At 73.9% G+C, this 442,087-nt stretch carries 450 protein-coding genes, 3 tRNA genes and 2 pseudogenes (2 of these 455 only partly in view); 217 read left to right on the top strand and 238 right to left on the bottom strand.

Annotated elements, in window-relative coordinates; all coding sequences use genetic code 11:
- Nucleotides 1–147, top strand: the end of a protein-coding gene (locus ACT7CP_RS02815; protein ID WP_445443289.1) for a LysR substrate-binding domain-containing protein. The gene continues 756 nt to the left of window position 1, outside the view; the window shows 147 of its 903 coding nt (coding positions 757–903); its start codon lies off the left edge, out of view; its stop codon occupies nt 145–147.
- A gap of 72 nt (nt 148–219) precedes the next feature.
- On the opposite strand, the gene ACT7CP_RS02810 is transcribed toward ACT7CP_RS02815, so the two are convergent.
- From ACT7CP_RS02810 to ACT7CP_RS02800, 3 genes are all read right to left on the bottom strand, one after another.
- Entirely contained in the window at nt 220–1,074 is an 855-nt protein-coding gene (locus ACT7CP_RS02810) for a copper resistance CopC family protein (RefSeq protein ID WP_445443288.1), read from the bottom strand.
- Nucleotides 1,075–1,094: 20 nt separating this feature from the next.
- Nucleotides 1,095–1,859, bottom strand: coding sequence for a YcnI family copper-binding membrane protein (locus ACT7CP_RS02805; RefSeq protein ID WP_445443287.1), 765 nt, complete (start codon nt 1,857–1,859; stop codon nt 1,095–1,097).
- A gap of 251 nt (nt 1,860–2,110) precedes the next feature.
- Complete coding sequence (locus ACT7CP_RS02800) at nt 2,111–2,752, bottom strand: hypothetical protein (protein ID WP_445443286.1); 642 nt, start codon at nt 2,750–2,752, stop codon at nt 2,111–2,113.
- Between the two features lie 114 nt (nt 2,753–2,866).
- On the opposite strand from ACT7CP_RS02800, the gene ACT7CP_RS02795 reads away from it, so the two are divergent.
- Complete coding sequence (locus tag ACT7CP_RS02795; RefSeq protein WP_445443285.1) at nt 2,867–3,616, top strand: hypothetical protein; 750 nt, start codon at nt 2,867–2,869, stop codon at nt 3,614–3,616.
- A gap of 15 nt (nt 3,617–3,631) precedes the next feature.
- Here the strand turns inward: ACT7CP_RS02795 and ACT7CP_RS02790 are convergent, their stop codons facing one another.
- The 3 genes from ACT7CP_RS02790 to ACT7CP_RS02780 form a co-directional block, all read right to left on the bottom strand.
- Nucleotides 3,632–4,129: a MarR family winged helix-turn-helix transcriptional regulator gene (locus tag ACT7CP_RS02790; protein WP_445443284.1), complete on the bottom strand. Its 498-nt coding sequence runs from the start codon at nt 4,127–4,129 to the stop codon at nt 3,632–3,634.
- Between the two features lie 125 nt (nt 4,130–4,254).
- A complete protein-coding gene (locus ACT7CP_RS02785; protein WP_445443283.1) occupies nt 4,255–4,704 on the bottom strand; it encodes a VOC family protein in 450 nt (149 codons plus the stop codon).
- 105 nt (nt 4,705–4,809) lie between these two features.
- Nucleotides 4,810–5,763 carry an aldose 1-epimerase family protein gene (locus ACT7CP_RS02780; protein WP_445443282.1) on the bottom strand — a complete coding sequence of 318 codons (954 nt, stop codon included), beginning with the start codon at nt 5,761–5,763 and terminating at the stop codon, nt 4,810–4,812.
- Nucleotides 5,764–5,838: 75 nt separating this feature from the next.
- On the opposite strand from ACT7CP_RS02780, the gene ACT7CP_RS02775 reads away from it, so the two are divergent.
- Nucleotides 5,839–6,639 carry a DsbA family protein gene (locus ACT7CP_RS02775; RefSeq protein ID WP_413962362.1) on the top strand — a complete coding sequence of 267 codons (801 nt, stop codon included), beginning with the start codon at nt 5,839–5,841 and terminating at the stop codon, nt 6,637–6,639.
- 48 nt (nt 6,640–6,687) lie between these two features.
- Here the strand turns inward: ACT7CP_RS02775 and ACT7CP_RS02770 are convergent, their stop codons facing one another.
- Together ACT7CP_RS02770 and ACT7CP_RS02765 are read right to left on the bottom strand one after the other, a co-directional pair.
- Nucleotides 6,688–7,653 carry a DNA-3-methyladenine glycosylase family protein gene (locus ACT7CP_RS02770; RefSeq protein WP_445443281.1) on the bottom strand — a complete coding sequence of 322 codons (966 nt, stop codon included), beginning with the start codon at nt 7,651–7,653 and terminating at the stop codon, nt 6,688–6,690.
- Nucleotides 7,654–7,657: 4 nt separating this feature from the next.
- Nucleotides 7,658–8,401, bottom strand: coding sequence for a nucleoside/nucleotide kinase family protein (locus tag ACT7CP_RS02765; RefSeq protein ID WP_445443280.1), 744 nt, complete (start codon nt 8,399–8,401; stop codon nt 7,658–7,660).
- Nucleotides 8,402–8,439: 38 nt separating this feature from the next.
- Between ACT7CP_RS02765 and ACT7CP_RS02760 the strand changes: the two genes are divergently transcribed.
- From ACT7CP_RS02760 to ACT7CP_RS02740, 5 genes are all read left to right on the top strand, one after another.
- Nucleotides 8,440–9,465 carry a 6-phosphofructokinase gene (locus ACT7CP_RS02760; protein WP_413962359.1) on the top strand — a complete coding sequence of 342 codons (1,026 nt, stop codon included), beginning with the start codon at nt 8,440–8,442 and terminating at the stop codon, nt 9,463–9,465.
- A gap of 70 nt (nt 9,466–9,535) precedes the next feature.
- Nucleotides 9,536–10,561, top strand: a complete 1,026-nt coding sequence (locus ACT7CP_RS02755; RefSeq protein WP_445443279.1) for an acrylyl-CoA reductase family protein — start codon at nt 9,536–9,538, stop codon at nt 10,559–10,561.
- A gap of 100 nt (nt 10,562–10,661) precedes the next feature.
- Nucleotides 10,662–11,054 carry a DUF1304 domain-containing protein gene (locus tag ACT7CP_RS02750; protein WP_413962357.1) on the top strand — a complete coding sequence of 131 codons (393 nt, stop codon included), beginning with the start codon at nt 10,662–10,664 and terminating at the stop codon, nt 11,052–11,054.
- A 79-nt stretch (nt 11,055–11,133) separates the two neighbouring features.
- Nucleotides 11,134–11,793, top strand: coding sequence for a biliverdin-producing heme oxygenase (locus tag ACT7CP_RS02745; protein WP_445443278.1), 660 nt, complete (start codon nt 11,134–11,136; stop codon nt 11,791–11,793).
- 89 nt (nt 11,794–11,882) lie between these two features.
- Complete coding sequence (locus tag ACT7CP_RS02740; protein WP_445443277.1) at nt 11,883–12,704, top strand: DNA/RNA non-specific endonuclease; 822 nt, start codon at nt 11,883–11,885, stop codon at nt 12,702–12,704.
- 81 nt (nt 12,705–12,785) lie between these two features.
- Here the strand turns inward: ACT7CP_RS02740 and hemL are convergent, their stop codons facing one another.
- The 13 genes from hemL to hemE form a co-directional block, all read right to left on the bottom strand.
- Nucleotides 12,786–14,153 carry a glutamate-1-semialdehyde 2,1-aminomutase gene (gene hemL, locus ACT7CP_RS02735; protein WP_445443276.1) on the bottom strand — a complete coding sequence of 456 codons (1,368 nt, stop codon included), beginning with the start codon at nt 14,151–14,153 and terminating at the stop codon, nt 12,786–12,788.
- 76 nt (nt 14,154–14,229) lie between these two features.
- Nucleotides 14,230–15,210: a porphobilinogen synthase gene (gene hemB / locus ACT7CP_RS02730; RefSeq protein WP_445443275.1), complete on the bottom strand. Its 981-nt coding sequence runs from the start codon at nt 15,208–15,210 to the stop codon at nt 14,230–14,232.
- Nucleotides 15,207–16,046: a uroporphyrinogen-III synthase gene (locus ACT7CP_RS02725; protein ID WP_413962352.1), complete on the bottom strand. Its 840-nt coding sequence runs from the start codon at nt 16,044–16,046 to the stop codon at nt 15,207–15,209. The genes hemB and ACT7CP_RS02725 overlap by 4 nt, the downstream gene beginning before the upstream one ends.
- Nucleotides 16,043–17,029: a hydroxymethylbilane synthase gene (hemC, locus tag ACT7CP_RS02720; RefSeq protein ID WP_445443274.1), complete on the bottom strand. Its 987-nt coding sequence runs from the start codon at nt 17,027–17,029 to the stop codon at nt 16,043–16,045. The genes ACT7CP_RS02725 and hemC overlap by 4 nt, the downstream gene beginning before the upstream one ends.
- Nucleotides 17,026–18,276, bottom strand: a complete 1,251-nt coding sequence (locus ACT7CP_RS02715) for a ferrochelatase (protein ID WP_413962350.1) — start codon at nt 18,274–18,276, stop codon at nt 17,026–17,028. The genes hemC and ACT7CP_RS02715 overlap by 4 nt, the downstream gene beginning before the upstream one ends.
- On the bottom strand, nt 18,276–19,046 hold the full coding sequence (hemQ, locus tag ACT7CP_RS02710; protein ID WP_413962349.1) for a hydrogen peroxide-dependent heme synthase: 771 nt from the start codon (nt 19,044–19,046) through the stop codon (nt 18,276–18,278). The genes ACT7CP_RS02715 and hemQ overlap by 1 nt, the downstream gene beginning before the upstream one ends.
- Before the next feature lie 69 nt (nt 19,047–19,115).
- Entirely contained in the window at nt 19,116–19,679 is a 564-nt protein-coding gene (locus ACT7CP_RS02705; RefSeq protein ID WP_413962348.1) for a TIGR03086 family metal-binding protein, read from the bottom strand.
- 97 nt (nt 19,680–19,776) lie between these two features.
- On the bottom strand, nt 19,777–21,414 hold the full coding sequence (mptB, locus tag ACT7CP_RS02700) for a polyprenol phosphomannose-dependent alpha 1,6 mannosyltransferase MptB (protein ID WP_445443273.1): 1,638 nt from the start codon (nt 21,412–21,414) through the stop codon (nt 19,777–19,779).
- 22 nt (nt 21,415–21,436) lie between these two features.
- Nucleotides 21,437–21,712 carry a DUF3618 domain-containing protein gene (locus tag ACT7CP_RS02695; protein WP_413962346.1) on the bottom strand — a complete coding sequence of 92 codons (276 nt, stop codon included), beginning with the start codon at nt 21,710–21,712 and terminating at the stop codon, nt 21,437–21,439.
- Entirely contained in the window at nt 21,702–22,118 is a 417-nt protein-coding gene (locus tag ACT7CP_RS02690) for a phage holin family protein (RefSeq protein WP_413962345.1), read from the bottom strand. The genes ACT7CP_RS02695 and ACT7CP_RS02690 overlap by 11 nt, the downstream gene beginning before the upstream one ends.
- A 32-nt stretch (nt 22,119–22,150) precedes the next feature.
- A complete protein-coding gene (locus tag ACT7CP_RS02685; protein ID WP_445443272.1) occupies nt 22,151–22,492 on the bottom strand; it encodes a YtxH domain-containing protein in 342 nt (113 codons plus the stop codon).
- 127 nt (nt 22,493–22,619) lie between these two features.
- Complete coding sequence (gene hemG / locus ACT7CP_RS02680) at nt 22,620–24,059, bottom strand: protoporphyrinogen oxidase (protein ID WP_445443271.1); 1,440 nt, start codon at nt 24,057–24,059, stop codon at nt 22,620–22,622.
- Complete coding sequence (gene hemE / locus ACT7CP_RS02675; protein ID WP_445443270.1) at nt 24,052–25,173, bottom strand: uroporphyrinogen decarboxylase; 1,122 nt, start codon at nt 25,171–25,173, stop codon at nt 24,052–24,054. The genes hemG and hemE overlap by 8 nt, the downstream gene beginning before the upstream one ends.
- Nucleotides 25,174–25,288: 115 nt before the next feature.
- Between hemE and ACT7CP_RS02670 the strand changes: the two genes are divergently transcribed.
- Genes ACT7CP_RS02670 through ACT7CP_RS02655 form a run of 4 tightly spaced genes read left to right on the top strand, consistent with a single transcriptional unit; the run spans nt 25,289 to nt 28,415 of the window.
- Complete coding sequence (locus ACT7CP_RS02670; protein WP_413962341.1) at nt 25,289–26,608, top strand: glutamyl-tRNA reductase; 1,320 nt, start codon at nt 25,289–25,291, stop codon at nt 26,606–26,608.
- A complete protein-coding gene (locus tag ACT7CP_RS02665) occupies nt 26,605–27,243 on the top strand; it encodes a GNAT family N-acetyltransferase (protein WP_445443269.1) in 639 nt (212 codons plus the stop codon). Before ACT7CP_RS02670 ends, ACT7CP_RS02665 begins: the two co-directional genes overlap by 4 nt.
- A gap of 14 nt (nt 27,244–27,257) precedes the next feature.
- Complete coding sequence (locus ACT7CP_RS02660) at nt 27,258–27,863, top strand: GNAT family N-acetyltransferase (protein ID WP_445443268.1); 606 nt, start codon at nt 27,258–27,260, stop codon at nt 27,861–27,863.
- 9 nt (nt 27,864–27,872) lie between these two features.
- Nucleotides 27,873–28,415 carry an NUDIX hydrolase gene (locus tag ACT7CP_RS02655; protein ID WP_445443267.1) on the top strand — a complete coding sequence of 181 codons (543 nt, stop codon included), beginning with the start codon at nt 27,873–27,875 and terminating at the stop codon, nt 28,413–28,415.
- Here the strand turns inward: ACT7CP_RS02655 and ACT7CP_RS02650 are convergent.
- A complete protein-coding gene (locus tag ACT7CP_RS02650; RefSeq protein WP_413962337.1) occupies nt 28,405–28,716 on the bottom strand; it encodes a hypothetical protein in 312 nt (103 codons plus the stop codon). The genes ACT7CP_RS02655 and ACT7CP_RS02650 overlap by 11 nt on opposite strands.
- A 135-nt stretch (nt 28,717–28,851) precedes the next feature.
- On the opposite strand from ACT7CP_RS02650, the gene ACT7CP_RS02645 reads away from it, so the two are divergent.
- Nucleotides 28,852–29,025 carry a CsbD family protein gene (locus ACT7CP_RS02645; RefSeq protein ID WP_307503985.1) on the top strand — a complete coding sequence of 58 codons (174 nt, stop codon included), beginning with the start codon at nt 28,852–28,854 and terminating at the stop codon, nt 29,023–29,025.
- A gap of 63 nt (nt 29,026–29,088) precedes the next feature.
- Here ACT7CP_RS02645 and ACT7CP_RS02640 read toward each other — a convergent pair whose 3' ends face one another.
- Entirely contained in the window at nt 29,089–30,318 is a 1,230-nt protein-coding gene (locus ACT7CP_RS02640; RefSeq protein WP_445443266.1) for an AMP-binding protein, read from the bottom strand.
- 19 nt (nt 30,319–30,337) lie between these two features.
- Nucleotides 30,338–31,249, bottom strand: coding sequence for a 1,4-dihydroxy-2-naphthoyl-CoA synthase (locus ACT7CP_RS02635; protein WP_445443265.1), 912 nt, complete (start codon nt 31,247–31,249; stop codon nt 30,338–30,340).
- Between the two features lie 72 nt (nt 31,250–31,321).
- Here ACT7CP_RS02635 and ACT7CP_RS02630 point away from each other — a divergent pair, with 72 nt between their 5' ends.
- Nucleotides 31,322–32,305 (top strand): o-succinylbenzoate synthase, encoded by a 984-nt coding sequence (locus tag ACT7CP_RS02630; RefSeq protein WP_445443264.1) that lies wholly within the window; start codon nt 31,322–31,324, stop codon nt 32,303–32,305.
- Nucleotides 32,306–32,327: 22 nt separating this feature from the next.
- Here the strand turns inward: ACT7CP_RS02630 and ccsB are convergent, their stop codons facing one another.
- The 5 genes from ccsB to ACT7CP_RS02605 are packed head-to-tail and all read right to left on the bottom strand — an operon-like array spanning nt 32,328 to nt 36,991.
- Nucleotides 32,328–33,356 (bottom strand): c-type cytochrome biogenesis protein CcsB, encoded by a 1,029-nt coding sequence (gene ccsB, locus ACT7CP_RS02625; protein ID WP_445443263.1) that lies wholly within the window; start codon nt 33,354–33,356, stop codon nt 32,328–32,330.
- The gene (gene resB, locus ACT7CP_RS02620; RefSeq protein WP_445443262.1) at nt 33,353–35,011 is read right to left on the bottom strand and encodes a cytochrome c biogenesis protein ResB; all 1,659 of its coding nucleotides are present in this window, start codon (nt 35,009–35,011) and stop codon (nt 33,353–33,355) included. Before resB ends, ccsB begins: the two co-directional genes overlap by 4 nt.
- Nucleotides 34,995–35,735 (bottom strand): cytochrome c biogenesis CcdA family protein, encoded by a 741-nt coding sequence (locus ACT7CP_RS02615; protein WP_445443261.1) that lies wholly within the window; start codon nt 35,733–35,735, stop codon nt 34,995–34,997. The genes resB and ACT7CP_RS02615 overlap by 17 nt, the downstream gene beginning before the upstream one ends.
- Complete coding sequence (locus ACT7CP_RS02610; RefSeq protein ID WP_445443260.1) at nt 35,736–36,347, bottom strand: TlpA family protein disulfide reductase; 612 nt, start codon at nt 36,345–36,347, stop codon at nt 35,736–35,738. It abuts the gene before it with no gap.
- Nucleotides 36,347–36,991 carry a histidine phosphatase family protein gene (locus ACT7CP_RS02605; protein WP_413962329.1) on the bottom strand — a complete coding sequence of 215 codons (645 nt, stop codon included), beginning with the start codon at nt 36,989–36,991 and terminating at the stop codon, nt 36,347–36,349. Before ACT7CP_RS02605 ends, ACT7CP_RS02610 begins: the two co-directional genes overlap by 1 nt.
- 316 nt (nt 36,992–37,307) lie before the next feature.
- Between ACT7CP_RS02605 and ACT7CP_RS02600 the strand changes: the two genes are divergently transcribed.
- From ACT7CP_RS02600 to ACT7CP_RS02585, 4 genes are all read left to right on the top strand, one after another.
- Nucleotides 37,308–38,354, top strand: coding sequence for a sigma-70 family RNA polymerase sigma factor (locus ACT7CP_RS02600; protein WP_413962328.1), 1,047 nt, complete (start codon nt 37,308–37,310; stop codon nt 38,352–38,354).
- Between the two features lie 225 nt (nt 38,355–38,579).
- The gene (locus ACT7CP_RS02595) at nt 38,580–38,792 is read left to right on the top strand and encodes a hypothetical protein (RefSeq protein ID WP_413962327.1); all 213 of its coding nucleotides are present in this window, start codon (nt 38,580–38,582) and stop codon (nt 38,790–38,792) included.
- A gap of 108 nt (nt 38,793–38,900) precedes the next feature.
- A complete protein-coding gene (locus ACT7CP_RS02590; RefSeq protein ID WP_445443259.1) occupies nt 38,901–41,390 on the top strand; it encodes an excinuclease ABC subunit UvrA in 2,490 nt (829 codons plus the stop codon).
- A 119-nt stretch (nt 41,391–41,509) separates the two neighbouring features.
- Nucleotides 41,510–42,379 carry a DUF2510 domain-containing protein gene (locus ACT7CP_RS02585; protein WP_445443258.1) on the top strand — a complete coding sequence of 290 codons (870 nt, stop codon included), beginning with the start codon at nt 41,510–41,512 and terminating at the stop codon, nt 42,377–42,379.
- Between the two features lie 46 nt (nt 42,380–42,425).
- Here ACT7CP_RS02585 and ACT7CP_RS02580 read toward each other — a convergent pair whose 3' ends face one another.
- The 3 genes from ACT7CP_RS02580 to ACT7CP_RS02570 are packed head-to-tail and all read right to left on the bottom strand — an operon-like array spanning nt 42,426 to nt 44,784.
- The gene (locus tag ACT7CP_RS02580; protein WP_445443257.1) at nt 42,426–43,343 is read right to left on the bottom strand and encodes a 5-oxoprolinase subunit C family protein; all 918 of its coding nucleotides are present in this window, start codon (nt 43,341–43,343) and stop codon (nt 42,426–42,428) included.
- On the bottom strand, nt 43,340–43,960 hold the full coding sequence (locus tag ACT7CP_RS02575; protein WP_445443256.1) for a 5-oxoprolinase subunit B family protein: 621 nt from the start codon (nt 43,958–43,960) through the stop codon (nt 43,340–43,342). The genes ACT7CP_RS02580 and ACT7CP_RS02575 overlap by 4 nt, the downstream gene beginning before the upstream one ends.
- Nucleotides 43,957–44,784: a LamB/YcsF family protein gene (locus ACT7CP_RS02570; protein WP_445443255.1), complete on the bottom strand. Its 828-nt coding sequence runs from the start codon at nt 44,782–44,784 to the stop codon at nt 43,957–43,959. The genes ACT7CP_RS02575 and ACT7CP_RS02570 overlap by 4 nt, the downstream gene beginning before the upstream one ends.
- A 112-nt stretch (nt 44,785–44,896) precedes the next feature.
- On the opposite strand from ACT7CP_RS02570, the gene aspS reads away from it, so the two are divergent.
- The 5 genes from aspS (at nt 44,897) to ACT7CP_RS02545 (ending at nt 49,319) form a co-directional block, all read left to right on the top strand.
- Nucleotides 44,897–46,207, top strand: coding sequence for an aspartate--tRNA(Asn) ligase (gene aspS, locus ACT7CP_RS02565; protein ID WP_413962321.1), 1,311 nt, complete (start codon nt 44,897–44,899; stop codon nt 46,205–46,207).
- Between the two features lie 185 nt (nt 46,208–46,392).
- Entirely contained in the window at nt 46,393–47,637 is a 1,245-nt protein-coding gene (locus ACT7CP_RS02560; RefSeq protein WP_413962320.1) for an LCP family protein, read from the top strand.
- A gap of 261 nt (nt 47,638–47,898) precedes the next feature.
- Nucleotides 47,899–48,231 carry a DUF7882 family protein gene (locus ACT7CP_RS02555; RefSeq protein WP_413962319.1) on the top strand — a complete coding sequence of 111 codons (333 nt, stop codon included), beginning with the start codon at nt 47,899–47,901 and terminating at the stop codon, nt 48,229–48,231.
- Between the two features lie 81 nt (nt 48,232–48,312).
- Nucleotides 48,313–48,528 (top strand): hypothetical protein, encoded by a 216-nt coding sequence (locus ACT7CP_RS02550; RefSeq protein WP_413962318.1) that lies wholly within the window; start codon nt 48,313–48,315, stop codon nt 48,526–48,528.
- Nucleotides 48,529–48,656: 128 nt separating this feature from the next.
- Complete coding sequence (locus ACT7CP_RS02545) at nt 48,657–49,319, top strand: DUF6518 family protein (RefSeq protein ID WP_445443254.1); 663 nt, start codon at nt 48,657–48,659, stop codon at nt 49,317–49,319.
- Here the strand turns inward: ACT7CP_RS02545 and ACT7CP_RS02540 are convergent.
- The 4 genes from ACT7CP_RS02540 to ACT7CP_RS02525 form a co-directional block, all read right to left on the bottom strand.
- Nucleotides 49,316–50,839: a hypothetical protein gene (locus ACT7CP_RS02540; RefSeq protein ID WP_445443253.1), complete on the bottom strand. Its 1,524-nt coding sequence runs from the start codon at nt 50,837–50,839 to the stop codon at nt 49,316–49,318. The genes ACT7CP_RS02545 and ACT7CP_RS02540 overlap by 4 nt on opposite strands.
- Complete coding sequence (locus ACT7CP_RS02535) at nt 50,836–51,477, bottom strand: ABC transporter ATP-binding protein (RefSeq protein WP_445443252.1); 642 nt, start codon at nt 51,475–51,477, stop codon at nt 50,836–50,838. The genes ACT7CP_RS02540 and ACT7CP_RS02535 overlap by 4 nt, the downstream gene beginning before the upstream one ends.
- A gap of 67 nt (nt 51,478–51,544) precedes the next feature.
- The gene (locus tag ACT7CP_RS02530; protein WP_445443251.1) at nt 51,545–51,847 is read right to left on the bottom strand and encodes a Dabb family protein; all 303 of its coding nucleotides are present in this window, start codon (nt 51,845–51,847) and stop codon (nt 51,545–51,547) included.
- A 39-nt stretch (nt 51,848–51,886) separates the two neighbouring features.
- Nucleotides 51,887–52,147, bottom strand: coding sequence for a glutaredoxin family protein (locus tag ACT7CP_RS02525; protein WP_413962313.1), 261 nt, complete (start codon nt 52,145–52,147; stop codon nt 51,887–51,889).
- Between the two features lie 77 nt (nt 52,148–52,224).
- Between ACT7CP_RS02525 and ACT7CP_RS02520 the strand changes: the two genes are divergently transcribed.
- Nucleotides 52,225–52,977: an HAD family hydrolase gene (locus ACT7CP_RS02520; protein ID WP_445443250.1), complete on the top strand. Its 753-nt coding sequence runs from the start codon at nt 52,225–52,227 to the stop codon at nt 52,975–52,977.
- A 125-nt stretch (nt 52,978–53,102) separates the two neighbouring features.
- Here ACT7CP_RS02520 and ACT7CP_RS02515 read toward each other — a convergent pair whose 3' ends face one another.
- The 3 genes from ACT7CP_RS02515 to ACT7CP_RS02505 all read right to left on the bottom strand — a co-directional run bounded on the left by ACT7CP_RS02515 (nt 53,103) and on the right by ACT7CP_RS02505 (nt 54,183).
- The gene (locus ACT7CP_RS02515; RefSeq protein ID WP_003792170.1) at nt 53,103–53,201 is read right to left on the bottom strand and encodes a 30S ribosomal protein bS22; all 99 of its coding nucleotides are present in this window, start codon (nt 53,199–53,201) and stop codon (nt 53,103–53,105) included.
- 72 nt (nt 53,202–53,273) lie between these two features.
- Complete coding sequence (locus ACT7CP_RS02510) at nt 53,274–53,513, bottom strand: helix-turn-helix domain-containing protein (RefSeq protein ID WP_011931768.1); 240 nt, start codon at nt 53,511–53,513, stop codon at nt 53,274–53,276.
- Nucleotides 53,514–53,634: 121 nt separating this feature from the next.
- Nucleotides 53,635–54,183 carry an ArsR/SmtB family transcription factor gene (locus ACT7CP_RS02505; protein ID WP_445443249.1) on the bottom strand — a complete coding sequence of 183 codons (549 nt, stop codon included), beginning with the start codon at nt 54,181–54,183 and terminating at the stop codon, nt 53,635–53,637.
- Nucleotides 54,184–54,260: 77 nt separating this feature from the next.
- On the opposite strand from ACT7CP_RS02505, the gene ACT7CP_RS02500 reads away from it, so the two are divergent.
- Together ACT7CP_RS02500 and ACT7CP_RS02495 are read left to right on the top strand one after the other, a co-directional pair.
- On the top strand, nt 54,261–55,685 hold the full coding sequence (locus tag ACT7CP_RS02500; protein ID WP_413962310.1) for a TrkH family potassium uptake protein: 1,425 nt from the start codon (nt 54,261–54,263) through the stop codon (nt 55,683–55,685).
- Nucleotides 55,686–55,746: 61 nt separating this feature from the next.
- Entirely contained in the window at nt 55,747–56,415 is a 669-nt protein-coding gene (locus ACT7CP_RS02495; RefSeq protein ID WP_445443248.1) for a potassium channel family protein, read from the top strand.
- A 52-nt stretch (nt 56,416–56,467) separates the two neighbouring features.
- Here the strand turns inward: ACT7CP_RS02495 and proC are convergent, their stop codons facing one another.
- Nucleotides 56,468–57,277: a pyrroline-5-carboxylate reductase gene (gene proC / locus ACT7CP_RS02490; RefSeq protein WP_445444008.1), complete on the bottom strand. Its 810-nt coding sequence runs from the start codon at nt 57,275–57,277 to the stop codon at nt 56,468–56,470.
- Between the two features lie 204 nt (nt 57,278–57,481).
- On the opposite strand from proC, the gene ACT7CP_RS02485 reads away from it, so the two are divergent.
- Nucleotides 57,482–58,399 (top strand): cation diffusion facilitator family transporter, encoded by a 918-nt coding sequence (locus ACT7CP_RS02485; RefSeq protein WP_413962309.1) that lies wholly within the window; start codon nt 57,482–57,484, stop codon nt 58,397–58,399.
- Nucleotides 58,400–58,417: 18 nt separating this feature from the next.
- Here ACT7CP_RS02485 and tadA read toward each other — a convergent pair whose 3' ends face one another.
- The gene (tadA, locus tag ACT7CP_RS02480) at nt 58,418–58,891 is read right to left on the bottom strand and encodes a tRNA adenosine(34) deaminase TadA (protein ID WP_445444007.1); all 474 of its coding nucleotides are present in this window, start codon (nt 58,889–58,891) and stop codon (nt 58,418–58,420) included.
- Between the two features lie 68 nt (nt 58,892–58,959).
- Here tadA and upp point away from each other — a divergent pair, with 68 nt between their 5' ends.
- From upp to ACT7CP_RS02465, 3 genes are all read left to right on the top strand, one after another.
- Nucleotides 58,960–59,598 (top strand): uracil phosphoribosyltransferase, encoded by a 639-nt coding sequence (gene upp, locus ACT7CP_RS02475; protein WP_413962308.1) that lies wholly within the window; start codon nt 58,960–58,962, stop codon nt 59,596–59,598.
- Nucleotides 59,599–59,992: 394 nt separating this feature from the next.
- Nucleotides 59,993–60,769 (top strand): winged helix-turn-helix domain-containing protein, encoded by a 777-nt coding sequence (locus tag ACT7CP_RS02470; protein ID WP_445443247.1) that lies wholly within the window; start codon nt 59,993–59,995, stop codon nt 60,767–60,769.
- 335 nt (nt 60,770–61,104) lie between these two features.
- The gene (locus ACT7CP_RS02465) at nt 61,105–61,548 is read left to right on the top strand and encodes a MarR family winged helix-turn-helix transcriptional regulator (protein ID WP_307504074.1); all 444 of its coding nucleotides are present in this window, start codon (nt 61,105–61,107) and stop codon (nt 61,546–61,548) included.
- Here ACT7CP_RS02465 and ACT7CP_RS02460 read toward each other — a convergent pair.
- A complete protein-coding gene (locus ACT7CP_RS02460; RefSeq protein ID WP_445443246.1) occupies nt 61,545–62,939 on the bottom strand; it encodes a glycosyltransferase family 2 protein in 1,395 nt (464 codons plus the stop codon). The genes ACT7CP_RS02465 and ACT7CP_RS02460 overlap by 4 nt on opposite strands.
- 146 nt (nt 62,940–63,085) lie before the next feature.
- Here ACT7CP_RS02460 and ACT7CP_RS02455 point away from each other — a divergent pair, with 146 nt between their 5' ends.
- Nucleotides 63,086–64,612 carry a cryptochrome/photolyase family protein gene (locus tag ACT7CP_RS02455; RefSeq protein ID WP_445443245.1) on the top strand — a complete coding sequence of 509 codons (1,527 nt, stop codon included), beginning with the start codon at nt 63,086–63,088 and terminating at the stop codon, nt 64,610–64,612.
- Between the two features lie 55 nt (nt 64,613–64,667).
- Here ACT7CP_RS02455 and ACT7CP_RS02450 read toward each other — a convergent pair whose 3' ends face one another.
- Nucleotides 64,668–65,744 carry a YihY/virulence factor BrkB family protein gene (locus tag ACT7CP_RS02450; protein WP_445443244.1) on the bottom strand — a complete coding sequence of 359 codons (1,077 nt, stop codon included), beginning with the start codon at nt 65,742–65,744 and terminating at the stop codon, nt 64,668–64,670.
- A 273-nt stretch (nt 65,745–66,017) separates the two neighbouring features.
- Between ACT7CP_RS02450 and panD the strand changes: the two genes are divergently transcribed.
- On the top strand, nt 66,018–66,434 hold the full coding sequence (gene panD, locus ACT7CP_RS02445) for an aspartate 1-decarboxylase (protein WP_413962303.1): 417 nt from the start codon (nt 66,018–66,020) through the stop codon (nt 66,432–66,434).
- Nucleotides 66,435–66,717: 283 nt separating this feature from the next.
- Here the strand turns inward: panD and ACT7CP_RS02440 are convergent, their stop codons facing one another.
- The 5 genes from ACT7CP_RS02440 to ACT7CP_RS02420 form a co-directional block, all read right to left on the bottom strand.
- Nucleotides 66,718–67,491, bottom strand: coding sequence for a lysophospholipid acyltransferase family protein (locus ACT7CP_RS02440; protein WP_445443243.1), 774 nt, complete (start codon nt 67,489–67,491; stop codon nt 66,718–66,720).
- Between the two features lie 136 nt (nt 67,492–67,627).
- Nucleotides 67,628–68,161, bottom strand: a complete 534-nt coding sequence (locus tag ACT7CP_RS02435; RefSeq protein ID WP_445443242.1) for a hydophilic protein — start codon at nt 68,159–68,161, stop codon at nt 67,628–67,630.
- Between the two features lie 123 nt (nt 68,162–68,284).
- On the bottom strand, nt 68,285–69,196 hold the full coding sequence (locus tag ACT7CP_RS02430; protein ID WP_445443241.1) for an alanyl-tRNA editing protein: 912 nt from the start codon (nt 69,194–69,196) through the stop codon (nt 68,285–68,287).
- A gap of 85 nt (nt 69,197–69,281) precedes the next feature.
- Nucleotides 69,282–70,007, bottom strand: coding sequence for a YidC/Oxa1 family membrane protein insertase (locus ACT7CP_RS02425; RefSeq protein WP_445443240.1), 726 nt, complete (start codon nt 70,005–70,007; stop codon nt 69,282–69,284).
- Nucleotides 70,008–70,147: 140 nt separating this feature from the next.
- A complete protein-coding gene (locus ACT7CP_RS02420) occupies nt 70,148–70,468 on the bottom strand; it encodes a DUF6412 domain-containing protein (RefSeq protein ID WP_445443239.1) in 321 nt (106 codons plus the stop codon).
- Nucleotides 70,469–70,631: 163 nt separating this feature from the next.
- On the opposite strand from ACT7CP_RS02420, the gene ACT7CP_RS02415 reads away from it, so the two are divergent.
- The 3 genes from ACT7CP_RS02415 to ACT7CP_RS02405 are packed head-to-tail and all read left to right on the top strand — an operon-like array spanning nt 70,632 to nt 72,378.
- On the top strand, nt 70,632–71,045 hold the full coding sequence (locus ACT7CP_RS02415) for a PadR family transcriptional regulator (protein WP_413962297.1): 414 nt from the start codon (nt 70,632–70,634) through the stop codon (nt 71,043–71,045).
- Entirely contained in the window at nt 71,042–72,109 is a 1,068-nt protein-coding gene (locus ACT7CP_RS02410; RefSeq protein ID WP_445443238.1) for a hypothetical protein, read from the top strand. The genes ACT7CP_RS02415 and ACT7CP_RS02410 overlap by 4 nt, the downstream gene beginning before the upstream one ends.
- Complete coding sequence (locus ACT7CP_RS02405) at nt 72,106–72,378, top strand: response regulator transcription factor (protein WP_445443237.1); 273 nt, start codon at nt 72,106–72,108, stop codon at nt 72,376–72,378. Before ACT7CP_RS02410 ends, ACT7CP_RS02405 begins: the two co-directional genes overlap by 4 nt.
- Before the next feature lie 112 nt (nt 72,379–72,490).
- Here the strand turns inward: ACT7CP_RS02405 and ACT7CP_RS02400 are convergent.
- A tRNA-Arg gene (locus ACT7CP_RS02400) sits at nt 72,491–72,563 on the bottom strand.
- Between the two features lie 189 nt (nt 72,564–72,752).
- Here ACT7CP_RS02400 and ACT7CP_RS02395 point away from each other — a divergent pair.
- Nucleotides 72,753–74,108 (top strand): alpha-amylase family protein, encoded by a 1,356-nt coding sequence (locus ACT7CP_RS02395; RefSeq protein WP_445443236.1) that lies wholly within the window; start codon nt 72,753–72,755, stop codon nt 74,106–74,108.
- 53 nt (nt 74,109–74,161) lie between these two features.
- Here ACT7CP_RS02395 and ACT7CP_RS02390 read toward each other — a convergent pair whose 3' ends face one another.
- From ACT7CP_RS02390 to ACT7CP_RS02380, 3 genes are all read right to left on the bottom strand, one after another.
- Nucleotides 74,162–74,515 (bottom strand): hypothetical protein, encoded by a 354-nt coding sequence (locus tag ACT7CP_RS02390; RefSeq protein WP_445443235.1) that lies wholly within the window; start codon nt 74,513–74,515, stop codon nt 74,162–74,164.
- 91 nt (nt 74,516–74,606) lie between these two features.
- On the bottom strand, nt 74,607–75,683 hold the full coding sequence (locus ACT7CP_RS02385; RefSeq protein WP_445444006.1) for a Gfo/Idh/MocA family protein: 1,077 nt from the start codon (nt 75,681–75,683) through the stop codon (nt 74,607–74,609).
- Between the two features lie 17 nt (nt 75,684–75,700).
- Nucleotides 75,701–76,399 (bottom strand): ThuA domain-containing protein, encoded by a 699-nt coding sequence (locus ACT7CP_RS02380; RefSeq protein ID WP_445443234.1) that lies wholly within the window; start codon nt 76,397–76,399, stop codon nt 75,701–75,703.
- 293 nt (nt 76,400–76,692) lie between these two features.
- Between ACT7CP_RS02380 and ACT7CP_RS02375 the strand changes: the two genes are divergently transcribed.
- A complete protein-coding gene (locus tag ACT7CP_RS02375; RefSeq protein ID WP_445443233.1) occupies nt 76,693–78,309 on the top strand; it encodes a hypothetical protein in 1,617 nt (538 codons plus the stop codon).
- A 28-nt stretch (nt 78,310–78,337) separates the two neighbouring features.
- Here ACT7CP_RS02375 and ACT7CP_RS02370 read toward each other — a convergent pair whose 3' ends face one another.
- From ACT7CP_RS02370 to serS, 12 genes are all read right to left on the bottom strand, one after another.
- Nucleotides 78,338–79,393, bottom strand: coding sequence for a LacI family DNA-binding transcriptional regulator (locus tag ACT7CP_RS02370; RefSeq protein WP_445443232.1), 1,056 nt, complete (start codon nt 79,391–79,393; stop codon nt 78,338–78,340).
- 63 nt (nt 79,394–79,456) lie between these two features.
- On the bottom strand, nt 79,457–80,917 hold the full coding sequence (locus tag ACT7CP_RS02365; protein WP_445443231.1) for an aminotransferase class I/II-fold pyridoxal phosphate-dependent enzyme: 1,461 nt from the start codon (nt 80,915–80,917) through the stop codon (nt 79,457–79,459).
- A 123-nt stretch (nt 80,918–81,040) separates the two neighbouring features.
- Nucleotides 81,041–81,132, bottom strand: a tRNA-Ser gene (locus tag ACT7CP_RS02360).
- Nucleotides 81,133–81,532: 400 nt separating this feature from the next.
- Nucleotides 81,533–82,714 (bottom strand): ABC transporter permease, encoded by a 1,182-nt coding sequence (locus tag ACT7CP_RS02355; protein ID WP_445443230.1) that lies wholly within the window; start codon nt 82,712–82,714, stop codon nt 81,533–81,535.
- Nucleotides 82,711–83,418, bottom strand: a complete 708-nt coding sequence (locus ACT7CP_RS02350) for an ABC transporter ATP-binding protein (protein WP_445443229.1) — start codon at nt 83,416–83,418, stop codon at nt 82,711–82,713. The genes ACT7CP_RS02355 and ACT7CP_RS02350 overlap by 4 nt, the downstream gene beginning before the upstream one ends.
- Nucleotides 83,415–84,248, bottom strand: a complete 834-nt coding sequence (locus ACT7CP_RS02345) for a hypothetical protein (protein ID WP_445443228.1) — start codon at nt 84,246–84,248, stop codon at nt 83,415–83,417. Before ACT7CP_RS02345 ends, ACT7CP_RS02350 begins: the two co-directional genes overlap by 4 nt.
- A 32-nt stretch (nt 84,249–84,280) precedes the next feature.
- Nucleotides 84,281–84,754, bottom strand: coding sequence for a hypothetical protein (locus ACT7CP_RS02340; protein WP_445443227.1), 474 nt, complete (start codon nt 84,752–84,754; stop codon nt 84,281–84,283).
- Between the two features lie 82 nt (nt 84,755–84,836).
- Nucleotides 84,837–85,259, bottom strand: coding sequence for a hypothetical protein (locus ACT7CP_RS02335; RefSeq protein ID WP_445443226.1), 423 nt, complete (start codon nt 85,257–85,259; stop codon nt 84,837–84,839).
- A gap of 183 nt (nt 85,260–85,442) precedes the next feature.
- Nucleotides 85,443–86,705 carry an LCP family protein gene (locus tag ACT7CP_RS02330; protein ID WP_445443225.1) on the bottom strand — a complete coding sequence of 421 codons (1,263 nt, stop codon included), beginning with the start codon at nt 86,703–86,705 and terminating at the stop codon, nt 85,443–85,445.
- A gap of 16 nt (nt 86,706–86,721) precedes the next feature.
- A tRNA-Ser gene (locus ACT7CP_RS02325) sits at nt 86,722–86,806 on the bottom strand.
- A gap of 167 nt (nt 86,807–86,973) precedes the next feature.
- Nucleotides 86,974–87,795: an HAD family hydrolase gene (locus ACT7CP_RS02320; RefSeq protein WP_445443224.1), complete on the bottom strand. Its 822-nt coding sequence runs from the start codon at nt 87,793–87,795 to the stop codon at nt 86,974–86,976.
- Nucleotides 87,792–89,072, bottom strand: a complete 1,281-nt coding sequence (serS, locus tag ACT7CP_RS02315; protein ID WP_445443223.1) for a serine--tRNA ligase — start codon at nt 89,070–89,072, stop codon at nt 87,792–87,794. Before serS ends, ACT7CP_RS02320 begins: the two co-directional genes overlap by 4 nt.
- Nucleotides 89,073–89,221: 149 nt before the next feature.
- Between serS and ACT7CP_RS02310 the strand changes: the two genes are divergently transcribed.
- Entirely contained in the window at nt 89,222–90,595 is a 1,374-nt protein-coding gene (locus ACT7CP_RS02310; RefSeq protein WP_445443222.1) for an APC family permease, read from the top strand.
- Here the strand turns inward: ACT7CP_RS02310 and pheA are convergent.
- Nucleotides 90,592–91,551, bottom strand: coding sequence for a prephenate dehydratase (gene pheA / locus ACT7CP_RS02305; protein ID WP_445443221.1), 960 nt, complete (start codon nt 91,549–91,551; stop codon nt 90,592–90,594). The two genes, ACT7CP_RS02310 and pheA, sit on opposite strands and share 4 nt — an antisense overlap.
- 49 nt (nt 91,552–91,600) lie before the next feature.
- Here pheA and pgm point away from each other — a divergent pair, with 49 nt between their 5' ends.
- Together pgm and ACT7CP_RS02295 are read left to right on the top strand one after the other, a co-directional pair.
- Nucleotides 91,601–93,241: a phosphoglucomutase (alpha-D-glucose-1,6-bisphosphate-dependent) gene (pgm, locus tag ACT7CP_RS02300; RefSeq protein ID WP_445443220.1), complete on the top strand. Its 1,641-nt coding sequence runs from the start codon at nt 91,601–91,603 to the stop codon at nt 93,239–93,241.
- Nucleotides 93,242–93,304: 63 nt separating this feature from the next.
- Complete coding sequence (locus ACT7CP_RS02295) at nt 93,305–93,802, top strand: ribosomal maturation YjgA family protein (protein WP_445443219.1); 498 nt, start codon at nt 93,305–93,307, stop codon at nt 93,800–93,802.
- A 7-nt stretch (nt 93,803–93,809) separates the two neighbouring features.
- Here the strand turns inward: ACT7CP_RS02295 and ACT7CP_RS02290 are convergent, their stop codons facing one another.
- Nucleotides 93,810–94,706 (bottom strand): amidase domain-containing protein, encoded by an 897-nt coding sequence (locus ACT7CP_RS02290; protein WP_445443218.1) that lies wholly within the window; start codon nt 94,704–94,706, stop codon nt 93,810–93,812.
- Nucleotides 94,707–94,811: 105 nt separating this feature from the next.
- On the opposite strand from ACT7CP_RS02290, the gene ACT7CP_RS02285 reads away from it, so the two are divergent.
- Nucleotides 94,812–95,096: a GNAT family N-acetyltransferase gene (locus tag ACT7CP_RS02285; RefSeq protein WP_445443217.1), complete on the top strand. Its 285-nt coding sequence runs from the start codon at nt 94,812–94,814 to the stop codon at nt 95,094–95,096.
- 20 nt (nt 95,097–95,116) lie between these two features.
- On the opposite strand, the gene ACT7CP_RS02280 is transcribed toward ACT7CP_RS02285, so the two are convergent.
- Nucleotides 95,117–96,166: a lipoate-protein ligase LplAB gene (locus tag ACT7CP_RS02280; RefSeq protein WP_445443216.1), complete on the bottom strand. Its 1,050-nt coding sequence runs from the start codon at nt 96,164–96,166 to the stop codon at nt 95,117–95,119.
- 78 nt (nt 96,167–96,244) lie between these two features.
- On the opposite strand from ACT7CP_RS02280, the gene ACT7CP_RS02275 reads away from it, so the two are divergent.
- The 3 genes from ACT7CP_RS02275 to ACT7CP_RS02265 all read left to right on the top strand — a co-directional run bounded on the left by ACT7CP_RS02275 (nt 96,245) and on the right by ACT7CP_RS02265 (nt 99,061).
- Nucleotides 96,245–96,943 (top strand): Pr6Pr family membrane protein, encoded by a 699-nt coding sequence (locus ACT7CP_RS02275; protein WP_445443215.1) that lies wholly within the window; start codon nt 96,245–96,247, stop codon nt 96,941–96,943.
- A 166-nt stretch (nt 96,944–97,109) separates the two neighbouring features.
- The gene (locus tag ACT7CP_RS02270) at nt 97,110–98,321 is read left to right on the top strand and encodes an alcohol dehydrogenase catalytic domain-containing protein (protein ID WP_445443214.1); all 1,212 of its coding nucleotides are present in this window, start codon (nt 97,110–97,112) and stop codon (nt 98,319–98,321) included.
- Nucleotides 98,322–98,428: 107 nt separating this feature from the next.
- A complete protein-coding gene (locus ACT7CP_RS02265) occupies nt 98,429–99,061 on the top strand; it encodes an alpha-ketoglutarate-dependent dioxygenase AlkB (protein ID WP_413962278.1) in 633 nt (210 codons plus the stop codon).
- Nucleotides 99,062–99,069: 8 nt separating this feature from the next.
- Here the strand turns inward: ACT7CP_RS02265 and ACT7CP_RS02260 are convergent, their stop codons facing one another.
- The 9 genes from ACT7CP_RS02260 to ACT7CP_RS02220 form a co-directional block, all read right to left on the bottom strand.
- Complete coding sequence (locus ACT7CP_RS02260; protein ID WP_445443213.1) at nt 99,070–99,804, bottom strand: TetR family transcriptional regulator; 735 nt, start codon at nt 99,802–99,804, stop codon at nt 99,070–99,072.
- A gap of 150 nt (nt 99,805–99,954) precedes the next feature.
- Complete coding sequence (locus ACT7CP_RS02255) at nt 99,955–100,449, bottom strand: GNAT family N-acetyltransferase (RefSeq protein ID WP_445443212.1); 495 nt, start codon at nt 100,447–100,449, stop codon at nt 99,955–99,957.
- Entirely contained in the window at nt 100,446–101,333 is an 888-nt protein-coding gene (locus ACT7CP_RS02250; protein WP_445443211.1) for an alpha/beta fold hydrolase, read from the bottom strand. The genes ACT7CP_RS02255 and ACT7CP_RS02250 overlap by 4 nt, the downstream gene beginning before the upstream one ends.
- A gap of 38 nt (nt 101,334–101,371) precedes the next feature.
- Nucleotides 101,372–102,217, bottom strand: coding sequence for a transglutaminase family protein (locus ACT7CP_RS02245; RefSeq protein ID WP_445443210.1), 846 nt, complete (start codon nt 102,215–102,217; stop codon nt 101,372–101,374).
- Complete coding sequence (locus ACT7CP_RS02240; RefSeq protein ID WP_119381814.1) at nt 102,214–103,143, bottom strand: alpha-E domain-containing protein; 930 nt, start codon at nt 103,141–103,143, stop codon at nt 102,214–102,216. The genes ACT7CP_RS02245 and ACT7CP_RS02240 overlap by 4 nt, the downstream gene beginning before the upstream one ends.
- Before the next feature lie 5 nt (nt 103,144–103,148).
- Complete coding sequence (locus ACT7CP_RS02235; RefSeq protein WP_445443209.1) at nt 103,149–104,855, bottom strand: circularly permuted type 2 ATP-grasp protein; 1,707 nt, start codon at nt 104,853–104,855, stop codon at nt 103,149–103,151.
- A gap of 85 nt (nt 104,856–104,940) precedes the next feature.
- Nucleotides 104,941–105,114, bottom strand: coding sequence for a hypothetical protein (locus ACT7CP_RS02230; RefSeq protein WP_012297729.1), 174 nt, complete (start codon nt 105,112–105,114; stop codon nt 104,941–104,943).
- 113 nt (nt 105,115–105,227) lie between these two features.
- Nucleotides 105,228–106,553, bottom strand: a complete 1,326-nt coding sequence (locus ACT7CP_RS02225; RefSeq protein WP_445443208.1) for a nucleotide disphospho-sugar-binding domain-containing protein — start codon at nt 106,551–106,553, stop codon at nt 105,228–105,230.
- The gene (locus ACT7CP_RS02220; protein WP_445443207.1) at nt 106,550–108,814 is read right to left on the bottom strand and encodes a glycosyltransferase; all 2,265 of its coding nucleotides are present in this window, start codon (nt 108,812–108,814) and stop codon (nt 106,550–106,552) included. Before ACT7CP_RS02220 ends, ACT7CP_RS02225 begins: the two co-directional genes overlap by 4 nt.
- 174 nt (nt 108,815–108,988) lie before the next feature.
- Between ACT7CP_RS02220 and ACT7CP_RS02215 the strand changes: the two genes are divergently transcribed.
- Nucleotides 108,989–110,083, top strand: a complete 1,095-nt coding sequence (locus ACT7CP_RS02215; protein WP_445443206.1) for a Gfo/Idh/MocA family protein — start codon at nt 108,989–108,991, stop codon at nt 110,081–110,083.
- A gap of 34 nt (nt 110,084–110,117) precedes the next feature.
- Nucleotides 110,118–110,912, top strand: coding sequence for an SDR family NAD(P)-dependent oxidoreductase (locus ACT7CP_RS02210; protein WP_445443205.1), 795 nt, complete (start codon nt 110,118–110,120; stop codon nt 110,910–110,912).
- Between the two features lie 32 nt (nt 110,913–110,944).
- Here the strand turns inward: ACT7CP_RS02210 and ACT7CP_RS02205 are convergent, their stop codons facing one another.
- The 3 genes from ACT7CP_RS02205 to ACT7CP_RS02195 form a co-directional block, all read right to left on the bottom strand.
- Entirely contained in the window at nt 110,945–112,198 is a 1,254-nt protein-coding gene (locus tag ACT7CP_RS02205) for a kynureninase (protein WP_445443204.1), read from the bottom strand.
- 75 nt (nt 112,199–112,273) lie between these two features.
- A complete protein-coding gene (locus ACT7CP_RS02200; protein WP_445443203.1) occupies nt 112,274–113,179 on the bottom strand; it encodes a DUF4190 domain-containing protein in 906 nt (301 codons plus the stop codon).
- A gap of 67 nt (nt 113,180–113,246) precedes the next feature.
- Nucleotides 113,247–113,684: a DUF1801 domain-containing protein gene (locus ACT7CP_RS02195; RefSeq protein WP_445443202.1), complete on the bottom strand. Its 438-nt coding sequence runs from the start codon at nt 113,682–113,684 to the stop codon at nt 113,247–113,249.
- Nucleotides 113,685–113,747: 63 nt separating this feature from the next.
- Here ACT7CP_RS02195 and ACT7CP_RS02190 point away from each other — a divergent pair.
- Nucleotides 113,748–114,734 (top strand): annotated as a pseudogene (locus ACT7CP_RS02190) (DNA-methyltransferase); the annotation flags it as partial.
- Between the two features lie 471 nt (nt 114,735–115,205).
- Here ACT7CP_RS02190 and ACT7CP_RS02185 read toward each other — a convergent pair.
- Both ACT7CP_RS02185 and ACT7CP_RS02180 read right to left on the bottom strand, forming a co-directional pair.
- Nucleotides 115,206–117,380 (bottom strand): RecQ family ATP-dependent DNA helicase, encoded by a 2,175-nt coding sequence (locus ACT7CP_RS02185; protein WP_445443201.1) that lies wholly within the window; start codon nt 117,378–117,380, stop codon nt 115,206–115,208.
- A 102-nt stretch (nt 117,381–117,482) separates the two neighbouring features.
- Nucleotides 117,483–117,902 (bottom strand): PLD nuclease N-terminal domain-containing protein, encoded by a 420-nt coding sequence (locus ACT7CP_RS02180; protein ID WP_445443200.1) that lies wholly within the window; start codon nt 117,900–117,902, stop codon nt 117,483–117,485.
- Between the two features lie 182 nt (nt 117,903–118,084).
- On the opposite strand from ACT7CP_RS02180, the gene ACT7CP_RS02175 reads away from it, so the two are divergent.
- A complete protein-coding gene (locus tag ACT7CP_RS02175) occupies nt 118,085–118,255 on the top strand; it encodes a CsbD family protein (protein ID WP_413962264.1) in 171 nt (56 codons plus the stop codon).
- 68 nt (nt 118,256–118,323) lie between these two features.
- Here the strand turns inward: ACT7CP_RS02175 and ACT7CP_RS02170 are convergent, their stop codons facing one another.
- Both ACT7CP_RS02170 and ACT7CP_RS02165 read right to left on the bottom strand, forming a co-directional pair.
- Complete coding sequence (locus ACT7CP_RS02170) at nt 118,324–118,581, bottom strand: hypothetical protein (protein ID WP_445443199.1); 258 nt, start codon at nt 118,579–118,581, stop codon at nt 118,324–118,326.
- A 117-nt stretch (nt 118,582–118,698) separates the two neighbouring features.
- Complete coding sequence (locus ACT7CP_RS02165) at nt 118,699–119,604, bottom strand: metallophosphoesterase (protein ID WP_445443198.1); 906 nt, start codon at nt 119,602–119,604, stop codon at nt 118,699–118,701.
- A gap of 131 nt (nt 119,605–119,735) precedes the next feature.
- On the opposite strand from ACT7CP_RS02165, the gene ACT7CP_RS02160 reads away from it, so the two are divergent.
- The gene (locus ACT7CP_RS02160) at nt 119,736–120,533 is read left to right on the top strand and encodes an HAD-IIA family hydrolase (RefSeq protein WP_191148103.1); all 798 of its coding nucleotides are present in this window, start codon (nt 119,736–119,738) and stop codon (nt 120,531–120,533) included.
- A gap of 39 nt (nt 120,534–120,572) precedes the next feature.
- Here ACT7CP_RS02160 and ACT7CP_RS02155 read toward each other — a convergent pair whose 3' ends face one another.
- The 4 genes from ACT7CP_RS02155 to ACT7CP_RS02140 form a co-directional block, all read right to left on the bottom strand.
- Nucleotides 120,573–122,753, bottom strand: coding sequence for a septum formation family protein (locus ACT7CP_RS02155; protein WP_445443197.1), 2,181 nt, complete (start codon nt 122,751–122,753; stop codon nt 120,573–120,575).
- Complete coding sequence (gene pyrE / locus ACT7CP_RS02150) at nt 122,750–123,307, bottom strand: orotate phosphoribosyltransferase (RefSeq protein WP_413962260.1); 558 nt, start codon at nt 123,305–123,307, stop codon at nt 122,750–122,752. Before pyrE ends, ACT7CP_RS02155 begins: the two co-directional genes overlap by 4 nt.
- Nucleotides 123,308–123,373: 66 nt before the next feature.
- Nucleotides 123,374–124,309 carry an NAD(P)-dependent oxidoreductase gene (locus ACT7CP_RS02145; protein ID WP_445443196.1) on the bottom strand — a complete coding sequence of 312 codons (936 nt, stop codon included), beginning with the start codon at nt 124,307–124,309 and terminating at the stop codon, nt 123,374–123,376.
- Nucleotides 124,310–124,470: 161 nt separating this feature from the next.
- Complete coding sequence (locus ACT7CP_RS02140) at nt 124,471–124,935, bottom strand: Asp23/Gls24 family envelope stress response protein (RefSeq protein ID WP_445443195.1); 465 nt, start codon at nt 124,933–124,935, stop codon at nt 124,471–124,473.
- Nucleotides 124,936–125,055: 120 nt separating this feature from the next.
- Between ACT7CP_RS02140 and ACT7CP_RS02135 the strand changes: the two genes are divergently transcribed.
- The 6 genes from ACT7CP_RS02135 to ACT7CP_RS02110 all read left to right on the top strand — a co-directional run bounded on the left by ACT7CP_RS02135 (nt 125,056) and on the right by ACT7CP_RS02110 (nt 129,281).
- The gene (locus ACT7CP_RS02135; protein WP_445443194.1) at nt 125,056–125,610 is read left to right on the top strand and encodes an RNA polymerase sigma factor; all 555 of its coding nucleotides are present in this window, start codon (nt 125,056–125,058) and stop codon (nt 125,608–125,610) included.
- On the top strand, nt 125,607–126,251 hold the full coding sequence (locus tag ACT7CP_RS02130; RefSeq protein ID WP_445443193.1) for an Asp23/Gls24 family envelope stress response protein: 645 nt from the start codon (nt 125,607–125,609) through the stop codon (nt 126,249–126,251). The genes ACT7CP_RS02135 and ACT7CP_RS02130 overlap by 4 nt, the downstream gene beginning before the upstream one ends.
- On the top strand, nt 126,235–126,684 hold the full coding sequence (locus ACT7CP_RS02125) for a hypothetical protein (protein WP_445443192.1): 450 nt from the start codon (nt 126,235–126,237) through the stop codon (nt 126,682–126,684). Before ACT7CP_RS02130 ends, ACT7CP_RS02125 begins: the two co-directional genes overlap by 17 nt.
- A 32-nt stretch (nt 126,685–126,716) precedes the next feature.
- Nucleotides 126,717–127,553, top strand: a complete 837-nt coding sequence (locus ACT7CP_RS02120) for an exodeoxyribonuclease III (protein ID WP_445443191.1) — start codon at nt 126,717–126,719, stop codon at nt 127,551–127,553.
- Between the two features lie 76 nt (nt 127,554–127,629).
- A complete protein-coding gene (locus tag ACT7CP_RS02115) occupies nt 127,630–128,244 on the top strand; it encodes a hypothetical protein (RefSeq protein WP_445443190.1) in 615 nt (204 codons plus the stop codon).
- Between the two features lie 131 nt (nt 128,245–128,375).
- A complete protein-coding gene (locus ACT7CP_RS02110) occupies nt 128,376–129,281 on the top strand; it encodes a response regulator transcription factor (protein WP_445443189.1) in 906 nt (301 codons plus the stop codon).
- A gap of 246 nt (nt 129,282–129,527) precedes the next feature.
- On the opposite strand, the gene ACT7CP_RS02105 is transcribed toward ACT7CP_RS02110, so the two are convergent.
- Both ACT7CP_RS02105 and ACT7CP_RS02100 read right to left on the bottom strand, forming a co-directional pair.
- The gene (locus tag ACT7CP_RS02105) at nt 129,528–130,208 is read right to left on the bottom strand and encodes an Hpt domain-containing protein (RefSeq protein ID WP_445443188.1); all 681 of its coding nucleotides are present in this window, start codon (nt 130,206–130,208) and stop codon (nt 129,528–129,530) included.
- 291 nt (nt 130,209–130,499) lie between these two features.
- A complete protein-coding gene (locus ACT7CP_RS02100; RefSeq protein ID WP_445443187.1) occupies nt 130,500–132,206 on the bottom strand; it encodes a sensor histidine kinase in 1,707 nt (568 codons plus the stop codon).
- A gap of 111 nt (nt 132,207–132,317) precedes the next feature.
- Here ACT7CP_RS02100 and ACT7CP_RS02095 point away from each other — a divergent pair, with 111 nt between their 5' ends.
- Nucleotides 132,318–132,884, top strand: coding sequence for an MOSC domain-containing protein (locus tag ACT7CP_RS02095; protein WP_445443186.1), 567 nt, complete (start codon nt 132,318–132,320; stop codon nt 132,882–132,884).
- A 30-nt stretch (nt 132,885–132,914) separates the two neighbouring features.
- On the opposite strand, the gene ACT7CP_RS02090 is transcribed toward ACT7CP_RS02095, so the two are convergent.
- Nucleotides 132,915–133,823: an SDR family oxidoreductase gene (locus ACT7CP_RS02090; protein ID WP_307504244.1), complete on the bottom strand. Its 909-nt coding sequence runs from the start codon at nt 133,821–133,823 to the stop codon at nt 132,915–132,917.
- Nucleotides 133,824–133,947: 124 nt separating this feature from the next.
- Between ACT7CP_RS02090 and ACT7CP_RS02085 the strand changes: the two genes are divergently transcribed.
- The 3 genes from ACT7CP_RS02085 to ACT7CP_RS02075 are packed head-to-tail and all read left to right on the top strand — an operon-like array spanning nt 133,948 to nt 136,032.
- Nucleotides 133,948–134,367: an ASCH domain-containing protein gene (locus ACT7CP_RS02085; RefSeq protein WP_445443185.1), complete on the top strand. Its 420-nt coding sequence runs from the start codon at nt 133,948–133,950 to the stop codon at nt 134,365–134,367.
- Nucleotides 134,368–134,403: 36 nt separating this feature from the next.
- The gene (locus ACT7CP_RS02080) at nt 134,404–135,261 is read left to right on the top strand and encodes an endo alpha-1,4 polygalactosaminidase (protein ID WP_445443184.1); all 858 of its coding nucleotides are present in this window, start codon (nt 134,404–134,406) and stop codon (nt 135,259–135,261) included.
- A 33-nt stretch (nt 135,262–135,294) separates the two neighbouring features.
- Nucleotides 135,295–136,032 carry a hypothetical protein gene (locus ACT7CP_RS02075; RefSeq protein WP_445443183.1) on the top strand — a complete coding sequence of 246 codons (738 nt, stop codon included), beginning with the start codon at nt 135,295–135,297 and terminating at the stop codon, nt 136,030–136,032.
- A 193-nt stretch (nt 136,033–136,225) separates the two neighbouring features.
- On the opposite strand, the gene ACT7CP_RS02070 is transcribed toward ACT7CP_RS02075, so the two are convergent.
- Nucleotides 136,226–136,753 (bottom strand): GrpB family protein, encoded by a 528-nt coding sequence (locus ACT7CP_RS02070; RefSeq protein ID WP_445443182.1) that lies wholly within the window; start codon nt 136,751–136,753, stop codon nt 136,226–136,228.
- A gap of 37 nt (nt 136,754–136,790) precedes the next feature.
- Here ACT7CP_RS02070 and ACT7CP_RS02065 point away from each other — a divergent pair, with 37 nt between their 5' ends.
- Together ACT7CP_RS02065 and ACT7CP_RS02060 are read left to right on the top strand one after the other, a co-directional pair.
- Nucleotides 136,791–137,747, top strand: a complete 957-nt coding sequence (locus tag ACT7CP_RS02065) for an NAD-dependent epimerase/dehydratase family protein (protein WP_445443181.1) — start codon at nt 136,791–136,793, stop codon at nt 137,745–137,747.
- A gap of 134 nt (nt 137,748–137,881) precedes the next feature.
- Entirely contained in the window at nt 137,882–138,040 is a 159-nt protein-coding gene (locus ACT7CP_RS02060; RefSeq protein ID WP_413962243.1) for a hypothetical protein, read from the top strand.
- 102 nt (nt 138,041–138,142) lie between these two features.
- On the opposite strand, the gene ACT7CP_RS02055 is transcribed toward ACT7CP_RS02060, so the two are convergent.
- The gene (locus ACT7CP_RS02055) at nt 138,143–139,066 is read right to left on the bottom strand and encodes an AEC family transporter (protein WP_445443180.1); all 924 of its coding nucleotides are present in this window, start codon (nt 139,064–139,066) and stop codon (nt 138,143–138,145) included.
- 170 nt (nt 139,067–139,236) lie between these two features.
- Between ACT7CP_RS02055 and ACT7CP_RS02050 the strand changes: the two genes are divergently transcribed.
- Nucleotides 139,237–139,596, top strand: coding sequence for a hypothetical protein (locus ACT7CP_RS02050; protein WP_445443179.1), 360 nt, complete (start codon nt 139,237–139,239; stop codon nt 139,594–139,596).
- Between the two features lie 14 nt (nt 139,597–139,610).
- Here ACT7CP_RS02050 and ACT7CP_RS02045 read toward each other — a convergent pair whose 3' ends face one another.
- The gene (locus ACT7CP_RS02045; protein ID WP_445443178.1) at nt 139,611–140,537 is read right to left on the bottom strand and encodes an SDR family NAD(P)-dependent oxidoreductase; all 927 of its coding nucleotides are present in this window, start codon (nt 140,535–140,537) and stop codon (nt 139,611–139,613) included.
- Between the two features lie 111 nt (nt 140,538–140,648).
- On the opposite strand from ACT7CP_RS02045, the gene ACT7CP_RS02040 reads away from it, so the two are divergent.
- Nucleotides 140,649–141,314 carry a TetR/AcrR family transcriptional regulator gene (locus tag ACT7CP_RS02040; RefSeq protein WP_445443177.1) on the top strand — a complete coding sequence of 222 codons (666 nt, stop codon included), beginning with the start codon at nt 140,649–140,651 and terminating at the stop codon, nt 141,312–141,314.
- 25 nt (nt 141,315–141,339) lie between these two features.
- Here ACT7CP_RS02040 and ACT7CP_RS02035 read toward each other — a convergent pair whose 3' ends face one another.
- From ACT7CP_RS02035 to ACT7CP_RS02000, 8 genes are all read right to left on the bottom strand, one after another.
- Entirely contained in the window at nt 141,340–141,777 is a 438-nt protein-coding gene (locus ACT7CP_RS02035) for an SRPBCC family protein (RefSeq protein WP_445443176.1), read from the bottom strand.
- A gap of 131 nt (nt 141,778–141,908) precedes the next feature.
- Complete coding sequence (locus ACT7CP_RS02030; RefSeq protein ID WP_445443175.1) at nt 141,909–143,609, bottom strand: MDR family MFS transporter; 1,701 nt, start codon at nt 143,607–143,609, stop codon at nt 141,909–141,911.
- Nucleotides 143,606–144,262, bottom strand: a complete 657-nt coding sequence (locus ACT7CP_RS02025; protein ID WP_445443174.1) for a TetR/AcrR family transcriptional regulator — start codon at nt 144,260–144,262, stop codon at nt 143,606–143,608. Before ACT7CP_RS02025 ends, ACT7CP_RS02030 begins: the two co-directional genes overlap by 4 nt.
- Before the next feature lie 67 nt (nt 144,263–144,329).
- Nucleotides 144,330–144,902, bottom strand: coding sequence for a TetR/AcrR family transcriptional regulator (locus tag ACT7CP_RS02020; protein ID WP_445443173.1), 573 nt, complete (start codon nt 144,900–144,902; stop codon nt 144,330–144,332).
- On the bottom strand, nt 144,895–145,728 hold the full coding sequence (locus ACT7CP_RS02015) for an alpha/beta fold hydrolase (protein ID WP_445443172.1): 834 nt from the start codon (nt 145,726–145,728) through the stop codon (nt 144,895–144,897). The genes ACT7CP_RS02020 and ACT7CP_RS02015 overlap by 8 nt, the downstream gene beginning before the upstream one ends.
- Before the next feature lie 89 nt (nt 145,729–145,817).
- A complete protein-coding gene (locus tag ACT7CP_RS02010) occupies nt 145,818–146,510 on the bottom strand; it encodes a DUF3349 domain-containing protein (protein ID WP_445443171.1) in 693 nt (230 codons plus the stop codon).
- Between the two features lie 2 nt (nt 146,511–146,512).
- On the bottom strand, nt 146,513–146,824 hold the full coding sequence (locus ACT7CP_RS02005; protein WP_445443170.1) for a hypothetical protein: 312 nt from the start codon (nt 146,822–146,824) through the stop codon (nt 146,513–146,515).
- Between the two features lie 10 nt (nt 146,825–146,834).
- The gene (locus ACT7CP_RS02000; protein WP_445443169.1) at nt 146,835–148,052 is read right to left on the bottom strand and encodes an inorganic phosphate transporter; all 1,218 of its coding nucleotides are present in this window, start codon (nt 148,050–148,052) and stop codon (nt 146,835–146,837) included.
- 128 nt (nt 148,053–148,180) lie between these two features.
- Here ACT7CP_RS02000 and ACT7CP_RS01995 point away from each other — a divergent pair, with 128 nt between their 5' ends.
- The 5 genes from ACT7CP_RS01995 to ACT7CP_RS01975 all read left to right on the top strand — a co-directional run bounded on the left by ACT7CP_RS01995 (nt 148,181) and on the right by ACT7CP_RS01975 (nt 152,447).
- Nucleotides 148,181–148,708 carry a GNAT family N-acetyltransferase gene (locus ACT7CP_RS01995; RefSeq protein ID WP_445443168.1) on the top strand — a complete coding sequence of 176 codons (528 nt, stop codon included), beginning with the start codon at nt 148,181–148,183 and terminating at the stop codon, nt 148,706–148,708.
- Between the two features lie 14 nt (nt 148,709–148,722).
- Nucleotides 148,723–149,259, top strand: coding sequence for a GNAT family N-acetyltransferase (locus ACT7CP_RS01990; RefSeq protein ID WP_445443167.1), 537 nt, complete (start codon nt 148,723–148,725; stop codon nt 149,257–149,259).
- A gap of 139 nt (nt 149,260–149,398) precedes the next feature.
- Nucleotides 149,399–150,823 (top strand): DUF6421 family protein, encoded by a 1,425-nt coding sequence (locus tag ACT7CP_RS01985; RefSeq protein WP_445443166.1) that lies wholly within the window; start codon nt 149,399–149,401, stop codon nt 150,821–150,823.
- Nucleotides 150,820–151,449: an SDR family oxidoreductase gene (locus ACT7CP_RS01980; RefSeq protein ID WP_445443165.1), complete on the top strand. Its 630-nt coding sequence runs from the start codon at nt 150,820–150,822 to the stop codon at nt 151,447–151,449. The genes ACT7CP_RS01985 and ACT7CP_RS01980 overlap by 4 nt, the downstream gene beginning before the upstream one ends.
- Before the next feature lie 95 nt (nt 151,450–151,544).
- Complete coding sequence (locus tag ACT7CP_RS01975) at nt 151,545–152,447, top strand: hypothetical protein (RefSeq protein WP_445443164.1); 903 nt, start codon at nt 151,545–151,547, stop codon at nt 152,445–152,447.
- A gap of 3 nt (nt 152,448–152,450) precedes the next feature.
- Here ACT7CP_RS01975 and ACT7CP_RS01970 read toward each other — a convergent pair whose 3' ends face one another.
- From ACT7CP_RS01970 to ACT7CP_RS01960, 3 genes are all read right to left on the bottom strand, one after another.
- Nucleotides 152,451–153,512 (bottom strand): DUF418 domain-containing protein, encoded by a 1,062-nt coding sequence (locus tag ACT7CP_RS01970; RefSeq protein WP_445443163.1) that lies wholly within the window; start codon nt 153,510–153,512, stop codon nt 152,451–152,453.
- Between the two features lie 63 nt (nt 153,513–153,575).
- Nucleotides 153,576–154,241, bottom strand: a complete 666-nt coding sequence (locus ACT7CP_RS01965; protein WP_445443162.1) for a response regulator — start codon at nt 154,239–154,241, stop codon at nt 153,576–153,578.
- On the bottom strand, nt 154,238–155,308 hold the full coding sequence (locus ACT7CP_RS01960; protein WP_445443161.1) for a sensor histidine kinase: 1,071 nt from the start codon (nt 155,306–155,308) through the stop codon (nt 154,238–154,240). Before ACT7CP_RS01960 ends, ACT7CP_RS01965 begins: the two co-directional genes overlap by 4 nt.
- 204 nt (nt 155,309–155,512) lie before the next feature.
- On the opposite strand from ACT7CP_RS01960, the gene ACT7CP_RS01955 reads away from it, so the two are divergent.
- Both ACT7CP_RS01955 and ACT7CP_RS01950 read left to right on the top strand, forming a co-directional pair.
- Complete coding sequence (locus ACT7CP_RS01955; protein WP_413962222.1) at nt 155,513–155,917, top strand: hypothetical protein; 405 nt, start codon at nt 155,513–155,515, stop codon at nt 155,915–155,917.
- 9 nt (nt 155,918–155,926) lie between these two features.
- Nucleotides 155,927–156,232 carry a DUF1905 domain-containing protein gene (locus tag ACT7CP_RS01950; RefSeq protein WP_413962221.1) on the top strand — a complete coding sequence of 102 codons (306 nt, stop codon included), beginning with the start codon at nt 155,927–155,929 and terminating at the stop codon, nt 156,230–156,232.
- Between the two features lie 34 nt (nt 156,233–156,266).
- Here ACT7CP_RS01950 and ACT7CP_RS01945 read toward each other — a convergent pair whose 3' ends face one another.
- Nucleotides 156,267–156,626: a VOC family protein gene (locus tag ACT7CP_RS01945; RefSeq protein WP_413962220.1), complete on the bottom strand. Its 360-nt coding sequence runs from the start codon at nt 156,624–156,626 to the stop codon at nt 156,267–156,269.
- 94 nt (nt 156,627–156,720) lie between these two features.
- Complete coding sequence (locus ACT7CP_RS01940; protein ID WP_445443160.1) at nt 156,721–157,929, bottom strand: MFS transporter; 1,209 nt, start codon at nt 157,927–157,929, stop codon at nt 156,721–156,723.
- A 135-nt stretch (nt 157,930–158,064) separates the two neighbouring features.
- Here ACT7CP_RS01940 and ACT7CP_RS01935 point away from each other — a divergent pair, with 135 nt between their 5' ends.
- A complete protein-coding gene (locus tag ACT7CP_RS01935; RefSeq protein ID WP_445443159.1) occupies nt 158,065–159,819 on the top strand; it encodes an MDR family MFS transporter in 1,755 nt (584 codons plus the stop codon).
- A complete protein-coding gene (locus tag ACT7CP_RS01930) occupies nt 159,816–160,406 on the top strand; it encodes a MarR family winged helix-turn-helix transcriptional regulator (protein ID WP_445443158.1) in 591 nt (196 codons plus the stop codon). Before ACT7CP_RS01935 ends, ACT7CP_RS01930 begins: the two co-directional genes overlap by 4 nt.
- Nucleotides 160,407–160,426: 20 nt before the next feature.
- Here the strand turns inward: ACT7CP_RS01930 and ACT7CP_RS01925 are convergent, their stop codons facing one another.
- The 3 genes from ACT7CP_RS01925 to ACT7CP_RS01915 all read right to left on the bottom strand — a co-directional run bounded on the left by ACT7CP_RS01925 (nt 160,427) and on the right by ACT7CP_RS01915 (nt 162,391).
- Nucleotides 160,427–161,176, bottom strand: a complete 750-nt coding sequence (locus tag ACT7CP_RS01925) for an SAM-dependent methyltransferase (protein ID WP_445443157.1) — start codon at nt 161,174–161,176, stop codon at nt 160,427–160,429.
- Nucleotides 161,177–161,250: 74 nt separating this feature from the next.
- Complete coding sequence (locus tag ACT7CP_RS01920) at nt 161,251–161,913, bottom strand: pentapeptide repeat-containing protein (protein WP_445443156.1); 663 nt, start codon at nt 161,911–161,913, stop codon at nt 161,251–161,253.
- A 103-nt stretch (nt 161,914–162,016) separates the two neighbouring features.
- Nucleotides 162,017–162,391 carry a VOC family protein gene (locus ACT7CP_RS01915; protein ID WP_445443155.1) on the bottom strand — a complete coding sequence of 125 codons (375 nt, stop codon included), beginning with the start codon at nt 162,389–162,391 and terminating at the stop codon, nt 162,017–162,019.
- A 203-nt stretch (nt 162,392–162,594) separates the two neighbouring features.
- On the opposite strand from ACT7CP_RS01915, the gene ACT7CP_RS01910 reads away from it, so the two are divergent.
- Complete coding sequence (locus tag ACT7CP_RS01910; protein ID WP_445443154.1) at nt 162,595–163,371, top strand: peptidase associated/transthyretin-like domain-containing protein; 777 nt, start codon at nt 162,595–162,597, stop codon at nt 163,369–163,371.
- Nucleotides 163,372–163,402: 31 nt separating this feature from the next.
- A complete protein-coding gene (locus ACT7CP_RS01905; protein ID WP_445443153.1) occupies nt 163,403–163,789 on the top strand; it encodes a VOC family protein in 387 nt (128 codons plus the stop codon).
- A 27-nt stretch (nt 163,790–163,816) separates the two neighbouring features.
- Here the strand turns inward: ACT7CP_RS01905 and ACT7CP_RS01900 are convergent, their stop codons facing one another.
- Entirely contained in the window at nt 163,817–166,255 is a 2,439-nt protein-coding gene (locus tag ACT7CP_RS01900; RefSeq protein WP_445443152.1) for a phosphoketolase family protein, read from the bottom strand.
- A 247-nt stretch (nt 166,256–166,502) separates the two neighbouring features.
- Between ACT7CP_RS01900 and ACT7CP_RS01895 the strand changes: the two genes are divergently transcribed.
- Together ACT7CP_RS01895 and ACT7CP_RS01890 are read left to right on the top strand one after the other, a co-directional pair.
- Nucleotides 166,503–166,907, top strand: a complete 405-nt coding sequence (locus ACT7CP_RS01895) for a four-helix bundle copper-binding protein (protein WP_445443151.1) — start codon at nt 166,503–166,505, stop codon at nt 166,905–166,907.
- Nucleotides 166,908–166,926: 19 nt separating this feature from the next.
- On the top strand, nt 166,927–168,174 hold the full coding sequence (locus ACT7CP_RS01890) for a cytochrome P450 (RefSeq protein ID WP_445443150.1): 1,248 nt from the start codon (nt 166,927–166,929) through the stop codon (nt 168,172–168,174).
- A gap of 59 nt (nt 168,175–168,233) precedes the next feature.
- Here ACT7CP_RS01890 and ACT7CP_RS01885 read toward each other — a convergent pair whose 3' ends face one another.
- Together ACT7CP_RS01885 and ACT7CP_RS01880 are read right to left on the bottom strand one after the other, a co-directional pair.
- Nucleotides 168,234–169,190: a manganese catalase family protein gene (locus tag ACT7CP_RS01885; RefSeq protein WP_445443149.1), complete on the bottom strand. Its 957-nt coding sequence runs from the start codon at nt 169,188–169,190 to the stop codon at nt 168,234–168,236.
- A 156-nt stretch (nt 169,191–169,346) separates the two neighbouring features.
- Nucleotides 169,347–170,150, bottom strand: coding sequence for a formate/nitrite transporter family protein (locus ACT7CP_RS01880; protein ID WP_445443148.1), 804 nt, complete (start codon nt 170,148–170,150; stop codon nt 169,347–169,349).
- A 421-nt stretch (nt 170,151–170,571) separates the two neighbouring features.
- Here ACT7CP_RS01880 and ACT7CP_RS01875 point away from each other — a divergent pair, with 421 nt between their 5' ends.
- From ACT7CP_RS01875 to ACT7CP_RS01840, 8 genes are all read left to right on the top strand, one after another.
- Nucleotides 170,572–171,594, top strand: a complete 1,023-nt coding sequence (locus ACT7CP_RS01875; protein ID WP_445443147.1) for a LacI family DNA-binding transcriptional regulator — start codon at nt 170,572–170,574, stop codon at nt 171,592–171,594.
- A gap of 248 nt (nt 171,595–171,842) precedes the next feature.
- Nucleotides 171,843–173,432 (top strand): sugar ABC transporter ATP-binding protein, encoded by a 1,590-nt coding sequence (locus tag ACT7CP_RS01870; RefSeq protein ID WP_445443146.1) that lies wholly within the window; start codon nt 171,843–171,845, stop codon nt 173,430–173,432.
- A gap of 180 nt (nt 173,433–173,612) precedes the next feature.
- Nucleotides 173,613–174,617 (top strand): ABC transporter substrate-binding protein, encoded by a 1,005-nt coding sequence (locus tag ACT7CP_RS01865; protein WP_445443145.1) that lies wholly within the window; start codon nt 173,613–173,615, stop codon nt 174,615–174,617.
- A 97-nt stretch (nt 174,618–174,714) separates the two neighbouring features.
- A complete protein-coding gene (locus ACT7CP_RS01860; RefSeq protein WP_445443144.1) occupies nt 174,715–176,328 on the top strand; it encodes a sugar ABC transporter ATP-binding protein in 1,614 nt (537 codons plus the stop codon).
- Nucleotides 176,325–177,401, top strand: a complete 1,077-nt coding sequence (locus ACT7CP_RS01855) for an ABC transporter permease (RefSeq protein ID WP_413962202.1) — start codon at nt 176,325–176,327, stop codon at nt 177,399–177,401. Before ACT7CP_RS01860 ends, ACT7CP_RS01855 begins: the two co-directional genes overlap by 4 nt.
- Nucleotides 177,398–178,456, top strand: a complete 1,059-nt coding sequence (locus ACT7CP_RS01850; protein WP_445443143.1) for an ABC transporter permease — start codon at nt 177,398–177,400, stop codon at nt 178,454–178,456. Before ACT7CP_RS01855 ends, ACT7CP_RS01850 begins: the two co-directional genes overlap by 4 nt.
- A gap of 77 nt (nt 178,457–178,533) precedes the next feature.
- Nucleotides 178,534–179,472, top strand: coding sequence for a MerR family transcriptional regulator (locus tag ACT7CP_RS01845; protein WP_445443142.1), 939 nt, complete (start codon nt 178,534–178,536; stop codon nt 179,470–179,472).
- Between the two features lie 88 nt (nt 179,473–179,560).
- Nucleotides 179,561–180,685 carry an epoxide hydrolase family protein gene (locus ACT7CP_RS01840; RefSeq protein ID WP_445443141.1) on the top strand — a complete coding sequence of 375 codons (1,125 nt, stop codon included), beginning with the start codon at nt 179,561–179,563 and terminating at the stop codon, nt 180,683–180,685.
- A gap of 13 nt (nt 180,686–180,698) precedes the next feature.
- On the opposite strand, the gene ACT7CP_RS01835 is transcribed toward ACT7CP_RS01840, so the two are convergent.
- The 4 genes from ACT7CP_RS01835 to ACT7CP_RS01820 all read right to left on the bottom strand — a co-directional run bounded on the left by ACT7CP_RS01835 (nt 180,699) and on the right by ACT7CP_RS01820 (nt 182,692).
- Complete coding sequence (locus ACT7CP_RS01835; RefSeq protein WP_445443140.1) at nt 180,699–181,130, bottom strand: VOC family protein; 432 nt, start codon at nt 181,128–181,130, stop codon at nt 180,699–180,701.
- A 127-nt stretch (nt 181,131–181,257) separates the two neighbouring features.
- Nucleotides 181,258–181,674 carry a DoxX family protein gene (locus tag ACT7CP_RS01830; RefSeq protein ID WP_445443139.1) on the bottom strand — a complete coding sequence of 139 codons (417 nt, stop codon included), beginning with the start codon at nt 181,672–181,674 and terminating at the stop codon, nt 181,258–181,260.
- Nucleotides 181,674–182,096, bottom strand: a complete 423-nt coding sequence (locus tag ACT7CP_RS01825; RefSeq protein ID WP_445443138.1) for an organic hydroperoxide resistance protein — start codon at nt 182,094–182,096, stop codon at nt 181,674–181,676. Before ACT7CP_RS01825 ends, ACT7CP_RS01830 begins: the two co-directional genes overlap by 1 nt.
- Before the next feature lie 59 nt (nt 182,097–182,155).
- Nucleotides 182,156–182,692: a MarR family winged helix-turn-helix transcriptional regulator gene (locus ACT7CP_RS01820; protein WP_413962195.1), complete on the bottom strand. Its 537-nt coding sequence runs from the start codon at nt 182,690–182,692 to the stop codon at nt 182,156–182,158.
- An 88-nt stretch (nt 182,693–182,780) separates the two neighbouring features.
- Here ACT7CP_RS01820 and ACT7CP_RS01815 point away from each other — a divergent pair, with 88 nt between their 5' ends.
- Nucleotides 182,781–183,143, top strand: coding sequence for a hypothetical protein (locus ACT7CP_RS01815; protein WP_445443137.1), 363 nt, complete (start codon nt 182,781–182,783; stop codon nt 183,141–183,143).
- Nucleotides 183,144–183,231: 88 nt separating this feature from the next.
- Here the strand turns inward: ACT7CP_RS01815 and ACT7CP_RS01810 are convergent, their stop codons facing one another.
- Nucleotides 183,232–184,002 (bottom strand): SDR family NAD(P)-dependent oxidoreductase, encoded by a 771-nt coding sequence (locus tag ACT7CP_RS01810; protein WP_445443136.1) that lies wholly within the window; start codon nt 184,000–184,002, stop codon nt 183,232–183,234.
- An 80-nt stretch (nt 184,003–184,082) separates the two neighbouring features.
- Between ACT7CP_RS01810 and ACT7CP_RS01805 the strand changes: the two genes are divergently transcribed.
- Nucleotides 184,083–184,649, top strand: a complete 567-nt coding sequence (locus ACT7CP_RS01805) for a TetR/AcrR family transcriptional regulator (protein ID WP_445443135.1) — start codon at nt 184,083–184,085, stop codon at nt 184,647–184,649.
- A 57-nt stretch (nt 184,650–184,706) separates the two neighbouring features.
- Here ACT7CP_RS01805 and ACT7CP_RS01800 read toward each other — a convergent pair whose 3' ends face one another.
- Nucleotides 184,707–185,183: a MerR family transcriptional regulator gene (locus ACT7CP_RS01800; protein ID WP_445443134.1), complete on the bottom strand. Its 477-nt coding sequence runs from the start codon at nt 185,181–185,183 to the stop codon at nt 184,707–184,709.
- Between the two features lie 70 nt (nt 185,184–185,253).
- Between ACT7CP_RS01800 and ACT7CP_RS01795 the strand changes: the two genes are divergently transcribed.
- Nucleotides 185,254–185,967 carry an SDR family oxidoreductase gene (locus tag ACT7CP_RS01795; RefSeq protein WP_445443133.1) on the top strand — a complete coding sequence of 238 codons (714 nt, stop codon included), beginning with the start codon at nt 185,254–185,256 and terminating at the stop codon, nt 185,965–185,967.
- A gap of 87 nt (nt 185,968–186,054) precedes the next feature.
- Here ACT7CP_RS01795 and ACT7CP_RS01790 read toward each other — a convergent pair whose 3' ends face one another.
- Nucleotides 186,055–186,777 carry a hypothetical protein gene (locus tag ACT7CP_RS01790; protein WP_445443132.1) on the bottom strand — a complete coding sequence of 241 codons (723 nt, stop codon included), beginning with the start codon at nt 186,775–186,777 and terminating at the stop codon, nt 186,055–186,057.
- Between the two features lie 86 nt (nt 186,778–186,863).
- On the opposite strand from ACT7CP_RS01790, the gene ACT7CP_RS01785 reads away from it, so the two are divergent.
- Nucleotides 186,864–187,715, top strand: coding sequence for an alpha/beta fold hydrolase (locus tag ACT7CP_RS01785; protein WP_445443131.1), 852 nt, complete (start codon nt 186,864–186,866; stop codon nt 187,713–187,715).
- Between the two features lie 73 nt (nt 187,716–187,788).
- On the opposite strand, the gene ACT7CP_RS01780 is transcribed toward ACT7CP_RS01785, so the two are convergent.
- Nucleotides 187,789–189,381, bottom strand: a complete 1,593-nt coding sequence (locus ACT7CP_RS01780; RefSeq protein ID WP_445443130.1) for an MFS transporter — start codon at nt 189,379–189,381, stop codon at nt 187,789–187,791.
- 326 nt (nt 189,382–189,707) lie between these two features.
- On the opposite strand from ACT7CP_RS01780, the gene ACT7CP_RS01775 reads away from it, so the two are divergent.
- Genes ACT7CP_RS01775 through ACT7CP_RS01765 form a run of 3 tightly spaced genes read left to right on the top strand, consistent with a single transcriptional unit; the run spans nt 189,708 to nt 192,267 of the window.
- The gene (locus ACT7CP_RS01775; RefSeq protein WP_445443129.1) at nt 189,708–191,192 is read left to right on the top strand and encodes a sensor histidine kinase; all 1,485 of its coding nucleotides are present in this window, start codon (nt 189,708–189,710) and stop codon (nt 191,190–191,192) included.
- Nucleotides 191,189–191,908, top strand: coding sequence for a response regulator (locus ACT7CP_RS01770; protein WP_445443128.1), 720 nt, complete (start codon nt 191,189–191,191; stop codon nt 191,906–191,908). The genes ACT7CP_RS01775 and ACT7CP_RS01770 overlap by 4 nt, the downstream gene beginning before the upstream one ends.
- Nucleotides 191,909–191,967: 59 nt before the next feature.
- On the top strand, nt 191,968–192,267 hold the full coding sequence (locus ACT7CP_RS01765; protein ID WP_413962184.1) for a hypothetical protein: 300 nt from the start codon (nt 191,968–191,970) through the stop codon (nt 192,265–192,267).
- Nucleotides 192,268–192,360: 93 nt separating this feature from the next.
- On the opposite strand, the gene ACT7CP_RS01760 is transcribed toward ACT7CP_RS01765, so the two are convergent.
- Nucleotides 192,361–193,134, bottom strand: a complete 774-nt coding sequence (locus ACT7CP_RS01760; RefSeq protein ID WP_445443127.1) for an SDR family oxidoreductase — start codon at nt 193,132–193,134, stop codon at nt 192,361–192,363.
- A 62-nt stretch (nt 193,135–193,196) separates the two neighbouring features.
- Between ACT7CP_RS01760 and ACT7CP_RS01755 the strand changes: the two genes are divergently transcribed.
- Together ACT7CP_RS01755 and ACT7CP_RS01750 are read left to right on the top strand one after the other, a co-directional pair.
- Nucleotides 193,197–194,030, top strand: coding sequence for an SDR family NAD(P)-dependent oxidoreductase (locus ACT7CP_RS01755; protein WP_445443126.1), 834 nt, complete (start codon nt 193,197–193,199; stop codon nt 194,028–194,030).
- Nucleotides 194,027–194,917 (top strand): SMP-30/gluconolactonase/LRE family protein, encoded by an 891-nt coding sequence (locus ACT7CP_RS01750; protein WP_445443125.1) that lies wholly within the window; start codon nt 194,027–194,029, stop codon nt 194,915–194,917. Before ACT7CP_RS01755 ends, ACT7CP_RS01750 begins: the two co-directional genes overlap by 4 nt.
- On the opposite strand, the gene ACT7CP_RS01745 is transcribed toward ACT7CP_RS01750, so the two are convergent.
- Entirely contained in the window at nt 194,908–195,366 is a 459-nt protein-coding gene (locus ACT7CP_RS01745; RefSeq protein ID WP_445443124.1) for a hypothetical protein, read from the bottom strand. The two genes, ACT7CP_RS01750 and ACT7CP_RS01745, sit on opposite strands and share 10 nt — an antisense overlap.
- Nucleotides 195,367–195,561: 195 nt before the next feature.
- Between ACT7CP_RS01745 and ACT7CP_RS01740 the strand changes: the two genes are divergently transcribed.
- The 5 genes from ACT7CP_RS01740 (at nt 195,562) to ACT7CP_RS01720 (ending at nt 199,921) form a co-directional block, all read left to right on the top strand.
- Nucleotides 195,562–196,443, top strand: coding sequence for an ABC transporter ATP-binding protein (locus ACT7CP_RS01740; RefSeq protein ID WP_413962176.1), 882 nt, complete (start codon nt 195,562–195,564; stop codon nt 196,441–196,443).
- A 74-nt stretch (nt 196,444–196,517) separates the two neighbouring features.
- Complete coding sequence (locus ACT7CP_RS01735; protein ID WP_413962591.1) at nt 196,518–197,585, top strand: ABC transporter permease; 1,068 nt, start codon at nt 196,518–196,520, stop codon at nt 197,583–197,585.
- Nucleotides 197,582–198,049 carry a hypothetical protein gene (locus ACT7CP_RS01730; protein WP_445443123.1) on the top strand — a complete coding sequence of 156 codons (468 nt, stop codon included), beginning with the start codon at nt 197,582–197,584 and terminating at the stop codon, nt 198,047–198,049. The genes ACT7CP_RS01735 and ACT7CP_RS01730 overlap by 4 nt, the downstream gene beginning before the upstream one ends.
- A gap of 73 nt (nt 198,050–198,122) precedes the next feature.
- A complete protein-coding gene (locus ACT7CP_RS01725) occupies nt 198,123–198,566 on the top strand; it encodes a DUF805 domain-containing protein (RefSeq protein ID WP_445443122.1) in 444 nt (147 codons plus the stop codon).
- Between the two features lie 86 nt (nt 198,567–198,652).
- The gene (locus ACT7CP_RS01720; RefSeq protein WP_445443121.1) at nt 198,653–199,921 is read left to right on the top strand and encodes an NAD(P)/FAD-dependent oxidoreductase; all 1,269 of its coding nucleotides are present in this window, start codon (nt 198,653–198,655) and stop codon (nt 199,919–199,921) included.
- On the opposite strand, the gene ACT7CP_RS01715 is transcribed toward ACT7CP_RS01720, so the two are convergent.
- Nucleotides 199,922–200,455, bottom strand: coding sequence for a MarR family winged helix-turn-helix transcriptional regulator (locus ACT7CP_RS01715; protein WP_445443120.1), 534 nt, complete (start codon nt 200,453–200,455; stop codon nt 199,922–199,924). It abuts the gene before it with no gap.
- A 93-nt stretch (nt 200,456–200,548) separates the two neighbouring features.
- On the opposite strand from ACT7CP_RS01715, the gene ACT7CP_RS01710 reads away from it, so the two are divergent.
- The 3 genes from ACT7CP_RS01710 to ACT7CP_RS01700 all read left to right on the top strand — a co-directional run bounded on the left by ACT7CP_RS01710 (nt 200,549) and on the right by ACT7CP_RS01700 (nt 203,400).
- Nucleotides 200,549–201,340, top strand: a complete 792-nt coding sequence (locus ACT7CP_RS01710) for an SDR family NAD(P)-dependent oxidoreductase (RefSeq protein WP_445443119.1) — start codon at nt 200,549–200,551, stop codon at nt 201,338–201,340.
- Nucleotides 201,341–201,530: 190 nt separating this feature from the next.
- Entirely contained in the window at nt 201,531–202,187 is a 657-nt protein-coding gene (locus tag ACT7CP_RS01705; RefSeq protein ID WP_445443118.1) for an NUDIX domain-containing protein, read from the top strand.
- A 121-nt stretch (nt 202,188–202,308) separates the two neighbouring features.
- Nucleotides 202,309–203,400 (top strand): threonine aldolase family protein, encoded by a 1,092-nt coding sequence (locus ACT7CP_RS01700; protein WP_445443117.1) that lies wholly within the window; start codon nt 202,309–202,311, stop codon nt 203,398–203,400.
- A 138-nt stretch (nt 203,401–203,538) separates the two neighbouring features.
- Here ACT7CP_RS01700 and ACT7CP_RS01695 read toward each other — a convergent pair whose 3' ends face one another.
- From ACT7CP_RS01695 to ACT7CP_RS01660, 8 genes are all read right to left on the bottom strand, one after another.
- Nucleotides 203,539–203,904 (bottom strand): ATP-binding cassette domain-containing protein, encoded by a 366-nt coding sequence (locus ACT7CP_RS01695; protein WP_445444005.1) that lies wholly within the window; start codon nt 203,902–203,904, stop codon nt 203,539–203,541.
- Between the two features lie 62 nt (nt 203,905–203,966).
- The gene (locus ACT7CP_RS01690) at nt 203,967–204,350 is read right to left on the bottom strand and encodes a DUF1700 domain-containing protein (protein WP_445443116.1); all 384 of its coding nucleotides are present in this window, start codon (nt 204,348–204,350) and stop codon (nt 203,967–203,969) included.
- Nucleotides 204,350–204,709 carry a PadR family transcriptional regulator gene (locus ACT7CP_RS01685; protein ID WP_445443115.1) on the bottom strand — a complete coding sequence of 120 codons (360 nt, stop codon included), beginning with the start codon at nt 204,707–204,709 and terminating at the stop codon, nt 204,350–204,352. Before ACT7CP_RS01685 ends, ACT7CP_RS01690 begins: the two co-directional genes overlap by 1 nt.
- 111 nt (nt 204,710–204,820) lie before the next feature.
- Complete coding sequence (locus ACT7CP_RS01680; RefSeq protein WP_445443114.1) at nt 204,821–205,018, bottom strand: recombinase family protein; 198 nt, start codon at nt 205,016–205,018, stop codon at nt 204,821–204,823.
- Nucleotides 205,019–205,388: 370 nt separating this feature from the next.
- Nucleotides 205,389–208,133 carry a phosphoenolpyruvate carboxylase gene (locus ACT7CP_RS01675; RefSeq protein WP_445443113.1) on the bottom strand — a complete coding sequence of 915 codons (2,745 nt, stop codon included), beginning with the start codon at nt 208,131–208,133 and terminating at the stop codon, nt 205,389–205,391.
- A gap of 136 nt (nt 208,134–208,269) precedes the next feature.
- Nucleotides 208,270–209,547, bottom strand: a complete 1,278-nt coding sequence (locus ACT7CP_RS01670; RefSeq protein ID WP_445443112.1) for an MFS transporter — start codon at nt 209,545–209,547, stop codon at nt 208,270–208,272.
- Nucleotides 209,548–209,551: 4 nt separating this feature from the next.
- Nucleotides 209,552–210,823 (bottom strand): MFS transporter, encoded by a 1,272-nt coding sequence (locus tag ACT7CP_RS01665; RefSeq protein ID WP_445443111.1) that lies wholly within the window; start codon nt 210,821–210,823, stop codon nt 209,552–209,554.
- A gap of 18 nt (nt 210,824–210,841) precedes the next feature.
- A complete protein-coding gene (locus ACT7CP_RS01660) occupies nt 210,842–212,224 on the bottom strand; it encodes an FAD-dependent oxidoreductase (RefSeq protein WP_445443110.1) in 1,383 nt (460 codons plus the stop codon).
- Between the two features lie 85 nt (nt 212,225–212,309).
- On the opposite strand from ACT7CP_RS01660, the gene ACT7CP_RS01655 reads away from it, so the two are divergent.
- Complete coding sequence (locus ACT7CP_RS01655; protein ID WP_413962158.1) at nt 212,310–212,684, top strand: metalloregulator ArsR/SmtB family transcription factor; 375 nt, start codon at nt 212,310–212,312, stop codon at nt 212,682–212,684.
- Here ACT7CP_RS01655 and phnF read toward each other — a convergent pair.
- Nucleotides 212,670–213,419: a phosphonate metabolism transcriptional regulator PhnF gene (phnF, locus tag ACT7CP_RS01650; RefSeq protein ID WP_413962157.1), complete on the bottom strand. Its 750-nt coding sequence runs from the start codon at nt 213,417–213,419 to the stop codon at nt 212,670–212,672. The two genes, ACT7CP_RS01655 and phnF, sit on opposite strands and share 15 nt — an antisense overlap.
- Before the next feature lie 165 nt (nt 213,420–213,584).
- Between phnF and phnG the strand changes: the two genes are divergently transcribed.
- The 11 genes from phnG (at nt 213,585) to ACT7CP_RS01595 (ending at nt 221,986) form a co-directional block, all read left to right on the top strand.
- Entirely contained in the window at nt 213,585–214,076 is a 492-nt protein-coding gene (phnG, locus tag ACT7CP_RS01645; protein ID WP_445443109.1) for a phosphonate C-P lyase system protein PhnG, read from the top strand.
- Nucleotides 214,073–214,705: a phosphonate C-P lyase system protein PhnH gene (phnH, locus tag ACT7CP_RS01640; protein ID WP_413962155.1), complete on the top strand. Its 633-nt coding sequence runs from the start codon at nt 214,073–214,075 to the stop codon at nt 214,703–214,705. The genes phnG and phnH overlap by 4 nt, the downstream gene beginning before the upstream one ends.
- Nucleotide 214,706: 1 nt before the next feature.
- Complete coding sequence (locus ACT7CP_RS01635; protein WP_445443108.1) at nt 214,707–215,867, top strand: carbon-phosphorus lyase complex subunit; 1,161 nt, start codon at nt 214,707–214,709, stop codon at nt 215,865–215,867.
- Entirely contained in the window at nt 215,864–216,742 is an 879-nt protein-coding gene (locus ACT7CP_RS01630) for an alpha-D-ribose 1-methylphosphonate 5-phosphate C-P-lyase PhnJ (RefSeq protein WP_445443107.1), read from the top strand. The genes ACT7CP_RS01635 and ACT7CP_RS01630 overlap by 4 nt, the downstream gene beginning before the upstream one ends.
- Complete coding sequence (phnK, locus tag ACT7CP_RS01625) at nt 216,739–217,518, top strand: phosphonate C-P lyase system protein PhnK (RefSeq protein WP_414758910.1); 780 nt, start codon at nt 216,739–216,741, stop codon at nt 217,516–217,518. Before ACT7CP_RS01630 ends, phnK begins: the two co-directional genes overlap by 4 nt.
- 8 nt (nt 217,519–217,526) lie before the next feature.
- On the top strand, nt 217,527–218,273 hold the full coding sequence (gene phnL / locus ACT7CP_RS01620; RefSeq protein ID WP_445443106.1) for a phosphonate C-P lyase system protein PhnL: 747 nt from the start codon (nt 217,527–217,529) through the stop codon (nt 218,271–218,273).
- Entirely contained in the window at nt 218,270–219,046 is a 777-nt protein-coding gene (locus ACT7CP_RS01615; RefSeq protein ID WP_445443105.1) for a DUF1045 domain-containing protein, read from the top strand. The genes phnL and ACT7CP_RS01615 overlap by 4 nt, the downstream gene beginning before the upstream one ends.
- The gene (locus tag ACT7CP_RS01610; protein ID WP_413962149.1) at nt 219,043–220,224 is read left to right on the top strand and encodes an alpha-D-ribose 1-methylphosphonate 5-triphosphate diphosphatase; all 1,182 of its coding nucleotides are present in this window, start codon (nt 219,043–219,045) and stop codon (nt 220,222–220,224) included. Before ACT7CP_RS01615 ends, ACT7CP_RS01610 begins: the two co-directional genes overlap by 4 nt.
- Before the next feature lie 8 nt (nt 220,225–220,232).
- Nucleotides 220,233–220,877: a phosphonate metabolism protein/1,5-bisphosphokinase (PRPP-forming) PhnN gene (phnN, locus tag ACT7CP_RS01605; protein WP_445443104.1), complete on the top strand. Its 645-nt coding sequence runs from the start codon at nt 220,233–220,235 to the stop codon at nt 220,875–220,877.
- Nucleotides 220,874–221,491, top strand: coding sequence for a DapH/DapD/GlmU-related protein (locus ACT7CP_RS01600; RefSeq protein ID WP_445443103.1), 618 nt, complete (start codon nt 220,874–220,876; stop codon nt 221,489–221,491). Before phnN ends, ACT7CP_RS01600 begins: the two co-directional genes overlap by 4 nt.
- Nucleotides 221,492–221,680: 189 nt before the next feature.
- Entirely contained in the window at nt 221,681–221,986 is a 306-nt protein-coding gene (locus ACT7CP_RS01595) for a DUF7882 family protein (protein ID WP_413962146.1), read from the top strand.
- Between the two features lie 64 nt (nt 221,987–222,050).
- On the opposite strand, the gene ACT7CP_RS01590 is transcribed toward ACT7CP_RS01595, so the two are convergent.
- Nucleotides 222,051–222,317: a hypothetical protein gene (locus ACT7CP_RS01590; protein ID WP_413962145.1), complete on the bottom strand. Its 267-nt coding sequence runs from the start codon at nt 222,315–222,317 to the stop codon at nt 222,051–222,053.
- Nucleotides 222,318–222,704: 387 nt separating this feature from the next.
- On the opposite strand from ACT7CP_RS01590, the gene ACT7CP_RS01585 reads away from it, so the two are divergent.
- Nucleotides 222,705–223,061 carry a hypothetical protein gene (locus ACT7CP_RS01585; protein WP_445443102.1) on the top strand — a complete coding sequence of 119 codons (357 nt, stop codon included), beginning with the start codon at nt 222,705–222,707 and terminating at the stop codon, nt 223,059–223,061.
- A gap of 19 nt (nt 223,062–223,080) precedes the next feature.
- Here the strand turns inward: ACT7CP_RS01585 and ACT7CP_RS01580 are convergent, their stop codons facing one another.
- The 12 genes from ACT7CP_RS01580 to ACT7CP_RS01525 form a co-directional block, all read right to left on the bottom strand.
- The gene (locus tag ACT7CP_RS01580; RefSeq protein WP_445443101.1) at nt 223,081–223,977 is read right to left on the bottom strand and encodes an oxidoreductase; all 897 of its coding nucleotides are present in this window, start codon (nt 223,975–223,977) and stop codon (nt 223,081–223,083) included.
- Nucleotides 223,974–225,722, bottom strand: coding sequence for a phosphonate ABC transporter, permease protein PhnE (phnE, locus tag ACT7CP_RS01575; protein ID WP_445443100.1), 1,749 nt, complete (start codon nt 225,720–225,722; stop codon nt 223,974–223,976). The genes ACT7CP_RS01580 and phnE overlap by 4 nt, the downstream gene beginning before the upstream one ends.
- A complete protein-coding gene (gene phnC, locus ACT7CP_RS01570) occupies nt 225,719–226,618 on the bottom strand; it encodes a phosphonate ABC transporter ATP-binding protein (RefSeq protein ID WP_445443099.1) in 900 nt (299 codons plus the stop codon). Before phnC ends, phnE begins: the two co-directional genes overlap by 4 nt.
- A gap of 21 nt (nt 226,619–226,639) precedes the next feature.
- Nucleotides 226,640–227,620, bottom strand: coding sequence for a phosphate/phosphite/phosphonate ABC transporter substrate-binding protein (phnD, locus tag ACT7CP_RS01565; protein ID WP_445443098.1), 981 nt, complete (start codon nt 227,618–227,620; stop codon nt 226,640–226,642).
- Nucleotides 227,621–227,785: 165 nt separating this feature from the next.
- Nucleotides 227,786–228,586: an NAD-dependent epimerase/dehydratase family protein gene (locus ACT7CP_RS01560; protein WP_445443097.1), complete on the bottom strand. Its 801-nt coding sequence runs from the start codon at nt 228,584–228,586 to the stop codon at nt 227,786–227,788.
- 74 nt (nt 228,587–228,660) lie between these two features.
- Nucleotides 228,661–229,431, bottom strand: coding sequence for an ABC transporter ATP-binding protein (locus ACT7CP_RS01555; RefSeq protein WP_445443096.1), 771 nt, complete (start codon nt 229,429–229,431; stop codon nt 228,661–228,663).
- Entirely contained in the window at nt 229,428–230,528 is a 1,101-nt protein-coding gene (locus ACT7CP_RS01550; RefSeq protein WP_445443095.1) for a FecCD family ABC transporter permease, read from the bottom strand. Before ACT7CP_RS01550 ends, ACT7CP_RS01555 begins: the two co-directional genes overlap by 4 nt.
- Nucleotides 230,501–231,550, bottom strand: coding sequence for an ABC transporter substrate-binding protein (locus ACT7CP_RS01545; protein WP_445443094.1), 1,050 nt, complete (start codon nt 231,548–231,550; stop codon nt 230,501–230,503). Before ACT7CP_RS01545 ends, ACT7CP_RS01550 begins: the two co-directional genes overlap by 28 nt.
- 118 nt (nt 231,551–231,668) lie before the next feature.
- Complete coding sequence (locus ACT7CP_RS01540; protein ID WP_445443093.1) at nt 231,669–232,688, bottom strand: LacI family DNA-binding transcriptional regulator; 1,020 nt, start codon at nt 232,686–232,688, stop codon at nt 231,669–231,671.
- Between the two features lie 90 nt (nt 232,689–232,778).
- Entirely contained in the window at nt 232,779–233,678 is a 900-nt protein-coding gene (locus ACT7CP_RS01535; RefSeq protein WP_445443092.1) for a carbohydrate ABC transporter permease, read from the bottom strand.
- Nucleotides 233,675–234,625 carry a carbohydrate ABC transporter permease gene (locus ACT7CP_RS01530; RefSeq protein ID WP_445443091.1) on the bottom strand — a complete coding sequence of 317 codons (951 nt, stop codon included), beginning with the start codon at nt 234,623–234,625 and terminating at the stop codon, nt 233,675–233,677. The genes ACT7CP_RS01535 and ACT7CP_RS01530 overlap by 4 nt, the downstream gene beginning before the upstream one ends.
- Nucleotides 234,622–235,908, bottom strand: a complete 1,287-nt coding sequence (locus tag ACT7CP_RS01525) for an ABC transporter substrate-binding protein (protein WP_445443090.1) — start codon at nt 235,906–235,908, stop codon at nt 234,622–234,624. The genes ACT7CP_RS01530 and ACT7CP_RS01525 overlap by 4 nt, the downstream gene beginning before the upstream one ends.
- A gap of 204 nt (nt 235,909–236,112) precedes the next feature.
- Between ACT7CP_RS01525 and ACT7CP_RS01520 the strand changes: the two genes are divergently transcribed.
- Nucleotides 236,113–238,509: a beta-L-arabinofuranosidase domain-containing protein gene (locus ACT7CP_RS01520; protein WP_445443089.1), complete on the top strand. Its 2,397-nt coding sequence runs from the start codon at nt 236,113–236,115 to the stop codon at nt 238,507–238,509.
- Between the two features lie 65 nt (nt 238,510–238,574).
- Here the strand turns inward: ACT7CP_RS01520 and ACT7CP_RS01515 are convergent, their stop codons facing one another.
- From ACT7CP_RS01515 to ACT7CP_RS01485, 7 genes are all read right to left on the bottom strand, one after another.
- Nucleotides 238,575–239,147: an NADPH-dependent FMN reductase gene (locus ACT7CP_RS01515; RefSeq protein WP_445443088.1), complete on the bottom strand. Its 573-nt coding sequence runs from the start codon at nt 239,145–239,147 to the stop codon at nt 238,575–238,577.
- A 335-nt stretch (nt 239,148–239,482) separates the two neighbouring features.
- The gene (locus ACT7CP_RS01510; RefSeq protein ID WP_445443087.1) at nt 239,483–242,473 is read right to left on the bottom strand and encodes a glycoside hydrolase family 2 TIM barrel-domain containing protein; all 2,991 of its coding nucleotides are present in this window, start codon (nt 242,471–242,473) and stop codon (nt 239,483–239,485) included.
- Between the two features lie 79 nt (nt 242,474–242,552).
- On the bottom strand, nt 242,553–243,314 hold the full coding sequence (locus ACT7CP_RS01505; RefSeq protein ID WP_413962589.1) for a glucosamine-6-phosphate deaminase: 762 nt from the start codon (nt 243,312–243,314) through the stop codon (nt 242,553–242,555).
- Complete coding sequence (locus ACT7CP_RS01500; RefSeq protein ID WP_445443086.1) at nt 243,314–244,243, bottom strand: carbohydrate ABC transporter permease; 930 nt, start codon at nt 244,241–244,243, stop codon at nt 243,314–243,316. Before ACT7CP_RS01500 ends, ACT7CP_RS01505 begins: the two co-directional genes overlap by 1 nt.
- Nucleotides 244,240–245,274, bottom strand: coding sequence for a carbohydrate ABC transporter permease (locus tag ACT7CP_RS01495; protein WP_413962120.1), 1,035 nt, complete (start codon nt 245,272–245,274; stop codon nt 244,240–244,242). Before ACT7CP_RS01495 ends, ACT7CP_RS01500 begins: the two co-directional genes overlap by 4 nt.
- Nucleotides 245,271–246,563 (bottom strand): extracellular solute-binding protein, encoded by a 1,293-nt coding sequence (locus ACT7CP_RS01490; protein WP_445443085.1) that lies wholly within the window; start codon nt 246,561–246,563, stop codon nt 245,271–245,273. The genes ACT7CP_RS01495 and ACT7CP_RS01490 overlap by 4 nt, the downstream gene beginning before the upstream one ends.
- Nucleotides 246,564–246,630: 67 nt before the next feature.
- Nucleotides 246,631–247,638, bottom strand: coding sequence for a carbohydrate kinase family protein (locus ACT7CP_RS01485; RefSeq protein WP_445443084.1), 1,008 nt, complete (start codon nt 247,636–247,638; stop codon nt 246,631–246,633).
- Nucleotides 247,639–247,846: 208 nt separating this feature from the next.
- Between ACT7CP_RS01485 and ACT7CP_RS01480 the strand changes: the two genes are divergently transcribed.
- The 3 genes from ACT7CP_RS01480 to ACT7CP_RS01470 all read left to right on the top strand — a co-directional run bounded on the left by ACT7CP_RS01480 (nt 247,847) and on the right by ACT7CP_RS01470 (nt 253,205).
- On the top strand, nt 247,847–248,593 hold the full coding sequence (locus tag ACT7CP_RS01480) for a DeoR/GlpR family DNA-binding transcription regulator (RefSeq protein ID WP_445443083.1): 747 nt from the start codon (nt 247,847–247,849) through the stop codon (nt 248,591–248,593).
- Complete coding sequence (locus ACT7CP_RS01475) at nt 248,590–249,933, top strand: 6-phospho-beta-glucosidase (RefSeq protein ID WP_445443082.1); 1,344 nt, start codon at nt 248,590–248,592, stop codon at nt 249,931–249,933. The genes ACT7CP_RS01480 and ACT7CP_RS01475 overlap by 4 nt, the downstream gene beginning before the upstream one ends.
- A gap of 71 nt (nt 249,934–250,004) precedes the next feature.
- A complete protein-coding gene (locus tag ACT7CP_RS01470) occupies nt 250,005–253,205 on the top strand; it encodes an alpha-mannosidase (RefSeq protein ID WP_445443081.1) in 3,201 nt (1,066 codons plus the stop codon).
- Nucleotides 253,206–253,288: 83 nt separating this feature from the next.
- Here ACT7CP_RS01470 and ACT7CP_RS01465 read toward each other — a convergent pair whose 3' ends face one another.
- Nucleotides 253,289–253,681 carry a hypothetical protein gene (locus ACT7CP_RS01465; protein ID WP_445443080.1) on the bottom strand — a complete coding sequence of 131 codons (393 nt, stop codon included), beginning with the start codon at nt 253,679–253,681 and terminating at the stop codon, nt 253,289–253,291.
- A 251-nt stretch (nt 253,682–253,932) separates the two neighbouring features.
- On the opposite strand from ACT7CP_RS01465, the gene ACT7CP_RS01460 reads away from it, so the two are divergent.
- Nucleotides 253,933–254,475, top strand: a complete 543-nt coding sequence (locus ACT7CP_RS01460; protein WP_445443079.1) for a hypothetical protein — start codon at nt 253,933–253,935, stop codon at nt 254,473–254,475.
- Nucleotides 254,476–254,539: 64 nt separating this feature from the next.
- On the opposite strand, the gene ACT7CP_RS01455 is transcribed toward ACT7CP_RS01460, so the two are convergent.
- Both ACT7CP_RS01455 and ACT7CP_RS01450 read right to left on the bottom strand, forming a co-directional pair.
- The gene (locus tag ACT7CP_RS01455) at nt 254,540–255,634 is read right to left on the bottom strand and encodes a spore photoproduct lyase family protein (protein WP_445443078.1); all 1,095 of its coding nucleotides are present in this window, start codon (nt 255,632–255,634) and stop codon (nt 254,540–254,542) included.
- 56 nt (nt 255,635–255,690) lie between these two features.
- Complete coding sequence (locus tag ACT7CP_RS01450) at nt 255,691–256,587, bottom strand: poly(ethylene terephthalate) hydrolase family protein (RefSeq protein ID WP_445443077.1); 897 nt, start codon at nt 256,585–256,587, stop codon at nt 255,691–255,693.
- A 149-nt stretch (nt 256,588–256,736) separates the two neighbouring features.
- On the opposite strand from ACT7CP_RS01450, the gene ACT7CP_RS01445 reads away from it, so the two are divergent.
- From ACT7CP_RS01445 to ACT7CP_RS01385, 13 genes are all read left to right on the top strand, one after another.
- Entirely contained in the window at nt 256,737–257,375 is a 639-nt protein-coding gene (locus ACT7CP_RS01445) for a TetR/AcrR family transcriptional regulator (RefSeq protein WP_445443076.1), read from the top strand.
- Nucleotides 257,376–257,502: 127 nt separating this feature from the next.
- On the top strand, nt 257,503–258,444 hold the full coding sequence (locus tag ACT7CP_RS01440) for a ferritin-like domain-containing protein (protein WP_413962111.1): 942 nt from the start codon (nt 257,503–257,505) through the stop codon (nt 258,442–258,444).
- 156 nt (nt 258,445–258,600) lie between these two features.
- Complete coding sequence (locus ACT7CP_RS01435; protein ID WP_445443075.1) at nt 258,601–259,785, top strand: AraC family transcriptional regulator; 1,185 nt, start codon at nt 258,601–258,603, stop codon at nt 259,783–259,785.
- 247 nt (nt 259,786–260,032) lie between these two features.
- The gene (locus tag ACT7CP_RS01430) at nt 260,033–260,473 is read left to right on the top strand and encodes an Asp23/Gls24 family envelope stress response protein (RefSeq protein ID WP_445443074.1); all 441 of its coding nucleotides are present in this window, start codon (nt 260,033–260,035) and stop codon (nt 260,471–260,473) included.
- On the top strand, nt 260,470–260,658 hold the full coding sequence (locus ACT7CP_RS01425; RefSeq protein ID WP_413962108.1) for a DUF2273 domain-containing protein: 189 nt from the start codon (nt 260,470–260,472) through the stop codon (nt 260,656–260,658). The genes ACT7CP_RS01430 and ACT7CP_RS01425 overlap by 4 nt, the downstream gene beginning before the upstream one ends.
- An 80-nt stretch (nt 260,659–260,738) precedes the next feature.
- Nucleotides 260,739–261,029 carry a hypothetical protein gene (locus ACT7CP_RS01420; protein WP_413962107.1) on the top strand — a complete coding sequence of 97 codons (291 nt, stop codon included), beginning with the start codon at nt 260,739–260,741 and terminating at the stop codon, nt 261,027–261,029.
- On the top strand, nt 261,026–261,601 hold the full coding sequence (locus ACT7CP_RS01415; protein WP_413962106.1) for a hypothetical protein: 576 nt from the start codon (nt 261,026–261,028) through the stop codon (nt 261,599–261,601). The genes ACT7CP_RS01420 and ACT7CP_RS01415 overlap by 4 nt, the downstream gene beginning before the upstream one ends.
- Entirely contained in the window at nt 261,601–262,206 is a 606-nt protein-coding gene (locus ACT7CP_RS01410; RefSeq protein ID WP_413962105.1) for a hypothetical protein, read from the top strand. Before ACT7CP_RS01415 ends, ACT7CP_RS01410 begins: the two co-directional genes overlap by 1 nt.
- 83 nt (nt 262,207–262,289) lie before the next feature.
- The gene (locus tag ACT7CP_RS01405) at nt 262,290–262,754 is read left to right on the top strand and encodes a phage holin family protein (RefSeq protein WP_445443073.1); all 465 of its coding nucleotides are present in this window, start codon (nt 262,290–262,292) and stop codon (nt 262,752–262,754) included.
- Nucleotides 262,755–262,973: 219 nt separating this feature from the next.
- Nucleotides 262,974–264,200 carry a glycoside hydrolase domain-containing protein gene (locus tag ACT7CP_RS01400; protein WP_445443072.1) on the top strand — a complete coding sequence of 409 codons (1,227 nt, stop codon included), beginning with the start codon at nt 262,974–262,976 and terminating at the stop codon, nt 264,198–264,200.
- A 101-nt stretch (nt 264,201–264,301) separates the two neighbouring features.
- The gene (locus ACT7CP_RS01395; RefSeq protein ID WP_445443071.1) at nt 264,302–265,735 is read left to right on the top strand and encodes a serine hydrolase; all 1,434 of its coding nucleotides are present in this window, start codon (nt 264,302–264,304) and stop codon (nt 265,733–265,735) included.
- Between the two features lie 36 nt (nt 265,736–265,771).
- Nucleotides 265,772–266,143: a hypothetical protein gene (locus ACT7CP_RS01390; protein ID WP_445443070.1), complete on the top strand. Its 372-nt coding sequence runs from the start codon at nt 265,772–265,774 to the stop codon at nt 266,141–266,143.
- Nucleotides 266,136–267,974 carry a DUF2207 family protein gene (locus ACT7CP_RS01385; RefSeq protein WP_445443069.1) on the top strand — a complete coding sequence of 613 codons (1,839 nt, stop codon included), beginning with the start codon at nt 266,136–266,138 and terminating at the stop codon, nt 267,972–267,974. Before ACT7CP_RS01390 ends, ACT7CP_RS01385 begins: the two co-directional genes overlap by 8 nt.
- Before the next feature lie 43 nt (nt 267,975–268,017).
- Here ACT7CP_RS01385 and ACT7CP_RS01380 read toward each other — a convergent pair whose 3' ends face one another.
- The 3 genes from ACT7CP_RS01380 to ACT7CP_RS01370 are packed head-to-tail and all read right to left on the bottom strand — an operon-like array spanning nt 268,018 to nt 271,092.
- Complete coding sequence (locus tag ACT7CP_RS01380; RefSeq protein ID WP_445443068.1) at nt 268,018–268,824, bottom strand: GNAT family N-acetyltransferase; 807 nt, start codon at nt 268,822–268,824, stop codon at nt 268,018–268,020.
- 38 nt (nt 268,825–268,862) lie between these two features.
- Nucleotides 268,863–270,080 carry a dipeptidase gene (locus ACT7CP_RS01375; RefSeq protein WP_445443067.1) on the bottom strand — a complete coding sequence of 406 codons (1,218 nt, stop codon included), beginning with the start codon at nt 270,078–270,080 and terminating at the stop codon, nt 268,863–268,865.
- Between the two features lie 7 nt (nt 270,081–270,087).
- Complete coding sequence (locus ACT7CP_RS01370) at nt 270,088–271,092, bottom strand: aldo/keto reductase (protein ID WP_445443066.1); 1,005 nt, start codon at nt 271,090–271,092, stop codon at nt 270,088–270,090.
- Between the two features lie 112 nt (nt 271,093–271,204).
- On the opposite strand from ACT7CP_RS01370, the gene ACT7CP_RS01365 reads away from it, so the two are divergent.
- Nucleotides 271,205–271,558, top strand: coding sequence for a hypothetical protein (locus ACT7CP_RS01365; protein WP_445443065.1), 354 nt, complete (start codon nt 271,205–271,207; stop codon nt 271,556–271,558).
- 98 nt (nt 271,559–271,656) lie between these two features.
- Nucleotides 271,657–273,840, top strand: coding sequence for an alpha-galactosidase (locus ACT7CP_RS01360; protein ID WP_445443064.1), 2,184 nt, complete (start codon nt 271,657–271,659; stop codon nt 273,838–273,840).
- Between the two features lie 83 nt (nt 273,841–273,923).
- Here the strand turns inward: ACT7CP_RS01360 and ACT7CP_RS01355 are convergent, their stop codons facing one another.
- From ACT7CP_RS01355 to aztB, 6 genes are all read right to left on the bottom strand, one after another.
- Nucleotides 273,924–276,116 (bottom strand): ATP-dependent Clp protease ATP-binding subunit, encoded by a 2,193-nt coding sequence (locus ACT7CP_RS01355; RefSeq protein ID WP_445443063.1) that lies wholly within the window; start codon nt 276,114–276,116, stop codon nt 273,924–273,926.
- Nucleotides 276,117–276,181: 65 nt separating this feature from the next.
- On the bottom strand, nt 276,182–277,204 hold the full coding sequence (locus ACT7CP_RS01350) for an NAD(P)/FAD-dependent oxidoreductase (RefSeq protein ID WP_445443062.1): 1,023 nt from the start codon (nt 277,202–277,204) through the stop codon (nt 276,182–276,184).
- 128 nt (nt 277,205–277,332) lie between these two features.
- Complete coding sequence (aztD, locus tag ACT7CP_RS01345) at nt 277,333–278,544, bottom strand: zinc metallochaperone AztD (RefSeq protein ID WP_445443061.1); 1,212 nt, start codon at nt 278,542–278,544, stop codon at nt 277,333–277,335.
- A 35-nt stretch (nt 278,545–278,579) separates the two neighbouring features.
- A complete protein-coding gene (gene aztC / locus ACT7CP_RS01340) occupies nt 278,580–279,542 on the bottom strand; it encodes a zinc ABC transporter substrate-binding protein AztC (RefSeq protein ID WP_445443060.1) in 963 nt (320 codons plus the stop codon).
- Complete coding sequence (locus tag ACT7CP_RS01335) at nt 279,539–280,771, bottom strand: ABC transporter (RefSeq protein WP_445443059.1); 1,233 nt, start codon at nt 280,769–280,771, stop codon at nt 279,539–279,541. The genes aztC and ACT7CP_RS01335 overlap by 4 nt, the downstream gene beginning before the upstream one ends.
- A gap of 56 nt (nt 280,772–280,827) precedes the next feature.
- Nucleotides 280,828–281,772, bottom strand: a complete 945-nt coding sequence (aztB, locus tag ACT7CP_RS01330; protein WP_445443058.1) for a zinc ABC transporter permease AztB — start codon at nt 281,770–281,772, stop codon at nt 280,828–280,830.
- Between the two features lie 50 nt (nt 281,773–281,822).
- Here aztB and aztA point away from each other — a divergent pair, with 50 nt between their 5' ends.
- The gene (gene aztA / locus ACT7CP_RS01325; RefSeq protein WP_445443057.1) at nt 281,823–282,476 is read left to right on the top strand and encodes a zinc ABC transporter ATP-binding protein AztA; all 654 of its coding nucleotides are present in this window, start codon (nt 281,823–281,825) and stop codon (nt 282,474–282,476) included.
- A gap of 50 nt (nt 282,477–282,526) precedes the next feature.
- Here aztA and ACT7CP_RS01320 read toward each other — a convergent pair whose 3' ends face one another.
- Nucleotides 282,527–283,600, bottom strand: coding sequence for a CobW C-terminal domain-containing protein (locus tag ACT7CP_RS01320; RefSeq protein WP_445443056.1), 1,074 nt, complete (start codon nt 283,598–283,600; stop codon nt 282,527–282,529).
- 96 nt (nt 283,601–283,696) lie between these two features.
- Between ACT7CP_RS01320 and ACT7CP_RS01315 the strand changes: the two genes are divergently transcribed.
- From ACT7CP_RS01315 to ACT7CP_RS01305, 3 genes are all read left to right on the top strand, one after another.
- Complete coding sequence (locus tag ACT7CP_RS01315; protein WP_445443055.1) at nt 283,697–284,062, top strand: Lsr2 dimerization domain-containing protein; 366 nt, start codon at nt 283,697–283,699, stop codon at nt 284,060–284,062.
- Nucleotides 284,063–284,135: 73 nt separating this feature from the next.
- On the top strand, nt 284,136–284,726 hold the full coding sequence (locus ACT7CP_RS01310) for a GNAT family N-acetyltransferase (protein WP_445443054.1): 591 nt from the start codon (nt 284,136–284,138) through the stop codon (nt 284,724–284,726).
- Nucleotides 284,727–284,807: 81 nt separating this feature from the next.
- Nucleotides 284,808–285,158, top strand: coding sequence for a hypothetical protein (locus tag ACT7CP_RS01305; protein ID WP_445443053.1), 351 nt, complete (start codon nt 284,808–284,810; stop codon nt 285,156–285,158).
- A 22-nt stretch (nt 285,159–285,180) separates the two neighbouring features.
- Here the strand turns inward: ACT7CP_RS01305 and ACT7CP_RS01300 are convergent, their stop codons facing one another.
- The 3 genes from ACT7CP_RS01300 to ACT7CP_RS01290 form a co-directional block, all read right to left on the bottom strand.
- The gene (locus ACT7CP_RS01300) at nt 285,181–285,894 is read right to left on the bottom strand and encodes a GAF and ANTAR domain-containing protein (RefSeq protein WP_445443052.1); all 714 of its coding nucleotides are present in this window, start codon (nt 285,892–285,894) and stop codon (nt 285,181–285,183) included.
- A gap of 85 nt (nt 285,895–285,979) precedes the next feature.
- Nucleotides 285,980–286,681, bottom strand: coding sequence for a GAF and ANTAR domain-containing protein (locus tag ACT7CP_RS01295; RefSeq protein ID WP_445443051.1), 702 nt, complete (start codon nt 286,679–286,681; stop codon nt 285,980–285,982).
- Complete coding sequence (locus ACT7CP_RS01290; RefSeq protein WP_445443050.1) at nt 286,674–286,970, bottom strand: DUF7882 family protein; 297 nt, start codon at nt 286,968–286,970, stop codon at nt 286,674–286,676. Before ACT7CP_RS01290 ends, ACT7CP_RS01295 begins: the two co-directional genes overlap by 8 nt.
- Before the next feature lie 343 nt (nt 286,971–287,313).
- Between ACT7CP_RS01290 and ACT7CP_RS01285 the strand changes: the two genes are divergently transcribed.
- The 4 genes from ACT7CP_RS01285 (at nt 287,314) to ACT7CP_RS01270 (ending at nt 289,080) form a co-directional block, all read left to right on the top strand.
- Nucleotides 287,314–287,619, top strand: a complete 306-nt coding sequence (locus ACT7CP_RS01285; RefSeq protein WP_445443049.1) for a DUF7882 family protein — start codon at nt 287,314–287,316, stop codon at nt 287,617–287,619.
- 112 nt (nt 287,620–287,731) lie between these two features.
- On the top strand, nt 287,732–288,004 hold the full coding sequence (locus tag ACT7CP_RS01280; RefSeq protein WP_445443048.1) for a hypothetical protein: 273 nt from the start codon (nt 287,732–287,734) through the stop codon (nt 288,002–288,004).
- Between the two features lie 220 nt (nt 288,005–288,224).
- Nucleotides 288,225–288,569, top strand: a complete 345-nt coding sequence (locus ACT7CP_RS01275; protein ID WP_445443047.1) for a hypothetical protein — start codon at nt 288,225–288,227, stop codon at nt 288,567–288,569.
- 157 nt (nt 288,570–288,726) lie between these two features.
- Nucleotides 288,727–289,080, top strand: coding sequence for a hypothetical protein (locus ACT7CP_RS01270; protein WP_445443046.1), 354 nt, complete (start codon nt 288,727–288,729; stop codon nt 289,078–289,080).
- A 147-nt stretch (nt 289,081–289,227) separates the two neighbouring features.
- On the opposite strand, the gene ACT7CP_RS01265 is transcribed toward ACT7CP_RS01270, so the two are convergent.
- The 3 genes from ACT7CP_RS01265 to ACT7CP_RS01255 all read right to left on the bottom strand — a co-directional run bounded on the left by ACT7CP_RS01265 (nt 289,228) and on the right by ACT7CP_RS01255 (nt 291,156).
- A complete protein-coding gene (locus ACT7CP_RS01265; RefSeq protein WP_445443045.1) occupies nt 289,228–290,217 on the bottom strand; it encodes a diacylglycerol/lipid kinase family protein in 990 nt (329 codons plus the stop codon).
- Between the two features lie 122 nt (nt 290,218–290,339).
- Nucleotides 290,340–290,621, bottom strand: a complete 282-nt coding sequence (locus ACT7CP_RS01260) for a hypothetical protein (RefSeq protein WP_445443044.1) — start codon at nt 290,619–290,621, stop codon at nt 290,340–290,342.
- A 145-nt stretch (nt 290,622–290,766) separates the two neighbouring features.
- Complete coding sequence (locus ACT7CP_RS01255) at nt 290,767–291,156, bottom strand: cupin domain-containing protein (protein ID WP_445443043.1); 390 nt, start codon at nt 291,154–291,156, stop codon at nt 290,767–290,769.
- A gap of 249 nt (nt 291,157–291,405) precedes the next feature.
- On the opposite strand from ACT7CP_RS01255, the gene ACT7CP_RS01250 reads away from it, so the two are divergent.
- Nucleotides 291,406–292,272, top strand: coding sequence for an AraC family transcriptional regulator (locus ACT7CP_RS01250; protein ID WP_413962079.1), 867 nt, complete (start codon nt 291,406–291,408; stop codon nt 292,270–292,272).
- A 105-nt stretch (nt 292,273–292,377) separates the two neighbouring features.
- Here ACT7CP_RS01250 and arfA read toward each other — a convergent pair whose 3' ends face one another.
- The gene (gene arfA, locus ACT7CP_RS01245) at nt 292,378–293,901 is read right to left on the bottom strand and encodes an arabinosylfuranosidase ArfA (protein ID WP_445443042.1); all 1,524 of its coding nucleotides are present in this window, start codon (nt 293,899–293,901) and stop codon (nt 292,378–292,380) included.
- A 181-nt stretch (nt 293,902–294,082) separates the two neighbouring features.
- Entirely contained in the window at nt 294,083–296,044 is a 1,962-nt protein-coding gene (locus tag ACT7CP_RS01240; protein WP_445443041.1) for a glycoside hydrolase family 127 protein, read from the bottom strand.
- Between the two features lie 115 nt (nt 296,045–296,159).
- Between ACT7CP_RS01240 and ACT7CP_RS01235 the strand changes: the two genes are divergently transcribed.
- Together ACT7CP_RS01235 and ACT7CP_RS01230 are read left to right on the top strand one after the other, a co-directional pair.
- Complete coding sequence (locus ACT7CP_RS01235; RefSeq protein ID WP_445443040.1) at nt 296,160–297,185, top strand: LacI family DNA-binding transcriptional regulator; 1,026 nt, start codon at nt 296,160–296,162, stop codon at nt 297,183–297,185.
- Entirely contained in the window at nt 297,185–297,751 is a 567-nt protein-coding gene (locus ACT7CP_RS01230; protein WP_445443039.1) for an AAA family ATPase, read from the top strand. The genes ACT7CP_RS01235 and ACT7CP_RS01230 overlap by 1 nt, the downstream gene beginning before the upstream one ends.
- Nucleotides 297,752–297,792: 41 nt before the next feature.
- Here the strand turns inward: ACT7CP_RS01230 and ACT7CP_RS01225 are convergent, their stop codons facing one another.
- A complete protein-coding gene (locus ACT7CP_RS01225) occupies nt 297,793–298,251 on the bottom strand; it encodes an Lrp/AsnC family transcriptional regulator (RefSeq protein ID WP_307504707.1) in 459 nt (152 codons plus the stop codon).
- A 94-nt stretch (nt 298,252–298,345) separates the two neighbouring features.
- Between ACT7CP_RS01225 and ACT7CP_RS01220 the strand changes: the two genes are divergently transcribed.
- Nucleotides 298,346–298,765 (top strand): rhodanese-like domain-containing protein, encoded by a 420-nt coding sequence (locus ACT7CP_RS01220; RefSeq protein ID WP_413962070.1) that lies wholly within the window; start codon nt 298,346–298,348, stop codon nt 298,763–298,765.
- On the opposite strand, the gene ACT7CP_RS01215 is transcribed toward ACT7CP_RS01220, so the two are convergent.
- On the bottom strand, nt 298,758–299,654 hold the full coding sequence (locus ACT7CP_RS01215) for a serine hydrolase domain-containing protein (RefSeq protein WP_445443038.1): 897 nt from the start codon (nt 299,652–299,654) through the stop codon (nt 298,758–298,760). The two genes, ACT7CP_RS01220 and ACT7CP_RS01215, sit on opposite strands and share 8 nt — an antisense overlap.
- 114 nt (nt 299,655–299,768) lie before the next feature.
- Between ACT7CP_RS01215 and ACT7CP_RS01210 the strand changes: the two genes are divergently transcribed.
- Nucleotides 299,769–300,035, top strand: a complete 267-nt coding sequence (locus tag ACT7CP_RS01210) for a hypothetical protein (RefSeq protein ID WP_413962068.1) — start codon at nt 299,769–299,771, stop codon at nt 300,033–300,035.
- Between the two features lie 2 nt (nt 300,036–300,037).
- Here the strand turns inward: ACT7CP_RS01210 and ACT7CP_RS01205 are convergent, their stop codons facing one another.
- The 7 genes from ACT7CP_RS01205 to ACT7CP_RS01175 all read right to left on the bottom strand — a co-directional run bounded on the left by ACT7CP_RS01205 (nt 300,038) and on the right by ACT7CP_RS01175 (nt 306,928).
- Nucleotides 300,038–300,436 carry an SRPBCC family protein gene (locus ACT7CP_RS01205; RefSeq protein ID WP_413962067.1) on the bottom strand — a complete coding sequence of 133 codons (399 nt, stop codon included), beginning with the start codon at nt 300,434–300,436 and terminating at the stop codon, nt 300,038–300,040.
- Nucleotides 300,433–300,975: a GNAT family N-acetyltransferase gene (locus ACT7CP_RS01200; RefSeq protein ID WP_445443037.1), complete on the bottom strand. Its 543-nt coding sequence runs from the start codon at nt 300,973–300,975 to the stop codon at nt 300,433–300,435. Before ACT7CP_RS01200 ends, ACT7CP_RS01205 begins: the two co-directional genes overlap by 4 nt.
- A 29-nt stretch (nt 300,976–301,004) precedes the next feature.
- The gene (locus ACT7CP_RS01195) at nt 301,005–301,166 is read right to left on the bottom strand and encodes a Rossmann-fold NAD(P)-binding domain-containing protein (RefSeq protein ID WP_445443036.1); all 162 of its coding nucleotides are present in this window, start codon (nt 301,164–301,166) and stop codon (nt 301,005–301,007) included.
- A gap of 180 nt (nt 301,167–301,346) precedes the next feature.
- Nucleotides 301,347–303,701, bottom strand: coding sequence for a beta-xylosidase/alpha-l-arabinosidase (locus ACT7CP_RS01190; RefSeq protein ID WP_445443035.1), 2,355 nt, complete (start codon nt 303,699–303,701; stop codon nt 301,347–301,349).
- Complete coding sequence (locus ACT7CP_RS01185) at nt 303,698–304,603, bottom strand: carbohydrate ABC transporter permease (protein ID WP_413962063.1); 906 nt, start codon at nt 304,601–304,603, stop codon at nt 303,698–303,700. The genes ACT7CP_RS01190 and ACT7CP_RS01185 overlap by 4 nt, the downstream gene beginning before the upstream one ends.
- Entirely contained in the window at nt 304,600–305,628 is a 1,029-nt protein-coding gene (locus ACT7CP_RS01180; RefSeq protein ID WP_445443034.1) for a carbohydrate ABC transporter permease, read from the bottom strand. The genes ACT7CP_RS01185 and ACT7CP_RS01180 overlap by 4 nt, the downstream gene beginning before the upstream one ends.
- A gap of 10 nt (nt 305,629–305,638) precedes the next feature.
- A complete protein-coding gene (locus ACT7CP_RS01175; protein ID WP_445443033.1) occupies nt 305,639–306,928 on the bottom strand; it encodes an extracellular solute-binding protein in 1,290 nt (429 codons plus the stop codon).
- A gap of 223 nt (nt 306,929–307,151) precedes the next feature.
- Here ACT7CP_RS01175 and ACT7CP_RS01170 point away from each other — a divergent pair, with 223 nt between their 5' ends.
- Together ACT7CP_RS01170 and ACT7CP_RS01165 are read left to right on the top strand one after the other, a co-directional pair.
- Nucleotides 307,152–308,162, top strand: a complete 1,011-nt coding sequence (locus ACT7CP_RS01170) for a LacI family DNA-binding transcriptional regulator (RefSeq protein WP_413962060.1) — start codon at nt 307,152–307,154, stop codon at nt 308,160–308,162.
- Nucleotides 308,163–308,208: 46 nt separating this feature from the next.
- Entirely contained in the window at nt 308,209–308,712 is a 504-nt protein-coding gene (locus ACT7CP_RS01165; protein WP_445443032.1) for a tetratricopeptide repeat protein, read from the top strand.
- Here the strand turns inward: ACT7CP_RS01165 and ACT7CP_RS01160 are convergent.
- The 4 genes from ACT7CP_RS01160 to ACT7CP_RS01145 form a co-directional block, all read right to left on the bottom strand.
- Nucleotides 308,709–310,109 carry an MFS transporter gene (locus ACT7CP_RS01160; RefSeq protein ID WP_445443031.1) on the bottom strand — a complete coding sequence of 467 codons (1,401 nt, stop codon included), beginning with the start codon at nt 310,107–310,109 and terminating at the stop codon, nt 308,709–308,711. The genes ACT7CP_RS01165 and ACT7CP_RS01160 overlap by 4 nt on opposite strands.
- A gap of 158 nt (nt 310,110–310,267) precedes the next feature.
- On the bottom strand, nt 310,268–310,669 hold the full coding sequence (locus tag ACT7CP_RS01155) for a hypothetical protein (protein WP_445443030.1): 402 nt from the start codon (nt 310,667–310,669) through the stop codon (nt 310,268–310,270).
- Between the two features lie 12 nt (nt 310,670–310,681).
- A complete protein-coding gene (locus ACT7CP_RS01150; protein ID WP_445443029.1) occupies nt 310,682–311,494 on the bottom strand; it encodes an anti-sigma factor family protein in 813 nt (270 codons plus the stop codon).
- Nucleotides 311,491–311,997 (bottom strand): sigma-70 family RNA polymerase sigma factor, encoded by a 507-nt coding sequence (locus ACT7CP_RS01145; protein ID WP_413962055.1) that lies wholly within the window; start codon nt 311,995–311,997, stop codon nt 311,491–311,493. Before ACT7CP_RS01145 ends, ACT7CP_RS01150 begins: the two co-directional genes overlap by 4 nt.
- Nucleotides 311,998–312,287: 290 nt before the next feature.
- Here ACT7CP_RS01145 and ACT7CP_RS01140 point away from each other — a divergent pair, with 290 nt between their 5' ends.
- Complete coding sequence (locus ACT7CP_RS01140) at nt 312,288–320,492, top strand: pectinesterase family protein (protein ID WP_445443028.1); 8,205 nt, start codon at nt 312,288–312,290, stop codon at nt 320,490–320,492.
- A gap of 64 nt (nt 320,493–320,556) precedes the next feature.
- On the opposite strand, the gene ACT7CP_RS01135 is transcribed toward ACT7CP_RS01140, so the two are convergent.
- A complete protein-coding gene (locus ACT7CP_RS01135; RefSeq protein ID WP_445443027.1) occupies nt 320,557–321,579 on the bottom strand; it encodes a zinc-binding dehydrogenase in 1,023 nt (340 codons plus the stop codon).
- A 101-nt stretch (nt 321,580–321,680) separates the two neighbouring features.
- Between ACT7CP_RS01135 and ACT7CP_RS01130 the strand changes: the two genes are divergently transcribed.
- Nucleotides 321,681–322,685, top strand: coding sequence for a helix-turn-helix transcriptional regulator (locus ACT7CP_RS01130; RefSeq protein ID WP_445443026.1), 1,005 nt, complete (start codon nt 321,681–321,683; stop codon nt 322,683–322,685).
- A gap of 133 nt (nt 322,686–322,818) precedes the next feature.
- Nucleotides 322,819–323,511: a YceI family protein gene (locus ACT7CP_RS01125; protein WP_413962051.1), complete on the top strand. Its 693-nt coding sequence runs from the start codon at nt 322,819–322,821 to the stop codon at nt 323,509–323,511.
- 87 nt (nt 323,512–323,598) lie between these two features.
- On the opposite strand, the gene ACT7CP_RS01120 is transcribed toward ACT7CP_RS01125, so the two are convergent.
- Nucleotides 323,599–324,267: an SDR family NAD(P)-dependent oxidoreductase gene (locus ACT7CP_RS01120; RefSeq protein WP_445443025.1), complete on the bottom strand. Its 669-nt coding sequence runs from the start codon at nt 324,265–324,267 to the stop codon at nt 323,599–323,601.
- Nucleotides 324,268–324,385: 118 nt separating this feature from the next.
- Here ACT7CP_RS01120 and ACT7CP_RS01115 point away from each other — a divergent pair, with 118 nt between their 5' ends.
- Complete coding sequence (locus ACT7CP_RS01115; protein ID WP_445443024.1) at nt 324,386–324,862, top strand: hypothetical protein; 477 nt, start codon at nt 324,386–324,388, stop codon at nt 324,860–324,862.
- Nucleotides 324,863–324,892: 30 nt separating this feature from the next.
- Here the strand turns inward: ACT7CP_RS01115 and ACT7CP_RS01110 are convergent, their stop codons facing one another.
- The gene (locus ACT7CP_RS01110; protein ID WP_445443023.1) at nt 324,893–325,507 is read right to left on the bottom strand and encodes a TetR/AcrR family transcriptional regulator; all 615 of its coding nucleotides are present in this window, start codon (nt 325,505–325,507) and stop codon (nt 324,893–324,895) included.
- 33 nt (nt 325,508–325,540) lie between these two features.
- On the opposite strand from ACT7CP_RS01110, the gene ACT7CP_RS01105 reads away from it, so the two are divergent.
- The 4 genes from ACT7CP_RS01105 to ACT7CP_RS01090 all read left to right on the top strand — a co-directional run bounded on the left by ACT7CP_RS01105 (nt 325,541) and on the right by ACT7CP_RS01090 (nt 331,068).
- Nucleotides 325,541–326,584, top strand: coding sequence for a DMT family transporter (locus tag ACT7CP_RS01105; protein WP_445443022.1), 1,044 nt, complete (start codon nt 325,541–325,543; stop codon nt 326,582–326,584).
- Nucleotides 326,585–326,619: 35 nt separating this feature from the next.
- A complete protein-coding gene (locus ACT7CP_RS01100; RefSeq protein ID WP_445443021.1) occupies nt 326,620–329,598 on the top strand; it encodes a beta strand repeat-containing protein in 2,979 nt (992 codons plus the stop codon).
- Nucleotides 329,599–329,727: 129 nt separating this feature from the next.
- Nucleotides 329,728–329,943: an AsnC family protein gene (locus ACT7CP_RS01095; protein WP_307504794.1), complete on the top strand. Its 216-nt coding sequence runs from the start codon at nt 329,728–329,730 to the stop codon at nt 329,941–329,943.
- 141 nt (nt 329,944–330,084) lie between these two features.
- On the top strand, nt 330,085–331,068 hold the full coding sequence (locus tag ACT7CP_RS01090) for a serine hydrolase domain-containing protein (RefSeq protein WP_445443020.1): 984 nt from the start codon (nt 330,085–330,087) through the stop codon (nt 331,066–331,068).
- Between the two features lie 25 nt (nt 331,069–331,093).
- Here ACT7CP_RS01090 and ACT7CP_RS01085 read toward each other — a convergent pair whose 3' ends face one another.
- Nucleotides 331,094–331,681, bottom strand: a complete 588-nt coding sequence (locus ACT7CP_RS01085; protein WP_445443019.1) for a P-loop NTPase family protein — start codon at nt 331,679–331,681, stop codon at nt 331,094–331,096.
- Nucleotides 331,682–331,802: 121 nt separating this feature from the next.
- On the opposite strand from ACT7CP_RS01085, the gene ACT7CP_RS01080 reads away from it, so the two are divergent.
- From ACT7CP_RS01080 to ACT7CP_RS01065, 4 genes are all read left to right on the top strand, one after another.
- A complete protein-coding gene (locus tag ACT7CP_RS01080; RefSeq protein WP_445444004.1) occupies nt 331,803–334,253 on the top strand; it encodes a glycosyl hydrolase family 95 catalytic domain-containing protein in 2,451 nt (816 codons plus the stop codon).
- A gap of 50 nt (nt 334,254–334,303) precedes the next feature.
- On the top strand, nt 334,304–336,526 hold the full coding sequence (locus ACT7CP_RS01075) for an alpha-galactosidase (protein WP_445443018.1): 2,223 nt from the start codon (nt 334,304–334,306) through the stop codon (nt 336,524–336,526).
- A gap of 75 nt (nt 336,527–336,601) precedes the next feature.
- The gene (locus ACT7CP_RS01070; protein WP_445443017.1) at nt 336,602–338,119 is read left to right on the top strand and encodes an alpha-N-arabinofuranosidase; all 1,518 of its coding nucleotides are present in this window, start codon (nt 336,602–336,604) and stop codon (nt 338,117–338,119) included.
- On the top strand, nt 338,116–339,393 hold the full coding sequence (locus tag ACT7CP_RS01065) for a glycoside hydrolase family 27 protein (RefSeq protein ID WP_445443016.1): 1,278 nt from the start codon (nt 338,116–338,118) through the stop codon (nt 339,391–339,393). Before ACT7CP_RS01070 ends, ACT7CP_RS01065 begins: the two co-directional genes overlap by 4 nt.
- 76 nt (nt 339,394–339,469) lie before the next feature.
- Here the strand turns inward: ACT7CP_RS01065 and ACT7CP_RS01060 are convergent, their stop codons facing one another.
- The 3 genes from ACT7CP_RS01060 to ACT7CP_RS01050 all read right to left on the bottom strand — a co-directional run bounded on the left by ACT7CP_RS01060 (nt 339,470) and on the right by ACT7CP_RS01050 (nt 342,698).
- Nucleotides 339,470–340,375, bottom strand: a complete 906-nt coding sequence (locus ACT7CP_RS01060; protein WP_413962040.1) for a carbohydrate ABC transporter permease — start codon at nt 340,373–340,375, stop codon at nt 339,470–339,472.
- A complete protein-coding gene (locus ACT7CP_RS01055) occupies nt 340,375–341,358 on the bottom strand; it encodes a carbohydrate ABC transporter permease (RefSeq protein ID WP_445443015.1) in 984 nt (327 codons plus the stop codon). Before ACT7CP_RS01055 ends, ACT7CP_RS01060 begins: the two co-directional genes overlap by 1 nt.
- A 68-nt stretch (nt 341,359–341,426) precedes the next feature.
- Nucleotides 341,427–342,698 (bottom strand): extracellular solute-binding protein, encoded by a 1,272-nt coding sequence (locus ACT7CP_RS01050; protein WP_445443014.1) that lies wholly within the window; start codon nt 342,696–342,698, stop codon nt 341,427–341,429.
- 231 nt (nt 342,699–342,929) lie between these two features.
- On the opposite strand from ACT7CP_RS01050, the gene ACT7CP_RS01045 reads away from it, so the two are divergent.
- Nucleotides 342,930–343,931, top strand: a complete 1,002-nt coding sequence (locus ACT7CP_RS01045) for a LacI family DNA-binding transcriptional regulator (RefSeq protein ID WP_445443013.1) — start codon at nt 342,930–342,932, stop codon at nt 343,929–343,931.
- A 56-nt stretch (nt 343,932–343,987) separates the two neighbouring features.
- Here ACT7CP_RS01045 and ACT7CP_RS01040 read toward each other — a convergent pair whose 3' ends face one another.
- On the bottom strand, nt 343,988–345,028 hold the full coding sequence (locus ACT7CP_RS01040) for a LacI family DNA-binding transcriptional regulator (protein ID WP_445443012.1): 1,041 nt from the start codon (nt 345,026–345,028) through the stop codon (nt 343,988–343,990).
- Nucleotides 345,029–345,231: 203 nt separating this feature from the next.
- On the opposite strand from ACT7CP_RS01040, the gene ACT7CP_RS01035 reads away from it, so the two are divergent.
- The 5 genes and pseudogenes from ACT7CP_RS01035 to ACT7CP_RS01015 all read left to right on the top strand — a co-directional run bounded on the left by ACT7CP_RS01035 (nt 345,232) and on the right by ACT7CP_RS01015 (nt 348,743).
- Nucleotides 345,232–346,881, top strand: coding sequence for a hypothetical protein (locus ACT7CP_RS01035; RefSeq protein WP_445443011.1), 1,650 nt, complete (start codon nt 345,232–345,234; stop codon nt 346,879–346,881).
- Nucleotides 346,882–346,898: 17 nt separating this feature from the next.
- Nucleotides 346,899–347,072 (top strand): annotated as a pseudogene (locus ACT7CP_RS01030) (GNAT family N-acetyltransferase); the annotation flags it as partial.
- A 94-nt stretch (nt 347,073–347,166) separates the two neighbouring features.
- Entirely contained in the window at nt 347,167–347,616 is a 450-nt protein-coding gene (locus tag ACT7CP_RS01025) for an MSMEG_6728 family protein (RefSeq protein WP_413962034.1), read from the top strand.
- A gap of 240 nt (nt 347,617–347,856) precedes the next feature.
- A complete protein-coding gene (locus ACT7CP_RS01020; RefSeq protein WP_445443010.1) occupies nt 347,857–348,348 on the top strand; it encodes an FBP domain-containing protein in 492 nt (163 codons plus the stop codon).
- A 56-nt stretch (nt 348,349–348,404) separates the two neighbouring features.
- Complete coding sequence (locus tag ACT7CP_RS01015) at nt 348,405–348,743, top strand: YnfA family protein (RefSeq protein ID WP_413962032.1); 339 nt, start codon at nt 348,405–348,407, stop codon at nt 348,741–348,743.
- A 24-nt stretch (nt 348,744–348,767) separates the two neighbouring features.
- Here the strand turns inward: ACT7CP_RS01015 and aroQ are convergent, their stop codons facing one another.
- The 6 genes from aroQ to ACT7CP_RS00985 form a co-directional block, all read right to left on the bottom strand.
- Nucleotides 348,768–349,361: a gamma subclass chorismate mutase AroQ gene (aroQ, locus tag ACT7CP_RS01010; protein ID WP_445443009.1), complete on the bottom strand. Its 594-nt coding sequence runs from the start codon at nt 349,359–349,361 to the stop codon at nt 348,768–348,770.
- 106 nt (nt 349,362–349,467) lie between these two features.
- Nucleotides 349,468–350,706, bottom strand: coding sequence for a glycoside hydrolase family 26 protein (locus ACT7CP_RS01005; RefSeq protein WP_445443008.1), 1,239 nt, complete (start codon nt 350,704–350,706; stop codon nt 349,468–349,470).
- A gap of 61 nt (nt 350,707–350,767) precedes the next feature.
- Nucleotides 350,768–351,442, bottom strand: coding sequence for a response regulator (locus ACT7CP_RS01000; protein ID WP_445443007.1), 675 nt, complete (start codon nt 351,440–351,442; stop codon nt 350,768–350,770).
- Nucleotides 351,439–352,818: a sensor histidine kinase gene (locus ACT7CP_RS00995; RefSeq protein ID WP_445443006.1), complete on the bottom strand. Its 1,380-nt coding sequence runs from the start codon at nt 352,816–352,818 to the stop codon at nt 351,439–351,441. The genes ACT7CP_RS01000 and ACT7CP_RS00995 overlap by 4 nt, the downstream gene beginning before the upstream one ends.
- A gap of 79 nt (nt 352,819–352,897) precedes the next feature.
- Entirely contained in the window at nt 352,898–353,731 is an 834-nt protein-coding gene (locus ACT7CP_RS00990) for an ABC transporter permease (protein ID WP_445443005.1), read from the bottom strand.
- Complete coding sequence (locus ACT7CP_RS00985; RefSeq protein WP_413962026.1) at nt 353,728–354,681, bottom strand: ATP-binding cassette domain-containing protein; 954 nt, start codon at nt 354,679–354,681, stop codon at nt 353,728–353,730. The genes ACT7CP_RS00990 and ACT7CP_RS00985 overlap by 4 nt, the downstream gene beginning before the upstream one ends.
- A gap of 185 nt (nt 354,682–354,866) precedes the next feature.
- Here ACT7CP_RS00985 and ACT7CP_RS00980 point away from each other — a divergent pair, with 185 nt between their 5' ends.
- On the top strand, nt 354,867–355,853 hold the full coding sequence (locus ACT7CP_RS00980) for a hypothetical protein (protein ID WP_445443004.1): 987 nt from the start codon (nt 354,867–354,869) through the stop codon (nt 355,851–355,853).
- A 61-nt stretch (nt 355,854–355,914) separates the two neighbouring features.
- Here the strand turns inward: ACT7CP_RS00980 and ACT7CP_RS00975 are convergent, their stop codons facing one another.
- The 6 genes from ACT7CP_RS00975 to ACT7CP_RS00950 form a co-directional block, all read right to left on the bottom strand.
- Nucleotides 355,915–357,231: an ROK family protein gene (locus ACT7CP_RS00975; RefSeq protein WP_445443003.1), complete on the bottom strand. Its 1,317-nt coding sequence runs from the start codon at nt 357,229–357,231 to the stop codon at nt 355,915–355,917.
- A gap of 20 nt (nt 357,232–357,251) precedes the next feature.
- Nucleotides 357,252–358,472 (bottom strand): Gfo/Idh/MocA family protein, encoded by a 1,221-nt coding sequence (locus ACT7CP_RS00970; protein WP_445443002.1) that lies wholly within the window; start codon nt 358,470–358,472, stop codon nt 357,252–357,254.
- A complete protein-coding gene (locus ACT7CP_RS00965) occupies nt 358,469–359,242 on the bottom strand; it encodes a ThuA domain-containing protein (protein ID WP_445443001.1) in 774 nt (257 codons plus the stop codon). Before ACT7CP_RS00965 ends, ACT7CP_RS00970 begins: the two co-directional genes overlap by 4 nt.
- Nucleotides 359,243–359,321: 79 nt before the next feature.
- Complete coding sequence (locus tag ACT7CP_RS00960; protein ID WP_445443000.1) at nt 359,322–360,203, bottom strand: carbohydrate ABC transporter permease; 882 nt, start codon at nt 360,201–360,203, stop codon at nt 359,322–359,324.
- Complete coding sequence (locus ACT7CP_RS00955) at nt 360,196–361,185, bottom strand: carbohydrate ABC transporter permease (RefSeq protein WP_413962020.1); 990 nt, start codon at nt 361,183–361,185, stop codon at nt 360,196–360,198. The genes ACT7CP_RS00960 and ACT7CP_RS00955 overlap by 8 nt, the downstream gene beginning before the upstream one ends.
- Entirely contained in the window at nt 361,185–362,423 is a 1,239-nt protein-coding gene (locus tag ACT7CP_RS00950; protein ID WP_445442999.1) for a sugar ABC transporter substrate-binding protein, read from the bottom strand. The genes ACT7CP_RS00955 and ACT7CP_RS00950 overlap by 1 nt, the downstream gene beginning before the upstream one ends.
- Nucleotides 362,424–362,654: 231 nt before the next feature.
- Here ACT7CP_RS00950 and ACT7CP_RS00945 point away from each other — a divergent pair, with 231 nt between their 5' ends.
- The 4 genes from ACT7CP_RS00945 (at nt 362,655) to ACT7CP_RS00930 (ending at nt 366,047) form a co-directional block, all read left to right on the top strand.
- A complete protein-coding gene (locus tag ACT7CP_RS00945) occupies nt 362,655–363,200 on the top strand; it encodes a dihydrofolate reductase family protein (protein ID WP_445442998.1) in 546 nt (181 codons plus the stop codon).
- A gap of 84 nt (nt 363,201–363,284) precedes the next feature.
- The gene (locus ACT7CP_RS00940) at nt 363,285–364,490 is read left to right on the top strand and encodes a sensor histidine kinase (protein ID WP_445442997.1); all 1,206 of its coding nucleotides are present in this window, start codon (nt 363,285–363,287) and stop codon (nt 364,488–364,490) included.
- Nucleotides 364,478–365,140, top strand: coding sequence for a response regulator (locus ACT7CP_RS00935; RefSeq protein ID WP_413962016.1), 663 nt, complete (start codon nt 364,478–364,480; stop codon nt 365,138–365,140). The genes ACT7CP_RS00940 and ACT7CP_RS00935 overlap by 13 nt, the downstream gene beginning before the upstream one ends.
- 58 nt (nt 365,141–365,198) lie before the next feature.
- On the top strand, nt 365,199–366,047 hold the full coding sequence (locus tag ACT7CP_RS00930; protein WP_445442996.1) for a DUF4097 family beta strand repeat-containing protein: 849 nt from the start codon (nt 365,199–365,201) through the stop codon (nt 366,045–366,047).
- Between the two features lie 48 nt (nt 366,048–366,095).
- On the opposite strand, the gene ACT7CP_RS00925 is transcribed toward ACT7CP_RS00930, so the two are convergent.
- From ACT7CP_RS00925 to ACT7CP_RS00900, 6 genes are all read right to left on the bottom strand, one after another.
- A complete protein-coding gene (locus tag ACT7CP_RS00925) occupies nt 366,096–366,737 on the bottom strand; it encodes an NUDIX hydrolase (RefSeq protein WP_445442995.1) in 642 nt (213 codons plus the stop codon).
- A gap of 9 nt (nt 366,738–366,746) precedes the next feature.
- Nucleotides 366,747–367,382, bottom strand: a complete 636-nt coding sequence (locus tag ACT7CP_RS00920; protein ID WP_445442994.1) for a class I SAM-dependent DNA methyltransferase — start codon at nt 367,380–367,382, stop codon at nt 366,747–366,749.
- Nucleotides 367,379–367,849: a GNAT family N-acetyltransferase gene (locus ACT7CP_RS00915; protein ID WP_445442993.1), complete on the bottom strand. Its 471-nt coding sequence runs from the start codon at nt 367,847–367,849 to the stop codon at nt 367,379–367,381. Before ACT7CP_RS00915 ends, ACT7CP_RS00920 begins: the two co-directional genes overlap by 4 nt.
- The gene (locus tag ACT7CP_RS00910) at nt 367,846–368,226 is read right to left on the bottom strand and encodes a fluoride efflux transporter FluC (RefSeq protein WP_445442992.1); all 381 of its coding nucleotides are present in this window, start codon (nt 368,224–368,226) and stop codon (nt 367,846–367,848) included. Before ACT7CP_RS00910 ends, ACT7CP_RS00915 begins: the two co-directional genes overlap by 4 nt.
- Nucleotides 368,223–368,714 carry a fluoride efflux transporter FluC gene (locus ACT7CP_RS00905; protein WP_445442991.1) on the bottom strand — a complete coding sequence of 164 codons (492 nt, stop codon included), beginning with the start codon at nt 368,712–368,714 and terminating at the stop codon, nt 368,223–368,225. The genes ACT7CP_RS00910 and ACT7CP_RS00905 overlap by 4 nt, the downstream gene beginning before the upstream one ends.
- A gap of 176 nt (nt 368,715–368,890) precedes the next feature.
- Nucleotides 368,891–369,169, bottom strand: coding sequence for a hypothetical protein (locus tag ACT7CP_RS00900; RefSeq protein ID WP_413962009.1), 279 nt, complete (start codon nt 369,167–369,169; stop codon nt 368,891–368,893).
- A gap of 203 nt (nt 369,170–369,372) precedes the next feature.
- On the opposite strand from ACT7CP_RS00900, the gene ACT7CP_RS00895 reads away from it, so the two are divergent.
- The 5 genes from ACT7CP_RS00895 to ACT7CP_RS00875 all read left to right on the top strand — a co-directional run bounded on the left by ACT7CP_RS00895 (nt 369,373) and on the right by ACT7CP_RS00875 (nt 373,508).
- Complete coding sequence (locus tag ACT7CP_RS00895; RefSeq protein WP_445442990.1) at nt 369,373–369,627, top strand: DUF4287 domain-containing protein; 255 nt, start codon at nt 369,373–369,375, stop codon at nt 369,625–369,627.
- A gap of 50 nt (nt 369,628–369,677) precedes the next feature.
- Nucleotides 369,678–370,283 carry a YdcF family protein gene (locus ACT7CP_RS00890; protein WP_445442989.1) on the top strand — a complete coding sequence of 202 codons (606 nt, stop codon included), beginning with the start codon at nt 369,678–369,680 and terminating at the stop codon, nt 370,281–370,283.
- Nucleotides 370,284–370,418: 135 nt separating this feature from the next.
- Nucleotides 370,419–371,618, top strand: a complete 1,200-nt coding sequence (locus ACT7CP_RS00885) for a glycosyltransferase family 4 protein (RefSeq protein ID WP_445442988.1) — start codon at nt 370,419–370,421, stop codon at nt 371,616–371,618.
- A 116-nt stretch (nt 371,619–371,734) separates the two neighbouring features.
- Entirely contained in the window at nt 371,735–372,442 is a 708-nt protein-coding gene (locus ACT7CP_RS00880) for a Pr6Pr family membrane protein (RefSeq protein ID WP_445442987.1), read from the top strand.
- A 52-nt stretch (nt 372,443–372,494) separates the two neighbouring features.
- On the top strand, nt 372,495–373,508 hold the full coding sequence (locus ACT7CP_RS00875) for a LacI family DNA-binding transcriptional regulator (RefSeq protein WP_445442986.1): 1,014 nt from the start codon (nt 372,495–372,497) through the stop codon (nt 373,506–373,508).
- A 68-nt stretch (nt 373,509–373,576) separates the two neighbouring features.
- Here ACT7CP_RS00875 and ACT7CP_RS00870 read toward each other — a convergent pair whose 3' ends face one another.
- The 3 genes from ACT7CP_RS00870 to ACT7CP_RS00860 all read right to left on the bottom strand — a co-directional run bounded on the left by ACT7CP_RS00870 (nt 373,577) and on the right by ACT7CP_RS00860 (nt 377,567).
- Nucleotides 373,577–374,785, bottom strand: coding sequence for a Gfo/Idh/MocA family protein (locus tag ACT7CP_RS00870; protein WP_445442985.1), 1,209 nt, complete (start codon nt 374,783–374,785; stop codon nt 373,577–373,579).
- A gap of 162 nt (nt 374,786–374,947) precedes the next feature.
- On the bottom strand, nt 374,948–376,789 hold the full coding sequence (locus ACT7CP_RS00865) for a DUF4365 domain-containing protein (protein WP_445442984.1): 1,842 nt from the start codon (nt 376,787–376,789) through the stop codon (nt 374,948–374,950).
- A gap of 283 nt (nt 376,790–377,072) precedes the next feature.
- Nucleotides 377,073–377,567, bottom strand: coding sequence for a MarR family winged helix-turn-helix transcriptional regulator (locus tag ACT7CP_RS00860; protein WP_445442983.1), 495 nt, complete (start codon nt 377,565–377,567; stop codon nt 377,073–377,075).
- Nucleotides 377,568–377,658: 91 nt separating this feature from the next.
- On the opposite strand from ACT7CP_RS00860, the gene ACT7CP_RS00855 reads away from it, so the two are divergent.
- The gene (locus ACT7CP_RS00855) at nt 377,659–378,588 is read left to right on the top strand and encodes an NADP-dependent oxidoreductase (RefSeq protein WP_445442982.1); all 930 of its coding nucleotides are present in this window, start codon (nt 377,659–377,661) and stop codon (nt 378,586–378,588) included.
- Nucleotides 378,589–378,592: 4 nt separating this feature from the next.
- Here ACT7CP_RS00855 and ACT7CP_RS00850 read toward each other — a convergent pair whose 3' ends face one another.
- The gene (locus ACT7CP_RS00850; protein WP_445442981.1) at nt 378,593–379,309 is read right to left on the bottom strand and encodes a TetR/AcrR family transcriptional regulator C-terminal domain-containing protein; all 717 of its coding nucleotides are present in this window, start codon (nt 379,307–379,309) and stop codon (nt 378,593–378,595) included.
- A 222-nt stretch (nt 379,310–379,531) separates the two neighbouring features.
- Between ACT7CP_RS00850 and ACT7CP_RS00845 the strand changes: the two genes are divergently transcribed.
- Both ACT7CP_RS00845 and ACT7CP_RS00840 read left to right on the top strand, forming a co-directional pair.
- Complete coding sequence (locus ACT7CP_RS00845) at nt 379,532–380,368, top strand: DUF2382 domain-containing protein (protein ID WP_445442980.1); 837 nt, start codon at nt 379,532–379,534, stop codon at nt 380,366–380,368.
- 156 nt (nt 380,369–380,524) lie between these two features.
- Nucleotides 380,525–381,277 (top strand): mechanosensitive ion channel family protein, encoded by a 753-nt coding sequence (locus ACT7CP_RS00840; protein ID WP_413961998.1) that lies wholly within the window; start codon nt 380,525–380,527, stop codon nt 381,275–381,277.
- A gap of 119 nt (nt 381,278–381,396) precedes the next feature.
- Here the strand turns inward: ACT7CP_RS00840 and ACT7CP_RS00835 are convergent, their stop codons facing one another.
- Both ACT7CP_RS00835 and ACT7CP_RS00830 read right to left on the bottom strand, forming a co-directional pair.
- Nucleotides 381,397–382,716 (bottom strand): sortase, encoded by a 1,320-nt coding sequence (locus ACT7CP_RS00835; RefSeq protein ID WP_445442979.1) that lies wholly within the window; start codon nt 382,714–382,716, stop codon nt 381,397–381,399.
- 271 nt (nt 382,717–382,987) lie between these two features.
- Entirely contained in the window at nt 382,988–383,725 is a 738-nt protein-coding gene (locus tag ACT7CP_RS00830; protein ID WP_445442978.1) for a response regulator transcription factor, read from the bottom strand.
- A 368-nt stretch (nt 383,726–384,093) separates the two neighbouring features.
- On the opposite strand from ACT7CP_RS00830, the gene ACT7CP_RS00825 reads away from it, so the two are divergent.
- The 5 genes from ACT7CP_RS00825 (at nt 384,094) to ACT7CP_RS00805 (ending at nt 387,714) form a co-directional block, all read left to right on the top strand.
- Nucleotides 384,094–384,630 (top strand): RNA polymerase sigma factor, encoded by a 537-nt coding sequence (locus ACT7CP_RS00825; protein ID WP_445444003.1) that lies wholly within the window; start codon nt 384,094–384,096, stop codon nt 384,628–384,630.
- The gene (locus ACT7CP_RS00820; protein ID WP_445442977.1) at nt 384,627–385,259 is read left to right on the top strand and encodes a methylated-DNA--[protein]-cysteine S-methyltransferase; all 633 of its coding nucleotides are present in this window, start codon (nt 384,627–384,629) and stop codon (nt 385,257–385,259) included. Before ACT7CP_RS00825 ends, ACT7CP_RS00820 begins: the two co-directional genes overlap by 4 nt.
- Before the next feature lie 71 nt (nt 385,260–385,330).
- Nucleotides 385,331–385,585, top strand: a complete 255-nt coding sequence (locus ACT7CP_RS00815; RefSeq protein ID WP_445442976.1) for a hypothetical protein — start codon at nt 385,331–385,333, stop codon at nt 385,583–385,585.
- A 73-nt stretch (nt 385,586–385,658) separates the two neighbouring features.
- Nucleotides 385,659–387,023, top strand: coding sequence for a TrkH family potassium uptake protein (locus ACT7CP_RS00810; protein WP_445442975.1), 1,365 nt, complete (start codon nt 385,659–385,661; stop codon nt 387,021–387,023).
- A complete protein-coding gene (locus tag ACT7CP_RS00805) occupies nt 387,016–387,714 on the top strand; it encodes a potassium channel family protein (RefSeq protein WP_307504921.1) in 699 nt (232 codons plus the stop codon). Before ACT7CP_RS00810 ends, ACT7CP_RS00805 begins: the two co-directional genes overlap by 8 nt.
- Nucleotides 387,715–387,735: 21 nt before the next feature.
- Here the strand turns inward: ACT7CP_RS00805 and ACT7CP_RS00800 are convergent, their stop codons facing one another.
- Nucleotides 387,736–388,566, bottom strand: a complete 831-nt coding sequence (locus ACT7CP_RS00800) for an oxidoreductase (RefSeq protein WP_445442974.1) — start codon at nt 388,564–388,566, stop codon at nt 387,736–387,738.
- Between the two features lie 491 nt (nt 388,567–389,057).
- On the opposite strand from ACT7CP_RS00800, the gene ACT7CP_RS00795 reads away from it, so the two are divergent.
- From ACT7CP_RS00795 to ACT7CP_RS00735, 13 genes are all read left to right on the top strand, one after another.
- Nucleotides 389,058–389,678 carry a prepilin peptidase gene (locus ACT7CP_RS00795; RefSeq protein ID WP_445442973.1) on the top strand — a complete coding sequence of 207 codons (621 nt, stop codon included), beginning with the start codon at nt 389,058–389,060 and terminating at the stop codon, nt 389,676–389,678.
- Between the two features lie 204 nt (nt 389,679–389,882).
- On the top strand, nt 389,883–390,110 hold the full coding sequence (locus ACT7CP_RS00790; RefSeq protein WP_445442972.1) for a Flp family type IVb pilin: 228 nt from the start codon (nt 389,883–389,885) through the stop codon (nt 390,108–390,110).
- Nucleotides 390,111–390,190: 80 nt separating this feature from the next.
- Nucleotides 390,191–390,574 (top strand): TadE/TadG family type IV pilus assembly protein, encoded by a 384-nt coding sequence (locus ACT7CP_RS00785; protein ID WP_445442971.1) that lies wholly within the window; start codon nt 390,191–390,193, stop codon nt 390,572–390,574.
- Entirely contained in the window at nt 390,571–391,599 is a 1,029-nt protein-coding gene (locus ACT7CP_RS00780; RefSeq protein WP_445442970.1) for a pilus assembly protein TadG-related protein, read from the top strand. The genes ACT7CP_RS00785 and ACT7CP_RS00780 overlap by 4 nt, the downstream gene beginning before the upstream one ends.
- 8 nt (nt 391,600–391,607) lie before the next feature.
- Entirely contained in the window at nt 391,608–392,360 is a 753-nt protein-coding gene (gene cpaB, locus ACT7CP_RS00775) for a Flp pilus assembly protein CpaB (protein ID WP_445442969.1), read from the top strand.
- The gene (locus tag ACT7CP_RS00770) at nt 392,357–393,583 is read left to right on the top strand and encodes a CpaE/TadZ family protein (RefSeq protein WP_445442968.1); all 1,227 of its coding nucleotides are present in this window, start codon (nt 392,357–392,359) and stop codon (nt 393,581–393,583) included. Before cpaB ends, ACT7CP_RS00770 begins: the two co-directional genes overlap by 4 nt.
- The gene (locus ACT7CP_RS00765; RefSeq protein ID WP_445442967.1) at nt 393,580–394,980 is read left to right on the top strand and encodes a TadA family conjugal transfer-associated ATPase; all 1,401 of its coding nucleotides are present in this window, start codon (nt 393,580–393,582) and stop codon (nt 394,978–394,980) included. The genes ACT7CP_RS00770 and ACT7CP_RS00765 overlap by 4 nt, the downstream gene beginning before the upstream one ends.
- A complete protein-coding gene (locus ACT7CP_RS00760; protein WP_413961984.1) occupies nt 394,977–395,909 on the top strand; it encodes a type II secretion system F family protein in 933 nt (310 codons plus the stop codon). Before ACT7CP_RS00765 ends, ACT7CP_RS00760 begins: the two co-directional genes overlap by 4 nt.
- 14 nt (nt 395,910–395,923) lie before the next feature.
- Nucleotides 395,924–396,787: a type II secretion system F family protein gene (locus tag ACT7CP_RS00755; RefSeq protein WP_445442966.1), complete on the top strand. Its 864-nt coding sequence runs from the start codon at nt 395,924–395,926 to the stop codon at nt 396,785–396,787.
- Between the two features lie 68 nt (nt 396,788–396,855).
- Nucleotides 396,856–397,320 (top strand): Fur family transcriptional regulator, encoded by a 465-nt coding sequence (locus ACT7CP_RS00750; RefSeq protein ID WP_445442965.1) that lies wholly within the window; start codon nt 396,856–396,858, stop codon nt 397,318–397,320.
- 162 nt (nt 397,321–397,482) lie between these two features.
- Complete coding sequence (locus ACT7CP_RS00745; protein ID WP_445442964.1) at nt 397,483–397,758, top strand: hypothetical protein; 276 nt, start codon at nt 397,483–397,485, stop codon at nt 397,756–397,758.
- 76 nt (nt 397,759–397,834) lie between these two features.
- Nucleotides 397,835–398,230, top strand: a complete 396-nt coding sequence (locus ACT7CP_RS00740; RefSeq protein WP_445442963.1) for a hypothetical protein — start codon at nt 397,835–397,837, stop codon at nt 398,228–398,230.
- 339 nt (nt 398,231–398,569) lie between these two features.
- On the top strand, nt 398,570–400,405 hold the full coding sequence (locus ACT7CP_RS00735; protein ID WP_445444002.1) for an APC family permease: 1,836 nt from the start codon (nt 398,570–398,572) through the stop codon (nt 400,403–400,405).
- Nucleotides 400,406–400,513: 108 nt separating this feature from the next.
- Here ACT7CP_RS00735 and ACT7CP_RS00730 read toward each other — a convergent pair whose 3' ends face one another.
- A complete protein-coding gene (locus tag ACT7CP_RS00730; RefSeq protein WP_413961978.1) occupies nt 400,514–401,521 on the bottom strand; it encodes an LLM class flavin-dependent oxidoreductase in 1,008 nt (335 codons plus the stop codon).
- A gap of 148 nt (nt 401,522–401,669) precedes the next feature.
- Here ACT7CP_RS00730 and ACT7CP_RS00725 point away from each other — a divergent pair, with 148 nt between their 5' ends.
- Nucleotides 401,670–402,629: an acetylxylan esterase gene (locus tag ACT7CP_RS00725; RefSeq protein ID WP_445442962.1), complete on the top strand. Its 960-nt coding sequence runs from the start codon at nt 401,670–401,672 to the stop codon at nt 402,627–402,629.
- Nucleotides 402,630–402,767: 138 nt separating this feature from the next.
- Entirely contained in the window at nt 402,768–403,445 is a 678-nt protein-coding gene (locus ACT7CP_RS00720; RefSeq protein WP_445442961.1) for a coiled-coil domain-containing protein, read from the top strand.
- 63 nt (nt 403,446–403,508) lie between these two features.
- Here the strand turns inward: ACT7CP_RS00720 and ACT7CP_RS00715 are convergent, their stop codons facing one another.
- The gene (locus tag ACT7CP_RS00715; protein ID WP_413961975.1) at nt 403,509–404,642 is read right to left on the bottom strand and encodes an FAD-dependent oxidoreductase; all 1,134 of its coding nucleotides are present in this window, start codon (nt 404,640–404,642) and stop codon (nt 403,509–403,511) included.
- Between the two features lie 127 nt (nt 404,643–404,769).
- On the opposite strand from ACT7CP_RS00715, the gene ACT7CP_RS00710 reads away from it, so the two are divergent.
- Together ACT7CP_RS00710 and ACT7CP_RS00705 are read left to right on the top strand one after the other, a co-directional pair.
- Nucleotides 404,770–405,435, top strand: a complete 666-nt coding sequence (locus tag ACT7CP_RS00710) for an HAD-IA family hydrolase (protein ID WP_445442960.1) — start codon at nt 404,770–404,772, stop codon at nt 405,433–405,435.
- Nucleotides 405,436–405,566: 131 nt separating this feature from the next.
- On the top strand, nt 405,567–406,259 hold the full coding sequence (locus tag ACT7CP_RS00705) for a hypothetical protein (protein ID WP_413961973.1): 693 nt from the start codon (nt 405,567–405,569) through the stop codon (nt 406,257–406,259).
- Between the two features lie 152 nt (nt 406,260–406,411).
- Here the strand turns inward: ACT7CP_RS00705 and ACT7CP_RS00700 are convergent, their stop codons facing one another.
- Together ACT7CP_RS00700 and ACT7CP_RS00695 are read right to left on the bottom strand one after the other, a co-directional pair.
- A complete protein-coding gene (locus ACT7CP_RS00700) occupies nt 406,412–407,002 on the bottom strand; it encodes a YdeI/OmpD-associated family protein (RefSeq protein WP_445442959.1) in 591 nt (196 codons plus the stop codon).
- Nucleotides 406,999–407,691, bottom strand: a complete 693-nt coding sequence (locus tag ACT7CP_RS00695; RefSeq protein WP_413961970.1) for a response regulator — start codon at nt 407,689–407,691, stop codon at nt 406,999–407,001. The genes ACT7CP_RS00700 and ACT7CP_RS00695 overlap by 4 nt, the downstream gene beginning before the upstream one ends.
- 246 nt (nt 407,692–407,937) lie before the next feature.
- Between ACT7CP_RS00695 and ACT7CP_RS00690 the strand changes: the two genes are divergently transcribed.
- Nucleotides 407,938–409,125 carry a sensor histidine kinase gene (locus ACT7CP_RS00690; RefSeq protein ID WP_445442958.1) on the top strand — a complete coding sequence of 396 codons (1,188 nt, stop codon included), beginning with the start codon at nt 407,938–407,940 and terminating at the stop codon, nt 409,123–409,125.
- Between the two features lie 42 nt (nt 409,126–409,167).
- On the opposite strand, the gene ACT7CP_RS00685 is transcribed toward ACT7CP_RS00690, so the two are convergent.
- Both ACT7CP_RS00685 and ACT7CP_RS00680 read right to left on the bottom strand, forming a co-directional pair.
- Nucleotides 409,168–409,569: a hypothetical protein gene (locus ACT7CP_RS00685; protein WP_445442957.1), complete on the bottom strand. Its 402-nt coding sequence runs from the start codon at nt 409,567–409,569 to the stop codon at nt 409,168–409,170.
- Between the two features lie 115 nt (nt 409,570–409,684).
- Entirely contained in the window at nt 409,685–410,806 is a 1,122-nt protein-coding gene (locus ACT7CP_RS00680) for a zinc-binding alcohol dehydrogenase family protein (RefSeq protein WP_445442956.1), read from the bottom strand.
- 96 nt (nt 410,807–410,902) lie between these two features.
- On the opposite strand from ACT7CP_RS00680, the gene ACT7CP_RS00675 reads away from it, so the two are divergent.
- Nucleotides 410,903–411,478, top strand: a complete 576-nt coding sequence (locus ACT7CP_RS00675; protein WP_445442955.1) for a TetR/AcrR family transcriptional regulator — start codon at nt 410,903–410,905, stop codon at nt 411,476–411,478.
- Complete coding sequence (locus ACT7CP_RS00670; RefSeq protein WP_445442954.1) at nt 411,478–411,705, top strand: DUF2283 domain-containing protein; 228 nt, start codon at nt 411,478–411,480, stop codon at nt 411,703–411,705. The genes ACT7CP_RS00675 and ACT7CP_RS00670 overlap by 1 nt, the downstream gene beginning before the upstream one ends.
- On the opposite strand, the gene ACT7CP_RS00665 is transcribed toward ACT7CP_RS00670, so the two are convergent.
- Nucleotides 411,702–412,043, bottom strand: a complete 342-nt coding sequence (locus ACT7CP_RS00665; RefSeq protein WP_445442953.1) for a DUF2200 domain-containing protein — start codon at nt 412,041–412,043, stop codon at nt 411,702–411,704. The two genes, ACT7CP_RS00670 and ACT7CP_RS00665, sit on opposite strands and share 4 nt — an antisense overlap.
- A gap of 68 nt (nt 412,044–412,111) precedes the next feature.
- Here ACT7CP_RS00665 and ACT7CP_RS00660 point away from each other — a divergent pair, with 68 nt between their 5' ends.
- Together ACT7CP_RS00660 and ACT7CP_RS00655 are read left to right on the top strand one after the other, a co-directional pair.
- On the top strand, nt 412,112–412,258 hold the full coding sequence (locus tag ACT7CP_RS00660) for a hypothetical protein (protein ID WP_445442952.1): 147 nt from the start codon (nt 412,112–412,114) through the stop codon (nt 412,256–412,258).
- Nucleotides 412,259–412,337: 79 nt separating this feature from the next.
- The gene (locus ACT7CP_RS00655; RefSeq protein WP_445442951.1) at nt 412,338–413,387 is read left to right on the top strand and encodes an LLM class flavin-dependent oxidoreductase; all 1,050 of its coding nucleotides are present in this window, start codon (nt 412,338–412,340) and stop codon (nt 413,385–413,387) included.
- A 48-nt stretch (nt 413,388–413,435) separates the two neighbouring features.
- On the opposite strand, the gene arfB is transcribed toward ACT7CP_RS00655, so the two are convergent.
- The 5 genes from arfB to ACT7CP_RS00630 all read right to left on the bottom strand — a co-directional run bounded on the left by arfB (nt 413,436) and on the right by ACT7CP_RS00630 (nt 416,917).
- Nucleotides 413,436–413,858, bottom strand: a complete 423-nt coding sequence (gene arfB, locus ACT7CP_RS00650; protein ID WP_414759057.1) for an alternative ribosome rescue aminoacyl-tRNA hydrolase ArfB — start codon at nt 413,856–413,858, stop codon at nt 413,436–413,438.
- 38 nt (nt 413,859–413,896) lie between these two features.
- A complete protein-coding gene (locus ACT7CP_RS00645) occupies nt 413,897–414,136 on the bottom strand; it encodes a hypothetical protein (protein WP_413961960.1) in 240 nt (79 codons plus the stop codon).
- Between the two features lie 28 nt (nt 414,137–414,164).
- Nucleotides 414,165–415,013: a phosphatase PAP2 family protein gene (locus ACT7CP_RS00640; RefSeq protein WP_445442950.1), complete on the bottom strand. Its 849-nt coding sequence runs from the start codon at nt 415,011–415,013 to the stop codon at nt 414,165–414,167.
- 40 nt (nt 415,014–415,053) lie between these two features.
- On the bottom strand, nt 415,054–416,256 hold the full coding sequence (locus ACT7CP_RS00635) for an MFS transporter (RefSeq protein WP_445442949.1): 1,203 nt from the start codon (nt 416,254–416,256) through the stop codon (nt 415,054–415,056).
- A 76-nt stretch (nt 416,257–416,332) separates the two neighbouring features.
- Complete coding sequence (locus ACT7CP_RS00630; RefSeq protein WP_445442948.1) at nt 416,333–416,917, bottom strand: TetR/AcrR family transcriptional regulator; 585 nt, start codon at nt 416,915–416,917, stop codon at nt 416,333–416,335.
- A 67-nt stretch (nt 416,918–416,984) separates the two neighbouring features.
- On the opposite strand from ACT7CP_RS00630, the gene ACT7CP_RS00625 reads away from it, so the two are divergent.
- Entirely contained in the window at nt 416,985–419,600 is a 2,616-nt protein-coding gene (locus tag ACT7CP_RS00625; protein ID WP_445442947.1) for an MMPL family transporter, read from the top strand.
- A 21-nt stretch (nt 419,601–419,621) separates the two neighbouring features.
- Here the strand turns inward: ACT7CP_RS00625 and ACT7CP_RS00620 are convergent, their stop codons facing one another.
- Nucleotides 419,622–420,833, bottom strand: a complete 1,212-nt coding sequence (locus ACT7CP_RS00620; protein WP_445442946.1) for an ROK family transcriptional regulator — start codon at nt 420,831–420,833, stop codon at nt 419,622–419,624.
- A 237-nt stretch (nt 420,834–421,070) separates the two neighbouring features.
- Here ACT7CP_RS00620 and ACT7CP_RS00615 point away from each other — a divergent pair, with 237 nt between their 5' ends.
- The 6 genes from ACT7CP_RS00615 (at nt 421,071) to ACT7CP_RS00590 (ending at nt 428,155) form a co-directional block, all read left to right on the top strand.
- Nucleotides 421,071–422,420 carry an ABC transporter substrate-binding protein gene (locus ACT7CP_RS00615; RefSeq protein WP_445442945.1) on the top strand — a complete coding sequence of 450 codons (1,350 nt, stop codon included), beginning with the start codon at nt 421,071–421,073 and terminating at the stop codon, nt 422,418–422,420.
- Nucleotides 422,417–423,361 carry a carbohydrate ABC transporter permease gene (locus tag ACT7CP_RS00610; protein WP_413961952.1) on the top strand — a complete coding sequence of 315 codons (945 nt, stop codon included), beginning with the start codon at nt 422,417–422,419 and terminating at the stop codon, nt 423,359–423,361. The genes ACT7CP_RS00615 and ACT7CP_RS00610 overlap by 4 nt, the downstream gene beginning before the upstream one ends.
- Nucleotide 423,362: 1 nt before the next feature.
- Nucleotides 423,363–424,244: a carbohydrate ABC transporter permease gene (locus ACT7CP_RS00605; protein ID WP_445442944.1), complete on the top strand. Its 882-nt coding sequence runs from the start codon at nt 423,363–423,365 to the stop codon at nt 424,242–424,244.
- A 5-nt stretch (nt 424,245–424,249) separates the two neighbouring features.
- On the top strand, nt 424,250–425,425 hold the full coding sequence (locus ACT7CP_RS00600) for a Gfo/Idh/MocA family protein (RefSeq protein WP_445442943.1): 1,176 nt from the start codon (nt 424,250–424,252) through the stop codon (nt 425,423–425,425).
- Complete coding sequence (locus ACT7CP_RS00595; protein WP_413961949.1) at nt 425,422–426,231, top strand: ThuA domain-containing protein; 810 nt, start codon at nt 425,422–425,424, stop codon at nt 426,229–426,231. Before ACT7CP_RS00600 ends, ACT7CP_RS00595 begins: the two co-directional genes overlap by 4 nt.
- 76 nt (nt 426,232–426,307) lie before the next feature.
- Entirely contained in the window at nt 426,308–428,155 is a 1,848-nt protein-coding gene (locus ACT7CP_RS00590; RefSeq protein WP_445442942.1) for a glycoside hydrolase family 2 protein, read from the top strand.
- A 238-nt stretch (nt 428,156–428,393) separates the two neighbouring features.
- Here the strand turns inward: ACT7CP_RS00590 and ACT7CP_RS00585 are convergent, their stop codons facing one another.
- Together ACT7CP_RS00585 and ACT7CP_RS00580 are read right to left on the bottom strand one after the other, a co-directional pair.
- Nucleotides 428,394–429,026: a uracil-DNA glycosylase gene (locus ACT7CP_RS00585; protein ID WP_445442941.1), complete on the bottom strand. Its 633-nt coding sequence runs from the start codon at nt 429,024–429,026 to the stop codon at nt 428,394–428,396.
- A 99-nt stretch (nt 429,027–429,125) separates the two neighbouring features.
- Nucleotides 429,126–430,484, bottom strand: coding sequence for a hypothetical protein (locus ACT7CP_RS00580; protein ID WP_445442940.1), 1,359 nt, complete (start codon nt 430,482–430,484; stop codon nt 429,126–429,128).
- A gap of 265 nt (nt 430,485–430,749) precedes the next feature.
- Between ACT7CP_RS00580 and ACT7CP_RS00575 the strand changes: the two genes are divergently transcribed.
- The 3 genes from ACT7CP_RS00575 to ACT7CP_RS00565 are packed head-to-tail and all read left to right on the top strand — an operon-like array spanning nt 430,750 to nt 436,663.
- Nucleotides 430,750–432,210 carry a type I restriction-modification system subunit M gene (locus ACT7CP_RS00575; protein WP_445442939.1) on the top strand — a complete coding sequence of 487 codons (1,461 nt, stop codon included), beginning with the start codon at nt 430,750–430,752 and terminating at the stop codon, nt 432,208–432,210.
- A complete protein-coding gene (locus ACT7CP_RS00570; RefSeq protein WP_445442938.1) occupies nt 432,207–433,286 on the top strand; it encodes a restriction endonuclease subunit S in 1,080 nt (359 codons plus the stop codon). Before ACT7CP_RS00575 ends, ACT7CP_RS00570 begins: the two co-directional genes overlap by 4 nt.
- A complete protein-coding gene (locus tag ACT7CP_RS00565) occupies nt 433,283–436,663 on the top strand; it encodes a DEAD/DEAH box helicase family protein (protein ID WP_445442937.1) in 3,381 nt (1,126 codons plus the stop codon). The genes ACT7CP_RS00570 and ACT7CP_RS00565 overlap by 4 nt, the downstream gene beginning before the upstream one ends.
- 75 nt (nt 436,664–436,738) lie before the next feature.
- On the opposite strand, the gene ACT7CP_RS00560 is transcribed toward ACT7CP_RS00565, so the two are convergent.
- The 4 genes from ACT7CP_RS00560 to ACT7CP_RS00545 all read right to left on the bottom strand — a co-directional run.
- Nucleotides 436,739–439,120 (bottom strand): ATP-binding cassette domain-containing protein, encoded by a 2,382-nt coding sequence (locus ACT7CP_RS00560; protein WP_445442936.1) that lies wholly within the window; start codon nt 439,118–439,120, stop codon nt 436,739–436,741.
- Nucleotides 439,121–439,169: 49 nt separating this feature from the next.
- A complete protein-coding gene (locus ACT7CP_RS00555) occupies nt 439,170–440,228 on the bottom strand; it encodes a methionine synthase (RefSeq protein WP_445442935.1) in 1,059 nt (352 codons plus the stop codon).
- Nucleotides 440,225–441,217: a putative oxygenase MesX gene (locus tag ACT7CP_RS00550; protein WP_445444001.1), complete on the bottom strand. Its 993-nt coding sequence runs from the start codon at nt 441,215–441,217 to the stop codon at nt 440,225–440,227. Before ACT7CP_RS00550 ends, ACT7CP_RS00555 begins: the two co-directional genes overlap by 4 nt.
- A 268-nt stretch (nt 441,218–441,485) precedes the next feature.
- Nucleotides 441,486–442,087, bottom strand: the 3' portion of a protein-coding gene (locus tag ACT7CP_RS00545; protein WP_191147843.1) for a carbohydrate ABC transporter permease. The gene runs 280 nt beyond the window's last position; the window shows 602 of its 882 coding nt (coding positions 281–882); the start codon falls outside the window, past its right edge — the gene reads right to left on this strand; its stop codon occupies nt 441,486–441,488.

Genomic DNA, 442,087 nt, shown 5'->3' with positions numbered 1-442,087 from the left:
GACGTGCGGCTGGTCGGCCTGCCCGGGTCGCCGCGGCGCACGGTCTTCACGTCGTCGCGCGTCGGCAGCCTCGACCGGCCGGGGATCCGCGCGTGCCGCGACGCCCTCGCGCGCGCCGTCGAGGTCATGGGGCCGGGCGCGGGCTGAGCCGGGGCCGACCGGACGACGACGGGCCCGGATCCGCGGGGATCCGGGCCCGCCGTCGCGGGACGCGCGCGCTCAGGCGGCGGGCGGGCCGCCGTCGGGGTCGCGCGCGTCGTCGGATCCGCTCGCCGCGGCTCCCCCGGCGGGCCTCCGCCGACCGGTCACCACGATGAGGACGACCGCGGCCGCCGCGAGCACGACGATCCCGACGCCCACGCCGACGACGACCCCGAGGTAGGGCGCGACGCCCTCCTCCTGGCCGGCGGCGGTGCCCGGATCCGCGGTGCCCGGATCCGCGGTGGCGGGCCCGGCATCCGCGGACCCCGTCGCGCCGCCGCCGGAGGAGGCCGCGCCGCCCTCCGCCTGCGCCGCGCAGCCCGGGCCGTCGGGCGTGCCCGGGCTCGCCGTCGCGCCGGCGGGCGCCCGGTACGTGAAGGCGATCGAGTCGGAGACCGGGTGCCCGTCGGCCGAGACCACGCGCCAGGTCACCCGGTACTCGCCGGATCCGCCGAGCGCGACCGGCACGGACACCGTGCGGCCGGCGTCGGTCGCACAGCCGGTCTCGAAGTGCGTGCCCTGTCCGTCCGGTCCCGTCACCTGCACGACCGACGAGCCGCCGGCCGCGGACGAGGACCCGGTCGTCGCCTCGTCGGCCGCGCCGCCCGCGGCGGCGAGGTCGAGGATCACGTCGTTGAAGGTCAGCGTGACCTCCGACGGCGGCGCCTCGACCGTGGATCCCGAGGCCGGCGAGCTCGACACGAGGTAGTTGTGCGCCGAGGCGGACAGCGCGCCGTCCGGCCCGTTCCCCTGCGCCAGCCCGGCGAGCGCGAGCGCGGCCGTCGCGAGCGAGGCGCCGGCGACCACGGCCGCCGCCCGCCGGAGCGGGCCCCGACGCGTGGACGCGCGGTGGATGCGGGCGCCGGATCGCACGTGGATCCGGTCCCCGGGCGTCACGCGCGGCCGCCGGCCTCGCGGCGCACGCGGGTGAGCGCGAAGACCGCGACCACGAGGGCGGCGGCGCCGAGGGCGAGGCCGCCCACGCCGAGGCCCACCGCGACCGCGCCCGTGGAGGCGCTCGTGTCGGCGGCCTCGACGGTCGCGTCCGGCGCGGGGGTGGTGGTCGTCATCGCGCTCATGGCGTCGGCGGGCGGCGCGTCCTCGACGTAGAGCGTCGGCGCGGGGTGCTCCGGCTCCTCGCCCGAGGCGGGGGTCGCCTCGTCCCAGTCGACGACCGAGCCGTCCGAGTAGCCCTGGTGGGCGGGCAGGACGATGCTGCCGGTCTCGGGCACGGGGCCGACCGAGATCGTGAACCGCTGGAACTCGCCGGACGCGAGGCCCACGCCGTCGTCGGCGGTCCAGGTGACCGCGACGGGCGCGTCCGTGATCGTGGCGTCGTCCGTCTTCACGGGGGTGTCCAGCGCCTCGGTCGTGACCTTCGCGGTCCAGCCGGGCACGGGCTCGGTGGAGAGGCTGGAGAACGGGGTGTCCTTCGGCAGGTCGACCGTGACGCTCGTGGTGGTCGCCGTGGCGGACTCGGTCGGGACCTTGAAGGTCAGCGTGCTGTAGCTGCCGGCGGCCGCCTGGTCGGGCGAGACGCGCACGTGCGCGGAGGCCGCGAGCGGCATGGCGACGGCGAGCGCGACGCCGCCGACGAGCGCGGTGGCCGAGCGGAGGATCCGGCGGCTGCGGGGTGCGGAGGTGGATGAGGTGGTCATTGCGGGTGTCCTGTTCCGGGCCGCGTCGAGCGGCCCCGGGAGCGGACGCGGCGAGGCCGGCGTCCGGAGGGGAGGGTGAGGGGCGGCGGATGCACGGGGCATCGCGGCCGCGGCGCGACCGGGGTCGCACGGGAGGGCGGCGCATCGGCCGGGACGGCGGATGCACGGGACCCGCGGCCGCACGAGGGAGCGGACGGCGGGTCGCGCCGCCGGGCGAGCGGGAGGCGGGTCGGGAGGACCGGCCGGGAGGCTCAGGCGGCGGCGAGGACGAGCGCGCGCGGCGGGCCGCGGTGCCGCAGGCGGCCGAGCCGCGCGCAGAGGTCGCGCAGCGCGCGCGGCGCCCGCGCCACGCGGGACAGCGCCGTGCGGCCGCGGCCGACGGGCCGGAGGAACGGGATCGCGAGCGCGAGCACCACGCGGAGGCCCGACGCCGCGACGAGCGCGCGGAGCGCCGCCTCGCCGTGCCGCAGCGCGAGGACGGTGACGACGAGCGCCGCGCCGTGCGAGAGGAGCATGCCGGCGTCGAGCGCGGACGCCCCGCCCGCGGCGGCGGCCCCGGGCAGGTCGAGCGGCACGCCGCCGTGGCCCATGCCGGCGTGCGGATCAACGGGGGCCGCGCCGGACGCGTCGCCGGCCGCCGTGAACAGCCCGTGGAACAGCAGCTGGCTGACGCCCACCGCCGCGGTCAGCCGCCAGAGCGCGGGCCGCGGCCCGGCGAGCGCGATGGCCGCGAGCGAGGCGAGCGCGAGCCCGAAGGCCACGACGCCCCAGGAGGGCGCGGCACCGCCGCCCACCCCGTGGAAGAGGGCGGCCACGAACGTGGCGGTGGTGGATGCGGCGAGCCCTCGGATCACGCGCAGGACGCGCGGCGCGATCGGGGACGGAGCAGGCATCGAGTGGAGTGTAGAGGACGGGTCCGGGAGGATCCGGCCGCCGCCTTGTCCGCCACCGCCCGCGCGCGGGAGGATCGCCTCGCGGACGCACCCTCCGCGGAGAGGTCGACCGCCATGCGCGAAGCCCGCGCGCCCCGCGCCACCCGGGCCGTGACCGCCGCGGCGGTGATCGCCGTCGTCGTCGCCACCCTCGCCGTCGCATCGTCCCCGCGTCCGGAGGACGCCCCCGCGACCCGCGTCGGGAGCGCCGACGTGGACGCCCCGATGCCGACGCCCGCGCCGCCCCGCGACGAGGTCGGGCAGCAGATGGAGAAGCGGCGGACCTTCGCGCTCCGCTCCGACCGCGCCTACGTGGAGGAGGTGGTCGCCGCTCCGGACACCGTGCTCAGCGACTGGACGGGCCTCCGCCTGACGCCCGCGGAGGCCGCCGAGTTCGCGCGCCAGGACACGCTCCAGCCGAAGCTCGAGGAGGTGGCCGCGATGCTCGAGCCGCTCGGCGCCCTCGGCGGCGTCTGGCTCGAGAACCCGGTCGCCGAGCCGCAGGTGATGGTCGTCGCGATCGTCGGCGAGGTGGGCCCCGACGTCCGGCAGCGCATCCTCGACGTCGCGGGGGCCGATCCCCTCCGCATCACCGCCGCGCGGCACACGGAGCGGGAGCTGCGCGGCATCTGCGACGCGCTGCTGGCCAGCACCATGTGGACCGACGGCGACCTGGTGGAGTGCTCCCCCGACATCGTCGGCGACCACGTCGCGGTGGGCGTCGCCCGCGACGCGCCCGCGGACACGGAGGAGCGACTACTCGCCGCCCACGGCGACGTCGTCACCCCGACGCGCCAGGCGCCGGCGGTCGCAGCGGCCGGCTGAGCGGCGGCCCCGGCCTCAGGCGGCCCGCTCGCCCGTCGCCGCGTGCGCGTCCGCCGGCCCGTCCGGAGCCGCGTCGCCGAGGGCCCCCGTCAGCCGGCCCACGACGTCGTCGAGCGCGTCGCGCAGCGCCTCGAGCTCCGGGATCGTCAGGCCGGTGCGCGCCGCGGCCTGCGCGGGGACGTCCAGGGCGCGCTCCCGCAGGTCGCGCCCCGCCTCGGTGAGGGAGACGACGACGACCCGCTCGTCGACGGTGCTCCGCGCGCGGTCGACGAAGCCGGCGACCTGCAGGCGCTTGAGCAGCGGGGTGAGCGTCGCGGGCTCGAGCTGCAGGGTGGCCCCGAGGGCCGAGATCGAGCGGTGGTCCCGCTCCCACAGCGCGAGCATCACCAGGTACTGCGGATGCGTGAGCCCGAGCGGCTCCAGGATCGGCCGATACACCGCCACGACCGTGCGCGCGGCCACCACCGCCCGGAAGCAGACCTGGCTCTCGAGCGCCAGCGGATCCGTCGTCATCCCGTCCTCCTCGGCCGTCCGTCTCGTACTGCTCCGTGCACTGTGTAAAGGGTACGCACGCGGGACGACGCGGGTGACGCGGGGGCTCCCGCCCCGCACCCGGTGCGCCGCCCCGCCGGACCGGATCAGCCCGCCGCGACGAGCTCGATGTTGATGTCGTCCGGGTCCTGCACGGAGAGGATCGACATGCCGTCGAGGTCCGTGACCTCGCCGTGCGCGATCCCCCGCGCGTCGAAGAGCGCGGCCGCCGCCACGAGGTCGTTCCGCGAGCCGACCGCGAGGCTGACGTGGTCGAGGCCGCGGACGGCGGGGTCGAACGTGCCGCCGTCGCCCGCCACCGGGCGGAGGCCGAGGAGCTGGTCGCCGACGCCGTAGATCACGCCGCCGAAGAAGACGCTCGGGTCCTCGAGGACGCCGGGGTCGCTCGGGTCGGCCTCGCTCCGGATGGCGGGGGTGAGCCCCAGGACGCCCTCGTAGAAGGCGCGCGAGCGGTCCAGGTCGGACACGGAGAGGCGCACGTGGTGCACGGCCGTGATGCTCGAGAGCGGGGCGGTGGTCGAGTCGGTGTCGGTCATGGTCCGACGCTAGGACGGTCCCGACGGGCGTCGCGGGCGGGTTCGGTTTCCGACCACGGCTCCCCGGCGACGTCCAGCCGGCGCCCGGGCGGTGCCCGCGCGGGATCAGTCGTGGAGGTCGATGCCCCAGGTGCCGGACCACTCGGATCCGGGCTCGAGCGTGATGAGCCCGTCGCCCGAGTTGAAGGCGTCGGCCGGTGCCGTCATCGGCTCGACCGCGACCGCCCACACGTGGCCGTCGGCGACGGGGTACCACGGCGTGACGAAGACCTGCCAGTAGGTGAACTCGCCGTCGGCCCAGATCTCGGTGCGGCGGCCGTCGGGCGCCTGCACGCCGTGGCGCGTGACGCCGTCGACCACGCGGGCGTCGGCCCACGCGTCGTCGAGCTGCGCGTCGCGCACGCGGACGCCGCCGCGGAGGTCGAAGCGCGTGCCCTCGACCGGGGTCTGGGCGCCCGTCGGGTTGAGGCGGACGGGATCCACCTCGATGTGGGTGGGCGCGTCGATGACGACCTCGAGGTCCTCGGTCGGCACGTCGCCGACGCGGAGGAAGGGGTGCGTGCCGACGGCGACGGGCGCGTCCGCGGAGCCGACGTTCCGGATCCCGTGCGTGACCCGGACGCCCTGCCCGGTGAGCTCGTAGCGGACCGTGGTCTCGAGGGCGAAGGGGTAGCCGCGCTGCGGGTGCACGTCGGCGGCGAGGGTGACGGAGACGTCGTCGCGGTCGACGAGGCGGTACGGCGCGTTCTCGAGGAGGCCGTGGATCGCGTTCTCGCGGTCGACCTCGGTGATGTCGAGCTGGTGCGTGACGTCGCCCTGCTGCCAGATGCCGTCGCGGATCCGGTTGGGCCAGGGCGCGAGCACGATGCCGCTGCAGAAGGGGGGCCGCGCCTCGTCCGGGTAGGACTGGACGAGGTCGGTGCCGTCCACCTGGAGCACGCGGAGCGCGGCGCCGACCTCCGCGATCACCATGCGCTGGGTGCGTCCGTCCACCTCCGCGACGATCTCGTGCTGCTGGCCGGTGGGGAGGCGGGGGATGTACGACACGTCTTCGGGCACCCGCCGAGCCTATCCATACGAGGCGCTGTGGCGCCTCCCAGGGGCGCGGGCGGGTCGCTCCCTAGGATCGTGCGCATGGCCCGGCATGAGAACGAGAAGGTACGCGCGATCCGCGAGAAGGCACGCATCGAGAGGGCCCTCGACGACCGGCGCCGCAAGCGCCGCCGCCTCATCGCCCAGTTCTCCGTCGCGGGCGGCCTCGTCGTCGTCATCGCGGCGATCGCCGGCGGCGTCTACCTCCTCGGCCAGTCGCAGGCCGCGAGCGCGGCGGGCCCCGTCGCCGACGCGACCGCGCCGCTGTCCACCGGCGACCCGGTGCGCGTCGCGTCCGAGCCCACGGGCGTGAGCGTCGGCGCGGCCGACGCCCCCGTCACGCTCGACGTCTTCGAGGACTACTCGTGCCCCCACTGCGCGCAGTACGAGGCCGAGACCGGGCCGATGCTCGACCGGATCGCCGCCACCGGCCAGGTGCGCATCGTGTACCACCCCATCCAGATCGTCACGAAGTACGGGCAGGTCGCGGGCAGCGCCGCCGCGTGCGTCCTCGCCGAGGAGCCGGACAAGTGGCCGGCCGTGCACTCCGCCCTCTTCGACAACCACTCCACCATCACCGACTCGTGGACCCACGCCGACTTCGTCACCTGGCTCACGACCGAGGGCGTCTCCTCGGACGCCGCGCGCACGTGCGTGGCGGAGGGCCGGTTCTCCTCGTGGATCACGAACAACACGTCCGATGCCAGCGCGGCGGGCGTCACGGGCACCCCGACGCTCCGGATCCAGGGCGACATCATCCCGACGACCGCGGGCCAGGAGCTCGTGGACGCCCTCACGGCCGCCGGCGCGCAGCTGCCCGCGGGCATCGCCGCCGACAGCTGACCCGGATCCCCTCCCGGCGGCGCGTCCGCTCCCGTCGGGTCCGCGCGGTCAGTGCCCGCGATGGTCCTGCACGGTCATGCGCGGGCCGAACCGGGGCTTCCGGAAGCCGCTCGCCTCGATGAGGCGCATCACCCGCTGACGGTGGCCGCGCCACGGCTCCAGCAGCTCGAGCATGCCGTCGTCGTCGACCGCGTGGCCGGCGAGCGCCCATCCCACGGTGTCGTGCACGTGGAAGTCGCCGACGCTCACGGAGTCGGGGTCGCCGTGCGCGCGCTGCGTGGTCTCCGCCGCCGTCCAGATGCCGACGCCGGGGATCGAGCGGAGCCGCCGCGTGATCTCCTCGCTCCCCCGGCCGAGCGCGAGCGTGCGCTCGAGCCCCGCCGCGGAGGTCGCGACGGCGATGAGGGTGCGCGAGCGCTTCGGGTCGACGCCCGCGCGGTGCCACTCCCACGACGGGATGAGGCGCCACCGCTCGGGCGCGGGCAGGACGCGCATGCCGGCGGGCACGGGGCCGGGGGCGGGCTCGCCGTGCGCGAGGATCAGCTGCCGCCACGCCCGCCGGGCCTCGAGCCCCGTGACCTTCTGCTCGAGCACCGCGGACGCCATCGCCTCGAAGACGTGGTTGGTGCGCATGAGCCGGAGCGCGGGCAGGCGGCGGCGGGCGTCCCGGAGGAGCGGATGCGCGGAGACGTCGAGGTCGGACCAGTCGTCGCCCTCGCCGAGGAGCTCCGGCACGCCCGCGATCGCCCACTCGGCGCCCGGGCCCCAGGCGCGCGCGTCGACGCCGCCGTCGGGCCGCGGGTCGAGGCGCAGCGACGCCGGGCCGAGCGGCGTGCGGGCCGTGCGCCACACGCCGACGCGGCGGGCGCCGGGCGGGGCCGGATCCCAGCGGCAGGTGGGATCGACGACGCCGCGGAACAGGGGACGGAGGACGAGCCGGAGGTCGACCTCGCGGTCGGGCAGGTACGCGGTGCGCGCGTCGGGCGCCGTCCCCTCCGTCGCGCCCTGCTCCATCCCCTCAGGGTACGCACGGCCGCCGACCGTCCCGGCTACGGCCGGCGCTCGCCGCCGGGCCCGCGGCGGCGGCGGTCCCGTCCACCACGAGGTCGGCCCGGCCGCGCGTGCCCTCGATGAGCACCGCGTTCGCGCCGTCGACCTCGCGGGCCCAGGCCTCCGCCGCGCTGGGCGCCCGCCCGCCCGCCGTGTGCCGGTCGACGAGCCGGGAGAACCGCTCCTCCGCGGGCGTCGCGCAGAACCACGACTCGTCGACCTCGGCCGCGACGAGCCCCCACGGCTCCTCCTCCACCAGCAGGTAGTTGCCCTCCACGACGACGAGCCGCGCGGACGGCTCCACGGCGAGCGCGCCCGTGACGCCCTCGTCCACGGCGCGGTCGAAGGACGGCGCGTAGACGACGTGGTCGGTCTCCGCGCGGATCCGCCGCACCAGGGCGAGCACGCCCCAGCCGTCGAACGTGTCGATGGCGCCCTTGCGGTCGTGGCGGCCGAGCCGGTCGAGGGTGGCGTTGGCGAGGTGGAAGCCGTCCATCGGCACGTAGGCCGCGGTGCCCGACCCGGCGATCAGGTCGACGCGCGCCACGAGCGCCCGCGCGAGCGTCGTCTTCCCGGCGCCCGGGCTGCCCGCGATGGCGAGCACGGCGCGGCGGCCGTCGCGGGCCAGGCCGAGGGCGCGGCGGGCGAGGGCGTCGAGGTCGCCGTGCGGGGCGGATCCGGCGGGCGGTCGAGGGTCCGGGCTGGTCTCCATCCGACCAGTCTCGCGGGGCCGTGCCCCATGATGGTCCTGTGCGCATCGGAATCCTCACCTCAGGCGGAGACTGCCCCGGACTCAACGCGGTCATCCGCGGGGCGGTGCTCAAGGGAACGACCATCCACAAGCAGGAGTTCGTGGGCTTCCGCGACGGCTGGCGGGGCGTCGTCGACGGCGACGTCATGCCGCTCGCGCGCCGCGACATCCAGGGCATCGGCAAGCAGGGCGGCACGATCCTCGGCACCAGCCGCACGAACCCGTTCGAGGGCGACGGCGGCGTGGAGCGGATCCAGGAGAACCTCGACCGCCTCGGCATCGACGCGATCCTCGCCATCGGCGGCGAGGGCACCCTCGCGGCCGCCAAGCGCCTCACCGACGCCGGCCTCAAGATCGTCGGCGTCCCCAAGACGGTCGACAACGACCTCGACGCCACCGACTACACGTTCGGCTTCGACACCGCGGTGCAGATCGCGACCGACGCCATGGACCGCCTCCGCACCACGGGCGACTCGCACAGCCGCTGCATGGTGGCCGAGGTGATGGGCCGCCACGTCGGCTGGATCGCGCTGCACTCCGGCATGGCCGCGGGCGCGCACGCGATCCTCATCCCGGAGCAGAAGACGTCGATGGACCAGATCATCGGCTGGGTCCGCGCGGCCTACGACCGCGGGCGCGCGCCGCTCGTCGTCGTCGCGGAGGGCTTCGTGCCCGAGCACGCGTCCGACGCGCACGGCGAGCGCGGCCTCGACGCGTTCGGGCGTCCGCGCCTCGGCGGCATCGGCGAGCAGCTCGCGCCGATCATCGAGGAGCGCACGGGCATCGAGACCCGCGCCACGACCCTCGGCCACATCCAGCGCGGCGGCACCCCGTCGTCGTACGACCGCGTGCTCGCGACCCGCCTCGGCCTCGCCGCGGTCGACAGCGTGCGCGACGGCCACTGGGGCCGCATGGTCGCGCTCCGCGGCACCGACATCGTCCACGTGGGCTTCGAGGAGGCGCTCGGCCGCCTCAAGACCGTGCCGCAGCACCGCTACGACGAGGCCGCGATCCTCTTCGGCTGATCCCGGTCGACCGCCTGGCCGCTCGCGCTCCCGCTCGCGCCGCGCGACGGCCCGGGCGTAGCGTGACGGCATGACGTACCGCGCGCTCGTGGCCGAGCAGACCGTCGCCGACGACGGCACCCAGGGCATCGAGGTGGCGCTGCGCGACCTCCCCGACGCGCAGGCGACGGGCGGCGCGGACGGCCCGGGCGACGGCGAGGTCGTGCTCGACGTCCTCTTCTCGAGCGTCAACTACAAGGACGGCATGCTGCTCGGCGGCCGTCCCGGGATCGCCCGGACCAGCCCGCTCGTCGCCGGCATCGACGCCGTCGGCACGGTCGCGGCGGGCGGATCCCCGGCCTTCTCCCCCGGCGACCTGGTCGTCCTCAACGGCGCCGGCCTCGGCGAGAGCCGCGACGGCGGGCTCGCCGAGCGCGTGCGCGTGCCCGCCGCGGCGCTCGTGCGCGTCCCCGACGGGATCTCCGCGGCGCGCGCCGCCGCCATCGGCACCGCCGGGTTCACGGCGATGCTCTCGGTTCTGGCGCTCGAGCGCGGCGGCGTCGCGCCCGGGTCCGGCGACGTGCTCGTCACGGGCGCGGGAGGCGGGGTCGGATCCGTGGCGGTCGCGCTCCTCGCGCGCCTCGGCCACCGCGTGGTCGCGAGCACGGGCCGCGTCGCGGAGCTCGGCGACCGGCTGCGCGCGCTCGGCGCCGCGGAGGTGATCGACCGCTCGGAGCTCGGCGAGCCCGGCCGGCCGCTGCAGGGCGCACGCTGGGCGGGCGCGGTCGACAGTGTGGGCAGCGCGACCCTCGTCAACGTCCTCGCACAGACCCGGTGGGGCGGCGTCGTCACGGCGGCGGGCCTCGCGCAGGGCCCCGACCTGCCGGGCACCGTGCTGCCCTTCATCCTCCGCGCCGTGACGCTCGCGGGCATCAACTCGGTCGAGGCGCCGGCCGCCCTCCGCCGCGAGGCCTGGACGCGACTCGCCTCCGACCTCGACCTCGCGCTCCTCGACTCCATCACGAGCACCGTGCCCCTGGACGGGGCCATCGCGGCGGGCGAGCGGATCCTCGCGGGCGCCTCGAGCGGGCGCGTCGTGGTCGACGTCCGCGCCTGACCCGCCCGCCCTCGGCGTCCGCCGGCATGCGGCCGGGTCCGACCTCCGGTCCGCGCTACCCTGGGCGCGACGCGGCACCCGGCCGCCGGAGTGAGGGAACATGACCGCGGTCGCCGCCACCGGAACCATCTTCGTCACGCTCGCGGCCCTGCTGCACGTGTTCTTCTTCCTGCTCGAGAGCGTGTGGTTCGACCGGCCGTTCGCCTGGAAGCGCTTCGGCGTCGCCGACCAGGAGAAGGCGCTCATCATCAAGCCGTGGGCCTACAACCAGGGCTTCTACAACCTGTTCCTCGCGCTCGGCGCGGGCCTCGGCCTGATCCTCTACTTCGTCGGCAACGTCCCCGCCGGCCTCACCCTCGTGCTGTTCACGACCGCCTGCATGGTGCTCGCGTCGATCATCATCGCCAGCACGGGCAAGAAGTACCTGCTGCCCGCGCTGATCCAGGGCGTGCCGCCGCTGCTCGGCCTCGTGTTCTTCGCCGCCGCCTCCTGAGACCCCGCCGAGGGTCGATCCGCGCGCACCGTCGCGCCCTTCCGCGACGCGGGGTGATGAGGTTAGGCTCACCTACATCATGACCGTCGTCCCCCTCACCGAGGCCCTCCGCCACCGAGCACGGCCGCGCGCCGAGGCGCAGGACGCGGACGAGTTCATGACCGCGCTCGTGACGGGCCGCGGCTGCCGCGACGACTACGTCGCCCTCGTCGCCCAGCACTACTTCATCTACCGCGCCATCGAGGCGGCCACGCAGCGCATGGCGTCGGATCCCGTCGCCGCGCGCTTCATCGACCCGCACCTCACGCGCCTCCCGGCCATCGAGGCCGACCTCGAGTTCCTGGTCGGGCCGGACTGGCGGGAGGTCGTCCGTCCGCTCGCGAGCACGGCCGCGTACGTCGAGCGGATCGAGCGGGTCGCGTCCGTCTGGGTCGGCGGCTTCGTCGCGCACCACTACACGCGCTACCTCGGCGACCTGTCCGGCGGACGCCTCCTCCGCACGCTCCTCCAGCGCCAGTTCGGCTTCGACACGAACGGCGTGGGCATCTACCTCTTCGCGGAGATCGCCGAGCCGCGCCGCTTCTGCAGCACGTACCGCGAGGCGCTCGACCAGGTGCCGTGGGACGACGACGAGCGCGCCCGCGTCGTCGCCGAGGTCGAGCACGCGTACCGCCTCACCACCGACGTCTTCGCCGAGCTCGCCCGCGGGCGCGCGACCGCGCCGCTCCGCCGGGCCTGATCCGCCCTCCCCCGCCGGCTTCCCGCCGTCCCCCGCGCGTCCACCCGTCGGGCGGATCCGGCGTCCGGGGTCGGGCATAGGCTCCGGACATGGACGGCTACGACCTCGACTTCCTGCCCATCCCGCTCCCGCTGCCCGAGGCCCCGGCCGACGCGCAGCCCGTGCGGCTCGACTACCTGCACTTCACGGTGCTCATGGACACCGACCGGCGCCTCGCCGCGCTCACGGCCGTGAACATCGACGGCGGGCGCCTCGTCGACGTGGAGCGCTCCGACGACTGGCACCTGGATCCGCGCCTCCCGGCGGACCAGCAGTGCGGCCCCGAGCTGTACGCGCGCAACGACATCGACCGCGGGCACCTCGTGCGGCGGCGGGACCCGGTGTGGGGCGAGATCGCGGAGGCCGCCCGGGCGAGCGCCGACACCTTCGCGTACACGAACGCGGCCCCGCAGGCGGCGGACTTCAACCAGTCCAAGGAGCTGTGGCTCGGCCTCGAGGACTACGTGCTGGGGAACGCCGACCTCGGCGACCGGCGGATGACCGTGTTCACCGGGCCCGTCTTCTCGGCCGACGATCCCGTGTACCGCGGGGTTCGGATCCCGCTGATGTTCTGGAAGATCGCGGCCTGGGCGTCGGGCGACGGGCTGGCGGCCACGGCCTACCTGCTCGACCAGGCGCCGGAGCTCGGCGACCTCGACCGGAAGCCCGCGACGGCGGAGGCGCCGGAGCTCGGGCCGTTCCGCACGTTCCAGGTGGCCGTGGCGGAGATCGGCGCGCTCACGGGCTTCGACGTCACGCAGCTCGCGGCGGCCGACCGGCTCGGCGTGCCCGCGACCGCGCGTCCCGGCACGCCCGCCGACGGCCGCGACGGCTGGGTCGAGCTGGAGCGGTTCGCGGCGATCACGCTCTGAGCCGCGGGCGCACCCAGCCCGCCTCCGGGACGACGACGGGCCCGGCCGAGCGGCCGGGCCCGTCGTCGTGCGCGTCCGGCGCTACGCGGGCGGGGTCGCCGCGGCGGCCGCGCGGGCGGCGGCGGGGAGGGCGCGGATCACGCGCTCGAGCGACGCCTCGTCCATCGCGGCCGAGACGAACCACGCCTCGAACACCGACGGCGGCAGGCTGACGCCCGCATCGAGCATCGCGTGGAAGAAGGCCGGGTAGCGCCAGGTCTCCTGCGCCTGCACGGTCGCGTAGTCGACGATGCCGCGCTCGGGCGGCGTGCCGAAGGTGAAGCTGAAGAGGCTGCCGGCGCGCTGGACCGAGTAGGCGAGGCCCGCGCGGTCGAAGGCGAGCTCCACGGCGTAGATGAGGATGTCGGCGGCGATGTCGAGCGCGCGGTACACGTCGGCGTCGGCGAGGCGGAGCGTGGTGAGGCCCGCGGCGACGGCGACCGGGTTCCCGGAGAGCGTGCCCGCCTGGTAGACGGGGCCGAGGGGCGCGAGGTGGTCCATCACGTCGGCCCGGCCGCCGAGCGCGGCGACGGGGAGGCCGCCGCCGATGACCTTGCCGTAGGTGACGAGGTCGGGCGTCCAGGCGTCGGGGTGGTCGGCGGCGAGGCCGGCGTTGTCGAGGCCCCAGTAGCCGGCCGGGTGCACGCGGAAGCCCGTGAGCACCTCGTCGGAGATGAGCAGGGATCCGTCGTCGTGGGCGATGCGCGCGAGCTCGGCCGTGAAGCCGGGCAGCGGCGGCACCACGCCCATGTTGGCGGCGGCGGCCTCGGTGATCACGGCGGCGATGCGCGGGCCGTGCTCGGCGAACACGGCGCGCACGGCGTCGAGGTCGTTGTAGGGCACCACGATCGTCTGCGCGGCGATGGCCTCGGGGATGCCCGCGGAGCCCGGCAGCGCGAGCGTCGCGACGCCGGAGCCGGCCTCGGCGAGGAGGCTGTCCGAGTGGCCGTGGTAGTGACCGGCGAACTTCACGAGGAGGTCGCGGCTCGTGAACCCGCGGGCGAGGCGGATCGCCGTCATGGTGGCCTCGGTGCCGGTGGAGACGAGGCGGAGCTTCTCGACGGGGCGGCGGTCCGGGGATCCGTCGACGCCCGCGACGCGCACGCGCTCGGTGACGAGCTCGGCGAGCTCCGTCTCCGCGGGGGTGGTCGCGCCGAAGCCGAGGCCCAGGGCGGCGGCGTCCTGCACGGCCCGCACGACCTCGGGGCGGGCGTGGCCGAGGATCGCGGGACCCCACGAGTTGACGAGGTCGACGTACTCGACGCCGTCCGCGTCGGTCACGTAGGGGCCGGCGGCCCGCACCATCATGCGGGGCGTGCCGCCGACGGAGCCGAACGCCCGGACGGGCGAGTTCACGCCGCCGGGGATGACGTCGCGTGCGCGGTCGAAGAGGTCCTGGGAGTGGGTCACGGTGAGTCCTTCGGTGCCGGGCGCCGATGCGCTCGGGTGCTGCGGGCCGGACGGGGTCCGGCGGGGACGGGGAGGGTCAGCGGCGGGCGAGGCGCTCGGCCAGCTCGACGGCCCAGTAGGTGAGGATCGCGTCGGCGCCGGCCCGCTTGATGCCGAGGACGCTCTCCTCGATGGCGCGCTCGCGGTCGATCCAGCCGTTCTGCGCGGCGGCCTCGATCATCGCGTACTCGCCGGAGATCTGGTACGCCCAGACGGGCACGCTGCTGGTCGCGGCGACGTCGGCGAGGATGTCGAGGTAGCTCATGGCGGGCTTCACCATGACGACGTCGGCGCCCTCCTCGATGTCGAGCTCCACCTCGCGCATCGCCTCGCGGCGGTTGCCGTTGTCCATCTGGTACGTGCGGCGGTCGCCCACGAGCTGCGAGTCGACGGCCTCGCGGAAGGGGCCGTAGAAGGCGCTCGCGTACTTGGCCGCGTAGGCGAGGAGCGCGACGTCGTGGTGCCCGGCGTCGTCGAGGGCCTCGCGCACGGCGGCGACCTGGCCGTCCATCATGCCGCTGAGGCCGAGCAGGTGGGATCCCGCCTCCGCCTGGGCGAGGCCCATGGCGCGATAGCGGTCGAGCGTGCGGTCGTTGTCGACCACGCCGTCGGCGTCGAGCACGCCGCAGTGGCCGTGGTCGGTGAACTCGTCGAGGCAGAGGTCGGTCTGCACGACGAGCGCGTCGCCGACCTCCTCGATCGCGACGCGCGTGGCGACGTTGAGGATGCCGTCGGGGTCGCTCGCGCCGGAGCCCTCGGCGTCGCGCACGGAGGGCACCCCGAACAGCATGACGCCGCCGATGCCCGACTCGGCCGCCTCGACGAGCGCGCGGCGGAGGCTGTCGAGGGAGTGCTGCGCGACGCCCGGCATCGACGTGATGGGCGAGGCCTCCGCGAGGCCCTCGCGCACGAACATCGGCAGGACGAGGTCGGCCGCGTGCAGGCGCGTCTCGGCGGTGAGCCGGCGCATGGCCGGCGAGGTGCGGAGGCGGCGGGGGCGGTAGTAGGGGGCGGTCATTCCGTCATGTTCCGATCGAGGAGGTCGGCGAGGCCCGGGAGGCTCGCGGTGTCGACGCGCGGCTCCTCGCGGCGGGCGATGTCGACGAGGGACTGGATGAGGGACGCGGCCGAGCGCTCCGACGCGACCACGTCGACGCGGACGCCGGAGCGGCGCGCGTCCTTCGCGGTGCGCGGGCCGATGCACGCGATGAGCACGCCGTCGGGCACGTCGCCGAGCTGCTCGTGCACCTGCTCCGCGACGCTGCCGGACGTGACGAGGATGGCGCGGACGCGGCCCGAGGCGACGTCCTCGCGGATCCGGTCGCTGACGGGCACGCCGACCGTGCGGTAGGCGACGACCGAGCGGACGTCGTGGCCGCGCGCGATGAGCCCGTCGGTGAGCGTGGGCTTCGCGATCTCCGACCGGAGCGTGAGCACGCGGCGGCGCGGGGATCCGGCGGCCATCTCCGTCCACTCCTCGAGGAGCGCGGTGGCGGAGGAGTCGATGGAGGGCACGAAGTCGACCGTGTAGCCCGCGGCGACGAGCGCCGCGGCCGTGGTCTCGCCGACCGCCGCGATGCGCGTGCCCTCGGGCACGACGGCGCGGTGCGAGGACAGCACGTCGACCGTGGTGGCGCTCGTGACGGTGAGCCAGTCGAAGGTCCCGGCGGCGAGGTCGGCGAGGGCCGACTCGAGCGCCTGCGCGTCCTGCGTGGCGGCGAAGTTGATCATGGGCGCGACGACGGGCGTGGCGCCCTGCGCGCGGAGGTCGTAGGCGACGCCGTCGCCCCAGGGGCCGCCGCGGGGCACGAGGACGCGCCAGCCCTTCAGGGGCTTCAGGTCTGTCGAGGTCATCGGGTCCCTCCCAGCGGCGCGAGGTCGGCCGCTCCGGCGTCGAGGAGCTCGCGGGACACCGGTCCCGAGAGCGTGGAGGCACGTGCGCCCAGCTGGTCGAGGTCGAGCCCCGAGGTGTCGAGCTCGTGGCTCGCCGCCATGCGCTGGGATCCGTCGGGCCGGTAGACCACGGCGGTGAGGGCGAGGCGCGCGCTGGTGACGGTGGCCCACGCGCCGATGGGCGCGGCGCAGCCGGCCTCGAGGGCGGCGAGCACGCCGCGCTCGGCGAGGACGGCCGCGTGCGTGAACGGGTCGTCGACGGCCTCGACCGCGCGGCCGACCACCGAGTGCGTCTCGGCGTCCTCGGTGCGGATCTCGAGCGCGAGCGCGCCCTGGCCGGGGGCCGTGGGCCAGCGGTCGAGCTCGAGGTGCTCGGTCGCGGCGTCGATGCGGCCGATGCGCTCGAGGCCGGCGGCCGCGAGGACGACGGCGTCGAGGTCGCCCGCGGTCACGCGCGAGAGCCGGGTGTCGATGTTGCCGCGGATGTCGACCACGTCGAGGTCGGGCCGCTCGGCGAGGATCTGCGCGCGCCGGCGCGGGGATCCGGTGCCGACGCGGGCGCCGCGCGGCAGGGTCGCCAGCGTGAGTCCGTCGCGCGCGCACAGCACGTCGCGGGGATCCTCGCGCGTGGGCACGGACGCGACCGTGAGGCCGGCGTAGGGCGTCGTCGGCAGGTCCTTGAGCGAGTGGACCACGAGGTCGCACTCGCCGCGCAGGAGCGCCTCGCGCAGCGCGCTCGCGAACACGCCGGTGCCGCCGAGGGTCGCCAGGGACTCGCGCGACGTGTCGCCGTGCGTGGTCACGGGCACGAGCTCGACCTCGAGTCCCGACGCGCCGGTGATCTCCTCGGCGATCGCGCGCGTCTGGGCCAGGGCGAGCGCGCTCCCCCGGGTCCCGATGCGGAGCGTGGTCGTCGGAGCCGGCGTCGTGGGACCGTCCGTCACGGTGCCAGCCCGGAGACGGCGGGCTTGAAGCCGAGCCGCACGTTCTCGCAGCAGCCGGGACGGCAGACGTCGTACCAGGGCCCGAGGTCGGTGACGTGGGGGCGGTCGGCGGCCTTCATGCCGTCGCGGCGCTCCAGCACGAGGTCGATGAGGCCGTCGACGTACGCGGCGTGCACGCCCGGCGTGGGGACGCGCACCGAGTACAGGCCGTTCTCGGCGGCGGACTCGGTGGCCTCGTTGTCGAGGTCCCACTTGACCTCCATGTGGTCGCTCACGAAGCCGAGCGGCACGATCACGACGGCGCGGCGGCCCTGGGCGGGCAGCTCGCCGATGGCGTCGTTCACGTCGGGCTCGAGCCACGGCATGGAGGGCGGGCCGGAGCGCGACTGGTAGACGAGCTGCCACGGCACGTCCTGCTCGATGCCGAGCTCCTTGCGGACCTCGTGCATGACGACCTCGGCGACGGCGAGGTGCTGCGCCGCGTAGGCGCCGTCCTCGTCGAAGCCGCGCTCGGCGGGGCCGGACTTGGCCGCGTCCGAGGAGGGGATCGAGTGCGTGGAGAAGAGGATCTCGACGTCGGTCGCGAGGTCGACGGGCGCGCCCTCGGCCTCGAAGTGGGCGACGACGTCGCGGATCCCGTCGCGCGTGCCCTCGATGAACGGCGTGACGAAGCCCGGGTGGTCGAAGAACTGGCGCACCTTGTCGATGCGGATGACGCCCTGCAGGCTCGTGTCCTCGAGCGCGTCCGCGAAGTCCTCGCGGTACTGGCGGCAGGAGGAGTACGAGCTGTACGCGCTCGTGGCGACGGCGATGAGCTGGCGGTAGCCCTTCTCCTCGGCCTCGCGGAGCGCGTCGTTGAGGTACGGGCCCCAGTTGCGGTTGCCCCAGAGCACGGGCAGGTCGATGCCGCGCTCGGCCAGGCGCGCCTCGAGGGCGGCCTTCAGCTCGCGGTTCTGCTCGTTGATGGGGCTGATGCCGCCGAACGCGCGGTAGTGGTGGGCGACCTCCTCGAGGCGCTCCTCGGGGATGCCGCGGCCCTGCGTGACGTTGCGGAGGAACGGGATGACGTCGTCCTGGCCCTCGGGGCCGCCGAAGGAGGCCAGCAGGATCGCGTCGTAGGCGACGGGCTCCTCGACGTGCGCGGGGCCCATCTTGGCGGCCTCGCTCGCGGCGGAGACGAGGGCGCCGGGGGCGCGCGGGGCGTCGGTGGCGGGGGCGGGCTTGCGACCCAGGTTCACTGCGGCCATTACTGGAGGACCTCCACGAGCTCGGCGGTGGTGATGCGGCGGCCCGTGTAGAACGGGACCTCCTCGCGCACGTGACGGCGCGCGTCGGTGTTGCGCAGGTCGCGCATCATGTCGACCAGGTCGACGAGCTCGTTCGACTCGAGCGGCAGGATCCACTCGTAGTCGCCGAGGCCGAACGACGAGACCGTGTTGGCGATGACGCTCCGGAAGGCCGCGCCCTGGCGGCCGTGCTGGGCGAGCATGCGCCCGCGCTCCTCGGGCGGCAGCAGGTACCACTCGTAGGAGCGGACGAAGGGGTAGACGCAGAGCCAGTCGCGCGGCTCCTCGTTGCGGAGGAAGCCGGGCACGTGCGCACGGTTGAACTCGGCGTCGCGGTGCACGCCCGCGGCGCTCCACGAGGGGATGAGCGCGCGGATGAGGCGCGCGCGGCGGATCTCGCGGAAGGCCCACTGCAGGGTCTCCATCTGGGGGCCGTGGATCCAGACCATGAGGTCGGCATCGGCGCGCATGCCGGAGACGTCGTAGAAGCCGCGGACGGTGACGCCCTCCGCCTCGACGATGGAGACGATGCCGTCGAGCTCGTCGACCGCGCCGGGCACCTCGCGACCGTCGAGGTCGTCAGGGCGCTGCGGGTCGCGGCGGAGGACGGCCCAGAGGGCGTAGCCGCTGGGGCCGGCCTCGGGGGTCGTCGCGTCACCGGGACGCGCCTCTCCGGAGGGGTCGATCGGGGGGACCTGAGATGCCGCCGACTCGGCAGCCGGGATGCTCATGATCTCCATGGTACGTCGCGCGGACACCCGGCCCCGCATCGGCCGGACGCCCGTCAGATCATTCGCGGCCTACCGGGCGTCGCGGCCCGTCAGCGCGAGCAGCCGGACCTGCAGCGGGGCGTCCTCGGCGACGGGCACGGGCGACGCGAAGAGGCCGCTGGCCTCGAGCGTGTCCTTCTGGGGCGCGAACACCGTCCAGGTGGCGCGCACGAGCTCGTCGTCGATGCGCTCGTCGGCGCCGGTCGCGCGGGCGAGGTCCCAGCCGTGGATCACGACGTCGGACAGCTGCTCGCGCAGGTACTCGCGGGCGGGCACCCGGTCGGTCGAGAGCACGACGGGGCGCTCCGGGTCGACGGCCCGCCAGGCCTCGAGCGCCTCGCGGGAGTAGCGGCCCCACTCGGCGACGAGGTCGTCGTCGAGGTCGCGGATGAGCGGCTTCCCGGTCTCGGCGGTGTGGCCGGCGAGGAGGAGCGGCACCCACTGCTGCTCCTCGATGACGTGCGACACGAGCTCGCGGACGTCCCACTCGACGTCGGGCGTCGGGGCCGTCCAGTCGGTGACCGCGCCCAGCCGGTCTGCGAAGCCGCTGTGCGCGCGGCGGAGGAGGTCGTGCCAGTCGAGGTCGGTGTCCATGGTCGCGCTCCCGTCGGTGGTGTCCCGGGGGAACGTCCGCGGTGGGCGCGCGCATTCCCGGGCACCGCGGGCGCGGTCCCCGGCGGCCGGGCGCGGGTCAGGCCGGGGGCTGCCGAGCCGCGGAGAACTGGTGGCGCGGCGCGCGGAGGGCGCGGAACGGATCCGTGCCCGCGAGCCCCTGCAGCCCGGGCGCGAGCACCCCGAGGATCCCGACCACCGCCACCAGCACGACGAGGAGGCGCGGCCAGCCGGACGCGACCGTGTGCACCACGGCCATGGGCTCCAGCAGGTTGACGCCGACGAGGAACACGGTCGCCGAGACGGCGAGCGACATGGCCGCGCCGTCCGCGATGCCCACCACGGCGAGGACCACGAGCACCCACAGGCCGTACCAGGGGTAGACGACGGGCGACATGGCGACGATGCACGCGAACGCCAGCGCGAGACGGGCCTCCCCCGAGAGCGTGCGCGTCGTGAGGATGCACCAGGCAGCGCCCGCGAAGCCCAGCAGGATGCCGGCCGTCTTGATCCCGCCCTCGACGGCGCCGCCCGGCCCGCCGAACGCATCGACCAGCGGGCCGAACGCGCCCGCGGCGAGGCCGAACGGCATGAACCACGAGACGACGGACACGGGGCTCGACAGCGCGCCGATCCAGCCGAGGCCGACGCCCAGCACCTCGCCGGCGAGCGCGAGGAGCCCCATGGCCGCGATGCCGGAGGCGGTCCACGCCGCCCAGACGCGGGGGTCGCGCGTGGGCGGGCGGAGTCCGGGCACGGCGCCCACGGACCCGTCGACGGCCACGCCCGCGGGCGCGAGGTCGTCGCCCCGGCGGGCGCGCATCTCCGCGTGCACGATGGCGACGATCGGCAGGGCGACGAGCGCGATGGGCTTGACCGCGACGGCGGCGGTGACGAGGACCACGGCCAGCACCGGCCGGGAGTCGATGGCGGCGAGGAGGCCCGCGACCAGCAGCCCCATCATGAGCGCGTCGTTGTGGGCGGCGACCACGAAGTTGAAGATCACGAGGGGGCTCGCGGCGAGGAACCACACGGTCCGCACGGGGTCGATCCGGCGGCGTCGGGCGATGCGGAGGCCGCACGCCACCATGAGCACGACGCCGACGACCGCGACCGCGCGCGCCGCGAGGACCGCCGCCTCGAGTCCGAGCGCCGTGTCGATCCCGCCGATGCCGCGCTCGATCGCGAGGTACAGCGGACCGTAGGGAGCCGGGTTGTGCGCCCAGAGCGGGTCGACGCCCGTGCTCCGCCAGTCGGACAGCACGGCGGGCCCGTGCTCGTACGGCGAGAGGCCGGCCCCGAGCACGCGGCCCTGGGCGATGTACGAGTAGACGTCGCGGCTGAAGAGCGGCGCGCTCACGAGGAGCGGGGCGGTCCAGAGGGCCGCGAGCCGGAGGGTGGCGCGCAGCCCCGACGCGCCGAGGCGCGGGAGCAGGGCGCCGAGGAGGAGCCAGGCGGCGGTGAGCATCAGGCCGCCCACCACGACGGCGACGGATGCCGTTCCCGTGGCGACCGGTGACACACGGAGCGCGCCGACGAGCGGGAGCCGCGCCAGCTCCGACTCGGCTGGCGCGTGGCCGACCACGACCGAGGCCACGACCAGCAGGAGCGAGCCGCCGAGCCCGACGAGCGCCGGGAGCACCAACGGGTGCTTGCCGAGGTCGCCCGGGTCCCGCCCCTCCCGACGTCGCGGGAGGGCGGGCTCCCCCGCGGTCATGACGAGCGCTCCCGCCGGGAGGTCAGCGACGCGCGGCGCGGGCCACGGCCCAGACCACGCCGCCGACCACGACGACGGCGCCCACGCCGACGGCCACGAGGAGCAGCGGGTCCTCGTCGGCCGTGCGGCGGATGCGGCGTCGGAGGTCGGCGATGCCGTCCTTCGCCCGGCGGCGGACGTTCAGCTTCGCCTCGAGCGCGTCGAGCGTCGCGGAGATCTCCTCGCGGGTGTGCTGGATGTCGAGCTTCAGCTCGGTGCGGGAGCGGGGTCCCACGGGGCGGGGGCGGTCAGTGGTCATACTTGCCGGTCCCCTTCACCGCGTCGACGTCCTCCTTGATGCTGTCCACGGTGTCCTCGGGCGTCGGCGGGACGCCCTTCTTGAACCAGCGGAGGCCGAGCAGGGCCAGCACTACCGTGATGAGGAGGAACACGCCCGCGACGATGAGCGCGGCGAGCCACGGCGCGAACGCCTCGGACAGGCCGAGGATCGCGGCGGCGACGAGCACCAGGAACGCGATGAACGCGAAGAACAGCGCCACGGCGAACAGCGCCGAGCCGATCCCCGCGTGCTTGAGCTTCGAGACGAGCTCGTTCTTGGCCGACTCGATCTCGTCCTTGATCAGCTGGACGATGAGCGTCGGCAGGTCGGCGACGAGCCGGACGAGCGAGCGCTTGCTCTTCGGATTGAAGTCCTGATCCGTCATGCGGGTTTCCCTCCTGGGGATGGGCGGGCGGGTCAGCGGGTGGTGCCGGAGCCGTTCGGCTCGGGCGATGCGGGGTCCATGGTCGGGTACGTGGTGGTCGACGCGCTCGAGGGGGCGGAGCCCGTCGAGGAGTCCTTCTTGCCGCCGGTGACGGTGCCGACGACCTTCTTGGCGCCGCCGACGACCGCGTGCGCGACGTCGGGGGTGTGGTCCTTCACGAAGCCGGCCGCGTTGTCGACCTGGCGCTGGACCTTCGGGTCGTCCCAGACCTTCTTGGCGTTCGTGCGGATCTGCTCGTAGCGCTTGCGTCCGGCGCGGGCGCCGAGGATGTAGCCGACACCGGCTCCGGCGACGAAGAGAAGCTTGCCTTTCATGGGAGATCTCCGATCGTTGAGGGGGCACGTGCAGCACACGTCCGTCCAGCGTATCCCTCCGGCACGTCGCCGTGGTCGGGGGCGGCGGGCCGGTCGGTGCCCGGCCAGGGGGCCGGTGCGGGCCGCATCAGGAGGCGAGCACGCGGTCGGCGGCGGCCAGCGCGTCCGCCACGACGGAGGCGAGGCCGGTGCCCGCGACGGCGGATCCGGTGATCTCGAGCCCGGGGTGCTCGGCGGCCTCGTCGCGCACCGCCTGCACGCGCTCGCGGTGCCCGGAGGCGGCGAACGGGAGGGCGTTGGTCCAGCGCACGCGGGCCGATCCGGTGACGCGGCCCGCGAGGTCGACCCCCAGGAGCGCGGACGCGTCGCGCACGGCGATGGCCGCGAGCTCGTCGTCCGGCACGCCCGCCGTGTCGTCGTCGCCGCCCGCGCGCCCGTAGGAGAGGCGGAGCACGTGGCGGTCGCCCGCGAGGTCCCTCAGCCACGGCCACTTGGCGGTGGCGTGCGTGAGGGCCTTGGCGCGGATCCCCGGGACGTCGGCCGCGACGAGCACGCCCGTGCCGCGCGGGGCCGCGTCGAGCTCGGGCGCGCGGACGACCAGCGTGACCAGCTCCACGGACGACGGCTCGGGCCAGCCCGCTGTGACGCGGCTCGGGGCGAGGCCGGTGAAGAGGCGGAGGAGGCCGGCGGCGGGGATCGCGAGGACGACGCGCCGGGCGTCGATGCCGCGGCCGTCGGCGAGGTCGACGTGCCAGTCGTCGGAGGCGGCGGCGCCCGCGTGCGAGCGGTGCCGGTGCACGGACGCGACGGCGAGCGAAGTGCGGATGTCGACGCCGAGCCGCTCCAGGTCGGCGACGAGCGCGTCGACCAGCAGGTGGACGCCGCCGACGATGCCGCTCACGGCGGATCCGGCGGGCGAGGCGGCGCGCATCGACGCGACGGCGCGGCCGAGCGAGCCCTGCTCGGCGAGGCCCTGGCGGAGGCCGGGCGCGACCGCGTCGGCGTCGACCTCGTCGGGGTGCGCGCTGTGCACGCCGGAGACGATGGGGGCGACGAGCCGGTCGACGACGCGGTCGCCCATGCGGGCCCGCACCAGGCCGCCCAGCGTGCGCTCCTTCGCGCCGACGGCGGCCGGGAGCAGCAGGTCGGCCTTGGCGCGGGCGACGCCGGCCCGGCCGATGGCGGTCGCGATGGTGGGGTCGAACGGGTGCGCGGGGATCCCGAGCAGACCCGTGCGCGGGAGCTGGATGGCGCGCTCGGCGAGCTGCACCCACGCGCCCTCCGGGTTCGGCTGCACGATGCGGTCCGCGAGGCCCAGCTCCGCGAGGTAGGCGGCGACCGTGCCGCGGCGCGTGGCGAAGCTCTCGGCCCCGCTGTCGAGGCGGAGGCCGTCGACCACGTGGGATCCGACGGTGCCCCCGAGCGCGGGCGACGCCTCCACGAGGATCACGCGCTCGCCGGCCAGCGCGCAGGCGCGGGCCGCGATGAGCCCGCCCACGCCGCCGCCGACGACAACGACGTCGGTCGGGTCGACCTCGCCGGCCGCCTGTCGGGGATCGCTACTCACGGACGAGGTCCACGATGCGGGTGAGCACGGTCGGGTCGGTCTCCGGCGGGACGCCGTGGCCGAGGTTGAGGACGTGCGCGGGCGCCGCCTTCCCACGCTCGAGCACGTCGCGGACGTGCGCCTCGAGGATCGGCCACGGGGCCGCCAGCAGGGCCGGGTCGATGTTGCCCTGCACGGGCACGGACCCGCCGAGGCGGCGCGAGGCCTCGTCGAGGGGGATGCGCCAGTCGACGCCCACCGTGTCGACGCCCACGTCGCGCATGGCGCCGAGGAGCTCCCCGGTCCCGACGCCGAAGTGCACGAGCGGGACGGTGCGGCCGTCGGCCGCGGTGACGGTGCGCACGTGGTCGAGCGCGAGGGCGGACGCCGGGGCGACGCGCTCGGTGTAGTCGGCGAGCGAGAGGCCGCCGGCCCACGAGTCGAAGAGCTGGGCGGCGGAGGCGCCCGCCATGACCTGCGCGTGCAGGAAGACGCCGGTGATCTCGGCGCACCAGCGCATGAGGGCGTCCCAGGCGTCGGGATCGGCGTGCATGAGGCCGCGGGCCGCGATGTGGTCCTTGCTCGGGCCGCCCTCCACGAGGTACGCGGCGAGCGTGAACGGGGCGCCGGCGAAGCCGATGAGCGGGGTGTCGCCGAGCTCGGCGACGGTGCGCGCGACGGCCTGGCGGATCGGCTCCAGCGCGGCGGGGTCGAGCGACGGGAGCGCGGCGACGTCGGCCGCCGTGCGCACGGGCTGCTCCAGCACCGGGCCGCGGCCCGCGACGATGTCGACGCCGACGCCCGCGAGCTTCAGGGGGATGACGATGTCGCTGAAGAAGATGCCCGCGTCCACGTGGTGGCGGCGCACCGGCTGCAGCGTGATCTCGCTGGCCATCTCCGGGTCGAGGCACGCGTCGAGCATGCGGGTGCCGACGCGCAGCTCGCGGTACTCCGGCAGCGACCGGCCGGCTTGGCGCATGAACCACACGGGTGCGCGCTCGCCGCGGTGGCCGCGGTACGCCTCGACGAGGAGCGAGGACGCGGTGCGGGTGTTGAGCGGGTGCTCCGCGGGGAGGGGGACGGCGGCGGACGCGGGCGCGGAGGCGGAGGTGGGCGTGATCACGGGGAAGATCATCGCATCCCCCGCCTGCGCGCCCGCCCTGCTGGGGAGGGGGCGGACGGCCCCCGCGGACGTAGTCAGGGTGCCCTCACCGGCCCCGAGCACGGGGTGGGGAGGTTTACCATGGGGTGTGCTCATATGTCTGACGGCGAGTCATCACAACGCCAGCTTCGAGGTCCTCGAGAAGCTGTCCGTGGCCGCACCCTCCGTCGCCGGCACGCTCATGGAGCAGAACGACTTCATCGCGGGGGCCGTCGTCCTCGCCACCTGCAACCGCTTCGAGGCCTACCTCGACGTGGAGGAGCCCCTCACCGCGGCCCGCGCGCTCGCCGTCGAGGCCACGGTCGACGTGGTCAGCGGGGCGAGCGGCATCGACCGCGACGCCGTCCGCGGCAGCGTCGACGTGAAGTGCGGCGACGCGGTCGCCGAGCACCTCTTCGCCGTCTCCTCCGGGCTCGAGTCCGTCGTCGTGGGCGAGGGCGAGATCGCCGGCCAGGTGCGCCGGGCCCTCGAGGGCGCGCGCACGGGCGGCACCACCAGCACGGGCCTCGAGAGGCTCTTCCAGACCGCGTCGAACACGTCGCGCGGAGTCAAGACCCGCACGGGCCTGCAGAGCGCCGGGCGCTCGATGGTCCGCCTCGCGCTCGACCTCGCCGAGAGCCGCATCGCGGACTGGGCCGCCACGCGCGTCCTCCTCGTCGGCACGGGCGCCTACGCGGGCGCGAGCCTCGCCGCCCTCCGCGACCGCGGCGTCGTGGACGTGCACGTCTACTCCCCCTCGGGCCGCGCCGCGAAGTTCGCCGGCCCGCACGGGATCCCCGCGGTCGAGGGCCGCGACCTCCTGCGCGCGCTCGCCGCGTCCGACGTGGTCGTCACCTGCAGCACCGCCCCCGCCGCCGTCCTCGCCGCGCACCACATGCAGGGCGCCGCCGCGGTCTCCGGGGACGGGCGCCGCCGCCTCGTCATCGACCTCGGCCTCCCCCGCAACGTGGATCCCGACGTCGTCACCGTCCCGGGCGTCGAGCTCCTCGACCTCGAGACCATCAGCCTCCACGCGCCGCTCCGCGACCTGACGGCCACGGAGGACGCCCGCGAGATCGTGAGCACCGCCGCCGCCGAGTTCCGCGCCGCCAGCGCCGAGGACGCCGTCGCGCCCGCGGTCGTCGCGCTCCGCACCCACATCTTCGACGTCCTCGAGGGCGAGCTGGAGCGGGTCCGCGCGCGCGGCGACTCCTCCGACGCCACCGAGAAGGCGCTCCGCCACCTGGTGAGCGTCCTCGTGCACCAGCCCTCCGTGCGCGCCCGCGAGCTCGCGCGCCAGGGCGAGGGCGCCCGCGTGGTCGACGCCGTGCAGGCGCTCTTCGGCCTCGACGTGGAGCTGCCCGCCGCGGTCTCCTCCCCCGTCGCCGTCGCCCTGCCGCGCACGGCCGAGGCGGGCTCGGCGTCGTGAGGCCCCGCATCCTCCGCGGCCCGCGCCTCGACGCGCCGCTCAGGATGACCGAGCCGGTGCGCACCGAGCGCCTGGTGATCCGGCCCTACACGGCCGACGACCTCGACGACTACGCCGACATCCAGCGCCGGCCCGACGTGGTCGAGTACATGTTCTGGCCGCTCCGCGACCGCGAGGCGTCCAAGCGCCACCTGGCCGCCCGCCGCCGACAGACCCGCCTCGAGCAGAGCCACGACTTCCTGGGGCTCGCCGTCGAGCTGCCGGGCGAGCCGAGCCTCAACCCGCGCGCCGGATCCGGACGGGTCGTCGGCGACGTCTCCCTCCTCCTGCGGAACGCGCCCTCGCGCCAGCTCGAGGTCGGCTGGGTCATGAACCCGGACTTCGCGGGCCGGGGCTACGCGACCGAGGCCAGCCGCGCCATGCTCGACATCGCCTTCGCGCGTGCGGGCGCCCACCGCGTGCTCGCGCAGCTCGACGCCCGCAACGCCTCGTCCGCGCGCATGGCCGAGCGCCTCGGCATGCGCCGCGAGGGGCTCTTCCGCGAGGAGCACCTCGTGAAGGGCGAGTGGGTCGACAGCCTGTACTACGCCGTGCTGGCCGACGAGTGGGCGGCCATGCCGCCCGCGACGACCTGACCCGGGGCATCCCGGTGGACGGCGACCTGCCCGCGCTCGACCCGGTCGAGGTGCGCGGTCCCGTGCGCACCGCGCGGCTCGTGCTGCGCCCCTTCACGCCCGACGACGTGGTCGCCCTCGACGCCTACGCGGCGGCTCCCGACGTGCGGCCGCACCTCGCCGGATCCTCGTCCGACCCCGCCCGCATGCTGGCCGACCGCCTCGGCTGGACCCGGCTGGCCGAGGTCGGCGACCGCCTCGCGCTCGCCGTCGAGCTGCCGGCGCAGGGGCCCCGGCCGGCGCGCGTCGTCGGCGAGGTGCACCTGCTGCTCCGCGACCCCGGCGCCCGGCAGGCCGAGCTCGGCGTCGTGCTGCACCCGGACGCGCGCGGCGCGGGCCTCGCGGTGGAGGCGGCCGACCGGATCCTCGCGCTCGCGTTCGACGAGGCGGGCGTGCACCGCGTCGCGTGCCGGGTCGACGCCGCCGACGCGTCCGCGCTCGCCTTCGCCGCGCGCCTCGGCATGCGGCGCGAGGGGCTCCTCGTCCACGACCGGTGGGTGCACGGCGCGTGGGCCGATACCGTGGTCGTCGCGCTGCTCGACGTGGAGTGGGCGGCTCGCACGAGCCTCGACGGACTGTAGGAGGACCGCGTGACATCGACCCCCGACCCCGCCGGACGACCGGCCGCCCCCGTCCTCGACGATGATGACGACGACGATGACGACGACGACCTCGACGAGGCGGATCCCGGCCTCACCGCCGCCGGTCGGCGCACCGCTGACGAGCGTCCCCTCCGCGTGTCCGCGCTCGCCCTCATCCGCGACCGGCGCGTGCTGATGGTGCGGGTCGAGGGGCAGGACGTCCTCTACCTGCCCGGCGGCAAGATCGAGCCGGGCGAGGGCGCGCGGCAGGCCCTCGTGCGGGAGGCGTCGGAGGAGGTCGGGCTCGACATCGACCCGGCCAGCATCGAGGACCTCTTCACCGTCCTCGAGGACGCGCACGGCGCGCACGCGGGCCGCCTCGTGAGCATGACCGTCTACCGCGCCGAGCCGCGCGCGGGCACCCGGCAGGAGCCCGTGGCCTCGGGCGAGGTGGCCGAGGTGGAGCTCGTGGGATCCGCGGACGCGGACCGCTGCCCGCCCGCCGGACGGGCGGCGCTGGAGCGCCTCGTGGCGCTCCGGCTCATCGACTGACGGCGTCGTCCCCGGGGGCGGCGGCGTCCGCGGCGTCCGCCTCGGCGACGGCCGCGGATCCGCCCGCGAGCTCGGCCGCGCGGGTCGCGCGCACCTTCCGCCGCTGGTCGACGAACGCGCCGACGGCCGCCAGGGTCGCGATGCCGCCCGCCACGAGCGTGCCGGTCACCTCGCCGACCCCGTCCACCTGCACGGCGGCCACGAGGATCGCGACGGTGAACGCCGCCATGACGACGGCGACCGCGAGGATCAGCCAGGACAGGAGCCCCTTCGCGCGGGCGTCGGGGGTGCGGGTGGCCATGCGCCCATCCTCCCACGCACCGCGCCGCGGCCCGCGGCCGGGCCCAGCCCGTGCGTCCGGTGGGAGCGGGGTGACGCCGGGCGCGCGCGGGCGTAGCGTCGGAGACGTCCCATCCACCGAACGAAGGAGCGATGCATGAGTGCAGACGACAAGGCCCAGAACACCGGCGAGAAGCTCGCGGGGAAGGCCGAGGAGGCCTTCGGGAAGCTGACGGGCGACGACAGCAAGGTCGCCCACGGCGAAGCGAAGCAGTCCGGGGCAAGCGCCAAGCAGGCCGGCGAGAACGTGAAGGACGTCTTCAAGAAGTAGGACTTCCGGAGGGACGTCCCTCCTGAGAGGCGAGGGGCCGGGTGCCGAGCATCCGGCCCTTCGTCATGCCCGGGGGCCGTGCGTCTCGGATCGGGCGTCCGGATCCGCGTCGGCCACCGCCCGCAGCGCCCGCCGGTCGGGCTTGCCGGAGGGCAGCGTCGGCACGACCGCGATGCCGCGCACGACCGCGGATCCCGCGACCCGGCCGAGGCGCGCCGCGAGCTCCCGCCGCACGCGCTCGCCCAGCGCCGCGTCCACGGATCCGGGCGTGAACACGACCGGCCGCTGACCCCAGCCCGCGTGCTCGCCCGGCACGACGACGGCCTCGCCGAGGGCTCCGTGCCAGGCGGCCAGGGATCGCACGGCCTCCTCCACGGCGGCGAGCCGGAGCTTCTCGCCGCCCGAGATGACCACGTCGTCGAGCCGCCCGGTGACGCGCAGCACGCCGTCGACCAGCTCGCCGCCGTCCCCGGTGCGGTACCAGCGGCGCCCGTCGTGCTCGCCGAACGCGGCGTCGGTCGCGGCGGGGTCGCCGAGGTAGCCCTCTGCGAGCATGGGTCCGGCCAGCTCGACCTGGCCGTCGACGACCGCGACCTCGGTCGTGGACACGGGGACGCCGTCGTAGACGCAGCCGCCCGCGGTCTCGCTGGATCCGTAGGTGCGCACCACGCGCCACCCCAGCGCGGCCGCGCGGTCGACCAGGTGCGGCGCGGTCGCCTGGCCGCCGACGAGGATCGCGTCGAGCCGCCGGACGGCGTCCCGGACGCGGCGGGCGTCCCCGGCGCCGGCGGCCGTCCCGTCGGGGCCACCACCGCCTTCGGCCGCCTCGACCAGACGGTGCAGCTGCGTCGGCACCAGCGACGTGTACCGCGCCACGCGCGGGTCGAGCGTCGCGGCGAGCTCCGCGAAGGCGCGCGGGTCGAAGCTCCCGGGAGCGAGGACCGCCGGGGCCGTGCCCGCCGCGATCGAGCGGACGAGCACCTGCAGGCCGGCGATGTAGTGCGTGGGGAGCGCGAGGATCCACTGCCCCGGCGCCCCGAGCGCGGTCTGCGACGCGGCGGCGCTGGCCAGCAGCGCGTCCGCCGACAGGGCCACGCGCTTGGGCCGCCGGGTGGTGCCGGACGTCTCCACGACCAGGGCGACCCGGCGCTCCACCTCGGCCGGCGGCGGGCCGTCGCCGTCGGGCGCGTCGACCGGCCGGGCGAGCAGCGCCGGGCCGTCGCCCGCGAGCGCGGCCCGGAGGAGCGGCACCACGTCGGCGCCGCTCGCGGTCAGCCGCTCGAGCCGCCTCACGCGCGCACGGCCCGTGGGATCAGAACTGCCACGGGAACGGCGACCAGTCGGGGGCGCGCTTCTCGAGGAACGAGTCGCGCCCCTCGACGGCCTCGTCCGTGCCGTAGGCGAGGCGCGTCGCCTCGCCCGCGAAGACCTGCTGGCCGACCATGCCGTCGTCCACGGCGTTGAAGGCGTACTTCAGCATGCGGATCGCCGTGGGCGACTTCCCGAGGATCGTCTCGGCCCAGTCGAGCGCGGTCGACTCCAGCTCGGCGTGCGGCACGACCCGGTTCACGGCGCCCATCTCGTACATGCGCTGCGCGCTGTGCTCCTCGGCGAGGAAGAAGACCTCGCGCGCGGCCTTCTGCCCGACCTGGCGGGCGAAGTACGCGGATCCGTACCCGCCGTCGAAGGACCCGACGTCGGCGTCCGTCTGCTTGAACCGGCCGTGCTCGGCGGAGGCGATCGTGAGGTCGCAGACCACATGCAGCGAGTGCCCGCCGCCCGCGGCCCAGCCGGGGACGACCGCGATGACGACCTTCGGCATGAAGCGGATGAGGCGCTGGACCTCGAGGATGTGCAGGCGTCCCGCGCGCGCCGGGTCGACGCCGTCCGCGGTCTCGCCCTCGGCGTACTTGTAGCCGTCGCGGCCGCGGATCCGCTGGTCGCCCCCGCTGCAGAACGCCCAGCCGCCGTCCTTCGGGCTCGGGCCGTTGCCGGTGAGGAGCACGACGCCGATGCGCGGATCCTGGCGGGCGTCGTCGAGCGCCTGGTACAGCTCGTCGACGGTGCGCGGCCGGAAGGCGTTGCGCACCTCGGGCCGGTCGAACGCGATGCGGGCGACACGTCCCGCGAGGTCGTGGTGGTACGTGATGTCGGTGAAGCCCTCCGCGAGGGGCACGTCGCGCCAACGGGTGGGATCGTGGATGTCGGAGACCTGCTTCACCATGCGTCCAGCCTAGGCGGAGGGTGGAGGGCCGGCCGCGGGGCGGTCCGCCGCCGCGGGTGCGAGGCTTGGGCCATGATCCCCGCCCTGGACGACCTCCTCGCCACCGCCCGCGTCGTCGCCCTCCCGCTCCGCACGCGCTTCCGCGGCCTCGACGTGCGCGAGGCCGTCCTCCTCGAGGGGCCGCTCGGCTGGACCGAGTTCTCGCCGTTCGTCGAGTACGACGACACCGAGTCCGCCGCGTGGCTCGAGGCCGCGATCGACTTCGGCTGGACGCCGCCGCCCGCGCCGCTGCGCGACCACGTGCTCGTGAACGCGACGATCCCCGCCGTCGAGCCCGCGCGGGTCGCGGAGGTGCTGGCGCGCTTCCCCGGCTGCCGCACCGCGAAGGTCAAGGTCGCCGAGCACGGCACGGTGCTCGCCGACGACGTGGCGCGCGTCGCCGAGGTCCGCCGGCTGCTCGGGCCCGAGGGCCGCGTGCGGATCGACGCGAACGCCGCCTGGAACGTGGACGAGGCCGAGCACGCGATCCACGCCCTCGCCGCGTACGACCTGGAGTACGTGGAGCAGCCCTGCGCGACGGTGGAGGAGCTCGCCGAGCTGCGGGGGCGGATCCACCACCTCGGCGTGCCGATCGCCGCCGACGAGAGCGTGCGGAAGGCGGAGGACCCGCTGCGGGTGGCCCGCGCGGGTGCCGCCGACCTGCTCGTGATCAAGGCGCAGCCGCTCGGCGGGATCCACCGCGCGCTCCGCATCACGCAGGACGCGGGCCTGCCCGTCGTCGTCTCCAGCGCCCTCGACACGAGCGTCGGCATCGCGATGGCCGCGCACCTCGCGGCCGCGATCCCGGAGCTGCCGCACGACTGCGGCCTCGGCACCGTCTCGCTCTTCGTCGAGGACGTCGTGGCCGAGCCGCTCGTGCCGGTCGACGGCCGGATCCCCGTGCGCCGCGTGACGCCGGATCCGCGCCTCCTGGACGCGCACGCCGCGGACCCGGACCGACGGGCGTGGTGGCTCGACCGCATCCGCCGGACGCACGCGGTGCTCGCCCGCGGCTAGGGGCACGAGCGGCGGGGAGCGGCTACAGCCCGCTGTAGGTGTGCAGGCCCTTGAAGAACACGTTCACGACGCCGAAGTTGAACATGACGGCGGAGAACCCGATGATCGCCAGCCACGCCGAGCGCGATCCGCGCCAGCCGCGCGTGGCGCGTGCGTGGATGTACCCGGCGTAGAGCACCCAGATGATGAAGGTCCAGACCTCCTTGGTGTCCCACCCCCAGTAGCGGCCCCACGCGCGCTCAGCCCAGATGGCGCCGGCCATGAGCGTGAAGGTCCAGAAGATGAAGCCCACGATGTTGAGGCGGTAGGCCATCGACTCGAGCGTGACGGAGTCGGGCAGCGTCGCGAGGAAGCGCATCCGCACGGCCTTCGCCTCGGCGGCGAGCGACTCGCGCCGGAACTGCAGCAGCTGCACGCCGGAGAGCGCGAAGGCCAGGGCGAAGAAGCCCGTGCCGAGCGCGGCGACGAAGACGTGGATCACGAGCCAGTACGACTGCAGCGACGGCGGCAGCGGCGCCACCTCGACGCGGTACTGCACCACGGCGACGCCCAGCAGGATGAGCACGAGCCCCGTGACGAACGTGCCGAGGAAGCGCAGGTCTCGGCGCGTGAGGACGATGAGGTAGACGCTGAGGATGAGCAGCGTGCCCGTCATGGCGAACTCGTACATGTTCGCCCACGGGACCCGCGAGGCGGCCAGGCCGCGCAGGACGGTCGACACGGCGTGCACGACGAACCCGACGACGAGCAGCACCATGGCGACGTTGAGGCTGACGGAGCGCCCGGCGGCGACGGGCGCGTCCGGCCCGGTGGCGCTCCGGTCGCGACCGGAGGCGGCGGGCTCGCGCTCCATGGTGGTGGTGCTCGCACCGCGTCGCGCCGCGGTGGCGCCGACGGCGGAGGGCTGGCGGGCCGCGGCGGTGGCGGCGTCCGCCACGAGCGCCGAGCGGCGGGCGAGGTCGAGGGCGAACGCGATGAACGCGGCCGCGTAGAGCCCCATCGCGACGAGGAGCGCGATGAGGGAGACGTCGTCGAGCATGGCCGTGTTCACGAGTGGAGCCTAACTTCTGCATCTGACACCGCGGCGGGCGCGAGGCCGGCCGCGTGCTTGTCCGCCAGGGCCGCGACGGCGGCCTCCAGCGTGGGGTCCTCGCCGCGGGCCAGGCCCGCGTACTCGAGGGTGGTGGATCCGTCCGCCTGCGGCACGGCCTTGACCCAGACCCGGCGGCGCGGCACGAACAGCGACGTGAGCAGGCCGCCGAGCACGAGGATCGCGAACAGCAGGACCCAGCCCTGCGTCGGGTCGTGGTGCACGTCGAACGAGACGAAGCGCGGCACGGCGTCGAGGCTCACGGTGCCGAGCCCGTCAGGGAGGTCCTGCGTCTGGCCGGGCGCCAGCTGGATGGACTGGACGCCCGTCGTGCCGCCGGTCAGCTGCGTGAGGTCGCCCGTGGCGAGCGTGTAGACGGACGTGGGCACGCCGCCGTCGATCCCGAGGTCGCCCGTGTAGACGTTGAGCGTCAGCAGCGGGTTGTCGAGGTCGGGGTAGGAGGAGAAGAACGGCGCCTTCTCCGCGCCCTGCGTCGGGTAGAAGAAGCCGAGCATGCCGACCTGCTCGCGCAGGCCGTCCGGCACCTTGACCACGCCGAGCGAGGTGAGCTTCGCGTCCTGCGGGAGGAACGGCACGTCGGCGCTGTAGACGCTGTTCCCGTCGGGGTCGCGCACCGTCACGTGCGGGGCGTACCCGTTGCCGAGCAGGTACATGTCCGTGCCGCCGATGGCGAGCGGCTCGTTGACCTTCACCTCGCGCTGCTGCGGCGTGCCGCCCGGGACGTCGGCCGTCACGTCGGCCGTGAAGTCGAGCGGCTGCCCGATGGCGTTCGGGTTCTCCTGCTCGTACTCGACGTGCAGGGCGTCGAGCTTGACGCGGTACGGCGTGAGCGCGGAGTCGTCGAAGAACCGGCCGGGGTTGAAGGAGTCGAAGGTCGACAGCGTGTTCACGAACGACTGGCCCTCGACGAGCACCTTCTGCCCGGAGTAGCCGAAGCCGCCGCCGATGCCGACCGTGACGAGGATCCCGACGAGCGCCGAGTGGAACACGAGGTTGCCGGTCTCGCGCAGGTACCCGCGCTCGGCGGAGACGGAGAGCACGCCGCCCGCGGCCGACGCGTCGTCGACGAGGACCGTGCGGTAGCGCTGCCGCTTGAGGAGGGCGCGTGCCTGGCGGACGGCGTCGACGGGGTCGGCGGTCGTCGTGCGGGTCGTGTACCCGGCGAGGCGCGAGAGCCGCGCGGGCGTCTTCGGCGGGGCCTGGCGCAGCGCGTCGAGGTGGTGCTTGGCGCGCGGCACGACGCAGCCGATGAGGCTGATGAACAGCAGCAGGTAGATGGAGGAGAACCAGACCGAGCTGTAGGTGTCGAACACCTGCAGCTTGTCGAGGACGGGATAGAGGTCCGGGTTGTCGGCGCGGAACTGCGTGACGCCGTTCGGGTCCGAGCTGCGCTGCGGCACGAGCGATCCGGGGATCGCGGCGAACGCGAGCAGCAGCAGGAGGAACAGCGCCGTGCGCATGCTCGTCAGCTGCCGCCAGAACCAGCGCAGGGTCCCCACGAAGCCCAGCTTCGGCTGCGCGATGGGCGCGCCGCCCTCCGAGGACGGCCGCGGCGCGGGCCGCGGCGCGTCGACGTGGTCAGATGGCCGGGACATACGAGGCGATCACCCCCTGGAGCTGGAGCATCCACGCCGACCAGAGGCCGGACACCATGAGCAGGCCGGTGAGGACGAGCAGCGCTCCCCCGATGAGGTTGACGGTGCGGATGTGGCGGCGGAGGAACCCGACGGTGCGCGTCATCCAGCCGAGGCCGAGGGCCACGAGGAGGAAGGGCACGCCGAGCCCGACGCAGTACGCGACCCCGAGCAGCACGCCGCGGCCGGCGTCCGCGGAGGTGAGGCTCATGGAGATGACGACCGCCAGGGTCGGGCCGATGCACGGCGCCCAGCCGATCCCGAACACCACGCCGAGGAGCGGCGCGCCCGCGAGCCCGGTCGCCGGCCGCCACGACGTCTTCACCTGCCGCTGCAGGAACCCGAGCCGGCCCGTGAAGACGAGCCCCATGACGATGAGGACCACCCCGAGGATCCGCGTGATGACGTCCTGCCAGCGCATCAGCCAGAAGCCGGCGGTGGCGGAGACGAGCGTGGTGACGATGAAGACGGCCGAGAAGCCGAGCACGAAGAGCGCGGTGCCGAGGAGCAGGCGACGACGCGTCGCGGATCCGCCCTTCGCCTCGGCCATGCCGCCGATGTACCCGAGGTACCCGGGCACGAGCGGCAGGACGCACGGCGACGCGAACGAGACCAGGCCCGCGAGCAGCGCCAGCGGCACCGCGACGAGGAGCTGGCCGGAGAGGGCGCTCTGGATCTGGTCCACCTACCCCGCCGCCTCCGCGACCGTGTCGGTCACGAGGGTGCGCAGCACGCCGGGGTCGATCTGCCCGAGCACGCGGGACGCGACGCGGCCCTCGCGGTCGAGCACGATGGTGGCGGGCACGGCGTTCGGCGCGATGGTGCCGGCGAACGCGAGCTGCATGGAGGTGTCCTCGACGTCGAGGACGGAGGGGTAGGTGATCCCGTACGTGCGGTCGAACGAGTCGACGTTCGGCGCCTGGTCGCGCGTGTTGACGCCGAGGAACTTCACGCCGTCGGGCGCGTGCTCCTCGCTCGCGGCCTGCAGGTCCTTCGCCTCGAGCCGGCAGGGCGGGCACTCGGCGTACCAGAAGTTGACGACCGTGACGGAGCCGCGGTAGTCGGCGGACGAGATCTCCGTGCCGTCGGAGAGGGTGCCCGAGAAGTCGACGGGGTCGGCGCGGTCGGCCAGCGGGACCTCGGTGAACGTGCCGTCGCCGGCGATGTAGCGCTCGTTGTTGCCGCTGCGGTACTGGGCGGCGAGCGGATCCTCCGCGCAGCCGGTCAGCACGACGGCGGCCAGGGCGGCTGCGGCGGCGACGCCGATGAGGGGGCGCGGACGGCGGGCGCCCCGCATCACACCGCCCCCTGGTCGACCGCGAGGTCGGACAGGCCGGCCGCGGCGTCGATGTACCCGGTCTCGACGAAGCGGTCGCCGACGCGCTCGACGGTGGTGATGCTCGACAGCGCGCAGCGGCGCTTGCGCGGGTCGTGGAAGAGGCGCTCGCCCCCGAGGGAGAGGTGCACCATCCAGATGGGGAGCTGGTGGCTGACGATGACGACGTCGCCGTCGGGCACCGAGCGGTGGGCCGCCTTCACGGCCTCCGCCATGCGCGCGGCGATGGAGCGGTACGACTCGCCCCAGCTCGGCCGGATCGGGTCGACCACGAGCGGCCAGAGCCGCGGGGACCGCGCGAGTCGCGCGGGCGAGGGGAAGCGCGACCCCTCGAAGCGGTTGGTGGGCTCGATGACCCGCTCGTCGGTCGCGACCTCGAGGGCGAAGCGCTCGGCCCACGGGGCGGCGGACTCCTGCGCGCGCTGGAGGGGCGACGCGATGACCCGGTTGACGGGGGCGCCGGCCTCCTCGAGGGCCCGGGCCGCGGCGTCCGCCATGCGGTGGCCGAGCTCGGAGAGGCCGTATCCCGGGATGCGTCCGTAGAGGACTCCGTGCGGGTTGTGCACCTCGCCATGGCGGACGAGATGGATTCGTGAGGCGACCACGCGTCAAGTGTAGGTGGCGGGCAGATGTACAACCGCCGAGCATCCCGCGCAAGCCCCTGCGCAAATCATTAGCCCCCAATACGATTGGGCGCACCGGTGGGGACCGGTCGCTCGAGACCGGCACCGACCGGATGTTACGTGCGTATACGAACGTTTGGGCCCCAAAGGAATCGCACGCTAAGTTAGGTGCGTGAGGTCGTGATCCGACCTTCCAGCGAGAGCCCCGTGGCACACGGGACCTCGCAGAGACCCCCGTCTAACGGACAGGGGCCCGCATGACGATGCCGTCCGGGACGGCGCGGAAGGAACGGGCACCATGACGATGACACCGACCAGGCCCACGGCCACCGACACCACCAGCACCGACACCGCCCTCGACCAGGTCGACGGCGTCGGCCCCGTCGATCCGTACGCGGACTCCGACCTCCCCGAGCCCTCGCTCGTCACCCCCGGCGCCAGCACCGACGCCGTCAAGGACTACCTCCGGCAGATCGGCCGCGTGCCGCTGCTCACCGCGGAGCAGGAGGTGACCGTCGCCCGCCGCATCGAGGTGGGCGTGCTCGCCCAGGAGGTGCTCGACACGCGCACCGACCTCACCCCGGCCGAGCGCCGCGAGTACCAGACGCTCGCCCAGGACGGGATGCGCGCCAAGCAGCACCTCGTCAACGCGAACCTGCGCCTCGTCGTCAGCATCGCCAAGCGCTACACGGGCCGCGGCCTGCCGTTCCTCGACCTCATCCAGGAGGGCAACATGGGCCTCGTGCGGGCGGTCGAGAAGTTCGACTACCAGGCCGGGTTCAAGTTCTCGACCTACGCGTCCTGGTGGATCAAGCAGTCCATCACCCGCGGCATGGCCGACACGAGCCGCACCATCCGGATCCCCGTGCACACGGTGGAGCACATCAACCGCATCAACGCCGTGCAGCGCGAGCTCGCGGTGGAGCTCGGCCGCGACCCCTCCATGGAGGAGATCGCGCGCGAGTCGGACACGCCCGTCACGAAGGTGCGCTACCTGCTCGACCGCGCGCAGGAGCCCATGTCGCTGCAGGTCCTCGTGGGCGGCAGCGGCGGCGACGGCGACACGGAGATGGCGGACCTCATCGAGGACGCGGACGTGACGCAGCCCATCGACGTGGTGACGCAGCAGCTCATGGCCGCGCACGTCACACGCCTCATCGACGGGCTCGCCGAGCGCGACGCCGAGGTCGTGCGCATGCGCTTCGGCCTCGCCGGCCTCGAGCCCCGCTCGCTCGCCTTCGTGAGCCAGCAGCTCGGCGTGACGCGCGAGCGCGTGCGCCAGATCGAGAAGAAGTGCCTCGCGAAGCTCCGGATCCCGGAGCTGGAGACCTACATCCGCGGCTGATCCCGCGATCTCGACGAGGGGCCGTCCGCGCTGGCGCGGGCGGCCCCTCGCCGTCGGTCCCTCCGGATCGCCCGCCCGGGAGCCCGCCTTCCTGCGGATCCACCCGGAAGCCCTGTGCGCAAGCCATTAGTGCGCATACAGTAAATGTCCACCCGTTCCGCGAGCGCGCATCCACGCCGCGGGCACACACGCGGATCGACGACGATCCGCGGAGAAGGAGGAGCCATGGCTCTCACGCAGGCCGCACCCGGCATCACCGACGTCCCCCGCATCAGCTGGTCCCCCGTGGCCGCCGGACTCTGGGTCGCCCGACGCGGCGACGAGTTCGCCGGCATGTCCGAGGAGAGGTGGGGCGTGGGCTTCCACGTCACCGACCGCCTCGGCCGCGACGTCGGCGACTTCCCCACGCTCGCCGAGGCACGCGCCGCCCTGTCCTGATCCTCTCGCCGCGGCCCGCGACGGACGCGGGCCCGACGCGCGGACCTGCCCGAACGGACGGGCCGCGGACGGCAGGGCGACGACCGAGCCGGGCCTAGGGTCGATCAGGTGCCCGCCTCTGGAACGACCCCGCCTCCTCCCGTCTCCGACGACCGTGCCGACGGCTTCGTGCGGGTCCGCGGTGCGTCGGAGAACACCCTCCGGGACGTGGACGTCGACATCCCGCGCGACCGCATCGTCGCGTTCACGGGGGTGTCGGGATCCGGCAAGTCCTCGCTCGCGTTCGGCACCGTCTACGCGGAGGCGCAGCGCCGGTTCTTCGAGTCGGTCGCGCCGTACGCCCGCCGGCTGATCCGGCAGGAGCAGACGCCGCACGTCGAGAGCATCACCGGCCTCCCGCCCGCGGTCGCCCTGCAGCAGCGCCGCGGGGCGCCCAGCACGCGCTCGACGGTCGGCACCGTGACCACGCTGTCCAACTCGCTGCGGATGCTGATGTCCCGCGCGGGCGCCTACCCGGCCGGGCAGGGGCGGCTCGACTCCGACGCCTTCTCCCCCAACACCGCCGCGGGCGCGTGCCCCGTCTGCCACGGCCTCGGCGTCGCGCACACCGTGACCGAGGCGTCGCTCGTGCCGGATCCGTCGCTCAGCATCCGCGAGGGCGCGGTCGCCGCGTGGCCGGGCGCGTGGCAGGGCAAGAACCTGCGCGACATCGTCATCGCGCTCGGGTACGACGTGGACGTGCCGTGGCGCGAGCTGCCGCGGGAGGCGCGCGACTGGCTCCTCTTCACCGAGGAGCAGCCGGTGGTGCAGATCACGCCGCAGCGCGACCGGGTCGCGAAGCCCTACAACGGACGGTTCTGGAGCGCGCGCTCCTACGTCCTGCACACGCTGGCCGACTCGGCGAGCCCGCGCCTCCGCGAGGCGGCGCTGGCGCACATGGTCTCGGGCACGTGCGAGCGGTGCGGCGGCAGCGGGCTCACCCCCGAGGCGCTGGCCGTGACCTTCGCGGGCCGCAGCATCCAGCAGCTCAACGCGCTCACGCTCGCGGACCTCGCCGCGGCCATCGCGCCGACGGACGCCATGGGCGACGTCGCCGTGACGATCACGACGGACCTCGTGGCGCGCCTCGCCGTGCTCGTCGACCTCGGGCTCGGCTACCTCAGCCTCGGCCGCGTCACGACGACGCTGTCGCCCGGCGAGATGCAGCGGCTCCGGCTCGCGACGCAGCTGCGGTCGGGCCTGTTCGGCGTGGTCTACGTGCTCGACGAGCCGTCGGCCGGGCTGCACCCGGCTGATGCTGAGCCGCTCCTCGAGGTGCTCGAGCAGCTGCGCGACTCGGGCAACTCGGTCTTCGTGGTCGAGCACGACATGGACGTCGTGCGGCGGGCCGACTGGATCGTCGACGTAGGACCGGGCGCGGGGCAGGCCGGCGGAACCGTCCTCTACAGCGGTCCGGTCGCGGGCCTCCGCGACGTGACCGCGTCGGCGACCCGGCCGCACCTCTTCCCCGACCTCGCGCCGGCGCGGACCGAGCGGACCCCGCGGACGCCCACCGGGAGCATCCGCGCGACCGGCGTGACGCTGCACAACCTCGTGGACCTCGACGTGGAGATCCCGCTCGGGGTGATGGTGGCGGTGACCGGGGTCTCGGGATCCGGCAAGTCGACGCTCGTCAGCCGCGTGCTGCCCGACCTGCTGCGGGCCTCGCTCGCGCCCGACCGCGTGGTGGTCGAGGCGGCGGACGACGCCGAGCCGGACGACGACGCCTCCGGCCCCGCGCGCATCGCCCGGGTGGAGGGCGCCGACGCGGTCGACCGGCTCGTCTCCGTGGACCAGCGGCCCATCGGCCGCACCCCGCGCTCGACGCTCGCCACCTACACGGGGCTCTTCGACGCGGTCCGGCGCACGTACGCCGCCACCGACGAGGCGCGCGCCCGCGGGTACGGCGCGGGCCGGTTCTCCTTCAACGTCGCGGGCGGGCGGTGCGAGACCTGCCAGGGCGAGGGATCCGTGACCGTCGAGCTCCTCTTCCTCCCCGGCTCCTACGGGCCGTGCCCCACCTGCCACGGCGCCCGGTACGAGCCGGCGACACTGGAGATCGACTACCACGGGCGCTCGATCGCGGACGTGCTGGCGATGACGGTGGACGAGGCGCACGGCTTCCTCGCCGACGTGCCGCTCGCCGCGCGGGCCCTCGCCACCCTGCGCGACGTGGGGCTCGGCTACCTGCGGCTCGGCCAGCCCGCGACGGAGCTGTCGGGCGGCGAGGCCCAGCGGATCAAGCTGGCCACCGAGCTGCAGCGCGCGCCTCGCGGCCACACCCTCTACCTGCTGGACGAGCCGACCACGGGTCTGCACCCGGCCGACGTCGTGCTGCTCCTCCGCCAGCTGCAGGGGCTCGTCGACGCGGGGAACACGGTCGTGGTCGTGGAGCACGAGATGGACGTGGTCGCGGACGCCGACCGGGTCATCGACCTCGGGCCGTCGGGCGGCGACCAGGGCGGCCGGATCGTCGCGCAGGGCACCCCGCGGGAGGTCGCGGGGGCCGCGGGCAGCCGCACGGCGCCGTACCTCGCGCGGCGGCTCGACGCGTCCTGAACGGGGGTCGCGCGGGTCGGCCCGGGCCCAGCCCGACGTGGGTAGTCTGACGTCCAGCGTCCGCGCCGCGCGCGCGTCCGACGCCCTCATCGGCACCCGCACCTCGCTAGGAGCACCTCGTGACTGACTCGACCGGAACACCCTCCACGCCAGCGGGCTGGTACGCGGACCCCGCCGGATCCGACCGCCTGCGCTGGTGGGACGGGTCCCGCTGGACCGATCACCTGGCGGACGCGCCGGCGGCCGCTGCGGCGTCGGCGACCTCGGGCCCGTCCGGCGAGGACGGCACGGCGCACGGATCGGCGGAGCAGGCCCCCGCGTCGACGCCGGCCGCGACGTACGTCCCGCCCGTCGAGGCACCTGCCGCGCCGCCCGCCTACGGGCAGCAGGCGCCGCAGCCGTCCTACGTGCAGCAGCCGTACGCCCAGCAGCCCTACGCGCAGCAGCCCTACGCGCAGCAGCCCTACGCGCAGGCGGGCTACGGCCAGCCGGCCTACGGCGCGCCGACCCCGCCGCCGAAGGTGCCCGCGTCGACGTCCCCCTTCACGTGGGCGATCTGGGTGCTCGCGGCCCTGCCGGTGGTGTCGATCGTCTTCGCGGCGACGCAGGACTACGGCAGCGCGCTCGACCTCCGCTCGGCCGGCCCGCGCCCCGAGGCGGCCATCGCCTCCGCCCTCTCCAGCCTCGTGCAGCTGCTCGTCTACGCCGGCACGGTCGTCCTCGCGTTCCTCGACTGGCGCGAGCTCACGCGTCGCGGGATCGTGCGGCCGTTCCACTGGGCGTGGGCCTTCATCCCGGTCGCCGGCGGCGTCTACCTGATCGGCCGCTCCATCGTCGTCCGCCGCCGCATCGAGGGTGCGCCCGCGAACGCGCTGGCGCCGATCTGGCTCTGGATCGGGCTGAACGTCATCGTCATGTTCATCGCGCTGGTGAAGGCCGTCGAGGTCTTCTCGTCCGTGATGCGGACGTACGGCACCGGCGGCTACTGATCACCGGCGGCCCGCCCGCCCCCTGCGCCCCGGTCGGCGCGTCCGCTCACACGAAGCGGATGCGCTGGCCGGGGCGCAGCTGCGCGGCGAGCCGGACGTCGTCCCGCGCGACCACGCCGATCACGGGGTAGCCGCCCGTCATGGGGTGGTCGGCGAGGAACAGGATCGGACGGCCCGAGGGCGGCACCTGGAGCGCTCCGGTGACGACGCCCTCGCTGGGGAGCTCGCCGGGGATCCGCCGCTCGAGCGGGGCGCCGTCGAGGCGGACCCCGACGCGGTCGGCCTCGGCGGTGACCTCCCACCTGCCGTCGAGGAGCGCGGCCCAGGACCCGTCGGCGAACCAGTCCAGGCGCGGCCCGGGCGACGCGCGGAGGATCACCTCGCCGTCCGCGGGGGCCGACACCGCGAGCGAGTCGACGGGCGGGACGGGGCCGGCGGACGCGCATCCCACGGGCAGCACATCGCCCGCCACGACGGGCGCCGGGCCGACGCGCGAGAGCAGGTCGGTGGCGCGGGAGCCGAGGACGGGCGCGACGTCGATGCCGCCGCGGACGGCCAGGTACCAGCGGATCCCCCGCTCGGCCGCGCCGATCTCCAGGGTGTCGCCCGCGTCGAGCAGGACGGCGGCCGCGTACGGCGCGGGCCGCACCGCGCGTCCGGCCGTGCGGACGAGCGGCCCGACCGCACCCGTCACCGCGACCCAGACCGCCGCGGTCGCGCGCAGCACCGCACCGCCGAGCACGATCTCCAGGCCCGCGGCGCCGGGCGCGTTGCCGACGAGGAGGTTGGCGTCGGCGAGGGCGCGCGGATCCAGCGCACCGGACGGCGAGACGCCGATGCCGCCGTGCCCGGGCCGGCCGGCGTCCTGCACGAGCATGAGCGGACCGGTGCGCTCGACGACGAGCGCGGGCGCGACGGGCGCGATGGCGCGACGACCGCGGCGAGCGGCCGGGGCGCCGGTCATGCCGTCGCCTCGCGGAAGCGCACGGCGGATCCGGGCTGCAGGAGCGCGGCCGGCTCCCGCTCCGGATCCCACAGCACGGCCCGCGTGGTGCCGATGAGCTGCCAGCCGCCCGGCGAGACGCGCGGGTAGATGCCGCTGAACTCCCCGGCGAGCGCGACGGCCCCGGCCGGGACGCGGGGGCGCGGCGACGACCGGCGCGGCACCTCGAGGCCGGGCACGCCCGCCAGGTAGCCGAAGCCGGGCGCGAAGCCGCCGAACGCGACCGTCCAGGTGCCGGAGGTGTGGCGCTCCACGACCTCGCGCACGCCGATGCCGAGGAGCGCGGCCACGTCGGCCAGGTCCTCGCCGTCGTAGACCACCTCGATCTCCACCGGATCCCCGCCGCGCGCGCCCGCCTCGTCGGCGGGCCGGGCGGCGAGCGCCCAGGCGCGGGCGGCGGCGAGGGGCAACACGCCCGGATCCACCGTCACGAGGATGCTGCGCGCGCCCGGCACGATGTCGACGACCCCGGTCGGCCTGGTCGCGTCGAGCACGGGCTGCAGGCGGAGCACCTCGTCGAGGGAGTCGAGGTCGAGCATGACGGCGGCGTCGCCGCACGGGAGCAGCCGGAGGGTCACAGGGCGCGCCGGTCGCGGGCGGGGAGCGCGCGGGATCCCGTGGCGGCGGGTCCGTCGGCGTCGCCCGCGTCGGGCACGGGCCGGACCGCGACGCCCGCCGCCTCGAGCGCGTCGCGCACCGCGCGGGCCAGCACCACGGCGCCCGGGGTGTCGCTGTGGAGGCAGAGGGAGTCGGGGTCGAGCCGCACGACGGATCCGTCGATCGCCACGACCGTGCCCTCCGTCGCCATGCGCACCGAGCGGGCCGCGACCTCGGCCGGGTCGTGGATCACCGCGCCCTCCTGCCGCCGGGACACGAGCGCCCCCTCCGGCGTGTACGCCCGGTCGGTGAACGCCTCGACGCGCGTGGGCAGCCCGGCGGCCTCCGCGAGCCGGAGGATCTCGGAGCCGGGCAGCCCGAGCACGGGGAGCGCCGGGTCGAGCGCGACGACCGCGTCCACCACGGCCTGCGCCTGCACCGGGTCGTGCGCGATGCGGTTGTAGAGCGCACCGTGCGGCTTGATGTAGGAGACGCGCGCGCCGACCGTGCGGGCCATGCCGGAGATCGCGGCCAGCTGGTAGAGCACGTCGCCCGTGAGCTCGGCGGGCGACGTGTCGAGGTCACGTCGGCCGAAGCCCGCGAGGTCGCGGTAGGCCACGTGCGCGCCGACGGCCACGCCGTTCCGGGCCGCGCGCTCGAGCGCGTGCAGCATCACGAGCGGGTCGCCGGCGTGGAAGCCGCACGCGACGTTCGCGCTCGAGACGACGTCGAGCATCGCGTCGTCGTCGCCGAGGGTCCAGCGGCCGAAGGACTCGGCGAGGTCGCTGTTGAGGTCGATCTGCATGGCGTCTCCCCTGCACCGGGCGCGGCGGCCGCGCGTCGCGGCGCCGTCCCCACCAGGCTAGGCGGCCCGCGGGGCGACCGGTCCGACACGGGCGCGGATAGACTCGTCGACCGTGACCACCCGAACCCTGATCAAGAACCTGGCCGCCCTCGACGACGGGGACGTGGCCGTCTCCGGATGGGTCGAGACCGTCCGGGACCAGAAGAAGATCCAGTTCGTGATCCTCCGCGACGAGTCCGGCGCGGTGCAGCTCACGTACAAGCGCCAGGGCGATGAGGACGCGACCGCCGACACCATCTCCGGCCTCGCCGCGGGCACCTTCCTCACCGCCACCGGCACGCTCAAGCACGACGAGCGCGTGAAGCTCGGCGGGCTCGAGATCGGCCTGTCCGGCATCGAGGTCGCGGGCGCGGCCATCCCGGAGACGCCCATCGCGGCCGACTCCTCCATCGACAAGCGCCTCGACTGGCGCTTCATCGACCTGCGCGCGCCCCGCAACTCGCTGATCTTCCGCGTGCAGACCACGCTCGTCCACGCCCTGCGCACCTACTGGGTCGAGCACGACTTCATCGAGGTCTTCTCGCCGAAGCTCATGGCCACGCCCTCCGAGTCGAACGCCGAGCTGTTCAAGGTCGACTACTTCGACGGCGTCGCGTACCTCGCGCAGAGCCCGCAGTTCTTCAAGCAGATGGCCCAGTCCGCGGGCTTCGGCAAGATGTTCGAGGTCGGCCCGGCGTTCCGCGCCGACCCGTCCTTCACCTCGCGCCACGCGACCGAGTTCACCTCGGTGGACGCGGAGATCAGCTGGATCGAGAGCCACGAGGACGTCGCCCGGCTCCAGGAGGAGCTCATCGTCGCCGCGCTCACCGCGGTGAAGGAGAAGCACGGCGACGAGATCCGCGAGCTGTTCGACGTGGAGGTGACGGTGCCGAGCGTGCCGTTCCCGCGGATCCCGCTGCTCGAGGCCAAGGAGATCGTCGCGAAGCGCGGGCACGTGATCGACCGCGCCGACGACGACCTCGACCCCGAGGGCGAGCGCCAGATCGCGGCGCACGTGATGGAGGAGTTCGGCCACGAGTTCGTGTTCCTCACCGACTACCCGTCGTCGATCCGGCCGTTCTACCACATGCGCAAGGCCGGCGACCCGTCGCTCACGAACAGCTACGACCTCATCTGGAACGGCGTCGAGATCACCACGGGCGCCCAGCGCGAGCACCGCGTCGAGGTGCTCGAGGAGCAGGCGCGCGAGAAGGGGCTCGACCCCGAGGAGCTCGGCTCGTACCTCGACTTCTTCCGCTACGGCGTGCCCCCGCACGGCGGCTTCGGCATGGGCCTCAACCGCGTGCTGATGCTCCTGCTGCACCAGTCGAACCTGCGCGAGGTCACGTACCTCTTCCGCGGTCCGAACCGCCTCGCCCCCTAGGCCCCGCTTGACCGGACGGCCCGATCCCCGCACAGGGGGTCGGGCCGTCTCGCGTCCGGGGGGCGCTCGATCGGGGGCGCGGATCTACATCGCCCGGGGGAACCGGCCGGGCGCGGGCGTCCGTAGCGTGGCAGGCACCGCCGTCCCGACCGGGAGGGCCGCCCGCCCGAAGCCGAGGAGCCCGCATGCCCCACGAGACGCGACACGACCGCAGCCGTGCGCGCGGCATCGCCCGGCACGGCCGGCTGCGGAAGCCGAGCGGGGTGCGGACGGCGGTCCTCGCCGCCGCCGTCGTGGCGGCCGTCGCGGTCGTGAGCACGGGATCCGTGGCCGCGTTCGCCGCGTGGGACCTCGCGCGGACGGTCGAGGCGAACTCCGTCGACATCTCGGACGGGAAGGCGCCGCCGCCGTCCATCGGCGCGATCGACGGGGGCGCGAACGTCCTGCTGGTGGGCAGCGACAGCCGCGAGGGCCAGGGCGACCGCTACGGGGATCCGGCGGAGATGGCCGGCATCGACCACAACGACGTGACGATGCTCCTGCACATCAGCGAGGACCACTCGCGGGCGACGGTGGTGTCGTTCCCGCGCGACCTCCTCATCGACCGCCCGTCCTGCCGGGACGAGGACGGCACGACCGACATCCCCGCCGTCAGCGGGCAGCCCATGAACATGGCCATGCAGGACGGCGGGCTCGCGTGCGTGGTCCGCACGGTCGAGACCCTGACGGGCCTCGACGTCCCCTACGCCGGCGTCGTGCAGTTCCTCGGGGTGAAGGGCGTCGCGCGCGCGATCGGCGGTGTGCCGGTGTGCCTCGCGAACCCCATCGACGACGATGACGCGGACATCCACCTGGGGGCGGGCGACCAGGTCCTGCAGGGCGACGACGTGGTCGGCTTCCTCCGCACGCGGCACGGCGTGAGCGACGGCAGCGACGTCGGGCGGATCGGCAACCAGCAGGTCTTCCTCAGCGCCCTCATGCGCGCGGTCACGAGCACCGGCACGCTCACGAACCCCGCCGCGGTCTACGGCATCGCACGGGCGGTCGTCGAGAACGTGGCGCTCTCGACGTCGCTCGACGATCCGTCGACCCTCACGTCCCTCGCCCTGACGATGAGGGACATCCCGCTCGACCGGATCACCTTCGTGCAGTACCCGCACATCCCCGCGGGGCAGAAGGTGGCCCCGGACACGGCATCCGCGGATCGCATGATGGCACTCATCGCGAGCGACTCGGACTTCGCGCTGGCCGCGGGGCGCGCGGCGAACGGCGTCGTCCTCCCGCCGGGCGCCGACGCCCCGCCCGCACCCTCCCCCGCTTCCGACGCAGGCGCGGCCCCCACCGTCGAACCGTCCGGCCCCGCGGTCCTCCCGGACAACGTCATGGGTCAGACCGCTGACTCCGAGACCTGCTCGAACGGGCGCCGCTGACCCCGACCCCGCGGTTCTGCCCCTCCGGCGCCGGAGGGCACGCACTCGCGGGACGCGGACCGGGCGCGTACCCGTGATGCGTCGGCCATCCGCCGGACGACGGGATCCCCTCGATCGAGCCGCACTTTTCCTCCCTTGCCGTAATATCTCCCCCATCGCTCGATGCCCTCACCCGCGGGTCGCCGAGCCGTGGACTCCCCGGGATCAGCACGACCCGAGCCCTCGACGGACACCAGGACGGGTCACGGGGGAGAGCACCGCATGGGCCAGCTGATCTTCGACAGCACCACGCGCACCACCATCGACGACCGTGCGCTCGCGCACCTCCAGATCGTGATGCTCAACAAGCTCCGCCGGAAGGAGAGCTTCGCGTTCTCGTGGAAGTACCCGGCGTCCGAGGGCGACGGCCGCAGCACCGTGTGGGTCGCCCCCGAGCTCCCCCTCCACTTCCGCTTCTCCGGCAGCCGCTCCCCCGCCATCAACCCGGCGTGGGTGGACGTGCTGATGGAGAGCGCGAACACCGGCGGCGGCCTCCACCTCCTGCCCGAGCCGCCCGCCGGGGCGGCCCCGCACGCCGAGCCCCGGCACGACTGACCGCCCGCGCGGCCCTCCGCCGCGCCCGGCGACGCACCCACGACCATCCCCGCGCACTCGCGCGACGCACCGAAGGACGTCATGGCCCTCACGAACCTGCCCTACGACGACGACGCGATCCTCACCGCGGCCGAGACCGCCGCCGCGCTGGACCGGGAGGTGCGCGACGTGTCGGTCGACTTCGACAGCGCGAGCGTCTCCCCCGACGACGTCGCGCGGATCACGGCGACGATCACCTACACCGTCCCCGCGGACGTGGCCGTGCGGATCCTCGACGAGGCCCGTCCCCGCGCCTGACGCGCCCACCCGCAGGACGCCCCGCGTCCCCGCGCGATCCGCATCCCGGTGCGACCTGCATCCCGGTGCGTACGGGGATCCCCCGCTCGGCCGACGACCCCGCCCCCGGCCGCTGCGAGGGTGGGGCCATGACCCGACCCGACGCGTCCGCCGCACCCCCCGCCCGCCGCCCGCCGCACCCGTCCCGCCCCGTCGCGGCAGCGCACGCGCCCGCACCCGCGCCCGCGCCCGCGCCCGCACGTGAGACCGTCCGCAGCGCGCTCCGCGCGACCGCGGTCGTCCTCGTGTTCAGCCTCCTCGTGGGCGGGATCACCAGCCCCGCGCAGGGCTTCCTGCCCGAGTCCGTCAACTCGCTCGCGAACTCCGCCGGCGGCTGGAGCATGCTCGCCTTCCTCGGCGTCTGGCTCTCCCGCGCGCGCCCGCTGCTCGGGGCCGTGCTCGGCGCCGTGTCCTTCGTCGCGATGGTGGAGGCCTACGGCGTCGTGAGCCTCTGGCGGGGCTTCTTCCTCGCGGACCCGTTCTCGTCCATGTGGGTCCCGATCGGCCTGGTCGCGGGACCCGTCATCGGCGTCGCCGCGGCGCTCGTGCGGCACGGGTCGCCCGGCTGGGCCGTCGCCGGGGTCGTGCCGCTCAGCGCCGTGCTCGTCGCGGAGGGGATCTGGGCGCTCCGGACGGTGTCGGACACCACCAGCCCGGTCTACTGGACCCTGGAGATCGTCCTGGGCGTCGTCTTCCTCGCCGCGGCGGTGCTGCGCCGGCGGCGGACGCGGGCCGTCCCGACGCGCGGCTAGTCCCGCACCGCGGCGATCCGCCGGCGCGTGCGGAGCGCCACCCCGAGTCCGATCGGCACGACGAGCGCGGCGCCGACGGGCCCGACCGCCGCGACGGCGGACACGACCGCGAGGACCGATCCTCCGGCCAGGATCAGCGCGTCGGCCTGCCAGGCGGCGACCACGAGCGCGGAGGCGTCGCCCGCCGGGGTGGGCACCGGCGCCATGACCTCGAGCGGCAGCGGTCCCTTCGCCGCGTCGAAGGCGCGGACGACGACGAGCAGCAGCACGACGGCCGGGGCCACGACGAGCGCCACCGCGCCCGCCCCCACGCCCGCCGCCACGGCGATCCCCGCCCCCGCGAGCGCGCACGCGCCGCCGGCCGTCGCGGGCAGGGCGGCATGCAGGAGGAGCAGGCGCCCGGTCGGGATCCCGTAGAGCGGCGGCGCGGTCGACACCTCCACGACGTGCCGGAAGCCGTCCGCGCCGACGCCGAGCGCGAGGAAGGCGCCGAGCGCGGCGCCGACCGCGGGCATCCCGAGCGCCGCCCCCGTGCCGTCGAGCGCCACGGCCACGAGGGCGCCGGCGGCCGCGATGCCGAGGCACGCGGAGGTCGCGCGCACCGGCGTGCGGAGCGCCCCGACGAGGTCGCGCCGGAGGACGAGGGCGGCCGGGGATCCGCCGCCGACGGCGCGCCACCCGCGCCCGATCCGCGGCACGGGCCGGAAGCCGCCCGTGGCCATCGCGAGGTCGCCCGTGGTGGCGAGCGTCGTGGCCGTCTGCCAGCGCTGCGCCTGCGCGAGCAGCTCGGCCCCGCGGAGGCCGCCGAGGAGCGCGGGTGCGACCGCGAGCACGACGGCGGCGAACACCGCGAGCACCCCGAGCCCGGCGGCGGATGCCCCGGCCTCGTCGCCCCCGGGGAGGAGCGACGCGAGGGCGGCCCACGGCACGACCGGCACGGGCGCCAGCACGGCGACCGCGGTGGATCCGAGCAGCACGGCCGCCGCTCCGGCCCGCCCACCCGGCGTCAGGCGCTGCCCCGCGAGCCAGCAGCCCGCGAGGATCACCCCGACGAGCGTCCCGCCCGCGGTCCAGGCGACGACCGGGCCGGGGTCCGCCGCGCCCGCCACGAGCAGGGCCAGCCCCGGCAGCAGCGCCACGATCCCGGCGAGCGCGGCGCATCCGAGCACGGCTCGCGCGGCCGGCCGCGCGAGCACCGCCGCCCGCGGCAGGTCGCTGCCCACGAGCGCGGATGTGAGGAACGGCGGCAGCAGCGCGGGGCCGCGTGCCCCGCCGGCCAGGACGAGCGCCGTGGCCGCGAGGCCGGCGACCACGGCGGCGGCGGTCGGCCCGTGCTCGACGAGCGCGGCGGCCTCGCTCGGCTCCGCGAGCTGCAGCACGACGGCGCGGAGCAGGGGGACCCCGACGATCAGGACCGTGAGGACCCCCGCGTACACGGCGTAGGCGAGGTCCATCGCCGAGGCGCCGCCGCGCGCGAGGCGGATCGACCGGACGGCGCGGAGGGCGCGGCCCGCCCTCACGCCGCGTCGCCCGCGAGCGCGACCGTCCGGCGCGCCACCGCGTCGCGGAGCACCGGGCTGTGGGTGGCGAGCACGACCGTGCGGCCGTCGTCGAGCTCCTCGCGGAGGATCCGGATCACGAGCTGCAGCCGTTCCGGGTCGAGCCGCTGCTCGGGCTCGTCGAGCAGCAGGACGTCGTGGGGGCGCACGGTCGCCATGGCGAGCGCCGCGAGCTGCGACTGCCCGGAGGACAGCTCGTGCGGGAAGCGGCGGGCGAGGGACGCGAGCCGCCACCGGTCGAGGTGGGCCGTCGCGCGGTCGCGGGCGGCCTCGGCGTCCGCGCCCCAGGTCGCGGCGATCACGGCGAGGTGCTCGGCGAGCGTCAGGTCGCGCGCCACGGGCGGGTGGCCGATGGATCCGGACACCGCGCTCCGGAAGGCCGGGTCGCGCTCGTCGACGGGGCGCCCCTGCACGCGGGCGGATCCCGTGGTCGGCCGGCTGAGCCCCGCGAGCACGCGCAGGAGGGTGGTCTTCCCGGCGCCGTTCGGCCCGGTGACGGCGACGGCCTCCCCCGCGGCGACGGCCAGGTCGACGGGCCGCAGCAGCGGGATCCCGTCCACGACCACCGACACCCGCTCGACCTCGACCGCATCCCCCATCCGGCCAGTCTCGCGCACGGCCGCAGCCGGGCGGAAGCGCGTCCGGGGGCGTGCGGGGATCCGGCGGCTAGAGCTCGAAGTCGACCGACGCCGCGGACGCGACCAGGCTGCGCACGAACGCGGCGACGCGCTGGTGCTCCGGGTGCACGTCGTAGGCCTCGAGCCCGGCGCGGTCGTCGAAGTCGGCGATGAGCACGAGGTCGTGGCTGCGGGCGGATCCGACGACGTCGCGTCCCACCTGGAACGAGCGGACGCCGGGCACGAGAGCGGGCAGCGTCTCGAGCGCCTCGCGGACGCGCGCGGCGTCCCGGTCGAGGGCGGCGGGATCGCGGTCGGCGAGCTTCCAGGAGACGACGTGGCGGAGGGTCATGCCCCGACCCTATCCGCGGTCAGCCGCGCCGGGAGCGGCTCAGCGCGCGAGCGCCGCCCGCAGCCGGTCGGCGTCGATGCGCCAGTAGTTGTGCACGCGCCCGTCGATGAGGAGCACCGGGATCTCCTCGGCGAAGCGGTCGGCGAGGGCCCGGTCGTCGAGGATGCTCCGCTCCTCCAGCGTGACCTCGGCCGCGCGGTCCGCGTCGAGGCCGCCGAGCACGCCGGTCACGACGTCGCGGGCGTCATCGCAGAGGTGGCAGCCGGGCTTGCCGACGAGGGTGAGGACCGTTGCGCTCATCCGCCCAGCGTAGGCGAGGGCCCGCGCGATCCCGCCACGGCCCCGGGCCCAGGAGCGTCACCTACGCTGAGCCGATCATGGTCGAGCAGGCGCGCACCCCGATCCTCGCGTTCTTCGACGTGGACAACACCCTCATCCACGGCGCGAGCGTGTTCCACCTCGTTCGCGGGCTCCGCTCGGCCGGCCTCCTCACCGTGCGCGACATCGTGGGCGCCGGCTGGAAGCACGCGCGCTTCAAGGCGCGCGGCGAGAACGACCGGCACCTGGCGTCCGCCCGGGCCCGCGGCCTCGAGGTCGTCACCGGGGTCACCGTCGCGGCCATGGCGCACCTCGCGGACGACATCTACGAGCGGCACACCGCCCCGATGGTCTGGCCGGAGACGCTCGGCCTCGCGCAGGAGCACCTCGCGAAGGGCCACCAGGTCTGGCTGGTCACCGCGTCGCCGTCGTTCCTCGCCGACGTGATCGCCCGTCGCCTCGGCCTCACGGGCGCGCTCGGCAGCGCGCTCGAGGTGCACGACGGCGCGTACACGGGACGTCTCGAGGGCGAGTTCCTGCACGGCGCGCACAAGGCCGCGGCAGCCCGGGGCCTCCTCGCGCGGACGGGCGCGGACGCCGGGGCGTGCTGGGCCTACTCCGACTCCCGGCACGACATCCCGCTGCTCACGCTCGTCGGCCACCCGGTGGTCGTCAACCCGGACCAGGCGCTCGCCGCCCACGCCCGCGAGTCCGGCTGGCCGTCGATGCGGCTCCGGCGCGCGAGCATCCGCGATGCCCGCCGGCGCGTGCGCCGCGAGGCCGCCCGCGCCGCGGGATCCCCCGCGGGCTGATCCGGAGGCCGCCCGGCCGGACGCCGACGCCGGACGCACGACGCCGCACGCACGAAGAGGACGCCGCCCCGTCTCCGGGTCGGCGTCCTCTCCTCGCGTGCGGCGCCCTCGTGGACGCGTCCGCTCTACTTCTTGTTGCGGCGCTGGTGGCGCGTCTTGCGAAGCAGCTTGCGGTGCTTCTTCTTCGCCATGCGCTTGCGACGCTTCTTGATCACTGAACCCATAGGGGCACCTCATCTGTTGCCGGACGGAACACGCGGGCTCTGGTGACCCGCGGAAAATAGCCTCAGAGGAGTCTAGCCGACATCCGACATGCCGGAGTGACGCGACGCCTCACCGGGTTGGCCGGGCAGCGCGTTCGACGGGTCGATCGCGGCGAGCACGGCGGACTCCGGAACGCGGAACGAGCGGCCGAAGCGGATGGCGGGCAGGTCCCCGGAGTGGACGAGCCGGTAGACGGTCATCTTGGAGACGCGCATCATCTCGGCCACCTCGGCCACCGTGAGGAATCGGACGTCGGACAGGTCACGCGACATGGGCGGATCGACTCCTCGTTCTGCGTGACCGGCTCACGGACCTCCTGCCCCCGCGATGCGGGCGCTGGTGCGCGAGTCTAGGTGTGCGGATGGACGCCTGTCCATCGTGTCACATCCTGCATCACGAGTCCCGCGCGTTCCCCTGCTTCCGGCCGCGCAGGCGGCCCAGCGAGGCCTGGCCCGCCGACCCGGCGACGCGCGTCGCGTCGTGCACGGCGGCGGCCGCCTGGTAGCGGGTGTCCGCCCAGATCCGGCCGAGGGACGCGGCGAACGGATAGCCGGAGGGGTCGTGGTCCCCGTCCTCGTCGGGATCCGCGGACAGGCCGCCGCCGAGCAGCCCGGTGTCGGGATCGGCCCGGTCGTCGTCGTCCGCGTCGTCGTCCCGGTCGACCGTGACGAACGGGGCGACCCACGCGTCCAGCAGCTCCAGCGGCGCGGGCTCGAGGCGGTAGTAGCGGTGCTGGCCCTCCTCCCGCACGGAGACGAGGCCGATGTCGCGCAGCACCCGCAGGTGCTTGGAGACGGTCGGCTGGCTGATCCCGAGCGTCTGCACGAGCTCCGAGACGCTGATCTCCCCGGTCGGCGCCTCGGGCACCGCGCGTCGGTCGAGCAGCACGCGGAGGAGGTCGCGTCGGGTGGGATCCGACACGACGTCGAAGATGTCAGCCATGCCCGAAGGGTATTCCGTCCCGTGCTCGCAGTACCATGACGATCCGGGCCACCCGGGCCCGGAGCGGACAGGGGACCATGCGCGTCAAGCCGGAGAACGGGCGTCCCCTGTTGGGCCGCATCCGCGACTTCCTCGACTACTTCGCGCACTCCACGCCCGCCCGGTTCGCGATCCTCATCTTCGCGGCGCTCGTCCTCACGCTCACGACGATCCTCATGCTCCCGGGCATGACGTCGACGGGCGAGACCGCGCCCTTCGCCGACGCGCTCTTCACCGCCGTGTCGGCCATCTGCGTCACGGGCCTCGCCACGGTCGACATGGCGACCTACTGGACCCCGCTCGGCCACGCGTTCATCGCGCTCGGCGTGCAGATCGGCGGCATCGGCGTGCTCACGCTCGCGTCGATCATGGGGCTCATCGTCTCCCGCCGCCTCGGCCTCAAGGCCCGGCTCATGGCGGCGAGCGACAGCAACCCGCTGCGGATCCACCACGGCCCCGTCGCCGAGGGCCAGGCCGTGAAGCTCGGCGAGATCGGCACGCTGCTGCTCACGGTCGCGATCAGCGCCCTCGTCATCGAGCTGTCGATCGCGGCGCTGCTGCTGCCGCGGATCCTCCTCGAGGGGATCCCCCTCGGCCAGGCGCTGCTCGACTCCTTCTACTACTCGCTCATGGCGTTCACGAACACCGGCTTCGTGTTCAGCGAGGCGGGCTTCGAGCTGTACCACCAGGACTACTGGTTCCTCAGCCTGCTCATGATCGGCGTGTTCCTCGGGAGCATCGGCTTCCCCGTCATCTACGCCGTGTACCGCGGCTGGCGGAAGCCCCGGCGGTTCTCCGTGCACGTGAAGCTCACGCTCTGGACGTCGCTCATCCTCATCGTGCTCGGCACGCTCGCCTACGTGGTGCTCGAGTGGGACAACAAGAAGACCTTCGCCCTCATGGATCCCGTGCAGCACGGCTTCCAGGCGCTCTTCCTGTCGGTCATGACGCGCTCCGGCGGCTTCTCCACGCTCGACATGGCCGAGTTCGGCAACGCGAGCCTGCTGGTCACCGACATGCTGATGTTCATCGGCGGCGGATCCGCGTCCACGGCCGGCGGCATCAAGGTCACCACCCTCGCGATCCTGTTCCTGGCCGCGTTCGCCGAGGCCCGCGGGAGCGAGTCGATGGAGGTCTTCGAGCGCCGCATCCCGAGCGACGTGCTCCGCCTCGCGGTCAGCATCGTGCTCTGGGGCGCGACGACCGTGGCGCTCAGCAGCATCGTGCTGCTGCAGATCTCCGGCGAGCGCCTCGACTACGTCCTCTTCGACGCCATCTCCGCCTTCGCCACCTCGGGGCTCAGCACGGGCTTCACGGCCGAGGCCACGGATCCCGCGAAGTACGTGCTCGCGGCCACCATGTTCCTGGGGCGTGTCGGCACGGTGACCCTCGCGGCGGCCCTCGCCGCGAGCACGCGCCGCCAGCTCTTCCAGCGCTCCGAGGAGCGGCCGATCGTCGGCTGAGCCGACGACGCGCACCCCCTTCCCCACCGCACCGACCGACCGGACCAGAGAGGCTCCCCCCATGGGCGACCGCATCCCCCACAACGCCCCCGTGCTCGTGATCGGGCTCGGCCGCTTCGGCGCCGCGACCGCCGGCCAGCTCGCGCGGCTCGACCGCGAGGTGCTCGCGATCGACGCCAGCGAGGGCCTCGTGCAGAAGTGGTCCGACCGCGTGACGCACGCGGTGCAGGCCGACGCGCGGAACATCGAGGCGCTCCAGCAGCTCGGCGCGAAGGACTTCTCCATCGCGGTCGTGGCCGTGGGCTCGTCGATCGAGGCGAGCGTGCTCATCACGGCGAACCTGGTCGACCTCAAGATCCCGCAGATCTGGGCCAAGGCCATCAGCCAGTCGCACGGCAAGATCCTCGAGCGCATCGGCGCCAACCACGTCATCTACCCGGAGGCCGAGGCCGGCGAGCGCGTGGCGCACCTGGTGTCCGGCCGGATGCTCGACTTCATCGAGTTCGACGACGACTTCGTGCTCGCGAAGATGTACCCGCCGAAGCCGATCCGCGGCATGGCGCTCGCGGAGTCCTCGGTGCGGCGGCGCTACCGGATCACGGTGGTCGGCGTGAAGACGCCCGGCAAGCCGTTCACCTACGCGACCGCCGAGACGGTGGTCACGAACCACGACCTGATCATCGTGTCGGGCACGTCGGCCGACATCGAGCGGTTCGCCTCGCTGTCCTGACCGGCGCGTCCGGCGGGGTCGCCGCCGGACGGGCCGGACCGGACGGGGCCGCTCAGCCGGCCGCGAGCTCGCGGGCGCGGGCGAGCGCGGCGTCGGTCGCGCGGTCGAAGAGCCCGGCGAGGTCCGCGGCCTGCAGCACCTCGACGGCCCGCTCGGTCGTCCCCTTCGGGCTCGTGACCCGGCGGCGGAGCTCGGCGGGCTCGTCGTCCGAGGCGGCGAGCAGCTCCACGGCCCCGCGGAAGGTGCCCTGCACGAGCACGCGCGCCTCCTCCGGGCTGAAGCCCTTCGCCACGGCCGTGCGCGTCAGCTCCTCGATGAGCAGGAAGACGTAGGCGGGACCGGATCCGGAGATCGTGCTGAGCGCGTCGATGCGGTCCTCGGGCACCTCGACCACGTCGCCGACCGTCGCGAACACGGCGCGGGCGAGCGCGAGGTCGTCGGGCGTCGAGCGCGTCCCCGCGGCGAGCCCCGCGACCCCGCGCCCGACGAGCGAGGGCGTGTTGGGCATCGAGCGGACCACGGCGACGTGCTGGGGCAGCAGCGACTCGAAGGTGGCGATGGTCACGCCCGCCGCCACGCTGATCACGAGGGCGCCGGGCTCGAGGTCGTCGGCGACCTCGCGCAGGAGGTCGGGCACCATGTGCGGCTTCACGCCCACGATCACGACGCGTGCGCCGCGCACCGCCCGGCGGTTCGCGTCGGGGTCCTCCTCGACGCTCGCGGCGGCGACTCCCTCCCGCACGTCGAGCGCCGCGGCGCTGGCGGCGGAGCGCGTCGTGACGCGCACGTCGCCGTCCACCTCGACGCTCGGCGAGAGCAGGCCGCCGAGGATGGCGCCGTTCATGGATCCGGTGCCGAGCATGGCGAGCGACGGCAGGCGCACGGGACTGGTCCCCTCCGCGGCGGCGGTGGCGGGAGCGGCGGGGCGGGCGGCGTCGGCGGGCATGCCCCGATCCTAGGGATCGGCGGGGCGTCAGCCGGGGCGCCCGCGTGGCTAGGCTGAGGCGACCGGGGCATCCGCGCCCGGACGGCCCGAGCCGTCCACGCCGGTCGAGGAGGTCCCGCCTTGAGCGCATCCCACGGCAGCAAGGCGATCTTCGCCGCGCTCATCGCCAACGTCGGCATCGCGATCACGAAGTTCGTCGCGGCGTTCTTCTCCGGATCGTCGTCGATGCTCGCCGAGGGCGTGCACTCGCTCGCGGACTCCGGCAACCAGGTCCTGCTGCTCATCGGCGGCAAGCGCGCCAAGCGCGTCGCGGACGAGGAGCACCCGTTCGGCTACGGCCGCGTCCGCTACGTCTACGCGTTCATCGTCTCGATCATCCTGTTCTCGGTCGGCGGCGTGTACTCGCTGTACGAGGGCATCCACAAGATCGAGCACCCGGAGCCGCTCGACGTGCCGTGGCTCCCGGTCGTCGTGCTGCTCATCGCGATCGGCCTCGAGTCGTACTCGCTGCGCACCGCGATCAAGGAGTCGAACCCGCTGCGCGGGAAGCAGAGCTGGGTGCAGTTCGTGCGCCGCGCGAAGAGCCCCGAGCTCCCCGTGCTCCTGCTCGAGGACACGGCGGCCCTGTCCGGCCTCGTCCTCGCGCTGCTCGGCGTGGTCGCGTCCATCGTGACCGGCGACGGCATCTACGACGGCATCGGCACCCTGCTCATCGGCGTGCTGCTGGTCCTCGTCGCCGTGGTCCTCGGGATCGAGATGAGCAGCCTGCTCGTCGGCGAGGGCGCCTCGAAGCCCGACGTCGCGGCCATCCGCGCCGCCATCACCGCCGGGAGCGAGGCCGAGTCGATCATCCACATGAAGACGCTGTACCTCGGCCCGGACGAGCTCCTCGTCGCCGCCAAGATCGCCATGCCCGCGACGAGCTCGCTGGGCGACGTGGCCGCGGGGATCGACGCGATCGAGCGCCGCGTGCGCGAGGCGGTGCCGGTCGCCCGGGTCATCTACCTCGAGCCCGACGTGCGGGTCGCCGCGCGCTGACGCCCGGCGAGGGCCCGGTCATCCGGCCAGCGCCTCCGCGTCCGGGCCCGCGCCTGCGCTGAGCCGCCGCTCCGCGAAGAACGCGTCGAGGAGCCCCGCGCACTCGTCCGCGCGGACGCCCGCGAACACCTCGGCGCGGTGGGGCAGCCGCCGATCGCGCAGCACGTCGTAGAGGGACCCGGCCGCGCCCGCCTTCTCGTCCCAGGCGCCGAACACGACCCGGGGGACGCGCGCCGCGAGGATCGCGCCCGCGCACATCACGCACGGCTCCAGCGTGACCACGAGGGTCGTCCCGACGAGGTGGCGGTCGCCCGTGGCCGCCGCGGCCTCGCGCAGCGCCTCGACCTCGGCGTGGGCCGTGGGATCCTGCCGCGCCTCGCGGAGGTTGCGCCCGCGCCCGATGACCGCACCCGACGCGTCGACCACGACCGCGCCCACGGGCACGTCGCCGGTGGCCGCGCAGGCCCGGGCCTCGTCGAGCGCCACGGCCATCCAGCGGCCGTAGTCGCCCGGCACGCGCAGGTCCAATGGCGTTCCCCCTTGCTGATTAGATGGAGCCTATGCGAGTCCACGTAGCCGACCACCCGCTCATCACGCACAAGCTGACGGCGCTGCGGGACCGCACCACCCCCTCCCCCGTGTTCCGCAGCCTCGCCGACGAGCTGGTCACGCTGCTCGCCTACGAGGCCACGCGCGACGTCCGCGTCGAGACGATCACCGTGCAGACCCCGGTGGCACCGGCGCAGGGCCTCACGCTGAGCGACCCGAAGCCGCTCGTGGTCCCCATCCTCCGCGCGGGCCTCGGCATGCTCGACGGCCTGATGCGCCTCATGCCGAGCGCCGAGGTCGGCTTCCTCGGCATGGTGCGCAACGAGGAGACCCTGCAGCCCGACATCTACGCCGAGCGCCTGCCCACCGACCTCTCCAACCGCCAGTGCTTCGTGGTCGACCCGATGCTCGCCACCGGCGGATCCCTCATCGCCGCCATCGAGTACCTCTTCGACCGCGGCGCCGTGGACGTCACGTGCATCTGCCTCATCGCCGCGCCCGAGGGCCTCCGCGCCGTCGAGGAGGCGACCGCCGGCCGCGAGGTCACCATCGTCCTCGGCGCGCTCGACGAGAAGCTCGACGAGGTCGGCTACATCATCCCGGGCCTCGGCGACGCGGGCGACCGCCTGTACGGCACCGCCGCCCACTGACCCGTCCCGCCCCGTCCGCGGCGCCCGTCCCCCTCGGGAGACGGGCGCCGCTGTCCGTCCACGCACGATCGCTGCGCGTCGCGCACGTTTCCGACCGCTGGTGTTGACACGGGCGCACGGATCCGTGCAAGCTCTCCCCATGACTCTGAACGCGCACGTCCTGACCTCCTCCGAGGCCTCGGGAGTCGCCGGCATGATGATGCCCGGCCGTGTCGCGATGTCCTGTCGAATGTCGGCCTGACCCGCCGCCTTCGCCCGAGCGGTCCCGCGACGCATCCGTCGCCGACCCTCCTCGCCGTCACCGGCGCATCCGCCCCCTGAGGCGTCTCGCACTCCCCTGAGGTCCCGCGCACCCACGCTGCGCCGCACCCGCATCATCACAAGGACTCACGCCATGTCGCTCGCGACCATCGACACCGCCCGCACCGCCCTCCGATCCGCTCCCTCCGCGCCCGTCCTCCGGGCCGCCGCCCCGCTCGCCCCCGCGATCCGCCGCCCGCAGGCAGCTCCCGCGCCCGCCGCCGCTCCCGCTCCCGCTGCCGCGCCGGCCCGCCTCCGGGCCGTGCCCGAGGGGACCGAGGCGCGCGGCTTCGCCATCTACGTCGGCCTCGACGAGCTCAAGGCCGCCGCCGCGGGCACCGACCTCGGCACCGTCGTCGCCGCGCTCAAGCGCCTGGCGGCGGAGCTCGCCCCCGGCGTCGAGACGCACGCCGCCGTCGCCCTCGCTCCCGAGGGCGCGGGCGGCCGCGACATCGACGTGGTGCGCCTGGCGCTGCAGGATCCTGCCGCCGTCGCCCAGCACCGCGAGCAGCCCGAGGACGAGGACCGCGTGGACGGCGGCGTGACCGTCGACCTGTCGCGCAAGCGCGTCGTGCTCGACGGGGACACCGCCCCGCTCACCTACAAGGAGTTCGAGCTGCTGCAGTACCTCGTGCTGCGCGAGGGGCGCACCATCGAGCGCGCCGAGCTCATCGCGTCGCTGTGGTCCGCCGCCGACGAGGACGACGTGCCGAACGAGCGCACCATCGACGTGCACGTCCGCCGCCTGCGCTCGAAGCTCGGCCGCTACGAGGAGATCGTCCGCACCGTGCGCGGTGCCGGGTACCGGTTCGACCGGCACGCCGACGTCTCCGTGCACCACGCCAGCACGCAGTCGCCCGACCTGTTCTGAGGCCGCGGGGTGCGGTCCAGGCGCTGCTTGTGGAGCTGTCGGCGGACTCCCAGGACATCGGGCCCGTTCCGGGTAGCGGGGCGTTACGGGATCGTTATACAGTCTTCTCGTCCCCACCGTTTGCTGTGGCGGTGGAGACGGAATGTGATTGCAGGACACTCCTGGTGCAAGGGAGAGGGCCGGCCCCATGCCTCTGGGGTCGGCCCTCAGTCATCTCCGGACCCCGCCGCCGGAGCGGCCTCCCCGAGGCGGTCGCGGACCGCCGCGCTCAGTAGACTTCCCCACGAGAGCGCCGCCCGAAGACCCTCCCGGCTGCGCACCGACGAGGAGGCCTGGTGGGCGAGACCGCGGACGCCGTGCGGGCCTGGGAGTCGCTCTTCCGCGCCCAGGTCAGCGTCATGCGCCGCCTCAGCACCGACTTCCCCAGCCACGACCTCTCGTTCAACGAGTACGACGTGCTCTTCAACATCTCGCGCCAGCCCGACGGGCGCCTCCGCCTCCGCGACCTCAACCAGCACGTGCTGCTGACCCAGCCCAGCGTGAGCCGCCTCATCGACCGGCTCGTCGCGCGCGGCCTCGTCGTGAAGTGCGGGGACGAGAGCGACGGCCGGGCGACGATCGTGCGCCTCACGGAGGCCGGCGATGCGGCATTCCGGGCGGTCGCGCGCATGCACATGGAGTCGATCGCGGCGACCGTGGGCGCGGCGCTCACGCCCGACGAGCTCGACACCCTCCGCGCGCTCACGGACAAGCTGCGCGGGGGCGTCGCCGAGGCCTAGGCCGCGGATCCCGCCCGCGGACGGGGGACGGCCGCCGGCGCGGTCGGCCGGGCGAACGGACCGCCGCGCGCGACGAGCAGGCGCAGCAGCGCGAGGACCAGGTCGGCCGCCGTGACGAGGCAGGCGGCCCAGCCGATCGCCGTCGTGAGGCCCGCCGCGGCCGGCCCGCCCATCTCCGCCACGGCGAGGACGCCGGCGACGAGGACACCGAGGGCGCCCACGGCGATCGCGTCGAGCGAGGAGAACGGGGGCACGGTCTCGGCGGCGGCCGGCACGCGGCGGTGCGGCGCCAGGCGGTGCAGCCCGTCGCGGATGCGCGAGACGCCGTACACCGCCTCGCCCAGCTCGAGCGGCAGGTGCGTCGCGCCGAAGACGACGTCGGCGAGGGTGCGCTCGCGGATCCGGCGCAGGGTGCGGATCTGCAGCGGCAGCCGCACCAGGACGGGCACGGCCCACCACCACTCCGGCTCGAGGATCCCCTGGATGCCGGCGGCGGCGAGGTAGAGCCCGGCGAGCGCGTAGGCCGTCGCGCGGAGGACGGGGCCGACGCCGATGCGGAGGGCGGCCAGGCGGGCGCGACGCCGGTCGGCGGCGTCCGCGGGGGCCCTGCCCCGGGTGAGGCGGGTGACGTGCGCGCCCCACCGCTCCCGGCGCCGGCGCATCGTGCCCCAGGTGACGGCGGTGTCGACCCGGACGCGGGCCTCGGGCACGAGGGCGGAGCGGTCGCCCCCGGCGAGGAGGGCCGTGAGGATCACGTCGGCGGACGCCCCGGGGGCGGGCCGTCCGTCGCGCGGGGCGAGGCGGAGCAGGGTGGCGGGCGCGAGCGGCACCGGGCCGATGAGGCCGAGGTCCATGCCGGTCTCCACGGCGCCCATGGCCCAGTGCCGCTGGAGGAGCCGGAGCGCGGCCGCGATCGGGCCACGGGATCCGCTCGGGCGCGGGTCGAGGCGCGCGGACACGGTGACGGCGTCGGGGTCCCGGTCGAGGGCCGCGGAGAGGCGCTCGAGGACCGGCGGCTCCAGCTCGGCGTCCGGCGAGACGAGCAGCACGCGCCCCGCGTCGCCGACGATGCGGAAGGCGAAGTCGTAGGCGGACCGGAGGGAGCCCTCCCGGGGACCGCGGTCGATCACCGTGACGGTCGTGCTGGTCCGGCCGTCGCCGGGGCGGGCGCGCTCGTGCCGGCCGTTGAAGGTCCGCGCGACGGCGAAGGTGTCGTCGCGGCTGCCCGCGACCACGACCACGACGCGGTCCGGCGGGAGCGTCTGGCCGAGCACCGAGGCCAGGGTGCGCGCGATGGTCGTCCCCGCGTCGCCCGCGACGACGACGGCGGATACGGCCGCACGGGACGCGGGCGGCGCGCCCGAGGGCGAGGGGGTGCTCGGATCGTCCATGGGCCTCTCGACGTCGACGGGTCTCTGTCGGCGGACGGCCCCGGACGGACGCGCACTGCCATGTGCGATATTACGTGCCGCCCGGCTGTCGGCGCGCATCGACCCCACCCCCCGTCCGCCGCGGACCTCCGTCCTAGGCTCGATCCATGAGCGACGACGACGCCCCCGATCACGGATCCGCCGACCGGGAGGGCGCGTCCACCGCGCACGGCCCGAGCATCGTGTGGCTGCGCGACGACCTCCGCGTGGCCGACAACCCGGCCCTGCACGCGGCCGTCGAGCGGGGCGAGCCGGTCGTCGTGCTGTACGTGCTGGACGAGGAGAGCGACGGGATCCGCCCGCTCGGCGGCGCCGCGCTCTGGTGGCTGCACATGAGCCTGTCGCGGCTCGGCGACTCCCTCCGCGAGCTCGGCTCGCCGCTGGTGCTGCGCCGCGGGAAGGCCGCGGAGGTGCTCGACGAGCTGGTCGCGGAGGTCGGCGCCGGCGCGTTGCTGTGGAACCGGCGCTACGGCGGAGCGGAGGTCGCGGTCGACACGGCGATCAAGAAGGATCTCGGCGACCGGGGCCTCGACGTGCGCAGCTTCCAGGGGTCGCTGCTCGTCGAGCCGTGGACCGTCATGAACAAGCAGGGCGAGCCCTTCCGCGTGTACTCGCCGTTCTGGCGGGCCGCGCAGGAGCGGGCGGAGCCCCGCAAGCCGCTGCCCGCGCCCGACGCGCTCGAGGGACCCTCCCGGTCGCCGCGCTCGGAGGACCTCGACGCCTGGGGCCTCCTGCCGACGGAGCCGGACTGGGCGGGGGGCCTGCGCGCGTCGTGCGACCCCGGCGAGGCGGCGGGGCTGCGGCGCCTCGAGGACTTCGTCCAGCACGAGCTCGAGGACTACGCGGAGGACCGCGACCGGCCCGCCGCCCTGTCGACGTCCCGGCTGTCGCCGTACCTGCGCTGGGGCGAGGTGAGCCCGTTCCAGGTCTGGCACCGGGTCCAGCGCACGCGCGGCAAGGAGGTGGGCGGCGACGAGGTCAACGTCACCAAGTTCCTGTCCGAGATCGGCTGGCGCGAGTTCAGCTACCACCTGCTGTACCACCACCCCGACCTGGCGACGCGGAACTTCACGCCGCGCTTCGACCGGTTCCCGTGGCAGGAGCCGACCGACGCGACCCTCGGCGCGTGGCAGCGCGGCCGGACGGGCGTGCCGCTCGTCGACGCCGGCATGCGGGCGCTCTGGCGGGACGGCCACCTGCACAACCGCGTGCGGATGGTCGTGGCGTCGTTCCTCATCAAGAACCTGCTCATCGACTGGCGCCTCGGCGAGCAGTGGTTCTGGGACACGCTCGTCGACGCGGACGCGGCCAACAACGCGGCGAGCTGGCAGTGGGTCGCGGGATCCGGCGCGGACGCCGCCCCCTACTTCCGCGTGTTCAACCCGGTCCTGCAGGGGCAGAAGTTCGACCCGACGGGCGAGTACATCCGGTCGTACGTGCCGGAGCTCGCGCACGCCCCGCGCGACGTCGTCCACGAGCCGTGGAAGGCGCAGGGCGACCTCGTGGCGAGCGCGGAGGACGTCGCCGACGAGCAGGCCGACGGCGGGCTCGCGGCCTACCCGTCGCCCATCGTCGATCTCAAGGAGTCACGTCGGCGGGCGCTGGCCGCGTACGACGTCGTCAAGGACCTCTGACGCAGGAGGGCCCGCGCGTCATCGACGCGCGGGCCCTCCGTCGTGCGGACGCGGATCAGGCGTCGTCGCGCTCCCCGAGGCGCTCCTCGCGGTCGTGCTGCTCCCGGATCCCCCGGCCGAGCTTCACGTCCTCGCGCTCGGCGGCCGCCTTCTTGTCGCTCACCTTGGTGTCGCGCGGCGGCAGCTGGATGGTCTCCTCGGCGGCGATGCCCGCCTGGAGCTGGCGACCGCGCTCGAGCTCGGCGTCGAACTCGGCGCCGAACAGGAGCGCGAGGTTCGCGATCCAGAGCCAGAGGAGGAAGACGACGACGCCGGCGAGCGAGCCGTAGCTCTTGGCGTAGTTCGAGAACGTCGTGACGTAGAACGCGAAGGCGACCGACGCGACGACCAGCACGAGCAGCGCGAGGGCCGCGCCCAGGCTCATCCACCGGAACTTCGGCTGCTTGGCGTTGGGGGTGGCGTAGTAGAGGATCCCGAGGAGCAGGATCATCAGCAGCGCCAGCACGGGCCACTTGGCGATCGACCACACGAGCTGCACGGTCGCGCCGAGACCCAGCGCCTCGCCGATGGCCTCCGTGACGGGCCCGGAGATCGCGATGATGAGGGCGCAGACCAGCAGGATCACGATGCCGATGACCGTCACGGCGAGCTGGGTCGGCTTGAGCTTCCAGAACGGCCGGCCCTCCGGGATCTCGTAGATCCGGTTCATCGCGCGGCTGAAGGCCCCGACGTAGCCGGACGCCGACCAGATGGCCAGCACGATGCCGGACACGAGCGCGAAGCCCGCGGCGGGCGAGTTGACGAAGCCCTCGATGACCGGCTGGAGGATGCCCACGGCGTCGGGCGCGAGCGGACGGACGACCTCGATCACCGCATCGACCGTCGACTGACCCTGGCCGAACACGCCGAGCAGCGAGATGATCGCGATGAGCGCGGGGAACAGGGACAGGACCGCGTAGTACGTGAGGGACGCGGCGATGTCGGTGCACTGGTCCGAGCCGAACTCGCGCATGGTCTTGCGGAGCACGTACTTCCAGGACGGCTTCTCGATCTCGGTCGGGGAGTCGGGCTTGCGCCCGTCGTCCTCGTGGGGCCGGTCCTCGATGGTGCCGGCCGTGTCTCGTTCTGCCACTGGTGCCTCCGTGATTGTCGCGGGTCGGGTACCCCTCCCCAGCGTGGCCCGTGCAGGCCAGCGCGCCTAGCCCGTCGGGGCCCCGGCCGCCCGATCGCGCGCGTCCGCGGCACCGGCGCGCGTCTCGTATGCTCGCCGAGGGCCTCGCGCGCCCGCGGATCCGGCACCCGCCGGAACATCCGCCCGCTCCCGCGCGTTGCCCTCGTGATCGCCACAGCGATCACCGTGCTCCGCCGACGCGCGCACGGACGCCGCCCGAGCAGTGGAGGACGCATGCTGCGCACCATGATGACCGCGAAGATCCACCGCGCCACGGTGACGCACGCCGACCTGCACTACGTGGGATCCGTCACCGTCGACCGCGACCTCCTCGACGCCGCGGACATCCTCGTGGGCGAGCGCGTCAGCATCGTCGACGTCACGAACGGCGCCCGGCTCGACACGTACACGATCGCGGGCGAGCGCGGCAGCGGCGTGCTCGGCATCAACGGGGCGGCCGCGCACCTCGTGGGCGTGGGCGACGTCGTGATCCTCATCGCCTACGGCCAGATGACCACGGAGGAGGCCCGCGCGCTCGAGCCGCACGTGGTGCACGTGGACGCGCAGAACCGCATCCGGGCCGTCGACGCCGACCCCACGGCCCCGCCCGCGCCGGGCCTCGAGCGCTCCCCGCTGGCCGAGCCGGTCTGATCCGGTACCGCCGCCCTCCTCCGGGGGACGGCCACTGTACTGGGTCCCCCAAACGACGGACAGAAGCCGGGCCCCCCAAAACGGGGGACATTCGCGCGCATCCAGGGGGATACCGGGGAACCCCGGCTACCGTGGAGGCATCCGGTACGGCTCTTCGGGTGAGCTGTACCGCACCAGCCGGTTCGTCTGCGGGTAACAGACGTTCACGTGCGCAGTCCGGCCCGGGCCTCGAAGGTCCGGGCCGGTCTCATTCCCCCGCCGGCCCGCTCCGGCGGCGTCGGGATCAGCGGCCCTCGGCGCGTCGCCTCCGGCGCTCGTCGCGCTCCGCGTCCGCGGCGGCCGCCTCCTCGGGCGTCGGCGCGGTGCCACCGCGGTCGCGCGGCTGCCACCACGCGCCGCGGCCGTCGACCGGGTACGCGTCCTGCAGGGCCTCGACCATGGCCTGGAGCCGGAGGCGCAGGGCGTCGGTGACGTCGCGCGGATCCGCGTCGGGCGCCACGGGGATCCGCTCCCCCACTGCCATGTGCACGGGGACGCCGATGCGGTCGCGCATGCGGATGCGGCGGTTCTTCGTGAGGAGCCGGTGTCCGCCCCACACCGCGACGGGCACGATGGGGACGCCGGCCTCGGCAGCCAGCCGCGCGGCGCCGGTCTTCAGCTCGCGGACGCGGAACGACGCGCTCACCCCGGCCTCGGGGAACACGCCCACGAGCTCGCCCGCGCGCAGCGCCCGCACGGCGTCGGCGTAGGCCGCGGCGCCCGCGGACGCGTCGACGCTGATGTGGTGCATGCGCCGGAGGACCCAGCCGACGCCGGGCTTGTCGAACGCGCCCTTCTTGGCCATGAAGCGGATGCGCCGGCGGCCGTGCAGCCAGGTCGCCCACTCGACGAGGGCGAACTCCAGGTAGCCGAAGTGGGTCATGGCGATGACCGCGCCGCCCGTCTCGGGGATGCGCTCCCGGCCCTCGGCGACGAGGCGGAGGCGGAGGGACCCGAAGAGCGCGCGGCCCAGGATCACGGCGGCCCCGTAGACGGGCTCGCGGGTGCGGCGGCTCATGCTCCGACCCTACGGGGCCGGGACGGGCGCATCCCGGGAGCCGACGGCGGGCGGACACCCGCGCTCCGTCCGGGGCGCGGGAGGCCGGCGGCGGGTTGATCCGCGGACGGGTGCGTCGCGAGCGCGACGCCCCGCGCTAGGCGTCGGTGCGGTCGCTGTCCGCGTCGGCAGCAGGGGCGACGTCGGCCTCGCTGGACGTGCCGGGCTCGACCGTGGCCTGCGCCTCGTCGTCCATGGTCTCCAGCGTGATCTCGGCCTCGGGGACCTCCTGGCCGTCGGCGTCGAGCGGCACGATGTAGTCGCCGAGGCGACGGCGGGCCGCCTCCTCGCGCTGCACGCGGATCCGCTCGAGCTTCTCCTCGCGCAGGCGCAGGCGCTCCGTGTCGACCTCGACGCGGCGCACGGTGACGCCGCGCGTGGGCCCTGCCGCCTTCGCGGGGGTGGTCTTGCGGGAGGCCTCGCGCTTGGCGGCCTCGCTCGCCGGCTTCCGCGACGGGGCGGTGCCCGACTTCGCGGCCGCCGAGGCGGGCTTGGTCGACACCGCGGGCGGCTTGCCCGACCCCGGGCAGCGCTCGTGGTTGCGACCGTGGTCGAGGATGTTGCCCGTGGCCATGCCGACGGGATTCGCCTTGCCGCAGACCGAGCACTTCGTCGCGGGGGTTGCTGCCACGTTCGATACCACTTTCCATCGCCGCGCCGTCGCCGGACCGAGGATGCCGGTCGGCCGGACGGCGCCTCACCACGGTACCCGACTGAGGAGGTGCGGGGATACCGGAGTCCCCGACGGGGTGGGTCAGACGGGGAAGCAGGTGGTGCGCATGCGCACCACGACGGCGCCCTCGGCCTCCTCGACCTCGAGGTCCACCGTGACGGAGGACAGCTCGGCGAGGCTCGCGAGGTGCGTGCCGCCGCACGGGATGCGCGCGGTGCCGTCGGGCAGCTCGCACACCCAGGAGCGGCGCGAGGTGAGCAGGTCGCCCTCGCGCTCGATCCTGGCCGCGGCGCCCGAGGCGACCCAGCCGGCGAGCGTGGCGTCGACCTCCGCGCGCACCTCGTCCAGGTGGTCGAGGAGCGCGGCCGGCGTGAAGCCCTTCTTCCGCAGCGACTTGCCGAGGCGGTAGGTGTCCACCGACGACCACGGGCCGATCCGCGAGGTGCCGATGGCGAGCGCGTCGAAGCCGGGGGCGCCGAGCGCGTCGGGCGCCACGTCCTTGGTCCAGGCGGAGGCGAGCGCCCGGTCGAGGGCGAGCGAGGCGAGGTGGCAGCCGGTGTGGCCGGCGGAGAGCGCGCGGCGGTGCTCGGGATCCACCGCGACCTCCGCGGCGTCGCCCGCGCGGACGTCGGCGTCGCCGGGCACGACGTGGACGGCGACGAAGGACCAGCCCTCCGCGCCCTTCTTGACCGGGACCTCGGCGCCGACGTGCAGCGCGGCCGCGCCGCCCTCGGGATCCGTCTCCGCGGCCCCGACCAGGCAGTCGAGCACCTCGATGCCGGCGCCGCGCACGCGGAGCACCGCGCGGTCGGCGGGCTGGTCCGGCCAGGCCGCGTCGACGGGGTGGCACGCGGTCGCGTCGAGCACGACGGCGAGCGTGCCGTCGTCCCGGCGGTCGACGCGGAGGACCGTGCCCTCGGAGGCGACGGATCCCGCCGGGTAGGTCACGCGCGTGGGCGGCAGGGCGACGGCGCCCGCGGGGATGGAGGTCATGGGGGCTCCCGGCTCGGTGTGCCTCGATCCTCGCAGACCGGCGCCCGACGCCCGCCCGGCGCGGCGGATCCCGGCGGCCCGCGGATCAGGCGGGCGCCGTCCCCGTGGCGCGCGCCCGTCCGAGGATCCGCCGCAGCGCCGCCCGCTCGAGGAGCGTCCACGCCGCGCTCGACAGGAGGTGCAGCGCGGCGGCGAGCGGGGCGACGGCGGCGAACACGACCGTCACGAACGGCAGCACCCGCATCGTCGCCGCCATGCCGGGCAGCGCCGGATCCGCGACGGCGGACGGCCCCTGGAACCGCAGGTCGGCGCGGCGGCGGACCTCCACGACCACGGCCAGCAGGGCGAGGACGGCCACGGAGACGACGACGGGCAGGAGCCCGAGCCCGGCCGCCGACACCGCGCTCGCGCCGAGCGGCATCCCCGCGAAGGGCGCGGCGAGCAGCGCGTTCGCCTCGCCGCCGATCCGCGCCTGCGCGAACAGGGCGTAGACGGCCGCGAGCACGGGCGCCTGCGCGAGCGTCGGCAGGCAGCCGGCGAGCGGCGACGCCCCCTCCCGCGCGTAGAGCTCCTGCGTCGCGCGGGACAGCCGCTCGGGCGCCCCGACGTGCCGACGACGGAGCTCGGCGAGCGCCGGGGCCAGGCGGCGGCGCTGGATCTCGGCGCGCACCTGGGCCACGCCGACGGGCACGAGCATGGCCCGCACGGCGAGGGTGAGGAGGATGACGGCGACGCCGGTCGCGGAGGCGCCGGCGAGCGGGTGGATCAGGTCGGCGAGGCCGACGACGAGCTGGGATAGGCCGTCGAGCACGGCTCGGACGGGGGCGATCGATGTGGGGTCCAGGGGGTTCCTTGCGACGAGAGCGGAGGGGGGATCCGTCTGGTCGTCGCATGCGGGCGCGCCCGGTCCGTTCCGCGCGCGGGCGGGCGGTGGACCTGTGCGGGCCGCGGTCAGGCGGCCGGGAGCGGCGCGGGCACGACGACCTGCGCCGGGCGGCCCGGGGCTCGCGAGCGCTCGTGCCCGTCGGCGTCCGGATCGCTCGAGGACACGAGCACCGGGAGGTCGACGTCCTCGTCCGGGCGCCGGGGCGGCGTGCCGGATCCGAGCAGCCCGCGGGCGGCGGCGACGCGCACGAACGCGACGGCCGCGGCCACGGAGGCGGCGCCGAGGAGGGCCGCGAGGAGGATCGCGGGCGAGACGCCCGCGCCGCCGAGCACCACGTCGCCCATGAGGGCGAGGACGCGGCCGAGGGCCTCCAGGACGGCGGGCATGCGCCGACGGTAGCACCGGGGTCCGCGGGAGCACGAGGGGCGGTCGCGCCGGCGGGCACCGCGCGCCCGCCCGCGTTCGGGCCCCTGGACACGCCGCTGTGCACGGCACTCCGAGGTACCGCGCAGTGCGTGATACTGTGCGACGCATGAGAGAGACCGGCTGATGGACACCACGCAGCTCCTCAAGGGAGCGCTCGACACCGCCGTGCTCGCGGTCGTGCAGCACGACGACGGGTACGGCTACGACATCGTGCGCCGCCTCCGCGACGCCGGCCTCGGCGACGTCGGCGACGCCTCCGTCTACGGGACGCTCCGCCGCCTCTACGCCGCGGGCGCGCTCTCGAGCTACGTGGTGCCGTCGGAGGGCGGGCCGCACCGGAAGTACTACGCGATCAACCCCGAGGGCCGCGAGCTGCTCGCGGGGCAGCGCGCCACCTGGGCGGCGTTCGCGACGGCCATGAGCGGGCTCCTCGGCGAGCCCGCCCCCGAGACCCCCCGCACCCGGAAGGCCGGCGGCGCCGGCGAGGGCCCCGTGCCCGCATCCGTCGACATCCGCACGATCGGAGAGAAGCCGTGAACATCGCAGACCCCGCCCTCGACAGCCGCATCCAGGCCTTCGCCGCCGCCGTGCGCGCCCGCCTCGACGACCTCGACCCGGAGGACGTCGACGACCTCACGGGCGGCCTCGAGGCCGACCTGCAGGAGGAGGCCGCGGATCACGACGGCGCCCTCGAGCTCGGCGACCCCGTCCGCTACGCCGACGAGCTGCGCACCTCCGCGGGGCTGCCGGAGCGCGCATCCGAGGCGACGGCGACGTCGCCGCTCGCGCAGCTGCGCGACGGCATCCGGGAGCGGGGGCGCGCGATGCACGCGGGCATCCGCGCGAACGGCGAGCTGTCCGCGATCCTCGACCTCGTGATCCTCTTCCGCCCGGTGTGGTGGCTGCTGCGGGCGTGGGCGGGGTACCTGTGCATCGTGACCGTCGTCTTCGGGGGCTTCTCGGTCCTCCCCGGGAACCCCCTGGCGTGGGCCCTGCTCCTCGTGCTCGTCGTCATCAGCGTGCAGTGGGGACGGGGCCGTTGGCTCCCCAGCGCTCCCGCCCGGGCGCTGAAGACGGGCGTCAGCGCGATCACGGCCGTCTCCCTCGTCGTCCTCATCCCCGTGGCCATCGACGAGATGGTGCGGGACCCCTACGTCGACGCCTCGTACGCACCCTCCCCGGAGCCGGGGCTCTCGCTCGACGGCAAGGCGGTCACGAACCTCTTCGCCTACGACGCCGAGGGGAACCCCCTCGACCGCGTGCAGCTGTTCGACCAGGACGGCGAGCCCCTCACGACGGTCAGCGGCGTCGAGCAGGACGGCCGCGTGATGGACCCGACGACCGGCGAGTACCTGTCGCCCGCGGACGGAGCCTGGAACGTGTTCCCCCTCGAGCGGGACCTGCTCGCCCTGTCCGACGGGTCAGCCACCGCGGGATCCGGCACGGTGCGCCCGCCGTTCGCGAAGGCCCTGACGCTCCCCGCCGGGACCGACGCGACGTCGACCCCCGCACCCTCCCCGAGCGCCGGGACCGACGGGGCACCCGCACCCGATGCGACGCCCGCCCCCGAGCCCACACCCACCCCGGAGCCGACCCCGTGAGCGCGCTCCTCGACCACGGCCGCCCCGCCCCCGGGCTCGGCGCCGACGCGGAGCTCGCGCGCCTGACCGCACGCGAGCGGGAGATCCTCGTGCTCGTGGCCCGCGGGATGTCGAACGCGGAGATCGCCGGCCGGCTCTTCCTGGCGCCGACCACGGTGAAGACGCACGTGAGCCGCACGCTCGACAAGCTCGGCGTGCGCGACCGCCTGCACGCCACGATCTGGGCGTACGAGAACCACGTGGTGGAGCCGCTGGCAGCCACGCGCTGACGGGGATGCGCTGACGGGGACGCGGGGCGAGGCACCCGGGAGACGAGAACGGCCCGCCAGTGGCGGGCCGTTCCATTCTGTCTCAACCAGAGATGCGCACCCGGAGGTGCTGTGCGCCCGGAGGGATTCGAACCCCCAACCTTCTGATCCGTAGTCAGATGCTCTATCCGTTGAGCTACGGGCGCAGTCGTGCGGCGATGATCCCCGCGAGCGGCGATCAGGCCGGGAGACAGACTACATGCTCGCGGGCCGCGTCGCGAATCGGCGCCGCGAGCCCCCTCCGTCGGCCGGCCCCTGCCCGACCGCGCGCACCCGGCGGGCGCGCCGGTCCCCGCTGATTAGGCTGGATCGACCCGAACCGCGAGGAGCGACCCTTGGCATCCTGGACCGACCACGTCGTCTGGTGGCACGTCTACCCGCTCGGCTTCACGGGTGCGCCGCAGACCCGCGACGACCTCGCCGGACCCGACGTCGGCGCCCCCGCGCATCCCGACGCCGCCCCGGCCCACCGCCTCGAGCGCCTCCGCGCATGGCTCCCCTACCTCGTCGACCTCGGCGCGAACGGCCTCCTCCTCGGCCCGGTCTTCGACTCCGAGACGCACGGCTACGACACGCGCGACCACCTGGCGGTCGACCCCCGGCTCGGCGACGACGCCGACCTCGACGCCCTCCTCGCCGACGCCTCCGCCCGCGGCGTGCGCGTCCTCCTCGACGGCGTGTTCAACCACGTCGGCCGCAGCCACCCGCGCTTCGTGCAGGCGGTCGCCGACGGACCCGGATCCGAGGCCGCCTCCTGGTTCCGCTGGGACGAGGCCGGCGAGCCCGTCGGGTTCGAGGGCCACGGCGCGCTCGTCACGCTCGACCACGACTCCGAGGCCGTGCGCGCCCACGTCGCCGAGGTGATGATCCACTGGCTCGACCGGGGCGTCGCCGGCTGGCGCCTCGACGCCGCCTACGCCGTCCCCGCGCCCTTCTGGGCGGCCGTGCTGCCGCGCGTCCGCGAGCGGCACCCCGACGCCTGGTTCGTGGGCGAGATGATCCACGGCGACTACGCCGGGTACGCGGCCGAGTCGACCATCGACTCCATCACGGCCTACGAGCTGTGGAAGTCGATCCGCAACTCGATCGCCGAGCGGAACCTCTTCGAGCTCGACTGGACCCTCACGCGGCACGCCGAGCTGCTGACCTCCGTCACGCCGCAGACCTTCGTCGGCAACCACGACGTCACGCGCATCGCCTCCGCGGTGGATCCCCGCCACCTCGGCCACGCGATCGCCCTCCTCCTGCTCCTCCCGGGCGTCCCGTCGATCTACGCGGGCGACGAGCGCGGCCTCACCGGCGTGAAGGAGGACCGCGCGGGCGGCGACGACGCCGTGCGCCCCGCGTACCCGGCCTCACCCGAGGACCTGCCCGACGACGCGGACGCGGCCCGGATCCGGAGCCTCCACCAGGAGCTCGTCGGCCTGCGCCGCCGGCACGCGTGGCTGGTCGACGCGCGCGTGGAGACCTCCGGCCTCACCAACACGGCGCTCACGATCGCGCTCCGGCCGTCGGGCTCGGGTGCCGCGGGCGGCGTCGCGCCGGGCTCGCCCGACGCGCTCAGGCTCGTGCTGAACATCGGTGACGATCCGGTCGAGGTCGGCGGGCCGCACGGCGGCGTCGAGGCGGGCGCGCTCGGTGCGGACGGTCGCCTGGCCGCGCATTCGTGGGCGGTCCTCGCCGGCGCCTAGGACGCAGGCCAGTCGGCCAGCCGGCCGGACGTCCGCCGGCCTCGCCTGCGGCGTCAGACGGCGCGGTGCGGCCAGCCGTAGACCTCGGCTAGGAGCGCGGCGCGGGCGGCGTGCGCCGCAGCCTCCTCCTCGGCCTCGGCGTCCGGATCCTCGTCCGCCGGAGCGAAGTGCCCGTCGTCGATCTCCGGCTCGTCGTCGTCGAACGGCCGGTGCGTGAGCGGCCACTCGACCGCCGCGAGCGCGGGCCACACGGCGGGATCCGTGGCGTCCGCCTCGGGCTCCCCGTCGGCCCCCCGCGCACCGCCGCCGACGAGCAGCTGCTCGTCGGCCGGGTGCGGATCCACCGCGCGCAGCCCCTCCCCGTCGCCGTACGGCGCGAAGAGGAACTGCGAGAAGTGGCGGGTCACGGCGTCAGGCTAGTCGGCCGTGGCTCCCAGGAACGGGCGCGCGACAGGGTTGTGGAAGGCTTTCCACCATCTCCCCGCGGGCGGCCCGGGATCAGTCCCCGGAGCGTCCCGGCTGGCCCAGCGGGACGGCTTCCGGGCGCTCCACGGTGCTGCGGATCTCGCCCGTCGCGGCGGGGTCGAGGATCGCGTCCATGACCTCCAGCACGTGGAACGCGAGCTCGCCGGAGGCGCGGTGCGGCACGCCGCGGCGGATGGCGTCGGCCATCTCCGCGAGGCCGCAGCCGCGACCCGCGTCGACGAAGCCCGCGCTCGGCTCGACGTCGGTCCACTCCCGGTCCTCGGACGTGGCGACCTGCACCTGCCCGGAGAAGTGGTTCGGGTCCGGCACCGAGAGCGTGCCGGCCGTGCCGTAGACCTCGATGTTCGGGATCCGCGTCGCCCAGATGTCGAAGCTCATGGTGACGGTGGAGACCGCACCCGACGCGTGCGTGAGCACGGCGCTCACGTGCGTGTCGACGGTCACCGGGATCTCCCGCGCCTCGGGGTCGGAAGCCGCCGAGCGCACCCGGTCGGAGCGGAGCGACGCGCCCTGCACCCGGGTGACGGGGCCGAGCAGCGTCACCAGCGCCGTGAGGTAGTACGGCCCCATGTCGAACAGCGGACCGGCGCCCGGCTGGTAGTAGAACGCGGGGGCCGGGTGCCACAGCTCGTGGCCAGGCGCGCCCCAGAAGGCGTTCGCGGCGACGGGCTTCCCGATCGTCCCGGCGTCGAGCACGGCGCGCGCGGTCTGGATCCCGGTGCCGAGCACGGTGTCCGGCGCGGATCCGACGCGGAGGCCCTTCTCCTCGGCGAGCCGGAGGATCGGCTCGGCCTCTTCGGGGCTGAGCGCGAGCGGCTTCTCGCCGTAGACGTGCTTGCCGGCCTCGAGCACGCGGATGTCGACCTCGGCGTGCGCGGCGGGGATCGTGAGGTTCAGCACCGCGTCGATGCGCGGGTCGGCGATGAGGTCGTCGACGCTCAGCGCGTCCACGCCCTGCGCCTCGGCGACGGTGCGCGCGCGGACGAGGTCGAGGTCGGCGACCGCCACGAGGCGCACGCCCGGCAGGTTCTCGAAGGCCGCGAAGTACTGCTCGCTGATCTTCCCGACGCCGATGATCCCGAGGGTCATCGCGTCGTCGTCGTGCGTCAGCGTGCTGCCCACAGGAGGCCCCTCTCGATGATGGTGCGGACGTTCGGGTCCTCGACGACCTCGATGCGGTGGCCGGGGGCGGAGACGAAGATGCGGCCCTCGCCCCACTGGCGGGTCCAGATGGCGGGCGCGGTGACCGGGCGGTGCCACGGATCCCACGGCCGCACCGTCTGCGTGGTGGTCGCGAGCACGTCGTTGTACTCGTCGCTCAGCACCCAGTACTGCTCGGTGACGAGGTCGAAGTCGGCGATGCCCCGCGTGATCTCGTGCGTGCGCCCGAGCTCCGTCATCTCGACCGTGTACGGGATGTAGTTGTCGGACTGCTCGCCCGTGCGCTCGGCCGGGTCCTTGCCCGCGTGGTGGGCGAACTGGCCGCCGATCATGTGCAGGTAGTCCGCGGTGTTCCGGTACGAGTCGGCGATGCCGCCGTGCCAGCCGGCCATGCCGGTGCCGGCGATGACGGCGGCGCGGAGGCCGGCCATCTCCTCGGGCTCGATGGTCGTCATGGTGTTGGCCTGGACGATGAGGTCGGTCGCGGCCATGACGTCGGCGTCGGCGTAGACGGCCGATCCCTCCTCGACGCGGACCTCGAAGCCGTTCTCCTCGAGGAACGGGATGAACAGGCCCGTGGTCTCCACGGGCATGTGGCCGTCCCAGCCTCCGCGGACGACGAGCGCCTTCCGGGCGGCGGTCACGAGAGCGCCGTCCGGATCGGGCACCCGCGGTGCGGGGTGGCGGACGTGCGGGGCATCTGCATCACTGCGACTCCTTCGTCGAGCGCGACCGGCCGCTGCCGGGCGCCCCTCGAACGCTACGGCGATGTCCAGGCAGATCGCAACCGGGCTGGCCTAAGCGGAAATGTTGCGAGCATGGGCTGGCACCGGCGTCACGAGCGCTGGGCAGTGGCAGGACGCGGTGGCATGCTCAGGAGTCAAACTTGGAAGGTGTTTATCATATGGCGCAAGAGTCGACAACCTGGCAATCCTGGATGGCAGCCGACAGTATATTAGATGCTCTTCTTGACGAAGCTAGCCAAGAACTTGAAGCCTCCATACCAGCAGATTTGCACGTGCAGGAGGGGCAACAGCTAGAAGGGGAGCTCGCCGATGCATATCTATCGAAGGTCGGCTCCTGGGTCAGGGACTGGACCAAGAGCAGCGTTTCGGAACTCAGTCCGCCCGCTTGGCTTTGGATCCTACGTCGCATAAATCCGGGGAGAATGGGCGGATCGGCAGAAGGATCGCTGCTCGCGACGCTTGCCCTGGCCGAGAACTTGACTCAGCGCCACGGCGATTCAGGGCGCAATCATTTGAATCGAAACCACGAGGTCGACTACACCGTTCGCGTTGCTCGCGCAACAGCTATTCTTTTAGCTGCCGCCAATCGCCTACGTCTTTTCGATGCATATCGACGTAGGGTTTCAAAGGGCCAATGTTTGCTAGGAACCCCGGGCGCTGGCTTCGCTGGCCTAAAACCGGATGCGAGCCTAGACGCCGCACTTTTGGCACACGATAAGCGTCTTCGTAACCTCGAAGAGACGTGGCACCCCTTCCTAGCCTTTCACATCGAAGAGAAATTCGATCCATACGCGCATGTATTAACCGTCGGATTAGACGATGATTCAACGGCCGCATATCTTAAGCCGAGAAATCGAATCGCCGCGATCGATCAAGCGCCATCGAGATGGAGGTTTTTCTGCGGCGCTCTTAGTGATCATGCGCACGATCCGACCGTCGCGGCATCCGGAGGCTCGCTGCCAGACGCGAAGTACATAGCGGCCACTTATTTAGTCGGTCAAATGACCGCGCAAATCGTAGCGAGTCACGGTCATAGATTCGGCGCAGAAGATAACGGTTATATTCGCATCAGTGATCGCCTCCTACGCATTGCATTCGACGTGAAGCTAAAGTACTCGCGGCAAGAACGACCCTCAATTTTGACTTCATATTTTCCGAGAACATATCATGACCTGTTGAAAGTCCTTCGTGCCGGCCCGCAGGAATTGAGGGCACCAATCGGGCTGCCACTCTTGAAAGCCAAAGAGTTCTGGATAATTGACATGTTTGCAATACGACTGACTCTAAGTCGAGGGTTCCGGATCGAAAAATCTGGAGGAAAAGCAGTTAATACATTGGGCTTTGCATTCGAAGACGACACTCAATTAAGCATCAATAATACCCTGGGTAGGGCCCCCGATATGCGATATGCGCGCTATATTGGTAAAACGTTGTTTTCTAACGGCAATGCCGTGACCGACATTGATGCCATGGTTCAGTTTGACAATCAGCTTGTTCTAGTCAGTTGCAAGGCGTTTGAGTATACAGCCGCCTATGACGATGGGGACTACGCAGCGGTGCGATCAGCGAGGAGCCGAATCGCCGACGCATTAACTTCCTGGGAGCAAAAACTTTCATTCCTATCCACTAACCCCATAGGATCCAACTACGACTTGAGCGGCGTCGCTCTACACGGCGTAGTAGTTACCCCTTCGTTGTTGTACAGCGACCATGCGCTCGCGCAGCAGCATGTCGGCCCTTGGAGTCATATTCCGCGCTATTTGGCACTACCCGAGCTCCTTCAAGCGCTTTCGCGCATCCCGATGTAGCGAATGCGACGCGAAATGTCCGTACGCGTTACCTCGAGGCCGGGGCCGCCGTGCTGCCGCGGACGACGAGCGCCGTCGCGAGGTCGAGGCGCGTCGGCTCGTCGCTGCGCCCCTCGCGGATCCGCAGCACCATGCGCGCCGCGGCCTCCGCCATCTCGCGCACGGGCTGCCGGACGGTGCTGAGCGCGGGCGAGACGATGCGGGCGAACGGCAGGTCGTCGTAGCCGAGCACGGACAGGTCGTCGGGGATGCGGATCCCCCGCTCGCGCGCCGCCTCGTACAGCCCGAGGGCCTGCTCGTCGTTGCCGGCGAAGATCGCGGTGGGGCGGTCCGGGCCGTCCAGCAGCCCGCCGCCGGCGCGATGCCCGGCGCTCCGCCCGAAGTCGCCCTCCGCCTCGACGAGCGAGACCGCGGGTCCGGCCGCCTCGAGCGCGCTGCGGAAGCCCGACATGCGCGCCCGCGAGTAGAGCCGGTGCGGCGGGCCGCTGATGGCGCCGATGCGGGTGTGCCCGAGCCCCAGCAGGTGCTCCCCCGCGGCGTGCCCGCCCTCCCAGTTGGTGGATCCGACGGCCGGCACGTCCGCGGCCGGCGACCCGGCCGGGTCCACGACCACGAACGGGATGCCGCGGCTCCGCAGCTGCCGCTTCTGCGCGGGCGCGAGGTCGGAGAAGACGAGCACGAGGCCCATGGGACGGCGCTGCATGACGCCCGCCATCCAGTCGCCGTCGAGCGCGGTGTCGCGGCCGTGCTCGGTGACGATGACGCTCAGCGCGTGCTCGCGCGCGACCGCGGAGACGCCGCGCAGCAGGTCGACCGAGAAGCCCGTGTCGACGACCTCCAGCACGATCTCGATGAGCGCGCCGTGCGGGCGCTCGGCCCCGCGGCGGCTGTACCCGTGGCGCTCCATGAGCTCCTCGACGCGCGCCCGCGTGGCGGGCGAGATCCCCTTGCGCCCGTTGAGGACCTTGCTGACCGTGCCGATCGACACGTTCGCCTCGCGCGCGATGAGGCCGAGGGTGGTGCCCGCGCCGTGGTCGGGATCGGGGCCGGGCCGCCGTGGCGCATCGGGAAACGTGTCGCTCATGTGGGTGATGCTAGATCGTCGGGAGCCGCCCGTCCTCGCCGCGGGCCGGCTCCCCGACGCGCGTCACCGCCGGACCACCCGGATGGTCCGCACCGACGCGTCCGCCGGATCGGGCAGGACCATGCCCGATCCCGCACCGCTCCGCAGGTAGTCGACCGCCACGCCGTCGATGAGCTCCCCGGGCAGGATCGCGGGGATCCCCGGCGGGTACGGCGTGATCTGCTCCGCGGCCACGCGCCCGATCGCCTCCTCGGCGGGGACGTCCTCCACGGGCCCGAAGAAGGCGTCCCGCGGGAGCATGACGGTCTCCATCGCGAGGTCGCCGGGCGGCGGCAGGTGGATGGATCCGGGCTCCGGGAACCCGCTCGACGCCGTCGCCATGTCCTGCAGGGCCGCCAGCAGCCGGTCCGCCGTCCCGTCGTCGTCCGACAGGGACACGAGCGCCTCCACGCGCCGGTGGTCGCTCGTGTGCATGTCGATGCGCCGCTCGGACCGCAGCCAGTCGGCTGCCTGGTACCCGCTGATGCCGAGGTCGGAGAGGTCGATGAGGACGTGCAGGACGTCGAGCTCGTGCGACGACTCGGCCGCGAGCAGCTCCTCCTCCAGGACGTGCAGCCCGGGGATGCCCTCCGCCTCGTGCCGGATCCGCCGGCTGACGTCGAGCGCGCCCTGCACGAGCGCGGTGCCGTGCTGCACCATCTGGCGGCGCCAGCCGTCGATGCCGGCGTAGATGAGCGTGTTGGAGCTCGTCGTGGAGAGCACGTCGGCGCACTGGCTGAGCCGCACGGGGTCGATGAGGTCGCCCTGCAGGTGGTACGCCGAGCCCTGCTCGAAACCGGTGCCCATCTTGTGCACGCTGACCACGCAGAGGTCGGCGCCGGCGGACATCGCCCAGGTGGGCAGGTCGTCGTGGAAGGGCAGGTGCGCGCCCCACGCCTCGTCGATGATGAGGGGCTTGCCGCGGCGATGGCAGATCTCCGCGATGGCGGCGATGTCGGCGCAGGTGCCGTACGGCGTCGGGCTCGTGATGAGGCAGGCCCGGGCGTCCGGCCAGCGCTCCCACATGGCCTCAACGTCCTCGGGTGCCGGCGGGTGGGCGAGGTGCAGCTCGCCGTCCCAGCGGGGGGAGATCCACCGCGGCCGGAGCCCGGACAGGACGATCCCGGCGGTCACGGACTTGTGGGCGTCGCGGCCGATGAGGATGTCGCCGTCGCCGCCGGCGACGGCCAGCATGGAGGCCTTGACGGACAGGGAGCTGCCGCAGGTGGAGAAGAACGTCTGATCGGCGCCCACGGCGTCGGCGAGGAGCTCCTGCGCCTCCTGCAGGATGCCGCGCGAGGACGAGCGGTCGTCCATGCCGGACGACGCGAGCAGGTCGCTCTGGAACGCCTGCAGGCCGAGCACCTCGAGGACGCGCGGGTCGACGCCGCGTCCCTGCCGGTGCGCTGGCGGGGTGAAGCCGTAGCGGTCGAGCCGGCGGTGCTCGGCGATGGCCTCGAGGACGGGTGCGCGCTGATGATCCATGCGTCCACGGAACCTCGGGCCGCGCCGCTGCCCAAGGGCCTTGCGCCGGGGGCGGATCCATGCGCCGGAGCGGCCGGAGGACCAGGCGGGAGACCCGGGCGGAGAGGGCCGCGACGGCGGCGATGGCGGAGACGGTGGGATTTGAACCCACGGTACCCATACGGGTACTCCACCTTAGCAGGGTGGTGCACTAGGCCGAACTATGCGACGTCTCCAGACGTACCCGTCCACTGTACCGGACGCGGAGGCCTCCTCGACATCCCCGCCCGGGGACGCCCGGGCCCGAACGGGGGGTGCGTCGCGGTTGTCCTCCATATGGCGGACACGTAGTGTCTCTCTCGACGCGTGTGCCGGACCCGACCGGCTTACCCCCCGCGTGTCGATGTGTCAGCCCAGAGATGTCCCGCTCGCCCACGTGGCCGCGGTCCCGGATCCCCCGAACCGGCGCCGCTCACCCCCACGCCCGCGACGACGTCGCGAGCCCCCCGTGGGCGAGAACGAGATTCTCGTCCGGCGGAGGATTCGGGTCGAAAGCTGAACGAGATAGACGGGTCCCCGCTGCATAGGGTGTGCGGCGGGGCCCGTCGCCCTCCTGCGGCGGACGACTCCGCCCGCTCATTCGCGGAGCGCTGTCGCGGGCTCGACCCTCGCCGCCCGCCACGCGGGGATCGACGAGCTCACCACGGCGGTGAGCACGGAGACCGCCAGGGCCCATGCCGCCGCGGACCAGGGATACGGCGGCACGGTGACGGGCGTGTCCGGCGGGAGGAAGCGCGGGACCAGGCCGACCACGAGAGCGCTCACGGCGACGCTCGCCGCCGCCACCATCACCGCGAGCAGGACCGACGACGCCATGACGAGGCGGAAGACCTGGCCGCGGGTCGCGCCGAGCGCCCGCCGGATCACCAGTTCGCGCGCTCGCTCGCGGATGCTGGAGAGCCCCACGTTCACGATCCCCACGGCGGCGACCAGCAGCGCCAGCCCCGCCGCGACGCCGAACATGGCCTGGACGGCAGCCAGGGGCTCCAGGTACGTCCGGACGGTGTCGACGCGCCGCGGGGTCTCGGGCGCACCCAATCCCGCATCCGCCGACATGTCGGCCGCCGCCGACGCGATGTCGGCCTCCGTGTCGTCGGGCGCGTGCCAGAGGAGCTGGATCCCCGTGACGTGCGCCAGTTGCGGTGCGTAGGCGAGCAGCGGGGCCGCCTTCACGTACGCGTTCGCCTGGGAGTCGTCGCCGTCGTTGACGACGCCGACCACGAGCCCCGTGGAGGCGACCCCGTCGCGGGCGCCCGTCAGGCTGACGCCGGAGCCTGCGGCACCGAGCGTGCGCGCGGCCTCCTCGTTCACGACCACCTCGAACGGCGCGGTCGCCTCGTCCGTCGACAGCCACCGCCCCGCTACCAGCGGCAGCCGACGGACTCCCGGCAGGTCGCCTGCGACCAGCACGGCCTGGATGCCGCCGGGGACGACCGCCTGCCGGGCAGGGGGGATGGGGGCGACGTCCAGCGGCGCGGCCAGGTCCAGCTTCGCCGCCACCGCCCGTCGAGATGACTGCGGGAGATCCTCGATGAGGCGTCGGACGCCGCTCACGTCCGTCGCCGGATCGACGGCGATCCCGATCGCCTCGGTGGGCAGCCGTCCGTCGCGCTGCTCGGCGACCGCGACCAGGTAGTCGCGCGCGATCGCCCCGCCGACGACGATGATCACGATCGACAGGATCCCGATGAAGAGGCTGAGGGCCGTGAGCGACGAACGCAGGGGGTTCAGCCGGAGGTCCTTCCAGGCCGACCTCACCGGACCTCGCCCGCCACCTGCTCGAGCCGCCCGGCGCTCATCGAGAAGCGCCGCTCGCAGCGCGCGGCGATCAGCGGATCGTGCGTCACGATCACCAGGGCCGAACCCGCGCGCCGGGCCCGATCGATGAGCAGCGTCATGATCTGCTCGCCGGTCGACTCGTCCAGCGCCCCGGTCGGCTCGTCGGCGAGGATGAGCTGGGGTTCGTTGACGAGGGCGCGCGCGATCGCGACCCTCTGCTGCTCGCCGCCCGAGAGCTGCCTCGGGAAGGCCGTGGCCTTGGCCGACAGCCCCACCTGGTCGAGGGCGCGGCGGGATGCGTCGGCACGCGCCCTCGCGCCCCCGCGACGCGATCTCTGCCCGTACTCCGTCGCCAGGAGGACGTTCTGCAGCGCCGTGAGCTGCGGCATGAGCGAGTAGGACTGGAAGACGAAGCCGATCCGCTCGTTGCGGAGTCGTGCGCGTGCCGCGTCCGACAGCTCCCGCACAACGGTGCCGCCGAGGCGGAGCTCCCCCGTGAACCTCGCGTCGAGCATTCCGAGGACGGACAGGAGGCTCGTCTTGCCCGACCCGGATCGCCCGACGATCGCGTGGGCCGCCCCGCCCAGGATCACGAGGTCCACTCCGTCGACGGTCGTCAAGGACTGCTTGCGCGTGAGGGGCACGTCGACCCGGAGACCGCGCGCGACCAGGACCTCCGTCACGGGATCCGCTTGTCGCTCAGGTTCGGCGCCGTCCCGTCGACCACCTGCCCCGGCGTCACGCCGGACAGGATCTGGATGTACTGCCCGTCGCTCGACCCCAGCGCCACCGAGGTCGGCCGGCGCTCGTCCCCGTCGACCACCGTCACCTGCCCCGAGCCGGAGCGGCCCGCGACCGCGGACAGCGGGAGCACCGTGGCCGCGGCGACGGTCGTGGCGGTGAGGACCGTGATCGCCTGCGCCCCTGCGGCGGCGTCGACCTCCTTCGGGACGAGGCACAGCATGCTGGCGGGGTCGACCGCACCGGACGAACCCGTGGCATCCGCGGGGGAGGCACCAGCCGAGGTCACGACGGCGGCGCAGTCGAACGGGCCGGGACCCGCGGAGATCTGCCCGCGACCGGTCAGCGGGGCCGAGAGCAGGAGCCACGAGAGGTTCGGCTCGATGGCTCCCGCGACCGCGAAGCCCGAGTAGGACATCGTGGCGAGCGGGTAGCGATCCGGCACGGACGCCCCCGCGGCCGCTCGGAGGTCGCCGACGACCGCCTCGACCGGTACGCGGACCTCGGCACCGCCCACCGTGGCGATGATGCCACCTGCCGCGATCCGCGAGCCGCTCCGCATGCCGGAGGAGAACTGCACCTGACCGCCCTGCGGGGCCAGGACCTGGAAGGTGGCGGTCGCCGTGACGGATCCGGTCAAGGAGATGACCGGCGCGAGGTCCCTCGTGGTGACCTGCACGGTGGAGGGGGCGGAGGCCGCCGGCGCGGTCTCCGACGTGGTCGCGGGTGCGCAACCGGCGAGGACGAGCGCGAGTCCCATCGCACCGGACACCGCCCACGTCTCACGACCCCGGGCCCGGTCCCTCATGAGCAGTTCACGTCCACGTCCTCCTGCATGGCACTCGGATCGCCGAGCGCGGCCTTGTCGAGGTTCTCCCGGAAGATGCGTCTCGTGGCGTCATCCGTCCGCTGGGGGTCGGCGAGGTAGGGCATGTCCGGCGCCTTGCCCAGCTGCTCCAGTGCGGCGGCGGCGGCATTCGGATCCGTGGCCCTCGTGTCCAGCCACTCCTTCTCCCACGCGCACTGCCACACGTAGTGCGCCCGGGTGTCGCCGTAGGTCCTCTGATACGACGTTCCCGCGGAGTCCGCGTCGATGCCGGGGACGGCGGTCGGCGGCGTGGTGCCGGGTGGGAACTGGAGCTCGGAGACGCTTCCCCGGAACGAGTCGTTGATCGCGTCGCGCGACGTGAACCCGCCTTCGGTGCCGTCGCCGGACGAGCATCCCGTGAATGCGGCGCACGCCACGATGATGACGAGGCCGGAGATCGTGGTTCTCATTTTCCTTCATTCCTCAGAATCCAGTGGGACGGACGCCGGTGCGACGGGTCGGAACGATCCCGACCCGTCGCACCCGCGGCTTTCAATAGGTCAGGGTGCCTTCCCAGTGCACGCCGCAGAACAGGCTGCACGAGCCCATCCGGCCCTGGAAGGCGAAGCGCGTCGATCGCAGGATCGTCGTGGTGCCGCTGGAGGTGAATTCCTTCGTCGCGTTCTCGTTCCACTGCACGGAATCGGTGAACTGCGGCCCTCCCGAGGCGTTCATGTTGCGCAGCCCGAGGCGCAGGACGTTCGAACCCGGCATCTGCGTCACGCCGAGGCTGATGGGACCCTCGAAGGTGTGGGTGCGCGTGTAGTCGTACTGGACCAGGGATCCGCTCCGGTTCAGGTCACCACCGACGGTGGTGGTGTCCGCCATCGCCGGCGAAGCCGTCAGCGCGAATGACGCCACCGCCGCCATTCCGAGGACGGCCAGGGCACCCCGACGCGCACGAGATCGATTCATGATATTCCTCACTTGAGTGAATTATGGAGGACGGCCCGGACGGGACCATCGATGCACATCACATCAGATGCATTCCCCGGGCGACAGGCCATTGACACGCTCGTCGGGATTCTATATTGAGCGGGAAATCCAGCGGGAATTACTCGGACGAGAAATCGACATCGATCCGGCAGGGGGAACAGCTCACCCCTTGAACGCCTTCGAGCACGTGACCGTGCCGGCGTCGGTGCCCGTGACGGCCTCCGGAAGCACGGTCGGCGACGACGCGGCCGGAGCGGATCCGCCCGTCGCGCCGGACGACGCGCTGGGGGCGGGCGTGGCAGCGGGCTGCGACGGCTTCTCCGCCACGGCGCCGAGCCCCGTGTTGCCCGCCTTGACCTCGAACGGCGCATCGGCCTTGAGCAGCTGCATGACCTGGTCGCCGTCCGTCTTCAGCGGCTGGACCTTGCCCGCGTAGACGCCGGTGCCGTTCGTCGTGCCCGGGTACTGCAGGAAGCGCACCTGGTCGAGCGGGATGTCCTTGAGCGCCAGCGCCATCGACGCCATGGTCTGGTAGTCGAGCGAGGTGGAGCGCTGCATGTTGTCGACCGCCGCCTTCGCGAGGCCGTAGACGCGCGTGGGATCCGACAGCGTGCTCGACTGCTTCATGGTGCGGACGAGCGCCGAGAGGAACACCTGCTGGTTGCTGATGCGGGCGAGGTCGCTGCCGTCGCCGACCGCGTGGCGCGTGCGGAGGAACTGGAGGGCCTGCTTGCCCTGCAGCGGGGTCACGCCCGCGGGGAGGTCGAGGTCGGTGCGCTTGTCCTTGAGCGGGCTGGCGAGGCAGACGGGGACGCCGCCGACCGCGTTCGACATCTCGATGACGCCGTTGAACTCGATGAGCGCCGCGTACGGGATGTCGAGGCCGGTGAACTGCGCCACGGTCTTCGCGACGCACGGGAGCCCGCCGTCGGAGAGCGCCGTGTTGAGGGGCTGGGCGGACATGGCGGGCGCCATGCCGGATCCGTCGCTGCGCTCGCACGAGGGGATCGGCACGACCATGTCGCGCGGCAGGCTGACCACGGTGGCCTGCGAGTGGTCGGCGGAGACGTGCAGCACCATGTTCACGTCGTTGAGCGCGCCGTCGGTCTTGCCGTAGCCGTCGCCCTGGCCCTGGCGGGTGTCGGATCCGGCGAGCAGCACGTTGAAGCCGCCGTCGAGCGCGCCGACGCCCACCGTGGTCTGCTCGGTGCCGTCACTGATGTCGACGGTGTTCGCCTGGACCGACCTGTTCAGGTCCCAGGCCGCGATGGTGATGATGGAGAAGCCGCTGACGAGGAGCACCGCGAGGGCCATCGCCGACCCGACGAGGAGCGTGCGGGCCGCCCGGGGCCGTGGCAGCCGGCCGTGGCGGGCGATGACGGGTGCGGTGGCGGTTCGCCGGGGGCGCAGGGGCGCGTCGCTCATGCGGGTCCTCTCCGGGCGGAGGGCGTGGGATTCGAACCCACGAGACATCTCTGCCCACCAGTTTTCAAGACTGGCTCCATCGGCCGCTCGGACAGCCCTCCCGATGCGCGTCCGCCCGCGTGGCGGTGGATGCGATCGATCAGGATCCTACCGGTGGCCGGTCGGCCCGCGGTGGTCCGGCCGGGTGGCCGCGCGGGAGGCGCCACTCTCGCACGGGGAGGATCGGAGCCGCCTGAACTCTCCCCAGGTGGGGAATCGGGCGGCCGCGTCAGAGGCGGGCGAGGACCGCCGCGGCGCCGTTCTCGGTGATCGGCCCCGTGACCTCGGTCGCGACCGCGATGACCTCGGCGGGCGCCTGGCCCATCGCGATCGCCCGGCCGTGCTCGCCGGCCCACTCCAGCATCTCGATGTCGTTGCGCCCGTCGCCCATGGCGACCACGTGCGTGCGGGCGATCCCGTGCAGCTCGCGCACGCGCTCCATGGCGGTGGCCTTGTTCACGCCGTCGGGCGCGATGTCCAGCCACGCCGTCCAGCCGATGGAGTAGCTCACGCGGTGCAGGCCCATCCGCTCGACGACGTCCTGGAAGTCCTCCATGTCGTGGCCGGGCGAGATGACGACGACGCGCGTCGCGGGCACGTGAAGCAGCTCCTCGAACTCGACGTGGCGGCCGTTCGCCTCGAGGGCGCCGTCCGGGAAGTCGCCGCCCGAGTAGAGGTAGACGCCGTCCGCGTCCTCGACGGCGTAGCGGCCGCTCGCGAGGTGCGGGCGGATGCGCTGCAGCACGTCCGAGGGGTCGAACGTCTCGACGTGGCGGCGCGTGTAGCCCGTGGGCGCGTCGGCGTCGCGCTCCAGGGTGATGGCGCCGTTCGAGCACACCATGTAGCGGGGGTGGATCCCCAGGCGGTCGACGATCGGCAGGGTGTCGGCGACCGAGCGGCCGGTGGAGGGCATGACCAGGTGGCCGATCTCCTCCACGCGCCGCACCTCGCGGATGACGGACTCGTCGAGCGAGCCGTCCTCGCCGAGGAGGGTGCCGTCGATGTCGAGGGCGATGAGGAGGCGGTCGGCGTCGGGCACCCGCGGGGTCATCGCGCGGCCTTCGCCGTGGCGGGCTCCAGCACCTCGAGGCCGCCGAGGTACGGGCGGAGCGCCTCGGGGACGCGCACGGAGCCGTCGGCCTGCTGGTGCGTCTCGAGGATCGCGACGATCCAACGCGTGGTGGCGAGCGTGCCGTTGAGCGTGGCGACGGGCGTGGTGCGGCCGTCCTCGCCGCGGAAGCGCGTGCCGAGGCGACGCGCCTGGAACGTGGTGCAGTTCGAGGTGGAGGTGAGCTCGCGGTAGGCGTCCTGCGTGGGGACCCACGCCTCGACGTCGTACTTGCGGGCGGCGCTCGACCCGAGGTCGCCGGCGGCCGTGTCGATGACGCGGTAGGCGAGGCCGAGGTCCTGCATCATGCGCTCCTGCATGGCGAGCAGGCGCTCGTGCTCCGCCTCGGCGTCGGCGGGGTCGACGTAGGAGAACATCTCCAGCTTCTGGAACTGGTGCACGCGGATGATGCCGCGGGTGTCCTTGCCGTACGAGCCCGCCTCCTTGCGGTAGCACGTCGACCAGCCGGCGTAGCGGATGGGGCCGGCGGCCAGGTCGAGGATCTCGTCGGCGTGGTACCCGGCGAGCGCCACCTCGCTCGTGCCCGTGAGGTAGAGATCGTCGTCGTCGAGGCGGTAGACCTCGTCGGCGTGCGCGCCGAGGAACCCGGTGCCGGCCATGATCTCGGGCTTCACGAGCGTGGGCGTGATGAGCGGCACGAGGCCGGCCTCGAGCGCGCGGGCGAGGCCGAAGTTCATGAGCGCGATCTCGAGCCGGGCGCCGATGCCCTTCAGGAAGTGGAAGCGCGCGCCGGAGACCTTGGCGCCGCGGCCCATGTCGATGGCGTCGAGGATCTCGCCGATCTCGAGGTGGTCGCGCGCGGCGAAGTCGAACGCCGGCTTCTCGCCGACCTCGCGCACGAGCGCCCAGTCGTCCTCGCCGCCGGCGGGCACGCCGTCGATGACGATGTTGGGGATGCGCCGCATGGCCTCGTCGAGCGCGGCCTCGGCCTCCTGCGCCCGCTCCTGGGCGGCGGTGACGCGCGCCTTGAGCTCCTGCACCTCGGCGATGAGGCGCGGCTTGTCGGCCTTGTCGGCCTTCGCGACGAGCTTGCCGTGCGCGTTCTGCTCGGCGCGCAGCCCCTCGAACTCGGTGACGGCCCGCCGCCGCTCGGCGTCCGCCCGGACCGCCTGGTCGACCACCTCCACGGAGGCTCCGCGCAGCTCCTGCGAGGCGATGACGAGGTCGGGATGGTCGCGGAGGGTCTGCGGATCGATCACCCCGTCACTCTAACGAAGCGGGTCGGGCGCGTCCCGGCCGTCGGACCCGTCCGGGACGCCGGCGCCCGACCGGGCCAAGCTCTAGAGGCGGCGCGCTCCTGCGCGCCCGCCGGGCACGCGCCCGGCATCCGAGGACGAGAGGCACGCGCATGACCACGACCACCGGCAGGGAGCAGGACGCGGGCGGGTCCGACGCGGGCGCCTCGAAGCTCAAGAGGGCCATCACCGGCCCGCTCCTCTTCCTCTTCATCCTCGGCGACGTGCTGGGCGCCGGCATCTACGCGCTCATGGGCACGCTCGCGCAGGACGTGGGCGGCGCGCTGTGGGTGCCGCTCGTCGTCGCGCTGCTGCTGGCGCTCCTCACGGCGGGCTCCTACGCCGAGCTCGTCACCAAGTACCCCAAGGCGGGCGGCGCCGCGATCTTCGCCGAGCGCGCCTTCAAGCAGCCGGTGATCTCGTTCCTCGTCGGCTTCTCGATGCTCGCCGCCGGCGTCGTGAGCGCCGCCGGCCTGTCGCTCGCGTTCGCGGGCCAGTACCTCTCGACGCTGCTCGAGCCCCTGTTCGACGTGCCGCAGATCCCCGCGGCCATCGTGTTCCTCCTGCTCGTCGCGGCCCTCAACGCCCGCGGGATCACGGAGAGCATGCGCGGCAACGTGATCATGACCGTGGTCGAGCTGAGCGGCCTCGTCATCGTGATCGTCGTCGTGGCCGTGATGCTCGGCGGCGGGGGCGGCGACGTCTCGCGCGTGACCCAGTTCCCCGAGGGCTCGAACGCGGCGCTGGCCACGCTGTCGGCCGCGATCGTCGCCTACTACTCGTTCGTCGGGTTCGAGACGAGCGCGAACATCGCCGAGGAGGTGCGCGACCCCAGCCGCGTCTACCCGAAGGCGCTCTTCGGGTCGCTCGCCACCGCAGGCGTCGTCTACGTCCTCGTCGCCCTGGCCAGCTCCGTCGCGCTCTCGCCGGACGAGCTGTCGGAGTCGACCGGCCCGCTGCTCGCGGTGGTCCAGGCCACCGGCGTCGGCATCCCCGCCTGGATCTTCAGCCTCATCGCCCTCGTGGCGGTCGCGAACGGCGCCCTGCTGACCATGATCATGGCGAGCCGCGTCACCTTCGGCATGGCCGAGCAGGGCCTGCTCCCCGGGATCCTCGGCCGGGTGCTGCCGAACCGCCGGACGCCCTGGGTCGCGATCGTGGCGACCACCATCGTCGCCGTCGCGCTGACCTCGGTGGGCGACGTGGGCACGCTCGCCGAGACCGTCGTGCTCCTGCTGCTGTTCGTCTTCATCAGCACGAACGCGGCCGTCCTGGTGCTCCGGAAGGACCGCGTCGAGCACGCGCACTTCCGCGTCTGGACGATCGTGCCGGTGCTCGGCGTGCTGTCCTGCATCCTGCTGCTCACGCAGCAGAGCGGGCAGGTGTGGCTGTTCGGCGCCATCCTGCTGGCCGTCGGCGTGGTGCTCTACCTGATCAGCCGGGCCACCGGCGCGCGCTCGAAGGACCTCGACCGCGACCGCGCCTAGGCGCCGCCCGAGCCGGGCTCGGCCGAGACGATGCCCCGCAGCCAGTCGCGCGCCTCGAGGAACACCCCGTCCTCGTACTGCGCGCGGTAGGTGCTCGGGGCGCCGTCGGCCCGCGGGTACGAGCCGAGGAACGTGACCCGCGGGCTGAAGCGGCGGATCCCGAGCAGGGCGTCCGCCACGCGCTCGTCGTGCACGTGCCCCTCGGCGTCGATGACGAAGCGGTAGCGCCCGAGCTCGTCGCCGATGGGCCGCGACTGGATGAGCGCGAGGTTCACGCCGCGGGTCGCGAACTGCTCGAGGAGGTCGAGGAGGGATCCGGCGCGGTCATCCGGCAGCTCGACGATGAGGCTCGTCTTGTCGGCGCCCGTGCGCGGCGGCAGCGTGGTCGCGCGGCCGACCAGCACGAACCGCGTGACGGCGTTCGGGTTGTCGCCGATGGCGCGCGCCACGGCCTCGAGCGGCTGGCTCTCCGTGATCTGCGGGGGCGCGATGGCCGCGTCCGCGGTCCCGTCCTCCAGCAGCGACATGGCCGCCTGCACGTTGCTCGACGCGGGGAGGTGGCCGTGCGTGGGCAGCTCGCGCTCGAGGAAGCGGCGGCACTGGCCGTAGGCGACCGGGTGCGCGGCGATCGTGCGCACATCGGCGAGCGCCGTGCCCGGCCGGACCACGAGGTCGAAGGACACGGGCACGAGGTGCTCGCTGAGGATCCGGAGGCCCGGGATGTTCGCGAGCGCGTCCTGCGTGGCCGTCACCCCGCCCTCGACGGAGTTCTCGATGGCGATCATCGCGGCGACCGACGTGCCGGAGACCACGTCGGCGAGCGCCTCGGACGCGTTGTTGACGGCCCGCCATGTGCGCCCGCGCGCCGCCTCCACCTGCTTGAGCGCGGCCTCCGTGAAGGTGCCGGAGGGGCCGAGGTAGCTGTACGTCTCGTCGGGCCGGGAGGAGTCGGGCATGCCTGCACCCTAGATGGGAATCGGCGGGGCCCGGTGCCAGGATGGATCCATGCATGACCGCGCAGGCACCGCCGCCCTCCCGTCCGACCTCATCGACATCGACGAGCTGATCCGGGCCTACCACGACCTCCATCCCGACGTGGAGGACCCCGAGCAGAAGGTGGCGTTCGGCACGAGCGGCCACCGCGGCAGCTCGCTGAAGACGGCCTTCAACGAGGACCACATCCTCGCGATCACGCAGGCGATCGTGGAGTACCGGGCCGAGCAGGGCATCACCGGCCCGCTGTTCATCGGCCGCGACACCCACGGGCTCTCGAAGCCCGCCGAGGACACCGCGCTCGAGGTGCTCGTCGCCAACGGCGTGCGCGTGCTCGTCGACGCGCGCGACTCCTGGTGCCCGACCCCCGCGCTCTCGCACGCGATCCTCCGCTGGAACCGCGACGACGCGCACGGCGACGACGACGTGGCCGACGGCATCGTCGTGACCCCCAGCCACAACCCGCCGGCCGACGGCGGCTTCAAGTACAACCCGCCGCACGGCGGACCGGCCGACTCCGACGCCACCGGGTGGATCGCGGCGCGCGCGAACGCGATCATCGCGGCCGGCCTCGTCGACGTGAAGCGGGTCAGCCTCGAGGAGGCCCGCGGGAAGGTCGAGGGCTACGACTTCCTCGGCCACTACGTGGACGACCTCGGCTCCATCATCGACATGGCGGCGATCAAGGCCGCCGGCGTCCGCATCGGCGCGGATCCGCTGGGCGGCGCCTCGGTCGAGTACTGGGCCGCGATCGGCGAGCGCTACGGCCTCGACCTCGAGGTCGTGAACCCCGAGGTGGATCCCGCCTGGTCGTTCATGACCCTCGACTGGGACGGGAAGATCCGCATGGACCCGTCGTCCTCCTCCGCCATGGCGAGCGTGCTCGCGCGCAAGGATGACTTCGACATCCTCACGGGCAACGACGCCGACGCCGACCGGCACGGCATCGTCACGCCCGACGCGGGGCTCATGAACCCGAACCACTACCTCGCCGTCGCGATTGACTACCTCTACGCGCACCGCCCGGACTGGCGCGAGGACGCCGCGATCGGCAAGACGCTGGTCTCCTCCAGCGTGATCGACCGCGTCGCCGACTCGCTCGGCCGCCGCCTCTGGGAGGTGCCGGTGGGCTTCAAGTGGTTCGTGCCCGGCCTCATCGACGGATCCGTGGGCTTCGGCGGCGAGGAGTCGGCCGGCGCCAGCTTCCTCCGCATGGACGGCACCGTCTGGACCACCGACAAGGACGGGATCCTCCTCGCGCTGCTGGCCGCGGAGATCCTCGCGGTCACGGGCAAGACGCCCAGCGTCCTCTACCGCGAGCTCACCGAGCGCTTCGGCGACCCGGTGTACGAGCGCGTCGACGCGGCCGCCACGAAGACGCAGAAGGCCACCCTCGGCAAGCTCGACGGCGACGCCATCCAGGCCACCGAGGTCGCGGGCGACCCCATCACGGCGAAGCTCAGCACCGCGCCCGGCAACGGCGCGGCGGTCGGCGGCGTCAAGGTCGTCACCGACCGCGCCTGGTTCGCGGCCCGCCCGAGCGGCACCGAGGACGTCTACAAGATCTACGCGGAGTCGTTCGTGGGCCTCGACCACCTGCACGAGGTGCAGGCCGAGGCCAAGCGCATCGTCGACGCGGCGCTCGAGGCCTAGCACGCGCCGCGGGTGCGGCGCCGCCCTGGGCGCGCTCGCATCCGCGGTGTCTACGGTGGGCTCATGCGCCATTCCGGGGATGTGGACGCGTTCCTCTGGGACGAGCCGCCGACGCGTCCCGGCGACGGCCCCGTGGACGCCGCGCCCGTGGTCGACCGCGACGTGCGTCTGCCCGACGGCCACGCCCGTCGCCGCGTGGTCGCGCTGGCCGCCCTGCTCGCGGTCGTCATCGCCGGCATGGTCGTCACGCACTCGGACGGCCGGGGCCTGTGGCCGGACCTCTTCTACGCCGCGGCCATCCACCTCGCGCTCATCGCCGTGATGCCGCGGGTCGACACCGTGGTGCACGGGGCCGCCGTGCTCGTGTGGTGCACCGGGATCGAGCTCCTGCAGATCACCGGGTGGCCCGCGATCTGGGCGCTGCACGTGCCGCTGTGCCGGCTGATCCTCGGCACGGGCTTCGACCCGCTCGACCTCGCGGCCTACGCGCTCGGGGTGCTGCTCGTGCTCCTCGTCGACCGCCTGCTCCGGGTGGGCCGCGGGATGGGCGACGTGGGTTAGGCGTCCGCTAGGAGACGCTCCAGAAGTGCACCTCGGCGCCGGGGTGCTCGGTGGTGATGGTCTCGTCGAGGTCGCGGTAGTCGTTGTCGAGGTTGTGGCCGACCATCTTCACGACGTTGCCGCCGGCCTTCGGCTCGATGGCGGAGACGATCTGCGTGTGGTCGCCCGACGCGTTGCGGTTCCAGTCGAAGATGACGATGTCGCCGACCTTCAGGCGGTCGCGGTCGGCGAGCTCGAGGCGCGTGATCCCGAGCGCCGTCGCGTTGGCGGCGAGCCACTTGTCGAACGTGGGCACGTGGATCCACGCGTAGGTCCAGTCGGATCCGCCGCCGCGGTTGTGCCACTCGGTGGTCATCTCCCAGCCGCGCTGGATGAGGGTCTGGCTGACGAAGTTGACGCAGTCGCCGCCCGACGGGTTGAAGTCCCCGTACTCCTCGAGGTTGTAGGCGTCCCAGTGCGCGAGCGCGTACTGGAGCTGCCGGTCGACGGGCGTCTGGGCCGCGTACGCGGCCGTGGCGGTCGTGAGCGCGGCGTCGCCGGCCATGACCTGGATGTCGGCGGCCCGGTCCTCGTAGTCGGCGGAGCGCGGCGCGACCACCGTGACGGACCCGTCGCCGGCCACCTCCAGGTCGGTGCCCGGGGTGCCCGCGAACATGACGGCCGTCGCGGCCGCGAGGCCGGTGCCGGCGAGGGTGACGGTCTGGCCGCCCGAGACGGAGAGCGCGGCGGGCTCGACGGAGGCGACGGCGGGCGAGGAGCCGGACGCGGCCGGCTGGCCGTCGGCGTCCGAGCCGGCGGTGGTGCGCGGGGCCGGCTCCTGGCGGGTGCAGGCGGCGAGGGCGGCGGTCACGGGGACCGCGAGCGCGGCGGCGAGGATGCTGCGGCGGCGGATGTCGGCGGTCACGTGCTGCTCCGGAGGTCGAGGGGTGCGCCGGGATGCCGGGCCCGACCAGGGTAACCCGGGCCCCTGCGGATCGACTCCGGACCACACCCCGCCTAGGGTGGCGGGATGAGCGTCGACGTGACCCACGACCCCGGCGGCTCGCGCTACACGCTGTGGCTCGACGGCGAGCGCGCGGGCTTCGCGGACTACCTGATCCAGGGCGACCGCATCGTCTTCACCCACACGGAGGTCGACCCCGCCAAGCGGCGCGGCGGCCTCGGCGGGGAGCTGGTGCGGGCCGCCCTCGACGACGTGCGCGAGGGATCCCGCACGGTCGTCGCCGCGTGCCCGTTCGTGGCGGAGTGGATCGACGAGCACCCGGACTACCGGGAGCTGCTCGAGCGGGGCTGACCCGCCCGCCTCCGCCCGCCTCAGGGGACGCGCGTCAGCCACTCCGGCGTGGAGAACTTCTCCTCGACGAGCTGGCGCGTCTTCGCCCACTCCTCGGCCGTGACCTCGCCGGGCTTCCCGCCGTAGAGGCCGGTGAACGTGGCCTTCATCCGGTCGATGATGTCCGCGCGGCTCATGCCCGTCTGGCTGCGGAGCGGGTCCACGCGCTTGGCGGCGCTCGTGATGCCCTTGTCGCTGATCTTCTCGCGACCGATGCGGAGCACCTGCACCATCTTCTCGCCGTCCATGTCGTAGCTCATGGTGACGTGGTGCAGCACGGCGCCGGCGCCCAGGCGCTTCTGCGCGGCGCCGCCGATCTTGCCGGTGGGGCTCGTGATGTCGTTGAGCGGCTGGTACGACGCGTCGATGCCGAGCGAGCGGAGCGCGGTGATGACCCACTCGTCGAGGTAGGCGTAGGAGTCGGCGAAGGTCATGCCCTGCACGAGGTCGACGGGCGCGTAGATCGAGTACGTGATGACGGCGCCCGCCTCCATGTACATCGCGCCGCCGCCCGAGACGCGGCGCACGACGTCGAAGCCGTGGGCCGCGGCCTGCTCGGCGTCGACCTCGTTGCGGAGGGACTGGAAGCTGCCGATGACGACGGCGGGCTGGTCCCACTCCCAGATGCGCAGCGTCGGGTTCCGGCGGCCGGCGCCGACCTCCTCGGCGAGGACCTGGTCGAGCGCCATCTGCTCCACGGGACGGTAGGCGCGGTCGTGGATGACCTCCCACTCGTAGTCGCCCCAGTCCGTGGCGCGGGCGAGCGAGCGGCGGATGGCGACGGCCACGGCCTCCGGCGAGAAGCCGAGGAGCACGGCCTGCGGCGGGAGCGCGCGGCGGATGGCGGCGGCGATCGCGGCGGCGTCGCTGTCCTCGGGGAGGCCGTTGACGGCCCCGTCGATGGCCTCGAGCGCGTCGTCCGGCTCGAGGAAGAAGTCGCCCGCGAGGCGGAAGCCGGAGATGCGGCCGTCGGTCACGTCCAGGTCGACCACGACGAGCTTGCCGCCGGGGACCTTGTACTCACCATGCATCCGCCCAGCCTAGGGCGCGCCGGCGTCAGCGCACGGTCCGGGGATCGCCGCGGGCACGGCGATGTGCGACGGTGAGGGGTGCGCATCACCTGGGCGGTCGTCCGCCTCCTCACCGTCCTGGCCGTGCTGGTCGCCGTCGTCAGCCAGTACGTCGTCAGCTCGTCGTTCTGGCGGAGCGTCGGCGTGGAGGGGATCGCGGGCAAGACCGTCGACTTCCTCATGTTCTTCACGATCCAGTCGAACCTCGTCGCCGCCGTGGTGATGGGGATCGGCGCGGTGCGGCTGCTCCGCCGGGGACCCGCGCCCGGGCGCGGCTGGACGACCCTGCGGCTGGCCGCGACGACCTACATGGTCACGACGGGCGTCGTCTACAACCTCCTGCTGCGCGGCCTGCCGACCATCCCGGGCGGGAACCTGCCCTGGTCGAACGAGGTGCTGCACGTCGTCGTGCCCGCGCTCGTGCTGCTCGACTGGCTGCTCGCGCCCGACCGGCGGGCGCTCGGCTACGGCGCGGTCGGCCGGGTCGTCGTCTACCCGCTCGTATGGGTCGCGGTCACGCTCGCCCGTGGGCCGTTCACGGGCAACGAGGTCACGGGCGCGGCGACGTACTACCCGTACCCATTCCTGGATCCCGCGACCGGCGGGGGCGGGTACGGGACCGTCGCGATCTGGATCGTCGTGATCGCGGCGTTCATCTGCGGGATGGCGCTCCTCTTGATCGCGATCGGGCGGCGGGCGTCGCGGGCGATCACGGCGGTCGGCGCTGCGACCCGGTGACGCCTACAGCCGCATGCCGCCTCGGCCGCGCGCCCGGTAGCGGTCGCGCCCGCCGCGCGTCAAGGGGGCCCCGCCCTCCGGGCGCCGTCCCGGCGCCGGCCTAGCGTCGGAGGCACGGACGGCGGCGCATCCGGCCCGCGCGCCCGGTGACGAGAGGCGAGGCAGCATGAAGGCAGTCGTGTGGCACGGCGAGGGCGACATCCGCCTGGAGGAGGTGCCGGATCCGAGGATCCAGGAGCCGACCGACGCGGTCATCCGCATCACCCGCAGCGCCATCTGCGGCACCGACCTGCACTTCGTGCGCGGGACCATGGCGGGCATGCGCAAGGGCACGATCCTCGGCCACGAGGCGATCGGCACCGTCACCGAGGTCGGCGACGCCGTGCGCGGGTTCTCCCCCGGCGACCGCGTGCTGGTGTGCTCCACCATGTCGTGCGGCGTGTGCGCGCAGTGCCGCGCGGGCAGCACGGCGCAGTGCGACGTCGCCAACCCGAACGGCCCGCAGGCCGGGACCTCGTTCTTCGGCGGACCCGAGACCACGGGCCCCGTCGACGGCCTGCAGGCCGAGTACGCGCGGATCCCGTGGGCCGCGCACACGCTCATCCCGCTGCCCGACACGGTCAGCGACGACCAGGCGATCCTCCTCAGCGACATCTTCCCCACCGCCTGGTTCGGCGCGGAGCTCGCGGGCATCCGGCCGGGCGACACGGTGGCCGTCCTCGGCGCGGGCGTCGTGGGGCAGTTCGCCGTCGCGTCCGCCTTCCGCATGGGCGCCGGGCGCGTGTTCGCCATCGACCACGTGGAGACGCGGCTCGCGATGGCGCTCGAGCAGCACGCCGAGGTGATCCACTTCGAGCGCGAGGATCCCGTGGCCGCGGTGATGGAGGCGACCCTCGGCGTCGGCGTGGACGCGGTGATCGACGCGGTCGGCGTCGACGCGCAACGCCCGCACGCGGGCCCCGCCGCCGAGCAGGCCGAGCAGCAGGCGGACTCCTTCGCCGCCGAGGTCGCGCAGGTCGCGCCCGGCGCCTCCCCGCACGACGGCTTCTGGGTGCCCGGCGACGCGCCGAGCCAAGCCGCGCAGTGGGCCGTGCAGATGGTGCGGAAGTCCGGGCGCATCGGGATCATCGGGGTCTACCCGCCCCAGCTCACGTCATACCCGATCGGCGCCGCGATGAACAAGAACCTCACCATCCGCATGGGGAACTGCGATCACCGCCGCGTCACGCCGCCGCTGATCGACCTCGTCGCCTCCGGCGTCTTCGACCCCACGCGCTTCATCACGCAGGACGAGGGGATGACCACCGCGATCGACGCCTACGAGCACTTCGACGTGCGCGAGGAGGGCTGGCTGAAGACCGTGCTCGAGGTCGGTTGAGGCGGGCGGCCGCCGCCCCGCGCACGACGCGCCCGGGCGGCGGCGCCGCTCTCCCCGACCGTCCCGCATTCGAACATGCGTTCGAACATCCGGGCTATGCTCGCGCCATGAGCATCGCGTTCCAGGCCTCCCTCTTCGACGACCTCCAGGCGGAGCCGACGCTCGGCGCCCTCGGCGGGGAGGTCGAGCGGCTCGACCTCGGGCAGGGCGCGTGGCTCGACATCCGGCCCGGCTGGGTCGCCGACTCGGACGCGCTGTTCGAGCGCCTCGTGGAGGACGTGGAGTGGACGGCCGACACGCGGCTCATGCACGGCCGCGTGGTCGAGGTCCCGCGGCTGCTCTCCTGGTTCGGTCCGCGCGCGACGCTGCCGGCGCCCGTGCTCGTGGAGGCGCGCGAAGCGCTGAACGACCACTACGGACGCCCGCCCGGGCAGGTGCTCGAGACCGCGGGGCTCTGCTTCTACCGCACGGGCGACGACAGCGTCGCGTGGCACGGCGACCGCGTCGGGCGCGCCATCGACCGCGACACCATGGTCGCCATCGTCTCCGTCGGCGCCGCCCGCACCCTGTCGCTCCGGCCGAAGGGCGGCGGCCAGGTGCGGCGCTTCCCGCTCGGGCACGGCGACCTCGTGGTCATGGGCGGCAGCGCCCAGCGCACGCACGAGCACGCCATCCTCAAGACGGCGTCGGCCGTGGGGCCGCGCATCAGCATCCAGTTCCGGCCGGTCTGGCCCGCCTGAGCCGTGCGTCAGGCGCGGGCGCGGTCCTCGGTCGCCGGGGCGGTGGCGTCGTCGGCCGCGGCGACGCGCGCCGCGCCGAGGTGCGCCTCGGACGGATCCGGGCGCCCCGCCTCCACCAGCGCCGGGTCGAGCGGCTGGGCGGCGCGCACCACGGTGCCGACGTCGGCGAGGCCCAGGTGAGTGAGCAGCGGGATCCAGAGGCTGCGCAGCCTCTCGAGGGAGTCCCCCTCGGCCGCGCCCGGCGCCCGGTAGGAGAGCACGCCGAACGTGGCGCTGAGCAGCACGTCGACGGCGCCGTCGAGGTCGTCGGCACGGACGCCCTGGACCGCGAGCTCCGCCTCCAGGTGATCCCGGGTGAAGCGCCACACGTCGAAGCGGAGCTCGACGGCGAGGCCGAGGCGCGGCATGTCCTGCAGGAGGCGGACGGCGCCCGCGGCGACCGGGCAGACCTCCACGGTGCGGGCGGCCGTGAGGAGGAACACGATGAGCTCCGGCAGCGTGCCCGGCTGGTCGAGCGCCGCCTCGATGCGGAGCCAGCGGTCCTCCTGGTCCTCGACGACCGCGCCCGCCAGGCGCTCCTTCGACGCGAAGAGGTGGTAGCCGATGGCCGACTTGGGCTTCCCCATCGCCTCGGCCACGCGCGAGAACGACGTGCCCTCGTAGCCGTGCGCCGCGAACTGGGCGCCTGCGGCCTCCACGATCTCCCGTCGTGCCCGGGACACCGCCGCCTGCCGCTGGTTCATGTCGCGCTCCCGTCCCGCTCCTGGCACAGGAGCGCCTCGGACGGTACCGGCGCGGACCGACGGGAGGACGACCGGCGGGTGAACGGCGCGTGCTGCCCGCGGCACCGCCGCCCTCCGTCCCGCACCCCGCGGGCCGGAGGGCGCCGTGCGTCACCAGCGGAGCAGCAGCACGTCGGATCCGCCCTCGCGCCCCACCGGCACGAAGCCCAGCGACGCGTAGAGGGCGCGGGCGCGGTCGTTGCCGTCCTCCACGCTGAGGCTGACGGCCGAAGCGCCGGATGCGCGCACGACATCGACGAGCGCCACGAGCATCCGCCGCCCGAGGCCCCGGCCGCGCGCCGCGGGGACGAGTGCCGCGCCGAGCTCGGGGACGTCCGGCGCGACGAAGCCGTAGCCGCGGTCGTCCTCCGCGAAGAGGCGCGCCCACGCGGCGCCGACGGGAGCGCCGCTCATCTCCGCGATCACGCCCACGTCGCCCGCGCGCGGCCATCCGGCCAGGTAGTGCGCGAGCTCCGGCGTCGCGAGGATCCGCTCGCGCGTCATCGCCCCGTCGCCGCGCCAGTCCATCGACGCGAGCAGCATGTCCTCGAGGAACGGCAGGTCATCGGCGCGCGCCGGGCGGAGGCCCGCTCCGGCGTCGGTCACGCGGGCTCGTCCGCGGGCGCGACGGGCGCCACCCGCGACTCCAGCCAGCTCCGCAGGTCCGCCACGACCTCGTCGCGGTTCGTCTCGTTGTAGATCTCGTGCCGCGCTCCCGGGTACACGATGAGCAGCACGTCGCTGAGGCGCGACCGCCGGCTGTAGTCGCGCGCGAGCAGCTGCATCCCGCGCCGGCCGCCGAGCGAGTCCTCCTCGCCGCCCTGGATCAGCACGGGGAGGTCCACCGCCAGCTTCCGCGGCGGGCGGCCCATGATCTGCACGGAGTCGCGCATCCGGTACGGCTTCAGCGCGTTGACGTCGAAGGCCCGGTCGTCGGCGCCGAACGCGCGCTGCGCCTCCGGGTCCCGCGAGAGCCACTCGAAGCCGGACGCCGCCGGGTGCCGCCAGCGCTTGTTGAGGTCGCCCGTGTTGATCACGCCGGGCATCGCGAGCGACGCCCCGCTCAGCACGAGCCCCGCGTACAGGTGCGCGGCGCGGGCGACGATGCGCTGCGCGAGGAGCGCGCCCCAGCTGTGGCCGAGGAGCACGAGCGGGAGGTCGGGGTGGTCCCGGCGGAGCTGCTCGCTCACGAGCTGGATCCCGTCGAGCGCCGCGAGGTGGCGCCGCGGACCGAGCACGCCGATCCCGAGGTGGCCGAGGCCCGTGGCGCCGTGCCCGCGGTGGTCGTCGGCCGCGACCGTGAACCCCATCGCGTTCAGGTCCCGGGCCAGGCGGACGTACCGCAGCGCGTGCTCGCCGACGCCGTGCGCGATGTGCACGACGGCCCGCGGCCGCTCCGCCTCCCACACGTAGTAGTGGAGGGTCACGCCCTCGGCGTCCACGATGGTGCGGTGGTCGGCTCCTCCGGTGGAGCGCTCCTCGTCGGGCATGGATCCAGACTAGGTGGATACACCGAGGCGGCCGCGGTTCAGGACTCGCGCGTGATCTCCACCCGCACGAACAGCTTCGACCGGAACGGCCCCGCGTAGATGCCGCGCAGCGGCGCCACGTCGCGGTAGTCGCGGCCGCGGCCGACGAGGACGTGGCGGTCGCCGATGTCGATGAGGTTCGTGGGATCCCAGCCGCGCCACTCGCCGCAGAACCACTCGACCCACGCGTGCGACTCGCCCGTGACGGACTCGCCCACGACCGCGTTCGGCTTCGGGTGCAGGTAGCCGCTGACGTAGCGGGCGGGGATCCCGACGTGCCGGAGCGCGCCGATGACGATGTGGGTGATGTCCTGGCAGACGCCCCGGCCCTGCTCCCACGCCTCGCGCGCGGTCGACTGGACGCTCGTGACGCCCGCCATGTACTCGACCTTCTCGCCGATCGCCCGCGCGATGGCGGCGGCGGCCTCGCACGGGGTGCCGGCGCCACCCGCGATCTCCTCCGCGAGCGCGACGACCTCCTCGTGCGGCGCGGTGCGCCCGGTCTGCGCGACCTGCTCCACGTGCTCGGTCGCCCGCTCCACCTCGACCGCGAGGTCGTCCCAGCCGAGCTGGTGCGGCTCATGCGTGCGCGGGCGCACCTCGACGAGGCTCGTGGCGGTCAGCTCGAGCGAGCGGTGCGGGCTGAGGATCTCGAACGAGGAGACGCGCGTGCCGAAGTAGTCGACGTAGGTGTGGTGGCCCGGCTTCGGCTGGATGTCGAGGTTCGAGTACAGGACGAACTGGTTCTCGCTCGACACGGGCAGCATCCGCGCCTCGTTGTACGACGCGGTCACCTCGCCCTCGTAGTGGAAGCCGGTCCGGTGGGTGATGCGCAGGCGGTTCACGAGTTCTCTCCTACCCAGCTCGGTGCCGCGTTGGTGGGGAAGTAGCGCTGGCGGACGGCCTCCGAGGTGGCGCTGGTGGCCTCCTGCACGGCGTCCATGAAGCGCGGGAGGTCGTCGAGGATCTCCTGGATCGGCCGGTACTCCAGCTCGCTCCGGATCTGCCCCAGCAGGCGCTGCGCCTGGTCGGACACCCCGAGCCGGTCGGTCCGCGGCTCGATGTCGTGCAGGCACTGCTCGGCCCGGCGGATCGAGTGCGTGATCGACCGCGGGAACAGCCGGTCGAGCAGCAGGAACTCGGCCGCGTTGCGCGCGCTCGGCACCCCGCGGTACGTGCGGAGGTAGGCCTCGTACGCGCCGCAGGAGCGGAGGATCGTGGTCCACGACGGGCCGCTCGCCTCGGTGAGGGCGCGCGTGGCGAGGAGGCGCGCGGTCATGTCGGCGCGCTCGATGGAGCGGCCGAGCGTGAAGAACTGCCACGCCTCGTCGCGGCTCGTGCCCGACTCGACGAGCCCGACCGCGAGGGCCGACCGCTCGCGGACCCAGCCGAAGAACTCGTGCACGCGGTCGTTCGCGATCTTCCGGGGCATGCGGGCGCGCGTCGTGTTGAGGCACTCCCAGAGCTCGCTCGAGACGATCTCGCGGGCGCGGCGCGCGTTCTCCCGCGCGGCGCCGAGCGAGTAGGCGATGGACGCGGGCTGCGTGCGGTCGACCGCGAGGAGCGCGAGCACGTCGTCCCGGCCGAGCGCCTCGTCTGAGGGGACGTCGCTGCCCATCACGCTGAGGAGCGAACGGCAGGCGGTGTCCTCGTCGATCCACGGGTCCTCGAGGAGGAGCTGGAGGTGCACGTCGAGGATGCGGGCGGTCCCGTCGGACCGCTCGATGTAGCGGCCGATCCAGAACAGCGACTCGGCGATGCGCGACAGCATGGGCATCAGCGGTCCCCCTCGGTGGTGTCGTCGGCGGCAGAAGAGGCGACGGCGGCGGACGCCGGGCCGGCCTGCTGCTGCTGCTCGTGCTGGTCGCGGTTGCGCGGGGCGTCGTGCGGCGACTGGTCGGGCGCCTTCTCGCCGGGCGCGATGACCGGGATCGACGTGGTCACCGCGGCCTGGTCGGCCACGAGCGCCTGCACGCTGCGCTCGCGCGTGGCCGCCGGAAAGGCGCGGTCGCCGACGACCCAGGTGTCCTTGGATCCGCCGCCCTGGCTGCTGTTGACCACGAGCTGGCCCTCGGGGAGCGCGACGCGCGTGAGGCCGCCGGGCAGCACCCAGATGTCCCGGCCGTCGTTGACCGCGAAGGGACGGAGGTCGGCGTGGCGCGGGCGCATGCCGTCCTCGACGAGCGTGGGGATGGTGGAGAGCTGCACCACGGGCTGCGCGATCCAGCCGCGCGGGTCCTTGAGCAGCCGCGCGCGCAGCTCGGCGAGCTCGCCCGCCGAGGCCGCCGGGCCGACCACGAGGCCCTTGCCGCCGGATCCGTCGACGGGCTTCACGACGAGCTCCGGCAGCCGGTCGAGCACCTCCTCGAGCGAGTCGGGCTCCTCGAGGCGCCAGGTGTCGACGTTCGGGATGATCGCGTCCTCGGCGAGGTAGTAGCGGATGAGGTCGGGCAGGTACGTGTAGACGAGCTTGTCGTCGGCCACGCCGTTGCCGACCGCGTTCGCGATGGTGACGTTGCCGAGGCGCGCGGCGAGCATGAGGCCGGGCGAGCCGAGCATGGAGTCGGCGCGGAACTGCAGCGGATCCAGGAACTCGTCGTCGACGCGGCGGTAGATGACGTCGACGCGCATGGGGCCGCCCGTGGTCCGCATCCAGACGCGGCCGCCCGAGCAGAAGAGGTCGCGGCCCTCGACGAGCTCGACGCCCATCAGGCGCGCGAGCAGCGTGTGCTCGAAGTAGGCGCTGTTGTAGACGCCGGGCGTGAGGACGACCACGTTCGGGTCGTCGACGCCGTCGGGCGCGCTCGCGCGGAGGGCCTGGAGGAGCTTGTTCGGGTAGTCGCCGACCGGGCGGACCCGCATCGAGACGAACAGCTCGGGCAGCGTCTGCGCCATGACGCGGCGGTTGGAGATGACGTAGCTGACGCCGGAGGGGACGCGCACGTTGTCCTCGAGGACGCGCATCTCGCCGGCCTCGTCGCGCACGAGGTCGATGCCCGAGACCTGGATGCGGACGCCGTTGGCCGGGTCGATGCCGGCGGCCTGGCGGTGGAAGTGGCTCGACGAGCTGATGAGGCGGGCGGGGATCACGCCGTCGCGGATCGCGCGCTGCGGCCCGTACACGTCGGCGAGGAACGCCTCGAGCGCCCGGACCCGCTGGGCGACGCCCTTCTCGAGCCGGCTCCACTCGGCCTGCTCGATGACGCGCGGCACCGCGTCGAGCGGGAAGGGCCGCTCCTCGCCCGCGAAGTCGAAGGTGACGCCCTGCGCGAGGTAGCTGGTGGCGAGCGCGTCGGTGCGGTCCTTCAGCTCCTCCTTGGTCATGCGGGAGAGCGCCGCGTGGATCTCGCGGTAGGCCGCCCGCGTGACGGCGGGCTCGCCGTCGGCGGGCGGATCCCGGAACATCTCGTCGAACGGCATCGCGCCGCCGGAGGCTCGCCGTGCGGCCGCGAGCGTGCCGTATCCCTCGAACAGATCACCCATGGCCGGAGCCTAACCGCGGCGTGTGTCGCGGGTGTTTCGGGCCGCGGGCGGCGGATGCGCCGCGTGCGGGCGGGCGGGGAGCGGGTCAGGCGTCGGTGCGCTTGAGGATGTGAGCGGGGATCGCGATGGACGCGGAGACCAGCAGGATGCCGGCGAAGAAGCTGAGCAGCTCGAAGCCCTCGATGTAGAACGCGAACGCGAACAGGGCCATGCCGCCGAGGAAGAGGGCGAACGCGATGATGAAAGCGACGATGTTCACGAGGGCACCTGATCCATTCCGAGACTGTGGGCGACCGCCGCGCCGGGCGCACCGTGCGGTCACGTCCGAGTCTACGAGATCGCGGCGCGGGCGTCGCCCGGCGGGGCGACGGATCAGCGGGCGGCCTGCTCCGGGCGGATCCCGCCGGCCAGCGCCTGGTACGCGCGCTGCGGACCGGGCGAGCGCGTGAGCGACGCCGCGATGGCGTCGAGGCCCGCGCGCTGCATGCCGGACGGGTTCAGCAGGGCCTTCGCCGCCTGCCGCAGCTCGGTGACCGTGGCGACGTTCGGCGCGAGCGCGATCCCGAGCCCGGCGTCCTCGAGGGCGGCGGCGCCGGCGAACTGGTCCGTCGACAGGGGCAGCACGAGCATGGGGACGCCCGCGGTCGCCGCCTCGGTGACGGAGTTGTTGCCGCCGTGCGTGACCGCGAGGTCGGCGTGGCCGAGGAGCGTCACCTGCGGGAGGAACGGGCGGACGAGCCAGTCGGCGGGGAGGTCGCCGAGCTCGGCCGGGTCGGTGGATCCGGTCGCGAGGGCCACGCGCACGTCGAGGTCGCGCAGGGCGGCCGCGATGCGCCCTAGGACGTCGCCGCGCACGGAGAGGAAGCTGCCGAGCGAGACGTAGACGATGGGGTCGCCGCCGGCGTCGATCCAGTCCTGCACCTCCGCCTCGGGCGCCTCGCGGCGGACGGCCGAGCCGATGAAGGCGTGCGGCGGCAGGAGCTCGGAGCGGTCGGGGTCGTGCAGCTCCTCGGGGTAGTTGAGGAGGAGGACGTCACCGGCCTCCGCGAAGGCGTCGCGGCTCGGGCGCATGGACGGCGCGAGGATCGCGAGGGCGTCGTTCCACTGGGCCGTGAAGCGGTCGCGCACGCGGACGCAGAGCGCGTGCAGCTCGTCGAGGTCCTCCTCCTCGGGCTCGAAGGCGGCGGGCCAGGCGGGCGGGAAGCCGTAGACCTCGTCGCCCACGGGCAGCGCGCTCGGGTGCCCGAGCACGACGTCCGCGTGCCGGGTGCCGGACGCGAGGAGCGCCAGGCGGGCGCTGAACGCGAGGTGGTCGACGATCACCTGGTCGGGGCGCACCTCGTCGAGGATCCGCTGCACGGCGCGCGCGGTCTCGACCGGCTCCCACAGCAGGTCGTCGCTCCGGGCCTCGGCCTGGAAGCGCAGGGTCTCGACCATGCCGCGGCGGGTGGCGGCGAAGAAGCCGCGGAGGGCGTCGTCCTCGCCGGTGGGCTGGTCCTCCGCCTTGATGGTGCCGGGGTTGGATCCGCGGCCGAGCCGGAGGTCGATGCGCTCGAAGCCGGACGCCTCGACGATGCCGGCGGTGGCGGATCCGGTGGCCACGACCACGCGCTCGCCCGCCTGCCGCCAGGCCGACGCGAGCGTGATGAGCGGGAAGAGGTGGGACGCGTAGTCCGGGCTGATGACGAGCAGGGTCATGAGGCGCTGAGCTCCCAGAGGGTTCGGTCGTCGGCGGCGGCGACGTCGCGGTAGACGCGGGACAGGGTGCCCGCCATGGCCTGGATGGTGAAGGTGCGGGCGACCATGTCGCGCGCGCGATCGGCGGCGGCCTCCGCGCGGGGGCCGGCCGCGATGTCGAGCGCGCGGGCGATCCCCGTGCCGAGCGCGGCCGGATCCGTCGTGTCGACGAGGAGGCCGGTCACGCCGTCCTCCACGTAGGTCGCGGGCCCGCCGGACGCGGGCGCGACGACGGGCAGGCCCATCGACATCGCCTCGAGGAGCGCGACGCCGAACTCCTCCTTGATGCTCGCGCAGGCGTACGCGCCGCCGGGCGCGGCGAGGCCGGGCCGGCCGTACCGGACGGCGGCGAGCCAGCGCGTGACGGTGTCGTTGCCGCGATGGCCGGCGAGGAGGAGGCCCGCGGAGGCGGCGGACGCGGCGGCGGCGCGCGGGTCGGCGGCGACGGCGGCGGGATCCGCACCGGGCACCGCCTCGAGGATGCGCGCCAGCTGCTCGCGCTCCTCGGTGCTCGGCGCGTCGAGGTCGCCGCCCACGATGAGGAGGTTCGCGCGGGCTCGGAGCGCGGGATCCGCCGCCCAGACGTGCGCGAGGGACGCCATGCCCTTGACGCGCGCGAGGCGCCCCACGGAGATCACGAGCGGCAGGCCGCGGCGCTCCTCGGGGAGGCCGGCGAGCAGCGCGTCGAGCTCGACGAACGCGCGGGCGGGCGCGCCGTCCGCGTCGGCGCCGAGCAGGGCGTCGTCGCGGGAGCGCTCGATGGCGGCGACGTCGATGCCCTCGGCGACCACGCTGTGGCGCTCGGGGTGCGCGTCCACGTCGATGCCGACGAGGCGGCGGATGTCGCGCTGGAGCTCGGGCCGCGGGAAGAGGACGGTGTGCGCGGCGTCGGCCGCGAGGCGCTGGACGAGGCGCACGCGGAACCAGTAGTGCTCGCGCGCGTCGACGGCGCCGAAGCGGTCGCGCGTGAGGGCGCCGGAGCGGTCGAGCGCGTCGACCACGCCGTGCGGATCCGGCGCGACCGTGAAGACGACGGGGATGCCGAGCTGGCGCGCGACCGTGGAGGCGGCGAGCGTGCCCACGTCGGCCATGCGGAGGTGCACGGCGTCGACGCGGCCGGCGGCGCGGAGCACGCGGCGGATCCCCCGCTCGGCGGCGACGCGGTGCGGCCACGCCTCGGGGAGGGAGCGCGGGCCGCCGAGCATCGGGACGTGCGCGAAGACGTGGCCGTCGTCGCCGGCGGACACGCGGGCGAGGGAGGCGAGCGCCTGGTCGGGGGTGCCGCGGGACAGCGTGATGACGCGGTCGACCGGGCGGCCGGCGACGGTGGTGGCGGCTACGTCGTGCGCCGCGGGGGCGCCGACAGCCGGGCCCGCGGGATCCACGAGCGCGTCGCCGAGCCGCACGAGCAGCGTCGCGATTCCGCCGTTGTCGCCCGCGCCCACGTGCGTGAGGCCCGCGTCGATGTCGGCGTGGAGGAAGAGCTGCACCACCGTGAGACCCGGGCGCTCGGGCGCGACGGGGTGGTCGCCGTGCTGGCGGGCGATGTCGAGCACGGCCAGGCGCGCGACCGCGGCCACCTCGTCGTCGCCGCGCGCGATGTCGGAGACGATCGCGAGCGTCGCCTCGCCCGCGGGCCGGTCGCCCAGCGCAGCCACGGCGGCCGAGCGCGTGAGCGCGCCCTCGGCGGCGTCCTGCGCGACGCGAAGCAGCACGCGCTCCGGGATCCGGCCCTGCACGAGCCCCACGGTCTCGACGAGGCGGGAGCGGGCGCCGTCGCCGCGGATCCCGAGGAGCGCGTTCTCGAGCGCGAGGGCGAGATGGTCGGGCGCGGATCCCGCCCACTGCTGCAGCGTGCGCTGCGCGAGCATGCCGGGGAAGCCGCCCTCGACCACCATCGCGACGAGGCCGGACACCGCGTCGAAGCGCGGGAGGCGGGTGCCGAACGCCCAGGCGGCGTGCTCGCGGATCCACCGGGTGTCGTGGTCGAGGAGCGCGACGAGCGCGAGGTCCGCGGCCTCGTCGAAGACCTGCGCGAGCGCGTGGATGGCGGCGACCGCGGTGAGCTGGTCGGCGGGGTCGGCGGCGGCGCGGGCGAGGAGGCGCACCGCGCGTCCGCCGCCGTCGCGGCTGGCGGCGACCGTGAGCTCGTCGGCCTCCTGCATCACGTCGAGGATGCGCGCGGACTGCGCGACCTGGTCGAGGCTCGTCTGGATCCCCATGCTCGTGTCCCCTCGGATCGCGTACTCCTGCGACGGAGCCGTGCGGCGCCTCAGGCGGGAGCGTTCGCTCCCGGGACAGCCTCGCAGCCCTCGCGAGTATTCCTCAGCCAGCTGCGATTCCCCCAGCGAAGCGTCACCAGCGGACATCGCGGGGCCCGCGCGTACGCTGGCGGCATGCCCCGCCCCGCACCGCCCGCCCCGCAGATCCGCTTCGGCATCGTGGGGAGCGGCTGGCGCAGCGCCTTCTTCCTGCGCATCGCGCGGGCCCTCCCGGAGCGCTTCGCCGTCACCGGCCTCGTGACCCGGAGCGCCGACACCGGCCGCGCGCTGGAGGAGGAGTGGGGGATCCGCACCTTCCGCACGACGGCCGAGCTGCTGGCGGCCGAGGCGCCGTCCTTCGTGGTCGTCTCCGTGCCGCGGAGCGCCGCGCCCGACGTGATCGCCGACCTCGTCGACCGCGGCGTCGCCGTCCTCACCGAGACGCCGCCCGGTGAGACGGTCGAGGACCTCGAGCGGCTCGATGCGCTCGTGCGCCAGGGGGCGCGGATCGAGGTGGCCGAGCAGTACCCGCTCTCGCCGCTGCTCGCCGCGCAGCTCGCGATCGCAGCGGGAGGCAGGCTCGGGCGGATCAGCCAGGCCACGGTCGCGCAGTGCCACGACTACCACGGCGTCCGCGTGATGCGCCGGGCCCTCGGCATCGGCTTCGAGGACGCGACCATCACGGCGAGCCGCTTCTCGTCGCCGCTCGTCGCCGGGCCCGACCGCGACGGCGATCCCGTGCGCGAGGAGGTCGTCACGGCCACGCAGACCACCGCGCGCTTCGACTTCGGCGACCGCCTCGGCGTCTACGACTTCGCCGACCGGCAGTACTTCTCCTGGATCCGCCGCAACCGCCTGCTCGTCCGCGGCGAGCGCGGCGAGATCGTCGACGAGCACGTGAGCTGGCTGCTCGACGCGACCACGCCGACATGGGCCGACATCACGCGCGTCGAGACCGGGCAGGGCGGCAACCTCGAGGGCCTCTACCTCCGCGGCCTGCTGCTCGGCTCCGAGTGGGTCTACGAGAACCCGTTCGCGCCCGGGCGGCTGGCGGACGACGAGATCGCGATCGCGCAGTGCCTCGTCGAGATGCACGCGCACGCCGAGGGCGGCCCCTCCACGAACTCGCTCGCCGAGGCGTCGCAGGACCACCACCTCGCGCTCCTCATGCACGAGGCCGCCACCACCGGCCAGCCCGTCCGCAGCACGCGGCGCGCCTGGGCCGACTGACCTCCCTCCCCACCACCCGCTCGGAAGGCACCGCATGCGCATCGACCTCACCGGATCCACCGCCCTCGTCACGGGCTCCACCCAGGGCATCGGCTACGCCATCGCGGAGGGCCTCCTCGACGCGGGCGCCCGCGTCATCGTCAACGGCCGCGGCGAGGAGGGCACGACCGCGGCGCGCGAGCGGCTGCTCGCGGACCGGCCCGACGCGTCCGTCGAGGTGCTCGCGGCCGACGTCGCGACGGAGGAGGGCGCGGCGCGTGCGGTGGCCGCGTTCCCCGAGGTCGACGTGCTCGTCAACAACCTCGGCATCTTCGGCTCGGCCGACCCGTTCGCCATCACCGACGACGAGTGGCGCCGCTACTTCGAGGTCAACGTGCTCGCGGCCGTGCGCCTCACCCGCGCCTACCTGCCCGGCATGATGTCCCGCGGCTGGGGCCGGGTGCAGTACGTCGCGAGCGACTCGGCCGTCGTGACGCCCGTCGAGATGATCCACTACGGCGTCTCGAAGACCGCGCTCCTCGGGGTCTCGCGCGGCTTCGCCAAGGCGGCGGCCGGATCCGGCGTCACCGTCAACTGCGTCATGGCCGGCCCCACGCACACCGGCGGCGTCGAGGCGTTCGCGCGCGAGCTCGTCGGCGACGACCTCCCGTGGGACGAGGCGCAGCGCGAGTTCATGCGGCAGCACCGGCCGCAGTCGCTCATCCAGCGGCTGATCGAGCCGGAGGAGATCGCGCACATGTGCGTGTACCTCGCCTCGAAGCAGGCGTCGGCGACGACCGGCGGGGCGCTGCGGGTCGACGGCGGGTACGTGGACGCGATCCTGCCGTAGCGGGGGTGGCGGCGGACGTCGGCCGGTCGGGCTCAGCCCGCCAGGTGCCGCCGGATCGCCTCGACGCCGAGCTCCACCTCGCGGAACGACGTCGTCAGCGGGCTGAGGCCGAGGCGGAGTCCGGACGGCGCGCGGAAGTCCGGGATCACGCCCTCCTCCCACAGCGCGCCGACGATCTCGCGGAACCGCGGGTGGTCGACGCTCACATGGCTGCCGCGCCGGTCGTCCTCCCGCGGGCTCGCGACGCGCGCGCCGAGCGGCACGAGGTCGCGGTCGACGAGGTCGAGCGCGAAGCGGGTGAGGGCGAGCGACTTGGCGCGGATCGCGGCCATCCCCGCCTCCTCGATGAGCGCGATCATGTCCTGCATCGCGAGCATGCCGACGATGGGCGGCGTCCCGCTGAGGAAGCGGCGGATCCCGTCGGCGGGCACGTACTCCGGGCCCATCGCGAACACGTCCTGCGCGCCCATCCAGCCCTGGATCGGCTGGCGCAGCTCCCGCTGCAGGTCGCTCCGCACGTAGCCGTGGGCGGGCGCCCCGGGGCCGCCGTCGAGGTACTTGTAGCTGCAGCCGACCGCGAGGTCGACGCCCCACGCGTCGAGCTCCGTGGGGATCACGCCGACGGAGTGGCAGGTGTCCCAGAGCACGAGCGCGCCGGCGTCGTGCACGATGCGGGTGATCCCCGGCACGTCCGCGAGGAACCCGGAGCGGTACGCGACCTGGCTGAGCACGACGAGGGCGGTCCGCTCCCCCACGGCCTCGGCGACGAGCTTGGGGGTGACGCCGGCGTCGGGCGCGACCTCGATCCAGCGGATCGTCATGCCGCACTCCTCCGCGACGCCCTCGAGCACGAACCGGTCGGTGGGGAAGTTGTCGGTGTCGATCACGAGCTCGTCGCGGCCGGGGCGCGCCCGCACGGCCGCGCGGACGAGCTTGTAGAGGATCACGGTGGTCGAGTCGCCGACGAACGTCTGGCCGGCCGCGGCGCCGTACGCGACGCGGCCGAGGTCGTCGCCGATGCGCGTCGGCATGTCGAGCCAGTCCTCGTCCCAGCCGCGGATGAGGCGGCCGCCCCACTGATCGCGCACGAAGTCGGCGACGCGGTCGACGCTCGCCCGGGTCGGGCGCCCGAGCGAGTTGCCGTCGAGGTACGCGACCACGTCGTCGGACTGCACGAAGAGGTCGCGGAAGCGCGCGAGCGGGTCGCGGGCGTCGAGGTCGGCGGCGGCCGGGATCGCGGCGGAGGAGGCGGGGGCGGCGGGGGCGGCGTGCGCGTCGGGTGTCACGCTCGCAGCCTACGAGGGGCGAGACGGGCGAAGCCGTGGCACCCGGTGGGTGCCACGGCTTCGGAGGGGTCGTGCCTACTGCGCGACGAAGTAGTACGGGTCCGCGAGGAAGCCCGGCGTCACGGCCCAGGTACCGGCCGCGGCGTCCGCGCTCGGGATGGCGATCACGACGTTGCCCGTCCCCGACGCTCCGGGGAACAGCTCATTGATGGAGCTGAACTGCGGCTCGGGGGCGACGGCGAGAGTGTCCGACTCGGTGTGCGTCGTGCCCGCGGCGGAGACGAACTCGACCTGGATCTCGAACATCGGGCTGGCGGACTCCGTGCCGACGTATTTCGCGGTCACGGGCACCATGGCGTACTGCATGCCCTCCGGCGCGGGATCGTTGAACATGTTCTCCGCGGTCACCGCCGCGTTCGCCTCCAGGACGGGCGCCCCGAGCGTGACCTCCCACTCGGGCGAGCCGCCCGCGAGGCCGGTCACGACCGTGCCGATCGGGGCCGGGTTGTCGCGCGTCCCGACGGCCGGGCCCGCCTCCTCCTCGGTCTGGCCCTCGTCCAGCGGAGCGGCGGACGACTCGGAGCCGCCCTCGCTGCGGGGGAGGCTCTCGGAGACCGCCGCCGCGAATCCGACGGTGTACACCACGGCGAGCACGATGCTGAGGATGAGCGCGAGGGCGCCCACGATGAGGCCGGTGAGCGCCAACGGCCTGCCCGCCTTGCGCTTCGCGAGCGCCACGATGGCGAGCACGATGGCGACGACTGCGGGGATGAACACCACGTAGTTGAGGAAGGGGATGAACGCGCCGAGGAACGCGACGATCGCGACGATGAGGGACGCGATGGAGAGCCCCTTGCCACCGGTCGGCGCTGCGGGAGCGGAAGGGGCGTAGGGAGGGATGTAGCCGCCCTCGGGGGCGGGAGGGGGTGCAGGATAGGAGTGCTGTTCGGGGATCGAGTTCGGGTCTCGTGCATCGGTCATAGGCATTTCCTACTGGACGAGACGGTCCGTCCCGTACCAAAGGGGCCCCGTGCGCCGTGAACTGGGGTCACAGCGCGCGCGGCTCTCCTCCGTCGGTGCCGGGTAGCGCGAGCTGCGCCACCCACGAGCGGACGACGGCCTCGAGCGCGGGGCGCGCGTCGCGCACCTCGGCGGCGCTGCGGAACGTCGCGATGGCGCGCTGCGGACCGGCCACGCGGAGCAGGCCGGCCGGGTCCGCGACCTCGACGGCCGGGCGGTCCGGCGCCGTCCGCGCTCCCGCGTGCAGCACGAGCAGCACCTCGTCGGGCTTCCGCAGGGCGAGGGTCGCGAAGTGGTCGCCGAGGGACCAGCTCGGGGCGTTCCACTTCCACGACTCGACCGCGTCGGGGCAGGCGGAGCGCACGGCATCGCGGATCAGATCGACGGCCGGCGCGAGCGGATGCGCGAGCGCGGCGAGGCGGGCGTCCACGTCGTGGCGGGAGGCATCGGGATCGGTGGCGGGCACGGGCCCATCATGACCGGTGCCGCCCGCGGAGGACAGGGGCCGGGGTCCGTTAACCTCGGGGTCGTGCCCCCGCCCGCCTGGACCCCCGACGGCCCCGACCTCGTGATCCACGGCGAGAACCTCGAGGCCGTCCGCGCGCTCCCCGACGGCGCCTTCCAGCTGATCTACCTGGATCCGCCCTTCAACACCGGCCGCACGCAGGAGCGGCAGAACATGACGGTGGTGCGCAGCGCGGACCCGGATCCCGACCTGGACGTCGATGCCGCGGATGCCGATGCCCCGGCCGCCAGCACCGCTGGCACCGCCGCCCCCGCGTCCCCCGCGCTCGCCCCCGCGAGCACCGCGACCCCCGAGCCCGTGCGGCCCCCCGGCGCGCGCCTCGGCTTCCAGGGCCGCAGCTACGACTCCGTGAAGGGCCTCCTCTACGGATTCGACGACTCGTTCGCCGACTACTGGGAGTTCCTCGAGCCGCGCCTCATCGAGGCATGGCGGCTGCTCGATCCCACCGGCACCCTCTACCTGCACCTCGACTACCGCGAGGTGCACTACGCCAAGGTCGTGCTCGACGCGCTCTTCGGGCGCCGGTCGTTCCTCAACGAGATCGTGTGGGCCTACGACTACGGCGCCAAGTCCCGCCGCCGCTGGCCGGCGAAGCACGACACGATCCTCGTCTACGTGAAGGACCCGATCCGCTACCGCTTCGACTCCGAGGGGGTCGACCGCGAGCCCTACATGGCGCCCGGCCTCGTGACGCCCGAGAAGCGCGAGCGCGGCAAGCTCCCGACGGACGTGTGGTGGCACACGATCGTGTCCCCCACCGGCCGCGAGAAGACCGGCTACGCGACCCAGAAGCCGCTCGGCGTGCTGCGCCGCATCGTGCAGGCGTCGAGCCGGCCGGGCGACTGGGTGCTCGACTTCTTCGCCGGATCCGGCACGACGGGCGCCGCCGCCCGCGAGCTCGGCCGCCGCTTCGTGCTCGTGGACGCGAACCCGCAGGCCCTCGAGGTGATGCGCACCCGGCTCGCGGGGGGCGGGACGGCCTTCGTCGCGCCCGACGGCGACGGCGACCTCGGTCCGGTCGCGCCGTCCGAGGGCGCTCCCGAGCCCGCGGCGACGGTGGCGCCGAGCGCGAAGCCGGCCTCGAAGGCGAGGACGACGACGACGAAGTCGACGACGAAGACGAGCTCGACGACGAAGGCGAAGGCGACGACCTCGACGACGAAGAAGGCCGCCTCGACGAAGAAGCCAGCCGCGAAGACGAAGACGAAGACGAGCACGACGATGAAGGCGGCTCCGCAGACCGAGCCCCAGGTGCCGACGGCCGATGTCGGAGTGCAGCCCGTCCCGGATCCCGCGTCCGCCCCCGCACCGAAGCCGAAGCCGAGACCCCGACCGATGCCAGCACCAGCGCCAGCACCTGCCTCGGCACCAGCACCGACGCACGAGCTGACGGCCACGGCGCAGCCCGCGCCCATCGACGCGGACGCCCCGCCCGGGCGCTGACCCCGCCCGCCCGCCCGGCTACCCCTGCTGCGCGAGCGCGAACGGGAGCACGCGCGTGGCGCCCGCCTTCCGCAGCAGACGGCCCGCGACCGTGAGCGTCCACCGCGTGTCGACGAGGTCGTCGATGAGGAGCACGGGCCGCGGATCCGCCGCGAGGTCGTCGGCGAGGTGCGCGGGCACCTGGAAGCGCGGGTGCACCCGCCCGAGCCGGTACACGCTGTTACCGCGCGCGGCTCCGGGGGCTCCCGGATCCACGAGGTCGAGCGCCCCCAGGAACGGCAGCCGACCGACCTCGGCGATGCGCTGCGCGAGGCTCCCGACGAGCTGCGGCCGCCCGGCGGAGGGCACGTGCACGACCGCGCGCGGCCGCTCGGCCCAGCCCCACTCGGCGAGCACCCGGACGCAGGCGGCGACCAGGGCGTCGTCGACCGGCGCGTCCTCGGCGCCCGCCGCGAAGACCGTGCGGAGCCGCCCGCCCCAGCCGAGGTCGGTGAGGCGCGCGAGCGCGCGACCCTCGTCGACCTGCTCGCCCGCGGCGATGGCGCCGCTCAGCGGCACCCCCACGCTCGACGCGCCCGTGGGCCAGCGGAGGCGGGGCTCGATGGGCAGGCCGACCCGGTCGAGCGCCTGCGACGCGGTGGCCGACGCCTGCTGATCCAGCGATGCCGGGTACCACGCGCCCGCGCATCGGTCGCAGCGCCCGCACGGCGCCGCGGTGTCGTCGTCGAGCTGGCGCTGGAGGAACTCCATCCGGCACCCGAGCGTGGTCTCGTATTCGAGCATCGCCTGCTGCTCGCGCACGCGGGCCGCCGCGACCTGCTCGTAGCGGGCGCGGTCGTAGGTCCACGGGACGCCGGTGGCCGACCAGCCCGCGGTGTCGCGCCGGACGGCGCCGTCGACGTCGAGCACCTTGAGCAGGAGGTCGAGCCGGCTGCGCGAGAGGCTGACCCGGGACTCGAGCGCCGGCACCGACAGCGGCCGGTCGCTCTCGCCGAGCGCCTGGATGACGGCGGCGGCCTGCTGCTCGTCGGGCATGGACGCGGTGGCGAAGTACTGCCAGATGTCGGGATCCTCCCGGCCGGGCAGGAGGAGGACGTCCGCGTCGGCGGATCCGCGCCCTGCGCGGCCGACCTGCTGGTAGTAGGAGACGGGCGACGACGGCGCGCCGAGGTGCACCACGAACCCGAGGTCGGGCTTGTCGAAGCCCATGCCGAGCGCGCTGGTCGCGACGAGCGCCTTGACCTCGTTGCGCTGCAGCTCGCCCTCGGCCTGCTCGCGGTCCGCGGGGTCGTCGCGGCCCGTGTACGCCTTCACGGCGTGGCCCGCGTCGCGCAGCAGGCGCGCGGTGTCCTGCGCGGCCGAGACCGTGAGCGCGTAGATGATGCCGCTGCCGGGCAGCTCGTCGAGGTGGCTGAGGAGCCAGCCCAGCCGGTCGCGGCTGCTCTCGAGCCGCAGCACGCCGAGCCGCAGCGAGCGTCGGGCGAGGGGACCCCGGATGGTGACCACGGGCACGCGGTCGGCCTCCGCCCCGCCGGCCCCGGTGGATCCGACGCTCAGCTGCTCCTCGACGTCGGCGACGACGCGCGAGTTGGCCGTGGCGGTGGTGGCCAGCACGGGCACGCGCTCGTCGACCGAGGAGATGAGGTCGCGGAGGCGCCGGTAGTCGGGCCGGAAGTCGTGGCCCCAGTCGGAGATGCAGTGCGCCTCGTCGACCACGAGGAGGCCGAGCCGGGCGCGGAGCGCGGGCAGCTGCTCGTCGCGGAAGCGCGGGTTGTTGAGGCGCTCCGGCGAGACGAGGAGGAGGTCGACCTCGTCGGCGTCGAGCGCGCGCAGCAGGTCGTCCCACTCGTGGGCGTTGCTGGAGTTCATGGCGACCGCGCGGACCCCGGCCCGCCGGGCGGCGGCGACCTGGTCGCGCATGAGGGCGAGCAGCGGCGAGACGAGGAGCGTGGGGCCGAGCCCCTGCTGGCGGAGGAGCAGGGTGGCGACGAAGTAGACGGCCGACTTGCCCCATCCGGTGCGCTGCACGACGAGGGCGCGCGATCGGTCCTGCACGAGCGCCTCGATGGCCTCGAACTGCCCGTCGTGGAAGTCGGCGCCCGCGACGCCCACCAGCCGGGAGAGGTGCTCGCGGGCGGCGGACCGGAGGTCGGCGAGCGCGGCGGAGGAGGGCGGCGTGACGGTGTCGGGCATGGGGCCATGCTCCCATCCGCCCCCGACCGCGGCCTCCCCGGCGAGCTGCCCGGGGAGGCGGCGACGGCCTCCCGCCTGGGGAGGGGCCGCCCTCGGGACGGGCTAGGCCTCGGGCGTCGAGCCCCGTTCGACGGCGCGCGGCGGACGCGCGGGTCCCGCGGCGCGCGCGTCCTGCACCGCCCGCTCCGCCTGGAGCTGCCGCATCCGCGCGATCCGGGCGTAGTGCCGCTCCTCCTCCTCGAGGTCGGCGAGCTGCTGCTCGGTGCTCCGGACGCGCTGGTCCACCGCGACGGCGGCGCGGGCGTAGGCGGCGCTGCGGTCGGGCGGGCCCACCGGCTCGCGCCGGGCGTCCCAGTCGTGGCCCACGCAGAACCAGACGATGCTCCCGATGAGCGGCAGGAAGACGATGAGCAGGATCCAGACGAGCTTCGGCAGGTGCTTCACCTGGTCGTCCGGCCGCGTGATGAGGTCGGCGAGCGCGCACACGGCCACGAGGAGGGGGAGCAGCCCGAAGAGGATCACGGTGAGGGAGCCTAGGGGCGCGTCGGGCCTCGCGGAAGGGCCTTGTGCGAGCGCTCCATATCCGATGCGCGACGCCGCTTCGCTCAGGGGACACCGACCTCGCACCTGCCAGGCGCTCGGGAGCCACCCGTCCTACAGTCGCGTCGAGGGCCGCACCCGGCGGCCTCAGCGAGGAGGAGATCATGGGTCTCGACGACAAGATCAAGAACGCCGCACAGGACATCGCGGGCAAGGCCAAGGAGGCGCTCGGCGAGCACAAGGGCGACGACCGCCTGAAGGCCGAGGGTCACAAGGACCAGACCGCCGCGTCCGCCAAGAAGGCCGGCGAGGACGTCAAGGACGTCTTCAAGTAGACCTCACCGGTCTCGGATCGAGGCGGCCGCCCCCTGGGGACGGCCGCCTCCGTCATGTCCGGGGTCGATCAGTCGGACTCGCCGGCCAGGTCCTCGGGCGCGAGGCGCTCGCCGGTCGGACGGCGCAGCACCGAGTCGCGTCCGACGGGGCCGTCGGCCGGGTCGACGTCCCCCTCGGTCGTCCCGTCGGCCGCGTCCTCCGAGCCCACGTCCTCGCGGGTCGGCTGGACCGGGGTCGCGACGGGCGCGCCGTCGCCGGCGTCCACGGCCGCGATCTCCGCGTCGTCCGGGTGATCATGGGGCACGAGGGGCTCGCTCATCGACATGCATCCACCCTCGCACCGGGCCGCGCCGACGACCGCGGGCGCCGGATCCGTTCACCCGCGGTTCACGCACGCCGCCGTCGCGGTCGGCAGGTCGGCCGTCCGCAGGCCGTCGCCGCCTCAGGGCGCGACGGGCGCGCCCGACTCCGCGGCTATCCGCCGCACGAGCTCCGCGTCGAGCACCGCGACCTCCTCGCCGTCATCCGCCGCGTGCGCGCGCACGACGACCGAGACGACGCCGCCGGCCGGGTCGACGTCGACCACGAGGAAGCCGGATCCGCGCACGATGCGCTCCGTCCCCGGCGTCGCCGCCACGTCGGTCTCGTTCGCGACGCCCGGCGCGACGAGCACGGGGACGCCCGCCAGCGATCCGACGATGTGGTGGTGGTAGTGGCCCGAGAGGATCACGCGCACGTCGCTCCCCCGTACGATCTCCGCGAGCCGCCCCGGGCCCTGCAGCGCGAGCGACTCGTGCAGCACGGTCGGCGCGGGCACCGGCGGGTGGTGCAGCACGAGCACCGTGCCGTGCGCGGACGGGGTCGCGAGCAGCTCGCGGAGCGCGTCGAGCTGCTGCTCCCGGAGCGCGCCGTAGCCCTTGCCCGGGACGGAGGTGTCGAGCGTGACGACGCGCCAGCCGTCCACGAGGGTGACGCCGTCGATGGGCGGGACGGCCGCGGGATCGCGTCCGTCGTCCGTGCCGGGGCCGCCGTGGCCGTCCCCGAGCACGAGCCGGAAGCCGGAGCGGACGTCGTGGTTGCCGGGCGCGAGCACGACGGCGGCGCCGCGGGACGCCGCCCAGGGATCGAGCCGCGCACGGAGGAGCGCGTACGACTCCGGCGTGCCGTCCTCGGAGAGGTCGCCGGACCCGACGAGCAGCCGCACGTCCGGGATGCGGTCGGCCTCGGCGAGGACCAGGTCGAGGGCGGCGCCCGTGTCGACGACGCCCTGGTGGAGGCCGCCGTCGCGGAGGAGGTGGGTGTCGCTGAGGTGGACGAGGCGCAGGGATCCGGCGGGCAGTGCGTGCATGCGCCGACCCTACGGGGGCGCGCCGACACCGTGGCGGACGGCAGGCGGACATCGGGTGACGCCGCCCGGGCCCGCCCGGCGATCGCGCACGGCCCGGCGGTAGCCTCGTCACCACGACGAGAGGGAACCCCATGGCGACGCGCGACGAGATGGACTGCTGGCTCACCGACATGGACGGCGTGCTGGTGCACGAGAACCAGGCCCTGCCGGGTGCGGCGGCCCTCATCCAGCAGTGGCAGGACCAGGGGAAGCCCTTCCTCGTGCTCACCAACAACAGCATCTTCACGCCGCGCGACCTCGCGGCCCGGCTCCGCGCGTCCGGGTTGAACGTCCCCGAGTCGGCGATCTGGACCAGCGCCCTCGCGACGGCCGCGTTCCTCGAGCAGCAGATGCCCGGCGGATCCGCGTTCGTCATCGGCGAGGCCGGCCTCACCACGGCGCTCCACGAGGCGGGCTTCATCATGACCGACACGAAGCCCGACTTCGTGGTCATCGGCGAGACGCGCAACTACTCGTTCGAGGCGATCACCCGGGCCATCCGCCTCATCAACGGCGGCGCCCGCTACATCGCGACGAACCCGGACGCGACCGGCCCGAGCGCCGAGGGCGTGCTGCCCGCGACGGGCGCCGTGCTCGCGCTCATCAGCAAGGCCACGGGCAAGGAGCCGTACATCGTCGGCAAGCCGAACCCGATGATGTTCCGCTCGGCGCTCAACAAGATCGGCGCCCACTCGGAGAGCACCGGGATGATCGGCGACCGCATGGACACCGACATCATCGCGGGCATCGAGGCGGGCCTCCACACCGTGCTCGTGCTCACGGGCATCAGCGACCGCGCGGAGATCGAGCGCTACCCGTTCCGGCCCGACGAGGTGCTGTCGGGCGTCACCGAGCTGCTGGACCCGGAGCCGGTCGAGTCCGAGCTCTGATCAGCGGGCGGCGATCCCCGCGGGCGCGGATCCCGGGGGCTAGGGGACGACGGGCGGCTGCGGGACGCCGATGGGGCCCGTGAAGGTCCCGCCGCCGGCGCGCGACACGAAGCAGTAGGCGTCGCGGTCGCCCGCCGTCCACTCCTCCTGCGTGATCGGGTAGGCGGACTGGTACTGCACGTCGTCGTAGGCGCGGGCCGCCGCGTAGTCGATCACGGTGTCGGCGATGCAGAGCTCGTCGGCGGAGTCGCGCACGGCGTCCTCGCCCGGGAACTCGTCCTCCGTCTGCGGCAGCGCGACCCGCGCGACCATCTGCGCGTGGTGCTCGGAGCCGCAGTCGACGACCGTGAACTCCTCCTCCCAGGGCGTCGAGTACGGGTCGATGCACTCGCCGCCGAGCAGCGCGTCCCACGCCTGCACGCCCGCGGCGGCCGGCCCCTGCACGGGCTCCGTCGGGGTGGGCGACGGGGTCGGCGTCGCCTCGGCCGTGGGGGACGCGACCGGGTCGGCTCCGGGGGCGGCGGCGGATCCGAGGCGCTGCCCGAGGTAGAAGAGGCCGACGAGGAGCAGCACCAGGAGGATCGCGCCGCCGACCCAGAGGCCGGTGCGCCGCGAGCCGCGGGGTCCGCGCGGCGGCGACGCCGGGGGCACGGGAGGCGCAGGGCTGCGCGGCGCGTCGAGGACGGGGGCGCGCGGTGCCGGCGGACGGGGCGCGGGCGGGGCCGCGTACGGCGGCGGGACCGGCGCGGGACGGGAGGACGGCTCCGGGCGCGCGGACGCGGCGGGGACGGCAGCCGCGGGGGCGTCACCGCCGGCGGTCGGGGCGGCGACGGCGGCCGCCGCTCCCGCCGCGGACGCGCTCGCCGCCGGGAGGACGCGCGTGCGGTCGGCGTCGTCCGCGTGGTCGCCGTCGCGTTCCGGGGCGACGTCGCCGAAGAGGAGGGCGAGGGCGTCCACCGGCTCGTCGCGGTCGGCGTCGGCGGTCTCGGGGTGAGGCGCGGATCCGGTGGGATCGGCGTCTGGACGGGTCGCGCCGGCCGCGTGGCGGTCGGCGGCCGGGGTCTCGTGCGCGTGGTCCGCCGTCCGATCCGCGTCGGGCTCGATGCGCCGCGTGGGCTCGGGATCCGGGGTCGGCAGGATCGCGGTCTCCGGCTCGTGCGCGGATCCCGCAGGTGCGTCGTCGGGGTCGGCGGCGACCGCGGCGACATGGGTGTCGCTCGCCGCAGGTGCGGGCGCGACGCGCGGAGGTGCCGCGGGGGCGGGCGCGGCGGATGCCGACGCGGCGGTCGCGGATCCGGCTGCCCAGGCCATGGCCGCGGCACGCGCGGCGGCAGCCGCGGGCGCGAGCGGGGCGGGGGCGTCGTCCTCGTCGTCGTCGAGGTCGGCGTCGTCCTCGGCGTCGGCACCGGACGGCGCGGCCGCGTCCTCGTCCGCCGGGTGCAGCGCGGCCACGGGCTCCGCGGCGGGCTGGGGCGCGTCCGTCGGGGCGACGTGGTCGTCGACGACCTCCGCGTCCTCGTCGTCGACGTCGTCCACCCGGGGCGTCAGCTGCACCTCGTCGACCGCGGGGGTCTCGGGCACGATCTCGTCGGCCGGGTCCTCGACGAGCTCGGCGTCGACGACGGGTCCGTCGGCGGTGACGTCCGCGAGGCGCACGTCGTCGTCGGCGCCGTCGACGGGCTCCAGCACCATCTCGGCGGATGCGTCGTCGACCGGCTCGGGCTCGCCGGTGAGGACCTCCCCCGTCAGCACCTCGCCCGGCTCGTCGGCCCAGGGCGCGGGCGCGTAGCCGGGGTCGGGCTCGCCGGTGAACTCCACGTCGCCGGCGTCGACCGGCGCCGCCGCGATCTCGGGCTCGGGGGCGGGGGCGTCGGCGGCGTCCGGGTCGCCGGGCGAGGCTGCGGGATCCGCCTGGTCGAGCGGCGCGACGCGGTCCGCGTCCTCCGTGGGGTCGAGCGGGACGATGCCCGCCAGGATGTCGCCCTCGGGAGCGGGCGTCGGCTCGGCGGGCGCGGGATCCACGCCCTCGTCCCGCGGCGTCGCGCCCGGGGCGGGCTCGCGGTCCGCGGGGACGACCTCGCGGTCGTCGGCGCGGCCCCAGCCGATGGGGGCCAGCGGTCGCGCGGGACGCTCGCGGTCGGCGTCCGTCGCGGGGCGGACCGCGAACGGGTCGTCGTCGTGACCGGATCCGGATCCGCCGCCGGGCGCCTCGCCGCTCATTCCGCGAGCCCCAGGTCCTCGAGGCCGATCGCGTACAGGTAGCGGTGGCCCGCGGCCTCGATCACCGCGCGGGCGTCGGTCGAGCGGTCCACGACCACGGCGACCGCGGCGATCTCCGCGCCCACCTTCTCGAGCGCCTCGATGGCCTTCAGCGGGGATCCGCCGGTGGTGGACGTGTCCTCGACGACGATGACGCGCTTGCCCTGGAGGTCCGGGCCCTCCACCTGGCGGCCGCGGCCGTGGTCCTTGGGCTCCTTGCGGACGACGAACGCGTCGTAGCCGCGGCCGACCGCGGCGCCCTGGTGCAGGATCGCGGCGGCGATGGGATCCGCGCCCATGGTGAGGCCGCCGACCGCGGCGACGTCCGGCACCTCCTGGATGAGGTCGAGCATGACCTGGCCGATGAGCGGCGCGACGCGGTGGTCGAGGCTCACGCGGCGGAGGTCCACGTAGTAGCTGGCCTTCTTGCCGCTCGTCAGCGTGAAGTCGCCGTGGAAGACGGCGTCCCGCTTGATGTGGTCGATGAGCTGCTGGCGCGCGTCGGAGGTCGTCACGCTGCCGATCCTACGGGCGGGGGGACGCGCCGCCCGGCGCGACGGGCGGGCGCGACGCCCACCGGATCAGGAGCCGGACGACGCCGGGAGGCCGAAGACCGTGCCGACCGCGGCCACGTCGTCGCCGCCGTGCCCGGCCGCGGACGCCTCGGCGTAGGTCTCGCGGAGCGCCTCGAGCATCGCGGTGTCGAAGTCGTGCGCGTCGGCGCCGTCGAGGGCCGCGAGCATCAGCGTCACGTCCTTGAGGAGGCCGTCGAGCGCGAACGACGGCGCGAGCTCGCCGTCCAGCATCGCGCCGCCCTTGAGGTGCGCGTACGGGGTGTCGGACGCGCCGCCCGCGATCGCGTCGAGGAAGAGGCGCGGCTCGACGCCGAGCAGCTGCGCGAGGCCGAGCGACTGCCCGATGCCCGCGGTGATGGAGGCGATCCACGCGTTGCAGGCCAGCTTGAGGGCGGATCCGGCGCCCGCGGCGGACCCGGCGACCACCGTGCGCGAGCCGGTCGCCTCGAGGACGGGGCGGGCGACGGCGAGGTCGGCCTCGGATCCGGAGACGAGGTGCACGAGGAGGCCCTGCTCGGCGGGGCCGCGCGTGCCGAGGACGGGCGCGTCCACGAGGCGGAGGTCGTGCTCGGCGGCGAGCGCGGCGATCCGGCGGGTGCCCTCGACGCCGACGGTGGACGACTGCAGGACGACGGCGTCGGGGCGCAGGGCGGGCGCGACGTCGGCGAGGACCGCGAGCACGGCGTCCGCGTCGAACAGCATGACCACGACGACGTCGGCGTCGCGCACGGCGTCCGCGGCGCTGTCGGCCACGGTCGCGCCGGCCTCGGCGAGGGGCGCCGCCTTCTCCGCGCTGCGGTTCCAGACGGTGAGCGGCAGGCCCGCGCGGAGGATCGAGCGGCTCATGCCGGACCCCATCACGCCGGTGCCGAGGAGCGCCACGCGGGGCGCATCGGCGGAGGCGGGGGCGGATGCGGGCGCGGCAGCGGTGTCGTCGGTCATCCCCCGACGATATTCCCCGCACGTGGACGCGCGCCGGGAACGGGGCCGCGGCGCCGGGTCGGGGTGGGCTCCCGGAGCGCGCGTACGCGGTGCGCGTCCCGCACGCGACGACGGGCCGCCGGTCGCGGGGACCGGCGGCCCGTCGGGCAGGTGGAGCGACGTCAGACCGCGGGCGCCTCGGCGGCGTCATCGGCGTCCTCGCCGGGCATCACGATGTCGGCGATCGTGACGTCGACGCGCGTCACCGCGCGGCCGACGAGCCCGGTCACGGCGTCGGTGATGGCGGCGCGCACGTCGGCGGCCACGTCCTGGAGCGGCACGCCGTACTCGGCGACGAGGGTCACCTGGAAGGCGACGCCCGCCTCCTGCGCCTCCACGGCGATGCCCTGCGTGAGGTCGGTCTGGCCGATGCGGTCGCGGAGCTGGCCGATGACGCGGGCCGCGCCGCCGCCGAGCGCGTGCACGCCGGGGATGTCGCGGACGGCGAGGCCGGCGACCTTGGCGATGACGCCGTCGGTGACCGTGGTGTCGCCGTCGGCGAGGACGCCGCCGGTGAGGCCGGTGGTCGCGGGCGCGACGCGGGTGACGTCGGCGGGGGTGGGGGTGGGGGTGCTGGTGTCGCTCATGCGGTTCCTCCTCGTGGTGCCCGTTCGCCGGGCGCTGCTGTGGTACTCATGGATGCGACGGGCGGATGCCGCGGTTCGTCACGGATCCCCCTCTTCTCCCAGCGCGCACGGAGGTACGGCATGGCGCTCTCCTCCTCCCTGCAGGACGGGGGCGACGGCATCCTCGCCGAGCGCGCGGCCGACGGCGACGCCCGGGCCTTCGAGGTGCTGGTCCGCCGGCACGCCCCCTACATGCGCGCGTTCGCGATCCGGCTCACCGGATCCCGCGCCGACGCCGACGACGCCGTTCAGGAGGCCCTCATCACCGCATGGGACCGCCTGCCGACGCTCGAGAAGCCCGACCGGGTGAAGAGCTGGCTGCTGCAGATCGTGAGCCGCAAGTCCATCGACCGGATCCGCGCCCGCCGTCCGGTCGACGACATCGACGACCACGAGATCGCGGACCGGCTCACCTCCCCCGAGCGCGACGCGGAGACGTCGTCGCAGATGCGCGCGCTGTCGGCGGTGCTCGACGCGCTCCCGGCCGAGCAGCGCGAGGTGTGGATGCTGCGCGAGGTGGGAGGCTTCTCGTACGAGGAGATCGCCGAGAAGCTGGGCGCGACGCCCTCCACCGTGCGGGGCCGGCTGTCCCGGGCGCGCACGACGGTGATGACGAGCATGGAGGCGTGGCGATGAGCGGCACCGGACTCCCGCCCGACGGCGATCGCCTGCCCGGCGCGCCCGCGCTCGACGCGGACGGCGAGCCCCTCGACATGGCCGCCCTCGCCGACTACCTCGACCGCGGGCGCACCCCGCGCGTCGCCGCCTACGAGGACGATCCCGAGGTCCGCAACGCGCTGCGCGCCCTCGAGCGGGTGCGCGACCTCGGCCGCGAGCTCGTGCAGGTCGAGGCGGAGGAGGCGGACGCCCCGGGCGACGACTTCTTCCGCGGCGTGCTCTCCCACATCAGCCGCGAGTCCCGCGCCGGCCGCGACATCCCGCTGTCCCACCCCGATCCCGCCGTCCGCCTCGCGCTCACCGAGGGCGCCGTGCGCACCCTCGTGCGGCAGGCCGGCGACGAGGTGCCGGGCGTCCTCGTCGGCCGCTGCACGCTCGACGGCGACGTCACGCGCGCCGGCGAGCCCGTGCGGGTCGCGCTCACCGTGAGCGTCGTCTGGGGCGATCCGCTGCCGGAGCTCGCGCAGCGCGTGCGCGAGCGGGTCCACGCGGCCCTGCTCCGGCACACGGAGCTGCGCGTCGCGGGCATCGACGTGACCGTGGTGGACGTGCAGCCGCGCCCCGCGCAGGAGGAGGCCGGCGATGACGCTCGACGATGACGCGACGACCGGCCGACCGACCGCGGCTCCGCCCGCAGCCGTGCCCGTTCCCGCGGCCGTGCCCGTGGATCCGGTCGTGCCCGTCCCGCTCCCGGCGCCCGGCGACCTCTCGCGCGACCTGACCGCGGCCCTCCGCGGCGTCGCGGGCGTGGCCGACGTCTATGCGTCGCGGTCGTCGGTGCTGCTCGTCGCCCAGCAGGTGGTCGAGGGCGTCGTGGCCGGCGGATCCGAGCGGACCGACCAGCTCGTCGCCGTGGAGACGGGCGAGGGCACCGTCCTCGTGCGGGCCTCCATCGCGGTGGATGCGGCCGGCCGCGCGAGCGACACCGCCCGCGCCGCCGTGGACGCGATCCGCGCGCGGCTCGCCGAGGCGGTCGGCGCCGAGGCCGCGGCGCTCGCGTCCGTCACGGTCCGCGTCGGCAGCATCGGCTGAGGCGCCCCTCCCCTCCCCGGTACCGTGGGGGCATGCGCGTCGCCACCTGGAACGTCAACTCCATCCGCACCCGCGTGGGCCGCGTCGTCGACTGGCTCGTGCGCGAGGACGTCGACGTGCTGGCCATGCAGGAGATCAAGTGCAAGCCCGAGCAGTTCCCGATGCAGGCGTTCGAGGAGGCGGGCTACGAGGTCGCCGTGCACGGGCTCAGCCAGTGGAACGGCGTCGCGATCGCCAGCCGCCTGCCGCTCGACGACGTCGCGACGACCTTCGAGGGGATGCCGCGCTTCGGCAAGCCCGACGCGTCCGGCCAGCCGCCGCTCGAGGCCCGCGCGCTCGGCGCGACCGTCGCGGGCGTCCGCCTCTGGAGCCTCTACGTGCCCAACGGCCGCTCCCTCGACGACCCGCACTACACGTACAAGCTCGAGTGGCTCGCGGCCCTCGCAGCGGACACGCGCGCGTGGCTCGCGGCCGACCCGGAGACGCCGCTCGCGCTCATGGGCGACTGGAACGTGGCGCCGCTCGACACCGACGTGTGGGACCCGCGCCTGTTCGAGGGCAAGACCCACACGTCCGCGCCCGAGCGCGCCGCCTTCGCCGCGTTCGCGGACGCCGGGCTCACCGACGTCGTCCGGCCGTCGATCCCCGAGGGGTACACCTACTGGGACTACCAGCAGCTGCGGTTCCCGCGGAACGAGGGCATGCGGATCGACTTCATCCTCGGGAGCGACCGGTTCGCCGAGCTCGTGAGCGGCCCGCGGATCCACCGCGACGAGCGCAAGGGCGACGGCCCGAGCGACCACGTGCCCGTGGCCTTGGACCTCGACGTCGAGACCGAGCTCGACGACGACCGGCCCATGATCTTCTGATCCGCGGCCCGTCCGCGGAGCGCCCGCCGCCCCCGCCGATTCCGGCCCGGCGGGACGTGCCCCGTAGTCTCGTGCCGTGACCCCCGACGACGACGCGACCCCGGAGCGCGGCCGCCGCGCCGCCCGCGGACGCCGCTCCGCCGCCCCCGCCGCCCGCGCGAGGCGCCTGCCGGAGGTCCCCCGGATCGCCCTGCCGCCCCTCCCCCGCCGCCGTGACCGCGACGGGTCCGCCGACGACGCGCCCCGCCGTGCGGCCGCGGGACGGGACCGGGCCGCCGAGCGCGCCGACGCCCGCGAGCAGGATCCCGCCGGCCCCGACTGGGTGCCGCGCTGGGTGCGCCGCATCGACCGCCGGATCCTCGTCACGACGCTCGTGTCGATGCTCGTCGCCGCCGTCGTCGGCGGCACCGTGGCCGCCGTCGGCCTCGGGCTCATCTTCGTGACGGACGGGTGCGACGTGGACACCTACGTCTGCGACGACACCCTCTTCACGCTCGGCTACGGGCTCTCGGTCGCGGGCCCGCTCCTCCTCACGGGCATCGCGCTCGTGGTCGCGCTCGTCGGCATGATCCGCGGGCGCACCCGGCCCTGGCTGGTGCTCGTGATCGGGGTCGGCGCGTCGCTCGCGGCCTACGTCCTCGGCGCCGTGCTCGTGCTGGTCGCCGTGCCCGGCTCCTCCCCCCTCACCTGATCCGGTCTGCCGGAACGCGGGGCCCGGGGCGGGGCGGCGGCGGCACCCCGCCGTTCCGCTAGCGTGGGAGGCTGGGCGCGCGACGCGCACCCGGGGGATCGGCCGTGCATGCGGCATGCGAGGGGGCGGTAGTGGACAGCGGACGTGTGGCTCTGGTCATCGAGGACGACGGCGACATCCGCCAGCTGCTCGAGGTGGTCCTGCGCCAGGGCGGCTTCGAGGTGCACTCCGCCGGGACCGCGACCGAGGGGGTCCGCCTCGCCGGCGAGGTCGCGCCCGACGTCATCACGCTGGACGTGGGCCTGCCGGACTTCGACGGGTTCGAGGCCGCGCGCCGGATCCGCCTGGTCAGCGACGCCTACATCGTCATGCTCACCGCGCAGGGCGAGGAGGTCGACACCCTGCTCGGCCTCGAGGCCGGCGCTGACGACTACGTCGTGAAGCCGTTCCGCCCGCGCGAGCTCCGCGCGCGCATCTCCGCGATGATGCGACGGCCCCGCGGCGGCGGCGAGGCCGCGCCCGCGACCTCGGCCGGCGGGACGCCCGCGGCGGTCGCCGTCACCCCGCCCGCGGCCGCGCCCGCGTCGACGCCGACGCCGACGCCCGAGGCCTCGTCCTCCGAGGAGGAGCCCGCGCAGCCGGCCGCGTACGCGACCACCACCATGACGTCGCCCGCGCTGCCGACCGAGACCGAGCCGGCCGACGACGCCGACGTCCTCCGCCACAACGGCCTCGTGCTCGACGAGGGGACGCGCCAGGTCACGGTCGACGACGAGCCCGTCGACCTCACGCGCACCGAGTTCGACCTGCTCGCCTCGATCCTCGCGAGCGGCGGCCGCGTGCGCACGAAGGGCGACCTCGTGCGCGACATCCGCAGCGGCTCGTACGCCGTCGCGTCCTCCACGGAGCCGGAGGAGCGCGCCGTCGAGGTGCACCTCGGCAACCTGCGCCGGAAGCTGCACGACGACCCGCGCCAGGCGCGGTGGATCCAGACGGTCCGCGGCGTCGGCTACCGGCTCGCGCCGCCGCGCGGCTAGCGGCCAGGCGGCTAGCGGCCAGGCGGCTAGCGGCCGGGCGATCGCGGGCGGCCCGCCGCACGCACGCCGATCCACCCGCGCGGCCGTCCCGACGTGGGGCTGCCGCGGAGCCGGTCGGCTCCGCGGCAGCTGCGCCGTGGATCGGGGTCCCCTCGGGTGGGATCCCGGTCCCGTCCTCCGTCCGGCCTGTCGCGGGGGCCGGTCGGGCATGCGCGTCGGCCGTCGGGTCGGTCGTCGCGCACGGGTCTAGTCGGGCGGGTGTCCGGCCTCCGCGCGGATCCACGACCGCATCGCGTCCATGCTCCGCTCGCCCACCTCGCCGAGCCCGGGCAGCAGGGCGCGGGCGGTGTCGAGGTCGCAGGAGCGGATCGCGCGCTCGAGCTCGCCGGCGATGCCGCTGAGGCGGAGCGCGCCGACCATCGCGGCCGAGCTCTTCACGCTCAGGCACGCGTCGAGCGCGGGGGCCCGGTCGTCGGCGCGCACAGCGGCGTCGAGGCGCTCCCAGCGGGTCGGCCACAGGTCGACGAAGAAGCGCAGGAAGTCGACGCACGCGTGCTGCGCGGGCGACAGCACGGCGGCCTGCGCCGAGGGGACGGACGGCGACGGGGATGGGGCGCCGACCGGGCGGGGGGACCCGGCCGGCGCCTGCCGACGACCCGGTGCGGGGGCACCACGGGTCGCGAGGCTGTCGTCCGGACGGGGGGATCCGGACGACGGGGTCCCGCGGCGCGGCTCGGGGTGGCTGCGCGGCGGGGTCACGCCTCCCGGTGCGGGAACACCGGAAGACGGAGCGGGGGTGTCCGTCGCGGGGACGACGGACAGGCGGGCGGGGCCGGGCTCGTCCGACAGCTCGGCCAGCAGCTGCTCCAGGACGCGGACGTCGAGGAGCGGGGGGAGCTGCGGGTCGCGGGCGGCACGGGCGGTCACGCCCAGCCGCCGACGAGGCGGATCGACGGACCGGGGAGGCTGCCGTCGGGTACCGGCAGCGCATCCGTGGACCCGGTACGGCACCCGGTGCGGGCGGCTCGGGTGCCGCTCGCGGGGTGGTCGTGGGGGGTCATCCGGTCCTTCGTTCGCTCGTGTCGGACGGGTCGGCCCCGTCGTGCGTCGAGCCTGCCAGCGTCGCATGCGGGATCCGATCAAGGTGCCGACAAGATCGGCTCAAGAACGCCGGGAGGCGGCTCGGGCCCGCGGCGAGCAGGTCTCGAGCGGGCCCGATCAGCCGCGGTCGGAGCCCGGATCGCCCGGCGCCACGCGCAGCGGCAGCCGCACGCGCATGGTGGTGCCGGCGCCGAGGGTGCTGTCCACCTCGATGGTGCCGTCGTGCGCGTCGACGATGGAGCGGGTGATGCTGAGCCCGAGCCCCACGCCCGCCACCGTGCTCGCCCGGGCGGAGCTGGTGCGGAAGAAGCGCGTGAACAGCTGCGCCGTGTCGTCGGCGGACATGCCCACGCCGTCGTCCGAGACGCAGAGGTGGAGGTGGTCGCCGTCCACTCCGACCTCGGTGGTGACCGTGCCGCCCTGCGGCGTGTACTTCACCGCGTTGCTGAGCAGGTTGTCGAGCACCTGGCCGATCCGCACGGCGTCGACCTCGGCCACCAGCTCCTCGTAGTCGGGCTCGACGAGCGCGACGCCGCTCGCCTGCGCGTGCGGGCGGATCACGTCGAGGGCGTTCTCGACGATCTCGCCCACGTCCACGAGGTTGCGGTTCACGGCGAGCCGGTGCTGGGCGGCCGTGAGGAGGTCGCCGATGAGGCCGAGGAGGCGCTGCGCGTTGCGCTCCACGATCGCGAGGCGGGCCGCGGTGATCCGGTCGTCGAGGTCGTCCTCGACGAGGTCGTCGGCGATGAGCTCGACGTAGCCGAGGATCGAGGTGAGCGGCGTCTTCAGCTCGTGCGAGACGCTGGCCACGAACTCCTCGCGCTCGGTGACGGCGAGCGCGAGCGCCGTCACGTCGGTGCTGACCACGACCGAGCCGAACCTCCGCCCCGCGGCGTCCACGAGCGGGGAGACCGACACGAGCACGGCCTTCTGCGCGCCGCCGTCGCCCACCCAGTAGACCTCGCGGCCGACGACCTCACCGGTGCGGGCGCGGGCCACGGGCTGCCGCTCGGGCGGGACGACGGTGGTGCGGTCCTCCTCGTACATGAGGCGGCCGAGGAGCGGATCGTCCGGGTCGATGGGGTCGGCGAGCGCCATGAGGTCGGCGGCCGCGCGGTTGCGGCGCGTGATGCGGCCGCGGGCGTCGAGGACGATGACGGTGTCGTCGATCGCGTCGAGCACGCCGTCGATGATCGAGTTGCGCTCCTGCAGGTCGACGAGCGTGCCCGTCAGCTCCTGCTGCATCTCCTCCAGCCGCGCGTGCTGGCGGAAGAGCTGCTGCGCGAGCAGGTTCACGGCGACGGCGACGAGCAGCATCACGACGGGCAGCACGACGAGCTGCGACCAGCCGGTCGCGCCGTCCGGCGCCCTCCCCGTGCCGACGTAGGGCATCACGAGCACGGCGGCCGTGCCGAGGCCGCCGAGCCACAGCACGTGGAGCGCGAACGCGTAGGCGAGCCAGATGACGGGGAAGACGAGGAGGACCGGGGTCGACGGCACCTCCTCGCAGATCGCCTCGTTGACCAGCGCGAGCGCGACGAAGTCGAGCATGGGGAGCACGGCGACCCAGTCGGGGTCCACCCGCTCCCAGGGGACGACGGCGGCCGCGACCGTGACGAGCACGGCGAGCACGCTGCCCGCGACGAACGCGGGCGACGCGACGGCGCCCAGGTCCCCGGCGCCCGCGACGATGCCGACCACGGCGAGGCTGAGGATGAAGGGCAGCTGCGCGTGCAGCGGCTTCGAGAGCGTCATGCTGCGGAGCGCCGCCTGCAGGCGGCCGTCCGGGTCGCGTCGCGCGCGGGGACGAGGATGCGCGCTCACGTGACCCCCTGTTGCGGCCATCCCCGTGCCGCTCGTCGATCCTAGCCGCGGGTGGAGGGAACGCCCCCGGCCCGCGTACCCCGTGCTATGCCGTCGGCGTACGCTTCCCGCGTGACCGACCTCCCGTACGAGCGCCCCGTGGAGATCGCGCACCTCGTCGCGTCGCCCGTGCACCGGCTCGAGGGGCGGCCGGCGGACGGCCCGCGGGACGAGCCGGGCGAGCCGCCGTCGCGCCGGAGCGTGCGGATCCGGGCGCACCTCGGGATCGTCGGCGACCGCTTCTTCGGGCAGCGGGCGCACCGCACGGCCGCCGTCACGGTGATGGCCGTCGAGTCGGTGGAGCACGTGGCGCGCGAGCTCGGGATCGACCAGGGATTGGATCCCGTCGACACGCGCCGCAACGTGCTGCTGCGGGGCGTGGACGCGGACCGGCTGCGCGGCATGCGCTTCAGCCTCGACTCGGGCGACGGGCCCGTCGAGTTCCAGGGCCACCGCCCGGCGAACCCGTGCGCGTGGATGGACGTGATGCTCGCGCCCGGCGCCTTCCGCGCGCTCCGCGGCCGCGGGGGCGTGCGCTGCGAGCCGCTCGGCGACGGGATCCTCACGGTCGGCCCGGCCGTGCTCCGCACCGAGCGCCCGCTCGACGACGGGGACGACGGCGGGGCGCGCCTGTTCTGACGCGCCCCGCCGCGATGGCCGTGCCGCGGGTCAGTGGACCGGCGTGCCGCCCGTGACCGCGATCGTCTCGCCGCTCGTGAAGCTCGACTCCTGGCTCGCGAGGAACACGTAGGTCGCCGCGATCTCCGCCGGCTGGCCGGGGCGGCCGTACACCGACTGGGAGCCGAACTGCTCGACGTCCTCCGCCGACTGGCCGACGGGCTGCAGGACGGTCCAGAACGGGCCGGGCGCGACCGAGTTCACGCGGATCCCCTTGGGCGCGAGCTGCTGCGCGAGGCCCTGCGTGAAGTTCCGGATGGCGCCCTTCGAGGTCGCGTAGTCGAGCTTGTTCGCGCTCGGCTGGTACGCCTGCGAGGAGCTGGTCGTGATGATGCTGCCGCCCTTGGGCAGGTGCGGGAGCACGGCCTTGCTGAGCCAGAACAGCGAGTACACGTTGGTCTTCAGCGTGCGGTCGAGCTGCTCCGTGGCGAGGTCGAGGATGTCCTCCTCGTTGCGCTGGTAGCCGGCCACCATCACGAGGCAGTCGAGGCCGCCGAGCTCGTCCACGGCCGCCTGGACGATGTCCTGGCAGTTCGTCTCGTCGGAGATGTCGCCGGGGACGAGGGCGGCCTTCCGGCCGTCCGCCTCGATGGTGGACGCGGTGTCGCGCGCGTCCTCGAGCTCCTCGTCGAGGAAGTTGAGCGCGATGTCGGCGCCCTCGCGCGCGAACGCGATGGCGACGGCCTTGCCGATGCCGGAGTCGGCGCCCGTGATGAGGACCTTGCGGCCCTTCAGCCGGCCGAAGCCGACGTAGCTCTCCTCGCCGTGGTCGGGCGTCGGCTCGAACTTCTGCTCGTCGCCGGCGCCGCCCTGCTCCTGCTGCGGGAACGGCGGCGAGGGGTACTGCGCGATCGGGTCCTGGATCTCGTACTGGTTGCCGCCGTTGCGGATCTCGGTCATGCGATGCGCCTTCCTGTGGGGTCCTGCGGGGTCCCCTCCACCCTGGCCCGGGCGGACGGCACGCGTCCGGGGCCGGGAGGGGGTTGACGGGCGCCACGGGTGGGGCCGCTCCTACGCTCGGTGCATGACGACGACGCCCGCACCCGACCTCCCGCCCGTCGAGTTCGCGTCCCCGGGGCCGCTCCGCGACCAGCTCGTGGCGGCGATCGCGTCGGGCGCGAAGACCTCCACCAGCTCGCTGCTCATCCAGTACGCAGCCGACGGCGAAGAGCTGCCGGTCGTCGGATCCCGCGGCACGGTCGTCGACTCCGCCGGGCAGCCGGTGCTCGTGATCGAGACGACGGCCGTGGAGATCCGCCGGCTGGCCGACGTGCCGCTCGCGCACGCGGTGGACGAGGGCGAGGGCTTCACGACGGTCGCCGAGTGGCGCGCCGGGCACGAGGGGTTCTGGACGTCGCCCGAGGTCCTCGCGGAGCTGCCCGCCGGGTTCCGCCTCGACGACGACGCCGAGATCGTGCTGGAGCGCTTCCGCGTCGTGGGCTGACCGCGCGGGCCGCGCGACCGCGCCTAGGGTCGGGGCATGCGCCCGCTCCTCCCCCTCGCCCTCCTGACGGCCGCCCTCCTCGCCCTGTCCGGATGCGCGGCGGCGGATCCGGCGCCCGTGCCCGTCGCAGTGCCGGCTGCCGTCGCCGACCGCGCCGCCGCGGCGGCCGTCGTGCTCCCGCCCACCGGCACTCGCTTCGACTACCAGCTCGGCGGTGCCTCGAAGGTGCCGGCGGGCGTCGGGATCGTCGTGCGCGACAGCACCGACGCTCCCGCGCCCGGCGTCTACGGCATCTGCTACGTCAACGGGTTCCAGACCCAGCCGGGCGCGGTGTGGCCCGCCGAGCTCCTCGTGCGCGGTGCCGACGGGACGCCGATCGCGGATCCGGGGTGGCCCGACGAGCGCATCCTCGACGTCTCCACGCCCGCGGCCCGCGCTGCGAACGCCGCCCGGCTCGCACCCGTGGTCGACGGGTGCGCGGCCGCCGGGTACCGGGCGGTCGAGTTCGACAACCTCGACTCGTGGACCCGGTCGGCCGGCGCCCTCGACGAGGACGGCGCGCTCGCCTTCGCGGCCCTGCTCGTCGCCCGCGCGCACGACCGCGGCCTCGCCGCGGCGCAGAAGAACGCGACCGACCTCGGATCCCGCGGCCGCGACGAGGCCGGCTTCGACTTCGCGATCGCCGAGGAGTGCGACCGCTGGAGGGAGTGCGCGGCGTACACCGACGTCTACGGCGCCCGGGTCCTCGACGTCGAGTACACGGACGACCTCCGCGACTCCCCGACCGGCGCGTGCCGGCGCATCCGCGCGCTGGATCCGGCGCCGGCCGCGATCGTGCGTGACCGCGACCTGGTGCCCGCCGGCACACGGGGGTACGCGTACCGCGCCTGCTGACCGCAGCCGCCCGTCGCGTGGCACGATGCGGGGATGGACGACGACGACCGGCGCGCGGAGATCGCGGAGCTGCGCCGCCGCGTCTTCGGGCCGGATCGCGAGCCGCACGACACGGCGTCGCTCGCGCGGCTGCGGGAGCTGGAGGGCCGGGACGCGGGCGTCCTCGGCGCCGCCGACCGGGGTGATGACGCGGGCGCGACGCCGGCGGACGGCGTCGCACCCGCCGACGACTCACCCGCCCACGACGGACCCGCGCAGGACGGACCGGTCGCCGTCCGCCGCCCCGACCCCGCCCGGCGCATCCGCCCACGCCTCGTCGCCGCGTGGGTCGGATCGGTCGTCCTCGCCGCCGTCGCCTCCGCCGGCGTGACCGCCTGGTGGCTCGGGGACGACCGTGGCACGGTCGCGGTGCTCGCGCTCGAGCCGCCGCCGGAGCCCGACAACGCCACCTACCTCTCCGTGGACACCGGCTCCATCGCGCCGGGCTCGCTGTTCGCGCCCTTCCACGGCATCTCGGTCGCTCGGATCCCGCCGGCCGACGCCGCCCCGGGCGACGCAGGGACCTGCCTCGTCGCCGGCCCCGCGGATCAGGACGGCTCGGTCGACGGCGTCCCCGGGTGCGCGACGGGCGCCGTGCCCGCGCGCACGGCCTTCGTCGTCACGCCCGACCAGCCGCAGGAGCTCCGCGACGCCTTCCCCGTGGGCACGACGCTGACCTTCGAGCTGGAGGACGACGACGAGACCGTCCGGGTGCGGGTCGTCGGCGGCTGACGCGGGCGGCGGCACCGCCCGGACGCCCCTCGACCCGGCCGTCCCCACCCCGGCGGGAGCCGCCGCGCCCGATGCGGTACGTTGTCCTGCGTTCGGGGAGCGCGCCTATCGGGGCGCCTCGTCTGGTTCGATTTCCGGAGCTCTCCACCACTCGCCTGACGCGGCGTGACGGCGTCCGCTCACCCGGACGTCGTCACTTGTCGCCGACCCGCACCGGGGGCAGGCCGCGGTCCGCCCGCTCGGCGTTCACCAGCTCCTCCACGAGTCCCTGCTTCGCGGCCGTGTAGGCGCGGCCGTCGGCGGCCGTCGCCGCGACGTCCGCCTTCAGCGCGTCGTAGCGACGCCGCGCATCCGGATCGCGCAGCAGGCGGTCTCGGAAGAGCCGCTGCGGGCAGGTCGCCCAGGCCTCCGCCGCGAAGACGTGGAGGATGTGGGTCCGCGCGCCGCCCGCCATGCGCACGTGCACGCCGTGGTTCCGCGGACCCGTGCGGTGCTGCACGTAGCCCAGCGGCCGCAGCGTCTCGTCGAGGCCGAACGGATCCACGCCGGGGGCGGCCTCGGCCGCGAGGTCGAGGATCGGCTTCGCGCGGAGGCCCGGCACGGCGGTGCTGCCGATGTGCTCGACGTCCGTCAGCGCGTCGCCTGCCGCCCGACGGATCCGCTCCGCCTCGGCCCGGAACGCCTTCGCCCATGCCGGGCGGTGCTCCTCGAGGCGGATCATCGGGCCCACCCTACAGAGCCCCCTAGGCTCGACGACCATGCCCTCCTCCCCGCGACGCGCCCTCATCCTCGGCGGCACGGGCGCGATCGGCGGCGCGACCGCGGAACGCCTGGCGCGCGACGGGTGGTCGGTCGACGTGACCGGCCGGGATCCGCTCGCGATGCCCGCGACGCTCGCCGACCTCGGCGTCCGCTTCCACGCGCTCGACCGTGCCGACGCCTCGGGGATCGAGCGGCTGGTCGGCGACGGCGTCGACCTGCTCGTGGACCTCGTCGCCTTCACGGCGGCCGACGTCGCGGCGCTCCTCCCGGCGATGCGCGCGAGCGGATCCGTCGTCGTCGCGTCCTCCCGCGCCGTCTACGTGGATGCCGCGGGCCGCCACGTCAACGGCGACGAGCCGCCGCGCCTCCCCGTACCCGTCCCGGAGGGGAACCCGACGCTCCCGCCCGCCCCGCCCGGCACCGACCCGATGACCCGCGAGGGCTACGCGCCCTCCAAGGTCGCGGTGGAGCGCGCGGCCCTCGACGGCGGCCTCCCGGTCACGGTGATCCGCCCCTCCAAGGTCCACGGCCGCTGGGCGCGGAACGCCCGCACCCGCGCGATCGTCGAGCGGATGCTCGCGGGCGCCGCGACGATCGAGCTCGCCGACCGCGGTGCGTCGGTCGACCACCTCACCGCGGCGGCGAACGCGGCCGCGCTCATCGCCCGGGTCGCGGACGTGCCGGGCGCGCGGATCCTCAACGCCGCCGACCCGGATCCCCTCCCCGCCCACGAGATCGTCGCGGTCATCGCCGACGAGCTCGGCTGGGGCGGCCGCATCGTGCCGCTCGAGCCGGGTGCCGAGGGCGGCGCGCACCCGTGGGCCGCGGCGCACCCGATCGTGCTGGACACGCGCGCGTCCCTCGCGCTCGGCTACGCGCCGGTCGGCCCGGGCGCGGAGCTGCTGCGCGCCGAGATCGCGTGGATCCGCGACGGGGAGCGCCCGCGCGACTGACCCGCCGCTCAGCGAGGCGCCCCGCGCCTGGCCGGTCCGCGCCCGCATCCGCCCCGACCCGGTCGCCCGCGCGCATTCCTGGCAAGGTCGAAGGGCGGGGGTCCACCGATCCCCGCAGATCCCCGAGGAGCACCATGCCGCTGATCCGCTTCCTGTTCATCGCCGTCCCGATCGTCCGCAGGTTCCTGCGGAGCCGCCAGGGCAAGGCCGCCATGGCCAAGGGCAAGGCGCAGTACGCCAAGCGCGCGCAGAAGCGCGCCGCCGGACGCACCGTCCCCCCGCGCCGCCGCTAGGTCCCGCTCGGTCCCGCCGTGCGGATCCGCCCACCCGGCGGATCCGCGGGCACAGCCGCGCGCGCATCCCGGCCGGCTCGGCCGTCCCGGCTCGCCGTGCGCCTAAGGCGCCAGCAGCGCCGCGACCACCAGCAGCACCGGGATCGACGCGACCGTCGTGATGAGCACGGTATCCCGCGCCAGCACCACCCCGCGCTCGTAACGCGACGCGAAGTTGAAGATGTTCTGCGCCGTCGGCAGGCCCGCGATCACGGTCGCCGCGAAGGTCTGCTCGGCGTCGAGGTGGAACGCGAACCGCGCCAGCAGGAACGCCGCGAGCGGCATCACGATCGTCTTGATGACCGACGCCACCACGATCTCCCCGCGCCCGGATCCCGGCGCGAGCGGCTTCCGCCCCACGAGCGACATGCCGAACGCCATCAGCACGATGGGGATCGCCGCGCCGCCGATCAGCCGGAACGGCTCGTAGACCGCGTCCGGGATCTCGAGCCCCGTGATCGCGATGAGGATGCCGAGCATCGACGCGATGATCATCGGGTTCCGCAGCGGCTGCGTGAGGATCCCCACCACCGACGCGGTCCCGCGGCTCGAGATGTCGAGGATCGTGAGCGTCGTCGGCGCGAGCACGAGCAGCTGCAGGAGCAGCACGGGCGCGACGAGCTGCGCGTCGCCGAGCACGTAGATCGCGACGGGCAGGCCGATGTTGTTGGCGTTCACGTAGCTGGCCGACGCCGCGCCGATGGTGGTCTCCGCGACCGGCCGCCGGAAGAGCACGCGCGCCACGATGAGGTAGAGGATCGCCGCCACGGCCACCGCGCACGCCGACGCGAGCAGGAACGCGGAGAACACGACGTGCAGGTCGGCCTTCGCGAGCACCGTGAACAGCAGCGCGGGCGTCGCGACGAAGAACGCGACCCGGTTGAGGGAGTGCTGGGCGCCCGGCCCGGCGATCCCGGAGCGGCCGACGGCGTAGCCCACGGCGATGATGAAGCCGATGATGGCGAACCCGGTCAGCACCCCGATCATCCGACTCCCCTCGCGCGCGTCCTCCCCACCCTACGGGCGGTCCCGACCGCGGCCGTCCCGTGCCCGCCGTTCAGGGCGGGGACAGCGCGCGGACACCGCGGCGTCACCGGGCGCGCTTAGCGTCGACGACGTCGCGTCCGCGACCGCATCGCCGCGCCCCTGCTCCGGCCGTGGCGCTCATCCCGCTCAGGATCCTCATGCCGCACCGCCGCATCGCCCGCCCCGCGACCCGCCGGACCCCGGGTGCGCGCGCCCGGCTCCGCCTCCGCATGCCGCTGGTGGTCGCCGCGGCGCTGGGCATCGCGCTCACCGGATCCTCCGCGCCGGCCCTCGCCCTCGACTCCGCCCCGAGCCCGGTGCGCGTCGTCGAGGTGGAGCCGGAGTCGGAGTCGGCAGCCGGTCCGGCGGCGGCCCCGTCCTCCGCGGGTCCCGACGCGGCCGACCTGCCCGCCCACGTGACGCTCGCGCTCGCCCTCCTCGCCGCGGGGATCACCGCCGTGGGCATGGTGCGGCGGCCCGAGCGCCCCTGACCGGCCCCCGACCGTCAGACCCCCGCGACCGCGGGCGCCGCGGCGACGGGGAACGTCACCCCGGTGAGCTCCTCGGACACCGACCACAGGCGCCGCTGGACCGCGGGGTCGTGGGAGTCGGGGCTGGAGGACACGCGCTGCGGGAAGCCCCGCACCTCGCCCCGCCCGCCGGGTCCGAAGTACTGACCGCCGAGGACGCCCGGGTCGGTGGCCGCGCGCGCGGTGGGCAGCGCGCCCATCCGGGGCTCCTGGGTCAGCAGCGGCGCGAGCCAGGTGACGGGCAGCCGGAGCGCGGCGGGCACGTTGCGCGTGAGCTCCGTGTTGGAGACGCCGGGGTGGGCGGCCACGGCCACCGTGGTGCCGTGCACCGCGAGCCGCCGCTGCAGCTCGTACGTGAACATCAGGTTGGCGAGCTTGGCCTGGCCATAGGCGCCGGCCCGGCTGTACGAGCGCTCCCACTGCAGGTCGTCGAAGCGGATGGCGGCCTGGATGCGGTGCCCGGTGCTGCTGACCGTCACGACGCGGGAGCCGGGGACGGGCAGGAGCCGGTCGAGCAGCAGGCCGGTGAGCGCGAAGTGGCCGAGGTGGTTGGTGCCGAACTGCAGCTCGAAGCCGTCGGCGGTGGTCGCCTTCGGCGTGTACATCACGCCGGCGTTGTTGATGAGGAGGTCGATGCGCGGGTGGGCGGCGCGGAGGTCGGCCGCCGCCGAGCGGACCGACGCGAGGGAGGTCAGGTCGAGCGCCTGCACGCGCACGTGGCCGGCGATGCGGGCGGCGGCCCGCTCCCCCTTCTCGACGTCCCGCACGGCCAGGACCACCTCGGCCCCGTGCTCGGCGAGCATCCGCGCGGTCTCGAACCCCAGTCCGGTGTTGGCGCCGGTGACGATCGCCACCCGTCCGCTCTGATCGGGGATGTGCTGCTCGGTCCAGTCGTCGCTCATGATGCTCCTCGTCGTGCTGCTCATAACGGACCACCGGTCTGGTGGTGACCCCACGCTAAGAGACCATCGGTCTCGTGTCAAGGGACCGGCGGTCTCTCCTAGGATGGGCGGGTGACATTCCAGCGGGCACGGAGCGAGGAGCAGCGGGAGATCCGTCGACGCGCGATCCTCGACACGGCCGTCGCCATGCTCCGCGAGATGCCCGTCGCCGACCTGTCGCTGAACGAGCTCAGCCGCCGGGTGGGCCTCGCCAAGTCGAACGTGCTGCGGTACTTCGAGTCGCGCGAGGCGGTGCTGCTCGAGCTGCTGGACGACTTCCTCGGCAGCTGGCTCGCCGAGCTCGCGGAGGACCTCGATGCGGGCGTCGACGCGGACGCGGCATCGGAGGTCCGGGCCCGGCAGCTGGCGGAGATCCTCAGCCGCTCGCTCGCGGACCGGCCCGTGCTGTGCGACCTGTTCGGCGCGCAGGGCGGCGTGCTGGAGCACAACGTGTCGGTCGAGGTCGTCACGCGGCACAAGCGGGCGTCGCTCGCACGCCTCGCGACCATGACCGACCTCGTGTCCCGCCACCTGCCCGAGCTCGGCGACGGTGCGCAGCTGTTCTGCCTGATGAGCCTCGTGACGGCGGGCGCCCTGGCGGCCTACGCGCCGCCGCCGGCCAGCCTCGTCGCGGCCTACGCCGCGGAGCCCGCGCTCGCCGCCCTGCACCTGGAGCCGCGGGACGCCCTGCGGCTCGCGATCACGTCGGCGCTCCTGGGGGCGCTGCCGCGCACGTGAGCGGAGCGGGTCGCCCGTCGCGCGGCTAGGGCGCGACCAGCCCCTCCATCACGTCGAAGAACGAGCTCCAGCCCTCGATCGTCATCTCGCGCTGCTCGGCCGTGAACTCGCCCGCCGTCTGGGTCAGGGTCATGCGCGTCGCCCCGCCCGCGACCTCCTCGAGGTCGACCTCGATCGGGTCCCCCGCCGGCTCGTCGGGCACGTCCGTCATGGTCATGGCGATGCGCGACGGCCGGTCGAGCTCGACGTAGTGCCCGGCCCAGAGGAGGGAGCCGCCATCGGGCAGCAGCATCACGGCGTTCCAGGCGCCGCCCTCGCGCACGTCCATGTGCAGGGCGTCCAGCGGGACCTCGACGGCGGCGGTGCCGAACCAGGCGGAGAAGTCGGCCGGCGTGGTCCACGCGTCGAAGACGCGCTCCCGCGGGGCCGCGAACGTGCGGGTGATGACGATGGGCGCGCTCACGGCGACCTCCGATGGTGCTCGAGGGGACTTCGGAAGGGCCGCCGCCTCCGCGAGGAGACGGCGGCCCTAGGTGGAGTCGACCAGCCGCGCGCGGCCGTGTCAACGGGTGGCTTTCCCGGGGGATGCGGGGGTCAGCTCCCGGGGACGTCCCGCGCATCGCTCGACGGCACCGCGATCCGCGACGCGTCGTCGGCCGCGTCCGGCCCGGTCGCCTGCGCCGGCTGGGCACCGGGGCGGGTGCCCGCACGCTGCTCCGCCTCGAGCCGCTCGGCCTCCTCGCCGCCCACCGCCTCGCCGCGGGCCACGAGCCCCGCGACGTCGGACAGCGGGATCTGCTTGAGGAAGAGCGAGAGCACGAACGCGATGCCGATGAACGGCACGAGGTACCAGAACACGGGCGCCAGCGCGTCGGCGTACGCGTCGACGATCCCGTCGCGCACCGCGTCCGGCAGCGCGTTCAGGGTCTGCGGGTCGATGCTGCTGGCCGAGGCCGCCGCGTCGCCCGGGGCCGCACCCGCGCCGGCGAAGACGCCCGTGAGGTTCTCGGTGAGCCGCGTCGTGAACAACGTGCCGAAGACGGCGGTGCCGAGCGCGGCGCCGACCTCGCGGAAGTAGTTGTTCGTGCTGGTCGCCGTGCCGATCTGCGCGGCGGGCACCGCGTTCTGCACCACGAGCACGACCACCTGCATGATGAGCCCGAGCCCCAGCCCGAAGATGAACAGGAACACGCAGATCAGCCAGACCGGGGTCTGGGCGGTGAGCGACGTCATCAGCACGAGCGCCAGCATCGTGAGGAGCGTGCCGACGATGGGGAAGATCCGGTAGCGGCCCGTGCGGCTGATGAGGATGCCCGACACGATCGACATGCCGATGAGGCCCACCATCATCGGCAGGAGCAGCAGCCCCGAGACGGCCGCCGAGGTGCCGGTCGACATCTGCAGGAACGTCGGCACGAAGCCGATGGCCGCGAACATGCCGATGCCGAGCGCGAGCCCGATGGCGGTGGCGTTCACGAAGACGGGGTTCCGGAAGAGGCTGAGCGGGATGACCGGGTCGTCCGCGCGCGACTCCGTGAACACGAACAGCGACGCCGCGACCACGAGCCCGAGGCCCCACGCCCACGTGGCGAGGGATCCCCAGCCGTACGCCCTGTCGCCGCCGAAGTCGGTGAAGAAGATGAGGCAGGTGGTGGCGATCGACAGCAGCACCACGCCGGCCACGTCGATCCGCTTGGTGGCCTTCTTGCTCGGCAGCGTCAGCGTGATGAAGGCGACGACGAACGCCGCGATCCCGATGGGGATGTTGATGTAGAAGGCCCACTGCCAGGTGAGGTGGTCGACGAAGAACCCGCCGAGGAGCGGGCCGCCGACGGCCGACAGGCCGAAGATGCCGCCGAGCGGGCCGAGGTACCTGCCGCGCTGGTTGGCCGGCACGATGTCCGCGATGATCGACTGCGACAGGATCATGAGCCCGCCGCCGCCGAGGCCCTGGGCCGCGCGGAAGACGACGAACGACCAGAAGTCGCCCGCGAACGCGCAGCCGACCGAGGCGAGCGTGAAGATCGCGATGGCCGCGAGGAACAGGTTCCGCCGCCCGAGCACGTCGCCGAACTTGCCGTAGATGGGCATGACGATCGTGGTGGCGAGCAGGTACGCCGTCGTGATCCAGACCTGGTGGTCGACGCCGCCGAGCTCGCCGACGATGGTCGGCATCGCGGTGGAGACGATGGTCTGGTCGAGGCTCGACAGGAGCATGCCGGCGATGAGCGCCGAGAAGATGATCCAGATGCGCCGCTGCGTGAGCAGGAGGGGCGCGGGGGCGGTGGCGGTCATGGGGTCCGTTCGGGCTGAGAGAGGGAGGTGGGGAGCATGACCTCGCGGGCGGCGTCGAGGCGCCGCCGGAGGATCAGGTCGATGGGGTCGGAGTTGCCGGGCGCGAGGTACTCGCGGCCGCTCGCGCGCGCCAGGGCGGCGACGATCTGCACGACGGCGGCCGCGCGGAGGTCGCCGCGGGCGAGGCCCTCGCGCCGCTCGACGAGGATCGCGTCGGTGTCCTCGTCCTCCACGGACGCCTCGATGGCGCGGATGAGGAGGCCCGGCTCGCGACGCATGGCCGCGTGCATGTCCTGCAGCGCGGTGCCGTCGATCTCGAGCCGGGACCAGCGGGCGAGGCACAGCTCCGCGAGGTCCCCGAGGAGCGTGGGCGAGAGTGCCGGATCCCGCGAGTCGCCGGCGGCCACGAAGGCCTCGTCGAGGTCCGCGGTGTCGAGGCGCGAGGAGCGCCCGAGCAGCGCGTCCTCCTTGGAGGCGAAGTGGTTGAAGAAGGTGCGGCGGGAGACGCCCGCCTGCTCGCAGACCTCCTCGATCGTGAAGCCGGCGAGGCCGCGCTCGGCGGTGAGCCGCCGGGCCAGCGTCGCGAGGCGGGCGGAGGTCTCCTTGCGCCGTCGCTCACGGAGTCCCGTTGCACCATCAGTCACGGAGTGCATGTTTGCACTTTACGCCACGGAGTGCAAGCCGCGTGCGGAGGACGGGAGGCGGAGGGCGGGAGCGGCGCTACTCCCCCGGCTTCGCGCGCAGGCCGAGGTCGACGAGGTCGATGAGCCAGTCGAAGCTCGCGTCGGTGGCGGTGCCCCACTGGAAGCCGCCGTCGGCTTCGATGGTGGCGAAGCCGTGGAAGATGCTGCGGAGCGCGCGCAGCGCGTGGGTGGCGTCGGCCTCCGGGAGGTCGTATCCGCGGAGCACCGCCACGAAGGGCTCGAGCCCGCGCGCCGACGCGACGGCGATCGGATCCTCGGGGCCCGTGACCTCGACGCCGACGGTGGCGGCGTACCGGCCGGGGTGGGCGAGGATGAACCCGCGGAGCGCATGGGCGGCGGCCCGCAGGGCGTCGCGGCCCGCGCGCCCCTGGATGGCGGCGCCGATCGCGTCCGCCACCTCGTCGAGGGCGCGGGCGGCGATGCGCCGGGCGAGGTCGTCCTGGCCGGCGACGTGCTTGTAGAGGGAGGGGGTGCGGACGCCGACCCGCTCGGCCAGCCGGCCCATGGTCAGCTCCGCGAAGCCGATCTCGTCGGCGAGGTCGGCGCCGGCGGCGACGACCGAGGCGGTGTCGAGGCCGGCCCTAGGCATGCGCGCTCGCCAGGAAGGTCGTCATCGCGGTCGCCACCTCGGCAGGGTACTGGGTGTGCGGGTAGTGCCCGGCGCCCTGGATGACCTCGAGGCGACCGAGGCCGGCGGGCAGGGCGGCGACGATCGCCTCGCCCTCGGCGCGCGGGTCAGCCCAGTCGCAGTCCGCGCCGCCCTGCACCACGAGGACCGGGCAGCGCACGTTCCCCAGCTGCGCGCCGGCGTCCGCCGGGGTGCCCGAGCCCATGGCCCGGAGCGCCGCCATCCGGCCGGGCTCGGCGAGCATCGCGCGGATCCGCTCCAGGCGGGCGGCGTGGTCGGCCGGCCGGATGCCGGGGTAGGCGACGTCGAGGTACCGCAGCCACTCCCGCGAGCTGCGCAGCACGGTCGTGCCCAGGAGGTGGCGCATGCCGCGGCGGAAGGCGGGGTCGCGGAGGTCGGAGAGCGAGAGCGCCTGCTTCCGGGTGAACGGCGCCAGCTCGACCACGGCGGTGACGAGGTGCGGGGCCATGGCTGCGGCGATGGTGACGGCACCGCCGGCGATCGAGTGGCCGACCAGGACCGCGGGGCCACCCAGGTGCTCGACGAGCCGGATCAGGTCGCCGGCGATGTCGGTGCGGGTGTGGCCGGCCCATCCGACGCTGGACTCGCCGTGGCCGCGCAGGTCCACGGCGGCGACCCGGTAGCCCGCCTCCACCAGGAGGGGCGTGAGGAAGCGGTACGCCTCCCGGCTGTCGCCCATGCCGTGGGCGAGGACGAGGAGCGGGCCGGTGCTGCCGCTCAGCTCGTAGGCGAGGGTGCCGCCGTCGGTGGTCAGGGACTCGGACATGTGCGCCTCCAGGTGCGGATGATCGCGGTGGCTTACCGCGTTAGCTACAAGCTAGCACCATTAGCCACGGCGTCAAGGGCCCCCGGGCGTCAGATCCCGAACCCGTCGGGCCAGCCGTGCGTCGCGAGGTAGGCGCGCACGCGCTCGACGTCCTCGTCGGACGGCATCTCGGAGGTGAGGCCCGCGATCGCGTCCGCCACGTCGATCCGCCGGGCGGGCAGTCCGCCCTCTCTCGCGAGGCGGGCGGCCACCTCGCGGACCTCGTCGTCGCTCAGCCGTCGGCGGAGCAGCGCGACGAGCGGCACGAAGTCCCGCTCGGGGAGGCCGGCGGGGTAGCCGGCACGGAGCCACGCGACGACGCGGGCGACGAGGCCGGTGCGCTCGGTGGCGCGCGCGTCGGCCGCGTCGGGCTCGTGCAGGTCGTCCGGGGATCCGAGCGGCCAGCCCGCGGCGGCGAGCCGGGCCGAGACGCGCACGAGGTCCTCGGGCAGGGCGGGCCCGAGGAGGAGCGCCTCGACGCGCTCGCGGAGGTGGCGCCGGCCGATCTCCTCGCCCGCCGCGTCGGCCGCGGCCGCGTCGTCGACGAGCTGGTCGACCACCTGCTCGAGCTCCTCCGCGGTGAGGCTGCGGCGGAGGATCCCGAGGAGCGGCACGTAGTCCTGGTCCGGCACGCCGGACGGGTAGCCGGCGCGGAGCCAGCCCACGACGCGCTGCACGATTCCCCGGTCGCGCGCGGCGGCGGTGCCCGCGTCGACGGGGTCGGCGGATCCGCTGTCGGCCATGGTCAGCCCTTCGACGTGAAGGTCGGGATGACGTGCTCGAAGCTCACGGTCTGGCCGAGGCCCGTCGCGATGATGACCGTGAGGCCCGCGACCACCGCGAGCACGACGACCGCGAAGCAGAGCGCGCCGAGCACCCGCAGGACGGGGACCGGCAGGCGGGCCGCGGTGTCGGATCCGGCGAGACGGCCGCTGGTGTCCGGGCTGGCGAGCGCGAAGGACCGCACGCCGAGCGCGAAGAGGGCGGGAAGGCCCGCGCCGAGGACGAGGGCGACGACGGCGACCTGGCCGACGGCGGTGAGGAAGAGGGGCAGCATGGCGGATCCTTCAGGCGTCGGCGGGCTGGGGGGCGGGGCGGGTGGGCTTCTCGTCCGACCACTCGTCGTTCACGTTGTGCGCGCCGACGTCGTCCTTGCGCGAGCGCACGTAGACGGTGACCGCCACGGCGACGAGCACGAGCGTGATGGCGATGCCGCCGGCCGCGCCGCCGAGGAGATGGCCGAGCCACCACATGACCGCGCCGACGAGCCCGGCGGCCGGGAGGGTGATCACCCATGCGACGACCATGCGCAGCGCCACGCGCCAGCGCACCTGCGCGCCGGGGCGGCCGACGCCGGATCCGAGGATCGAGCCCGTGGCCACGTGCGTGGTGGAGAGCGCGAAGCCCAGGTGGCTGGACGCGAGGATGACCGCGGCCGACGAGCTCTCGGCCGCCATCCCCTGGTGCGTGTCGATCTCGACGAGGCCCTTGCCGACCGTGCGGATGATGCGCCAGCCGCCGATGTAGGTGCCCAGCGAGATGGCGAGCGCGCAGCTCAGCTTCACCCAGAACGGCACCGCCTCCGTGTCCGTCCAGCCGCCGGCCGCGATGAGCGCGAGCGTGATGACGCCCATGGTCTTCTGCGCGTCGTTCGTGCCGTGCGCGAGGGAGACGAGCGAGGCGCTGCCGATCTGGCCGATGCGGAAGGTGCGGTCGAGGCCGCGCCCCGCCAGGTTCCCGATGATCCGGAACACCAGCCACGTGCCGATCGCGGCCACCGCCCCCGCGAGGATCGGCGACATGAGCGCCGGGAGGATCACCTTCCCGACCACGCCGTCGAGCTTCGAGCCGTCGCCCGCCCAGTTGACCCCGTCGACCCCGAGGCCCGCGAGCGTGGACCCGATGAGGCCGCCGAACAGCGCGTGCGACGAGCTCGAGGGGAGCCCCAGCAGCCAGGTGAGCAGGTTCCAGACGATGCCGCCGATGAGCCCCGCCAGCACGATGAGCAGGAGCGCGGATCCGCCGCCCTCGAGGAGCGCCGGGTCGGGCGCTCCGCTCGCGTCCTGGATCCGGACGACCGCGTTCGTGACCGTCAGCGCGACCTCGATGCTGAGGAACGCGCCCACCAGGTTGAGCACGGCGGACAGGGTGACGGCGACCTTCGGCTTCAGCGCGCCGGTCGCGATGGAGGTCGCCATCGCGTTCGCGGTGTCGTGGAAGCCGTTGGTGAAGTCGAAGGCGAGCGCCGTGATGACGACGAGCACGAGGAGGATGAAGGGGTCCACGGCGACGAGCATGCGCCCGGCCCGCGTGTCCCCTCAATGGAGGACCGGCGGGTTCATCCGCTGTTCACCCCGCCCTGTGGAGAATGAGGAGGGCGGGCGACGCGGCCCGCCCGAACGCGAGGACCCGAGTGATCACCGAGCTGCACGCCTCCGCCGACCTCTCCCCCGCCGACCGCGCGGCGACCGGCGTCCTCACCGACCTGGCCTTCGCGCTGCCGCCGGACGACCCGGCGAGCCGCATGACCTGGTCGCACGCCGACCAGACCGTCCTCGCGCGCGACCCCGAGGGGGGCGTGGCCGCGATGGTCGCGATCGTGCACCGCGCCGGGACGCTCGACGGGAGGCCCGTGCGGCTGGCCGGGATCGGCGGCGTGGCGAGCCACCCGTCCCTGCGGGGCCGGGGCTACGGCCGCGCCGCGCTCGACCGGGCCCTCGAGGCCGTCGACGCGCACGACCCCGACCTCACGCAGCTGATCTGCCACCCGCGCATGTTCGGCTACTACGCCCAGGTGGGCTTCCTGCCGTTCGCCGGCACGACGTGGATGGAGCAGGGCGGCCAGCGCGTGGTCCTCGACTACGAGCCGACCCGGATCCGGCCCGGCCGCCTGCCCGCGCCCGCGGACGGCGAGCTCGACCTGTGCGGCCCGCCGTGGTGACGGCGGATCCCGGGGTGCGGCTCGTGCCGGTCGATGCCGCCTCGGAGGCCGACGACCTGCGCGCGTTCCTCACCGGCAACGCGTTCCCGTTCCACGTGACGCCGCGGCCGACCGCCGCGGACGTCCACCGGCGCCTCGCCGGGGGCGACTTCGACGCGCCGGAGCACGCGGCGCTGTGGGTCGAGGTCGCGGGGTCCGGGCGGGTGGGCCTCGTCGTGCTCGACGACATCGGGGATCCGGGGATCATGTTCGACCTGCGCCTCGCCGAGACGTCCCGCGGCCGCGGGCTCGGCGTGCACGTGCTGCGGGCGCTGACGGACCACGTGTTCCGGACGTACCCGGCGGCGACGCGCTTCGAGGGGCAGACCCGCGACGACAACCGGGCCATGCGGCGCACGCTCCTCGCGGCGGGCTTCGTGAAGGAGGCGCACTACCGCGACGGCTGGCCGGTCGCGGGCGCGGCGCCGCGCGACTCGGTCGGCTACGGGATCCTCCGGCGGGATCACGAGGCGGGGACGACGACGCCCGTGCCGTGGGACGACATCGACTGACCGGCGGGCCGTCGGCGCACGGATGCTGCGCCGCCGGCCGGATCCACGCGGCGATCCCGCTCGCGGGACACGATCCCGCGCCGATCCCGCCGTTACGGTGGAGGAACCGCACGCCACCCGCACGATCGGAGGTCGATCCATGTCCAGCGCCGCACCCGCCGCAACAGCCGTCATCGGTGAGCCCGAGGTCGTCGAGGACGCGCGCACCGTCGCCTCCTCCCCCGCCTGGCTCGCCCTCAAGGCCGCCGCCGTCGCGCTGCAGCCGATGCAGGCGAAGGACGGCTCGGTCCCCGACGCCGTGCAGCACGCCGAGGCCGCGCGCCTCGTCGGCGTGATCCGCGACTCCGTCCGCGCCCTCGCCCCACTCTTCCCGCACGACGCGGCCTACCTCGCCGCGCTCGACGTGGACTTCGCCCGCTGGGTCGACGCCGGCCTCGGCGTCCCCGACTTCCTCGACGCGCTCACCGCGTTCCAGCCGCAGCGCGACCGCGTCGACGGGATCCGGCACCTCGTCGTCTTCCCGATGACGACGCAGAACGGCAGCGCGAGCCGGCTCGTCGAGGCCGTGCTCATCGAGGTCGTCTGGCCGGAGTTCGTGGCGGAGCTGGAGGCGGGCGACTACGGCAACGCGCTGTTCGTCCCCATCCGCTTCGTCGACTTCACGCCCGGCTACGACACCAACTCCGCGGTGCTGTTCCCCGAGACCGTCGCCATGCGCGAGATCCCGACCTTCACCTGGGGCGCGATCTTCGCCGACCGCGAGGCCGCCCGCTTCCGCCGCGTGGTGCGCCACGCCGCCGAGGTCACGAAGCTCGAACTGCCGGAGGACGCGCGCCGCCTGCTGGACGATCAGCGGCTCGCGGAGGAGACCTTCGTGATGTGGGACCTCATCCACGACCGCACGCACATGCGCGGCGACCTGCCGTTCGACCCGTTCATGATCAAGCAGCGCATGCCGTTCTTCCTCTACTCGATCGAGGAGCTGCGCTGCGACCTCACCGCCTTCCGCGAGGCCGTCGCCATCCAGCGCCGCCTCGCGGCCATGGATCCCGCCGAGCGCACCGCCGCCGACGACGCCCTGCTCGAGCGCGCCGGGCTCGTGCAGCACGCGGTGATCTTCGACCGGATCTTCCGCTTCGCCATCACCGGATCCCGCGTCCGCAACTACGACGGCCTCGGCGGACAGCTGCTGTTCGCGTGGCTGCACCAGCACCACGTCCTGCACTGGACCGACACCCGCCTCACGATCGACTGGGACGACGTCGCCGACGTGGTGGTGGCGCTCGCCGACCGGGTGAACGACCTCTACTGGCGCTCCATCGACCGGCCGAAGACCGCGCACTGGCTGGCCGCGTACGCGATGGTCACGGAGACGGTGACGCCGCACCCGGCGTCGGTGTGGGCGAAGGGGCCGGACGCGCTGCCGCTCGACGGGCCGCCCAAGGGGCTCACCGACCTCGTGCTCGACGACGAGTTCCCGCTGAGCATGTTCTTCGAGGCGCTGGAGAAGAAGATGCGCGACGTGATCGGGTCGACCGCTGGGATCACGGGGCAGGCGGCATGAGCGTCGACGGGCGCGTGGTCGTGGTCGCGGGCGCCTCGAGCGCCGCGGGCCGCGCCGTGTGCTCCGAGCTGACGGCGGCCGGCGCGCGCGTCGTCGCGGTCGGCACGGACGCCGGGCGGCTCGAGGGCGTCGACGCGTCCCGCCGCGAGGTGTGCGACCTCGCCGACCACGCGGCCGTCGTCGACCTGGCGGCGCGGATCCGCGCGGACCTCGGCGGCGTCGACGGCCTCATCCACCTGGTCGGCGGCTGGCGCGGCGGCAACGGCCTCGAGGGCCAGACCGACGACGACTGGGACTTCCTGCACGAGCGGCTCGTCACCACGCTCCGCAACACCACGCGCGCCTTCGACGCCGACCTGCAGGCGTCGGAGGCGGGTCGCCTCGCCATCGTCTCCTCCACCGCCGTGCAGCGTCCCTACCCGGGCGGCGCGAACTACTCGACCGCGAAGGTCGCCGCCGAGACGTGGGTGCGCGCGGTCGACCGCGGCTTCTCGAAGGCCGGATCCCCCGCCCGCACGACGGTCTTCGTGGTCAAGGCGCTCGGCGGCCTCGAGCGGGCGCTCGCCCGTCGGGTCGTGGGGCTCTGGACGGCCGTGCCGCCGGAGCGCGACCTCATCGAGGGCTGAGGCCTCCCGGCGGCCGCCGTACCACACGGCGGCCGCCCCGGAGAGGGCACGCCCCTCCCCTCGGCTCGCGGCGTCCGCCGGGGTACGTTCGCAGCGTGACCCCGCCCGCCAGAACCGCCGAGCACGACGCCTTCGGGCCCTGGATCGACGCGGTCCGCACGGCCGAGGAGATCCCCCGCCTCTTCCGCCCGCACGGCGTCGACCCGTTCGCCGCCCGGCTCGTGCTCAAGGTTCCGCGCGACATCCCGCGGCGCGACACCGATCCGACCATGGACCTGTACGAGCACCTCGTCGTGGTCGGCGACCGGGAGCTGGAGGTGCTGTCGCGCGACGGATCCGCCTTCACCGCGCACCGCATCCCCTTCGCCGACCTCGTGGCCGTGCGCGACAGCGTCGACCTGCTCGACGGGCTGCTCACGCTGCACGCGGCCGACGGCACGGCCCTGCGGATCCCGTTCAACGGCGCCTCCGTCGACGTCGTCGTCGAGCTGACCGAGCTGCTGGTGTCGCTCGCGGGCGAAGCCGGCGGGATCCCCGCCTCCGCGCCGGCCCGGGCCCAGGGCGTCGCCCCGCGCGTCGACGTCGGGACGGACGAGGCGGGCGTCGCGGCGGCGTTCTACGACCTCGCGGCGCGCGATCCCGATCTCCGCCACCTCTCCTCCCGGCCGCGGACGCCGCTCGTCCCCCTCGCCACGGGCCTCGCGGGCGCGTGGCAGCGGCTGCGGCCCATGAGCGTCGCCGGCGCGGTGGCCGCGTGCACGCCCCGCGAGCTGCTGGTGATCACGCGGCGGCACCAGATCCTCCGCCGGCGCACGGCGACGCTCTCGCTCGACCGGCTGCGGATCCTGCGCCACGCGATCACGTCGACCACCTCCGAGCCGCACCCGGTGTGGGCGGGCATGTCGATCGTCACGGTGCGGGCCGGGGACGCGGCCTTCGAGGTCGTCACGGAGACGACCGCGGCGGTCGAGGGCGGCCTGCTGACGATCAGCTGCTGAGCGTCAGCGGCCAGCGACGGCAGCGGCCACCCCGGGCGGCTGCGCGACGGATCCGCCGGGCTCGCGCCGCAGCGGCAGCGACCGGCCCCAGGTCGCGCAGCGCCACAGCCACTCGAGCGGGCCCTGGCGGAAGGCGCGCAGCCAGAGGACCGTGAGGATCCACTGCACGGCGAGGACGCCGACGGCCGCGCCGAGCAGGAGGCCCCATGAGCCGCTGTGCGGCAGGTCGAGGAGGGCGCCGATCGCGATCATGACCGGTGTCGCGAGCACGTACCCGGAGAGGGCGGTGCGGCCGAGCGGCGCGAAGACGGCGCGGAGGGCCGGGGCCGCGGGCGTGCGCAGGAGGAGGAGGAGCCCGGTCACGTAGGCGCCGGCGAGGGCGGCGCCCGCGACGGCGGACGACGTGCTGAAGCCGGACGCGGGGAGGTCCTTCAGCTGCCACGCGATCGCGACGGCGCTCGCGGCGGCGAAGAGCGCGAGCAGGATCGCCGGGCCGCGCACGGCGGTCGGGAAGCGCGCGACCACGCCGTACCGCACGAGCGCGGAGCCCAGGAGGAAGAGGCCGGGGATGAGCGGGATGCCGCCGCCCGTGACCACCAGCGCCGCGGGGATCAGCACGGCTGCGAGCCCGGCCACCGCCCCGCGCGGCAGGAACGACGACGGCAGCAGGATCACGAGGCCGCAGACCGCGTAGAAGAGGAGCGCCTCGCCGGGGTGCACCAGCTGATGCAGGATCCCGAGCGGCAGCAGCACGAGGAGCCGGCGCACCAGCAGCAGGCGCGGCCGCGGGTGGCGGCGGGCGGCCGAGGCGAGGAACAGCGAGAAGCCGATCCCGAACAGCAGCGAGAAGATCGGGAAGAACCGCTGCTGCACGAGGAGCTGGAGCCAGCCGCTCGCGTCGCCGAGGTTCGCGGGGAGATGGTCCGTCTCGTAGCCGAAGTGCACGAGCGGCCCGATGTTGACGAGGAGGATCCCGCAGAGCGCGACGCCGCGGATCACGTCGAGGGCGTCGATGCGGGCGGGCGGCGCGGCGGGGGCGGGCGGCGGAGCGGTGTTCTCGGTCATGCCCCCACGATCTCGGGGCGCGGCCACCCGGGCATCGGCCGATCGGCCGCGATCAGGGGTGGGTCACGGCCGATCGGCCATCAGCCCGTGCTCCCACATCCACGCCGCGATCTCGACGCGGTTCCGCGCGTCGACTCGCGCCTGGATCCCGGCGAGGTGCGCCTTCACGGTGCCGAGCGACAGGAACAGCTCCTGCGCGATCTCGGCGTTGGTCGCCCCGCGCGCGACGCGGCGCGCCACGTCGAGCTCGCGGGCCGTGAGCCGGGTCGCCGCCTGCCGGGCGTCCTCCTGCCGCGTCGCGCCGGATCCGCCCGCCGCCGCGAGCTCGGCGAGCAGCCGCACGGTGATCGACGGGCTGATGAGCGACTCCCCGCCCGCGGCCGCGCGCACCGCCTCCACGAGGAGGGCCGGCCCGGCGGTCTTCAGCAGGAACCCGGCGGCGCCGTGCTGCAGCGCCTGGTGCACGTACTCGTCGAGGTCGAAGGTCGTCACGACGACGACCTGCACGGCGTCGTCGGCGAGCGCCCGGGCCACGTCGAGCCCGCTCATCCGCGGCATCCGGATGTCGAGGAGCGCCACGTCCGGCCGGAGCCGGCGCACGGCGTCGAGCGCCTCCACCCCGTCGGCCGCCTCCGCGACGACCTCGATGCCGTCCTGCGCGTCGAGGATCATGCGGAAGCCCGCGCGCACCATCGCCTGGTCGTCGGCGATCACCACCCGGATCGTCATGGCCGCCCCGCCGGGAGGTCCGCGCGCACCGACCAGCCCGCGCCGTCCGGGCCCGCGACCAGGGTGCCGCCGAGGGCGCGCGCCCGCTCCGTCATCCCGATCACGCCGAAGCCGCCGCCGAGGTCACGGTCGTCGCCGTCGCCGTCACGCGCGGACGCGACCGCGTCGCCGCCGTCGTCGCGGACCTCCACGCGCGCCCGGCCGCCGGCGAGAGCCACGTCGACCACGACGCTCCGCGCGGCCGGGGCGTGCCGACGCACGTTCGTCAGGCTCTCCTGCACGATCCGGTACACGCTCGCCTGCACCTCGTCGGTCACGGCGAGGGCGGCCGGATCCGCGGGGTCGGGCAGGCGCGCGTCCACCGCCGCGGGCACGGCGGCGCGGAACCGCTCGACCAGCGCGGGAAGGTCGGCGAGCGCGGCGACGGGCGCGACGGGCGCGGATCCGCCGCCGCCATCCGCCCGCAGCACCCCCACCAGCTGCTGCATGGCCTCGAGGGCCCGCTCGCCCGCGCCCTCGATGTCGGCCAGCATGCGCCCGGCCCGCTCCGCGTCGAGCATGGGCGTCGCGCGCGCGGCCTGCGCCACCACCACGATCCCGGTGACGTGGTGCGCGACCACGTCGTGCAGCTCGCGCGCGATGGCCTCGCGCTCGCCGCGCCGGGCGACCTCGACGCGGGCCTCCGCCGCGCGGTCGCCGGTGCGCAGGGATCCGCCGACCGCGATGCAGCTGACGACGGCGAGCGCGAGGACGATCACGTAGACGACGGCGTCCGTGCTCGGCACCCGCGCGGGGAGCACGAGGACCGCCGCCGCCACCGCCGCGATCGACCACCCGCGGCGGGGCCCCTCGGCCTCGCGGACGACGGTGATGAGGAGGATCAGGAGCGCGGCCAGCTCCACGAGGCCGAACGACCCCATGGTGTCCGGCCGGATCACGGCGAGGACCGCGGTGAGGAGCAGGGACGCGGCCACGGTGATCCACGCGGGCACGCGGTGCCGGTGCGCGAGGACGGCGAGCACGGCCACGGCGGCGAAGGCGAGCGCCGGCCAGCGGAACTCGACCACGAGCAGGTCGAACGCCGCGAGGATCGCGAGGACCGCGAGACCGGCGGCGTCCGCGGGCGGGACGGCACGGCCGCGGGCGGATCCGGGACGACGGGCGCGGCCGGCGCTCCCCCTGTCCTCGGCATGGGATCAGTGTCCCATCAGCCTCGTCCTGGGGGCATGCCGCTCCGCGCGCGCGGGCCGCCGATCCCTAGCGTGGGAGGCATGGACCTCCCCTTCCTCCTCATCGGCATCGTCGTCATCGCGGCCGTCGTCGCCGTCCGCGTGATCGTCCGCAGGAAGGCGCAGGAGCGGGCCGACCGCGAGCCGCAGGTGCCGACGATGCCGCGCGCGATCGGCACCGCCGTGTTCGGCCTGGTGTTCCTCGCCTTCGGGATCGCCCTGCTGGTCACGGCGGACGACCTCTCCTCCGGCACCGGGTCGGGGCGCCTCGCCTGGCTGCCCGCGTGGATCCAGGTGCTCGGGCTCGTCGCCGCGGGCGCGTACTTCCTGGTGCTCGCGGTCCGCACCTACCGCGGCGTCCAGGAGCGCCGCCGCCGTGGTGCCGACGCCCCGGCCTTCGACCCGCTGGCCGCGGACACCGACGTGCGCGACGAGACCCGCCCGTAGGGTCAGAGGATGCACGACGACCTCCCGCTCGACTTCACCGCGCCGCTCTGGGTCTGGGAGGCGCGGCGCGAGTTCATGACGCTGGTGACGGTGCCCGTGGAGCTCGGCGGCATGCTGCGCGAGCTCGGCGAGGCCGGCCGCCGCGGCTTCGGATCCGTGCCCGTGCGCGCCCGCGTCGGTACCACGACCTGGCGCACGTCCGTCTTCCCGCAGAAGGACGGCACGTGGGTCCTGCCGATCAAGCGCGCGGTGCGCGATGCGCAGGGGCTCGAGGTCGGCGGCGACGTGCACGTCGACCTCGAGCCCCTCGTCTGACGGCTCGGCCGCCGACCGCGCGGTTACCTGCCGCTCAGGCGCCGACGGGCGGCGTGTAGAGCTGCAGGTCGTTGCCCTCGCTGTCCTGGAACGGGAGGATCCGGCCCCACTCGTGGTCGCTGACCTCACCCGTGATCTCGGCGCCGCGACCGCGGAGCCGCTCGAGCTCGTCCTCGATGGATCCCTCGGGCGTGAACGAGATGACCGCCCCGCCGCCCTGCGAGCCGCCCGTCTCCTCGCGCGCGTTCAACCCGATCATCAGGCCGTCCGCGTCGATCTCGCTCCAGTCCTCGCTCTGGCTCCTCACCGTGAGCTCGAGGGTGTCGCGGTAGAACGCGACAGCGCGCTCCATGTCCTGCACGGGCAGCCAGACCGTCGCCACCGAATCGACCATGGGATTCCTCCTCGCATCGGGGCCGGTCGTCCGACCGGCGCACCCCTCCGGTCTACTCCCGCCGACGGGATCCGAGGCGGCGCCGGTCATGACGTCAGACGCCCGCCCGGCGCCACGTCGTGGCGGGCGCGAGCACCGCGAGGAGCGCCGCCAGGCCGACCGCGATCGCGAACGCCACGGCGAGCGCCTCGTAGCCCGCGCCCGCGACGACGAGCCCGGCGACGATGCTCGCGGCGCCCCCTCCCAGGTTGAGCACCAGGTCGGTCGCTCCCTGGACGCCCGCGCGCTCGCCCGGCTCGAGCGCGCCGACGATGAGCGAGGATCCCGCGACCATCCCCATCGACCAGCCGAAGCCCAGCAGCGTGAGGCCCGCGCCGAAGGCCCATCCCGCCTCGGACGCGGAGACGGCCAGGACGACCGCCGCGAGGAGCACGAGGGCCAGGCTCCCCACGGCGGAGGACCGGGCGCCCCACCGCGCGACCGCCAGGCCGACGACGGGGCTGAGCGCGTACATCGCGGCGAGGTGCCCGCTCATCGCCGCGCCGATCATGGAGTCGGACGCCATCTGGTGGTGCAGGTGGACGGGCGCCATGGCCATCAGCGCGACCATGGCGATGTGGACCGCCGCGCTGATCCCCACGCCCATGAGAGCCCGGGGTCGCGCCGCCAGGAGCCGCAGCGCCCCCGCCCGGGAGGACCTCCCGCCCACGACCGCCGATCGGCCGAGGGTCCGGGGCACCGCGAGCAGCACGATCCCCCCGGCGCCGGCGTACAGCGCCGCGAGGAGGAGGAAGGCGCCCGTGGACGTGCCGAGCCCGGTCAGGGAGACGAGGTTCGGTCCCACGAGCGATCCGACGGTCGACGCCCACAGGACCAGCGCGATGGCCAGCGCCACGTCCTTCGGCCTGCTCGCCGTGTCGGCCGCCGCGAAGCGGGCCGCGAGGCCCGCGACCGTCCCGCCGCCGACGAACGCGAGCCCGACGAGCACCAGTCCCCACGAGGAGGCGGCCACGCCCATCGCGCCGACGAGGGCGCCGACCGCGGCGGCCGCGTAGGCCGCCGCGAGGGACGCGCGCCGCCCGGCCCGCGCGGCGAGGCGCGACACCGGCAGCGTGAGGATGCTCGCGCCGACGACGATGGCCGTCTGCGCCAGGCCCGCCGCGCGCTCGGATCCCGACAGCTCCAGCACGGTGACGCTGGCCACCGTCAGCGCGAGTCCCGCGCCCGTGGACGCGACGACCTGCGCGGCGATCAGCGCGATGAGGGCCGCCCGACCGGATCCGCGCTCCGTCGCCCTCGGCACCACCCCCATGGACGACGACGCTAGAGGGTGTCACCGCCGAACGCACGCACCGCCGCCGCCCCCCCCCGACACGAGATAGTTGACAACAGTCCACCACAGTCATATGGTTGCTGGTAGTCAACTACCCGGAGGATCATGTCCCAGCACCACCCGGCCGACGCGCCATCCGCGAAGGCCCCCCGCACCGTCTCGCCCGACGGATCCATGTCGAAGCGCCAGGTCCTCGAGTCCCTCTCGGGCCTCCTCCTCGGCATGTTCGTCTCGATCCTCGCCGGCACCGTCGTCTCGACGTCGCTGCCGATCATCATCAGCGACCTCAAGGGCGACCAGTCCGGCTACACCTGGGTCGTCACCGCGACGCTCCTCGCCACCACCGTGAGCACGCCGCTGTGGGGCAAGTTCGCCGACCTCTTCAACCGCAAGCTGCTCATCCAGCTCGCGCTCGCGATCTTCGTGCTGGGCTCCGCGCTCGCCGGCTTCTCGCAGAACACCGAGACGCTCATCGCCTTCCGCGTGCTCCAGGGTCTCGGCGCCGGCGGTCTCGCCGCGCTGAGCCAGATCATCATGGCCGACATCATCAGCCCGCGTGACCGCGGCCGCTACGCCGGCCTCTTCGGCGCCGTCATGGCCGTCGGCACCGTCGGCGGCCCGCTCCTCGGCGGCGTCGTGACGGACGCGTTCGGCTGGCGCTGGAACTTCTTCATCGCGCTGCCGATCGCCATCATCGCGATCATCCTGCTGCAGGTCACCCTCCACCTGCCGTCGCACCCGAAGCGCAAGGTGCACGTCGACTACCTCGGCGCGGTCTTCATCGCCTCGGGCGTCTCGCTCCTGCTCATCTGGGTCTCGCAGGCCGGCAACGCGTTCGAGTGGGACTCGGGCACCTCGTACCTCATGGCCGCCGGCGCCGTCGTGCTGCTGATCGCCGCCGTGATCACCGAGCTCCGCGTCTCCGAGCCGATCATCCCGCTCACCATGTTCCGCAACCGCACCTTCACCCTCGCGGTGCTCGCGAGCCTCGCGGTCGGCATCTCGCTGTTCGGCACCTCGGTCTTCCTCGCGCAGTACATGCAGCTGTCGCGCGGCGCCACGCCGACGCAGTCCGGCCTCCTCACGATCCCGCTCATGGCGGGCCTGCTCATCGCCTCGACCGTCTTCGGCAGCCTCATCAGCCGTCGCGGCAAGTGGAAGGCGATCATGATCGCGGGCGCCGTCCTCGTCGTCGCCGGCACGGCCCTGCTCTCCACGCTCCGCTACGACACCGACTTCGTGCTCGTCGGCATCTACATGTTCGTGCTCGGCGCGGGCCTCGGCATGCTGATGCAGAACCTCGTCCTCGTCGTGCAGAACTCCATCGAGGTGAAGAACCTCGGCGTCGCCACCAGCGCCGTCACGTTCTTCCGCAGCCTCGGCGGCACCATCGGCGTCTCGGTGCTCGGCTCGATCCTCGGCACGATCATCGCGTCGGAGATCACCGCCGGGATCCGCGCCCTCGCCCCGGCCGACCAGGCCATCGCCGCGCAGGCGCTCGGCTCGGGCGTCATCCCGCAGGTCTCGCAGCTCACCCCCGCGGTCCGCGTCGTGGTCGAGAGCGCGTACGGCGTGGGCATCGGCGACGTGTTCCTCTACAGCGTGCCGCTCGCGATCGTGTCGCTCCTCGCGGTGATCTTCCTGCCCAACGCGCAGCTCGGCAGCAAGAACGCCGTGCAGCTGAAGAGCGACACCGCCGCGCAGGCGGACGGCCAGGACGTGCGCCGCACGGACGCCGAGGACGCGCTCATCGGCGCCTCCGCCGGAGCCGTCGCGCTCACGCCGGCCGGCGAGGCGAACCCCACCGGGTCCATCCGGCTCCCCGAGTCCGAGGACGCGGGAGCCGACTCCCGCCGATGACGGACGAGGACCGCTCCCCCGGGGGCGACGCCGCGGGTGACGCCCGCGGCGTCGCCCCGGGGATCGCCGCCGGCATCGCGGAGGTCGAGGAGCAGATGACCGCCCTCGCCGCGCGGATCCGGGCGACGACCCGGGAGGCCGCCGCGGCGATCCACCCGGAGCTGCCGCCCATCGGCTACAAGATGCTCCGCGTGATCCGCCGCTGCGGCACCGCGCACGCGAGCGCCGTGGCCGACCAGCTCGGCGTCGACCGCAGCGTCGTCAGCCGGCAGCTCCGCCAGCTCCAGGACCTGGGGCTCGTGGAGGTGGGCGCCGACGCGCAGGACGGCCGGGTGCGCGTGCTCGCGCTCACGGCCGCGGGCCGGGCGGGCGTCGAGGCCGACGACGCGCAGGGCGGCAGCCGCCTGATCCGCGGCCTCGGCGGGTGGAGCCGCGCGGACCTCGACGCGTTCGCCGGGTACCTCGCGCGACTCAACGCCGGAGCGGATGCCGGGGCCGCCGTGGCGGCGGGACCCGGATCTGCACCCGGCGCCGCCGCGTGCCCCGGGGATCCGGTGCCCACGGATCCGGGCGCCCGCGCGGCCTGAGCCCACGGCGGCCCGCCGGGTCAGCTGGCTGGCGGACGTCCGAGCAGCAGGGTGAGGAAGCCCAGCGTGCCGCGGTAGCCCTCGAGCCACGCCCGGCGGTGCTCGACCGACGCGGCCATCACCTGATCGCCGTCGGGGTCGTCGCGGTGGTCCAGAGCCCACCGCGCGAGCGCGCCGGTCCACGACCACTCGTAGTCGTCCCACTCCTGCAGGGTGCTGACGTGCCCCTGCAGCGGCACCCACCCGTTCGTGGCGGCGAGCTCCACGGTGGCCGCCAGGTCGCCGTAGTCGTCCAGCTCCGAGCCGAGGAGATCCAGCACCCGCGGGGTCGGCGGCTGCTCCCAGAAGCACTCGCCGACGAGCGCGCGACCGCCGGGGCGCAGGTGCCCGTCGATCGCGGCCAAGGTCGGCTCGAGACCGCCGAAGGCGTGCGTCGCCCCGACGCTGAGCACGACGTCGAACCGGTCGACCGAGGTCCACGTGCGGGCGTCGGCGCGGACGAGGTCGAGGCGCCCGGAGAGACCCTCGCGCTCGGCCTGCGCCCGCACCCGGGCGAAGCCCGCGTCGGAGTGGTCGACCCCGACCGCGGTGAGCGACGGCTCGCGACGCAGGGCGCGCAGCAGCCAGCTGCCGTCGCCGCACCCGAGGTCGAGGACCGTGCCCTGCCCGGTGACCGCGGCCGCGAGGAGGCGATCGACGCTGTCGTCGCTCAACGGCGAGGCGATCGGGTGATCCGCGTGGGCCAGGTCGCTGATCCGGTCCCTGTCCATCGCCTCAGCCTAGGGCGAGGACGGATCGCGTCGGATGTCGGCCGGGCGGACGCGAGCGGACCGCCTGATTGCGCTCAGTCCTCCACGCGGACGCGGAAGTGCCGCGCGAAGACCGGGCCGAGCGCCATGAGCTGGTTCGAGTCGAGCACGGCGCCGCGGAGGCCGTCGGGGGTGTCGAGGTCGTGGATCTCGGCGCCGCGGAGGTCGAGGTGCGTGAGCGACGAGTCGGCGAGGTCGAGCGTGCCGATGGTGGTGCGCGCGAAGGCGACGCGCATGCCGGACGTGCCGCGGAGGTCCAGCTCCTCGATGGCGCAATCGGTGATGAGCAGGTCGGTGATCTTCGAGCCGCGCAGGTTCACGAACCCGAGGCGGCAGTCGACGATGTGCACGGAGGAGAGGGACGCGTCGTAGAGCTCGGCGGATCCGACCCGCGAGCCCTCGAGGCGCACGTCGCGCATCCGGATCCGGGGCGCCTTGAGCACGGGCGCGTCGAGGCGGGACGCGAGCACGTCGACGAGGCTCGCGGCCGTGAGGTCGGCCTCGTGCAGGCGGATCCGCTCGAGCGCGCACTCCTCGAACCCGATGTCGACGAGGTCGGCGTCCGAGAGGTCGGCGTCGGCGAAGCGCAGCCGCTCGAAGGACGCGTGCGCGTCGAGGTCGGACGGGTCGCCGTCGGCCAGGTCGTCGAGCCGCGGGTCGCTGATCCGGGGCGGGAGGATGCGGGTGGATGCGGCCATGCGGTGCCTCCGATGGGTGCGGGCGCCGTCGGTCGACGGCGTCCTCCACGCTACGGGAGACCCCCGCGGGCGCCGCCCACCGGCGACACCCGCGAGGTCGCCGCTACTTCGGCTGCTCGATGCCGAGCGCGTTGCCGTCGGGGTCGGTGATCCACGCGGACCACATCCCGGCGTGGTCGGCGATGCCGTCGACGGTCTTCAGCTCGTCGGTGTCGTAGTCCTCCGGCTCGACTCCGCGCTCCTTGAGCTGGTCGAGCTCAGCGCGCAGGTCCTGGACCTTCCACGAGGCCTTCGTCTGCTCGTCCTTCGAGCCGATCGTGCTCGTCGTGACCGTGAGGTCGGTGCCGCCGGACCGGTAGGTGATCGCCGACTCGGACTCCTCGGCGACCTCCAGTCCGAGCGCCTCGGCGTAGAAGCGGCGTGATGCGGCCATGTCCTGCGTGAGCAGGACGACGCCGACGGGGTGCTCTCCGAGCATGGTGTCCTCGCGTTCCCGCCGCCCGGGTGGCGGCTCCCCTCGAACGTACGCGCGGGTGGGGGTGGTGACTGCACCGGGGCGGATCCGCGGTGCGGATGAGCGCGCTGACACCGCCCCCGACGGGGGGTGGTGACGGGCACGTCCGTCAGGAGTAGACCGGTGTCCCGACCGGCATCCCGCCGGTCCGAGCATCGGAGCACCCCATGCCATCCGTCCGCCGACGCGGTCTCGTCGGCCTCATCGCCCTGGTCCTGATCACCGCCGCCCAGGCCGGCCCCGCCTCCCCCGCGTCCGCGGCGTCCGCGGACGCATCCCCGCCCACGGCCGACGCCGGCTCCCCCTCCGCCTCCGCCGACCAGCCGCTCACCACCACCGTGGTCGGCCGCGTCTACCTCGACCGCGTGGATCCCCGGAACCTCGTCCGCACGGGCGAGGTCTCGCTCGAGTTCGCGGACATCCCGTTCGGCGAGAGCGTCGACATCGTGGACGGCGCCTTCCGATTCGAGTCGCAGCGCGCCGCGCGGTACACGCTGCGCGCCTGGGTCACACTCGGCGGGGTCCCGGTCTCCCAGTACCTCGGCCAGGTGAACGAGTGGCGGGACGCCCGCTTCTTCACCGCCCCGGCCGACCGGACCACCCGCGTGGACATCGTCCTGCGCACCCCGGCGAGCATCGGCGGCACACTCACCCTGCCGGGCGGCGCCCCCGCGGTGCTCGCGCCCGTGGACGTCCACCGGGCCACCGGCGACGGCCGGCTGGAGGCGTCCGGGTTCACGGACGCCGCCGGCCGATACGACCTCGGTGGGCTCGAGCCCGGCTTCTACGTGGTGCGGTTCGGCACCCCGAACGACGCGCCGCGCCAGTACGTCGCCGAGTGGTCGGGCGACACGACGCGACGGGCGCTCGCCGAGCGCATCGTCGTCACGAGGTGGGGCCAGGTGGTCACGGGCGTCGACGCGATGCTCGCGGCCGCCCCTTGACGGCATTTCCCCGCCAGCAGGATCATGGCGCATGGCTGCTGTGGAGCACTTCGAGATCCCCGCCGACGACATGGCGCGCGCGAGCGCGTTCTACTCCGCCGTCTTCGGCTTCCGCTACGAGCCGTGGGGGGAGGACGCGGGCATGATCATCACCGGCTCGGACGACGGGATCAACGGCGACCTGCACCAGCGCGCGGACGTGCCGCACCCCACCATCGTGATCACGGTCGACTCCATCGAGGAGACGGTCGCGCAGGTGGAGGAGCACGGCGGATCCGCGATGGGCGGGATCCAGATGCTCAACGAGACGGACCGCTGGGCCTACGTGCGCGACAGCGAGGGCAACGCGATCGGCCTGTTCGACCACGGGCCGGCCGCCGCCGCCGCAGGCGACCCCGCGGGCACGACCCCCGTCTAGCGGAGGCCGCGCCTGCGGGCCGTCCCGCTACGCGTTGTCGTCGCCGTTGTCGATCGCCGTCTGCCGGTCCGGGTCCGCGAACGGCAGCCCCTGCGCGCCCGACACGTCGGCCATGTCCTCGCCGAACTGCCGCGTGTGCACGCGGTGCGCGATGCGCTCGTCGTCCATCCGCTGCGAGAGCGCCGCGTAGGTGGTCTCGAGGTGCGGCACGCGGCGGATCACGTCCATCACGAGCCGGAACCGGTCGAGGTCGTTGAGCATCAGCATGTCGAACGGCGTGGTCGTGCCGCCCTGCTCCACGAACCCGCGCACGTGGATGTTGGCGTGGTTCGTCCGCCGGTAGGTGAGGCGGTGGATGAGCGACGGGTAGCCGTGGAACGCGAACACGACCGGCTTGTCGCGCGTGAAGAGCGCGTCGAAGGAGCCGTCGTCGAGGCCGTGCGGGTGCTGCGTCGAGTCCTGCAGCCGCATCAGGTCGACCACGTTGATGAAGCGCACGCGCAGCTGCGGGATCTCCCGCTTGAGGATCTGCACCGCCGCCATCGCCTCCACGGTCGGGATGTCGCCCGCGCAGGCGACGACGACGTCGGGCTCCAGCCCCGGCACCTCGGTGCCCGCCCACTCCCAGACGCCCACGCCGCGCGCCCCGTGGGCCCGCGCCTCCTCCAGCGAGAGCAGGCTCGCGGTCGGCTGCTTGCCGGCCACGACCACGTTGATCAGGTCGGTGCCGCGCAGGCAGTGGTCCATGGTCACGAGGAGCGAGTTCGCGTCGAACGGCAGGTACACGCGCACGATCTCAGCCCGCTTGTTCACGACGTGGTCGAGGAAGCCGGGGTCCTGGTGCGAGAAGCCGTTGTGGTCCTGCCGCCACACGTGCGAGGACAGCAGGTACGTGAACGAGGCGACCGGCCGGCGCCACTCCACCTTCGAGCTCGACTCGAGCCACTTCGCGTACTGGTTGAACATGGAGTCGACCACGTGGATGAACGCCTCGTACGAGGTGAAGAGCCCGTGCCGCCCGGTGAGCAGGTAGGCCTCGAGGAGCCCCTGCGTGAGGTTCTCGTTGAGGATCTCGATGACGCGGCCCTGGTGCGCCAGGTGCTCGTCCACCGGCAGCACCTCGCCCTGCCACGCCTTCGCGGTGACCTCGTAGACGTCGTCGAGCCGGTTGGACGCGGTCTCGTCGGGGCCGAAGATCCGGAAGTCGAGCGGGTTGCGGGCGATCACGTCGCGGAGCCAGCCGCCGAGCACGCGCGTCGGCTCGGCGATGACGCCGCGGCCCTCGCTCAGGTCGATCGCGTTGACCTCGAGCGGCGGCAGCGCGAGGTCGCGGCGCAGCAGGCCGCCGTTCGCGTGCGGGTTGGCGCTCATCCGCCGGTCGCCCGCGGGGCGGTTCGGCTGCAGCGCGGGCGTCGGCCGGCCGTCGCGGTCGAAGAGCTCATGCGGGCGGTAGCTCTCGAGCCACTCCTGGAGCTGGCGGAGGTGGTCCTCGTCGTCGCGGACGCCGGAGAGCGGCACCTGGTGCGCGCGCCACGTGCCCTCGACCTGCTTGCCGTCGACCTCCTTCGGGCCGGTCCAGCCCTTGGGGGTGCGGAGGATCAGCATCGGCCAGGCCGGGCGCTCCTCGCTGCCGCCGGTACGGGCGGCCAGCTGGATCCGCGTGATGTCGTCGAGCGCGTCGCCGAGCGCGATCGCGAACCGCTCGTGCACGGCGCGGTGGTCCTCGCCGTCGAACCCGCCGGACACGATGCGCGGCGCGTAGCCGTAGCCCGTGAACAGGGCGAGCAGCTCCTCCTCGGGGATGCGCGCGAGCACCGTGGGGTTCGCGATCTTCCAGCCGTTGAGGTTGAGGATCGGCAGGACGGCGCCGTCGGTCTCCGGGTCGAGGAACTTGTTGAGGTGCCAGCTGGAGGCGAGGGTCGCGGTCTCCGCCTCGCCGTCCCCGATCACGCAGGACACGACGAGGTCGGGGTTGTCGAGCGCCGCGCCGTACGCGTGCACGAGCGAGTAGCCGAGCTCGCCGCCCTCGTTGATGGATCCGGGGGTCTCGGGCGCCGCGTGGGACGGCACGCCGCCCGGGAACGAGAACTGGCGGAACAGGTGGCGCATGCCGTCGCGGTCGGGCGTCGCGGCGGAGAAGAGCTCCGAGTAGGTGCCGTCGAGGTAGGCGTTCGCGACCATGCCGGGGCCGCCGTGGCCGGGGCCGGCGATGTAGATCATGTCGAGGTCGCGCTCGATGATGACCCGGTTGAGGTGCGCGTAGACGAAGTTGAGCAGCGGCGTCGTGCCCCAGTGTCCGAGGAGGCGCGGCTTGATGTCGTCGCGCGTGAGCGGGCGCTCGAGCAGCGGGTCGTCGAGCAGGTAGATCTGCCCGACGGAGAGGTAGTTGGCGGCGCGCCACCAGCCGTCGACGACGTCGAGGTAGAGGGGCGCGGCGGGGTCTCGGGGTGCGGTGTCGGAGGCCATGCGTCAGCCTACGGCCGGGGGTCGGCGGGTGTCCCGGGCGGGCGGGATCCGATCAGGGGGATCGCAGGTCGGGGCGTCTCCGGGCGCCTGCCCGGTAACCCCTCGGCCCCCTCGGGCGCAACCCCCGCGGCGCTCCGGCGGGACCGTCCTAGCGTGGCGAGGACAGGGCGCACGGACGCCCGGCACCGACGCATCCGCCCGTCCGGGTCGGCCACCGCGGTGCGATGACGAGGTCCGGGAGGATCCCATGAGCCCCACGCTCGACATGCTCCGCAGCTCGCCCGCCGACCGCGGCGAGCTCGACCTGGAGCTCCTGGCGGCGTGCATCGACGCGTGCGCCGCCTGCGCGACCGCGTGCTCCGCCTGCGCCGCGGCCTGCCTCTCCGAGGACGGCGTCACGGAGCTCGCGTCCTGCATCGTCGCCGACCTGGACTCCGCGGAGATCTGCACGGCGACGCTCGACACGCTCACCCGGCACACGCCCGACCGCCTGGACATCACGCGCCTCGCACTCGAGCTGTGCCGCGTGGCGACCGGGCGCTGCGGTGACGAGTGCGCCCACCACGGCGACATGCACGAGCACTGCCGGATCTGCGCGGAGGAGTGCCGCCGGTGCGAGGCCGCGTGCGCCGCCCTGCTCGCGGCGCTCTGACGGACGCGCGAGGCCCCGCGTGATCCCCCGCCTCCCCGGCCCCGACAGCTCGCTCCGCTTCCTCCGCGACGGCTACCGCTTCGTCTCGCGCGGCACCGACGCGGTGGGGGCCGACGCCTTCCGCACGCGCCTCGCCGGTCGGCCGGTGACCTGCATCCGCGGCCGCGAGGCGTCCCGCCTCTTCTACGAGGGCGACCGCTTCGGCCGGGCCGGCGCCATGCCCGTCTCGGTGATGCACCTGCTGCAGGACGAGGGCAGCGTCCAGGCGATGAGCGGCCACGGCCACCACGTCCGGAAGGCGATGTTCCTCGGCATGATGCTGCCGGAGGGGATCGAGCGCGTCCGCCGCGCCTTCGACGACGAGTGGCGCGCGGGCGTCGCGCGCTGGTCGCGGGTGCCCGAGGTGCGGCTGCACGACGAGCTCGTCGAGGTGCTCATGCGCACCGCGTGCCGCTGGGTCGGGATCCCCGTGGACGACGACGAGGTCCGGCGGATCGGCGGCGACATCGCCGACATGGTCGAACGCGCCGCGTCGATCGGCCCCGTGAACTGGGCGGCCCGGGCCCGGCGCATGCGCGCGGAGCGCTGGGCGCGCGACGTGGTGCGACGCGCCCGCGACGGCCGCCTGCCGGTCGCCGCCGGATCGCCGCTGCAGGACCTCGTGACGCACGCCGACGCCGACGGCTCACCGCTCACGGTCGAGGTCGCCGGCGTGGAGCTGCTCAACCTGATCCGCCCCACCGTCGCCGTGGCGCGCTTCATCGACTTCGCGCTGCACGCTCTGCACGCGCACCCGCGCTGGGCCCGGGCGTTCGCCGCCGGCGACGAGTCGGACCTCCGCGGCTTCGTGCAGGAGGTGCGCCGCTTCTACCCGTTCTTCCCCGTGATCGCCGGCACGGTGCGGCAGCCCTTCGACGGCCTCGGCGGATCCTTCGCACCCGGCGACTGGGTGATGCTCGACCTCTTCGGCACCAACCGCGACCCGCGCCTCTGGCACGACCCGGAGTCCTTCGACCCGACGCGCTTCCGCGACTGGGACGGCGACCCGAACACGCTGATCCCGCAGGGCGGCGGCGACGCGGCGTCCGGCCACCGCTGCCCGGGCGAGGACATCACGATCGCGCTGGTAGAGGAGGCCGTGCGGCTCGCGACGCGGGAGACCGACATGACCCTGCCGCCGCAGGACCTGCGCATCTCCCTCCGGCAGTTCCCGGCGCTGCCGAGGAGCCGGGTGCGCGTCGCGGTCCACGGGCTGCGGGCGGGCTGACGACGGCGGCGCCGCCTCCCGAGGGAGACGGCGCCGCGGCGTGGTGCGGGAGGAGCGGATCAGGCCGTCTTGGTCGGCCCGTAGAACGCCTCGATGTCGGCGAGCTCGCGCTCGGCCGTCTCCTGGACGAGGGCCAGCAGGTCCTTGTCGAGACCCGGCGCGAACTCCTCGAGCCGCTCGGGCGCGATGGTCGACGGGAAGCCCTGGGGCGCCTGCTCGGTCGCGGTGAGCGTGGTGCCGTCGTTCGAGGGCGATGCGCCCTGGAAGATGCGGCCGGCCTCGCTCTTGCCGTCGAGGTCGAAGCTGTACTGCTTGCTCTGCAGGCCGAGGTCGAGGAGCTTCTTGACCTCGGGGAACTGCTCCGCGTTGGTCTTCGGGATCGGCAGGAGCTTGCCCCAGTCGACGCCGAGCGTCTCGAGCGCCTTCGCGTACGCGTTCTCGTGCGCCTGGTCGCGGACGATGAGGTACGCGACGGTCGCACGGGCGACGGGGTTGTCGGTCATCTCGTAGATGCGGCACTTCTGCAGGCGGCCGGTCGACTCGAGCATGACGTTGTAGAGCAGGTCGAGCGGGAGGTTGCCGGAGTTGTAGACGTAGCTGCCGCTCCACGGGTTGCCGGCGGAGTCGACGGGCAGCGCGCCCTGGGCGCCCACGAGGTGGTGGTGGATGTTGCCGTGGTCGAGCGCGATGCTCAACGGCGTCGCGCCGCCCTTGCCGGGGGTGTCCAGCGGGTCGGTGAGCTTGCCGCTGTACTCGGGCGAGCCGTCGAGCAGGCGCGAGATGGTCGTGCCGATGAGCTCGACGTGGCTGATCTCCTCGGTGCCGACGCCCTGGATCAGGTCGCGGTACGGCTTGGCGGCGGCGCCACGGAAGTTCATCGCCTGGAAGAGGTACTGCATCATGGTGCGCATCTCGCCGAACTGGCCGCCGAGGCCCTCCTGCAGCGCGTTGGCGGCGGCGGGGTCGGGCTCGCCGTCGGCGATCTCGTTGATCCAGGTCTGTGCGTGGAAGTACATAGGTGCTCCTATTTCTCCGTGCGGCGGGATCGCCGTCTCCCTCACCCTGCTCCGACGCGTGCCGATGGGCGGCGGCGGCCGGGTGGTTGCCAGGTAGCCACCACATCGGCCGTCCGCCGCCATCGGGAGGCAGCAGCGAGGAGCGAGGTCCGGAGGTCAGCGCTCCCGTCTCTCCTGCAGGAGCTCCTTCGTCCGGACGAGCCGGAGCGCCGTGACGAGCAGCAGCCCGCCGAGCATGTTGAACAGGAGCGTGTACCCGAACCAGCCGAGCCACTGCCCGTACGTGATGTCGGCGCCGGACTGGATCGCCCCGAAGATCAGGAGCGAGTCGAGGATGGAGTGGAACAGCTGCAGCCCCGCGAGGAGCAGGCCGCCGGCCACCGCCGCGACGATCTTCGCGGGATCCGAGTCGGTGCCCTGCTGCATGCGCGTCATCAGCGTGATGGTGCTGCCGCCGAGCACCGCCAGCACCACCGCCTGCAGGCCGAAGGGCATGTCGATGAAGTGGTGGGCCGACTCGTCGAGGGTCGCGTGCCACTCGGGGAACGCCTGCACGACGAGCCACATGAACAGCCACCCGCCGGCGAGGTTGGCCACGAGCGTGCCGCCCCACAGCCGGGCCAGGTGGCCGACGCCCGCCTCCTTCGCGGCGAGCGCGGCGACCGGCATGAGGAAGTTCTCCGTGAAGAGCTCGGAGTGCGCGAGGAGCAGGGCGATGAACCCGATGCCGAACGCGAGCCCCGCGAGCAGGTGACTGCCCGTCTCCGTGAGCACCGCGAGCATCGCCATGATCCCGAGGCCCACCTCGAGCCCGCCGAAGAAGCCGGTGACGAGCACGGTGCGGAACGTGCGGTGCAGCCGCTCGGCGCCCTCCTCGACCGTCGCGTCGAAGGACTCCCGCAGCTCGTCCTCGACCGGGGCGTCCCCCTCGCCGAGCTCCCGGCGCCGTGCCTCGCTCACGCGCGGGCTCCCTCGGCGGATGGGCGCGACGCGGCGCGCGGCGGGGCGCCGGCGGCGTCGCCGGCGATGTCGGGCGATGCGGTCGCGGGGGCCGTGCGGGCCATGCGTCCCCTCCCGGATCGATCCCGACGCGCCACCCTGACGGCCCGGGACGGCGACCCTGCCTGCGATGCAACTCGCGGACGGCGGGTCGCGTCCGACCCTTGACAACGGCCGCACCGGGCCGACGCGCACGGGCGCGGGCGGCGACGCGCTCGCGGCGGGACGCGGATCCGCCCCGGTAGGGTGTGGCCAGCATGGGAGATCCGACCGGCCCGCGACCCGGCGGGCGCAACGTCCGTCGCCGCCTCGGAGGATGCCGGATGGGACCCGGCGGGCGCGACGTCCGTCGCCGCCTCGGAGGATGCCGGATGGAGTGCGGGTGAGCGTCAGGAGCGGCGGCGAGCGGCTCGGCCTCCGCGAGGTCGCGGAGCGCGCGGGCGTCTCCCACATGACCGTGTCGCGCGTGCTCAACGGGCACCCGCAGGTCAAGGAGTCCACGCGGCAGCGCGTGCTCGAGGTCGTCGCCGAGCTCGACTTCCGGCCGAACAGCGCGGCCCGCGAGCTGGTGACGCAGCGGGCGCTCCGGATCGGCGTGCTGATCGAGAGCGCGGTGGAGTTCGGGCCGTCGAGCATCCTGCGCGCGATCGAGCGGTCGGCGCGCGACGGCGGCTACTCGGTCGCGTCGTTCGCGCTGCGGGACGACGAGGACGCGACGCCCGAGGAGGCCGTGCGCCACCTCACGGGCCAGGGCATCGACGCGCTGTGCGTGGTCGCGCCGCGCTCGTCGTCGGTGGCGGTGCTGCGCACCATCACCACCGGCCTGCCGACGCTCGTGGTGAAGGCGGAGAAGGATCCCGCGTTCCTCACGGTCTCGGTCGACCAGTCCGCGGGGACCCGCCTCGCCGTCGACCACCTCGCCTCCCTCGGTCACCGCGACGTGCTGCACGTCTCCGGCCCGCTCGACTGGCTCGACGCCCGGGCCCGGGAGCGCGCCTTCCACAGCCGCACCCGGGCGTGGGGCATGCGCGAGCGGCCCATCGTGATCGGCGACTGGTCGAGCGACTTCGGCTACGACTTCGCGAAGGGGCTCACGGGCGTGCCCGAGTACACGGCCGTGTTCGTGGCCAACGACGAGATGGCGCTCGGCGTGATCCACGGGCTGCACGACCGCGGGATCCGCGTTCCGCAAGACCTGAGCGTCGTCGGCTTCGACGACCTCCCCGTCTCGCGCCACTTCCTCCCGCCGCTCACCACGGTGCGGCAGGACTTCCCGGCGCTCGGCGCGCTCGTGGTCGACGTGCTCATCGCCGCGATCGAGGGGCGCGAGATCCCGCAGAGCAGCCGGCTGCCCGCCGAGCTCGTCGTGCGCGACTCGAGCGCCGCGGCGCGCGCCGTCGACTGAGGCGGCCCGCCCGCCGGATCCGCCGCCCGCCCTCGCCGCCCCGACGCCCGGCCGCTACAGTCGTGCACGTCGGGCACCGCCCGGCACGTGGCCTCGACGGCCCGGAACCCGAGGAGCACCAGGTGCGTCACGCACGGGGATCGACGACGATCCGCCCGACCGGCCCGACGGTCGCGGACGAGCGGACACCGGCGCGCCCGACCGCCCGCCCGCGGCACGCCGGCGCATCGGCCGGGCCGACCGTGCGCATGACGGGCATCACCGTCGCCTTCCCGAACGGCGTCGCGCTCGACCGCGTCGACCTCGACCTCCACCCCGGCGAGGTGCACGCGCTCCTCGGCGAGAACGGCGCGGGCAAGTCCACGCTCATCAAGGCGCTGCTCGGCGTGCACCGGATCCAGGCGGGCGAGATCCTCGTCGACGGCGAGCCCGTGCGGCTCGGCGGGCCGGCGGACGCGCGCGCCCTGGGGATCCAGGCGGCGTTCCAGGAGTCGCACCTGGTCGAGAACCTCAGCGTCGGCGAGAACGTGATGCTCGGCCACGAGGCGCGCGGCCGCCTCGGCATCTCCTGGCGCGCCACGCACGCGCGCGCCGCCGCGATGCTCGCGGAGCTCGGCCTCGGCGACCTGGATCCCCGCGACCGCCTGGCCGACCTCTCCCCCGCCAGCCGCCAGCTCGTCTCCATCGCCCGCGCCATGGTCGACCGGCCGCGCGTGCTGGTGCTCGATGAGCCCACCTCGAGCCTCGACGCCGACGACGTGGCGCGCCTGTTCCAGGTGATCCGGCGCCTCCGCGACCAGGGCGTCGCGATCCTGTTCGTCTCGCACTTCCTCGAGCAGGTGCTGGCCCTCAGCGACCGCATGACCGTGCTCCGCGGCGGCGTGAAGGAGGGCGACTACCTGCCGCACGAGATCGACCGCGCCGAGATCATCGCCCGCATGATCGGCACGGACGTCGCGCACCTCAAGCGCATCGGGTCGGAGCGTCGGGCGCACCGCGCGGACCCGGTCGGGCCGCCGCTCTACCGCGCCGCGGGCGTGGGGCGCCGGGGGATGCTGCGGCCCGTGGACCTGGAGCTGCACCCGGGCGAGGTCGTGGGCATCGCGGGGCTCCGCGGATCCGGCCGCACCGAGCTCGCGCGCCTGCTCGCCGGTGCCGACCGGGCGGACGGCGGCGTGGTCACGCTCGGCGGACGCGACGTCGTGATCGACCGGCCGGCGGACGCCCTGCGGAACCGCGTCGCGCTGTCGGCGGAGGACCGCGGGGCCGAGGGCCTCATCGGCGAGCTGAGCGTGCGGGAGAACATCGTGCTCGCGCTGCAGGCGCTGCGCGGCTGGGCGCACCCGCTGTCGCGCGCCGAGCGGCAGGATCTCGTGGAGCGCCACATCGAGCACTTCGGCATCACGCCGGCGGACCCCTCGACGCCGGCGGGCGAGCTGTCCGGCGGCAACCAGCAGAAGGTGCTGCTCGCGCGCTGGCTCGCGATCCGGCCGCGCGTGCTGATCCTCGACGAGCCCACGCGCGGCGTCGACATCCGGGCGAAGGTGGACATTCAGGCGCACATCGCGCAGCTCGCGCTCGAGGGCGTCGCGGTCGTGTTCATCTCCTCGGCGTTCGACGAGCTCGTGCGCGTGAGCGACCGGATCGTGGTGCTGAAGGACCGGGAGAAGATCGGCGAGCTGAGCAACGGCCCCGGCGTCACCGTGGACACCATCGTCGAGCTCATCGCGGCGCCGGCCGACGAGGAGGACGAGGACGACTTCCCGCTGCCGGAGCTGCCGGCGCTGCCGGCGCGCCCGTCCGCGCCGCGCCTGCCGGACCCCGCTGCGCACGCCTGATCCCGTCCGGTGCCTTCCCCGAGCCCGTGCGGATGTTCCCGGTAACAGGACCCTTGTGCCGACGGAACTGTTACCGGTAACATCCCGAGCACGCAGCAGCACCCCGCGCATCCGCATCACCACAGGCCCGTCGAGGGCCGAGCGGGACGCCCGCGTCCCGTCATCTCAAGGAGGAGATACATGTCCACGAAGAGGCGCATCGCCACCATCGCCGCCGCCGGGGCCATCGCCCTCGGCCTCGCGGCCTGCTCGAGCAACTCGGGCACCGGATCCACCGCAGGCGGCGCCGCGGAGGGCGGCGGCGAGACGGCCACCGTCGGCTTCGTCGCGGTCGGCCCCGAGGGCGCCTGGCGCCAGGCCAACGAGAAGAACATCCAGGACACCTTCACGAAGGAGGCCGGGTTCGACCTCAAGTACGCGCCGGCCACCAACAACGACCAGAAGTCGCAGATCGACGCGTTCACGTCGTTCGTCGACGAGGGCGTCGACGTGATCCTGCTCTCGGCCACCGAGGGATCCGGCTGGGAGGACTCGCTCGAGCGCGCCAAGGAGGCCGAGATCCCCGTGGTCCTCATCGACCGCGGCATCGAGCCCGACGACGACTCGCTCTACGCGACCCGCATCGCGCCCGACAACATCGCCGTGAGCGGGTCCGTCGCCGAGTGGGCGAAGACCGCGCTGCCCGAGGGCGGCAAGTACTTCACGCTCGAGGGTCCCGCGGGCGTCTCGGTCGTCAACGAGCGCAACGAGGGCTGGGACGAGGTCATCGGCGCCGACGCCGCGTTCACCGAGGTCGGCGCGCAGACCGCGAACTGGTCGACCGAGGAGGCCAAGAGCGTCTTCGAGACCGTGCTCAAGTCGAACGCGAACGACGTGCAGATGGTCTTCGCGCAGAACGACGAGATGGGCCTCGGCGCCGTCCAGGCCGTCGAGGAGGCGGGCCTCACGCCCGGTGAGGACGTGAAGATCGCGACCATCGACGGCACGAAGGGCGCGCTCCAGGCCCTCGCCGACGGCAAGCTCAGCTTCGTCGCCGAGTACAACCCGCTGTTCGGCGACACCGCGCTCGAGGCCGTCCAGGCGCTCCTCGACGGCGAGAGCGTCGAGTCGTCGATCGTCGTCCCGTCGGACACGTTCGACTCCCCCGAGAAGGCCGCCACCGCGCTGCCCGACCGGAAGTTCTAGCCCGCCCGCACGGCCACACCCGGCGGCGGGGCGGACCATCCGCCCCGCCGCCCCCACCGCCCGGCGACGCTGCCGGGGCAGGAACGGAGCACGCGCCATGCAGGCACCCAGCCCGATCGTCGAGATGCAGGGCATCACCATCTCGTTCCCCGGGGTCAAGGCGCTCGACGCCGTGGACCTCCGGCTCTTCCCCGGCGAGGTCCACACCCTCATGGGCGAGAACGGCGCCGGGAAGTCGACGCTCATCAAGGCGCTCACGGGCGTCTACGGGATCGACTCCGGCCGCGTCGTCGTCGACGGGGTCGAGCGCCGGCTCTCCGGCACCGCCGATGCCCAGGCCGCCGGGATCTCCACGGTCTACCAGGAGGTCAACCTCTGCGGGAACCTCACCATCGGCGAGAACGTCATGCTCGGCCACGAGCGCCGCGGCCGGTTCGGCATCGACTGGAAGCGCACGCACGCCGCCGCCTCCGAGGTGCTGGCGCGCGTGGGGCTCGGCCACCTGGATCCGCGCACCCCGCTCTCCTCGCTCAGCCTCGCGCTGCAGCAGCTCGTCGCCATCAGCCGCGCGACCGTCATCGACGCGAAGGTCCTGATCCTCGACGAGCCCACCTCGAGCCTCGACGCCGACGAGGTCGAGGGCCTCTTCCGCGTGATGCGCCGCCTCCGCGACGAGGGCGTCGCCATCCTCTTCGTCTCCCACTTCCTCGACCAGGTCTTCGCGATCAGCGACCGGCTCACCGTGCTCCGCAACGGCAAGCGCGTGGGCGAGCACCTCACGCGCGACATCGACCGGGCCGGCCTCATCGCCGAGATGATCGGCAAGGACCTGCAGAGCCTCCGCTCGCTCGACCGCGAGCGGGCCAGCCGGAAGGTCGCCGACGGCGAGCCCGTGTACCGGGCCACCGGGATCGGCCGCAAGGGCTCGCTCGACGCGACCGACGTCGAGCTCCGCCGCGGCGAGGTCGTCGGCCTCGCCGGGCTCCTCGGCTCCGGCCGCACCGAGCTCGCGCGCCTCCTCTACGGCGTCGACCGGCCCGACACGGGATCCGTGACCATGGACGGCGCGCCCGTCGCCATCTCCTCCCCCGCGAAGGCGCTGAAGCACCGCATCGCGTTCTCCAGCGAGAACCGGCGCGACGAGGGGATCATCCGCGACCTCAGCGTGCGGGAGAACCTCGTGCTCGCCGTGCAGGCGAAGCGCGGCTGGGCCCGGCCGCTGTCCGCCAAGGAGAAGGACCGGATCGTCACGAAGTACCTCACCGAGCTCAACGTGCGGCCCGCCGACCCCGACCGGCCCATCCGGAACCTGTCCGGCGGCAACCAGCAGAAGGTGCTGCTCGGGCGGTGGCTCGCCACGGAGCCCGAGCTGCTGATCCTCGACGAGCCGACCCGCGGGATCGACGTGGGCGCCAAGGCCGAGATCCAGGAGCAGGTCGCGGCCCTCGCCGACACCGGCGTCGCCGTCGTCTTCATCTCCTCGGAGCTCGAGGAGGTGGTGCGGCTCAGCGACCGCATCGTCGTGCTCAAGGACCACCGCAAGATCGCCGAGCTCGTGGCCGGACCCGACGTGACGGCCGAGTCGATCGTCGCCGCCATCGCCGAGGAGGGCGTGTCGGCCGTCGACCTCGACGCCGTGCCCGACCCGGCCGGCGCGCACGCATCCGCATCCGCATCCCTGTCCGCATCCGCCGAGGAGGCCCGCCGATGAGCGGCACGAAGAACGCGTCCGCCCGCCCGCTCGCCGACCTGCTGCACCGGCCCTGGTTCTGGGGATCCGTCGCGATCCTCCTGCTGCTGGCCGTCAACGTGGCCAAGGACCCCGGCTACCTCGCCCTCTCGGTGAACCCGGACACGGGGAACCTCGTCGGCAACCTCGTCGACATCCTCCGGGCCGCCGCGCCCGTGCTCATGATCGCCGTGGGCATGTGCCTCGTGGTCGCCACCGGCGGCATCGACCTGAGCGTCGGGTCGATCATGGTGGTCGCCGGCGCCGTCTCCATGGAGTTCCTGAAGGCCGCCGGCTCCGACTCGCTGGGCGTCGCGCTCGGCGCGATCGGGCTCGCGCTCCTCATCAGCGTGATCCTCGGCGCGGTCAACGGGATGCTCGTCTCCGTCGTGGGGCTGCAGCCGTTCATCAGCACGCTCGTGATCATGCTCGCCGGCCGCGGTCTCGCGAAGGTCATCACCGCGGGCCAGAACACGGCCGCGTCCAACGAGCCCTTCCGCTGGGTCGCGAACGGCTACCTCGTGGGGCTGCCGGTCGTGTTCCTGCTGGCCGTGCTGATCACGATCGGCGTCGCCGTGCTCGTGCGGCGCAGCGCCCTCGGGCTCATGATCGAGGCGATCGGCATGGACCCGCAGGCCGCGCGCCTCGCGGGCCTCGACCGCCGCGCGCTCCTGTTCACGGCCTACATCGCGAGCGGCCTGCTCGCGGGCGTGGCCGGGATCTTCGCGACCGCGAGCGTCATGACGGTCGACGTCTCCCGCACCGGCTACCAGCTGGAGCTCGACGCGATCCTCGCGGTCGTGATCGGCGGCACCTCGCTCGCGGGCGGCAAGTTCCACCTGCTCGGGGCCGCCGTCGGCGCGCTCCTCATCGCGACCCTCGACAAGACGGTCGTGTTCCTCGGCATCTCCTCCTCGGCCACGCCCGCCTTCAAGGCGATCGTGATCGTGGCGCTCTGCCTCCTGCAGTCCCGGCGCGTGCGCGCGCTGTTCACGAGGCGCCGTCCCGCGGCGCCCGCCCCCGTGCCGACCGAGAAGGAGGCCGTGCCCGCATGAGCGCCACGACGATCCGCCCGCCCCTCGCCCCGACGCCCGCTCCGGGTCCCGGTACCGCGCCCCGCGCTCCGCGCCGCCGCATGCGCCTCCGCCTCGACTCGCTGCCGACCGTCGCCGCCCTGGTGATCCTGCTCGCGATGCTGGCCTACGGCGAGATCGCGTACGGCCGCATCCTGCAGGCCGCGACGCTGTCGAACCTGCTGATCAACAACGCGCACGTCATCGTGCTCGCGGTCGGGCTCACGTTCGTGATCCTCACGGGCGGCATCGACCTGTCCGTCGGCGCGATCGTCGCCGTCAGCAGCGTCGCCGGGGTGCTCCTCGCGAACGCGGGGTGGAACCCGTGGGTGGTGATGGTGCTGATGATCCTCATCGGGACGGCCTCGGGCGTGGTCTCGGGCGTGCTGATCCAGTTCTTCGACGTGCAGCCGTTCATCGCGACGCTCGCGATGATGTTCCTCGGCCGCGGCCTGGCCTCCATCCTCAGCACCGTGCCCGAGCGGCTCGACGACGAGTCGCCCCTCCGGTCGCTCGCCACGGACATGAAGGTGGTCGACGGACCGAAGGTCAACGACGTCGTGACGACGCCGGGCGTGCTCATCGCGCTCGTCGTGGTGGCGGTCGCGTTCTTCGTGCTCCACCGCACGCGCCTCGGCCGGACCGTCTACGCGACCGGCGGATCCGAGCAGTCGGCCGCCCTCATGGGCCTGCCCGTGCGCCGCACCAAGCTCGCCGTCTACGTGATCAGCGGCTCGCTCGCGGGCCTCGCGTCGGTCATCTACACGGCCCGCCTCGGCAGCGCGCAGAACATCACCGGCATCGGCTGGGAGCTCGACGCGATCGCGGCGACCGTGATCGGCGGCACCCTCCTCACCGGCGGCGTCGGCTTCGTGCTCGGCTCGGTGGTGGGCGCGCTCGTGCTCGGCCTGATGAACGTGCTCATCACGCGCGACGGCGGCATCCCGCCGGAGGCGACCACGATCATCACGGGCGGGATCCTGCTGGTCTTCGTGCTCCTGCAGCGCGCGGTGATGGCCAGGCGGCGGCGGACGTAGCCCGCGGCCGGGCTTGCAGGTGACGCGGCGTCATGTGATCCAGTGGGGTCACACGCCACGACGAGGAAGGCCCGTCCATGCACCCGCCCCCCACCCCTACCCCGCCCCGGTCGGTCAGGATCGGCGACGCCGCCGCGTTCGCCGGCACGACCCCGCGGGCCATCCGCCACTACCACCGCATCGGCCTGCTGCCCGAGCCCGAGCGCGGCGCCGACGACCGCCGTCGCTACGGGTACGACGACATGATGCGGCTGCTGTGGATCCTGCGGACCGTCGACGCCGGGATCGCCCTGGGCGACATCCGCGCGGCGTTCGTGGGTGCGGGCCCGGAGGAGGTCGGCGCCGGACCCGGAGGCGCGGATGCGGGAGGAAAGCCCGACGTCGACGGGATCCTGGAGCGGCTGGAGGCCTCGCTCGAGGAGCGCGAGGCGGTGCTCCGGCGGCAGCGGCTGGCCGTGCAGCGCATGCGCGCCCGCGGCAGCCGGCTCGGACTCCTCTCCGACTTCGTCGCTCGCCGCCTCGACGGCCTGCCCGCGGGATCCGTGCGCCCCGCCGACCTCGACTCCCTGCTGGTGATGGAGCGCATGTTCGGTCCGCTGGGCGCCGCCGTGCACGCCTCGCGGGCCATCGCCCTCGCCACCCACCCGGAGCTGCGCGCGCAGGCCGACCGGGTCGACGCCGCGGAGGAGGCGCTCGACGACTCGGTCGCGGTGGACGATCCCCGCGTCGCGCAGGTCGCCGCCGAACGGCACGCGTTCGAGCGCGCGCTGGACGCGGCCATCCGGGAGTCGGGCCAGCACGAGGAGGACGACGCGCTCTTCGACGAGTGGGAGCGGCTGCACCCCGACGGCTCCGACGGCGGCGAGGACGAGCCCGGCGCCGGTCCCGGCCGCGGGCACGGGTCCCTGCCCGCGGCGCAGGCCATCACGCGGATGCCCTACGACCTGTCCCCCGCCCGCCTCCGCTGCATCGAGCTGGTGGTGGAGCTGAGCATGCCGGACTGGGCGGACGCGTAGGAGCGGCGCGACGATGCGCCCGGACCTCGTCCCCGACCCGGAGGAGGATGGCCCCACGCACCGCCCGCCCCGGACCCGAGGACCGACGATGACCACCGCGCTCCCCCTGCACGTCACCGACGCCGACCTCGAGGACCTCCGCGACCGGATCCGCCGCACGCGCTGGGCCACCCCGTGGCCCGTGGAGCCGTGGGAGGCCGGCACGGACCAGGCCCTGCTGCGCCGCCTCGCCGCGGTCTGGGCCGACGGGTTCGACTGGCGGGCGCGCGAGCGCGAGATCCGGGCGCTGCCGTGGGCGAGCGCTGACCTCGACGGCACGCCCGTCTCCTACCTCCGCTTCGACGCGGAGCGGTCCGGCGGCCTCCCGGTGATCCTCACCAACGGCTGGCCGAGCTCCGCGCTCGAGCTGGTGCCGCTGGCGGAGCGCCTGTCGCAGCCGTCCCGATCCGGCGGCGATCCCGCCGACGCGGTCACCGTGATCGTCCCCGCGCTCCCCGGGTTCCCCTTCTCGCCGCCGCGGCCGCGGATCGACGAGCAGACGCACGAGCTCTGGCACCGGCTGATGACGGAGGAGCTCGGCTTCGCGCGGTACGCGGCGCACGGCGGCGACCTCGGCGCCGGGATCACGTCCCGGCTGGCGGAGAGCCACCCGGAGGCGGTGGCGGGGATCCACCTGATGGCGGTGGCCGCGCCGCGGGACCTCGACGAGTCGACGCTGACCGACGAGGAGCGCGCCCACCTGGAGGAGGCACGGGAGTGGGACGCGTCCGAGGGCGGGTACCAGCACCAGCAGCAGACCCGTCCGCTCACCCTCGCGCCCGCGCTGCAGGACTCGCCCGTGGGGCTGCTGTCGTGGATCCTCGAGAAGCACCGCGCCTGGAGCGACTGCGACGGCGACGTGTCCCGCCGCTTCAGCGACGACCACCTCCTGACGCTCGCCTCCCTCTACTGGTTCACGGGATCCATCGGCACCTCGCTCCGCCCGTACTTCGAGTACGGCTCCGGGCGCACCGCACGGGTGGGGCGCGTGCGCGTGCCGACCGCGGTCGCGGCGTTCCCGCACGACCTGACGCATCCGCCGCGCAGCTGGGCCGAGCGCACCTACGACGTCGTCCGGTACACGGCGATGCCGCGCGGCGGGCACTTCGCCCCGCACGAGGAGCCGGGACTGCTGGCGGACGACATCACGGCGTTCCTGCGGATGCTGCGGTAGCGGGCCCGCCCCGTCAGGCGACGGCGGCCGCCCCCTCCGGCCCGCCCGCGGCGAACGCCGGGTCCATGTGGCCGATCTCGAGGATGTTGCCGTCGGGATCCGTGAGCTGGCGCTGGTACATGAAGCCGTAGTCGGCGGCCGGGCGCGCCTCGGTCCCGCCCGCGCGGAGGCCGCCGGCGACGGCCGCGTCGACCGCCGCGCGGCTGTCGAGGTTCACGGAGGTGAGCGCGGAGACCGCCGCCGACGGGTCGCCGAGCGGCTGGTCGGTGAACGACTGGAAGAACGGCCGGGTCAGGATCATGATGCAGCTGTGGTCCTCCTCGACCACGATGCAGGCGGCGTTCTCGTCCGTGAACGCGGGGTTCACGGTGAAGCCGACGGCCGTGTAGAACGCCGTCGCGCGCTCCAGGTCGGTCACGGGCAGGTTCACGAAGATCATGGGCACGGGTCTCTCCTTCGAGACGCAGGGGGAGCGGATGCGCCCATGCTGACGAGGCGCGAGCTGCCCGTCAAGACGGACGGCCACCGGTTCCCGTGCGGGACCCGATGGCCGTCGTCGTGCATGCCGCGGGTCAGCGCTTCCGCAGCGCCCCCGTCGACCACAGCGCGACCGCGACGAGCACCGGCTGGAAGAAGAGCCGGCCGAGGCGCTTGCCGTCGGTGTCGAGGCCGAAGGCGCTGCGGCGGTGCACGTACTGCGCGATGTTGCCCGGGAAGATCGCCGTGAAGAACGCGGCGGCCGCCCAGCCCGCGAGGCCGCGGCGCGAGCGCGCGAACAGCAGGGCCGAGCCGAGCGTGATCTCGGCCACGCCGGATCCGACGACGGTCACGTCCTCGGGCACCGGCAGCGACTTCGGCACCTGCGCGCGGAACTCCTCCCGCGCGACGGTGAGGTGCGTGACGCCGGCGAAGGCGAGGAACGAGCCGAGCACCACGCGGGCGACGGTGCGGGGCACGGACGTGCGGTGCGTGCGGGCGGGGCCGGCCATCAGTCGTCCGAGACCGTGACGACGACCTCGATGTTGCCGCGGGTCGCGTTCGAGTACGGGCAGACCTGGTGGGCCTGGTCGGCGAGCTCCTGCGCGAGGTCGTGCTCGACCCCGGGGATGACGACCTCGAGGTGCACGGCGAGCTGGTAGCCGCCCTCGCCGTTGGATCCGATGCTCACGCGGCTGCCCACGCTCGAGTCGGCGATCTTCACCTTTCGCGCGCGGGCGACGCCCTGCAGCGCGGAGTGGAAGCACGCGGCGTAGCCGGCGGCGAAGAGCTGCTCGGGGTTCGCGCCCTCGCCGGATCCGCCCATCGTCTTGGGGATGGAGAGGTCGAGCGCGAGGTCGCTGTCGCTGACGGCCACGCGGCCGTCGCGGCCGGCTCCCGTGGCGAGGGCCTCCGCGGTGTACAGGGCGTCCATGTGGTTCCTTCCGTTCGTGGTCGCGCGGGGCGGCCGGGTGGGGGTCGAGGTGGAGCGGATCAGGGGGCGGGGGTCGGCGCCTGCGCCTCGGCGGGCCGCGTCGCGGGGTGCGCGAGCGCCTCCGCCGTCGTCTCCTGCATCCCCGAGGTGATGAGATGCAGGGCGGCGAGGAGCTGGCGCGCGCGGTCGAGGTCGAGGCCCATGCCGCGGATGACCGCGCCCGGCACGTGCGCGAGCTCGGCCCGCACGGTGCGGCCGCGCTCGGCGAGCGACACCGTGACGACGCGCTGGTCGGCGGAGATCCGGCGGCGGACGACGAAGCCCGCCTCCTCCATCCGCGCGAGCAGCGGCGACAGCGTGCCGGAGTCGAGGTCGAGCTGCTGCCCGAGCTCGGTGACCGTGCGGTCGTCGTCCGACCACAGCAGCACCAGCACGAGGTACTGCGGGTAGGTGAGGCCCCACGGCGCGAGGAGCGCGCGGTACGCCTGGGTGGTGGATCGCGACGCCGTGTAGAGCGAGAAGCACACGAGCTCGTCGGCGATGCGCGCGGGGGCGGCGTCGACGGCGTCGGGCGGGAGGGTGTCGCGATCGGGCATGGGTCGACCCTGCCACGGAACAAGGTTGTGCGCAATTCATCTCGGCCGATGCCCAGCCGCCGCGCGCCGACGCGTACCCTGGAGCGACATGATCACGAGACGAGAGGCCGCGCTGCGGCTGGGCATCCCGCTGGAGATGGCCACGCGCCACGGCATCCCGGGGCGCGTCCCCGAGTCCGAGATCGCCGCGATGGACCAGGATCCGCCCGCCTGGCTCGCGCAGTCCCGCGCCAACGCCACCGGCAAGCGACCCGTCTGGGTGCAGCTGACCTGCGAGGTCTGCGGCTTCACGGAGGCCGTGCGCCCCAAGAAGTGGTGGCCGGACTTCACCTACCTCTCCTGCGAGCGCCACTCCCCCGATGAGCTGCCCGAGCCCGCGCTCGGCCTCGCGCGCCGCGAGGTGGACGGGATCGGCAGCCGGTTCGTCGGCGTGGTGGACGAGAAGCCGTAGCGGCCCTCCGGCGCGCATCCCGAGCCTGCGATCCGCCGGACGGCGAGCGCGTCGGCGCACGGACGCGAGGCGCGGGCTGGCGTCCGCCTCAGAGCATGCGCCGCATCATGCGCTCGGAGATGCGCAACCCGAGCCGCGTAGGGAGCACCCGGGAGGACACGGCCGCCAGGATCGCGTTCCGGGTGCCGTCGACCACCGAGGGCGCCGCGCCGGACATCGCCCGCCACGCGGTGTCGACCACCTGCTCGGGGCGCCGCTTGTCCGTGGAGGGGTTCGAGCCCATCCCCGTGTCGGTGTCCCCGGGGGAGACGGCGAGGATCCGCAGCCCGAAGCCGCGGTTCTCCTCGGAGAGCGCCTGGGTGAGAGCGATGACGTAGGACTTCGTGGCGGAGTACGCGGCGAAGTGCGGCATCGGCTGGTATCCAGCGGCGCTGCCGATGTTGACGATCGTGCCCGACCCCTGCGCGCGCATCCGCACGATCGCGGCGCGCGTGAGCAGGGTGAGGGCCGTGACGTTGAGGTCCACGAGCTGGCGCAGGTGCGCCTCGGACGTGTCCGCGAGGTCGCCCTCGGGCGCGACGCCGGCCGAGTTCACGAGGTGGTCGAGCCGCGGCAGGTCCGCGCGGAGGGCCTCGGCGAGGGTCGCGACGTCCGCCTCGCGCGTGAGGTCCGCGACGTGCGCCGTGGCCGTCACCCCGTGGCGCTCGCCGATCTCGTCCGCGAGGGCACGGAGGGCGACGCCCGATCGCGCGACGAGCACGACGTCGTGCCCCTCGCGGGCGTGGCGGCGGGCGAACTGCTCGCCGATGCCGGAGCTCGCTCCGGTGATGACGGCGAGAGGACGGGGTGATGCGGGCATGCTGTACTCCATTCGATGCGGATAGGTCATCCGTTCGGATAGCGTATCCGCTTTCTCGCGGTCGCGCCTAGGATCGGTGCATGCAACCCCTCCGCCGAGACGTCGCGCACAACCGCGAGCGCATCGAGGAGGCGGCGCGGGGCCTGATCGTCGACGGCGAGATCCCGGGACTCAACGCCGTCGCCCGCGCGGCCGGGCTCGGCGTGGCGACCGCCTACCGGCACTTCGCGACGGTCGCCGAGCTCGAGGAGGCGCTGGTCCGGGATCGGTTCCGCGCCCTCGAGGAGACCCTCGCGGACGTCCGGCCGGGGCAGCTCGAGGAGGTGCTGACGACGCACGTCACCCTGCTCGTCGAGGACGCCCTGTTCGAGCGCGTCACCGCGCGCCCCGTCCCCGCGTCGGCCGGGACCGCCGAGGCGCGGGACGCGCTGATCGCGGGCCTCCAGACGCTGCTGGACCGGGCGGCCGCCGCGGGGGAGATCCGCGACGACGTGGGGGCGGGCGAGGTCCTCGCGCTCCTCTGCGGCGTCGCCCACTCGATCCGCAACTCGCCGGCGCCGACGACCGCGCCCCGCGACTCCGTGCTGCTGCGCGTGGTGCTCGACGGGCTGACGCGGCCGGCGCAGGTCCGCTCGGGCACGCGGTAGGACGTCGCGGGCGGACCGGTCGGTGGACCGGCGCGCCCCTCCCGAGGAAGGTCCCGACTAGGCCGCGACGGCCTCCGCGTGCGCCCGCTCGTACGCGGCCCCGCCCTCGCGGAGCGCCGGGCAGTGCTCGGGCGTCGGGTTCGCGCAGATCTCGATGACGCGCGACAGCTCCTCGCGGGCCCGCTCGAGCTCGGCGATGCCGGCGGAGATCCGCTCGCGCTCGGACAGCAGCAGCGCCATGTCCTCGGGCGCGGCGACGCCGGAGTCGACGCTCGGCAGCAGCGCGAGGATCGTGCGGCTCGGCAGGCCGGCGGCGTACAGCTGCTGGATGAGCTGCACCCGCTCGACCGCCGCCTCGGGGTAGACGCGCTGGCCGCTCGTGGTGCGCTCCGCCGGGAGCAGGCCCTGCTCCTCGTAGTACCGGAGCGCCCGGGTGCTCACGCCCGCGCGTCCCGCCACGTCGCCGATCCGCAGCATGCCGTCCTCATCCCTGGTGGTGGTCCTGTCGATCCGCCGGGCGGACTTGCCCTTCACGTCGACGTCAACTCCTAGCGTAGGCCGCGCCGCACCGCGCATCCGACGCGGGCGGCAGGAGGAATCACTCATGGACATCCAGGATCAGGTCGCCCTCGTCACCGGCGCCAACCGCGGCATCGGCCGCACCTTCGTCGAGGAGCTCCTCGAGCGCGGCGCCCGCAAGGTCTACGCGACCGCGCGCCGCCCCGAGGCGATCGACATCCCCGGCGTCGAGGTGCTGCGCCTCGACCTCACCGACGACGCGTCCGTGACGGCCGCGGCTCGGGCCGCGCAGGACGTGACGCTCCTCATCAACAACGCCGGCATCTCGACGGGCGCCCAGCTCATCACGGGCGACATGGCGGAGATCCGCCGCGAGATGGACACCCACTTCTACGGCACGCTCGGCGTGATCCGGGCCTTCGCGCCCGTGCTCGCGGCCAACGGGGGCGGCGGGATCGTCAACATCCTGTCGGCGCTGTCGTGGTTCGCCGCCCCCGGCGCAGGCGCTTACGCGGCGGCGAAGGCGGCTGAGTGGAACATGACGAACGCGCTCCGCCTGGAGCTCGAGGGCCAGGGCACGCTCGTGCAGGGCGTGCACCTCGGCGCCGCGGACACCGACATCATGGCCGGCTACGACGGGCCGATGCTCGACCCGCGCGACGTCGCCCGCGCCGCGCTCGACGGCGTCGCCGCGGATGCGATCGAGGTCGTCGTCGACGACTGGAGCCGCATGGTGAAGGACTCGCTGAGCCACGACCCGCGGGAGTTCTACGAGAAGATCCGCGCGATCCTCGGCTGATCCCGGGACGGGCGCGGTGCCCGCGTCGCCCGTGCGCTCACCCCGCCACCACCCTCACCCGCCCGCCCGCCCGCCCGCCCGCCGCGCCTACCCCGCCGCGAAGCGGACGGACGCGCCCTCGAGCACGAACTCGAGCGCGGTGCCCTCGGGGAACTCGTCCCGGAGCTCGGCGGGCATGTCGTCGGTCACCGTGAGGACGCCGCGGGCGGGGAACGAGCCGGCCGCGCATCCGCCGACGGGCGTGCCGCCGCGCGTGGAGCGCGGGGCGACGACCGTGACGCACGCGGCGCCGCCGTCGGGGTTCTCGAGGCCGATCACCGTGAGGCCGTGGAACTCGCCGACGCCGGTCGCGACGTCCCGGTACCAGTCGTCCCAGCGCTCGGGGACGGCGCGGTCCGGATCCAGCGCGACGGTCCCGACCTCGCGTCCGGTCATCGTGCCGAGCGCCGAGGAGACGGCGACCGTCGCGCCGACCGCCACGAGCACGGACGCGGCCCAGAGGATCGCAGTGCGGGGGCGGAGCGGGGGCGTGCGGCGCGGGGGCTCGTCCTCGGTGTCGTCGGCGGTGTCGGTCGCGTCGATGTCGGCGGATCCGGTGCGCAATGCGTCGACCGGCGCAGCATGGCGCCCGCGCGGACCGTCGGGCGCGAGCGCGGTCCGCGGATCCGCCGCACCGCCGACGCGGGCCGCATCGCGCGCCCCCGCCTCCAGCTCGCGCAGCCGGGCGAGCTCGGCGTCGTCGAGGTCGGGGTCCGGCCCGTAGGCCCGGCGGCGGAGCGCGTGGAGCTCGCTCCGCTGCGCCTCGTCCATGGATCGATCCTGTCACCGGGCGTCCCGCGCGACCGGGCCGCGCTCGCGCCCTGGCCGCGGGACGCACGCGCGCCTACGCTCGGCCCATGCTCACCGAGACCGACCTGCGGCTGCCCGACGGCCGCACGCTGCACTGCTACGACACGGGATCCGGCGACGGCGCCGACCTCGTGGTCCTCTACCACCACGGCACCCCGAACGTCGGGCCGCCGCCCGCCCCGCTCGTCGACGCCCCCGAGGGCCGCGGCATCCGCTGGATCTCGTATGACCGGCCGGGCTACGGCGGATCCACCCGGGACCCCGGCCGCTCCATCGCGACCACCGTGGCCGACGACCTCGCCGTCGCGGACGCGCTCGGCGTCGACCGCTTCGCCGCGTTCGGCCACTCGAGCGGAGCCGTGCTCGCGCTGGCCGCCGCGGCCTCCCTCGGCGACCGCGTGCTCGGCGCGCTCTGCGGCGCGGCCCTCGCGCCCGTGCAGGCCGAGGGCCTCGACTGGTTCGCCGGCATGCACGCGGGCGGCGAGCGCGAGCTGCGCGCGGCCGTCGCCGGACGGGAGGCGCTCGAGGCGGAGCTCGCCCGGAGCGAGTTCGACCCGGCGATGTTCACCGACGGCGACCTCCGCGCGCTGGAGACCGACTGGGCGTGGCTGAACGGCGTCGCGTCGCACGGGATGGACGCGGGCCCGGGCGGCATGGTCGACGACGACCTGGCGCTCGTCGCGGACTGGGGCGTCGACCTCGCCGCCGTCACCGCGCCGGTGATCCTGCTCCACGGCGACGCCGACCGGATCGCGCCCGTCGCCCACGCGCGCTGGCTCGCCGACCGGGTCCCCGGCGCCGAGCTCGTGATACGCCCGGACGACGGCCACATCGCCGTGCTGCACGGCGCGGCCGACGCGCTCGCCCGGCTGCGGGAGCGGATCCGCGCCGCTGCATAGGAGAGGTACCCGGAGACGGCTCTCGCCGACCCGGACGGATCCGGATCGGCGAGAGGGGGTGGAGCGGCGGCGGTCAGTGCCCGCGCGACACCCGCCGCGGCAGGGCGAACACGAGCGCGAAGGCGACGACCGCGAAGATCGCGCTGACGCCCATGGCGGACGCGGACGCGTCGGTGAACGCCTGCGGGAGCATCTCGGGTCCGCGGATCCCGGCGCCCGCGACGCCCGCGAACAGCACGCTGCCGATGACCGCGATTCCCACGGCCGAGCCGACGCGCTGCACGGTGCCGATCACGCCGGAGGCCGCGCCCGCCTCGGCGGGGTCGACCGTCGCGACGATGAACTGCGCGTTCGGGGCGATGAAGAGGCCGTTGCCGATGCCGGCGAGGAGCAGCGGGACGAGGAGCATCCAGCTGGTGAGGTCGGCGGCGGCCGTATTCAGGAGCACGAGCCAGAGCCAGATGAGGCCGACGCTCACGAGCGCCGTGCCGATCACGAGGACCGTGCGGCCGAGGCGGTTCGTCAGGCGGTTGCTCTGCGAGGAGCCGACGATGCTGCCGATGGCGAACGGGATCGAGACGAGGCCCGACGCGAGCGCCGAGTTGCCGAGGCCCGACTGCCAGAGGATCGAGATGGTGAAGAAGATGCTGGTGAAGGCGGCGAAGTAGACCATCGCGAGGATCACGCCGCCCGTGAAGGCGGGGTGGGTGAACAGGTGCGGCGGCACCAGGACGCTCTTCGCGCGCCGCGTCTGCCGGACCTCCCACGCGCCGAAGAGCGCGAGGAGCACGACGCCGCCGGCGAGCGACAGGTAGGTCCAGAGCGGCCAGCCCTGGTCCTGGCCGTCGATGAGCGGCACGAGGAGGGCCACGAGGCCGGCGCTCACGAGGATCACGCCGACGAGGTCGACGCCCGTGGCGGCGGGGGCCGTCGCCGGGGCGGATCCGCGGCCGGCCGGCGCGCCGGACCGCGCGGCGGACTGCGCGCGCACGTCGCCCGCGACCTGCTCGGCGACCTGGCGGCTGGGGAGCAGGACGGCCGCGGCGATCACGGTCGCGAGTCCGACGGGCAGGTTCACGAAGAAGACCAGGCGCCAGCCCGACTCCTCCCCAGCGGCCTGGATGATCAGGCCGCCCACGATCGGGCCGAGCGCGGACGAGACGCCGATGACGGCGCCCATGATGGCGAACGCCTTGCCGCGCGCCTGCGGCGGGAACAGCAGCTGGATGAAGGCGGTCACCGCGGGCACGAACAGTCCGCCGGAGAGCCCCTGCACCACGCGCGCGATCACGAGCTGGAGGTCGTCCTGAGCCACACCGCACGCGAGGCTGGCGAGCGTGAACAGCGCGATGCCGGTCACGAACACCCACTTGTGCCCGTAGCGGTCGCCGAGGCGGCCCGCGGGGATCAACGCGAGCCCGAACGCGAGCGCGTAGCCGGAGATGATCCAGCTCAGCGTCGACTCGGAGGCGTCGAGGCTCGTGCGGATGGTCGGCAGCGCGACGTTCACGATCGTGGTGTCGAGCAGCGCGATGAACATGCCGGCGAGCAGCACGATGAGCGCCTGCCAGGCACGACGGGAGACGACGGGGGCGGAAGCGGATCCGGAGCCGGGCGCTCCCGAACCGCCGGACGCCGGGCGGGCGGATGCGGTGGTGTCGGACATGGGGGTCCTCTCATGCCGACGCGGGCGTCGGCGGTGGTGCGGGCGGATCCGTCGGGCGAGCGCGAGCGGGCGGCGCGGGCGCGGGACGGGAGGTCGGGCGCCTCGCGCGCTGGCGGCGGCGCGCACGGAGGAGGATCCGCGGCGGTGCGGGGGAGACGGCCGGGCGGATGCGCCCGTGCGGCCAGTCTGGCACCGGTTGACCCGTGCGGCCCATCCGGGCGCCCGCGCACAGGCTGCCGTCACCGGCGCGCGGCGTCGCGCATCCTGCCGCCCGGTCCGTCATCCGGCGGATGCGCCCGGCGCGGTCCCGTCGTTACCGTGGTCGGATGAGCGCCGCATCCGCCCCCGACAGCGTCGACCGCTTCTGGGTCCGCCCGCGTCCGGACCGCGCCGGGCTCCGCGCCGACCTGCTGCTCGCGGCCGTGATGCTGGTGCTCACCACGGGGAGCTGCACCCTCTACTACGCCGTGGGCATGTACCCGACGCGTCCGCCCCTCTGGGTGATCGGCGCCTGGATCCTCCTGATGGCCGGCCCGCTGGCCTTCCGCCGCCTCCAGCCCGAGGCGGTGACGCTCGTCGTCGGCGCGACGTTCATCGTCGGCGCGTACCAGTTCGTCCCCGAGGTGATGTTCTCGAACATCGCCATGTTCATCGCCATGTACTCGCTCGGTGCCTGGGGCCGCAGCCGGCTCCGGGCGAACGTCGTCCGCGGCGTCATCGTGGTCGGCATGTTCGCCTGGCTCTTCTCGGCCCTCCTGCAGACCTCGGGCTTCTTCTCGCTCGCGGGGTCCGACTTCGAGTCCGCGCCCGACGACGCGTGGGTGCCCGCGCCGATCGCCGCCGGGCTCGTCTCGATCGTCATGAACCTCCTCTACTTCGGCGGCGCCTGGTACTTCGGCGACCGCGCGTGGGCGTCCGCGCGCGACCGGTGCGCGCTCGAGACCCGCACCGCGGAGCTCGCGACGGAGCGGGAGCGCGTGGCGGAGCAGGCGGTCACGCTCGAGCGGGTGCGCATCGCCCGTGAGCTGCACGACGTCGTCGCGCACCACGTCTCGGTGATGGGCGTGCACGCGGGGGCCGCCCGCCGGGTGCTCGGGCGCGACGCCGACCAGGCAGCGGCCTCGCTCGGCATCGTGGAGGACAACGCGCGCAGCGCCATCGAGGAGCTGCACCGCATGCTCGTCGCGCTCCGACAGGAAGAGGACGGGACCGGGTCCGACGGAGGCGCCGGCGGCGAGCCCGACGAGACCCGCTCCGCGTCGACCCGCGGCGTCGACCAGCTGCACGAGCTCGTGGCGGACGCCTGCGGTGCGGGTCTGCAGGTCGCCTACGACGTGATCGGCACGCCTAGGCCGCTCACGCCCACCGTCGACCTCATCGTCTACCGGGTCGCGCAGGAGTCCCTCACCAACGTGCGGAAGCACGCGGGCACCGGCACGCGCGTCGACCTCCGCGTGCGGTACCTCGCCGACCGCGTCGAGGTGGAGGTGAGCGACGCCGGCCCCGCGGGCGCGGCCTCTGCGGCGGCGGCACCCGGGCGGAGCGGCCCCGGCGGGCTCGGCCAGCGCGGGATGCGGGAGCGCGTGGCGGCGGTCGGCGGATCCATCGAGATGGGCCCGAAGGCGCGCGGCGGCTACCTCGTGCGCGCGTCGCTGCCCACCAGCCCGTCGTCCGTCGTGCCGCCCGTGCCGATGCCCGTGCCGCTCGACGCGTCCGTCCCCGTGCCCGAGGCCGTCCCCGCCGCCGCATCCGTCCCCGCGGCCGCGTCCGTCGCCGCCGATGCATCCGTCCCGGAGGAGGCCCGGGCATGACCGCCGACCCCACTGCCCCCGTCCGCGTCCTGCTCGTCGACGACCAGGCGCTCGTCCGCGCCGGGTTCCGGGTGATCCTCGAGAGCGAGGACGGGATCGAAGTAGTCGGCGAGGCGGCCGACGGCGAGGAGGGCGTGCGCCTGGCCGCCGCGCTCGCGCCCGACGTGATCTGCATGGACGTGCAGATGCCGCGCGTCGACGGCCTCGAGGCCACGCGCCGCATCGTCGCCGACCCGGCCATCACCGCGGGCGTGCTCATGCTCACCACCTTCGACCGCGAGGACTACCTCTTCACCGCGCTCGACGCGGGCGCCAGCGGCTTCGTGCTGAAGAGCGCGTCGCCGGAGTCGCTCGTGGAGGCCGTGCACGTGATCGCACGCGGTGACGCGCTGCTCTCCCCCGACGTCACGCGCCGGGTCATCGAGCGCTTCGGCCGCGGATCCGGCGCCCCCGACGACGTCCCGGCGCCCGCCGCCGCGACCCCGACGATCCCCACCGACCCGCGCGTGCAGACCCTCACCGACCGCGAGCTCGAGGTCCTCCGCCTCCTCGCCGAGGGCCTCGCGAACGCGGAGATCGCCGAGCGGCTCTACCTCGGCGAGGCGACCGTGAAGACGCACGTCTCGCGCCTGCTGCTGAAGCTCGGCGTGCGCGACCGGGTGCAGGCCGTCGTGTTCGCGTATGAGCGCGGCATCGTCGTGCCGGGTGCGAGCTGATGCGGGCGCATCCCGGTCCCGACGGCGCGACCGCGACGACCCGCGCCTAGGGTGACCCCATGGACTCCCCGCCGTTCATCGTCGGCTACATCGTCTTCGTCGTCCTGTGCCTCGTCGTCGGCCTGCGCTCCGGGCGAGGGCCGCGCACGCGCGGCCGCCCGCGCGGAGGACTCCCCCGCGGCCCGCACCGCTCGTCGGGGAGCGACGGCGGCACCTACGTCCCCAGCGACCGCTGGAGCGGGCACATGAGCGACGGCGGCGGCGGGCACGGCCACGGTCACGACGGCGACAGCGGCGGCGGGCACGGCGGTGGCGACAGCGGCGGCGGGGACGGCGGCGGAGGTGGAGGCGGCGACTGACGCCCCCGCTCCAGCACGCGATCCCACCGCCCAGAGGAGCCCGCCGGCGGGTGGGATCCCCACGCGGTCGTCCAGGGAAGCGGGCGACGGGTCTCAGAACCCGCCTAGCTGCGACATCGGCGACAGCACCAACTCGTCGATGCGCACGTGGGGCGGCGACGCGAGCACGAACAGCGCGGCGCGCGCCACGTCGTCGGGCGTGAGCATCGCGGCGCGCTCGGCGGCGTCGGGCACCGTCGGCCGGAGCGCGAGGAAGTCGCTGTCGATCGTGCCCGGGCAGAGGTGCGTGGCGCGGATCCCGGCACCCGCCTCCTGCGCGTTGAGGTCGCGGACCAGCGCCCCGAGCGCCGTCTTCGAGGCGCTGTAGGCGACCCCGGCGCCCGGCGAGTGCGTCCACGCGGCGTAGGAGGAGACGAGCACGACCGTGCCGCCGGCCGCGCGCAGCAGCGGGAGGGCGGCGGCGACCTGGTGCGCGGGACCGGTGAGGTTGGTCGCGACGATGCGGTCGAAGTCGGCGAGGTCCTGGTCGGCCCATGCGCGGCGCGGGGCGTTGAGGCCGGCCGCCACGACGATCCCGTCGAGCCGGCGGAGGCCCGCGACCACGGCGGCGAGCGCGGCGTCGTCGGTCACGTCGAGCGGGGCGACGACCGCGCGGGATCCGAGGTCGTCCACGAGCGCCTGCGTCTCCTCGAGCGGCTCCATGCGGCGGCCCGACAGCACGAGATCCCAGCCGTCGCGGGCCGCGGCGACGGCGGTCGCGCGGCCGACGCCGGATCCCGCGCCGCTCACCCAGAGGACGCGCGCGCCCGCCGATCCCTCCCCAGGACGCTCGCCGTCGTGGTCGTCGTACGTCGTCGTGCCGGTCATGGCGGTCTCCCTCGGTCACCCCTACGTTGAGGGAAACGCTATTCGGACTGTGGGGAACACGCATGCTCATCGATCTCAGCGACAGGGTCGTCGTCGTGTCCGGTGCCGCCCAGGGCATCGGCCGGGCTATCGCCGATCGCTTCCTCGCGGAGGGGTGCCGGGTCTTCGGGCTCGACCTCCGGTTCCGGGACGAGCCGCCCGCCGGGCTCACCGCCATCGTGGCGGACGTCACGGATGCGGCGTCGGTGCAGGCCGCGGTCGCGCAGGTGCTCGACGCGGCGGGCCGCGTCGACGTGCTCGTGAACAACGCCGGGATCAACGTCGAGGGATCCGTCGAGACGCTCGAGCCCGCGCGCTGGCAGGCCGCGTTCGACGTGAACGTCGGCGGCGTCTTCCTCCTGTCCCAGGCCGTCATCCCGGCGATGAAGGCAGCGGGAGGCGGGCGGATCATCAACGCGGCGTCGTTCGCGGCCGTCGTCCCGAGCGTCGGCGCCGCGGCCTACGGCGCCTCCAAGGCCGCGGTCGTGCAGTTCACGCGCGTGCTCGCGAGCGAGCTGGGGCCGTGGGGCATCACCGTCAACGCGTACGCGCCCGGCATGATCCCCACCGCCATGAACGGCTTCGCCGAGATGCCGCAGCCCGCGCAGGACCGCCTGCTCGACACCCTCAGCATCCGCCGGTGGGAGCGGCCCGACGACGTGGCCGACCTCCTCGTCTTCCTCGCGAGCGACCGCGCCGGCTACATCACCGGCACGCTCGTGGACGTGAGCGGCGGCAAGCTCGCGACGCAGATGCCGCAGCGCGCGTACGAGGGCGACGGCGCGCCCACGCGGGGGCCGCGGGACGGCGCGATCGTGGATCCGTCCGACCGCGACGGCGAGGGCGGCGTCCGATGAGCGTCACCACGTGGGAGGCGCAGCCGCTCGACACCGTCCGCTCCGAGCACGCCGAGGCGCCGCTCTGGGACGAGGCGCGCGGCACCCTGCTCTGGGCCGACCAGTACGTCGGCATCGTGCGCGAGGCGACGCTGGATCCGGTCACCCTCGCGGTCGGCCCGGTCACCGAGACGCACGTCGGCGGGCCGGTCGGCGCGGTCGTCCGGCACGCGGACGGCGGCCACGTGCTCGCCGCGCGCGACGGCTTCGTCCGCCTCACGGCGGACGGCGTGCTCATCCCGATGCTCGACGTGCTGCCCGAGGACGGCATCCGGCGCCGCATGAACGACGGCGAGGTGGATCCGCGGGGCCGCCTCTGGGCCGGATCCATGGCGTTCGACAAGACGCACGGCGCGGGCGCCCTCTACCTCCTCGACCGGGGCCGGGCGTCGACCGTGCTCGAGGGCGTCACCATCTCCAACGGCATTGCGTTCTCGGCCGACGGCACCGAGATGCTCTACATCGACACGACCACCCAGCAGGTGTGCCGCTTCCGCGTCACCGACGAGGGCGGCCTCGCGGATCCCGAGGTGGTGGTCGAGATCGACCCCGCCGACGGCCACCCCGACGGCATGTGCGTCGACGGCGAGGGGTTCCTCTGGGTCGCGCTCTGGGGCGGGAGCGAGGTGCGGCGGTTCTCGCCCGCCGGTGAGCACGTCGGGTCGGTGCGGGTCGACGCACCCCAGGTCTCGAGCTGCGCCTTCGTCGGCCCCGACCGCGACGTCCTGGTGATCACGACCTCGCAGGAGGGCTACACGGCGGAGGACTCGGCCCGGCACCCGCGCGCGGGGATGCTCTTCGCGGTGCGGCCCGGGGTCACGGGACCGGCGGCGAGCGCCTACGCGTAGGCGGTGATCGCGGCGGAGTCGACGAAGCCGGCGCCGGACCCGCGTGCCGCCCGGCGGGCCGCGGCGCCCGCGAGCGCGGCCGACGCGACGGCCACGACGAGGCCGACGATCCCCGCGGTCGCGACGGCGCCGAGCGGCGAGTGCGCGAGGAGGAGCCCCGCGACGAACGCGACGCCCTGCACGAGCCAGAGGGCGAGGATCCATCGCCGCCACGGCCCGCGACCAGCCGAGCGGCCAGCAGGGCGACCAGCCGCGCCGCCGACGCGCGGCCACAGCCGTCGCGCCGAGGCGACCGCCGCCACGCGCACGACCGCCGAGAGCCCCAGCAGCGCGAAACCGGCGAGCGCCAGCGTCCCGGTGCCGACGTCCGTGACGATCAGCGCGAAGAGCACGAGACCGGCTGCGGCGGCACCGTCCGCGACGGCCTGGGCGAGGGTGGGGATCCGCATGCCCCGACCCTAGGAGAGCCCGGCCCGCGGGATCCACCCCGGCGACGCCCCCGATCACCGCCCCCATCGGTCGCCGCACATCAGCCGACCGCCCCCGTCCCCCACCCGGTTCCCCCTCATGGCGGACTCCCCCGCACCCCCTCCCCTCCTAGCGTGAGCAGCACGGATCACCCACGCCCACCGAGGAGGCCCTCCGTGCTCGAAGTCCACAACGTCACGCGATCGTTCGGGGACCGCAAGGTCCTCGACGACGTGTCCTTCACCGTGAAGCCCGGGAGGCTGACCGGCTTCGTCGGCGGCAACGGCGCCGGCAAGACCACCACCATGCGGATCATGCTCGGCGTGCTCTCGCCCGACTCCGGGACGGTGTCGCTCGACGGCCGCGACCTCGGCACCTCGAGCCGCCGCACCTTCGGTTACATGCCGGAGGAGCGCGGGCTCTACCCGAAGATGAAGCTGCAGGAGCAGATCGTGTACCTCGGCCGCCTGCACGGCATGACCGCCGCCGACGCGACCGCCAGCACCGAGCGCCTGCTCGAGCGCCTGAGCCTCGCGGAGCGGCGGAACGACCCCATCGAGGCGCTGTCGCTCGGCAACCAGCAGCGCGCCCAGATCGCCGCGAGCCTCGTGCACGACCCCGAGGTGCTCGTGCTCGACGAGCCGTTCTCGGGCCTCGACCCGATCGCGGTCGAGACCGTGCTCGGCGTCCTCACCGAGCGCGCCGCGCAGGGCGTACCCGTCCTCTTCTCCTCGCACCAGCTCGACATCGTGGAGCGCCTCTGCGACGACGTGGTCGTCATCGCCGAGGGCCGGATCCGCGCGTCCGGTGACCGCGAGGAGCTCCGCGACCAGCACAGCCGCCCCCTCACGGAGCTCCTGATCGACGGCGACGGCGGCTGGGTGCGCGACGTGCCCGGCGTCGAGGTCGTCGAGTTCGACGGCGGCTACGTGCTCTTCGAGGCCGACGACGAGGCGCGCCAGCGCGTGCTCGCCGAGGCCGTCTCCCGCGGATCCGTCACGGGCTTCTCCCGTCGCCGCCCCACCCTCAGCGAGATCTTCCAGGAGGTAGTCCAGTGAGCACCCCCAGCACCACCACCGGCGCGACCCGCGCCACGAGCCGGGGTCCCGCCCCGACCCTCGTCCAGTCCACGATGCTCGTGACGGGCCGCGAGGTGCGCATGCGCCTTCGCAGCAAGTCGTTCCTCATCAGCACGGCGATCCTGCTGCTCGGGATCCTCGCCTCGATCGTCGTCACCGGCTTCCTCGCCGCGAACGACTCCGGGGGCGACCGCACGCGCGTCGCCGTGGTCGGCGCCGCGCAGCAGGCCGTCACCGCCGCCGAGTCGCTCGAGGGCGTGCCCGCGGACAGCGTCGAGGACGCCCGCGCGATGGTGCGCGACGGCGACGTGGATGCAGCGGTCGTCCCCGACGACCAGGCCGCCGCCGAGGGGAGGGTCGTCGTGATCGGCGACGACTCCGCCCCCGACGACGTCGTGAGCGCCCTCACCGAGACGCCCCGCGTGGAGCTCCTGCAGGAGTCCGCCACGAACCCCGCCATCGCCTACCTCGTGGCGCTCGCGTTCGGGCTCGTCTTCTTCATGTCCGCGCTGACGTTCGGCATGATCATCGCCCAGAGCGTGGTGGAGGAGAAGCAGACCCGCGTGGTGGAGCTGCTCATGTCGACGATCCCGGTGCGCGCGCTGCTCGCCGGCAAGGTGCTCGGCAACAGCATCCTGGCGTTCGCGCAGATCGCGCTCATCGCCCTGATGGCGGGCCTCGGCCTCCTGGTGACCGGCCAGACCGAGCTGTTCGCCGTCATCGGACCCGCGGTGCTCTGGTTCGTCGTGTTCTTCCTGTTCGGGTTCGTGCTGCTCGCGTCGCTCTTCGCGGCGACCGCGGCGCTCGTCTCCCGCCAGGAGGACGTGGGCGCGGTGACCGCGCCCGTGACGTACCTCGTGATGATCCCGTACTTCGCGGTCATCTTCTTCAACGACAACCCCGTGGTGCTCGCCGTGATGTCGTACGTGCCGTTCGCCGCTCCGGTGGGCATGCCGATGCGCCTGTTCCTCGGATCCGCCGAGTGGTGGGAGCCCGTCGTCTCGCTCCTCGTGCTCCTCGTGACGACCGCGGCCGTGGTCGTCCTCGGCTCCCGCATCTACAGCAACTCGCTGCTCCGCACCGGATCCCGGGTGAAGCTGCGCGAGGCGCTGAAGGGATGATCGACGCACTGCAGGACTTCACGGCCGGCCTCCCCGAGGTGCTCCGCTGGTTCGGCGTCATGGTCGCGGCCATGATCCCGTTCGTGGAGGTTGAGCTCGCCGCCGTGCTGGGCGTGCTCACCGGGCAGCACGCGGTGGTCGCCGTGCTGGCGGCCGTGGTGGGCAACACCGCCGTCGTCGCGCTGATCGTGCTGGTCGCGTCCCGCACGCGCGACCGCCTCACGCGGGACAGCGCGAAGGACGAGACGCCCAAGCGGATCAAGGTGCGCCGCACGTTCGACCGCTACGGCGTGCCGGGCGTGAGCCTCCTCGGTCCGCTCCTGCTGCCGACGCACTTCACGTCGGCCGCGATGGTCTCCTTCGGAGCCCGCGCCCGCGCGGTGCTGATCTGGGAGACGATCGCCATCGTCGTCTGGGGCGTCGGCTTCGGGGCGCTCGCCGCGCTCGGGGTCGCGGTGCTGTGAGGCGCGGAGGGCGTGGTCGCCCGGCCGCATCCGCTCCCCTGCGGATGCCGCCGGGCACCGATGCGGTCGACGCATGACCGCCGCGATGACGCCCGGATCCCGCCCGCCGCTCGAGCTGCCCCTCCACGGAGCCAGCTGGGCCGCGGCCATGCGGCGCTTCTTCCTCAAGTACGCGACGTTCCGGGGGCGGGCGAGCCGGAGCGAGTTCTGGTGGTGGGTCCTGACGGCCTTCGTCGTCTCGAACGCGCTCGACGTCCTGAGCGGCCTCACCACGGGCGGGCGCGACCCGATGGACGTCGCCGGCCGCTTCGCCATCGTGGACGTCTGGAGCGGGATCTCCGCCGTGCTGCAGCTGGCCGTGTTCATCCCGTCGCTCGCCGTCTCCTGGCGCCGCCTCCACGACACCGACCGCAGCGGCGCGTGGACGTTCATCCCCTTCATCCCGATCCTCGGGCTGATCGTCTACGTGATCATGACCGCGAGCCGATCCCGCCCGTCCGGCGCGCGCTTCGACTGACGCCGCGCGAGCGCACCGATCTGACCGGGCCCTGCGGGTCGGACCCGCCCGGTCGCGCGTAACACCCCCGCACCTAGGGTGAGCCCATGACCGATGCCCCCGGCACGACCCCGCACCACGACGTCCTCGTCATCGGCGGGGGGAACGCGGGGCTCTCGGTCGCGGGGCGCCTGCGCCGCCTCGGCGTCTCCGACGTGGCGGTCATCGAGCCGCGCGACACGCACTACTACCAGCCCATGTTCTCCCACGTCGCGGGCGGCACCGCGCGGACATCGCAGGCCACGCGGCCGCAGGGATCCGTCACGCCGAAGGGCGTCACGTGGATGCAGGACCGCGTCGCCGGCATCGACCCGCACGCGAAGACGGTCACGCTCGCGTCCGGGCAGCGCGTCGGGTACGGCCAGCTCATCGTGTGCCCCGGCATCCAGAAGGACTGGGACGCCGTGCCCGGCCTCGTCGAGGCGATGGCGTCGCCCGTCGGCATCTCCAACTACGAGCACCGCTACGCCGCCAAGGCCTCGCGGGTGCTGCGCGACGTGCGCTCCGGCACGGTCGTCTTCACGCAGCCCGACGGCCCCGGCACCTGCTCGGGCGCGTCGCAGAAGCCCATGTACCTCGCGTGCGACCACTGGCGGGCGACGGGGGTGCTCGACGACATCCGCGTGATCCTCGTGGTGCCGACCCCCACCATGTTCGGCATGCCGCTCATCGACGCGGAGCTCGAGCGCAAGGTCGCCGAGTACGGCATCGAGGTGCGCTACGGCCGCCAGCTCGTCGCGGTCGACGCGGCGGCCCGCACCGTCGAGATCGCGGGCGACGACCGGGGCCGCGCGCTCCTCGGCCCCGACCACGCCGTGCAGGCCGACGACCCCGACGTGCACCGCGAGACTCTCGCCTACGACGTGCTGCACGCCGTGCCGCCGCAGTCCGCGCCGGACTGGCTCGCCGGCACGGGCCTCGCCGCCCCGGGTGACGCCGGGGGCTTCGTGGAGGTCGATCCGCTGACCCTCCGCCACCCCCGCTTCCCCGACGTCTGGGCGCTCGGCGACGCCGCCGCCACCACGAACTCGAAGTCCGGCGGCGCCCTCCGCCAGCAGACCACGACGGTCGCGAAGAACCTCGTCGCGGCGCTGAAGGGCAAGCCGCTGCCGCAGACGTACAACGGGTACTCGGTGTGCCCGTTCGTGGTCTCCCGCTCGACCGTGGTGTTCGCCGAGTTCGACGACCGCTACCGCCCGAAGCCCACGATCCCGCTCTGGAAGGGCCTCGCGAAGGAGCGCCGCATGACGTTCATCGCCGACCGCTACCTGCTGCCGTGGGTCTACTGGAACCTGATCCTGCAGGGCCGCGCCTGATCAGCGCGGGCGGTCGGTACGGTCGTCGGGGCCGTCCGCCTCGCCCGTGCCCGGCGGCCGCCAGGCGGGAGCGGCGCTGACCGACTCCGACAGCCGCCGGCCGATCTCCCCCAGCTGCCGCGCCTGCCGCTCGGTGAGCGCGTCGAACACGAGCCGGCCGACCAGCGCGTGATGCGCCGGCGTCGCCCGCGCCACCTGCTCGTGGCCCGCGGGGGTGAGCCGCGCGAGCGTGAAGCGGCCGTCCGTCGGGTCGACCTCGCGGGTCATCCACCCCTTCCCCTCCAGGCGCGTCGCGGCGCGCGAGAGCCGGGACAGGGTCGAGCTCGCGTACCCCGCGAGCGTGCTCATGCGGAGGGTGCGCTCGGGCGCGGTGTCGAGCGCGTAGAGCACGCCGTGCTCGAAGTGGGTGAGGCCGCTGTCGCTCTGGAGCTGCGCGTCGAGCGCCGCGGGGAGCCGCTGCATGAGCGTGGCCAGGGACGCCCAGACCTCCATCTGCTCCGGGCTGAGGCCCCCGGATCCCGCCGTCGTCGCCATGGCCCCAGCGTACGGCACGAGCCGCCATGACTTGCCTGCGCAAGCGATGCACGCCATGCTGAGTTGACCAGGCAAGTGACGAGAGGGGCCGGCATGGACATGCGGCTGCAGGGCAGGACGGCGTTCGTGAGCGGATCGACGCAGGGCATCGGGTACGCGATCGCGTCCGCGCTGACCGCGGAGGGGGTGCGGGTCACGGTCAACGGGCGGGACGCGACGCGGGTGGCGTCCGCCGTCGAGCGCCTCCGCCGTGAGCACCCGGGGGCGGATCCCGCTGGGCTCGTCGCGGACTTCGCGGAGCCCGCCGAGGTCCAGCGGCTGCTGGCCGAGCTGGGCGAGGTCGACATCCTCGTCAACAACGTGGGGCTGTTCGGCCTCGCCGAGTTCGCATCCGTCGACGACGACGAGTGGGCGCGCTACCTGGAGGTCAACGTGATGAGCGGGGTGCGCCTGTCGCGGCACCTCCTCGGCGGGATGCTCGAGCGGGGCTGGGGGCGCGTGGTCTTCGTGAGCAGCGAGTCCGGCGTCGACGTCCCGGCCGACATGATCCACTACGGCGTGACGAAGGCCGCCATGCTCGCACTCGGCAACGGGCTCGCGAAGCGCACGCGCGGCACCGGGGTCACCGTGAACTCGGTGCTCGGCGGCCCGACGTGGTCGGACGGCGTCGCCACGACGGTCGCGGGGATCGCGGCCGCGCGCTCGGTCCCGACCTCCGACATGCGCGACGCGATCATCGGCGCGAACCGGACGAGCCTCCTGGAGCGCTTCATCGAGCCGGCGGAGATCGCGAGCCTCGTCGCGTACCTCGCGAGCCCGCTCGCGTCCGCGACGAACGGTGCGGCGGTTCGCGTCGACGGCGGGGTGCTCACGGGCACGCTCTAGGCGGGCCGCGGGGCCGCAGGGTCGTGAGTCGCGAGGCCGCGAGGCCGGCGGGGCGGAGGATCCCCGGATCACGGCGAGGCCGGCGAGGCGGAGGACCCCCGGATGGCGAGCTGCCGGATCCGACCGCCGGGCCGGGGGATCCGACCTCCGGCGGACGCGCCGCCCGTCGTCCGGCCGCGACGATGGGGACATGACGCGCCCCGGTGAGACCGTGCCCGACTCGCGGGGCCGCACCGGCCTCCATGCCCGCGGGATGGACCTCGACCGCAGCCCCGACGTCGTCGTGAAGCGCGTCGAGGTCACCTCCGACGGCTGGCACGTGCTCCGCCGGACGACGCTCGACCTCAGGCTCCGCGACGGGACCTGGCAGGAGCAGCAGCGCGAGACCTACGACCGGGGCGACGGCGCGACCGTGCTCCTCTACGCGGCCGACACGCACCGCCTCCTCCTCACCCGCCAGTTCCGCTACCCCGCCTACGTCAACGGGCACCCCGACGGCATGCTCGTCGAGGCCGCGGCCGGCCTCCTCGACGAGGACTCCCCCGAGGACGCGATCCGCCGCGAGGCCCGCGAGGAGCTCGGCGTCGAGATCGTCGCACTCACGCACCTGTTCGACCTGTTCATGAGCCCCGGATCCGTGACCGAGCGGGTGCACCACTACCTCGCCGCGTACGCGCCCGCCGACGTCGTGGGCGCGGGCGGCGGCGTGGCCGACGAGGGCGAGGACATCGAGCGGATCGAGGTGACGCTCGAGGAGGCGCTCGCGATGATCGCGGACGGCCACATCGCCGACGGCAAGACCGTGATCCTCATCCAGCACGTCGCGCTGCACGGCTTCCCGGCGTAGCGGCGGGGCAGCGGCGCGGCGCGGCGGCGCGGCGCGGCGGCGCGGCTGCGTCGTGGCGTCCCGGCACCGGAGGCCTGCACAGCGCGCATCGGCGGCACCACCGGTAGGCGAGGATGGACGGGTGACCGACGCCTCCGCCGCCTCCCCCCTCCACCTCCACGACACCGCCGCCCGCGGGTTCGCCTCCGACAACTACTCCGGGATCCACCCCGAGGTGCTCGAGGCCATCGCCGCGGCGAACGGCGGGCACCAGGTCGCGTACGGCGGCGACGCCTACACGGCCCGCCTGCAGGAGGTCGTCGGGGAGCACTTCGGACGCGGCGCCGAGGCGTTCCCCGTCTTCAACGGCACGGGCGCGAACGTCACAGGCCTCCTCTCGATGCTGCCGCGCTGGGGCGCCGTCGTCTGCGCGACCACCGCGCACATCAACACCGACGAGGGCGGCGCCCCCGAGCGCGTCGCCGGGATCAAGCTGCTGCAGGTGCCGACCGAGGACGGCAAGCTCACGCCCGAGCTGATCGACCGCGAGGCCTGGGGCTGGGGCGACGAGCACCGCGCGCAGCCGCTCGCCGTGAGCATCACGCAGACCACCGAGCTCGGCACCGTCTACACGCCGGCCGAGGTGCGGGCGATCGCCGACCACGCGCACGCGCGCGGCATGCGCCTGCACATGGACGGCGCCCGCCTCTCCAACGCGGCCGCCACGCTGGATGCGCCCTTCCGCGCCTTCACCTCCGACGCGGGCGTCGACGTGGTCAGCTTCGGCGGCACCAAGAACGGCCTGCTCTACGGCGAGGCGATCGTGGTGCTCGACCCCGAGGCGTCCGAGGGGCTGACCTACCTCCGCAAGCTCAACATGCAGCTCGCGTCGAAGATGCGGTTCGTGAGCGCGCAGCTGCTGGCGCTCCTCGGATCCGAGGTCGACGGCGTGCCGCTCTACCTCCGCTCCGCGCGCCACGCGAACGGGATGGCCGCGCGCCTCCGGGCCGCGCTCGAGGGCGTCGACGGCGTGGCGTTCACGCAGGAGACGCAGGCGAACGGCCTGTTCGCGATCCTGCCCGAGGGCGTCGCCGATCGCCTCCGCTCCGAGTTCCGCTTCTACGACTGGGACCCGGCCCGCCGCGAGGTCCGCTGGATGTGCTCCTTCGACACCACCGAGGACGACATCGACCGGTTCGCGGCGGCGATCCGCCGGGAGGTCGGGGCGGGGTAGCCCCCCTCGGCATCGTCGAGGCCGGAGGACGGTGCTCGTGCGGCGCTTCCGTCGGATGCGTTGCGGCATGCGGAGATGCATGTGCGCCCGGTCGGAGGGTCGAGGACCTGATCTGGCAAGCCGGTTCTTCGCCTCCGATCAGTTGTATCGAGCAGGCATACGGGAATCGCTTGCAGGGGAGAGCGCGCGGAACTTGCGTTTTGTTACCGCCGATAGCCCAAGCATGTCAACGACATCGTCAACACGCGTATGCGATACCCCGATCATTTTGGCTGCAATGGAGATCGTTGAGTAGACAGAGCGTGAAGGGTGGTGCGCTGATGGGTCGAGCACGGAACCGATGACAGCCCCCGGCTCTATGTCATGCAACCTCGAACCGTTTATTGCCACCTGGCCTTCCGTGGGGAAGGAAAGGCCGCAAAGCAGCCGAAGGATGGTAGATTTTCCCGCCCCGTTGGGGCCCACGAGCGCAGTCACTGTCCCCGATTGACACTCGAAAGTCACATCATGGAGGACCTTGACTTTGCCATAGGCCTTGCCGACTGACTGAACGGCAACTGCAGAAGTCACTCGACCTCCTTAGGCACACGACGGTCAACCCGACCAGCTGCCATAGAGGCTGCGACGATCAGCGCAATTCCTACTGCAAGGGTGCCAATGCTTAGCGCGAGAGAGGACTCTTGACGTAGAACGAATACCGAGATCGGTCGTGAAGCAAGGAGAAGAGCAGCGACGGCAACCGCTACCGTGATGCACCACCAGCCCGCAGACCGAGACGCACCCTTCGGAAAGCTTGCCGCGTAATCATGCGCAGAGCCGAATTCGTGCTCGAGTTCTTCCCCGCTTAATCCGGGCGGCAATTCCCGAAGCACGACCTGAATTGCTGAGTCGTTATTCTTACGTGATCGCAGTTCGTAGGTGAGCTCACGCAAATAATCCTGCCGGTTCATCACCCATCCTCTTTCGCCGTCTCAATCAGTGCTTTGGATATTCTTTCCGAGAAGAGGAGCCACGTTTGACCGCTCTTATTGAGCTCCATCTTGCCGTCCGGTGTGACGTAATACTCTTTGCGCCCGGGCCCACCGCTTCCGGGCAGCCATATCGAGGCAAGCAGCCCTTGAGTCTCTAGGGCGTTCAGAAGGGGATACACGGTCCCGCCGCGTACATCAATGGATAGCTCGTCCCGCAAGTACGAAACCACCTTGTAGCCATGTGCCCGTTCGAATCTGGATATAGCGTGCAGCACCAGGAGGCTTAGTACGGCCTTGTTCCAGAAGGATCTCTCCGGAAGGTGTTGTTGAGTAGGCACGCTTCACGGTAGATCAGACTAGGTTGGAAGTCAACCTAGTCTAGATCGCTGCCGTGGAGTCGGTTTCGGGGGGCTCCAGAGGGTGCCCGAGCCACGCGTCACATGGCGTTCTTACGGGTGGCTATAGGTTGCCATGTGGAGTCCGGCGCCGCGGTCCCGGATCTGTACAGCGAAGCCGAGCAAGTCGATGGCGGAGCGTCGTAGACGGTCGAGGGTTGTCACGACGAGGGTGTCGCCCTTGTCGAGTGCAGCGAGAGCCCGGTCGAACGACGCCCGTGATGCATATGCACCGGACACGCCGTGGTCCATGTATGGGTCATCGCCCCCGCCCGTGAGGGGAGCCTGCTTTTGCCGATCGGTGACTGTTGACGGATCGAGACCCGGGCGTAGCCAACGAACCTCATCGCAGCACCGCTTGTGTCTCGCAACCAACCTTTATGACACGCGTTCTCGACCATCGTTGCAGTACATGGTTACGAGACTCGCGATGGCTCGAAAGCGCATGGCAGCGGTCGCTCGTTGCCGAGCGCCGACAAGACGTCTCGTAACCGAAGACATGCAGCACGTAATGGATAGGGGGCTGAGCGCCGCCCTCATCGCAGTGGTCATTGACGTCGTTCTCGAGCGCCCCCGACGGACATGGGTCCTTTGGGATACGACCCCAGCGCCCGTGCGCACGTCACCCCGTGTTCTGCAGCCCCGCCGCGATGCCGTTCACCGTAAGCAGGAGGAGCCGGTGGTCCGGATCCGTCGGGTCAGGCTGGCCGGGCGCGCCCTGCTCGGGCGACCCCTGGGTGGCCGTGCGCAGCGCGCGGAGGGCCCGCAGCTGCAGCAGCGACAGCGCGTCGACGTAGGGGCTCCGCAAGCGCACCGCGCGGCGCAGCACCGGCCGGCCCTCGAGGATCTCGCCGCGGCCGGTCGCCTTCCGCACCCACTCGCGCGTGAGCTCCATCTCCTCGGTGACCAGCGCCGCGAGGTCCGGCCGGTCGCCGAGCGCGAGGTAGCGCTCGGCGAGGCGGCCGTCGGTCTTGGCGAGCGACATCTCGACGTTGTCGATCATCGACGTGAACAGCGGCCACTCCTCGTAGGCCTTGCGGAGCACCGCCTCGTCGCCGACGGCGGCGAGTGCGGATCCGAGGCCGAACCAGCCCGTGAGGTTGATGCGCGCCTGCGTCCACGCGAACACCCACGGGATGGCCCGCAGGTCCTCCAGCGACTCGACGGACAGGCCGCGGCGGGCGGGCCGCGAGCCGAGCGCGAGCAGCCCGATCTCCTCCATGGGCGTGACCTGCGCGAACCACGGCGCGAAGCCGGGCGCCTTCACGAGCTCGAAGAACCGGGCGCGCGACGCCTCGTCCATGATGCGGACCATGTCGGCCGAGCCCTCCGCGGCCACGGCGTTGCGCTCCTCGTTCGACGGGGCGCTGGCGAGCAGCGTGGCCGCGGCCATCTGCTCGATGTGCCGGGCGGCGATGCGCTTGTCGCCGTAGTGGGCGAAGATCACCTCGCCCTGCTCGGTGAGCTTGAAGCGGCCGTCGACGGATCCCGGCGGCTGGGCCCGCACCGCGCGGTCGGCCGGCCCGCCGCCCCGGCCGAGGGCACCGCCGCGACCGTGGAAGAGCGTGAGCTCGATGTCGTTCTCGCGCGCCCACGCGGCGATGCGGGCCTGCGCGTCGAACAGCGCGAAGGTCGCGGAGACCGGCCCCACGTCCTTCGACGAGTCGGAGTAGCCGAGCATGACCTCGAGCTTGCGTCCGGTGGCGGCGAGGCGCGCCTCGACCTGCGGCAGCCGGATCATCCCGTCGAGGATCTCCGTGCTCGCGTCGAGGTCGGCGAACGTCTCGAAGAGCGGGATGACGTCGAGGACGGGTGCCGCCTCCGCGGACCCCAGCGCGAGCGCGGCCAGCTCGTGGACCGTGCGGATGTCGTCCGCCGACTGCGTGAACGAGACGATGAAGCGCGAGAACGGCGCGATGCCGTGCCGCTCCTGCAGGCGGGCGAGCGTGCGGAACACGTCGAGCACCTCGACCGTCATGGGCGCGAGCTCCGGGGCGCCGTCGCCGGACGCGCCGTCGCCCGCCGCGTCGGCCTCCGCCACCGCGAGCACCTCGCGGAGCGCCTCGCGGTGCACCTGCGAGTGCTGCCGCACCTCCATCTCGGCGAGGTGGAAGCCGAAGGTCTCGGCCTGCCAGATGAGGCCCTGCAGCTCGCCGCCCGCGATGCGGTGCGCGCCTGCTCCGCGGAGCGACGCCTGCAGCACGCGGAGATCGGCCAGCAGCTCGGCGGCCGACGGGTAGGCGATGGGGTCGTCGTGCCGCTCGCGCGTGGCGGCGAGGCGGCCGGCGATGACGAGCAGCACGCGGCGGTGCAGCTCGGCGGGCGCGCGCGTGCCGATGCGGGCCGTGAGGTGCGGCGCGAGCGCGTCCTGCGCGGCGGCCAGCTCGCGGAGCCCGGCGCTCGGCGGGGTGTCCGCGTCGCCCAGGGTGAGCGAGCGGCCCACGCGGAGCGCGACGCGCTCGAGGCCGAGCAGGATGTGCTCGCTCGCGATGCCCGCGGCCTCCTCCGTGACGGCGGCGGTGACGTACGGGTTGCCGTCGCGGTCGGCGGCGATCCAGTTGCCGAGCCGGAAGAACGCGGGCGCGACGGCCTCGCGCACGCCGGCCTCCTCGCCGAGGAGCCAGTCGTCGAGCAGGCGGTAGACGCGCGGCACGACCTCGAACAGGGTCTGGTCGAAGACGCCCATGGCGGTGCGCACCTCGTCGAGCGGCGTGGGGCGCGTGGTGCGCAGCGGCGACGTGCGCCAGAGGCCGTCGATCTCCTCGAGCAGGCGCCGGTCGACGTCGGCGGCCGTGAGCGTGCCGGCGACCGCGCCGTCGCGCTCGGTGAGCAGGTCGCCGATGCGGCGGATCCCCGTGGCCACCGCCCGACGGCGCGCCTCGGTGGGGTGCGCCGTGAGCACCGGGTGGAAGCGCATCTCGCCGAGGCGGCGCATGGCCTCCTCGCGGCCGAGCTCCTCGGTGAGCGTGCCGACGGCGTCCGGGATGGAGTCGGGCACGAAGCCCGCCCCCGCCTCGCGCTCGCGGAGGACGCGCACGCGGTGGTGCTCCTCGGCGAGGTTGGCGAGGTGGAAGTAGCAGGTGAAGGCCCGGGCGACCTGCTCGGCGCGCTCCGGCGTGAAGGTGGCGACGAGCCGCTCGGCGTCGTCGATGGAGGCGTCGCGCGCGCTCTCGTACGCGTCGATCACGAGCTCGCGGAGCCGCTCCACATCGCGGAGGAGCTCCTCCCCGCCGGACTCGCGGAGCACCCGGCCGAGCAGGCCGCCGAGGTGGCTGACGTCCGATCGGAGGGCCGGCTCGACGGCGTCGCGCGTGTGGTCGCGGGTGGAGTCGTGCTCGAGGGGAAGCGGCTTCGGGGGAGTCGTCACGGTGTCGAGGATACGGAACGACCGGGGCGGATCCTGCGCATGACGTCCGGGGACGACCTCCGCGGCCACCGATCCCGCTGTGGAGGAGGGGCGCGGGGACGGGATCGCGCGCGAGGAGGCCCGCGCGCGACCGGGGTCAGACCGCGGCGGCGGGGGCGTCCGTGCGCTCGACGCGGGGCATCCGCAGCAGCGCGTAGGCGGATGCGGCGAGCAGCAGCACGGCGCCCGTCGCGAACGCCACGGGGAAGGAGACCGCGTCGGCGAGGTACCCGGCGACGAGCGGGCCGACGATCGCGCCGAGGTCGGACACCATCGAGAAGACGGCGACGGGACGGCCGCTGCGGCCGCCCGCCGCGTCGCCGACCGCGGCGGCCGGGGCCGTGCCCATGAACGAGGCGGCGGCGCCGAACAGGCAGAGCAGGATCGTGAGCACGATGACGTTCGGCGCGAAGGGGATCGCGATCATCAGGACGCCGGCGACGGCGAAGGAGCCGATGATCGCGGGGCGGCGGCCGACCGTGTCGACGAAGCGCGCGGCCGGCGCCAGCGCGAGCGCCTGCACGACGGCGGCGCACGCGAACGCGATGCCGGTGGAGGCGGCGGGCGCGCGGATCACCTCGACGACGAGCAGCGGGATCAGCGAGCTGCGGACGCCCATCGACGCCCACCCGTTGCCGAGGTTCGCGAGGAGCGCGCCGCGGTACCGGGTGTCGCGGAGGACCTCGGCGAACGCGCGCGGCGGCTCGACCGGGCCCGTGGGCGCGACCTCGCCCGTGCGCTTCGAGAGCAGCAGCAGGCCGATGACGCTCGCGACGGCGAGCGTGGCCGCGTAGAAGAAGAAGGGAGCGGTGAGCGAGACGGTCGCGAGCAGGGCGCCGAGCGCGGGCCCGGCCATGCCGCCGATGAGGAAGCCGCCCTGGTAGAAGCCGATTGCGCGGGCGCGGCGGGTCGGATCCGTCGAGCCGAGCAGCAGGGTCATGGCCGCGACCGAGAACATCGCCGAGCCGATGCCGCCCGCGCCGCGGAGGAGCAGGAGCTGCACGTAGTCCTGCGCGAGGCCCGCGAGCCCGGAGGAGAGCGCGACGATCGCGAGGCCCACCGCGAGCACCGTGCGCTCGCCGACGGCGTCCATGATCCGCGCGACGAACGGGCTCATCACGAGCCGCATGAGCGCGAACGCCGAGATGACGGCGCCGATCTCGAAGCTGCCGACGCCGAAGCTGCGCGCGTACACGGGCAGCACGGGGACGACCACGCCGAAGCCCACCATCACGAAGAAGGCGATGACGCCGAGGACGAGGACGTCGCGCGGGAGCTTGGGTCGCGGAGCGCGGGCGGGGCCGCGGGTGTCGGGCATCGAGCCGTCGCCGGGCTCGGGGGTGCGTGCGGATCCCGCACGTCGGAAGGACCGCATGGGTTCAGCGTACGTCGGGTCGGAGGGGCGCCCGGGCCGTCGGGGCGGCGTCCGGCGCGGCACCCGCGGAGGCCGCCGCGGCAGCACTCGCGACACCGGCGACCCCCGCCCCCGCCGGCACGATCGCCGTCACCGCGAGCCCCACCGCCGCGAGCCCCGCCAGCAGCAGCGTGCCGGTCGTCCCGCCGACGCTCGTGAGCAGCCATGCGCCGAGGGCCGGCGCCACGGCGGTCGCGCCCGTGATGGGCACCGCGAAGACGCCGCTCAGCTGGCCGAGCCGCTCGGTGCCCCAGCGGTCGACCACGGTCGACGCCTGCACGAGCGTGAGGGCCCCGCGCGCCGCGCCCGCGAGGAGGACGACCGCCACGAGCGCTGGGAAGGGTCGCGGGAGGAGCGCGAGGGCGACCAGCGCGACGACCGTCGTGGCCGCGACCACGAGCCCGGCGCCCCGCGGGCTCCAGCTCCGGGCCGCGAACACGATCCGGCCCGCCACCTGCCCGACGCCGACCAGCCCGAAGGCGACCACCGCGGTCGTCATGTCGTAGCCCTGGGCGAGGAGCAGCGGCACCAGGGTCAGGGTCGCCGCGTAGAGCGCCAGCGTGAGGAGCGTCATCCCGGCCTGCGCGCGCACGAACGGCGCCGAGCGCACGATGTCGCGCACGCGCCCGGCCGCGACGGCCCCGGCTACCGGCGCGGGCGCGTCCGGCCAGCGCGCGGGCACGAGCAGCAGGTGGATCGGGGTCACCGTCACCACGAGGATCCCCGCGAGCACGACGAGCGCCGTCCGCCACCCCGCGGCCGCCGTGAGCGCCGCGGCGAGGGGCGCGAAGACGGTCGAGGCGAGCCCGGCCGCGAGCGTGAGCACCATGAGGCCGCGGGCCCGGTGCGGGCCCGAGGTGCGGTTGATCACGGTGAAGGCCGCCTGGTACAGCGTCGCGGACTGGGCGATCCCGGTGAGGCACCACGCGGCCGCGAGCCAGGGCAGGCTGGGCGCGAGCGCCACCGCGACGAGGCCGAGCGCGCCGCCGAGCGTGCCCGCGGTCATCACGGATCGCGCGCCGACGCGGTCGAGGAGGCGGCCGACGGGCACGCCCGCGATCGCCGAGAGCACGAGGCCCACGGAGAAGGCGGTCGTCACGGCGCCGAGCGACCACCCGGTGTCGGCGGCCACCGTCGCGCTGACGGCCGGGAACGCGTAGTAGAGGACGCCCCACGAGATGACCTGCGACGCGCAGAGCCCGGCCAGCAGGATCCGGCGGCGGCGGGCCTCAGGCACCCGCGGTCGTCCCCCGCGTCACGCGCAGCACCCGCCGGTGGACGCGCCGGGCGCCCCGCCGGCCGGCGCGCCGACCGCGAGGAGGTCGCGGCCGCGCGGCGAGGGGACGGCGTCGTCGTCGGGGACGTCCGTCGAGCACACGCCCGTCGCGGGCAGGACCAGCCGCACCTCGCGGGCCGCGGCCCGGTCGCCCGCGAGCTCGGCGGCGATCGAGCGCACCTGCTCGTACCCGGTGAGCAGCAGGAAGGTGGGCGCGCGGCCGTACGACTTCATCCCGGCGATGAACAGGCCGGGCTCCGGGTGCGCGAGCTCCGCGACGCCGTGCGGCGGGACGGATCCGCACGAGTGCAGCTGCGGGTCGATGAGCGGGGCGAGCGCGCGGGGCGCCTCCACCACGTCGTCGAGCGCGAGCCGCACCTCCCGGAGCATCGCGAGGTCGGGGCGGGATCCCGTGGCCGGCACGACGACGTCCGCGGTCGTCGCGAACGGCTCGCCGCCGCGCCGGCCGACGACGCGCACCCCGTCGCCGTCCGCCTGCACGTCGTCGATCTCGACGCCCGTCAGGTGCGCGACGCGCCCCTCGGCCACGAGCCGGTGGACCCGCGTGCCGAGCTGCCCGCGGCCCACCAGCTCGTCGGCCGCGTCGGGCGCGAGCCGGGTGGCGCGCGCCGTGCGGACGAGCCACGCGACGGTCGTGCCGGGGGCCTCCTCGGCGAGCCGCGCCAGCGCGATGACCGCGGTCGCCGCCGAGTGCCCGGCGCCGACGACGAGCACCCGTCGACCCGCGAACCGGCCGCGGTCGCGGCCGCGCACGTCGGGGAACCCGCCCGTGATCCGGTCGCCGAGGTCGGTCGTGGGATCCAGCCCGGCCGCGGTCAGCGGGTTCGGCGTGCCGGTGGTCCCCGACGCGTCGATCACGGCCCGGGCGAGGACGTGCTCGACGCCGCCGGGCGTCCGCACGCGGAGGAGGAGGGGGGCGCCGGCGCGGCCGGCGGAGCGCGAGCGGTCCATGCCCTGGCGGCTCACGGCCTCGACGCGGGCGTCGTACCGGATCACGGCGGCGAGCTCGGGCGTCCCGGCGAGCGGGGCCAGGTAGCGCTCGACGAGCTCGGCGCCGGTCGGGGCGGCGCCGGCCGGCAGGATCCAGCCGGTCGGCGCGAGCAGCCGCACGGCGGCGGCGTCGACCACGGCCGACCACGGCGAGAACATGCGCACGTGGGCCCAGGTGCGCACGGCGGCGCCGACGTCGGATCCGGCCTCGAGGACGACGACGGGCAGCCCGCGCTCCCGGAGGTGCGCGGCGGCGGCGAGGCCCACGGGACCGGCGCCGATGACGGCGACGGGGAGCCCGGCGAGGCGGTCGGCGGCGGCCCGGGGCGGGACGGCGGGGGTGGGGGTCATGGCTGCTCCTTCGTCGGGGCCAGCCTGCCGTCTACATCGACGCACGTCAATATGGATGGGCGTCGATGTATGCGAGGATCGGGTCATGAGCACCCCGGTCCGCGTCCCCGCGCGCGACGTCGCCGCCTGCTGCCCGCCCCTCGGCGTCGCGGCGCTCGACCAGGACGCCGCCGAGCAGCTGTCCGGCGCGCTCAAGGCCATCGCGGATCCCGCGCGCCTCCGCATCGTCTCGATGGTCGCGGCCGCGGACGCCGGCGAGGTCTGCGCGTGCGACCTGCCGGAGCGGCTCGGCCTGTCGCAGCCCACGGTGTCGCACCACTGCCGCGTGCTGGTCGACGCCGGGATCCTCTCCCGCGAGAAGCGCGGCACCTGGGCCTGGTACGCGCTCGTGCCGGGGGCGCTCGACGCCGTGGCGAGCGTGCTCACGGGTCGCCCCGCGGGGGGATCAGCCCTCCGCTGACGCCCTGCTGTGCTCCACGTCGAGCTCGACGCGGTCGGCGGCGAAGCGCGTCACGTTGAGCAGGAGCGGCGTGCCGTCGGGCAGCGTGTTGAGCGCCCGGACCACGAGCACGACCGCGCCGGACGGCAGCTGCAGCTCCGCGGACTCGGCGGCGGACGCGAGGCGCCCCGTGACGGTGGTGGTCGCGCGCAGGTAGTCGTCGACGCCGACGGCGCGGAGGGCCGTGGTCATGGATCCGTCGGGGCCGTAGTGCTCGACGATCCCCGGGACGAGCTCGTCGACGAGCCACGACGTGCCGCGGACGACCGGGCGGCCGTCGACCAGACGCAGCGTCTCGAGGCGGAGGGCGGGGCGGCCGGCGAGGGCGAGGCGCTCGGCGACGTCGGCGGGCGGATCCTCGACCGCCCACTCGAGCAGCTCACCCGTGGACGCGCTGCCGCGGCCCCCGAGGCTGTCGGTGAGGCGGGTGCGGAGCCCGATGCGGTGGACGATCACGTCGTGCTCGGTGACGAACGTGCCGCTCCCGCGCCGGGAGACGACGAGGCCGTCCGCGGCCAGCGCCGCGACGGCCTGGCGCACGGTGTGGCGGTGCACGTCGAAGCGCTCGGCGAGCTCGCTCTCCGACGACAGCTTCGCGCCAGCCGGGACCGTGCCCTGCAGGATCTCGGCGCGCAGCTCCTCCGCGATGAGCCGCCAGGCGGAGTACCCGCTCGTCGATCTGCTCTGCGTCGCCATGTCCCGTCGATGCTATCGGGCCGCATGGGCGACGACCCGGCCCCGCGTTCCCCTCCTGTTCACCTCCCCGCGACCGGCTCGTCGCGCGCGGGCGTGGACCGCCGCCACCTGCCCCGCTAGGGTCAAGTTATCTAGATCAGCAGACAACTTGGAGGGATCGCGGCGATGACGACGACCACGACCAGCACGACCGGACGGGAGGACGTCGCCGCCCGGCAGCGCTGGATGCGCGTCCTCTCCGCCGCCGACGCGGGCGCGCTCGACGCCGCGTGGACGGCGTGGGAGCCCAAGCCCGACGTGCAGCACATCCGGGGGCCCGAGGCCGGGCTCGTCATGGTCCGCGGCCGCGTCGACGCCGGCGGCGCGCGCTTCAACCTCGGCGAGGCGACCGTCACGCGCGCCACCCTCCGCCTGCACGGGCCCGCGATGGCCGCGGACGCGCTCGGCAGCTCGTACGTCCTCGGATCCGACCTCGAGCACGCCCGCCTCGCGGCCCTGTTCGACGGGATGCTCCTCGACGCCGGCCTGCACGACCGCGTGCTCGCCGAGGTGATCGCACCGCTCGAACGCGCCCGGGCGGAGGCGGACGACCTCCGCGCCGCCGAGGCCCGCAGCACCCTGGTGGACTTCTTCACGGTCGCCCGGGAGCACGCGTGACCGCCGCGACCGGGCGGGCCCCCGGCATCCCCTCCCCCGGATTCCCCGACGCGACGCGCGGGGCCCAGGCCGCGTTCCGCGCCCTCCTCGACGCGCTCGCGCACCCGACGCGCGGCTACCCGCTCACCGGCCCGGCCGAGGCGCCCGCCGCCCTCGGCGCGGGGCTCGGCGCCGTCGCCCTCACCGTGCTCGACGAGGAGTCCGCGCTCTGGCTGGATCCGCGCCGCGCCGCCGACGCCGAGGCCGCGGCCTGGCTCACCTTCCACACGGGCGTCCGGCTCGTCGCCGACGCGGCCGACGCGGACTTCGTGCTCGCCGACCCGTCGTCGCTGCCCCCGCTCGCGACCCTCGCCGCGGGCACCGACGAGGAGCCGCACCGCTCCGCGACCGTCCTGCTCGACGTGCGCGACGCCGCCGGCCCCCACCGGATCCGCGCCGAGGGCCCCGGCATCGACGGCCACGCCGACGCTGATGCCCCCTGGGCCGACGACGCCCTCCTCGACGCCTGGCGGATCAACGGCGAGCGCTTCCCGCGCGGCGTCGACCTGCTGCTCGTCGACGCCGGATCCGTCGCCGCGCTCCCCCGCACCACCCGCCTCACGGCGGCCGACCCCCGATCGGAGGCCTGACATGTACGTCGCCGTCAAGGGCGGGGAGCGGGCGATCGCCGCCGCGCACGCCCTGCTCGCCGCGGAGGGCCGAGGCGCCCTCGGATCCGCCCGCCTGGAAGCGGGGCAGGTCGCCGGCCAGCTCGGCGTCCTCGTCTCCCGCGTGATGACCGAGGGCTCGCTGCACGACCCCGAGCTCGCCGCGCGCGCCCTCCTCCAGGCGCAGGGCGACGTGCTCGAGGCGGTCACGCTGCTGCGCTCGTACCGCACCACGCTGCCGCGCTTCGGGTACACGCTGCCGGTGGACACCGCCCAGCTCCCGCCCCAGCGCCGCGTCTCCGCGACCTTCAAGGACCTGCCCGGCGGGCAGCAGCTCGGCGCGACCTTCGACTACACGCACCGCCTCTTCTCCGACGCCGAGGCGGCCCCGGTGACGACGCGCGAGGCCGACGCGGGCGCCACGATGCCGCGCGTCGCCGACCTCCTCGGCGCCAGCGCGCTGATCGAGCCCGACTCCCACCCCGGCCAGGACGACGAGGAGCCCGCGGACATCACGCGCGAGCCCACCGTCTTCCCCATGACGCGGCCGGAGCGCCTGCAGGCCCTCGCCCGCGGCGACGAGGGGTTCCTCCTCGGCCTCGGCTACTCGACGCAGCGCGGGTTCGGCACGACCCACCCCTTCGCGGGCGAGATCCGCGTGGGCGAGGTCGAGGTGGAGCTCGACGCCCCGGAGCTCGGCTTCGCGGTGCCGCTCGGGCGGATCGAGGTCACCGAGTGCCAGATGGTCAACCAGTTCACGGGCAGCGCCGACCGGCCCGCCCAGTTCACGCGGGGCTACGGCCTCGCCTTCGGGCGGAGCGAGCGGAAGGCCATGTCGATGGCGCTCGTGGATCGCGCGCTCCGGGCCGCGGAGTTCGACGAGCGCGTGACGGCGCCCGCGCAGGACGAGGAGTTCGTGGTCAGCCACTGCGACAACGTGCAGGCGACGGGATTCGTCGAGCACCTCAAGCTGCCGCACTACGTCGACTTCCAGGCCGAGCTCGTGCTCGTGCGGCGGCTGGCCCGGGAGTTCCGGGAGCGGCACGCGTCGCCGGAGGGCGCACCCGACGCGACGCCCGTCGACGCGCCCGTGCCTGCGCCCGCGCCCGAGGCCGTCCCGGCCGGAGCGGGGGCCCGCGCATGAGCACCTCCCTCATCGGCTACAACCTCGGCTACCTCGACGAGCAGACCAAGCGCATGATCCGCCGCGCGCTCCTCAAGGCCGTCGCGATCCCCGGCTTCCAGGTGCCGTTCGCGAGCCGCGAGGTCCCCATGCCGCGCGGCTGGGGCACCGGCGGCGTGCAGGTCACGGCCGCGGTCGTCGGCGAGGACGACGTGCTCAAGGTCATCGACCAGGGCGCCGACGACACCACGAACGCCGTCTCGATCCGGCAGTTCTTCGCGTCCGTCGCCGGGGTGTCCACCACCACGCGCACCGACGAGGCGACCGTGATCCAGACCCGCCACCGGATCCCCGAGACGCCCCTCGCCGACGGCCAGGTCATCGTGTACCAGGTGCCCATGCCGGAGCCGCTGCGCTTCCTCGAGCCCCGCGAGACCGAGACCCGCCGCCTGCACGCGCTCGAGGAGTACGGCCTCATGTACGTGAAGCTCTACGAGGACATCGCGCGCTTCGGGCACGTCGCCAAGACGTACGACTACCCGGTGATGGTCGCCGACCGCTACCTCATGGCGCCGTCGCCGATCCCGAGCTTCGACAACCCGAAGATGCACATGAGCCCCGCGCTCCAGCTGTTCGGCGCCGGCCGCGAGAAGCGCATCTACGCCGTGCCGCCCTTCACGAAGGTGGAGAGCCTCGGCTTCGAGGACCACCCGTTCGAGCCGCAGTCCTTCGAGGACCCGTGCGCCATCTGCGGATCCACCGGCGTCTACCTCGACGAGGTCATCACCGACGACCGGGGCGCGTCCATGTTCGTCTGCTCCGACACCGACCACTGCGAGCGCACGGCGGCCGCCGCCGACGTCGCCCCCACCCAGGATGAGGAGGCGCGCGCATGAGCGACGACCGACCGCTGCTCGAGGTCCGCGGGGCCGCCCACCGCTACGGCGACCGCTACGGCTGCCGCGACGTCGACTTCGACCTGTACCCGGGCGAGGTGCTCGCGGTCGTGGGCGAGTCGGGATCCGGCAAGTCGACCCTGCTCGGCACCCTGTCCCAGCGGCTCGCGCTCAGCGAGGGCAGCATCCGCTACCGGCTGGCCGACGGCGAGACCGTGGAGCTCGCGGACCTCTCTGAGAGCGCCGTGCGCCGGCTGTGGCGGAGCGAGTGGGGCTTCGTGCACCAGGATCCCGCCGACGGCCTGCGCATGCACGTGAGCGCGGGCGGCAACGTCGGCGAGCCGCTCATGACGAACGGGTGGCGCCACTACGGGCGGATCCGCGAGACGGCGGCCGAGTGGCTGCGGCACGTGGAGATCCCCGTCGACCGCATCGACGACCACCCGACGACGTTCTCCGGCGGCATGCGCCAGCGCCTGCAGATCGCCCGGAACCTCGTCGTCTCGCCCCGGCTCGTCTTCATGGACGAGCCGACCAGCGGCCTCGACGTCTCCGTGCAGGCGCGCCTGCTCGACCTGATCCGCGGCCTCGTCGCGGAGCTCGGCCTCGCCGTCGTCATCGTCACCCACGACCTCGCCGTCGCCCGCCTCATCTCGCACCGCACGCTCGTGATGAAGGACGGCCGCGTCATCGAGTCGGGCCTCACCGACCGGGTCCTCGACGACCCGCAGGCCGCCTACACCCAGCTGCTCGTCTCCTCGATCCTGCAAGGATGATCCGCCCCATGACCGGAACCCCCCTCGGGACCACGACCGCATCCGCCCCGGTCCTCACCGTCGACGAGGTCGGCAAGACCTTCACCATGCACCTGCAGGGCGGCCAGCGGCTCGCCGTGCTCGACGGCCTCTCCTTCACCGTGGGCCGCGGCGAGCGCGTCGTGCTCGGCGGCGCCTCCGGGGCCGGCAAGAGCACGGTGCTGAAGCTCGTGTACGGCAACTACGCGGCCGACCGCGGGCGCATCGTGGTGCACGCCCCGGGCGGCGACGTGGACATCGTCACCGCGCAGCCCCGCGCGGTCCTCGCCGCCCGGCGCGACGCCGTGGGCTACGTGAGCCAGTTCCTCCGCTGCGTCCCCCGCGTCGGCACGCTCGACGTGGTGGCCGAGCCGCTCATCGAGCGCGGCGTGCCGGCCGAGGAGGCGCGCGACCGGGCCGCGCGCATGCTCACGCGCCTCTCCATCCCCGAGCGGCTGTGGTCGCTGCCGCCGGCCACCTTCTCGGGCGGCGAGCAGCAGCGCGTGAACGTCGCCCGCGGGTTCCTGCCGGAACTGCCGCTGCTCCTCCTCGACGAGCCGACCGCGTCCCTCGACGCGCGGAACCGCGACGTGGTCGTCGAGCTCATCGCCGAGAAGCGCACCGCGGGCGTCGGCATGCTCGGGATCTTCCACGACGCCGACGTGCGCGCCGCGGTCGCCGACCGCACGGTGGACGTCGAGGCCTTCGTGCCCGGCCTCGCCGGGGCCGGCCGATGACCCGGGTCGCCGTCTACGCGGTCCCCGGGATCGGCTCGGACGACCCCGCGGGCCTCCTGCTGCGGGAGCGCGCGGAGGCGTGGCTCGGCCGGTCCGTCGTCGACGGATCCCCGGTCCCGGCCCCCGAGGCCCCCACCGGCTGGACCCGCGCCGAGGTCGACGCCATCACGGTCGACTCCCGCCGCTACGGCTTCCACGGCACGCTCAAGCCGCCGTTCCGCCTCGCGGACGGACGCGGCCTCGACGAGCTCGACGCCGCGGTCGCGCGCTTCGCTGCCGAGCGGGACCGGATCACGGTCCCCGGCCTCCGGGTCACCCCGCTCGGCGACTTCCTGGCGCTCGTCCCGACCCGGCACGTGCCCGAGCTGCACGCCCTCGCCGAGGACGTCGTGACCCGCTTCGACGTGTTCCGCGCTCCCCCGACGGACGCGGAGACGGCCCGTCGGGATCCCGCCTCCCTCACCCCGCGGCAGCGCGAGCTGCTCGCGGCGTGGGGCTACCCGCACGTGCTCGACGGGTTCCGCTTCCACCTGACCCTCACCGACCGGATCCCCGCCGCCGAGCGCCCCCGCGCCGAGGCCGCCCTCGCTGCCTGGTTCGCCGGCGGCACGGACCGGCCGGTCGCCGTCGACGCGCTCGCCGTCCTGATCGAGGACGCGCCCGGATCCCCCTTCCGCCTGCACGCGGTCCACCCGCTCCACGACCCGCCCGCCCTCCCCACCCCGCACGCCCCCGGCGCCGCCCCCGCGCCCGACCCCGAAGGAACCCGATGAGCCGCGAGACCGTCCTGCGCAACGCCCGCATCGTCCTCGACGACGAGGTGCTGCACGGCTCCGTCCTGATCCGCGACGGCCTCGTCGCCGACGTCTCCCCCGGCACCCCCGGCGAGGTCGGCGGCACGGGCGACGACCTCGACGGCGACCTCCTGATCCCCGGCCTCGTCGAGCTGCACACCGACCACCTCGAGTCGCACGCCCAGCCCCGCCCCGGCACGCGCTGGGATCCGGTGCCCGCGGTCCTCGCCCACGACGCCCAGCTGAGCGGCGCCGGCGTCACCACGGTCTTCGACGCGATCCGCATCGGCACCCTCGAGGGCCGGGACGACGCGACCACGCTGTCCCGCTCGCTCGCCGACGCCATCGAGCACGCGGGACGCGCGGGGCTGGTGCGGGCGGAGCACTTCATCCACCTCCGCTGCGAGGTCGCGGCGCCCGCCACGATCGCCGAGTTCGAGGCCTTCGACGACATCGCGTCGCTCCGCCTCGCGTCGCTCATGGACCACACGCCCGGCCAGCGCCAGTACGCGGACGTCGAGGCGTTCACGCGCTACATGGTCGGCAAGGGCCGCGTGCAGGCGAGCGGGATCGGCGCCCTCATGGAGGAGCTGAGGACCGTCGCCGCGGAGCACTCGGAGCCCAACCGCACGGCCATCGCGGCGCTCGCGACCGCCCGCGGGGTCGCGCTCGCCGCCCACGACGACGCGACCGTCGCGCACGTCGAGGAGTCGGCGGCGCTCGGCGTGCGCATCTCCGAGTTCCCGACCACCGTGATCGCCGCGCGCGCCGCCCGCGAGCACGGCCAGCTGATCGTCATGGGCGCGCCGAACATCGTGCGCGGCGGCAGCCAGTCCGGCAACGTCGCGGCCACCGAGCTGCTCGGGCTCGGGCTGCTCGACATCCTGTCCTCCGACTACGTGCCCGCGAGCCCCCTGCAGGCGATCGTGCAGCTCGACGCCGACGGGATCCTCCCCCTCACCGCGGGCGTGAAGCTCGTCAGCGGCAACCCGGCGCGGGCCGTCGGGCTCGACGACCGCGGCGTGATCCGGGTGGGCGCCCGCGCCGACCTCGTGCGCGTGCACCGCCACGGCATCGCCGCGAGCGAGCGCCACCCGGGCGGGCGGACCGTCCCCGTCGTGCGCGCCGTGTACCGCGCGGGGGCGCGGGTCTCATGAGGGATCCCGTGGGCCCCGGCCCCTTCGTCGCGGTCGTCGGCGCGAGCGGCGTCGGCAAGGACGCCCTGCTCGCCGCCGCCCGCGCGGGCAGCGGCCCGGACGCGTTCTTCCCGCGCCGCGCCATCACCCGGCCGCCCGGCCCCGGCGAGGACTTCGACGCCGTCGGCGAGGACGAGTTCGCCGCGGCCGCCGCGCGCGGCGCCTTCGCGGTGACCTGGCGCGCGCACGGGCTCGCGTACGGGATCCCCGCCACGGCCGACGACGCCGTGCGGGCGGGCGTCGCCGTGGTCGCGAACGTCTCCCGCGGGATGCTCGACGTCCTCCAGGCGCGCTACGCGCGGCTGGTCGTGGTGCGGATCACGGTGTCCGAGGAGGTCCGCGCCGCGCGGCTCCTCGAGCGGGGCCGCGAGCCCGCCGACGACATCGCCCGGCGGCTCGCCCGCGTGGATCCCGCACCCGACCGCGTCCCCGACCACGAGGTGCGCAACGACGGCACGGTCGCCGAGGGCGGCGCGGCCCTGCTGCGCGTGATCCGCGCGGCCCTCGCCGACGTCCCCGACGCCGCCCGCGACAGCGACCCCGACCGTCCGGCCGCCCCCGACGACCCCCACCCCCTCGACCCCGCGCCCCGCGGAGGAACGGAGACCCCATGACCGCGAGGCTCTCGGAGCAGCCGGCGATCGGCCCCGACGTCACGATGACCGGCAGCGAGGTCGGCCGCTGGACGGAGATCGGCGCGGGCACGCGCCTGCTCGACACCGTGATCGGCGACTACAGCTACTGCGACCGCCTGTGCGACCTCGCGCACACGACCGTGGGCCGGTTCGCGAACATCGCCAGCGCGGTCCGCATGGGCGCCACCGACCACCCCCTCGACCGCGCGACGCTGCACCACTTCATGTACCGCAGCACCATGTACTGGGACGACGTGGAGGACGACGCGGAGTTCTTCGAGCACCGCCGGTCCCGCCGCACGACCATCGGCCACGACACCTGGATCGGGCACGGCGCCATGATCAAGCCCGGCGTGCGCGTCGGCGACGGCGCGGTCGTCGCGTCGGGCGCCATCGTCACGCGCGACGTCCCCGACTACGCGATCGTCGCGGGCGTCCCCGCCACGGTGATCCGCTTCCGCCAGCCGCCCGAGATCGCCGCGCGGCTGCAGAGGCTCGCCTGGTGGGACTGGGACCACGCGACCCTCCGCGCCCGCCTCGACGACTTCCGGGCCCTGCCGACCGAGGCGTTCCTGGAGCGGTACGAGGGCTGACGGAAGCACATGGGCATCAATGATTTGTGCCCAACGCTTATGAGTCCCTAGGCTCGCGTCACGCCCTCGGAGACGATCCGCGGACCGTCCCGCGCCTCCGCGTGCGGGCCCGCTGCACGGATCGCGCACCGTGCGGGGCGCCTCCCTCGGGGACCCGCCCCGGGGTCGAAGCCCGGGAAGGGACCGCACGTGGGCCACCTCGTCTACGACTCGAAGAGCCGCACCCAGCTGGATGACCGCGCGCTCGCGCACCTGCAGATCGTCATCACGAACAAGCTCCGGCGCAAGGAGTCGTTCGCGTTCTCCTGGAAGAACCCGGCCGCCGAGGGCGACGGCCGCCGCACGATCTGGATCGCCCCGGAGATCCCGCTGGAGTTCGTCTACGCCGGCGGCCGACCCCCGGCGATCAACTTCGAGTGGGTCGAGGCGCTGATGCACACCGCGAACACCGCCGCGGGCCTCCACCTCGTCGCGGAGCCCGACCGCTCGGCGTGAGCCGGTGCCGCCCGCGACGCCGCGGGCGCCGCGCGCTCGGTTGCCGGATGCCGCGGCGCGGGCGTCAGACGAAGCTGTAGAGGTCGGGGTCGGTCATCATGGCGGACAGGCCCGCCGTCGGCTCGTCGTCGCGGTGCTGCTGCACGGTGATCAGCACGGACGACCGCCCGCTGATGAGCACCGAGACCCCCTCGCCGCGCACGGTGGTGAAGTCGACGAAGCCCGCTCCGCGCGCGACCGCGTCGGAGATCCGCGCCCGGAGCGCGTCCAGGTCCTCGTCCGCGGAGAGCAGGAACGACTGCCCGTCGATCAGGAGCTCGGTGGAGTGCATGGGGCCCTTCTCCTTGTCACGTCGTGCGGGGCGCATCCGCACCGCCAGAGGAGGCCGCCCGTGTGGTCCGGGCGTTCGACCTCCTGGGTGAGGCTAAGCCGTCCCGGCCGGGAGATCGCGCCGTCTCGTGAACGCGAAAGGAATGCGGTCGCGGGTGGTCATGCACCCCCGGGCGGGGGTCCGCCGCCCCGTAGGCGCGGGTGGGACCGACGTCAACCCCCGCGACGGGATGCGCCGCGTGCCTCAGCATGGACGGTGTCGGGACGGCGTCGGCTCGCGTCCCCTGCCGCGGGCGGGGGCGGCTCCCCGCAGCCCGGACGACGCGCCGGCGGATGCGCGCGGGGCCGAGCGGCCGCGCCACGAGACGCACGATGCGAGGGGGACGACATGACGATGCTCCGACTGGGCCGAGCGGAGGCGGCGCCGGAGTTCCACGCGGCGGTGGAGAGCGCATTCGACGCCGTGTGGAACGCCGCCGGCGCCGAGCGGGGGCTGCTCCCCCTGTCCTGGCACCTGGCCGACCCCTGGAGTGGCGCGCACTTCGCCGCCACGGCCGCGGCCCATCCCGAGGAGGACCGTCGGGAGATCGTCGAGTCGTGGATCGTGCACCTAGGGCTCGTCGACGAGACGGACGTCCTGGACGAGCCGCTCCGGCGCTGCGGCGAGGAGATGGTGTGGACTGGATCCGTCGACGGCGTCGCCTTCCAGCTCGCCTACCCCGCGGACGGCACGCCGGAGCGCTGACGCCCCCCGGCGAAGGGGATCAGCCGGGACCGTCGCTCGTCGCGGCCAGCAGCGGCACGATCACGCGGCTGATGGGCAGGGGCAGCCCGTGCGCCGCGCCGCGGCGGAGGACCACGCCGTTGCGCGCCTCCCACTCGAGCGGCCGACCGGCCTCGCGGTCGGCGAGGATCGAGGTGCCCAGGTCGGCGGGAGCCGCGCGGAAGGCGTCGACGATCGCGTCCGCCACGTCGTCGCCGAGGTCGGCGCCCTCGGCGCGCGCCACCTCCAGGCACTCCCGCGCGTAGGCCCGGGCGAGCTCGGCGACGTCGTCGCGCCGGAAGGCGCCGGACCGCCGCCCGGTGAGGGCCATGATCCCCGCGACCGCGTTCTGCACGAGCTTCCGCCAGGCGACCGTGGGGAGGTCCGCCACCAGCTCGACCGCGCACCGTCCGCCCGCGAGCGCCGCGACGACGACCCGGGACGCCGGCACGTCCGGCAGCGTGAGGTGCGGGGCGCCGCGGAGGAGGACCGATCCGTCGGCCCGCGCCTCCGCCGGGAACCACACCACCGCGGGCACCACCGGGGACCCCGGCACGTGCGGCGCGACGGACGCCACCTGCTCGACGCCGTTCTGCAGCACGCAGACGACGGTGTCCGCGTCGCACAGCGCGGCGAGCCACGGCGCCGCCGCCTCGACCTGGGTCGCCTTCACGGCGAGGAGCACGAGGTCCACCGGGCCCGTGACGGCCGCCGGGTCGGTGCGCACGGGTCCGGGGACGACGACGGTCGCGTCGTCGGCGACCAGCACGAGCCGGTCGCGCGGCGTCCGCCCGCAGAGGAGGACCGGCACCCCGGCCTCGTGCAGCGCCGCCGCGACGGAGGTGCCGATCGCTCCCGGGCCGACGACGGCCACGCGGGGCGGGGCCTCCCGCGTCACCGGAACACGCGCCGCAGCCAGGCCGCGAGCCCCTCCACGGCCAGCACGCTCACGAACACCATCGCCACGAGCGTCGTGACCTGCCCGTGCAGCGTCATCACGGAGGACGCGTTCGTCAGGTGGAACCCGATCCCGCTCCCGCCGACGATGCCGAGGATCGTGGCGGCACGGATGTTCGTGTCGACGAGGTACAGCGAGTTGCCGACGAGCGACGGCAGCCCCTGCGGCCAGGTGGCCGAGAGGAAGCGCTGCCCGCGGGTCGCGCCGATGGCCGTGAGCGCCCGCTCGGGTCCCGCGTCCACCTCCTCGAAGGAGTCGGCGATGAGCTTGCCGAGGAGCCCGACGCCGCCGAACGCCAGCGCGACCACGCCGGCCTGGTTGCCGAGCCCGGTGATCATGATCAGGAGGATCGCGAGCACCAGCTCGGGCACCCCGCGGAACACGACGAGCACGACGCGCGAGGCGTTCCGCACGCCCGGGCTCGGCGCGACGTTCCGCGCGGCGAGGGATCCGACGACGAGCGCCAGCACGACCGACAGCAGCGCCGCGGCGAACGCCACCTGGATCGTGACCAGCAGCGCCTCCGCGAACTCGCCGAGCGAGTGCGAGCCGGTGCTCGGCGGCCAGAAGCTCTGGAACGTGGGACCGACGTACTCCCACGAGATCTGGTCGAGGTCGATGTCGGCCGCGAGGTAGCCGCCGACGACGACCAGCACGGCGAGCGTCGACCACATCGCGGTGCGCACCCGGTCGGGCGTCCACGGCCGTCGCTGCATCGAGTCGATGGTCACGGCGCGCGCGACGGCGGGGTCCGCGGACCGGTCGGGCGCCGGGCGTCCGCGGGTGAGGCGCCGCACGATCCGGTCGCCCATCCCGCGCCCGGCGGGTCGGACGCCGAGCACGCTGCGGCGGATCGAGGACGACACGATCTCCACGAGCACGCACAGCAGGAAGATCACGATCGCGATGCCGAGCCCGCGGCCGTACCCGGTGGGGAACTGGCCGAACGCGACCTTCATCGCGTAGCCGAGCCCGCCCACGCCGGCGTAGCCGAGGATCGCGGAGCCGCGGAGGTTGATGTCGAAGCGGTGCAGCACCGTGGCGATCCACGACGGCAGCACCTGCGGGAAGACGCCCGACCAGAACTCCTGCGCGCGCGTGCCGCCCGTGGTGCGGATCGCCCGCTGGGGGCCCTCGTCGACCTGCTCGATGGCGTCGGCGAAGAGCTTCGAGATCATGCCGATGGAGTGGATCCCGATGGCGAGGATGCCGGGCAGCGGGCTCCCGAGCGTGAAGGCGAGCGCGAACGCCAGCGCCAGCACGACGTCGGGGATCGCGCGGGTGACTACCCCGATCGTGCGGCCGAGCCAGCGCAGCCACGGCGCCGGCGTGGTGTTCCTGGCCGACGCGTACGCGACCGGGATGGAGACGACGGCCGCGAAGAGCGTGCCGAGCACGACGATCCCGAGCGTCAGCCCGATGAGGTAGACGAGGTCGGCGGGCGCCGGGAAGCTGATCGGGTCCATGCGCGAGAACACCTTCGCGGCGTTCTCGGTGCTGCGGGCGATGTCCGACCAGGAGAACTCGAGCGTCGTCAGCGCGTGGACGGCGAAGGCCACCATCGCGAGGACGACCACCAGCGCGAGCGCCCTCTGCCGCTCCGGCGGCCGGCGCGGTGCGCGCTCCTCGACGTCCGGGCGGACGCCGGGAGGCGCGGCGCCCGGGCGCTCGGCGACCGCGGTCACCGGGAGCCGTCCGGGGCGGACGGACCGGCGGTGCCGAGCCGCCCGAGCGCGCCGAGGGCGCCCACGGGCGCCGCCTCCTCGAGGGGCACCGTGCCGCCGAGCTCGGTCGCGATGGCCGCGAGCGCGGACGTCGTCGATGCCACCCGCCCGTAGATCTCCATCACCTCGGCCTTGCCGATGCCGCGCGTGGGGGTGTCGAGCACGACCTCGCCGTGGCGGAGCCCGACGATGCGGTCGCCCCAGCCGAGCGCGAGGTCGACCTGATGCAGGCTGCAGACCACGGTGAGCCCGTCGTCCGCGGCGATCTCGCGGATCAGGCGCATCACCTGCTCGCTCGACTCCGGGTCGAGGCTCGCGACGGGCTCGTCGGCGAGCAGGATCTCGGGCCGCTGCATGAGGGCGCGCGCGATGGCGACCCGCTGCTGCTGGCCGCCCGAGAGCCGGTCGGCCCGCTCGTAGGCCTTCTCGAGCAGGCCCACGCGGTCGAGGTGGCCGAGCGCCTCGGTGCGCGCGGCGCGGGGGTAGGTCCAGATCCCGAGGCGCGGGCCGCGGAGGCGGCCGAGCGCGCCGGTGAGCACGTTCTCGAGCACCGTCAGCGACGGCACGAGCTCGAACTGCTGGAAGATCATCGCGACCCGGCCGCGGAGGGCGCGGAGCCCCTGCTGGCCGAGGGACGCGACGTCCTGGTCGAAGACGCGGACGGTGCCCGCGCTCGGCATCTCCAGGCCGTCGAGGTGGCGGAGGAGGGTCGACTTGCCCGAGCCGGACAGGCCGAGCAGCACGACGACCTCCCCGCGCTCGACGGTCAGGTCGACGTCGTGGAGCGCCCTCGTGGTGCCGAAGGACTTGGTGAGCCCCGCGACGGAGACGAGCGGGGAGGTCGTCGTGCTGGTCATGGTCGGATCAGTCCGTCCGGGTCACTTCGCGCACTTGGCGGCGGGGATGGCCTCGCACAGGTCCGCGATGCCGGAGTAGTACTCCGCGTCCTCGGCCTGCGCGCCGAAGTAGCCCTCGGTGAAGCCCTCGGTGAGCTCCACACCGGACGCCTGGATGGCCTCGAGCGACGCGCCCTGCAGGACCGCGGTGAGCTTCTCCTTGGTCTCGGCCGGCAGCGCGGTGGAGATGGACAGCGGGCCGCCGGGCACGTACTCCTTGCCGATCACCGTCACCTCGCCCGCGTCCGCGGCGGCCTCGGCGATGGAGTCCTCCGCGAAGCCCACGTCGCACTGGCCGGAGGCCACGGCCTGCGCCGACTTGTCGTGCGCGCCCGCGAAGTAGGGGGTGAAGTCCGCGAACATCGGGTTGCCGTTGGCGTCGGCGCCTGAGCTCTCGACGTCGAGCCCGGCCTTCTCCAGCGCGTACAGGCCGAAGAGGAAGCCGGAGGTCGAGTTCGGGTCGACGAAGCAGACCGTCTTGCCCTTCGCGCCCGCGAGGTCGGTGATGTCCGAGCCCGTCGGGACGATCGCCTCGGAGTAGTAGCCGGGGTCGGTCACGTCCTCGGAGGTGAGCGTCGCGGCGACGGGCTCGAGCTCGGCGCCCTTGTTCGTGGCCATGACGTACTGCAGGGCGCCCGAGCTCATCATGTCGATCTTGCCGGCGACGGCCGCCGCGATGAGGGCCGTGTAGTCGGCCGTCGGGTAGTACTCGACCTTGAGGCCGGTCTCCTTGGCGATGTAGTCCTCGAGCGGGCGGTTGTTGGAGTCGGACCCGGCCTGGTCGGGCGTGGCACCGAAGACGAGGGTGCCCTCGGCCTTGGCCCAGGTGCCCTCGCTCGCGGCGGCGTCACCGGATCCGGAGGCGGAGTCGGACGCGCCGGCGGAGCAGCCGGTGAGCGCGAGGGCGGTGATGAGCACGGAGGCCGCGAGGCCTCCGATGCGGGTGCGGGGGGACGGGGACATGGGTGTGCCTCTCGAGTCGGTACCCGCGAGCGGTGTGGGGATCCGCGGGTCGATCTCGAAGGTAGGAAGGCGCGATGGAAGCGCCGTGCCGTCCAGATGGCGTGGCTGTGAACTTGTATGGAAGAGCAGACATCTCGGCCTCCGGGCGGCGACCGGGCGCCGCGGTCAGCCCATGTCGGAGCCCAGCTCGACCACCGTGAAGATCGAGCCGAGCAGCACGCCCGCGGGCGGCGACGTGTCCTCGCCGAGCTCCGGGAAGCGGTGCGCGAAGACCTCGGCGTCGTCCTCGGGGTGGAACCCGATCGCCTCGCCCGCCGCGAGCGAGACCCAGCGGCGGGTGTTGCGGGAGACGCCCCACACGATCCGGTGGCCGGGCTCGTCGAGGCGGAGCACGGCCTCCACGAGCCGGGCGGCGTCACCCGCCGAGAGCCAGGTCGAGACGCTGCGGGCCTGCGACGGCTCGGGCTCCGCCGTCATGATCCGCACGCTCACCACGACGTGCCCGTGCCGGTCGGCGTAGAGGCTGCCGAGCCCCTCGAGCAGCACCTTGCTGAGGCCATAGAAGGTGTCGGGCCGGGCGGCGGGGACGTCCTCGCGCGCGGCCTCGGCGGCGGGCAGGAAGCCGACCGCGTGGACGGAGCTGGCCGCGAGGATCCGCGGCACACCCGCCCGCACGACCGCCTCGTGCACGGCGTGCGAGCTGTCGTTGTTCACCGACTGGATCGCCTCCCACGAGCGCTCCGACGCGTGCGCCGCGAGGTGCACGACCAGGTCGGATCCGAGGAACGCCTCCGTGCACGCGTCGACGTCCGTGGTGTCGACGATGGCGGCGGTCTCCCCCGCGGCGAGCGGCGTCGGCGGCTCCACCACGTCCAGCAGCCGCAGCTCGTGCCCAGCGGCCAGCAGCAGCGGGCGGATGCTCGTCGCGATCCGCCCGGACCCTCCCGTGATCGTGATCGTGCCCATGTCGGATCCCCTCGTCGTCGAAGCGCCGGCCCGCGCGGCCGTCCTCCCATCCTGGGCGAGGGGCGGCCCGCCGCCTAGAGCGGCGCCGCGTCGAACAGCACCTGCGTGCCGCCGCGCGCCTCGTCGTGCGTGACGAGCGCGCGCACCCCGTAGACGTCGGCGATGAGGCCGGGCGTCAGGACCTCGCGCGGATGCCCGCCCGCCACGACGCGCCCCTCGCGGAGCACGAGCACGCTGTCGCAGAACATCGCCGCGAGGTTGAGGTCGTGCAGGGCGACGACCGTGGTCACCGGCAGGTCCCGCACGAGGGCGAGCAGCTCCAGCTGGTGGCGGATGTCGAGGTGGTTCGTCGGCTCGTCGAGCAGCAGCTCGCGCGGCTCCTGCGCGAGGGCGCGCGCGATGTGCGCCCGCTGCCGCTCGCCGCCGGAGAGGGTGCGCCAGGCGTGGTCCGCCTTCGCCTCCAGGCCGACGTGGGCGATGGCCCGGTCGATGGCGGCCGTGTCCGCCGCGGTGTCGCCGCCGAGGAGCGTGCGGTACGGCGTGCGGCCGAGGCGCACCACGTCGCGCACCACGATGTCGACCTCGGTCTCGCCGTGCTGGGTCACGGTCGCCACGCGCCGCGCGACCTCGCGCCGCCGGAGCCCCGCGAGGTCGGCGCCGTCGAGCGTCACGCGGCCGGAGTCCGGCGACGCGGCGCCCTGCAGCAGCCGCAGCAGCGACGACTTGCCGGAGCCGTTCGGGCCGAGCAGCCCCACGGTGGATCCCGGCGCGGGCTCGAGCGTGACGTCGTCGACCACGAGCCGGCCGCCGCGCGTCCAGCTGACGCCCCGCGCCTCGAGCGTCATGCGCGCCCCCGGTTGCGCATCAGCAGCAGCATGAACACGGGCACGCCGACGAGGGCGGTGCCCACGCCCACGGGCAGCGGCGTGGGCGCGAAGGCGATGCGGGAGAACGCGTCGACCCAGACCATGAAGACGGCGCCGAGCACGATCGTCGCGGGCACGACCCGCGAGTGCCGCTGGCCGAACAGCAGGCGCGCCGCGTGCGGGAGCACCAGGCCGACGAAGCCGATGGCGCCGGCGATGCTCACGAGGGTCGCGGTGAGGAGCGCGGTGACGACCAGGAGGATCGTGCGGGTGCGGCCCACGTGGATCCCGAGCGACGACGCGACCTCCTCCCCGAACGCGAAGGCGTCGAGCGACCGGGCGTAGGCGAGGCAGACGACGGCGCCCACCGCGACCACGGCCACGCTGATCCCGACCTCGTCCCAGCGCATGCCCTCGAGCGATCCGAGGAGCCAGAACATGATGCCGCGCGTCTCGTCGGAGTCCGCGAACGCGAAGACGACGAGCGAGGTGAGCGCGGAGAAGAGCTGCGTGCTCGCGACGCCCGCGAGGATCACGCCCGCCGTGCCGCCCGAGGAGAACCGGGCGAGCAGCAGCACGAAGCCGAAGGCCACGAGCGCGCCGATGAAGGCCCCGCCCGACATCCCGATGGCGCCACCGCCGAGGCCGAGCACGCCGATGAGCACCGCGCCGGTGGAGGCGCCGGAGGAGACGCCGAGCACGAAGGGATCCGCGAGCGGATTGCGCAGCAGCGACTGGAGCACGACGCCGCAGAGCCCGAGGCCCGCGCCGCAGGCCGCCGCCACGAGCGCGCGCGGCAGGCGCTCCTGCCAGACGATGGCGTCCTCGGAGACGCGCACCGGGATCTGCGCCAGCCCCGCGTGATTGAGCAGGATGTCGCGCACGTTCACGAGCGACACGTCGGCCGGCCCGAGGGTCACGGCCACGCCCACCGAGAGCGCGAGCGCGACGACCCCGAGCGCGAGGAGCGCCACGACGCGGAGTGCGTGCGGCAGGCGCATGACCCGCGCGGCGAGCGTCGCGAACGGCGCCCGCACGGCGGCGGCGCTCAGAGCCGGCCCCCGCGGGCGTCCCACCAGGCGCGGATCTTCTCGAGCCCGTCGACGAACCGGATGGACGGGTTCATCTCGGCGCCGTGCAGCGCGACCATGCGGTCCTCCGTGACGGCCGTGAGGTCGCGGGTGAGCGGGTCGCCCTTCAGGAAGTCGATCTTGTCCTGCAGCTTGTCGCCGGGGAACCGATTCCGCTGCAGGTCGCCGAGCACGAGGATGTCGGGGTCCCGGTCGACGACGCTCTCCCAGCCGGTGGCGACGAAGTCGTCGCGCACCTCGGGGAACGCGTCCGTGAGGCCGACCTGGCGGGACAGGAGCGCCGTGGCGCCGAACCCGCCGCCCATGTACGGCGTCTTCGTGTCCGCGAACCAGTACATGACCTTCGCCCCGCCGAGGTCCATGCCGTCGGTGGCCGCGGCCGCGCGCTGCTGGAGCGAGGAGACGAGCGCCTCCCCGCGGTCCTTCACGTCGAAGACCTCCGCCATCTCGCGGATCTCCTGGTACAGCGCGTCGACCGTGAGCGGCGTCGTGCGCTGCCCGCCCCCGTTGATGCTCACGTCGGAGTCGCAGTCGGTGGGCGAGAGGTAGGAGGGGATGGCCGTCTCGGCGAGCCGGTCGCGCGTGACGACGCCGCCCGTGCCGTAGTGCCGGCCGAAGGACGCGGTGACGAAGTCGGGATCCGCGCCCATGAGCACCTCGTAGGTGGGCGCGTTGTCGGCGAGGCGCGGCACCTGGGCGTTCGCGTCGGCGAGCGAGTCGAGCACCGGATCCGTCCACGACGCCGTGCCGACCATGCGGTCCTGGAGGCCGAGCGACAGGAGGATCTCGGTGGAGTCCTGGTCGAGCGACACCACGCGCGAGGGCGCCCGGTCGACCGTGACCTCGTGGCCGCAGTTCTGCAGCGTGAGCGGGTACGCGGTGGATCCCTCGCCCGCGTCGACCACGGTCGCGGTCGGCACCTGCTCGGACGCCCCGCATCCGGTGAGGGCGACGAGCACGAGGCCCGTGACGGCGGCGGCGCTGAAGCGGGCGAGGGCGCGGGGCATGGGTCTCCAGGAGGTCGAGGCCGGTGTCGGCCGGCGGGAGCCGGGCCGCGGGTAAGCATAGCCTTACCTCACCATGCGGCTCGACCCCCGTCCCCAGCACGTCGGCCGTCCCCGGGGATCAGCGCGGCCGCGCCACCGTCGACCCGCGCACGAGCAGCTCGAAGCCCATCGTCTCCGTGCGGAAGGCGCCCGCGTCCGCGCCGCGCTCGATCCGCTCGGCCAGCATCTCGACCGCGCGGTGCGCGATGGCACGGCGGCCGGGCGACACGGTGGTGAGGGGCGGCTGCGCGAAGCGGGAGTCGCTCGTGTCGTCGAGGCCCGCGACGGCCACGTCCTCGGGCACGCGGAGGCCCCGCTCCTGCAGCATCCACTGGGCGCCGAGCGCGAGCGAGTCGTTGAATCCGAACACGGCGTCGAGCTCGACGCCGTCGTCGAGGAGGCGGGCCATCGCGGCCGCGCCGGTCTCGCGTCGCCAGGGGCCGGGATCCACCTGCAGGCGCGGGTCGACCGGGATGCCCGCTGCGGCGAGCGCGTCCTCCGCCCCGCGGCGGCGGAGCGCCGAGCCCGACGGCTCGTCCGCCTCGCGCACGCCGATGAGCGCGATGCGGCGCCGGCCCGTCTCGACGAGGTGCGCGACCGCGGCGCGCGCCGCGTCCCGGTCGGCGATGAGCACCTGGTCGGCGAGCCCCTCGAGGAAGCGCTGGCCGATCATCACGAGCGGCACGTTGAGGTCGATGACGCCGGCGTCCTCCTGGTGCAGCGCGAGCGGCTCGTAGATCACGCCGTCGAGCACCTGGCGGTGCAGGCCCGAGAGCGCGCCGATCTCGCGGTCGCGCCGCCCCGCCGTCGTCTCGACGAGCACGCTGAGGCCGAGCTCGTCGGCCGCGTCGATGACGTCCTGCGCGAGCGGCGCCAGGTACGCGCTGTCGAGCTCGGGGATCACCAGCGCGATCATGCGCGACCGGCCGGAGCGGAGGTTCCGGGCGGAGACGTTCATCCGGTACCCGAGCTCGGCGACGGCCGCCTCGATCCGCGCCCGCGTCTCGTCGCGCATGTACGGGTAGCCGTTGAAGAAGTTGCTGACGGTCTTGATGGAGACGCCGGCGGCCTTGGCGACGTCGCTCATCGTGGCCGCCATCCGCTCCCCCTCGTCCGGGCGCTCCCGCCGCGGATCCTCGTCCGGCCGTGCACGCCGCCCCCAGCCTGGCATGCGGGCCGGGCGGCGGCCCTACTTCACGGCGCCGCTGATGAGGCCGGCCACGTAGTACCGCTGCAGCAGCAGGTAGAGCACGACGCACGGGATGACCGTCACGGCGACGCCCGTCTGCATGAGGCCCCAGTCGACCGAGTTGTTCTGGCCGGCCGAGAGGATCTGCAGGCTCACCGGCAGCGTGTAGAGGCTCTGGTCGGTGATGAGGATGAGCGTCGCGAAGAAGTCGTTCCACGCCGAGAAGAAGGTGAGGAGCGCGGTCGAGACGATGCCCGGGACGGCGATGGGCAGCATCACCCGGCGCATGGCCTGCAGGGGCGTGTTCCCGTCGATGAGCGCCGCCTCCTCGAGGCTCGCCGGCACCGCCTGGAAGGAGTTCCGCATGAGGAAGATGCCGAACGGCAGGTTGAAGGTGGCGAGCACGAGCGAGAGGCCCAGGAGGCTGTTGTCGAGGTCGAGCTCGATGAGCGTCAGGAACAGCGGCGTGATGATCGCCTGGAACGGGATCATGAAGGTGATCAGCACCACGAAGAACACCACGTCGCTCCCCCGGAACGGCAGGCGCGCGAACGCGTAGCCGGCAAGGGTCGACACGACGACCGTGATCGCCGTGACGAGCACCGACACGATGACGCTGTTGCCGAGGCTCGTCATGAGGTCGAGCCCGCCGGTCGGCTGCAGCAGGCGCTCGAGGTTGCCGAGGCCGAACGAGCCGTCCTGCGCGGTGAGCGCCTGGCCGAGCATGATCCCGAGCGGGTAGAGGAACAGCAGCGCGACGCACGCGCACGCGACGTACCAGGCGACGCGCGGCATGGAGGCGCGCACGGCGCCGAGGCCGCGGCGGTCGCGGCCGCGCACCTCCCGGGCGGGAGCGGCGGCGGCTGCGGGGACGGGACGGGTGGGGGCCTGGGTGCTCATGAGTGGTCCGAGTTCCTGAGGAGCAGCATCTGCGCCGCGCTGACGAGGCCGAGGACGACCATGAGGATGATGGAGAGCGCGGCCCCGTAGCCGAGGTCGAGCCGGATGAACGACGAGCGGTAGATCTCGTACACGGCCGTGATCGTGCTGTTGTCCGGCCCGCCGCTCGTGAGGATGTAGAACTGGTCGAACGCCAGCAGCGACCCGGCCACGCTGAACACCAGCACGAGCGCGAGGGTCGGCCGGAGCAGCGGCAGCGTGATGTGGAAGAAGCGCTGCCAGCGGGTGGATCCGTCCACCTCGGCGGCCTCGTTCACCTCCTGCGGGATCGACTGGAAGCCCGAGAGCAGCAGGAGCATCTGCAGGCCCGCCGCCTTCCACGCGACCATGCTCACGACCACGAGGAACGCGGTCGTGGTGCCGCCGAACATGTTGGTGGAGACGTCGAGGAGCCCGAGGCCCGCGAGCGTCTTCATGGTCGGGCCGATCACCGGCTGCCACATGAAGAGGAAGAGGTAGCTCGCGGAGGCGAGGCCCACCACCACGGGCAGGAAGTAGATCGACTGGAAGATGCGCGCCGCGCGGGTGCGTCGCTGGATGAGGAGCACGAGCACCAGCCCGATCACGAGGAGCACGGGCGTGACGATCACCGTGTAGAGCAGCGTGAAGCCGACCGCCCGGAGGAACGCCTGGTCCTGGAACGCCTCGACGTAGTTCGCGAGGCCCGTGAAGGCGCGGTTGCCGAGCAGCGGCCAGGTGAAGGTGGACATCGCGACGGTGCGCAGGAGCGGCCACAGGAAGAACGTGACGAGCATGACGAGCGCCGGCAGCGTGAGCAGGACGCCGGTGCGGCGTCGCCGCCTCGCCATGGCGCCGCGGTCGCGCACGGCGGCGCGGGCCGGGGACGTGACGACGCCCTCCAGCCGGGTGATGACGGGTGCGGTCACTTCTCGTCCTCCTCGACGTAGACGACGGAGTCGAGGATGCGCTGCGCCTCCGTCTGGGCCTCGCGCTGCGCCTCCTCGACGTCGCCGCGGAACACGGACTGCGAGATCAGGTTCACCCAGACCCCGTTGTTGTCGTTGAACAGCTCGTTCTCGACCGGGCTGAAGGGCACGTGGCCCACCCGGAGCGCATCCGCGAAGACCGCGTAGCGGGGATCCTGCGGCACGTAGACGGAGTCGAGCAGGTCGGTGCGGATGGGCACCACGGACTGCTCGGCGAGGATCGTCTGCGCCTCCTCGCCCGTCGCCCACTCCACGAACTCCCACGCGCCGTCGACGTCGTCGGAGCCGTCGAGGATCGCGAGGGTGTCGCCGCCGCCGAAGCTCGCGGATCCGCCGTCCCTCCCGGGCAGCGGCGTGACGCCGAAGTCCACCTTCCCGCCGGCGACGAGCGCGCCCATGGTGGCGGTGCCGTCCGCGATCATGCCGACCGTGCCCTGCTGGAAGGCCGTCGCGGTGTTGGGGCCGGCGTCGGTCTGCGCGAGCGACGGCATGCTGCCGTCGGTCCACATGCCGCGGAGGAGCTCGAGGCCCTCGGTGACCTCGGGGCTGTCGAGGGTGGCCTCGCGGCCGTCGGCGGTGAGCACGTCGCCGCCGCTCCCCCAGATGAGCGGCGTGAAGCCGAAGATGAGGCACCCACCGCACGCGCCGGGGATGGAGTAGCCGTACTTCCCGTCGCCCAGGGCGCTGATCGCCTTCGCGGCCGCGCGGATCTCGGCGTGCGTCGTCGGCGGGCGCTCGGGATCCAGCCCCGCCTCGGCGAAGAGCGCCTTGTTGTAGAAGAGGACCGACGCGTCGCCCGTGAACGGCACGCCGTAGGTGCGCCCGTCGAAGGCCGTGACCGACGCGTGGGCCGGGCTGAAGTCGTCGGCGTACGGCAGCGCGTCCACCCGGTCGGTGATGTCGACGAGGGCGCCGGCCTGCGCGAAGTACGGCGTGAAGACGAGGTCGAGGGCCGCGATGTCCGGCGGGTCGCCGCCCGCGATGGAGGTCGCGAGCTTCTGCACGTAGCTCGGGGAGGGCACGAGCGTGATCTCCACCTGCGTGTCGTGCGTGGCGTTGTACGCCTCGGCGAGCGGCTCGACGAGCGCCTTCTCGTAGTCGCGGATCCAGAGGGTGACGGTGCCGTCGGCGTCGTCGCCCGCTCCCGCCGAGCAGCCGGTGAGCGCGAGGCCCGTGATCATCAGGGTCGCCGCGGCGACCGCCCTCGTCCTGGTCCGCCTCATCGCGCTCCTCGGTGCTCGTGATGCTCGGCCCCGGAGGGCTCGGCCGCGTGGCCGTCCGCGCCGCCATGGCGCCTTCTACATCGTTGTACTAGATTATGTGCATCGATGTACTGCCCGTCAAGGGCGGGTCGAGGGGCCCGGATCGCGTCCGGGACCCGTCCACGGCACCGTCGCCGCGGACGCCGCCGCCACGTGAGGATCCCGATGACCGTCGCCCCCGCCACCCCGCGTCCCGCCGCCGATGCCCCCGGCGCCGTCCGCTCGTTCCCGCTCTCCGCCGTCCGGCTCGGCGACGGGCCCCTCCGGCACGCGCAGCTCCTCGACGTCGAGTACGTGCTGCGCCTGGATCCCGACCGCCTGCTCGCGCCCTTCCTGCGCGAGGCCGGGCTCGACTCCCCCGTGCCGAGCTACGGCAGCTGGGAGGCGATCGGCCTCGACGGGCACATCGGCGGCCACCACCTCTCGGCGCTCGCGCAGCTGCACGCCGCGACCGGCGACCCGCGCCTCCTCCCCCGCCTCGAGCACATGCTCGACGTGCTCGAGCGCTGCCAGGACGCGGCGGGCGACGGGTGGCTCGGTGGCGTGCCCGACGGCCGCGAGTTCGGCCGCACCATCTCCGAGGGCCGGATCGACGCCGACACCTTCGACCTCGAGGGCCGGTGGGTGCCGCTCTACAACCTGCACAAGACGCTCCGCGGGCTGATCGACGCCCACGTGCACACGGGATCAGCGCGCGCCCTGCGGATGGCCGAGGGCATGGCCGGCTGGTGGCTCGGCGTCTCGGCGCACCTCGACGACGACGCGTTCGAGGGCATGCTCGCCACCGAGCACGGGGGCATGGCCGACGCGTTCGCGACGCTCGCGGGGATCACCGGCCGCGCCGACCTGCTGCGGGAGGCCGGGCGGTTCGCGCAACGCGCCCTCGTGGATCCGCTCGCCGCCGGCCGCGACGAGCTCGACGGCCTGCACGCGAACACGCAGATCCCCAAGGTGATCGGCGTGGAGCGGCTCGGGCGGATGACGGGCGACGCCCGGCTGCTCGCCGCCTCCGACGCGTTCTGGGACTCGGTCGCGCACCGGCGGAGCGTCGTGATCGGCGGGAACAGCGTGCGCGAGCACTTCCACCCGTCGCGCGACTTCGCGCCCATGGTGCTCGACGAGCAGGGGCCGGAGACCTGCAACAGCTACAACATGCTCGAGCTGGCGCGGCTGCGGTTCGAGCGGACCGGGGACCCCGCGATCCTCGACCAGGTCGAGCGCACGACGCTCAACCACATCCTCTCCACGCAGCACCCCGAGCACGGCGGGCTCGTGTACTTCACGTCGCTGCGGCCCGCGCACCCGCGCGTGCACTCGGTGGCCGAGGAGTCGATGTGGTGCTGCGTCGGGACCGGCATGGAGAACCACGCGCGCTACGGCGAGCAGGTGTTCGCGCACGCGGACGACGCGCTGCTCGTGGACCTGTACGTGCCGGCCGAGCTCGACTGGGCCGAGCGCGGGATCCGGGCGCGCATCGACGGCGACGTGGTGCGGACCGGGGAGGCGACCGTGACGATCGACGCCGCGTCTCCCGCGGACCTCGAGCTGCGGCTGCGGCGGCCGGGGTGGGCGACGTCGATGGAGGTGCGCGTCGACGGCGAGCCGGTAGTGGTCGTGCCGGGTGCCGCCGCCGTGCCGATCCGCCGCACGTGGTCCGGCACGACCGTCGTCACCGTGCGCCTCGGGATGGAGGTGCGCGCCGAGCGCCTGCCCGACGGATCCGCCTGGACGTCGTTCACGTACGGCCCGCTCGCGCTCGCCTCGCGCGACGGCCGGGACGGCATCGCCACCTCGCTCGCGGAGGACACGCGCATGGGCCACGTGACGCCCGCGCTGAAGGTGCCGCTCGAGCGGACGCCCGTGGTCACGGCGGCCGATCCCGCCGACGCCGTCACGCTCGTCGACCGCGCCGCGCTGGCGTTCCGGCTGGACGCGTGGCGGGGCGACGAGCGGGTGGCGGTCGCGCTGGAGCCGTTCGCGGGGATCCACGACGAGCGGACGACGCTGGTCTGGCCGACCGGGACCGACCCCGTCGCGCGGGCCGCCGAGCTGCGCGCGCTGGACGCGGCGGGCACCGACGCCGACGTGGTCGACGAGGTCGTCGCCGGCGAGCAGCAGCCCGAGGTCGACCACGGCTTCCGCGGCGAGGCCACGCGCGCGGGCGGCGCCGACGGCGTGCACTGGCGGAGCGCGACCGGCTGGTTCTCCTACGAGCTGCGCGATCCCGCGGGCGCGGCCGCCGTGCTGCGCGTACGGCTGCGGCGGGAGGACGCGGCGGGCGAGGCGAGCCGCACGGGCGACGCGCGCGATGGCGTCGGCGTCGGTGGTGGCGTCGGCGCCGGCGCCGGCGCCGGCGCCGGCCAGGTGATCCGCGTCGGCGGCGTCGAGGCGCCCGCTGCGGATCCCGTCGAGCTCGGCGGCGGGATCGGCGAGGACGCGGTCGACGTGCGGATCACCGACGCCATGCGCGCCGGATCCCCCGACGGCGCGATCGCGGTGTCCGTGCACGCACTGCCGGGCGGGCGCACGCGGGACGTGCTCGGGATCCAGCTGCGCCGCTGACCGCCGCGCGCACGCCGAGGGGCCCGGACGATCCGCCCGGGCCCCTCGCGTCGCGCGCCGTGTCGCTACGCGGCGACGGCCTGCAGGTTCCGCTCGATGTGCGCGTGGAACGCCCGCAGCCAGGTGAGGAGGAACTCCTCGGTGCCCGCGTTCGAGATCTCGCCCTCGGGGGAGATGAGCCCCTCGGTGGTCTGGATGTACGCCTCGGGCTGCGAGAGCTCGGGCGAGGCGAGGAACGACAGGATGCTGCGGAGGTGCTGCTGCGCGACGGCCGTGCCGACCGAGCCGATGGACGTGCCGATGACCGCGCTGGGCTTGCCCTGGAACGCGTTCTCGCCGTACGGGCGGCTGGCGAAGTCGAGCGCGTTCTTGAGGACGCCGGGCACCGAGCGGTTGTACTCGGGCGTGACGATCATGATCGCGTCGGCGTCGGCGATCGCGGCCTTGAAGTCGTTCGCGACCTCGGGGTAGTCCCCGTCCATGTCCGCGCTGTAGAAGGGCAGCGGGGCGATGGGGATCTCGGTGAGCTCGAGGCCGGCCTGGGCGCCGAGTCGCGCGAGCGCGAGCGACAGGGCCCGGTTGATGGAGGTGGACGACAGGCTGCCGACGAGGTAGCCGACGCGGTACGTGGTGCTCATGGTGTGCTCCTTCCCGCATGGACCGTTCCATGCGCGCGCATGGAGCCTAGCCGCGGCGGATGGGCGCTCCCTCCGTGCCGCCGCGCCCGCGCGGATCCCGGACAGCGGCGTCGTCGAGGTGTTCGACGAGGGTGACGACGTGGCCCCACGGCAGAAGTGCAACGGATCGTTGCACTTCTGCCTCATCGGGCCAGGTCCGCGCGAGCGCGCGCATGGAGAAAGAGGTTCCGGATGGAGAAGCCCCGCATCTCGGGGAACGCTCGACGCAGGTCGGCCGCTAGGCGCGTCATCACGGCGCTCCCCCACTGACATCGCGGACCATCGCGCCCGCCCCCTCACCCCAGCAGCACCTCCCACGTGCGGAGGGACGGCCAGAGCGCGTGGCGCGGGAGGACGTCGGGGCCGCACGCCCGGGATCCGAGCCCGTGCTGCGCGTCGTCGAGGAGGAGATGCAGGCCCTCGGGGTCGGGCAGCTCGTGCGGGTGGCCGACGTCGGTCTTCTCCTGCGGCGTCCAGCAGGAGAGCTGGAAGCCGGCGCGGTGACCCGATGCGTCGGGCACGGTCGTGACGGTGAGGGGCGTCGCGGATCCGTCGCCGATCACCAGCGAGCGCAGCTCCGGCCGGTGCCCCGTCTCCTGCGGGCGCGCGTACGCGACCGAGAGGCCGTCGACGCTCGACGCGAACCGGCCGACGTGCACAGCCGTGCGGCTGTCGGGGTACGACTCCCCCGGTCCCGTGCCGTGCCAGGCGACCGGGTGCTCGGCGAGCGCGGCGGGCAGGTCGATGCGCACGCCGACGCGCGGCCACGTGCAGTCCCACACGCCGAACGGCACGACCTCCGTCGCGAGCAGCAGGCCGCGGTCGGTGGCGGTCCAGCGGAACGCGACGTCCACGCCCGCCCCGGAGTGCGCGGCCTGCACGCGCAGGCGGGTCGCGAGGCCGTCGGCGGAGCGCTCGGTGCCGAGGAGCCGGTGGGTGAGGCGGTGGAGGCCGCGCTCGCGCCAGCGGTCAGCCGACGGCGGTGTCTCCTCGGCGCCGCGGCCTCGGGTCAGCTCGGGCTCGGCGAGCTCGTACGATCCCTGGCCGGCCCCGCGGTCGTTCTCCGTGGGCGCGCGCCACAGCTCGAGCCGGGGGCCGCGCACGGGGATCCCCGCCCACGACACCAGGTCGCCGCGCGCGTCGAATGAGCCGACGCCGAGCTCGTCGCCCCGCCAGCGTCCGGCTGGCCGCGGCCGGGGCGCGGGCCGCCGACGCACGAGCGCCTGGTGCCGCGCGATCACGTGCCCCGCCGCGGCCCAGGGCGCGTCGTGGCGCGTGACGACCTCCACCGTCACGTGCACCTCCTCCGCGTGGCCCGCGGCGCGCGCCTCGGCCGGGAGGGGGACCGTGACCGCCTCGCCCGCCGGGATCGGCGCGTGCTCGAGCACCCCGCGCGCGACCCGGCGGCCGTCGTGGTGCGTGGACCAGGCCAGGTCGACGTCGTCCGTCGGCGCGGAGTGGCGCCGGTTCTCGACCCGCACCGTGCATCCGTCGTCCGCGACCCGCACGCGCACCGGCACGATGACCGCGGCCAGCTCCGCGAGGCCCGGGGTGGGCGTGCCGTCGGAGAGGAGCAGGCCGTCCATCACGAAGGGCCCGTCGTGCACGGGCTCGCCGAAGTCGCCGCCGTACGCGTGGAAGGGGCGGCCGTCGGGCGTGCGGGCGAGCAGACCGTGGTCGCGCCATTCCCACACGAAGCCGCCGTGGAGGCGCGGCCAGCGGTCGATCGCGTCCTCGTAGTCGGCGAGGGATCCGGGCCCGTTGCCCATCGCGTGCCCGTACTCGCACAGGATGAACGGCTTGGCGCGCTGCTTCGCGCCGGTCGCGCCCGTGGTCTCGTGGATGCTCGCGACGGGTGTGCCGCACACCGAGTCGATCTCCTCGAGCGTCGGGTACATGCGCGAGTACACGTCGGTGTGCTCGCCCGTGAGGTCGCCCTCGTAGTGCACGGGCCGGGTCGGATCCGCGCGCCGCACCCACGCGGACATCGCCGCGATGTTGCGGCCGGTGCCCGACTCGTTGCCGAGCGACCACATCACGATGGACGGGTGGTTCCGGTCGCGGCCCACCGTGCGGGCGATCCGGTCGAGGTACGCGTCCCGCCAGCGCGGGTCGTCGGACGGGTTGTCCCGCCACTCGACGTCCCAGAATCCGTGCGTCTCCAGGTCGCACTCGAGCACGACCCAGAAGCCGAGCTCGTCGGCGATGTCGAGCAGGCGCGGGTGCGGCGGGTAGTGGGAGGTGCGGATCGCGTTCACGCCGCTCCGCTTCATCAGCTCCAGGTCGGCGCGGGCCTCGGCCTCGTCGAACACGCGGCCGCGCTCGGGGTGCGACTCGTGCCGGTTGACGCCGCGGAAGGTGAGACGACGGGCGTCGACGAGGAGGGCGTCGCCCTCGATGCGGACCGTGCGGAAGCCGATCCGGAGCGACGCCGTCTCGCTGGGCGACGACACGGTCGCGTCGTACAGCCGCGGCCGCTCCGCGCTCCACGCGTCGACCGCGGGGATCGCGATGGGCGCGACGTCGGCGGCCGTCTCCCACGTGGTCCGGATCCCGAGCTCGGGCACGCGCACGACCACCGGGAACGCGCCGTCCACCTCCACGTCGAGGAGGCCCGACCCGTCGGCGGGATCTCGGTCGGCCCGCACGCGCACGTCGTCGAGGGCGCGGGCCGGGCGGGCGAGCAGCTCGACCGAGCGGAAGATCCCGGGCAGCCACCACTGGTCCTGGTCCTCCAGGTAGGACGCGGCCGACCACTGGTGCACGCGGATCCCGAGCCGGTTGACGCCCGGCACGAGGAGGTCCGTGACGTCGAGCTCGGTCGTGAGGCGGCTGCCCGTGGTCCAGCCCGCCTCGACGCCGTTGATCCAGAACGTGGCGAGCCCCTCGATCCCGTCGGTGCGCAGCAGCACGCGCTCCGCGTCGGCGAAGGACGCGGGCAGGGCGAACGTCCGCCGGTGCTCGCCGGTGGGGTTCGCGTCGGGCACGTGCGGCGGGTCGATGGGGAACGGGTACTGCAGGTTCGTGTACGCGGGCGCGCCGTGGCCGTGCAGCACCCAGTGCGACGGCACGGGCAGCGTGGTCCAGCCGGCGGCGTCGAGCGCGGCGTCGTCGAGGGCCGGATCCGCCACCGCGGGCGGGCGGCCGGGCTCGTCGACCGGCGCCTCGGGCAGGAGGCGGAACCGCCAGTCGCCGTCGAGCGGGTGGACGGGCGCGTCGGTCGCGAACCGGGCACGCGGGGCGCGCCGGGAGGCGGATCCGGGGGCGACGTCGTCGAGGTGGGACATGGGTGCTCCGGAGGATCGGTGCGCCGCGGCGCGGGCAGGGGGACGTGCGGGTCGGGGACGGTGCGGGGCGGCGGCCCGGTCAGGCGGGCGACCCGAGCCCCGCGAGCGCGGCCCGGTCGGCGACCACGGTCACGCGCCGGTGTCGCTGGAGCACGGAGGCGGGCACGTCCACCGTCACGGGCCCGGTGAGCGCCGCCGCGAGCGCGTGGGCCTTGTGCGCGCCCGAGGCGACCAGCAGGATCCGCCGGGCCGAGAGGATCGTCGCGATGCCCTGCGTGATGGCGTGCGTCGGCACGCGCTCCGGATCGCCGCCGAAGTACCGCGCGTTGTCGCGACGCGTCGCCGCCGCGAGCTCCACCACGCGGCTCGTGCCCGCGAGGGGCGAGCCCGGCTCGTTGAAGCCGAGGTGCCCGTTCGCGCCGATGCCCACGATCTGCAGCCCCGCGCCGCCCAGCCGGCGGATGCGGCGCTCGTGCTCCGCGGCGGCCGCCTGCGGATCCGCCGCGCCGCCGTCCGGCACCACGACGCGCGCGTCGGGCACGCCCAGCGGCTGCGCGATGCGCGTGCGCACGAAGGAGAGGTACGACTCCGGGTGCCCGGCCGGCAGACCCACGTACTCGTCGAGCGCGACGAGCGACAGCCCGTCGGTGACGAGGCCGCGCTCCAGGCGGCGCCGGGCGAGCTCCGCGTAGAGCGGCTCGGGGCTGGATCCGGTCGCCACCCCCAGCACGCCCGCCGGCTCCTCCGCGAGGAACGCCTCCACCACGTCGGCCGCGGCGGACCCGAGGCCCGCGAGGTCATCGACGGCCGTCACCACGACGGACCGCGACGCGGGCGGCATCACTTCAGCGCGCCCTTCGCGATGTCGCCGATGAACTGCTTCGCGCCGATGAGGAACACGATGATGAGCGGGATCACCGCGAGCAGCGCGCCCGCCATGACCATGCCGTAGTCCTTGCCGTGGGCGCTGTTGAGCTGGCTCATCGCCACCTGCAGCGTGAGCGTGCCCGGGTCGTTCAGCACGATGAGCGGCCACAGGTAGTCGTTCCACGCGGCGATGAAAGTGAAGATCCCGAGGAACCCGAGGCCCGGCCGGATGAGCGGCAGGCACACCGTGAGGTACTGCCGGAAGAACCCGGCGCCGTCGATGCGGGCGGCGTCGATGAGCTCGTCCGGCACGCTCGAGACGATGAACTGCCGCAGCCAGAAGATGCCGAACGCGTTCGCCGCCGCCGGCACGATGAGCGCCTGCAGCTGGCCGACCCAGCCGAGGTTGATCATCGTCACGAACTGCGGGATCACCGACAGCTGCGCGGGCAGCATGAAGGTCACGAGCAGCAGCGCGAACAGCGCGCGCCGGCCGGGGAACTCGTACTTCGCGAACGTGAACGCCGCGATCGAGTCGAAGAACAGCACGAGCACCGTGACGGACACCGCCACGATGACCGTGTTCATCAGCGATCCGCCGAAGTCGATCGTGCGGAACACGGCCTGGATGTTCTCCCACAGGTACGGCCCCGGCACGAGCACGGGCGGCGACTTGTAGATGTCGCTCGTGGTGTTGCTCGCCATCACCACGAGCCAGTAGAGCGGGAACAGGCTCACGATGGATCCGGCGAAGAGCACCCCGTGCAGGACCACCCGGGCGGGCGGCAGCTGCCGACGACCCGCGGGCCGGCCGGTGCGCTCGGCGCGGGTGCGCGGGCGGCCCGCGGCCTCGTCGGCGATGCGGGCCGCGGCGGATCCCGCGGCGTGGACGGTCGTGCTCATGCGCGCTGTCCCTTCCTGGTGCCGGGCGTCCGCACGGGCTTCTCCTTCTTCTCCGCGCCCAGCCGGAAGCTGATGATCGAGAAGATCACGACGAGGAGGAAGACGCCCCAGGCGATGGCGGCGCCGTAGCCGAAGCGGTTGTAGTTGAAGGCCTGCTGGTAGAAGTACAGGACCGTCGTGAGGCCGGCCTGGCCGGCGCCGCCCGAGTTCGGGTTGGTGGTGCTCGAGGAGGCCGTGAGCACCTGCGCCTCGGTGAAGCTCTGCAGGCCGGTGATGGTGGAGACGACGAGCACGAAGAGGATCGTGGGGCGCAGCAGCGGCAGCGTCACCGACCAGAACGTGCGGATCGCGCCGGCGCCGTCGAGCTTGGCGGCCTCGTAGACCTCGGTGCCGATGGCCTGCATGCCCGCGAGGAAGATGATCGCGTTGTAGCCGGTCCACTGGTAGGTGATGAGGATCGCGATGGTCACCTGGATCGCCCACGGCGTCGAGAGCCACGCGACGCCGTCCAACCCGATGGCGCGGAGCCCCGCGTTCACGAGCCCGAAGCTGTCGCCGAAGATCGAGCCGAAGAGCACGGCCATGGCGACCACCGAGGTCACGTTCGGCACGAAGTAGCTGATCTTGTAGAAGGTGCTGAGGCGCTTCGCCGAGTTGAGCATGGCCGCGACCACGACGGCGATCGCCATCATCGGGAAGGTCGAGAGCGCGAAGATCACCAGGGTGTTGCGGATGGACAGCCAGAAGGTGGGGTCGGCCGCGAGGGCCTGGAAGTTCGCGAGGCCCACCCACTCCGCCGTGCCGAGCCCGTTCCAGTCCTGGAAGGAGAGGACGAGCGAGTAGAGCGCGGGGAACAGCCCGAAGATCGCGAACAGCACGAAGAACGGCGCGATGGCCGCGTAGTACGGCCACGTGCGGCGGAGGCCGCGGGTGCCGGCGGCCCCGCGGGAGCGCGCGGGGCCCGGGGCACCCGCGCCCGCCCGGGAGGACGCGCGCAGGCGCCCTCCCGGGCGGACGACGGTGGGGATCACTGCTTCGCGGTCTTCAGCGCGGCCTCGCCCGCGGAGACGGCGTCCTCCCACGCCTGCTCCGGGTCCTTGCCGAGGGAGGTGACGTTCTGCAGCTCGGTGACGAACGCGGCCTGCACCTGGTTGTCGTAGGGGCTCGTGTAGGCCGTAGGCATCTTGGCCGCGGCATCGGCGAAGACGCCGACGGTCGACTGGCCGCCGAAGAACGGGTCGCCCTCCTGCAGCTCGGGGGCGTCGTAGGCGGCGGTGGCCGACGGGAAGATGCCCTTGTCGGCGTACGCGGTGACCTGGTTGTCCTGGTCGAGCACGTCCTTGATCACCGCGAACGCGGCCTCGGGGTCCTTCGTGCCGGCGGGGATGGAGAGGAACGAGCCGCCGATGTTGGCCGGGCCGCCGGGCATGGGGGCCACGCGCCAGTCGCCGGAGGTGTCGGCCGTCGCGCTCTTGAGGTCGGCCTGGTACCACGAGGCGCCGAGGAGCGCCGGGAGCGAGCCGTTCGTGATCGCCGACGCCCAGTCGGGGCTGCCGTCGGTCACGTTCGCGGTGAGGCCGTCCTGGTACGCGAGCACGGCGCGGTCCCACGCCTCCTTGATCTCCGGGCTGTCGCCCGTGAAGTCGCCCGCCTCGTCGACGAAGCGCGTGGTGCCCTGGCCGATGGACTTGGTGAACACGTCGGAGGCGTCCACGAAGATCGCGCCGCCGGTGGCCTCCTTGAGCTTCTTCCCGAACGCGAAGTAGTCGTCCCAGGTGGCGGTGGCCGCGGCCACGTCGGCCGGCTCGCTCGGGAGGCCGGCCGCCTGGAAGACGTCGGCGCGGTAGTAGAGGGCGGTGGGGCCGATGTCGATGGGGAGGCCGATGAGCTGGCCGTCCTCCGTGGTCGCCTCCTTGAGCTTCCACGCCGGGTACTGGTCCGCCACGTCCTTCGCGCCCAGGTCGTCGAGGTTCTCGAAGAGCCCGTCCTCGCTGATGAAGTAGGGCATGTCCTCGCCCTTGACCCCCGTGATGGACGGCAGTCCCGAGCGGCCCGTGAACGTGGTGACGAGCTTCTGCTTGAAGTCGCCGCCGATGGTGGAGACGTTGAGCGTGGTGCCGGGCACCTGGTCCGGCACCTGGTCGAGCACCGTCTGGCTGAGGCCGTCCGGCCAGATCCACAGGTCGAGCTCGCCGCCGGCCGAGGATCCCGATGACGACGACGACGAGCAGGAGGCGAGGACCGGCGCGAGGAGCGCGAGGGCGGCGACGCCGACGACGAGGCGCCGGGCACGTGCGCGGCGGGCGGGGTGGTGGGGCATGGTGGTTCTCGATTCGGTGGGGGACGGGCAGGTCGGAGCGGGCGGGTGGGAGGGCGGGTGGTGCGCGTCAGGCGAGCAGGCGCGCGCCGTCCGGATGGGCGAGGGCGTCGGAGAGGTAGTCGTAGCGGCCGGGCTCGGCGGCGTCGGGGTGCGCCAGGAGCCACGGCACGAGCTCGTCGAGCCGAGGGGCGCCGGACGCGCCGCCGGGGCGCGTGACCGTGATCCCCGCGACCAGGCACGCGAAGTCGACGCGCTCGGTGAGGCTCCAGGGCGCGCGGGCGGAGGCGGCGAGCGCGGCGCCGAACACGTCGCCGGCGCCCGTGGCGTCGATCGCGCGGACCGCGAGCGGCGGGCGGACGACCTCCTCACCGCGGGCGGCGTCGACGGCGACGACGCCGCGGGATCCGGCGGTCACGACGCTGAGCGGCACGCGGCGGGCGAGCGCCCGGGCGGCCTCGACGGCCGAGTCGGTGCCCGTGTACGCGGACGCCTCGAGCTCGTTCGGGAGGAAGGCGTGGCACTCGTCGAGCTGGTCGAGGATCGCCGGGTCCCAGCGCTCGGACGGGTCCCAGCCCACGTCGGCGTACACGTCGGTGCCGGCGGCGGCGGCGCGGCCGACCCAGGAGCTGCGGTGCGGATCCAGGTGCACGAGCGCCGCGGCGGCCGCGGGCACCTCGCCCGGGACGAGCTCGTCGGAGCCGAGCGGGCAGGGCACGCCGCCCGTGACGAGGGCGCGGTCGTCGTCGTAGCCGAGCGAGGCCGTGACGGGCAGCGCCCAGTCGTCGAGGGTCACGAGGTGGTCGAGCACGACGCCCTCCGCGGCGAGCGCGGCGCGCACCAGGAGGGAGAAGGGATCCGTGCCCACGGCCGCCGCGATGGCGGTGGGCACCCCGAGGCGGGCGCCGGCGAGGGCGAAGTTCGCGATGCCGCCCGGCCCGTGGCCGAAGGACGACGTCCAGATCTCGTGACCCGGACGCGGCTCGCTCGGCAGCTCACCGAACACGACGTCGGCGAACAGCTGGCCGACGACCAGCAGCCCGGCGGGGCTCTGCTCGGTGCGGGATGCTGCGGACACGTCGGGCCTCGGCTTCTCGGTGGGCCGCGCCGTGCGGGGCACGGGGAGCGGGGAGGGCGGTCCGCCGACGGCGACGCTGCCGGCGGGACGCGGTCGACCAGGGGCGGCGACCGGTAGTGACGTTTCTAGCCCATGTGAGCACATGGATGGAAGACTTTGTTTATTACAAGATTGTTTCTGCTCGATCCTGCGCGCTAATGTTCAGTCCATGAGAGACGCCCGAGAGTTCGTGATCCTCGACCGGCTGCGCGCCAGCCGCAGCGCGACGGTCGCGGAGCTCGCCGACGCCGCCGGCACGAGCGAGGCCACCATCCGCCGCGACCTGGCCCGGCTCGACGAGCAGGGGGCGCTCCGGCGCACGCACGGCGGCGCCGTCCTCACCGAGGTCGACGCGCCCTTCGCCGAGGTCGAGCAGGTCAACCGGGAGGCCAAGGAGCGCATCGCCCGGGCCGCCGCGGCGCAGGTCCAGGACGGCCAGTCGGTCGTGCTCGACATCGGCACGACCACGCTGCACCTGGCGGAGCAGCTGCGCGGCCGGTCCCTCACGGTGATCACGGCGAGCATCGCCGCGTTCGACGTGCTGCGCGACGACCGGGCCGTGAAGCTCATCCTGCTGCCGGGCGACTGGGATCCGGTCTACCGCTCGGTGTCCGGCCCGCTCACGGCCGAGAGCCTGCGGATGCTGCACGCCGACCACGCCTTCGTCGGCGTGAGCGGCATCGCCGACAACGGCGACCTGCGCGACACGACGATGGCCCAGGTGCCCATCAAGCGCGCGATGGCGGAGGTGAGCGACCGGGTCACGGTGCTCGCCGACTCCTCCAAGTTCCCGGGCACCGGCGCCGGCCGTGTCGCCCCCACCGCGTCGCTGACGCAGCTGATCACCGAGGCCGCCCCGCACGCGCGGGTGTCGCAGGGCCTCGCGGACAAGGGAGTGTCGGTGACCGTCGCATGAGGTTGACCATCCTGGGCGGGGGCGGCTTCCGCGTCCCGCTCGTGTACTCGGCGCTGCTGCGCGACCACGAGGCCGGCCGCGTCTCGCACGTGGCCCTCTACGACACCGACGAGGTGCGCCTCACGGCCGTCGCGCGCGTGCTCGCCGAGCAGGCCGCGGCCTACCCGGACGCCCCCGTGATCACGCTGCACACCGACCTCGACGAGGCGCTCGCGGGCGCCGCGTTCGTCTTCTCGGCGATCCGCGTGGGCGGCATGGCCGGGCGCTCGTGCGACGAGCGGCTCGGCATGGCGCACGGCGTGATCGGGCAGGAGACCGTCGGCTACGGCGGCATCTCCTACGCGCTGCGGACGCTGCCGGTGGTCATGGACCTCGCCGAGCGGATCCGCGTCCAGGCCCCCGACGCGTGGGTCATCAACTTCACGAACCCCGCGGGCGTCGTGACCGAGGCGATGTCGCGCGTGCTCGGCGACCGCGTCATCGGCATCTGCGACTCGCCCATCGGCCTCGCCCGCCGCGTGCTCGGCGCGCTCGGCGTCGCGGGCGACGACGTGGTCATCGACTACGCCGGCCTCAACCACCTCGGCTGGCTGCGCGGCCTCCGGGTCGACGGCACCGACGTGCTGCCGGACCTCATGGCCCGCCCCGACCTCATCGGCACGTTCGAGGAGGGCCGGCTCTTCGGCGCGGAGTGGGTCACCGAGCTCGGCGCCGTGCCGAACGAGTACCTGCACTACTACTACTTCAGGCGCGAAGTGCGGCACGCCGACCAGCTCGCCGCGCAGACCCGCGGCGCCTTCCTCGTGGAGCAGCAGGGCCGGTTCTACGAGCAGCTCGAGCACCGGCACGACGTGTCCGCGCTCGCGCTCTGGGAGCGCACGCGCCTCGACCGCGAGACCACCTACATGGCGACGAACCGGCAGTCGGCCGGCATGGGCGACCGCGACGAGGACGACCTCGTCTCCGGCGGCTACGAGGACGTCGCGATCGCGCTCATGCGCGGCATCGCGTACGACCAGAGCGCGCGCCTGATCCTCAACGTCCGCAACCGCGGCACGCTCGCGTCGCTCGACGCGGACGCCGTGGTCGAGGTGCCGTGCATCGTCGACGCCCGCGGCGCGCACCCGGTGGCGGGCACGGAGCTGCCCGACTTCGGCGTGGGCCTCGTGACGAACGCCAAGTACGTGGAGCGGCAGACCATCGAGGCCGGCCTCGGCGGATCCCGCGCCGCCGCCGTCCGCGCCCTCGCGCACCACCCGCTCGTCGACTCGGTCACGGTCGCGCGCTCCCTGCTGGAGGACGCGATGCACGCGTTCCCGGCGCTCTCCTACCTGCGCTGACGCGGATCCGCCCGCGCCCGCACCCGCCCGCTCGCCCGACCGACCGCGTCCCGACGTCCCGGAGGACCCCCATGCACCAGAACCAGAAGCTCGTCCAGGAGCGGATCCTCCGCGCGCTGCATGAGCGGATCACGCCCGCCGTCTACTCCGCGAAGACGCCCGTCTCGCTGCGCGCGTGGATGGCGCCCGACGAGCCCGTGCCCGTCGCGGAGGCCATGCAGCAGGAGTACCTGCCCTTCGAGCTCGGCCAGCCGTGGGGCCGCGCGTGGTCGACGTGGTGGTTCGAGGTCACCGGCGAGGTGCCCGCCGAGTGGGCCGGCCGCACGGTCGAGCTGCTCATCGACCCCGGCTTCATCGGGGACTGGCCGGGCAACCAGGCCGAGTGCCTCGTGCACACCATGGACGGCGTGCCGATCAAGGGGATCCACCCGCGCAACACCTACGTGCGCCTGCACGACGAGGCGGCCGGCGGCGAGCCGGTGCGCTTCCTGATGGAGGCGGCGGGCAACCCCGACATCCTCGTGAACGAGTTCGTGCCCACGCCCTACGGCGACAAGGCGACCGCGCCCGCCGAGCCCATCTACCGCTTCCGCCAGGCCGAGCTCGCCGTGTTCGAGCCCGAGGTGTGGGCCCTGCGCTTCGACGTCGAGGTGCTGTACCAGCTGCTCATGGAGCTGCCCGAGACCGAGCCGCGCCGCCACGAGGTGCTGCGCGCGATCGAGCGCGCGCTCGACGTGCTCGCGATGGACGACATCGTCGGCACCGCGTCCGCCGCCCGCGCCGAGCTCGCCGAGGTGCTGTCCCGCCCCGCGGTGCCGAGCGCCCACACGCTGAGCGGCGTCGGCCACGCCCACATCGACAGCGCCTGGCTCTGGCCCATCCGCGAGACGAAGCGCAAGACCGCCCGCACCTTCTCCAACGTCCTCCGGCTCGCCGAGCAGTACCCCGACTTCCGCTTCGCGTGCTCCCAGGCGCAGCAGTACGTGTGGGTGAAGGAGAACTACCCCACGGTCTTCGCGGGGATCAAGCAGGCCATCGCGGACGGCACCTGGTACCCGGTCGGATCCATGTGGATCGAGCCCGACGGCAACCTGCCGGGCGGCGAGGCGATGATCCGCCAGCTCACGCACGGCATGCGCTTCTTCCAGGAGGAGCTCGGCGTCGAGACGCACGGCGTGTGGTTGCCGGACTCGTTCGGCTACACGGCGTCGTTCCCGCAGATCGCGAAGCTCGCGGGCCTCGACTGGTTCCTCACGCAGAAGCTCTCCTGGAACCAGACCAACACGTTCCCGCACCACACCTTCTTCTGGGAGGGCATCGACGGGTCGCGGATCTTCACCCACTTCCCGCCCATCGACACCTACAACTCCACGCTCGAGGCGGAGGAGACGCACCACGCGGTGCGCCAGTTCCGCGAGAAGGGCCGCGCCACCATGTCGCTCGCGCCCTTCGGCTACGGCGACGGCGGCGGCGGGCCCACGCGCGACATGATGGAGCGCCAGCGCCGCACGGCCGACCTCGAGGGGTCGCCGAAGGTCGTCGTCGAGCACCCGGACGAGTTCTTCCGCAAGGCCGAGGCCGAGTACCCCGACGCACCGGTGTGGGTCGGCGAGCTGTACCTGGAGCTGCACCGCGGCACCTTCACCTCGCACGCCCGCGAGAAGCGCGGCAACCGCCAGGCCGAGCACCGCCTGCGCGAGGCCGAGCTGTGGTGGACGATCGCGGCCGTCCGCACGGGCGCCGAGTACCCGTACGCCGCGCTCGACCGGCTCTGGAAGCAGACCCTGCTGCAGCAGTTCCACGACATCCTCCCCGGCTCCTCCATCACGTGGGTGCACCGGGAGAACGAGGAGGACTACGCCCGCAGCCTCGCCGAGCTCGAGGCGCTCGTCGCCGACGCCATCGCGCGGGTCACGGCGCAGGCCGTCGCCGACGGCGAGGGCGACGGGTCCGGCGCGTTCGCGGTGAACTCGACCGGCCACGCGCGCACGGCGCTCGTGGAGGCGCCCGACGGATCCGCGCTGGCGCTCGTCGCGGTGCCCGGCAGCGGGATCGCGCCGCTCGTCGCCGTGGAGCCGGCCTCCCCCGTCGTGACGACGCGCGCCGACGGCGGCACCGTCCTCGACAACGGGCTGCTCCGCGTGACGCTGGACGCGCGCGGCCTCATCACGTCGATCGTCGACCGGCGCTCCGCCGACCGCGAGCTCGTGCCGGCCGGTCGCGTCGCGAACCTGCTGCAGCTGCACGAGGACATCCCCACCGCGTGGGACGCGTGGGACGTCGACGCGCACTACCGCGCGAGCCGTACCGACCTGGTGGACGCCGCCTCGGTCGAGCTCGTCGAGGACTCGCCCCTCCGCGCCACCGTCGAGGTCGTGCGGCAGTTCGGGCGCTCGCGCGTCGTGCAGCGGGTGTCGCTGCACGCCGACGACGCGCGGATCCACGCGACGGCCGACCTCGACTGGCTCGAGGACGAGAAGCTCCTCAAGGTGACCTTCCCGCTGTCGATCCACGCGCAGCACCACAGCGCGGAGATCCAGTTCGGGCACGTCCGCCGCCCCACGCACACGAACACGTCGTGGGACGAGGCGCGCTTCGAGGTCATGGCCCACCGGTTCGTGCACGTGGAGGAGCCCGGCTACGGCGTCGCCCTCACGAACGCGGGCAGCTACGGCCACGACATCACGCGCACGGTCGGCGCGACGGGCGAGGTGGAGACGGAGCTGCGGATCAGCCTGGTCCGGGCCGCCCGCTCCCCCGACCCCGTGCAGGACATCGGCCACCACCGCTTCGAGTACGCGCTCGTGCCGGGCGTGGGCATCGAGGGCGCGGTCGACGCCGGCCTCGAGCAGAACCTGCCCGTGCGGGTCGTGCACGCGGGTGACGCCTCGGCCGCGCCGCTCGGCACGGCGTCCCCCGCCGAGGTCGACGCGGCACCGGCATCCGCCGACGCCGTCCCGTCGTCCCTGCCGACCGGGGCCGGGCTCGTCTCGGTGCACGGCGGCACGGTGCGGATCGAGGCCCTGAAGCTCGCCGACGACGGCTCGGGCGACGTGATCGTCCGGCTCTACGAGTCGACCGGCGCGCGCGTCGCGACCCGGCTCGGGGCGCACCTCGACGCCGACCGCTTCACCGAGGTGGACGTGCTGGAGCGCCCGCTCGGCGAGGGCTTCCCGCGGTCGCTCGCGTTCGAGCCGGAGGCCGACGGCCGCGGCGTGCGGCTGGTGCTCCGGGCGTTCCAGGTGATCACGGTGCGGATCCACCGGGCCTGACCCGGAGCCGGCGCGACGCCGGCGACGACGCGAGGGCGCGATCCGGCTGAAGCCGGGTCGCGCCCTCGTCGTCGTGCGGGCCGCTAGTTGAGGGCCTTGCCGCCCGTGGTGAGGGGCTCGACCGAGCTGGGGGTCACCGCGAGGGCGAGGCCCGAGAGGCCCAGGCCGAAGAAGAGGAAGTCGTCGACGATCGTGAAGCCGGTGGGCGTGAGGCCGCCGAGCTCGTTGTCGATGATGCTGAGGATCCCCATGAGCGTGAACAGCCCGCCGAACGCGAGGAGCGTGCCGCGGATCGCGCCGGGCCCGATCTGCCGGGTCCCGGCGATCAGCAGCATGACCGCGCTGCCGAGGTAGAGGACGTCGACGAAGAAGTCGACGTTCAGGATCCCGAGGAGGTGCGTCCCCTCGATGAAGAGCCCCACGAACCCGTGGCCGCCGAGAACCGCCGCGACCATCACCATCCACGCCTTGCCCATGTACCGATCCCCTCGACCGCGGACCCGCCGCTCGACGGGCACCATCTCCACCGAACCCGGCCCAGGGCCGCGCGCCAAGGTCCGGCGGCCCGACTCCCAGGATCCGTTGAGGTCCGTCGGGCGGCCGTTCCTCACGGCGAGCCTGGACATCCGCCGACGGCCGACACACTGCTCGATCCCGGGCGTAGCGTCCCACGCACAGGACATCGGCCGGCCCCCGCGCGGCCACGGACAACCACTGGGAGATGCACATGTCAGAACGCAACACCGTCATCCGGAGCATGCACGACCTCGGCCTCGCGGCCTGGTTCGGCGGATCGCTGATGGGCGCCGTCGGCCTCAACGGCGCCGCCGCCGCCGCGAAGGACCCGCAGGAGCGCCTGCGCCTCTCGTCCATCGGCTGGGCCAAGTGGGCGCCCGTCCAGCTCGGCTCGCTCGCGATCCACGCCGTCGGCGGCCTCGGCCTCATCTATGCCAACAAGGGCCGCCTCGCGAGCCAGGGCGAGGCCCGCTCCAACACGAACGTCAAGGCCGTGCTGACCATCGTCGCCGCGAGCACGACGCTCTACTCCGCCCTCGTCGGCGGCAAGATGGCCAAGCACGCGGACGAGGGTGCCGAGGGCACGACCGAGCCCGGCGCCGGCGCCTCGAAGGAGCTCGCGGGCGCGCAGAAGCAGCAGAAGGCGCTGCAGTGGCTCATCCCCGCGATGACCTCGGTGCTCGTCGTCCTCGCCGCGCAGCAGGGCGAGCAGCAGCGTCCCGTCGCCGGCTGGATCGACCGCTTCAAGAGCTAGTCACCACACGTCACGACGGCGGGGTGCCCTACGGGGCGCCCCGCCGTCGTGCGTCCGGGCAGCTTCAGAACGCGTAGCGGATGCGGCAGTACGGCATGATCCGCCGCACGAGAGCGGTGAACTCGGCCACCGCGTCGCCCTTGAGCCCGCGGCGGTAGCGCACGTTGACCGCGCCGTTCTCGCTGACCTTCTGCTCCTGCATCCCCGGCTGCCAGATGAGCTCCTCGGCCTTCGGGTGCCAGCCCATGTTCACCTCGTGGAGCTGCTCGTTGTGCGTGAGCATGATGACCTCGGCCGCGAGCTGCGCCTTGGTGCGGGCGCTGAGCGTGTCGTCGAGCGTGCGGAGCAGCTGCTCCCACTCGGCGCGCCAGCCCGGCGTGAGGATGACGGGCGAGAAGTTGAGGTGCACCTCGTACCCCGCCTCGACGAAGTCGTCGATGGCGGCGATGCGCTCGGCGATGGGCGACGTGCGGATGTCGGTGACGCGCGCGACGGCCTCGGGCATGAGCGAGAAGCGCACGCGCGTGCGGCCCATGGGATCCCAGTCGAGCAGGTCGCGGTTGACGTGCTTGGTGGCGAAGGACGCCTTGGCCGTGGGCGACATGCGGAACAGCTCGACGAGGTCCCGCACGTTCGCGCTCACGCGCGCGTCGGCCGAGCAGTCGCTGTTCTCTCCGATGTCGTAGACCCACGCCTCGGGGTCGCACTGGTTCGCCTCGGTCTTGGGGCCCTGCTTGGCGATGTGGCGGGCCACGTGGCGGTGGATCTGCTCGATGTTCGCGAACACCGTGATGGGGTTGCTGTAGCCCTTGCGTCTCGGCACGTAGCAGTAAGCGCACGCCATGGCGCAGCCGTTCGCGGTCGACGGGGCGATGAAGTCGGCGGAGCGCCCGTTGGGCCGCGTGACGAGCGACTTCTTGACGCCCACGACGAGCGCCTCGGTCTTGATGCGCACCCAGCGCGCGACGTTCGCCTCGTCGCCGTGCACCTCCGGGATCTGCCAGTGCGAGGCCACCTCCACGATGGTCGCGTCCGGCCAGGCGGCCACGATCTCCTGCCCGCGCGGCAGCTCGAGGGCGGCCGGCTCGGCGTAGATGCGCGTGATGTCGAGCAGGCCGCGGCGTGGCCGCGGGTCGGCGACGGGGGCGGGGGTGGTCACGGATCCGTTCTACCGACCACCCCCGACATCGTCGCCGGACCCCGCGGCCGCGGTGCTCAGCAGGTGCTGCGGTACTCGCTGATGTCGAGGCCCACCTGCGGCGCCGGGCAGATGAAGCGCTCGTAGCGCAGGTCGCCGTCGACGTGGCGCTTGAGCCAGGCGATGCTGGCACGCGCGATCGTCGTGTTCGAGACGTTCGGCGCGAAGTGGCTGGCGCCACGGAGCTCCAGGTACGCCTTCTCCGACGCCCGCGTCAGCGACTCGTAGAAGGGCTCGGCGTGGCGGGCCACCGGAGCGGTGCGGTCGTCCTCGGCGCCGATGATGAGCGTGGGCGCCACGACCTCCGGCCAGGTCTTGTCGAGGTTGTAGGGCGTCATCGGGATGACGGCGCGGATGGCGGGGTCGTCCTTCGCGGCCTGCAGGGATCCGCCGCCGCCCATCGAGTGGCCCATGACGGCGAGCCGGGAGCCGTCGACCCGGTCGCGCACGGAGCTGCTCGTCGCGAGGTAGGACAGCGCCGCGCGGAGCTGGTCGCCGCGCGAGCTCGGCTGGTCCGAGGTGGTGAGCGTGTCGATGGTGAACACGACGAAGCCCTGCGACGCGAGCCGCGGCCCGAGCCACGCGATGCTCGACTCCCTGGCCGTGTAGCCCGGGGCGATGGCGACCGCCCCGAACGTCCCCGCGCTCGTGGTCGTCGGGTAGTGGATGGTGCCGCCGCCGAAGCCGCGGGCGGCCAGGCGGGACACGGACGTCTGCGCCACCGGGAACGCCCCGCGCGTCGCCTCGATGCTCGCCGCGCTCGGCTCGGGCCCGCGCTCGAACGGGTTGACGGCCGCCGCCTGGGCGGGGCCGGTGAGCCCCAGGGCGGCTCCCGCCGCCACCAGCATCGTCGCCGTGGTCATGAGCAGGCCGCGCCGGCCGCTCCTCGTGGTCGTGGTCGTGGTCGTGGTCATCGTGTCCTCCCCGCGGACGGTCCGTGCGCCCGTCCGATCCCCCGGGAACACGATCCCGGGCCCCGCGGGCACGTCGTGCGATGGACGCTACATTTGCTCTACCGGTTGGTCAAGCAATCGCCGGGAGCGAGGCGGGAGGCGGCGAGCGGATGGTCGACGACGCGATCGACGGACGGCGGCTGCGCTACGCCCACCGCCGCGGCGAGCTGCTCCGGGCGGCGACCGAGCACGTCCTCGACCACGGCCTCGACGACCTGACCCTGCGCGGGATCGCCGACGGCGTCGGGGTCAGCCACGCCACCCTCGTGCACCACTTCGCGACCCGCGACGCGCTCATCACCGAGATCGTCGAGCGCGTCCTCGCCGAGACGTTCGCGTCCCCGGACCTGGTGGCGGGAGCCGACGACCCGCTGCGGGCGCTGTGGACGCGGGCGACGGATCCCGAGGGACGCCGGCACGTGCGGCTCTTCATCGCGATCACCGGGCGCAGCCTCCACGGCGATCCGCCCTTCGCGGAGGCGGTGGCGCGGTCCGTCCGGGAGCGCACGGCCCTCATCGCCCGGGCGCTGGAGGCGGCGGGACGCCCGCCCGCGGAGGCGTCGGCCGCGGCCACCGTGATCCTCGGCGTGATGCGCGGCCTCATGGTCGACCTGCTCCTCACCGGGGACCGGGATCGTGTCGACGCGGCCTTCGCCGCCTTCGCCGCGGGGCAGTCGCGCGCCGCGGGGCAGGGGTCCGCGGGGCGGATCGCCCCTCCGAGCACGGCCGCGGGACCCGGATCCCGGTAGCCGGGGAGCGAATCCCCGCGTCCTGGGAGCGCGAAGGCATTGTGCACGACCCGACACCGGCGGATCGTGAGCCGAGCGGATGCTCATGGACGAGCCATGCCCACCGCTGAGACCTCCGGAGCGTCACATGTTCGACAGGAAGTTCATCACCCAGGCCATCGACAAGAGCGCGCAGTCGCCGCTCGACCGTCGCCGCTTCTTCAGCGCGGCGGGCGTCGCCGGCCTCGGCGTCGGCGCCGCGGCCCTCATCCCCGCGACGGGCGCCCAGGCGGCCGACGCGCAGGCCGAGGCCGACGCGGGCGCGGTCACCGACGCCGCCGTCCTCAACTTCGCCCTCAACCTCGAGTACCTCGAGGCCGAGTTCTACCTCCGCGCCGTCACCGGCAACGGCCTCGTGCCGAACGACATCTCCGGCGTCGGCACCCCCGGTGGCGTCACGGGCGGCCGCGCGGTCCAGTTCAAGGACTACGCGATCCGCCAGTACGCGTACGAGATCGCGCAGGACGAGAAGGCCCACGTGAAGTTCCTGCGCGCCGCGCTCGGCTCGGCGAAGGTCGCGCGCCCCGCGATCGACCTCGACGCCGCGTTCTCGGCCGCCGCCGCGGCCGCCGGACTCATCAAGCCGGGCGAGAAGTTCGACGCGTTCGCCAACCAGGAGAACTTCCTGCTGGCCTCGTTCATCTTCGAGGACGTGGGAGTCACGGCGTACAAGGGCGCCGCGCCCCTCATCACCAACAAGACGTACCTCGAGGCGGCCGCCGGCATCCTCGCGGTCGAGGCGTACCACGCGGGCATCATCCGCACGCAGCTGTTCGCGCGCGGCCTGGCCGAGCCGGCCAACGCGATCTCGAACGCCCGCGACTCGCTCGACGGCCCGTCGGACCTCGACCAGGGCGTCACCGTCTCGGGCGGCGCGAACCTCGTGCCGACCGACGCGAACGGCATCGCCTTCAGCCGCACGCCCGGCCAGGTCCTCAACATCGTGTACCTGAACAACAAGGCCGTGACGAAGGGCGGGTTCTACCCCAACGGCGTCAACGGTTCGGTCAACACGAGCGCCGCGAACTAGCGGCACCGGGCGGGCCGGGACGCCGTCGAGGCGTCCCGGCCCGTCCCGCCGGGCCACCCGGCCGACGCGCATCGACCCGGCGCGTGACGAACCCGTCCCCGGGGACGTCCACTCCATGACACGCGACCGCTCCCGGTCGCGGAGGACGGAGATCCCATGAGCACCGCTCCTGCGCCCGACCGGCGCCGACGTGCGGCGTCCCCCCTGCGCGCGCTGCCCGCGCCCAGCGGCGCCCCGGCCAGTGGCGCCCCGAGCTCGACCCCGCCCGCTGCCGGCGCGCGGCCGGACGGCTCCGACGCCACCGTCGACACGATCGCGCCGGGTGCGCGCCTCCCGGGCGCCCGCGGAACCGACGACCGCACCGCGGGTCCCGCAGGCGGCGCCGCCGACGCGGCCGCCCCCGCGCTCCGCCGCGGCCACATGGCCGGCACCGACCTCGACGAGGCCCTCGCGCGCTACGGCGCGCTCTACCCCGGCACCGACTTCCACGCCGAGCGCGCGCCCGCCGACTTCTCGTACCAGTACTCCTTCGTGGGCGACGAGAACGTCACGCTCCGCTCCTCCACCTTCCGGGCCGAGCACTGGGGCCGCCTGCCCGTGCTGCCCGACTACGTCGTCACGTGGTGGCGGGAGGGGGCCGGCGCGGTCGACCTCGGCGAGCACGAGGTGCGCTCGAGCGGATCCCGCCCCTTCCTCCTCCCCTTCGGCAGGCCCGCCACCTTCCACTGCACGGCCGGCGTGCAGAACCTCGTGCACATCGACGCCGCCTTCCTCGAGGAGACCGCCGCCGAGGCGCACGAGGGCCGCTCGCGCCCGCTCGTCTTCGACCACGCGCGCCCGCCGTCCGCCGAGAGGACCGCGGCCTGGCGGCGCGCCGTCGGCGAGGCCAGCCCGGCGCTGCGGGACCCCGCGTCGAGCCCGCTGCTCCGGATGCAGGCCGGCCTCCTGGTCGCGCGCGCCACGCTCGAGCTGTTCCCCTGGCACGACGTCCCGTTCAGCGCCGAGATGCGCGCGCCCCGGATGAGCGCCGTCCGCACCGCCATCGAGTACCTGCACCACCACGCCGACCGGCCCATCACGCCGGCCGACGCGGCGCGCGCGGCGGGGATCAGCACGCGCGTGCTCCAGCTCGCCGTCCGACGCTACGAGGACACCACGCCAAGCGCCCTGCTCCGCGGGATCCGGCTCGACCGCGTGCGCGCCGAGCTGATCGAGGCGACGCCCTCCTCCACGACCGTCCGCGCGGTCGCCGAGCAGTGGGGCTTCGGCCACCTGGGCCGGTTCGCCGCGTCCTACGCGGAGCGCTTCGGCGAGCTGCCGAGCGCGACGCTCCGCGGCTGACGCGTCCTCGGGTCCCGTACGCTCGCCCCCGTCCGCGGACGCCCCGTCCGCTCACGCCCTGTCCGCTCACGCCCCGACGGGCGGGATCGCGTGTCCCGGAGGCGAAGCGGGGCGCGGCCTCCCTGGGAGTCGGCTGATCCGCGTGCCGAACCGCGCGGTCCCTGCGTCTGAATGACGAGGCGGATCCGCGAGGCACCCGGATCCTCCCCACGCACCACCCCCGCATCCCCCACGAGAGAGAGACACCATGTCGAGCATCACCCCCACGTCCGCGTCGTCCACCGGCATCACCGGCACCGGCACCACCGGCGGGAAGAACACCATCGCCGACGGCGTGATCGAGAAGGTCGCCGGCATCGCGGCCCGCCAGGTCCCCGGCGTGCACGACCTCGGCAACGGCGCGGCCCGTGCGGTCGGCGCGATCCGCAACGTCATCGGCCAGCAGGACCGCGGCCAGGGCGTCTCCGTCGAGGTCGGCGAGACCCAGGTCGCCGTCGACATCACGCTCATCGCCGAGTACCCCGTCGACCTGCAGCAGGTGGCGGACGACGTGCGCAAGTCCGTCACCGACGCCATCGACCAGGTCGTCGGCATGGAGGTCACCGAGGTCAACGTCACGATCTCCGACGTGAACCTGCCCACCGACAAGCCGTCCGACGACGACGCGGCCGAGAAGCGCGTCCAGTGACCCCCACGACCACGGGCCTCCTCGTCGGGGCGGTCCTCGCCCTCTCCGGTCTCGCCTTCGGCTTCGGCGGCTTCCTCCTCGTCCTGGTCTTCATGGCCGTGGGCTTCGGCGTCGGCCGCGTGCTCGAGGGCAAGCTGGACATCCGCGGCCTCGCCGACGCCCTCCGCGGGCGTCGGTCGTCGTGACCCGCGCGGTGTCGGCCCCCGGGAGCGCCGGGACCCCGTCCGGGGCTCCCCGGGGCCGCACCACGATCACGTCGCGCGCGGTGCGCCGGGTGGTCGCGGCCGTCACCGCCGACGCCCTCGAGGTGCCCGCGCACGACGTCGCCGTCACGCTGACGGACGACCACGGGAAGCTCGCCGTCGAGGCGCGCACCCCGATCCGCATCCCCGCGCTGGCCGCTCGCCCCGAGGCGGGCGGCACCCTGGTGGAGCGCCTCGTCGAGGCGCAGACCCAGGTGCGCGACCGCGTGCTCGACCTCACGGGATCCACCGTGGGCCGGGTCGACCTGCGGATCACGGGCGCGCGCATCCAGGAACGCAGGAGGGTCTCGTGAGCACCGACAGCACGTACCGCCGCCTCGTGCGGCGCGAGACGCACTCGTCGCGCTCGGGCATCGCCATCACGCTGGCCGTGATCCTCATCCTCGTGCTCGCCTGGCTCGGCACCGAGGCGGTCCTCGCGGCCGTCGGCGCGGCGCCGCTCCTGGTGGCTCCCGCGGAAGCCGTCTCGGCCTCCCTCGACGCCGTCGGGGCCCCGGCCGGATGGCTCGTCGCCGCGGGCGCCGTCGTGGCGCTCGTCGGCCTCGCGCTCGTGATCGTGGGGCTCGCGCCCGGCCGTCGCGGTCGCCGCGGCGCCGCATCCACCCGCACCGCCGCGGTGGTCGACGACCGGGTCATCGCCCGCTCGCTCGCCCGCACCGCGAGCTACGCGGGAGGGGTGTCGCCCGAGCAGGTCGACGTCTCCGTGTCGCGCCGCACCGCGCTCGTCCGCCTCACGCCCACCTCGGGCCGCAGCACCGACGTCGGCGCGGTCGAGGAGGCCGTGCGGGCCGAGCTCGCCGGCTACGACTACCGCCCCGCGCTCACCCCCAAGGTGACGCTCGCCGAGGAAGGGAAGGTCGGCTGATGACCGGCACCAACCGCGGGCTCAACCGCCTGCTCGTGATCGTGGTGGGGCTCGTCCTCCTGGTCGTCGGCGCCGCCGTCGCGGTGGGGGCCGTCCTGCCGGACGTGCGGGCCGCCGTCGCGGGCGCCGCCTCCGACGCCCGGGGCCCCGCCGGCGACGCCCTCTCCGGCGGGCAGCCGTGGATCCTCTGGGTCGTCGCGGCCGCCGCGCTCGTCCTGATCCTGGTGCTGGCGTGGTTCGCGCTCCGCCAGGGCCACGGCCGCACCGGCACGCTGCTCCGCCGCGCGCCCGGGGAGGACGCGACGTCGCCCACCGGCGGGTCGCTCGTCATCGACGCGAAGGTCGCCGAGCAGATGCTGGAGGAGGCCCTCGGGCACGACCCCGCCATCGTCTCGATCGACGTCAGCGCGTTCGAGGTCAAGCGCTCCACGGTGCTCCGGATCACGGCGGTCGCCCGCCGCGGCGTCTCGCCGGTCGCGGTCCGCCGCACGGTGGACGAGGCCGTGGCACGCTGGGACGCGGTGCTCGGCACCGAGGTCCCGGTCGTCATCCAGATCACCGGCGGCCTCCGCTCGAGCATGACGAGCGGCACCCGCCTGGCCTGATCCGCCGTCCGCCCCGGCACGGATCCCCGCGATCCGCACCGGGGCGGACGCCCGCCCGACCTCCACGAGAGAAGAGACGCACCATGACCGACGACGACAGCTCCTCCCGCGGCGGCTGGCTCGGCGGGTCCTTCGCCCAGAAGGCCGTCGACCCGCTGCTCCGCGCCGTGCGCGCCGAGATCGACTCGGCGAAGCGCGAGGTCGGCGAGCGCGTCCGGTCCGCCCGCTCGGGCGCGATCCTGCTGGGCGCGGGCATCGCGCTCGGGCTCGTGTCGCTGGGGCTCCTGGCCGCGGTGATCGTGGCGCTCCTGCTGATCGCGCTGCCGCTCTGGGCGGCGACGCTCATCACGCTCGCGCTCTTCGGCGTCGCGAGCGCGCTCGTCGTGCGCGCGGGCCTCGCCCGGCTCTCCCGCGGCGTGCCCGTGCCGACGGACACGCTGGCCCACGCGCGCGACCGCATCCGCCCGGGCGACCGCGGCGCGGCGCGCGACGCCTCCGACGGGACCCCGGGATCCGGCACCCCGCCGTCGCCCACCCCGTCCGCCTGACGCGGATCCGCGCGACCTCCGCGACGCCCGGCGCCCCCCCTGTGGACGCCGGGCGTCGTCGCGCTCCGGCCTCCCGTAGGTTGACCGTTCACGCCCGCTCGGCCCGGCGGCACCACGCGTCGCCATCCGGCCCTCGGACAACCGCAGACCGCCGTCCTCCGGACTCGTCGCCCGCCTCGCGGGCGGTCTGCTCGGTGGTCCGGCATGGGAGGCACACCGATGAACCTGTCCCGACGCTCCATCCTGGGCGGCGCCCTCGCCGCCGTCCCCGTCGCCCTGCTCGCCGCAGGGCCCGCGCACGCCGACGAGGCCGCGCCCGCCGCGCCCGCCGCATCCGGCGCTCCCCTCGCCTCGAACGGGCGCGCCGTCGTCCGCGACATCCAGCAGCAGCTGGTCGCCCGCTACGGCGCCCGCCCCGGCTTCCCCGCCGTCGTCACCGACGGCGTGTGGACGGGGGACGCCCACCAGGCCCTCATCCACGCGCTCCAGCTCGAGATCGGCATCGCGGAGGCCACCGCGAACGGCGTCTTCGGGCCGCTCACGCGCACGACGCTGAAGCAGCAGCCCGAGCTCACCGTGGGATCCGCCGACACTACCGGCTACCTCGGCCACCTGCTCCAGGCGTCGCTCGTGGTCATGAGCACGTGGGACGGCCCGGTCGACGGCCGCTTCTCCGCCGAGCAGGCCACGCGCCTCGCCCAGTTCCAGCGCACGGTCGCCCTCCCCGAGACCGGCCGCGCCGACTACCGCACCTGGGCGGCGCTGCTCGCGAGCAACGGCGACCCGACGCGCCCCGGCGCCGCGGCCGACGGGATCACGGTCATCACGGCGGCGCGCGCGACGACCCTGAAGGACGCCGGCTTCAGCGTCGTCGGCCGCTACCTCACCGACTCCGACCGGCCGGACGCGCTCGCGAAGCGCATCCAGGACGGCGAGCTGCAGGCCATCTTCGCCGCCGGCCTGAAGGTCTTCCCGATCTTCCAGGAGGGCGGTACCGACGCCACGTACTTCTCGTACGACCTCGGCGTGCGCGCGGCCGGCCGGGCCGTCGACGCCGCCGACCGCCTCGGGTTCCTGCCCGGCACGGTCATCTACTACGCCGTCGACTTCGACGCCACGCGCGCCGAGGTCGAGACGCACCTGGAGCCGTACTTCCGCGGGATCCACGCCGAGCTCCAGCGCCGCGGCTGCGCCTACCGGGTCGGCGTCTACGCGGGCCGCCGCATCTGCGCCACGCTCGCGGCCGCGCACCTCACGGAGCTCAGCTACGTGGCCGACATGTCCACGGGCTGGGGGGCGAACCTCGGCGTGCGGATCCCGGAGAACTGGGCGTTCGACCAGATCCTCGAGCACACCATCGGCGCGGGCGACCAGGCGTTCGACGTCGACACCAACGTGGTCTCGGGCCGCGACCCGGGGCAGTCGAGGGTCGCGCCCCGTCCCTGATCGGCGGCGCCGCCTACGTCGGATCCGCGTCCCCGGGGCCGCCCGGACGATTCCCCCTCGTGGGGGACGCCCGGGCGGCCCCGTTCCGTTGGGATGGGGGCATGGTCCCGTCCCCGCTCCGCCCGACCCGCCCATCCCGCCGTCCCCGCCGCGCGCGCCTCGCGATCGCCCTCGCGGTCGCCGCCGTGACCGCCCTCGCGACCGGCTGCTCGGCGTCGCCCGCGGCGCCGGCGGATCCCGCGAGCACGCCGGCCGCTGAGCCCGTGGTGCTGCCGTCGTCGCCCGTGGGCCAGCAGGCGCGGTGGCTGCTCGACACCGTCAACGCGGAGGACGAGGTCCCCGTGCAGGAGACGGGCGAGCGCCTCGCGCAGGTGATGCTCGACGCGGCGTCCGCGGAGGAGATCGCGGCCGTGCTCGAGGACGTGCGCGACGGCCGCCCGTGGACCGCGACCGCCTACGAGGAGCAGGGAGCGCAGTCGGTGACCACCATCGCGAGCGCGGACGCCGGCACCTTCGACATGCAGGTCGCGGTCGACGACGCGGGCCTCATCATGGGCCTGTTCTTCGGCGAGCCCGAGCCCGAGCGGGAGCCCGCGACCAGCTGGGACGCGCTCGAGGAGCAGGCCGCGGCCCTCGGCGGCGACGTGTCGCTCACGGTCACCCGCGTCGAGGACGCCGCGCTCGGCGAGCGGATCCTCGAGGTGCTGCCCGACGGCGTCGCCGCGTCCGACGCGCGGCCCATCGGATCCATCGTGAAGCTCTACGTGCTCGGCGCGCTCGTGCGCGCGGTCGAGGAGGGCCGGATCGGCTGGGACGACCCGCTGACCGTCACCGACGACGTGCGCAGCCTCCCCTCCGGCGAGCTGCAGGACGCCCCGACCGGCACCGTGGTCTCCGTGCGCGAGGCCGCCGGGAAGATGATCTCGATCAGCGACAACACGGCCACCGACATGGTCATCGCCGCCGTCGGGCGGGAGCGCGTCGAGGCGGCGCTCGCGGACCTCGGCCACGCGGATCCGCCGCGCAACGTGCCGCTGATGACCACGCGCGACCTGTTCCGCGTCGGCTGGCAGGACGACGGCGCCCTGCGCGCGCGGTGGGCCGACGCCGACGCTGCCGAGCGCCGCGCGCTCCTCGACGCGCTGCCCGGCGGCGTGGTCGACCTGCCGGTGACCGCGGTGACGGACGTGGCCTGGACCGCCGGCGCCGACTGGTTCGCGACGCCCGACGACATCGCCCGCGCGCACCTGCGCCTCGCGGAGCTGGCGGAGACGCCCGCCGGGGAGCCCGTGCGCGGGATCCTCGCGGCGAACCCCGGCTTGCCCGAGCCGGAGCGCTTCGACCACGTGGCGTTCAAGGGCGGCAGCTCGGTGGGCACGTTCGCGCTCGCGTACCTCGTGGAGGACGGCGACGACGCGTGGACGGTGGTCGTGCAGGCCGCGGCGCGCGAGGCGTCCGGGCTCGAGCGGCCGTCCGCGTACGCGGGCCTCGCGGCCGACGCGGCGGCCCTGCTGGCGGGATCCGGCCGTGGTTGACTCCGTACGCGGCGGGGGCCGCGCGAGGGGAGCACGATGACGGACGACCGCGGATCCGACGAGCCGGCGGTCGCCGCCGAGGTCCTGGAGGCATCGCTCGAGATCGGGCGGCGACGGCCCGTCCGACGGGCGGTCCGCGCGATCGGCGCCCTCGCGCTGGCGGTGGTCGGCGCCGGGGACGCGGACGACCTCGGCCGGGAGTCGGACCTCGTCGTCCGGCGCATCGACACGGGGCGCGAGGTCCTGCGGACGAACGCCGGCGGCCTGACGGACGCGGACCTCCTGCTGCAGCGCGTGCGCCTCGACCTCGAGACCCGGAGCGTGCGCGACTTCGTGGCCGACTGGCGGCTGATGGACGCCGACCCGGACGCGGGCCGGGGCACCGGCACGGGAGGGACCGGTGCGTGAGCGCGCGGGCGTCCGGCCCGCCCGCGTCCCCTCGGCCCCGTCCCGCCTCGCGCGCGTGCGCCTCGGGCTCGTCGCCGCGCTGCTCGCCGTGCTCGCGATCCCGCTCGGCCTCGCCGGGCCCGCCGCGCCCGCGCACGCCGGCGTCGACGACTTCGCCTTCCGGTCCTTCGACGCCGTCTACCGGCTGTCGACCGACGCGGACGGCCGCTCCGTCCTCCGCACCACCGAGACGCTCGTGGCCGAGTTCCCCGACCGCGACCAGAACCGCGGGATCCGCCGCGAGCTCGTCGCGGGCTACGACGGGCACCCCACCGGCTTGCGCGTGCTGTCCGTGACGGACGAGTCCGGGAACCCGCGCGCCTACGAGTCCGACTCGGACGACGGCGCACTGGTCCTGACGATCGCCGACGACGGCTTCGTGCGCGGCGCGCAGACCTACGTCATCGAGTACGAGCAGCACGACGTGACCCGCGCCTACGCCGACACGGGCGCCGAGGAGTTCTACTGGGACGTCAACGGCCTCGGCTGGGCGCAGCCGTTCGGGCGCGTGACGGCGACCGTGGAGATCGCGCCGGACCTCCTCCCCCGGCTCACGGGCGACGCGGACGCGGCCTCCGGTCCCGCGGGCGCGGACGGGCCCGCGGAGATCACCCGGACCGCGGAGGGCTTCCGGGCGTCCGCGGACGACCTCGGCCCGCGCGAGGGGCTCAGCCTCTCCTTCGGCTTCACGCCGGGCACGTTCACGCCGCGCGACTCGTCGTTCCTCGCGGCGCCGTGGCCGTCGCTCTCGCTCGCGGGCGCCCTGCTCGCGCTGGCCGCCGCCGCGGGCGCGGTCGTGCTGCGCCGCCGACGCCTGGCGGACGCGCCCGGGCGCGGGATCGTCGTGGCCGAGTACGACCCGCCGGAGGGCGTCGGCCTGCTCGTCTCGTCGGTGATCTCCGGGAACGCCGCGCGCGCCACGACGGCGCTCCTGCTCGACCTGGCGGTGCGCGGCGCCGTGCGGATCCTCGAGCGCGACGCCGGCCGGAAGCCGTCCTTCGCGCTGGAGCTGGTGGATCCGGCGCGCGTCACCGACCCCGACGAGCGCCGGTTCGTCGCCGCGGTCTTCGGCGACGGCGCGGGGGCCGGCGCGACCACGGACCTGAAGCGCGCGGACGCGAAGATCACCACGCGGATCCAGAAGCTGATGACGGGGGTCCGGAAGCGCACCGTGACGGACGGCCTGCGGAAGCCGATCCCGGTGGGCCCGATCGTGCTGCTGCTCGTCGCCGCGTCGCTCGGCATGGCCGCCGCGATCGCGTTCGCGGTGCTCGCGCTGGTCGGCGCCTACGGCGGGGGCGTCGTCGTGGCCTTCCTCGTGGCCGGCGTGGTCGGGCTGACCGTGACGATCGTCGCGGTCGCGCGGCTCCCGCTCACCGAGCGGGGCGTCGCGCTGCGCGACCACCTGGCGGGCCTCCGCGAGTTCATCCGGCTGGCCGAGGCCGACCGGATCCGCATGCTGCAGTCACCCGCGGGCGCCGAGCGCCGCGACCTGCCGCGCGACGACCGCGACGTGCTCCGCCTCACCGAGGAGCTGCTGCCGTACGCCGCCATGTTCGGCCAGGAGCGCGAGTGGGGCGACGAGCTCGGCCGCCGCTACGAGCACCAGCGCAGCCGGCCGGGCTGGTACGCCGGCCAGTCGCCGTTCGCGCCCGCGGCGTTCGCCAGCAGCCTCGGCTCGGTGTCGTCGAGCATGCACGGCGCGTACTCCGGGTCGAGCTCGAGCGGCGGATCCACGGGAGGGACGACCTCCGGCGGCGGCGGTGGAGGAGGCGGGGGCGGCGGCGTGTGACCGCAGCTCGGGCCGGGCGCGAACCGCGCGCGAGCCGCGCGCGTCAGCCGTCGACCGGCCGCACCCAGTACGCGTAGCGCGACACGGTCACGAAGCCGAGGTCGGCGTACAGCGGGCGGGCGCCCGCGTTCGCCTCGACCACCTGCAGCCAGAGCGCGGTGATCCCCCGCTCCCGCCCGGCCTCCACCGCGGCCGCCATGGCCGCCCGGGACAGGCCGCGGCGCCGGGCCTCGGGCCGGGTCGCGACCGCGTAGAGGCCGCCCCAGCCGTCGACGAGGGCGAGGCGAGCGGTCGCGAGGACGCGCGGCGCGGATCCGTCGGCGGCGACCCGCTCGCGCACCGCCGCGTACACGGCGGGGCCGCGCGTGAGGATCCTGTGCGCGACGTCGAGCTCCGCGGATCCGCCGCGTCCGTCCACGCTCCACCACGCGTCGAGCCACGCGTCGTCGGGCGCGGCGGCGACCGTGACCGTGAGCGCGGGATCCGCGAGCCGCGCCTCCCCCAGCCGACCCGCGACCGCGTCGGCGACGGCCACCTGCGCGAGCGTCCGCGCCTCCTCGACGTAGCCGCGCGCCGCCAGCCGGGCCGCGAGGTCGGCGGGGTCCGACGCGGGCGACACCTGCACGCACGCGGGGATCCCGTGGGCGCGCGCGAAGGCCTCGGCCGCGTCGAGCGCGGCGTCGGGATCCGCGACCGGCCCCGCGGGCAGCACCGAGTTGGCGCGCTTGGTCACGCCCCCGGCCGCGCGGAGGATCCAGCCGCCGTGCCGCTCCCGGTGCTCGGCGGGCCAGCCGCGGTCGGCCAGGTCGTCGAGGAGGGCGGCCGCAGCGCGCGGGTCGAGACCGCGCACGACGGCAGCGGAGGCGGGAGCCCCGGGATCCCCCGCGGTCACGCGAGCGGCCCGGCGTCCGCCTCGCCCCGCGACACGTCGTCGTCCGCGTCGGCGGCCCGCAGCACGCGGAGGGCGTTGCCGCCCGCGAGCGCCCGCAGGTCGTCGTCGGACCAGCCGCGCTCCGCGAGCGCGGCGATGAGCGCGGGGTAGCGGGACACGTCCTCGAGGCCGTCGGGCGTGCGGTCGACGCCGTCGTAGTCGCCGCCGAGGCCCACGTGCCGGGGTCCGGCGACCTCGCGGATCCGCTCCACGTGCCGCACGACGTCGGCGAGCGTCGCGCGCGGCCGCTCGCCGGGGCGCCGGGCGGCGACGGCCTGCACGCCCTCGTGGTCGCGCGGGTCGACGCCCTCCGCGATCGCGAGCATCAGCGTCTCGTCGTGCCACTCCGCCACGGCGGGCGACACGAACTGCGGCACGAACGTCGCCATGCAGACGCCGTCGTTCCCGGGCAGCGACTGGAGCACGTCGTCGGGCACGTTGCGCGGCACGTCGCACTCCGCGCGCGCCCCCGAGTGGCTGAACAGCACCGGCCGGCGGGCGATCCGCAGCGCGTGCCGCATCACGTCGGCCGACACGTGCGAGAGGTCGACGATCATGCCGATCCGCTCCATCTCGGCCACCACCCGCTCGCCCGCGGCGCTCAGGCCGTGGTGCACGGGCGCGTCGGTCGCCGAGTCGGCCCAGGCGACGTTCGCGTTGTGCGTGAGCGTCATGTAGCGGACCCCGAGCACGCGCATCGTGCGGAGCGCGCCGAGGGAGCCGCCGATCGAGTGGCCGCCCTCCATGCCGAGCAGCGACGCGATGCGGCCGGACGCGACGACGCGGTCCACGTCGTCGGCGGTCACGGCGAGCGCGAGCCGCTCGGGGTGCGCGGCGACGAGGCGCCGCACCACGTCGATCTGCTCGATGGTCGAGCGCACCGGGTCGACGCCCGGGAGGTCCGGCACCCACACCGACCAGAACTGCGCCGCGACCCGGCCGCGCACGAGGCGCGGCAGGTCGGTGTGCAGGCCCGGCACGGCGTCCTCGACGGCGAGGCGCGCGAGCACGGCGTCGGACACGGACGCGCTCGGCCCGCCCTCCCGCACCGCGCGCTCGCGCAGCGCCCACGCGAGGTCGTCGTGCCCGTCGACGACGCCCTGGCCGTCCAGGATCCGGTCGACCCGCTGGGCGGTCGTCGGATGCGCGGGCGCCAGGGCGTCGTCGGTCGTCACGGGCGGATCAGCGCCCGGTGCCGTCGACCGCGAGCGGCTCGATGGCGGCGAGCTCCTCGTCGGTCAGCGCCGGGGCGCCGGCCGCGGCCACGTTCTGCTCCAGCTGCTCCACGCTCGAGGCGCCGATGAGCGCGCTCGTGATCCCCGGGTGCCGCAGCACCCACGTCAGCGCGAGCTGCGCGAGCGTCTGCCCGCGCCCCTCGGCGACGGCCTGGAGGCCGCGGGCGCGCTCGAGGTACGTGCCCGAGACGGCGGACTCGTCGAGGAAGCCGCTGGTGGCGGCGCGCGAGTCGGAGGGGATGGATCCGGACAGGTAGCGGTCGGTGAGCAGCCCCTGCGCGAGCGGCGAGAAGACGATGCAGCCGGATCCGGCCTCCTCCAGCACGGGCAGCAGCCCGCCCTCGACGTGCCGGTTGAACATGGAGTAGCTCGGCTGGTGGATCGTCAGCGGGACCTTGTGCTCGGCGAGCGCCGCGACCGCGCGCTCCGTCTGCTCGGGCGAGTAGTTGCTGATGCCGGCGTAGAGCGCCTTGCCCTGCTGCACCGCGGTCGCGAGCGCGCCCATGGTCTCCTCGATGGGCGTCTCGGGGTCGGGGCGGTGCGAGTAGAAGACGTCGACGTACTCGAGGCCCATGCGGCCGAGGCTCTGGTCGAGGGACGCGAGCATCGACTTGCGGGATCCCCACTCCCCGTAGGGGCCCTCCCACATGTGGTAGCCGGCCTTGGAGGAGATGACGATCTCGTCGCGGTACGGGCGGAGGTCCTCGGCGAGGATCCGGCCGAACGCGGTCTCGGCGCTGCCGGGGGGCGGGCCGTAGTTGTTGGCGAGGTCGAAGTGGGTGATGCCGAGGTCGAAGGCGCGGCGCACGATGGCGCGCTGGGTGTCGATCGGGCGGGCGGTGCCGAAGTTGTGCCAGAGGCCGAGCGAGAGCTCGGGGAGCTTGAGGCCGCTGCGGCCGGAGCGGCGGTACGGCATGGACGAGTAGCGATCGGGATGAGCGACGTAGGTCATGTCCCGAGCGTACCGAGGGGGTGGCGCCCGCCCGGCGGCGCCGGTCCTCCCACGGCCGCGCCGCCGCGTCGACCCCCTAGGCGCGGCGGGCCGGAGGGCCTTCACTGGAGGGGTGCACACGATCCACTACGCCGACGGGCGGTACCTGACGGGTGACGAGGTCGCGGTCGCGGTCGTCGACTACGCGGAGGCGCTCGCCCGCGAGGGCACGGCCGCCGCGACCGTCGTCATCCCGGTGCGCGCCGACGACGGGTCGGTCCAGCGCGTGGAGCTCCTCATCGGACCGGCGAGCCAGATCGTCATCGAGGCCGGCGACCCCTCCGACGACGAGCTGCTGGATCCCGAGCTCGTCGAGCGGATCCGCGCGGCCACCGTGCGCGCCCGGCAGAAGCAGAACGGCACGCGCGTCTCGGAGGACCACCAGGACGGCGCGTCCGTCCCCGGGCTCGAGGACCTCGACCGGTAGCTCCGGCACCGCGCCGCGCCGCTCCCGCACGCTGGCCCGGCGTCGCGCGGCACGGGAGGATGGTCCCGCACCCCGACCGCGCCTGAACCAGGAGCAGCATGCCCGACACCGTCGTCCCCTCCGCCCTCCTCCACCTCCGCGCCTCCGGCGTCTCGCTCGTGCTCGACCTGACCGACGGCCGCCTGCCGGCCGTCGTGCACTGGGGCGCCGACCTCGGCGAGACGACCGCGGCGGACCTCGAGACGATGGCGCTGGCCGCCGTCGAGCCGATCGTCGGCAGCATCGCGGACACCCCCGTCCGCCTCGCGATCCTCCCCGAGGCGCACACGTCGTGGACCGGCAAGCCCGGCCTCGAGGGCCACCGCGCCGGCGCCGACTGGTCGCCGCTGTTCCGCGTGACCTCCGCCACCTTCGACGGCGCGCCCGTCCCCGCGGGCGTCGACGGGCGACCCGGATCCGCGTCCGCGGGCCCCGCGCTCGTGCACGTCGACGCGGTCGACGAGGTCGCGGGCCTCGGGCTCGCCCTGGACGTCGAGCTGCTGCCCTCCGGCCTCGTGCGCACGCGCGCCGAGGTGACGAACGCCGGCGACGGGGAGTACGCCGTCGGCGCCCTCCAGCTCGCGCTGCCGATCCCGCCCGAGGCCCGCGAGATCCTCGACTTCGCCGGGCGCTGGGGCCTCGAGCGCACGCCGCAGCGCCGGGAGCTCGTGGTCGGGATCCACGAGCGCGAGGGCCGGAAGGGGCGCACCGGCCCCGACGCCGCGACCCTGCTCTCCGTCGGCACGCCCGGCTTCGGGTTCCGCCGCGGCGACGTCTGGGGCGCGCACGTCGCCTTCAGCGGCAACCACCGCCACTACGCCGAGCGCCTGTCGACGGGCCGCCAGGTGATCGGCGGGGGCGAGCTGCTCCTGCCCGGCGAGGTGCGCCTCGCGCCCGGCGAGGCGTACGCGAGCCCGTGGGTCTACGCGGCGTTCGGCCACGGCCTCGACGACCAGGCCGCCCGCTTCCACCGCCACCTCCGCGCGCGCGACACGCACCCGCGCCGCGACCGGCCCATGACCATCAACGTGTGGGAGGCCGTCTACTTCGACCACGACCTCGCGCGCCTCACCGACCTCGCGGATGGCGCCGCGGCCCTCGGAGTCGAGCGCTACGTGCTCGACGACGGCTGGTTCCGCCACCGCCGCGACGACCACGCGGGGCTCGGCGACTGGTACGTCGACGAGGACGTCTGGCCCGACGGGCTCGACCCGATCATCGACCACGTGCAGGCGCTCGGCATGGAGTTCGGCCTGTGGTTCGAGCCGGAGATGGTCAACGAGGACTCGGACCTCGCGCGCGCCCACCCGGAGTGGATCATGGCCACCGGCGGCCGCCTCCCCGTGCGGGCGCGCGACCAGCAGGTCCTCGACCTGGCCATCCCCGAGGCGTACGCGCACGTCCTGGAGCGGATGACGGCGATCCTCAGCGCCCACGACATCGCGTACATCAAGTGGGACCACAACCGCGACCTCGTCGACGCCGGCATCGCCCCGCGCGGCGAGGCGGGCGTGCACCTCCAGACGCTCGCCGCGTACCGCCTCATGGACGAGCTGCGGGCGCGCTTCCCGGGCCTCGAGATCGAATCGTGCTCCTCGGGCGGCGCGCGCGTCGACCTCGGCGTGCTCGAGCGCACCGACCGCGTGTGGGTGTCCGACTGCATCGACCCGCTCGACCGCCAGACGATGATGCGCTGGACGATGCAGCTCCTCCCGCCCGAGCTCCTGGGCTCCCACATCGCCTCGGGCGTCAGCCACACCACGGGCCGCGCGCACCGGCTCGCCTTCCGCGCGGGCTCGGCGCTCTACGGCCACCTCGGCATCGAGTGGGACCTGGCGCAGGCCACCGACGAGGAGAACGCGGACCTCGCGGAGTGGATCGCCCTCTACAAGGAGGAGCGCGCCCTGATGCACACCGGCACGGTCGTCCGCGCCGACGAGAGCGACCCCACGCTGCTCGTCTACGGCGCCGTCGCGGAGGAGGCCGACCGGGCGCTGTTCTTCCTCGCGTCGATCGGCCGCTCCGAGGTCTCGCCGCGCGGCCGCATCCTGCTGCCGGGCCTGGACCCCGCGCGCCGCTACCGCGTCGAGCCCGTGCGCGTCGGCACCCCCGAGCCCGGCTTCACGGCCCCGGCCTGGTGGGACGGCGTCGAGCTCACCGGCCGCGCCCTGGCGGCGTCCGGCCTGCACGCGCCCGCGATGCTGCCGGAGTCGATCGCGATCCTGCGGGTGACGGCGGTCTGACCCGCGGTCTGACCCGCGGCGCACATGACGACGGCCCGCCGCGCGCTCCCCGAGGGGACGCACGGCGGGCCGCATCGCGTGGATCAGAGGACGGGCGCCGCGTCCTCCGGCTCGTCGTCCCAGGCGCGCGCGACGGTGAGGCTCTCGCCGTCGGGCGCGAGGTCGACCCGCACGGCGTCGCCGTCGCGCACGTCGCCCGCGAGGAGCTCGCGCGCCAGGCGGTCGTCGATCTCGCGCTGCATGAGGCGGCGCAGCGGCCGCGCGCCGTACAGCGGGTCGTGGCCGCGCTCGGCGAGCCAGCGGCGCGCGTCGGGTGTGACGCCCAGCGTGAGCCGACGGTCCGCGAGCCGCACGCCGAGCCGGTCGATGTAGAGCTCGACGATCTGGCCGAGGTCCTCCATCGACAGCGTCTGGAACACGACGATGTCGTCGAGCCGGTTCACGAACTCCGGCTTGAAGGTCTGGCGCACGAGCTGCTGCACGGCCTGCTCGCGGCTCTCGCGCGGCAGCGACGCGTCGCTCACGAACTGCGAGCCGAGGTTGCTGGTGAGCACGAGGATCACGTTGCGGAAGTCGACCGTGCGGCCCTGGCCGTCGGTGAGCCGGCCGTCGTCGAGCACCTGCAGCAGCACGTCGAACACCTCGGGGTGGGCCTTCTCGACCTCGTCGAGCAGCACCACCGAGTACGGGCGTCGCCGCACGGCCTCGGTGAGCTGGCCGCCCTGCTCGTAGCCGACGTACCCGGGAGGGGCGCCGACGAGGCGCGAGACGGAGAACTTCTCCCCGTACTCGCTCATGTCGATGCGGATCATCGCCTTCTCGTCGTCGAACAGGAACTCCGCGAGCGCCTTCGCGAGCTCCGTCTTGCCGACGCCCGTGGGGCCGAGGAAGAGGAAGGACCCGGTGGGCCGGTCGGGGTCCGAGATGCCGGCGCGCGTGCGGCGCACCGCGTCGGCGACGCTCCGCACCGCCTGCTTCTGGCCGATGAGGCGCTTGCCGAGCTCCTGCTCGAGGTGCAGCAGCTTCTCGGTCTCGCCCTGCAGCAGCCGGCCGACGGGGATCCCCGTCCAGGCCGCCACCACCGCGGCGATGTCCTCGCCCGTGACCTGCTCGTTGACGAGGCGCTCCTCCGCCGACGGCACCGACTCGGCGGCCTCCGCCTGCGCGACCTCGCGCTCGATCACCGGGATCTCGCCGTAGAGCAGGCGCGACGCCTTCTCGAGGTCGCCCTCGCGCTGGGCCCGCTCCGCGCGGATCCGCAGCTCGTTGAGCTCGTCCTTCAGCTTGCCGACGCGGTTGACGCTCGCGCGCTCCGCCTCCCACCGGCGCTGCAGGCCGCCGAGGGCCTCCTCGCGCACGGCGATGTCCTCGCGCAGCTTCTCCAGCCGCGCCTTCGACGCCTCGTCCTTCTCGCGCTTGAGCGCGAGCTCCTCGAGGCGCATGCGGTCGACCGCGCGGCGCAGCTCGTCGATCTCGACGGGCGACGAGTCGATCTCCATGCGCAGCCGCGACGCGGCCTCGTCGATGAGGTCGATGGCCTTGTCCGGCAGCTGGCGGGCGGGGATGTAGCGGTTCGAGAGCGACGCGGCCGCGACGAGCGCCGCATCCGTGATGGGCACCTGGTGGTGCGCCTCGTACCGGCCCTTGAGCCCGCGGAGGATCGCGACGGTGTCCTCGACGCTCGGCTCGCCGACGTAGACCTGCTGGAAGCGGCGCTCGAGCGCGGCGTCCTTCTCGATGTACTGGCGGTACTCGTCGAGCGTGGTCGCGCCGATGAGGCGGAGCTCGCCGCGCGCGAGCATGGGCTTCAGCATGTTGGACGCCGCGACGGACCCCTCGCCGCCGCCCGCGCCCATGAGCGTGTGCAGCTCGTCGACGAACGTGATGACCTCGCCGTCGGCCTCGTCGATCTCCTTCAGCACCGCCTTCAGCCGCTCCTCGAACTCGCCGCGGTACTTCGCGCCCGCGACGAGCGCCGCGAGGTCGAGCGAGACGAGCTGCTTGCCCTTGAGGGAGTCGGCCACGTCGCCGGCCACGATGCGCTGGGCGAGCCCCTCCACCACGGCGGTCTTGCCGACGCCGGGCTCGCCGATGAGCACCGGGTTGTTCTTCGTGCGCCGCGTGAGCACCTGGCTGATGCGCCGGATCTCCGCGTCGCGTCCGATGACCGGGTCGAGCTTGCCGCTCTTCGCGATCTCGGTCAGGTTCACCCCGTACTGCTCGAGCGCGGTCTTCGCGTTCTCGTCGGTGGCGGGTGCGCCCTGCATGTTGGCCAATGCGTTCCTTCCTTCACGTACTTGAGTCTGGGTGGCTCAAGTTTACGCCCGGCCGGCGCGGACCGCTACCGGCCGGCCGCGGCGACGACCGCGGCGGCCACGTCCTCCGTCACCATCCCCGCGTTCGCCATCGCGCCCGCCATGGTGCCGGCGGCCATCGCGACGGGCACGTTGGCGGATCCGCTCGAGGCGTTGCCCGCGATGAGGAGACCGGGGACGCTCGTCTGGCCCGTCGCATCCGCCGTCACGAACGGGCCCCACGGGGTGTCCTCGGTGGCGGCGCCGAGCGCGCGGGCGAACCCGTCGCGCGGGGAGACGCCCGGCATCGCGAAGAGCGAGTCGAGCGGGAGGATCCGGCCGTCGGCCAGCTCGACGCCCTCGAGCGCGCCGCGCTCACCGAGCACGCGCGTCACGGGCGACTCCTCCACGCGGATCCCGCGGGCGTCGATCCCGGCGCGCGTCGCGGCGTCGATCTCCAGCGGCTGGCCGGACGCGGTGCCGCCCGCGACGAGGAACGTGATGTCGGGCGACCACTGGCGCAGCATCTGCACGTGGTGGAGGCTGCCGGGTCCGGTGGCGAGCACGCCGATGCGGCGGTCGCGCACCTCGTAGCCGTCGCAGTACGGGCAGACGACGACGCCGGCACCCCAGTGCGCGGCCAGGCCGGGGACCTCGGGGAGGACGTCGGCGAGGCCGGTCGCGAGGATCACGCGGCGGGCGCGGACCTCGACGCCGCCGTCGAGCGTCACGCGGAAGCGCGGGCCGGTCGGCCGCTCCCCCGCGGATCCCGGGTCGATCGCCTCCACCGCCTCCACCCGCCCGTCGACCACGACGCCGCCGTAGCCCTCGATCTCCCGGCGCCCCTCGGCGACGAGCTGGCGGGGCGGCTTCCCGTCGTGGCCGAGCACGCCGTGCATGTGCGCGGCGACCGCGTTGCGCGGCTGGCCGGCGTCGACCACGAGCACGCTCCGGCGGGCGCGCGCCAGCATGAGCGCCGCGCTCGATCCCGCGACGCCTCCGCCGACGACGACCGCGTCCCACTCGTCCCGACCTGCGATGCCCTGTGCGATGCCCTGAGTGATGTCCATGCGTCGAGCCTCGCCGGTCCCGTCGTCTCGCGCACGGTTCCTTGCGGGAATGGCAAGCCCGGTGGGCCGGGGACACGCGAGGGGCGCGGAGCGTCAGCTCCACGCCCCTCACCTGCCGCTCACGGGGATCAGCCCGCGGCGACCGCCAGCTCGTTCGGCGTGACCTCGAGCGTGGAGCTCGAGAGCACGTCGCCCGTGGCGAGGTCGACCGCGTGGATCTCCTTCGTGGCCGGCTCCGTGACGTAGCCGACGCCGTCCGCGACCACGATCGCGGGGTGCGGGTCCTGCCACTCGACGGGGCTCTCCCAGGCGTCGACGACGGGGAACGCGTCGGTCAGCTCGCCGGTGGCGGGGTCGAGCACGTGGATCGCGCCGTCCGAGGCGAGGATGTAGGCCTTGTCGTCCGGTCCGCGCGCGACGTCGCGGAAGGTGTAGCCGACGCCCTCGGGCAGGTCGACGACGCGGAGGGTCCCGGCCTCGGTGTCGATCAGGGTCACCGCGTCGAGCAGGTAGCCCTCGGCGTCCGGGTCGGTCTTGTAGTCGCCGACGACGATGGGGCTGGTCTCGCTGACGTACGCGTTGCCCATGCGGCCGTAGGGCTGGTCGGGCGCCTGCAGCTTCGTGAACCCGCCGTCCGTGTACAGGATCGCGCCGTCCTCGCAGCCGAAGACGACGGCCTCGCCGGCCGCGGTGCCCTCGCCGTGCACGCCGGGGCACTGGTCCGTCTGCGCGATGACCGCGCCGGACGCGTCCCGCGCCTCGACGCCGTTCCGGCCGTCCGCGTTGCCGACGGTCGTGAGGAAGGTGCCGTCCTCGAGCACGATCGAGACGCCGTGGTGCGCCTCGACGCCCGCGATGGTCTCGGTCTCGGGCAGGCCGTCGGTGGAGGCGAGCGCGGCGGTGTCGAAGACCGTGGTGTCGCTGGTGCCGTCGGCGTAGAGGATCGTCTTGCCCGCGTGGCGGACGACGTGGCCGGGGGTGTCGGCGGGGAACACGGTGTCGGTCAGCTCGGCCTCGTCGGAGCTGCCGGCCGCGGTGTCGAGCACCTGGAAGCCGTCGCTCATCGTGACCATGACGTGACGCTCGTCACCCGCGGGGTTGAGGCGGGTGAACTCCTCGGAGTCGAAGTCCGAGACGGTCTCGAGGGTCTCGCCGTCGAGGACGAGGATGCCGCCCTCGTACGAGACGGCGACGCGGGAGCCGGCTGCCTCGCCGGATCCGGCCTGAGCCTCGGAGGACGCGGAGCCCTCCGGTGCGGGGGTGGAGCAGGCCGCGAGCGTCGCGGCGAGCCCCAAGGTGACGGCGGCGATGCCGGTCCGTCGGAGACGTGGGGTGCGCATGGTGTTCCTTCTCTGTGTGGGTGGATCGCCGGCGCTCAGGGGGAGAGCCCGGTGGCGATGCGCTGCGTGTTGACGCGCATCATGGCGAGGTAGTCGGGGGCGTCGCCCTCGGGACCCGTGAGGGACTCCGTGAACAGCTCGACCACCTCCACGCGGATGTCGGCCTCGCTCGCCAGCGCCTGCACGAGGCGGTCGGGCGAGGAGGATTCCGCGAAGATCGTGGGGACGCCGGTCTCCTCGACCGCCGACACGAGGTCGGCGAGGTCGCTGGCGGAGGGCGCGGCGAGGGTGGTGCCGCCGGGGATCACGGCGCCGACGACCTGGAAGCCGAAGCGGTCGGCGAGGTATCCGAAGACGTGGTGGTTGGTGACGAGGGCGCGGCGCTCGGCGGGGATCGCGCCGAACGCGGCGGTCATCTCCTCATCGAGCGCCTCGAGGTCGGCGCGGTAGCCGGCCGTGTGCGCGGCGACGGCGGCGGGATCCACCCCGGCGATCCCCGTGAGCACCGGCTCGAGCGCGTCGACGACGTCGACCATGCGCGCGGGGTCCGTCCAGAAGTGCGAGTCCGGCATGCCCTCCGCGTCGCCCTCGGCGTAGTCGAGGACCTCGATGGCGTCGCCCGCGACGAACATCGGCACGTCCGCCGCGGCGGCCGCGTCGAGATGCTGCTGCAGGCCCTCCTCGAGGCCGAGGCCGTTCGAGACGACGAGGTCCGCCGAGCGGAGGCGCGCGGCCTCCTGCGCGGAGATCTCGAACGAGTGCGGATCCGCGTTCGGCTTCATCAGCGTCACGACCTCGGCCTCGTCGCCCACGAGCTCCTCGACGACGTCGCCGAGGATGTTGGTGGAGACGTACACGGTCGGCCGGTCGTCGCCCGCGGAGGCGCAGCCGGTGAGGGCGAGGGCGGTCGCGGCGGCGGCCGCGGCGCCCGCGAGCGCGGCGGGGAGGCGGCGGGCGCGGGTCCGGGTGCCGGTGCGGGTTGGGCTGGCGGCGCTCATCGACCGGTCTCCGCGGTGAAGGCGGGCTCGGTCGCCGTGTCGAAGGTGCGGGAGACGCGTGCGCCGTCGGCGAAGTCGATCTCGTGCAGCCGGCGCTCGACCGGCCCCGCGAGGTAGGCGCGCTGCTGGTCGGCGACGAGGGTCGGGATCCGGCCGGCCGCGAGCGAGTCGGCGACGAGCGGGCCGGAGTCGGCGACCACCGCGCCGTCCGCGGCGGACATCACGAGCACGCGGCCGTCGGCGGTGAGGGCGAGGAGGATGTCGTCCGCGTCGTCGACCGCGGTCACGTGCACGAGCGGCGCCGGGGCAGGGAGGAGCGACCAGGAGCGCGCGCGGGTGTCGAGCATCCAGACGCCCTGATCGCCGGCGAGGCCCGCGACCGTCGGGCGGCCCTCGCGGTTGTCGAAGGACGTGGCGGCGGGGGCGGTGGTCCCCTCGGGGTACGGGATCCGCTCGACGGACAGCTCCTCGCCGTCGACGCTCGCGAGCAGGGCGCCGTCGCCGCAGCCGATGACCGCGCCGACGCGCGTCGTGATGGTGCCCGCGGGATCCGGGCACGCCTCGACGAGGCCGGTGCGCTCGCCGTCGCGCGTGACGCCGACCACCGTGGCGTCGGCGCCCTGGCCCTCGGTGACGAGCGCGAGGGATCCGACGGGCACGACCAGCCCGGGCCCGGGCTCGCCGTCGAGGCGGAACAGCTCCGTGACCTCGCCCTTCGACAGCGCCTCGGTGTCGAGCAGGACGGCCTCGCCGGAGCCGGGGAAGAAGAGGCCCGTGCCGCCCGTGGTGGAGAGGTTGGTCGTGGCGATCGTGGCCGGGCCGTCGCCCTCCACGGTGCCGAGGAGGCGCGGATCCGCCTGGTAGTAGTGGAAGTGGTCGACGTGGTCCCAGGTCCAGACGCCGCTGTCGACGATCTCGACGCCCGCGTCCGTCTGCGCGAACAGGTAGCGGCCGTCGGTGTCCACGGCGGTCGGCGCGCCGATGCTCCCGAGGTCGGCGACCGACTCGTCGAGCAGGTCGAGGTGCGTGACCTGGCCCTCCGGGTCGATGGAGGTGAGCCCCAGGCGCGGCTCGGCGAGCTCCGCGGCGCCCGTGACGGCGCCGTGCCCCTCCCCCGTCGCCTCGGCGCTCGGATCCTCGGCAGGCGCGTCCGCGGGCCCGGCGGAGCAGGCGGTCAGGGCGAGCGCGAGGCCGGCCAGCAGGGGGATGGTGGGGATGCGGGAGCGCACGTGGTCCTCTCGTCGGGGGATGGGGCGGGGGTCGCGGCGGTCGGCCGTCGCGGGGGTCAGGGGGTGCGCGCCTCGGTGGCGGCACGGGCTCCCGCGGGTTCGACGGCAGGAGCGGCCGCGGCAGCACGGGCCGGGGCGGGCGCGGCGCCCCGCTTCCCGCGGATGCGCAGCGCCGTCAGCCCGGCGCGCGCGGCCCCCGAGAGCGCGGCGACGGCGATCGCGGTGGCCGCCACCGATGCCCCGGCCGCGGTCGCCGCGTGCCAGGAGACGAGGAGCCCCACGAAGACGGAGGCGATGCCGAGCACGGCGGCGAGCGCCATGCGGGTCGGGATCCGCGCGGTCCAGTGCCCGGCCGCGACGGCGGGCGCGAGCAGCAGGCCGACGACGAGCAGGGATCCGACCGCCTGGTACGACGCGACGACCGCGAGGGTCACGAGCCCGACGAGCGCGGCCTGCGCCGAGCGCGGGCCGAGGCGCAGCACGGCGGCGATCCGCGGATCCAGCGCGAGCGCCACGAGCGGCCGGTGGAAGGCCCACGCGACCCCGAGCCCCACGACCGCGGCGCCCGCGAGCAGGGCCACGTCGAGGGAGGTGATGGCGAGGATGTCGCCGAAGAGGATCGCGGTGGCGTCGGTGGCGAAGCTGCCCGAGTGCGAGATCACGACGACGCCGAGGGCGAGCATCGCGACGAAGAGCATGCCGATGCTCGTGTCGTAGGAGAGCCGGCCGCGGCGCTGCAGGGCCGCGATGCCGAGGCTCATGGCCACCGCGCTCAGCGCTCCCCCGACGAGCACGGGCAGCCCGAGCACCGTCGCGAGCGCCACGCCGGGGAGCATCCCGTGGGCGAGCGCCTCGCCGAGGAACGCCATGCCGCGGATGACGACCCACGTGCCCACGACGCCGCAGAGGATCGCGACGAGGGCGCCACCGACGAGGGCGCGCTGGAGGAAGTCGAGGGCGAAGGGCTCGAGGATCCCGGAGAGGAGGAAGGGCACGATCATCGACCGTAGTCGAGAATGAGAACGCTTATCAAATAGGTAGGATCGACCCCATGCCCTCTCCGTCGACCCGCGATCCCGCGGCCGTCCTGCACGCCGTCCACGTGGCGTTCGGCGACCGACGCGCCCTCGACGGCGTCGACCTGCGCCTGGATCCCGGCACCCTCACGGTCATCGCGGGACCGAACGGCGCCGGCAAGTCGAGCCTCCTGGAGGTCGTCGCGGGCACCCGGATCCCCACGTCCGGCACGCGCACCGCGGTCGACGACGCCGCATTCGTCCCCCAGCGCGCCGCCGTGCCCGACCACCTGCCCGTGACCGTCCGCGACGTCGTGACGGTGGGCGCGTGGGGTCGCGCCGGACGCTGGCGGCGCCTCGACGCGGAGGCCCACGCCGCCGTCGACCAGGCCATGGACGACCTCGGCATCGCGGATCTCGCGTCCCAGCCCTTCGGCGCGCTCTCCGGCGGCCAGCGCCAGCGCGCGCTCCTCGCGCAGGGCCTCGCCCGCGGCGCCCGGCTGCTGCTGCTCGACGAGCCGACCACCGGGCTCGACGCCCCGAGCGCCGAGCGGATCCGCGCGACCCTGCGCGCCCAGGCCGACCGCGGCGTCGCGGTCGCGTGCGTCTCGCACGACCCGGCCGTGCTCGCCGACGCGGACCGCGTGGTGCGGCTCGAGGACGGCCGCGTCGTCGCGGACGCCGGCTGAGGAGGCGCGCGCCTCGCCGCGCACCTCGCGCCGGCCGCACCGGCCGCACCTCAGTGGCGGTGCTCGCCGTCCCACGCCGGGAACGGATCCGCGTAGCCGTGCCACGCGTCGGGCCCGGCCACGAGCTCGTCGGGCGCGAGGAGGCAGGCGCCGAGGATCCGGTCGATCCGGCCCCCGTCGATCCGCTCCCCCACGAACGTGATCTCCTGGCCCGCCGGCGACTCGGGATCCCAGCTGACCATGCCCGTCGGATCCAGCCGCAGCACGTCGCCCGCGGTCGCCCACATCCCGACCGTCGCGGGTCGGGACGCGAGCCGCACGAGCCCGCGGGAGCGCACGATCCGGCCGGCCGGGCCCGGCACGAGGTCCCGCGCCACGGCCGCGTGCAGCCGGCCCGGGTGGAACGGCCGCGGGTCGCGGAAGACGTGCACGCCCATGCCCTCGCCGGGGTCCGGCGGCGCGACCCCGGCCAGCGCCGCCTGCCAGCCCATCCCCGCGGCGAGCCGTCGCGCGCGCTGCGGGCCGATGCGGATCGGGGCCGCCGCGAGCGACGCCCGGTCGCCGACGGGCACGACGCGCGCGGCCGGGGCGAGGAGCGCGAGCAGGGCGGTCGCGCGCCGCGCGTCCGGGGTGGGCCGCGCGGGATCCAGACCGTCGAGCACGACGACGCTCGCGCACTCGAGGCGCCCGGCGAGCCGCTCGGCCGCGTCGATCGGCGTCGCGTCGTCGTCGCGCGGGTCGAGGAGGAGGTCGCGGACCTCGGCGACGGACGTGACGGCGACCACGTCGAGGATCCCGATGGGCGTCGCCCCGGGGTGCCGCGCCTCGACGACGTGCTCCAGCACGAGGGCGACCTCGAGCGGATCCGCGGCCGGCTCGAGCGCGACGACCGCGAGCCCGGTGCGCCCGTCGTCCGCGTCGGCCATGAGGCCGTCGGCGAGGTCGGCGCCGAGGTCGCCGCTGTCGCCGCCCGGCGCCTCGACCACCGACGCCGGGTCCGCCTCGGGAGCGCCGACCACGGCAGCCGCGACGCGCGAGGACGCCTGGAGGTCGCTCGCGGAGACGAGGGTCACGGCGAGCCCGCCGCGGACGACGGGGCGCGGGGCGTTCGCGTGGGGATCCATGCGCCGAGTCTAGAAGAGAACCGTTCTCATCAACGGCGCGAGGGGCGGCGCGCGGCGACCTAGGCTGCCGGAGGGGACCGAGAGCAGGGAGACGGCATGGCCGAGGACGTGGATCCGCGCGACGGCGATGGGCGCGACGGCACGGGCGGCGACGCAGCCGGCGACGCGACCGAGGCCGTGCGCTTCGGCCTGGACGGCCTCATCCACGAGGTCGACCTCGACGCCGCCGAGGCCCGCGCCCTGCGCGCCGTGCTCGCGCCCTACGTCGCGGCCGGGCGGCGCACGACCGTGACGATCACGCCGATCCGCGACGAGCCCGTGTCCCCGCCGACCACCGCCGCCCCGACGGGCGAGCGCGGCGCGGCCCGCGCCTGGCTCGAGGCGAACGGCCACCGGCTCGGCCCCGGCGGCCGCATCTCGGCCACGCTCATGACGCTCTACCGGAGCCGCGACGGCCGCTGACCGCCGCCCCGCCTGACCGGCGCCCCGGCACACGGCACCCCCGGCACAGCCGGCACCACGCCACGATGGATCCATGAGCACCGAGCACCGCCTCTTCCCCGCCGTCCCGCGACTCGAGGGCGAGCGCGTCATCCTCCGCCCGTTCTCTCCCGCCGACGTCGACGCGATGGGGCCCGTCCTCGCCGACCCCGGCGTCATCCGCCTCACGGGATCCGCGCACACCACCGCCGAGGTCGACGAGATGGCCGCCCGCCGCGAGCTCGACGACCGGACCCGCACCTGGTACGCGACGCGCGCCGAGCAGACCGACCGGCTCGACCTCGCGCTCGTCGACCGCGCGACGGACGCCTGCGTCGGCGAGGTCGTGATCAACGACTGGAGCCCCGAGGACCGCAGCGCCAACCTGCGCATCCTCATCGGTCCCGCCGGCCGCGACCGCGGGCTCGGCTCGGAGGCGGTGCGCCTCGTGGTCGACCACGCGTTCGCCGCGACCGACCTCGAGCGGATCTCCCTCGAGGTCATGGACTTCAACCCGCGCGCCCGCCGCGTCTACGAGCGCGCCGGCTTCGTCGAGGAGGGCCGCCTCCGCGCGGGCTTCCGCTTCGACGGCGAGCCCGTCGACGTGATCGTCATGGCCCTGCTCCGCACGGATCCGCGGCCCTGAGCCGCGCGTCGGAGTCCCCGCCGCCCGGACGGGATGTCAAGGCCCGTGACGGGGCACCGGGACCCTCGTAGCGTGCGGGTCATGAAGCACATCACCTACGCCGAGAAGTCGCTGCTGGTCGGCGACGCCGCGGCGGACGCGCTCCTGGAGTACGCCGCCGCCCTGGCCAGCCACGGCCGAGGCGAGCAGATCACCATCCACGCGATCAGCTCCGACGGCGACGAGGTGGAGGCGACCTTCCTGCTCGGCGCCGGCGCGCCCCTGATGGCGGAGACCACGCGCAGCAACCTGCCGGAGCCCGACAACAGCGCCACCGTCGCGTCCATCCGCGAGGAGCTCCGGCGCATGGAGCACCCGGAGCCCGTCACCGGGAGCGACCCCGCCCACGACTCCGGCGACTACATCGACTTCGACACCTTCCAGAGCAACTGACCCGAGGATGCGCCGGGGCGCGTCAGACGACGAGCTCCCTCCCGAGGACGCGCCCGGCGACCTCGACCACGCCGAGCCGGTTGGCCCGCGCGTGGTCCCGCATCAGGGCGAACGCGTCCTGGACGCTCGTGTCCCGGTCGTAGGCCAGGAACCCCTTGGCCTGCTCGATGACGGTCCGTCCCTCGACCGCCTGCTCCAGGAGCAGGTCGAGCGCCGTCCGCTCGTCCTCTCCCGGGCGGGGGACGAGGCTGAGCCCCGCGACCTGCACGAGCGCCTGCACCAGGGCCAGCGCTGCCAGGCTCCGACGTCCCTCGCTCGCGTAGAAGAGGTTCAGCCCGCCGACGGTGCGATCCCCGATCCTCAGCGGGACCGCCACGCCCGACCGGAAGCCCGCATCCGCCGCGGAGGCGACGAAGGCCGGCCACCGCTCACGGACCTGCTCGATGTCGGGGACCTCCACGAGCGCACCCGTGCGCACGCACTCCACGCAGATCCCCTCCTGCGTCCCGATCTGCGTCTCCTCGACGTCCAGGGTGCGCTCGTTCGACGACGCGACGGCGTGCAGGCCGCCGTCGGCGTCCGTGATCACGATGGCCGCCTCCACGGCGCCGGCGCGGTCCACGCACGCCCGCACCAGGACGTCCATGGCGTCGAGGACGCCCACTCCGGAGCGGACGATGCCGACGACGTCCTCGAGTCCGTCCAGCTGGGTCGTGGTGGGTGCGCTGTCATCCATGGTCCGACCCTACGGACCCGGCGGCCGCGCGTGTCCGATGGAGCGCTTCTCCCGGGTCACCGCATGGCTTGCGGGAGACGCCCTCTCATCCGGTGCGGGTGAAGTCCAGGGCCCGGTCGATGACATCCTGCGCAACGGCCCGCACGGTCCGATTCGCCGCGAACGCATGACCGCGCAGGACGAGGAGCGCATCCGGAGCCGAGACGCCCATCTGCGCCATGGTCATGCCCGTCGCCTGGTGCACTTCTCGCCGTGAGTACAGGCCGTCCCACTCTCCCGATTCCCCTGACGGCTCCCCGACCTTCTCGAGTGCACCACGGAGCGCCCACCAGGCGACGGTGCGCGACCAGCGGGTCGCGTCGAGGACCTGTTGCGGCGACATCTGCCGAGGTCGACGCGAATACAGCGTGACGGCCCCGACATCGATGCGACCGACCACGAGCGGGAAGGCGAACAGGGCTCCGAGACCGGTCTCCCGAAGGGCGTGCTGCGCCATCGGCCATGACGCGTTCGACGCCTGTCGCACGTCAGCGATGAGCACCGGCCGGCCGGAGGCGAGGGCTCCCCAGCACGGCCCTTCGCCGAGATCGAGCTGGATCTCGTCCAGAGCTGCCGCCCATGCGCCTGTCGCCCACACGGTCTCCGAGCCGAGCGGCGACCCGAGGGTGGACACAGCTGCCCCCTCCATGCCGAGAGCACGAATGGGATCGCTGCGCAGGTCGGCTTCCGCCGATGCTGTCTCGTCCACGTCGATCCCGGCGCTGTCGCACCCGTCGCCCTCATGCACGGATCTGCTTCCGAGAGCGGCCCGCCGTGGAGCCGGCCGTCAGCAGGAGGGCCTCGACCCACCGGGCATCGATGACGGGGGGACGACTGCCGGAGGACGTGGACCTCAGCGGCGACTCCGGGGCGATCCAGACGGTGCTGCGCCCGTCGCGCTCAGAGGCAGGGTCCTTCCTCGAGCACGTGGAGCTCTCGCGCCGACGGAGCTCGTCGACGATCATGACCTGCAGGTGCGCGAGCGCCCGGTCGTCGATCTGGGTGCGGGTGGTCGTGTCGTGGATCAGGTGGCCCATGGCCGTGGATCCCCTCGTCGGGATGAGACCGCGAGGTGCTCCTCGAGGCTGCTGTGATCACGCGCCTCGGGGTCCGGGAGGGGTATTGCCACAGTATGTGGCTTTCGCCCGTGCGTCGCGGATGCACAGGGCACGACGGAGTTCCGGATGCTCCAGCGCACGCCTCGACGAAGTCGCCTGACCGAGCGGTCGGGAAGGGCCTAGCCTCGAGTTGCGCCCTCATGTCGCGACCGGATGGTCATGCTCCCTTCGCGGACGCGCACCAGGGCGCTCCCGACTGGGAACGTGCAGAAGGGTCACTCACGAGGACGATCTCGCGGTGCTGACTACCGAAAGAGCGATCATGGGCTACCTCCTCTACAACTCCTCCAGCCGCACCGAACTTGACGACCGTGCCCTCGCGCACCTCCAGATCGCGATCATCGGCAAGCTCCGCCGCAAGGAGAGCTTCCCGTTCTCCTGGAAGAACTCGGCCGCCGATGGCGACGGACGCCGCACCATCTGGATCGCGCCGGAGATCCCCCTCGAGTTCGTGTTCCACGGCGGTCGCGCGCCGGCGATCAACAAGGCCTGGGTCGAAGCCCTCATGCTGACCGCCAACACCGCAGCGGGCCTCCACCTCGTCCCCGAGCCCGAGGAACCCGCCTAGGACGCAGGAGCGCGATGGATCGCACCACCTCTGCGCTAACGCATGTGCTGCTGCCTGAGCAAGGGGGAAGGCATCTCCGCGTCATCCTCCTTGGCTGGACGGAGGAGGACACATGCGACGCACCACCATCCACATCGACGGCCACGGCTACCGGGTGGCCCAGAACCAGGACATCGAGTCCATCAAGCAGGCAGCCATCGAGGCCGTCCGCGATGGAGGGGACTTCGTCACGTTGACGCTGGTCGGCAACCGGGAGCTCCAGGTCCTCGTCAGCACCGGCGTCGCCATCACCGTGCAGACGGACGAGGTCCCGGACGACGACCGGGATGACGGCAACCTCGCCGTCCCGTTCGACTACCCGGAGTACGAGCACTGGCTCGCCTAGCAGCCGGCGCTCATGCCCGGCTCAGGGGCGGCGCTCCGACTCGGAGAGGCTCGCCGACGCGCTTCCATTCGCGGGCGTCCCAGCTGGCGAGGTCCGGGGCCGGGGCCGGGACCGAGGACCCGCCCTCGGGCTCGACCCCAGCGGGGCGGCATGGCCGCCTCCACCTCCTTGTCGACGGTGCGGGAAGGCACCGGCATCCCATCGCTGGTTGACTTGCAGCATGCAGCTCATCCACTACAGCGATGACACGTACGCGACCGGCGACGAGATCGCGTACGCCGTGATCCGATACGCCGAAGCGCTCGCGCTGGTGGAGTCCTCCGCCACCGTCGGCATCCCGTTCCGTCGCGCAGACGCCACCGTCGGGCATCTGGAGATGCTCGTCGGACCTGCCAGCCAGATCGTGCTCGAGAGCAGCCCCGACACCACCGACGATGAGCTGCGCGACGCCGACCTCGTGGCGAGCATCACCGAGAGGACCCTCCTCCTCAGCACCGATCAGTGCACGTCGATCGACATCGACGACCAGAGCGACGCCACCTCCGCGGTTCCTGACGAGCTCTGAACGAGGCCCTGGCGCGGGAGGAATCCGACGAGAAGGGTGCCTGATCAGCAGATGCAAGGCTTATGATCTCCCCGCCGCACCCATCGATGACCCCACGCAGCACCTGCATGGCACGAGGCTCCGGCGCTCCGCCGACAGCAGCGGGAAGGGATCAGGCGTGTCAGGAGTCGACGAGGTCCCCGCAGTCGATCGAGTAATCACCCGGATCGGCCTCGAGACGCAGGTCGCGCTGACCTGCAACAGCGCAGGCGCGGCCGTCGGCCTCTCCCCGCTCGCATGGCGGCTCGGGGATGCGTGGGACGGCGTCAACCTCATCGGCGATGCCGACGCCTACGCGGCCGAGCTCCGCCAGGACATCATCGAGTCCTGGATCGCGGCCCTCGGCCTCGCCGACGAGGTGACCCTCCTCGACGAGCCCCTCCACCGGTCCGGAGCGAGCATGATCTGGACCGGCACGATGGACGGGATCACCTATCGACTGAGCTACCCCACGCCCGACGACGCCGGCTGACGCCGTCCAGGCTCGGGCCTGTGGCAGGATGACGCCGCTTCGACACCTCGTGTCCGCTTCCCGCCCGGACGAGCCGATGGCCGACATGCGCGCCCCGCTTCGTCCGTCGAGGGGAATCGGCAGGCTGTCTTTTCGGGCAAGCTCATCTCACCGAGCGTCAGCGTCCTGCGGCACGCGCACGCGCAGCCCCTGGGGCGTGATGGTCGCGCGGAAGGCGGTGGCCTCGCCGAAGCCGTCGCCGTCGAGCTCGATCTCCTCGGGTCGGCTCAGCTCGACGTGCAGGTCCCGGCCCTTCACGTAGTTCAGGGCGTCGACCTCCTTCGTCATCATCTTCCGGCCGAGGCGGGTCCGGCGGAGGACGCCGTTCTCCCAGAGGACCTTGACGAGGATCTGCCCCCAGCCGACGACGCCCTCGGGGCGCAGCATCACGATCTCGAAGCTGCCGTCGTCGATCACGGCGTCGGGCAGGAGCAGGACGTTCCCGGTGAGCGTGCCGCAGTTGCCGACGATGATCGTGTGGGCGCGCATGCGCTTGCTCCGCTTCCCGTCGAGCGTGTACCGCAGGCGGAGCTGGTTGCGGTCGAACACGACCTTCGCGATCGCCGCGACGTAGGCCAGCGGCCCGATCCTCGCCTTGAGGCCCTCGTCGGTCGCGGCGAGCATCTTGGCGTCGATGCCGGCCCCGGCCATCACGAGGAACGCGTGGCTGCTGGTCGAGCCGTCGCCGTGCGTGATGGCGATGGTGCCGAGGTCCACGCCGCGCACCTGGCCGGTGAACGCCGTGCGGATGGAGTGCCCGAGGTCATCGAGCGTGAGCTTCATGTTGCGGGCGAGGAGGTTCCCGGTGCCGGAGGGCAGCAGCGCCATCTCGACGTCGAGCTCGTCGACGACCTCCGCGATCGCGCGCACGGTCCCGTCGCCGCCGGCCGCGATGATCAGGGTCGCCCCCGCCTCGACGGCCGCCCTGGTCGCGCCGCGGCCCGGATCCTCCTTCGAGGTCGGGAACCACAGCGTCTCCGGCCAGCCGGCGGACTCCTCCTCGACCGCGACGACCGCCTTCACGGCGTCGAGGTCGATCTTGATGGGGTTGTAGACGACGGCGGCGAGCTGCGGTCGCGTGGGGGTGGGCGAGGTCATGTGGTCCTTCGGTGGGGCGATCGGGACGCCGGAGCGCCGGGGTGCGGGACGACCACGAAGGCCCCCCGCGATGCGGGGGGCCTTCGTGCGGTCAGCGCCGCTCGGGCGCGACGGGTGGTCGACTAGCGGCGGTCGGCGCTCGCGTCGCGGTCGTAGAACTCGCGGCTGCCGGACTTCGCGATGCCGCGGCTGATCATGTAGCCGACGGTCAGCACGGTCGCGTAGAGCCACGCGTGGTCGGCGCCGAAGCCCTGGCCGTCGTCGCCGTTGTCGACCACGGCCGACGCGACGAAGATGCCGATGAGGATCGCGATGTACGCGAAGAACTCGGTCGTCTTGAACGACGCCTTGGTCTCGGTGGAGAGGCGGGTGGTGCGGCCGGTGCCTGCGGGGGTGTTGCTCATGGAAGCGCTCCTCTGTCTCGTGCTGCGGTGTGCGGTGTCACGTGCAGCGACAGAACCGACACTAGCGAACTATTAGGGTCCGAACTAATCGGGTGCGAATCAGTAGCGCACCATTGACATCCGGGACGAGCAGCCGGGGACGCGCTCAGCTGCCGTCCGACCACCGGTACTCGACGTCCTGGATGGAGTCGGTCGCGTAGACGTAGACGAACGCGAGGTCCCCGTGGCCGGCGTTGCGGATCCCGTGCTCGTGGTCGCTCGGGATGAAGACGCCCGACCCCTCCCGGACGTGGTGCTCCTCGCCGTCGAGGGTCACGATCCCGATGCCGGCGAGCACCTGGTACACCTCCGCGGCCGCGTGGCGGTGCGGCGCCAGCCATCCGCCGGGCCGGAGGAGCGCGATGCCGGAGCTGAGGGTGTCGGTGGGCGTCCCGCCGTCGCCGATCAGCGTGCGGAACGAGATCGCCCCCCGCTCGTCATCCCACACCACGCCGGGGACCGAGTTGACGTGGCGGACCTGGGGCAGCGGTCGCATGGGCGTCCCTTCGTCGTCGTGGCGTCCATGCTCGTCGGCGGCTGCCCGTCCGCCGAGGGGGTTGACGCGACGACGCCGCGCGTGGAGGTGGTGGAGGACCGGGCGTCCGGCGGACCCCGCGCGGGATGCGATCCCCCGGATGCAGGAGACCATGGGGTGCGCGCCCGGAGGGGTCGGCGATCCGATCGGACCGCGATGATCGGGCGCGGAGCCATCCGGCGCGGAAGGGTGGATGTCGAAGGAGGCGCCATGATCGCGGAGCTGAACAGGCTGGTCGAGCTGGTCGACGCGCGTCTGGACGGCGACCTCGACGTGTCGTCGTGGGCGACGGAGCTCGGCACGACGGAGCACCACCTCCGGAGGATGTTCTCGTCGCTGGCCGGCATGCCGCTGTCGGAGTACGTCCGGCGGCGCCGCATGTCGGTCGCCGCGGCGGACGTGCTCGCGGGCGCCGACCAGCTGAGCATCGCGGTGCGGTACGGATACGGCTCGGCCGAGGCCTTCGGCCGGGCGTTCCGCTCCGTGCACGGCGTCAGCCCCGGCGACGTCGCGCGCGACGGCGGCCCCCTTCGGACGCAACCGCAGCTCAGGTTCCGCCTGACCGTAGAAGGGAACATCACCATGGACACCCGCATCACCGACCGCCCGGCGTTCCGCCTCGTCGGCCACGCCACCCGCGTGCCCCTCATCCACGCGGGCGTCAACCCGCGGATCCGCGACCACATCGCCGCGCTGCCGGCCGCGGAGCACGCGCGCCTGAAGGACCTGTCCGACACCGACCCGGGCGGCATCCTCCAGGTGAGCGCGGACGTGGACCCGGACCACGTCGAGGGGAGCGAGCTGACCTACCTGCACGGCGTCGCCGTCACCGACGCGACAGCGGTGCCGGACGATCTCGACGCGATCGAGGTCCCCGCCGGCACCTGGGCGGTCTTCCGGACCGAGGGCGAGCATCCCGCCGCGCTGCAGGCGGCGTGGGCGGCGACGGCCGCGGACTGGTTCCCGTCGAACCCGTGGCGGTCGCGGCCGGGACCCTCCATCGTGGCCGTCCTCGACCACTCGGACGACTTCCGCACGGCGACGTGCGAGCTCTGGCTCCCGGTCGAGCGCGCGTGACCGGACCGTCCAGCGGCGAGCGGACCGACGAGTGCCCCGCACGCACGCACGACGCCCGCCGGCCGCGGATGCGGCGCGACGGGCGCGTGGTGGAGCGGGTGCGGATCAGCCGAGCGAGACGGCCGTCCACGACACGGGCGGCAGCGTGATCGTGAGGGTGCCGTCGACGAGCGTCGCCGACGCGTTCTCCGTCAGGCCCACGCGCTCGCGGTCGGCGAAGGTGTTCTTCGCGTAGACGTCCTCGTCGTGGAGCCCCACGGCCTCGAGCACCTCGGAGACCGCGAGGCCCGCGACGTCGACCTCGATGGTCAGCGCGTCCGAGACGCTGCGGTTCACGAGGAAGACCGCGGCGCGGCCGGTGGCCTCGTCGAAGGTCGCGACGGAGTCGACGAGCGGCGCGGTGCCGTGGACGGCGGTCTCGTACGTGCCGACGTCGATGCGCGGACGCAGCACCTCGCCCTGCGCCAGGCGGCTCGTCACCGAGAACGGGAAGAAGGTCGTCTGGCGCCAGGCGCCGCCGCCGGTCTCCGTCATGATCGGCGCGATGACGTTCACGAGCTGCGCGAGGCTGGCCGACGTGACGCGGTCGCTGTGCTTGAGCAGCGTGATCATGAGGTTGCCGAGCACGACCGCGTCGGCGACCGAGTAGACGTCCTCGAGCAGGTGCGGCGCGTAGGGCCAGCCCTCGGTGATGACGCCGGACTCCTGGTGCTCGTCGAGGTACCAGACGTTCCACTCGTCGAAGGAGATGTTGACCGTCTTGTCGCTCTTCAGGCGGTGCTTCACGTGGTCGGCCGTGGACACGACCGTCGCGATGAAGTACTCCATGTCGAGCGAGGAGGCGAGGAAGCTGCCGAGGTCGCCCTTGCGCTCCTGGTAGTAGGCGTGGGCGGAGATGAAGTCGACCGAGTCGTAGGTCTTCTCCAGCACGATCCGCTCCCACTCGCCGAAGGTCGGCATGCCGGATCCGCTGCTGCCGCACGCGACGAGCTCGAGGGTCGGGTCGACCATCTTCATGGCGCGGGCGGTGCGGCCGGCGAGCGTGCCGTAGTCCTCGGCGGTCATGTTGCCGACCTGCCAGTCGCCGTCCATCTCGTTGCCGAGGCACCACATCTTCACGTTGTGGGGCTCGGGGGATCCGTTGGCGATGCGCAGGTCGGACAGCGCGGTGCCGGAGGGGTGGTTCGAGTACTCGAGGATGTCGAGCGCCTCGAGCACGCCGCGCGTGCCGAGGTTGACGGCCATCATCAGCTCACTGCCGGTGAGCTCGCACCAGCGGGCGAACTCGTCGAGGCCGACCTCGTTGGTCTCGAGCGAGTGCCAGGCGAGGTCGAGGCGCTTCGGGCGCTCGGCGCGCGGGCCGACGCCGTCCTCCCAGCGGTAGCCGGAGACGAAGTTGCCGCCGGGGTAGCGGATGGTGCTCGTGCCGAGCTCCTTGACGAGGTCGACGACGTCGCCGCGGAAGCCGTCGGCGTCGGCGGTGGGGTGGCCGGGCTCGTAGATGCCGTCGTAGACGCAGCGGCCGAGGTGCTCGACGAACGAGCCGAAGGTGCGGCGGTTGACGGGGGCCACGACCGCGGTGCGGTCGATGGCGATGCGGGCGTCGGCCGCGGTGCGGGCGTCGGTCATGGAGTGGTCCTTCACATCATCGGGAATGGGGCCGATCGACGCCGGGGGTGCCGGGTGGATCCGAGCCGTTACAACGTTGTAAGAGCAACGCCCCTCCATTCTCGCGGGGTCGTCCGGGCGGTGTCAACGCGGCGCGGGCCGACCCGCGGGACGGGTGGGCCGCGCGCCGCGCGACGGGTGGTCAGGCTCCCGGGCCCGCGACCGGGATCCAGACCCGCATCGTCGAGGGCCCGCGGTTCGCCCACGACGCGTACGGGATGAGGTCGACTTCGCCGAGCGGCTCGTGGCGGTCGACGCCCGTGCCGTACGGCCAGTCGGCGGCCTCGGCGACCGTGCGGGTCAGGCGCACGCGCGCCCCGCGCTCGGTGACCTCCGGCGGCGTCGCCGTGTCGACGGCCACGTCGCCCACCTCGCCGGAGGGCAGGTCCGTCGACTCGAGGGCGAGCACGAGCGGGCCGCGCTCCACCGCGACCTGGCCGCGGACGGCGTCGATGCGCGGATCCGGCGTGACGAACCGCGCCGTCATCGGCAGGTCGAGCGCGATCACGTCGCCGGCGCGGAAGCGGCGTCGCACGACCGCACGGCGCCCGCCGACCTCGGTCGGCGCGCCGCCCGGCTCCGTGACGCTCGCCGTGCGCGCCCACGCCGGGATCCGCACGGCCAGCTCGACCTCGCGCACCGTGTCCTCGCGGAACGTGACCGCGACGTCACCCGCGTACGGGTAGCCGCTGCGCACCGAGAGGGCGACGACCGTGCCGTCCTCGAGCGTCGTGTCCACGTCGTAGGAGCCCAGCTGGTGGATCTGCACGCCGTCCGGCGAGCGCGTCGCGAAGGTCAGCTCCATGCTCGCGAGCGTGCGGGCCACGTTGGTGGGGCAGCACGACACCTCGAACCAGGGTGCACGCAGGCTGGCCAGGGCGCGCGCGTTGACGACGCCCTCGTCGGGCGCGACCCCCGGCGTGCGCTGATGCAGCGTGTTCGTGTAGAAGAACGCGCGGCCGTCCTCGCGGGGGGAGGCGAGCACGGTGTTGAGCAGCGTGCGCTCGATGAGGTCGGCGTAGCGCGGGTCGTCCTCCTGCAGGAGCAGCCGCCACGACAACATGTTCGACGCGATGCCCGCGCAGGTCTCCGCGTAGGCGCGGTCCGGCGGCAGCTCGAAGTCGGCGCCGAACGCCTCGTCCTGGTGGTGGGATCCCATGCCGCCCGTGACGTAGGTGCGGGACCGCACGGTCTCCTCCCACTGCCGGCGCACGGCGTCGGCGAGCTCCCGGTCGCCCGTCTCGACCGCCACGTCGAGCGCGCCGGCCGCGAGGTAGAGGGCGCGCACGGCGTGACCGCGGAGCACCTCGGCGTCGCGCACGGGCACGTCGTCCTGGAAGTACTCGGCGCCGTACGCGATGGGACCGAGGAGGCCGCGCCCGCGTCGCTCGACGAAGAGGCGAGCGAGCTCCACGTAGCGGGGCTCGTCGAGCGCGCGGCCGAGCTCCACGAGCGCGACCTCCACCTCGGGGTGCCCGCACACGGCCTCCCGCCCGTCGGGCCCGAAGGCGTCCCACAGGTGGTCGGCGACCCGCGTCACCACGGCCACGAGCTCGTCGGACGCGCCGGTCCGGTGCGCGGCGACGCCCGCCTGGATGAGGTGCCCCATCGAGTACAGCTCGTGGCCCCACTCGAGGTCGGAGTACCGAGGTCGCTGCCAGGCGCGCCCGAAGGACGTGTGCAGGTACCCGTCCTCGTCCTGCGCGGCGGCGACGCGGGAGACCAGCCGGGCGAAGCGCGCGTCGAGGTCGCCGCGGGCGGCGACGGCCGCTGCGTCGCCCGGATGCACCGGCCGACCGAGCTCCCACGCCATGCCCTCGAGCAGCTTGTGGATCTCGGAGTCGACGAACTCGATGCCCGCGTGCTCCCACCCCTCCTCGTCGGAGGCGGCGCGGTCGAAGTTGGCGGTCCAGCCGATGCGCTCCATCCACGCCTCGCAGTGGGCGAGGATCACGTCGGCGTTGAGCCGCTGCCGGTCGCCCCAGAACCCCTCGACGAGGCGGATCTCGGTGGCGGCGAGCGGCGTGAGCCGCGAGGAGCGGGGGGCGACGGGACCGCCGGGGCGGGCACCGGCCGTGTGGTGGGTGGCTGCGGGCTGGGGCATGTCGTGTCTCCTCGGGTCGTCATCGACTCTCGGTCTCGAACCGAAACCGCTTTCGGGTCCGACGGTACGGCGGCCGAAGGCGCGGGTCAACCGGCCCATCAACTACTTTCGTGACATGACGACGGACGGCGGGGCACCGCGAGCGACCCCGGTCACGCTCGCGGACGTCGCCCGCGCCGCCGGGGTGAGCATCGCCACCGCGTCCAAGGCGCTCAACGGGCGGACGCAGGTGCGGGAGTCGACCCGGCTGCGCGTGGAGGAGGCGGCTGCGTCCCTGTCCTTCACCCCGAACTGGTTCGCGCGCGGCCTCACCTCGTCGCGCACCGGCAGCGTCGGCGTCATCACCAGCGAGCTCGACCACCGCTTCGTGGTGCCGATCCTCCGCGGCGCCGGGCAAGCGCTCGACACGGCATCGCTGTTGCTGCTGGTCGCCGACACCCGCGACGACGCGCTCCGCGAGCAGATGCACCTGCGGTCGCTCCTCACGCGCCGGGTCGACGGGCTCCTCATCGTGGGGCGCACGACCAACCCGCGACCGCCCGCGCCCGTCATGTCCGGCGTTCCCGTGGTCTACGTGTACGCGCCGTCGACGGGCGAGCAGGACGTGTCGTTCACGCCCGACAACGTGATGGCGGGGCGGCTCGCGGCCGAGCACCTCATCGCGCAGGGGCGCACCCGCATCGCGCTCGTCAACGGCGAGTCGTCGTACGCCGCGGCGCGCGACCGGGCCGAGGGCGTCCTGGCGGCGCTCGCCGCGCACGGCCTCGAGCCCGTGGGCGGCGCATCCCTCTACGGCCAGTGGGGCGAGGCGTGGGGCCGGGACTGCGCGCGCCTGCTCGTGCGGGGCGGGGATCCGGTCGACGGCATCATCGGCGGCAGCGACCACATCGCGCGCGGCGTGCTCGACACCCTGCGCGACGAGGGCCGTGACGTCCCGGGCGACGTGGCCGTCATCGGCTTCGACGACTGGGACCTGCTCGTGCGCGAGGCCCGCCCGCCGCTGTCGAGCGTGGCCATGGAGCTCGAGCACCTCGGCCGGGTCGCGGCGCAGCGCCTCGTGGACATGATCGACGGCGCGACCATCGCGGGCGTCTCGCGCGAGCCGGTGCGCGTGGTGGCGCGGGCGTCGACCGGCGCGTGATGGCGACCCCCACGCAGGCCCTCTTCCTCGGCGGGCGCTCCGGCGTCGGCAAGTCGACGGTGGCGGCGGAGGTGGCGCGGATCCTCACGGCGGCCGACGTCGCCCACGCGCTCATCGAGGGCGACGCGCTCGACCAGGCGCACCCGGAGCCGTGGCGGCACGGCATCCCGCTGGCGGAGCGGAACCTCGCCGCGATGTGGCGGAACTACCGCGAGGCGGGCTGGACGCGCGTGGTCTACACGAACACCGTCAGCGTGCTCGAGCTGCCGGCCCTCACGGCGGCGCTCGGCGGCGAGGTCGACGCGGTCGCCGTGCTGCTCACGGCCGACGACGTGACCGCGGCCGCGCGCCTCGCCGGGCGCGAGATCGGATCGGGGCTGGCGGAGGCGGTGGAGCGCAGCGCGGCTGCGGCGCCGCGGCTCGAGGCCGGCGCGCCGGACGCGGCGCACCGTGTGGCGACCGACGGCCGGACGGTCGCGGAGATCGCGGCGGAGGTGGTGGCGCTCAGCGGGTGGGTCGCGACGGGCGACGGTGCTGCTCACGGGGCCGCGGCTGCCGCTCGATAACATCATCGAGCCGGTCAGCGGTTGATGATGTTATCAGCCGATCACGCCGGCCCCACGTGCCGCCCCGGGACCGGGCTCGAGTACACGACGTGGGTCGTGATCCCGCCGAGGACGGCCAGGCGGCCCGTGATGCGCTCGAGGTCGCGCATCGACCGGGCGTGGACCTTGACGATGAAGCAGTCGGCGCCCGTGACGTGGTGCGCCTCGACGATCTCCGGCAGCTCCGCGACCAGCGCGTGGAACGGCCGGTAGTCGCCCGACGGGTACGCCAGCCGCACGAACGCGGTCACGGCCCAGCCGAGCGCCTCCGGATCCACCGTGATGGAGTAGCCGGTGATGATGCCCGCGTCCGTGAGCCGGCGCACCCGCTCGGCGGTCGCGCTCGCCGACAGCGACACCGCGCGGCCGAGCTGCGCGACGCTCATCCGGCCGTCGCCCTGGAGCTCGGCGATGATCGCGTGATCGGTGGCGTCGAGGGTCAGCGGGGGATTCGTCGGCATGGGCCAGAACCTACCGGGCGATCCGCGGCCGGACGACCCGCATGCCGGGCGACGCCCCTTCCTGACGGGGCAGCCCGACCGCTTCGATGGAGGCATGCAGACGACCCTCTCCGCCGTGGACTTCCTCACCGCCAAGCTGACCTACGAGACCGACCCCGCCGACCTCGCCGCGGACCGCGCCAGCGGCGCCGGGCCGCTCGTGGTCGACGTGCGATCCGACGCGTCCTGGCGCCAGGGGCGGATCCCGGGAGCCCTCCACATCCCCGGCGCCGAGATCGCCGCGCGCGCCGCCGCCGAGCTGCCCGACCGGGACGCGCGCATCGTCGTCTACTGCTGGGGGCCGGGGTGCAACGGCAGCACGCGCGCCGCCCTCGCGCTCGCGACGCTCGGCTACACGCGCGTGCAGGAGCTGATCGGCGGGTTCGAGTACTGGTCGCGCGAGGGCTTCGCGGTCGTCACGGACGCGGGGCGCACGCGGCAGGCACCGGACCCGCTGGCGGCGCCGGTCAGCTGACGGCGCGCACCGCGTCCGCGACGGCCGCCACCGCCAGCTCCGCGAGGAGCTGGTCGCGCTCCTCCTCGTGCGCCGTGATGGTGAGGACCGCGTCGCGGGATCCGTCCACCAGCACGTACTGGCCGTAGCGGCCGTCGAGGCGCCAGGCGTCGCCGGGGCCGTCCCACGTCGCGAGGCCGTAGCGGGCGAAGGGCGCCCGCGGGTCGTCGTGGCCGGTGTGGACCCAGCCCGCGTGCATCCGGTCGATCCACTCCGCGCTCACGAGCTGCCGGCCCTCCCACGCGCCGCGGTCGCGGAGCAGCCGACCGATGCGCGCGAGCTCGCCGGTGCGGAGCTCCAGGCCGCTGCCGCCCACTACGAAGCCGAGCGGGCAGCGGTGCCACTGCGGGTTCTCGATGCCGAGCGGGGCGAACAGGCGCGGGAGCAGCCAGTCGCGCACGTCGCCGACCGCGGCGGCGAGCATCCGCATGGCGACGTAGGGGCTCGCGTCGCTGTAGCGGAAGGCGCGGTCGCGCGCGGGCAGACCGAGCATCGCCTGCGCGAGGTCGGGGCCGGGCACGGGCTGGTCGCCGAACCAGGCGAAGTCGATGCCGCTGGTCATGGTGAGGAGGCGCTCGACGGTGACCTCGTCCACGCCGTCGCCGAGGTCGAGGTCGGGGAGCAGCTCGGGGACGCGCGTGTCGAGCCGGAGGATCCCCTCGTCGACGGCGATGCCCACGGCGAGCGCGCACACGCCCTTCGAGACCGAGTACAGGTTCTCGCGGTCGTCGCTCCGCCAGCGGTGCGCGACCTCGTCCTCGCCGATCCGCACGACGGCGCCGTACGCGCCGAGCAGCTCGCGGTCGATCCCCTCGACGAGGCGGGCGAGGGCGTCGGCGGCGGTGCTCATGGGTCCAGTGTGGCGGTGGTGCGGCGGGCCGCGACATGGACGGGCGCCCCTTCCCCGGGCGGGGGAACCGTGCGAGGGTGGCGGCTCGGCACCACCGGGACGGCAGGGGACGGCATGAGGGTCGCGACGCGCATCACGATCGGGATCCTGGCGGCCGAGCTGCTGGTCATGGCGGTGCTGCTGATGCTCGCCGACCGGTGGGAGGACATGGGCTGGCCCGCTGCGGGGATGGAGCACCCGGTGGTCGCGCTGGGCTTCCTCCTGCCGCCGCTCATCGTGCTCACCGCGGTGGCGCTCGTGCTGCTGGCGGGGGCGCGGATCCTGCACGCCGAGCTCGGCGCCCGCCGGCGGCGCCGCGCACAGGGCGACCAGCCGGCCTGACCTCAGTCGCCGGCGACCAGCGCCGCCAGACGATCCAGATCCGCCGCCACGAGCGCCGCGTCCGCCGCGAACGCCTCGTCGGAGACGCCCGGGCGACGGAAGAGGGTGAAGACGACCTCGCTGCCGTCGGCATTGGGGAGGACGCGCAGCGGGTTGCGGACCACCGTGCCGTCGGGGAGGGTCACGTCGTGGTCGAGGATCCCCAGCTCGCGGAGCCCGGTGAACGCGATCTCGACGGCGCCCATCGGCGAGTCCGCCAGCCAGCGGCCGCCCTCCAACCGGATGCCCGAGCTGAGGCCGGCCGCCCACTCGGGCAGCCGCGCGGGATCCCCCGCCACGGCGACGACGGAGGCCACGTCGGCCTCGACGGAACGGGTGATGTGGAGCGCGGGCCAGGTCACGCTCCGACGGTACCGGGCAGCGGTGTCGCGATGGGAGGGGGATCCGTCGCGAGCCGCGCATGCGTCTCCACGTCGAACCGCGCATCCCCGTACCGGAGCTTCGCCCGCTCGATCCCTTCCTGTGCGAACCCCGCGCGCGTCGCGACACGGCACGACGCGGGGTTGTTCACCCGATGCCCGAGCTCGAGACGGAAGAGGCCGTCGGCGAAGGCCCAGCCCGCTGCGGCCGCGAGTGCGCGGGTCGCGAGTCCGCGACCGCGACCGGCCGCTGCCAGCCAGTAGTGGAGCCAGGCCGTGTCGTGCCGACGGTCGATCGCGGAGACGCCGACGCTGCCGACCGCGACCCCGTCGTCGACGATCGCCCAGATGCGGTGGGCGTCGTCGGACGCGAGCGGACCCGCGATGTGCGCATCCGCCGCCGCGACCGTGGCGAGGTCGGCGCCGCCGAGCTGGGCGACGAGATCCGACGTGCTGAGGAACGCCGCGCGGAGGGCGTCGGCGTCGGACGCGATCCAGGGACGGAGATGTGGTCCGGGCATCTCCCCACCCTGCCAGCGCCCGCCCGGCCTCAGTACTCGATGCGCCCGTGCCGGCTGTGGAACTCGCCCGTGGGGCCGTCGGGGCCGAGGAGCGCCAGCGCGACGGTCGCGTCGGTGCCCTCGGTAACGGTCTGGTGGCCGGTGTTCCCGTTGAAGTCGGTCGCCGTGTAGCCGGGATCGCTCGCGTTCACGCGGAAGCCCGGCCGGTCTTCGCGGACGAGGCGCGCCTGGACCTCTTCCGCGTCACGGGGATCCAGGCGCTGACGACGGCGCCCGTGGAGGCGGCGGGAGCCTGACCCGCGCACGACGGAGCCCCGGCCGCCGCGCGTCGAGGGCGTGGCGACCGGGGCTCCGGTGTCGTGCGGGCGGGATCAGCTCGGCTCGAGCACCCGGTCCGAGGCGACGACGGGCGCGACGGACGTGCCGACGTACCGCTCGTCCGCGGTCGTGACGTGGTGCACGGATCCGGTGATCGCGATCGCGGTCTCCGTCTCCTTCACCGCGCTCGACGGGCCGACCCACAGCTCGACCGCGCCCGGCTCGACGATGCGGCGGTACCGCAGGTCGGTGAAGGCGAGTCGCGAGGTGGGCACCGTGAAGGTGACCTCCGCCGTCTCGCCGGCCGCGAGGTCCAGCCGCAGGTAGCCGAGCAGCTGCGCGACGGGCCGCGTCACGCTGCCCTGCACGTCGCGGGCGTAGAGCTGCACGACGTCGGTGCCGTCGCGGTCGCCCGTGTTGCGGACCTCGACGGTCGCCGTGAACGACTCCCCCGCCGTGACCTCGGGCGACGCGACCGCGAGGCCGGTGCGCGCGAAGGTCGTGTACGACAGGCCGTGCCCGAACGGGAGGACGGGCGTGGGATCCGCGCTCGTCACCTCGGAGGGGCCCCCGAGGATCGGGTGCAGGTACGAGAACGGCTGCGCGCCCGCGGACCGCGGGAGCGACACCGGCAGGCGGCCCGACGGCGACACCCGGCCGGAGAGGACGCCCGCGATCGCGGATCCGCCCTCCTCGCCCGGGAAGAACGCCTGCAGGACGGCGGCCGGAGCCTCCGAGCCCTCGATCGCCCAGGCCACCGCGTACGGCCGGCCGGTGAGCAGCACCAGCACCACGGGGGTCCCGGTGGCACGCACGGCCTCGACCAGCTCGCGCTGGACGCCCGGGAGGTCGAGGCTCTCGACGTCGTTGCCCTCGCCGACCGTGCCGCGGCCGAACAGGCCCGCCCGGTCGCCGACGACCACGACGGCCAGGTCGGCCCCGCGCGCGGCGTCCACCGCGGCCTCGAAGCCGGAGCGGTCGTCGCCCTCGACGTCGGCGCCCTCCACGAGCACGAGCTCGCTGTCGGGCAGCTCGAGGCGCAGGGCCTCGGCGATGGTCGGGATCTCGAACCCGAGCGGCGTGCCCGGGTGGTGCGCGAGCACGTGGTTCGCGAACGAGTAGCAGCCCATGAGCGCCTCGGCGCTGTCGGCGTTGGGGCCGATCAGCGCGATGCGCCCGGGAGCCGGACGGTCGGCCGACGCGAGCGGCAGCGTGCCGTCGTTCGCGAGCAGCACCACGGACTCCTCCGCGAGCCGACGCGCGACGTCCCGGTGGGCCGGGGTGTCGAGGTCGATGTGCGCGGGCGGCTCGTCGAAGGTCGCGTCGAGGAGGCCCAGCTCCTCCTTCTCGTCGAGTACGCGGAGCACCGCGCGGTCGACGAGCGACTCGTCGGCGAGCCCGGCGCGGATCCGCTCGGCCAGCGGCGCGAGGTACGCGTCGCCGGTGGGCAGCTCCACGTCGATGCCGGCGGCGAGCGCGAGCTCGGCCGCCTCGCCGCGGTCGCCCGCGACGGCGTGCATCACCTGGAGGAACGCGACGGAGAAGTAGTCGGAGACCACGACGCCGTCGAAGCCCCAGCGGCCGCGGAGGATGTCGGTGAGGTACTCGGGCGTCGCGCCGACGGGCGCGCCGTCGATCTCGGCGTACGAGTTCATGACCGAGCGCACGCCGCCGTCGAGCACCGCCATCTCGAAGGGCGGCAGCAGCACGTCCTCCACGAAGCGCGGGCCGACGTGCGCGGGCGCGTGGTTGCGTCCGGACTGCGAGACCGAGTAGCCGACGAAGTGCTTGAGCGTCGCGTGGATCCCCGCGGACTGCAGGCCCTTCACGTACGCCGTGCCGATGGTGCCGACCACGTACGGGTCCTCGGCGATGCACTCGTCGACGCGGCCCCAGCGGGCGTCGCGGATCACGTCGAGCACGGGCGCGAGGCCCTGGTGCACGCCGAGCTCCTTCATCGACCCGCCGATGAGGCCCGCCATCTCCTCCACGAGGGACGGGTCGAAGGACGCGCCCCACGCGAGCGGCGTGGGGAAGGTCGCGGCCTGCCATGCGGCGAGCCCGGTGAGGCACTCCTCGTGCACGAGCGCGGGGATCCCGAGCCGCGTCTCCGTCTGGAGGCGCCTCTGCTCGGCCCAGAGCCAGGACGCGCGCTCGACCGGATCCACGGGACGCGTGCCGTACACGCGGGTGAGGTGCCCGAGGCCGTGCTCGGTCGCCTCCTCGTAGCGGCCGGTCGTCGCCATCTCGCCCTGCATGGGCGCGACGACCTCGCCGCCCTGGTCGACCCAGTAGCCGACGATCTGCGCGAGCTTCTCCTCGAGGGTCATCCGCGCGTGCAGCTCGCGCACGCGTTCCGACACCTCGGGCAGCGCGACGGCGCCGGGGGCCGTCTCCGCCCCGGTCACCCCTTCACCGCGCCGGTGAGGCCGCCGACGATGCGGCGCTCGAAGATGGAGAAGAAGATGAGCGCGGGGATCATCGACAGCGACGTGAACGCGAGCACCTTGGCCGTGTCGACCGAGTACTGCGACGAGAACGACTGCACGCCGAGCGGCAGCGTGTACGCCGACGCGTCGCTGAGGATGAACAGCGGCAGCAGGTAGCTGTTCCAGCTGCCGATGAACGCGAGGATCCCGACCGTGATGACGCCCGGCATCGAGAGCCGCACGACCATGCGGAAGAAGAACCCGAGGCGGCCGCACCCGTCGATGAACGCGGCCTCCTGGATCTCGTCCGGGATCGCCCGGAGGAACGGCACCAGGATGATGATCGTCGTCGGGAGCGCGAACGCGATCTGCGGGAGGATGATCCCCGGCAGCGAGTTCGTGAGGCCGAGCGAGCGGATCACGATGTACAGCGGCGTGATGGCCACCGTGATGGGGAACATGAGCCCCGACGCGAAGATCGCGTAGAGCGCCCCCCGGCCGAAGAACGTGTACCGGGCCAGCACGTAGCTCGCCATGAGGCCGAGCACGACCGCGCCGAGCGTGGTGCCGAGCGCCGCGATGAGCGAGTTGCCCACCTGCCGCCAGAACAGCGAGCCCGTGAGGACGTCGAGGTAGTTCTGGATCTGCCACGGCGACGGGAAGCCCGCCGGGTCGGTCGTGATCTGCGCGTTCGTGCGGAACCCGCCGAGGATGATGTACGCCACCGGCGTCAGCATCAGGGCGATGAGCACGACCGCGACGAGGTACGGGATCGGGTTGTTGCCCTGCCCCGGCGTCTTCGCCCGCTTGGGCTTCGGCGCCTTGGCCGAGTAGGTGGGATCCAGGTCCGCGTTGCGCGGAGCTGCGGTGGCGACGGTCACTTCTTCGCCTTCCTTCCTGCACCCGTGAGGGCGCCGGCGGTGTCGCGGCTGAGCACGAACCGCTGGTAGACGAGCGCGACGACCAGGGAGATGAGGAACAGCACCACGGCGACGGCGTTGCCGTACCCGTAGTTGCCGGATCCGCGCCCGTTCGCCACGAGGTACGTGGCCATGGTCGACGTGCCCGCGGTGGCCGAGATGTACTGGCCCCAGATGATGTAGACGAGGTCGAACAGCTGCAGCGAGCCGATGATCGACAGGAACGCCCAGATGCGCAGCGTCGGCGCGAGCAGCGGCAGCGTGATGCGCCGCTGGATCTGCCAGTACGACGCGCCGTCGATGGCGGCCGCCTCGCTCAGCTCCTCGGGGATGCCCTGGAGGCCGGCGAGGAAGAGGATCACCGCGAAGCCGATGTACTTCCACGTGATGATCGTCATGAGCGACCAGATCGCGATGTCCGGGTTCGCCAGCCAGTCCTGCTGGAGGTCCGCCAGGCCGATGTTCGCGAGGAAGCCGTTCAGCGCGCCGGAGCCCTGGAGCATGAGGCTCCAGCCGGTGCCGACGACGACCTCGGAGATCACGTACGGCACGAAGATCAGCACGCGGATGATCGACTGGCCGCGCAGCTTCCTGTTGAGCAGGAGCGCCACGAGGATCGCGACCGGGCCCTGCAGCACGAGCGACAGGATCACGATGACCGCGTTGTGCATCAGGGCCTCGTGGAACGCGGGGTCCTGGATGATCGTGATGTAGTTCCGGAAGCCCACGAAGACCGTGGGCGGGCCGAAGCCCTGCCAGCTGAAGAAGCCGTAGTAGGCCGCCATCACCACGGGGTAGATGACGAAGCCCACGAAGAAGAGGAGGGCCGGGCCCACGAGGATCAGGACCTCGAGGCGCCCGGACCAACCCAGGCCGCGGCGTCGACCCTTCACCGCCGAGGGCGGCGTCGTCACGACGCCGCCCTCGGGGTGTGCAGGATCAGCCGCGGGACGCTGCTCGTCGAGCGAGCTCTCGCGGAGTGACATGTCGGGTCGCCTAGGCCTTCTTGGCCGCGTCGCCGACGGTCTGGACGAGCTTCTCCGGGCTGCCGTCGCCCGCCATGAGCTCGACCACGCCGACGTTCATCGCGTTGCCGACGTTCAGGCCGTAGACCGTGTCGAGCCACTGGGAGACGTACGGGGCGTCGTTGTACGCCGCGAGGATCTCCTTCAGGTACGGCTCGGTGACCGCCTCCTGCGACGTCGTGTTCACGGGCGGGGCGTTGAAGGCCGCGTAGTACTCCTTCTGCACATCAGCCGTGGCGATGTAGTTGAGGAAGTCGACGCACTCCTTCGGCGCCTGCGCGGAGCAGGAGTAGCCGTCGATGCCGCCCATGATGGAGCCGGGCTCGCCCTTGCCGCCCTCGATCTCGGGGAAGGGGAACCAGGAGAGGTCCGCCAGCGGCTTCTGGTCGGGGGTCAGGCCCGCGATCACGCCGGGGTTCCAGGCGCCCATGAGCTCCATGCCGGCCTGCTTGTTGGCGATGAGGCCGGCCGAGCTGCCGGCGCCCTGCTGCGCCGCGGTGGTGAGGAAGCCGTCGTTGAACGGCTCGGTGCCGACGAGGTCCGTGAGGTCCTCGCCCGCCTTGATCCAGCAGTCGTCGCTGAAGTCCTTGTCCTTGGCGGCCTTCTCGAGCGTGTCGGAGCTGCACTCGCGGAGCGCGAAGTTGAAGTACCAGTGCGCGGCGGGCCAGGCGTCCTTGCCGCCGAGCGCGATGGGCGCGACGCCCGTGGCCTTGAGCTTGTCGACGGCCGTGTTCAGCTCGTCCATCGTCGTCGGGTTCTCCGTGATGCCGGCCGCCGTGAAGAGGTCCTGGCTGTAGAAGATGCCGCTGGGGAGCACGGCGACGGGCATGGCGTAGGCCTTGCCGTCGATCGTGTTGGCCTCGAACGAGCCCGCGGAGATCTCCTCCTTGGCGGTGGCGGAGATGCCGTCCGTGATGTCCATGATCTGACCCGCGGCGACCGAGGCGGCGAGCTTGCCGCCACCGCGCTGCAGGAAGACGTCGGGGGCGTCGCCGGAGTTGAGCGCCGTCTGGAGCTTGCCGTCGAGGTCCTCGTTCTGGATCGACGTCGGCGTGACCGTGACGCCGGCGTTCGCGGCGTTGAAGTCCGCCGTGGTCTTCTCCCAGAACTCCTTGCCCGGGCCGGTGGTGGAGTTGTGCCACAGCGTCATCTCGACGGGGCCGCCGTCGTCGCTGCTGCCCGAGCCGCCGCTGCAGCCGGTGAGGGCGAGAGCCCCCACGAGCAGGGCCGCGGATCCCGTGAGGATCTTCCGTGCCTTCATGTCGTCCTACCTGTCTCTTCTTTGAGCGCACCCTGGTGGGTGTCGGGGGTGTCGTGCCCGGGCCGCGTGCCTGGTGCTGTGGTGGGGCCCGGACCGGTCCCTCTGTCGCGTCGTCGCGTCGTCGCTCCGTCGTGACGGGGGGCCGGTCGGGCCAGTCTCAGTCGTGCTCCGATCTTCGTCAAACGTTTTCGAAATCCTTTTCCCCAGGCGTAGGGTCCTGTCCATGTCCCGCCGCCCCACCATCCACGACGTCGCCGCTGCCGCCGGCGTCTCGGTGTCGACCGTGTCCAAGGCGGTGAACGGGCGCTACGGCATCTCGGCCGACACCTCGAAGCGCGTGATGGAGGTCGTCGAGCGCCTCGGCTACGAGTCGAGCCTCGTCGCGAGCAGCATGCGCTCCCACCGCACGGGCGTGATCGGCGTGCTCGTGGCGGACTTCGAGCCGTTCAGCGCCGAGATCCTCAAGGGCGTGGGCGCGGCCCTCCGCAAGTCGCGCTACGACCTGCTGGCGTACAGCGGATCCCGCCAGGTCGACGGCACGGGGTGGGAGCGCCGGTCGCTGAGCCGCCTGAGCGGGACCCTCATCGACGGCGCGATCATGGTCACGCCCACCGTCGTGACGGCCTCGACCGAGATCCCCGTCGTCTCCATCGACCCGCACACCGGGCCCGCCGACCTGCCGAGCGTCGAGTCGGACAGCCTCGGCGGCGCGCTCCAGGCGACCCGGCACCTCCTCGAGCTCGGCCACCGGCGGATCGGGTTCCTCGCGGGCCGCCCCGACCTCCGCTCGGCGAGCCTCCGTGAGGCCGGCTACCGGCGGGCGCTGCAGGAGGCGGGGATCGCGTTCGACCCGGCGCTCGTGCGCTCCGGCTTCTTCCTCACGGCCCTCGCCCGGGAGCCGGCGCGCGCGATGCTCTCCATGACGGACCGGCCGACGGCGATCTTCGCCGCGAACGACCTCTCGGGCATCGCGATCCTGCAGGTGGCGGCCGAGCTCGGCATCCGCGTGCCCGAGGACCTCTCCGTGATCGGCTTCGACGACATCCCCGAGGCCTCGCAGATGACGCCACCGCTCACCACCATCCGCCAGCCGATGCAGCGCCTCGGCACGACCGCGGTGGACCTGCTGATGTCGCTCATGGGCGGCACCGAGCCCGACGCCATGCGCGTGCAGCTGCCGACGCGCCTCGTGCGCCGCGCGACGACCGGACCTCCGCCGCCGCGCTCGCGCTGACGGCTGCGGCGCGGACCTGCCGACCCGCTCCTGACAGGCTGGGTCCATGGACCACGACGACTGGGACGACCGGGTCGCCGCCTTCTGGGCGAGCGCCGACGACGAGCGCGCGGAGGAGACGATCGCGGGGATGCGGGCGCTGGTCGCCGAGCGGCCCGACGGGGATCCGCGCGGCCTGTTCGAGCTGGCCTGCGCGCACGACTACGTGGGCCGCGAGGCGGAGGCCGTGCCGCTGTACCGGGCCGCGCTCGACGGCGGGCTGGATCCGGAGCACCGGCCGTCCGCGGTGATCCAGCTGGCCAGCTCGCTGCGGAACGTCGGCGAGCCCGCGGAGGCGGTCGCCCTGCTCGAGGCCCTGCCCGACGACGCCGACGCGGCCGGACGCGACGCCTTCCTCGCGCTCGCGCTGCACGACGCCGGTCGGCCGACGGAGGCGCTGGCCGTCGCCCTCCGCCGGCTCGCGCCGACGCTGCCCGGGTACGGCCGGGCCGTCGCGGCGTACGCGGAGGAGCTGGCGGATCGCGCGCGGAAGGACCCGGCGGCGGTCTAGGAACCGGGGGTCGCGCGGGCCGGGTCGACCGCCGAGGGCGCGGATCCGGCCGGCTCGTCCGTCGCCGGCTCGGCGTCGGGCGCCGCGTCCGGGTCCGCCGCGTCGGCCTCCGCCTTCTTCGCGCGGGCCAGCCGGATCGCGGCGCGGCCCGACGGGAGCGAGACGGCCACGGAGATCACGATCACGGTGATGATGCCGGCCGCCACCAGCAGCGCCTGCACGCTGAACACGTCGGCGAGCGGGCCGAACGCGACCGCGCCGATGGGGGTCGCGAGCGCCATGACGATGCCGACGTAGCTGAACACCCGCCCGTGCATCTCGGGCTGCACCGTCTCCTGCACGAGCGTCATGAACGGCGCGGAGAACAGCGGCACGAACAGGCCGATCGCGAACATGAAGCCGTAGAACACCCAGAGGTTCGGGCTGAGGCCGAGGCCCGCGGTGAAGATCGCGAAGCCGAAGCAGCTGACGATGATGAGCGTCATGCGGTCGGCCTTCGCGAGGAGCGTCGCCACCAGCGCGCCGCCGCCGAGCATCCCGACGCTGAAGGCGATCTCGAGCACCGTCACCATCCAGACCTCGGTGCCGTAGGTGCGGGCGACCAGCAGCGGCGTGATGAACGACGGCGCCACGGTGAGCAGGAAGATGATCGCGAAGACCACGAGCAGCCAGCGCACGACCGGGTTCCCGGCGATGTAGCGCATGCCCTCGACGAGGTCCTCACGGTAGCTCGTCGTCTTGTCCGCGATGGACGCCAGCGTCGGCACGGCGACCGACAGCAGGAACGCGATGCCGATGGCGGCCGTGATGGCGTCGATGAAGAACAGGGGCACGAGGCCGTAGGCGGCGAAGATCGCGCCCGCGGCGGCCGGCGCGAGCAGGGCCATGGCCGACTGGATGGTGCCGAAGATGCCGTTGATCCGCAGCAGCTGCTCGGGCGGCACGATCTGCGGGATCATCGCCTGCACCGCGGGCGTCTGGAACCCCGCGCCGACGGAGCGCACGGCGACCGCGAGCAGGATGATCCAGAGGTCGGTGACCCCGTTCATCATCAGCAGCGCGAGGGCGAGGGTGACGATCGCGATGGTGCTGTCGGAGATGATCACGAGCACGCGCCGGTTCATGCGGTCGGCGAGCGTGCCGCCGAAGATCGAGACGATGCCCTGCGGCAGGAACGCGGCCACGGCATAGAGCGCGATGGCGAAGCCCGAGCGGGTCTCGAACGTCACGTACCACATGACCGCGTACTGGACGAGCATCGAGCCGAACAGCGAGACGGTCTGGCCGCTGAGGAAGAGGGTCGCGTTGCGCTTCCAGCGCGCGGCGATGACGGCCGCGTCGGCCTCGCTCACGGCGGGCGTCTCGGGCACGTCGGCCGGGGCTGCCGGGTCGCTCATCGGATCCTCGCCTGCTCGCGTTTCCTCGGGTGTGGAGGCCACCAGGCTAGGGCGCGGCGCGCGCGGCGCGCCAGGGGGCGGCGCGCGGACTTCGCCGCGCCACGACGGCGGGCGCCTGCCCTTCGCGGACACGCGCGGGAGCGACGACGGCTGCCCGCCTAGACGCTCGCGAGCGTGTCCGGGTCGAGCATCACCCCGTGCCGGAGGAACGCCGGCAACGCCCGCTCCGGCTCGACGGGGATGTCGTACAGACCGCTCCCGAACGTCCACGTGGGGCTGACCCGGAACTCCTCGGCGGCGACCCACGGAGGGACCGGCAGGCCGTCCTCGAGGAGGCGGTGCTCGACGAGAGCGGCGATGGCGGCGTCCCAGCAACGCTCCCCCGTCGTCTCCGGCCGGGCGGCGCCGATGACGGCGCGGGCTTCGCCGTGTCGTGCTGCGAGATCGTCGGCGAGCTGGATGAAGTGGCGCACGGCGTATTCGCGCCTCCCCTGCGCCAGGCACGTCGAGATGCACGCCGCGGCCTCGGCAGCAGCGGATCTGGGGACGGAGGGGCTCATCGGCACCGCAGCCTAGAGGTCCCGGCTCGCCAGCACCACGTCGGAGTCGGAGGGGGTGATCTGGACCTCGCGGATGCGGTCGATCGGGATGCTCGAGGTGGCCGCGAGCTGGGTCGCCTCCGCCTCGCCCGCGCCCCACGAGGCGACGACCGTGCGGGTGCCGTCCTGGGCGATCGCGACGAGGTCGTAGGCGCCGAGCCCACCGCCACCGCCCGCGTACGCGCAGCTCCAGTCGAAGCGCGTGCCCCAGGGCTTCGCCGTGACGGCGAGCTGGGCGGTGACGGTGTCGTCGAACTCGGAGCGCATGCTCACGGCATCGGCGGGGAGGCTCGTGTCCGCGTCCGGGGTCTCGGGAGCGGTGGCGGTGGGGGCCGGATCCGCGACCGGCGCGCTCACGCCCGCCCGGAGAGCGGATCCGAGGCCGGCGCCGCCCACGAGGAGCACGATCGCGGCGGCCGCGAGGAGCCAGGCCCCCGTGCGGCGGGACAGCGGGAGCGAGAAGGGCGCGGATCGCGACCGGCGACGACGGCGCGGCACGCGGTGTCCGGACCCGGACCGGGCGCCCGCGGCGGCGGCGGGATCCGTGGACGCCGGGCCGACGGCTGGCGTCGTGCCGGCCGCCTCCGACTCGTCCATGAGCGCGAGCGCGTCCTCGACGGGCAGCAGCCGCAGCACGCCGGGCAGGCCGGAGAGCTCGGCGAGGGAGCGCATGCACGCGTCGCAGCCCTCGAGGTGGGCCTCGAAGAGCGCGCGGTCGGTGGCGCTCAGGCTGCCGAGCACGTACGCGGCATCCCACTCGTGGATGTCGTCGGCGCGATCGTTCATCGGGTGACTCCTCGTTCCTGCAGGGCGAGCCGGAGCGCCTTGAGCGCGTAGTGGAGGCGGGACTTGATGGTGCCGGGCGGGACGCCCTCGCGTTCGGCGGTCTCCGCGACGGTCCGGCCGAGGTGGTAGCAGCTGACCACCGCGCGGCGGTGCTCGGCCGAGAGCGACGCGAGCGCCTCGGCGACGAGCAGGCGGTCGATGATGGCGTCGGACGCGTCGGCGACCGGATCCTCGGGCAGCGTGTCCGTCGGCGTCTCGCGGCCGCGCCAGGCGCTCCGCCGGTCGTCGATCACGAGGTTCCGCACGACCGTGAACAGCCAGCGGCGGGCGGACTCGTCGTCCTCCGCGAGGATCGCCGGCGAGCGCCAGGCCCGCAGCAGCGCCTCCTGCACGACGTCCTCGGCGAGCGCCGGATCCCCCGTCAGCCGCAGCGCGTAGCGCTGGAGCGCGGGTGCGTGCGCATCGTGCAGCGCCCGCATGCGGGCCGTGCTCTCCGTGGTCATCCGTGCCTCCTCCTCCCACGACGAGACGGACGGCCGGAAGGTTCACCGTGGTGGGGGAATGGTCCCAGACGGATCCGCGAGCCCGCCCGGCACCCCCCGTTGGGGGAATGCTTTTCGAACATCGCCCGCTGCCCTTGTTTCCTGCGCGCCGGTGTGCATGATTGACCTCGACACGCCGTTGCCCGACGGCCGGTCATCTCCCCGCGCCCGCCCCGATCGAGCCGTGCTCCCACGTTCCCGCGTGTCTGCTCCCGGTGCGGGATCGCGCCTCACCCGAAGGCCAGCACCCGATGCACCGCTCCTCTCCCGAGCCCTCCCCTGCCCTCCTGAATCCCGGTCCCGACGCCTCCGTCGCGCCCACCCCGTCGCGCGCGCGCCTGCGCCTCGCGGCGGTCCTCGTGACCGGCGCCGTCATCGCCGGCACCGTCCTGCCCGCCGACCCCGCGCTCGCGGCCGACACGAGCGCCCCCTCCACCCCCGGCAGCCTCTCCGCGGACTACGCGGGCGGCGTCGGCACGGTCGTCCGCTGGGGCAAGGTCTCCGCGTCCGACCTCGCCGGGTACCGCGTGTACCGCAGCGCCACCAAGACCGTCACGGCCACAGCCGCCGCGCGCGTCGCGACCACCACGTCGCTCACCGCCACGGACGCCGCCATCGCCGCGGGATCCACCGGGTACTACGCCGTCACCGCGTACGACAGGACGGGCAACGAGTCGAAGCCGTCGAGCGTGAAGCAGATCACCGCGAAGGACACGAAGGCGCCCGGCTCCCCCTCGAGCGTGAAGGCCACGGCGTCCGCCTCGGGCATCGCCCTCGACTGGGCCGACTCGGCCGAGATCGACCTCCGGGGCTACGTCGTCGCGCGGTCCACCTCGTCGAGCGGCACCTACACGACCCTCACCGCCTCGCCCCTCGCGACCTCCGCGTTCACCGACGCGCAGGCGCCCGGCGGCATCACCTCCTACTACCGGATCACCGCGGTCGACCTGACGGGGAACTCCTCCTCCGCCACCACCGCCTCGGCCAAGCGCCCCGCGGGCGCGCCGACGGCACCCGCCGCCCCCGGCTCGCTCACGGCCAAGGCCTCCACCACCGGCGCCGTCGCGCTGACCTGGACCGCCTCGACCGGCGCCACCAGCTACGTGGTCGCGCGCGGCACGAGCGCGGCCGGGCCGTTCACCCGCGTGAACGGATCCGCCCTCACCGCCACGACCTACACGGACGTGCCGCCCGCCGGCGCGACCGCGTACTACCAGGTGACCGCGGTCAACGCGGTCGGATCCTCGGCCGCCGCCACCGCGTCCGTCGCCATCCCCGCCGACACGACCGCACCGCGGACCCCGTCGAGCCCGAAGGCCGTCGTGGTCGCGAACGCCGGCGGCATGACCATCTCCTGGTCGGCCAACACCGAGCCCGACCTCGCCGGCTACATCGTGTTCAAGCGCGGGTCGGACGACGTCTACCGCCAGCACCTCCCCGCCGCCGGGACCGCCGCGCTCACCACCACGCGCTTCACGGACGCCGCCGCGACCGAGGGCAGCACGAACTACTACCGCATCCGCGCGGTCGACAACGCGGGCAACATCTCCGCGTACGTCGCCGTCACGGGCAACAACCCGAACGTCGCTCCGGCCGCGCCGACGAGCCTCACGGTGAAGCCGAGCACGCAGGCCGGGCTCGACCTCGCCTGGGCCGCGCCGAAGGACACCGACGTCGCGGGCTACAGCGTCTCCCGCAGCACCACGAGCTCGGGCACCTACACGCTGCTGACCACCATCACGACCGCCGCCGCCGGATCCCCGCCCCGCTTCACCGACACGAGCGCGCCCCAGGGCGTGCCCGTCTTCTACCGGGTGACCGCGCGCGACCTCGTGGGCAACGTCTCCTCCGCCTCGAGCACCGTCACCGGCACCTCCACCACCGCGCCCGTCGCGATCCCCGTCGAGTACACCGTGCTCACGGTCGGCGCCGACAAGCAGTTCCCGACCATCGCCACGGCCGTCGCCTCCATCCCGAAGACCGCGCTCGCGAACCACCGCATCGACATCGACCCGGGCACGTACCGCGAGTCGTTCCCGATCGACCGCTCCCACGTGATGCTGCACGGCCTCGGCAGCGACCCGTCGCGGGTCGTGATCTCCGCGGCCCAGGCCTCCGGGTCGGTCGACCCGGACGAGCCCGACGCGACCCTCGGCACGGCCGGCAGCGCGGTCATCCGCGTCACCGGCACGGACGTCACGCTCGACAACCTCACCGTCGAGAACGCCTTCGACGAGAAGGCCCACCCCGAGATCACGAGCGCGCAGGCCGTGGCGCTCCGCGTCGAGGGCGACCGGTTCATCGCCCGCGCCGTCCGCCTCCTCGGCAACCAGGACACCCTGCTCGCCGACACCCCGAAGCCCACGACGCGCATCCGCCAGTACTACGTGGACAGCTACGTCGAGGGCGACGTCGACTACCTGTTCGGCGCCGCCACCGCGGTGTTCGACCGGGTGACCTTCCGCTCGCTCGACCGCGGCAAGAGCACCAACGGCTACCTCACCGCGGCCAGCACGGACACGGGCAGCAAGTACGGCTTCCTCATCACCGGCAGCAAGGTCGTGAGCGATGCGGCCGACGGCACCGTCAACCTGGGGCGCCCGTGGCACCCCAGCGCGGATCCCGCCGCCCTCGGCTCGGTCGTGATCAAGGACACCTGGCTCCCCTCCGCCATCGACACCGCGGCGCCGTGGGACGACATGTCCTCGACGAACAGCTCCGGCGTGAAGGTCCCCTTCGCCTGGCAGGACGCGCGCTTCTCCGAGTTCCAGAACATCGGCCCCGGCGCGACCGTGAACGCGAACCGCCCGCAGATGGCCGCGAAGGACGCCGCGAACGCGACGCCCGAGAAGTACCTCGCGGGCAGGGACGGCTGGAACCCGGTCGTCGCCGCCTCCGCCGCCGTGCCGGCCGTGCCCACGGGCGTGGTCGCCGCCGCCGACTCGAGCGTCGTGCACCTCACCTGGTCGGACGACACCTCGGCGAACGTGACCGGCTGGACCGTCTACCGCGCGGACGCCTCGGGCGCCTTCGTGAAGGTCGGCTCCACCGACGCGCCCGCGTACAGCGACACGACCGTCGTGAACGGCGCGGAGTACCGCTACGCGATCACGGCCGACTCCCGCCGCGGCGTCTCCTCCGCGCCGAGCGACGCCGTCGCCGTGACCGTGCAGGCCGCGCCCGTCGTGGTCGACATCACGGTGGACCCGCGGCTCCCGGCCGACGGCACGACCGTCTTCGCGACGCTCGCCGCCGCCCTCGCCGCCGCCCCCGCGGGCACGGCGACCGACCCGACGGTGATCCAGCTCGCCGCCGGCCGCTACGCCGAGTACGTCACCATCGCCAAGCCCCACACCAAGCTGATCGGCGCCACCGGCACCGCGCAGGACGTCGTGATCACGGGCAACCGCGCCGCGGGCACGCCCACCGGCACGACCACGGACGGGGTCGCCGACACGTACGGCACCTCGGGCAGCGCGACCCTGGTGATCACCGGGAACGACGTGGCGCTCCGCGACCTCACGGTCGAGAACGCCTACGTCGAGGGCACCTACGCCAACGGCCAGGCCGTCGCCCTCCGCACCACGGGCGACCGCCTCGTCTACGACGGCGTGCGCCTCCTCGGCAACCAGGACACGCTCTACGCCAACAGCCCGAACGCCACCACCCCGGCGCGCTCGTACTTCCACGACAGCTGGATCGAGGGCGACGTCGACTTCGTCTTCGGCCGCGGCACCGTCGTGATCGACCGCAGCACGCTCAACGCGCTCGACCACGGCACCAACCCGAACGGCGCGGTCACCGCGGCGAGCACCGACCGCAGCAACGCGCGCGGCTTCCTCATCACGGGCAGCCGGATCATCGGCACCGCGCCCGACGGCTCGCAGAACCTCGGCCGCCCCTGGCAGCCGGGCAAGAAGCAGGCCGACGGCACCTCCATCGCCGACCCGGACGCCAACGCCCAGGTCGTCGTGCGTGACACCTGGCTCGGCCCGGTCGTCAGCAAGACCGCCTGGACCGACATGGTCAACAGCGGCGTGACGACGAAGTGGCAGTCCGCGCGCTTCGCCGAGTACGCGAACAGCGGCCCGGGCGCGAGCACGGGCGCCGACCGCGCGCAGCTGACGGACGCGCAGGCGGCCGACAGCACCTCGTACGCCTACCTCGCGGGATCCGACGGCTGGAACCCCGTCGCCCCGCTCGCCGAGGACGCCGCCCCCGCGCCCGTCACCGGCCTCACGGCCACCGCGGCCGAGAAGCAGGTCGGCCTCTCCTGGGCCACCGGCGCGGAGAGCGACGTCGTGGGGTACCGCGTGTACCGCGCGACCGGATCCGACGCCCTCGTCGCCGACGCCGCGCACCTCGTGGCCGAGGTGGCGAAGCCCGTCTACCTCGACCGCGGCCTCGTGAACGGCACCGCCCACCGCTACCTCGTGGTCGCGGTGGACCGGGCCGGCCAGGCCTCCGCGCCGTCCGACGTCGTGACCGGCACGCCCGCGGTGAAGCCGCTCGTCGCCGACATCACGGTGGCGGCCGACGGATCCGGCGACGTGACCACCGTCCAGGCCGCCCTCCAGGCGATCCCGGCCGGCACGTCCGCCGCACCGAAGGTGATCCTCGTGGAGCCGGGGACGTACCGCGAGGTCGTGTCGTCGAACAAGGCGAACATCGTGATCGCCGGCACCACCGGCGACCCGCGCGACGTCGTCATCACGTACGACAACGCCAACGGCACCGCCAAGGGCGCCACCACCTGCCCGGCCGTCGTCGCTGCCACCTGCGGCACCGCCGGCAGCGCGACCGCGACCCTGTCCGGGTCCGGCATCGAGGTGCGCGACCTCACGATCGAGAACTCCTTCTCGAGCCCGGCGCACCCCGAGATCGGCCCGAACAACACGCAGGCCGTGGCGCTCCGCGCGGTCGGCGACCGCCAGACGTACCGCCACGTGCGCCTCCTCGGCGCGCAGGACACGCTGAACGCGGACGCGACCGGCAACATCACCGCCGACGGCACGGGCTACCCGCGCCAGTACTACGTGGACAGCTACATCGCGGGCAACGTCGACTTCGTCTTCGGACGGGCCGCCGCGGTCTTCGACCGGGTCACGATCCACGCCACCACCCGCAACGGCGGCACCGTCTTCGCCCCGAGCACCGCGTCCAAGAGCCGCGGCTACCTCGTGGTCGACAGCCGGATCACCGCGGACAACGACGCGCCCACCATGGCGCTCGGGCGTCCGTGGCGCGGCTGGGGCGACGGCACGCAGGCCGACATCTCGCGCGGCCAGACCGTAATCCGGGACAGCTGGCTGGACGGCGGCATCGCCGTCGCGCAGCCGTGGACCGACTTCGCGCCCAACGTGTGGACCGACGGCCGACTCGCCGAGCACCGGAATACCGGTCCCGCCGCGACGGTGAACGACAAGCGCCCGCAGCTGAGCGCGGCCGAGGCCGCGGCGCACACCCCGGCCGCCTACCTCAGCGGCACGGACGGCTGGGACCCGACCGGCGCAGCGGCCACGGACGCGGCACCCGTCGCGCCCTCCGGCCTCGTCGCCGGAGCGAGCGCCGCCCAGGTCGCGCTCGACTGGGCGGAGAGCACCGAGTCCGACGTGCGCGCCTACCGCGTCTACCGCGACGGACAGCTCGTCGCCACGACGGCCACCTCCTCCGCCACGATCACGGGCCTCGCCAACGGCACCGCGTACGCCTTCGCGGTGCGCGCGGTGGACGCGGCCGGCCAGGAGTCGGCGGCCTCCGCCACCGTCTCGGCGACGCCGGCCCTGAAGGTCGACGCCACCGTGCACGCGGACGGCAGCGGTGACTACCCGACGCTGCAGAAGGCCGTGGACGCGGCCACCGGCACCGGCGAGTGGGTCGTGAGCGTGGATCCCGGCACCTACACGGGCGCCACCACGGTCGCGAAGTCGAACGTCACGATCGTCGGCTCGGGTGCGACCCCGGCCGACACCGTGCTGACCAACCAGGCCGCGACCGGGACGCTGATCGTCAGCGGCTCGAGCGTGACCGTGCGGAACGTCTCCATCGTCAACACCACGGCGACGGGCAACGCGCCCGCCGTCGCGATGACGGGCGACAAGGTCCTCCTCGCGGGGACCGCCATCGCGAGCTCCGCCGGCCGCGCGGTCTTCGCCGACACGTCGACCTACACGGTCGCCGCGCGGCAGATGATCACCGGCTCCACCATCACCGGCGGCAACGACGTGCTCCTCGGGCGCGGATCCCTCGTGGTCCACGACTCGACGATCTCCGTCCGCACCAACGGCACCGTCCTCACCCCGAGCACGGCCGAGAACGCCAAGGGCTTCCTGCTCATCGGCAGCCGGGTCGACACCACGGGCGCGACGAACGTGCAGCTGGGGCGCCCCTACCGCGCCTGGGCCGACACGTTCACCCCGCGCTCGGTCGGCCAGGCCGTCGTGCGCGACACGGTGCTCGGATCCGGCGTCAAGGCGAGCCAGCCCTGGGGCACGGGTCCGGCGAACGAGCCGTGGACCCTCGGCCGCTTCGCCGAGTACGGGAACACCGGCCAGGGCGCGACGCAGAGCGCGGACCGCCCGCAGCTCTCCCCCGCGGAGTCCCTCGGCGCGACCGTGTCGCAGTGGCTCGGAGCGCCCACGTGGTACCCGGCCGTCGCGGATCCCGCGGCCCCGGCCGACGTGATCGCCCCCGTCGTGCCCGCCGACCTGGTCGCCACGGCCGGCGACGCCTCGGCGTCGCTCGCCTGGACCGCGTCGACGGCCGACGACATCGCCGGCTACCGCGTCTACCGCTCGACCACGAGCCCGGTCGCGATCACGGCGGCGAACCTCGTCGGCACGCTCGGCCTCGAGCCGTCCTTCGCCGACCGGGGACTCGTCAACCGCACGACGTACCGGTACGCGGTCGTCGCGGTGGACGCGGCGGGCAACGCCTCCGCGCCCGCCACGGCCGACGCGCGCCCCGTCGACACGGCGCCGCCCGCGGCACCCGTCGGCGTGGTCGCGACCGGCGCCGACGGCAAGGTCCTCCTCTCCTGGACCGCGAACGCCGACGCCGACATCGCCGGCTACGACGTGTACCGCGACGGCGAGAAGCTGACGGGCACCCCGCTCACGGCTCCCGCCTTCACGGACACCGGCCTCGTCAACGACACCGCGTACGCCTACACGGTGACCGCGATCGACGACACCGGCCTCGTGTCGGCGGCGTCCGCGGTCGCCACCGGCACCCCGCGCGCCGGCGACGCCGTGGCCCCGGCCGCGCCCGCCAAGGTCACGACCGAGCTCGGCCGCGGATCCGTCACCGTGCGCTGGACCGCGTCGCCCGACGAGGACGTCACCCGCTACGACGTGCTCCGCTCCACGGGCGACGGCGCGGCCAGCGTCGTCGGCACCGTCGGCCCGGGCGAGACCCGCTGGACCGACACGGCCGCGGCCATCGGCACGGCGTACGGGTACTCCGTCGTCGCGACCGACGGCTCGGCCAACTCCTCCGCCGCCTCCGCGGTGGCGAAGGCGACGCCGATCAAGGTCGACATCGTGGTGGCGGCCGACGGCTCGGGCGACGCCACGAGCCTGCAGCAGGTGCTCGGATCCACGGATCCCGCCACCGGCTCGCTGCCGAACAACGCCGACTACACGGTGCAGGGCTACCGGACGATCCTCGTCAAGCCCGGCACCTACGCGGGCGGCGTCGTCTCCGGCAACCGCTACGGCGTGAACGTCGTCGGCGCCACGGGCGACCCGGCCGACGTCGTGCTCACCGCCCCCGGCGGCACCGTCGCGACGCTCACCATCTCGGCCCCGCAGTGGACCCTCCGCGACGTGACCGTGCAGAGCGTCGCGACCGCGGCGGGCCAGCAGGCGACGGCCGTCCAGGTGAAGTCCGGCGACAAGCAGGTGCTCGACCACGTGCGCCTGCTCGGCGACAAGCAGACCCTGCTCGTCTCGACCGCCAACGTCAGCACGTACAGCCGGGTCTACGTGACCGGCTCGTACCTCGAGGGCGGTGCCGACCTGATCCTCGGCCGCGCCGTCACCGTGATCGACCGCAGCACGATCCACGTGCTCGACCGGCCGGGCGCCTCGCTCACCGACTCGGCGATCGCGGCCGGCTCGCCGTTCGGGTTCCTCGTGACGGACAGCCGCATCGTGACGGACGGCGCCGCCGGATCCATCGCGCTCGGCCGCCCGTACTCCACGACCGGCAAGGCGCAGGTCGTCGTGCGCGACACCGAGCTCGGCGACGGGATCAGCACGGCCCGGCCGTGGAAGGACTGGGACGGCGTGACGCTCTGGACCGCGGGCCGGTTCGCCGAGCACCGCAACACGGGCCCGGGTGCCGCGATCGTGGATCCGGCCACCCGCCCGCAGCTCTCGGACGCCGACGCGGAGGGCTTCACCGCCCGGAAGTACCTCGCCGGCACGGACGGCTGGAACCCCACCGGCCGCTGATCCGCGGAGCACCGCACGCACGACCGGGACCGCCCGCCGACGCACGTCGGCGGGCGGTCCCGCGTCACAGCCGCACGATCACGTTCCCGCGGTAGTCCCCACGAAGCAGTCCGTCGAGCGCGCCCGGCGCGGCGGTGAGCCCGCCCTCGACGATCGTGTGCGGGAAGACGACCTCCCCCTCCCCGAGCCACCTGACGTAGTCCTCGTTCCACGCCCGGATCTGCTCGGGGCTGTGCCGCGTGGAGAACGGCCGGATCTCGAGCTCCTTGACGATCGCCGTCATCACGTCGAGACGGGGCATGCCGCCCTGCGATCCGCCGATCTGCCCGGCGAGCGCTCCGCAGAGCGCGAAGCGCGCACCCGGCGCGGCGGCCTGCACGGCCGCCTCGAACAGCGGGCCGGCCACGGTGTCGAAGAGCACGTCGATGCCGTCGGGCGCGAGCTCGCGGAGCCGGGCCACCACGTCCTCCCGTCGGTGGTCGATGGCCGCGTCGAAGCCGAGCTCGTCGACCAGGTACGCGGCCTTGGCGGCGGTCCCCGTGGATCCGATCACCATGCGCGCACCACGGGCTCGCGCGATCTGCCCGGCCAGCGAGCCGACCCCGCCCGCGGCGCCGGTCACGAAGACGACATCCCCCTCCCCCACCCGCGCGACGTCGACCATGCCGTGGTGCGCCGTCACGCCCTGGTTCAGCACGTACTCCGCCCCCGGCAGTCGATCGACCGGGACCGGCCAGAAGCCCGCGGGCGCGCCCACGACCTCCTCGCGCCACCCGCTCATGTGGGTGACGACCGTGCCCACCGGCATGTCGGATGCGGACTCCACCACCGTCCCGGTCGCCCCGCCCCACAGCGGCTCGTCCCGCCCGTACGCGGGCATGGGCAAGCCGGGCGCCGCGCCCATGAGGTCGGCCATCACGGCGGTGACCTGCATGAAGTCCGTGCGCACGCGCACCTCGCCGTCCCCGAGCGGTCGGGCGGGGACGTGGCGCATCGCCACGCACGAGGAGGGAGCCTCGCGGTGGTCGTGCCGGTGCCGGGCGAGCACGATCTCGGCGGTCGTCCGGATGGGGTGCTCCATGGTCATGCGGGTCTCCTCGTCATCGCACCCGGCGATCGGCCGGGATGCTGCGACGCTAGGGAGGGAACCGGACAGCCGCTGTCCGGGACGCGACCCAGGGTGAGGCCATGCGGGACACTTCGGAACGGCTCCTCCGGCTCCTCGCGCTGCTCCAGCGGCGACGGCCGTGGAACGCGGATCAGCTCGCGGCCGAGCTCGCGGTCACCGACCGCACGATCCGACGCGACATCGGCCGGCTCCGCTCGCTCGGGTACCCCGTCACGAGCACGACGGGCCTCGACGGCGGGTACGAGCTGACAGCGGGCGCCTCGTTGCCGCCGCTCCTGCTCGACCCCGACGAGGCGGTCGCCACGTTCCTCGCGCTCCGGGCCGCGGCGGCGGGCGAGGATCCGGAGGCGGGTGCCGCCGCCCGCAGCGCCCTGGAGAAGGTCGTGCGCGTCCTCCCGGAGCGGGCGCGGACCGCCGTGGGCGCGATGACGCGTCACTCGACCGCGATCGAGATCGGGCGCCCCTTCCGCGCGCCGGAGCCCGTGCGGACTGCCTCGGCCCTGGTGGTCCTGGCGCAGGCGTGCCGATCCCGCAGGCGGGTGGCGTGCGACTACGAGCGCGGAGACGGACGCCGGGGTCCGATGCTCGTGGAGCCCCGGCACCTGGTCCGCACGATGGACCGCTGGTACCTGCTGGCGTACGCGATCGGCCCGGAGTCGTGGCGCACCCTCCGCGTGGACCGCATGCGCGATGTGGCCGCGACCGCCGTGCCGAGCCGGCCGCGCACGGACCCGGCGGAGGACCTCGACGAGCTGGTCATGAGCGGGATCCGCTCGCGCATGCAGCGCGTCACGGGCGTCGTCCGCGTGCATGCGCCGATGGCGGAGATCGCCCACTGGATCTCCCCGGCCTGGGGGACGGTGACCGCCGAGGGCCCCGATGCGTGTCTGGTCGAGGCGGGGGCGGACAGCCACGACGCCATGGCGAGGTGGCTCCTGCTCCTCGCCCGACCGCTCACCGTCGTCGGACCTCCCGAGCTGGCGGACGCGTTCGCCGCGGTCGCCGCGGGGGCGGGACGAGCGCGCTCCGCCGGTGATGCCAGCGCGGTGGCGTCCGCCGACTGATCCCCTGCCCGGGATCCGCGAACCTGGCAGGACCCTGAGCGCGTGAACGTTCTCCGGGGCTGGCCCGTCGTCCTCCATGTCGGCGCGTCATCTCGCGGCGCACGTAGACGCACCATCCGGATCAGGAGACCCCATGCAGAAGAAGACCAAGATCATCCTCGGCACGAGCGCGGCCGTGGTCGTCGTGCTCGGTGTCAGCGCCGCCGCGTTCGGCCCCGCCTTCTACCGCGACGTGATCGTCGGTGCCCCCGCGGCCGCCCCGTCCGTCTCGGCCGCTCCCGCCGACTCCACGCTCGACACGAGCGACCTGTCCGGCGAGTGGCAGATCGGCACCGGCAGCACCGCCGGCTACCGCGTCGACGAGGTGCTCAACGGCACCGACGTGACCGTGGTCGGCACCACGAAGGACGTGTCCGGCACCATCACGGTCGACGGATCCACCCTCTCCGCCGCGACCGTGAAGGTCGACGTGAGCACCATCGCCACCGACCAGCCGCCGCGCGACGCGTACTTCCGCGACGAGGCCATGCAGGTGTCGCAGTACCCCGACGCGACGTTCACGCTCACGCAGCCGATCGACGCGGCCGTGCCCGCGAGCGGCCAGGTCTCCACGGTCGACGCGACCGGCGAGCTCACCATGCACGGCGTCACGCAGACCGTGACCGTGCCGCTGCAGGCCGCGCTCTCGGGCGACGGCGTGCAGGTGAGCGGATCCATCCCCGTCACGTTCTCCGACTACGGCGTCGAGGCCCCGAGCCTCGGATTCGTCAGCGTCGAGGACAAGGGGACCGTCGAGTTCCTAGTGAAGGCGACGCCCGCGAAGTAGTCGCGGACCGGCCCTCGGGGCCGCCCCGGACGAGGGGAGGAGGAGCGCGTTCGGGGCGCTCCTCCTCCCCTTCGTCGTGCTCCCGCCCTACTCGTCGTCCATCGTGGTGGCGAAGCGCCGGAACTCCCCGCGCTCGACGTGCATCGCCCACAGCGCGTCGGCGAGCACCTGCGGGTCCTTCTTCGGGTGGCCCGGCCGGATCGCCCCGGGGATGATCAGCTGGCCGACGTGGATCCCGTCGCCCGCGAGCGCCTCGTGGATCATCTGGCCGTAGGCGGTCTCGCCCGCGAACCCGATGGAGGTGCCGGCGAACTTGGGCAGCGGCTGCACGGCCGTGCCGCCGTTGACGAACAGGACCGTGCCGCGGCCGAGGACGCGCATCCCCTGCAGCACCTGGTGCACGGCGGCGACGGGCGCCTGGATGGAGAACTCGAACGCGCCGACGAGGTCGCCGGGCGTGGTCTCCAGCACGGGACGCAGGAACTCCTTCTGCGGGAGCGGGCTGTACTGCAGGACCTCGACGGGGCCGAGATCCTGCGCGGCGCGATCGAGCGCGGCGGCGAGCGCCACGTGGTCGCGGACGTTCGCGGAGTAGCCGCGCGCGGTGATCCCCTCATCGGCTAGCGTGCGCGCGAGGTCGTCGACGCGCTCCTGGTTGCGCGAGATGAGGGCGACGGCGAAGCCCTCGGCTCCGAAGCGGCGGGCGACGGCGGCGCCGAGGCCGGCGCCGGCCCCCACGATGGCGATGGTGGTCATGGTGCTCCTCGTGACAGGTGGTCTCGTGGCCCGGCATCGGGTGCGCCGGGCTCCTCCCTCGACGCTAGGCCGTCCGGGCGGCGGCGTCCGAGGAGGAGCCGCCCGCTAGCGTGGCGGGATGCAGCTGACCCCCGAGCTCGCCGGGCAGCTGGCCCGGGTGCCGCGGACGCACGACAGCCTGCTCGCGCCCTGCCGGATCACGCTGCGGTCCGGGCACGTGCGCGACCGCGTGCTGGTGGGCGAGCGCGCCGCCGTCGCGCGGGCCGGCCACCGCGTGCGCGCCGCCTTCGAGGTCGAGGACGTCGCGCGCATCGAGGACAGCCCGCTGCGGCTGCCCGCGGAGCTGGCCGAGCGGATCCACGAGGCGGGCGAGTCGGGCATGGGCTACCTGCGGTTCCTCGTGCGGATGCGCGACGGATCCACGCTGCCGTTCGTCACCGGCGGCTCCGCCGACTTCCCCGCCTGGCCGCCCGGGGTCTCCCCCGCCGACGCCGTCGACGTGGTCCCGCACGGCGGCCGCGAGCTCCTCCTCCACCGCCCGCCGACGCCTCACGAGAGCGGGGCGGCGTCGCTCTGGCTGCTGTACGACGCGTAGGGCGGCGGCCCGGTCACTCGGGATCCGGGATCAGGCCGGGATCGCCGCCTCGAGGATCCCGCGGGCCGCGTCGCGCGCCGCCTCGAAGGGACGCGCGAAGGTGCGCATGCCGACCGTGACGAGGGCGCCCTCGTAGAGGAGCATCAGCGTGCGGGAGGTGGCGGCGGGATCCGGGACGCCGGCCTCGCGGCACACGTCGCGGATCAGCTCGAGCATCCACGCCTTCTGCCGCATGACCTCGGGGAGCACGTCGTGGCCGTCGTCGTCGGCGTCCGACGCGTCCGCGCCCAGCTCGGCGCGGGCGTTGATCGCGCCGCAGCCCTTGGGCAGGTTCGCGTCCGCCCACGTGATCGCCGCGTCGAACAGCGCGAGCACCCGCGGGATCCCGGGCTCCGGCACGCGCGCGAGGTGCGCCTCGAGGTGCGCGCGCCACCGGGCGTCGCGGTCTTGCAGGTACGCGACCACGAGCCGCTCCTTGGAGCCGAACCGGTCGTAGATCGTCTTCTTCGTGACGCCCGCGGCGGCCGCGACCGCGTCGACGCCGACCACGTGGATCCCCCGTGCGTAGAACAGCTCGGACGCCGCGTCGAGCACGCGGCGGGCTCCGGGGGTGAGCGGGGCGAGGTCGGGGGCGGTGGTGCGCATGCCCTCACTATACCGATCTGTATAGTCGACCCCATGACCAGTACACAGATCGGTATACCTCGGCGTCTCGTGACCGTCGCCGCCGCGGCAGGGTTCGTGCTCGCGTGGAGCTCGGGCTTCCTCATCGCGGCCATCGGGACGGTCGAGGTGCCCGCGACGACGCTGCTCCTCTGGCGGTTCGCGCCGCTCGCGGTGGTGCTCGCGGCGCTCGTCGTCGCGACCGGCGCGACCCGCGGGATCGCCCCGCGGACGCTCGGCCGGCAGGCGCTCATCGGCTGCTTCGCGCAGCTCGGCTACTGCGCGTTCGTGTACGCGGCGATCGGCGCGGGGATCGCGACCGGCACCACGGCGCTCATCGACGCGGTGCAGCCGCTCGTCGTCGCGACCCTCGTGGGTCCGCTGCTCGGGCTGCGCGTGCGCGGCGCGCAGTGGGGCGGGCTCGCGCTCGGCGCGGTCGGGGTGGTGCTCGTGGTGCGGTCGCAGGCGGGAGCGGCGGACGCGGATCCGGTCGCGTACCTGCTGCCCGCGGCGGCGATGGCGTGCCTCGTGGCCGGCACGTTCCTCGAGCGCCGGTCGGCCGGGCGGCCGCCCGTGCTCGTGACGCTGACCGTGCACGTCGCCGTCACCTCGGTCGCGCTGCTGGTCGCCGCCGCCGCGACCGGGACGCTCACCCCGCCCGCGGACCCGGCGTTCTGGATCACCACGGTCCTCGCCGCCCTCGTCCCGACCCTCGGCGCCTACGGCCTGTACTGGTGGCTGCTCGAGCGGGTGGGGATCACGGCGCTCAACGCCCTGCTCTTCCTGGTCGCGCCGACCACCGCGGCGGCGGGCGCGCTGCTGCTCGGCGAGCGGATCACGCTCGTGACGCTCGCCGGGTTCGCGCTCTGCGGCGCGGGGGTGGCGGTGGTGCTGGTCACCGAAGGGCGGCGGCGCAGCGGATCCGGCGCGCCCGTGGACACCTCGGCCGGCGCCCCGGCGGACACGTCCGGTGGTCCCCGTTCTGGGGGACACCGCACCGCATTCACAGGAATACGTTCGAACTTCAGCGACGCCGTTGGGGGGCGTCCGAGCACCTAAGGGGAATCTTGAACGTCCACGCACGCACTCGATGGATGGCGGGAGGTGTCGCCGCGTCGCTCGTCGTCGCCGCGAACCTGCTGACCATCCCCGCCGCCAACGCGGCACCCGGAGACGCCGCCGCGCGCGGCATCGCCGTCGACCTCGACCTCGGAGCGCTGGGCATCGACGTCGACGCCCTCGCCCAGGTCGGCGCGTCCGCCGTCAGCGGATCCGGCACCGACGAGGACACCGTGGCCGCCGCCGCCGTCCTCACCCCGGTCGCCGACCTCGCCGTCGACGCCGGCGTCATCACGACCCGCGCGACGAGCGGCACGACCGGCTCCTCCGCCACGTCGTCCATCGCGGGCGCCACCGTCGGCCTGCTCGGGCTCACCGCGCTGGACGTCGGCGCGGTCTCGGCCACGGCCACCTGCCCGGTGGGCGGCACGCCCACCGCCACGGCGAACGTCGCGGGCCTCGTCGTCCTCGGTGACACGATCACGCTCGACGCGGACACCCTCACGGCGTCGGCCGACGCGCAGCTGGGCGGCGCCCTCGCCGGCGTCACGCTCACCGCGGACGTCCGCCAGATCCGCCAGGTCACCGGCACCACCGCCCTGGCCACGGCGATCCAGGTCGACTTCTCCGCCGCCGGCACGCTGCTCGGCCTGCCGCTGCTGCGCACGTCGCTCGGATCCGTCACCCTCGCGACCGCGAACTGCGAGACCCCGACCGCCGCCGCGATCCCGGCGCCCGACCTCCTCTCGCTCACGCCGACCGAGGGACCGACCGCCGGCGGCACGACCGTCACCATCACGGGCACCGACCTCGCGGGCACCACGGCCGTGACCTTCGACGGCGCACCCGCGACGATCGTCGGCACGCCGACGGCGACGCAGGTCGTCGTCCGCACGCCCGCCAACGCGGCCGGACCCGCGGACGTCGCGATCACGACGCCCGGCGGCACCGACGTCCTCCCGGGCGGCTTCACCTACATCGCGCCGACCGCGCCTCCCGCGGCCGACCCGGTGATCACCGGCCTCACGCCCGACGAGGGACCGACCGCGGGCGGCACGACCGTCACGATCACGGGCACCGACCTCGCGGGCACGACGCTCGTGACCTTCGACGGCGCACCCGCGGAGATCGTCGGCACGCCGACGGCGACGCAGGTCGTCGTCCGCACGCCCGCCAACGCGGCGGGACCGGCCGATGTGGCCGTCACGACGGCCGCGGGCACCGACACCGTCACCGCGGGCTTCACCTACATCGCGCCGACTGCGCCTCCTGCGGCCGGTGACCCCGTGATCGGCTCGATCACGCCCGACGAGGGACCGACCGCGGGCGGAACCACCGTCACGATCATCGGCACCGACCTCGCCGGCACCACCGAGGTCACCTTCGACGGCGTGCCCGCGCAGATCGTCGGCACGCCGACGGCCACGCGCGTCGTCGTCCGCACTCCTGCGGGCACGGCTGGCCCGGCCGATGTGGCCGTCACCACCCCTGCGGGCACCGACACCGCCACGGGCGGCTTCACCTACATCGCCCCGACCGCACCGCCCGCGGCCGGCGACCCGGTGATCGGCTCCATCACGCCCGACCAGGGCCCGACCGCGGGCGGCACGACCGTCACGATCATCGGCACCGACCTCGCCGGCACCACGCTCGTCACCTTCGACGGCGCCCCGGCGCAGATCATCGGCACCCCGACCGCGACGCGCGTCGTCGTCCGCACTCCCGCGAACGCCGCGGGACCGGCAGACGTCGCGATCACCACCCCTGCGGGCACCGACACCGTCACCGGCGGCTTCACCTACATCGCGCCGACGGCACCTCCCGCGGCCGGCGACCCGGTGATCGGCTCGATCACGCCTGACCAGGGACCGACGACCGGCGGCACCACCGTCACCATCGTCGGCACCGACCTCGCCGGCACGACGCTCGTCACGTTCGACGGCGCCCCGGCGCAGATCATCGGCACGCCGACCGCGACGCGCGTCGTCGTCCGGACCCCCGCGAACGCCGCGGGACCGGCGGACGTGGCCATCACCACCCCGGCAGGGACAGACACGGTCACGGGCGGCTTCACCTACATCGCCCCGACCGCACCGCCCGCCGCGGGTGACCCGGTGATCGGCTCCATCACGCCCGACCAGGGACCGACGACCGGCGGCACCACCGTCACGATCGTCGGCACCGACCTCGCCGGAACCACCGAGATCACCTTCGACGGCGTGCCCGCGCAGATCATCGGCACGCCGACCGACACCCGCGTCGTCGTCCGCACCCCCGCGGGCACGGCCGGTCCGGCCGACGTCGTCATCACCACCCCGGCGGGCACGGACATCGCCCGCGGCGGCTTCACCTACGTGGCTCCGGGCACCGGCCCGACGCCGCCGGTCACGCCGCCCGTCACTCCGACGCCGCCGGTCACGCCCCCGGTCACGCCGCCCGTCACCCCGACGCCGCCGGTCACGCCGCCCGTCACCCCGACGCCGCCGGTCACGCCCCCGGTCACGCCGCCGGTGATCCCGACGCCGCCGGTCACCCCGCCGGTCACCCCGGCCCCGCCCGTGGTCCCGGCACCGCCGGTCACCCCGGCGCCGGGCGCCCCCGTCGTCGGCTCGGTCTCGCCGGACCGCGGCAGCACGAGCGGCGGCACCACGGTCACGATCGGCGGCAGCGGCCTCGGCGGCGTCACCGGCGTCACCATCGGCGGGATCCCGGCGACCATCGTCGGCACCCCGACGGCCACGAGCGTCACGGTCCGCACCCCGGCGCACGCCGCGGGCCGGGTCGACGTGACGGTCACCTCGGCCGCCGGTTCCGCGACCCGCGCGGGCGCGTTCACGTACGTCGCCTCCGCGTCGGGCCCCGCCGGGCTCGGCTCGAACGGGCGCGGGAACGGCCAGACGCTCGCCTACACGGGACCGGCCGTCCCGGTCGGCCCGGCGCTCACCGCCGGCGTGCTGCTCCTGATGCTGGGAGCCGGCTCGCTGCTCATCGCGCGTCGCCGCCGCCTGGGCTGACCCCCGGCGCCGGCACCCGAGGGCCTCGCCCGTCACCGTCCGGTGGCGCGCGGGGCCCTCGTCGCGTGCGGGGTGGAGCGGCCCGCCCGCAGCGGTGCCGCCCGGACGGCCGTCAACTAGCATTGACGGATGACCGCGGACGGACTGCAGGGACTCGTCGCCTCGCTGCGCGACCAGGGCCCGGCCGACGCCCTCCGCACGGTCGCCCGGCTGCGCGGCGAGCTCGCGCGCACGGAGGCGGGCCTCGTCCGCAGCGCGCGCCAGGCCGGGCTCTCCTGGGAGGCCATCGCGGAGTGCCTCGGCGTGACGAAGCAGGCCGTCCACCGCCGGTACGGCAAGCAGTAGCGCCGACCCCGGAAGCGTCAACGCTTGTTGACGCCGCGTCCTCGCCTCCGCTACCGTCGGCCGGGAGGATCCGTCAACATGCGTTGACAGCCGCGGGCCTAGGACGCGCGCGGCGGATCCGGCACCGGAGGAGGCGATCACGTGACGGCACGCGGATGGACGGGGGGCGCCGAGCTGCGCGGCCCGGTCGGGCGGGCGCTGCGGACGTCGTGGCCGGCGGCGGTCGCGGTCTCCACGCCCCGGCGGGTCCTCGTCGCGACGACGCACGCCGCGCCCGAGCGCGCCTACGAGATCGGGTCGGTCGGCAAGGCGCTCACGGGCATGCTCTACGCCGACGCGCAGGAGCGCGGCCTGGTCGAGCCGACGACCGCGCTGGGCGACCTGCTCCCCCTGGCCGACCACGGCGCGGTGGCCGGCGTGACCCTCGGCTCCCTCGCGGTGCACCGCTCCGGGCTCCCGCGGCTGGCCCCCGGCATGCACGTCCTCCGCCGCAGCATCGCCCTCTCCCTGCGCGGCGAGAACCCGTACGGCGAGACGCTCGACGAGCTCCTCGAGCAGACGCGGGGCGTGCGGCTCGGCCCCGCGCGACCCCGCTACTCGAACCTCGGGTTCGAGCTGCTCGGGCACGCCCTGGGCCGCGCCGACGGCCGCGGGTACGGCGGGCTCCTGCGCGGCGTGCTGGGCGACGACTGGGCGACCCCGGCCCGCCCGGAGGACCTCCGCGACGTCGACCTGCTCGGATCCTCGCGGACCGGGCGACCGGTCGAGCCGTGGACAGGCGAGGGCGTGGCGCCCGCGGGCGGGATCCGGGCGAGCGTCGGCACCGTGGGCGCGCTGCTGCGGGCGATCCTCGACGGGTCGGCCCCGGGGATCGCGGCGCTCGACCCCGTCGCCGACCTCTCCTCGCGCGTGCGCATCGGGGCCGGGTGGATCACGCTCGCCCACCGCGGCCGCCCCGTCACGTGGCACAACGGGATGACGGGGGGATTCGCCAGCTGGGTCGGCGTCGACCGCGCGGCCGGCGTCGGCGTGGCCGTGCTCTCCGCGCGGTGCCAGGCGGTCGACCGCGCCGGGTTCCGCCTCCTGGAGGAGTTCGCGGCGGACGGGGCGGTGGAGCTGGACTGAAGCGGCCGGCGGGCAGCGGCTCCGATCAGGAGGCGGCCGGCGGCACCGCCGGCTGCGCGGACCGCGGCAGCCCGCGCAGCCACACGTCGATCTCGCGGGTCGACCGCAGGCGCACGATCCGCAGGTGCGGGTGCGCGATGGCCGCCCGCACGATGCGCTGGCGCAGCTTCGCCCGGCCCTTCCACCCCCAGCGGATGATGTGCTCCGGATCCGTGAGGATCGTCCGGAGCGGCGGCTCCACGTTCCCGTGCCAGAGCGGCACGCGGTACCAGCGGCGGTGCAGCGTGCGGCGGATCAGCCGGCCCATCTGCACCGCGACCGGCAAGTCGAGCCAGACGAGCGTGTCCGCGCGCGACGGCAGCAGCTCCCCGAGCTGGGTCGTGTACTGCCACTCGCTGACCCAGGCGTCCTGGGAGGAGAAGGCCTCGACGTCGTCGCGGAAGCCGGGCAGCTCGGTCCAGCCGGGCCCGTGGAACAGGGAGTCGAGCTCCCGGTACGGCACGCCGGTGCGGGCGTGGATGCGACGCGCGAGCGTCGACTTGCCGGTGCCCGCGGGCGCGCCGAGGAGGATGCGCCGGGGCGGCGGGTCCAGGCGGTCGAGTGCTCCGAGCATCCGCCGATCCTAGGGGGGACGCCCGCCCCCGCGCCGAGCGCCTCCCGCCCTTCCCGTCGCGGGCCCCCGCCGGTACTTTGGTGCCGCCCGCAACGAATGGACGACCGACCGGAAGGGGCCGATCATCCGATCGCTCTCGCGCGACGATGCGCACCTCGCACCCGCCCCCGTCTTCGCGACCGCGACCGCGGCGCCCACCTGGGAGGAGGGGCTCGTCGTCGGCAGCGGGCGGATCGGCGCGGTGGCGCACGGCCCGGCCGACCGGATCACCGTCTCCCTCGCGCACGAACGCTGGTTCCCGCCCGTGAACCCGCGGCCGCGCGCGCCCGACCTGCGACCCCGCATCGACGCGATCCGCTGCGCCCTCCTCGCGGGCGACGCCGACGCGGCGAGCGCCGAGCTCACCGCGGGCGCGCGCGACGACGGCTACGGGGACGACCTCATCTGGACCGACCCGCTGGGGATCTGCGCGACGCTCGTCGTCCGCACGCCGGGCGGCGCCGTCGGGATGCGGCGCACCATGGACCCGATCGGCGGCGAGGTCGCGATCGAGTGGCGCGACCTCGCGGGCGGCCGGCACGCGCTCCGGCTCCTCGCGCCGCGGGACGGCGAGGCCTGCTGGCTCGCGCTCGAGTCGGACCGCGAGGCCGAGGTCGCGCTCGAGCTCGCGCTCGGCGCGGGCGACGCGACGTCGTTCGACACCGGCGTGCCGGACGCGTCCGCCGCGGTGCGGGCGTCCGTCGCCGGCGGCGGGCGCGGGATCCTCACGGCCGAGGCCGGGCAGGGCGGCGACGCGGTGCGTGCGGTCACGGCGGTCGACGCGGGCGGCGCGTGGGAGGTCGTCGGCGGATCCGCGCGCACGACCGTCCGCACCCGCCCGGGCGCGACGCGGCTGGTCCGCCTCGCCGTCGCGACGGGACCGCGCGACGCCGCGCCCGCACTCGCGCCGGCGGAGGCGGTGATCGTCTCGCCCACCTGGGAGGACCTGCGCGCCGGCCAGCGCGCGACGCACGGGCGGCTCGTGGGCGCATCCACCCTCGACCTCGACGGCGCGGCAACGACGGCCGACCCCGACGCACCGCCCATCACGCCGCTCCCGGCCACCACCGAGGACCTCTGGGCCGCCGCCCGCGCCGGGGATCCCGCCGCCCGCCGCCGCGTCGTGGAGGTCGCCTACCTCAGCGGCCGCGCCGCGATCGTCTCCTCCACGGGCGAGCTGCCGCCCACGCTGCAGGGCGTGTGGCAGGGCACCTGGCGCCCGGCGTGGTCCGCCGACTACACGCTCAACGGCAACGTGCAGGACGGCGCCATGGCGGGCATGATCCCCACCGGCACGCCCGAGCTGGCCCGCACCGTCCTCGCGCTCGTGCTCCCCCACCTCGACGACTACCGCGACAACGCCCGCCGGGTCTTCGGGGCGGAGGGGATGCTCCTGCCCGCGCGCATGTCGACGCACGGCCGCGCCGACCACTTCTCCGCTGACTACCCGCACCTGTTCTGGACGGGCTGCGGCGGCTGGATCCTCCGCATCGCCGCCGACGTCGTCGCCACCACGGGCGACCGCGGCGTCGTCGACGACCGCCTGTGGGAGCTGGCCGAGGGCGTGCTGCGCTTCGCCGAGACGTCGACGGTCGTGGTCGACGGGGTCCGCCGGCTCGTGCCCTCCTACTCGCCCGAGAACACCCCGGGCGGCGGACGCGTCCCGGCCGCGACCGACGCGACCATGGACGTCGCCGTCCTCCGCGACGCCGCCCGGGCCACGGCCCTCCTCGGCCGGGCCCGGGGCGACTCCTCGCTCGACGCGCGCTGGGACGCGGTCGTCCGCGACCTGCCGCCGTATCGGGTGGCCGACGACGGCACGCTGGCCGAGTGGCTGGATCCGCGCTGGCCCGAGCGGATCGCGCACCGCCACGCCTCGCAGCTGCACCCGCTCGGCGGCGAGGTCGACCCGGCGTTCGTCGGGGATGGCGACGAGGTCGTGCGGCTCCGCGCCGCGGCCGCCCGCACGGTCGCCGCGAAGGTCGCGTGGCGGGCGGAGGCGCCGACCGCGCCGCCCGGGCGGATGGAGATGGCGTTCGGCCTGGTGCAGGTGGGCCGCGCGGCGGCCGCGCTGGGCGACGCGGAGGCGGCCCTCACGTGCGCCGAGTGGCTCGCGGTCGAGCACTGGAGCCCCGCCCTCACGACCCGGCACGACGCCGGCCGGATCTTCAACCTCGACGCGAGCGGTGGCCTCCCCGGCCTCGTCGCGGCGATGCTGCTCGGATCCGACGGCGGCTCCCTCGCGGCGCTCCCGGCGCTGCCCGCGGCCTGGGCGCGCGGATCCGTCACGGGGCTCCGCGCGCGCGGCGGGCTCGCGGTGGACCTGGCGTGGGATCCGCAGGGCGCGTCCCTCGTCGTGCGGCGCGTGCCGGGCGCCGGGTGGATGGCGCCCACCGCCGGCACCGTGCTGCGGCTGCCGCGCGCGGCGACGGTGCGGGTGGACGGCGCGGCGCACGCGGCCGACGCGCCCGTCGCGTTCGGCGAGGAGCCGGTGCGCGTCGAGCTCCGCTGGACGCCGGAGGCGCCGGCCTGAGATCGATCTCTTCCCTAGCCGTGCGGGCCGATCGACGATAGGAATGGTCCATGCCGCTCCCCCGCGTGATCCACCTGGCCGTCGACGGCGTCTCCGTCCTCCTCACACAGGCGGGCGATGCGCTGCCGGTCGTCGCGCACTGGGGACCGCGGGTCCACGCGTCCGACGAGGAGCTCGCGGTCTACGCGCGGACGCCCGACCGGCCCGGCATGGACGGCGGATCCGACCGGCCGTACGAGCCGACCATGCTCCCCGAGCACGCGTCCGGCTGGGGCGCGCTGCCCGGGATCCGCGCCCACCGCGCGGGCGCCGCGTGGTCGCCGCGCCTCGTCGTGACGGCCGTCGAGGTCGACGGCGAGGCGCTGCCCGCGGGCGCCGTGGCGCAGCGGGAGGGCGGATCCGTCGCGGTCGAGGCGGCCGACGAGTGGGCCGGGATCGGCGTCCGGTTGGAGATCGATCTCACACCGTCCGGCGTGCTGCGGGCCCGCGCGGTGGTGCGCAACGACGCCGCCGACGGGGAGCCGCTCGAGGTCATCGGCGTCGACCCGTCGTTCCGCGTGCCCGTCGAGGCGCGCGAGATCCTCGACTTCTCCGGCCGCTGGGGCACGGAGCGCATCCCGCAGCGCCACCCCGTGGTCGTCGGCGAGCACACGCGCTCCTCGCGCCGCGGCCGCACGGGCCTCGACGCGACCACGGTCGTCGCGATCGGCACCCCCGGCTTCGACGCGGAGGCCGGCCGCGTATGGCTCTGCCACGTCGGCATCGGCGGCAACCACCGGCACACGGTCGAGCGCACCGACGGCTACCTCGCGTTCCGCGGCGGCGAGCTGCTGCTGCCCGGCGAGGTGCGGCTGGCCGCGGGCGCGTCGTACGCGTCGCCCTGGATCCACGGCGCGTTCGGCCAGGGCCTCGACGACGCCGCCGCCCGGTACCACGGGCTCCTCCGCGCCGTCTCGCGCTCCTCGCGGCGCCCGCGACCCGTGACCATGAACGTCTGGGAGGCCGTGCACTTCGACCAGGACCTCGCCACCCTCTCCGACCTCGCGACCCGCGCCGCGGCGCTCGGCGTCGAGCGGTACGTGATCGACGACGGCTGGTTCCGCGGCCGCCACGACGACCGCGCGGGCCTCGGCGACTGGACCCCGGATCCCGCCTCCTGGCCCGACGGCCTCGGCCCCCTCGCGGAGCACGTGCGCGGCCTGGGCATGGAGCTCGGCCTCTGGGTCGAGCCCGAGATGGTGAACGAGGACTCCGACCTCGCGCGGGCGCACCCCGACTGGATCCTCCGCGCACGCCCCGAGCTGCCGCCGCGCTTCCGCTTCCAGCAGGTGCTCGACCTGACGAACCCGGACGCCTTCGCGCACATCCTCGGCGCGCTCGACGACCTCGTGCGCGACCTCGGCATCGCGTACCTGAAGTGGGACCACAACCGGGACCTCATCGACGCCGGCCACCCCGCGACGGGCGCGCCCGCGGTGCACGAGCAGACGCTCGCGGTCTACGCGCTCATGGACGAGCTGCGCGCCCGGCACCCCGAGCTCGAGATCGAGAGCTGCGCGTCGGGCGGCGGGCGGGTGGACCTCGGGATCCTCGCGCGCACCGACCGCGTGCACACCTCCGACAACCACGACCCCCTCGACCGCTCCCGCATGCTCCGCTGGACGGGGCTCCTCGTGCCGCCCGAGATGCTCGGCTCGCACGTGGCGTCGCCCGTCTCCGAGGCGACCGGCCGCTGGAGCGACCTGCACACGCGCTGCGGCATCGCGTTCCTCGGCCACTTCGGCGTCGAGTGGGACATCCGCGAGCTCGACGAGGACGAGGAGCAGGTGCTCGCCCGGTGGATCTCCGCCTACCGCGAGCACCGCGGCCTCATCGCGACCGGCCGCGTCGTGGGCGCGGGCGACTTCGACCCGGACGCGCCGTCGATCCGCGGCGTGGTCGCCGTCGACGGCTCCGAGGCCATCTACACGATCGTCACCGCGAGCCCGTCGCCCGACTCCCGGCGGCGGATCCGGCTGCCCGGGCTCCTCGCCGAGGCGCGCTACCGCGTGGAGGCCGCGCGCCCCGGATCCCTCGGGCCCGGCTGGCTGAGCCCGCGCTGGTTCGACGAGACGGTCGAGCTCGGATCCGACGCCGAGGCCCCCTCCTACTCGGGCAGCCTGCTGCGCGAGGCGGGGCTCGAGCTCCAGACGGCGCACGGCGAGCGCGTGCTCGTGCTGCGGCTCGTGCGGATCGACGCTCCCGCGACCGCCGCCGTGCCCGCGCCCCGCTGAACCACCCGCACCATCTGACCTGACGCACGCCCCACCCGCCGCGGCACCGACGCCGCCCCACCGGAAGAGCACCCCGTGACCACCACCATCACCGTCGACCTCGATCGCCCCGGCGCCACCATCAGCCGCCACCTCTACGGCCACTTCGCCGAGCACCTCGGCCGGTGCATCTACGACGGCTTCTTCGTGGGCGAGGACTCGCCCGTGCCGAACGCCGGCGGGATCCGCCTGGACGTCGTCGAGGCGCTGAAGGCCCTCGACATCCCGAACCTCCGCTGGCCCGGCGGCTGCTTCGCCGACCGCTACCACTGGCGCGAGGGCGTCGGCCCGCGCGCGGAGCGGCCGAAGCTCGTCAACACGCAGTGGGGCGGCGCCGTCGAGGACAACTCGTTCGGCACGCACGAGTTCATGGCGCTCTGCGAGCTGCTGGGGGCGGACGCGTACGTGTCGGGCAACATCGGCTCGGGCACGGTGCAGGAGATGTCCGACTGGGTCGAGTACCTCACGGGCGCCGGCGAGACCCCCATGGCCGAGCTCCGGCGCACCCACGGCCGCGACGAGCCGTGGACCGTGCCCTTCTGGGGCCTCGGCAACGAGGCGTGGGGCTGCGGCGGCAACATGCGCTCCGTGACCTACGCCGACCTCGCGCGGCAGTTCGGCACGTTCTGCCAGAGCGGCGGCGCGACCCCGCTGCACCGCATCGCGGCGGGTGCGGACGGCGCCGACACCTCCTGGACCGAGACGCTCATGCAGGTGATCCCCGAGATGGCCGCGCACCCGTTCGCCTCCGTGCCGTGGGAGTCGATCTCCGTGCACTACTACACGATCGGCGGCAGCTGGACGGCCAAGGGCAGCGCGACGGACTTCGACGCGGCCGCGTACTGGAGCACCATCGTCGCGGCGCAGGGGATCGAGGAGCTGCTCCGCGCGCACGCCGCCGTGATGGACGTGCACGACCCGGCCAAGGAGTACGGCATGGTGCTCGACGAGTGGGGCACCTGGTGGGACGTCGAGCCGGGCACGCACCCGGGCTTCCTCTTCCAGCAGAACACCATCCGCGACGCGATGGTCGCCGCCCTGCACTTCGACGTCTTCCACGCCTTCGCCGACCGGCTCCGGATGGCGAACATCGCGCAGACCGTCAACGTGCTGCAGGCGATGCTGCTCACGGATCCGGACGGCGGCGAGATGGTGCGCACGCCCACGTACCACGTGTTCGAGATGAACCGCGGGCACCACGACGCGACCTCGCTGCCCGCCACCGTCGTCGGGCCCTCGCGCGCGGTCGACGGCCGGGACGTCCCGCTGGCCTCCGCCTCGGCGAGCGCCAAGGACGGCCGCGTGCTCGTCTCCCTGTCGAACGTGGACCTCGAGGAGCCGCTCGAGGTCGTGCTCGCGTTCCGCGGCGGCGCCGTCGACGACGTCGTCGGCCGCCTGCTCACGGCCGACCGCCCCGACGCGCACAACCGCCCGGGCGACGCCGACGCCGTGAGCCCCGTCCCCTTCGACGCGGTCGAGCGCACCGCCGACGGCCTCCGCCTCACGCTGCCGCCGCACTCGTTCGCGACGCTCTCGCTGCGGATCGCCGCGTGACGCGGGTGGCCGGCCCCGGAGCCGTCCCCGCCACCCGCCCGCCCATGGGCTGGAACAGCTGGGACTGCTTCGGCGCCTCCGTCACGGAGGAGGAGGTGCTCCAGAACGCGCGCTACCTGGCCGAGCACCTGCTGCCGCACGGCTGGGACACGGTCGTCGTCGACATCCAGTGGTACGAGCCGGACCCCGGCCTGGACGACTACCAGGAGGTGTCGGCCCCCGTGCTCGACGCGTGGGGCCGCCCGCAGCCCGCGGTCGGCCGGTTCCCGTCGTCGGCCGACGGCCGCGGCTTCACCGACCTGGCCGCGCGGATCCACGCCATGGGCCTCCGCTTCGGCCTGCACCTCATGCGCGGCGTGCCCCGGCGCGCGGCCGAGGAGGGGCTGCCGGTGCGCGGATCCGACGCCACGTGCGCCGACATCGCCGACCCCGCGAACCCGTGCCCGTGGAACCCGGACTCCTTCGGCGTCGACATGAGCCGGCCGGGCGCGCAGGAGTACTACGACTCGGTCCTCGCGATGCTCGCGGGCTGGGGCGTCGACTACGTGAAGCTCGACGACGTGCTGTACCCGCCGATCCAGGCCGCCGAGATCCGGGCGGTCTCCCGTGCGATCGCCGCGTCCGGCCGCCCGATGGCGCTGAGCCTCTCCCCCGGCAAGCAGCTCTCCCTCGAGAACCTCGACCTGCTGCGGGAGACCGCGGACGCCTGGCGGATCTCGGACGACTTCTGGGACGACTGGGCGCACCTCCGCGAGCAGTTCCAGCGCGCGGCCCGGTGGGCGCCGCACCAGCGGCCGGGCGCCTGGGCCGACGCGGACATGCTGCCGCTCGGGCGCATCGGGATCCGCGCCCACGTGGGCGGCGACCGGCGGAGCCGCTTCACGCCCGCCGAGCAGCGCACCCTGGTCTCGCTCTGGTGCCTGCTGCGCTCCCCGCTGATGTTCGGCGGCCACCTGCCCGACACGGATCCGGCGACCCTCGCGCTCCTCACGAACGACGACGTCCTCGCGCTCCTCGAGGCCGACGCCAGCCGCGAGATCGTGCGCGACGGCGACCTCGTGGTCTGGGCGGCCGAGCGCGGCGACACCCGCTGGCGCGCGGTCTTCCAGCTGGGCGACGCGCCGCGGACCGTGACGGCGCACCTCGCCGACCTCGGCGCGCCGGACGCGACGCGGGCGATCGACCTCTGGACGGGCGAGGAGCTCGCGGTCGTCGACGGCGGGATCCCGCTCGAGGTCGAGGCCCACGGCGTGCGGCTCCTCCGCCTCGCCTGACCGGCCGCCCCACGCACGACGACGCCGGCCGCCCGGATCCCCGAGGATCCGCGCGGCCGGCGTCGTCGCGTCCGGGTCAGCCCTTGAACGCGCCGTCCATGATGCCGGTGATCATCCGCCGCCCCACGAAGAAGAAGAGGATCAGCAGCGGCAGCGTCGCCATGAACGACCCGCCCATGGCGAGCGCCACGTCGATCGACCGGTTCGCCTGCAGCTGCTTCAGCGCGATCTGCACCGTGAACAGCTCCGGCGACTTCAGCACGATGAACGGCCACATGAAGTCGTTCCACACGCCCGTGAAGGTGATGAGCCCGAGCACGAACGCGGCCGGCCGCACCACCGGGAACGCCACGCCCCAGAACAGCTGCCACGAGTTCGCGCCGTCGAGCCGGGCCGCCTGGATGAGCTCGTCGCTCACCGTGGTGGACATGTGCTGCCGCATCCAGAAGATCCCGAACGCGCTCGCGAGGCCCGGCACGATGATCGCCTGCAGCGTGTCGACCCAGCCGAGCTGGCTGATGATCAGGTACTGCGGGATCACGCTGAGCTGGGCGGGCACCGTCATGGTGAGCAGCACGATGAGGAACAGCAGGTTCCGCCCGGGGAACTGCAGCTTCGCGAACGCGAACCCGGCCATGGCGCAGAGCACCGCGGACAGCACCGCGACGGTCGTCGACACCAGCACGCTGTTGAGCAGCGACAGCAGGAACGGCACGGTGTCGAACACCTTCGCCGCCACGGTGAAGAAGTTGCCGCCCGGGAACAGGCGCGGCGGGATCGAGGTGACGGCCGTCGCGCCCACCGAGGCCACGACGAGCATGTAGTAGAGCGGGAACACCGAGATCAGCACGGCGATGCTGAGGAACACGTAGACGAGCGGGCTGATGCCGCCGCCCTTGCCCCGGCGCCTCGGCAGCGCCGATCGCCTGGTGACCGGTGCGGCGACGATCGGTGACACGGTCTGGTCGATCACGTCGGACATCAGCTCGCCTTCCTCGTGCGGGTGGACAGGTAGAAGTTGAGGAGCGCCACGACCACGACGATCACGAACAGCACGACGCCGATGGCGGATCCGTAGCCGAACTTGAACTGGCCGAAGCCCTGCTCGTACAGGAACAGCGCGAGCGTCTGGCACTGCCGGCCGGCGCCGCAGGTGAGGCCCGACTCGGGCGACGCGAGCAGCGGCTCGGTGAAGATCTGCAGGCCGCCGATGGTCGACATGATCACCGTGAAGATGATGATCGGGCGGAGCGCGGGGATCGTCAGGTGCCGGAACTGCTGCCAGCTGGACGCCCCGTCGACCGCCGCCGCCTCGAACATCTCCCGCGGGAGCGCCTGGAGGCCGGCGAGGTAGAGGAGCGTGTTGTAGCCGAACCAGCGCCACATGACCATGGCCGAGATGAGGATCCACGAGCCGTGGTTGGTCGCCATGAAGTTGACCGACGGGAGCCCGAAGACGCCGAGCACCCAGTTGATGAGGCCGAAGTTCCGGTCGAAGATCTGCGCGAACACGATCGCGGTCGCGGCGACCGACGTGATGTACGGCACGAGCAGCGCCATGCGGAAGAAGTTCGCCCACTTGAGCCGGGCGTGGTTCAGCAGGTGCGCGAGGAAGAGCGCGAGCAGCAGCTGCGGGATCGTCGAGATGAGGAAGATCGCGAACGTGTTGACGAGCGCGTTCCAGAACCGGTCGTCCGCGAAGAGCTGCTGGAAGTTCGCGAGCCCGACGAAGGTCTGCTTGCCGATCGGGTTCCAGTCGAACAGCGAGACGTAGAACGTGAAGACCAGGGGGAACAGGCCGAACACGATGAAGATGACGAAGAAGGGCGCCACGTACGCGTAGGGCGCGATGCGCTCGGAGAGCGACTGCTTGATCTGCCGGGCCCGGGGGACCGCGGCGGCCTTCCCGCGGCGCGGGGAGGGGGGTGGCTCGGTGCTCGTGCGGGGTGATGTCGCCGTCGACATGGGGTACCTCCGTCTGAGGGGCGGCCCGGCGCGTGACGCGCCGGGCCGCCCGGGTGGGTGGGACGGGATCAGCCGCCGATGGCCGTCTTGGCCGTGGAGAGCGCCTGCGTCCACGCCTTGTCGGAGGTGACGTTGCCCGCCTCGAGCTCGACGAGCGTGTTGAGGAGGGCGCCGTTGATGGGCGTCGTGTCCGGTCCGTTGTAGAAGGACGGGAACTTCGTGACCGACTCCGACATGACCTGGCCGATCTTCGAGTCGCCGAAGAACTCGTCCTGGTACGCCGCGACGGCGTCGCTCTCGACCGCGGCGGTGGCCGCGGGGAACGTGCCGGTGCGCTCGAAGTGCTCCTGCTGGGCCTCGCCGGACATCATCGTCTCGATGTACTGCCAGGCCGCCTGCGGGTTCTCCGCGCGGGCCGGGATGGCGATGACGCTGCCGCCCCAGTTGCCGCCGACGCCGGGGACGCTCGCGATGCGCCAGTTCCCCGCGGTGTCGGGGGCGTCGGTCTTGATGCCCTGCAGGATCCACGACGGCGCGACCGTGACCGCGAAGGCCCCGTTCGCGCGGCCGGGCGCCCAGCCGGACGACCAGGCCGCGATGCCCGCGCTGATGCCGGCGTCGTGCGTGTCGACCGCGACCTGGAACGCGTCCTCCACCTGCGGGTTCTCGTCGTAGACGAGCTCGCCCTCGGGCGAGTAGTACTTCTCGCTCACCTGGTTGACGGTGGAGAAGAACACGCTCGTCTCGATGTTGTCGACGAACGGCTTGCCGGTCGCCTCCGTGTACTGCTCCCCCATCGCGATGAAGGAGTCCCAGTCCTTCCACATGGCCGCGACCTCGTCGGGCTCCGTGGGCAGGCCCGCCTCGGCGAAGAGGTCCGCGCGGTACGCGAAGCCGAGGCCGCCGACGTCCGTGGGGATCCCGATGACCGAGCCGTCCTCCGCGGTGGCGGCGGACGCGGCCCACGGGAGGTACTCGCTCGCGATGTCGTCGCCGCCGAGCGTGCGGAGGTCGAGGAAGTTGGCGCTGTTCTCGACGAACTGCGGGAGGTCGTCGTTCTGGATCATGACGAGGTCGGGGACCTTGCCGCCGGCCAGCGCCGCGGTGAGCGCGGTGGCCGTCTCGGTGGTGGAGCCGACCTCCGTCAGCTTGACCTTCGCGTCGGGCTTCTTCTTCTGGTACTCGGCGACGCCGTCCTTGGCGCCGATCCCGGTGAAGGACCAGAACGAGGCCTCCGCGTTCGGGTCGTCCGATGCGCCGCCTCCTCCGCCGGACGAGCATCCGGTCAGGGCGACGGCGACTGCTGCTGCGGCGACGACGGCCGTCAAGCTTCTTCTCACGATGTTTCCTCTTCGTCGGGGATCCGTGCGGCGTGCTCGGAGCGTCAGCGCTCCGGCCGAGAGAACGATCTCTTGGCGTCACCGTAGCTCGCGTGCCACCATCGTGCAAGCGGCGATGCGCAACCGAGATCGCGCCGTGAGACATCGATCTCCACCTAGGATCAGGAGGGCTCCGCGACCATGACGGCGCCTGCCCGTGAGGAGACCCATGCAGACGAGGGCGAGCGGCCGATGACCCGGCCGACCCTGGTCGACGTCGCGAAGGCGGCCGGCGTCTCCCGCGCCACGGCGGCGCGCGTGCTCTCCGGCACCACCACGGTCGACGCGCGAATGGTCGCGGCCGTCGAGCACGCGGCGAAGCAGCTCGGCTACGAGGCGAACAGCGCGGCCCGCATGCTGCGCGGCGGGCGGTCCGGCGCGATCGCGCTCATCATCGCGTTCAACGAGCTCGACAGCCTCACCGGCACGTTCTTCACGTCCGTGCTGAAGGGCGCGGCGAAGGGGCTGCACGCCGCGGAGATCCAGCCCGTGCTGCTCCCGGCCGACCAGGACGACGCCGACCGGATCCCCCGCTTCCTCCGGTCGCGCGCGGTCGACGGCGCCATCGTGATCCTCCAGCACGAGATCACGCACCTCGCCCAGACGCTCGCCGACTCCCCCGTGCCCGTGGCGTGGGTGGGGCGCCCGCGCGGCGACCTCGCGGAGGACGCGATCATCGTCGACTCCGACAACCACGGCGGCGGGCGCCTCGCCGCGCGCGCGCTGGTCGACGCCGGCCGGAGGCAGCTGGGGATCATCGCGGGCCCGCACGACATGGAGCCGGCGCGCGACCGCATCCGCGGCTGGCGCGACGAGCTCACCGAGCAGGGCGTCGACCACGGCGCGATCGTGCACGCCGAGTTCACGCTCGAGAGCGGCGGCGCCGCCATGGCGCGGCTGCTCCAGCGCCACCCGGGCATCGACGGCGTCTTCGCGTCCTCGGACCTCATGGCGGCCGGGGCGATCCGCATGCTGCAGGCCTCGGGACGTCGCGTGCCGACCGACGTGAGCGTCATCGGGTTCGACGACGTGATCATCGCGACCACCTCGGATCCGCCGCTCACGACCATCCGGCAGCCGCTGGAGGAGATGGGGCGCGTGGCCGCCGAGACGGTCATCGCGACGATCCAGGGACGCGAGGTCGACCGCCAGCCGGTGCTCGCGACGAGCCTCGTGCAGCGCGAGTCGGCCTGAGCGGACGCGCGCCCGATCGCGCCGCCGGGTGCGAGATCGATCTCGCGCGGGCGCCGCTAGCCGCGGGGCGGGGCCACGGATCCGCGCATCACCAGCTCGGTCGCGAGCTCCATCCGCGAGCCCGCCGCACCGCCCGCGCGCGGGCGCCCGGAGCGGTCCGCCTGCTGCAGCATGTGGAACGCCGTGGCGCCCATCTCGGCGATGGGCTGCCGCACCGTGGTCATGGGCGGCATCGCCCACGCCGACTCCTGCACGCCGTCGAAGCCGACCACGCTGAGGTCGTCCGGGATCCGGAGCCCCGCGTCGTCCGCGGCCTCGTAGACGCCGAGGCCCATCACGTCGGAGCACGCGAAGATCGCGGTGGGCCGGTCCGCCGCGGCGAGCAGGGCGCCCGCGGCGGCGCGCGCCTGCTCCCGGTCCCAGTCGCAGAACGCGACGCGCTCGTCGGGCACCGCGATCCCGGCCGAGCGCAGGGCCGTCATGAGCCCGTCGATGCGCGCGCTGCCGAACAGGTGCGCCTTGACGCCGCCGATGACGCCGATCCGGGTGTGACCCTCCGCGATGAGCAGCTCGGCCGCGATGCGCCCGCCGTCCCAGTTGGTGGCCCCGACGCTCGCCACCTCCGCGGGCGGCCGGGTGCTCGGGTCGATCGCGACCACCGGGACGCCCGCGGTCGTCAGGGTGTGCAGGCCCGCGGGCGTCGCGTCCACGAGCACGAGGATCGCGCCGATGGAGGGTCGGCGCAGGAGGCGGCTGATCCACTCCCCGTCCGGCCGGGCGCGCGTGAGCACGAGGTCGACGCCCGCGGCGGACGCCTCCTCCTCGATGGCGCTCAGCACCGGGCCGACCCAGCTGCCCTCGATGTGGCCGACCACGACGTCGACGACGCGGGCGGCGCGGGGGTCGGGGTCGGCGGGCCGGGCGCGCGGCCGGCGCCGGTAGTCGAGCGCGTGCGCCGCCGCCATCACGCGGGCGCGGGTGGCCTCCGACACGTCGGTGCCGCCGTTCAGCACCTTCGACACCGTCGGGACCGTGGTGCCGGCGCGCTCGGCGATCTGGGCCATCGTCGGCCGCGGCGCCGCTCTCGTGGTGTCCATGAGCTGGAGCCTAGTCGAGGTCCGGGCGCATAGTTGCGCAACTTCCCGGGCGGATGTGATCGCATCGAGACCCGGCTGCCTCTTGCCGGCCGCCGGGACACCGGGGATGATGGGCGGACACCGCGCGCAGTCCCCCGGGAGTTGCGCAAGGTCTGTTCGATGGCGAACCGCGGAGGGATCCGCCCGGCACACGGAGGACGACGATGACCCCCACCCCGCTCGTCGAGCTGCGGTCGCGCGCCGCGTCCTCCGCCGCCGCTCCGGTCGCGCCCTGCCCCGCCATCGCGGAGGCCCGCCCGGCCGACCGGCCCCGCGGATCCGGCCGCCGCGTGCCGCCGACCGGGACGACCGCGTCCGCGTCCGCGTCCGCCGCTCCGGGCCGCGCCGGCGTCGCGGGAGACCGCACCGCGGGCCGCGCCCGCCGCGCGGGCACCGCCCCGGACGACCGCCGCGACGACCTCGTGTGGCGCAGCGGCCGCCTCGAGCTGCGCTTCCGCCGCTCCGCCGACCGGCCCGTCATGCTCACGCGCCTGGTCGCCGGATCCGTCGAGACCCACTTCGCCCACCCGGTGCCGCTCGTCGAGGTGCTCATGTCGGGAGGCGACCGGGACGGATCCGCGGGCGCCGACCTCCGCTACGTCGCGCACTCGGTGTCGGCGGACGGCGCGACCCTCGAGATCGTCTCCGCGACGGCCGACGGGATCCGCGCCGCCGTCACCCTGCACGGCCGCGACGGCGCCGTCCGCAGCAGCGCCGTCGTCACCAACGGCACCGGGGCGCCCGTGCTGCTCGCCGCGGTCACGAGCTGGGACGTGCCGCTCGGCGTGCGCCTCGACAAGGGCGACGTGGCGGATCCGGCCGCCGACTGGGAGCTGCTCGCGGGCCGCGTCGAGGGGACGGGCGGCGCGCGCTGGTCGGTCCGCGCGCTGCGGGAGGCGGAGGGCGCGGACGCCGCGGATCCGGCCCCCGACGCGCGCCCGGTCGCGGTCGCCCGACGGGCCTCCGGCGCCCCCGCGGCCGGCGAGCCGCTGCCCGTCGCCGCCCTCCGCTCGGAGCGGCAGGAGGTCACCTGGATGTGGGAGGTCGCGCACGACGGCCCCTGGCGCTGGGAGGTGGGCGAGCACGGCGGCGACTGCCACCTGGCGCTCACCCGGCCGGCGGATCCCGACCTCGACCGCCCCGCGCCGCTCGCCCCGGGCGCGTCCTCCGCGCCGGCGACCGCGCTGGTCGCCGTGGGCGCCGACCTGGAGGAGGCGGCCGCCGCGATGACCCGGGCGCGACGGGCCCTGCGCGATGCGCGGCCGGCCGCGGCGGGCGATCCCCTCCTCGACCCGGCCGCCGTCGCGACCGCCCCGCTCTCCACGCCGCCCGAGGACGTCGACGCCCGGATCCCGCAGCTGGCCGGGCTCCCGCCCGAGGCTTGTGCCGCCGCGCTCGTCGCGGGCCTCGCAGGCGGCCTCCGCCTGCCGGACGACCTCGGCCCCCTCGACGACGCGCCGCACGCCCTCGTCGCCGACGCCGTGCGCACCGCGGCCGCGCTCCGCGACGACCTCGTCCGATCGGTGCCGCTCTGGCCGCTCGGCCTGCCCGCGGCGGACGACCGCTGGGTCTCCGTCGCGCGCGACGCGGGCGATGTCGTGGTCATCGCGATCTGGGACCGGGGCGACGGCGCCGGCACGGCGACCCTGTCCCTGCCCTCGCTGCTCGGCCGCCGCCTCGACGTCGCGACCGCGTTCCCCCGGGCGCTCGCGGAATGGGGCGCCGAGTGGGACGCCGGCCGCGGGATCCTCACGGTCCGCTCGGTCGCGGGCGGCCCTGCGGCACGCCTGCTGGAGCTCCGCCGCCGGTCGTGAGCGGGCCCGGTCGCGGTGGCTGGCGGGGTCGCGGCATCTACCGCGCGCTCACCGCGGCCCGCGCGCGCTCGGCCCTCGCGGCCGGACGCACGCTGATCCACAGCGACTCGACCGACCTGTCCCGCCCGATCCTCGAGCGCTCCGGCCTCCTGGCCTGCTCGACGACCACCCCGTACGCCTGGTCGCGCTGACCCGATCGCGTCCGGCCCAGCCCGCGCGGCACCGCGCACCGCGCACCGCGCCGGAGCGCCCCACCACCCGTCCCCGCCGGAGTTGACTGGTCGGATGCAGACGTTCCTCCCCTACCCGGACCTCGCGGCGAGCATGGCGGTGCTCGACGACAAGCGGCTCGGGAAGCAGCGCGTCGAGACGCTCCAGGTGATGAAGGCCGTGACCGTCCCGGGCTACGGCTGGCAGAGCCACCCCGTCACGCGCATGTGGCGCGGCTACCGGCCCGCGCTCATGGAGTACCAGGAGGCCACCTGCGCCGAGTGGATGTCCCGCGGCTTCGCCGACACCTGCTTCGAGAAGACGCTCGTGATCCTCGCCGAGGTGCCCGAGGACCTCGCCGCCTACACCGAGGGCCGCATCGTGCAGCCGCCGTGGTGGGGCCGCGAGGAGCTGCACCTCTCCCACCGCTCGAAGCTGCTGGCGAAGGCGCCGGCGCTGTACCGGCCGGCGTTCCCGGAGGACCCGGACGACCTCGACTACGTGTGGCCGGGCGCGAGCGCGTGATCCGCGTCCCGGCGCCCGGGGTAGCCTCGACGCGTGAGCAGCACCAGCAGCGCGACGCCCTCGGGGCGCGGGGAGGTCGTCGGCGGCTCGTCCGTCGGCACCAGGTAGTCACCGGATCCGCCGCCGTCCCCCACCGGGGCCGGCCCATCCCGGCGTGCCGTCGATCCACGAGGATCCGCACGCCGACCCCCTGACATCCATCCCCGCGGCACGCCCGCGACCCCGCACGAAGGGCACCCCATGCTCCCCCTGACCGAATCCGACATCCGCGCCTCCCTCGTCAACGCCTCCCAGCGCGAGGTGCGCGACCTCCACCTCCCCGAGGGCTTCGCCGACCTCCGCTGGGACCGCCTCGACTTCCTCGGCTGGCGCGACCCGAAGGCCCCGCAGCGCGGCGTCATCGTCGTCCCCGTGGGCGACCGCCTCGTCGGCGTGATGCTCCAGCAGGCCAGCGCCGCCCCGCGGTCCCGCGCCCAGTGCACCTGGTGCCAGGACGTGCGGCTCCCCGCGCCGGTGGTCTTCTACGGCGCGCGCCGCGCGGGCGCCGCGGGCCGCAACGGCAACACGGTCGGCACCCTCGTCTGCGCCGACTTCGAGTGCAACGCGAACGTGCGGAAGCCGCGCCCGATCCCGTACCTCGGCTTCGACCCCGAGGCGGCGACCGCGCAGCTCATCGACGACCTGCGCACCCGCGTGGCGGCGTTCGCGGCGGACATCGCGTCGACGGCCTGACGCGCTGACCGGGCGCGCGACCGACCCGCGCCCCCGGGATCCGCCAAGCTCGGGGCATGCTCCTGCGCACCGTGATCCTGTTCGCCCTCGCCGCGGTCGCCGAGATCGGCGGCGCCTGGCTCGTCTGGCAGGCGGTGCGCGAGGGCCGGCCCTGGTGGTGGGCCGGGCTCGGGGTGATGGCGCTCGGCGCGTACGGCTTCATCGCGTCGCTGCAGGAGGACGCGTCCTTCGGGCGGATCCTCGCGGCCTACGGCGGCGTCTTCGTCGCGGGCTCGCTCGCGTGGGCCGCCGTGGTGGACGGCTACCGGCCGGACCGCTGGGACGTGGTCGGCGCGGTGATCTGCCTGCTCGGCGTCGCGGTGATCGTGTTCGGCCCGCGCGCGCAGGGCGCCTGACGCGGATCCGGCGTGCCGCCCGCGTCAGGACGCCGGCGTGCAGACCGCCGCGAGCGCCGTGCGGAAGGCCTTGCGGTGCGCGTCGTCGAGGCCCCGGCCGAGCTCGCCGCGCGCGTCCGTCACGAAGTGGCCGCACGCCGCGTCGCCCAGCGCGTCGTGCGCCTGGCCGACGGCGGGGACGAGCCGCGCGTCGACCGCGTTGATCCGCGGGCGGACGCTCGTGGTCAGGTCGGGCGCCGTGGTGGGCGCCTCCTCCGGGTGGGCGCGCCAGCGGGCGATGAGCGCGTACTGCACCTGCTTGCTCGCCGCGATCTGCGCGCGCATGATGCGCTCGGCCGCGACCGGGTCGACCCCGTCGGCCTCCGCGGCGGCGACGGTGGCGTCGACCACGGCCTGCTCGCGCGCGGGATCCGCCACGGCCTTGCCGGACAGCCACTTCGAGGCGGCGACGTCGTCGGCGATCTCGAGGCGGTCGAGCGCGGCGGACGCGACCGCGGTGACGGCGCCCTGCTCGCCCGCGCCGACGCGGGGGCCGGCCAGGGCGGGCGACGCGGCGCCGAGCACGGCGGCGAGGGAGACGGCGAGCGCGGAGGAGGCGAGCAGGGCGCGACGGGGCATGGCGGATCCGATCAGGGGTTCGGCGGGCGGGATGCCCGCGAGCCTAGGCACCCGGCCGCGTCCGCCCGCGCGCCTGTGGAGAGACGGGCGGCGTCAGCCGTCCGCGTCAGCCGTCCGCGTTCGGGGCCGCGCTCGGAGCCGCGGTCGTCGGCACCGCGCACGGCTCGGGGGCGGCGCCGAAGCGGAGCCACTCCGGGAGCTCCGCGGCGAAGGCCTCGCGGGTGGCCGGGTCGCCGAGCACGGTCCAGTCGACGCGCTCGCCGACCTCGGCCTCGTCCTTGTCCCACTCGAACCAGTTGACCATCTTGAGCTCGGGGAAGCGGGTCGCGGTCTCCTCCGACAGCACCTGCGACCACCACGACCGCTTGATCGCGCGCTCGCCCGCCGCGTCGCCGCGCGGGACGACGAGGGCCGCCGTCTCGGGGATCGCGACCGGCTTGCCGTGCTCGACGCCGTACACGCCGTAGAAGTCGGGCACCGCGGTCTGGTCGCCGTCGAGCCCGTCGTACTCGCCGGTGAGCTGCGCGGCGAACTTGCCCTCCTCGGGGAGGACGTTCTCGCCCCAGGGGTGCTTCGAGCCCCAGTGGTACAGGGACATGCCGACCCAGTCGACCGCGTCGTCGCCCGGGTAGTAGGGCGCGTACGGGTCGTCGGCGATGGTGAGGGCGCCGTCGCCGTCGGTGTCGAGGACCGGGAAGGCGGCGCTGTCAGGCGCGGCGGCGGACGGGCCGCCGATGAAGGGGTAGCCGCCGCCCTCGTTCGGCGCCCACATCGTGGCGCTGCCGGGCGCGCCCGCGTGCAGGGCGTCGGCCATGCGGCGGAAGGCCGCGACGTACTCCACCGGCTGCTGGCCCCACGCGTACCAGGAGCCGTTCATCTCGTGGGCGAAGCGGACGACGACCGGCGCGCCCGTGCGCTGGATCCCGTCGACGAGCGACGCGACCTCGGCGGCCACGTCGTCGGTGACGGCCGCGAGCCCCTCGCGCGGCTCGAGCGTGAGCAGCAGCGTGCCGCCCATGCCGCGCACCTGCTCGCCGGCGGCGCGCACGTTCTCGACGTCGGTCGCGTCCATCGGCACGTCGGCGAACGACACGGCGACCCCGGGGTCGCGGCCGAGCAGGTCGGCGTACTCGGCGAGGGTCTGCTGGCCCCAGTCGGGGTTGACGCCGAAGAGCGCGCCGTCGGCGGGGACGGCGTCGGCCGCCGTGCGGGTGACGCAGGAGGGCAGCCGGGGCGCGGCGGGCTCGCTGGGCGCGCATCCGACGAGGAGGGCGAGGCCCGCGACGCCGAGGCCCGCGATCAGGGGGACAGACGAGAGGCGACGGCGGCGCGGCGAGGAGGACATCGCTCCCAATTATGCGGGTGGAGAAACCCGCGTCGGCGCACGCCCGGGGAACCGTGAGCGCTCACTCCGCCCCGGCGCGCACCAGGCCCGTCTCGTAGGCGAGGACGACGGCCTGCACCCGGTCGCGCACGCCGAGCTTCGCGAGGATCCGGCCGACGTGCGTCTTCACGGTCGCCTCCGCGAGGAACAGGTCGCCCGCGATCTCCGCGTTCGAGCGGCCCTCGGCGACGCGGCGCAGCACCTCCGTCTCGCGCGGGGTGAGGGCGGCGAGCCGGGGGTGCACGCCCGCGGCGGCCGGCGCGGATCCCACGGGCAGCACGTCCGCGAACATCTCGAGCATCCGCCGGGTCACGCGCGGCGCGACCACGGAGTCGCCGGACGCCACCACCCGCACCGCGGAGGCGAGCTCGGCCGGGGTCGCGTCCTTGAGGAGGAACCCGCTCGCGCCCGCGCGCAGGGCGGCGAAGGCGTGCTCGTCCACGTCGAACGTCGTGAGGATGAGCACGCGCACGGCCGGGTGCTCGGCCACGATCCGGCGGGTCGCCTCGACGCCGTCGACGCCCGGCATCCGCACGTCCATCAGCACGACGTCCGGGCGGAGCGCGGCGACCTGGTCGATCGCGGTGCGCCCGTCGGCGGCCTCGCCCACGACCTCGAGGTCGGGGGCGCTCTCCAGCACGAGCCGGAAGCCCATGCGCACCAGGGACTGGTCGTCCACCAGCAGGATCCGCGTCATCGTCCGTCCTCCTCATCGTCGTCGTGCTCCCACGGGAGCTCGGCGCGGACGCGCCAGCCCCGGCCGTGCGGGCCGGCCTCCACGGTGCCGCCGAACGCGGCCGCGCGCTCGCGCATGCCGAGCACGCCGCGTCCGGATCCGAGGGCCGGGTCCCCGGCGACGCCCGCGCCGCGGTCGGTCACGTCCACCTCGATGCGGCCGGGCGCCCGGCGGACCGCCACCTCGACGCCCGCGGTGGCCGGCGCGTGCCGGAGCACGTTGGTCAGCGACTCCTGCACGATCCGGTGCACGGCGAGCTGCAGCGTCGCGTCGGCCTCGAGGAGCCGGGCGTCGTCGAGGCCGGACGTCCGGACGGGCAGCCCGGCCAGCCGGAAGCGGTCGACGAGCGCGGCGATGTCCGGGATCCCGGGCAGGGGCGCGACCGACGGCTCCCCGCCGTCCGCGCCGGTCCCGCCGAGCGCCTCCTCGTCCAGCACGCCGAGGACGCGCCGCATGTCGCCGAGCGCGGTGCGGCCGGTGGCGACGAGCTCGTCGAGGGCCAGGCGGGCGCGGTCCGGCGCCCAGTCGAGCGCCATCGACGCGCCGCCGCCGAGGGCGACCATGACGGAGATGCCGTGCGCGACGACGTCGTGCATCTCCCGGGCGATGCGCGCCCGCTCGGCGGCCTGCGCCAGCCGGGTGCGCTGCTCGGCCTCGCGGGCCACGGCCTCCGCCGCCTCCACCAGGCGCGCCACGTGCAGGCGGCGGCTGCGGACGCTCGTGCCGACGGCCACGGCGAGGAGCGCCAGCACCAGGACGGGCAGGGCGATCTGCTGCCAGCCGCCGAGGGACGGATCCCGCGCGAGGGCGGCCACGGCGGTCGGCTCGACCCGGCCGAGCCCGCTCATGATGGAGCCCACCTGGATCGGCAGGGGCAGCACCCGCGCGGCGGCGAGCATCGCGACGACCGCGGGGACGCACGCGGCCCACGTGACGAGGGGACGACGGGCGACCGCGACCGCGTACAGGGCGAGCGCGAGCCCCAGCTCGAACCCGGAGGAGGTCCCGGTGAGGGCGAGGGCGGCCAGCCCGAGGACCGCCATGCCCGCGGCGACCAGGACGGGACGGCGCCGCCGCCACGCGAGCAGCGCGCAGCCCGCGACCGTGAGCACGAGCGAGGCCGCCTGCATCCGGAGCACCTGCTCGCCGCCGAGGTACGCGGAGAGCGAGTACATGGAGTCGGCGCCCATGCCGGAGGCCAGCGCCCACACGGCGAAGCAGGCGATGAGGACGACGTCCACCGCGACCGGCCGTCGCGCGAGGAACCGGCCGATCGGGCCGAGGCGCCGCACGTGCAGCTCGGTGAGGAGGGGGGCGGGCCCCGGCCCCGTGCTCACGCTCGCTCCTGGATCATCGTGATCACTCTGGCAGGTGGTGGGCGCCCGGCGGGGTGCCGCGAGCGCGACGGCCCGCGCGTCAGGCATCCCGGCGCCGCAGCAGCACGACCGCGGCGGCGAGGACGCCGACGACCCAGAGGAGCATCACCCCGTACCCGCCCCACGGGGTCAGCTCGGAGCTGTTCGAGACGGTGATCACCGAGCCGACCGCGTCCGAGCGGAGCAGGCGGCTGCCCGCGCTCGACGGCAGGTGCGCGGCGAGGGACTGCAGCGGCGCCCACGGGATCGCGGCGAGCAGGTTCTCGACCACGAGCAGCAGGCCCACCACGACGGAGATGCCGGCGGCGGGGCTGCGCACGAGCATGCCGATCCCGAAGGCGAGCGCGGCCACGGCGCCGAGGTAGAGGGGCGTGCCGAGGACGAGGCGGGCGTCCTCCGCGCGGGTCAGGTCGATCGACATGCCGGTGGGCCCGAACCAGGGCGCGCACGCGGCCCAGGCGGCGAGCACCGCGACGGTCGAGGCGACGACGACCGCGAGCACCACCACGAGCAGCTTGGCGAGGAGCGCGCGCACCCGCATGGGCGTGACGGTGAGCGTGGTGCGGATCTGGCCGGACCCGTACTCGCCCGCCACGACCATCACGCCGAGGATCGCGAAGGCCAGCTGCGCGAGCGCGACGCCGCCGGTCGCGTAGGCCGCGCCGACCATGCCCTCCGATCCGACGGCCTCCGGGACGCGGGCGATGCTGATGACGCGGGAGACCGCGAAGGCCGGCACGACGGCGGTGCCGAGGGCGAGGATCCACCAGGTGGAGCGCAGCGAGCGGAGCTTGATCCACTCCCCGGCGACGAGCCGGCGGAACGTGGCGGGCTGGACGGCCGTGCGGTGCACGGTCGAGATGACGGCGGTCATGCGCGTCCTCCGGTGGTGTCGGTGCGGGCGGTGTCGGTGCGGGCGGCGGCGGAGCGGTGCTCCACCTCCCCCGCGGTCAGCTGCAGGTAGGCCTCCTCGAGGGAGACGTGGACGGGCGCGAGCCCGTGGAGCACGATGCCAGCGGACGCGGCGAGCGCGGCGATCCCCGGGGCGTCGATGCCGGTCGCGTCGAGCACGTCGTGCTCCACGGCGACCGCGCCGACGCCCGGCCGCCCCGCGAGCTCCCGCTCGAGCTCGGGCCGCATGGGCGTCCGGACGCGGACGGTGCGGGTCTGCGCGCGCTCGACCACCTCGCGGGTGGGGGCGTCGACGATCACGCGGCCTCGGCCGAGGATCAGCAGGTGGTCGGCGGTGAGGGCCATCTCGCTCATCAGGTGCGAGGACAGGAGCACCGTGCGGCCCTCGGCGGCGAGGCCGCGGAGGAGGGTGCGGATCCAGTGCACGCCCTCCGGGTCGAGCCCGTTGACCGGCTCGTCGAGGATCAGGGTCCGCGGGTCCCCGAGGAGCGCGGCGGCGATGCCGAGGCGCTGCCCCATGCCCAGCGAGAAGGTGCCGACGCGGCGGCGGGCGACGCTCGCGAGGCCCGTCATGTCGAGCACCTCGTCGACGCGGCGGGGGTGGATCCCGTGCGTCGCCGCCAGCGAGAGCAGGTGCGCCCGCGCGGACCGGCCGGCGTGCACGGCCGTCGCGTCGAGCAGCGCCCCCACCTCCCCGAGCGGCGCCCGGTGCTCGGCGTACGCCCGTCCGTTGACGGTGACGCGGCCGGACGTGGGCCGGTCGAGGCCCACGATCATGCGCATCGTCGTGGACTTCCCGGCGCCGTTCGGCCCCAGGAACCCCGTGACGACGCCGGGTCGGACGGTGAAGTCGACGTGGTCGACCGCGCGTCCCCCCGGGTGGTCCTTGGTCAGGCCGGATGCCTCGATCATGTGCCCTCCTCTGCTCGGCCTTCCGAGCCTGACGTCGGCCCGCGGCCGCCGGGACGACCAGGAGGACCAGATCGGATCCGCGGTGCCCTACGCCGCGGGGATGACCCGCTGCGCCCCCGGGGGCACGCGGACGGGACCCGATCGGGGGCGGGCGGGCACCGGGCGCGCGTCGCTAGCGTGGGCGGATGACGACGCCTGCCGCCCCTCCCGCCGTCCGTGCCGAGGGTGCGGGCCACGACCGCCGCGGTCCCGGCGGCGTGCTCCTCGCCCTGGCCGTGGGCGTCGCCGCCGCCGTGCTCGGGCTGCTCCCCTGGATCGTCGCGGGCCTCCGCCTGCCGCCGCAGAACCTGTGGGCGGAGGATGTGGGCTCACCTGCGGACATGCCGATCGCGCTGCTGCCGCTCAACCAGTACACGGCCGCGCTGCTGGCCGCGGTGATCGTGGTCGGCGGGGGCGTCGCGGGAGTCGCCGCCCGGATCCTCCGGCCCCGGCTGCCCCGCGCGGGCGTGTGGCTCGTGGTCGCGGGGCTGGTCGTCGCGCAGGCGGGCGCGCTCGTGCAGACCGCGCGCGTGACGGCCGACGGCCTGGGCATGGACGACCCCCAGCCCGCGGGCGTCGACCGCACCGGCGCCGTGATCAGCGAGGCGCAGGTGTACCTCGTCGCGTTCGTCGCGGGCACGATCGCGGCCATCGCGGTGGCCGCGGTCGTGGCCCTCGTGCTCGCCCTCGCCCCCGCCGGGGTCGCCGTCGTGGCGGCGGCCGTGCCCGCGGTCCTCCTCGCCGCGTGGGTGGCGGGCGCCGTCCCGCCGACCGAGGTCTGGTCCTCCCCGGTGGCGCCGGTCCTCACCGCCGTGGCGCGCTGGGCGCCGCCCGTCGCGCTCGGGCTCGCCATCGCCGCCACGGGGCTGCGCGGCGCCGGCCGGATCGTGGGCGCCGTCATCGCGGTCGTCCTGCTCCGGGTGGGCTCGGCCCTCGTCATCGCGGTGTCGTCCGCGCTCGGATCCCGATCCCTCCTCCGCTATCCGCTCGAGCTGGCCGACTACGCGGGCGGCGTCTTCGTCGCGGCCCTCGGCCCGCCCGCGCGCGTGCTGCCGGAGCTCGCGGTGCTCGTCGCGGTCGCGGTCGCGGGGGCCGTGGTCGTGCGGCGGCGGCGCGCGCACCGGGCCGGCTAGCGGCGAAGCCCTCCCGGGACAGCGCGACTGCCGCGGCGTCGACGGCCACGCTGGCCGGTCCTCACGCCGTGGTGCGCTCCGCGCCGGCGGCCGCCTGCCGGGCGACGCCGGACGGATCCACCAGCACGCCCGCGAAGGCGAGCTCGGCCGCGCCGATCATCAGCCGGTCGGGGCCGAGGGCGGCGCGGCGGATGCGGAGGGCCTCGCGCGCGCCGGGGAGGGCCTGGGCGGTGGCGCGGGCGAGGATCCGGTCGGGATCCGCCGCGTGCAGCGAGCCGAGGAACCCGCCGAGCACCACGAGCGACGGATTGAAGATGTTGACGACGTTCCGCAGCGCGACCGCGAGGTTGTCGATCTGCCGCTCCACCTCGGCGGTGATCGCGGGGTCCCCCGCCTCGAGCGCCGCCTGGAGCACGTCGCCCAGCTCGTCGGCGCGGGCGCGCGGGAGGCCCGTGACCTCGAGCAGCGCGTCCTGGCCGACGGTCGTCTCGAGGCAGCCGACGGCGCCGCAGTGGCACAGCTCGCCGCCCGAGTCGACGAGCGTGTGGCCGAGCTCGCCGCCGTAGCCCTCCGCGCCGCCGAACGGGCGCCGGCCGATGAGGACGCCGCCGCCGACGCCGCTCGCGCCGCCGTTGAGGTAGACGAGGTCGTCGACGTCGCGGCCGGATCCGAAGCGCCCCTCGGCGACGGCCGCGAGGCTCGCGTCGTTGGCGGCGAGCGCGGGGAGGCCCGTGGCCTCGGCGAGGAGCGCGGCGAACGGCTCGTCGACCCAGCCGAGGTGCGGCGCGAGGCGCACGAGCCCGCCGTCGAAGCGGACGAGGCCGGGGACGGCGACGCCGATGCCGAGCACGCGCGCGTCAGGCCGGCTGGCGCGGAGGTCCGCCCGGATCTCGGCGATGATCGCGCTCGCGAGCTCGGCGGCGCGCGCGGCCGTGGGGATCCCGTCGGTGTCGCGCCGGACGCGCCGCTGCACGACCCCGTCGAGGCCCACGAGGCCGACCGTGACCGCGTCGATCTCGGGGTTCACGGCGAAGACGACGACGCGCGGGTCGGCGGAGACGATGGGGCTCGGCCGGCCGACGCGGTTGGTGCCGGGCGGCTCCGACTCGATCACCAGGCCGAGCTCCTGCAGCTCGCCCACGAGCGCCGCGATGGTCGAGCGGTTGAGGCCCGTCTCGCGGGTCAGCTCGGAGCGCGACGCGGGCCCGGTCTCGTGCACGATCTGGAGCACGGTCGCGAGGTTCGAGCGGCGGACGTGGTCGGGCGTGGTGCCGCGGGAGCGGGGATCCGGCGCGAGCGGCACGGCCCGGGCGGGATCCGCGACCGGCGCGAGGGGCGCGGGGACGCGCTCGGCGTCGCCCGTCTCGTGCCCGGTCACTGGATCCCCACCCGACGAGGCTACCCGGCGGCGGCCGGGCGGACGACGGCCGCGGCTCCCGCGGACACCTGCCCTCGCAGCGCCTGGCGCACGCCCGCGCCGCTCCAGGACGCGAGCCGATCGCGCACGTCGTCGCGCCGCTCGTCGGCCAGCGCCGTCGCGTGCGCGCGCTCGAGCACGTCGTCGATCGCGACCCGCGCGCCCGTGTCCTTCGACTCGATCGCGGCCTCCACCATCGCGAGGCTCATCACGTTGCCGTGCACCTCGCCGTGCGGACGCTCGCCGGTGCGGAGCGCGTGCACGAACGCGCGCAGCGACCCGGCGATCTCCACGCCCACCGACTCCGCGGCCTCGGGCTCCGCGGGCGGGCCGTCGGGCGCGTCCGTGATGTCGCTCGTGGGCGCGTGGTCGCCGTCCCAGCGGGCGGTGCCGTGCGCGCCGCTGACCCGCCAGGATCCGTTCCACGAGGTCTCGTCGCCCGGGCTGCACCAGCTGCCCGTGTAGACGTACCGCACCCCGCCCTCGAACGCGAACACCGCGGTGGCCGCCGCGTCGCCGCGGTACCAGCTCCAGTCCGGGTTGTACGACTCGCAGTAGACGCCCACCGGATCCGCGTCGAGCAGGTACCGCACGGCGTCGAACTGGTGCACCGCCATGTCGAGGAGGAGCACGTCGTCCATCTCCTCGCGGAACCCGCCGAAGTGCGGGGCCTTGAAGAACTCGGTGGTGACGATGCCGACGCCGCCGAGGTCGGCCGCCCGCCGCTTGAGCGCGACGAGGTGGTCGTTGTACCGGCGCGACTGGCTGACCATGAAGAGCTCGCCCGTGATCTCCGCGGCCGCCGCGAGCGACAGCCCCTCGGCGACCGTCAGCGCGACGGGCTTCTCGCCGAGCACCGGCAGGCCCGCGAAGAGCGCCTGCGTGGTGACGGGGTGGTGGGCGCGCGGGATGGTGACGTCGATGACGGCGTCAGGCCGCACCCGCTCGATGATCTCGCCGAGGTCCGTGGACCACTCCGCGGTGGCCCCGTACGCGGCGGCACCGGCCTCCGCGGCCGCCGCGTCCAGGTCGACGACGCCCACGAGCTCGACGTCCGGATCCTCCGCGATGGTCCCGAGCCACGCCTGGCCCATGCCGCCCGCGCCGACCTGCACGACCCGGAGGCGCGCGCCGTCGGCCGGCGCGACGATCCGGTGCGCGGCGCCGGTGCGCTCCGCCGTCCGCTCCGTCGTGTCCGTCATCGCTCGAGCGCCCCGGCGTAGTCGGCGCCCTGGAAGAACTCGCCGGACTCGTAGCGCAGCAGCGTCGGCGTGGCCCGCTCCTCGGTAGCGCGCGCCCACTCGCAGGCGTTCGCGATCACGCGGCGGACGTCCGTGTGGTGGTAGACGGGGAAGTCCTGGTCGCCGGGCGAGAAGAAGAAGATCCGGCCGAAGCCGCGGCGGTAGGTCATGCCGCTCCGGAACACCTCGCCGCCCGTGAAGCCCGAGATGAAGACCAGCTCGTCGGGCGTGGGCACGTCGAAGTACTCGCCGTACATCTCCTGCTCGTCGATGACGATCGGGTTCGGCACGCCGCGGGTGATGGGGTGCTGCGGGTTCACGGTCCAGACCAGCTCGCGGTCGTGCTCGCTGCGCCAGCGGAGGGTGCAGGTGGTGCCCATCAGCTTCGTGAAGATCTTCGACCAGTGGCCGGAGTGCAGCACGATGAGGCCCATCCCGGCGAGCACGTGGCGGTGCACGCGCTCGACGATCTCGTCGTCCACCTCGCCGTGGGCGGCGTGGCCCCACCAGGTGAGGACGTCGGTGCGGGCGAGCAGCTCCTCGGTGAGGCCGTGCTCGGGCTGGTCCATGGTCGCGATCTCGACGTGCGCGTCGGGCAGGTTCTCCTGCACGCCCTCGGCGACGGCGCCGTGCATGCCGGTCGGGTAGCGCTCCTGCACGTGCTGCTCGATCTGCTCGTGGCGGTTCTCGCCCCAGACGGTGACGCGGAGCGGGGAGGTGGTGTCGGTCATGGTCTCTCTTCTCTGAGGTTCGTGCGGGTGTCGGGGCCGGCGGCGCAGCCGTCGGGAGCGCGGGCGCGCGGGGATCCGGTCACTTGACGGCCCCGCCCGTCGCGCCCGCCGCGATGAAGCGCTGCGCCGCGAGGAGCAGCACGATCGCGGGGAGCGACGCGAGCACGGCTGTCGCCATCACCGTGCTCCAGTCCGCGGTGTACGTCCCGATGTACTGGTAGATCCCGAGGGTGATGGGGCGCACGTCGTCGGTCGTGGTGAGCGTGAGCGCGAACAGGAAGTCGCTCCAGGTGAAGAGGAACGTGAAGAGCCCGGCCGTGATCACGGCGTTGAGGCTCACGGGCAGCACGATCGAGCGGAAGGCCCGGAAGTTGCCGGCGCCGTCGACCTTCGCGGCCTCGATGATCGACGGCGGGATGTTCGCCATGAACGCCCGCATGATGAGGATCGCGAACGGGATGCCCGCGGTGGAGTCCGCGAGGATCAGGCCCGGGATGGAGTTGAGCAGCCCCACGTCGTTGTACGCGGCGTAGAGCGCGTTGGCGACGACGATGCCGGGGATCATCTGCGAGATGAGGATCCCGAACAGCACGATGTTGATCCAGCGGAACCTGAACTGCGCCAGCGCGTAGGCGGCCGGGGTCGCGATCGCGAGGCTGAGCACCACGCTGCCGAGCGCGATCACGAGGCTCGTGCCGAGCGCCCGCCCCTGCTCGCTGAGCGCGGTCGCGTACCCCTCGAACTGCGCCTCGAACGGGAACCACGCGGCCTGGATCGCCGGGCCCGCGGGCTGCAGCGAGATGTTCACCATCCAGTAGACGGGGAACAGCATGAGGGCGAGGATCACGACGCCGATCACCGTGGAGATCCAGCTCCGCTCGGGGCGCGGGCGGCGGGATCCGACCGGGCGCGGCATGCGGCGCGCCGCGGGGGCGGCGACGCGGGCGGCGGTGTCAGTCATCGACGGCCTTCCTGTTCGCGCGGAGGTAGACCACCGCGAACACCGCCGAGATGGCGATGAGGATGTTGCTGAGGGCGGCGCCCGACCCGAAGTCGAACTGCTGGAACGAGAGCGTGTACGACTGCGTCGCGATGGTCTGCGTCGAGTTCGCCGGCCCGCCGTTCGTGAGGCCGAGGATGATGTCGAGCACCTTGATCGTGTAGACGACGCCGAGCACGAGCACCACGCCCACCACGGGGCGGAGCAGCGGCCAGGTGATGTGGCGGAACCCCTTCCAGCCGGTCGCCCCGTCGAGGGAGCCCGCCTCGTACAGCTCCGGCGGGATGTCCTGCAGGCCGCCGTAGAGGATGGTCATGTTGAACGGGATCCCGATCCACACGTTCACCGCGATCACCGTGATGAGCGCGAAGGCCGGGCTGGTGAGCCACGGCACCGGGTCCTGCACGAGGCCCGTGCCGAGGAGCGCCTGGTTGAGGACGCCCGAGTCCTGATCGAGGATCCACTTCCACACCGCGCTCGAGACGATGAGCGGCAGCAGCCACGGCAGGAGCAGCAGCGCCCGGATCAGCCCGTTGAGCGGGAACGAGCGGCGGAAGAACAGCGCCAGCACGAGCCCGATGACGAACTGCCCGGCGATGGACCCCGCCGTGAAGAGGAACGTGTTGAGGAGCGCCGTGGAGAAGATCCCCGACGAGAGCACGGACGCGTAGTTCGCGAACCCGACCCACGGCGCCTCGCCCGTGTAGAAGGTGGTCGTCGTGTACTCCTGGAAGCTCATGACGACGTTCTTCACGACCGGGTAGCCGAAGAAGAGCACGAGGTAGACGACCGCCGGCACCAGGAACATCGCCTGGAAGAAGCGCTCCCACCTCCAGCGGGGCCGGCGGGGCGCGGGCCGCGACGTCACCGCCGCGGCGCCGGCGCCCCGGGCCCGCCCGGTCGCCTCGGCGACGGGACGGGCCGGGACGGCGGTCGTCGCCATCAGCCCTGCTCGGCGTTCTTCAGCGCGTCCTCCGGCGAGGACTGGCCCGTCAGCGCGGACTGCACGGCCGTGTAGATCTTGGTGGCGGCCTTCGGCCACTCCTCGCCGAGCTCGCCGGTGCGGGCGCGGGCGTCGGCGACGAGGTCGACGAAGACCTGCTCCTCGGGCACCTGCTGGCCGAACTCGGTGGCGACGGCGGTCTTCGACGGGATCGTGAAGCGCTTGCTGGCCATGTCGAGCTGGTTCTCGTCCGAGTTGAGGCACTCGACGACCTTCGCGGCCACCGCCTGCTTCTCCTTGTCGCCCGTCTGCGGGACGGTCCAGACCTCGCCGCCGAGCGGGGCCACGGCCGTGCCGCCGGTCTCGGGCGCGGGGATCTTCGCGATGCCGTACTCGACGCCCGACTCCGTGAGCGCGGGGATCTGCCACGGGCCGTTGATCATCATCGCCGTCTTGCCGGCCATGAACTGGTCGTTGACGTCGGACTGGGTCCAGTTGACGACGCTCTGCGAGGCCGAGCCGTCCTTCACGAGGTCGGTCCAGAGCTGCAGCGCCTCCGCGGTCTCGGGCGTCGCGATGTCCTTCTCGTCGCCGCCGTTCGACCACATGAAGGGCAGGAACTGCCAGGTGCCCTCGTAGGTGGCGTTGGCGTCCATCGCGATGCCGTAGCGGTCGCCGTCCTTCAGCGCGGCGGACGCGGTCTTCAGCTCGTCCCACGTGGTGGGCGGCTGGATGCCCGCATCGGCCAGCATCTGCGTGTTGTAGAAGAGCGCGATCGTGTTCACGGTGGGCGCGAGGCCGTACATCTTGCCCTCGTAGGTGCCCGCGTCCACGACGCCCTGCGCGTACCCGTCGGTGGAGATGCCGAAGTCCTCGAGCGGGGCGAGCGCGCCGGTCGCGGCGATCTGCTGCAGGTCGGGGTTGTCGAGCATGAGCACGTCGGGCAGCGTCTTCGAGGACGCCTGCTGCAGCACCTTCTGGATGAGGCTCGAGCCGGGGATCGACGTGCGCTTGATGCTGACGCCGAGCGACTCGCCGCACTTCGTGAGCGTGTCGCCGATGACGGTGTTGTCGTTGCCCTCGTTGTAGTAGTCGGTGACGGTGATCTCCGAGGGGCTGCCGCCCGAGGAGGCCCCGCCTCCGCCGCCGCCCGAGCAGCCGGCGAGGACGAGGGGGACGGTCGCCGCGAGGGCGACGGCGCCGGTGAGGCGGCGGCGGGCGGTGGATCGAGGGGACATCGCGTGGTCTCTTCCTTGAGGTGGCGGTCGGTCCGGGCCTCGACGACACCGTGATCCGCCAGCTCTTCGCGCATCCGGGAGGCGTCGTCGCGCACCCGATGGCGGCGACGCTACCTCGGATCGGCGGCCCTGTAAAGCGGTTAACCGGAAAAGTTGCGGCGGGGCGCACCTGGACGCGGGGAGCCGGCGCCGGGATCATGACGACCACACCGCGAGCTCGAGGAGGACCCCATGCGCAAGCTCACCGCCGGTCTGTTCACGTCCGTCGACGGCGTCGTGGAGTCGCCGGACCTGTTCCAGGACGACTACTTCGACGCCGAGCTCGGCGCGGGGATGGGCCGCTTCATGGCGCAGGTCACCACGGCGGTGCTCGGCCGGCACGGCTACGAGGAGTGGTCGGCGCACTGGCCGGGAGCCCCGGCGGACGACGCGTTCGCCGCCTTCATCAACCCCATCGAGAAGCTCGTCGCCTCGCGGACGCTCACCGGCGAGCTCGGCTGGAACGCGCGCCTCATCGAGGGCGACGTGGCCGAGGCGCTCACCGCGCTGAAGCGCACCGAGGGCGGTGACATCGCGGTCTTCGCCAGCATCTCGCTCACCCGGCAGCTGCTGTTCGCGGGGGTGCTCGACGAGCTGACCCTCATGGTCCACCCGGTCGTCGCCGGGGCCGGCCGCCGCCTCTTCGCGCCCGACGACCCGATGACGCGGCTCGAGCTCGTCGGCTCGGAGATCACGAGCCGCGGCAACGCCGTGCTCACCTACGCGCGCCGGGACTGACCGAAGGCACCCGGGGGGTATCCCCCACCAGGTCGGGCGGCCACCTCCATCGCCCGGGGAAATCGATCCCCATACGGTGAGGACGTGAACATCGCGACCGCCATCTGGACCTCCGCCGTCGACCTGCTGATCGACGCCGTGCTCGGCCTCGCCTGGGTCCTGATCCTCGTGACGCTGCTGTCGACGGGGATCGGCACCCTGCCCGCCGCCGGCCTCGGCGTCCTCGTGCTCGCCGCCACCGCCGTGCTGATCCGCGGCATCGGCGTCGTGGAGCGCGCCCGGGCCGCAGCCGTCCACGACATCGTCATCACCCCGCCCGTCCGCCGGCGCACGCGGGTCACGAGCGCCTGGCGCCTCCTGACCCAGCCGCTCCTCGACCTCGTCGACCCGGTGACCTGGCGCCAGCTGCTGCACCACGCGCTGAGCATGGTGCTCGGCGGGATCTTCCTCACCCTCCTCCTCGCGGTGCCACCGCTCGCGGCGGCCGCCGGCGCGGGCGAGCTCGGCGTCGTGCCGGGCGGGGTCGCGTCCGGGGTGATCGCCGCCGTGCTCCTCGCCGCGGTCCTCCTCCTCTACGCGTGGGGCGCCGGCGCGCTCGACCGCGCGGTCTCCCCCGCGCTCCTCGGCACCAGCCGCACGGCCGCCCTGGAGAGCCGGGTCGACACGCTCGCGGACGCCCGGCAGGGCGCGGTCGACGCCGCCTCCACCGAGCGGCTCCGCATCGAACGCGACCTGCACGACGGGGTCCAGCCGCGGCTCGTGGCGCTCGCGATGACCCTCGGCATGGCCCGCGCCCGCATGGACACCGATCCCGCCGCCGCCCGCGAGCTCCTCGACCAGGCGCACCGCGACGCCAAGGACTCCATCACGGAGCTGCGGCAGCTGGCCCGCGGGATCCACCCGGCCGTCCTCACCGACCGCGGCCTCGACGCCGCCCTCTCGGCCGTCGCGTCCCGCAACGCCGTCCCCACGACCGTCCGGGTGGACCTCTCCGCCCGGCCCCGCCCGGAGGTGGAGGCGGTGCTGTACTTCGCCGTCGCCGAGGCCCTCACGAACGTCGCCAAGCACTCCGGGGCGACCCGCTGCTCCGTGGTGGTCGACGAGGTCCCGGGCGGCGTCCGCGCCGTGATCACCGACGACGGCCGCGGCGGGGCGACCCGCGACGGCAACCCCGGCGGCGGCCTCGGCGGCATGCACGACCGGGTGCGCGCCGCCGGCGGCACCCTGACCACCTCGAGCCCCCTCGGGGGCCCGACCGACGTGACCGTGGAGGTCCCGTGCGCATTGTGATCGCCGAGGACTCCGTCCTCCTCCGAGCGGGCCTCGAGCGCCTCCTCACCGACGCGGGGCACGAGATCGTGGCCGCCGTCGCCGACGCGTCCGCGCTCCTCGCGGCCGTCGACCGCGAACGCCCCGACCTCGCCATCGTGGACGTGCGGATGCCGCCCACCTTCACCGACGAGGGGATCCGCGCCGCGGTCCTCATCCGGGCGCAGGACCGCGACGCCGCCGTGCTCGTGCTCTCCCAGTACGTGGAGGAGCGCTACGCGGCCGACCTCATCGCATCGAACTCCGCCGGGCTCGGCTACCTGCTCAAGGACCGGGTCGCCGAGGTGGACGAGTTCCTCGCCGCCGTGGCCGAGGTCGGGGCGGGCGGCACGGTGTTCGACCCGGAGGTCGTCGCCCAGATCGTGGTGCGCTCCCGCCGCTCCGACGGGGTCGACGCCCTGTCGCCGCGCGAGGGCGAGGTCCTCCAGCTCATGGCGGAGGGACGCACCAACAGCGCCATCGCCCAGGCCCTCCACGTCTCGGAGGGCTCGGTCGAGAAGCACGTGTCGGCCATCTTCACCAAGCTCGACCTCCCGCCCGAGGGCGCCGGCAACCGCCGCGTGCTCGCCGTCCTGCGGTTCCTGGCGCGCGTCGCCGACCCGCGCGGCTGATCCACCGCCGCACCCGCTCCCGCTCCCTCTCCCCCGAACCCCTCGACAGAAGGCCCTCATGACCACCACCGCCCCCGCGGGCTCGCCCGCACCGCCCGCCCCGCCCGCGCCCCGCCGCCCGCGCACGCTCCGCATCGTGCTCCTGTCGGTCGGGTCCCTCGCGCTCCTCGCCCTCGTCGCGCTCCCGGTGGCGCAGGTCGTCGCCGCGGCCGACCGCGGCGACCGGTCGCGCACCAGCACGGTGAGCGAGCCGTTCGACGCCGTGTCGATCGACGTCGCCGGCGCCGACGTGCGGGTCGAGCAGGCCGACGTCGAGGAGGCGCGCATCGTCTTCCGCGCCGGCGACACGGCCCTCCGCGAGACCCACGTGGTGCGCGACGGCGAGCTCGAGGTCGAGCTGCGGAACCCCGGCTGGGGACTCCTCGACCTGCGGTTCGGGCCGTCGCGCGGCGCCGAGCTGGTGATCCAGCTGCCCGCCTCCACCGCCGACCGGGCCGTCGCGCTCGACGTGTCGTCCGCGGCCGGCGAGATCGGCCTGACCGGGGCGTTCGGCGACATCGAGGTCGACTCGGGCGCCGGGGAGGTGCGCCTCACGGGCAGCGTCGACGACCTCGAGGTCGAGAGCGGCGCGGGCGACCTCACCGCCGAGGCGCTCGAGGTGCGGGGCGAGGTCCGCACGACCAGCGCGGCCGGCGACACCGAGCTCGACCTCGCGACGGCGCCCACCTCGATGCGGGTGGAGACCACGGCGGGCGACCAGCGGATCCTGCTGCCGGCGGGCGACTACGCCATCACGACCGAGACCGTGATGGGCGCCGTGTCCAACGGGATCGGCAGCGACGCGTCGTCGCCGCGCGACTACGTGCTCGCGACGACCATGGGCGACATCACGGTCGACGCGCGCTGACGACGCGTCCTCCGCGCGGCCCCGCCGTGACGTCCGCTGCCGCGGGGGTCACGGCGTCGTCGCGTCCTGCGGCGCCGGGGCCGGCGGGGTGACCGGCGCGGCCCGCCGGACCGGCCCGACCGGCGGCAGCAGGCCCTGCTCGGCGGCGGCCGCGCGGGCGATGAGGAGGGTCGGGTCCTCGACCCCGCCCGCGGCGATGAGGGCGTCGAGCTCGGCGACGGGCATCCGCACCAGGCGCACCTGCTCGGACGGGTCGGAGCGGTCGGCGGTGCCCGCGGTGGTCGGCGTGCTGCAGGCGAACACGTGGATCGGCCAGGACGCGCGGCCCGGGTTCACGGCGTACGTGCGGAGGTGGCGGAGCTCCGGCGCGACGAGGCCGAGCTCCTCCTCGAGCTCGCGGCGGGCGGCCGCGGCGGGCTCCTCGTCGGCGTCGCCCGCGCCGCCGGGGAGGTCGAGGATCCACCGCCCGAGCGGGTAGCGGAACTGGCGCGCGAGCAGCACGTCGTCGCCGTCGATGACCAGGGTCGCGACCGCGAACGGCACGCTCTCGTCGACCTCGTACCGGGACGCGGACCCGTCCGGCAGCAGCACGTCGTGCTCGACGAGCGCGACGCGTCCGCGGTGCAGGTCACGTCGGCCGGTGGTGGACCAGGAGCGCTCGGGCTCGGGCTGCGGATCGGCGCTCGTCATCCCGCGAGCCTAGGGCGCGTCCGGAGCGCGACGCCGTGCCGTGATCGCGAGATGCGGCCGGTACCCGGGTCCGGTGCGCAGGTGCGTCTCGACCACGTCGAAGCCGGACGACGCGAGCGCGGCGGACAGGTCACCGACGGACCAGCGCCAGGCCCGCGTCACCGCGTGGTCGAAGGCCTCGGTCTCCGAGCCCGCGAACGCGCCGACGAGGAGATGACCGCCCGGGCGGATCGCGCGAGCGAGCTCCCCGAGCGGCTCCCCGATCGACGCGGGCGCGTGGTGGATGAGCGAGTACCAGGCGAGCACCCCGCCGAGCGCGCCGGTCGGCGCGTCGAGCGCGTCCATGCCGCCCACCGAGAAGGGGACGCCCGGATGCGCGCGCCGCGCGTGAGCGACGAACGCGGGGACCAGGTCGAGGCCCCGCACGTCCAACCCGCGTCCCGCCAGGAACGCGGTCCAATGGCCGGGGCCGCAGCCGGCGTCGAGCACGGGTCCCGTGATCCCGTCGGCCCAGTCGGTGACGAGCGCACGGTCCGCGGGGTGCACGGCCGACATGCTGCCGAGGCGCTCCGCGTACTCCGCGGCGCGGGCGTCGTAGGCGTCGCGCACGGTCGACGACGACGTCGCGCCCGACGCTCCCGTCACCGGGCGCCCCCGAGCGCCCGGGACCAGGCGACCTCGCGGGCGAGCTGGCCGCTCGCGCGGAACGCGACCACCTGGCGCGCGTCGGGCAGGGCGGCGGCGAGCGCGTCGCGGTCCGCCTCCGCGAAGCCGAGGCCGCGCCAGAACGGGCCCGACCGGCGCGAGAACAGCCAGGCGCGCTCCGCCCCGGCCGCCGCCGCCTCGGCGAGCGCGTGCCGGGCGAGCGCCGAGCCGAGGCCGTTGGAGCGGAGGGCGGGATCCACCGCCACGCTGCGGACGAGCGCGTGCCGCCCGTCGGCGCTGAGCTCGACGCCCGTGCTGCCGGTGATGCGGCCGGTTGCGTCGCGCTGGATCCAGAGCCGCACGCCCGGATCGTCGAGGCCCGTGACGGTGAGGTCCGCCGCGGCGAGGAACGCGTGCAGGGCCGCGACGTCGGCGGCACCCACGGGCGCGGGCGCGGGCGGGATCACAGCCCGGCTCCCATCCACATCCCGAGGCCCGCCGCCGCGATGGCGACCACGAGCATCCCCACGCCGTTCGCGAGCGCGGCCCCGACGCGTCCGGCCTGCGCCAGGCGCACCGTCTCGAGGCTCGCGGTGCTGAAGGTCGTGTAGCCGCCCATCAGGCCGCCGCCGAGGATCAGGAGCAGGTCGTGCGGGAGTCCGGCCTGCGCGGCGGCGCCCGTGAGGAGGCCGAGCCCGAAGGATCCGGTGACGTTGATCACGGTCGTGCCCACCGGGTACGCGCCGCCCGCCCTCCCGCGGACCGCGCCGTCGACGACGAGGCGGAGGGCGGATCCCACCCCGCCCGCGAGGCAGATGAGCGCGAAGACGAGCGGGCCGGTCACGACGGCGTCCCCGGGGCGCGGCCCGCGGCCGACCATCGGTGCAGCGCCGCCCCCGTCGCGATGCCGGCGACGGACGCCGTGGCGCCCGCGACGAGCGTGATCCCCGCGTACGCGAGCGCCGTGCCGAGCGCCGGCCCGGTGAGCGCGGCCGCGTCGGTGGCGAGGGAGCTGTAGGTGGTGAAGCCGCCGAGCACGCCCGTGCCGACCAGCAGCCGGATCCCGCGGCGCCGCCCCTCGTCGGGGCCGCGGCGGGCGAGCGCCTCGAGCAGCGCGCCGAGCGCGAAGGCGCCGACCACGTTGATCAAGAGGATCGTCAGGGGGAAGCCGCCCGCCGATGCGGGCCAGGTGAGCGCGAGCGCCTCGCGGACGCCGGTGCCCGCGGCGCCGCCGAGCGCGACGAGGCCCAGGGACGACCAGCGCAGGTGGACGGGACGACCGGGATCGACGGGTGCCGCGGGGAGGTCGAGCGGCGCGGCGTCGTCGGTCATGCGGTCTCCCCTCTCGGCGGGCGTGGCGGTGCCGGACGACGGGACGGTCGTCGACGAGGACGCCGAGGCCGGGGACGGACGGCGCCACCGCCGCGCCTCCCGGAGGAGGCCGGACCATTGAACCACGCGCCCCGGGACCGTCCCGGGCGTGCGCGGGACGGCCCGGTCCGCCCGGCTCAGTCGAGGGCGTAGAGGTCGAGATCCATCCGCAGCGGGACGGGCCAGGGCTCGGAGGCGTCCTCCTCCTCGTGCTCGTGCACCTCGAAGCGGACCGCGGAGCGGGGCGTCACGAGCACGGACACCCCCACGTTCCCGCTCGTGATGAAGTCGACGAACTGCGATCCCGCGTTCGCGGCGGCGACGATGCGCTCCTTGAGGCGGCCGACGTCCTCGCCGTCCTCCAGCTGGAAGCCCTGCCCGTCGATGCGGATGGTGGTGGTTGTGGTGATGTGCATGTGACCCTCGTGTCGAGCTGCACCGGGGGAGGCCCGGCGTCCTGTCGGAGCACCACGGGGTCTGGGCGAATGCTCTGGATCCCGAGGTTACGCGGCGGGCGACGGGCGGTCACCCCCTTGACAGGGGCACGACCGGCGACACAGGCGCCGCGGACCCCCGGGCTGCCCTGGTGGCGACGGGTGCCCACCGGTACCGTCGCAGCATGAACGCCCACGGCATCGTCGCCCCGCCCCCGCCTCCCGAGGGGCGCAAGGCCATGGGCCCCGCCTCCTACTTCCCGAGCATCGAGCGGACCTACGGGCAGCCGGCCCAGCACTGGATCGACCTCGCCGACGCGCGCTTCGACGACGAGCCGCACATGCAGGTCGTGGCCTGGCTGAAGGCGGAGCACGGCCTCGGCCACGGCCACGCGAACGCGGTCGTCGCGTTCGTGAAGGCCGGGCGCGCGTCGGCCTGACCGGCGTCGGACCGCCCGCGCCGCCGCCCGCGCGCCCGTAGCCTGGGCGCATGCGGACCCGCCGGATCGTCGTCGTCGCGTCGGCCTCGCTCCTCGGCGCGGTCGCCGCGGTGCTCCTGGCGAGCGAGGCGATCCACCGGCTCGCCAGCACGCGCGGCCTCGGCCGGCCGCCTGGCGAGGGAGGCCGCGAGGCGGTCGTCGTGCTCGGCTTCGGCGACGCCGGGCCGCGCGCGAACCGCGTCAACCGGTACCGCGTGCGGGCGGCGCTCCGCTCCGTCGACCCGCGTGCCGCGTCCACCGTGCTGGTGCTCTGCGGCGGATCCGTGATGGGCGACGAGCCCGAGGCCCGGATCCTCGCCCGCTTCGCCCGCGAGCTCGGCTACCGGGGCCCGATCGCCCTCGAGGAGGAGAGCCGGAGCACGCGCGAGAACGTCCGCAACGCGATCCCGCTCCTCGAGGACGTCGACACGATCCGCATCGCCTCGGACCCCGTGCACGCGGAGGAGGCGCGCCGGATCCTCCGGGACCTCCGCCCCGACCTCGCCGACCGCCTCGCGCGCGCCGAGGACTACCGCTTCGGGGAGGTCGCGTGGATGAAGCCGCTCGCCATCGCCGTGGCGCTCCTCCGGCGGGCGCGGGACGCGTCGCGCGCCTGAGCCGCGCGACCGTCCGCTCGAGGGGCCCGCGCGCGCCTACCGGATCCGCCGCCCGCGCGGGCCATCCCTCCCGAGGCGGCCGCGTCTCCCCAGGCCCCAGCCGCCCGCGCGCCGCGACGGTTAGCGTCTGCGGCGATGCGCACCCTCCACCCCCTCCTCGTCATGGACTACGCCTTCTCCTACCTCGGCGGCGCCCAGACGGCCGTCGTCCAGCAGGCGCTCGCGCTCGCCCGCGCGGGGCACCGGGTCACGGTCGCGGCGCCCGACGCCACCGGCGTCCGCGAGCTGCGGGGCACGGGCGTCGCGCTGCATGACGTCCCGCCCACGTTCCCCGTGCCGCTCCTCGGCCTGCCGCTCATCCGCGCCGACGCCGCCACCCGCCGGGACCTCGCCGGGCTGATGGACGCGGCCGGCACCGACCTCGTCCTCACCCACTCCGAGCACGGCCTCGCCGCGACGGCCCTGCGGCTCGGCCGCGAGCGCGGGATCCCGACGCTGCACACCGTGCACACCTTCTTCCTGCGCGGCCCGGCATGGGGCGGCGTCCTCGCGCCCGCCGTCCGGGCCGTCCACCGGGCGATGACCGGGCTGCCGGATCCGCGCGTGCGCCTGGCCCCGCGCCCGCTCGACAGCGCGCTCCGCGGCACGACGCTCGCCGCCTGCCGCGCGGCCGACCTCGTCCTCTCCCCCTCCGCGCACCAGGCCGTCGCCCTCCGGCGCGCGGGCCTGCCCGCCGTCGAGGTCCTCTCGAACACGAGCTGCGCCGCCCGCGCCGCCGCCGCCGCGCCCCCGTCCGACGGTCCGCTCCGGCTCGTGTGGGCGGCGCGCGTCGCGCCCGAGAAACGCCTCCCCGTGATGCTGCGGGCGATGGAGCTGGTCGCCCAGCGCGCCGCCCCGGGCACCGTGCACCTCGACCTCGCCGGCGGCGCACCGCGGGCGGCCGTCCCGCCCGGCGTCACCGTGCACGGCCGCGTCCCGACCGCGACCGTCACCGCGCTCCTCCGCGGGGCGCACGCGGCGGTCATCACCTCGCTCGGCTTCGACAACCAGCCCATGATCGCGATGGAGGCCTTCGCGGAGGGGCGGCCGGTGCTCGTCAGCGACCCCGTCCTCGCCGTCGAGTTCGGCGACGCCGCGCTGCGGGCGGATGCACCGGACGCCGAGGGCCTGGCCGCGACGATCCTCCGGCTGGCCGCCGACCGGAGCAGCCTCGCCGCGTCGGCCCGCGCGGCCGCGCACCTCGCGGCCTCCGTCGCCCCCGCCGCGCACGCCCGGGCCGTCGAGGAGGCGCACCGTCGCGTCGCCCGCATGCCCCGCGGATCCGCGCGCGCGTGAGCCGCCCGGCGGTCCGACGGCCCGCTCGGCACCGAGCCACCCGGCCGTCCGACGGCCCGCTCGTCCGTCCGTGGACAGCCGGCCCCGGCGCGCGTCCGCCCGTGGGAAGGTCTCCCGTGCGCATCCTCCTCTCCGTCGTCCGCCTCGCCACCGCGGCCGCCGCCCTCGTCGGCGTCGTCGCCCAGTACCGCGTCAACCTCGCCTACTGGCAGGGGCTCGGCGTCACGGGCATCGCGGGGAAGTCGCTCGACTTCGCGCTGTTCTTCACGGTCGAGGCGAACCTGCTCGCCGCGGTCGTCCTGGTGGTCGGCGGGGTGCGCCTCGCGCGCGGGCGGGCGGCGGATCCGAGCGTCGGCTGGGTCACGCTGCGGCTCGCCTCCACCGTCTACGTGGTCATCACCGGCCTCGTCTGGAACCTGCTCCTCCGCGGCCTGCCCGAGCCGCCCGCGCTGCACCTCGACTGGGCGAACCAGATCGTGCACGTCGCCGTCCCCGCGGTCGTGCTCCTCGACTGGCTCGTCGCCCCCGACCGCCGGCCGCTCCGGATGGGCGCCGTCGGCCGCGTCATCCTGTTCCCGCTCGTGTGGATCTCGGTCACGCTCCTCCGTGGCCCGATCACGGGCGACCAGGTCAGCGGATCCGCCACCTACTACCCGTACGGGTTCCTCGACCCGGCGTCGTCCCCCGGCGGCTACGGCACGGTCGCCGCGTACGTGGTCGCGCTGACGATCGCGGTGTGCGGCATCACGGCCGCGCTCATCGGGGCGTCGCGCCTCGGCGCCCCGGCCGCGCCGCGTCCCGCGCCGGTCCCCGCTATACGCTGAGCACGCGTCCGCCCGACGCGCCGCCCGACCGCGAGGAGCCGCCATCCCGACGATGCGAGAGGTCGCCGCACGCGCGGGGGTCTCGATCGCCACGGTCTCCTTCGTCGTCAACGGCACCAAGGCCGTCTCCGAGCCGACCCGCCGCGCGGTGACCGAGGCGATGCAGGAGCTCGGCTACCGCAACAACGTCGTGGCCCGCGCGCTCGCGAGCAAGCGCACCCGGATCGTCGCGCTCCTCTTCCCCGCCGACGTGCAGCGCCTCAGCCGCATCGCGCTGGAGATCTTCATGAGCGCCGCGACGCGCGCCTCGGAGCTCGGCTACCACCTCGTGCTCTGGCCCACCGGCACGTCGCCCGACGACGTGTCCGACCTCGTGAGCGGCCGGCTCGTCGACGGCGTCATCGTGATGGAGGTGCGGCTCGACGACGGGCGCATCCGCGAGCTCCAGGCCCTCGACGTGCCGTTCGTCTCCATCGGCCGCACCGAGGACACGACCGCCCTGCCCTTCGTCGACATGGACTTCGAGCGCACGGTCGCCGAGGGGATCGACCACCTGCACGCCCTCGGCCACCGCCGGTTCGGGCTCATGGTGGAGGACCTCGAGGGCGGACCCCTGCGCGGCTACGGGCCGACCACGCGCACCGAGCGCGCGTTCCGGGCGGAGGCCGCCGCGCGCGGGCTCCCCACCGCGGTCGTCCGGTGCGCGCCGACGCCGGTGGGCGGGCGCGCGGCGGCGGGCGAGCTGCTGGCCGCGGATCCGGGGATCACGGCGGTCATGCTCCTCAACGACCAGGCCGCCCGCGGCCTCATCTCCGGGCTCGGCCAGGCGGGCCGGAGCGTGCCGGACGACGTGTCGATCCTGTCGCTCGCGACGTCCACCGAGGTGGGCGCGCTCGTCGAGCCGGCGCTCAGCACCATGGACGCGCCGGGTCCCGAGCTCGGGCGCCTCGCCGTGGAGACGCTCCTGGCCCGGCTCGACGGATCCGCCGCCGAGCTCCCGCACGCGCTCCTGCCCTGTCGGCTGCACGTGGCCGCGTCGACCGGGCCGGCGCCGAGCGCCCGCTGACGGGCGGACGACGGACGACCGACGACGGACGACGGACGACCGACGCCGGCCGGCAGCGGGTGCCCGCGTCAGCTCGCGGCGGGATCCACCGGCTTCCACGCGCTGCCGTCGGCCGAGCTGCGCTCCACGGCGTCGAGCACGCGCTGCACGCGGAGGCCGTCGGCGAACGACGGCTGCGGCTCGCGGCCCTCGGCGATGTCGTGGACGAGGTCGCGCACCTGGTGGGTGAACGCGTGCTCGTAGCCGAGGCCGTGCCCGGTGGGCCACCACGCGGCGGTGTAGGGGTGCTCGGGCTCGGTGACGAGGATCCGGCGGAAGCCCAGCCGGTCGGCGGGCGCGGTCGCGTCGTACAGCTCGATCTCGTTGAGGCGCTCGAGGTCGAAGGAGATCGCGCCGTCGGATCCGCTGAACTCCAGCCGGAGCGCGTTCTTCCGGCCGGTGGCCATGCGGGTCGCCTCGAAGCTCGCGAGCGCGCCGGAGGAGAGCTTCCCGTTGAAGTAGGCCGCGTCGTCGACGGTCACCTTCCCGCGCTCGCTCGATGCGACGCCGCCGAGGCCGCGCGTCTCGGCGAGCAGCGGGCGCTCCTCGACGAACGTGCGGAGCAGGCCGCTCACCGCGTCGAGCGTGTCGCCGGTGATGAACTGCACGGCGTCGACGATGTGCGCGCCGATGTCGCCGAGCGCGCCGGATCCGGCCGCGTCCTTGTCGAGGCGCCAGGTCATGGGGCCCTCGGCGTCGGTCAGCCAGTCCTGGAGGTAGAGCGCGCGCACCTGGCGGAGCTCGCCGATCGCGCCCTGGGCGACGAGGTCGCGCGCGAAGGTGATGGCGGGCACGCGGCGGTAGCTGAAGCCGACCATCGCGCGGATCCCCTTCGCGGCGGCCTTCTCCGCGGCGGCGGCCATGATCTCGGCCTCCTCGACCGTGTTCGCGAGCGGCTTCTCGCACAGCACGTGCTTGCCCGCCTCGAGCGCCGCGACCGCGACCTCGACGTGCGTGCTGCCGGGCGAGCAGATGTCGACGACGTCGATGTCGTCGCGCTCGATCGCGGCGCGCCAGTCGGTCTCGGCGCGGTCCCAGCCCCAGCGGTCGGCGGCCTCCTGCGTGCGGGCCCGGTCGCGGCCGACGACGGAGACCATGCGCGGCGCGAGCGGCAGGTCGAAGAACGCGGGGGCGACGCGCCAGGCCTGCGAGTGGGCGGCGCCCATGAAGCCGTGGCCGATCATCGCGACGCCGAGGGCGCCTCCGGAGGAGCTCGGGGCGGGCTGCGTGTCGGACATGGGACTCCTTCGTCTCATACGGGGGTGCGGATCCGCGTGCGGGTGATTCGTTGCGGGTCGCACCGAATCTACGGGCAGCCGTAGGCCGCTGGCAAGGTAGCCCCTGGCATTGATGCCGAGCCTCATGGCTGCAATTGTCAGGGACAACCGTTTGTTAGACGATTATTGGTACACCGCCCCGTGATCACCTTCGGCCCCTGAGTCCATATTCGCGGCTAGGTGCCATATTGGCCACCCCTCGAGGGTTTCGCGGTCCGCGGGGGACAGCTCTTCAAGCACAGATGACAGTTCCTCGCGATCTCCAAGTAAAATATTGAGGCAAGCGTACTTAAGACCGACGTCGCTTTCCACGTCTCTCAGAATACTTCGACGTGTAGCTCTAATTGACTGGCGATCCCCCAAATTCAGCACTCCGAGGCGAAGACGCGTTTGCCACCTATTGATCTCATAAATGACGCCACCGCCACCCACCTGAGCAAGCCACTCCCCGAGACGGTCCGCGCCGGTCAAGAGATTTACGCGGAAATCGCCTACTGCTATGTCCGCAGCTGACAACAAATTGAGAAGCGTCTGGTTAGCAAGCGTGACCGCCAGGGCGCGATCGTCAAGAGCCTCATATGCGCCGACGATCTCTTCGAGGTGCAAATTCAGCGTAGAACCATAGTCCTCGACACTAAGTAACTCGTAAGCAGTTACGCGCCGCATAACGCTCGGATCATCAGTTGCTCGTTGCCGAATGCGAAATAAATCGCGGTGTTGAGGATGTAGCAGGTCACTTACTCGGCGGTGATTTGAATCCGAACCCTCTGTAACCAAGGCAAGTACCTTCATCGAACCTATGTCAATATTCAGTCGTCCAAATCCGTCTGTCGACATTTCAACTTCGTTTCCGAGCACGAAGGCTTGATGCAACCTCAGCAACGAACTTTTGGACTCGCCATCAATGACAGCCGGCTCAACCGCGGAATTTCTAAGACCTACGTAGTCTAGAACTGCAACCATCTTTTCGAGGAGAGTACGAATCTCGCCTAAGTCATCTTTATCGGGACTGGCAATTGGGGACGAGAACAGGGGCCGCCCATTTACCTCGACTGTCATGCCCTCGACAACGTTGAGAAAAAAGGAGAAGTCCTTCAGCTGGCTGCGAAGCTTGCCAGTAGAGGTTAAATCAAAACCTGCGCTTTTAGTGTCGTCACCCTCCGTCAAACGGAGCTGCAATCCGGGTGACAATGTCAGATGCGTCTCGGTTTTATTGAGGCGCAATAACGTTACGTCGTTGTACGTGACAGAGCCACACGTAATAGGCATACCCAGTGGCGACGACTGAAAGCCTGTCGGGAAGACGGTCATGTCGATATCGACCGGAAGCGTCAAGCCACTCGTTGTAGTTGCGGTAACAACGAAATCCGTCTCATCGAGGTTATAGATAGTTGGCTGATCGTCTTCTAGCTTTTGTGTCGAGTACAGATTTATGCTTTTGAGGTTGTCAAATACATCAGCAAATCCACCCTGAGCCTTACCTTGCTTTCTCGCCTCCAACGCGAGGTTAACAATCCTATGCACGTCTGAGGGCTTGTCAGGAAACGCACGCATCGGAACAGAGATGGTTTTTTGCCCTGACGATAAGGCCAAAAGCCACCGGTCAATCCGAAAAGGATTGAGCAACGCATATAATACTCGGCGCCTGCTCCCATCGGGAGACATGGGTACATAAAAGTACAAGCCCCCTCCATCGTTGCGAAAAAATCGCAGCGTTTCAAGGTCTATGGCAAAGGACACCGGCTTATCGGCGTCCCTGACCTTAGAGGAAGTCGTGCGGCCCTTAACCTGTACAGGCACTCGGCCAAGCAGGTTTGCCTTTGTCTTCTTATCAGAATTGTAGATATCAATATGGCCATCCGTCAGAGGAGTTTTATCATTGGCGGTTATATAATCAGTAAGGCGCGGGCATCGCGCGAGGATGTCACTGACTGCGTTGACAGCGAGGGTTTCAACATTCGTCACACCTCATTCTCGCGCAATACCGGGACCTTTGCCGTGCTCATGGCGGCAGTTGATGCCCGAATGTGACTTAGGACCGGGAGACTGCAGACCGGCGCTTCTGTTTCCCCGCGGACAAGCGGGCCCGCTACCACCGCTACGTCGAATGACTCTGGCGCTTACGAGCGCTGTCGCCCATAGGAGAAGGGCGGCACCCTTATGGCCTTGGCACCGGGCGCCGGATGGAGTCGCCCTTGGGATTTCCGCTGTCGCGGTGCGGGGTGCGGGGTGCGGGGTGCTAGCACCGTCACCGACTCCGGCGGCGCGACGCGGACCGCGGTGGCGCGGCGCGCAGGTGCTCGGTGACGCGGCCGAGGATCCGCGCGAGGTGGCCGGCGTCGGCGTCCGACAGCGGCGCGAAGAGGAGCCCGTGCACGGTCTGGATGTGCCCGGGGAACACGGCGGCGAGCACCTCGCGGCCCGCGTCGGTGAGGGCGACCACGGTGCTGCGCTCGTCGTCCGGCGACGGCGAGCGGGTGACGAGGCCGCGCTGCTCGAGGAGCTGCGCCTGGTAGGTGAGGCCGCTGCGGCTGTAGACGACGCCATCGGCGAGGTCGGTCATGCGCAGGTGGCCGTCCGGCGCGTCGCCGAGCCGCGCGAGCAGCTGGAACTGGACGTAGCTGAGGCCGCCCGCGTCGCGGAGCTGCGCCTCGACCGCGGGGCGCAGCAGGCTGCCGACCTCCGTGAAGGCGAGGTAGGCGCCGAGCTGCGTCGGCGTCAGGGATCGGGGGGCATCCGTCATGGATCCCATCCTAGGTGTTGCTTCGCATTCGAAGCAGTGTTAGCGTCATGTCATTGCTTCGAACTCGAAGCACAATGCGAAGGGGAAGACCATGAAGGCAGTGCAGTTCCAGGAGATCGGCGGACCCGAGGTCCTCCACGTCGTCGACGTCGCGGCACCCGAGCCGGGTGCCGGGCAGGTGCGGATCCGCGTCGCCGCGTCGGCGTACAGCGCGGCGGACGCCGGCATGCGGGGCGGCTTCCTGCCCATCCCGATCCAGCTCCCGCACATCCCCGGCTACGACGTCGCGGGCACCGTGGACGCGGTCGGCGAGGGCGTGACGGGCGTCGCGGTGGGCGACGCGGTCATCGCCTTCCTCCCGATGGAGCGCGACGGCGCCGCCGCCGAGCTGGTCGTCGCGCCGGCTGAGGCCGTGGTCGCGGCGCCGACGAGCATCCCGCTGGCCGACGCGGCCGCCCTGCCGTCGGTCGCGCTGACCGCGTGGCAGGCCCTCGTCGACGACGGCCGCCTCGAGCGGGGCCAGCGCGTGCTGGTCGTCGGTGCCGGCGGCGTGGTCGGCAAGTACGCCGTCCAGCTCGCGAAGCGCCTCGGCGTGCACGTGATCGCGACCGCCAGCCCCCGCAGCGAGGCGGCCGTGCGCGCCGCCGGAGCGGACCAGGTCGTCGACCACACGACGACCGACCTGCTCGGCGCGCTCGACGGCCAGGTCGACGTGCTGCTCAACCTGGCGCCGATCGCGCCGGAGACCTTCGCGTCCTACGTCGCCGCGGTGCGCGACGGCGGCGCCGTGGTGAGCACGACGGCCTTCATGGCGACCCCCGGCGACGACGCGCGCGGCGTGCGGGCGGCCACCGTGTTCGTCCGGCCGGACCGGGAGCGGCTCGCGGAGCTGGTGGCGCTCGTCGACGCCGGCGCGCTGACGGTGGAGGTCACGCGGCGCATCGCGCTCGACGAGCTCCTCGCGCTGCACGCGGAGGCCGAGGCGGGGCGCATCGCCGGGAAGGTGATCGTCCTGCCCTGATCCGCTACTGCGAGAGCTCGCGGTCGAGCCGGTCGAGGAGCGCCTCGAGCGAGACCTCGAACTCCTCGTCGCTGCGGTCCTCGCTGAGCAGCTCGCGGAGGCGGCGCACCTCGGGCGCGGAGTCGAGGGTCATGTTGCCGTCGCCCTCGGGGATGGCCGCGCCGCCCTCGTCGAGCGGCTCCTCGGCGGGGCCCGCCTCCGCGCCGCGCACCACGGACTGCAGGAGCAGCTGGCCGAGCAGGAAGCTGCTGAACGCGCGGTAGGCGTTGACCGCCTGCGGATCCGTGAAGCCGTTGCGGGTCAGCGCGGTGAGGAACCGGTCGACGACCTCCACGCTGCGGAGCGGCGGCCGCAGCCAGGGCGCGGCCGGGTGCCGGGTCGCCACGAGCGGGAACGCCTTCGGGTGGTCGGTCGCGATCCGGCGCACCTCGTGCGCGACCGTCTGGAGGAACGCCTGCCAGTGCTCCCCCTGCGCCTCGTCGAGGCGCGCGGTGAGGTGCCCCATCAGCGAGGCCACGATGCCCTCGAGCAGGTCCTCCTTGCCGTGGACGTAGCGGTAGAGGGACATGGCCTCCACGCCGAGCTCCTGCGCGAGCGACCGCATCGACAGGCCCTGCGTGCCCGAGCGGTCGATCTGCCCGAGCGCGGTCTCGACGATGAGCTCGCGGCTGAGCTTGGCGGCGGCCTGGCCCGTCCTGCTGGTCCTGTCGCGTGCGGCCACGGCGGATGCCTCCCTGACGGGTGCGCGGTCCGGGCAGCGCGGTGCTGGAGACGATCGCATCCGAGGGGTTCACGGTAGCGCGCCTTACGGCGTAAGGTCAGAATCGCGCTTACACCGTAAGCCAGATGAGACGGCTGCCCGCCGACCCGGGTCGCGGACACCGCCTCGGACGCCACCACCCTCGACCCTCCGGCCACCACGCCGGGGAACAGGAGCATCACCATGATCGACTCCCGCGACATCGGCAGCATCGTCGGCGCCACCGTGCACGACACGGACGGCGACAAGATCGGATCCGTCGGCCAGGTCTACGTCGACCCCGACACGAACGCGCCCCTCTGGGCCACCGTCAAGACGGGCCTCTTCGGCACGTCCGAGTCCTTCGTCCCGCTCGAGGGCGCGGACTGGGATCGCGAGACCCTCACGGTCCGCTACGACAAGGCGAAGGTGAAGGACGCCCCGCGCGTCGACGCCGACGGCGCCCTGAGCGAGCAGGAGGAGGACGCCCTCTACGCGCACTACGGCCTCGGCGGCGGATCCACCAGCACCACCACGGGCACCGGCACGCAGGGCCTGTTCGACCAGGACGAGCACGCGGGCGTCGACGGCGACCGCGGAGTCGACCGCGACCGTGACCGCGACGGCGTGGTCGGCCACGACACCTCCGGCCCCACCACCGACGACGCCATGACCCGCTCCGAGGAGCAGCTCCACGTCGGCACCGAGCGCGTCCAGACGGGCCGCGCCCGCCTCCGCAAGCACGTCGTCACCGAGCAGCAGACCGTGACCGTCCCCGTCAGCCACGAGGAGGTCCGCCTCGAGCGCGAGCCCATCACCGACGCGAACGTCGGCGCCGCGACCTCCGGGCCCGACCTCTCCGACGAGGAGCACGAGGTCGTCCTCACCGAGGAGCGCCCCGTCGTCCAGATGGAGACCGTCCCCGTCGAGCGCGTGAAGCTCGGCACGGAGACCGTGACCGACGAGCGCACCGTCACCGAGGACGTCCGCCACGAGGAGATCGAGGTCGACGGCGACACGGACGGCACCACCCGCCGCTGACCCGCCCGCACCACCCCGATGCCGGGACGACCGCCGGTCGTCCCGGCATCGGTCGGGCGGATCCCGCAGCTCCGCCCGGCTGAGCACCACCGCACCACCCGCACCACCACCGCCGACGCCCCGCGTCGGCCCACCCGACCCTGAAAGGGCCACCCCATGGACTTCCCCGCCGTACTGCAGGACGGGCTCGCCGCGGTCATCGCGTTCGTGCCCCTCGCCCTGCTCTTCCTGCTCATCCTGATCGTCGGCCTGATCGTCGCGAAGCTCATCTCGAAGGCCCTCGACAAGCTGCTCGAGAAGGTCGGCTTCGACCGCCTGGTCGAGCGCGGCGGCATCAAGAAGGCCCTCGCCGGGTCCAAGCTCGACGCCTCCGACATCGTCGCGAAGATCGTGTACTACACGCTCGTGCTGTTCGTCCTGCAGTTCGCCTTCGGCGTCTTCGGGCCGAACCCGGTGAGCGACCTGCTCCAGGGCATCATCGGCTTCCTGCCGAAGATCATCGTCGCGATCATCATCGTGGTCATCGCGTCGGCCATCGCCGCCGGCGCCAAGGGCCTCATCCAGAACACCCTGGGCGGCCTCTCCTACGGGAAGCTCCTCGGCAACATCGTCGCCGTGTTCATCCTGTTCCTCGGCGTGACCGCGGCCCTCAACCAGATCGAGGTCGCGACGACCGTCACCACCCCGATCCTCATCGCCGTGCTCGCGATCATCGCCGGCGTGATCATCGTCGGTGCCGGCGGCGGCCTCATCAAGCCGATGCAGGCCCGGTGGGAGGCCATGCTGACGAAGGCCGAGGAGGAGGCCCCGAAGATCCAGCAGCACGCGCAGAACGCCCCGAGCGTGCAGCAGCAGGCCAAGCAGGCGCAGCAGAAGGCGCAGGACTCCTCGCGCCCCCGCCGCGCCTAGTCCCACCCCGCGCTCCCGTCGCCGCTCTCTGCGGCCGGGACGCGACCCGCACGCGACGACGGCCGGATCCCCTCGGGGGTCCGGCCGTCGTCGTGCGTGGTGCGGGTGGTGCCGTGCCGCTACTCCGCGGAGCGCAGGCGGCGGCGGGCGACGACGGCGCCCGCGCCGACGAGCGCCAGCAGCGCGCCGATGCCGCCGAGCCCGAGGGCCGCGGCGCCGTCGGTGCCCGTGACGGGCAGCGTGTCGTCGTGGTGCGCGGCCGGCTTCTGGGTCGGCTTGTGGATCGGCTTCGGGGCGGTGCCCGCGGGCTCGATCGAGGGCGCGGTCGGCGCCGGGGTGGGCGTGCCGGGCAGCGTGGGCAGGCCCGGGATGACCGGTCCGCCCACGTCCGCGCCGGTGAGCTCGACGGTGCCCCCCTGCGTGAGGCCCGACTCGAGGCCCGCGACGGACACCCGGTAGGTGCCCGGCTGGACGTCGCCGAACAGGATGATCGGCTGCGCGAAGGTGCCGTCGACATCGGCGCGCACGAGGTCCTTCAGCGAGCGGGTCCCGACGCCGACGCCGCCGTTCGCGTCGCTGAGCTGGATCACGCGGCCGTCGGGCGCGGTGACCGTGACCTCGACGGCCTCGTAGCGGAGGTAGCCGGTCGCGGTGACCTTCAGCCCGCCGAGGATGCTGGTGGCCTCGGTGACGGAGATCGGCGAGATGGTGGAGAACGACGCCGCGGCGCGGACGAACGGGCCGACGGGTGCCTCGGCGAAGCGCACCAGGCCGCGGATCTCGCCCTTGATCGTGAGGTCGAGGCCGACCTGCGTGAGGGTGACGCTCGCGGTCCTCGAGTCCTGCAGCAGCTCGGTGAAGCTCGCGGGGAACGCGTACGTGCCGTCCGCGCCGACGATGCCGATGCCGGCGATCGACTCGACGCCCACGGCGTTGAAGTAGCTGGCGGTGACGATGCTGCCCGCGGTGCCGGTGCCGGCGAACGGCACGGCCTCGTTGATCGGCAGGGCGACGCCGCGGTCCGGCGTGGTCCAGGTGAAGGGCAGCTCGACGACGGGCGCGGTCGGCTCGAGCGTCGGGAGGCCGGTCGTGGGCGCGCCGGGGGTCGCGGTGCCGGGAGCCGGGGCCGGCGCGGTCTCGACCGGCGCGTCGGCGACGGGTGCGGTCTCCTCGGGGACCTCGGTGGGCGCGGGCGTCGGGGTCGCGTCCTCGGCCGGGGCCTCGACGGCCGGGGTCGGGGTGGCGACGGGGGTCGGCGCGGCGGTGGGCGCCTCCGCGGCCGGGGTCGCCTCGGCGACGGGCGCGACGGGGACGGTCTCGGCGTGGGCGGCGGGCGCCATCGCGAGGGGCAGGATCACGAGCGACGCCGAGAGGCAGGCGCCCGCGGCTGCGCGGCGGAAGGACCGGCCGCGGCCGGCGGCGGGGGTGGGACGGGTCATGACATCTCCAGTGGTGCCGACCGCCCGTCCGCATCGTGCTGCGCTGCGGCCGTGCGGGAGTGGGACTGCGCTCCGGGGTCTCGGGAACGCCGGGGGAGGATCTGCTCCCCACCGCCGACTGTAGGGATTCCCGGTACTCACCTGGGGAAATATCTGGGGCGGTGTGACGCGTGGGACGCCTGGGGCCCGGAGTTGCGCGGGTGACACGCGGGATCGGCCCCCGCACTGGGGGTCCGAGGGGCCGACTCCCGGGATCCGGAGCCGTCCGGCGTCAGACGACGGGCGCCAGCACGAGGTCGTCGCCCGCGACCGCGACGAGCACGGCCTGGTCGCGGCCGACCGCTCGACCCGTCACGGACGGCAGGTCGAGGAGCGCGCGCGGCGGGACGAGGCCGTGGCCCGCGTCGGTCAGCCGGTGCACGAGCTCGCGTCGGGGGAGGCGTCGCGTCGGCTCCTCGGCGAGCGCGCGCACGACGACGAGGTCCATCGGATCCAGGTCCAGCGGCACGCCCGCGAGCCACGCCTCGCCGGACACCGGGTCGAGCACGAGGTCGCCCGCGGTGACGAGGGCCGGCGCCAGGCCGCGGCGGCGGAAGAGCACGCGGAGCGTGTCGACGACCTCCTCGAGCCCGAACGGCTTGGTGACGTAGTCGTCGGCGCCCGCGCCGAACGCGGCGAGCCGGTCCTCGAGCGAGTCGCGCCCGGTGAGGAACAGCACGGGCGACGCGACGCCCGCGCGGCGCAGCTCCGCCACGACCTCCACGCCCGAGACGTCGGGCAGCATCATGTCGAGCAGGATCGCGTCGGGCGCGGCCTCGACGGCGGCGTCGATCGCGGCCCGGCCGGTGGCGAAGACGCGCACCTCCCAGCCCTCCATCCGCAGCGCGAGCGACAGGAGCTGCGTGATGGGCGCCTCCTCGTCGACCACGAACACACGGAGCGCCCGGGGAGCGGGGCCGGGCAGGGCCTCCTCGTCGTCGCGGGCGGCGGGGCTCACGGTGCCGGTCATGCGGATCCTCTTCCATTGGGCGGGTGCCGCCGCCGGCCCGTGGGGGCGGGCCGGCGGCGGATGCTCCTCGCGGAGCGCCTCCTCGCGGGGACGCGTCCTCGCGGAGCGGCGGCCGGGGGTGGGCCGCTCCCCCATCCTCGCGACCGGGGAGGGCCGGGGCGTCATCCGCGGGGACCGTCACGGGTAGTCCCTACGGAGTGCACGGGCGGAGCATCGGAGTCCATGAGGAGGCGCACGGCGCGTCCGCAGGCGGGCGGGCGCCGCTGGGCGGACGGCCGCCTACCGGCCCGGGCGGCGGATCCGCGAGACTGATCCGCACGCCGACCTCACGGATCACCCCGCCCCGGCGTCTACCCGGTGTGGAGATGATGCAGCCGTTCGACAGGGTCGTGACCGAGCACGGCGCCGTGGTGCTCCGCGTGTGCCGGGCCGTGCTCGGCGGGCACGCGGACGCGGAGGACGCGTGGTCGGAGACGTTCCTGTCGGCGCTCCTCGCCTACCCGCGTCTCGGGCCGCGCGCCGACGTGCGGGCCTGGCTCGTGACCATCGCGCACCGCAAGGCCCTCGACGCGATCCGCGCCCGCGGCCGCCGCGCGCTCCCCGTCGACGAGGTGCCCGAGCGGGTGTCCGACCTCGGCGTGCCCGGATCCGACGACCCGGACCTCTGGCGCGCGGTCGCCGCCCTGCCCGAGCGGCAGCGGCTGGCGGTCGCGTACCGCTACCTCGGCGGGCTGCCGTACGCGGAGGTGGCGGCGATCGTCGGCGGCACCCCCGAGGCCGCGCGACGGGCAGCGGCCGACGGGGTCGCGAGCCTGCGCCGGACGATGGGCGCGGATCCGCCGGGGAACGACCGCTCATCCGCACCCGCACCCGCACCCGCCGCGACCGCTGGAGGACGACCGTGACCGACCCCGCAGACACCACCCCCTTCCCCGACGCCGACGCCGACGCGCTCGAGCGCACGGACCCGACCGCGCCCGCCCTCGACGCCCTGCGCCTCCGCCTCGCGGACGCGGCCGAGGACCGGGGCGCGCTCGACGTCGGCTTCACGACGATCGACTCCCCCGTCGGCCCGCTGCTGCTCGCCGCCACCGAGCGCGGCCTGATCCGCGTCGCCTACTCCCGGGAGGACCACGACACCGTGCTCGGCGACCTCGCGCGGCGGCTCGGCCCGCGGATCCTCCGCGCCCCGAAGCGCCTCGACCGGGCCGCCCGTGAGCTCGACGAGTACTTCGCCGGCCGCCGCCGCTCCTTCGACCTGCCGCTCGACCGCCGCCTCTCCACCGGGTTCCGCGACCGCGTGCAGCAGCTGCTGCCCGGCATCCCGTACGGGTCCACGCGCACCTACCGCGAGGTCGCCGAGACCGCGGGCAGCCCGGCGGCCACGCGCGCAGTCGGCACGGCGTGCTCGACGAACCCGCTGCCCGTCGTGATCCCCTGCCACCGCGTGCTCCGCTCTGACGGCACGCTCGGCGGCTACATCGGCGGGCTCGCGGCGAAGACCACGCTGCTCCAGCTGGAGGGCCGCATCTGACGCGAGCGGCGCCGGCGGACGTCCCCCGTGAGGCGGACGCGCGCGCCGGCCCCGATGCCTAGCGTGGGGCCATGGACGACGAGCGGACGCCGGCCGATCCCGCGGAGACCGAGGACGACCCGGACCAGAACACGACCCTCGGCATCGTGTTCGGCATGCTCGGGCTGGTGCTGATGCTCACGCTCGAGGACACGCGCGTGGCCGGGCTGCCGTTCCTGGTGCTCGGCATCACCTTCTTCATCATGGGGATCCGGACCGCCGCGGGGAAGCGCGACATCGCGGCGACCGACGGCGAGCAGCCCCCGCCCCCGCCACCGGCGACGTGAACGGCCGGTGACGAGGCCGTCCGCTCCCGCCCGCGGGCGCCGACGGCACCCCGCGTCACCGTAGGGTGAGCGGATGCCCGAGCGCCCGCCACCGGCCACCCGCGGCATCCGCCGCCAGCTGCTGCGGCCGGCCCAGGCCATCGTCGCCGCGTTCGCCGGCGTCATCCTCATCGGGACCGCCGTGCTGATGCTCCCCGTCGCCAAGCAGGGGCCGGGCGGCGCGAGCTTCATCGAGGCCCTGTTCACGGCGACGTCCGCCGTCTGCGTCACCGGTCACGTCGTCGTCGACACCGCCACGTACTGGACGCCGCTCGGGCAGGTGACCATCCTGCTGCTGATCCAGGTCGGCGGGTTCGGCATCATGACCTTCGCCAGCGTCATCGGGCTCGCGGTCGTGCGGCGCATGTCGCTGCGCTCGCGGATCACCGCCGCGGCCGAGGCGCACAGCACCGGCCTGGGCGACCTCCGCGGGCTCCTGCTCGGGGTCGTGCGGATCACGCTGGTCGCCGAGGCCCTCGTCGGCGTCGCGCTCGCGCTCCGCTTCTGGCTCGGCTACGGCGAGCCGTTCGGCCGCGCGGTCTGGCTGGGGGCGTTCCACTCGGTGTCGTCGTTCAACAACGCCGGCTTCTCGCTCTTCAGCGACAACCTCGTGTCCTACGCGACCGATCCCCTCATCTGCCTGCCCATCGCGGCGTCCATCATCGTCGGCGGGCTCGGCTTCCCCGTGATCGTGCAGCTGCGCCGCCACCTCACGCTGCCCCGCGTCTGGACCGTCACGACCCGGCTGGTGCTCGCCGGCACGCTCGCGCTGCTCGTCCTCGGCACCGTCTACATCACCGCCATCGAGTGGTCGAACCCGAGGACCCTCGGCGCCCTCGACTGGCCGGGCCGCATCCTCGCCGGGTTCTTCACGTCCGTGCAGACCCGCACGGCCGGCTTCAACAGCATCGACATCGGCGCGATGGATCCCGCGAGCTGGTTCGGCATGGACGCCCTGATGCTCATCGGCGGCGGCCCCGGCGGCACGGCGGGCGGGATCAAGATCACGACCTTCGCCGTGCTGTTCTTCATCCTCGTCACCGAGCTCCGCGGCGAGCGCGCGGTCAACGTGCTCGGCAAGCGGCTCCCCCGCTCGGTGCAGCGCGAGGCCATCACCGTCGTCCTCCTCGCCGTCGCGGTCGTGGTCACCGCCACCGTCACGCTGATGCTGATCACCGACGTCAGCACGGACCGCCTCCTGTTCGAGGTCGTCTCCGCGTTCGGCACGGTCGGCCTGTCCACGGGCATCACCGCGGACCTGCCCACGGCCGGGCAGCTGATCCTCATCGTCCTGATGTTCATCGGCCGCCTCGGCCCCATCACCTTCGCGACGGCGCTCGCCCTGCGCCCGCGCCGCATCACCTACGAGCTCCCCCAGGAAAGGCCCGTCATTGGCTAGGTTCCCCTCCTTCGTCCGATCCCCCACCACGCGGATAGCGCAGGCGGACTCCGTCGCCGTCATCGGCCTCGGCCGCTTCGGCAGCGCGCTCGCCCTGGAGCTCATGGCCAGCGGCGTCGAGGTGCTCGGCATCGACGACCGGGAGGAGGTCGTGCAGGACCACGACGGCCTGCTCACGCACGTGGTGCGCGCCGACGCGACGAAGGAGGACGTGCTCCGGCAGCTCGCCGTGCCGGAGTTCGACCGGGTCGTGGTGGCCATCGGCGGCGACCTGCAGGCCAGCATCCTCACGGCGTCCCTGCTGCTGAAGCTCGGGATCCCGACCATCTGGGCGAAGGCGGTCAGCGAGCCGCACAGCGAGATCCTGGGCCAGCTCGGGGTGCACCACATCGTGTCGCCGGAGAAGGACATGGGCCAGCGCGTCGCCCACCTGGTGCGCGGGGCCATGGAGGACTACATCGAGATCAGCCGGGACTTCGCGATCGTGAAGACCACCCCGCCGAACGCGATCCTCGGGATCCCCATGTCCGAGACGCGCGTGCGGGCGACCTACGGCGTCACCGTCACGGCGTTCCACCGGCCCTCCGCCGGGTGGACCTACACGAGCCTCGACACGGTCCTGCAGGAGGGCGACATCGTCCTCGTCGCCGGCGCCCCGGACCGGGTCGAGGCGTTCAGCCAGCTCCGGTGATCGCGGGCGGCCCTCGGAAGCTCAGCCCTCGGGGTAGGCGGTCGACCGGCTCCGCTCGGCCCAGGCGTCGATGTCGGCGCGCAGGTCGTCGAGCGCGCCCGTGACGATCTCGATCGCGTCGCCGCCGAGGAGCAGGTAGTAGGGAGCGCCCGCCTCGACCGCCTCCACGAGCACGCGCGCGCCGAGCACGGGGTCGTTCGGCTGCGTGCCGTCGACCGTGTCGTTCTCCTTGCGGCGCTTGCCGGCGGTCTCGGCGTAGTCGTCGATCACGGTGGCCGACTGCGTGAGCGAGCGGCCCGAGAAGTCGGTGCGGAAGGACCCGGGCGCGACGACCGTCGCGACGATCCCGAGCGGCTCCAGCTCCGTGCGGAGCGCCATCGTCATCTGCTCGATCGCGGCCTTCACGGCGCCGTAGTAACCGGATCCCGCGCCCGTGCGGGCAGCGCCGATCGACGAGAGGTTGACGATCGTGCCGCTGCGGCGCTGGCGCATGCCGGGCAGCACGGCCTTGATCATGCGGACGCTGCCGTGGAACTGGGTGTCGAACAGGCGCGCGACGTCGGCCTCGTCGCCTTCCTCGACGGCGGCGCGGTAGCCGTAGCCCGCGTTGTTCACGAGCACGTCGACGCCGCCGAAGCGCGCGGTCGCCTCGTCGACGGCGAGCGACACCTGCGCGGGGTCGGTCACGTCGAGGTCGAGCGCGAGGGCGTGCTCGGGGAAGCGGTCGGCGAGGTCCTGCACGGCCGCGGCGTCGCGGGCCGTGACGACGACGTCGTTCCCGCGCGACAGCGCCTCCTCCGCGAACGCGCGCCCGAGCCCCGTGGAGCATCCCGTGATCAGCCAGGTCGTCATGCGCGTTCCTCTTCCTCGTGGATGCGGTGGGCGCGGCCGAGCGGCGCGTCCCCTGCCGAGGCTAGGCGCATCGCGGGGCGGCGGGGAGCGGGCGACGGGCGGATGTCCGCGGAGATCACCCGGCACCCCCACCGAAAGCGAGCACACGAATTGTTACAGCACTCAAGCAATTTCCGTCGGGGCAGACGAGGGAATCCGGCCAGCAGGCAGCCCGCGGACGAGAAGAAAGCCCCCGGGGTCTCATGCCGGGGGCTTTCTCGAACGGGCGGACGTGGTCTCGTTGATCCCGTGTCCGGCGACGAGCGCCGGCTGAAGCCGAGGAGTCTCTCCTCCTTGCCTCGTGTCCACTATCACGGACCACCCCCCTCCGTGCAAGGGCCTTGCGAGATCTCCCTGCTTCCGTCCAGTGGGAGGATGCGGCCCAGCGGCTCCTGCCGCGCGCGGCGCCGTCGACGGCGCCCGTCGAACCCCGATCCGACAGGAGCGACCCGATGGACACGACGCCCCCGCCGCCCCCGCAGGGCCCCCGGATCCTCGTCAGCGCGGCCTTCTCGACCCGCCAGCGGGTGGCGACGGCCGTCCTCGCGGTCCTCCTGGTCGGCGGCGTGGTCCTGCTGCGCGGGATCACCGTCACGGCGCTCGCGTACGCGTTCTTCGTCGTGATCGGCGTCGTGCTGTCGGCCGTCGACCTCCGGCTGCGGATCATCCCGAACCGCATCGTGGTCCCGGCGACCGGCGTCGCGCTCGTCCTCCTCGCGGCGGCCAGCGCCCTCGATCGCGACGGCGCCCTGCACTCCGGCGACGTGGGCCAGGTGGTGCGCGTCGTCCTCGGCGGTGCGGCTCTCTTCCTGACATTCCTGGTGCTCGCGCTGATATCCCCCGGAGGGCTCGGGATGGGGGATGTGAAATTCGCCGCGTTCATCGGAATCCATCTCGCATTCGAGGGGTGGCGGGAATTGCTCTACGGCGCCGCGGCGGGATTCATCGGAGCGGCCGTCGTGGGTGCGGTGCTCCTCCTGACGCGACGCGTCGCGCGCTCCTCGAGCATCCCCTTCGGCCCCCTCATGTTCCTCGGGGCCGGCGTGGTGCTCGCGGTCGGAACAGGGGGCTGACCAGCACATGTCCCGTCCGGCGTCGGATCGGGCAGCCCCTCATCCGCCAAACGAACAAGTCCCCCGAACGGGGGCTGTCGGGAAATGGCGGCGGGGTTAGCATTGGCGAACCGGGGGGATACGGTGCTCGATAGGTCTCAAGCTTAGGTCGGGCGCTGGTGAACTTCGGTGAAGGTCTCGTTAACCCCAACCAAAGGACACATCGTGCTGTCACTTCTCGTCTCTCTGCAGTCCCTGCTCGTCACCACGAAGGACCGTCTCTCCCGCGAGGAAGAGGGAGCCACGGCCGTGGAGTACGGCCTCATCATCGGCCTCATCGCCGTGGCCATCATCACCGTCCTCATCGTGCTCGGTCCGCAGCTCGCCGCGCTCTTCCAGGGCGTGAGCGGCCAGCTGCCCGCCGTCAAGTCCACGGCACCGACCACCCCGTAACGCGAGGTCCCCGCGCCGCGGTCTCCGCACGGCGGAGGCCGCGGCGCTCCCGTGAGACACGACCCCCACGAGGGGGAACGATGCACAAGATCCGTTCCGAGGACGGTGCGGTCGCGGTGGAGTTCGCGCTGCTGCTGCCGATCCTCGTCGCCCTCCTGCTCGGCATCATGGAGTACAGCCTCGTGCTCAACTCGCAGCTGACCCTCACCAACGCCGCGCGGGAGGGCGCCCGCACCGTGGCCATCGAGAACGACCAGGCGACGGCCCGCACGGCGGTGCGCGCCGCGGCGACCGGGCTCGACCCCGCGCTCGCGGACGCCGACATCGCCTTCACGCCCACCGGCACCTGCACGGCGGGCATCACCTCCGTGACGACCATCACGTACGACCACGAGTTCCTCACCGGCTTCTTCGGGACGAGCGTGACCCTCACAGGAGAGGCGGCGATGCGATGCGGTGGATGACGACCGCGCGGACCCGGGCCACCCGGGAACCCCAGGTCACCCTGGTCGCCCCGGCCACGGAACGCCCGTCCCGTCGCGCGGCGTCCCTGCGCGACGAGCGCGGGGCCGTCGGCGTCATCGTGGCCGTGGCCATGGTCGCCCTGTGCGGCTTCGCCGCGGTGTCCATTGACGTCGGCGCTCTGTACGTCGAGCGGGCCCAGCTGCAGAACGGCGCCGATGCCGCGGCGCTGGCCATCGCCCAGGACTGCGCGGACGGCAGCTGCGTCGACACCACCGCGACCGCCCGGGCGTTCGCGAACGCCAACTCCGGCGACGGCGCCGCGAACGTCGCCGTCCCCACGCTCGGGGCGAACTTCGTGGAGGTGACCACCAGCACGCGGGAGAGCGACGGCACCGGTGCGCTCGCGCTGACGTTCGCGCCCGTCCTCGGCATCGACTCACAGGCGGTCGCAGCCACCGCCACCGCGCGGTGGGGAAGCCCCCTGACGGGTCCCGCGGCCCTCGGCATGACCTTCGCGCCCTGCGTGTTCCAGCTCGACGGGGCCATCCAGGTCATCAGCATGCACGGGGACTCCGGCGGCGTCTCGTGCGCCAGCACGAGCCCGTCCGGCAAGGTCCTCCCCGGCGGCTTCGGCTGGCTGAAGGACACCGCCGGGGACTGCCAGGCACGGGTCACGGCCGGCACGACGGCGACCGTCAGCGGGAGCACCGGCGTGAGCCTGCCGCCCGGCTGCGCGGCGCTGCTCACGAGGATGGCCGATGAGGTGATCCTGCTGCCCGTCTACTCGGACCTCGGCGGCACGGGCACCTCCGCCTACTACCAGATCAGCGGCTGGGCGGCCTTCCGGCTCCTCGGCTGGAACTTCCCCGGATACACGTACAACAGCCAGTCCTACGTGGGCGCGCACTGCAAGGGGACCTGCAAGGGGATCATCGGCAGGTTCGTGAGCTTCGTCTCCCTCGACGACCGCTTCAGCGTCGGCGGTCCGTCGCTCGGCACCTCCATCGTCGAGCTGAGCAGATAGGAACCGCCGTGAGACTCCGACTCATCAGCACGTTGATCGCCCTCGTCCTCGCCATCGCGGGTGCTGTGATGATTGCCGGCTACGTGCGCGGCGCCGACCAGCGCGCGTACGGCGAGGCCGAGACCGTCGACGTGCTGGTGGTCACGTCGCCGATCCCCGCCGGCACCCCCATCGAGGACCTCGCCGGATCCGTCGGCGTGAAGGCGGTCCCGCGGTCCGTGGTCGCCGACGACGCCGTCGGCGACCTGAATCTGTTCGCCGGTCGCGTGACCGGCGTCGACCTGGTGCCGGGCGAGGCCGTGTTGGCCGCGCGCCTGGTGGACCCGCTGTCGCTCAGCGCGCCCGGGACGATCCCGGCGCCGGCGAACATGCAGGAGTTCACCGTCTCGTTCAGTCCCGAGCAGGCGGTGGGCGGACGCATCCGGGCCGGTGACACGGTCGGCATCTACATCAGCCCCGCTGACATCGACCCGTCCGAGCGGGTCGTGCCCGCCACGCGGCACGTATTCCACCGCGTGCTGGTGATCGGCGTCCAGGGCGCCCCGACCACGGCGACCATCCCGGAAGCGGCCGCCGAGGGGACGGCCGGCTCGGCTCCGCTCCCGGAGTCGGGCCTCCTCATCACGTTCGCCGCCGCGCTGCCGGACGCGGAGCGCATCATCCACGCCGCGCAGCGCATGCCGCTGTGGCTGTCGCTCGAGACCGAGGACGACACCGACGACGGCAGCGCCTTCGTGACCGACGAGGACCTGATCCGATGAGCCGCTTCCTCCTCGTCACCGACGACGCCGACTTCACCGCCCGCGTGCGCGGGGCCATCTCCGGCGGGCTCGCCGGCGCGCTGCACGTGTTCCCGACGACGCTCCTGCCCGAGACGCCGGCGGAGATGCTCACCGTGTCGGGCACCGGGCCCGTCGACGCGGAGCGCACGGACGTCGTCGTCCTCGGGCCCGGCGTCGACGCCCCGCAGGCGCTCGCCCTCGCCGCCCTGTTCGACGTCCAGCGGCCGGAGATCAGCGTCGTGCTCGTCGCCCGGGCGGATCCGGAGCTCGCGCTGTCGGCCATGCGGTCGGGGGTGCGCGACCTCGTCGACCCCGGATGCGACGGCGACTCCATCCGCGTGCTCCTCGAGCGCGTCTGCCAGACGGCGGCGTCCCGTCGTCGGGCCACCCCCGCGGAGCGCGTGCCCGCGGGAGCCGAGGGCCGCGTGGCGACCCGCGTGATCGTGGTCGCATCCCCGAAGGGCGGGGTCGGCAAGACCACCATCGCGACCAACCTCGCGGTCGCGCTCGGGCGGATCGCCCCCATGTCGACCGTGCTGGTCGACCTCGACGCGCAGTTCGGCGACGTGGCCAGCGCCCTGCAGCTGGATCCGGAGCACACGCTCACCCAGGCCGTGGGCCGCGCGGCCGCGCAGGACTCCATGGTCCTCAAGGCCTACCTGAGCGTGCACCCCAGCTCGATCTACGCGCTGTGCGCGCCGTCCACCCCGGCGGAGGCGGATCGCATCAGCGGCGAGGAGGTCGCGCACCTCCTCGACCAGCTCACCGAGGAGTTCCGCTACGTGGTGGTCGACTCCGCCCCCGGCCTCGGCGAGCACACCCTCGCGGCGCTCGAGAAGGCCACGGACGTGCTGCTCGTGTGCACCATGGACGTCCCGAGCGTCCGCGGCCTCCGGAAGGAGATGGACGTGCTCGACTCCCTCCGGATGGAGCCCGGGAAGCGGCGGATCGTCGTCAACCTCGCCGAGCGCTCCGCCGGTCTGTCGATCCGCGACATCGAGGCCACGATCGGCACCAAGGTCGACGCCGTCATCCCGCGTGCCCGCCAGATCACCCAGTCGACGGACGCGGGCGAGCCGCTGCTGCACACGACCCAGCGGGGTCGTCCCGCGAAGGCCCTGCAGGCCGTCGCCCGCTTCTACGACCCGGGCGCGCCGCTGCCGACCCGCACGGGACTGCACAGGAGGGTGGAGGCGCGATGAGGCTCTCCGACCGGCTCGCCGCCGCCGGCACGACCGCCCCCGCGGGGTCGACCCCGGCCGCCGCGGCACGCCCCGCGGCGCCCCCGGCACCGGCCGCGAAGGCGGAGCCGGCCGTCGACGCCCTGTCGACCCTCAAGTCGCGGGTCGGCGCGACCCTGTTCGAGAAGCTCGGCGTGCGGATGAGCGACCCGAACATGGCGGAGTCCGAGCTGGCGGCCTTCGCCCGCGACGTGCTCACCGAGATCGTCGACGCGGAGCAGGCGCCCCTGAGCGCGGACGAGAAGCAGCGGCTCGTGCGCCAGATCAGCGACGACGTGCTCGGCTACGGGCCCCTGCAGGCGCTCCTCGACGACCCCTCCCTCACCGAGATCATGGTGAACGGGCCGGACCAGATCTTCGTCGAGCGCGGCGGGAAGCTCACCCTCAGCGGCGCCCGCTTCCGCGACGAGACGCAGCTGCGCCGGGTGATCGAGAGGATCGTCTCCCGCGTCGGACGCCGCATCGACGAGTCGTCCCCGCTCGTGGACGCCCGGCTCGAGGACGGGTCGCGCGTGAACGCGGTCATCCCGCCGCTCGCGGTGAACGGCTCGTCGCTCACCATCCGCAAGTTCGCCGCCGACCCGCTCAAGGTGGAGGACCTCATCGGGTTCGGCTCCATCTCGCGCGAGATGGCCGAGCTCCTCGACGCCTGCGTGCAGGCGCACCTCAACATCATCGTGTCCGGCGGCACCGGCACCGGGAAGACGACCCTGCTCAACGTGCTGTCGTCGTTCATCCCGCAGGGCGAGCGGATCATCACCATCGAGGACGCCGTGGAGCTGCAGCTGCAGCAGTCCCACGTCGTCCGGCTGGAGAGCCGTCCGGCGAACATCGAGGGCCGGGGCGAGGTCAGCATCCGGGACCTCCTCAAGAACTCGCTCCGCATGCGCCCCGACCGCATCGTGGTGGGCGAGTGCCGCGGCGGCGAGGCCCTCGACATGCTGCAGGCCATGAACACGGGGCACGACGGCTCGCTGTCCACCGTGCACGCGAACTCCCCGCGCGACGCCGTCGCCCGCCTGGAGACCCTCGTGCTCATGGCCGGGATGGACCTGCCGCTCCGGGCGATCCGCGAGCAGATCGCCTCGGCGGTGGACGTCATCGTGCAGCTCACCCGCATGCGCGACGGCAGCCGCCGCGTCACCCACGTCACGGAGGTGCAGGGCATGGAGGGGGAGATCGTGACCCTGCAGGACGCGTTCGTCTTCGACTACTCCGCGGGGGTCGACGCGGACGGCCGCTTCCTCGGCAAGCCCGTCTCGACCGGCGTCCGCCCCCGGTTCGTCGACCGCTTCGCGGACCTCGGCATCCAGCTGTCGCCGAGCGTGTTCGGCACGGGCGACAGGCGGCCGCGATGATGCTCCCGGTCGGCGTCGCGCTGTGCCTGCTCGCGGTGGTGCTGGTGGTCTTCGGAACCCTCGGCCCGACCGCCAGCCGGCTCCCCCTCGAGCGGAGGCGGCCCGGCGTGACGGACCCGGAGACGGGCCTCACCCGCGCCACCGGGGCGACCGCGGGGGCGATCGGCACCGTGCTCGTCCGGCGCGGATGGTCGCGACCCCTCGCCGACGCCCTGGAGCGCGCGGGCTACAAGACCACCCCCGCCGAGGCCCTCATCCTCATCGCGTCGGCGTCGCTCAGCGCGGGACTCGTCGCGGGACTCGTCGTCGCTCCCCTCGCGGGGGTGCTGGTGGCCGTCGCCACGCCGGTGGTCGCGCGGCTGCTCCTCCGCCTCATCACCGGCCGCAGGCGGAAGGCGTTCGCCGACCAGCTGGACGACACGCTGCAGCTGCTCGCCGGCGGCCTCCGCGCAGGGCACAGCCTCCTGCGGGCCATCGACGCGGTGTCCCGGGAGGCGGAGGCGCCGACGTCCGAGGAGTTCGCCCGGGTGGTCAACCAGGCCCGCCTGGGTCGCGACCTCAACGACGCGCTGGACGAGACGGCGGCCCGCATGGGCAGCGAGGACTTCAGCTGGGTCGCGCAGGCGATCGGCATCCACCGCGAGGTCGGCGGGGACCTCGCCAGCGTCCTCGACGAGGTCGGCCACACCATCCGCGAGCGCAACCAGATCCGGCGCCAGGTGGCGGCGCTGAGCGCCGAGGGCAAGATGTCCGCCTACGTGCTGCTCGCCCTGCCCTTCGTCGTCCTCGGGATCCTGACCCTGACGACCCCCACGTACGTGGCCCGGTTCACCGAGGGTCCCGTCGGCTACGCGCTGATGGCCGCCGCTGCCGTGATGCTCTCCATCGGCAGCCTCTGGATGCGCAAGGTGGTGAGCTTCCGATTCTGAACACGGCCCCCCTCGTGATCCTGGCCATCGCCCTGATCACCGTCTCCATCCCGATCGCGGCGTTCGCGCTGCTGCCGGGGGACCTGCGCGCCCGCCGGCAGGCGCAGGCGAACCTCGCACGCGGCCTGTCCGCCGGCGGACCGGTGGACGAGCGGCCGGAGTCCCCGCTGCGCGAGGTCGCCCTCCGGCTCGTGTCCGCGAAGGGGAAGGCCCGGCTCGACCGCCTCCACGCGCGCGCCGGCCGGCCGGCCGCCTGGTCCCTCGAACGGGCCGTGATCATGAAGCCCGCGCTCGCCGGCGCGCTCGCGGCGCTCGGCGCCCTGCTCCTCGCCCTCCGCCCCGGCGGGCTCCTCCTGGCGCTCGTCGCCCTCGTCACCGTCGTGGGGTACTTCGTGCCCGACCTCCTCCTGCACAGCAGGGGCACGGAGCGCCAGACGGCGATCGGCCTCGAGCTCCCGGACACGCTCGACCAGATGCTCATCGCGGTGGAGGCCGGCCTGGGGTTCGAGGCCGCCATGACCCGGGCGGGCGAGAACGGCAAGGGCCCGCTCGCGGAGGAGTTCGTCCGCACGCTCCAGGACATGTCCGTGGGGATGTCGCGACGGGACGCCTACCAGGCGCTCTCCCGGAGGACGGACGTGCCCGACCTCAACGCCTTCATCCGCGCCGTGGTGCAGGCGGACGCCTACGGCATCGCCATCAGCTCCGTCCTCCGCGTGCAGGCGAAGGAGATGCGCGTGAAGCGGCGGCAGCGGGCCGAGGAGAAGGCGATGCAGATCCCGATCAAGGTGCTCTTCCCGCTGATGCTCTTCATCCTGCCCGTGCTGTTCATCGCGGTGCTCGGGCCGACCGTGATCCGGGTCGTGTCCGGCGACTGACCGTGATCCCGCCGGTCCGTCCCCGCTGGTGTCTTGATTCGATCAAGACAACGGGCTAGAGTCGTCACATGGCCGCCGCTCCCCCTCCCACCCCGGACGTGGACGAGCTGCGGCGGACCATCCGGGCCACCGGGCTCAAGGTGACCGAGCCGCGCGTGGCCGTGCTCCGGGTCCTGCAGGCGAACCCGCACTCGAGCGCGGACGGGATCTTCGCGGGCGTCCGCGGCCTCCTCCCGAACTCCTCGGTGCAGGCGGTCTACGGGATCCTCGCGGCCTTCACCGGCGCCGGGCTCGCCCGCCGCTTCGACCCGCCGCAGTCCCCCGCGCTCTTCGAGAGCCGGGTCGGCGACAACCACCACCACCTGGTGTGCGTGCGCTGCGGGGCCGTGGCGGACGTGGACTGCGTCGTCGGCGAGGCGCCGTGCCTCACGCCGTCCGACACGTCCGGCTTCGCCGTCATCGCCGCGGAGGTCACCTTCGCCGGCGTGTGCAGCCGGTGCCAGGAGCAGAACGCCGGAGCACCGGCCGCCTGACCCTCGGCCGCACCGCTGCGGCACCCGCCTCGACCGGAGGACCCTCCGCCGAGCGCCCTCCTCGGCGACCCGCCGCACGGGTCCGCCTCGGCGTGCCCGCCGTGCGGGATCCGCCCGCGAACCACCCACCGAACCGCACGAACCCGACGAACGGAGCACGACATGAGCCTCACCCTCGAGAGGACCGCGCAGGATCCCCGCACGGCCGCGACCTCCACGGCCCCCGCTGCCGCCCCGATCCGCTCCGCCGAGGCGCCGTCCGCCTCGCCGCTCGGGGGCAGCTACGTGACGCGCGTCGCGTCCACGGGACGCGAGGGCACGTACGTCTCCTCCCCCGCGGCCATGCGTCGCCCGCGCCGCGGCACCTACGTCACGACGCCCGCGGCCCCGGCCGCCGTGGGCAGCTACACCGACACCCACGGGTCCGCGCGCGCCTGACCGGTGACGGCGGCCTGCGCCGGTGCGGACGCGGATGCGGATGCGCATGCGCATGCGGACGCACGATGATCGACGCATGGACACCGACGACGACCGCCGCCTGTTCCTCGCGCACCTGCGGGACCGGGAGCCGTCGTTCGCTGCCGCCCGCTTCACCACGGCATCGGTCGCCCTCGTCGACCGCGCCGACGGCCTCCCCGCCGTGCGCTGGGACCTCCCCCGCGGATCCGTCACCCGCGCCATCGCCGTCCTCGGCCCGAGCGGCCGCACCCTCTGGCGGCACGTCAGCCCGCGGTCGGCCGCGTTCCGGCTCCTGTCCCTGCACATGGAGGAGTGGATCAGCGTGCCCGACACGGATCCCGGCGCCGACGGGGAGCGCCGCTACGTGCTCGTCGACGGCCGGTTCGACCCCGCGCCGCCGCGCTCCGCTCCCGCGAGGTCCCGGCCATCCGGGAACCACCCGCCCGCATGACCGCAGCCTGCGCGCGCACGCCGCTCCCGCCCGGAGGTGGCACGATGGGCCGACGATGATGCCGGGCCCGACCGTCGCATCCGCGAGACGGGGTCCCGGCGCCGCCGCAGGAGGATCACCGGTGCGCTGCCCGTTTCACGGCTGCTCGACGTCCGAACCCCGCCGCACCCGCGCCGGAGCGGCGGCGTGACCGGCACCGAGCTCCTCCGGGAGCCCGAGCAGCGGCGGGCCCGCGCAGGGCTGACCGCGTGGCTCCTCGACGGCCTGCCCGGCGCGTCCGGCGCCCACCCCGGCCCGCACGCCGAGACCGTCGGCAAGACGCACTCGTGGTGGCGCGTCATGTGCCTCACGGGCGTCGACTACTTCTCCACGCTCGGCTACCAGCCGGCCATCGCGGCCGTCGCCGCGGGCCTGCTGTCGCCGCTCGCGACGCTCGTCCTCGTCCTCCTGACGCTCCTCGGCGCCCTCCCCGTCTACCGGCGGGTGGCGCGCGAGAGCCCGCGCGGCGAGGGATCCATCGCCATGCTCGAGCGCCTCCTGCCCTGGTGGGGCGGCAAGCTCTTCGTGCTCGTGCTGCTGGGCTTCGCGGCGACCGACTTCCTCATCACCATCACGCTGTCCGCCGCGGACGCGACCGCGCACGCCGTCGAGAACCCGTTCGCGCCGTCGTGGTTCGCCGGCAACGAGGTGCTGCTCACCCTCGTGCTGCTGGCCGCGCTCGCCTTCGTGTTCCTCCGCGGGTTCCGCGAGGCGATCTCCATCGCCGTCGTGCTCGTGGGCGTGTTCCTCGCGCTCAACGCGATCGTGATCGTCGTCGCGCTCTTCCACGTGGCCGGGAACGTCCAGGTGATCGACGACTGGTGGCTCGCGCTCACGGCGCAGCACGGCAACCCGCTCGTGATGGTGGGCATCGCGCTCATCGTCTTCCCGAAGCTCGCGCTCGGCCTCTCCGGCTTCGAGACGGGCGTCGCCGTGATGCCGCAGGTGCGCGGCGAGGACGACGCCGACGGGGTGCCGCGCACGCGCATCCACGGCACGAAGCGGCTGCTCGCGACGGCGGCGCTCATCATGAGCGCGTTCCTCATCACGTCGAGCTTCGTCACGACCCTGCTGATCCCGCAGGCCGAGTTCCAGGACGGCGGCAAGGCCAGCGGGCGGGCGCTCGCCTACCTCGCCCACGACTTCCTCGGCGACGGCTTCGGCACGCTCTACGACATCAGCACGATCTGCATCCTCTGGTTCGCGGGCGCCTCCGCCATGGCGGGCCTCCTCAACATCGTGCCGCGCTACCTCCCGCGCTACGGCATGGCGCCGCACTGGGCCGCCGCGGTGCGCCCGCTCGTGCTCGTCTTCACGGCCATCGCCGTGATCGTGACGCTCGTGTTCCAGGCCGACGTGGACGCGCAGGCGGGCGCCTACGCGACCGGCGTGCTCGTGCTGATCACCTCGGCCTCGGTCGCGGTGACGCTGTCGGCGCGGAAGGCCGGGCAGCGCAAGCGCACGGTCGGCTTCGCGGCCATCGCGACGGTGTTCGCCTACACGACCGTGGTCAACGTGATCGAGCGGCCGGACGGCGTGCGGATCGCGGCGCTGTTCATCCTCGGGATCCTCGCGGTGTCGATCGTCAGCCGCGTGCAGCGCTCGTTCCAGCTGCGCGCCACCTCGCTGACGATGGACGAGCGGGCCCGCGCCTTCGTCCTGGAGGATGCGGAGGACTACGGCGCGGTGAGCATCATCGCCCACGAGCCGGACGAGCCCGACGAGGCCCTGACGGAGGAGGAGCGCATCGCCGAGTACCGCCGGAAGGCGAGCGACGAGCGGCGCGACAGCGGGATCCCGGCGCGCGCGCCCGTGATCTTCCTCGAGGTCACCCCCGGCGACTCGTCGGAGTTCGAGGAGGACCTCGTGGTGCGCGGGATCGTGCGCTGCGGCTTCCGCGTGCTCCAGGTCACGAGCGGCAACGTGCCGAACACGATCGCGGCCGTGCTCCTCGCCGTGCGCGACCTCACGGGCGTGAAGCCCGGCGTCTACTTCGAGTGGACGGAGGGATCGCCCGTGGGCAACCTGCTCCGCTTCCTCGTGACGGGCACGGGCGAGGTCGCCCCGGTCACTCGCGAGGTGCTGCGGCGGGCCGAGCCGGTGCGGTCGCGGCGGCCGGACGTGCACGTGAGCTGACGCCCGGCGGGTGATGCACGGGAGGGGCCGGATCCGTGGATCCGGCCCCTCTCGTGCGTCAGGCGTCAGGCGTCAGGCGCCGTGCGTCACGCGCGCCCGCGTCGGGCGTCAGGCCGCCACGAGCGCGTGCGCGTCCGCGAGCAGCTCGACGGAGCGGAGGCGCTCGGGCGTGCGCAGCGAGGCGTGCCCGACGATGACCTCGTCGACGCCCGCCTCCTGGGCGAACCGCGTCGCGTAGTCGGACACCTCGGCGCCCGTGCCGACGCCCGTGTAGGTCATCATGCTGGCGACGTGCGCGCCGACGGGCGCCTCGAGGAGCCGGTCGAGCTCGTCGTCGGTGAAGGTCTGGCTCGCGGGGATCTGGCCGCTCTGGCGGAGCAGCATCATGAGGCGCGCCCGGCGGACCTCGTCGAACTGGCGCTCCGCGTCGCCGCGGTCGTCGGCCGCGATGGCGTTGATGCCCGCGATCGCGTACGGCTCGTCGAGCTGCGCGGACGGCCGGAAGTCGCGGCGGTAGATGGCCACCGCGTCGAGCAGGGCGTCGGGCGCGAAGTGCGAGGCGAAGGCGTACGGCAGGCCGAGGGCCGCCGCGAGCTGGGCGCCGAAGAGGGAGGATCCGAGGATGTAGAGCGGCACGCGGGTGCCGGCGCCGGGGGTCGCGGCGACGCCCGGGATCTGGCTCTCGCCCGCGAGGAAGGCCTGCAGCTCGACGACGTCCTCGGGGAACCGGTCGGACGACGCGGGGTCGCGGCGGAGCGCCCGGAACGTGGCCTGGTCGCTGCCGGGGGCGCGGCCGAGGCCGAGGTCGATGCGGCCCGGGTGCAGCGTCTCGAGCGTGCCGAACTGCTCCGCGATGGTGAGCGGCGAGTGGTTCGGCAGCATGACGCCGCCCGCGCCGAGGCGGATCGTCGACGTCTGGCTGGCGACGTGCGCGATGAGCACCGACGTCGCGCTCGACGCGATGGAGGCCATGTTGTGGTGCTCGGCGTACCAGACGCGTCGGTATCCGCTGCGCTCGGCCTGCTGGGCGAGGGCGACGGAGGCGGCGAAGCTGTCGCGGGCGGTCTCCCCGGGGGCGATGGGGGCGAGGTCGAGGATGGAGAGCGGGACGGTCATGCTCACCCCAACACCGCGACCCCGTCAGGTGTTCCGTCCCGGATCCGCCCCGCGCGCCGTCGCGGAGGACAGAATGGGCGAGGCGACGCGGCCCGACGGGCGCGCGGGACGCCGATCGCCCGCCCACCGCCGAACGCCCGGAGGACCCATGCTCATCGAACCCGTCGACGCCGCCCGCGCGCACGTCAGCAGCCACGTCGACCCGGAGGACTTCGACGCGTTCTGGGCCGGCACCCTCGAGGAGGCCGGGCGGCACGACCTCGACGTGCGCCTCGCCCCGGTCGACACCGACCTCGCGCTCGTCGACGTGCAGGACGTGACCTTCGCGGGATCCGGCGGCACCGACGTGCGCGCCTGGCTCCGCACCCCGGCCGGCGCCACCGGACCGCTGCCCACCGTGGTCTCGTACGTCGGCTACGGCGGCGGCCGGGGACGTGCCGAGGAGACGTTGATCTACGCGGCCGCCGGCTTCGCGCACCTGCAGATGGACACCCGCGGCCAGGGCTCGTACTGGAGCGCCGGCGACACCGCCGACCACGGCGAGGCCGGACCCGCGATCCCCGGCTTCATGACCCGCGGGATCGCCTCCCGCGAGTCCTACTACTACCGCCGCCTCTTCACCGACGCGGTGCGCGCGGTCGACGTGGCGCGGTCGCTCGACGTCGTGGATCCCGCCCGCATCGCCGTACAGGGCGGCAGCCAGGGCGGCGGCATGGCGCTCGCGGTCGCCGGGCTGCGCGACGACCTGGCCGCGGTCTCCGCGTACGTGCCGTTCCTCTGCGACATCGAGCGGGCCACGCACATCACCGACGCGTACCCGTACCACGAGGTCGTCGACTACCTGAAGACGCACCGGGGCCGCGGCGAGGACGTGCACGCCGTGCTCCGCTACTTCGACGGCGTCGCGTTCTCGCGCCGCGCCACCGCGCCCGCCCGCTTCTCGGTGGGGCTCATGGACGCGACCTGCCCGCCCTCCACCGTCTACGGCGCGTTCAACGCGTACGCGGGCGAGAAGGAGATCGTCGAGTGGGAGTACAACGGCCACGACGGCGGCGGGATCGACGACGAGCTCGGGACGATCGCGTTCCTCCGGGCGCGGCTGGGCTGACCCCGGGCCCGGGCCGGTGGGCGGCCGCGGGGCGCCCGGATCCGCTCCCGGAACGGGGGCGCGACCCGCCCGGTCGTCGGGGGTTCCGCGTACCCTGGGAGGACCTCGCCGGTGGAGCGAGCGGAGCGGGAGGACGTCATGCCCCGGCCCCGCATCCGCCCCGCGAAGCCCTCCAAGCCCGGCGCCCCGCCGCCCTCCGTGGCCGCCCGCGTCGCCGCGGATCCGGCCCAGAAGGAGGTGCTGATCGAGGAGGCGCTGCTGCTCGTCGGCGTCGCGCTCCGGCTCCAGATGGAGAACCGGATCATCCTGCGCACGCTCCGGGAGCGCCGCCCGTTCGACGAGGAGTCGCTCATCGAGGCGCTCCGCGGCGAGCTGGCCGAGCTCATCGGCGAGAAGCGCGGCGAGGCCGAGCGGCTGCGCATGGCCCGCGACCGCGCGGCGCTGCGCGAGGGCAAGGGCAAGCGGCCCGACGACTACCGCGAGGGCGACGTGCCGGGGCTCCGGCTGCGCGCTGAGATCGCGGAGGAGATCGTGGAGCGGCTCGGCGCCCTCTCGCGGGACCCGGAGGCGCTCCGCGAGGTGCTCGTCATCGCGCGCGACTCGGCGCTCGAGCAGATCGTGCGCGCCCGGTTGGCGCCGCAGCTGCTGCCCGGCGCGTTCCCGGAGGAGGGGCGCGACGAGCGCGTGGGCGAGCTCCGCGACGAGCTCGCGCGCCTGGCCGCCGACCGCGAGCGGGTGGCGGAGCGCGCCGAGGCGCGGGGGTCGGGGCGCGTCCGCGTCCGCACGGGCGGCCGGAGCAGCGCGCAGGAGGCCTGAGCGGGCGGCGGATCCGTCCGGGCGGCGGGATCGCGCCGACGACGCGACCGCGCGGTCCGCGGATCAGGGCGCGAGCGCGAACCGCGGCTCGACGCGCTCGCCGGTCGCCGCATCCGCCGCGAGGCTGCCGACGAGCGGCGCGAACTTGGCGCCGTGACCGGAGCACGGCGAGACGATCGTGATGCCCTCCACCCGGTCGATCACGAAGTCCTCGGTGGGCGTGCTCGTGAACAGGCACGTGGCCTCGGCGTACGGCACGGGCTCCACGCCCGGGAGGTTCCGGCGCACCCAGTCGACGACGCGGGCGCGGTTGGCGGGATCCACGACGCCGTCCTGGTGCGCGGCCGACGGGATCACCCGCCCGCCGTCGAACTCGGCGACCTTGTGTCCCCGGCCCTCCACGTCGCGTCCGCCGGGGAGCGCGTAGACGGGCATGCGCTCGTCCATGTGGATGGAGGTCGGGACCGGGCGCGACGGCGGCCCGTCCATGTAGGCGAAGTGGAACACCTGCTCCTGGCGCACGCGCAGCGGCGGGATCCGGTCGAGCGCGGCGCGCGGCAGCGGCAGGTCGCCGAGGAGGTCGGGCAGCCAGGCGCCCGCGCCCACGATCAGGCCGTCACCCTCGACGCGGCGGCCGTCGTCCGCGGTCACGGCGAAGCCCGCGCCGATGCGCTCGACCCCCGTCACCTCGAAGCCCGCGTGCACGACGGCCCCGTGGGCGACGGCCAGGTCGAGCATGGTGGTCACCGCGGCCTCCGCGTCGAGGACGCCCGCGGCCGGGTGCCAGAGCACGTCGGAGTCGAACGCCATCTCGGGCCAGCGGTCGGCGGCCTCGCGGGCCGACATCAGCTCGTGGTCGATGCCGACGCGCTCGAGCACGCGCGCGAGCTCGGCCGGACGGCGGACGAGCCCGGAGTCGACGGCCCCGGTGGGCGTGACGAGCCGCACGCCCGTGGTGCGCTCGAGGCGGTCCCAGAGCACGCGGGCGTCGCGCATCAGGCGCACGTAGAAGGGATCGGGGTAGGCGTACCGGACGATGCGGGCGGATCCGTGCGAGCTGCCGAGCATGCTCGCGGGCCGGTCGCGCTCCAGCACCGTGACCTCGTGGCCGCGGCTCGCGAGCTGCCACGCGGTCGCCGCGCCGGCGAGCCCGGCCCCGATGACGACGTGGTGCGCCGTGCGTCCGCGCGCCGTCACCGTGATCCCCGCATCGCTCCAGGCTACGGGCGCGCGCTCCCGACGACCGGGCCCGGCGGGAGCCGTAAGCGGTCCGGTGCGCAACCCCGCAGGGCCGCCGCGCCCACCCGTCCGGGAGGATGGACGCATGTCCTCCCCCGTCACGCTCACCGCCCGCGCGCTCCTCCTCGACATGGACGGGACGCTGGTCGACTCGACCGCGCTCGTGGAGGAGATCTGGACCATGCTCGCCCGGCGCTTCGGCCACGACCCGGCCGATCTCATCCGCCGGATCCACGGCGTGCGCGCCGCCGACAGCATCGCCCGCTTCGCCCCGGCCGGCAGCGACGTGCCCGCCCTCCTCGCCGAGCTCGACCGCCTGGAGCTCGACGGCAGCCCCGCCACCGTCGAGATCCCCGGCGCCCGCGACCTCGTCGCCGCGCTGCCCGCCGGATCCCACGCCCTCGTCACGAGCGCCGGCCTCGCCCTCGCGCGCGCTCGGCTGGAGGGCGCCGGGATCCGCGTGCCCGACGTCGCGGTCACCGCCGAGGACGTCACGGCCGGCAAGCCCGACCCGTCCGGCTATCTGCTCGCGGCGGCGCGCCTCGGCGTGGATCCCGCGGACGCGATCGTCTACGAGGACGCCGAGGCGGGTATCCGCGCAGGACTCGCCGCGGGCATGCGCGTGGTCGTCGTCGGCGACCACGAGAGCGACGCGACCGTCGGCCTCCCCCGCGTCCGCGACCACCGCGGCACGACCGTCGAGGTGCGCGACGGGATCCTCACGCTCACGCTCCCGGGCGCCGCCGGCTGAGCTCCGGGCCGTCTCGTCAGACGTTCGTCTGGCGTTAAGGCCCGCGACCGCGGAGACCCTCCGGAGGGGGAGCCGGCGCCCCCTACCGTGCGAGGGCGGCGCCCGCCGCCCCCTATAGAGAGGACTCCCGCATGTCCAGCATCCGCCGGACCCGCCCCACCCGCTCCATCCTGACCACCGTCGCCATCGGCGCCGTGACCACCCTCGGGCTCGTCATCGCCGCTCCCGGCAGCGGGGCCTTCGCCTCCGTCGACCCCCGCTCCCCGGAGGCCCGTGTGGGCCACTCCATCGAGAGCGGGCACATCCTCGACGACATGAAGTCCGGGAAGATCACCGAGGCCGACATCGTCCACGCGGCCAGCACCGGCATCGACGTGCACGGCCAGCACATCGACAACTGGATCGACCTGTCGGCCGAGCAGAGCACGAAGGCCGCCCCGCAGGTCGAGCAGCTGAACGCGGCCGCGCAGGCGGACCCGAGGATGCGGGCCGCCCGGGACAGCCTGAAGGGCGCGGACAGCGGCACCCGCGTGGTCCCCGCGAACAAGGGCGCGGAGATCCTGGAGTCGAAGCACTGGTGGAACCACCTGATCCACTGGTTCACCATCTACCTCAACAACGCGTGGCTCCGTGGCCTCATCACCGTCAGCGCCGGCGCCGCGGCGATCGCGATCTGCGCGTTCTTCGACATCTCCCGCGTGACGTGCGCCATCATCGGCGTCTTCATGGGCGGCATCACGGAGGTCCTGAAGAGCTCCCACCTCTGCAACGGCAAGGGCCTCTACATCAAGCTCCCCGACGACTGGAACTCGCACTGCGAGTAGCGGTGCGCCCGGCGGCGCGACGTCCGGACGGGGACGTCCGGGCGTGACGCCGCGGAGGGCCGGGCGGGAGGATCCTCTCCCGCCCGGCCCTCTCGCGCATGCGGCAGCCGCCGCTCCGGGACTGGTTCGCCCGCGCGCGCTGACCGCCCGCCCTACTGCGGGTGCGGCGTCTCCCCGCGCTCGAGCATCGCGACGAGCTTCGCCAGCCGGTTCGCGCGCACGGTCGCGTTCGGCGCGGTCGCGATGCGGTGGATCACGGCGTAGCGGTTGACCTTGGACAGGGTCACGAAGGTGTCGGCAGCCGCGGGCGACACGGCGAGCGCGGCCAGCAGGTCCTCGGGCTCGGCCGCGGACGCCTGGCCCGCGTAGGCGCGCTCCCACCGGCCGTCGGCCTGAGCGCGCTCGACCTCCATCACGCCGCGGGGGCGCATCCGGCCCTCCGCGGTCAGGGTCGCGACCAGGCCGATGTTGCGCTCCGACCACAGCGACGCCTTCCGCCGCGGGGTGAAGCGGCGGCGGAAGATCCGCTCGTCGATGCTCGCGGTCTGCCCGTCGATCCACCCGCTGCACAGCGCCTCGTCGAGGGCCTGCGCGTAGGTGAGCGAGGTCGGATCCGTCGTGCCCTTCTTCGCGAGCACGAGCCACACGCCGTCGGACGCCTCCTCATGCGCGTCGAGCCAGGCGCGCCAGGCCGCCTGGTCGGGGACGGTGAGGAGGTCGGGGACGCTGCCGGCGGCGGTCACCGGGCTCGGCCCGACGGCTCGGCCTCGTAGTGCGTCAGGTCGACGACCCCGTGGCGGACGGCGTGGATGAGCACCTGCACGCGGTCGCGCACGTCCCACTTGGTCATCACGCGGCTGAGGTTGGCCTTGATGGTCGGCTCGGAGAGGTGGAGCTCCCGGGCGATCTCGGCGTTCGACATGCCGCGCCCGATGAGGCGGACGATCGTGTACTCGCGCGTCGTCAACGGCTCGTGGCCCGAGGCCGCCGGCGAGCCGGTCTCCGGATCCTCGCGGAGGGACAGGATCAGGTCGCGTGTGATCCGCGGCGACATGACGGACCGGCCCGCCCGGACCTCGCGGATGGCGTGCAGGATGTCCTCCGGCTCGCTGTCCTTGACGAGGTAGCCGGACGCGCCGGCACGGAGCGCGGGCACCACGTGGCGCTCCGAGGAGAACGTCGTGACGGCGAGCACGCGCGTGTCGGGCAGCGCCGCCGTGATCCGCCGGGTCGCCTCCATCCCGCCCATGCGCGGCATCTGCAGGTCCATCAGCACGACGTCCGGTCGCAGCTCCTCGGCCGCGCGCACCGCGAGGACGCCGTCGCCGGCCTCGCCGACGACCGTCATGCCGGGATCCGACGCCACGAAGATGCGGAGCGCGTGCCGTACCAGCGCCTCATCGTCGGCGATGAGGACGCGGATGGGTTCCATGCCGCGAGCCTAGGGGGCGACCCGGGGCCGAGGACCATACGGAAGTCTCGTCGGTCGCGACCTTCGGATGCATCGCCGTCGGTACCGACGCGGCGAACCTTCTCCCGACGCATGGAGAAGGGGACGACGATGCAGGCACTGCTGGCGCTGATGGGGATCATCCGACCCACGGGCTTCTGGAACGAGGCGTGCAAGCTCCTCAAGATCTGCAAGTGAGGGGCGCGGTCGACCCGTCATGATGGGCGGGTGACGAGAGCTGGGCACCTCCGCCGCCGGATGACCGGCCTGCCCCCTGCGTGGCGCGGGCGCGACGCGGGCTTCTCCGACCTCCCCACCGGGGGGCGCTTCGCGCTCCTGGTGGTGATCGCGCTCGTGCTGGTAGTCGACATCGCGGGCTTCATCGAGGATCCGGCGTCGTCCTGGCGTGAGCTCGTGGCGCAGGAGGCGCCGACGGTGGCCGTGGCGCTGTTCGCGTGGTCGCCGCCCGCCGCTGCCATCTCCCTGCTCCTGGCCGCCCTGCTGGAGACCGCGGCGGGTCAGGGTGGTGGCCTCGCCGTCTACCTCGCCATCGCGATGGGGCTGGTCGTCTTCACGAGCCCTCGCTGGTTCAGCGCGCTCTACGCGGTGACGGCGGCGGCGGTCGTCGTGCTGCACGCGGCGACCGCGGAGTCCCTCACCTCGGCGGCGCTGCCCGTCGTGCTCCTCATCGGCGCCCTCGCGGCCCTCGTGGGCTGGACCCTGCGCACGTCGCTGCGGCGCGAGCGGAGGCTGGCGGTCGACCTCCTGGATCTCGAGCGGGCACGTGATGCGGAGCTCGAGTCGGAGCGGCAGCGCATCGCCGACGAGCTGCACGACATCATCGCCCACGACGTCACGCTGGTCGCCATGCACGTGCGCGTGCTGGAGCGGGTCGACGACCCGGCGCTGCGGGCGCAGTCCGTCGTCGCGATCCGCGACAGCGCCGACCAGGCGCTCGCGGACATCCGACGCGTGCTGCGGGTGGTGCGGGACGACCGGAGCACGACCGCCGGCGACCGGGACGAGGACGGGGACACCCTCGTCGGCGCCGTCGGCACGGTCCGCCGCGACCTCGAGGCCCTCGGAGCGCACGTCGTCGTGGGGCCGCTCGACGGCGTGGACGTGTCGACCGCCATCGAGCGGACGATCGTCCGGCTGCTGCGGGAGGCCGCCACCAACGTCGCCAAGCACGCGGCATCCCGCCCGGTGGTGCGCGTGGACGTCGACCCCGGCGGGCCCGACGTGACGGTGACCGTCTCCAGCACGATGCCGCCCGCCTCCACGGCGAGCCCGATCCCCTCGTCCGGGTACGGGGTGCACCGGATGCGGGAGCGCGTCACCCTCCTGGGCGGCAGCCTCGAGGCCCGGGAGGTCGACGGATCCTGGGTGCTCAGCGCCCGGCTGCCGCGGCACTGATCCGGGCGGCGGACGCGGTCGGACGTCCCGGCGATGCGGACCTCACACGACGGAGGCCGCGGTCTCGTCGAACCCGCGTGGCAGGCGGCGGTCCAGCACGAAGCCGCCGACGAAGCCGAGCGCCGCCAGGAGCAGCCCCGACCACAGCGGCACGGAGAGGGGCCCGACGCGCATGGCGATGTCGAGGGTCGCCGACACCGCGATCAGCGCCACCGCGAGGAGGGCGGCGATCACGGCCGTCACCGTCACGAAGCGCTTGCCGGGCGTCCACGTCCGCTGCTGCGGGAACTGCCCCGCGAAGACGCGGGGATCCCCGAACCGGACCTCCGGCGACGCCTGCGCGAGCCGGCAGTCGCTCTGCACGTCCTCGAGCGTCGAGCGGATCCGCGCCTCGTCGAGGCCCCGCATCCGCAGCTCGAAGGCGAGCCTCCTGTAGTAGCCCATGTCCCGCTCCCCTTCCCCTCTGCATGGATCGTGACGCGACATGGGGCGAGGGCCGAACACGGACGCATCGGATCCGCGCTACTTCCGTACGGGAGGCGGGCGCGGATCGCCGCCGCTACAGGGAGACGACGACCTTCCGCGCCGAGACGCCCGCGCGCAGCCGGTCCATCGCGGGCTGGATCGCCTCGAGTCCCGTGCCGACCACCTCCGCCGCGGGCGCGGCGACGTACCGGCCCTCGGCGAGCGCCGTCGGGAGGAACTGCTCCCAGAGCATCGGGCCGACCTCGTCGTGCATGAGGGCGCTGCCCCAGATGAAGGTCGCGCGGATCCCGCGGACGCGCGCCCGGAGCATCAGGGCCGGTGTCGCGGTGCCCATGCGGATCCCGAGGCGCACGAGCGGGAGGCCGACCCGGCCGCCGCGCGGGAGCGTCTCGAACGACACCGGCGGGCTCGCCATGCTGACCCGCTTCGCACCCGTGGCGACGGCGATCGCGACCGCGGGCCCGCCGGATCCGGTGCCGATCGCGAGCACGCCCGCCACCCGTCGGCCGCCCTCCGCGAGGTGCGTCACGATGTCGCGCACGGCCGTGGGGCTCCGGTAGTCGAACGCGCGGCTCGCGCCGAGCGACTCGACGAGCGCGTGGTTGCGCGGCGACGCGGTGGTGACGACGTCGTAGCCGGCCGCGACGGCGAGCTGGATCGCGTTCACGCCGACGCTCGTGGATCCGCCCCACACCACCACGGTCTCCCCCGTCGCCGGGGTGGTCGCGTCCGGCATGCGCAGGCCGAGCTGGCCCGCGCCGAACAGGCCGGACGCGGCGGTGGAGATGCCGAGCGGGAGGACGGCGGCGTCCTCGAAGCGCAGCGCGTCCGGGATCGGGGCGGCGAGGTCCGCGCGGACGATCGCGCGCGACTGGAACCCGCCCTCCGGCGCGTGCCGTCGGCCCTTCTCCATGCCCACCGCGTACGCGACGACGCGGTCGCCCACGGCGAAGCGCGTGACCCCGGGGCCGACCTCCTCGACGACGCCCGCGACGTCCTCGCCGAGCACGGCGGGGTGCGGGAGCCAGCGGTACATCAGGTCGCCCATGTGCTGCTTCATGATGTCGAGCGGGTTGATCGCCACAGCCCGGACGCGGACGGCGACCTCGCCCTCCCGGGGAGCGGTCCGCGGTGCGGGACCCACGGTGAGGTCGGCGGCGGACGAGGCGAGCCAGGCGGCGGATTCGGTGGGCACGGCGGATCTCCGATGTGAGGGTCGCGCTGCCCGATGACATCGCGTGTCATCACCGTACACACTCATGGCACGCCGTGTCATCACTAGGATCGACGCATGAGCAGATGGCAGCCGGACACGCGCGAGCGCCTCGCCGCCGCCGCGCTCGAGCTGTTCCGCGAGCAGGGCTTCGCCGACACGACCGTGCCCCAGATCACCGCCCGCGCCGGCCTCACGACCCGCACCTTCTTCCGCCACTTCGCCGACAAGCGCGAGGTGCTCTTCGCCGAGGAGGACGAGCTGCCCGCCCTCGTCACGCGCATCATCCGCGAGGCGGCGCCCGAACGGTCGCCGCTGCAGGTCGTCGAGGACGGCTTCCCGGAGGTCGTCGCGTCGCAGTTCGCCGAGGGGCGGGACGCGCTGCTCGCCCGCAAGCGCATCATCGGCGCGGACGCCGGGCTGCAGGAGCGCGAGATGCGCAAGGTCCACGCGATGCAGGAGGCCGTGCGGGCGGGCTTCGTGGAGCGCGGCGTGGATCCGCTCACCGCCGTCCTCGTGGCCCACGCGACCGCCACGGTCTTCGGCGTCTCCATCGGCCGCTGGCTGTCCGAGGGCGGCCCCGAGACCGACCTCGCCGCCGTGCTGCACGACACGCTCGACGCGTTCCGCCGGCTGATGGCGGCGGGCGGCTGATGCGCGTCACCTACGACCCGGCCGCGGACGCCGCGTACGTCGAGCTGGCCGGGCCCATCGGCGACGGGGAGGCGGCCACGACGATCCACTCCATCACGACCCCGGGCGACCGCGGCGAGGTCGCGCTCGACTTCGACGCCGACGGGCGCCTCCTCGGCATCGAGGTGCTGCACGCGAGCGCGGTGCTGCCGGCGGCGGTGCTGGCGGGAGCGGCGCGGCTCGGCTAGCTCCGCAGCACCTTCGCCATCGGCCGGCCGCGGGCGATCTCGTCCACCAGCTTGTCGAGGATCCGGATCTCCTTCATCAGCGGGTCCTCGATCTCCTCGATGCGGACCCCGCAGATCACGCCGCGCACCTCGTCGGCGGACGGGTTCCGGCGCGCGGCGGCGAAGAAGTCCTGGAACGTGGTCTCCGCGTCGAGGTGGTGCTGCAGCTCCGCGGCGTCGAAGCCGGTGAGCCAGCCGATCGCCTCGTCGACCTCCGCCCGCGTGCGGCCCTTCCGCTCCACCTTCGTCACGTAGAGCACGTGGACCGCCGCGAAGGGCGTCGTGTAGATGCGGTGCATGACCGGAGCGTAGGCCGATGGGCATGATGGATCCAGCCCCGGTGTCCGGACCCGACGAGAGGCATGGCATGAGCACGGACGACGAGACGTCCTACGTGATGAGGAACCCCATCGGCGCCGCTCGCCTTCTGGCCGCGATGGAGCGCGCCCGTCGTGGTGAGTTCAGCGCGCACGAGCTGACGGAGCCGACCGAGCCCGACTCCACTCGGGAATGAACGGCGGCCCTGCCACCGTTCCCACTTCATGCAGACGCATCCACCTGGATGCCGTCGCCACGAGCACCGAGGAGCGGGCATGTCCACCAAGATCGGCTTCCTGTCGTTCAACCACTGGCAGGACGTGCGCGGGTCCCGCGTCCGCACCGCCCAGGACTCCCTCCTCCAGTCGATCGACCTGGCGGTGGCAGCCGAGGAGATCGGCATCGACGGCGCGTACTTCCGCGTGCACCACTTCGCCCCGCAGCAGGCGGCGCCGTTCCCGCTGCTGGCCGCCATCGCGAGCCGCACCAGCCGGATCGAGATCGGCACCGGCGTCGTCGACATGCGCTACGAGAACCCCCTCTACATGGCGGAGGAGGCGGCCATGACCGACCTCATCTCCAACCGCCGCGTGCAGCTCGGCATCAGCCGCGGATCGCCCGAGCAGGTCGAGGCCGGCTACGAGTCGTTCGGGTACGTGCCGCGCGACGGCGAGACCGACGCCGACATGGCCCGCCGCCACACCGGCCTCTTCCTCCGCGCGCTCGAGGGCGAGGAGCTCGCCGACGGCGCCCCGCAGCGCGGCATGGTCGCGGGCCGCGTCGCCCTCACCCCGCAGTCGCCGGGCCTCCGCGAGCGGATCTGGTGGGGCGCCGGCACGCGCGCGACCGGCAAGTGGGCGGCCGAGCAGGGCATGAACCTCATGTCGTCGACGCTCCTCTCCGAGGACACCGGCGTTCCGCTCGACGTGCTCCAGGCGGAGCAGATCCAGCAGTTCCGCGACGGCTGGGCCGCCGCCGGGCACGCGTGGGAGCCGCGCGTGAGCGTGAGCCGCAGCATCATCCCCATCGTCGACGACGAGTCGGAGCGCTACTTCGGCATCCGCGCGCAGGTCGAGGGCCAGGACCAGGTCGGCGAGGTCGGTGGCGAGAAGTGGCGCTTCGGCCGCTCCTACATCGGCACGCCCGAGCGCCTCATCGAGGAGCTCGGCGCCGACCAGGCGATCGCCGCGGCGGACACGCTGCTCGTCACGATCCCGAACCAGCTCGGGGTGGACTTCAACCTCCGCTCGCTCGCGGCGATCAAGCAGATCGGCGAGGCGCTGGGGTGGGACCGGGCAGAGGAGTCGGTGGGGGCGTCCGCCTGATCCGTCGCTGACGCGGGCGCCGTCTCCTCCCGGGCACGGTGCCCGCCGTCAGTCGCCGGTCGGCCGCTTGCGCTGCTGCTTCGTGGCGGACCGCTGCGTCTTGGCCGCGAGGCGGCGGCGCTGCGAGCCGCGGGTGGGCCGCGTCGCGCGGCGCTGCGCGGCGTCCGGCGCCAGCGCGTCGGCCACGATCTCGCGGAGCGCGTCGATCGCGGCGACCCGGTTCCGCAGCTGCGACCGCTGCTCGGACACCGTCACCGTGATCGTCCCCGCGACCAGGCGCCGGCCGAGCCGCTCGAGGATCCGCTCCCGTTGCGCCTCGCTGAGCACGAGCGATCCCACGACGTCCCACGTCAGCTGGACACGGCTGTCCGAGGTGTTGACGTGCTGCCCGCCGGGCCCGGACGACCGCGAGAACCGCCACTGCAGCTCGGCCGCGGGGATGGTCAGCGCCGGCGACACCACGAGATCCATGCGGCAAGCGTGGCACGACACCTGCCGGCGTCTGCTCCCTATCGGTGCCGGCGGAGGTTGATGCGCCTGAGGATCACCCAGCCGACGGCCCCCAGGACCAGCATCCCGACGACGACGAAGAGGAACGTGGCCAGCAGCCCCATCTGCAGGAAGGCGGCCGTGGCGGAGGCGATGACGGCCGTCACGGCCACGAGCACCAGGCTCTGACGGGCCGTCGGCTCCCCCGTCATCCGCTGCCGTGCCGCGGAGTCGTGCTCGAAGCTGCGCCTGTCGTCCATGTCCCCACCGTCCCACACGCCGGAGGGATCAGCGACGCGCGTCCGCTTCCACCGGCTCCGGCCGCCGCGCCGTCAGGTACAGCCGGTGCGCCGTGATCACGAGCGCCAGCCACGCGCCGCTGAGGAAGAAGGCCGCGAGCACGTCGGTGAACCAGTGGTGGCCCAGGTACACGCGGGAGATGCCGACGGTCACGGCGAAGACCACCGCCACCGTGATCGAGAGCACGCGGGTCGCGCGGCGGTGCTGGCGGAGGAGGAGCACGTAGGCGAGGATCCCGGCGATCGCGACCGCGTTCAGCGTGTGGCCGCTCGGGAACGACGGCGACGTCTCGTACGGCGGCACCGCGTCGGCGAGGTCGGGGCGGGCGCGGCCGATGATCTCCTTGCCCGCGATGGTGAGCAGCAGGGATCCGGTGCCCGCGGCCGTGACGAGGATGATCGGCGTCCACGACCGGCGCCGGATCGCCAGGAACAGCATCGTGACGACCGCGATGATCGGCATGATCACGACGCCCGCGATGTCCGTGTACGCCGTCGCCGCGACGTCGAGCCCCGGCGACCGGAGCCCGAGCATGAACGTGAGGAGCGGCTTGTCGAGGCCGGCGACCCCGTCGGCGTCGGTGACGCTGTCGTAGACCTGCGCGGCGATCGCGGAGAGTCCCACGGCGAGCGCGAGGCCCACGAGCAGCGTGATGACGAGGGCGGCGTGCGGGCCGAGCACGCGCATGATCCGCTGCACGACGCGGGCGAGGATCCGCCCGACGGGCGTCATCCAGCGCGTGAGGTCGTGGCCGCCGAGGAAGCGGTCGTGCCGGAGCTCGCCCTCCACGCCCTGCTCGGTCGGGTCGAGGGGCCGCAGCCCGCGGGTGTCGCTCATGTGGTTCCTCACGTCCGCGGAACGGATCCGCCCCTCGACGTTACCCAGGTGCGCCGGGAGTCGACCGGCGCGACCGGAACGCGGGCGCCAGCAGCGCGCCCACGAGGAACAGCACGGCGACCGGCCACAGCGCCGGCAGGATCCCGAACCCCTGGGCCAGCAGGCCGATGAGCGGCGGTCCGACGAAGCCGGCCACGTACCCGACGCTCGCGACGAGGGTCACGCGCGCGGTCGGGTCGTCGCCCTCGGCCGCGGCGGACATCCCGAGCGGGAATCCCATCGAGACGCCGACCGACCAGAGGACCACGCCGATCACGAGCGGCACCGTGCCGAGGTCGAGGATGAAGAGGACGACGCCCGCGAGGCCGAGGGCGGAGGTCCAGCGGATCACCGCGGCCCGGCCGAAGCGGTCGACGAGCGGACCGGCCGCCACCCGGACGACCACCTGGGCCGCCGCGTAGATCGCGATCGCGGCGGCGGCGAAGGCCTCGGGGCGGCCCATCGCGTCGCGCACGGCGACGCTGATCCAGCCGTTGGCGGCGCCCTCGCCGAGCTCGGCGCCGAGCATCACCACGCCGATGGCGAGCAGGCGGGCGTCGACGTGCGGTGCCCGTCGGACCCGCGCCTCCCCGCGCCGTCGCCGCGCGCGACGCGTCCCCCGGCTCCCGGCCGGCACCGCGCGCACCAGCACCACCCCGGTGGCCGCGATGACGACGGCCTGCGCGAGGAGCTGCGCCTGCGGAGTGATCCCGAGGGCCGCGCACGCCGCGCCCACGCCCGCCCCGAGCACGGCGCCCGCGGGCCAGGCCGCGTGCATCAGCGGCATGAGGGTGCGGCGCGACAGCCGCTCGATGACCGCGCCGTCGATGTTGAGGAGCACGTCCAGGGCGCCGAGGCCGATCCCCGCGATCGCGAAGCCGACGAGGAGCACCGTCACGCTCCCGACCGCGACGCCGGTGCCCACGATCCCGACGCCCGCGGCCATGGCGAGGGCCGCCGTGGCGAGCGAGCGCCGGGCTCCCCCGCCGCCGAGGAGGAACCGGGAGGCGAGGAGACCCGCGCCGGATCCCGCGGTCGTCGCCAGGAGCACGAACCCAAGCTCGGCGTCGTCGAGCTCGAGGCCCGCGCGGATCGCGGGCAGCCGGGCCGCCCAGCTCGACAGCGTGAAGCCGCCGAGCGCGAAGCCCGCGAGGATCGCGAGGAGCCAGCGTCGCCGCGCGCGCTCGGGGTCGATCCGCTCCATGCTGCCTCCGTTTACAACGTTGTAATCCAAGCCTAGGGGGTGCGGGCGATGACGGAGCAGCCGAGGCGCGGAGCCCTCACGCCGTCGCCCCGCCCGCCCCCAGCACGAACCGCACCAGCCGCGTCACGCTCTCCGCGTGGTCGCTCTTGCGCCCGAGCACGCGCAGCACGATGACACCGAGGATCGCGTGGCCGAGCTCGTCCACCGGGGCGTCGGGCGGCAGCTGGCCCGCGCGGATCCCGGAGGCCAGGCGGTCGGAGAGCCCACGGTCGACGCCGAGGCTGGCGCTCAGGCGGTCGCCGACGGCCGCGTCCTCGGCGGCGGCCGCCACGAGCGAGCGGACGAGCGGGCCGCCGGTCGGGGCGTCGAGCACGGCCAGCACGCCGGTGAGCCAGCGCTCGATGTCGGCGAGGAGGTCGCCCGTGTCCGGCACCGCGAACTCGACGGGGATCAACCGGCCCTCGGTCATGCACTCGGCGATGAGCGCGCCGCGCGACGGCCACCACCGGTAGATCGTCTGCTTGCCGACGCCGGCCTCCTTGGCGACGCCCTCCATCGTGAGGTGGTCGTAGCCGCGGGCGTGGATGAGGCGCACGGTGGCGCCGAGGATCGCCTCGCGGGCCGCCTCGCTGCGGACCCGGCCGGACCGGTGCTCGTTCATCCGCTCAGGGTAGCTCGGGAAACTAGACGAGACGTAGCGTATGGTCAAAGCGTCTGAAGGAGATGACATGGCATCACTGCTGTTCCGGCTCGGTTCGATGGCCGCGCGTCGCGCGTGGCTCGTGATCATCTCCTGGGTGGTGATCCTCGGCATCGGCGTCGGCTCGTTCCTCGCCTTCGCGGGCACGCTCGGCAACAGCTTCGACATCCCGGGCACCGCGTCCGGCGCCGTCACCGACGAGCTCGCCGAGACGCTCCCCGACACCGCGGGCGGCACCGGCACGGTCGTGTACCGCACCGAGGACGGCTCGGCCTTCACCGACGAGCAGAAGGCGGACATCTCCGCCCTCGCGACGAGCGCGGGCGACCTCGCGGGCGTCGCCGGCGTGGTGGATCCCTTCGCCGTCACCCAGCAGCGCGCCGACCAGGCCGCGCAGCTCGAGGGCGGCGACGCGCAGATCACCTCCGGCCGCGCCCAGCTCGACGCCGCGCAGCAGCAGCTCGACGCCGGCAGGGCGCAGCTCGAGGCCGGCCAGCAGCAGCTCACCGCGGCCCGCCAGCAGGCCGAGGCCGCGGGCGCGCAGGCCGCCCAGCTCGCCCCGCTCGACGCGCAGCAGGCCCAGCTCGACGCGCAGACCCAGGCCCTCCAGGAGCAGCAGGCCACCGTCGACTCCTCGCGCGCCCAGCTCGACGCGGGTGCCGAGCAGGCCGAGCTCGGCCGCACGCTCCTCGGCCTCACGGACGGCATCGGCGTCGTGTCCGAGGACGGCTCCACCGCGATCGTCAACGTCTCCTTCACGGATCCGCGCCTCGAGCTCTCCGAGGAGACCAAGCAGGAGGCCATCGCGCACTTCCAGGACTCCCCGGTCGACGGCACCAGCGTCGACTTCGCGACCGACCTCGCGCAGGGCGTCCCCGAGATCTTCGGCATCGGCGAGGTCGTCGGCCTCCTCATCGCCGCCATCGTCCTCATCGTCATGCTCGGCACGGTCATCGCCGCGTCGCTCCCCATCGTCACCGCGGTGGTCGGCGTGGGCGTCGGCGTCACCGCGTCGCTCGCGTTCTCCGGCGTCGTCGACATGGCGTCGGTGACCCCGGTGCTGGGCGTGATGCTGGGCCTCGCGGTCGGCATCGACTACTCGCTCTTCATCGTCAACCGGCACCGCAAGCAGATGCTCGCGGGAACGGGCGTGCGCGAGTCGATCGGGCTCGCCACCGGCACCTCGGGCACGGCGGTCGTGTTCGCGGGCGCCACCGTGATCGTCGCGCTCCTCGCCCTCAACATCACGGGCGTGCCGTTCCTCGCGCTGATGGGCACGGTCGGCGCGGTCTGCGTCGCCGTCGCGGTGCTCGTCGCCATCACGCTGACGCCCGCGGTGCTCGGCCTGGCCGGCGCGCGCGTCCTCCGCAAGCGCGACCGCGCCACGGCGGCCGCCGCCCACCCGGCGCAGACGCAGGACGCCGCGAGGGCGCTGAAGCCGATGTCGAACGCGCGCGCCGTGCTCACGGTGGTGGGCACGATCGTCGCCCTGCTCGTGGTCGCGATCCCCAGCCTCTCGATGCGCCTCGGCCTCCCGGACGGATCCAGCGAGCCCGCCGGATCCACCAGCGAGCGCGCCTTCACCACGGTCGCCGACGAGTTCGGCGAGGGCGCCAACGGCCCGCTGCTCGTGGTCGCCGACGTGCCCGCCGGCCTCGCCGACGACGACCTCCTCGCCACCCAGGTCGACATCGCCCAGGCGCTGCACGACCTCGACGACGTGGTCGCCGTGGCGCCCGTCGCCAACACGGACGACAACACCGTCCTCGCGTTCCAGGTCCTCCCGATGGAGGGCCCGAACAGCCCGTCCACCGAGCAGCTCGTGCAGGACATCCGCGCGCTTCCCGAGCTCGACGGCGGCATCTCGCTCGGCGTCGCCGGCCAGGCCGCCACCAACATCGACATCTCCGAGGCGCTGGCCGCGGTGCTGCCCCTCTACCTGCTCGTGGTGGTGGGCCTGTCGCTGCTGATCCTGATCGTGGTGTTCCGCTCGATCCTCCTGCCGCTGATCGCGACGGGCGGGTTCGTGCTGTCGCTGTTCGCGACCTACGGCCTCATCGTCGCGGTGTTCCAGTTCGGCTGGGGCGCGAGCCTCATCGGGCTGGAGAACAGCGGGCCCATCCTGAGCTTCCTGCCGGTGATCCTCGTCGGGATCCTCTTCGGCCTCGCCATGGACTACCAGCTGTTCCTCGCGAGCGGCATGCGGGAGGCCTACGTGCACGGCGCCGAGGCGCGGCTCGCGGTGGTGCAGGGCCTCCGGGCCGGGCGCGCGGTCGTCACGGCGGCGGCGCTGATCATGGTGTCGGTGTTCGGCGGGTTCATCTTCTCCGAGTCGACCATCATCCGGTCCATCGGCTTCGGCCTGGCGTTCGGCGTGCTGCTCGACGCGTTCGTGGTCCGCATGCTCCTGATGCCCGCGCTCATGCACCTGCTCGGCCGCTCGGCCTGGTGGCTGCCGCGCTGGCTCGACCGGATCCTGCCCGACGTCGACATCGAGGGCGCGGCGCTCGAGCGCAGCCACCCGCACGCGTCCGCGACCGCGCTGCCCGACGGGCTCCCCGCGGACGGCGGCCACGGCGCGCACGCCGCGCCGCCCACCACCTCGACCATCGAGGCGGAGACGGCCGCGCTCCCGCGCGACTGATCCGCGGACGACCGGCCGCCGTCACCCCATGACGAGCACGCCGGCGTGCGGCGCGAGGGCGCTGTCGAGCACCAGCTCGGCGGCGCCCTGCGCGGCGATCTGCTCCCCGACGGCGCTGCCGACCACCTCGAGGCCGGGGCGGGCGACGACCAGCTCGCGCCGCACCGCATCCTCGAGCACAGGCAGGAACGCGGCGCGCAGCCGGTTCCACGCGGGACCGCCGAGCACCACGCGCGGCACGTCGAGGAGGTTCACGAGCACCGCGATCCCGGAGGCGACCCGCCGGGCGGCGCGCGCGAGGAGCTCGCCGGCCACGGGATCCCCGCCGGCGGCGAGCTCCGACAGGCGCGTCAGCGCGTCGTCGAGCGCCAGGTAGTCCGCGAGGTCCGGCAGCGGCATGAGCCCCGCCTGCACCGCCTGGGTCACGAGCGCCTCCGGCACGCAGGCCGCCGCGAGCCCGCCCCGACGGCCGCCCCAGCCGAGGTCCTCCGCGTCCGGGTCGACGAGGATGTCGCCGATCTCCCCGATGTTGTTGCTCACGCCGCGGAGCACCCGCCCCTCGGAGACGATCGCGGCGCCCACCCCGGAGCCGAGGTAGAGGAACAGGAGGTCGCTCGCGGCGGACGCGCGCAGCTCCGCGGTGGCCGCGGCCGTCACGTCCTTGTCGAGCAGCACCGGCAGCCCGGTCGCGTCGTGCAGGGCGGCGCGCAGGCGCACGTGCCGCCATGCGGGGAGCTGCGGCGGCGCGATCATGACGCCGGTGCGGACGTCGAGCGGGCCGGGGACCGCGACGCCCAGCCCGAGCACGCGCGTGCGGTCGATGCCGGACGCCCGGACCATCTCCTCGACGGTCGACGCGATGAGCGCGGTCGTGTCGTCCGGGTGGGGCGACTGCGGGGTGCGGAGCTCGCGGCGGTCGCGGATCCCGCCGGCGATGTCGAGGAGGAGCACCGTGAGGCGGGCCGGGTCGACGTGCACGCCGACCGCGCAGGCGCCGTCCGGATCCACCGACAGCGGGATGCTCGGCCGACCGCGGCTCGTGTCGCCGGGGGCGCTCTCGCGGATCATCCCGGTGTCGATGAGCCGTCGGGTGATGTTCGAGATGGTCTGCGACGCCAGCCCGGACACCCGCTGCAGGTCGGCGCGGCTGCGGCCGGGGTCCCGTCGCACGAGGTCGAGCACGACGGCCTGGTTGTAGTCGGCCAGGCGCGGCAGGTTGCTGCCTCGGGGCATGAGCCCTCCTCGCGTGGACCGGGTGCGCCGGGAGCGGACGTCCCCCGGCGTCCGTCGAAGCTACCGCAGCGCGCGGCGCCCGCCTGGCCGCGGGCCGAGCGCGGACAGGGCCGGCGGGCCGGTGATCCGCGCCCGCCATTGACGCTCCATGACCGCATGTCCTAACATCACACCAGCGCTTTATCCCATCGAAGTGGCAAAGTGGCCGACGGACAGGGCGCGGAGAGAGGCATCGCAATGAAGCGTTCCCGCGTGATCGCGGCCCTCGTCACCGGAACCGTCGCGGTCGGGCTCAGCGCCTGCTCCAGCGACGACGGCGGCGGATCCGGCGAAGACGGCCCCGTGACCATCACGATCATGGAGACCAAGCAGACCAACATCGACGCCATCGGCGCCGAGATCCCCGGCTTCGAGGCCGCGATGGCGGAGCAGGGCAAGGAGATCGAGGTCGAGCTGATCGCCGATCAGCTGACCGACGAGCAGTTCATGACCAAGATGACCCAGCAGCTGATCGCGGGTCAGGCGCCGGACGTGCTGGACATCGGCGAGAACATGGCCATCGCGTGGTCCTCGGCCGGCTACCTCGAGCCCCTCGACGGCTACCTCGAGGAGTGGGACGGCTGGTCGCACTACTACCCCGCCGTCAAGGAGGCCATGACCCGCCAGGACGGCAGCATCTACAGCCTGCCCTCCGGCGCCGGCGTCCTGAACCTCTTCATCCGCCAGGACGTGCTGCAGGAGGTCGGCGTCGACACCTCCCAGCCCGCGACGTGGGACGAGCTGATCGACCGGCTCGTGCAGGTCAAGGAGAAGACCGGCGGCACCCCCATCGTCATCCCGGCCGGCACCGCGTGGGGCGGCGGCACGTGGGGCGAGGGCTTCCAGCCCCTGCTCGGCGGCACCGACACCGGCTACTACGACGCCGAGACCGACACGTGGGACCTCGAGAGCCCCGGGTGGCTCGCCGTCTTCGAGCTGTACGCCGAGCTGGTCGAGAAGGGCCTCATGCCGGTGGAGGACCTGCAGAACCCGAACCCCTGGGAGCCCACCAAGTACGAGAAGTTCCCCGCGGGCGAGATCCAGGTCGCCGCGCAGGGCACGTGGGGCTGGAAGTTCGACTGGGGGCCCGAGGGCGCGACCCCGATCGAGGGCCTCGACGAGAAGGTCACGACCTGGCAGTTCCCGGGCCTGCGCTCCGGCGACGAGCCCTACGGCTGGAGCAGCACCGGCGGCGGCTACGCGATCTCCGAGCAGTCGGAGAACAAGGAGGCGGCGATGGAGTTCGTCAAGTACCTCTCCAGCGGCGAGCCCCTCGCCCAGCAGCTGACGGCCTCGGGGGCGGCCTCCGCTCGCGACGACCTCGACGACGTCGCGCCCTACTCCGGTGAGCCGCGCCTGCTGGAGGCCGGCGAGGACCTCGCCGACAGCATCTACGTGGTGACGGGCGACGGTGCCGACCAGATCGGCCAGGCGGTGGCGACCGCGACGGAGATGATCCTCAGCGGCGAGGCCGACGGCCAGCAGGCGTACGACGCGTTCGTGAAGGACGCGACGGACCTCCTCGGCCCGAACCTGGTGAAGGAGTGACGTCGGTCGTCGACGCCGCGATCCCGGTGCAGGCGGCCGTCCGGCCGCCTGCACCGGCGCGGAGGCGCAGGCGGTCGAACCTGCCGCTCGTGCTGCTCCTGCTCGGACCCTCGGCGCTGCTCATCACCGTCTTCATCGTCCTGCCCGCGGTCTACAGCGTGTGGCTGAGCCTCACCAACACCCAGCTCACCGGCTTCGCGGCCCGGGACCCGAAGTTCATCGGCCTCGACAACTACGCCTACCTGCTGACGAACGCCGACTTCCTCGGGTCGCTGGGGCAGACCGGCACGTTCCTGCTCTTCTCGGCCATCATCGGCCAGACGGTGCTCGGCATGGTCGCCGCGATCCTCCTCAGCCGACCGTGGATCCGCGGCAAGGGCTTCTTCGGCGCGGCCGTGCTCACGCCGATGGTGGTCCCCGAGGTCGTCGCCTCGCTCACCTGGGCGAGCGTCCTCGCGACCAGCCCGGAGGGCACGCTCAACCGGCTGACCCAGGTGTTCGGCCAGGAGCCGACCGCCTGGCTCCAGACGGCGCCGATGCTCGCGATCATCCTGGTCAACATCTGGCGCGGGGTGGCCTTCGCGATGATCATGTTCCAGGCCGCGCTCGAGGACGTGCCGGTCGAGCTCATCGAGGCGGCCCGCATGGACGGCGCCCGCGCCGTGCAGATCTTCCGCCACGTCACGCTGCCGCTGATCCGCGGCCCGGTGTTCCTCTACCTGCTGCTCACGACCATCAGCACCGTCGGCGTGTTCGGGCTCGTGTACTTCCTCACGCGCGGAGGGCCCGGCGGGCAGACGCGCCTGGCCGCGATCTACATCTACGAGCGCGCGCTGCAGTTCTCCCAGATCGGGATCGGCAGCGCCGCGTCCATCATCCTGCTCGTCATCGTCCTGGTGCTCGGCGCGGTCTACATCCGCCTGGCGAAGGTGGAGGTGTGACATGACCGCATCCACGGACCGCGTGCCCGCGACCCTGCCCGGCCGGCGACGACGCCGACCGCTCTCACCCCTCGCCCTCACCCAGCGGGGCGTCGGCTACGTGCTCATCGTCCTGCTCGGGCTGTTCTGCCTCGTCCCGTTCGCCTGGGTCGCGTTCAGCGCGATCGACGCGGACGCCGGCGCGACCGTGCAGCTCCCCTCCTTCTCCCTCGACAACTTCGCGCGGTTCTTCGCCGCGGCCGGCACGCCCCGGCTGCTGCTGAACAGCTTCGTGATCGCCATCGCGTCCACGGCGCTCAACCTCGCGCTGGGGATCGCCGGCGGGTACGCGCTCTCGCGGTTCACCTTCCCCGGCCGCCGGTTCTTCATGTTCGGGATCCTGCTCATCCGCGTGATCCCGGCGCCGGCGACCATCGTGGCGCTGTACCTGATCATGGTGAACCTGGGCCTGGCCAACACGCTGCACGGCCTGATCCTCGTGCAGGCCGTCAGCGGCCTCCCGGTCACCCTCTGGCTCATGAAGGGCACGGTCGACGCCGTCCCGATCGAGCTCGAGGAGGCCGCCTGGACCGACGGCAACACGCGGCTCCAGGGCGCGCGCCGGATCGTGCTGCCGCTCATCGGGCCCGGCCTCGGCGCCGCCGCGATGCTCATGTTCATGGGCTCGTGGGGCGACTTCCTCACCCCGCTCGTGCTGCTGCAGGACCAGGAGCTCTACCCGCTCGCCATCGGCCTCTTCCGTGCGTTCAGCGAGCGGAACGTGGTCGACTGGGGACTGCTGGCCGCGAGCGCGGTCGTCTACGTGCTGCCGCCCGCCGTGCTGTACGTGGTCGCGCGCAAGCACCTCCTCAAGTCCAGCCTGGGCGGAGCGCTGAAGGGATGACCACCATGACCGACATCCGAGAGCACCCGGCCCCCGGGTCCGCCGCGGACGACGCGCGCCTGCCCGTCGTGGTGGTGGGCGCCGGCGCCATGGGCGGCGCGTGGATCCGCATGCTCGCCGACTCCCCGCACGCCGCGCCCGTCGGCGTGGTCGACCTCGACGTGCCGCTCGCGGAGGCCGCCGTGCGCGCGGCCGGCCTCGAGGGCGTCGCCGTCGGGGCGTCCGTGGCGGAGGTCGCCGCGCGCGCCGGCGCCCGGGCCGTGGTGAACGTGACCGTGCCGCAGGCGCACCGCGTCGTGAACGAGCAGGCGCTCCGCGCGGGACTCCCCGTGCTGTGCGAGAAGCCGCTCGCGCCCACCGTGGCCGAGGCGCTCCGCCAGGTCGCGCTCGCCGACATCACGGGCGGGCTCCTGATGGTCAGCCAGTCGCGCCGGTACTTCAACCACCTCGCGGCGTTCCGCGAGGCGGTCGCGCAGGTCGGGCCGCTCGCGGTCGTGCACGCGCAGTTCCTGCACGAGGACCACGAGCCGGGCTTCCGCGAGCAGATGGCGCATCCGCTCCTCGTCGACATGTCCATCCACCACTTCGACCAGCTGCGGTACGCGACGGGCGAGGAGCCCGTGGCCGTGCGGTGCAGCTCCTGGAACCCGCCGTGGAGCTGGTTCGCGGGGGACGCGGCTGCGACCGCCGACTTCGAGCTCGCCTCCGGCGCCCGCTTCGCCTACGTCGGCAGCCGCTGCACGCCGGGGATGCCCACGTCGTGGAACGCGGACTGGCGCGCGTACGGCGAGCGCGGCGCGGCCTCGTGGGACGGCGACGACGTCGTCCGCGTGGACGTGCCCGACGCGCGCTTCCGCGTGCCCGAGCGCGCCGAGGGCATCGAGGCGTCGCTGGCGGAGTTCGTCGGATCCCTGCGCACGGGCACGACCCCGCAGAACGAGGTGCGGCACAACGTGCTCAGCCTCGCGATGGTCGAGGGCGCGATCCGCAGCAGCGAGCGGGGCGGCGAGCGCGTCGTCATCGCCGACCTGCTGGAGGACGCCCTCGCGCAGGCGATCGCCGACGAGCGGAGCCCCGACGTCGCCGACCGGCTGCGCTCGTGGACGAGCGCGGCCGACGGCATCCGCACCCCGGCCTGGGGATCCGCCCCGGCCGCCCACGCCCCCGGAGGGACCCCATGACCGACACCACCACCCCGATCCGCGTCGTCGTGTGGGGCGAGAACCGGCACGAGAAGGTCAACCCGGTCGTCGCCGGCATCTACCCCGACGGCATGCACAGCACCATCGCCGACGGGATCCGCGGCCTCCTCGGGGCCGACGCGGACGTCACGACGCGGGTCCTCGACGACCCCGAGCACGGCATGACCGAGGAGCTCCTCGCGCGCACCGACGTGCTGCTCTGGTGGGGCCACACCGCCCACGAGGAGGTGTCGGACGAGGTCGTGGACCGGATCCAGAAGCACGTGCTCGAGGGGATGGGCATCATCGTGCTGCACTCCGGGCACCACTCCAAGATCTTCCGCCGGCTGATGGGCACCACCTGCAGCCTGCGCTGGCGGAACGACGGCGACAGCGAGCTCGTGTGGACGGTGGCGCCGCGGCACCCCATCACCGAGGGCGTGTCGCAGCCGATCCAGATCCCCGGGCAGGAGATGTACGGGGAGTTCTTCGACATCCCCGACCCCGACGAGCTGGTCTTCATCAGCAGCTTCTCCGGCGGCGAGGTGTTCCGCAGCGGGATCACGTACCGGCGCGGCTACGGGCGCGTCTTCTACTTCAGCCCCGGCGACGAGGTCTACCCCGTCTACCACCACCCGGACGTGCAGCGCGTGATCGCCAACGGCGTGCGCTGGGCGCGGCCGGAGCGGGCGCGGGAGTCGTACCTCATCACCCCGATGTACCTCCCAGGCCGCTTCGACCAGCCCGTGCTGGGCTCGCCCGGCGCGCTCGTCGACTACCGCACGGGGGAGCCGGTCGAGGGCTGATCCCGACCGGCCCACCCGCTCGACCCCGCTCGACCGACCGACTGACCGACCGACCCGAACCAGGAGACCGCCGACCGTGACCGACCGCACCGCCCCGATCCCCAAGCCCGAGCACCCGCGCCCGCACCTCACGCGGCCCGACTGGCTGAACCTCAACGGCCCGTGGCAGTTCGAACGCGACCGCGGCGACTCCGGCCTCGAGCGCGGGCTCGTCGCGCGGGAGCTGGCCGAGGAGATCCTCGTGCCGTTCGCGCCGGAGTCCATGGCGTCGGGCATCGGCGACGTCGACTTCCTCACGGCCGTCTGGTACCGCCGCACCGTGCGGATCCCCGCCGGCTGGAGCGGCCGCCGGGTCCTGCTGCACTTCGGCGCGGTCGACCACGACGCCACCGTGTGGGTGGACGGCGCGGAGGTCGCCCGGCACCGCGGCGGCTTCACCCCGTTCACCGCCGACCTCGGCGTGCGGGCCGACGAGGAGGAGCTGACCATCGTGGTCCGCGCCCGCGACACCCGCGACGAGCCGCAGGCCCGCGGCAAGCAGGCCACCTGGTACGCGAACACCGAGTGCTTCTACACGCGCACCACCGGCATCTGGCAGACGGTGTGGCTGGAGCCGGTGCCGGACGCGCACATCCGCTCCGTGCACGTCGAGCCGCAGCTCGGCGACGCGTCCTTCACGGTGACCCCCGAGCTGTCGCACCGCACGGCGGGCCTCCGGTTCGAGGCCGTCCTCTCCGACGCGGCCGGCGAGATCACACGCGCGTCCGTCCCCGCGGGCGACCTCGGCGCGCGCGTCGTGCTGCGCATCCCCGAGGACCGGCTGCGCCCGTGGTCGCCGGCGGATCCGCACCTGTACGGCATCGCGCTCCGCCTCGTCGAGGGCGCGGGCACCGGCGCCGACGCGCGCGTCGTCGACGAGGTCGCGACCTACGGCGGCCTCCGCTCCATCGCGATCGACGGACAGGATCTGCTCCTCAACGGCCGCCGCGTCTTCCAGCGGCTCGTGCTCGACCAGGGCTACTGGCCGGACACCCTCATGACCTCGCCCGACGACGCCGCGCTCGTCCGCGACATCGAGCTGTCGATGGCCGCGGGCTTCACCGGCGCGCGCCTCCACCAGAAGGTGTTCGAGGAGCGCTTCCTGTTCCACGCGGACCGCCTCGGCTACCTCGTCTGGGGCGAGTTCGGCGACTGGGGCGCGGGCTCCAAGGACGCGCACCTGCCGACGGCCTCCTTCATCACGCAGTGGATCGAGGCGGTGGAGCGCGACCGCTCCCACCCGTCGATCGTCGGCTGGTGCCCGCTCAACGAGACGTACCAGGCGATCCACGACCGCATCACGCAGCTCGACGACGTGACCGCCGGCATGTACCGGGCGACCAAGGCCGCGGATCCGAGCCGGCCCGTCCTCGACGCCTCCGGCTACGCCCACCGCGTCCGCGCCGCCGACGTCTACGACTCCCACTCCTACGAGCAGGACCCGGACGCGTTCCGCGTCGAGCAGGCGGGGCTCGCGGATGGGCGGCCCTTCACCAACGACCTCGACGGCCGCGCGATCTCCCTGCCGTACGCGGGTCAGCCGTTCTTCGTCTCGGAGTACGGCGGCATCTGGTGGAACCCGGAGGAGGCCGACGCGTCCGCATCCGCCGGCGACGCCGACCCCGAGCGCGCGGTCTCCTGGGGCTACGGCGAGCGCGTCGCGAGCGTCGAGGAGTGGCACGCGCGCTTCCGCGGCCTCACCGAGGTGCTGCTGGAGGATCCGCGCATGTTCGGCTACTGCTTCACGCAGCTCACCGACACGTTCCAGGAGCAGAACGGCATCTACGACTTCCACCGCCGGCCGAAGTTCGACATCGCCCGCATCCGCGCGGTGCAGGAGCAGCGGGCGGCGTACGAGATGCGCGACGGCGACCCTTCCCGGTAGCGTCCGCATGCCCCCCGTTCCGTACGTTCGGACCACGGGGACGGCTTCTCATGCCGACGCGCGGCCTCACCCGCGCCTCGGTCGCATCACCTCCCGGCGAGCGACCCGCCGATCCCGCCCACGCTGAAGTGATTGTGGAACCGACCGGCCAATGATGCTGATAGAGCACTCCCGAACCCTGGGCTGGAAATTTCAGCCCACGAGGCGCAACCGGGGGCCGTCGTGTCAGCAATCGGATCTAGGCGATCCGACCGGCAGCTCGCTCGAGAGCGATCGTGAACTCCTCACGCTTGTTCGGCTGCTTGAAAGAGAGGTTCGATGGATGCCACGTTCGAATCACGGCGGGCCCGCCCTCGATATGCGGCTCAATGTAGGACGTCCACCCCTGTTGGGCCTTGAGACCGCAGAGGATCACGACGCGGAGATCAGGAAGAAGCTGCATCAAGCTCCGTAGCTCGATCGCTCCTTGCGCAAGCTCCGTCGGCCCCGGATGCACCGACGCCTTGCCGAGCACCCAAGGGCAGATATTCCACGAGAGCGTGTGCTCGTCCAGGCCCGCGCTGTTCCGTGCCGTCCAGTTGTTCTGTGCCGTCGGGTCATCGTTGTCCGTGCTGATGAACCCGGAGCCGCCCCACTCCACCACGATCTTCGGACCCGGCGCCTCGAAGACCATGAGTGCGCGCGTTGCGATGCCGCCGCCGACCTCGGCTGGATCGAAGTCCGGGATCACGATGTCGGGTCGCTTCGTCCGTCGCCGAGCGAGCACATCCTCTTTCCACTCCCGGAGCGGCTGCACGCCCTCAGCTGCCGTGAGCATGTGGCGGCGCTCAGCGAGTCGAGTCTCGTCTTTCAGCCCTCGGGGCGCGTCCATGTACTTCTACGGAGCGTGTCGGCCCGCGCCGAGACGGCATTTGGGAGGTTCAGGGCCCCTCTGTAATGCCGATTGATGGTCACATCACCCTGTGGGCCGTTAGACGGCGACGGCCGGGAAGACGACGAGCGACCCGTCACGGCTTCGCTCGATGTCAATGGCGACGTCAGCCTGAGAGGTGCCGCGGTTGAGGTCGTCACCCAGGCTGCGGAGCCGGTATGCGGACCTAAGGAGATTGTCCACTTCAGCTGGCGTGAAGACCGCGTGGCGCAATCCGGTTCGACGCTTCAACTCGAGGGTCGACAGCTGGGAGAGGATCGAGACGAGCCCGGCTTCGAGGTCGTTGAGGCGCCGCTCGTCTTCCTGCAAAGCACCGAGGAAGTTGGTGAACGGATTGCTTCCGACATCCATCTGAGCATGCTCGACGGCCTGGAGGATGAGCACCCGACGCCTGAGAGCGATCGTCAAACGCGCGAGCTCCAGGTGCGCTCGAAAGAGGCCGCCGTCCCCGTTGATTCCCGGGAACGCCTTCGTAGTGGCCGCGAGATTTACCGGCCCATCCGGGAATTCCGCCAGGGAGGCCTGCCACTTCGAAAGTCGCCGACGGCTCATCTCCAACGACTTGCTGATCGCATGGACAGCGCTGTCCAAACCCAGAGCGGGACCGATGCGGCCCTGGTCGAGCAGAATCGCCGCCGCCTTGTCAATGGCGTCGCGGCACCCGTCGAGCTCACTCCGTTCCTTGTCCAAGTTGTCCTCGTGCAGCTGATCCAGCAGGTCGGTGATCCGCTCGATGGCGACCTGGCGCTCATGCTCTGCGTAGGCGCTGACTCCGACAGCTACGGCCATGAGCACGAGCGGCGCCGCGACGGTGATCACACCGGCGGCAGCGACTGCGCCGCCGGCTGCTCCGGCGGCACCGACCGCACCTCCCGCGCCAGCCGCTGTTGCGCCGGCGCCGGCAGTTGCCGCCTTGCCTGCAACAGGTACGAACGTCGCACTGGCAACGATCCCAGCCTTATCGAGCAGACCGCCGTGGATCCCTCCGGCCACCGCTTTCGATGCCATGGGCTTCACGAGCCCCGTGCCGACCTGCACAGCGACCTTGGCGGGGACGACCATCTGATACAAGACCTCGCCGGATGCCGCCGCGTCCAACGCTGGCACAGCCGCTTTGGCCGTCGAGGCGGACTTGGCCGTGTCCGACACGAGCTGAGACAGCTGCTTCGCGAGCGGACTCGCTGCCTGGAGCCGGATGCCCTGGTGCGGATCACGCGGAATCGATACCGGCCGGACCTCCAGCGTCGTGATCGGACTAGCCGCGAGCGTGGCCAAAGCCGTCCGCACCTCACCGAGGCGAGCGGGAGTGAGGTTACCTCCGCCGAATACGTGGGGCAGGCTCACCGGCTCGGTGGCCAGAGTCCACACCGGAACCAGCGCGCTGTTGTCGAAAGTCATGGGTGGCCTGTTCCTCGTCCGCGACGCACCGTCAACGCTGTCCACGCCGCGCCATCAGCCATCGTGACACGGCAAGCCCTCGGGTTGACGCCACCCACGTGTCTTGGTGCTGCTGAGCGATCAGTCTGCTGACACTTGGCTGCAGCACATGCCGAGCCCGCCGTCGTCTTGTCGAAGCGAGCCTGCTCGCACCAGGGCGTCCGGATCTTTGATGGCAGCGCGGCGCGGACAGACAGCGGCGGCAGCTGCGGATACTGTGAGGAGTGTGATCACTGGAGAGCTCAAGAGCAAGATCGATCGAGTGTGGGACGCGTTCTGGTCCGGTGGCATATCGAACCCCCTCGAGGTGATCGAGCAGATCACCTACCTGCTCTTCGTTCGGCGGCTCGATGACCTGCAGACGCTCGCCGAGCGGAAAGCCCGCGTCACGGGCGGGGAGGTCGAGCGCCCCGTATACCTGCCGCGGCAGAAGCATCTGAGGTGGAGCCGATTCAAGAACGACGATCCCGAAGTCATGTGGGCTTCCATGGGCAACGAGGTGTTCCCGTTCCTGCGCACCCTCGGCGGCGACGAATCGACGTACGGCGAGCACATGCGCGATGCCCGCTTCACGATTCCGACCCCGGCTTTGCTGTCGAGGGTGGTCGACATGCTCGACGACATTCCCATGGCCGAGCGCGACACCAACGGCGATTTGTACGAATACCTGCTGTCAAAGATCGCTTCCGCGGGGGTGAACGGGCAGTTCCGCACGCCCCGGCACATCATCGGCCTGATGGTTGCCATGACGGCACCTCAGCCGGAGGACGAGATCTGCGATCCCGCGTGCGGTACGGCCGGGTTCCTCGTCGCCGCGTCGGAGTACGTGCGGCGCGAGCACCCCAGTGTGCTGACGAACACGGCGCAGCGCTCGCACTTTCACACGAGCATGTTCCACGGGTTCGACTTCGACTCGACCATGCTGCGCATCGGCAGCATGAATATGCTGTTGCACGGCATCGAATCGCCAGACATCCGCTACCGCGACTCGCTCTCCGAGGGCGTGAGCGATGACGTGGAGCGGTACTCACTGATTTTGGCGAACCCGCCCTTCGCCGGCTCGCTCGACTACGAGTCGACCTCGAAAGACCTGCAGCGGGTCGTGAAGACGAAGAAGACCGAGCTGCTCTTCATGGCCCTGTTCCTGAAACTGCTGAAGCCCGGCGGCCGGGCGGCCGTGATCGTGCCCGACGGTGTGCTATTCGGATCGTCGACCGCGCATAAGGCATTGCGGCGAATGCTCGTGGAGGACCAGAAGCTCGATGCGGTCGTCAAGCTCCCCTCTGGCGTCTTCCGCCCGTACGCGGGCGTGTCGACCGCGATCCTGTTCTTCACGAAGACAGACTCCGGCGGTACCGACGACGTCTGGTTCTACGAGGTGCACGCCGACGGCTTCTCCCTCGACGACAAGCGCAACCCCATCGAGGCGAACGACCTGCCGGACGTGCTTACCCGCTGGGCAGACCGCCGCACGGGCGAACGCGACCGGGCTCGGACCGAGCAGTCGTTCACCGTGCCTAAGACAGACATTGCCGCCCAGGGCTACGACCTCTCCCTAAACCGTTACAAGGAGATCGTCCACGACGAGGTCGAACATCGCGCACCATTCGACATCATCGCCGACATCGAGGCCCTCGAAGCTGAGATTGCCGACGGGCTTGCCGAGCTAAAGGCGATGCTCGCGTGACTAAGGTCCCTCTCGGCGACATAGCCGATATCGTTTCCGGCGCCACACCCAAATCAAACGTGGATGAATACTGGGGTGGTAATGTCCAGTGGGTTACGCCTGCTGACCTGAGTCGGTTGACGGGCGCACATATATCAACCACCCCTCGGACCTTAACCGAATTGGGATTGCAAAGTTGCTCTGCTATGGTCCTCCCGCCGGGATCCGTTTTGCTAAGCTCTCGTGCGCCCATTGGGCATGTTGCCATCAACGACGCACCGATGGCAACGAATCAAGGTTTCAAGAGCCTAATCCCTCGGCAAGATAGAGTCGATGCAAAGTATCTTTACCACTGGTTACGAGCAAACAAGGCGCTCCTTCAAAGTCTCGGCAACGGCGCAACTTTCAAGGAAATATCGAAAGCAGTAGTCGCGCGGATTGAGATTCCGCTGCCGCCGCTCGAGGAGCAAAAGCGGATTGCTGCGATCCTCGACAGCGCCGACGCGCTGGGCGCCAAGCGCCGCCAGGTGCTCGCGTACTTCAACGTGCTTGAGGACGCCGTGTTCAATGAGTTGTCACTCAGCGCAACAAGTCGACAATCCATCGGAAGCCTCCTGTCCTTCAAAAGCGGTAGTTTTCTTCCTGCAAAGGCGCAGGAGCCCGGAGACGTTCCGGTCTACGGTGGCAACGGAGTCACTGGTTATCACTCGAGATCTCTTTTTGAGTCTTCGAAGGTGGTGGTCGGTCGCGTGGGCGCGTATTGCGGTGCGGTGCACACGACGGCACCTCGATCGTGGATCACAGATAATGCGCTGTACGTCAGTGAAGTGCATGCTGACTTGGCAATGGAGTACTTGGCTGCAGCCTTGCGGGCAGCTAACCTCAATCAGTATGCAAGTCAATCCGGGCAGCCTCTGATCTCTGCTGGGCGCATCTCCGCAGTGGAAATTCCAGTGCCGACCGCTGTGCAGCAGGATGCATTCGTCAACAAAACACGAGCGATTCTGCGAGCCCGGGGCCGCGCGCGAAACATGGTCTCCGCGGAGACCGAGATGTTCGCGTCGATGCAAGCCCGCGCGTTCCGAGGCGAGCTGTGACCGCGAACTTCGAGTTCGTGCGCATCGCGTGGCCGGACGTATTCGAGGACGCGTCCCGCGCGGAGTCCTACCTCTCGACCGACCCACGGTCAGCCTGCTTTTACAGCCGCCGTGCAGTGGAGCAACTTGTCGGGCACCTGTATGACGTGCTCGATCTGCCTGTCCCGTACCAGGACGACCTCGCCGCGCGTATCAACGACGCCAGCTTCGCGCGAGTCGCGGGAGTAGGGATCGGGCAAAAGCTGAACCTGATCCGAAAGCTCGGCAACCGGGCAGTACATGCGCATCAGCCGGTGCGAGCTGACATCGCGCTAGCGGCGCTGCGGGAGTTGTACCACGTCCTAGTGTGGGCGGTGTTCCGGCACTCGGCGCACCCCGCAGGCGTGCCGACGGCCGCCCAGTTCGACCCGCAGCTCGCGGCCCGCGCCGCGCCGCTGACCCGGGAGGACGTCCAGCGGCTCGCGGCGAGGTTTGCCGCGCAGGACGAGGCGCACGCGAAGGCCCTTGCGGAGCGTGACGGCCTGGCGGCCGCGCAGGCGGCAGAAATCGAGCGGCTGAGGGCGCAGGTGGCCGCAGCGCAGGATTCAAACCACGCGCCTGATGACCACGACTACTCCGAGGCCGAGACCCGCGACCTATTCATCGATGTGCTGCTGGCCGAGGTTGGCTGGCCGCTCACCGAGACGCGCGATCGCGAGTTCGAGGTCGCCGGCATGCCGAATGGGCCGGGAGTCGGATTCGTCGACTACGTGCTCTGGGGAAGCGACGGGCTGCCGCTCGCCGTCGTCGAGGCCAAGCGCACGACGACGAGCGCGCAGGTCGGTCAGCAGCAGGCCAAGCTCTACGCCGACTGCCTCGAGGCGACCTTCGGCCGGCGTCCCGTGGTGTTCTTCACGAACGGCTACGAGCACTGGGTGTGGGACGACGCTGCCGGATACCCTCCGCGGCAGATCGCGGGCTTCTTCACCCGCAGCGAGCTCGAGCTGATGATCCAGCGCCGCACGACACGCGTCCCGCTGGCCGAGGCCGCGGTGAGCACGGGAATCGCGGGCCGCCACTACCAGGTGCAGGCGATCCGCGCCGTGGGAGATGCGTTCGACCGTCACCAGCGGCAGGCGCTGCTGGTCATGGCGACGGGGTCGGGCAAGACCCGCACGGTCATCGCGCTGGCCGACCAGCTGATGAAGGCGAACTGGGCCAAGCGCATCCTGTTCCTCGCCGACCGCACGGCACTGGTGAAGCAGGCGGCCAACGCCTTCACAGAGCACCTGCCCGGTGCCGCGACCGTGAACCTCGTCACCGAGCGAACCGCCGAGGGGCGCGTCTACGTGTCGACGTACCCGACGATGATGAACCTGATCGGCCAGGTCACCGAGGGCGAGGGCACGCCGACGCGGCGGTTCGGTCCCGGGTTCTTCGACCTGATCGTGATCGACGAGGCGCACCGGTCGATCTACCAGAAGTACGGCGCCATCTTCGACTGGTTCGACGCGCTGCTCGTCGGACTGACGGCGACCCCGAAGGACGAGGTCGACCACAACACCTACCGGCGCTTCCACCTCGAGGACGGCGTGCCGACGGACGCGTACGGGCTCGACGAAGCGGTCGCGGAGGGCTTCCTGGTGCCGCCGCGCGGGGTGTCGGTGGGCACCCGGTTCCTGCGGCAGGGCATCCGGTACGACGAGCTCAGCGCGGAGGAGAAGGACGCCTGGGATGCGCTGGACTGGGGCGACGGAGACACGCCCACCACGGTCGAGGCCGACGAGCTGAACCGCTTCCTCTTCAACGAGGACACCGTCGACAAGGCGCTCGCCACCCTCATGACGAGCGGGTACAAGGTCGCGGGCGGTGACCGCCTCGGCAAGACGATCGTGTTCGCGAAGAACCAGGCGCACGCCGAGTTCATCCAGCGCCGCTTCGATGAGCAGTACCCCGAGCACGCGGGGCACTTCGCGCGCGTGATCACGCACAGCACCCCGTACGCGCAGAACCTCATCGACGAGTTCTCCATCGCCGACCACGCACCGCACATCGCGATCTCCGTCGACATGCTTGACACCGGGATCGACGTGCCCGAGATCGTGAATCTGGTCTTCTTCAAGCCGGTGCGGTCGAAGTCGAAGTTCTGGCAGATGATCGGACGCGGCACGCGCCTGCGCCCCGACCTGTTCGGCGACGGCCAACCGAAGAAGGACTTCCTGGTCTTCGACTTCTCCGGCAACCTCGAGTTCTTCAGCCAAGACCTGCCGGGCAGTGAGGGATCTTTCCAGAAGTCGCTCACCCAGCGGCTATTCGAGGCCCGGCTCGGGCTGATCACGGCCCTCGACCGAGCGCAGCTGGATCAGGAGCTGCGGGCGTCCACGGCCGACACCCTGCACCGGATCGTCGCGGGCATGAACCTCGACAACTTCCTCGTGCGCCCCGAACGGCGATGGGTCGAGCGGTTCGCCGACCCCGCGGCATGGGATGCGCTGACGCCCGAGGACGCGGCGGAAGCCCTCACGCACCTGGCGGGCCTGCCGTCCAGCGTCACGGACGACGACGTGGACGCCAAGCGCTTCGACCTGCTCGTCCTGCGGCGACAGCTCGCCCAGCTCGACGGCGACCTCGTGGCCGCAGAGCGCGTCCGGCAGCAGGTGCAAGCCATCGCCACCGCGCTGCTGGGGAAGTCGGCCATCCCCTCGGTCGCGGAACGGCTCGTGCTGCTCGAGGAGGTCGCCAGCGACGACTGGTGGGTCGACGTGACCGTCGACATGCTCGAGATCGCGCGGCTGCGCATCCGCGCGCTGGTGAAGTTCGTACCGAGCGTCACCCGACCTCGCGTCTACACCGACTTCATCGACGAGCTGAGCGAGGCCACCGAGATCGTGCTGGGGCAGACCACGCCGGGAACCGACCCCGGCCGCTTCCGGGCGAAGGCGACCGCGTACCTGCGACAGCACGAGGACCACCTCGCTTTGCAGCGCCTGCGCCGGAACCGGCAGCTGACGCCCGACGACCTGACCGCCCTCGAGTCGATGCTGCTCGCCAGCGGTGCGGGCTCGAAGGCCGACATCGAGCTGGCCGCCGAGCAGGCCCGCGGGCTCGGGCCTTTCATCCGATCCCTCGTCGGCCTAGACCGGGACGCCGTGCTGGAGTCGTTCACCCGGTTCCTCGACGGGTCGCGGTTCTCCGTGGAGCAGATCCGCTTCATCCACCTGATCGCCGACGAGCTCACCGCCAACGGCCTGATGGACGCCGCTCGCCTCTACGAGTCGCCGTACACGGACCGTGCTCCGAGCGGCGTGGACTACCTCTTCGACGAGTCCGACGTGGATGCCATAGTGAAGATCTTGGACGACGTCAAAGCTCACGCGCGGCCCGCAAGCGTGGCCTGACGTCGCCCGAGAACAACCAGAGAGGTACAGCGCAGGCGCCCCGGGGCGTCGCGTCGGCCGTCCGTTGTTCGACTACTACTCCCCGACCGATGACCCGCCGACGTACGCCGCGAGGTGCTCCCCCGTGATCGTCGAGCGCGACGCGACGAGCTCCGCGGGCGTGCCCTCGAACACGATCCTGCCGCCGTCGTGACCGGCGCCGGGCCCCACGTCGATGATCCAGTCGGCGTGCGCCATCACCGCCTGGTGGTGCTCGATGACGATCACGGTCTTCCCCGAGTCGACGAGGCGGTCCAGGAGGCCCAGCAGCTGCGCGACGTCGGCGAGGTGCAGACCGGTCGTCGGCTCGTCGAGCACGTACACGCCGCCCTGCTTCTCGGCCATCTGCACCGCGAGCTTCAGCCGCTGCCGCTCGCCGCCCGACAGGGTCGTGAGCGGCTGCCCGAGCGTCACGTACCCGAGCCCCACGTCCTCGAGGCGCGACAGGATCGCCACCGCCGCCGGGGTCCGCGCCTCGCCGTCCGCGAAGTACGCGCGCGCCTCGGCGATGGGCAGCGCGAGCACCTCGCTGATGTCCTTGCCTCCCAGCGTGTACTCGAGCACCGAGGCCAGGAAGCGCTTGCCGCCGCAGTCCTCGCACGTCGTCGACACCGTCGACATCGGCCCGAGGTCGGTGAAGATGACCCCGGCGCCGTTGCACGCCGGGCACGCGCCGTCGGAGTTCGCGCTGAACAGCGCGGGCTTCACCCCGTTGGCCTTCGCGAACGCCTTGCGGACGGGCTCGAGCAGGCCCGTGTAGGTCGCGGGGTTGGAGCGCCGGGAGCCGCGGATCGCCGTCTGGTCGATCGACACGACGCCGTCCCGCCCGGCGACGGACCCGTGGATGAGCGACGACTTGCCGGAGCCGGCGACACCCGTCACCACCGTGAGCACACCGAGCGGCACGTCGACGTCCACGTCCTTCAGGTTGTGGGTCGACGCGCCGCGCACCTCGAGCACGCCCGACCGCTCGCGCACCGCGTCCTTGAGCCGCGCCCGGTCGTCGAGGTGCCGCCCCGTCAGGGTGCCGCTGGCGCGCAGCGCCTCGACCGTGCCCTCGAACCGGATCTCCCCACCGTGCGACCCCGCGCGCGGCCCGAGGTCGACGACGTGGTCGGCGATCGCGATCGTCTCGGGCTTGTGCTCGACGACCAGCACCGTGTTGCCCTTGTCGCGCAGCTGCAGCAGCAGGTCGTTCATGCGCTGGATGTCGTGCGGGTGCAGGCCGATCGTCGGCTCGTCGAACACGTACGTGACGTCGGTGAGCGCCGAGCCGAGATGCCGGATGAGCTTCGTGCGCTGCGCCTCTCCCCCGCTGAGCGAGCCCGACGACCGGTCGAGCGACAGGTACCCGAGGCCGATCGACACGAACGAGTCGAGCGTCTGCGCGAGCGACTGCACGAGCGGCGCGACCGTCGGCTCGTCGATGCCGCGCACCCAGGCGGCGAGGTCGGAGATCTGCACGCTGCAGGCCTCCGCGATCGACATCCCCGCGACCCTCGAGGACCGCGCGGGCGCCGCGAGCCGCGTGCCGTCGCAGTCGGGACACGTCTGGAAGGTCACCGCCCGGTCGACGAACGCCCGGATGTGCGGCTGCATCGACTCCTTGTCCTTCGACAGGATCGACCTCTGGATCTTCGGCACGAGGCCCTCGTAGGTCATGTTCATCGCGTCGACCTTGACCTTGGTCGGCTCCCTGTAGAGGAAGTCGTGCCGCTGCTCGTCGGTGAGGTCGCGGATGGGCACGTCGCCGGGCACGAACCCGGAGGCGGCGAAGATCTTCACGAGCCAGCCGTCGGCCGTGTAGCCCGGGACGGTGATCGCGCCCTCGAGCAGCGACCTCGAGTCGTCGAGGATCTGCGCCAGGTCGATGTCGTTGACCCGGCCGAGGCCCTCGCAGCGCGGGCACATGCCGCCGAGCATCGTGTGGTCCTGCGCGACCGCCTGCGTCGCGGCGCCCCTCTCGACCGTCATCGACCCCTGGACGCGCACGCTGGGGACGTTGAAGGAGAACGCGTTGGCCGAGCCGATGTGCGGCTCGCCCAGGCGCGAGAAGAGGATGCGCAGCATGGCGTTGACGTCGGTCGCGGTGCCGACGGTCGAGCGGGGGTTCGCGCCCAGCCGCTCTTGGTCGACGATGATCGCCGTCGTGAGGCCCTCGAGGCGATCCACCTCCGGCCGCGCGAGCGACGGCATGAAGCCCTGCACGAACGCCGGGTAGGTCTCGTCGATCATGCGCTTGGACTCCGCCGCGATCGTGCCGAACACGAGCGACGACTTGCCGGAGCCCGACACCCCCGTGAACACCGTGAGGCGGCGCTTCGGGATGTCGAGGGAGACGTCCTTGAGGTTGTTCTCGCGTGCGCCCTGCACGCGGATGAGGTCGTGGCGGTCGGCGGGATGCGGTGCGGCGCTCATCGTGCTCCTGGGTTCGGCGACACGCACCGCGGCGTGCGTGACGCGCCGCTCAGCCTATGACCCCGAGCTCCTCGCGGACCATGGCCGCTCCGGCGCTCAGCGCGCTCAGCTTCCCCAGCGCGAGGGGGCGGGCCAACGGCGCCATCCCGCAGTTGGTGCTCGGGAGGAGCAGGTCGGCGTCGACGAACTCGAGGGCGCGTCGCAGGGTGTCGGCGACCTCCTCCGGGGTCTCGATCTCCCCGCTCGCCACGTCGATGGCCCCGAGCATGACCTTCTTCCCGCGGACGAGCTCGATCAGCTCCATCGGCACGTGCGAGTGGTGGCACTCCAGCGAGATGATGTCGAGCGTGGACCGCTGCAGGAGCGGGAGCGACTCCTCGTACTGCCGCCACTCCGATCCGAGCGTCGCCTTCCAGTCGGTGTTCGCCTTGATCCCGTAGCCGTAGCAGATGTGCACGGCGGTCTCCACGCGGAGCCCCTCCGCCGCCCTCTCCAGGGCGGCCACGCCCCAGTCCTTCACCTCGTCGAAGAAGACGTTGAAGGCGGGCTCGTCGAACTGGACGATGTCGACCCCCGCGGCCTCGAGGGCCTTGGCCTCCTGGTTGAGGATGGTCGCGAACTCCCACGCCAGCTCCTCCCGGCTCCCGTAGTGGCGGTCGGAGAGGGTGTCGATCATCGTCATCGGGCCCGGCAGCGCCCACTTGATCGGCCGGTCGGTCTGCTCGCGCAGGAACCGGGCATCGGCGGCGAACACCGGCTCCTCGAGGCCCACGGCCCCGACGACGGTCGGCACGCTCGCGTCGTACCGGTCGCGGATGCGCACGGTCTCCCGTCGCTCGAAGTCGACGCCGGAGAGGTGCTCGATGAACGTCGTGACGAAGTGCTGGCGGGTCTGCTCCCCGTCGCTGACGATGTCCATGCCCCGGTGGTGCTGCTCGTGGACGGCGGCCCGCAGGGCGTCCTGCTTGCCCTCGACCAGGGCGTCGCCGTCCAGCTTCCACGGGGACCACAGGGTCTCCGGCTGCGCGAGCCACGAGGGCTTCGGCAGGCTCCCGACGGTCGAGGTGGGGAGGAGACGGGGCGTCGCCCGGGATCCGCGGCCGGTCATCGGGTCGCCCCCGCGCGCTCGGCGGCCCAGCGCCGCAGCTGCTCCCCGTGCGGCTCCATCAGGTGCTCCTCCGCGTACCTCCCCTGCTCGACCGCGAGCCGGCCGCGCTCCTCGCGGTCGTATGTGATGGTGGGCCGCGTGTGGTCCTCGGCCGTGAGATCCGGTCGGTAGACGTCCGCGGCGACCGAGCGCGCGCAGTAGATCTCGGGCCGGTAGATCCTCTGGAACGTCTCCATCGTGCTGATGGTGCTGATGAGCTGCAGGTCCGAGAAGTCGCCGAGCAGGTCGCCGCTGGAGTAGAACGCGAGGGGCGCCGCGCTGCCGGGCGGCATGAAGAAGCGGGCCCGCAGCCCCATCCGGGCGAAGTACCGGTCGGTCAGCGAGGACGCGTCCTGCTGGTACTCGACGCCGAGGACCGGGTGCTGGACGCCGGTCCGCCGGTACGTCCTGCTCGTCGACACGCTGATGCAGATGACGGGCGGCGTCGCCGAGTGCTCCGCGTAGAGGGCGGAGTCGCGGAAGTGCCGGAAGAGCATCCCGTGCAGGACCCCGAAGTCGTCGGGGACGGCGGATCCGGGCTGCGATGCGGCGTGCGCCGGCAGCAGCACGCTGAAGTCGTGGTCGCGGATGTAGGACGAGAGGTTGTTCCCGAGGATCCCCGGGTGACATCGCCCGGTCCGGCGGTCGAGGATCCGGGTCTTCAGGATCTCCAGCAGGGGGAACTCCCGCTCGTCGCGGTCGGCCGTGAAGCGCAGCCCCACGGAGACGATGTCGAGCCCCACGGCGTAGCGGTCGCGATCCGGGTTCTCGTGGTGCGCCAGGCCGTTGAACCGCTCGTCGATCAGCGCCAGGACGTCGCGGAGGTTCTCCCGGCGGCGCTCGCCCCGGGCCAGGTTGGCGAAGTTGGTGGTGACCCGGGAGCTCTCCGCCGGCGAGTAGTCCTCGTCGAAGGGGGTGATGGTGATGCTGAACGTGAACTCGTCCGTCATGAGCGGCCATTCCGTGGGAGGGGCAGGGCAGGGCGGGCCCGCGGCGGCGGCGGCGGCTGGTGCGGTGATCGTCACGGGGTGCTCCTGTCGAGGTGCTCGGGAGCCTGTCAGGTCGGGGCGGGTGCACGCCGGTACGTGACGGAGTGTGACCGCCGCGGGCACCGCGCACGACGAGAGCCCGCCCCCGCGATCCGGATGGATCCCGAGGACGGGCTCTCGTGCAGGACGCGGCCTCACCCACGTCCCGGCCGCGCTGCGGCCAGTCGGCTCACCTCCCGGCGAGCGACCCGCCGATCCCGCCGACGCTGAAGTACTTGTTCAGGAAGGCGAAGATCAGCACGGGCGGCAGCATCATGATGACCGCGACCGCCATCACCGAGCCCCAGTCCGCCGCGTTCTGCTGGAAGAACGTGTTGAGGCCGATGGGGAGGGTGTACTTCGTGAAGTCCTGCAGGAACAGGAGCGCGATCAGGTAGTCGTTCCAGGCCAGCAGGAACGAGAAGATCGCGGTCGAGAGGATGCCCGGCAGGGAGTTGCGCATCACCACGTGGATGAAGCCGCTGAACACGCTCGCACCGTCCATCCACGCCGCCTCCTCGAGGGTGATGGGGATGGAGTCGATGTAGGCCGCCATCATCCAGATCGCGACCGACATGGTCGAGCCGATGTAGATGATCGCCACGCCCTGCAGCGTGTTGATGAGGCCCATCGCCGAGAACGTGATGAACAGCGGGATCGCCGCCGTCACCACTGGCAGGGCCTGCACCACGAACAGCACGAGCGAGTACCCGGAGACGAGCCGCGACCGCGAGCGGCTGAGCACGTACCCGGCGGGAGCGGCGATGACGACCGAGACCACGACCGTCACCA

The sequence above is a fragment of the Clavibacter rahimiani genome, assembly GCF_052654495.1.
This window is presented reverse-complemented; position numbering and strand designations above follow the sequence as displayed.

Excerpts from the sequence above, each read along its gene's own strand:
- ACT7CP_RS02805 (WP_445443287.1), bottom strand. The coding sequence starts at position 1,859 with ATGACCACCTCATCCACCTCCGCACCCCGCAGCCGCCGGATCCTCCGC.
- ACT7CP_RS02800 (WP_445443286.1), bottom strand. The coding sequence starts at position 2,752 with ATGCCTGCTCCGTCCCCGATCGCGCCGCGCGTCCTGCGCGTGATCCGA.
- ACT7CP_RS02795 (WP_445443285.1), top strand. The coding sequence starts at position 2,867 with ATGCGCGAAGCCCGCGCGCCCCGCGCCACCCGGGCCGTGACCGCCGCG.
- ACT7CP_RS02790 (WP_445443284.1), bottom strand. The coding sequence starts at position 4,129 with ATGACGACGGATCCGCTGGCGCTCGAGAGCCAGGTCTGCTTCCGGGCG.
- ACT7CP_RS02785 (WP_445443283.1), bottom strand. The coding sequence starts at position 4,704 with ATGACCGACACCGACTCGACCACCGCCCCGCTCTCGAGCATCACGGCC.
- ACT7CP_RS02775 (WP_413962362.1), top strand. The coding sequence starts at position 5,839 with ATGGCCCGGCATGAGAACGAGAAGGTACGCGCGATCCGCGAGAAGGCA.
- ACT7CP_RS02770 (WP_445443281.1), bottom strand. The coding sequence starts at position 7,653 with ATGGAGCAGGGCGCGACGGAGGGGACGGCGCCCGACGCGCGCACCGCG.
- ACT7CP_RS02765 (WP_445443280.1), bottom strand. The coding sequence starts at position 8,401 with ATGGAGACCAGCCCGGACCCTCGACCGCCCGCCGGATCCGCCCCGCAC.
- ACT7CP_RS02755 (WP_445443279.1), top strand. The coding sequence starts at position 9,536 with ATGACGTACCGCGCGCTCGTGGCCGAGCAGACCGTCGCCGACGACGGC.
- ACT7CP_RS02750 (WP_413962357.1), top strand. The coding sequence starts at position 10,662 with ATGACCGCGGTCGCCGCCACCGGAACCATCTTCGTCACGCTCGCGGCC.
- ACT7CP_RS02745 (WP_445443278.1), top strand. The coding sequence starts at position 11,134 with ATGACCGTCGTCCCCCTCACCGAGGCCCTCCGCCACCGAGCACGGCCG.
- ACT7CP_RS02740 (WP_445443277.1), top strand. The coding sequence starts at position 11,883 with ATGGACGGCTACGACCTCGACTTCCTGCCCATCCCGCTCCCGCTGCCC.
- hemB (WP_445443275.1), bottom strand. The coding sequence starts at position 15,210 with ATGACCGCCCCCTACTACCGCCCCCGCCGCCTCCGCACCTCGCCGGCC.
- ACT7CP_RS02725 (WP_413962352.1), bottom strand. The coding sequence starts at position 16,046 with ATGACCTCGACAGACCTGAAGCCCCTGAAGGGCTGGCGCGTCCTCGTG.
- ACT7CP_RS02715 (WP_413962350.1), bottom strand. The coding sequence starts at position 18,276 with ATGGCCGCAGTGAACCTGGGTCGCAAGCCCGCCCCCGCCACCGACGCC.
- hemQ (WP_413962349.1), bottom strand. The coding sequence starts at position 19,046 with ATGAGCATCCCGGCTGCCGAGTCGGCGGCATCTCAGGTCCCCCCGATC.
- ACT7CP_RS02705 (WP_413962348.1), bottom strand. The coding sequence starts at position 19,679 with ATGGACACCGACCTCGACTGGCACGACCTCCTCCGCCGCGCGCACAGC.
- mptB (WP_445443273.1), bottom strand. The coding sequence starts at position 21,414 with ATGACCGCGGGGGAGCCCGCCCTCCCGCGACGTCGGGAGGGGCGGGAC.
- ACT7CP_RS02695 (WP_413962346.1), bottom strand. The coding sequence starts at position 21,712 with ATGACCACTGACCGCCCCCGCCCCGTGGGACCCCGCTCCCGCACCGAG.
- ACT7CP_RS02690 (WP_413962345.1), bottom strand. The coding sequence starts at position 22,118 with ATGACGGATCAGGACTTCAATCCGAAGAGCAAGCGCTCGCTCGTCCGG.
- ACT7CP_RS02685 (WP_445443272.1), bottom strand. The coding sequence starts at position 22,492 with ATGAAAGGCAAGCTTCTCTTCGTCGCCGGAGCCGGTGTCGGCTACATC.
- hemE (WP_445443270.1), bottom strand. The coding sequence starts at position 25,173 with ATGATCTTCCCCGTGATCACGCCCACCTCCGCCTCCGCGCCCGCGTCC.
- ACT7CP_RS02650 (WP_413962337.1), bottom strand. The coding sequence starts at position 28,716 with ATGGCCACCCGCACCCCCGACGCCCGCGCGAAGGGGCTCCTGTCCTGG.
- ACT7CP_RS02645 (WP_307503985.1), top strand. The coding sequence starts at position 28,852 with ATGAGTGCAGACGACAAGGCCCAGAACACCGGCGAGAAGCTCGCGGGG.
- ACT7CP_RS02635 (WP_445443265.1), bottom strand. The coding sequence starts at position 31,249 with ATGGTGAAGCAGGTCTCCGACATCCACGATCCCACCCGTTGGCGCGAC.
- ACT7CP_RS02630 (WP_445443264.1), top strand. The coding sequence starts at position 31,322 with ATGATCCCCGCCCTGGACGACCTCCTCGCCACCGCCCGCGTCGTCGCC.
- resB (WP_445443262.1), bottom strand. The coding sequence starts at position 35,011 with ATGTCCCGGCCATCTGACCACGTCGACGCGCCGCGGCCCGCGCCGCGG.
- ACT7CP_RS02610 (WP_445443260.1), bottom strand. The coding sequence starts at position 36,347 with ATGCGGGGCGCCCGCCGTCCGCGCCCCCTCATCGGCGTCGCCGCCGCA.
- ACT7CP_RS02600 (WP_413962328.1), top strand. The coding sequence starts at position 37,308 with ATGACGATGACACCGACCAGGCCCACGGCCACCGACACCACCAGCACC.
- ACT7CP_RS02595 (WP_413962327.1), top strand. The coding sequence starts at position 38,580 with ATGGCTCTCACGCAGGCCGCACCCGGCATCACCGACGTCCCCCGCATC.
- ACT7CP_RS02580 (WP_445443257.1), bottom strand. The coding sequence starts at position 43,343 with ATGACCGGCGCCCCGGCCGCTCGCCGCGGTCGTCGCGCCATCGCGCCC.
- ACT7CP_RS02570 (WP_445443255.1), bottom strand. The coding sequence starts at position 44,784 with ATGCAGATCGACCTCAACAGCGACCTCGCCGAGTCCTTCGGCCGCTGG.
- ACT7CP_RS02560 (WP_413962320.1), top strand. The coding sequence starts at position 46,393 with ATGCCCCACGAGACGCGACACGACCGCAGCCGTGCGCGCGGCATCGCC.
- ACT7CP_RS02555 (WP_413962319.1), top strand. The coding sequence starts at position 47,899 with ATGGGCCAGCTGATCTTCGACAGCACCACGCGCACCACCATCGACGAC.
- ACT7CP_RS02550 (WP_413962318.1), top strand. The coding sequence starts at position 48,313 with ATGGCCCTCACGAACCTGCCCTACGACGACGACGCGATCCTCACCGCG.
- ACT7CP_RS02545 (WP_445443254.1), top strand. The coding sequence starts at position 48,657 with ATGACCCGACCCGACGCGTCCGCCGCACCCCCCGCCCGCCGCCCGCCG.
- ACT7CP_RS02535 (WP_445443252.1), bottom strand. The coding sequence starts at position 51,477 with ATGGGGGATGCGGTCGAGGTCGAGCGGGTGTCGGTGGTCGTGGACGGG.
- ACT7CP_RS02530 (WP_445443251.1), bottom strand. The coding sequence starts at position 51,847 with ATGACCCTCCGCCACGTCGTCTCCTGGAAGCTCGCCGACCGCGATCCC.
- ACT7CP_RS02525 (WP_413962313.1), bottom strand. The coding sequence starts at position 52,147 with ATGAGCGCAACGGTCCTCACCCTCGTCGGCAAGCCCGGCTGCCACCTC.
- ACT7CP_RS02520 (WP_445443250.1), top strand. The coding sequence starts at position 52,225 with ATGGTCGAGCAGGCGCGCACCCCGATCCTCGCGTTCTTCGACGTGGAC.
- ACT7CP_RS02515 (WP_003792170.1), bottom strand. The coding sequence starts at position 53,201 with ATGGGTTCAGTGATCAAGAAGCGTCGCAAGCGCATGGCGAAGAAGAAG.
- ACT7CP_RS02510 (WP_011931768.1), bottom strand. The coding sequence starts at position 53,513 with ATGTCGCGTGACCTGTCCGACGTCCGATTCCTCACGGTGGCCGAGGTG.
- ACT7CP_RS02505 (WP_445443249.1), bottom strand. The coding sequence starts at position 54,183 with ATGGCTGACATCTTCGACGTCGTGTCGGATCCCACCCGACGCGACCTC.
- ACT7CP_RS02500 (WP_413962310.1), top strand. The coding sequence starts at position 54,261 with ATGCGCGTCAAGCCGGAGAACGGGCGTCCCCTGTTGGGCCGCATCCGC.
- ACT7CP_RS02495 (WP_445443248.1), top strand. The coding sequence starts at position 55,747 with ATGGGCGACCGCATCCCCCACAACGCCCCCGTGCTCGTGATCGGGCTC.
- proC (WP_445444008.1), bottom strand. The coding sequence starts at position 57,277 with ATGCTCGGCACCGGATCCATGAACGGCGCCATCCTCGGCGGCCTGCTC.
- tadA (WP_445444007.1), bottom strand. The coding sequence starts at position 58,891 with ATGGCCGTGGCGCTCGACGAGGCCCGGGCCTGCGCGGCCACCGGCGAC.
- upp (WP_413962308.1), top strand. The coding sequence starts at position 58,960 with ATGCGAGTCCACGTAGCCGACCACCCGCTCATCACGCACAAGCTGACG.
- ACT7CP_RS02470 (WP_445443247.1), top strand. The coding sequence starts at position 59,993 with ATGTCGCTCGCGACCATCGACACCGCCCGCACCGCCCTCCGATCCGCT.
- ACT7CP_RS02460 (WP_445443246.1), bottom strand. The coding sequence starts at position 62,939 with ATGGACGATCCGAGCACCCCCTCGCCCTCGGGCGCGCCGCCCGCGTCC.
- ACT7CP_RS02455 (WP_445443245.1), top strand. The coding sequence starts at position 63,086 with ATGAGCGACGACGACGCCCCCGATCACGGATCCGCCGACCGGGAGGGC.
- panD (WP_413962303.1), top strand. The coding sequence starts at position 66,018 with ATGCTGCGCACCATGATGACCGCGAAGATCCACCGCGCCACGGTGACG.
- ACT7CP_RS02440 (WP_445443243.1), bottom strand. The coding sequence starts at position 67,491 with ATGAGCCGCCGCACCCGCGAGCCCGTCTACGGGGCCGCCGTGATCCTG.
- ACT7CP_RS02430 (WP_445443241.1), bottom strand. The coding sequence starts at position 69,196 with ATGACCTCCATCCCCGCGGGCGCCGTCGCCCTGCCGCCCACGCGCGTG.
- ACT7CP_RS02420 (WP_445443239.1), bottom strand. The coding sequence starts at position 70,468 with ATGCCCGCCGTCCTGGAGGCCCTCGGCCGCGTCCTCGCCCTCATGGGC.
- ACT7CP_RS02415 (WP_413962297.1), top strand. The coding sequence starts at position 70,632 with ATGGACACCACGCAGCTCCTCAAGGGAGCGCTCGACACCGCCGTGCTC.
- ACT7CP_RS02385 (WP_445444006.1), bottom strand. The coding sequence starts at position 75,683 with ATGACCCTCGGGATCATCGGCGTCGGGAAGATCAGCGAGCAGTACTTC.
- ACT7CP_RS02375 (WP_445443233.1), top strand. The coding sequence starts at position 76,693 with ATGGCAGCCGACAGTATATTAGATGCTCTTCTTGACGAAGCTAGCCAA.
- ACT7CP_RS02370 (WP_445443232.1), bottom strand. The coding sequence starts at position 79,393 with ATGAGCGACACGTTTCCCGATGCGCCACGGCGGCCCGGCCCCGATCCC.
- ACT7CP_RS02365 (WP_445443231.1), bottom strand. The coding sequence starts at position 80,917 with ATGGATCATCAGCGCGCACCCGTCCTCGAGGCCATCGCCGAGCACCGC.
- ACT7CP_RS02340 (WP_445443227.1), bottom strand. The coding sequence starts at position 84,754 with ATGAGAACCACGATCTCCGGCCTCGTCATCATCGTGGCGTGCGCCGCA.
- ACT7CP_RS02335 (WP_445443226.1), bottom strand. The coding sequence starts at position 85,259 with ATGAATCGATCTCGTGCGCGTCGGGGTGCCCTGGCCGTCCTCGGAATG.
- ACT7CP_RS02330 (WP_445443225.1), bottom strand. The coding sequence starts at position 86,705 with ATGAGCGACGCGCCCCTGCGCCCCCGGCGAACCGCCACCGCACCCGTC.
- ACT7CP_RS02320 (WP_445443224.1), bottom strand. The coding sequence starts at position 87,795 with ATGACCCCGCGGGTGCCCGACGCCGACCGCCTCCTCATCGCCCTCGAC.
- ACT7CP_RS02310 (WP_445443222.1), top strand. The coding sequence starts at position 89,222 with ATGACCACGACCACCGGCAGGGAGCAGGACGCGGGCGGGTCCGACGCG.
- pheA (WP_445443221.1), bottom strand. The coding sequence starts at position 91,551 with ATGCCCGACTCCTCCCGGCCCGACGAGACGTACAGCTACCTCGGCCCC.
- pgm (WP_445443220.1), top strand. The coding sequence starts at position 91,601 with ATGCATGACCGCGCAGGCACCGCCGCCCTCCCGTCCGACCTCATCGAC.
- ACT7CP_RS02295 (WP_445443219.1), top strand. The coding sequence starts at position 93,305 with ATGCGCCATTCCGGGGATGTGGACGCGTTCCTCTGGGACGAGCCGCCG.
- ACT7CP_RS02285 (WP_445443217.1), top strand. The coding sequence starts at position 94,812 with ATGAGCGTCGACGTGACCCACGACCCCGGCGGCTCGCGCTACACGCTG.
- ACT7CP_RS02280 (WP_445443216.1), bottom strand. The coding sequence starts at position 96,166 with ATGCATGGTGAGTACAAGGTCCCCGGCGGCAAGCTCGTCGTGGTCGAC.
- ACT7CP_RS02270 (WP_445443214.1), top strand. The coding sequence starts at position 97,110 with ATGAAGGCAGTCGTGTGGCACGGCGAGGGCGACATCCGCCTGGAGGAG.
- ACT7CP_RS02265 (WP_413962278.1), top strand. The coding sequence starts at position 98,429 with ATGAGCATCGCGTTCCAGGCCTCCCTCTTCGACGACCTCCAGGCGGAG.
- ACT7CP_RS02260 (WP_445443213.1), bottom strand. The coding sequence starts at position 99,804 with ATGAACCAGCGGCAGGCGGCGGTGTCCCGGGCACGACGGGAGATCGTG.
- ACT7CP_RS02250 (WP_445443211.1), bottom strand. The coding sequence starts at position 101,333 with ATGCCCGACGAGGAGCGCTCCACCGGAGGAGCCGACCACCGCACCATC.
- ACT7CP_RS02240 (WP_119381814.1), bottom strand. The coding sequence starts at position 103,143 with ATGCTGTCGCGCATCGCCGAGTCGCTGTTCTGGATCGGCCGCTACATC.
- ACT7CP_RS02235 (WP_445443209.1), bottom strand. The coding sequence starts at position 104,855 with ATGGGTGATCTGTTCGAGGGATACGGCACGCTCGCGGCCGCACGGCGA.
- ACT7CP_RS02225 (WP_445443208.1), bottom strand. The coding sequence starts at position 106,553 with ATGACCCTGCTCGTCATCAGCCCGGACTACGCGTCCCACCTCTTCCCG.
- ACT7CP_RS02220 (WP_445443207.1), bottom strand. The coding sequence starts at position 108,814 with ATGGGGATCCAGACGAGCCTCGACCAGGTCGCGCAGTCCGCGCGCATC.
- ACT7CP_RS02215 (WP_445443206.1), top strand. The coding sequence starts at position 108,989 with ATGCCCCGCCCCGCACCGCCCGCCCCGCAGATCCGCTTCGGCATCGTG.
- ACT7CP_RS02210 (WP_445443205.1), top strand. The coding sequence starts at position 110,118 with ATGCGCATCGACCTCACCGGATCCACCGCCCTCGTCACGGGCTCCACC.
- ACT7CP_RS02200 (WP_445443203.1), bottom strand. The coding sequence starts at position 113,179 with ATGACCGATGCACGAGACCCGAACTCGATCCCCGAACAGCACTCCTAT.
- ACT7CP_RS02185 (WP_445443201.1), bottom strand. The coding sequence starts at position 117,380 with ATGCCCGACACCGTCACGCCGCCCTCCTCCGCCGCGCTCGCCGACCTC.
- ACT7CP_RS02175 (WP_413962264.1), top strand. The coding sequence starts at position 118,085 with ATGGGTCTCGACGACAAGATCAAGAACGCCGCACAGGACATCGCGGGC.
- ACT7CP_RS02170 (WP_445443199.1), bottom strand. The coding sequence starts at position 118,581 with ATGTCGATGAGCGAGCCCCTCGTGCCCCATGATCACCCGGACGACGCG.
- ACT7CP_RS02165 (WP_445443198.1), bottom strand. The coding sequence starts at position 119,604 with ATGCACGCACTGCCCGCCGGATCCCTGCGCCTCGTCCACCTCAGCGAC.
- ACT7CP_RS02160 (WP_191148103.1), top strand. The coding sequence starts at position 119,736 with ATGGCGACGCGCGACGAGATGGACTGCTGGCTCACCGACATGGACGGC.
- ACT7CP_RS02155 (WP_445443197.1), bottom strand. The coding sequence starts at position 122,753 with ATGAGCGGCGAGGCGCCCGGCGGCGGATCCGGATCCGGTCACGACGAC.
- ACT7CP_RS02145 (WP_445443196.1), bottom strand. The coding sequence starts at position 124,309 with ATGACCGACGACACCGCTGCCGCGCCCGCATCCGCCCCCGCCTCCGCC.
- ACT7CP_RS02140 (WP_445443195.1), bottom strand. The coding sequence starts at position 124,935 with ATGAGCGACACCAGCACCCCCACCCCCACCCCCGCCGACGTCACCCGC.
- ACT7CP_RS02135 (WP_445443194.1), top strand. The coding sequence starts at position 125,056 with ATGGCGCTCTCCTCCTCCCTGCAGGACGGGGGCGACGGCATCCTCGCC.
- ACT7CP_RS02130 (WP_445443193.1), top strand. The coding sequence starts at position 125,607 with ATGAGCGGCACCGGACTCCCGCCCGACGGCGATCGCCTGCCCGGCGCG.
- ACT7CP_RS02125 (WP_445443192.1), top strand. The coding sequence starts at position 126,235 with ATGACGCTCGACGATGACGCGACGACCGGCCGACCGACCGCGGCTCCG.
- ACT7CP_RS02120 (WP_445443191.1), top strand. The coding sequence starts at position 126,717 with ATGCGCGTCGCCACCTGGAACGTCAACTCCATCCGCACCCGCGTGGGC.
- ACT7CP_RS02090 (WP_307504244.1), bottom strand. The coding sequence starts at position 133,823 with ATGACCGAGATCCGCAACGGCGGCAACCAGTACGAGATCCAGGACCCG.
- ACT7CP_RS02085 (WP_445443185.1), top strand. The coding sequence starts at position 133,948 with ATGACGACGACGCCCGCACCCGACCTCCCGCCCGTCGAGTTCGCGTCC.
- ACT7CP_RS02080 (WP_445443184.1), top strand. The coding sequence starts at position 134,404 with ATGCGCCCGCTCCTCCCCCTCGCCCTCCTGACGGCCGCCCTCCTCGCC.
- ACT7CP_RS02075 (WP_445443183.1), top strand. The coding sequence starts at position 135,295 with ATGGACGACGACGACCGGCGCGCGGAGATCGCGGAGCTGCGCCGCCGC.
- ACT7CP_RS02070 (WP_445443182.1), bottom strand. The coding sequence starts at position 136,753 with ATGATCCGCCTCGAGGAGCACCGCCCGGCATGGGCGAAGGCGTTCCGG.
- ACT7CP_RS02065 (WP_445443181.1), top strand. The coding sequence starts at position 136,791 with ATGCCCTCCTCCCCGCGACGCGCCCTCATCCTCGGCGGCACGGGCGCG.
- ACT7CP_RS02060 (WP_413962243.1), top strand. The coding sequence starts at position 137,882 with ATGCCGCTGATCCGCTTCCTGTTCATCGCCGTCCCGATCGTCCGCAGG.
- ACT7CP_RS02055 (WP_445443180.1), bottom strand. The coding sequence starts at position 139,066 with ATGATCGGGGTGCTGACCGGGTTCGCCATCATCGGCTTCATCATCGCC.
- ACT7CP_RS02045 (WP_445443178.1), bottom strand. The coding sequence starts at position 140,537 with ATGAGCGACGACTGGACCGAGCAGCACATCCCCGATCAGAGCGGACGG.
- ACT7CP_RS02030 (WP_445443175.1), bottom strand. The coding sequence starts at position 143,609 with ATGACCGCCACCGCCCCCGCGCCCCTCCTGCTCACGCAGCGGCGCATC.
- ACT7CP_RS02025 (WP_445443174.1), bottom strand. The coding sequence starts at position 144,262 with ATGCACTCCGTGACTGATGGTGCAACGGGACTCCGTGAGCGACGGCGC.
- ACT7CP_RS02020 (WP_445443173.1), bottom strand. The coding sequence starts at position 144,902 with ATGCCTAGGGCCGGCCTCGACACCGCCTCGGTCGTCGCCGCCGGCGCC.
- ACT7CP_RS02015 (WP_445443172.1), bottom strand. The coding sequence starts at position 145,728 with ATGTCCGAGTCCCTGACCACCGACGGCGGCACCCTCGCCTACGAGCTG.
- ACT7CP_RS02010 (WP_445443171.1), bottom strand. The coding sequence starts at position 146,510 with ATGGCCGACAGCGGATCCGCCGACCCCGTCGACGCGGGCACCGCCGCC.
- ACT7CP_RS02005 (WP_445443170.1), bottom strand. The coding sequence starts at position 146,824 with ATGCTGCCCCTCTTCCTCACCGCCGTCGGCCAGGTCGCCGTCGTCGCC.
- ACT7CP_RS01985 (WP_445443166.1), top strand. The coding sequence starts at position 149,399 with ATGTCCAGCGCCGCACCCGCCGCAACAGCCGTCATCGGTGAGCCCGAG.
- ACT7CP_RS01980 (WP_445443165.1), top strand. The coding sequence starts at position 150,820 with ATGAGCGTCGACGGGCGCGTGGTCGTGGTCGCGGGCGCCTCGAGCGCC.
- ACT7CP_RS01970 (WP_445443163.1), bottom strand. The coding sequence starts at position 153,512 with ATGACCGAGAACACCGCTCCGCCGCCCGCCCCCGCCGCGCCGCCCGCC.
- ACT7CP_RS01965 (WP_445443162.1), bottom strand. The coding sequence starts at position 154,241 with ATGACGATCCGGGTGGTGATCGCCGACGACCAGGCGATGGTGCGCGCG.
- ACT7CP_RS01955 (WP_413962222.1), top strand. The coding sequence starts at position 155,513 with ATGGACCTCCCCTTCCTCCTCATCGGCATCGTCGTCATCGCGGCCGTC.
- ACT7CP_RS01950 (WP_413962221.1), top strand. The coding sequence starts at position 155,927 with ATGCACGACGACCTCCCGCTCGACTTCACCGCGCCGCTCTGGGTCTGG.
- ACT7CP_RS01945 (WP_413962220.1), bottom strand. The coding sequence starts at position 156,626 with ATGGTCGATTCGGTGGCGACGGTCTGGCTGCCCGTGCAGGACATGGAG.
- ACT7CP_RS01935 (WP_445443159.1), top strand. The coding sequence starts at position 158,065 with ATGTCCCAGCACCACCCGGCCGACGCGCCATCCGCGAAGGCCCCCCGC.
- ACT7CP_RS01930 (WP_445443158.1), top strand. The coding sequence starts at position 159,816 with ATGACGGACGAGGACCGCTCCCCCGGGGGCGACGCCGCGGGTGACGCC.
- ACT7CP_RS01925 (WP_445443157.1), bottom strand. The coding sequence starts at position 161,176 with ATGGACAGGGACCGGATCAGCGACCTGGCCCACGCGGATCACCCGATC.
- ACT7CP_RS01920 (WP_445443156.1), bottom strand. The coding sequence starts at position 161,913 with ATGGCCGCATCCACCCGCATCCTCCCGCCCCGGATCAGCGACCCGCGG.
- ACT7CP_RS01915 (WP_445443155.1), bottom strand. The coding sequence starts at position 162,391 with ATGCTCGGAGAGCACCCCGTCGGCGTCGTCCTGCTCACGCAGGACATG.
- ACT7CP_RS01910 (WP_445443154.1), top strand. The coding sequence starts at position 162,595 with ATGCCATCCGTCCGCCGACGCGGTCTCGTCGGCCTCATCGCCCTGGTC.
- ACT7CP_RS01905 (WP_445443153.1), top strand. The coding sequence starts at position 163,403 with ATGGCTGCTGTGGAGCACTTCGAGATCCCCGCCGACGACATGGCGCGC.
- ACT7CP_RS01900 (WP_445443152.1), bottom strand. The coding sequence starts at position 166,255 with ATGGCCTCCGACACCGCACCCCGAGACCCCGCCGCGCCCCTCTACCTC.
- ACT7CP_RS01895 (WP_445443151.1), top strand. The coding sequence starts at position 166,503 with ATGAGCCCCACGCTCGACATGCTCCGCAGCTCGCCCGCCGACCGCGGC.
- ACT7CP_RS01885 (WP_445443149.1), bottom strand. The coding sequence starts at position 169,190 with ATGTACTTCCACGCACAGACCTGGATCAACGAGATCGCCGACGGCGAG.
- ACT7CP_RS01870 (WP_445443146.1), top strand. The coding sequence starts at position 171,843 with ATGACGGGCATCACCGTCGCCTTCCCGAACGGCGTCGCGCTCGACCGC.
- ACT7CP_RS01865 (WP_445443145.1), top strand. The coding sequence starts at position 173,613 with ATGTCCACGAAGAGGCGCATCGCCACCATCGCCGCCGCCGGGGCCATC.
- ACT7CP_RS01860 (WP_445443144.1), top strand. The coding sequence starts at position 174,715 with ATGCAGGCACCCAGCCCGATCGTCGAGATGCAGGGCATCACCATCTCG.
- ACT7CP_RS01855 (WP_413962202.1), top strand. The coding sequence starts at position 176,325 with ATGAGCGGCACGAAGAACGCGTCCGCCCGCCCGCTCGCCGACCTGCTG.
- ACT7CP_RS01850 (WP_445443143.1), top strand. The coding sequence starts at position 177,398 with ATGAGCGCCACGACGATCCGCCCGCCCCTCGCCCCGACGCCCGCTCCG.
- ACT7CP_RS01845 (WP_445443142.1), top strand. The coding sequence starts at position 178,534 with ATGCACCCGCCCCCCACCCCTACCCCGCCCCGGTCGGTCAGGATCGGC.
- ACT7CP_RS01840 (WP_445443141.1), top strand. The coding sequence starts at position 179,561 with ATGACCACCGCGCTCCCCCTGCACGTCACCGACGCCGACCTCGAGGAC.
- ACT7CP_RS01830 (WP_445443139.1), bottom strand. The coding sequence starts at position 181,674 with ATGGCCGGCCCCGCCCGCACGCACCGCACGTCCGTGCCCCGCACCGTC.
- ACT7CP_RS01825 (WP_445443138.1), bottom strand. The coding sequence starts at position 182,096 with ATGGACGCCCTGTACACCGCGGAGGCCCTCGCCACGGGAGCCGGCCGC.
- ACT7CP_RS01820 (WP_413962195.1), bottom strand. The coding sequence starts at position 182,692 with ATGCCCGATCGCGACACCCTCCCGCCCGACGCCGTCGACGCCGCCCCC.
- ACT7CP_RS01815 (WP_445443137.1), top strand. The coding sequence starts at position 182,781 with ATGATCACGAGACGAGAGGCCGCGCTGCGGCTGGGCATCCCGCTGGAG.
- ACT7CP_RS01810 (WP_445443136.1), bottom strand. The coding sequence starts at position 184,002 with ATGCCCGCATCACCCCGTCCTCTCGCCGTCATCACCGGAGCGAGCTCC.
- ACT7CP_RS01805 (WP_445443135.1), top strand. The coding sequence starts at position 184,083 with ATGCAACCCCTCCGCCGAGACGTCGCGCACAACCGCGAGCGCATCGAG.
- ACT7CP_RS01795 (WP_445443133.1), top strand. The coding sequence starts at position 185,254 with ATGGACATCCAGGATCAGGTCGCCCTCGTCACCGGCGCCAACCGCGGC.
- ACT7CP_RS01790 (WP_445443132.1), bottom strand. The coding sequence starts at position 186,777 with ATGGACGAGGCGCAGCGGAGCGAGCTCCACGCGCTCCGCCGCCGGGCC.
- ACT7CP_RS01785 (WP_445443131.1), top strand. The coding sequence starts at position 186,864 with ATGCTCACCGAGACCGACCTGCGGCTGCCCGACGGCCGCACGCTGCAC.
- ACT7CP_RS01780 (WP_445443130.1), bottom strand. The coding sequence starts at position 189,381 with ATGTCCGACACCACCGCATCCGCCCGCCCGGCGTCCGGCGGTTCGGGA.
- ACT7CP_RS01775 (WP_445443129.1), top strand. The coding sequence starts at position 189,708 with ATGAGCGCCGCATCCGCCCCCGACAGCGTCGACCGCTTCTGGGTCCGC.
- ACT7CP_RS01770 (WP_445443128.1), top strand. The coding sequence starts at position 191,189 with ATGACCGCCGACCCCACTGCCCCCGTCCGCGTCCTGCTCGTCGACGAC.
- ACT7CP_RS01765 (WP_413962184.1), top strand. The coding sequence starts at position 191,968 with ATGGACTCCCCGCCGTTCATCGTCGGCTACATCGTCTTCGTCGTCCTG.
- ACT7CP_RS01760 (WP_445443127.1), bottom strand. The coding sequence starts at position 193,134 with ATGACCGGCACGACGACGTACGACGACCACGACGGCGAGCGTCCTGGG.
- ACT7CP_RS01755 (WP_445443126.1), top strand. The coding sequence starts at position 193,197 with ATGCTCATCGATCTCAGCGACAGGGTCGTCGTCGTGTCCGGTGCCGCC.
- ACT7CP_RS01750 (WP_445443125.1), top strand. The coding sequence starts at position 194,027 with ATGAGCGTCACCACGTGGGAGGCGCAGCCGCTCGACACCGTCCGCTCC.
- ACT7CP_RS01745 (WP_445443124.1), bottom strand. The coding sequence starts at position 195,366 with ATGCGGATCCCCACCCTCGCCCAGGCCGTCGCGGACGGTGCCGCCGCA.
- ACT7CP_RS01735 (WP_413962591.1), top strand. The coding sequence starts at position 196,518 with ATGCTCGTGACGGGCCGCGAGGTGCGCATGCGCCTTCGCAGCAAGTCG.
- ACT7CP_RS01730 (WP_445443123.1), top strand. The coding sequence starts at position 197,582 with ATGATCGACGCACTGCAGGACTTCACGGCCGGCCTCCCCGAGGTGCTC.
- ACT7CP_RS01725 (WP_445443122.1), top strand. The coding sequence starts at position 198,123 with ATGACCGCCGCGATGACGCCCGGATCCCGCCCGCCGCTCGAGCTGCCC.
- ACT7CP_RS01720 (WP_445443121.1), top strand. The coding sequence starts at position 198,653 with ATGACCGATGCCCCCGGCACGACCCCGCACCACGACGTCCTCGTCATC.
- ACT7CP_RS01715 (WP_445443120.1), bottom strand. The coding sequence starts at position 200,455 with ATGGCGACGACGGCGGGATCCGGGGGCCTCAGCCCGGAGCAGATGGAG.
- ACT7CP_RS01710 (WP_445443119.1), top strand. The coding sequence starts at position 200,549 with ATGGACATGCGGCTGCAGGGCAGGACGGCGTTCGTGAGCGGATCGACG.
- ACT7CP_RS01705 (WP_445443118.1), top strand. The coding sequence starts at position 201,531 with ATGACGCGCCCCGGTGAGACCGTGCCCGACTCGCGGGGCCGCACCGGC.
- ACT7CP_RS01690 (WP_445443116.1), bottom strand. The coding sequence starts at position 204,350 with ATGAACCGGCAGGATTATTTGCGTGAGCTCACCTACGAACTGCGATCA.
- ACT7CP_RS01680 (WP_445443114.1), bottom strand. The coding sequence starts at position 205,018 with ATGGACCACGGCGTGTCCGGTGCATATGCATCACGGGCGTCGTTCGAC.
- ACT7CP_RS01670 (WP_445443112.1), bottom strand. The coding sequence starts at position 209,547 with ATGCGGTCCTTCCGACGTGCGGGATCCGCACGCACCCCCGAGCCCGGC.
- ACT7CP_RS01660 (WP_445443110.1), bottom strand. The coding sequence starts at position 212,224 with ATGACCCCCACCCCCGCCGTCCCGCCCCGGGCCGCCGCCGACCGCCTC.
- ACT7CP_RS01655 (WP_413962158.1), top strand. The coding sequence starts at position 212,310 with ATGAGCACCCCGGTCCGCGTCCCCGCGCGCGACGTCGCCGCCTGCTGC.
- phnF (WP_413962157.1), bottom strand. The coding sequence starts at position 213,419 with ATGGCGACGCAGAGCAGATCGACGAGCGGGTACTCCGCCTGGCGGCTC.
- phnG (WP_445443109.1), top strand. The coding sequence starts at position 213,585 with ATGACGACGACCACGACCAGCACGACCGGACGGGAGGACGTCGCCGCC.
- ACT7CP_RS01635 (WP_445443108.1), top strand. The coding sequence starts at position 214,707 with ATGTACGTCGCCGTCAAGGGCGGGGAGCGGGCGATCGCCGCCGCGCAC.
- ACT7CP_RS01630 (WP_445443107.1), top strand. The coding sequence starts at position 215,864 with ATGAGCACCTCCCTCATCGGCTACAACCTCGGCTACCTCGACGAGCAG.
- phnK (WP_414758910.1), top strand. The coding sequence starts at position 216,739 with ATGAGCGACGACCGACCGCTGCTCGAGGTCCGCGGGGCCGCCCACCGC.
- phnL (WP_445443106.1), top strand. The coding sequence starts at position 217,527 with ATGACCGGAACCCCCCTCGGGACCACGACCGCATCCGCCCCGGTCCTC.
- ACT7CP_RS01615 (WP_445443105.1), top strand. The coding sequence starts at position 218,270 with ATGACCCGGGTCGCCGTCTACGCGGTCCCCGGGATCGGCTCGGACGAC.
- ACT7CP_RS01610 (WP_413962149.1), top strand. The coding sequence starts at position 219,043 with ATGAGCCGCGAGACCGTCCTGCGCAACGCCCGCATCGTCCTCGACGAC.
- ACT7CP_RS01600 (WP_445443103.1), top strand. The coding sequence starts at position 220,874 with ATGACCGCGAGGCTCTCGGAGCAGCCGGCGATCGGCCCCGACGTCACG.
- ACT7CP_RS01590 (WP_413962145.1), bottom strand. The coding sequence starts at position 222,317 with ATGCACTCCACCGAGCTCCTGATCGACGGGCAGTCGTTCCTGCTCTCC.
- ACT7CP_RS01585 (WP_445443102.1), top strand. The coding sequence starts at position 222,705 with ATGACGATGCTCCGACTGGGCCGAGCGGAGGCGGCGCCGGAGTTCCAC.
- phnC (WP_445443099.1), bottom strand. The coding sequence starts at position 226,618 with ATGACCAGCACGACGACCTCCCCGCTCGTCTCCGTCGCGGGGCTCACC.
- phnD (WP_445443098.1), bottom strand. The coding sequence starts at position 227,620 with ATGTCCCCGTCCCCCCGCACCCGCATCGGAGGCCTCGCGGCCTCCGTG.
- ACT7CP_RS01560 (WP_445443097.1), bottom strand. The coding sequence starts at position 228,586 with ATGGGCACGATCACGATCACGGGAGGGTCCGGGCGGATCGCGACGAGC.
- ACT7CP_RS01555 (WP_445443096.1), bottom strand. The coding sequence starts at position 229,431 with ATGACGCTCGAGGCGCGGGGCGTCAGCTGGACGCGCGGCGGCCGGCTC.
- ACT7CP_RS01545 (WP_445443094.1), bottom strand. The coding sequence starts at position 231,550 with ATGCCCCGCGCCCTCGCCCGCTTCAGCGCCGCCGCCGTCACGGGCCTC.
- ACT7CP_RS01540 (WP_445443093.1), bottom strand. The coding sequence starts at position 232,688 with ATGGCGGCCACGATGAGCGACGTCGCCAAGGCCGCCGGCGTCTCCATC.
- ACT7CP_RS01535 (WP_445443092.1), bottom strand. The coding sequence starts at position 233,678 with ATGAGCACCCAGGCCCCCACCCGTCCCGTCCCCGCAGCCGCCGCCGCT.
- ACT7CP_RS01525 (WP_445443090.1), bottom strand. The coding sequence starts at position 235,908 with ATGAGGCGGACCAGGACGAGGGCGGTCGCCGCGGCGACCCTGATGATC.
- ACT7CP_RS01520 (WP_445443089.1), top strand. The coding sequence starts at position 236,113 with ATGACCGTCGCCCCCGCCACCCCGCGTCCCGCCGCCGATGCCCCCGGC.
- ACT7CP_RS01515 (WP_445443088.1), bottom strand. The coding sequence starts at position 239,147 with ATGAGCACCACGTACCGCGTCGGCTACCTCGTCGGCAGCCTGTCGTCC.
- ACT7CP_RS01510 (WP_445443087.1), bottom strand. The coding sequence starts at position 242,473 with ATGTCCCACCTCGACGACGTCGCCCCCGGATCCGCCTCCCGGCGCGCC.
- ACT7CP_RS01505 (WP_413962589.1), bottom strand. The coding sequence starts at position 243,314 with ATGCCGCCCGCGTCGCGGTCCGTCGTGGTGACGGCCGTCGATGACCTC.
- ACT7CP_RS01500 (WP_445443086.1), bottom strand. The coding sequence starts at position 244,243 with ATGAGCACGACCGTCCACGCCGCGGGATCCGCCGCGGCCCGCATCGCC.
- ACT7CP_RS01490 (WP_445443085.1), bottom strand. The coding sequence starts at position 246,563 with ATGCCCCACCACCCCGCCCGCCGCGCACGTGCCCGGCGCCTCGTCGTC.
- ACT7CP_RS01480 (WP_445443083.1), top strand. The coding sequence starts at position 247,847 with ATGAGAGACGCCCGAGAGTTCGTGATCCTCGACCGGCTGCGCGCCAGC.
- ACT7CP_RS01475 (WP_445443082.1), top strand. The coding sequence starts at position 248,590 with ATGAGGTTGACCATCCTGGGCGGGGGCGGCTTCCGCGTCCCGCTCGTG.
- ACT7CP_RS01470 (WP_445443081.1), top strand. The coding sequence starts at position 250,005 with ATGCACCAGAACCAGAAGCTCGTCCAGGAGCGGATCCTCCGCGCGCTG.
- ACT7CP_RS01465 (WP_445443080.1), bottom strand. The coding sequence starts at position 253,681 with ATGGGCAAGGCGTGGATGGTGATGGTCGCGGCGGTTCTCGGCGGCCAC.
- ACT7CP_RS01460 (WP_445443079.1), top strand. The coding sequence starts at position 253,933 with ATGTCAGAACGCAACACCGTCATCCGGAGCATGCACGACCTCGGCCTC.
- ACT7CP_RS01450 (WP_445443077.1), bottom strand. The coding sequence starts at position 256,587 with ATGACCACGACCACGACCACGACCACGAGGAGCGGCCGGCGCGGCCTG.
- ACT7CP_RS01445 (WP_445443076.1), top strand. The coding sequence starts at position 256,737 with ATGGTCGACGACGCGATCGACGGACGGCGGCTGCGCTACGCCCACCGC.
- ACT7CP_RS01440 (WP_413962111.1), top strand. The coding sequence starts at position 257,503 with ATGTTCGACAGGAAGTTCATCACCCAGGCCATCGACAAGAGCGCGCAG.
- ACT7CP_RS01435 (WP_445443075.1), top strand. The coding sequence starts at position 258,601 with ATGAGCACCGCTCCTGCGCCCGACCGGCGCCGACGTGCGGCGTCCCCC.
- ACT7CP_RS01430 (WP_445443074.1), top strand. The coding sequence starts at position 260,033 with ATGTCGAGCATCACCCCCACGTCCGCGTCGTCCACCGGCATCACCGGC.
- ACT7CP_RS01410 (WP_413962105.1), top strand. The coding sequence starts at position 261,601 with ATGACCGGCACCAACCGCGGGCTCAACCGCCTGCTCGTGATCGTGGTG.
- ACT7CP_RS01405 (WP_445443073.1), top strand. The coding sequence starts at position 262,290 with ATGACCGACGACGACAGCTCCTCCCGCGGCGGCTGGCTCGGCGGGTCC.
- ACT7CP_RS01400 (WP_445443072.1), top strand. The coding sequence starts at position 262,974 with ATGAACCTGTCCCGACGCTCCATCCTGGGCGGCGCCCTCGCCGCCGTC.
- ACT7CP_RS01395 (WP_445443071.1), top strand. The coding sequence starts at position 264,302 with ATGGTCCCGTCCCCGCTCCGCCCGACCCGCCCATCCCGCCGTCCCCGC.
- ACT7CP_RS01390 (WP_445443070.1), top strand. The coding sequence starts at position 265,772 with ATGACGGACGACCGCGGATCCGACGAGCCGGCGGTCGCCGCCGAGGTC.
- ACT7CP_RS01370 (WP_445443066.1), bottom strand. The coding sequence starts at position 271,092 with ATGACCTACGTCGCTCATCCCGATCGCTACTCGTCCATGCCGTACCGC.
- ACT7CP_RS01360 (WP_445443064.1), top strand. The coding sequence starts at position 271,657 with ATGCCCGACACCGTCGTCCCCTCCGCCCTCCTCCACCTCCGCGCCTCC.
- ACT7CP_RS01350 (WP_445443062.1), bottom strand. The coding sequence starts at position 277,204 with ATGGACATCACTCAGGGCATCGCACAGGGCATCGCAGGTCGGGACGAG.
- aztD (WP_445443061.1), bottom strand. The coding sequence starts at position 278,544 with ATGCGCACCCCACGTCTCCGACGGACCGGCATCGCCGCCGTCACCTTG.
- aztC (WP_445443060.1), bottom strand. The coding sequence starts at position 279,542 with ATGAGCGCCGCCAGCCCAACCCGCACCGGCACCCGGACCCGCGCCCGC.
- aztB (WP_445443058.1), bottom strand. The coding sequence starts at position 281,772 with ATGATCGTGCCCTTCCTCCTCTCCGGGATCCTCGAGCCCTTCGCCCTC.
- aztA (WP_445443057.1), top strand. The coding sequence starts at position 281,823 with ATGCCCTCTCCGTCGACCCGCGATCCCGCGGCCGTCCTGCACGCCGTC.
- ACT7CP_RS01320 (WP_445443056.1), bottom strand. The coding sequence starts at position 283,600 with ATGGATCCCCACGCGAACGCCCCGCGCCCCGTCGTCCGCGGCGGGCTC.
- ACT7CP_RS01315 (WP_445443055.1), top strand. The coding sequence starts at position 283,697 with ATGGCCGAGGACGTGGATCCGCGCGACGGCGATGGGCGCGACGGCACG.
- ACT7CP_RS01310 (WP_445443054.1), top strand. The coding sequence starts at position 284,136 with ATGAGCACCGAGCACCGCCTCTTCCCCGCCGTCCCGCGACTCGAGGGC.
- ACT7CP_RS01305 (WP_445443053.1), top strand. The coding sequence starts at position 284,808 with ATGAAGCACATCACCTACGCCGAGAAGTCGCTGCTGGTCGGCGACGCC.
- ACT7CP_RS01300 (WP_445443052.1), bottom strand. The coding sequence starts at position 285,894 with ATGGATGACAGCGCACCCACCACGACCCAGCTGGACGGACTCGAGGAC.
- ACT7CP_RS01290 (WP_445443050.1), bottom strand. The coding sequence starts at position 286,970 with ATGGGCCACCTGATCCACGACACGACCACCCGCACCCAGATCGACGAC.
- ACT7CP_RS01285 (WP_445443049.1), top strand. The coding sequence starts at position 287,314 with ATGGGCTACCTCCTCTACAACTCCTCCAGCCGCACCGAACTTGACGAC.
- ACT7CP_RS01280 (WP_445443048.1), top strand. The coding sequence starts at position 287,732 with ATGCGACGCACCACCATCCACATCGACGGCCACGGCTACCGGGTGGCC.
- ACT7CP_RS01275 (WP_445443047.1), top strand. The coding sequence starts at position 288,225 with ATGCAGCTCATCCACTACAGCGATGACACGTACGCGACCGGCGACGAG.
- ACT7CP_RS01265 (WP_445443045.1), bottom strand. The coding sequence starts at position 290,217 with ATGACCTCGCCCACCCCCACGCGACCGCAGCTCGCCGCCGTCGTCTAC.
- ACT7CP_RS01260 (WP_445443044.1), bottom strand. The coding sequence starts at position 290,621 with ATGAGCAACACCCCCGCAGGCACCGGCCGCACCACCCGCCTCTCCACC.
- ACT7CP_RS01255 (WP_445443043.1), bottom strand. The coding sequence starts at position 291,156 with ATGCGACCGCTGCCCCAGGTCCGCCACGTCAACTCGGTCCCCGGCGTG.
- ACT7CP_RS01250 (WP_413962079.1), top strand. The coding sequence starts at position 291,406 with ATGATCGCGGAGCTGAACAGGCTGGTCGAGCTGGTCGACGCGCGTCTG.
- arfA (WP_445443042.1), bottom strand. The coding sequence starts at position 293,901 with ATGACCGACGCCCGCACCGCGGCCGACGCCCGCATCGCCATCGACCGC.
- ACT7CP_RS01240 (WP_445443041.1), bottom strand. The coding sequence starts at position 296,044 with ATGCCCCAGCCCGCAGCCACCCACCACACGGCCGGTGCCCGCCCCGGC.
- ACT7CP_RS01235 (WP_445443040.1), top strand. The coding sequence starts at position 296,160 with ATGACGACGGACGGCGGGGCACCGCGAGCGACCCCGGTCACGCTCGCG.
- ACT7CP_RS01230 (WP_445443039.1), top strand. The coding sequence starts at position 297,185 with ATGGCGACCCCCACGCAGGCCCTCTTCCTCGGCGGGCGCTCCGGCGTC.
- ACT7CP_RS01225 (WP_307504707.1), bottom strand. The coding sequence starts at position 298,251 with ATGCCGACGAATCCCCCGCTGACCCTCGACGCCACCGATCACGCGATC.
- ACT7CP_RS01220 (WP_413962070.1), top strand. The coding sequence starts at position 298,346 with ATGCAGACGACCCTCTCCGCCGTGGACTTCCTCACCGCCAAGCTGACC.
- ACT7CP_RS01215 (WP_445443038.1), bottom strand. The coding sequence starts at position 299,654 with ATGAGCACCGCCGCCGACGCCCTCGCCCGCCTCGTCGAGGGGATCGAC.
- ACT7CP_RS01210 (WP_413962068.1), top strand. The coding sequence starts at position 299,769 with ATGAGGGTCGCGACGCGCATCACGATCGGGATCCTGGCGGCCGAGCTG.
- ACT7CP_RS01200 (WP_445443037.1), bottom strand. The coding sequence starts at position 300,975 with ATGCCCGGACCACATCTCCGTCCCTGGATCGCGTCCGACGCCGACGCC.
- ACT7CP_RS01180 (WP_445443034.1), bottom strand. The coding sequence starts at position 305,628 with ATGTCACTCCGCGAGAGCTCGCTCGACGAGCAGCGTCCCGCGGCTGAT.
- ACT7CP_RS01175 (WP_445443033.1), bottom strand. The coding sequence starts at position 306,928 with ATGAAGGCACGGAAGATCCTCACGGGATCCGCGGCCCTGCTCGTGGGG.
- ACT7CP_RS01170 (WP_413962060.1), top strand. The coding sequence starts at position 307,152 with ATGTCCCGCCGCCCCACCATCCACGACGTCGCCGCTGCCGCCGGCGTC.
- ACT7CP_RS01165 (WP_445443032.1), top strand. The coding sequence starts at position 308,209 with ATGGACCACGACGACTGGGACGACCGGGTCGCCGCCTTCTGGGCGAGC.
- ACT7CP_RS01160 (WP_445443031.1), bottom strand. The coding sequence starts at position 310,109 with ATGAGCGACCCGGCAGCCCCGGCCGACGTGCCCGAGACGCCCGCCGTG.
- ACT7CP_RS01155 (WP_445443030.1), bottom strand. The coding sequence starts at position 310,669 with ATGAGCCCCTCCGTCCCCAGATCCGCTGCTGCCGAGGCCGCGGCGTGC.
- ACT7CP_RS01150 (WP_445443029.1), bottom strand. The coding sequence starts at position 311,494 with ATGAACGATCGCGCCGACGACATCCACGAGTGGGATGCCGCGTACGTG.
- ACT7CP_RS01145 (WP_413962055.1), bottom strand. The coding sequence starts at position 311,997 with ATGACCACGGAGAGCACGGCCCGCATGCGGGCGCTGCACGATGCGCAC.
- ACT7CP_RS01140 (WP_445443028.1), top strand. The coding sequence starts at position 312,288 with ATGCACCGCTCCTCTCCCGAGCCCTCCCCTGCCCTCCTGAATCCCGGT.
- ACT7CP_RS01135 (WP_445443027.1), bottom strand. The coding sequence starts at position 321,579 with ATGACCATGGAGCACCCCATCCGGACGACCGCCGAGATCGTGCTCGCC.
- ACT7CP_RS01130 (WP_445443026.1), top strand. The coding sequence starts at position 321,681 with ATGCGGGACACTTCGGAACGGCTCCTCCGGCTCCTCGCGCTGCTCCAG.
- ACT7CP_RS01125 (WP_413962051.1), top strand. The coding sequence starts at position 322,819 with ATGCAGAAGAAGACCAAGATCATCCTCGGCACGAGCGCGGCCGTGGTC.
- ACT7CP_RS01120 (WP_445443025.1), bottom strand. The coding sequence starts at position 324,267 with ATGACCACCATCGCCATCGTGGGGGCCGGCGCCGGCCTCGGCGCCGCC.
- ACT7CP_RS01115 (WP_445443024.1), top strand. The coding sequence starts at position 324,386 with ATGCAGCTGACCCCCGAGCTCGCCGGGCAGCTGGCCCGGGTGCCGCGG.
- ACT7CP_RS01110 (WP_445443023.1), bottom strand. The coding sequence starts at position 325,507 with ATGCGCACCACCGCCCCCGACCTCGCCCCGCTCACCCCCGGAGCCCGC.
- ACT7CP_RS01105 (WP_445443022.1), top strand. The coding sequence starts at position 325,541 with ATGACCAGTACACAGATCGGTATACCTCGGCGTCTCGTGACCGTCGCC.
- ACT7CP_RS01100 (WP_445443021.1), top strand. The coding sequence starts at position 326,620 with ATGGCGGGAGGTGTCGCCGCGTCGCTCGTCGTCGCCGCGAACCTGCTG.
- ACT7CP_RS01095 (WP_307504794.1), top strand. The coding sequence starts at position 329,728 with ATGACCGCGGACGGACTGCAGGGACTCGTCGCCTCGCTGCGCGACCAG.
- ACT7CP_RS01085 (WP_445443019.1), bottom strand. The coding sequence starts at position 331,681 with ATGCTCGGAGCACTCGACCGCCTGGACCCGCCGCCCCGGCGCATCCTC.
- ACT7CP_RS01075 (WP_445443018.1), top strand. The coding sequence starts at position 334,304 with ATGCCGCTCCCCCGCGTGATCCACCTGGCCGTCGACGGCGTCTCCGTC.
- ACT7CP_RS01060 (WP_413962040.1), bottom strand. The coding sequence starts at position 340,375 with ATGTCCGACGTGATCGACCAGACCGTGTCACCGATCGTCGCCGCACCG.
- ACT7CP_RS01055 (WP_445443015.1), bottom strand. The coding sequence starts at position 341,358 with ATGTCGACGGCGACATCACCCCGCACGAGCACCGAGCCACCCCCCTCC.
- ACT7CP_RS01045 (WP_445443013.1), top strand. The coding sequence starts at position 342,930 with ATGACCCGGCCGACCCTGGTCGACGTCGCGAAGGCGGCCGGCGTCTCC.
- ACT7CP_RS01040 (WP_445443012.1), bottom strand. The coding sequence starts at position 345,028 with ATGGACACCACGAGAGCGGCGCCGCGGCCGACGATGGCCCAGATCGCC.
- ACT7CP_RS01035 (WP_445443011.1), top strand. The coding sequence starts at position 345,232 with ATGACCCCCACCCCGCTCGTCGAGCTGCGGTCGCGCGCCGCGTCCTCC.
- ACT7CP_RS01025 (WP_413962034.1), top strand. The coding sequence starts at position 347,167 with ATGCAGACGTTCCTCCCCTACCCGGACCTCGCGGCGAGCATGGCGGTG.
- ACT7CP_RS01020 (WP_445443010.1), top strand. The coding sequence starts at position 347,857 with ATGCTCCCCCTGACCGAATCCGACATCCGCGCCTCCCTCGTCAACGCC.
- ACT7CP_RS01015 (WP_413962032.1), top strand. The coding sequence starts at position 348,405 with ATGCTCCTGCGCACCGTGATCCTGTTCGCCCTCGCCGCGGTCGCCGAG.
- aroQ (WP_445443009.1), bottom strand. The coding sequence starts at position 349,361 with ATGCCCCGTCGCGCCCTGCTCGCCTCCTCCGCGCTCGCCGTCTCCCTC.
- ACT7CP_RS01005 (WP_445443008.1), bottom strand. The coding sequence starts at position 350,706 with ATGTCCTCCTCGCCGCGCCGCCGTCGCCTCTCGTCTGTCCCCCTGATC.
- ACT7CP_RS01000 (WP_445443007.1), bottom strand. The coding sequence starts at position 351,442 with ATGACGCGGATCCTGCTGGTGGACGACCAGTCCCTGGTGCGCATGGGC.
- ACT7CP_RS00990 (WP_445443005.1), bottom strand. The coding sequence starts at position 353,731 with ATGACCGCCGTCATCTCGACCGTGCACCGCACGGCCGTCCAGCCCGCC.
- ACT7CP_RS00985 (WP_413962026.1), bottom strand. The coding sequence starts at position 354,681 with ATGATCGAGGCATCCGGCCTGACCAAGGACCACCCGGGGGGACGCGCG.
- ACT7CP_RS00980 (WP_445443004.1), top strand. The coding sequence starts at position 354,867 with ATGACGACGCCTGCCGCCCCTCCCGCCGTCCGTGCCGAGGGTGCGGGC.
- ACT7CP_RS00970 (WP_445443002.1), bottom strand. The coding sequence starts at position 358,472 with ATGACGGACACGACGGAGCGGACGGCGGAGCGCACCGGCGCCGCGCAC.
- ACT7CP_RS00965 (WP_445443001.1), bottom strand. The coding sequence starts at position 359,242 with ATGACCGACACCACCTCCCCGCTCCGCGTCACCGTCTGGGGCGAGAAC.
- ACT7CP_RS00960 (WP_445443000.1), bottom strand. The coding sequence starts at position 360,203 with ATGACTGACACCGCCGCCCGCGTCGCCGCCCCCGCGGCGCGCCGCATG.
- ACT7CP_RS00955 (WP_413962020.1), bottom strand. The coding sequence starts at position 361,185 with ATGGCGACGACCGCCGTCCCGGCCCGTCCCGTCGCCGAGGCGACCGGG.
- ACT7CP_RS00950 (WP_445442999.1), bottom strand. The coding sequence starts at position 362,423 with ATGTCCCCTCGATCCACCGCCCGCCGCCGCCTCACCGGCGCCGTCGCC.
- ACT7CP_RS00945 (WP_445442998.1), top strand. The coding sequence starts at position 362,655 with ATGCGCAAGCTCACCGCCGGTCTGTTCACGTCCGTCGACGGCGTCGTG.
- ACT7CP_RS00930 (WP_445442996.1), top strand. The coding sequence starts at position 365,199 with ATGACCACCACCGCCCCCGCGGGCTCGCCCGCACCGCCCGCCCCGCCC.
- ACT7CP_RS00925 (WP_445442995.1), bottom strand. The coding sequence starts at position 366,737 with ATGACGAGCGCCGATCCGCAGCCCGAGCCCGAGCGCTCCTGGTCCACC.
- ACT7CP_RS00905 (WP_445442991.1), bottom strand. The coding sequence starts at position 368,714 with ATGACCGACGACGCCGCGCCGCTCGACCTCCCCGCGGCACCCGTCGAT.
- ACT7CP_RS00900 (WP_413962009.1), bottom strand. The coding sequence starts at position 369,169 with ATGCACATCACCACAACCACCACCATCCGCATCGACGGGCAGGGCTTC.
- ACT7CP_RS00895 (WP_445442990.1), top strand. The coding sequence starts at position 369,373 with ATGAACGCCCACGGCATCGTCGCCCCGCCCCCGCCTCCCGAGGGGCGC.
- ACT7CP_RS00890 (WP_445442989.1), top strand. The coding sequence starts at position 369,678 with ATGCGGACCCGCCGGATCGTCGTCGTCGCGTCGGCCTCGCTCCTCGGC.
- ACT7CP_RS00885 (WP_445442988.1), top strand. The coding sequence starts at position 370,419 with ATGCGCACCCTCCACCCCCTCCTCGTCATGGACTACGCCTTCTCCTAC.
- ACT7CP_RS00875 (WP_445442986.1), top strand. The coding sequence starts at position 372,495 with ATGCGAGAGGTCGCCGCACGCGCGGGGGTCTCGATCGCCACGGTCTCC.
- ACT7CP_RS00870 (WP_445442985.1), bottom strand. The coding sequence starts at position 374,785 with ATGTCCGACACGCAGCCCGCCCCGAGCTCCTCCGGAGGCGCCCTCGGC.
- ACT7CP_RS00860 (WP_445442983.1), bottom strand. The coding sequence starts at position 377,567 with ATGACGGATGCCCCCCGATCCCTGACGCCGACGCAGCTCGGCGCCTAC.
- ACT7CP_RS00855 (WP_445442982.1), top strand. The coding sequence starts at position 377,659 with ATGAAGGCAGTGCAGTTCCAGGAGATCGGCGGACCCGAGGTCCTCCAC.
- ACT7CP_RS00845 (WP_445442980.1), top strand. The coding sequence starts at position 379,532 with ATGATCGACTCCCGCGACATCGGCAGCATCGTCGGCGCCACCGTGCAC.
- ACT7CP_RS00840 (WP_413961998.1), top strand. The coding sequence starts at position 380,525 with ATGGACTTCCCCGCCGTACTGCAGGACGGGCTCGCCGCGGTCATCGCG.
- ACT7CP_RS00835 (WP_445442979.1), bottom strand. The coding sequence starts at position 382,716 with ATGACCCGTCCCACCCCCGCCGCCGGCCGCGGCCGGTCCTTCCGCCGC.
- ACT7CP_RS00830 (WP_445442978.1), bottom strand. The coding sequence starts at position 383,725 with ATGACCGGCACCGTGAGCCCCGCCGCCCGCGACGACGAGGAGGCCCTG.
- ACT7CP_RS00825 (WP_445444003.1), top strand. The coding sequence starts at position 384,094 with ATGCAGCCGTTCGACAGGGTCGTGACCGAGCACGGCGCCGTGGTGCTC.
- ACT7CP_RS00815 (WP_445442976.1), top strand. The coding sequence starts at position 385,331 with ATGGACGACGAGCGGACGCCGGCCGATCCCGCGGAGACCGAGGACGAC.
- ACT7CP_RS00810 (WP_445442975.1), top strand. The coding sequence starts at position 385,659 with ATGCCCGAGCGCCCGCCACCGGCCACCCGCGGCATCCGCCGCCAGCTG.
- ACT7CP_RS00800 (WP_445442974.1), bottom strand. The coding sequence starts at position 388,566 with ATGACGACCTGGCTGATCACGGGATGCTCCACGGGGCTCGGGCGCGCG.
- ACT7CP_RS00795 (WP_445442973.1), top strand. The coding sequence starts at position 389,058 with ATGGACACGACGCCCCCGCCGCCCCCGCAGGGCCCCCGGATCCTCGTC.
- ACT7CP_RS00785 (WP_445442971.1), top strand. The coding sequence starts at position 390,191 with ATGCACAAGATCCGTTCCGAGGACGGTGCGGTCGCGGTGGAGTTCGCG.
- ACT7CP_RS00780 (WP_445442970.1), top strand. The coding sequence starts at position 390,571 with ATGACGACCGCGCGGACCCGGGCCACCCGGGAACCCCAGGTCACCCTG.
- ACT7CP_RS00770 (WP_445442968.1), top strand. The coding sequence starts at position 392,357 with ATGAGCCGCTTCCTCCTCGTCACCGACGACGCCGACTTCACCGCCCGC.
- ACT7CP_RS00765 (WP_445442967.1), top strand. The coding sequence starts at position 393,580 with ATGAGGCTCTCCGACCGGCTCGCCGCCGCCGGCACGACCGCCCCCGCG.
- ACT7CP_RS00760 (WP_413961984.1), top strand. The coding sequence starts at position 394,977 with ATGATGCTCCCGGTCGGCGTCGCGCTGTGCCTGCTCGCGGTGGTGCTG.
- ACT7CP_RS00750 (WP_445442965.1), top strand. The coding sequence starts at position 396,856 with ATGGCCGCCGCTCCCCCTCCCACCCCGGACGTGGACGAGCTGCGGCGG.
- ACT7CP_RS00745 (WP_445442964.1), top strand. The coding sequence starts at position 397,483 with ATGAGCCTCACCCTCGAGAGGACCGCGCAGGATCCCCGCACGGCCGCG.
- ACT7CP_RS00740 (WP_445442963.1), top strand. The coding sequence starts at position 397,835 with ATGGACACCGACGACGACCGCCGCCTGTTCCTCGCGCACCTGCGGGAC.
- ACT7CP_RS00735 (WP_445444002.1), top strand. The coding sequence starts at position 398,570 with ATGTGCCTCACGGGCGTCGACTACTTCTCCACGCTCGGCTACCAGCCG.
- ACT7CP_RS00730 (WP_413961978.1), bottom strand. The coding sequence starts at position 401,521 with ATGACCGTCCCGCTCTCCATCCTCGACCTCGCCCCCATCGCCCCCGGG.
- ACT7CP_RS00725 (WP_445442962.1), top strand. The coding sequence starts at position 401,670 with ATGCTCATCGAACCCGTCGACGCCGCCCGCGCGCACGTCAGCAGCCAC.
- ACT7CP_RS00720 (WP_445442961.1), top strand. The coding sequence starts at position 402,768 with ATGCCCCGGCCCCGCATCCGCCCCGCGAAGCCCTCCAAGCCCGGCGCC.
- ACT7CP_RS00710 (WP_445442960.1), top strand. The coding sequence starts at position 404,770 with ATGTCCTCCCCCGTCACGCTCACCGCCCGCGCGCTCCTCCTCGACATG.
- ACT7CP_RS00705 (WP_413961973.1), top strand. The coding sequence starts at position 405,567 with ATGTCCAGCATCCGCCGGACCCGCCCCACCCGCTCCATCCTGACCACC.
- ACT7CP_RS00695 (WP_413961970.1), bottom strand. The coding sequence starts at position 407,691 with ATGGAACCCATCCGCGTCCTCATCGCCGACGATGAGGCGCTGGTACGG.
- ACT7CP_RS00685 (WP_445442957.1), bottom strand. The coding sequence starts at position 409,569 with ATGGGCTACTACAGGAGGCTCGCCTTCGAGCTGCGGATGCGGGGCCTC.
- ACT7CP_RS00675 (WP_445442955.1), top strand. The coding sequence starts at position 410,903 with ATGAGCAGATGGCAGCCGGACACGCGCGAGCGCCTCGCCGCCGCCGCG.
- ACT7CP_RS00670 (WP_445442954.1), top strand. The coding sequence starts at position 411,478 with ATGCGCGTCACCTACGACCCGGCCGCGGACGCCGCGTACGTCGAGCTG.
- ACT7CP_RS00665 (WP_445442953.1), bottom strand. The coding sequence starts at position 412,043 with ATGCACCGCATCTACACGACGCCCTTCGCGGCGGTCCACGTGCTCTAC.
- ACT7CP_RS00660 (WP_445442952.1), top strand. The coding sequence starts at position 412,112 with ATGAGCACGGACGACGAGACGTCCTACGTGATGAGGAACCCCATCGGC.
- ACT7CP_RS00655 (WP_445442951.1), top strand. The coding sequence starts at position 412,338 with ATGTCCACCAAGATCGGCTTCCTGTCGTTCAACCACTGGCAGGACGTG.
- arfB (WP_414759057.1), bottom strand. The coding sequence starts at position 413,858 with ATGGATCTCGTGGTGTCGCCGGCGCTGACCATCCCCGCGGCCGAGCTG.
- ACT7CP_RS00645 (WP_413961960.1), bottom strand. The coding sequence starts at position 414,136 with ATGGACGACAGGCGCAGCTTCGAGCACGACTCCGCGGCACGGCAGCGG.
- ACT7CP_RS00640 (WP_445442950.1), bottom strand. The coding sequence starts at position 415,013 with ATGAGCGACACCCGCGGGCTGCGGCCCCTCGACCCGACCGAGCAGGGC.
- ACT7CP_RS00635 (WP_445442949.1), bottom strand. The coding sequence starts at position 416,256 with ATGGAGCGGATCGACCCCGAGCGCGCGCGGCGACGCTGGCTCCTCGCG.
- ACT7CP_RS00630 (WP_445442948.1), bottom strand. The coding sequence starts at position 416,917 with ATGAACGAGCACCGGTCCGGCCGGGTCCGCAGCGAGGCGGCCCGCGAG.
- ACT7CP_RS00625 (WP_445442947.1), top strand. The coding sequence starts at position 416,985 with ATGGCATCACTGCTGTTCCGGCTCGGTTCGATGGCCGCGCGTCGCGCG.
- ACT7CP_RS00620 (WP_445442946.1), bottom strand. The coding sequence starts at position 420,833 with ATGCCCCGAGGCAGCAACCTGCCGCGCCTGGCCGACTACAACCAGGCC.
- ACT7CP_RS00615 (WP_445442945.1), top strand. The coding sequence starts at position 421,071 with ATGAAGCGTTCCCGCGTGATCGCGGCCCTCGTCACCGGAACCGTCGCG.
- ACT7CP_RS00605 (WP_445442944.1), top strand. The coding sequence starts at position 423,363 with ATGACCGCATCCACGGACCGCGTGCCCGCGACCCTGCCCGGCCGGCGA.
- ACT7CP_RS00600 (WP_445442943.1), top strand. The coding sequence starts at position 424,250 with ATGACCGACATCCGAGAGCACCCGGCCCCCGGGTCCGCCGCGGACGAC.
- ACT7CP_RS00595 (WP_413961949.1), top strand. The coding sequence starts at position 425,422 with ATGACCGACACCACCACCCCGATCCGCGTCGTCGTGTGGGGCGAGAAC.
- ACT7CP_RS00585 (WP_445442941.1), bottom strand. The coding sequence starts at position 429,026 with ATGGACGCGCCCCGAGGGCTGAAAGACGAGACTCGACTCGCTGAGCGC.
- ACT7CP_RS00580 (WP_445442940.1), bottom strand. The coding sequence starts at position 430,484 with ATGACTTTCGACAACAGCGCGCTGGTTCCGGTGTGGACTCTGGCCACC.
- ACT7CP_RS00560 (WP_445442936.1), bottom strand. The coding sequence starts at position 439,120 with ATGAGCGCCGCACCGCATCCCGCCGACCGCCACGACCTCATCCGCGTG.
- ACT7CP_RS00555 (WP_445442935.1), bottom strand. The coding sequence starts at position 440,228 with ATGACCGGCCGCGGATCCCGGGCGACGCCCCGTCTCCTCCCCACCTCG.
- ACT7CP_RS00550 (WP_445444001.1), bottom strand. The coding sequence starts at position 441,217 with ATGACGGACGAGTTCACGTTCAGCATCACCATCACCCCCTTCGACGAG.